The sequence below is a fragment of the Streptomyces sp. CB02923 genome, assembly GCF_001905005.1.
GTDB lineage: Bacteria > Actinomycetota > Actinomycetes > Streptomycetales > Streptomycetaceae > Streptomyces.
In genome coordinates this window covers 239,061-700,433 of sequence record NZ_LWKZ01000012.1, presented here as the reverse complement: position 1 = coordinate 700,433, position 461,373 = coordinate 239,061, and the positions used below count along the sequence as shown (strand labels likewise).

The window sequence follows — 461,373 nt, the reverse complement described above, 5'->3', positions numbered from 1 at the left end:
TGCGCGCCGCTCTCCTGTGCCACGCGGAAACGACCCGCGCGGAAGCGGCCCACGCGGAAGCGGCCCAGGAGAGCGGCGGCGCGGCGGCGGACGGCGCGCCCGCGCGCGGCCCGCTCAGCCGGTGACGCTCTCCGCACCGTTCTCGATGTGCCCCATCAGGCGCCGGTGGCAGACGGCCGCCGTGCCGGGGCCGGCGGTCAGCGTCAGGTCGTACCAGCCGTGCTGCGCCTCGGTGTCCCAGGAGACGGTGGTCTCCTCGCCCGGCTTGAGGGTGTGGGACCGGGTTCCGGCGTGCTCTCCGGTGGGTCCGAAGTCGAAGGAGACCGGCGCCGTGCCCGGGTTGTGCACGGTGAGGGACAGCTCGCGGTGCGGTTCCGCCGCGATCTGTGAGCGCACCCGGAGGCCGGCGCCCGCGCTCCCGGGCCGCCCGCCGAACTCGCGGCGGAAACCGTTCGGGCCGATGACCGTGAACGCGTACTCCTCGCCCGCGAGGGCGAACACCACCTCGTCGGTGCCCCGGACATCGAAGTGCTCCGGGTGGTCGTAGTACCGCACCTCGTCGACAGGGCGGACGCCCTTGTAGGGATAGAGCGTCAGATGGGCGCTGGCCGCGCCGCTGTTGGCCAGCGTCAGCGGGAAGCGGCCGTCGTCGCCGAGCGCCCCGTGGGCGTCCGGCTGGTACGGCAGCGGCCGGGCACGCCGCAGCCCCCACGGCACGGCCCGCTGGTTGCCTGTCACATACCTGCGCTCTGTCCCCGGTTTTGCTGGCTGAGAATGGGGGCGTTCGCCAGGTCGTGAAGTTGGAACAGGTTCTCGCTGCCTGGCAGATCCGCCCCGCCGCAATGATTGAGTGCACTCGCGAGCGGCACTTGCGCCAATAGCCCTTGCGCGGAACCACTCCCGTTCGACGTATACCCGCGTGGCTTCGCGTGTGTGTCGTGATTGGCACATGCGTTGTTGAACGACGGAGAGGCGATGACGATGATGCCGCCTGCTGCTGCGGGGGTGGCTGTGGCGAGTCCGCTCCCCATGGCGGCGGCCGTCAACGCGAGCGCTGTGACTGTCCTATGAGTAATCATGTCCCGCGAACGATGATCAGCGCGTTAGGTCACGGACCAACCGATCACTCTGGGGCGCCCGTCGGCCTCACGGTCCGTGATCGCGATCCGAGATCCCGTTCCGGCGCCTTCGGATCGAAGGCTCTCCCCCGCCGACTTGGACCCTGGCCGGGGCAATCTGCATAGGGGGACGGGGGGTTACCCGCCCATGGATCCGCAGGCCACAACGCGGCATGGGCCCCCTTGACGTGATCAGCCAACCGGGCGACGCTCGTGCACACTGGTGCAACCCACTGGCGGAGGAGCGAACATTGTCGTTTCAATTCCTGGGCATCTGGCCCAACACGCCGGACGACGGATCACCCACCATCTGGCTGGACGACACGACTGGGGATCTGGTCATCCAGTCTTGGAAGGCTGACGAGCCGACCGTCCGCGCAGTCCGAGAGATCGGTTCGGTTCCGGGGCACTCCACCGATGTGCCGGACCACGAGACAGTGATCCGGCTCCCTGCCAACATGCTCCAGTTCATCCCCCGCCCGAAGGAGGCAGGCCGCGTGGCGGGGGCAGCCGATGCCAACGACAACAGCGAGGACGACGGTGGCAACAGCGGTACGTGAAGCACTCGCAAAGGCGCAACGATCAGCGATGCACCTTGAGATGCGGGACAGCTACATGCGGGATGACCCGGAGTTCATCCGCTGGCTGGAGGGACACCGGTACGACCCGGACGACCGCGAGTCGTGGTGGCGCTCATGGCTGGACGTGGTGGCCGCGACCACCGGTCGAGGGGTCCACATGCGCCGCCTACGCATCGTCTCGGAGCCGCTGAGCGACTACGTGCGTTACGAGTACGACGGCACCTTTACGAACGTCGTAGCAGGCGAAGACGTGCGCTGGTTGCCTCGCTCGAACGCGCTTGGCCTCTTGCTCCCCGCGCTGGACGGTTGGGTCATGGACGAGGAAACCGTGATCCTGCACCACTTCAGCGGAGACGGCCAGTGGGCTGGTCCGCGCATGGAAGTCCACCGTGATCCGGAGCTGGCCAAGCAGTATGCGACGGCGTACGAAGCGGCATGGGAGCGGGCCATCCCCCACGCTGATTACCGGCCTGCCTGACGATCGCGCACCATGGCTCTTTCTGCTTCGTCCAGTGCACAGCAGGCCCGGCAGGCTCTTGCGGATCGCCTCGCGGAACTCTGCCGGGATGCCGGCCTGTCCGGACTCGACCTTGCCGAGCGCTGCGAGTGGAGCCGTTCCAAGACGTCCCGGATCATGAACGCTCGTACGCCCCCGTCCGCTGACGACATCCGGGCGTGGTGCAAGGCGTGTGGGGCCGAAGAGCAGACCGAAGACCTGGTTGCCATGCTCCGGACCGCTGAAGGCATGTGGGTCGGTTGGCGACGCATGGAACGCTCGGGATTGAAGCGCGCCCAACAGGTCCGGCTACCGCTGTATCAGCGCACCCGCCGCTTTCGGTCCTATTCCTCTTGGCTCGTGCCCGGCATGATCCAGACTCGCGCCTACACCGAAGCGGTATTGCGGGCAGTCCAGCGCCGGAGAGTCGAAGTCGATGATGTCGCCGACGCGGTTGCCGTCCGGATGGAACGCCAACGCGTCCTCCACGAAGGAGATCGGCAGTTCGCCTTTCTTGTAGAGGAATCGGTCCTGCGCAACGGTCCCGGCGAGCCGGAGGTCCTTGTCGGTCAGCTCGGACACTTGCTTACCGTCGGGTCACTGCCCAATGTCAGCATGGGCGTAGTACCCATGAGGCCCGGACGCATCCGTATGCCCGCCGAAGGCTTTTGGATCTACGACACGGCACAGGTCAACGTCGAACTGATTTCGGGCTACCTAACGATCACCCAGCCCAGCGAAGTGGGCATGTACGCCGACGCGTTCGCTGAATTGGCGGACCATGCTGTCTACGGCGCCAAGGCTCGGGAGCTGATCACAGCGGCCTTGGATGCTCTCGGCTGATTGCTGTGCAACCTCGTGCAACTCAGTAGGTGGAGAGACACCGGCCTCCCTAGCGTGCTGGACACCGGACGACGTGAGGGCGGTGTCACGCATGGCGAACGATCAACCCCACACATCGGCGCGCGACGCCGTAACTCCCCTGGACTCGCACATGGTTCACTGGGATTTGCGGCGTCTGCGCCCGGATGGGGCCCCCGGCCGGCTGCCCCTACCTCGTCGCGCTACAAAGGGAGTTACGGCCTGCATGCCGCTCCCACGCGGGCGCTCCTGGCGAGCGTCCGGTCCAAGGCCGCGTACTGTCGCATCCTCATCGGTCGGCACCCCGACCACGACCGCTCCACGAGCGCCCCCAACGAGCGCGAGGCTGCACGGTGATCCCCTTCGGCGTCACCGTCGGAGACGACGTTTTCACCGTCCACAAGTTCCTCGTGGTCGGCGACGAGAAGTACCTCCCTCTCTGCGGCGCCGAGAAGGACATTGACGAGACCACCGCCTGGCGTCGCGCCGTGAACTGCGAAGCGTGCCTCCGCCTCCCAGACCTCGGCCCGGAGGGCGACTGCGCCTAAGTCATGCCTGTGCCACGCACAGAAGCGCGCCCCCCGCAGCGCCATCGTGACCAAGGACCGCCGCGCGACCGAAGACCAGAAGATCAAGCGGGCCGAACTGGTGGAACGGGTGCGTGAACGCATCACCGGCAAGCCGACAATCGGCTATCCACAGACACCCGCCCTCTTGCCCCGTGCCGCGCCAGGCCCCCTGCCGAAGCGGCGGGACTCGGCAAGGAAGCGGGCACCACCCCGCTCCGGCGGGCAGCACACCCCCACCCAGCCGGACGCCGTGAAGCGGAGGCGGCCGGGCGGGTCGCAAGCGCAGTGCACTACTCCGACGACAGGAGAACGCACGATGAGCACAGCAGTCCAGACGCGGACCCGTGACCCGCGCGTGGTCCTCAACGCCGTTCAGGCGCGCGTGCCCTATCTCGTGGAAGACGTGGGTGTAACTGATCTGTGGGAGCGGGAGGTGGCGCTCTTGTTGCGTGACAGCGTGGCCGTGCGCAGCCTCGCCGAACGCATCCTCGGACAGGGCATCGCGTACCTGATCACAGCCATGGAGTCACCCGGCGTGGACATGGGCGTCGGCCAGACCGTGGACGTGGGCGTCCATCAGCTCATCCTCGACACTCCGCTCTACTTCGCACTGTGCGACGAGTACAACGGTGGGCGGTACAAACACCATGCTCCGCTGGTAGAGCGCCGCCGGGACGGCACCGTGATGCGCACGGCGGAGATCATCCGTAAGAACGGGTTCACCGTCGATGACGAGTTGTGGGAGGTGGACGCGTCCGACTGCTCACCGTGTGACAACAAGGTGCCCGACAGCCACTGACACGGCACTAGGCTGCCCTCGCCCCCAGGCCCTGAACCAGGGCGGGGGCACCCTCTTGCCCATCACGACACAGAGGAACCCCGTTGCCCGTACCGCACGACATCGACAGTGAACGCGAACTCTGGGACACCTACGCCGAGAGCACCCAGGACAAGGTGTTCGACGCTGACCCCGTTCTCTGCTGGACGCAGTACGCCGGGCACGGCCCCGGCCCTGAGCTACTGGGCGACCCCGCGACGGCCCTGGAACTGGGATGCGGTACCGGGCGGGCGCTGGCCTACCTCGCACAGCGGGGCGTGAAGACGACCGGCGTGGATCTCTCGCCCGTGATGGTCGCCAACACCACCGAACGGTGGGGGCCGCTGGGGGCACGGTTCGTCTGCGCCGAAGCGCTGGACTACCTGAGCAGCAGCACGGAGACGTACGACGCCGTTTACTCGATCTTCGGGGCCGCCTGGTTCACGGACCCGGCAAGGCTGCTGCCACTGGCCGCCGAGAGGCTGAATCCGGGCGGGGTCCTGGCGTTCTCCCATCCCCCGGCCATCCCCGGCGCGTACGGCCCACAGGGCATGTACAAGGGCGGTTTCGCGGGGCCCGCGATGTTCACCTACCGCTACAGCTACACGCCCGAACAGTGGACGGACATGCTCCTGACGGCCGGATTCAAAGCCCCCGAAGTACGGGTGATCGGCGCCCCAACGCCCGGCCACATCGGGACCCTGATCGCTCGCGCTGAGCCGGCCTAGGCTGTTACAGGAGGCTTCAACCGTCCAACGAACGGTTTTCCTGCATCAGGAATACGGCTTGCAGGCCGCCGCTCCGGGGACCGCGCCGCAGGGCCTGGAGTACGGAGGCCGGAAGGTGCGAACGGTATGCCGACGACATACGGCACTCTCCCTCTCACTCGTTGTGGTACGTCAGGAAGATGTGGTCGCCGCCCGCTCCGGCGTTCAGGTCCGTACCGGCGTTGAGGTCCGCGTCGAGCAGCGTCCAGCCCGCGGGCGTCGGCGCGTCGCCCTCCAGGACGGTCAGATCGGTGACGAGTGGCGTCACGGTCACTCTCCCATGCACTCGGCCGAGGGGCGCGAGGGGTTGGAACTTGCCGTACGGAGGTGGGTCTTCACGTACGGAGGTGGGTCCTTCCCGTACGGAGGTGGGTCTTCACGTACGGAGGTGCGTCCTTCACGTACGCACGCGGGGCACGTACGCGGATACGTGCGCACGCGGCGAAGGGCGGAACGGCAGACCGCCGCCCCGCCCCGCCGCCCGCTTCCGGCGCTACCGTCCGGATCGGATGCGATGCCGTCCGGATCAGATGTGCAGCAGGTACACGTACTTGCCGCCCGCGCCCGCGTTGAGGTCCTTGTCGTAGCGCTCCCAAGGCTTCGGCGGCTGGTAGTCGCGGTTGTCGGTGAGCGCGACGTCCAGCGAGTTGACCGGGGAGCCCTGGTCGGGGCTGCGGGTGTAGGCGGCGTAGATGAACTCGCCGCCCGCGCCGGCGTTCAGGTCCTTGTTGAGCTTGCGGTAGCCGTGCGGGGGCTCGTCGCTCTTGCTCAGGAAGATGATGTCGGTGATGGGGCCGAACGCGGCGTTGGGCGCGGCCTGCTTGCTGTCGGTCTCGAAGGCGAAGTACAGGTAGCTTCCGCCCGCGCCGGCGTTCAGGTCCTTGCTGATCTTGGTCCAGCCCTCGGGCTCCTGCTCGTCCCCTTCGAGGACCATGAGGTTGATGACAGCCATTGCGTCCGTTCCTTTCCCGTCGGCGTACTGAGAAGAGGCGGGCTCACGCTATGGCTGTCATCTCGGGACCACATCATGCGCAACCGGCCAGCGGAGCGTTCGAGTCGGCATCCGGTCACGGCCCGGCTGAGCTGCCGACCGTACGGTTCATCCGGCAAGCAGACTCGAACATCCGAGCGGGGCGACAGGTGGTCCCCTGTCCGGTTCCACCGCCGCGGCCCCCTCGCTTCACCCTGGCCCCCCGCGGGAACGCGGACGACCCGAATGGCACCGGCGGGGACCGGCCGGACCGGGCGCCCGGTATCAGCGAACGCCGAGGACGCGCAGGAACTCCCTGGCCAGCTGCCGGGTGTCCACGCTTTCCGCGCTGCGCCCCGACAGGATGTGGAAGAAGGGCGGACCGATGAGGAACGCCGTCGCCTGTTCGACCGACAGCGCGCTGTCGCTCGCGTCGAGTGCCGGTCCGACGACTCGCGCCGCGCTCTCGCCGAGGATGTCCCTTGAGGACAGCAGGGCCGCGACGACCTTGTCGTGCTGGGCCTCTCCGATGAGCGCCCGGTAAGCGGCTCCGGCGTGGGAGTTCACGAGGAACTCCACGAACGCGTCCAGATAGGCCGCGAGATCCTCGGACGGGTCGTCGGTCAGGGGCACCGCGAGTTCCTGCTGCGCGTCGATGGCGCTGGCCTCGTAGAGGATCTCCGCCTTGCTCGACCACCACCGGTAGACGGTCTGCCGCCCCACTCCGGCCCGCTCCGCGATGCCCTTCATGGTCAGCGCCGCGTATCCGATCTCGACGAGCAGATCGTCGGCCGCGTTCAGGACCGCCCTACGGGCGCGCTCACTACGGGGCCGCCCACTGCGGCCGTGTTCCTCCACCATGACACCACCATAACGAGTCACCGTGTCTCGCATGTGCTACGTTTTACGAGACATCGTGACTCGTAAGTGCCGCAGCCCGCGGCGCAGCACCGGTCACCTCCGTCCTGGCGCGGCAAACCGCCTGAAGTCGGCCCGCGCACCGGGCCCCGCCACCCGCCCCTCCCGAAAGCATCCGAAAGGGAGCACAACCCATGGTCTCCACGCTGGAACGCCCCGTGAGCCAGGCGCAACGGCCTGGCCTGGTGCTCGCCGGCATGAGCGTGTGCACCGCCCTGGTCGTCGGATTCGTCGCCGCGATCAACCTCGCCGTACCGAAGCTGGCAGCGAGCCCGCTGCATCCGACATCGTCCGGCCTGCTGTGGATCGTCGACGCCTACGTCGTCGTCTTCGCCTGCCTGGTCATCCCCGCCGGGGCCGCCGGTGACAAGTTCGGCCGTAAGGGCACCCTCCTGGCAGGGCTGGGCATCTTCGCGGCCGGCGCCGCCCTCTCGGCCGTGGCACCGAACGTGCCCGTCATGCTCATCGGGCGCGCCGTCACCGGCCTGGGGGCGGCGTGCGTGCTCCCCAACTGCGTCGGCATCCTCATCCACGCCACAACGCCACAGCGCCGCCCGCACGCGCTGGCGGTGTGGGCCGCGGCGTCCGGCATCGGCGGCGTCGTCGGCAACGTCGGCGGCGGCGCCCTGCTGAGCCTGGGCCCCTACCCCGTCCTGTTCGCGGCGGTCGCGCTGGTCGCCGTCTGCTGCCTCGCGTGGGTGGCGCTCTGCGCGCCGCTCAGCGCACGCCACGCCCGCAGTCTCGACCTGCCGGGTACGGTGCTGTTCGTCGCCGCCGTCATCGCCCTGCTGACCGGCATCATCCAAGGGCCCGAACAGGGCTGGACCAGCACGGTCGTCCTGGCTGCCTTCGCCTGCGCCCTCGTGCTCGGCCTCGCCTGGGTCCTGGTCGAACTCCGCGTGCCCCACCCCATGCTCGACCCCCGGCTGTTCCGCAACCCGCTGCTCAGCAGCGCCTGCGTCGGCATGACCGTCCTGTTCTTCGGAAGCTTCGGCCTCTTCTACGTCAACGCCTCACTGCTCCAGTACGGCCGCGGGTTCTCCGTCCTGCAGGCGGGCCTCGGCATCATCCCGCTGACCCTGCCGCTCCTGGTGGGCACCCGCTACGTCCCCGGGCTCATCCGCCGCGCCGGTCTGCCCGTAACCCTCGCGGCAGCCTTCCTCCTCACCGGCGCGGGCCTGTTCGGGCTGTCCTTCGCCACGGCCGCGCCCTACCCCGTCTACGCGGCGGCACTGTTCGTCATCGGCCTCGGCGTCATGCTCGCCGGGCCGTGCCTGACCGCGGAGATCGCCGCGAGCCTGCCCGTCGAACAGGCCGGAATCGCCGGCGGACTGCAGTCCGCGACCCGGGAACTGGGCAGCGCGCTGGGAGTCGCCGTCGTCGGCACCATCCTCACCGCCGGCTTCACCCATGACCTGCCGGCCGCTCTGAGCCACCACGCCCCCGTTCCCCACACCGTGGCGGAAGCACTGGCCCTGGCCCCGGCCGAACACAGCACGATCACCGAGGCGTTCACCAGCGGCGCAGGAGCCGCCCTGCGCGTGGCCGCGCTGCTCACCCTGCTCGCCGGAACGCTCGCCGTAGCGGGAACCACACGCGACCGACGAGACACGGCAGCGGGGTAGGCGGACACCCCTCCCCCGCACCTCATCCACCTCCCTCTCCCCCCACCTATACCCACACAACAACAATCCGGAGATCACACACATGCGTACTTTTGTCACTGGAGCGACCGGCTGGATCGGCTCCGCCATCGTGGACGAGCTGATGTCCGCGGGCCACCAGGTCATCGGGCTCGCCCGGTCGGACGAGGCCGAGCAGACTCTGACGTCCAAGGGGGCCGGCGTCCTCCGCGGCGACCTGGACGACCTGGACTCCCTGCGCCGGGGCGCCGCACAGGCCGACGCGGTCGTCCACATGGCCAACAAGCACGACTGGGGCAACCCGGCCGAGTCCGACCGCTCCGAGCGCGCCTCGGTACAGGCCCTCGCCGAAACGCTGGTCGGCACCGACCGCCCGTTCCTCGTCGCCGCGCCCATCTCCGGTCTCGTCCAGGGCCGCTCCGCCACGGAAACCGACGTTTCCCCGGCCGTCGGCCCGCACTCGAACCGGGGCGGCAGCGAGAACCTCGCACTGGACTACGTCCCCCAGGGCGTGCGGACGATGATCACCCGCTTCGCGCCGAGCGTCCACGGCCCCGGCGACTGGGGCTTCGTCAACTTCCTCGTCGCCGCCGCCCGCAAGCAGGGCGTCTCCGGCTACATAGGGGACGGCTCCACCACCTGGTCGGCGGTGCACCGCGACGACGCGGCCCGGCTCATCCGCCTCGGCCTGGAGAAGGCCCCCGCCGGTACACGGCTGCACGCCATCACCGAGGAGGCCGTCACCACCAAGTCGATCGCGGAAGCCATCGGCCGCCACCTCGGCCTCCCGGTCGCCTCGATCGCCCCGGAGGACGCCGCCGCGCACTTCGGCTTCGTCGCCGGCTTCTTCGCCACCACCATGACCGCCACCAGCGACCTGACCCGCCAGGCCCTCGCCTGGACCCCCACCGGACCGACCCTGATCGAGGACATCGAGACCGGCGCGTACACCACCGCCTGACCACCGTCCGATGCGGCGCGGGCCCCGGCGTCATGACGACGCAGCCGCACAGCGAAACGGCGCCGCCCGGCAGACCCTCACCGGTCTGCCGGGCGGCGCCGTTCGTCCGCTCCTCACCGGGAATCCGTGATCCCCAGATCGACACGCATGACGTGGCGCATGCTCCACAGGGGGTCCCACAGCTTGTCCATGCCCTCCCGGGCGACGCCCAGGTCCTCTCCCCGCTGCGCGGTGCCTCCGTCGAGGCGCTTCAGCAGGCCGTAGAGATCGCCGAGATGACGGTTCGCCGTGCTGGCCGCCGTCGCCACGGCGTCGGGCAGCACCATCTGGGCCTCGGCGTGACGCAGGCGGTGCTCACGGCGTGCCCGCTCCAGGTCCGACCGCAGCTCCCCGGTCATCCCGCCGCTCTCCAGGGCATGGAGAACCTGCTGCATCACGTTGGCCAAGTCGCGCGTACCGGCGCTGAGGGCGGCGTAGCACGTGCGCCGCGCCTCGAACCGAGCCTGACGCGTGGCGTACTCCCGCTCGTCCCGCTGAAGTTGCCTGGTGTGTTCCAGCTCGCGGGCCCTGGCGCGCTCGGCACCGCGCTGTGTGATCACGGCGGCCGCGAGCGTGCCGCCGATACCCAGGACCGCGATCACGATCTGGCTGATTGAGCTGTTCACGCTGCCCACCCCGACCCGTGCGGAAACCTGATGGAAAATGTGCGCAAGGGAAACGATTCACCACAGAAAACACCGCCCTTGGCGTGGATTACCCACCCATCACGGGTAAGCAGACTGGCGAGTATAGGAAAATTCGAGAATCACGGGAGTCCCCATGGCTGGTCCTTTTCGCCTGGCCCCACAGGAAGTGCAGGCACACATCCCCACCTGGGCCTTCGGCAGGCAGACCAAGGTGATCGTCGACTGCAAGGCCGATGGCAACTTCGAGATGACAGCCGGTGGTTCGTCCACCGAGGTCAACGCACTCAGGGTGGGCCGAAATGAGTTCGAGCGCTCGTTCGGCGGCGTCGAACTGGCTGTCAAAAATCTGACCCTCGAAGACATCACCGTGACGACGGAATAGCCGCACGCCATGCCGTGGACGTTCGATAAGAGCCGAATGGAAGTCGTCGGTCAGCTCACCAATTCCGAGCAGGAAAAGTTCGACATCTTCCAGAACGCTATCCAGAGCGAGGGGCTCCACCCCGCCCAGGCGGCCGCGAGGGCCGGAGACACGAACTACAAGAGGTTGCAGGGCGATCAGTTCCAGATCCGCCTGAGCCAGGGTTCACGCGCCACCTTCCTGGTCCTGGACGACGGAGGAGGCAACGGAAGGGTCGAGATGCTCCAACTCGCCGGCCATACGTAACGGGCCCCGGGAGCCCGTGCAAGGCTTCGCCCCTGCCCGGAGTCAGGGCAGGGGCTGCGGCCGAGGAGGGCGGGCATCCACTCAATGCGCTTACTCGTGTGCGCTTACTCGTGTGCGCTAATCACTCCGCCGCTGCTGAGCACGATGTATACGCCGTTGGCGTCGAGCCCGGCGTCGTGCTGATTCGCCTCGACCGTTCCGTACACCGCGTTGTCCCTGCCGAGGATCTGCGCGCGGTACCGGAGTTCGCCGGTCTTCGTGACCTTGGCCGTCCAACCCCCCGCCAGCTTGAAGGTGCCCGGACCGGTGTGTCCCCCGCCCATCCAGGAGTGGACCTTTCCGCCCAGTGTGAGCACGACGAACATGTCGTTGGCGTCGAGCCCGGCGTCGTGCCCGTTCGTCTCCATCGTGGCCAGGACATCGCCGCGGGCGACGATCTTGGCACGGTAGCGCTGCTCACCGAGCTGGTAGATCTCGGCCTTGCTGATGCCGTCCGCCAGGGGCGTGGTGCGGACCGGGGTTGCCGCCTTGCCTCCCCGGGCGGCGTTCGGGCTGCCCAGCTGCTTGCCCGCAGCGCCCGTCTTGGTCTCGGGCTTCGCCTCGGGCTTCGTGTCGGCCTTCGCGCCGGAGCCACCCTGGGCATCGGCGCTCTGCTCTCCGGTGGCGGAGCCCGCACTCTCGGGGTCCGCGGCGGCCACACCCGAATCCGCCCGGTTCGCAGCCTTCGTACCGGCCGCCTCCGACCCGGAACAGGCGGTCAGGGTCAGGCCGGCGGCCGCGACCAGGCTGGCGGCGGCAACCCGCAGCGTACGGCGACGGGCGGTGCGGACGGTGGCGCTGGAGCTCATTTCGGGTCCCCCAGGAACAGTGGGTGTCGTTGTCTTCTCGGTACGACACCCACTCTGTCCAAGGCCCTTGGCGAAACGCTGCCGCTCCGCTAACACCCGGCTAACGCCCTCGCCTCCCGGTGCGAGCGGCCGGTGTCAGCGGCGACGGCGCGCAGCTTCAGCCGCGACTACCCGGCCCGGCGGGCGAAGGCCCGTGCCTGGGCCTGGCGCTCCGGGTCGAATGCGTCCGTCGCCCCGGCCCCCTCGCCCCCGGAACCGCTGTTCCATGTCTGGATCCTGCGCGCGAGAGCGTCCACTTCGGGATGTCCCGGCTGGTACGCGATCTCGAAGTGCGACTCCTTCGGCGTGCCGAAGTCGCCGCCCCACGCCACCACGCCGTCGAGCTCCGCCAGGATGTCGCGGACGACGACCAGCTCACGCGGGTACAGGCCGCCCTTCACCCCCACCGGATAGGCGCGAGGCCGGATCGCTATGGCGGTGCCGGACAGGTGGTTGGACTCGTATCGCTGGAGGATGTCGCGTGACCGGGTGTGGCCCTGTACGTCGCCTTCGCGGAGGCCGTCGATCTCGTAGTGGAACCGGCGTGCCACATGCAGCAGGATCACCGCCGCGGGGCCGGTGGCGAGCCGGACCGACCGGCCGGAGCCTTCGATCCCGAAGCTCTCGGCGTGGTCCAGGACCGGCCACCCGTTCGCCGATCTCGTTCCGTTCCAGGCTCTGCTCCGAGGGCTGTCCGCGGCTTGTGCCGTGCCCGCTTGTGCCGTGGCGGCTTGTGCGGTGCCGGGCAGAACCGGTGCCAGGGCCGCGGCGGCACCCAGCCCGGCACCGGCGGCCAGGACCCGGCGGCGGTCAATGAGCTTCCTCATGCCTCTTCCTTCGGACTGTCACCGACCGCACCGCTCCGCACAGGGCGACGACGGTGCAGACGGTGAGAACGCCAACAGTTGGATTCACCCAGGCAGGTACGAGGTCGTACTGCGCGTTGCAGTGGTTGTGCAGCGGGAACACGTTCCACAGGCCGTCACCGTGCCGCTCCCGGTAGGAGGGGTCGTACACGGTGTGGTGCGCGAACCGGCAGATCTTTTCCGTGTTCAGCCCGCCGGACAACGCCCCCCGGAGCCACACCAGCACATCGGCGAAGAACAGTGCCGACGTGACGTGCACCCACCACCGTGGCCGCCGCCACACCCCGGTGACCGCCCACTTCACCGCGACGATCGCGCTCCAGACACTCCACACACACCATGCGGCGATCACGATCACCGCAAGCAGCACCACCAGTTGTTTCACGCCCTGTACTCCCGGCCGTCAGTTCTCCTGTGCGCGTAGAGCCGCGCGGGAACGGGCCGCCCGCAGATACTTCTCGTGGTTCGCCCGGTACACGGACGCGGACCGGGTCTCCATCCCCAAACGCCGCACAATGGCGTCCACGAAGCCCTGCTCGAACGAGTCCAGCTTCGCCGACCCGCCCGGCAGATTCTGCAGCACCGTCGGAAGCATCGCACCGGCCAGCGCGATGAGTTGCTTCCGTCCGAGGCCCAGGGTGATATTAGACGCGGTGAGCACGTTGTGGGCAGCGTACTTGCAGTTCTCGGCCGTTCCCCACCGGCCCGCGAAGAAGTTGTTGAACCGGCGCAGTCCCCCGCCGTTGTTGTAGTGCTCCTTCACGGCCTCGACGATGGTTTTCTTCCCGTCGCGCACGGCGCGCGCGATGAGGTAGCCGTCGGCGTCCTCGATCAGGTCGCTGAAACCGAACGACGACGCCACACCGGGAACGGCCAGTTTCGCGTCGCAGAACGCCTTCCCGGACGCGTACTGCTCCTCCGAGTTGCGCCAGTCCGCGTAGAACGTCATCAGGTCGCCGCCCCAGCCCGCGACATCGCCGCCGTTGGCGCTCTTCTGCTGGGAGTCCTGCGGTGTGAGGAAGTGCCCGTTGGCGGTGGCCATCATGTGCTCGGCGCCCAGGTTGTAGCCGGTGAAGGGGTCCTTGAACTCCTTCATGATGGTCATGCCCCTGGAGTTGGCGAACGTGACGAAGTCCTCGTCGTAGCCGCCGATCAGGAACCACCAGCCCAGCTCGTTCTGCCAGTCCTTGTTGCCGTATTCGGCGTGCCGGATGTACTCCATGACGAGCTGCGAGGGGCTGCGGTCGGAGGATTTGTAGTCGACCGCGACGCCGTACAGTTTCTCGATGTACGCGATGAAACCGTCGGCCGGCCCGGTCGGGACGTTGACGCTGTCGGAGCCGGGGTCGCTCCCCACCCGCCACACGTCGCGGTCGAGGTCGAAGACGTCGGAACCGTTGGTGGCCTTGAACTCCTTGATCTGGTTGAACGCCCAGTTCGTGGGCAAGGTGAAGCCGAGATTTCCGGAGAATCCCCAGGACATTCCGGACACGAACGAGTAGCGGGCGAACGTCTTGTTGGTGACGTTCGTGCACACATTGCGCGATCCGTAGACGCCGTGGACGTACTTCTTGCCCTGACTGGCGAGTCCGGCGGACACGCCCTGGAAGTAGGGCACCATCGCCGAGTCGATTTCCTGCTGGGTGGCGTCGTAGTCGACGGCGAAGTAGATGACGGTTCCGCGGTTGAAGCCGTATTCCGAGGCGAGTTTATGGGCGTTCAGCGCATGCTGGTAGCCGTGGGTGTAGCTGAAGTCGGCGAGTTCGCGGGCGTTGTCCTGGTAGATCGGGAAGACCTTGAGCTTGTTGTCGAAGATGGTCTTCAGCTCGCCGGGCTTGATCTCCTTGTCGAGTTTTGAACCCGGCGGGTCGTACAGGTACCGCCCCACGATGCGGTATCCGTTGGCGTACATCCACTTCGCCCGCGAAGCGGTGATCTCGAACCGGGTGTCCGAGCCGCTGGCCGGGCGGTCCGCGTCCCCCATGGACACCAGCAGCTGCGCCCACGTGGTGTAGTCACCGCGGCCGTAGGACGGGGCGCCGTCGCCGGAGATCTGCGAGAACCTCTGGAACGCCTTGACGTATTGCGCGAGCGCGTCGTCGTAGGTGCCGCGCTGGCCGGTGCGGTAGTCACCGATCGGTTCGTTGAACACGCAGGCCGCGGAGAACAGTTCGACGAATACGCCCGAGTCGCCGGGGCCGACGTTCTTGTTCCGCAGCCCGGCCTGGGTGCCGGGGCCGAAGACACCGTTCGGGGAGGCGATGCCCAGTTCGTACTGGATCGCGATCATCAGCGCCTTCTGCACGTCACGGGAGTAGATCCCGTCGCAGGGGCCGATGTTGTAGGCGCTCTTCTGCCAGTAACGCCCGTTGAGCCACCGCTGGATATCGCGGATCTTGTCCGTGCCTCCGGCGACGACCACGTAGGCGTCCATGTTGAGAATGCACTTGAAGATCGTGGCGCTGACCGTGCCGTCGCCTTCGGGTATGCCCATGTTGGAGCGGAGCTTCTTCACCGCTTCCCGCGTCACACCGGTGTACCAGCCGTAGCTGTCGGGTTCCACGGCCCAGTAGCCCTTGCAGAACAGGCCGCGTTCGAGAATCGCGACGATATTGCGGTTCTTGTCCCAGCCGAAGCCGATCTCGCCGAGGGCCTGCACCTTGGCCATGGTGGTGGGGCCGAAACCGGCGACCACGGGGCTGATGCCCAGCTCGTGCTGGAGGCCCATGATCAGGGAGTTCATGGTGCCCCAGCCCGTCCGGCCGTTCTCCGGGCACCGCTCGTAGCCCGCCACACTGCCGTACGTGGCGTTCACCCACTTCTGCGCGTCCAGCACCTTCTCGTCCGCCACGGCTGATCCCTGCCTCTCGGTACACGCGGCGTTCCCGCGCTTCCTTCTCCCGCGGCGCACTGCGGGAGAAGGAAGAATGAGCTGTATCCGGCCTTCTTGAGGTTCGCCCTCAGGTCTGGCCGTTCTTCACGATCAGTGCGCGCAGGCCGTGCTGAAGGTATTCGCCGTACGACATCGGCCGGTTCTTCACCTTCTCGGCCGCGCCCTCCGGCACGAACGGCTCGATGACACTGTGGTGTCCGGCGTTGAGGAAGAACGGCAGGGAGAGCCGCTCCGCGTTGACGAACTTCACGCGATGGTTCGGGGCCGGGAAGTAGTCGTTGGTGATGTGGCCCATGTACGTACCGCAGTTCACGAGGAAGTTCTCCTCGGACGTCGGCAGATCCTGCCAGCCGTCGACCGTTTCGACCTGGAGGTTCTGCACCTGGGTCTGGTAGAGCACGGTGATCATCGAGACGTCCAGGTGGTCCTCGAAGCTCAGCTTCGTGCCGTCCGCCCCCGTCTTGACCGGCGGGTAGTCCTCCAGGTAGGGGTAGCGGATCAGCGACACGGAAGAAAGGGTGTCGGCCTCGGCGAGCGCGGCGGCGAAGAAGTCCTCGGGCTTCCCCAGCGCCAGCGCGATCCCCCGCATGATCCCCGTGGAGAGCCGGAACATCTCCCGGTAATGCTTCTCGCAGAAGGGCCGGAAGCGGGCATGCCGGGTTTCGTCCGGCCAGATGTTCACCTCGTGCATCGGCGTCCCGGACTTGATCATCGGGTGGTCGTCGCCGAACGACGGGTTCAGGTAGCAGAAGGACTCGACCGCCTTCTTCCCCTTGCTCGCCATGTAGTAGCCGTTGCGCACGTGCGGGTTGTTCTTGTTGTAGGCGTGGATCGCCAGGTCGTATTTCTCCTGGTCGGTCATGTTCCGGTGGAACTCGTTGACCACGTCCTGCAGCAGCTGTACGTCTACGCCGTGGTTCGACGCGTAGAAGAAACCAGACCCGCGGCACGCCTTGTTGATCTCCTGCGCGACGCTCGACTTCGCCTCCGCGTCGTCTCCGAACAGCGGCGAGACGTCAATCGTCGGTACTTCTGCCGACGGCATCAAAATGGACATGAAACCTTCCAGGGACTCTGCACCCAGCGACAGCGCTGGTGACTGGACGCGACGGGAAGCCTTTTCCTCCGGGCGGCCGAGCGCCTCATACGCCCGGCCGCGACCTGTGCTGCACCACTGCGGATGCGCCGCACCACTGCGGATTCAACGCCCCATCAGTCTTTTCCTCCGCGATGTCGAGATGCGCTCGCACATACCGATGACCAGACGTTCGTTGCGCACCCACGAATGGTGGGTCTCACCGCGCAGCAGGTTCTTCTCGATGGACTCGGCCGGCAGGAGGGCGTCCAGGCCGTTGTAGGGCGACCGCTGATAGAACGCGAACAGCCGGCGCTGCTGGTCGTCGCGGACGATGTCGTTCGGTTCGCCCGCCTTGAACAGCACCAGATTTCCGATGCCGGCGCCGAGCCGCTCCAGGTCGGTCCGGCTCGGAGCGTAGTGGTAGTTGATCGGGTCGAGGATGTCCTCGACGTCGGGGAGCCCGATCCGGGCCGACGCCTCCCGTACGTTGAGGTACGGGTCGACGAGGAACAGGTCGTCGATCTTCTCGCCCGCACGCGCCAGTTGCAGCGACACCTCCAGAGCGAGGACTCCGCCGAAGCTCCAGCCGAGGAAACTGTACGAGCCGGACGGCTGTAGCTGCCGGATGTGCTCGATGTAGAACCGGGCCAGGTCCTCGAAGGACTTCATCGGAGCGTGCAGGTGCACATTGTTGAACAGCACGATCCGGTGCCCCGGCAGCCGTTGCGCGATATTGCTCAGGTAGCTCTCGGCGCCGCCCTCGCCGGGCGGAAAGGCGAAGAGGGTGTGTTCCGCGCAGTCCTCGTTCACGAGCAGGTACGGGTCGAAGGCGTCCGCGGGAGCGGTCTGCGGTCCTGCCTGCGCGTGACCGGTTCCGTTGCCCGCCACGGTTGATGTGTGGGCGATCAACTTCTCCAGCCAGGCTTCCAGTTCGCTGGTGAACCGCCGGGTGGTGGCCCGGTCCAGCCGGCTGTCGACCACCGTGACCAGGCGGCCGTCGGCGCACCTCATCGTCACGTCGAGGCTGAACTGGTCGGCGCCCCGGTTGCGGCCGGAGATGTTGCTGCCGGACATCACCGAGTCGATGTGCCAGCCCGCCGTCTCCCCCGGAGCCTGCTGCCCCTCGTCGGGCATCCGCCCGAGGTAGTTGAAGCTGACCAGCGGAAGCGGCGCGCGCTCACCGCCGTACCTGCCGAAGAGGGCGCCGTATCCGATGCCGTGGTGGGGCACCCGCCGGGCGGCCGCCTTCGTCCCGCGAATGCTGCGTCCGAGGTCCTGGGGGTCCACCTCGACGGCCAGCGGATGCATCGTCGTGAACCATCCGACCGTGTCCCGGACGTCCGGGGCTCCGTCGAACCGTTCGCGGCCGTGGCCTTCGACGGTGAGGTGGTTCGTCGCCAGCCCGGTGATCGACCGCAGCGCGTATCCGGTTGCCGTCAGCAGCAGGTCGTTCATGGTGGTGTCGTACGCCCGGTGGCTCTCGGTGAGCAGGGTCCGGGTGTCCGACGGGTTCAGCGCGAATTCCTCCCGGTGCGTCGCCGCGCCGTTCGCCGCCGCGCCGTCCGCCGCCGCACTGTCCGTCGCCGCCGACAGTCCGCCCCGCGACGCGGCCACGGCCCGTGCGGTCTCCGCCCAGAACCGCTCCTCGTCCGCTCCGGGGACATAGCGGCGCAGCGCCTCGGCCCACTGCCGGTAGCTGCTCGTCTTCTCCTCCAGCTCCCCGCCGTGGTACAGGATCTCCAGGTCCTGCGCGAGGATGTGCCAGCTGACGGTGTCGACGATCAGGTGGTGCAGGGCGAACCAGACGCGGGCGGTGCCGTCGTCGAAGCCGTGGAGGTACGCCGCGCAGTGGACCGGCCCGTGTTCCAGGTCGAATCCGCTCTGCCATTGCGCGAGTTGCCTGCTGATGTCCTCGTCCGGCATGCCGTGTACGTCGAGTTCATGCAGGACGACGTCCTGGCGGTCGGCGGCGTAGGTCTGGGTGATCTCCCCGTCGTCACCGGACGCCGCGTAGCGCAGGCCGAAAGCGTCATGGTGTTCCACCAGCTTCGCCAGGGCCGCACGCAGCTTCGGCACATCGAGCAGTGGTGTCCTGACGGCGAAGTTCTGGTTCCACCAGTCGCGGTCCGCGAGCGGCTTGGCGAAGAACCACTCCTGGATGGGTAGCAGCGGGCAGTCGCCGGTCAGCCTGCCCTGTTCGGGCTCCGCGCCCGCGTCGGTCTTCGTGCCGTGCCCGCTCCACGTTCCGGCCAGTACGTTGTCGGCCAGCTGACGGACGGTGGGGAAGTCGAAGATGTCCTTGACGCTGACCTTGCGCTTGACCTCCCGCTGTACCTGGCTCGCCAGGCGCAGGGCGCTGATGCTGTCGCCGCCCGACCGGAAGAAGTCGTCTTCGATGCCCACCGTGCCGCCCGGCAGCTGGGCGCTCCACAGCTGGCACAGCCGCGCCTCGGTACGGTTGCGCGGGGCCGCGTAGGCCGCTCGTTTCGCCGCGAGGGCCACCTTCGGCAGCGCCTTGGTGTCGAGCTTCCCCTGGGTGGTCATCGGCAGCGGCCCGTCCAGCCGGACCAGCAGCGACGGCACCATGCCCGGCATCAGCTTCGCCCGCAGGACGGCGAAGATCTCGTCCTCGTCGACGGCCGCGCCGTCGTCCGCCACGTAGTAGCCGACGAGCCGCTTGCTGTCCGGCGCGCCGTCGTCCGCCGTGACGACGACGGCGCACTCCCGTACGTGCGGACAGCGGGCCAGGACCGCTTCCACCTCCGCGGGTTCGATGCGGAGGCCGTGGATCTTGACCTGGGCGTCGTTGCGTCCCACGTACCGGATCTCGCCGTCGCGGGTCCGCCGGACGAGGTCTCCGGTGCGGTACATGACGGGGCCGCGCCCGTCACGGCCCTCGGCCCCGGGCCGGAAGGGGTCCGGCAGGAACCGCTCACGCGAGAGTTCCGGCCTGTTCAGGTACCCGTCCGTGACGCACTCGCCGGCCATGTACAGCTCGCCGACCGCTCCCGGCGGAAGCATCTGCAACGTGTCGCCGAGCACGTACAGCCGGGTGTTTCCGAGCGGTTGCCCGCAGGTGTCGAGGTAGCGCTCACCCGGCTCGAAGCGCCGGACGGTGTTGTAGACGGCCGTCTCCGTGGTCCCGTAGGCGTTGCTGATCGGGCCGGAGTACTCGCTCCGGATCTTCTCGAAGTGACGCTCGTGGAAGGCCTCCCCGGCGACGAGCACATGGCGCAGGTGCGTCAGGCGTGCGAGGTCGAGCTGCTGGATCTGCGTCGGCGTACCGCTCACGTACGTCAGGCCCGCCCGGTCGGCGTAGTCGTAGAACCCGTCGTCGTGGGCGGGTGCGGGCGGCGGGATGACGAGTGTGTGGCCGGTGAGGACCGACAGCGCCAGCTGTTCCACGGAGAAGTCGAAGACGTAGTTGGCCAGGAAGAGGACACCTTGGCGTGACACGTCGGGTGCCTCGAAGTGGCGCTTGCCCACCTGCTCCCGGAAGCTGTCCACCGCACGGTGCGGGACGAGCACCGCCTTGGGCCTGCCCGTCGTGCCCGAGGTGTAGATCGCGTAGGCCAGGTCGGCGCTCGTGACCGCCGTTTCCGGCTGCTCCGTTGCCGGGCCGTTCGTCGGCAGTGCCTCAATGTCCAGTACCGGCAGGCCTTCCAGGGCCGGCAGGCCGCGAAGCCGTTCGCCGTGGGTCCGGTTGGCCAGCACCAGCCGCGCCCGCGTGTCCTCCAGCATGAACGCGGCCCGGTCGTCGGGGTAGTCCGGGTCGATCGGCACATAGGCCGCCCCGGCCTTCCACACCGCCAGGATCGCGGTGATCATCAGCTCGCTCTTGTCCAGTACCAGGCCGACGAAGTCGTTCGGCTTCAGCTCGACGACGGTTCGCAGGTGGTGGGCCAGCCGGGTGGCGCGCCGGTCCAGCTGCCGGTAGGTCACCCGGGTGTCCTGGCAGACCACCGCGGTCTCGTCCGGCCAGGCCGCGGCCGCCTCCTCGAACGCCCCGTGCAGCGTCCGGGACGGGCCGGTGGCGCGGGCCGGCGTGGCGGTGCCGTCGCCCGCGTCGGCCACCAGCGCCGCCAGGTCCGCTGCGTCGAGGCAGGTGACGTCCGCCAGCCTGGCGTCGCCGCCGTGGGAGGAGAGCCGGGCGAACTCGCCGAGGACGTGCCGGAACGTGGTGATGAAGCCGCCGATGCTCGCGTCGTCGAAGAGCGACGCGGCGAACGTCAGGTTGCCCGCCAGGCCGCCCGCGGTCTCGGTGAGGGTGGCCGACAGGTCGAACTTGGTGGCGGTCCAGCCTCCGCCGTCCGGCTTGTAGTCGGTCAGTGCCGGGCGCTCGTCCGCCGGGGAGTCGCCGTGGGTGCGGTCCGTGACGTTCTGCAGGGTGAAGTTGATCTGCAGGACGGGGTGGCGGCTCGGGTCCTTCTCCAGGTCGAGTTCCTTGACGAGTTGCTCGAACGGCAGCTCGCCGTGCACCTGTGCCGCCACGACGTCCGCGCCGACCGCGCGGACGTGGTCCGCCAGCGTCGCGTCCGGGTCTACGCGGACGCGCAGTGCGAGGAGGTTGGCGAAGAACCCCACCGTGCGGTCGAACTCCGGGCGCCCGCGGTTGGCGGAGGGCGTTCCCACGACGAAGTCGTGCTGGCCGGTGTACATGTGCAGCATGAGGCCCCAGGCGCTGAGCAGCACACTGTAGAGGCTCACCCGCGACGACTGGGCCAGGGCCCGCAGCGCCTCCGTGGTCCGCTCGTCGAGGTCGAAATCGATCTCCCGGCCGCGGTAGTCGAACCGGGGCGGACGCGGGTGGTCCAGCGGCAGGCGGACCGTCTCGAACCCGGCCAGCGCGTTCGTCCAGAACTCGGTCAGCGTCGACAGGCGTTGCCCGGCCAGGTACTGCCGCTGCCACACCGCGAAGTCGGCGTAGGTGCCGTGGATCGTCCCCAGCTCCGCCGCGGGCACGCCGTGGAGGAGGTCCGCCAGTTCTCCGCGGAAGCCGTTCCATGACCAGCCGTCGAAGCAGCTGTGGTGGAAGACGATGCTCAGGTACACGCTGCCGGGAGCCGTGGCGAGTTCGAACAGGTCCGCCTTGAGGGGCAGTTCCTCGTGCAGGCGGAACACGTACTCGGAACGCTCGACGAGCTTCGCGTCCAGCTCGGTGGTGCTGTCGACGGTGTGCACGGCCACATCGAACTGGGCCGAGGCGTCTGCTTCCGGCACTGTGTGCTGCCTGCGGGCACCGTCCTCGTCCGTCTTGAGCAGGGTACGCAACGCGGAGTGCCTCCGCAGCAGGGTGTCCAACGCCTTAGTGATCGACTCCCGCGACACGGCACTGTCCATTGCGATCCGGAGGACGAACGGAATGTTGTAGGCAGCGGTGCCGCCCTCGAATTCGTCGATGAACAGCAGGCGCTCCTGAGCGAGCGACACCAGAGGGGCTACGGCGCCCTCCGCGGCCCGTCCGGCCGCCCGCTCAGCATGCTCGTCGTCCGCCTGTGCAGCCCATTCCCGGATGTGCTGCGCCTGTGCCCCGAGGGTCGTGTGCTGGAGCACGGTCGCGACGCCGAGGCCACGGCCGAAGCTGGTGGCGATGGCCTGTGCGAGCACCATGGCGCGGAGGCTGTCGCCACCGAGGGCGAAGAAGTCGTGATGCACACCGACGCGGTCCGGGGCGACGCCGAGCACCGTGGACCAGATGCCGCACAGCTTGGCCTCGACGTCGTTCGAGGGCGCGACGTACTCCACGCCGCCGCCGGGCCCGAAATCCGTCTCCGGAAGCCGCCGCGTGTCCAGCTTTCCGCTGGGGGTCACCGGGATGTCCGTGATCCGCAGGACGCGGGAGGGCACGACGGCTTCGGGCAGCTTCTTGCGCATCCACTGCTTCACGTCCCGCTCGTCCAGCTCGCGGTCGCAGACGTAGAAGCCGACGAGGTACTTCTGTGCCGCTCCGGACCCCGCGGCCCGGTGCTCGCGGGCGATCACCAGGGACCGGGTCACGCCGGCGTACGACGACAGGGCCGCCTCGATCTCGCCGAGTTCGACGCGCTGTCCGCGGATCTTGACCTGGAGGTCGGTACGGCCCAGGCACTCCACCTCGCCGTTGGGCAGCCACCGGACCAGGTCGCCCGTCTTGTAGATGCGCGCGTTCTGCCCCGACCGCTTCTCCTCCGCGGTCTGGAACGGGTTGGCGATGAAGCGGTCGGCCGTCAGCTCGTCGCGGTTGAGGTAGCCGCGCGCGACGCCGACACCGCCGATGTAGAGCTCGCCCATGCCGCCGACCGGGACGCGCTGCATCGACGTGTTCAGCACGTAGGCGGTGGTGTTCGCCACCGGGTGGCCGATGCTCTTGGTCGACCGCCGCTCGTCCCCCGCGTACGGCCGCTTGTGGCTGGTGATCGAGATCTCCGTCGGGCCGTACCCATTGATGACGGTGCCCCGGAACATGCCGCGGATCTTGTTGAACACCGGCTCGGTGAAGTCCTCACCGATCGCGTCGATGCGGGTCAGGGACGTCGTCGTCGTGTAGTCGTACAGCGAGAGGACCGACGGCGTTCCGGAGAGGTACGTGACCTTCTCGTCGTTGATGTACTGGTACAGGCGCTCGGCGTCCGTGCGCATCGTGTCGTCGAGCACCACCAGCTTCTGCCCGTTGAGCAGCGCGTCCGTCATCTGCTCGACGAAGTGGTCGAAGACGTAGTTGGAGAACGACAGGAGGGCTTCGTCGCCTTCGCTCTTGTCGAGCTTGAACAGCTTCGCCAGGGACACCTGGAGGTTGACGACCCCCTGGTGCTCGACGAGGACGGCCTTGGGCCTGCCGGTCGTGCCCGAGGTGTAGATCGCGTACGCCAGGTCGGTGCTCGTCACCGGCGTGACCGGGTTGTCCGTGGGCTCCCCGGCCAACGGCAGCCGCTCGATGCCGAGAACCGGGAGCCCGGCCTCGGCGGTCAGCGTGCGCAGCCGTTCGCCGTGGATCTCGTTGGTCACCACGAGGCGGGCCGCGGTGTCCTGGAGCATGAACGCGATGCGGTCGTCGGGGTAGCCCGGGTCGATCGGCACATAGGCCGCCCCGGTCTTCCACACCGCCAGGATCGCGATCATCATCAGTTCGCTCTTGTCCACCACGAGGCCGATCAGGTCGTTCGGCCGCAGCCGGACGACGGACTCCAGGTGGTGCGCCAGCCGGTTGGCGCGCTCGTTGAGCTGCCGGTAGGTCAGCCGGGTGTCGCGGTAGACCAGCGCGATCTCTTCCGGCCAGGCCGCGGCCTTCTCCTCGAACACCCCGTGCAGGGTCGCCTCGGCCGGGAACGGCGTCTCCGTGCGGTTCCAGGCGTCGTAGCGCTCGACCATCGCGGGCGGTACGAGTGCGAGGCCGTCGACGGGCTGCGTGATGTCGTCCGCCACCTGCCCGAACAGCGTCCGTGTCACGTCGAGCAGCGTGTCGACGGTGTCGTCGGCGAACAGCTCCCCCGCGTACCAGAGGGTGACCGTCAGCTCGTCGCCCTCCTCCCTGGCCACGACGGCGATCGGGTAGTCGACCTTGTCGGCGTCGTAGGCCTTCTCGAAGCGGAGCAGCTCGTCATGGGTCCGCTGCTCCGCCTCGTCCAGGAGGAGCGGGTAGTTCTCCAGCACGAGCAGCGTGTCGAAGAGCCGGCGCTTCATGCCGCCGGTCTCCAGGCGGCCGAGTTCCACGGTGCTCTTGCTGTTCATCGTGTTCACGGCGGACTGGATGTCGCGGATGGCGGTGCCGACGCTCCGGGCGGCCTGGTCGTCGTGGTCGACGATCACGGGGAGCGTGTTGATGAACAGGCCGACCGAGTTCTCGATGCCGTCGATCTGCGGGTTGCGCCCGGACACGATGGTCCCGACCACCGTGGTGTTGCCGCCGCCGATGGCGTACAGCACCTTGTGCCACACGAACTGCAGCACCGAGTGCAGGGTGACGGAGTGGGCGGCGCACACCGCCTTGAGCGCGGCGGTCCGCTCCGCGCCGAGGCTCAGCTTCTTCGTCCGGTGTTCGCGTACGTGGTCGTACTCGCTCAGCGCGACCTGGTACCGGATGTCCTCGCGGACGAGGCCGCCGAAGTCGCCGCGCTCGTCGATGCACTCGACCTGCCGCGTCCAGTAGTCGACGTGGTCGTTGCGGTGCGCGTCCCAGTCCCGCTGCGCCGCCGTGTACGCGGTGTCCACGGCCGGCTCGATTTCTTCGCCCTGGGCCAGGCGCAGATACATGCGGTGCACGTCGTCGTGGAGGACCGGCAGGCTCCAGCCGTCCAGGATGATGTGGTGGCAGCTGAAGAGCAGCGAGAACAGGTCCTCGCGCTGCTTGATCAGGTACACCCGGAAGAGGCGGCCGGTGCCCGGGTCGTACGGCTCGGTCCGGTCCCGCTCCTGGAGCTCCTTGATGCGGGTGTCCTGCCCGCCGGAGTCCGCCACGCCGGTCAGATCGACGAAGCGCCAGTCGAAGGGCGCGTCGTCGTTGTCGATGACCTGGAGCGGCTCCTCGGCCCACTCGAAGCGCAGCCGCAGGGCGGGGTACTTGCGCCGCGCGTGCCGCCACGCCTCCTGCATCAGGTCGGGGCGGATCTCGCACCGGTAGCGGTGCACCGACTGCATGACGTAGGCGTCGTCGCCGTTCCTGCGCTTGAGGGTGTGGTAGAGCAGGCCCTGCTGGAGTCCGTTCGCGAGCAGCCTGACGGATTCGCCGTCGTCCGGGGGCGGCTCGACGGCCGCGTGCGGTGCGGGCTGCCGGTCCTGCTGCCGCTCCAGGTGCCACGCGAGTTCGCCGAGGGTCCGGAGCGTGAAGACGTCCTCGACGCTGACGGAGGCGCCGAGCCGCCGCCGCATGCGGGTGATGAGCAGGATGCAGGAGATGCTCTGGCCACCGAGGCGGAAGAAGTCGTCGCGGTCGTGGATGCGCGCGGCCGGCACGCCGAGGACCGTGCTCCAGATCTCGCGGAGTTCGTCGAGGACGCCACCGGCCGCACCCGGCGGGCGGCTGCCGCTGTCGGCGGGCGCGTCCGGCCCGTCCGTACGGGCGAGGTCCACCTCGGGCAGCGCGCGCCGGTCCACCTTGCCGTTGACGTTGACCGGGATGCTGTCGAGCCGGACCATCCGGGCGGGGACCATGATCCGTATCAGCCGCTGGTCGAGGAACGCCAGCAGTTCCTCCTCGGTCACCTCCGCGGCGGGCTCGGTCACGAAGTACCCGACCAGGCGGCGGTCGGCGCTGCCGCCGGCTCCTTCGCGGGCCACGACGACGCACTTGCGCACGCCCGGGTACTCGGTGGCCTGCGCCTCGATCTCGCCCGGCTCCACACGGACACCGTTCAGTTTCAGCTGGAAGTCGCTGCGCCCCATGAACTCCACTTCGCCGGACGGCAGTACCCGTGCCAGGTCGCCGGTCCGGTAGATGCGGGCGTTGAGGCTGCGTGCCCGGTCCTGCTCGGACCGGAACGGGTTCGTCATGAACCGCTCCGAGGTCAGGTCATCCCGGTTGTGGTAGCCCGGGGCGACACCGCACCCGCCGATGTACAGCTCCCCGATGGCGCCGATGGGCAGCTGCTTCAGGTCCTGGCTCAGTACGTACCACTTCACGTTCCGTACCGGCCGGCCGATGCTGCGGTCCCGGCGCTCCGTCGCGCCCGGTGCGAATTCCTTGACGGCGGTGACGAAGGCCGCCTCGGTGAACGCGTACTCATTGATGATCACGCCGGAGAAGGTCTCGCGGAGCTGGCGGAGCCCGGCCGCCGTCAGTTCCTCACCGACCAGCAGCAGCTTCTTCAGGCTCGTGCAGCGGCGCAGGTCGAAGTGCTGGAGCACCGATCCCGTGGCGTTGAGGTAGGTGACTTCGTGGCGCTCGATGTACGCCGGGAACTGATCGGGGTCCAGCCTGATCTCTTCGGGGACGATCACCAGTGTCTGCGAGTTGACGAGCGCGATCAGCGTCTGCCGCAGGTGCGGTTCGAAGACGTACGAGGCGAAGAGGGCGACCCGCTCCTCGCCGGGGCGCCGCATGTCGTAGCGCTCGGACAGGTCGGTGATGCTGTTCACGACGCTGTCGTGGTACTTGGGTACGCCTTTCGGCACACCGGTGGTGCCGGAGGTGTACGTGAGGTAGGCGAGGTCCTGGCTGCTCAGGGACGGGCGCGGTGCGTCTCCCGGCGGGCTCCCGGCGGCGTCCTGCTCCGCGAGCACGGTCTCGATCTCGATGATGCGGACGTCGGCGTGCCCCGGACCGAGGATCTCCCGCAGCCCCGCCGCGTGGTGCCGGTTGGTGATGATGCCGCGGAGGCCGGTGTCACGGACCACGAAGCGCACCCGGTCGGACGGGTAGGCCGGGTCGATCGGCACATAGGCCGCGCCGGCCTTCCAGATACCGAGGGTGGCGAAGACGCCCAGGTCGCTCTTGTCGAGGTACAGCCCGATCAGTTCCTGCGGCCGTACCCCCATCGCGGGGCCGAGCAGCCAGTGCGCGACCTGGTCGGCGCGCTCGTCGACCTCGCGGTAGGTCAGGCGGGTGTCGTCGAAGACGACGGCCTCGCGGTCCGGGGTCCGCCGCGCGGCGTCCTCGAACAGGTGGTTCAGCCGCTTGCCTTCCGGGAAGTCGCCGTCGGTGGCGTTCCACTTGTGCAGCTGCTCCCGCTGCTCCTGCGACGCCAGCTCGATGCCGGCGACGAGGTCGTCGGGCCGTGCGAGGAACTGGCCGAGCACCTCCCCGACGACGTCGAGCACGCCGCCGATCGTCTTGTCCTCGAACAGGTCCCCCGCGTAGGCCACCGTCCACTGGAGGCGCCCGTCGGCCTCGACGTCTCGGACGATCACCGCGAGCGGGGTCGACGGAAGGGCGTCCAGCGGCACGTCCCGGTCGGCGAGCACGAGCAGGGCGTCGAACAGACCGCGTTGCAGCACCTCGGCAGGGCTCAGGTACGCGTCTTCGCGGCGCAGTGCCTCATCGAGCTGCCGCACCGCCGCGGCGCAGGTGAGCCGGGCCTGCTCGACGTGGTCGACGACGACCGGAAGGACGCCGGCCTCTTGCAGGCCGTCCGTTCCGGTGGCGTCGACGAGTGCCGCGACGGTCTGGTTCCCGTGGCCGTACGCGCGCATGACGCAGTGCAGCGCAGCGAGCGCGTACGCACCGACCGACGCACCGTCACGGCCGCTCAGCGAGTCCTTCAGTCTGGTGTAGTCCTGCCCACCGATGAACAGGTCCTGGTATTTCGTCACTCGGATACCAGGATCGTCGTCCCGCACCGCGATCTTGTTGCGCCACTCGTCCTTCAACAGCATTTCCAGATCGCAACGCTCGCTTGACACCCCTTCGATATGGGAAGTCCAGTCCACGGCGGTCCTCGGGTACCGTGCTGATATCATTCTCGGGCTCTCCGTCATGCAGGGTGTATGCGAATGTGCCGTTGAGATGGCGCGGGAATGTCGCCTGGAAATCATGGTCACCAGACGACACATCAGGTGTCGTGCTGTTCTCCGCGGGCGGGACTACCCGTCGTACATCAGGTGGCGAGTGGCGCCACGCTGCGCGCCAGTGCTTCGAGAGCCTGGTCGATCTCGCTCTCACTGATCGTCAGCGGAGGACGGAATCGCAGGCTGCGTTCGCCGCACGGCAGCGCGATCACGCGGTGTTCCCGGTACATCCGCCGCAGGACGTCATCGCGGAGCCGGGTGTCCGGCAGGTCGATCGCGCACATCAGCCCGCGGCCGCGGGGATTGGTCACGACCGCCGGATAATCGGTGGCCAGGGCGTCGAGGCCGTCGCGGAAATACTTGCCGCTCCGCACGACGGTGTCGAAGAGCTGCGTGCGCTCGACCGTCTCCAGAATGCGGGTGGCCCGGACCATGTCGGCGAGGTTGCCGCCCCAGGTCGAGCTGATCCGGGACGATACGGTGAAGGCGTTGTCGGCGACCTCGTCGACCCGGCCGCCGCCCATCACGCCGCAGACCTGGGTCTTCTTGCCGAACGCCACCACGTCGGGCCGGAGGCCGAGCTGCTGGTAGGCCCACGCGGTGCCGGTGATCCCGCAGCCGCTCTGCACCTCGTCGAGCACGAACAGGGCGTCGTACGCGTGGCAGAGCCGCTGCATCGCCTGGAGGAAGCCGGCACTGAGGTGGTTGTCCCCGCCCTCGCCCTGGACCGGCTCGGCGACGAAGCAGGCGATCATGCCGTCGGCGGCGCGGAACGCCGCCTCGGCGGCCTCCAGCGCCCGCCTCTCGGCCGCCTCGTTGGCGGCAGCGTGCTCGGTCTGCGGGTGCCGCAGGGCCGGGGAAGGTATCCGCGGCCAGCCGAACTTGGGAAAGCGTGCGGTCTTCGCCGGTTCGGTGTTCGTCAGCGACATGGTGTAGCCGCTGCGGCCGTGGAACGCCTTCTCCAGGTGCAGGACCTGGAGACGGTCGACGGCCCCCTCGTCGAGACCGAGCTTCTGCGCCTTCCAGTCGAAGGCCACCTTGAGCGCGTTCTCCACGGCCAGTGCCCCGCCGTCCACAAAGAACAGGTGCGGCAGCAGCGGGTCGCCGAGCACGCGGGCGAAGGTCTTGACGAATCTGGCGTACGGAACCGAATAGAGGTCCGGATTGGACGGCTTGTTGACGGCTGCCGCGGCAAGTTCCCGCATGAATTCCGGGTCGTCGACAATGCAGGACGGATTGATACCGAGCGGCGCCGAGGAGAAGAAGGAAAAGAGGTCGAGATAGCGGTTGCCCGTGACGGCGTCGACCAGCCGGGTACCGGAACTGGCGGAACAGTCGAAGACGAGATCATAGCCGTCCACCAGCATGTGGGAAGCAAGCGCGCGATGCACGTCCCGCGCATTCAGGGCGCCCGCTTCCGAAAGGCCGTAGTCAGGACCACGTTCTTGTTCACCCATGTGCGAAAACTCCCGTAGGGCAGGATTAATTGTCGGACCTTTCCAGCGCTGGCTTACCGCGGCGGTGAACTGCGTGTTTTCCCTGCCATCCTGCCCGATACTGCTCTTGAGCCCCTCTTCCAGCTCTCTCGGACTTCTCTTCGCAACTTTCCGGCAACAACAGAAAGAGCCCTGTTCGAAATTGCGCGGTGGCTGCTATTCTGCTTCACGTCGACCGAGCTCCGACAGGTCCCCTTTTCTTCTGAATTTGCGGGAGATCACGACATGGCCGTTGCCGACTGGGCCGATGCCCGCGGCCGCATGCTGCTCGACCCCACCGTCGTCAACCTCAACACCGGCTCCGGCGGACCACTGCCGCGCAGCGCCTTCGAACGCGTCACCGGCCTGCGCACCCACCTCGCCAACGGGCCGATGGACTTCCTGCTGCGCGAGGTTCCCCCGCTGCTGTGGAGGGCACGCGAGCGCCTGGCCGGTTTCCTGGGCGGGGACCCGCACCGCCTGGTCCTCACCACCAACGTGACGGGGGCCGTCAACCTGGTGGCGTCCTCGCTGAACCTGGCCGCGCCGGGCGAAATCCTGCTGGCCGAGCACGAGTACCTGCCGATGCGCTGGTGCTGGGAGCGGATGGCCCGGCGACTGGGCCTGGAGCTGCGGACGTTCCGGCTGCCGGTACTGCCCGCCGGTCCCGGTGAGATCGTCGACGCCGCCGTCGCCGCGATGGGCCCACGGACCCGGCTGCTGTCCTTCAGCCACGTGGTGTCGACGACGGGGCTGATCCTGCCCGCCGCCGAGCTGTGCGCACAGGCCCGCCGACGCGGGATCGTGACCGTGGTCGACGGTGCCCACGCACCGGCGTTCATCGACCTGAACCTGGCCGGCATCCCGTACGACTTCTACGCGGGCAGCGGCCACAAGTGGCTCCTCGCCCCCACCGGCGTCGGGTTCCTGCACTTCGCCGCGAGGCACGCGGAGAGCCTCGTACCGATGCAGGTGAGCTGGGCGTATCAGCCCCCGCCGGGGAGCGGGCCGCCGGACGGGCGCGACCGGTTCGGCAGCACCCCGCGGCTGCGCAGGTTCGAGTGCGAGGGGACCCGGGACATCTGTCCGTGGCTTGCGATACCGGAGTCGATCGACTTCCAGGCGCAACTCGGGTACGACAGCATCCGCGCGCGCAGACGCGAGCTGGCCGACCACGCCCGGCAACGCCTGACCGGCGGACTGGGCCTGGAGGCGGCGACTCCCGCGGCGGAGAGCCTGTCCGGCGGCATGGTGGCGTTCCGCCTGCCCGCTGGCACCAGGGCCGACGAACTGCGCCGAGGGCTCTGGGAACGCTTCCGGACCGAGGTGTCCGTGGTCGAACAGCCGGACCGGTCACTGCTCCGGGTCTCGGCGAACTTCTACAACACCGAAGCCGAGATCGATCACTTGGCGCAGGCACTGAAGGAACTCGGGGAGCTGATGGGCGACTGAGTTCTCAGCACCTGCCACTTACCGCTGTGTTGTTGACCACCCCGTTATGAGAGGAGCAATGCGTGCCGATGGACACGACGGTGCCGACATTCAGCCTGTCCGACCTGCAAAAGGGGCTGCACCAGGACGATTTCCGCAGCTGCCTGGCGGAGAAGGGGGTTTTCTATCTGACGGACTGCGGACTGTCGGAGGCCGATCACGCATCCGCCAAGGACGCCGCCGTGGACTTCTTCGAGCACGGCACCGAGGCGGAGAAACGGGCCGTCACCTCCAGGATTCCCACCATGCGACGCGGTTTCACCGGTCTGGAGTCGGAGAGCACCGCGCAGATCACCAACGCCGGTACGTACTCCGACTACTCGATGTGCTACTCGATGGGGATGTCGGACAATCTGTTCCCCACAGCGGACTTCGAGCGGGACTGGACGCGCTACTTCGACCGTATGTATGACGCGACCCGGGAGGTGGCGCGGCAGGTCCTGAAGACGACCGGGACCGAGCCGGAAGGCGGCACCGAGGCCTTCGTCAACTGCGAACCCCTCCTGAGATTACGGTACTTCCCCGAGGTCCCCGCACACCGCAGCGCCGACGCGGAGCCCCTTCGCATGGCGCCGCACTACGACCTGTCGATGGTGACGCTGATCCAGCAGACACCGTGTCCGAACGGCTTCGTGAGCCTGCAGAGCGAGGTCGGCGACACCTTCGTGGGCCTGCCGGCCAAGCCGGACACGGTTCTGGTCTTCTGCGGAGCCGTCGCGACGCTCGTGACCGGCGGGCAGGTGAAGGCCCCGCGGCACCATGTCGCGGCGCCGGGCCGGGACCGGATCGCGGGCAGCAGCCGCACCTCCAGCGTCTTCTTCCTGCGCCCCGACTCGGACTTCACGTTCTCGGTCCCGCTGGCCAGGAAATGCGGTTTCGACATCAGCCTGGACGGTGACACCGCCACGTTCAAGGACTGGATCGAGGGCAACTACGTGAACATCCGCAGGAATTCCGAGGCATAGAGAGCAGCCGCCATGCGTACCGCAGAATTCAGCACCACCGACGGCATCCGCGTCCGGGCGGAGTCCGCCCTGACGCGGTGCGGAGTCGAACTCGCCGGGTTCAAGGGCGAGGCCGTCACCGCCCGTACGCCGATCACCGGCGCCGGCCTGATCGGCCTGCGCGCCGACACCCCGGCGGATGTCGACCGGGCCGTGGAAACCGCGCAAGCGGCGTTCCGCACCTGGCGGACCACCCCCGCGCCGGTGCGCGGGGCGCTGGTCAAGCGGCTCGGCGAACTCCTCACCGAGCACAAACAGGACGTCGCCGACCTGGTCACCATCGAAGCCGGCAAGATCCGCTCCGAGGCGCTGGGCGAAGTGCAGGAGATGATCGACGTCTGCGACTTCGCCGTGGGCCTGTCCCGGCAGCTCTACGGCCGCACCATGCCCTCCGAACGCCCCGGTCACCGGCTGATGGAGACCTGGCACCCGCTGGGCGTGGTCGGTGTCATCACCGCTTTCAACTTCCCGGTCGCCGTCTGGGCGTGGAACACCGCGGTGGCCCTGGTCTGCGGTGACACCGTGGTCTGGAAGCCGTCCGAACTCACCCCGCTGACAGCCCTCGCCTGCTCCGCGCTGCTCGACCGCGCCATCACCGAGACCGGCGCCCCGGCCGGCCTCAACCAGGTCGTCCTCGGTGGGGCCGAGATCGGCGAGCGACTCGCCGACTCACCGCAGGTACCGCTGATCAGCGCGACCGGATCGACCCGGATGGGCCGCGCGGTGGGCCCCCGGGTGGCTGCCCGCTTCGGACGCACCATCCTGGAGCTCGGCGGGAACAACGCCGCTGTGGTGACCCCGTCGGCGGACCTCGATCTCGTCGTCAACGCGGCCGTGTTCGCCGCCGCGGGCACGGCGGGGCAGCGGTGCACCACGCTCCGCCGGCTGATCGTGCACGAGACCGTCGCCGACACCGTCGTCGAGCGGCTCACCGGCGCGTACGGACAGCTCCCGATCGGCGACCCGTTCCACGACACCACCCTGGTCGGGCCCCTCGTGAACGAGACCGCCGGCGCCAGGATGCGCGCGTCCCTCGACCGCGCGGCCGCGGAGGGCGGCACCCTGTGCACCGGCGGCGAGCGGCTGCTCACCGAGGCGGCGCCGGACGCTCACTACCTCCGGCCCGCGATCGTACGGATGCCCGCGCAGACCGCCGTGGTCCGCGAGGAGACGTTCGCACCGATTCTGTACGTCCTGACCTACCGCGACCTCGACGAGGCGATCCGCCTGCACAACGACGTACCGCAGGGGCTGTCGTCCGGGATCTTCACCACCGACCAGCGCGAGGCGGAGCGGTTCCTCGCCGCCGACGGCGCGGACTGCGGCATCGTCAACGTCAACATCGGCACCTCGGGCGCGGAGATCGGCGGCGCGTTCGGCGGGGAGAAGGAGACCGGCGGCGGACGCGAATCCGGCTCCGACGCCTGGCAGGCCTACATGCGCCGCGCGACCAACACGGTGAACTACTCCGGCCGGGTGGCACTGGCGCAGGGCGTGAATTTCTCCCGGTAGACCGGCTCCGGAGGGGGCGGGCGGACAGCTCCCGAACAGGCCGTCCCCGAAGGGGACAAGCGTGGACCGGCAGCACCGGCCGGGGGCGGTGGACGCTCCCGGCCGGTGCCCGACCCTCACCGGAAGGCAGGGGCCAAGAAACAGCATGGACCAAAAAACAGCTGGGGGAACGCCCGCCGTGCAGGGGAGACCCGCCGCCACGACGGCACTCCTGTTGGCATGTGCGGCGCATTTCCTGGTGTTGTTCGACGTCTCGGTGATGACCGTCGCACTGCCGTCGGTCCAGGCGGACCTCGGCTTCGCCCCGGCGGGCCTGCAATGGGTGGTCAGCGGCTACACGCTGGCGTTCGCGGGGCTGTTGCTGCTGGGCGGGAGACTGGCCGATCTCTACGGGCACCGGCGGGCCTTCTTCGGCGGTTTCGCGGTGTTCACCGTCACCAGTCTGATCGGCGGGCTCGCGAGCACCCCGGCGATGCTGATCGCGGCGCGTGCGGGGCAGGGGGTCGGCGCGGCCGTGCTCGCCCCACTGGCCCTGACCCTGCTGACCACCACGTTCCCCGAGGGCCCCCGGCGTACCCGCGCGCTGACGATCTGGACCGCGGTGAGCCTGGCCGGTGGCGCGTCGGGCAACCTGCTCGGCGGTGTGCTCACCGAGTACCTGTCCTGGCGCTCGGTCCTGCTGATCAACGTGCTGATCGGGGTACCGGCAGTCCTGTTCGCCGCCCGGGTGCTCCCCCACCGCGACGCCGTCCGGCGACGGGTCCGGCTCGACCTGCCCGGCGCCGTGCTGGCCACGGCCGCGCTGACCCTGCTCACCCTCGGCATCGCCCAGGCCCACACCCACGCCTGGTCCGCCCCCGACACCGCCGTGCCCCTCCTCGGCGGGGTCATCGCCCTCGCCGCGTTCGTCTTCGTCGAGGCGAGATGCGCCCCGGCACCGCTGATACCGCCGCGCCTGTTCGGGCTGCCCGGAATAGGCTGGGGCAATCTGGCGATGCTGCTGGCCGGGGCGAGCCAGGTCCCGCTCTGGTACTTCCTGACCCTGACCATGCAGGACGTGCTGCACTACAGCGCCGCGCAGACCGGCCTGGGTTTTCTGCCGCACGCCGTCGTGATGCTCCTGGTCGGGCTGCGCCTCATCCCGTGGCTGATGCAGCGCGTGCAGGCCCGATCCCTCATAGCCGCCGGGGCGCTCATCGCCGCGACGGGTTTCTGGTGGCAGAGCGGTGTCACCCCGGACAGCGACTACCTCACCGGCGTCTTCGGCCCGGCCGTGGCGATCTCGTTCGGCGGCGGGCTGCTCAGCACCCCGCTGACCTCCACCGTCACCGCGGGCGTCGAAGCCGCCGACGCGGGCGCGGCCTCCGGGCTCATGAACACCACGCGGCAGTTCGGCGGCGCGGCCGGCCTCGCCGTGGTGCTCACCCTCACCACGACCGACGCCCACGCCGCCCCCGCCGCACTGGCGGACAGCTACGGAAACGCGTTCCGGGCCATCGCCGTGATCCTGGTCGCCCTCGCCGCGCTCACGCCCGTACTGCCCGCCCTGCGTGACACCCGGCCCGCCACCCGGCACTGACCAACGCCCCGGCACGGCGCTTCAGGCGGCAGGGGCGCGGAGTGCCTCGACGGCGATGCGGGCGGCGGTGCCGATGACGGCGTCGGCCGCGGGCAGGGTGGCTGCCGTGCTGGCCGCGCGGGTGAAGACCCCGACGGCGTAACGGCCGCCGTCGGGGTACTCGATGACGCCCACTTCGTTGCGCACGGTCGGCAGGCTCCCGGTCTTGCCCGCGACCTGGACGTCGTCGAAGGGGAACCCGGACGCCAGCCGGTGCGGCCAGACCTGCAGACCGAGGAGGCGGCGGATCGCAGCATCGTGTTCGGCGGTGCAGGCCTCGTCGCGCCAGATGGCGCCGAGCAGGCGGGTCATGTCGCGGGGAGTGCTGCGGTTGGTACGAGCCGGGTCGAGGGCTCTGAGCCGGGCGATGACGTACGGATCGCTCAGCGCCCGGATGCCGCCCGGACCCGCGTCCTGCCTGATGGTGGCGAGCAGCTGGCCGAAGGTGTGGGTGGCGTGCGTGCGGGTGAGTCCCAGCTGCCTCGTGATGTGGTTGACGCCGTCGAGGCCGACGCGCTCCAGGAGGAGATCGGCGGCGGCGTGGTCGCTGACGGCCATCATCAGATACGCCATATCGCGCAGTGACATACGGACGGGATCGAGCATCGCGGCGATGCCGGTGGGGCCGGGGGTGCGGTTGCCCGGCGGGCATTCGCTCTGTTCGGCCAGGTCGAGATGCCCGTTGGCGGCGTGCCGGTGCAGGGCCACGAGCAGGCAGAGCTTGTGCACGCTGGCGGTGACCACCGGGTGGTCCGCCCCGGCACCGACCTCGGTGCCGGAGTCGATGTCACGGGCGTGCAGCCGGCCGGTGACTCCCGCATCGGCGAAGGCTGCCCGGATGCGGCCGGCCGGGGTGGTCACAGCTGGTACTCCGCTGCCGGACGCAGATGGAGCGGCCGGGGTGCGGCGGAGGCGGTGGGGGCCGCGGCATGCTCCAATGCGTGGATGGCCGCTTCCGAGAAGACGTTGACGGCGGTGTCGCCGCGTCCCGTGCGCCACGCGACGGAATGGCGCCAGTCCAGCGGTGAGTTGGCCAGCGGACGCCAGGTGAGATCGCGGTCCTGGCCTTCGGCCAGGGCGCGGTGGGTATCCCGTGGCCCGAAGGCGACGGCGTGCGCGGACAGGAGCAGGCCACGGATGAAACTGGCACCCTCGCCGTGCCGCACGGTCGCGGGGATGAAGCCGTTGCCGGCGCAGGTGGTGAGGATGTCGTCGTGCAGTGCCAGGGCGTTGGCGCGGGGGAAGAGGATCAGGTCGTACCCGCTGAGGGCGGCCAGGGAGACGTCGTCCAGCTCGGCGGCCGGGGCCCCGCGCGGCAGGAGCACGCCGACCTCGCGGCGCAGGACGGGCCCCAGCTCCAGCCCGGAGACGTCACACGGGTGCTGGATGAGGCCGACGTCCAGCTCGTGCACGCGGAGTTGGGCGAGCTGCTGAGCGGTGGGCAGCTCGCGCAGCTCCAGCTTCACGCCGGGGAGGCGACGGCGGCACTCCGCGAGGATCGCGGCGACCGTTTCGCCCGCTATGTCGGGCGGCAGCGCCGCACGCAGCAGCCCGCTCTCGCCGTCCTGGATACGGCGGGCCGTGGCCATCAACGCCTCGTGGCGGGCGAGGAGTTCACGGGCTTCGACCAGTACCAGCGTGCCGGCCTTGGTGATGGCCACGTGTCGGCTGCTGCGCTCGAAGAGCCGTACCCCCAGCTCGCGTTCCAGACGCTGAATGCGCTGCGACAAGGGCGGCTGGGCCATCCCCAGGCGCGCCGCGGCCCGACCGAAATGTGACTCTTCTGCAACAGCCACGAAACACTCAAGGTGGCGCACCAGGTCCATGAGCAGCAACGATATCTCAGATCAATGAATCCAGGAGCGATACCCGACTTGGACACAACGTGACGGCTCTGTTTCGCTTGCGGCATGCACTTACCCTCGCCCCCGCGCGTGCCTCAGGGGGTTCCCGGAACCGCACGTCGGTGCACGGTTTCCGACTTGACGCCCGCCGTTCTCGACGCGGACGCCACGGCTCCGGTGCCGATCGCGAAGCCGGTCGCGGGGGCGGCGCCGAAGCAGTGACCCCGGGCCGGATCCGGGCCACGGCAGGAGCAGGCAGACGGCCGACGCCCCCGTCACCATCTGTCCGACGCGTGCGTTCCTCGCACCGTCACGTACGAGTACCACTGGGCACGTCGGATCGCCGAACACCTCGGCCGGGCCCGGCGAGAAGCACCAGCCCCGGCTCAGGACATGCGACGTAGCCAGTCCGGGCATGAAGCAGCGTTGCTGCGTATGAAGGAGATTTCCATGGCGGGCCGATCCCCCGACACATCCGATCAGAACAACTCGCCGACAGAAACCTCCGGCAACAACCGCGATCCGCGCCTCACGCTTTTACGTGACACGCCCGCCGAATCGTCTGAGCCCATCGAAGCGTCCAAGTCCGCCGAACCAACCAAGTCCAGCGAACCGTCCGAGGAGAAGGCGCCGCCACGTGCGGATGCCGAGGGCAAGAAGCCGACGCCCGAGGCGGCCGAGGCGGCCAAGGCGGCCGAACCCGTGACCACGCCGGAGCCCGTGGCGGCTGCCGACAAGGCCGAGGGGACAGCCGAGGAGACAGCCGACGCGGACGAGGGTGCGGCAGCGGAAGAGAGCACCGGAACGGGCGATACCGCGGAGAAGTCCACGGAGAAGGCCACGGAGAAGGCCACAGAAAAGGCCGCCGACAAGAACGCGGGCAAGAGCGCCGACGCCGGGGCAAAGCCGCGCGCCACCGAGGCCAAACCGCGCGCCACCGAGGCGAAGCCGTCGGACACCACCCAGGAGGTTGCGGCACCGTCCATAGCGGACCAGGAAGCCCCGCCCGTAGGGGACGAGGAAACTCCGCCCGTAGCGGACCAGGCCGCCCCGCCGGCAGCGGCCGCGGACGCCCCTTCCGCCGAACCCTCCGCTGACCGGAAGACCGGCGGCTCCAAGGCCACCTCCCCCGCGCCGAGCGCAAAGTCCCCCGGCCCGGCCCGCGATCCAGAGGCCGACACCGACACCAGCAAACCCACGACGGCGAAACCGGCCGACGCGCCGTCGGCCAAGACGCCCAAGTGGGCGGTACGCGATGCTTCCGGGCCCACCGCCGCACCTGCGGCCAAGTCCGAGCCCCCGGCGGCCTCCCCCCACCAGCCCCCCGCGGCTTCCCCAGGCCATCCCCCCGCAGCCTCCCCCGGCCGGCCCGCCGACCAGAAAAGCTCCGGCCCGCCCCCACAAGCTCAGCGCGCCGAGCAGGACGTGCGGTCCCCGCTGGACCTGCTCTCGCAGCTGACCAACACTCCGCCGCCGCCCCATACCCCGGCCCGTGCCCTCGCCCGCAGGATCAAGATCTGGGCCCCGCTCGTGGCACTCCTCGGGATCATCTTCCTGACCGTACAGACACTCCGTCCGCTCCCCGACCCGACGCTCGCCCTCGGCGGTTCCACCTCGTCGTTCACCATCGGAGGCGACAAGCTCGCCATCCCGTGGCCCGCGAAGGGACAGGCCGCCGTCGCGGTCGTGGGATCGGGCACCGTCGGTACGTTCGGGGAGCAGCGGCCCGTCCCGACGGCGAGTATCGCCAAGATCATGACGGCCTATGTGATCCTCCGCGAACACCCCCTCAAGAAGGGCGAGAAGGGTCCCCAGGTCGAGGTCGACGCCCAGGCCGTGGCGGACGGCAAGTCCGAGGACGAATCGCGCATCGAGGGGCTCAGCACGGGCCAGAAATTCAGCGAGCAGGACATGCTGAAGATGCTGATGATTCCATCGGGCAACAACATCGCCCGGCTGCTGGCCCGCTGGAACACCAAGTCCCAGGACGAGACCGCGTTTGCCGGGAAGATGAATGCCGCGGCCAAGGCCCTCGGAATGAAGAACACCCACTACACCGACCCCAGCGGTCTGGACAAGAAGACCGTCAGCACCGCCGTCGACCAGCTCAAACTGGCCGAAGCGGTGATGAAGTTCGACGCCTTCCGCGCGACCGTCGCCCTGCCCAACGCCGACATTCCCGGTCTCGGGCGCATCAACAACAACAACGACCGGCTGATCCTCGCCGGGCTGAGCGTCCGGGGCATCAAGACCGGCTCCAACACACCGGCAGGCGGCACCCTGTCCTGGGCGGCCTACAAGTCCGTGGACGGCAAGGACCGGCTGATCCTCGGCGCGATGCTGGACCAGCACGCCACCGGCCCGGACCCCAATGGCGGCAACAGTCTCCGCCTGGTGCAGGACAACAGCAAGCCGGTCATCGCGGCCGTACGCGAGGCCCTCACCTCCGCCACCGCGGTGAAGAAGGGCCAGGTCGTCGGCCATGTCGACAGCGGCCTCGGCGACCGCACCCCGGTCGTGGCCACCGAGGACCTCACCGCGGTAGGCGTCCCCGGCCAGAAACTGATCCTCACCACCAGCGACGGCGCCGAGACCATCCCCCGCACGGCGAAGGCCGGCACCGTGGTCGGCCAGTTGACCGTGGGTACGGGCTCCGGGACGCAACGCGTTCCGGTGGTCCTCAAAGCCGACCTCAAGGAGCCGTCCTTCGGCGCGAAACTGACACGACTCGGCTGAAAGTCCGTCCCTACGGCCCGCAGCTCAGGGCGCTGCGCCACTCCTCTACGGTGTCTGGCGCAGCGCCTTCTTCTTGTCGATGGTGCCGTCCTCGGAGACGCCGTACAGCGCGTTGTACAGCTTGCGCACGGCGGGGGCCGAGGCGCCGGAGCCCGTACCGCCCTGGGAGATCGTCATGACGATCGCGTAATCCTTGGTGTACGTGGCGAACCACGAGGTGGTCTGCTTGCCGTAGACCTCGGCGGTACTCGTCTTGGCGTGCATCGGGATCTCGTCCTGCGGCCAGCCGCCGAACCGCCATGCGGCCGTACCGCGGGTGGCGGTGCCCTGGAGGGCTTTGTCCATCCCGTCGAGGGTCCTGCTCGTCATGGGCAGCTTCCCGCGTACCGCGGGCTGGATCTTCCGCACGCTCTTGCCGTCGGGGCTGACGATCTCCTTGCCCACGGTGGGCTGGTAGAGGGTGCCGCCGTTGGAGATCGCCGCGTAGATCGAGGCCATCTGGACCGGGGTGACGAGGGTGTCGCCCTGCCCGATCGAGTAGTTGACGGAGTCACCGGCGCGTAACCGGTTGCCTTCGAGGCAGTTGTCGTACGCGCTCCGCTCCGTGTAACTGCCGTTCTTCTTCCCCTGCTTGCACCAGGCGTCCTTGTTGGCCTCCCAGTAGTCCTGCTTCCACTGGCGGTCGGGGACCCGGCCGGTGACCTCGTTGGGCAGGTCGACGCCGGTCTCTTTGCCGAGGCCGAACTGGTGGGCGGTCTTGTAGAACCAGTCGTGGGGGTGCTTCTTCGGCGTGAAACCACCGTCCTTGCGCCACTCCTCGTGCGCCAGCCGGTAGAACACGGTGTCGCAGGAGACCTCCAGGGCCCGGCCGAGGTCGATGTAGCCGTACTCCTTGGACTCGAAGTTCGTGAAGGTCTGCTTGCCGATCGCGTACGAGCTGGAGCAGTTGTACCGCCCGTCGAACGGGTAGCCCGCGTTGACCGCGGCCGCGGTGGAGATGACCTTGGCGATCGAGCCGGGAGCCGACTGGCCCTGTATCGCGCGGTTCAGCAGCGGGTAGTTGGACTCCTTGCTGGTGAGCTTGCGGTAGTCCTTGGCGGCGATGCCGCCGACCCAGGCGTTCGGGTCGTACGTCGGGTTGGACGCCATGGCGACGACACGGCCCGTCTTGGCCTCCATCACCACCACCGCGCCGGAATCCGCCTTGTAGTTCTCGTTGGTGTTCCGGTCCCACTCCTTGCGGGCGTCCTTCATCGCCTCGTTCAGCTCGTACTCGGCGATGCGCTGGACCCGGGCGTCGATGCTGGTGACGAGGTCCGAGCCGGGCTCGGCCCGGTCGCTCTCGGCCTGGCCGATGATCCGGCCGAGGTTGTCGACCTCGTAGCGGGTGATACCGGCCTTGCCGCGCAGCTCCTTGTCGTACGCACGCTCCAGACCGCTGCGCCCCGCCTGGTCGGAACGGAGGTACGGCGAGCCGCTGTCCCGGGCCTGCTGGATCTCCTCGTCGGTGACGGGCGAGAGGTAGCCGAGGACCTGCCCGATGTTGGCCTCGGCCGGGCCGGGGTAGCGGCGTACGGCCTGCGGCTCGGCGGTGATGCCGGGGAAGTCCTCGGAGCGCTCGCGGATCTGGAGGGCCTGCTTGGCGGTGACCTCGTCGGTGACGGGTATCGGCTGGTACGGAGAACCGTTCCAGCAGGGCCGCGGGGTCTTGGCGTCGCACAGCCGGACCTTGTCCATGACCGCCTTGGGCCGCATGCCCAGGACGCCGGCCAGCCTGGTGAGCACCGCTTTGCCGTCGTCGCGCATCTTCAGCAGGTCGGTGCGGGAGGCGGAGACCACGAGCCGGGTCTCGTTGTCGGCGATCGGCACGCCCCGCGCATCCAGGATCGTGCCGCGTACGGCGGGCTGGACCACCCGCTGCACGCGGTTGCGGGATGCCTCCTCGGCGTAATCGTCGCCCTTGCGTATCTGGAGGTACCACAGGCGTCCGCCGAGGGTCAGGAGGAGCGAGACGACAAGGATCTGGATGACGACGAGCCGCGTCTGGACCCGTGCGGTCCGGCCCGTCTCCGGAATGTTGGTCACGCGTGTCCCCCTGCTGCGCCATCGTCGGGTGCCCGTCCGGCCTCCCGCCTCACCGTGCAGCAGCGACTGAGTCCGATCTCTCGCAACCGTGCGAAGCACGCCGAGCCGGAACCGCGTTCACGGTTTCGGGAGTTCTCTTCGGCTGAGGGCAGGCAGCCGTACCGGGCGAACCAGGGGCAGAGCTTAGGCGACTTGGATGGCTCTGCGTAGCCCGGTATCAAGTCACGGTCGTTTTCCGGTCCGTGCGGGATACGGCCGGCTGGGCGCTCCAAGTGGCGCAACAGCAGGGGTACTTCCGCCCTCACAGCAGGGGGTACTTCCGCCCTCACTTTCCGTCGCCCTCACTTCTGGGTGCGATAGGCGCGGGCGTATTGATAGAGCAGTTCCGCGCCCATCTCCGTGGCCAGGATCGAGGTGATCCCGCCGTGGTCGTAGAGGGGTGACACCTCCATCACGTCGAAGCCGACCGGCTTGAGGTCCCCCACGCAGCGCAGCAGGGCGAGGACCTCGCGCGAACTGAGTCCTCCCGGTGTGGGCGTGCCCGTACCCGGAGCGAAGGCGGGGTCGACCACGTTCACGTCGACCGACACGTACACCGGCCGTCCGTCGACCCGTTCGCGGATCAGGTCGACGGTGTCGCGCACCCCCAGCTCCCCGAACTCGTCGGCGGTCACCACGCGTACGGCGTGGCCGCGGGCGTAGTCGAGCGAGTCCGGTCTCGGGTTGCGGCCGCGGATACCGATCTGGACCATGGCGGTGGGGTCGACGAGCTTCTCGTCGATCCCGTGCCGGAACGGGGTGCCGTGGTGGTAACGGCCGTCGTGCGGAGCCGGGCTGGTGTCGGAGTGCGCGTCCAGGTGCAGTACGGCGACCGGGCCGTGCTGCTCGGCCAGCGCGCGCAGGGCCGCCACGGTCAACGAGTGGTCGCCGCCGAGCATCAGAAAGGCGGCGTTGCCCGTCAGCAGCGTCGACAGGTGCTTCTGCGCCGTCTCGATCGCGGCATTCATGTCGAACGGAGTCAGCTCCATGTCCCCGGCGTCGACACAGTTGATCAGGTCGAAGGTGCTGGGGCCTCGGTCGATGCCCGCACCGTGGATGAGCCCCGACTCGTTGCGGATGGCCCGCGGGCCGAACCGGGCTCCGGGTCGGTAGCTCGTGCCTCCGTCGTAGGGGGCGCCGATGACCACGACGTCGTAGCCACGGGGGTCCCGGTCGTGCGGCAGGTGCAGGAACGTGGGGATCTGTGCGTACCGAGGTGACACATGCGGGTCGTTGGACTCCACGGTTTCAGCTTCCCTCCTGGGAGTCGGTGGCGGTGCCGGCCGGGCGGACGGTGAAGGGCGCGGCGTCGGGGGCGCGCACCGGCCATCGCCGCTGGGGGCCTCCCCCGTGGCCGCGTTCGTCGAGTCGATGACCTGGCGAAGGTCCGTGGACGCGAACAGGGCATCGAGGGCGGGGAGGCCGCAGATACCGGCCAAGTGACCGGTGAGGACACCGTAGTTCCCGGCACGGAGCCGCGCAGCCGCACGGGAAAGGCGTGCCGCGGTCGGCCTGCTGCCGGGGCCGGCCGATACACGGGACATGGGAGGTCTCCAGACTCCGACAGCAGTGGACGGTCCTCGGCAATCCTGCCCGCACCCACTCTTGACGCACTCTTCCGGACGTGTCAGGAAATGGTGCGGAGCAGGCGAAGAGTAGGACTCGCAGCAATACCCAGACAAACAGAACAGGCCGCCGCGTCCTGGTTTCGCCGGACCTCCCGGGACGCCTCCCCAATCGAAAAGATCAAGCCAATCCAGGCCGCCGATACGGCCGTTCCGGGGAGGGAAGTTTCCCCTGCGGAGAGCGGTCGGATTCACGCCAACCTTGCATCAAGGGTTCGATCGAGAGTACTCTTGCAATATACCTGTAACGTTCACTTTACCTGCGGATACGGCTGATCGCCGCCCTTACCTGTTGTTCCATTTTCCCATGCCATGGATGTCCTGATCGCCTCATATGGGGAGTGACGGGAGAGCACAGGAGCATAATCTGAGCCCCATGAGGTATTCCGACAGCAATGGCGATTACTCACCGCACCGCAGGCGCCGGCCTCGCGCTCGGGTGATGGCCTCGGTGGTCGCCGCACTGGCCGTGACCGCGGGGCTCGGCTACTGGGGCTACTCCGGTCTGTTCGCCAACGAAAGCTCGGACGATCCTCAAGTGAAGGCCGCCACAGCGGCGTTCGAGGAGTTCCTCGACGCCTGGGAGGCAGGCGACGCCCCGCGCGCCGCCCGGCTGACGGACACTCCGGACAACGCGGAATCATTGATCAAATCGGTCATGACGAACCTCAAGCCGTCGAAGACGGAGATCGGCGCAGGTACCGGCGAGAGGAAAGCGGAAGGGGAGGTTCAGATTCCGTTCACCGTGAAGATGACCCTTCCGGGAGCCGGTGACTACGCGTGGAACTCGAAAGCGAAGGCCGTCGAAAAGAGCGATAAATGGAAGGTCGCATTTAGTACGCACATGGTCCACCCGGAGATGGTTCCGGGGCAGACGCTCGCCCTCAAGTCGCGAGACCGGGCCGCCATCCTCGACGCGAAAGGTGACACGCTGCAGTCCACCTCACTCGTCGGCGTGGTCGACGAAAAGACCGGCAAGGGAATGTCGGGCCTCCAGGCACGCTATGACCAGCAGCTCACGGGCGGCTCGGGTCCGGTGAAGTCGGTCGTGGTCGTGGACCGCAACTCCGGCCAAGTGGTGAAGAAGCTCACCGGCGCCAAAGCAAGCCAGGGCAAACCCGTACATACGACCATCGATTCAAAGGTCCAGGAAGCCGCCGCCGAAGCTCTCGGCGGAGTGAAGAAGAACGCGGCGATCGTCGCCATCGACCCCTCCAACGGCCACATCCTGGCCGCCGCGAACATGCCCTCCGGCATGAACCGCGCACTGGAGGGCCGTTACCCGCCCGGTTCCACCTTCAAGGTGGTGACGGCCGCCGCCCTGCTGAAGCAGGGCATGAAGCCGTCGGACCGGGGGGACTGCCCGAAGTTCGTCCACGTCAACGGCCAGAGTTTCGAGAACCAGGACCAGTTCACCCTGCCCGCCGGTTCGACGTTGCGGGACAACTTCGCCCACTCCTGCAACACCTTCTTCGTCAACTCCCGCGGCAAGCTGTCCGATTCCACCCTGCACGACACCGCGGGGGCGTTCGGCATCGGCGGCAACTGGGACGTGGGCACCGCGGTGTACACCGGCAGCGTCCCGGTCGCCAACAGCGAGAACGACAAGGCCGCCTCAACCATCGGGCAGGCACGGGTCCAGGCATCGCCCCTGGTGATGGCCTCGACCGCGGCAACGGTGAAGGCGGGCGCCTTCAAGCAGCCCGTCCTGGTGCCGGACGCCGTGAAGAACGAGTACAAGGCCCCGGGCCGGCTGGACGGCGGCGTCGTCGACTCGCTGCGCGACATGATGCGCGCGACCGTCACTATCGGCGCCGGCAAGGCCCTCAAAGGCATCCCCGGTGAGCCGCACGCGAAGACGGGCACGGCGGAGTTCGGCACTGAAACCCCGCCGCGCACACACGCGTGGATGATCGGCTACCAGGGTGACCGGAATCTCGCCTGGTCGGTCCTGCTGGAGGACGGCGGGTCGGGCGGTTCCGACGCAGGTCCGATCGCGGCGAAGTTCCTCAAGAACCTCGTCGGTTGACACATCGAGAATTCCTGCATCACCGAAGTTGGACAGCGGTACGGAGGGTTCGGCCATGAAGCAGATGAGGAGGCTGACTCAGTGAGTGGGCCGGTATTCCGGGGCAGCCCGGCACCGGTTCGGAACCACACTCCGGCGACGGCTTCACCCCGTGATCCGACGGCAGTTCCGCAACTGCCCGTTCCGCTGACACCCGTCGACACAGCACTGCGCTGCCCGCCGGGACTCCCGCTCCCGGGCACGAAGACAGGCGCGTTCGAACGCAAGTGCGGTTGCTATCAGGGAATACGCCGATGCCATGTCCGCCCGCACAAGGCGAAGACGTGGTGGGTTCACAAGGGGGATCCGCAATGGACACCTGCAATGACGTGACGATCCGGCTCCTCGGTCCGGTGGCTCTCGTGAAGGACACCGTTCCGATACCCATTCGCGGGCAGCGGCAGCGAAGATTCCTCGCTTCCTTGGCACTGCGACCCGGACAAATCATCTCCAAGGAAGCAATCATCGAGGACTCCTGGGACGGCGAGCCGCCCCTGACCGTCTCGGGACAGCTCCAGACCTCCGCCTGGCTGATCCGTACGGCCCTGACGGAGGCAGGGCACACCCGCGACACCCTCGGCTCGCACGACCGTGGCTACGAGTTGCGGATGCCGCCGCGGTCCATCGATCTCTTCGTCTTCCGGGAGACCGTACGCAGGGTCCGGGACCTGCACGCGCGCGGAAAGTACCAGGACGCGTCCGAGCAGCTCGACGCCGCGCTGGCCTTGTGGAAGGGACCGGCCTTCGCCGATGTCACCTCCAGCCGGCTGCGTCTGAAAGGGGAGACCCTGGACGAAGAGCGGACGGCGGCGGTCGAACTGCGGGCCCTGATCGACTTCGGGCTCGGATACTACGGGGAAGCGATCACGCAGCTGTCGGAACTCGTCGACCGCGACCCCTTCCGCGAGGACCTGTACGTCAGCCTCATGAAGGCCTACTACGCGGAGGGCCGCCAGGCCGACGCGATCCAGGTCTTCCACCGGGCGAAGGACATCCTGCGGGAGCAGATCGGGATCAGCCCGGGTGAGCGGCTGACGAGGGTGATGCAGGCCATCCTGCGCCAGGACGAGCAGGCCCTGCGCGTCAGCACCCCCGCATGAGCTGACGGTGCTCGACGGGGTGGGGCCGTTGACGCCCTCCTCGGTCTCGGTGAGACCGCCTCAAGAGGTGCGCGAGAGGCCCGCGGAGTTGACTGCACACCGGTCGGCCCCAGGGCCGGCCCGGCCGGAGCGTTACCCCCGTGCGCTCCGGCCTCTTCCATTCCCGCGGGTGGCACTGCTGCCCCCGCCGCCTCCCGTGCTTTGGGGGTAAATCGGGACCCCGCTTTCCCGATGTCATCAGAAATCTGTGAAGAGAAGTCCGAGAGAGTCGAAAGAGGGCCTCAAGAGCAGGGCAAGGCAGGATGGCAGTGCGAAATATGCTGTTCACCGCCACGGGCCGGACGTGAACTCAAGGGAGAGCGCCATGAACGACTACTCTCGCGAAACCTTTCTGGATCTCAACACATTCCGAGGTCTGGGCGAAGACCCGAAATACCACCCCCCGGTCCTGACGGACCGGCCGCGTGAGTGGCCCCTCGACAAATGGGCCGACGCGCCTCGCGATCTCGGGTTCGCGGATTTTTCCCGCTACCAGTGGCGGGGCCTGCGGATGCTCAAAGACCCTGACACTCAAGCGGCCTACCACGACCTGTTGTGCGAGCTGCGTCCCCGGACGATCGTAGAATTGGGTGTGTACGGCGGCGGCTCCCTCGTCTGGTTTCGCGACATGGCCAGACTCATGGGAATCGACTGCCAGGTCATCGGCATCGACAAGGACCTTTCCCGGTGTCAGATCCCCTCTTCCGAGCGGGAGAACATTTCCCTGTACGAAGCCGACTGCTCCGTACTGGAAACGTTTGAGCCGCTCCGTGACGCGGCCCACCCGCTGATCTTCATCGACGACGCGCACAGCAACACGTTCAACATCATCAAATGGACGATCGATCATCTTCTCGAACAGGGCGACTACTTCATCATCGAGGACATGATCCCGTACTGGTACCGGTACTGCCCGAAGCTGCTGACCGAGTACCTCGCGTCTTTTCAGGATGTGCTGACCATGGACATGATGTACGCCAACGCCAGCTCCCAGCTGGACCGCGGCGTATTCCGTCGGTCGACGACAAAGGAATAGTCGTACATGTCAGCCGTATCGAGTCTCTTATACTATGGCGCGCCGCTCACACCGATGGGCCGAGACGACGATTGGTGCATCGACGCCCTGTCCCGGCCGCCCGAGGTGCTCTTCAATTTCCGCAAGGTAGCCGTCGAGACGGCCATCACCGATGTGCGCGACAGTGCAGTCGACCCGCATCTCGACACCATGGGTTTCGAGAAGGTCGTGTCCCCCACGGGCGTGGACCATCAGGCCCTGATCGAGAACTCCGCCTCGTCGGTCGAACGGTATCAGCAGGAGACCAGAGAGCTGCTGCAATCTCTCACCGGTGCGGTTGAAGTGCAGTTCTTCGATGCCACCTTGAGGCAGGAGGACGCAAGCGTCCCTCGTGACGCATCCTCCCAGTCGCCGCATCTACGCGTTCACGTCGACCAGAGCGCGAAGAGCGCCCGGGCTCGCGCCGCGGACCACATCGGACCCGGGCACCGATTCCGCCGGTTTCAGATCATCAATATCTGGCGACCACTGGTCGAGCCCGTTCGCAACTTCCCGCTCGCCCTGTGCGACTACCGATCCGTGGATCTCTCTGCCGATCTGGTGACGACCCGGTTGCACTTCCCCGCGTGGCTCAAAGACCGCGAAAACTACTCCGTGAGATACAACCCCAACCACCGTTGGCACTACTGGAGTTCGCTCTCGCCCGATGAAGTGCTGCTTTTCAAGTGCTACGACAGCGCGAGTCGCGACTTGGCGCTGTTCAGCGAAGGCACGGAGCGCGGCGAAGGCGCGGAGCGAAGCGACCTGCTCGACGTAGCCGGCCTCTGCCCGCACACGGCTTTTTTCGACGAAAAAGGGCCTGCCGCCGGGCATCTGAGGACTTCTCTGGAAATGCGTGCCCTGGTTTTCCTCTAGCCTCTCACCGATCCGGCAGCCCAGGAAAAGCCGAGGAAGAGTTCCGCAGATACAGGTACACCGACGTACAGACCTTGAGTCGAGGCCGAGCGGCTGTCGGGGGCGCTGGGCAAGCCGAGAAGGAGCATGTGAACATGGCGGACACAACGGTACCGATCTTCAGTCTTGCCGAATTGCGGAAGGGCGGCGACCAGGAAGCCTTCCGCGCGTGCGTGACGGAGATGGGGGTGTTCTACCTCACCGACTACGGCATGCTGGAGAAAGAACACCGGTCGGCCACGGACACGGCGCTGGACTTCTTCGAGCACGGCACCGCCGCGGAGAAGAAGGCCGTGACCACGAAGGTCCCGACCATGCGCCGCGGATACTCCGCACTGGAAGCCGAGAGCACGGCCCAGGTGACGAATACCGGTACGTACACGGACTATTCGACATCATTCTCGATGGGGATTTCAGACAACCTCTTCCCCACACCACAGTTCGAGACGGTGTGGACGGACTACTTCGACCACCTCTACACCGCCGCGCAGGAAACCGCGCGGGTGGTCCTGAACGCGACCGGAACGTACGACGCCGGCCCCATGGAAGAGCTGCTGGACTGCGACCCCGTGCTGCGGTTGCGGTACTTCCCCGAGGTCCCGGAGCACCGCGCCGCCGAGCGGGAGCCGCGGCGGATGGCGCCGCACTACGACCTGTCCATCATCACCTTGATCCACCAGACCCCTTGCGCCAACGGCTTCGTGAGCCTGCAGGCCGAGATCGGCGGCGCGATGGTGGATCTGCCGGCCGTGCCGGATGCCGTGGTGGTGCTGTGCGGCGCCATCGCGCCGCTGGCCACCCGGGGCGCGGTGCCCGCGCCGAAGCACCACGTCAGGTCCCCGGGGGCCGGCCTGCGGGCGGGCAGCGACCGCACGTCGAGCGTCTTCTTCCTGCGCCCCTCGACCGACTTCACGTTCTCGGTTCCGGAAGCCCGCACGTACGGTCTCGACATCAGCCTCGACGCCGAAACCGCGACGTTCGGAGATTGGATCGGGACCAACTACGTCACCATGCATTCGGTCCCCAAGCCGTAGGGCCCTCTGATCGCCCGGATCACTTCACCATTTGCCGGCCCCACCTCTGACAGGGAATCGGGTCACACCCGACCATCGATGAGGGTCTCCTGCGTTGGAAGGATAGGAATGCTCGTCGTTGCTTTGAAGCCGGGTCACGACGGCGCAGTCGCCGCGATCGACAACCGTCAGTTGCTCTACTCGCTCGAATCGGAGAAGGACTCGCGGCCGCGGTACACGCCCCTGCTGCCGACGACCATCCTCGACATCGCCGAGCGGCTCGACGCCCTACCGGACGTGGTGGCTCTTGGCGGCTGGGGCGACATCCGCCCGAGAGGAATCGCGTATACGGGTGCCGGGTACGAAGGCACGCACGAACCCACCGTCACCACCTCGCGCTTCTTCGGCAAAGAGGTGAAGTTCTTCTCCTCGACGCACGAGCGGTCCCATATCTACATGGCGCTGGGAATGGCTCCGCAGGATTCCAGCCCCGTGCGGACGGTCCTCGTCTGGGAGGGTGACGTCGGCGCCTTCTACCTCGTCGACTCCGCCCACCGGGTCACGCGCAAGATCCAGGTCATGACGGCGCCCGGTGCACGCTATTCCTTCCTCTTCGGGCTCGCCGACCCCACCTTCCCCGACACGGGCGGGAGGCCGCGCCTGAACGACGCCGGCAAGCTGATGGCCCTGGCGGCGTTCGGGAACGCGCGCGACGCGAGTCCCGACATCACCGACGTCGTCGAGCGCATCCTGAAGCACGACTCCATGTATCCGGCCCCCAAAGCGGAGTATCGGGACTCGGTCCTGTACAACGCGGGCGTTGAATCGATCGAATGCAAGACTGCGGCCGCGCTGCTGACCGAGCGCCTCTTCGAGGAGTTCGCCCAGGTCGCACGCGAGCAGACACCGGAAGGCAGCCCTCTCTACATCTCCGGAGGGTGTGGGCTGAACTGCGACTGGAACAGCCAGTGGGCCGAACTCGGCCATTTCTCCTCGGTCTTCGTCGCTCCGTGCACCAACGACTCCGGGTCGGCGTTGGGTACCGCCATCGACGCGCTCTCGACCTTCACGGGCAACCCCCACATCGCATGGGACGTGTACAGCGGACTCGACTTCGTCCACGACACGCGGCCCGACGCCGCCCGCTGGCGTTCACGCCGGCTCGATCACGACACCTTGGCGGCGGCCCTGGCCTCCGGCCGGATCGTCGCGTGGGTGCAGGGCCGTTGGGAGATCGGTCCGCGCGCGTTGGGAAATCGGTCCCTCCTGGCCGAGCCGTTCGGCGTGGAGACCCGCGACCGTCTCAACGACGTCAAACAGCGGGAGGACTACCGGCCCATTGCGCCGTGCTGCCGTGTCGAGGACCTCGCGAAGGTTTTCCACGAGGACTTCGAGGATCCGCACATGCTGTACTTCCGGCACGTGCGGGAGTCCAGTGGCTTGCAGGCCGTGACGCACGTGGATGGTTCGGCACGGTCCCAGACCGTGGCGGCGTCGGGCAACCCGCCATTGCACCGGTTGCTGTCCGCCTTCGCCGCCAAGCGAGGAGTCGGCGTCCTGTGCAACACCTCGTTGAACTTCAACGGAGACGGATTCATCAACCGTATGTCCGACCTTGTGCTCTACTGCGAATCACGGGGCATCCGGGACATGGTCGTCGGCGACACGTGGTACCAGCGAATCGAGGGTTCCTGATCCGATCCGCGGCTGAGCGGGAGGCAGGGCATCGGTGAAGGCGGGGTGCGCGCCGAACGGGCCGATAGGCCGTCGGCCGCCCCCGCTGTCCCCTCCAGGAACCGGAATGACGGCCCCTCACCTCAGGTGAGCGTGGCTACGACATGGGCGGCGGCCTCAGCGATGACAGCCTGATGGTATGCGGCGTCTTGGGCCGCCCTATTGGACATGATCGCGATGACGAGGGGTGCGGCCTTCGGGGGCCACACGATGGCGATGTCGTTGAGCGTGCCGTAATCCCCGGTCCCGGTCTTGTCGGCGACAGTCCAGCCCCGCGGAACACCGGCCCGGATGCGCTGCGCGCCGGTGGTGTTGCGTAGCAGCAAGTCGCGGAGAAACGCGCGCTTTTCGGCAGGCAGGGCGCTCCCCAGCACCATCTTCCGGTAGTTGGTGCCGAACGCCCGCGGAGAAGTCGTGTCACGGGGATCTCCCGGAGTGGCTTCCGAGATCGCCGGCTCGATGCGGTCTATCCGGGTGACCGTATCGCCGAGCTCCCGCGCATACGCCGTCAGCCGGGCCGGTCCACCGATGTCGCGGAGCAGGAGATTGCCGGCCGTGCCGTCGCTGTAGCGGACTGCGGCGTCGCACAGCTGCCGTATCGTCATCCCCGTGGTCACATGCCGCGCGGTGACAGGGGCATGCTTCATGAGGTCATCTTTACCGTACGTAATGACCTCGTCCAGATGCGACAGCGGATTATGGTGCAGAACCGCCGCTGCCGCGAGCCCCTTGAACGTCGAACAGAAGGCAAAGCGTTCATCCGCCCGGTGGGCAATGACGGTACCGGTACCGGTGTCGAGGGCATAAACTCCCAAGCGCGCGTCGTATTTCTGTTCCAATTCCATCAGGCGGTCGTGACGGGCTTTCGCCGCGGCAGCGACCTGCGTGGAAGTGACCGCCCCCGCCCCGCCCTTCGCGCACCCGGCCAACGGTAAGAGTACTGCCGCCCCCAGGAGAGCGCGGCGGCTGATGGTCGATGGCGACGACGTCTTCATGGTCCCAGCACTGCTTTCTTGCGGTATCGACAAGCCCGCAAAGGAAGATACCGAAAGCGGACTGCACCAAGGTCATCAGCAACACAAGAACTGATATCCGCATACCTCAACTGAACGGAGTACCGCAGCCGCGGGCCGGGGGCCCGTAAATCAGGTGACATGCCTCGGTTTCGTCGGCATCATCGGTCAGTTGTCCTGCCGCATCCGACTCAGGGGGTACACCACGTCCGTCCACCACATACTCCGACCCTGGTCGCTGCCGTGGTCCGACGCCGACCCCCGTCGGAACGCCTTCGAATGGGACGCTGACGAGGAGTCCCGGCTCACGGCGCTGATCGCCCCGTTGACACCTCCCGCCGGTGCCGGCTGGGAGGAGGACTCCCGTTTCAGGAGAGAGGTGACCGCGCTTCTGACGTCGCGCTACGGCCGCTGGACCTGCGGCTGGAACTGGGCGTTCCTCGACGGCGGCCCTGTCGGCGCCTGGTGCTGCGACGAGCATTCGATCGGAGAAGCGGAGGAGACCGCCGCGCGGGTCGCGGCCTCGTTGCTGGACTGGCGTGACTGGCTGGAGGACATGGCCGAGCGGTTCGAGCAGCTTGCCCCGCTTCCCGGTGCGGATGCCGAGGAGCGCAGCTGGCATCTGGAGCGGGCGGTGGCGCGCCTGGTCCCCACGGTCGTGGACCGCACACAGGTCGAGTATTCCTGGGACGGGCTCTGCGCCACGACGCTGACCTGGTTCCTGTCCTCCACCGGCCTGGATCCGGAGGAGGCGGAGAAGGCGGTGGATGCCGCGATCGGGGGCCGGTTCAAGAGCTGGGTCCGGCCCTCCCTGACCCTGATCGACGCGGTGGGAGAGGACCTGGCGGTCCGCCTGACCGGTCGCGGCTTCTACCGTGAGCGATGACGCGCTGCCCCTGTGGTCCCAGGTCGGGGAGACGCCTGCGCCAGACAGATCAGGGAGGTGCCTACGCCGGCAACGTCCTAGCGGCCGATCCTGTCCAACTCGGCGAGTTCCTCGTCGGAGAGCGGGAGTCCCGCGCCGGCGACGTTCTCGCGCAGGTGTGCCACAGACGAGGTGCCGGGGATGAGCAGGATGTTCGGCGACCGCCGCAGCAGCCAGGCCAGGGCGACCGACATCGGCGTCGCGTCCCGCCGGGTGGCCACGGCCGTGAGCGCCGAGGACTGCAGCGGGGTGAAGCCGCCGAGCGGGAAGAACGGCACGTAGGCGATGTTCTTGGCGGCGAGGTCGTCGATCAGTTCGTCGTCCTGGCGGTAGGCGAGGTTGTACATGTTCTGCACGCACACGATCGGCGCGATCGACTGCGCCTCGCTGACCTGTTCCGTGGTCGCGTTGCTCACTCCGAGGTGCCGGATCAGCCCCTGCTGCTGGAGCTCGACGAGGGTTTCGAACGGCTCGGCGAGCGAGCCGGGCCGGGGGCCCCGGGCGTCGCCGAGCCGGAGGTTGACCAGGTCGAGCGCGTCGAGACCGAGGCCATCGAGGTTGGCGTGGACGGCGCGGCGCAGCTCCTCCGGCTGCCGGGCGGGGGGCCAGCCGCCCTGCTCGTCGCGGACCGCGCCGACCTTGGTCACGATGTGCAGCGACTCGGGGTAAGGGTGCAGCGCTTCACGGATCAGCTGGTTGGCGACACGCGGTCCGTAGGCGTCGGCGGTGTCGATGTGGGTGATCCCCAGGGCGGCGGCCTCGCGCAGGACGGCGAGCGCGCCGTCGCGGTCGGCGGGCGGGCCCATGACCCCGGGGCCGGTGAGCTGCATGGCGCCGTAGCCGACGCGGGTGACGGTCAGATCGCCCAGGTTCCAGGTGCCGCCGGGCAATGACGCGGAAGGTGTGTTCACGTTCACGGCTGTGTCTCTGGTCTTTCCTGCTGGGTGGGAGTGCGGAAGGAAGGCCGCGTGTCACGTGGTACGCCGCCTTCGCGGGCGGTTGTCCGCGTCGGTCACCGGCGCGGACTTCGTTTCGCCCATGCCGTCGATGGTCACTCGCGGGCCGGTGGCGCATCCAATACCGACCCGGCACCCATTGATACCCGTCAGGTATCACAGAAGTATGCTGCGGCTGTGGACATGCTGGAGACCCGCGAGCTGAGGTACTTCGTCGCCGTCGCCGAAGAACTGCACTTCGGCCGCGCCGCCGAGCGCCTCGGCATGGCCCAGCCGCCACTGTCCCGGGCCATCCAGCAGCTCGAACGGCGGCTGGGCGTCCGCCTGCTGGAGCGCAACCGCCGCGGCGTCGCCCTGACCGGCGCCGGAGAGACGCTGCTTCACGAGGGCCGCGCGGCCCTCGACGCGACCACCGCCGCCGCCCGCCGCACCCGCCGTGCCGGCAGCGCCGACAGCCCCCGCGACCGCCTGGTACTGGCGGTGAAGGCCGGCGCGTCCCACAAGCTGCTGCACAAACTCCTCGACGCCTACGCGGCCGAGCCCGACGCCGCCGAGATCGAGGTGCTGCCGAGCGGCACGTGCGAGCAGGGGGAGATGCTGCGTGACGGCCGGGCCGACGTCGCGCTGATGCACGCGCCGTTCAACTCCCTCGCCGGGTTCGACAGTGAGGAACTGATGACCGAGGGGCAGGTCGTCGTCCTGCCCGCCGGACACCCCCTCGCAGCGCACCGGGTTCTGACCCTGGCCGACATCACCGGCGTCCCCGGCCTTCCGCTCGCCCGCTGGTCCCGCAACGGCGTCTACCCACCCGGTCCGGGCCCCGAGATCCACGACCAGACGCAACTGGCCCAGCTGATCGCCCTCGGACGCACCGCGGCCGTCTTCCCCGACTCCGTCCGCGCCTGGCTGTGGGCCGAACACACCGCCGTACCCCTGACCGACGCGCCCCCCGTCGTCACCCACATCGCCTGGCCCGCGCACAGCCGCTCCCTCGCCCTCGCGGGACTGATCCGTACGGCCACACGGCTGTGAGCCCTCCCCCGCGTCTCCGACGGGCGGGGAACATCGGGGAGTTCGGTCCGCTTCGGCGTCATGCACGGAAGCCGGAGCGCATCCGTTCCCGTCCCCGTCCCCGCTCCCGTTCCCACTCCCGTCCCCGTCCCCGTTCCCGTGCCGGTGTCTGCGGGCCAACGGTCCCGGTCCGGCGGGACGCGCCCGTGAACAGCGTGACGAGCAGGGCGATCCCGCACACCCCGGCGGCGACGAGCGTCGTCGTGTGCATGGCGCTGAGGAACGTCGGTACGGCGGCCTGCGTCGCCGCGGGGTCGCCCGTGGCCAGGGCCGAGGCGAGCGACTCCGCCGCGGCCGACCGGATGCCCGCCGGGGCGTCGGCCAGCCGGTCGCCCATCATGCCCGAGTACCGGGACCACAGGACCGACCCGAGGACCGCGACGCCGAGCGCGCTGCCGAGCTGGCGGAGGGTGTTCAGCAGCGCCGATCCCGCCCCCGCGCGGTCGGTGGGTACGGAGGCGGAGGCCAGTGTCGTGCCGGGCGCCAGGACGAGCGCGAAGCCGAGTTGCAGGGCGAACGCGTCCACGACGAACCAGGCGGGACCGGTGTGGGCGCCCAGCCCGGTCACACCGGCGAACGCCGCGGCCATGAGGGTGATGCCGGTGGCGATCGTCGTCCGGGCGCCGAACCGTTCCGCCACCCGCTGCGAGAGCGGGGCTCCGGCCACCAGCCCCGCCGACAGCGGAATGAAGAGCAGCCCCGTCTCCAACGGGGAATGGCCGCGCACCAGTTGGAGGTAGAAGGTGGTGAAGTACAGATAGCCGAAGACGACGAAGGAGCCGAGTGTCAGGGCCACCGCGGCGACGGTGAACGAGGCATGCTTGAAGAGGCCGACGTCCAGGAGTGGCTCGCGGTGCCGCGCCTCGGACAGGACGAGGCCGGCCAGTACGGCCAGACCGGCCGTCGCGGGCAGCCACGTACCGACGTAGGCCCAGCCGTCGCCGGTGGCGTGCACCACTCCGAAGACGAGCAGGCCGATGCCTGCCAAGGACGCGGCCACGGGCATCACGCGCAGTCCTCCGGCGCCGCTCGCCGACGTCTGCGGGATCCCCGGCGCCTGCGGGATCCCCGGCGCCTGCGGGATCCCCGGCGTCTGCGGGATCCATGCCCAGGTCGCCGCGAGGCCGAGGAGGGCGAACAGCGCCACGAGTTCGAGAACGGAGCCCCACCACAGGCCCGCGCTCAGCAGCGCTCCCCCCAGGAGCGGGCCGAGCGAGAGGGACAGACCCGAGGCCGCCGCCCATGAGGCGATGGCTCGGGCCCGTCGTTCGGCCGGGAAGATCCGCAGGATCACCGCGAGGGTGGCGGGCATGATCGTGGCCGCGGCCACGCCCATGAGCGCACGCACGACGATGATGCCGAGCGACGAATCGAGGAACCCGGCCACCGACGTCGTCAGGGCGAAGGCCGCCGTTCCCCAGGCCAGCACGCGCTTCAGGCCGAACCGGTCACCGGCGCTTCCCGCCACCGGCAGGAATCCGGCGAAGGTGAGGGTGTAGGCGTTCAGGAACCACTGCTGTTCCGTGGTGCTCGCACCGAGGTCGTTCTGCATCGTGGGGAGTGCCACGTTGAGGATGGTGCTGCCCAGCAGCACCGCGGAAACCGTCAGCGTGAGCGCGAACAGCGCCCGGACGGGACGGACCGCGGCCTGCCCGGTGCCGGTCACCGCGGGAACCCCTGCTCTCCGTCCGGCAAGGCGACCACGCACTCGACCTCGATCAGGAACTCCGGGGCGAACAGCTTCGCCACACCCACCAGGGTGGACGAGGGCGGCGGCGAACCGTGCAGGGTGCCCAGAATGCCCGGGATCAGACGTGGCTCGTGGTCCACGACGTAGACGGTTTCTTTGACGATGTCCTGCCGCTGTGCGCCGAGGGCGTCGAGCAGGCGGTCGATACGGTGGGCCACCTGCGCGGCCTGCGCCACGTGATCGCCCTCCCCGACGACGCGGCCCTCCTCGTCCCAGGCCACCTGCCCGCTGATGAACGCCAGACCGAGCCCGGCCGGGACCGACACCTGGCTGACGAGGTCCGGAAGGCCGAAGACAGCGTCCGGTTCGATGCGGTGAATCATGCGTGCTTCCCTTCGGGCTGCGGGTGGTGCAGAGCGGCGACGGCGTTCGCGGCCTCGATCGCGAGAGCAGCCGGGGCGGTCTCGTCCGACGCCCACCCGACGTACCCGTCCGGCCTGATCAGGGCGGCGCTGACACCGGCCCACGCCGCGCGGGACTGCTCGGCCGGCCGCGGGCACCGGTACCGGTTGAGGCGGGCGGCGGCGGTGCCGTCGGGTGAGAGGCCGTCGGGAGAGAGGCCGTCGGGAGAGAGGCCGTCGGGAGAGAGGCCGTCGGGAGAGAGGCCGTCGGGAGAGAGGCCGTCGGCACCAAAGCCGTCGACGCGCGCGAAGTCGATGAGTACGGGGCGCCCGTCCCGGAGGAGGTCGAAGAGGCGTTCCGTGTCCGACAGCCTCAGGTTCGGTGCCCGGCAGCCCGCGAGCGGGTGGCGCTGACCGGGCAGGGAGTACGTCACCGACAACCCGGACAGACGCTGCGCGAGGGCGTCGTTGAGCTGCGGCCGTTCCGCGATCAGCTTTCCCAGCAGGGACCGCAGCGCGGTTCCCTGCGGTGAGAAGTCCGACATGATCGCGGTCTGCGCCTGGGTGTGCTCGATCGTGTCGTCCCCCACCGGATGCCGCTCCCGGTGGTAGGTGTCGAGCAGCCCCTCCCCCGCCCGGCCGCTCACGGCCGCCGCCAGCTTCCAGCCGAGATTCATCGCGTCCTGCACGCCCACGTTCAGCCCGACACCGCCCATCGGCATGTGCTGATGGGCCGCGTCACCCGCCAGCAGGACCCGGTCCTTGCGGTAGAGCCGTGCCACGCGGCTCGTGTTGCTGTAGCGGGACAGCCAGGAAGGACTGTGCATCCCGTAGTCCGTGCCGGTGATGCGCAGCACCCGCTCACGGAGTTCCTCCAGGGTGAGTTCGCCCGGCCAGTCCTCGCGCAGGTCCTCGGGCGAGTGCACCACGATCCGGTGCCGGCCCCCGGACAGCGGGACGAGCATGAACGTGCCCCGCGTCGTCCACCTGCTCGTGACCGGGCCGGGCGGCGGGTCGTCGAGCACCACGTCGCCGAGTGCCCCCAGCGCGGTGAACCGGGTCCCCTCGAACTCGATCCCCGCGCACCGGCGCACCACGCTGCGCGTGCCGTCGCACCCGACGACGTACGCGGCGTCGAGCCCGTACGCGCCCTCCGGCCCGTCGACCGACACGGTCACCGTGCCGCCGGTGTCCACGCAGCCGGTCACCTGGTGTCCGAGACGGACATCCGCGCCCATTGCCACGGCGCGCTGCCGGAGCAGTTCCGTCGTGCGCGCCTGCGGGATCGTGAGCGTGTACGGGAAGTCGGTGTCCAGCTCCCGGAAGTCGAGGCGGTCGTCGAGGACCGCGAAATGTCCGCTGGGTATCCGGCCGCCTTCCGCCAACAGGTCCTGATGCGCGCCGCGGAGCGCGAAGGTCTCGATCGTGCGGGCGTGCACCGTCAGCGCCCGGGAATGCGGGTCGATCTCCCGGTCCTGCTCCAGGACCACCGTGCGGACCCCGGCCAGACGCAGCTCGCAGGCCAGCCACATGCCCGTCGGTCCGCCGCCGACGATGACGACACTTTCGCTCATGCCACACCTCTCTATCACTGACCAAGTGAAATGCCGGTGTCAGATATACTCGATCAGTGACCAAGAAACAAGCCGCCGCCCGCACCAAGGTCGGGATCACCCTCGACCACGTGGTCGGCGCGGCGTTCGACGTACTCGACCGGGGCGGCGTCGCCAAGCTCTCCACCCGGGCCATCGCGGCCGAGCTGGGCGTCAGCATGAACACCGTCATGTGGCACATCCGCACCAAGGACCGGCTCATGGACACCATGGCCGAGGCCGTGCTCGGGGAAGTCGACCTGGCAGACCTGCCCGAGGACTGGCACGATCAGGCGGCCGAACTGCTGGGGCGGCTACGCCGGGCCATGCTCCGGCACCGGGACGGCGCCCTGCTCGTCGCGGGCACCTTTCCCGCGGAACCGCAGACCCTCGCCTTCACCGACCGCCTGGTGACCGCCCTCCTGCGCGGCTGCCCCACCCACAGGACGGCCGCATGGACGGCCTGGAACCTCTTCTACTTCACCCTGGGCCTCGTCCAGGAGGAACAGGCGGCACCCGCCGACCAGCGCGGCCGCCTGCGCGCCCACGTGGCCGAACACCACTTCCCGGCGCTGGACTCGACGCTGGACGACTTCATGTCGGTCGACTTCGAGGCACGCTTCCGGTTCGGCATCGAGCAGCTCCTGCACGCCGCCTCGACCGTGGCGGCACCGGACACCGAAGCCGGGGGCCCGCCGACGGGACCGTCGTAAGGTGATCGACGCGCCGCCCCGACGGAGCGGGTGCCGGCGTAGATGCCCAGGTCGGCCAGTTCACCGTGGAGGGAGTGGAGGGAGTTGCGGGCGGCGGCGCCGATGGGGCCAGGCCGCTGAGCCGGGGCATGGGGTGGACTGTCGTGACGTCGGTGGTCAGACGACCCGTGCCCGACCACGTCGATACGGCCGAAGCGGTCGCGGATACCGGCGATCAGCGCGGGCACCTCGGCGGGCCGGGACAGGCCGGCGGTGAAACCGGCCGCCTCGATGCCGTCCGCCGCCAGGGCCTACAGGCCGTCGTGAGTGCGGAACACGACAGGTCACAGCCCTCCGTCCGGGCGCACGCCGATGTCCGACAGAACTCAGCTCTCAGCTCTCGGCTCTCGGCTCTCGGCTCTCGGCTCTCAGCTCTCCGCTCTTCACTCTCCTCCGCTCTCAGCGACCGCCGCCTCAAGCAGGGACAGCGTCCGGTTGTCCGCGTCCACGTCCGCGCGGACGCCGATGGGCAGCGGCAAGTTCGGCGAGGTGTGGCCGAAGTCGACCTGGGCGAGGACCGGGATGTCACGCTGTCCCAGGACATCGAGCACCACGTCGCGCAGCTCCGCGCGCTCTCCGCCACCCTCGTGGGGCGTGACCTCGGTCGGGATGCCGACCACCATGCCCGCGATCCGGTCCAGCACTCCGGACAGCCGCAAGGTGTGCAGGTCGTTCCAGATCCGCGAGACCGGCCGCTGCAACTCCTCCCAGAACAACACGGCGCCGTCGAACTGTTCGGCGGCCGGCGCGAACGGCGTCGCCTGCAGCAGGACCAGGCGGTTCAGCAAACCGCCGAACAGCGGTCCCTGCGCGCGGCCCGGCCGCCAGGTTCCCCAGGCCCCCATCGCCGGCAGTACGCCCGGGGCCTCGGCCTTGGTGAGCACACGGGTGTAGAGGTCGACGAGCTCGGAGCGTCGGGCCTGGTCGCCCAGCGTGTACCAGTCGCTGCCGAAACCGTGGGTGGCGATGTCGGCGTGAAAGCCGACGAGGCCGGTCCTGGCGTGCAATGCCATGTGCAGCAGCGAGATATCGCTATAGCCGAGAATCGGTTTGGGGTCGGCCCGGATCGCGTCCATATCGATCAAATCGAGATAGCCGATGACCGCCTGTCCGCCGGTATGCGCGACGATGGCCCGCACCTCCGGGTCCCGGAGCAAAACGTTGAGTTCATCGGCCTGCTCCGCCGGAGCGCCCGACGCCCACCAGCGATTCCGCGCCGGGTCGACCATCGGGCTGACCCGCACGCGAAAACCCATCCGCTCAAGCATCGCCACACCGCGGGCAAGCAATGGTTCCTCACCCGGCTCAAGCTGCCCCGAGGGCGCGGTAACGACCACGAGATCGCCGGAACGCAACGCGCGGGGCCGAAGGATCGCAGGCATGGGACCTCCTCCTTATTGATCAATAATGGCGGGCAACAAGGCTCGTGCTGCCGATATTCCGCCTCACCGACGTGCATCAACTCAAGCCCCGAAAGCCGGGCTGGTCCGCCTCGAACACCCTTTGCAGGACGAAATGCCGGAGTTCTCGAAAGCGAGTGGGAAACGGCGCTCCGCCGGGTGAAGCTGGTGGTACCGGCCTGGGGTCCCCGTGTGTGCAGGGGTGGTCCCCCGCCGGGAGGACCAGATGAGCGCGATGCCCGGGGGCCCCGTGCCTGCGGGGGTGGTCCATCCACCGGCGGCTCCGCCACCGGAGAAGCGCGGCACCTCAGCTGCCGAGTGCCGCCTTGCGCAGGGATCGTTCCGCGATCCGGGTGGCCGTCGACGCGGGCAGCAGGCGGCTGAAGACGAAGGTCTGGACAGCGTTGAGACGGCCGTCGACGATCGCCGGGCCCCGGCCGCGCAAGGCGGATATGACGGTGTCCGCGACGGCACCGGGCTCGCGCTTGCCCGGCATGCGCCGGGTGTTCATCGCGGTGGCGGTCGGCCCGGGGCTGACCGCCACGACCCGCACCCCCGTCGACCTCGTCTCGGCCCACACCGCCCGGGTGAAGGACAGCACGAACGCCTTCGAGGCCGCGTAGGCAGCCGCGTACGGAGCGGGCGCGTACGCACCGGTGCTCGCGATGTTGACGATCGCCCCCCTGCCCCGCGCGACCATGGCGGGCAGCAGCAGCGCCGTCAGCTCCGCCACCGCGCCGGCGTTGAGATCGACCAGGTGCCGCACCCGAGCGGGATCGCTGTCGGCGACCGGTCCCAGCGAACTGGCGCCGGCGTTGTTGACCAGTACGTCGACCTCGGTTCCCGCATCCGTCAGCCACTCGGCCAGCCGGGAAGGAGCGTCCTGGTGCGACAGGTCCAGCGCCGGCGTCGACACCTGGACCCCGTACTCGGCGCGCAGCCGCTCGGCGGCCGCCTCCAGGCGTGCGCCGTCCCGTGCGACCAGGACCAGGTGCATGCCCTGCCCGGCCAGCCGCTCGGTGATCGCGGCTCCGATGCCGGTCGCGGCGCCGGTCACGACCGCGGTCCGCCGCCTCGCCTCTTCATTCGTCTTCATGCCCGGAACGGTAAACTTTGACATTAACGTCAATGTCAAGCCTGACTCGGTGGACTCGGTGGAGGAGACGGCGTGCGCATCGGAGAACTCAGCAGGGCCACCGGGGCCAGCACCCGTTCGCTCCGCTACTACGAGAACCAGGGGCTGCTCTCCAGCGACCGCCGCCCCAACGGATACCGGGAGTACGGCGAGGAAGCCGTACGCCAGGTCGCCTTCATCCAGGACCTCTACCGCGCGGGACTGCCCTCCCAGATCATCCGGGACATCCTTCCCTGCACCGCCCCCACACCGCCCCCCGGCGAGTGCACACAACTCCTGACCCGCGTCCGGCAGGTCCGCGACGAACTCGCCCGCCAGGAGCAGCAGATCGCTCAGCGCCGCGAGATGCTCGACCGGTACCTCGCGGGCACGGCGACCCCCGCCGGCCTTGGCGGCCAGCCCCGCCGCTGACCGCCGTCGCGCCCGGTCAGGACCCGGTAGTTCGAAGACACTGCGGTCTCGTCCCGGGGCAGCGAGGTGCATCCGGAGCGGCTCGACGACGCCCCGGGGGCACTGGCCGACCAGCTGGCGGCCGAACTGGACCGTGGCGGCTGTGTGTTGGCCGTACGCACCCCTCCAGCGCTCACACGGCACACGATTGCGCGAAGACCACCGCGACCGCCGGAGACCACGGCAGCCCTGCCCCAAGCCCGAACCCCGTTCGAGAGCCTGAGACGGCTGGTCATACCGGAGGTCCCGGTAGTGCTCAAGGAGAACTCACTCCCCCCCGGCGGCGGCGTGCAGGCACAGCAGGCGGTCGACCAGTTCGTCGGTGTAGGCGGGAGTGAGCGGGCCCGTTCCGAACAGGATGCGGATGTACATCGGGGACAGGATGAGATCGAGCACCTGGAGGACGTCCGGCGGCTGTTCACCTCGGTCCCGGGCCCGGTCGAGCATGGCCTGTAGCTGGCGGGCGCGTTCGGCGAGAAACGCGTCGCGGGCCTCCAGGCCCGGCTGCCCGGAGTTGGACAGGGAGATGGCCAGGCGCAGTATCGCCATCCCGTCCGGCCCGGCGACGTCGCGGGCGGCGGTGGCCGCGTAAGAGCGCAGATCGCCCTCCAGGCTGCCGGTGTCGGGCGTGGGGGAGGTCGCGCTGAGCCGGGTGATGGCCACGTCCGAGAGGAGGGCTTCCAGGTTTCCCCAACGGCGGTAGATGCTCGTGTCGGCCACGCCCGCGCGGGCGGCGACGTCGCCGACGGTGAAGTTCCCGTATCCGCGGTCGCCGACCAGGTCGGCTACCGCCTGATGCACTGCCGCGCGGACACGAGCCGCTCGGCCACCGGGCCGGCGGGCCGGCTCTCGTTGCTTCTCCATGACCCCCACTTTAACGCAGTCGAGACTTGCGTTTATTGCTTCCGCACCCCTACAGTCCCACTAAACGCAGCCAACAACTGCTTTAGGAGTGTCAATGGAGCCCCTGTTCTTCCCCCACAACCCTTCGTTCTGGTTCGAGACACTGCGGTCCTTCGGTCACATCGCCTACGGCGGCGCCGACTTCGGGGAGGTCGTGGTGACCACGCAGCGGATCACCGCCGGCGACTACGACAGCTGGCACGACGAGTGGCTCGCCACCGCCGACCGGGTGGCCGACGAGGGACGTACGGCCCTGGCCGGCGGGCACCGCGTCAGCGCCCGGGACGCCTTCCTGCGGGCGTCGAACTACTACCGAAGCGCCGAGTTCTTCCTGCACGGCGACGCCACGGACCCGCGCATCCTGCACGCATACGACGCGTCGGTGAGGTGTTTCCGCCAGGCCGCCGCGCTGTTCACCCCGGTCATCGAGCCGGTGGAGATCCCCTACGAGGACACCGTGCTGCCGGGGTACCTGTACCGCGCCGACGACTCGGGCGCCGCCCGGCCGACCGTGGTCATGTTCAACGGGTTCGACGGCACGGCCGAGGAAATGCACTTCGCCGGCGCCGCCGCGGCAGTCGAGCGCGGCTACAACGTCCTGTCCTTCGACGGCCCCGGCCAGCCCGGCACCCGCCACCACCACGGCCTGATGTTCCGTCCCGACTGGGAGAACGTAGTCGGCCCCGTCCTCGACTACGCCCTCACCCGCCCCGAAGTCGACCCCGCCCGGATCGCCCTGCTGGGCAACAGCATGGGCGGCCTGCTCGCGCCGCGCGCCGCGGCCTTCGAACACCGCCTCGCCGCCGTCATCGCCCTCGACGGCGTCTACGACATGGGCGACATGGCCACCGGTCTCCTGTCCCTCGACCGCGCCGAGGCCGAACGGCGGCTGCGCGCCGACCGCGACCCCGAGCTCGACGCCGCCGTGGAGGCGGCCATGGCCGCCAGCCCCAAGATTCGCTGGATCGTCGACCAGGGCACGTACGTCATGGGGGCCGACACCCCGCGCGGGGTCTTCGCCACCTTCCTCGACTATCACCTGCGCGACGGCATCGCCCAGAAGATCACCTGCCCCACCCTGGTCTGCTCGGCCCCGGACGACGTGTTCTTCGAGGGCCAGCCCGAACTGCTCCACAAGCACCTGACCTGCCCCAAGACGCTGCTGGAGTTCACCGCCGCACTGGGCGCGGACGCACACTGCCAGGCAGGCGCCCAACGCCTGGCCTTCGCCCGCGTATACGACTGGCTGGACGACGTCCTGACCGAAAGCGCCTGAGAACCCGACCTGACTGCCCTGTACTTGCCCTGTACAGGGCAGTCGTGAGCGGTGGCTCGGCGGCTCGGTGACTTGCTGCGCCATCGCCGTTCCAGCCGTGTTCGACTGCCCTCCGCTCAACTCACCTCGGTCGCTGCCGGCCCGTGGCGTACCCCCACGGGCCGGCACGTCGCGCCCGCCTCGCCAGGAACACGCCACGGCCGGGAGGGGCCGCCGGGCCACCAACCCGAAACAGCGCGGCGCTCGCTACGTGATGGGGGTCCCGGGCGAGGCCCCGATGTCCGGTCCACCGCCGCGCCCGAGACCCTCCCGGTCCGCGAAGTACTGCCACACCCTCCAGCGCTTCCACTTCGGACGGCGCCGGGTCGAAAGCTCGTCCCAGTCGTCCGGTGCCGGCCACCCCTTGCGCAGGTCCGCGCGCGAGGAGGGCGTGCGGCCGGTCTTGCGGGACCCTGGGGGCCGGGGCCGGCGCCCACGTACGGCTGCCGGCCGATTCGAGCCGGGTGAGGGTGGCCATGTCAGCCAGGGGGACGGCGGCGATCCGATCGATCGACGCGGCGGGGGGCTCGCCATGACGACCGGCGTACGAGGGGGCGCGTGTGGCAATTGCGCCACCGGGTTTTGAGTTCCGTTCGGAGCTTACGACGTTCCGGGCAGGACGACAGGACCCCACCACGAAGCGCACGCCGCCGGACAGACCTCCTCAGAACTACAGAACCGACTCTCCCGGCGGCTACGCACAGTAGCCCCTCAGCAGACTCGGGCCTCGACCATTCACGGCCCCATTCAGGCAGCACACGTCGCCCAACTTGGCTCCCGCACCTAACGGCTCTCGGCACGCGAGGTGGCGACAGCCTGCCGCGAGGTGATCTCGCTGGGCTTCGGCGACGACACCGGGTACGACGGCCACGGGGCAAAACCGGCTCCGGACCGGCCAATCACACAGCCCACATGCGGAGCGGGGCCGCACCACACCTCCGACTCGATCGCCCAAGCCTTCTGCGCCCTTCAACTCCCCCTCGCAAGAGACCGACGACATCGACGGCACAGGCCCGCCGCCTGCAGGTAGTAGCGTGATCAGGGAACTAGGCTTCCACCTCGAACACTCCTCCTAGGTCGAAATGTCGGAGTTCTCGAAAGTGAGTAAGAACCCGCGCTCCGCCAGATAAAACTGCTGGTCGCGGCCTGTGGTCCCCGCGCATGCGGGGGTGGTCCCGGAGGGACCGCCAGGCCGGCCTTCTTGTGCCAGTGGTCCCCGCGCATGCGGGGGTGGTCCCCTGGATCCGCGCGTCCAGCAGGTCCCGTTCCGGTGGTCCCCGCGCATGCGGGGGTGGTCCCGCTACGGACCCAACGTGCCGATCCCGCTGCTTGTGGTCCCCGCGCATGCGGGGGTGGTCCTCGCCCGGCCAGGCCGGTGCGCCGTACGTACTCGTGGTCCCCGCGCATGCGGGGGTGGTCCCGCGGGCCCTTCGACGCGGGCGACGTCGGGTTCGTGGCCCCCGCGCAGGCGGGGTTGGTCCACGGACGGCCTGCTCGGCGTAGGTGTGCACGTCGTGGTCCCCGCGCATGCGGGGCTGCCCCCGGCGCTCTGCGGGCCGCCTACCGCCGCAGTGCTCCCCGCACACGCAGAGGTGAACCGCCTCCGACGCACGTGGAGCGGCTCTGAGGCGCATTCTCGGCGCGAGCAGAGGTGGACCGCTCAGGTCAGGAGACGGGCAGCTGTCTGCCGGAGTTGCTGTGCTTCGCTCACTCCCCCAAAGCGCCGCAGCCGTACGCGCATGTCGTGCAGCGCGGCCTGGACCTTTACTGAGCGGATGCCGTCGGCGCAGTCGAGGAACGTGTTCCAGGAGGCCAGCGCCCCGTCGAGGTTGCCGCGGCGTAGGCGTACGCCGGCGAGGTCGGCGTGGACGATGGCGCGGGTGCGGCGGCGGTCGAGGCCGTGGATGTCGAGGGCGAGGTGGAGGTGTTCTTCGGCGGCGGGCAGGTCGCCGAGGCGGGAGAGGATCATGCCGGATTCGTGGGCCCAGCGGCCGGGTGAGTAGTGGGCCGCCCAGGAGTCGCCGGGGGTGGCGGCCGGGCGGCCGATGGCTGTTTCGGAGGCGGCGAGGTGTTGGGTGGCCAGGTGTCGGTCGTCGTCATGGGCCGCGGCGGTGGCGAGGGTTGCCTCGTAGTAGGCAATGGCGCGGGCGTTGTCGAGGTTTTTGCCGTGTTCGACGCAGGCTTCGCCGAGCTGGACGGCTTCGGCCCTGAAGCCGAGGTCGACGCACTGGACGGCCAGGCCGCGCAGCGCGGTGGCCGACAGCTCGGGGTCGCCGGCTTCGGCGGCGAGGCGGAAGGCGTGCGCGTAGTAGCCCTGGGCCAGGCCCCGCAGCTCGGGGGTGTCTCCTTCGTCCTGGGCCATCCATCCGGCCAGGTGCACCAGCTGGGACGCGGCGGCGAAGAGCGCGCGGCCGGTGGCTTCGGTGAAAGAGCCATTGAGCCAGGGGGCGACGTCGTCGGTGAGGTAGCGCACGGCGAGGTGGCGGGCGTGGCCGCCGCCGAGTTCGGCGGCGGAGTCGCCGAGCGAGATGACCATGCGCTGGACGGCGGCGACCTCGCCCTTGCCGACGCGCACCGCACCCGCGGGCGGGTTCTTGGTGCGGCGGGTGATGCTGTCCGGGTCGGGCAGGCCGAGGGCGGCGAGGGCGTATCCGCTGGACGCGGTGACGAAGTTCCGGCGGTCCACGTCGCTCCTTCCCAACTCCAGGGCTGAGGCCACGGTATCGGTGCCAGCGTCTGCTGGAGGGCGCGTGTCCGGCACGTCGATCGCGTGAACATCCAGATCTAACACCTGGGCGACGTAGGGCCACCAGTACGCGGGCGTGCGCTCCCCCGTGAGCCAGCGGCGCGCGTACTGGCGCTCGACCCGCCCCGAGTCGCCGCTTTCTGCTTGACCTGCCGCGCGGGCCAGGTCGGTCGGTCCCCACCCGCGCTCGGCGCACGCGTTCCGGATGAGCTGCGCGATGACCTGGTTCTTCGGCATCGGGGCCCCTCCCTGACCTACGCGGGCCTACACGGGACTACGCCCGGGCCCCTCCTCCGGCGGTCTACCCGCCCCTTGACTGAACTGCACACCCCAGGGCCTACGTCGCGCGCCGCGTGCCACGGCTGCGACAGCCGGCCGAGTCCGCTTCCGGTGAAGGAGATGCCCATGACGACCACTCCCGTCCTCCCAAGTGATCGCACGACTGCCACCAGCGACAGCGCCGCGGCGCCACGGCCTGAAGCCTCCGGTGTCCCGGAGCAGCCGCTGCGGATGGTCTCCCACGTCGTGCCGGCCGCGGGCCATGACCTGACCTACCGCCACGACCGGAGCGAGATCGAGCTGCCGGTCACAGTGCACTTCACCGACGGCACCACCGCCCAGACCAACCTGCTGCTGAACCCGGGGCAGGCGGAGCTGTTCGCGATCCAGACCGAACAGGCCGTCAGCCGGCGCGCCGACGCCAAACGGGCCCAGCCGCTGTCTGACGACTGAGGGCAAATCCGCACCTGCAGCCGACGAAGGAGGAACCGTGCCCGTTAGCTTCGATCTCACCCAGCTCGCCGACCGTACCGTTCTGGTGACCGGCGGGGCCGGGCTGATCGGCAGCCGCATCACCGGCCTGCTGCGCGCCCTGGGCGCCCGCCCGCTGTCCCTGTGCACCCTCGACGCCTACCCCCGCCCCGTCTACCGCGACCTGTTCGGCATCGACCCGACCAGCCCCGACATGATCACCGGTGATGTGCAGGACGCCGAGCTGGTACGGCACCTGGTGCGCCGCTCGGACTACGTCATCCACGCCGCCGCCCTCGCGGACGTCGCGGCCTGCACCCGCGAGCCGATGGCGGCACTGTGCAACAACATCACCGGCACCCAGGTCCTGCTGGACGCGGTGGCCGCCAGCGACCGCATCCGGCGCTTCGTGCTGACGTCCTCGGCCAGTGTCTACGGCAACGGCAACCCCGACGACTGGGCCTCCCCCTGCCCCGAGCTGCGCACCGTGCGCGAACTCCTCGAAGCCGTCTACGGCCGTACCCCGCCTCGCTTTCACGAGCAGGCACCGCTGCGCCCGCTGTCGGTGTACGCCAACGGAGCTGTCATCTCGTCGAAGAGCTCCAACCTCGGCGATATCTGCTGCCAGCCCTGCGCATACAGAGCTGATCTCCCGATGGCTTCCCTTTAGGCACCACATGCTCGGCTCAGCTCCGCCGCAAGCGGGCGCGCGTTGATCGCTTCTGTCCCGCAGGTGGGGAACCGGCTGAGGAGAGTCGAGTGGAGCCGGAGGCGAAGTGGAGAGGAGCACGCACAAAAGGTCACCGAGTCAGGATGAGCCCGCAGCTGTACGCCCGGGCGTGGCCGATGCCCTCGGAGAGGGCGGTGACGAATGCTGCGGGGTCGGTGATGGTCAGGGAGCCGCGCAGCTCGGCGCGAGCGATCTTCAGTCCCTTGTGGGGTGCCGGGCTGGACACCGTGGGCAGCATGCGCACGGAGATGGCGTCAGGGTCCGCAGAGGCGCCGACGCGGCCGGGAATGTGCCCATCTCCGAAGAGGCGGCCGCACCACTTCCTGACGCCGTCCGGCTTGGTGTGTGCGACCCGTTGGCCTCTGACAGGCTGCCCGTCCGGGCCGGTTCGGTGCTTGCTGTACGTGGGGTTGATGACGGAGCGGAAGCCGACGGTGTCTCCGGCGCGGAAAGTACGGTCGACGGTGATGAGGTGTGGGGCGTCTCGTAGTGCGGCTTTGGGTACGTGCCCCCAGTCAGCGGCGACCTTGGCTTGTACGACCAGGACGAGGGCGGCCGCTTTGAGGTCCAGTGCCCACGTCGACAGGACGCCCATCTGCGCACGGGCGTCCGGACTGCCGTCGTCGACCCACCCTTGGAATCCGCTCATCACCGTGCGGTGCATGTCCTGGGCGTCGATCAGCGACTTGGCTACGTAGGGGTGGCGCGCATCCAGGGTGAGCACGGAATGGGTCGCGACGAAACGAGCTGTCGCCGTGCGGGGCTGCGAAGAGATGCTCACGGGATGATGTCTTTCCATTCGGTGGCGTTCGCGGCGATCGTGACCCTGCGGCGGACCTCCCAGCGGGTGGTGTGCTCAGGCTGCAGCGAGTCGAAGCTCACCGGCTGGTCCTGCACGGGCGTGGCGCCCCGTTCGGAAGGCCGGACTTGGAGCCACGCCCAGGGCTTGCGCGTCGCATCGGTCGTACCATCGGGCCCGGGCAGGAGCCGGTGGGTACGGAACGCCGCCTCCAGGTCGCCGGGGACGGTTTTGAGGGCGAGGGTCCCGGACGGCGGGCAGGACTTTCGGCCCAGCCACAGCAGATGCCGCGGGTGCTCCAAGGCGCGGGCCACGGTCTGCAGGAAGTCCTCGTCTTCGTGCTGGAGCCCTACCAGGAATGTCGCGTCGGCCAGGTACCACCGTTCGGTGATGAGGCTGGAGCGGTGCAGTTCGCCGGAGACCAGTACGCCGGAGTGGGGGTCGGTCGCGATCTTCTTGGGTGCTCCGTACCATCCGGCCAGCGCGTGCCGGCCGAACTGGTCCCCGGTGGCCGCGTCGAGGCTGGCCGAGACGGCGGCGGCCCGACGGTGGTCGGTGATGAGGTCGCGGGGGCGCAACGGGTAGGAGCCCGCGCCGACAGTGTGGTAGTCCCGGACGGGGACGCCGGGGTGGTCGGCACGTACCCCGAAGGCGGTCCCGGCCAGCTGTCCCAGGAGAGTCGGCTTCGTGTGCTCCTTCCCCCCCGAGGACCTGTCCGGTTCGGCCAGGCCCGTGGTCCGGGGCAGCCCCAGGGCCGCTGCGCACATCCCGACCACGGCGGACTTGGTGGGCCGGCTGTGCGAATCGCGGCGAGCGGCGAAACGGCTGGCCATGCCCCACGACTGCAGAGGCCCGGCCAGCCTGAGGAGCAGTACGTGTGTCACGGCGTCAGGCCCCCGATGGAGTCCACCCGGGTTGCGCTCAGTGCATCCAGATCGTCCAGGAGCACGTCGATCTGCGGGTCGTACGTGAGCAGACGGGCCGTACGGATGTCGGGGCGGCGCTCGCTGACGAAGGCATGGTGCTTGAGCAGACGCTTGACGCCGGCGGGCCCGGCCGGTCCTTCGCCACCCTTGCCCTTCTTGTCCTCCTTGCCATCCTTGTCCTCCGGGTTTTCGTCGACAGGCTTCTGGAAGGCACCCGCGTAGCTGTACGGACGCTCGCCCTCGAAGGCGAGGACCAGGGCCGGCAGCGAGCCGGTGGAGGCCGTGGAGTTCTTCTTCGCCTCGGGGAACGCTTCGACGAAAGCGTTGACGAATTCCTGCTCCGCAGCGACCGCGGCCTCTGCTGCCTCCGCCTCGGTCATGCCGGCGGCCTGGAGGTTCACCTTCAACTGGCGCCGGTCGAGCACGGCGTGCCGATAGAACGTGCCGGAGATGAGCGACTGGTAACCCGTCATTCCCGCGCCCGCGTCATCCGCCGCGTCCAGGAAATCCAGCGCGTTCTTCTTCCGTTCCAGCTTGGCGTCGTCCGCCGCGGCGTAGAAGTCGTCGACCTGTTCGGCCTCCTGGATCGTGAAGGCATGCGCGCTTTGCACGGCGCCGTCCACGTTGGGCGAATCGGCGATCTCCGCGAGGAAACGGCCGTACAGCGCAATGTCGATGGCGTCGCGCGGAGCCAGTGCCGTGAGCACCGCGGCACGCGTCTCCTTGGGGAGCGGTGGCAGCTCTTTCGTCTCCGCGGCCTCGCCCTCTCCGTTCGCGGCCTCTTCGGCTGCCTTGCGCGCACCCCGCTTCGGCTTGGCGCTGGCTGCCTGGGCGGCGAGGTATTCGTCCCGCCACCCGCGCAGGCTGTCGGCCGCTGCCGCGATGTGCCCGGCGATCCGCTCGCCGGTGTCGGCCGGTGCGAACAGCAGCACCTTGGTGAGGTTGGCGACCGTCTTCTTGGCCGGGTCGCCGAACTTCAGGCCCGTGGCCTCCAACACGGCGCGCGCCGTGACGAGGGCCTCGTCCTTCTCCCAGCCGTGGACGGTTTCCAGTACGCGCGCGGTGAGCAGCGCCCACTCACGGGTACGCAACCCCGTGGTGCGCCCGGCCAGCGGGCCGACTCCGGCGTTGGCCCGGTTGCGGGCGTGCACCCGCTCGGCCCGCCGCCGCGCCTGGCTCGTGATCATGTGCCGTTCGACGCCGCCGAAGACGATCGTTTTCGGTGATCCGTTCTCATCGCGTACCGGCAGGACCGCGACCAGTGTCTCCAACAGGTGGAGGGAGAGGAACTGGCCGCGTGGGGCGGAGGTCTCGGTCACGTGCTGCTGCCCTTCTGGGTGCTCTTCCTGCCGGTGTCGTACGGTGCGTGGAAGTCGACCGCCCAGTTGTAGGCGATGCGGGCCTTCCGGTCGTTCCATCGCTCAAGGTCGGCGACGAGATCGGTCCAGGACGGCGGTTGCTGCTCGCAGGCGCGCAGCCGGGCGATGCCGTGCTGGAGGTGCCGCCAGGGGATGCGGCGGCTGGCCACGATCCGGTCCACCAGCCGCGTGGCACCGGGGTCGTCGGGACCGCGGCCGCCTGGCCTGCCGATCCTGCGGGCCGCGGCACCGAAACTGCCGAAGCCCTGGGTGGGCCGCCCCACACCCCGGTGGTAGACAGCGAAGAGGAAGGCGACCTGCTCGTAGATCTCCCTGCTGGTCTGGTTGTCCTGGTCCGGGGCGTACCAACCGGCCCGGATGCTGGCGCTGGTGCCGGCCGTGGCGCGCCGGAGCTGGGCGAGATCGCCGTACTCGCGGTTGTGCACCAACGTGAGAAGCCAGGCGGTGAGCCGGGCTGCCCCCAGCTCCGTGGCCTCCCACCCGGATGATTCGCTGGTCATGCTCCTCCGTTCTTGTGGGCGGTGAGGGCGGTGAGGTCGGCCGGAGCCCGGGAACTGGTGAGTTCGGCCTCGAAGCTCCTGCGTGCCGCCGCGCGGGCCCGCAGCCCCGGCCCGTTCTTCGGCAACGAGTCCAGTCGGGCGTCCAGGAACTCTCGTGCCATCTGCACCAGCCACTCCACGTAGCCGGGCATGCAGTCGGTCACCATCGCGCCCTCGGCCACGTCCAAGAGCAGGGTGTGGAAGGGTTCCTCCGTCGCCTTCCACTGCTCGCCCCGCGCGTCGAAGCGGGCGAGCTGTGCCTTCTTGTCGCTGGGTTTGGGATTGGGGTACGTGATGGCCCAGGCCGCGTACGCCGCCCGGTCCAGGCTGCGGGCGATGTGTTCTGCCACCTCGGAGCCGCGCAGCGACGCCTGGTAGAGGGCCGGGGCCTGGCCCGGCGCGAAGGGAAAGACGCTGGTGACCCAGCCAATGGGGGTGGTCTTGTTCGAGAGGAGACCTACCGCCAGCAGGTCGAAGGGGTGGCGGTCAGCTCCCCGTTCCCTGGGTAACTTCGCAAGGCGTGCATACAGCCCGCCGGACTCCTCCTTCACCGCGGCGTAAAGAGCATGCGCTTCTCGCCACAGATCGCGGGTAGGGGACGGCCATAGAGGCTTCGTCTCCCCGGTGCGTGTCTCGGTCATGACGGCGTCCTGCAAGTGCAGCTGCGTGTCCAGTTCCAGCAGCTCACCAGCCCCAATGAGCACTCGGTCGACGGCGGCCTGCTCGCCATCGAGTCCGGGCGCCGGTCGCATCAGCACCGAACGGCCCAAAGAACTGTGCAGGTCCGCGTAGCCTCGTACGGGACGAGGCGGCGGCTTGGCCTCGAATCCCCGCCTCTCGATCGGCCCCTCCGTCCAGGTCAAGTTCAGCACGCGCGGATCGTCGCTTGTCGGCACCAGGTTGAGGCGGAGGGTGTGGCCCAGGGTCTGTCCCACAGCCAGAACTCGGATCCTGCCGCCGAGCCGCCCGTTGGCCAGGTAGGTGATGGTCGGCCCTAGCGTGGCCTTTCCCGAAATGCGGGCTCGTCCAGACAAGCCGAAGACATGCTGAGTCAGCATCGCCCGGAAGGCTCTGGCTGCGGGCAGCGGCTTGGAGTGATCCAGGTGGTGATGGTCAGCGAACTGGTTGTAGTCACCCGCGTGTTCAATCACCAGCTGGGCGGTTCCAGTGCCGTGCTCCTCGATGAACGGCGCAAGAAGGGAGTTCTGTCCCAGGGGCCGTTCGGGGTGGAACAAGTTCCAGTCGTCGTCCGGTTGCTCGGCCAACCACGAGGAAACCGCATCCAGGGGGTGGCCCTCTTGCACCCAGTCCTGCCACTCCTCCGCCGACGTGGGATACGTACCCGAGGCGTAGCACAGGGCGAGCAGGAACTCGACGAGGGCGGCCTTCTCCCCCGGGGTGTCTCCGTCGATGTCCGTCAGCTGATCGGCCTGCGCGAAGAGCTCCGTCAGGTCCTGCTGAACCACCTCGCCGTCCAACGACAGAGCTTGTACGCATGGGCGCACGCGAGGGTCCCAACGAGGGCGGTCGCTTATTGCGTCGAGCGGGGCTGGATCAGCCGGTTGCATGGCGCGTGACCTCGGAATCTCACATCCGCCTGAGTGGAGTGTGGAATGGGTGGGTGACTGGTGACAGGGCCAAGGCGTGGGAGCCGCAGCACGCCTCGGACAGATACGTCGGCTCCGCCCGGCCAGCAGATGATGCGCATACAGCCCGTCGGCTCGTCAGCAGGTACGTCCTTCCGTCCCCGCCGACGCGGGGAAAGATCGAGGCGTGTCTGCTAACGAACGCCACCGAGGGCTCAGCCCTGCTGACGCAGGGGGCACAGCTCCGACCCGAGAACTTCCGGTATGGTCCCGGAGTAAGGCCCGTATACCGCCACGGCCGACACGACACGCTCTTTGGGCAAAAGAACGTTGGCCCGTGGCTTGAAGACGGTTTCTCCCGGCAAGTGCAGTGCCGGGAGGGACCTCTTCACATGAGCGTCATGAGATGTGAGACCACGGCCGAAACGACGACTTCAGTCATCAACCAGACCATGTCGTCCCGGTGTCTCCGTAACCACCCCCTTGCGTCGACCAGGCAGGCCCTGAGCCAGCGCCATGATTGCGCGCGCAAGGTCCTCCTCCCTCACTCGGCTCTCTGGCGTCTGCCAGGGAGCTGACCAGCGGGAGGCGAGTGGGCACTGCCAAGGCTCACTGTCGCACTCCTCGGCGATGCGTACCCAGCGTTTGAGAGAACCGGGGATAACAAACGCCACCGAGTCGCGCCGGTCACGCCACCGAGTTGCCGCGCAGCCCAACTGTGGCTCACTCGCGAGGCTTTCGCCTCAGCAGGATCGCCAGAGTCGCCCGCGCGTCACGGCGACGGGCCGAGGAGCGGGAGGCGACCGAGACGAGTGCGACGCCGAGCAGAGTCACGGAGTAGCTGACCCCCGTGGCGGCGGCCAGTACCGTGGCGTCAGTCAGCAGGGTTGGCAGTGCGGGCATGAGCAGGTTCCCTCCCGTACGGGCCGCCAGGTGAGCTTGCCGGGCGGCGAGTGCGGCAGTTGTCCCACGTCCAACGGGTTTCCAGCGATGTTGGAGGCCCGGGCCGGAGGGCGTTCGCGCTGCTCATACGCTCCGCAAAAAGTGTCCAGGGGCTTTCCCGATGGGGAGATGAGTTGAACGCTCAAAGGCCCGGCGGCGCCAGGGGCCGCCCCAAGAGTGCTCGCGCGCGACTCGCCGGATGCTTGAAGGCGCTGCACGAGGAAGCCCAGAGGGCAGGCGGTCAAGAGATCACGCTCCGGCAACTCGCTCGGCAGTTGAGGATTACCACCTCGTCGCTCAGCAACTGGCTGAACGGTACGACCACACCGTCACAGCAAAGCCTCGGCAAGTACCTGTCGTTGATCGACTACTTGGAGGGGCGCGCCCAGAGTCCCGCTCGCCCCCGCAGGGAGTGGCAGCGACTTATCAATGCAGCCATAGACGAGAGCCGAAGTGATCGCGGTGGGCGGCCCCTCAGTACATCCCGCCCCGCCAAGGTCGCCCCCTTGCGGTACTTTCACACCGCCGACCAGTACCGGCCGCCGGAACTACTAGGGCGGCAGGAACACCTCGATCAGCTTCCGGAATTGGTCCGTAAGGCGACGGGGTACCTGGCTCTCGTAGCGCCCCCCTGGGCGGGCAAGTCCGCGTTCCTGGCTACCTTCGTCAGGACCTACGAAGCGGACGACATGGACCTCATGGCCTACTTCGTCCGCTGGGGGCACAGGACGGACAATGCTGAGGATTACCTCACGACCATGGTTGAGCAGCTCTGCCTGCACGCTGGAAGAGAGCAGCCAAGTCGTGCCGACACAGCCACTTTGCTGACCCTCTACGAGGAAGCCGCCAGTACGAGCATCTCTCGTGGACGGACCCTCCTCTTGGTCATCGACGGATTGGACGAAGATGTCGGAGCGCGTATCGGCAATAATCCGAGCATCGCCTCGCTGCTCCCCCGACAGCCTCATACCGGTCTCCGCGTGCTGGTCAGCCGCCGGTGGCATCCGCCCCTACCCGGCGACGTACCCCAGGAGCACCCGCTGCGGCAGGCCGAGCAGATACCGCGATTCCGGCCTTCGCCGAAGGCCGGCGTACTGCGGAAGACCGCTTTGGATGACCTGGCCGCACTTTTTCAGGACACCAGGGAGTGGGTGCACGACGTTCTCGGCTATCTGACCCTGGCCCCTGGGGGATTGAGCCAGACCCATTTGCTCGAGTTGCTCGGGCTGGACCAACGGAACCCCCCACCGCGTCGCTTCTGTATGACGGATCTGCTGCACAGCGTGGCCAGTCGGGTTTTCGGCCCCGAAGACCGGGACCCGGACACATTCGTTCTGGCACACGCAGAACTGTACGGTGTGGCCGAGGAAGAGCTGGGCCCCGAGAAACTCGCCGAACTGTCCGGGCATCTGCACACCTGGGCCGACCGTTACAAGGCCAGGAGCTGGCCCGATTCCACCCCTGCATATCTGCTTCACCACTACCAGGAGCGCCTGAGGACAGACGGCAAAATCGACCGCTGGCTCACCTTCGCGCTCGATCACCGCCGTCTGCTGTGCCTCGCGAACCGAGGCCGTGCCGACCTCGCGCTCGCCTCGCTCGATCGCGTCATGCAGGCGTGCCCGGCACCCGCTGACAGGGCATCGGCAGCCGCCTCCCGGTCCCTCCTCAATACGAGGAGCCGACCGGTACCACGTGAGGTTCTCCGCGCTCTGGTCGTGGTCGGAGACCTCACCCGCGCCTGGTCGCTCGCGCTCTCGGCCGTTGACCCGGCCTCCAAAGCGGTACGGCTCATCGAGGTGGTTCAGGCGGCCCTGTCCATGGGACCGTTGCAGGCTGAGGCTGCGGAGCGGGCGAGACGCCTGGCGAGTGAAGCCGCCATGTGGGCCGCGCACGCACAGCGGCAAAAAGCGGAGACCGCCCCTACAGCAGAGCTGGAAATCCAGGCGCTCGTCCCCCGGGCCGCCACCATGCTCGCCGCAGCGGGATCACCGGGCGAGGCGGTCCGCTTGCTGGATACGGTCGACATCTGTCGGCCCGAGAACGTCGCGGCGGTTGCCGAGACCGCAGCTCTGCTGCTCGTGCCCGAACCGGCCGTCGCGGCTGAGTTGCTCGACGAACTCCTGCTGGAAGCGGAAAGTCATGCCGATTCGGCAGAGGGGCGCCCCGTCTTCGCGGTGGAGATCTGGTCAGCCGTAGCCACGGCTGATCCGAGCCGGGCAGAGTCGATCCACCGCAGGATGAAGGAGTTCGCCGAAAGCGTGGCCCTGGCGGCTCCGGGCCTGACAGCAGTCGACTGTTGCGCGCTCACGGCCTCCGCGCTCGCCGAAGCCATGCCGGAGGAAGCCCGCCAACTGGCGTACACCGCCATGCGCGAGGCGGAGAGAGCTTCGGGCGACGGCGACGTCACGGAAGACAGGCTCCGGGAGTCCATGAGCCGGGTAACCCAAGCGCTGCTCGACGTCGGAGAGACACCCAGGAAGGTGCGCGCCCTGCTCTCTGACGCACCCACTGAAGACACCTCATGTGCCTCGCTGTCACACGACGGTCGTCTCGACGATGAGACCGCAGCACGAGAAGCCGCCGAAGCAGCGGAGGCGGAGGAAAACGAAGAACTGCTCAAGGAAATGACGCGACTGTCCGACCTCGGAGACGGCCCCCACTTACGCCGATGCCTGGACCGGTTCACAAGGCGGGCTGCCGATGGGGACGCCCCGGTCCCATGGCTGCCCTTCCTCGCGGAAGCGCTTTTCGGCGTTCTCGATCCCGTCGAAGAGGTCACCTCACTCTTGAGGACCGAGCTGCCCGACACGCCCTTACGCCTAAAGATCCTGACCTCGGCCGCAATGGCTCACGCAGACGCACAGCGCCACGACGAGGCGTTGCGATGCGCGGAAGGGGCAGCCGACATTGCGCAACACATGCCGGCCCCGCTGCAACCGGAGAACAGGGCGTTGGTCGCCCAGGCGTTCGCTCATGCAGGTGACCTTCCACGGGCCAGGCAATGGGCCGCCCCTCCCCACGGAGGCAAGCCGTTCGGCAGGGCGGGCATTCCGTACCGGCGGGCTGCCTTGGCTGTCGAGATGGGCCTCGAACCGGAGGCCGTCGTCGCACGTGCCATCGCTGATGGCTTGCCGAGAGCTGGACTCGACACATCCGGAACCCAACTGCTCAAGGCGCTGTGTGATCACGCCACCGGTGCCCGGACGGACGCCCAGCTCGCCTCCCTGGAGGTCGCAGCTCACGCACGGCTCGGCACAGAACCCCTGTTCGCTACCGGACTCGCCCTGCTCTGGGCTACCCACGGTGACGTCGCGCACGCGTGCTGCACGATCGGTAAGTTGCCTGACCCTGCTGCCCGAGGCGTTGCCCAGTCGGTCGTGGCCGCTTACTTGGCCGGCGTACCGCCGCATCTGGACGTGGCTGCCGACGAGGGTCACTGGACCCTTTCTGTGCTCAGAGCCCTCGCACACCACATGCGCCCGGCAGAGGCCGACGGCACCACCATTGTGCGAAACCTCGTCCTCGAAGCCCTGACCACCGACAGCTGGTACTGGACGTTGCCGGTACTGGGCCGCACAGCTCCGGACGCGGTGTCCCAGGTCGCCGGTGTTCTCGACCAGCACCGGATGGCAAGGAGGACGGGACCGTGAACGTTGCCCGTACGGCCCGACCGGTCACACACCGCGCGCTCACACTGAGAGCCGACCTGTGGTCCCCAAGCCCACCAACCGCCGACTGACGCAGTTCGGCGACGCATATGACCTCATCGTGCGCAACCAGCAATCACTCCAGTTCCGCCGCCTTCCGCCGCCTTCCGTCGCACCCTCACCCACGGCCTGGGCAGGTCCAAGGCGTACGGCGGCGGCCTGATGACGCTGGCCGCGGCAGGCGGCCGATGGGTACCGTCAGCCGCCGCAGCACCTCCTGGGCGAATGCGGCGCCGCCGTGGTCTGGGTCGGCGAGCACGGCGTACGGTTCTACGCCGACGGCCGCACCCTGACCCGCTCCTCGGCCCTGGCCGAAGCCCACGCCACCGCCTGGGCCAACCGGCGCACCCGCCTGGAGGTCGCCCGCGCCATGTACCGCCTGCGCTTCCCCGACGAAGATCCCGCCGCCCGCACCCGCCAGGACCTGCTGTCTATGGAAGGCCGCCGCCTCAAAGACTGCCACCGCCGCGAATCCGTCCGCACCAGCGTCCCCAGGCCCGCCGCGACTACCACCGCGACGACTTCGCCGCCGGCGACGCCCCCAACCAGGCCGTCACCGCCGCCGCACAATGCATGTACGGCATCGCCCACGCCGTCGTCACCGCCCTGGGCTGCTCCCCCGCCCTGGGATTCGTCCACTCCGGCCACGAACGCTCCTTCGTCCTGGACATCGCCGACCTCTACAAGACCGACATCGCCATCCCCGCAGCCTTCGACGCCGCCGCCGACGGCCTCGACGACGTGGCCTCCCGCACTCGCCGCGCCCTGCGCACCCGCATCAACGACACCGGCCTCCTCGACCGCTGCGTCAACGACATCAAAACCCTCCTCCACCACAACGACGACACCTCCGACCACCAGGACCGCATGACCCTGCAGTCAGACGGCGACACCCACCTCGAAAGCGGCCACAACTACAGCGACGAGGTGCTGTGTTGACCGTCATCATCCTCGCCAACTGCCCCGCCGGCCTGCGCGGCTTCCTCACCCGCTGGCTCCTCGAAATCTCCCCCGGCGTCTTCCTCGGCTCCCCCAGCGCCCGCATCCGCGACCTACTGTGGGACGAAGTCCGCCAGTACTCCAACCAAGGCCGCCCCCTCCTCGTCCACCAGACCGACACCGAACAAGGCTTCACCTTCCGCACCCACCACCACGCCTGGCACCCCACCGACCACGAAGGACTCACCCTCCTTCACCGCCCAGCCCAACCGAAAGCAGGGCGCTCACCCCAGCCACCAAAACAAAACTGGAGCAAGGCCGCCCAACGCCGCAAATACGGCCGCCGATAACCACCCCAGCCCACACCCCGCACGAACGGAGCAGCCCGCCAATGCCTGAACATATGTCGGCTATGCCGGAATTCTTGGAAGTAAGTAAAACCTCCCGCCTCGCCTGACAAAGTCGCTGGTCACGGCCTGCGGTCCCCGCGCGTGCGGGGCTGTTCCCCCCGTGTGGGCCGGTGAGGCTCGTCGGGCCCGGTGGTCCCCGCGCGTGCGGGGCTGTTCCCCGGGTAGCCGACCTGGTCACCGTGCAGCGACGGTGGTCCCCGCGCGTGCGGGGCTGTTCCTCGACGGTGCCGAGGTAGGTGGTGGTCAGTTCGGTGGTCCCCGCGCGTGCGGGGCTGTTCCCGACCTCTGGGCCCCGTCACGCGTCGTCGCCATGTGGTCCCCGCGCGTGCGGGGCTGTTCCCCGGTCCAAGGCCGACCAGGACCCGGCGACCTGGTGGTCCCCGCGCGTGCGGGGCTGTTCCCTGCGGCGGCCCGCGCGACGGCCTGTTGCCATTGTGGTCCCCGCGCGTGCGGGGCTGTTCCCTGGCCGTGATCGTGGTCGCTCTCATGGCGAGCGTGGTCCCCGCGCGTGCGGGGCTGTTCCCGGTCTCTCGCCACGTGATCGGCGCCTTGCAGTGTGGTCCCCGCGCGTGCGGGGCTGTTCCCACCTTGAACGCCGCGCAGGTGGAGATCGTTGGGTGGTCCCCGCGCGTGCGGGGCTGTTCCCTCGCCCGCCGGGAAGCTCAGGGATCCGCTCGTGTGGTCCCCGCGCGTGCGGGGCTATTCCCGTGGGCATGGGCGCGGTCGCCCTGCTGATCGTGCGGTCCCCGCGCGTGCGGGGCTGTTCCCCGCGCCGCCGCCCGGGGCACGCTGTGGTCCGAGCGGTCCCCGCGCGTGCGGGGCTGTTCCCGCGTTCTTGGTGAAGCCCACCGTTACCGTGGTGCGGTCCCCGCGCGTGCGGGGCTGTTCCCCCCGTTTGCACGATCTGCACACGCAACCTTCGGCGGTCCCCGCGCGTGCGGGGCTGTTCCCTGTGCCGCCACTACCGGGTGCGCCACGACGGGGCGGTCCCCGCGCGTGCGGGGCTGTTCCCTTCACCCGCCACCGCTGGCCTCCGGACATGACGTGGTCCCCGCGCGTGCGGGGCTGGTTCGCTGTCGAGTGGGAGACCCTCCTGCCGACCACGTGTCCCCCGCGTGCAGGGCTCTTCCCGGCTTCTATTGCTCGATCCTGGCGGTGCCCGAGTGGGTCCCGCATGGGGTGCGGGGCTGGTCCCGGCCATCAGGTCGCCGACGAGGGCATGCTGCAGTCCCCCGCCTGTGCGGAGCTGACCCGGATGTTGCGGAGGGCCGCCCTTCGGTGCACCGCCGCCTTCGGCTGGCTGATCGTCGCCGACGTGGTTGGAGGGGCCTGCCGCCACCTGCTCGCTGAGCACTCGGCCTTACCGGCGCCGACGCTGCCCGCCGACGTCGTACCGTCATCGTGAACGGCGGCTTCGGCGTCTCCCGGCACTCCCGCACCGAACGCAAGCACCGTCCCATCCCGGCCCCGGCCCCCGATCAACGGAGCTGCGCCCCCACCGCCCGATCCCGACCTTCGCCTCAGAGAATCCGCGCCCAAGCCCCTACGCAACCGTCAGGCCCTTCCCTGACCCTGGAGGGACATAGAGGCACATCGCATGGCCGGCCCGAAGGCATGACGGTCGCGACCGCGTTCTGACCGCGAAATGGGCCCGGTTCTGGGGCCGAGTGGAGATGGCAGCGAGACGACGACGCTCGGTGCAGGTGGGGGGTGCGGGTGGGGATGCCTTCTCCGTCGGCCGTGGGAGCATCAACCACGACTCCCACCCCGGCGCCGCCCCGAAACCCCAGGTCACCCGGGCCCCGGAGGCTCGACCAGGCCACACAAGCCCGCGTTTACCTCGCCACACCGAGGCAAACGCCTCACGCAAACGACCTCTCCAACCACGTTTCCGCAGGTCAGATCGATTTTTCTGGTGGGGCGGGTGGGACTCGAACCCACGGCCGACGGATTATGAGTCCGCTGCTCTAACCGGCTGAGCTACCGCCCCGAAACGGCGCGCCGCGCACATTTGTGCGCGCCGTCTGCCGCAGCATAGCCGCTCATACGATCTGTTGCGCGGGTGGGTCCTCGATGGGCGGGCATGCTCGTCCAAGAGGACTTCGGGTACCGGGTGTTCGGTTCCACCGCACAGCAAAGAGGACCCCCGTGGGGGTCCTCTTCCGGTGTGCTCCCCCGACTGGACTCGAACCAGTAACCCTCCGGTTAACAGCCGAATGCTCTGCCAATTGAGCTACAGGGGACCGAGCTCCCCCGACTGGACTCGAACCAGTAACCTGCCGGTTAACAGCCGGCTGCTCTGCCAATTGAGCTACAGGGGAATGCTCTGTGTGCCTCGAATGCACTCCGCTCCGGGGGCTCCGGACGGCGTGCGCTCGCTGCTGCACATACATTAGCGCAAGCAGGGGGGTGCTCCGCCAATCGGTATGGCCGCGGGTGGTCCCGGATGATCTTCTGGTCCGCGGGTAGGCGCGCAGCACAGCCCAGCGGACCGACGCACAGTGCGCGCGAGCGAGACCGACGAGAGGGAAGGGTGGAGCGACGATGCGCTACCGGCTCACGTTCATCACGGGACTGGCCATCGGATACGTGCTCGGCACCAAAGCCGGCCGGGAGCGCTACGAGCAGCTCCGCAAGAGCGCCCGGCGGATCGCGCAGAACCCGGCCGTCCGCAACACCGCGGAGTCCGCCGCGCTCGGCGGCCGCGAGGTGGCCACCAAGGCGTTCGACAAGGTGTCCGCCAAGGTCGGCGACCGGATGCCGGGGCCGGTGGCCGAGCGCATCCGGTCGCTGCGCGAGCAGCGCGGCACCGGTGAGGACGACTGGGGTACGAGCAACACCTGACCCCGGACCCCCGGCGGGGCGGCCGGGCCCGGCCGCCCCGCGTCCGCCGTCCCGCCCCGGGGGTGTGAACCTGGCGGCCATCGTGTCCCGTCCATGGGGCATCATCTGGGGGCATGGGGATAGTCGCCGGGCTGGACAGTTCGTCCGAGAGCACACGGATCGTCGTCTGCGACGCGGACACGGGTGCCGTCATCAGGCAGGGGTACGCGCCGCACCCCGCCGAAAAGGGACACGAGATCGACCCGCAGGCGTGGCTGATGTCACTCGGCGAGGCCGCGGGCAACGGGCTCCTGGAGGGCGTACAGGCGATCGGGGTGTCCGCGCAGCAGCACGGCATGCTGCCGCTGGACGCCGACGGTGCCCTCGTGCGGGCCGCGCTGGTCGGCAACGACAAGCGGGCGCAGAGCGCCGCGGCCGACCTGATCGACTCGCTCGGCGGGCGGGCCGCCTGGACGCAGGCCGTCGGCGCCGTCCCGCACTCCGCGCAGCCGCTGACGAAACTGCGCTGGCTGGCGCGCAGCGAACCGGCGAACGCCGCCCGCGTCGCCGAGGTCCTGCAGCCGCACGACTGGCTGGTGTGGCAGCTGCTGGGCCGCCCGGCACGCCGTACGACGGACCGGGGCGGCGCCTCGGGCACCGGCTACTGGTCGGCGGCGACCGGCGGCTACCGGCCCGACCTGGTGGAACTGGCGCTCGGGCACCAGGTGCGGCTGCCGGAGGTGCTGGGCCCGTCCGGTACCGCCGGGTTCACGCCGGAGGGGCTGCTGATCTCCGCGGGTACGGGCGAGACGATGGCCGCCGCCTTCGGGCTGGGGGTCGGCGCGGGCGACGCGGTGGTGTCGCTGGGCGCCTCGGGCTCGGTCTTCGGCATCCACCACGAGGCGCTGGCGGACTCCAACGGCACGATCACCTCGTTCGCGGACGCGACGGGGATGCACCTGCCGGTGGTGCACACGAGCAACGCCGTACGGGTGCTGCGCGGCACGGCCGAGATGCTGGGCACCGACCTCCAGGGTCTGTCCGAGCTGGCCCTCAAGTCGACGCCCGGCTCGTACGGCATGGTGCTGCTGCCGTACCTGGAGGGTGAGCGGACGCCGCACCTGCCGCACACGGCGGGATCGCTGCACGGGCTGCGGCGCGAGAGCATGAAGCCGGAGCACCTGGCGCGGGCGGCCTTCGAGGGCATGCTGTGCGGGCTCGCGGACGCGCTGGACGTGCTGCGCGGGCGCGGCGTCGAGGTGCACCGGGTGTTCCTGCTGGGTGCGGCGGCCGAGCTGGGCGCGGTGCAGGCGGCGGCGCCGGGGCTGTTCGGGGCGCAGGTCGTGGTGCCGCAGCCGGCGGACTACGCGGCGCTGGGCGCGGCGCGGCAGGCGGCCTGGGCGCTGGGCGCGGCCCACGGCACGCTGGCTCCGCACGAGCCGCCGCGCTGGCCCGCGGCGGCCAGCCAGGTCTTCGAGCCGGGCGAGGAACTGCCGGTCGGGCAGGCGGTGCGCCAGCAGTACATCGCGGTACGGGAGGAGAGCTACGCCGGGGCGTTTCTGTCCGCCCAGTAACCCCGTCGCCGAGTAGCCCCGCCGTCCAGTAGCCTCGCCATCCAGCAGCGTCGTCGGCTGAATAGCGCCGCCGCTGAACAGCGCCGCCGGCCGGCTCGTCCGGCCGCTCCGGGTCGCCGGCCGCGGCCGGCCTCAGTCCAGGTACCCCCGGAGCTGGTCGGCGAAGGCGTGGTCGCGGAGTTTGTTCAGCGTCTTGGATTCGATCTGGCGGATCCGTTCGCGGGTCACGCCGAAGATCCGGCCGATCTCCTCCAGGGTGCGGGGGCGGCCGTCGACGAGGCCGTAGCGCAGCTGGACGACCTTGCGCTCGCGTTCGCCGAGGGTCGACAGCACCGCTTCGAGGTGTTCGCGCAGCAGCAGGAAGGCGGCCGATTCGACGGGGGACGCGGCGTCGCCGTCCTCGATGAGGTCGCCGAGCGCGACGTCGTCCTCCTCGCCCACGGGGGCGTGCAGGGAGACCGGTTCCTGGGCGAGCCGCAGTACCTCGCTGACGCGTTCCGGGGGCAGGTCGAGCTGGGCGGCGACCTCCTCGGGCGTGGGTTCGTACCCGCGCTCCTGGAGCATCCGGCGCTGTACCCGGACGACGCGGTTGATCAGTTCCACCACGTGCACCGGGACGCGGATCGTGCGGGCCTGGTCGGCCAGCGCGCGGGACATGGCCTGGCGGATCCACCACGTGGCGTAGGTGGAGAACTTGTAGCCGCGGGCGTAGTCGAACTTCTCCACGGCCCGGATCAGTCCGAGGTTGCCCTCCTGGACGAGGTCGAGCATGGTCAGGCCGCGGCCGACGTAGCGTTTGGCGACGGAGACGACCAGGCGCAGGTTGGCCTCGATGAGGCGGCGTTTGGCCATCCGGCCGAGGACGACGAGTTTGTCGAGGTCCAGGGCCAGTTGGGAGTCCAGGTCGGGGGCGAGCCGCAGCCGTTCCTCGGCGAACAGGCCGGCTTCCACCCGGCGGGCCAGTTCGACCTCCTCCACGGCGGTGAGCAGCGGAATCCGGCCGATCTCGCGCAGGTACTGGCGGAACAGGTCGGAGGAGGGACCGCCGGCTTCGGGGCGCGGTGGCGGCGGCTCCGGGGCGATCTCCTCCACGAGGATTTCGGGCGCGGGCGGCTCTGCCTGCTGCGGCACGGTGGCCGAATCCGCGGCCGGTGCGTCGGCGAGGGTCCGGGTCTGCACGGGGGCGACCTCCAGTGTGATCGCTGCTGAGGCGGCGGAAGGGCCGGGACCGTCTGCGGCCGAGCCGCTGTCCGTCCCGTACATCAAGAGCGGTTCCGCGGGGGATTCCGGTTCCGTACGTCCGGACCCGCCGCGCTCCGAGGACTCAGGCACCGCTCCTCAGTGTGGAGTACGACACAGGCCCGCCACGAGGGGCGTGCGGGCACTTTTTGGGTCCGGACGGTGACCGAGCGGCTACGGCGGGGTGGGTACGGGCCGTTCGCGGCCGCCTCGTTCGCGTACGGGCCCCTCGCGCGGCGGCCTGGGCCAAGGGGCCCGCCGGGCGGCGGCGCGGGCGGTTACAGGGCCGCGTAGCCGCGTTCGCGCAGGGACTGGCCGTACTGCTGGAGGACCCACAGCTCGTTCTGGACGGCGGCCAGGTGCTGGGGGTCGGCGTGGGGGCCGAGGCGCTGGAGGGAGCCGCGGATCTCCGTGACGCGGCGGTTGACGGCGGCCAGCCGGACGGCCACCAACTGGACGCCGGCATACACCTCGTCGGCGTCCCGGCGGGTGTGCAGCGGCTCCACGGCCAGCTCGGTGACCATGGCGCGGACCGTGTCGTCGGGGGCGGCCTCGCGGACCCGGGCGAGGTAGCTGTTGTCGCCCGCGGCGGACAGCGCGCCGCCCGCGTCCTCGATGCACCGGCGGACGGTGGTGTACGGGGGCGCGGTGAACTCGTCGGCGCCGTACGCGTCGAAGGCCGGCGAGACCAGGTCGGGGCGCTGGAGGGCCAGCTTGAGCAGTTCCCGCTCGACGCGGTGGGCGGGGCTGCGGAGGTTCAGGGCGGGGCCGCTCGGGCCGGGCGGCGGCTGGGCGGCGTCGGAGGCCGGGCGGTCGGTGCGGCGGCCCGTACGGCCCTGTTCCTGGCCGTCCCGGCCGCGGTCGCGGGCCCAGCGGGCGAGCTGGCCGACCCGGCGGACGACGAACTGGGTGTCGAGGATGCCGAGCATGCCGGCCAGCTGCACGGCGGACTCGTGCTGGATGGAGCTGTTCTTGATGTTGGCGACGATGGGCGCCGCCTCGTCCAGGGCGGCGGCGCGGCCGACGGTGGTGTCCAGGTTGTGCCGGGCGACGACCTGGCGCAGCGCGAATTCGAAGAGCGGGGTGCGGGTCTCGACCAGGTCGGCGACGGCCGCGTCGCCCTTGGCCAGGCGCAGGTCGCAGGGGTCCATGCCGCCGGGGGTGATGGCGATGGAGGTCTGGGCGGCGAACTTCTGGTCGTCCTCGAAGGCGCGCAGCGCGGCCTTCTGGCCGGCCGCGTCGCCGTCGAAGGTGAAGACGACCTCGGAGCCGGAGTTGTCCATCAGCAGCCGGCGCAGGATCTTGATGTGGCCCTCGCCGAAGCTGGTGCCGCAGGTGGCGATGGCGGTGGTGACGCCGGCGAGGTGGCAGGCCATGACGTCGGTGTAGCCCTCGACGACGACGGCCCGGCTGGTCTTGGCGATCTCCTTCTTGGCGAGGTCGATGCCGTACAGGACCTGGGACTTGCGGTAGAGGGGGGTCTCCGGGGTGTTCAGGTACTTGGGGCCGTTGTCGTCGTCGCGGAGCTTGCGGGCGCCGAAGCCGACGACCTCGCCCGCGATGTCGCGGATCGGCCACATCAGGCGGCCGCGGAAGCGGTCGATGGGGCCGCGGCGGCCGTCCTGGGAGAGGCCGGAGAGGATCAGTTCCTGGTCGCTGAAGCCGCGGCCGCGCAGGAACCGGGTGAGGTGGTCCCAGCCTGCCGGGCTGTAGCCGACGCCGAAGTGCTGGGCGGCGGCCTGGTCGAAGCCGCGCTCGGCGAGGAACTTACGGCCGATCTCGGCCTCGGGGCTGTCGAGCTGCTCGATGTAGAACTGGGCCGCGGCCTTGTGGGCCTCGACGAGGCGGGTGCGCTCGCCCTGCTGGCGGCCGGGGGCGTAGCCGCCCTCCTCGTAGCGCAGGGTGATGCCGGCCTGCGAGGCGAGGCGCTCGATGGTCTCGGCGAAGGAGAGGTGGTCGAGCTTCATGATGAAGTCGACGACATCCCCGCCCTCCTGGCAGCCGAAGCAGTGGTAGAGGCCCTTGGCGGAGCTGACGTGGAACGACGGGGACTTCTCGTCGTGGAAGGGGCACAGGCCCTTGAGATTGCCGCCGCCCGCATTGCGCAGCTGGAGGTACTCGGACACGACGGCGTCGATCGGGACCGCGTCCCGTACCGCCTTCACGTCGTCATCGTTGATCCTGCCTGCCACGCCTGAATTCTACGGGTGGGGTACGACAGTCCGGTCCGGGCCCGCCCGGACGGGTACGGAAGTCCGGTCCCGGGCGGCGATGGCCCGCCCGGCGGCCGGGTACGGGAGCCGGGGCCGGCCCGCCCCGGGCGGCCGTGCCACCGCCGCCCGAGGCCTTCCGACACCTTCCGAGGCCTTCCGAGGCCCTCCGGGACCGCCGCCCTCAGCCCATCAGTTCCAGGAAGCGGTCCAGTCCGATGTTGCCGCCGGAGATCACCACGCCGACGCGGCGCGGCAGCGGGTCGACGGCCCCGGCCAGCAGGGCGGCCAGCGCGCTCGCCCCGCTCGGCTCGGTGACGATCTTCAGCCGTTCGAAGGCCAGCCGCATCGCGGCCCGGATCTCGTCGTCGCTGACCAGCACCACCGATTCGAGCAGCCGCCGGTTGACCGGGAAGGTCAGCTCGCCGGGCTGCTCCACCGCCTGCCCGTCGGCGATGGTCCGCGGTACGGGGATGCGCACCCGCTCGCCGGCCGCCAGCGAGCGCCGGGTGTCGTCCCCCGCCTCCGGTTCGACGCCGATCATGCGGATGCCGGGCGACAGCGCGGTGGCGGCGACGGCCGAGCCCGCGATCAGCCCGCCCCCGCCGACCGGCGTGAGCAGGGCGTCCAGCGGTCCGGTCTCCTCGATCAGCTCCAGGGCGGCGGTGCCCTGCCCGGCGATGACGTGCGGGTGGTCGTAGGGCGGGATCAGCGTCAGGCCGCGCTCGGCGGCGAGCCGCGCGCCCAGTGCGGCCCGGTCGCCGGTGTAGCGGTCGTACGTGACGATCTCGGCGCCGTACCCCTCGGTCGCGTCCCGTTTGGAGCGCGGCGAGTCCTCCGGCATGAGGATCACCGCGCTGCTGCCCAGCTCCCGGGCGGCCAGGGCGACCGCCTGGGCGTGGTTGCCGGAGGAGAACGCCGCGACGCCGCGGGCGAGCTGCTCCGGCGCCAGCCGGGAGACGGCGTGGTAGGCGCCGCGGAACTTGAACGCGCCGGCGCGCTGGAAGTTCTCGCACTTGAGGTGCACCTCGGCGCCCACCAGGGCGTCGAGGGTGCGGGAACGCAGCACGGGGGTGCGGTGGACGACGCCCTTGATGCGGGCGGCGGCGTCCTGGACGTCGTCGAACGTGACGGCGGCTTCGGGCATGGACGGTTCTCCCTGGGCGTCGGCTGCGGTACGGGTCCTCAGATCCGGTCCGGTACGGGTCCTCAGATCCGGTGCGGTACGGGTCCTCAGATCCGGTCCGGTACGGGTCCTCAGATCCGGTGCGGTACGGGTCCTCAGGCCCGGTCCGGAGGCAGCAGCGAGTCCAGTGCCACCTGCGGGTCGGCCAGCGCGTTCGGGTCGAGGACCTGGCCCGAACGGATGAGCTGCTGGATCGGCCCGGTGACGTCCCACATGTTGACGTTCATGCCCGCCAGCAGCCGTCCCTCGCACAGCCAGAAGGCGATGAACTCGCGCTTGCCGACGTCGCCGCGGCACACGACCTGGTCGTACGAGCCGGGGGGCGCGTAGCCGGAGTACTCCAGTCCGATGTCGTACTGGTCGGAGAAGAAGTACGGGATGCGGTCGTAGGTGACGTCCCGGCCGAGCATGGCGCGGGCGGCGGCGGGGCCGCCGTTGAGGGCGTTGGCCCAGTGTTCGACGCGCAGTCCGGCGGGCTCGCTGCCGCCGTCCCCGGCGGCGGGCAGCAGCGAGTACGGGAAGGCGGCGATGTCACCGGCCGCGTAGATGTGCGGATCGGAGGTGCGCAGCGAGGCGTCCACGGCGACGCCGCCGCCGTGCGCCGGGTCGACCAGGGCCAGCCCGGCCTGCTCGGCCAGGGCCGTGCGGGGGGCGGCGCCGATCGCGGCGAGCACGTCGTGGGCCGGGTGCTCCTCGCCGTCGTCGGTGCGCGCGGCCAGCACCACGCCGTCCTGTCCGGCGATCTCGGTCAGGCGGGCGCCGAAGTGGAAGCGGACGCCGTGCTCCCGGTGCAGGTCGGTGAAGAGGCTGCCCAGCTCGGGGCCGACGACGCTGTGCAGCGGTGTCGGCTCGGGCTCCACGACGGTCACCTCGGCGCCGTACGAGCGGGCGGCGGCGGCGACTTCCAGGCCGATCCAGCCCGCGCCGGCGATGACGAGGTGGCCGTTGTCCCGGCCGAGGGACTGCAGGACGCCGCGCAGCCGCTCGGCGTGTGCCAGGCGCCGCAGGTGGTGGACGCCGACCAGGTCGGTGCCGGGGACGTCCAGGCGGCGCGGCTCGGCGCCGGTGGCCAGCAGGAGCTTGTCGTACGCGATCAGGGTGCCGTCGCCGAGCCGGACGGTGCGGGCCGCCGGGTCGAGGTGGACGGCGGGCTGGCCGAGGTGCAGTTCGATGTCCGCGCCGGCGTACCAGGCGGGCTCGTGGACGAAGACGCTGTCGCGGTCCTCCTTGCCGAGCAGGTACCCCTTGGAGAGCGGGGGGCGCTCGTACGGGTGGTCGCGCTCGTCACAGATCAGTATCACCCGGCCGGTGAAGCCTTCCGCACGAAGGGTCTCGGCGGCCTTTGCCCCGGCCAGGCCACCCCCGACGATGACGAACGTCTGGTGTGCGTCGACCACTTGCTTCCTCCTCGCTGCGGCGCGGTGCGTCCGCGTCCGTGAACGCCCCCGGTCGTGTCCCCGTTCTACCCCCCGCAGTGCTGTCGCCGCGTACTGCCCGGCGCGGCCGGCCGCGTGTCCCCCGCCGGCCGTGTGACGCCGTATGTCATACCGCGTTCCATGGCCGTCCACCCCGTTGTGCCCCTGTTTTGTTTCCCGCGTTCGGCGCACTCAAGCCCGAGCGTCCCGTACCGGGCGTGCCGCGGGAAGAGGGCGCGCGCCCCAGGGGCCGCAGCAGCACCGTCCATGGTGGACCGGCGGCGCGGGTTCCGCTGCTCAGCGTGTGCCCCGCGGCCGGGTGAGCCGGGCGTGCAGGGAGCGCGCCGAGGCGTCGGTGAGGGCGGCGATCTGGTCGATCAGGGCGCGCATCCTGGCGGTGTCGTCGCCCGCCGTCTCGGCCTGGTCGTACAGGGCGCGGAACTGCGGGTCGAGGCCGTCGGGAGCGCGGGCGACCAGTGCCTCGGCCAGTTCGGCGATGACGACGCGCTGGTCGGCGCGGAGTGCCTCCTGGTCGGGGCGGCGCATCACGTAGCGTTCCGCGACGGCCTTCAACACGGCGCATTCCAGGCGGGTTCCGCGCGGTACGACGAGCCGGGCGCGGTGCCGGGTGAGGCGGCCGGTCCCCCACTCGGCGCGGGTGGCGGTCTCCGCGGCGAGGCAGAAGCGGCCGATGAGCTGGCTGGTGGCGTCCTTCAGGCGGGCCTGGGCGACGGCCGTGCCGTCGTAGCCGTGCGGCCACCACACCTGGTCGAGCAGGCGGTCGAGGGCCGCGCCCAGTTCCTGCGGGTCCGCGCCGGGCGCGTAACGTTCGGCGGCGATCGTGAACACTTCGGCACGTTCGGGTTCGGCGAGCAGGCAGTTCGGGTCCAGGTAGCCGGCGTGCAGCCCGTCCTCGACGTCGTGCACCGAGTACGCCACGTCGTCGGCCCAGTCCATGACCTGCGCCTCGAAGCTGCGGGCCGCTTCGGGCGCGCCCTGCCGGAACCAGGTGAAGACCGGCAGGTCGTCCTCGTAGACCCCGAATTTGGACGAACCGGGATCGGTGGGGTGGCCGCCGCGCTGCCACGGGTACTTGGTGGCGGCGTCCAGGGCGGCGCGGGTGAGGTTGAGGCCGACGCTGACCGCGGTGCCGTCCGTGTCGGGGACGAACCGTTTTGGTTCCAGGCGGGCGAGCAGCCGCAGCGACTGGGCGTTGCCCTCGAAGCCGCCGCAGGGCGCGGCGACCTCGTTGAGCGCCTGTTCGCCGTTGTGCCCGAAGGGCGGGTGGCCCAGGTCGTGGGCGAGGCAGGCGGTCTCCACCAGGTCGGGGTCGCAGCCGAGGGCGGCGCCGAGTTCGCGGCCGACCTGGGCGCACTCCAGGGAGTGGGTGAGGCGGGTACGGGGGCTGGCGTCCCACAGGTGTTCGGTGGTGCCCGGGGTGACGACCTGGGTCTTGCCCGCGAGGCGGCGCAGCGCGGCCGAGTGCAGGACCCGGGCCCGGTCGCGCTGGAAGGCGGTACGGCCCGGCCGTTTGTCGGGCTCGGGGACCCAGCGTTCGGTGTCGGCCGCGCCGTACCCCGTGCCGTCGTGGCCCGCTTCGCGGCCGGTCGTCGATCGTGTGCCCGTCATACGGCGACGGTAGCCGCCCCGGTGGAGTCCTGGCCGCACCCGCTGCGCGCAGCGAGTGCCTGGTCGTAACGGTGCAGGACCAGCCGGGCCAGCGCGGGATGGTCGCCGAGCGGAGCGGCCGCGGGCCCGGGGGCGGCCGCCGCGCACTGGGCGGCGAAGCGGCCGGGCGCGGTGAAGCAGGAGGCGAGGGCGGGGCGGTGGTGGCCGCGGGCGGCGAGGGCGCGCAGGGCCGCGGGGACGGAGAGCGGGGTGCCGGCCGGGCCGCCTTCGGGAGGCGCGGTCGCGTACGCGGGCAGGACGGGTACGCCGCCGAGCCGCTCGGACAGGAGCCGCGCCGTACGGGCCGTGTCGGCGGCCGATTCGGGGGCGCGGGACCCGGCAGCGGCCAGCACGACGGCGCACGGGCGCCGGGCCCCGGCCTCTTCGAGGCGGGCGTGCAGGGCTTCGGCGAGCAGGGGGTGCGGGCCAAGCGGGCGGGCGAGGCGCGCCGTGAGGTGGGGCGCGCCGGCCAGCGCGGCCGGGATGTCGTGGCCGGCGTGCTGCCCGCGCGCGAGCAGCAGCGGTACGGCCACGGCCGTACCGCTCAGCTCCGCCAGCGTGTCCGGGAGCAGCGGCGCGTTCAGCTCGATGTGGCCGAGCCGGACGGTGAGCCCGGGGCGCAGGTCCCGTATCCGGTCCAGGAGGGCGGTGACGGTGCCCAGTGCGGCGGGGTCGCGGCTGCCGTGTGCCACGGCGACGAGTGGGGGCGCCTCCCGGGCCGTCGAGGCGCTGCGGGAGGGGCGGGGGCGGTCCGGGGCGCGGACGGCCGGGTTCCGCGGGGGCAGGCCGCGCAGCCGGACGCGGCTGAGCCGGTCGCTGAGCTGGGTGGTGATCTCCGTCATGAGCTGCGCCGTACTGTCGAAGGGGGCCGTGAGCGGAACGGGCGGTAGGGGCGGTAAGGGCGGTATCGACGCCTTCATGGGGAGAGCCTGGCAGCCGGGCGTTGCCGGGCCGTTGCGCGGGTGTGACGGCTGGTTACCGGTGGCTGTCGGGGCGCGGGCGGCGCGCGTGAGGGGTGTGCCGGGCTTCCTCACCACCCGGGCGCGGCCGCCGTGAGGCACGCTTCCCCGGCCCGTAACGCCGCTCCGGACCGGCGGAAACACGGGCGCCGCACGCTGGCCGCATGAACGCCGCCACCCCCCGCACCACCGCCACCCCGGCGGCCCCGCCCCGGGACGCGCACGCGCAGGTGGACACCCACTGCCCGTACTGCGCCCTCCAGTGCGGCATGGGTCTGCGCCGCACGCCGCCGGGCACCGACGGCTCCCCCGCCGAAGTCGTGGAGCGCCCTGACTTCCCCGTCAACCGGGGCGCTCTGTGCGGCAAGGGCCGCACCGCCGCCGAACTGCTCGCGCCAGGGGCCCGGCTGACCGGGCCCCTGGTACGCGACACCGCGACCGGCCGCCTGGTACCGGCGGACTGGGACACGGCCCTCGACCGGGTCGCAGCGGGCCTGTCCCGTACCGGCGCCGTGTACGGCAGGGACGCGGTGGGCGTCTTCGGCGGGGGCGGCCTGACCAACGAGAAGGCGTACGCGCTGGGGAAGTTCGCGCGGGTGGTGCTCGGCACCTCGCAGATCGACTACAACGGCCGGTTCTGCATGTCCTCGGCCGCCGCCGCGCACCAGCGGGCCTTCGGCCTGGACCGCGGGCTGCCCTTCCCGCTGGCCGACGTCGCCCGCACCGGGTGCGTCGTCCTCGTCGGCTCCAACCTGGCCGAAACCATGCCGCCCGCGCTGCGCTACCTGACCGGGCTGAAGGAGAACGGCGGCCGGCTGATCGTCGTCGACCCGCGCCGTACCCGTACGGCCGGGCAGGCGGATCTGCACCTGGCGCCGCGCCCCGGCACCGACCTGGCGCTCGCGCTCGGACTGCTGCACCTGGTGGTGGCGGAGGGCCGTACGGACGAGGCGTTCATCGCGGCGCGCACCAGCGGCTGGCCGGAGGCGCGGGCGGCGGCGATGGCGCACTGGCCGGAGCTGGTCGAGCGGATCACCGGCGTGCCCGTGCCCCAACTGCGCGCGGCCGTGCGCCTGTTCTGCGACGCGGACAGTTCGATGGTGCTGACGGCCCGGGGGCCCGAACAGCAGGCGAAGGGGACCGACACGGTCGGCGCGTGGATCAACCTGTGCCTGGCGACCGGCCGCGCGGGACGCGAGCACTCCGGTTACGGGTGCCTGACCGGCCAGGGCAACGGGCAGGGCGGGCGCGAACACGGTCAGAAGGCCGACCAGTTGCCGGGCTACCGCAAGCTGTCCGACCCCGCCGCGCGGGCGCACGTCGCGGGCGTGTGGGGCGTGCCGCCGGAGTCCCTCCCCGGGCCCGGACGCAGCGCGTACGAGTTGCTGGACGCCCTGGGCCGGGACGTGCGCGCCCTGCTCCTGATGGGCTCCAACCCCGTCGTCTCGGCGCCGCGCGCCGCCCACGTCGAACAGCGCGTGCGGGCGCTGGACTTCCTCGCGGTGGCCGACGTGGTGCTGTCGGAGACCGCGGCACTCGCGGACGTCGTCCTGCCGGTGGCCCAGTGGGCCGAGGAGACCGGGACGACGACGAACCTGGAGGGCCGCGTCCTGCTGCGGCGGCGCGCCCTGGACCCGCCCCCCGGCGTCCGCACCGACCTCCACGCCCTCAACGCCCTCGCGGCCCGCCTCGGCTGGGAGAAGGGCTTTCCCGCCGACCCGGAGGAGGTCTTCGACGAGCTGCGGCGCGCCTCGGCCGGCGGCCCGGCCGACTACGCGGGCATCACGTACCGGCGGATCACCGCAGAGGACGGCGTCTTCTGGCCCTGCTCCGGAGAGGGGCACCCCGGCACCCCGCGTCTCTTCCTGGACCGCTTCGCGACGCCCGACGGCCGGGCCCGCTTCGTCCCGGTCACCCACCGCCCGGCGGCCGAGGAGCCCGACGACCGGTACCCGGTGGTCCTGACGACCGGCCGGGTGCTGGCCCAGTACCAGTCGGGTGCGCAGACCCGCCGGGTGCCGGACCTGAACGCGGCGGCCCCCGGCCCGTACGTGGAGATCCACCCGCGGCTCGCCCGGCGGTACGGCATCGAGGACGGCCGCCCGGTCGCGGTGGTCTCCCGCCGCGGCCGTGCGGTGGCCCCCGCCCGCTACAGCGAGGCGATCCGCGCCGACACCGTCTTCATGCCCTTCCACTGGCCGGGTCCGGGCCGCGCCAACACCGTGACCAACCCGGCGCTGGACCCGGTGTCGGGGATGCCGGAGTTCAAGACGTGCGCGGTACGGCTGGAACCGGCGGAGGCGGAGGGGGAAGGTGCCGCGGAGGACTCCGGCCAGTTGCGCTGACCGGCCGGTGGCGCTGAGATCACGGCTCCGAGATCACGGCTGCCGAGATCACGGCTGCTGAGACCACGGCCCCCGGGACCCGGCCGCCCGCGTCCTCACGGGGTGCAGGCCTCGGCGATCGACAGGCTGTTCTCGTAGAGGTGGTGGCGGGTGATCCGGCCGTCCTCGACGGTGAGGCGCAGCGCGAACGGGCCCTCGAAGGTCTTTCCCGTCGCGCGTACGGTTCCCGAAACGTGTCCCGTGACGACGGCGTCGGTGCCGTCGACGAGGAAGGCGTCGAGGGAGGCCCGCGCGTCCTCGGGCACGGTGTGCTCCGCCAGCTCCCGGGCCTGGGCGGCGCATTCGGCGGCCGTGCGCCGGGGGCGGATCCACGGGACGGCCGGGTTCTCGGCGAGCTGCCAGTCGACCTCGTCGGCGAAGAGTTCGGCGAGCCGCCCGGTGTCCCCGGCCAGCCGGGCGGCGAGGAAGTCCTGCACGACGGCCCGGGTGGCCGCGGCGACAGCGCTCGCGGTGGTGGTCGGACCCGCCGTACCGGCGGTGGGGCTGGCGGACATGACGCTCTCCTCGCGACTGCGGCCGGGACCGGGACCGGTCCGGGCGGTGTTCCCGTTGGTGTGCCCGATCCTGTCGCGGGAGGGGAGAGCGGTCGATTACCCCGGGGGTAATCGGGCGGGGAGCGAGCCGGTCCGGCGCACGCTCAGTGGTGCCGCATCGTCCCGCCGACGTTGTGGATCATCCGCTGGAGGACCTTGAGGGTACGGACGTACTCCTCGTCGCTGATGCCGTCGTGGATCGTCGCGCGCATCTCCTTCTGGAGGGCGGCGCACCGCGCGTGCACATCGGCTCCCTCGGCGGTGATGTGCAGCCGGTCGCCGTCGGGGGAGAGCAGGCCGCGGCGGCCGAGTGCGTCGATGTCCGCGGTGAGGGTGTCGGTGCCGGCGGCCAGGTACCCCTTGAGCAGGCCGGTCACCTCCGCCCGGTCGCGGCCGTCGGCGTGGCCCGCCAGCTGGTTCAGCACCCACCACTGGGGCTGGCTGACACCGTGGCGGGCCAGCCCGGCGCGGATGTGCGTGACGGCTGCCGTGTGCGCGGCCCAGGCCCAGTAGCCGATGGGCTGGCCCGCCAGTTCGGCGTCGTTGTGCGAGTACTCCATGGTGGTGTCCTCCTCTGCCCGCGCTGCGGGCGTCGTGCCTGGTGAGGAAGAACCTAGGAACTCAACCGGACTTGAGGTCAATGGCGGGCGGGCGGTGACACCCGTCACGCCCCGCGCGGCCCCCGTCAGCCCCGGCCGTGTGCCTCGACCTCCTTGAGGTACGTCTCGCGGGTCGCCTCGTCCAGGAAGGAGGCGCGGAAGGAGTTGCGGGCGAGGGTGCGCAGGGTCTCCTCGTCCAGGTGCAGCGCGTCGCGTACGGCGGTGAAGTTGTCGTCGGCGTAACCGCCGAAGTAGGCGGGGTCGTCCGAGTTGACGGTGACCAGCAGGCCCGCGTCCAGCATCGCGGGCAGCGGGTGGTCGGCCAGTTCGTCGATGACGCGCAGGCGGACGTTGGACAGCGGGCAGACGGTGAGCGGCACCTGGTCCGCGACCAGGCGGGCGACCAGCTGCTCGTCCTCCAGGCAGCGCACGCCGTGGTCGACGCGGTCCACGCCGAGGATGTCCAGCGCCTCCCAGACGTACGAGGGCGGGCCCTCCTCGCCCGCGTGGGCCACGCACTTGAGCCCGGCCTCCCGCGCCAGCGCGTAAACCTCCTCGAACTTCGACGGCGGGTGCCCGACCTCCGCCGAGTCCAGGCCGACGGCGGTGATCCGGTCCAGGTAGGGGCGGGCCGCCTCGAAGGTGGCGAGCGCGGACTCGGCGCTCTCGTCACGCAGGAAGCACATGATCAGGCGGGTGGTGATGCCGTACCGCTCCTCGGCGGTGTCCAGGGCCCGCGTCAGGCCCTCGACGACCGTGCCGACGGGGACGCCGCGCGAGGTGTGCGCCTGCGGGTCGAAGAAGATCTCCGCGTGCCGGACGCCCTGCGCCTGGGCGCGGGCCAGGTAGGCGTGGGTCAGGTCGGCGAAGTCGTCCTCGGTGCGCAGCACCGCCATCAGCGCGTAGTAGAGGTTCAGGAACGACTGGAGGTCGCTGAAGGAGTACGCGCGGCGCAGTTCGTCCTCGGTGGCGTACGGCAGGGTGACGCCGTTGCGCTCGGCGAGGGCGAAGGCCAGCTCGGGTTCCAGGGTGCCCTCGATGTGGAGGTGCAGTTCCGCCTTGGGGAACGGGTCGTTCGCCGGGTTCTGTGCCGGGGCCGGGTCCGGGGAGGTGGGGGGCACGCTGGGATCACACCTGTCTGCTGCTGGGACTGCCGGGGCTGCCGGGTCCTGTGCGGTTCGGGGCAAGTCGTCCAGATTAGCCGGGCGGCGGTGCGGGACGGGCGGACGGGGCGTCCGTCCTGTGCACCCGCGGCCTGCGCAGCCAGTCGCCGCCTGGGACCGGCGTGCCGGTGGCGCGCAGGCGGCGGGCGAGCGGTTCGGCGGCCACGTACACCCATGCCCGTACGCTCCGGCCGTCCGCGCACTCCGCCCGCAGCGCCACCCGCTCGTAGAGGTTGCCGGGGGCGCCGGGCACATGGCCCTCCAGGCGGTCCAGGGCGGCGCGCACGGCGTCGTGGACCGCCTCGCGCGGCTGTATGAGATCGCCGTGCACGACCGCCTCGGCGGGCCCGCGCACGGCGTACGGGTAGCCCGGCCCCTCGTACAGCAGCACGCCTCTGACCAGCGCGGATTCCTCTCCCGCCGTCCGGCCGCGCAGGCACCGGGCGTGGTTGGCCTGCCCGGGGCGCAGCGTTCCGTAGACGAAGAACGGCAGGCGCTCGGGCTCGGTCGGCATCCGGTGGGCTCCTTCGGTACGGGTGCGGTACGGGTGCGGTACGGGCGGGGTCCGTCTCCGCAACCATGGCAGGCCTCGGCGCGTCGCTGCTTGCGGTGGCAACACGAGCAACGGGGGATATCTGGTGGCACAGCAGACACGACAGATATGGCAGACACGGCAGACACAGTGGATACGGCGGGTGGGGAGCCGGATGCGGCTGCCGAAGACGCGGCGCGGGCAGCGGCGGGCCTTCCAGGTCACCGTGCTGGCCGGTGTCCTGGCGCTGCTTCCGGCGACGTGGATGAACGTTGCCGCGGGGTCCCGGATCCGTACGGTCGAGGACGTGCCCGCGGCGCCGGTCGCCGTCGTCTTCGGCGCGGGGCTGTGGGACGGCGAGCCGTCCCCGTACCTGGCGCACCGGCTGGACGCCGCCGCCCGCCTGTACGACCGGGGCACGGTCCGCGCGGTCCTCGTCACCGGCGACAACAGCCGCGAGGAATACGACGAGCCGGACGCCATGCGCACGTACCTGGTCGCGCACGGCGTCCCCGCGAACCGGATCGTCAGCGACTACGCGGGCTTCGACACCTGGGACTCGTGCACCCGTGCCCGCCGGGTCTTCGGCGTGGACCGGGCCGTGCTGGTCAGCCAGGGCTTCCACATCCGGCGGGCGCTGGCGCTGTGCGGTGCGGCCGGTCTCGACGCGTACGGCGTCGGCGTCGACGCCCGGCACGACGCCACCTGGTACTACGGCGGCACCCGCGAGGTGTTCGCGGCGGCGAAGGCGGCGGCCGAGGCCGCCGTTCGGCCCGACCCGCGCTTCCTCGGGCCGCGGGAGGACGGGGTGGCGGCGGCCCTGCGGTAGGTGGGGAGGGGCCCGGAGCGGGTGCGGAGGTGCCCGGAGCGGTTACGGGGCGGCGCCGCCGCCGTTCAGGCCGTCAGGCCGGCAGGTCGTCAGGCCGTCAGGCCGTCAGGCCGGCAGGTCGTCAGCCCGCGACGGCGCGGGCGTACAGGCGGAACACCTCCGAGCCGTAGAACGGGCTGTAGGAGGTCCGGTGGCTGTCGGGGCCGGACGGGCCGCCGCCGTTCAGGCCGCCGATGTTGCCGACCACGTACCCGGTCTTCGTGCGCTCGTCGAAGCGGCTCAGCCACGGGCTGCCCGACGTGCCGCCGTAGAACCCGCCGCACTCCATCCGCAGCTGCCGTTGCCCGGTGAGCCGGGTGGTCCGCATCGCGCACCGTATGGCCTGGTCGGCGGGGTCGTTGCGGACGGTCGGGTAGCCGATGACGGTGACGTCCGTGGTGTAACCGGGCGTGCGCGCCAGGATGTTGCCGCCGGTCACCGACTCCAGGGAGCGGCCCTCGCTGTCCGGCTTGACCGTCGCGAACGCGAAGTCCAGGTCCGATCCCGGGCCGGTGTCGGTCCGCTCGGGGTCGGTGAAGCCGCGGTCGACGGCCCAGACTCCGTACGGCTGGGCGGTGGCGCCGGAACGATACTGCGGGACAAAGGCCGCACGGGCCCCCGGCTTGCAGTGCCCGGCCGTGAGGATCAGATCGCGGTGCGGGCTGCGGACGACGCTGGCGGTGCAGTGGTGCGCCCGCGCGTCCTTGTCGACGGAGAAGAGCACCCCGACGGAGGGCACGCCGTCGAAGTGCCGCGCGAAACCGGGGGCGGCCGCCGTGGAGCGCGCGGCCGGCGCGGCGGCGCTCTTGCCGGTGCCCGCGCCCGCGGGGACGGCCGCCGCCATCCGCCCGGCCGTCCAGTACCGGGCCGCGGTGTCGCTCGTCCAGCCGCCCGCGCCGTCGTCGCCGTCAGCGCCGTCGGTGGCCGCGCCGCTCGCGGGCACCACGAGGAGGCACAGCGCGAGCCCGGCACCGGCGGCGCCCCACCGGCCGCGGACCGGCCATCTGCCCCGGCGCCTGCGGCCGTGCCGGGGGTTGGGCGCGGGCGCGTCCGTCCGGCCGCCGCCCGCCGCGCCACCCGTACCCTCGCCGGACCCCTGTCGTGCCTCGGATCGCCGTGCTTCGGACCGCCCTGCCTCGGCCCGCCCTGCTTCGGACCGCTGCGCCTCGGACCGCTGCACCTCGGACCGCCGTGCTTCGGACCGCCGCACCTCTGACCTCCGCACCTCGGATCGCCGTCTCACGTCAGCTCGTCTCCTCCGCGACCCAGGCGATATAACCGGCCCCGCCCCGGGTGACGGGCGTCGCGATGATCTCCGGTGTGTCGTAGTCGTGCGCCCCGAGGAGATACGCCTCCAGCGCCTCGTAGCGCACGGCCGTCGTCTTGAACAGCACCTGCCACTCCTGTGCCGTCTCGATCGCCTGCTCCCACCGGTACACGGACGTGACGGGCGCGCTGATCTGCGCACAGGCCGCCACCCGCGCCTCGACCGCGCCGCGCGCCAGCGCCTCCGCCTTATCGGCGCTGTCGGTCGTCGTCATGACGGTCAGAAAGGCCGCCGCGCCGTCGTCCGTTCTTCCGGCAGTTCTGCCCTGCCGCCCTTGCTCCGCCGGTTCGCCTGGCACGGGAACGCCCCCTTCGGGCCCTGGTCGGTGATCGGTTCCCTCCGCATCGTACGGACCGTCGTGATCACCGGCCGGGACCACCGGCCATTCGGCAGCCGACCGGCCACCCGTGCGGATGGACCGCGCCCGGCACAGGTGCGGTTACCGGAGCCGATACGGGTACCAGTACCGCCACCGGTGCCGGTCCCGGCGCCGCGGACCCCGATCGAAAGGCCGCGTCATGGACGACCTCAGCTCGCTCGCCCGCCGCCAGCTCGACGACGCCAGGGCCTCCGCTCACGGGCGCAGCGCCCACCTCTTCCTCCAGGACGGCCCGCTCCGGCAGACCGTGATCGCGCTGATCGAGGGCGCGGCGCTGGACGAGCACACCACTCCCCCGGCCGCCAGCCTCCAGGTGCTGCACGGCCGGGTCCGGCTGACCGGGACGAGCGACGACCGCGACCTGATCGCCGGGCAGGTCGTGCCCGTCCCGCACGAGCGGCACGGCCTGAAGGCGCTGCAGGACTCCGCCGTCATGCTGACCGCGGTCACCGCGACCAAGTCCATGAACTGAACGGCCGGGCCGCCCTCCCCGGGCGGCCCCGGGTCAGGCCAGCCACTGGTCGAAGGCCAGCTTGCACAGCAGCGTCACGACGACCACGACCAGCACCCCGCGCACGAACCCGGCGCCGCGCTTGAGCGCCATGCGCGCGCCGACCGTGCCGCCGACGAAGTTGAACGCCGCGAGCAGCGCGCCCAGTTGCCACAGGACCGTGCCCTGGTAGGCGAACATGGCGAGTGCGCCGATGTTGGTGCACACGTTGACGACCTTGGCGGTGGCCGAGGACGTCACCAGGTCCATGTGGAGGATCGCGGCCAGCGCGACGACGAGGAAGGCGCCGGTTCCGGGGCCGATCAGCCCGTCGTAGAAGCCGATGCCCAGGCCCGCCACCAGGACCGCGGCCAGGACGCGCCGCCGGGTGACGGGCCCGGAGGGCGGCGGGGCGGTGCCGAAGGCCGGGCGGAGGAGGACGAATGCCAGGACGGCCACCAGGACGGTCATGATGAGCGGGCGCAGCACCTCGCTGTTGATGCCCGCCGCGAAGAACGCCCCGCCCAGCGAGCCGCCGAGCGCGGCCAGGCCGATGCGCAAGGCGGTCCGCAGGTCGATGGGCGCCTTGCGTACGTAGGTGTAGGCCGCGGCGGCGGTGCCGACGACGGCCGTGGACTTGTTGGTTCCCAGGACGTACGCGGCGGGCGTGTGCGGGAGGCCGACGAGCAGCGCCGGCAGGAGCAGCAGGCCGCCGCCGCCCACGACGGCGTCGATCCAGCCCGCCGCCAGGGCGGCCAGGCACAGCAGAAGGGTCGTCGTCAGGGATATGTCAGCGGGCACCGGGCGATCTTAAGGAGCCGGGTGGGGCTGGAGAGGCTGTCGTGTCGGGAGTCACAGCAGGTTCGGGTGTGGGCGGGTGGCGGGCGGCCCGTGACCGCCACCCGCCACCCGTCCGTATCAAGGGCGCCCCGCCCCGGCACTGGTGGGGCGGGGCGCCGCGTCCGTCACCCGGCGAGGGCCTTGGTACGCCGGTGAGGACGGTCAGGGGCGGACCGTTGCGCGCGGTCCGCGGGGAACCGCTGCGGGCGGTCCGGGATGGCACGCTGCGGGCGGTCCGTGGCCGGCCGTTGCGTGAAGTCCTGGGGGGAACGTTGCGGGCGTTCGGGGTGGCGGTCCGTGGCCGCCGGCGCGGCCGGCCTGGCCGTACGGAAGCGGGGTGTCCGCAGGATGGCGTGGTACACGCGGGACTTCAGGACGTAGAACGCGCGGCGCGGCGTGGCGGAGTTCATGCGAACCCCGGTGTTCCGGCGTCGGCCCCGGGCGCGGCGTCCGGCCGGCCCAGCAGGTCCGCCAGTCCCTCGGCCAGGCCGCCCGCCCAGCAGGCGTGGTCATGTCCGCCGTTGTACTCCGTGTACGTGACGGGATATCCGAGGACGCGCAGCGTGTCGCGCAGTTCCCTGGATTGTTTGCGCGCGTCGCCCTCGTACCGGTCGGCGCGCAGATGCGTCCGCAGCTCGCGGCGGCGCCCGGCGGCGTACTCCTGCGCCAGCCAGGACGGCCGTCCCGTGGCGTCGGCGCCGTCCACCGGCCCCGCGCCCTCCGGCCGCCACCACAGCGACGGGGACTGGGCGAGCACCTTGCCGAACCGGCGCGGTGCCGCGAACCCGGCGTACAGCGCGGTGGTTGCGCCCAGGCCCTCGCCCGCGACGACCGTGCGCGACGGGTCGAACGTCACCGGAAGCCGCGCCGCCGCCCAGGGCAGCAGTTCGGCGGCGAGGAAGTTCGCGTACGCCTGGCGGCCGCCGAACTCGCGGGCGCGGGTGGCGTTGTCCACGGCGTCCGGGGCGAGCACGGCCAGGGGCGGCAGGACGCCGCCCGCGATCAGCCGGTCGAAGAGGTCCTGCACGCCGAGCCGCCCGAACCACAGGTCGCCGTCCAGCAGCACCAGCGTGTCGGCACCGCCGTCCGGAAGCGGCCCCGGAGGTACGTACGTCCAGACGTCGCGGCGGGCGGCGAGGGCGGCACTGGTCACCCGGTGCCGTTCCACGGTGCCCCGGCCGCCGCTGCCGCCCGGACCGGCGACACCGGCGGCAGGCCGCCACGGCTGCCACGGCTGCCACGGCTGCCACGGCGCGTCGGGCAGCTCGAAGACCGAGCCGCCCTCGCCGCGCCAACGGGACGGCATGACGCGGGGGTTGAGCGGGTCGGGTCCGGCGGCGGCGAGCAGCGGCAGCAGCCGGGCCTGGAAGTCGTCCGAGGGGCCGGAGCCCGGCGCGAGGCCGGAGTCCGATGCGGTGCCGGAGCCCGATGCGGGGCCGAAGCCCGGCGCGAGCGCGGGGCCGGACGCCGGTGTGAGCGCGGGCGCGGACTCCGGTGCGGGCGCGGGCGCGCACGCCGGTTCGGGTGTGGCTGCGGACTCCGGTACGGGCGTGGCCGCGGGCGCCGTCGCCGTGCGGTGGCGGCTGCCGCCGGTGCCGGTGTCGGGCGCGATGACGTACGAGCCGCGATGGTCGGAGGGCAGCCGGTAGGTGAGGTGCCAGACGTCGGTGCCGTGGATGCGGCGCATCAGGCTGCCCGCGAGGTGCGTGCGGTCCACGAGGCGGTTGACCAGGAGGAGGACCCGGCGGGTCTGCTCCGTGCCGCGCCACAGGAAGGTGACGGCCCGGTGCTCGGGGTCCCAGGGGATCGGCTCGACGAGCGGCGTCCCCTGCGCTTCGGCCTCGGCCCAGAACTCCCGTACGGCGGCGTCGCGTCCGCCCGCCACGGAGGCGGCCAGCGCGACGATCCGCGGGCTGTCCACGATGTCGGCCGGTGCCGGGCGCGACGTCCGCGGCGGGCCGGCGGGTACGGCTTCCGCCGCCCCCGCTCCCGCCGGTCCGCCGGAGGGTGCGCCCGGCACCGCCCCCCGTACCGTCCCCGTCGCCGTGCCCGTCGCGCTGCCCGGCAGGGTTCCCCCGACCGCGCCCGTCGACGTGCCCACCGATGCCTTCATCGACGCTCCCATCGACAACCCGCTTTCCCGCCCGGCGCTCGGCGCGGGCACAGACGACTTCGGCCGTGGCCGTGCGTACTGCGCGCGACGACCTCGACTTAGGTAAGGCTAACCTAATCGCTCATGGCCCGTCCGACAACACCCCGCGGAACCACAGCCGCCTCCCGGGCCCCACTAACGGGCACCACGAACGGCCACCACGAACCGGCACCCCGACGCCCCGCCTCCCCCCGCCTCTCCCCTCCTCCACGCCCCGCCTCTTAGAGAGTTCTTAACTCCGCTCACTATTCACGTGTCCATGGATTCCAAGATCGCCCCAAGCGGCGGCCACCCCCGCACCCGCACCCGTACCGGTACGCGCGTGCTCGCCGCCTCCCTCGTCCTGACGGCCACGGCCACCGTCGGCGCCTCCGGATGCAGCAGCCAGGCCGTCGCCGGGACCGTCCAAGGGCGGCACGTCGACATCCCCGTCCGAGGCGGTACGGCCACCGTCGACACCGGCACCCTCGCCGTGCACGCCCGCACCGCGCAGGGCCGCAGCATGGTCCTGTCCGCCCCGTCCGGCAGTGACCTCGGCACGCCGGGGCCGGTCGAGCGCACCGACGGCGGCGCCCGCTGGAGCTACCCCGGCAAGGGGCTGACGGTGACCGCCCGCGCCGACCACGGGCGGCTGCGGGTCAGCATGAAGGCGGACCGCGACGGCTCGGTCACCTGGCCGGTCACCGGTACCGACCGGGCCGCCTCCGCCGTCCAGCTGCCGCGCGGCGAGGGCCTGGACATCCCCGTACGCGACACGTTCTGGAACTCCGCGAAGGCCGGGCTCACGGGCGACGCGATCGACGTCGGCGGACAGCTCGAACTGCCGCTGTGGGGCTACTCCCTGGGCAAGGGCCACGGAGTCAGCTACCTCACCCCCACCGACGTCGGCACCTCGCTGAAGTTCCGCTCCGAGGGCGGTCGGCTGCGCACCTCCACCACCCACGACTTCAACGGCGGCGACGGCACCCGCGACTACACCGTCACCTTCGCCCTCACCGACGGCAACCCCGTCGCGCCCGGCGCCGACTACCGCTCCTGGCTCTCCGAACGCGGGCAGCTCGGCAGCCTGCGCGAGAAGATCCGGAAGAATCCGGCGAACGGCAGGCTGCTCGGCGCCTTCCACGCGTACGTGTGGGGCGACGCGCGCAAGGCCGAGGGCGTCGAGGAGCTGCGGAAGCTGGGCGTGGACCGGATGTGGCTCGGTTACGACGCCGGGGCCGACCCGATGGACGCCGCAGCCGTCCAGGCCGCCAAGAAGGCGGGCTACCTCGTGGGCCCGTACGACACGTTCGCCAACGGCCAGGACCCGAAGACCGCCGACTCCCCCACCTCCGTATGGCCCGGCACGGTCTACCCGGACTTCTGCGTACGGGACGCCCGGGGCAAGCCGGAGACCGGCTTCGGCAACCGCGGCTGCTACCTCAGCTCACGCGCCTTCGAACAGGCCGAGCCCAAGCACCACTACCTCGCCGACCGCACCCGCGCCATGACCGCCAACGGCGCCGACAGCTACTTCCTCGACGTCGACGCGACCGGCGAGGAGTTCCGCGACCACAGCGCCGCCCACCCGATGACCAAGGCGGACGACCGCGCGAACCGGCTGGCCCGGATGCGGCGCCTGGCCCAGGACAGGAAGCTCGTCCTGGGCTCGGAGAGCGCCCAGTCCTGGGCCAACAAGGTGCTCGCCTTCAACCACGGCGCGGCCACCCCGGTCGCCGACGGCCTGTGGAAGCTCCAGCGCGACAAGGAGACGTGGGGCGCCTGGTACCCGCAGAACGCCCCCAAGGCCTTCTTCAAGCCGGTCGAGCTGCCGGCCGACCTGGCCAAGGCGATGTACGACCCGGCATACCGGGTGCCGCTGTACGAGACCGCGCTGCACAGCTCGCTCGTCAACGCCGAACGCTGGGAGCTGTCGTACAACAAGCTGCCGCGGCAGAAGACCGACCGCGCGCTGCTCGCGATGCTCTACAACATCCCGCTGAACTACGTGCTCGACGGCCCGTCCATCAAGAAGTCCGGGCCGGAACTGGCCGCGTTGCAGAAGTTCTTCTCGCCGCTGCACAAGGCGGCGGGCACCGAGAAACTGACCTCGTTCCGCCGCCTGACCGACGACAACCTCGTCCAGCGTACGGAGTTCGGCGGCGGCAAGCTCACCGTCACCGCCAACTTCGGCACGACGCCGCACGCCGGGCTCCCCGGCGGCTGTGTGGATGCCGAGCTGAGCGGTGACAAGCAGCCGCGGCGGCTGTGCCCGGCGAAGGTCACGGGCTGACGGAGCGGGTGGCCGGCCGGCGTCCGGTGCCCATCGGACGCCGGCACCCCTCGGCTCCCCGCCCTACGGGCAGTGCACCACCTGCCCCGCGTACGACAGTCCGCCGCCGAAGGCCAGCAGCAGGACGGGCCCGCCGGACGGCAGGTCGCCGCGCTCGGCCATCTTGGACAGGGCGAGCGGCACGGACGCGGCGGACGTGTTGCCGGACTCGGTCACGTCCCGGGCGATCACCACGTGCGCGGGCAGGCCGAGCTGCTGCACCACGGCCTCGATGATGCGCAGATTGGCCTGGTGGGTGACGACACCGGCGAGGTCCGCGAGGGCGACACCGGCCCGCTCGCAGGCCTCCCGGGCCAGCGGCGCCAGCTCGGTGGTGACCCAGCGGAACACCGTCTGCCCCTCCTGCGCGAAGCGCGGGTGCCAGTCGCCCGCCAGGCGCACGGCCTGGGCGCGGGTGGGGTCGGAGCCCCAGACGACGGGCCCGATGGGCCCGGACTCCGCGGGGCTCACCACGGCGGCGCCCGCGCCGTCGCCGAGCAGGACACACGTACTGCGGTCGGTCCAGTCCGTCACGTGCGACATCTTCTCGGCGCCGATGACCAGCGCGTGCCGGGCGGCGCCCGCGCGGACCGCGTGGTCGGCGGTGGCGAGCGCGGTGCAGAAGCCCGCGCAGCCGTTGTTCAGGTCGTACGCGACGGCCGAGGGGATGCCGAGCGCGGCCGCGACCTGGGCGGCGGTGGACGGGCAGCGGTCGATGGCCGTGCAGGTCGCCACGGTGACCAGGCCGATGTCGCCGGGGGCGAGGCCGGAGGCGGCCAGGGCCTTGGCGGCTGCCGCCGTGGCCAGGTCGGCGACGGACTCCTCGTCGGCGATCCGGCGGGTGGCGATGCCGGTGCGGCGCCGGATCCACTCGTCACTGGTGTCGACCATCCCCGCCAGCTCGTCGTTGGTCAGGACGCGGGACGGCTGGTGGTGGCCCAGCGCGGCGATACGGGTTCCCGGCACGGTTGGTCTCCTCGGCTCGCGGACGGAACGGTGCGGCCGACGGCACCGGCGATGCCGGCCATGCCGTCCGCACCGGCCGGAAATATAGCAACCGAACGGTCGGAAGTTAATTGAGGGGCGCGGCGGACCGCGCTGGCTACGATGGCCGGTATGAGCCCACGCAAGTCCGTCGCCGAGTCCCGCAGGACCCGCGAGCGGATCATCGACCGCAGCATCGCCATCGCCTCGGTCGAAGGGCTGGACGGGCTGACCATCGGCCGCCTCGCCACCGACCTGGGCATGAGCAAGGCCGGGGTGCTCGGCCACTTCGGCACGAAGGAGGCGCTCCAGCTCGCCTCCCTGGACGGCGCGTCCGCGATCTTCTCCAGGGCCGTGTGGGAGCCCTCCGTGCACACCGCCCCGGGCCTGGCACGGCTCCGGGCCCTCTGCGAATCCTGGATCACCTACCTGGAGCGCGAACGCGGCGCCTTTCCCGGCGGCTGCTTCTTCACCACCGCGGCCGTCGAGTTCGACGCGCGCGTCGGCCCCATCCGGGACGCCGTGGTACGCCGCTCGACGCTCTGGCGCCGCCGCCTGGCCAACGAGATCCGGTACGCCGCCGACGCGGGTGAACTCCCCCCGGACACCGACCCCGAACAGCTCGTCTTCGAGCTGATCGGCCTGTACACGGGCCTCAATCAGGCCATTCAGCTCTTCGCCGACCCCACGGCCCCAGACCGCACCCGCCGCGCGCTCGCCCGGCTGCTGGCCCCCGCGCCGGGGGACGCCCGATGACGGACGCACCCGCGCCGCACATCGCGGACCTGCTCAGGACCCAGATCGAGGTCAACTGGCCCGCCGACGCCCGGGGTCGCTTACGGGGCCCGCACCACATGGTGATCGCCGTGTCGGCGGACGGCCGTCACCGGATACCCGCGGCAGCAGGCCACCTGCCGGACGCGCTCGCCGCCGATCTGCTGGCGGCCGTGACGCCGTATCCCGCCCCCTTGAGCCCCTTGAGTCCCGCGCGCCCCGGGTCACCGCCCCCTGACCTCCCCCACGTTCAGCGCCTCCTGGAATCGGCCCTCGGCCCCGTACACATCACCTCGGACCCCACCTACCTCATCCGGCCCGACCGCATCCGCTCCGCACCGACCGCGCCCGTCGTCCGGTCCGGCACCACGGACCCCGCCGCTCTCGCGGCCCTGCGCACCGCCAACCCCGGCAACTGGGGTACGGACGAGTGGCACGACCTCCTCGACGGGAAACTCGGCCCCTGGGCCATGGCCCTGGACCCGGAGGCCCCGGCCCCGGAGGCCGGACATCCCGCCCACGTCGTCTCGATCTGCCACACCCCTTGCTGGACCGACCACGGCGCGGAGGCGGGGACCTGGACCCGCCCCGGCCACCGCGGCCAGGGCCACGCCGCGACCGTCACCGCCGCCTGGGCCCGCCTGCCCGCCCTCACCGCCCGCCGCCTCTTCTACAGCACCACCGCCGCCAACCACTCCTCCCAGCACGTCGCCGCCCGCCTGGGGCTGCCGTTGCTGGGGTGGCTGTGGAAGGTGTCACCCCCGCCCGACGCCGCTCCGTAGCCGGGCAAACGGTGGTGCCGTTGCACGGGCCTCAGCCCACAGCGGAGTCCTCACACTCCGCCCTCCCCCGCGCTGAGCGCAGCGTTCCCCACGGGAAACAGCGCAGATGCGGACGGGTAACAGCCGGACCGCACGCTGGCGGACATGACCTCGCAACAGCGTGTGGTGGTGATCGGCGGCGGGATGGCCGCTGCCCGGCTCGCGCAGCGCCTGCGCCCGACCGCCGCTGCCGACGGCACCGGCGGCCCGGCGCTCACCGTCCTCGGTGAGGAGCCGCACGCGCCGTACAACCGTGTCCTGCTGGCCGAGGTGCTGGCGGGCCGCTACACGCACGACGTCATCGCCCTGCCGGCCCCGCACAACGACGTGCGGTGGCTGGGCGGGGTGCGGGCCGTACGGGTCGACCGGGAGCGCCGTACGGTGCTGTGCGACGACGGGCAGGCCGTTCCGTACGACCGGCTCGTTCTCGCGACCGGCTCCAACCCGGTGCTTCCGCCGTTGCGCGGCCTCTTCCCGCCCGGCCAGGACGATCTGCCGCGCGGCGTGCACCCGTTCCGCACGCTGGACGACTGCACGGCGCTCGAAGCCGCCGCCGCGCGCCCCGGCGTGCGCGCCGTAGTGATCGGCGGCGGGCTGCTCGGGGTGTCCGCGGCCCGCGCCCTGGCCGAACGCGGCGTACCGGTCCTGCTGGCCCAGCAGGGCGAGCACCTGATGGAGCGCCAACTGGACGCCGGAGCCGCGGCCCTGCTCCGCGCCCACCTCGAAGCGCTGGGCGTGGAGGTCCATACGGAGTGCCGGGTGCGCGGGCTGCGCGTCGAGGGCGGTGCCGTACGTGCCGTGGAACTCGCGGACGGTTACGTGTCCGACGCCGGTCTGGTCGTCCTCGCCTGCGGGGTACGGCCGCGCGTCGGCCTGGCACGGGCGGCCGGGCTGCCGGTCGGCCGCGGCATCGTCGTGGACGACCACTTGCGGACGGCCGACCCCCGTATCCACGCGATCGGCGACTGCGCGCAGCACGACGGCCTGGTGTACGGCCTGGCCGGGGCCGCCCTCGAACAGGCCGACCTGCTGGCGAGGGTCCTGGGCGCGGACTCCACCCCGAAGGCCCCAGAGGCCCCGAAGGCCCCGGAGGCGGACTCCGTCCGCTACCGCGGCACCCGCGCCCTCACCCGCCTCACGCTCACCGGCCCCGGCCCTGGCCCCGCCCCGAGCCCCCGGCCCGGCTCCTCCCCCCTGGACCTCGCCGCCTTCGGCACCCCTTCCCCCCGCCCCGGCGACGACGTGGTCCACCTCTCCGACGCCACCCGCAGCGCCTACCGCAAGGTCATCGTCCGCGGTGACCGCCTCGTCGGCGGCATCCTCCTCGGCGACCTCGGCGCCGTCGGCACCCTCGCCCGTACCTGGGAGGCCGACGATCCGCTCCCCGCGGCGCCGCTCCTGCATCTGCTCACCACCGGCCACACCGGCGGTCCCGGCACCGCCCCCATCCCCACCCCCGACGGAGGCTCCTGACCATGGCTGCAACCGCCGTTCCCACCCTCGTGCTCATCGGCCACGGCATGGTCGGCCAGCGGTTCCTCGAAGCCCTCGCCGACCGCGGGGTGACCGGGCGTACCCGGGTGGTCGTGCTGTGCGAGGAGCCCCGCCCCGCGTACGACCGGGTCCAGCTCACCTCGTACTTCGCCGGGCGCACGCCGGACGACCTGTCCCTCACCGACCCCGGTTTCCTGGCCCGGCACGGCATCGAACTGCACCTCGGCGACCCGGCCACCGCCATCGACCGCGAGGCGCGCACCGTCACCGCCCGCTCCGGGCTGACCGTCTCCTACGACACGCTCGTGCTGGCCACCGGCTCGTACCCGTTCGTACCGCCGGTGCCCGGCGCGGACAGCACCGGCTGCTTCGTCTACCGGACCGTCGAGGACCTGCTCGCCATCGAGGAGTACGCGAAGAACTGCCGCACCGGCACGGTCGTCGGCGGCGGCCTGCTCGGCCTGGAGGCGGCGGGCGCCCTCAAGGGCCTCGGACTGCGCACGCACATCGTCGAGTTCAACCCGCGCCTGATGGCGCTCCAGGTCGACGAGGGCGGCGGCGGCGCGCTGCGCCGGACCGTCGAGGAGATGGGTCTGAGCGTCCATACGGGCGTCGGCGGCAAGGAGATCGTCGCGGGCGGGGACGGCGCGGTGCGGGCCATGGAGCTGTCGGACGGCTCGCGCGTCGAGACCGATCTGGTGATCTTCTCGGCCGGGGTGCGCCCGCGCGACCGGCTCGCCCGCGACTGCGGGCTGGAGGTCGGTGAGCGCGGCGGCATCGGCGTCGACGAGCGGTGCCGTACCGGCGACCCGGCCGTGTACGCGATCGGCGAGTGCGCGCTGGCGGCCGACGGCAAGGTGTACGGCCTGGTGGCGCCCGGCTACGAGATGGCGGAGACGGCGGCAGCCGCCATCGCGGGCGGCCAAGGCGCCCCCTCCGACGCCGACGAGGCCGGAGCCCGCGCCTTCACCGGTGCCGACACCTCCACCAAGCTCAAGCTCCTCGGCGTGGACGTGGCCTCCTTCGGGGACGCCCACGGCGCCACCCCCGGCTGCCTCGACGTCGTCTACTCCGACTCCCGTTCCGGTGTCTACAAGAAGCTGGTCATCGGCGCGGAGGGCGAACTGCTGGGCGGCGTGCTGGTCGGCGACGCCGAGTCGTACGGGCTGCTGCGCCCGCTCACCGGCTCCGTGCCGCCCGTCGCCCCGGAGCAGCTCGTGCTGCCCGCCGGGACCGGTGCACCGGCCGCTCTCGGCCCCGCCGCCCTCCCCGACGACGCGGTGATCTGCAACTGCCACAACGTCACCAAGGGCACCATCCGCTCCGCGGTCTCCGAGCACTCCTGCACCACCGTGCCCGCGGTGAAGAAGTGCACCAAGGCGGGCACCGGCTGCGGCAGCTGCGTCAAGGCGCTGACCACCCTGGTCAACGACGAGCTGACGGCCGGCGGCGTGGCCGTCGACCCGGGCCTGTGCGGCTGCTTCCCGCACACCCGCGCCGAGCTGTACGAGATCGTCCGCACCCGCCGTCTGACCTCGTACGCCGAGCTGCTGGACGGCCACGGGCGGGAGGCGGCGCGCGGCGGCGACGGCTGCGAGGTCTGCAAGCCGACGGTGGGTTCGATCATCGCCTCCCTCGCGCCCACGGTCGGCGCCGACGGCTACGTCCTGGACGGCGAGCAGTCCGCCCTCCAGGACACCAACGACCACTTCCTCGCCAACCTCCAGCGCAACGGCTCGTACTCGGTCGTCCCGCGCATCCCCGGCGGCGAGATCACTCCGGAGAAACTGATCGTCATCGGCGAGGTCGCCCGCGACTTCGGCCTCTACACGAAGATCACCGGCGGGCAGCGCATCGACCTGTTCGGCGCCCGCGTCGAACAGCTCCCGCGGATCTGGGCCCGGCTGGTGGACGCCGGGTTCGAGTCGGGCCACGCGTACGGCAAGGCGCTGCGCACCGTGAAGTCCTGCGTGGGGCAGACCTGGTGCCGCTACGGCGTGCAGGACTCGGTCCGGATGGCCATCGGCCTGGAGCTGCGCTACCGGGGGCTGCGCTCCCCGCACAAGCTCAAGTCGGCCGTGTCCGGATGCGCGCGCGAGTGCGCCGAGGCGCGCGGCAAGGACTTCGGCGTCATCGCCACCTCCAACGGCTGGAACCTGTACGTCGGCGGCAACGGCGGCGCCGACCCGCGCCACGCCGACCTGCTGGCCCAGGACCTCTCCGACGCCGAACTCGTCCGGCTCATCGACCGCTTCCTGATGTTCTACATCCGCACCGCCGACCGCCTGGAGCGCACCTCCGCCTGGCTGGAGCGCGTCGAGGGCGGCCTCGACCACGTACGCGACGTCGTCGTGCACGACTCGCTGGGGCTGTGCGACGAGCTGGAGGCCCTGATGGCCGCGCATGTGACGGCCTACCGCGACGAGTGGGCCGACACCCTCGCCGACCCCGAACGCCTCGCCCGGTTCGTCTCCTTCGTCAACGCGCCGGACGCCCCCGACCCGGCCGTCCGCTTCGTCCCGGAACGCGACCAGATCAAGCCGGATCTGCACCTGCTGGCCGGGCCGACGCTTCCCGTACGTACCGGCGGTACCGCCACGGCCGACCGTACCGCCCTGCCCGCCGGTACCACCGCGCCCGCTGCCGACACCCGCACCCGCACCCTGGAAGGGACCGCCGTCCGATGACACTCGCCGTGCGCCCGATGACACTCGCCGTGGAACTCGTGGAAACACCCTCGGAACAGCCGGAGCCCCGCTCGGAGCAGCCGGAGTCCCGCTGGATGCCGGTCTGCGACCCGGCCGCCCTCGTCCCCGGCCGGGGCGTCGCCGCTCTCCTCCCGGACGGCGGGCAGGTGGCGCTGTTCGTGGACCGCGCGGGACGCCCGTACGCCATCGGCAACCGCGACCCGTTCACCGGCGCGTACGTCCTGTCCCGCGGCCTGACCGGCACGGCGGACGGCCGCCCGTTCGTCGCCTCCCCCCTCCTCAAACAGCGCTTCGACCTGGAGACGGGCGCCTGCCTCGACAATCCGGCGGTGTCCGTACCCGTCTACCGGGTGCGGGAGGTCGAGGGGCAGGGTTAGGGCGTCCCGTCCCGTCCCTCCCGCCGGGGCGGGCACCCCGGTCCCGCCCGGCCTGGGCGTACCCCGCCGACCCGGGCGTACGCTGGAGTCCCCCGAGGCCCCGGCGAAGGAGCGCAGCAGGCGTGACCCGTTGGAACACGAGCCATATCCCCGACCAGACGGGCCGCTCGGCGGTCGTCACCGGTGCCAACAGCGGCATCGGCTACATCACCGCCCGCGAACTCGCCCGCCGCGGCGCCCGCACCGTGCTGGCCTGCCGCAACGAGGCGCGCGGGCACGCGGCGCTCGCCCGGCTGCGCTCCGAAGTGCCCGCCGCCCGAGCCGAGTTCCGGCGGCTCGACCTGGCCGACCTGAAGTCCGTACGCGCCTTCGCGGCGGGCCTCGACGACTTCGACGGCGAACGTCTCGACCTCCTCGTCAACAACGCCGGCGTCATGGCGCTCCCGCACCGCCGCACCGCCGACGGCTTCGAGATGCAGTTCGGGACCAACCACCTCGGCCACTTCGCGCTGACCGGCCTGCTCCTGCCGAAGCTGCTCGGTACCCCCGGAGCGCGCGTCGTCACCGTCTCCAGCGGCTTGCACGCGCTCGGCAACGTCCGCCTGGACGACCTCAACAGCGAGCACGGCTACCACCGCTGGATCGCCTACGGCCGCTCCAAGAGCGCCAACCTGCTCTTCGTCCACGAGCTGGCGCGCCGCCTGGCGGAGGCCGGTTCGCAGGTGGTGGCCGCCGCCGCGCACCCCGGCTACGCGGACACCAACCTCCAGTCGGCCGGCGTGCGGATGGAGGGGCGTACGGGCGCCGAGCGCGCCGTGGCGCTGGCCAACCGCGTCATCGGCCAGCCCGCCGAGTCCGGCGCCCTGCCGACCCTGTGCGCCGCCACCGCTCCCCACATGAAGCCGGACGCTTTCATCGGCCCCCGCAACGGCCTGCGCGGCGCGACCGCGCCGTCCTTCCGCGCCCCGTGGACGAGGAACGACGAGACGTCGGCGCGGCTGTGGGAGGCCTCGGAGGAACTCACGGGCGTACGGTACGACTTCTCCTGAGCGCGCCACCGGACGGAATGCCTGTCCACCGGGTCCTGACCGGTCCGGACGAAGCGTTGAGACATCCTTTGGATCGAGGGTTTTACGGCTAATCGACCAGGGCAGTGACAGCGTGCCAGAAGATCGACACGCTGCTTCAGCCTTGGAGTTGAAAATGACGCTCTCTCTTGACGAGATCGTACGGAAGTGGGCCGAGAGGACGATCGCGTACTACAACAAGGGCAAGGGGAGCTTCAGCTGGTCATATGCGACCAACTGGGACCACTCCAAGAGCGGAGAATTAAGCAAGCACGCCGCCGACGAGCTCAAGAAGATCGACGAGATAGCGGTCGACTATCACTACCCGAAGCAGGACATAGACAACGCCTGGGCGATTCTGGACCACCGAGAACTCGTCAACGATACATCCAAGGATCAAACGCAGACCGCTACGTTCAAGTCCAAGACCACGGACACCTATTCGTGGAAGCTGGGCGGTCAATTGAAGATCGGCGTGGAGGTGTCGGGCAAGGTCGACCTGCCCCTCATCGCCGAGGGTGCGGTGAAGTGGAGCGGTGAGATCAGCTTCAGCGCAGAGCACACCTCGACCACGTCACAGGAGCGCGAATGGGGGTTCTCCTCCCCGGTGACGGTTCCCGCGCGGCGGAAGGTGGTCGCCACCCAGTCCGTCAACGAGCAGTCGATCAAAATTCCCTTCAGCGCATCCGTCAAGCTGAAAGGCGCCGCTGTCGTCCAGTTCGACCAAGAGGTCCCGCTGGACAAGAACGACCCTCACCACCGGATGTGGTTCGTGGACATCGGTGACATTTTCAACGACCTCAAGTGGTACAACGACAACGGGGGATACGGCGCCCCTGTGGACCTTACAGGATATGTGGTAACCGCCTCCGACACCATCATCGCCCGGGTCGAAGGCGTCATGAAAGGAAAATACGGAACCAGCACAAAGGTCGTATACACCGAAGGCCGCATCGAGGGGCGGTCGCATATCGATGCGGCTGACGAGAGCAGCGACGATTCCGACGGCGGACGGGGACCGTCCTGGACGCAATACGGGTCGCGGACATTCGGGGTCTAGGGCATTTCTGACGGCCCTTGGACGGTGTCGCGGAGTCGGCTGACGGTCGCGGAGTCGGCTGACGGTCGCGGCGGCATGACAAGCGTGACCACATCTTCAACGGCACCCCGACGGCACCCGCACCGTCAGGCAGGCGGCCAGCCGCGTAGGGCCATGTCGGCCATCTGCTGGAGTTCGTCGCGGGTGGCGCCGCTGGCGGCTTGGACGGCGATGCCGTTGGCGACGGTCATGACGTAGCGGGCGAGCGGTCCGGGGTCGGTCCCGGGCGGCAGATCGCCTTCGTCGACGGCTCGCCGGAACCGGTCGCGGAGGCGGTCGATGCCCTCGTTGCGCCAGGCGACCAGGGCGTCGCGGGCGTTACGGCCCGGGTCACCGGCGGCGAGGGACGCCTGCACGCCGAGGCAGCCTGCGGGGCAGCCGGGGCGGGTCGTGGTCTGGACGGAGCCGTTGAGGAACGCGGTGGCGACCTGCCGGGCGGTCGGCTCCTCCAGGGCGCGGGCTCCGTACGAGGCAGGGCCTTCCGCGTAGCGCTCCAGGGCCTTGCGGAACAGGTCCTCCTTGTTGCCGAAGGCCGCGTACATGCTGGTGCGGGTGATGCCCATGGCGTTGGTCAGGTCGGTGAGGCTGGCGCCTTCGTAGCCCTGTTCCCAGAAGACCCGCATGGCGCGCTCAAGGGCCTCGTCGGCGTCGAAGCCCCTCGGCCGGCCGACCGGTGCCTTCTGCCGCGCCTGTCGCGTCTGTCGCGTCTCCATGCCCGCAAGCCTACCTTTCCGTACCGATCAGTGCAGATGTGTTACGGTCCCGTTCAGTACCGATCGATACAGATCTCTACGGAGGGCAGTCGCATGGGACAGCTTGAGGGCAGGACCGCCGTCGTCACCGGTGGCCACACCGGGATCGGCCTGGCCGGCGCCGTACGGCTGGCGGCCGAGGGCGCGCACGTGTTCATCATGGGGCGGCGCAAGGCGGAGCTGGACGCGGCCGTGGAGGCCATCGGCCCGGCGCGGGTCACCGCCGTGCCGGGTGACATCACGGACCTGGCCGACCTGGACCGGCTGTACGACGCGGTCCGCGCCCGGGGCCGCGGCCTGGATATCGTCTTCGCGAACGCGGCGACCGCCTCGCTCGCGACGCTGGAGCACGTAACCGAGGAGCAGGTCGACCAGACCTTCGGCGTCAACGTGCGGGGCACGCTGTTCACCGTGCAGAAGGCGCTGCCGCTGCTCAACGACGGCGCCTCGGTGATCCTGAACGCCTCCACCGCCGCCGACAACGGCACCGAGGCGTTCGGCGTGTACGCGGCGTCCAAGGCCGCCGTCCGGTCCTTCGCCCGGACCTGGGCCAACGAACTCAAGGGCCGCGGCATCCGGGTCAACGCCATCTCGCCGGGCCCGATCGACACCACCGGGATCACGGAACTGTTCGGCGAGGAGAACGCGCCCGGCGTGCGGGCCAACCTCGCCGCCGGCGTCGCGATGGGCCGGATGGGCCGCCCCGAGGAGGTCGCCGCGGCGGTGGTCTTCCTCGCCTCCGGACAGAGCAGCTTCGTCCTCGGCGCCAACCTCTACGTCGACGGGGGCGAGAACCAGATCTGACGCGCGGGGGCACGCGCGGGCAGACGCGCGGGCGGCACGCACCGGCCGCGACGGCGGCAGCGGCCGAGTGCCGGGGCGGGTACAGGTACAGGTACAACTGCGGGGTGGGCCCGCAGCTCACTTCAGGTCGGACGCCTCGAAGATCTTCCGGGCACCGTCCCGGTCGATGTGCTCGCTCAGCACCCGCAGCACCTCACTGCCCGAACGCAGCAGGCCCCGCTCCCGGGACAGCCGGGCGCCGGTGTCGAGCAGGTGCCACAGGGCCGGGTTGGCGGTGAGGACCCCGGGGTCCAGTTCGACGCGCTCGCCCACCGCGTCGCGCAGCACCAGCCGGGGCGCCATCCCGTCGCTGCGGCGCACGAGGACCAGCAGATCCGTACGGACCCGGCGCTCGCCCAGCAGTCCGCGCACGGCGAGCCACCCCGCCCCGGCGGTCACCCGTGCCGGGAACAGCGCCGCGAAGAGCACCACCGCGGTGGCCGTCCAGCAGGCGGCGCGCAGCGGGTCGAGGGTGTGGCAGGCGACATCGACGGTGAGCATGAGGCCGAGGACGCCGGCCGAGCACCAGGCCGCCGTGCGCAGTTCGGACGCCCACCGGCGGTCGCGGTACGCCGCCGGGCCGTGCACCGGGGGTGGAAGGGCGTACCTCTTCCGCGTATGCCGTCCATCGCGCGCCCCACCGCCTTCCTGTCCGCCGCCGCGTGCGCCGTGCGCGCCGCACCGGCGGTCCGCGTCGTCTCCGCCGCCCTCCCCGCGGGCCGTGGATCCGGCCCCGGGCATCCATCGCCGTCCCATAGGCGTGACGCTAGGGCCGCGGCGCCGGAATCGCCGGGATGTTGACGCAGCACTGACGACGCGTCACAAGAACTTGACGTACCACTGACAACGCCGCGCGCGCCGGACGGCCCGCGGCAGGCCATCCGCCACCGCATACCGATGCCCCTGCCCCCCGGTGCTCCGGCCATCCGATGCCCCTGCCACCCGGTGCCCCGGCCACCCGTCCGCATCGCCACGCCCCCGCCGGGCATCAAAAAGGCGTGAAGAAGGCCGGATCATCCGCCAAAGCCACGCCAAGAGCCGGCGTGCCCGTACGAACCGGCACCCACGCTGGGCTGGCCCTGTCACCGGGGCTCTTTTCCCGCAGCGCACGGAGGTACGGCGAACGATGTCGATGGTGTGGAAGCCCACGGGCCGGACCGCGAGCCGAATCCCGGGCCGGTCCGCAGGTCAGGCGCCCGGCCCGGCCAGTCCCCCGCCCGCCTCAGCCCCTCCCGCCTCCACCTCTCCCGCCCCCGACCCGGACGCCCGGCACCGCCTGACCTCCGTGCAGGGCCTCGCCGCCCTCTCCCTCGACGCGATGGCCTCCGTGGCGTACGGACCGGAGTCCGTCGTCCTGGTGCTGGCCGCCGCCGGTGCGTACGGCCTCGGCTTCACCCTCCCGGTCACCCTCTGCATCGCGGCGCTGCTCGCCGTCCTGGTCGCCTCGTACCGCCAGGTGATCGCGGCCTTCCCGAACGGCGGCGGCTCGTACGCCGTCGCCAAGGCGCACCTCGGACGCCGTGCGTCCCTGGTCGCCGCGGCCTCCCTCCTCCTCGACTACGTCCTGAACGTCGCCGTGTCGGTGACGGCCGGCGTCGCCGCGCTCACCTCCGCCTTCCCCCACCTGTACGGCGAACGGATGTGGCTGTGCCTGGCGGTGCTCGTGCTGGTGACCGGTGTGAACCTGCGCGGCATCGTCGACGCGGCGAAGGCGTTCATCCTGCCGACCGCCGTCTTCATAGGGTCGGTCCTCTGCATGGTCGCGGCCGGGCTGTTCCGGGACGCGCCCGCCTCCACGCTGTCCGCCGACGGCCACGCCTCCGTCCTGTCGGACAACGCGACCTCGGTGGGCGCGCTCCTCCTCCTGAAGGCGTTCGCGTCCGGGTGTTCCGCGCTGACCGGCGTCGAGGCGGTGGCCAACGCCGTGCCGTCCTTCCGCGCGCCCGCCGCCAAGCGCGCGCAGCGCACCGAGGTCGCCCTGGGCGCCCTGCTCGGCGTGATGCTGATCGGCCTGTCGGTGCTCATCGGGCGCTTCCACCTCCAGCCGGTCGAGGGCGTCACCGTCCTCGCGCAGCTCGCGGACGCGTCGCTCGGCCACAACTGGGCCTTCTACGTCGTGCAGTTCGCCACCATGGTGCTGCTCGCCCTCGCCGCCAACACCTCCTTCGGCGGGCTGCCGGTCCTGATGGGCCTGCTGGCGCGGGACAACTACCTGCCGCACGTCTTCGGCCTGAAGGACGACCGGCAGGTGCATCGGTACGGCGTGCTGGCGCTGGCCGCCGTCGCCGCGCTGCTCCTCGTCTTCTCCGGCGGCGACATGAACACCCTCGTCCCCCTCTTCGCCATCGGTGTCTTCGTCGGATTCACCATCTGCCAGGTGGGCATGGTCCGCCACTGGCGGCAGGAACGATCCGCCCCCGGCCGCCGCGGCAAGGCCCTCCTCAACGGCTTCGGGGCGCTGCTGACCGGCGTCTCGGCCGTCGTCGTCACGGCGACGAAGTTCAGCGAGGGCGCCTGGCTGATCGTCGTCGCGCTGCCCGTCCTCGTCCTCGCCTTCGAGGCCGTGCACCGGGCGTACGGCAGGATCGCGGACCACCTGCGCCTGGGCCGCATCCCCGAACCGCCGCACCGCGACCGTTCCCTCGTCGTCGTCCCCGTCTCCCACCTCTCCAAGCTCACCTGCGAGGCGCTGAACGCCGCGGTCTCGCTCGGCGATGAGGTGGTGGCCGTCACCGTCACGTACGCCGCGCCCGAGGACCGGCGCGCGGCGGAGTCCCTGCGCCGCGACTGGGAACTGTGGAACCCCGGCGTGGACCTCCTCGAACTGCCCTCCGCCACCCGCACCGTCGGCCGCCCGGTCGCCGCGTACGTACGCGATCTCGCCGACCGGCACCCCCGTACCCGGATCACCGTCCTGATCCCCGAGGTCGAACCGGCCCACGTGTGGCAGCGCCTCCTCCAGAACCAGCGCGGCGCAGTCGTCGCCCACGCGGTGCGCCGCACGACGGACGCGACGATCTGCCGACTGCGATTCCGGCTGTCGTCGTAGACGGCATGGACGGCTCCGACGGCTCCGACGGCCCGGACGGCCCGGACGGGAAATGGCAGGGACCCATTTACCTCACCCGGAAAAATTCTTGACCGGGCATTTAAGCGCCTTCCCTGTCGACACCGCGCGAATTGACCTGCTCAGCAACAGTGATGAAAGGTGGGTGCGCCCCCGGCGCGGGGGCGGAAGTAATGGAAAGGTGTAAAAGTTTATGCGTGTCGGCCTGCGCCCGGCCCTTACCGCCACTGTGGTTACCGCCGCGATCGTGTCCGCCACGGCCGGCACCGCCATGGCTGCCGCCCCGGCTTCGCACGGCAAGCAGACGCTCGATGTCGCCAAGCGTGGTCAGGTGACGGAGTTCGCGGCCACCTCCACGTTCAAGCTCAAGTTGCCCAAGGGAGACCGCGCGATCCTTAGCGACCCCGGCGTCCGCTTCCTCAACGCCGACGGGAAGACGGTCGGCGGCATGACGCGGCTCGACGTCAAGGACAAGGCCGGACACGTACACAAGGCCACCTGGACCCTGAAGGGCGACCGGCTCACGCAGAAGATCTCCGGCGTGAAGGGCTCCACGGTCGAAGGCGTCGCGGTCCGCCCGACGACCCCGGGCCAGGTGACCACGCGCATGGACTGGACCTGCTTCACGAACGGCGCGACAGCCCTCGCGAGCGGAGTCGGCGTCGCCGCCACCGTCGCAGGGGCCCCGGAAACCGGCGGGACGGCACTGGCGGCCACCGGACCTCTCATCAGCGGAACGGCGGCGGCGGCCAACGGCGTACACGACCACTGCTTTTAAGGACTGCTGTTCATGCTTCTCGGACGGGTACTCGCCCTCATCGCGCTCGTCGGCGCACTCGCCGCAACGGCCATCGGCGTCTGGCGCGGCGATGCGTGGACAACCGGCCTAGGCATTCTCACCGTCATCGGCACGGGCAGTAGCGCGGTCATGATCTGGCGAGCCCGCCGATAGGAACTGTCGAGCGGAGCAGTTGCCGGGTGTGAAATCAGGTTCGCGGTGCTGCGGGCGCGGGTGGTCGGCATTTCCTTCACCAGAGGTCCGAACTTGGCGATGACGATTTCGCGCATATCGCCTGCTTAGCCTGATACCAACTCCCGGGAACTCGGATCGCAGTTCCCTGACTCACTGTTCCACGGCAACGGTCTTCTCCTCCCATTCATCGGAACGCGGCTGGGGTCGGCCCTCGCGCGGTCATTACCGTCCCGGCCGGTTCGCGGCCTTGCCCGGCACTCCGCCGAGTGCGACAACGGCCCCATGCCGACCGCACCGACGCCGCCCCCTGCCACCGCCGCCGCTCCCGCCACGACGCCGTACCGAGGCTTCCCCCTGCGGCAGCCCGCCCGGCCGCCGTTCCGCCTCCGCGCCGATCCGGAAGCCGCCGAGCGGTACGGGCCCGTCTTCGGCCACACCGATGTGACGCCCCTCGACAACGACCTGACGTGTCACCACCCCGGCACGCCCATCGGTGAGCGCATCACCCTGACCGGCCGCGTCGTCGACAGCGCCGGGCGCCCCGTCCCCCACCAGCTCGTCGAACTCTGGCAGGCCAACGCGGCGGGCCGTTACGCGCACCAGGGCGACCGGCACGACGCGCCCCTCGACCCCAACTTCACGGGTACGGGCCGCGCCCTCACCGACGCCGACGGTCGCTACACGTTCACCACGATCAAGCCGGGCCCGTACCCGCTCGGCACCCCCGACGACGCGTGGCGCGCCGCCCACCTGCACTTCTCCCTCTTCGGCCGCGCGTTCACGCAACGCCTGGTCACGCAGATGTACTTCGAGGGCGACCCGCTCCTGGCCCACGATTCGGTCCTGCACGCGGCCCCGGACGCGGCGGCCCGCCGAAGCCTGGTCGCCGCGTTCACTCCGGGGCCGCTGCTGCCGGGGCGTCCCGCGGCCCTCACGTACCGCTGGGACATCGTCCTGGGCGGTCCGTCGGCCGTGGTCACTCCCGCCTGACACCTGCGGCGTCCAGCTCGCACCACACGGTCTTGCCGATCTCCCGGTCCCGCACGCCCCACCGCGCGGCCACCTCCCGCACGAGCACCAGGCCCCGCCCACCGCAGTCGTCCACCGTCGCCTCCTTCACGTACGGCCGGACTTCCCCACGCGCATCACTGACCGACAGCCGCAACACGGCTTTCCCTACCGTGAGGTGCACCCGAACCAGCCGTCCGGGCACCCTGCCGTGCGTGATCGCGTTCGTGAGCAGCTCCGACACGAGCAGCTCGGCGTCGTCCACGAGGTGCCCGTACCCCCACTCCCACAGCAGCCGCGCCATCCGATAGCGCGCGAGCCGAACGCTCTTGGGGAAGGGCGAGTAGTCGAGCAAGTCCTCGTGGAGGACGACTTCTGTGGGGTCATGCGGAGAGATCATCGACGGCCACCTCCGGATTACGAGCAGCGCGCACCCCTGCGCCAACTGATGCCGCCGCGCGAGCAGTTCGTTCGTTACGGAAGGTAGGGGCAGCGAGGCGGCCGTACAAGTTCCTCCGGGAGGAAATCCTCCGAACGAGTTGCGAGCTCGCCTCAGGCGCCACCAGACTGACCCGGCACCCCTCAGGAGGAGCAATCACGTGGCAACCAGCCAGCCCACGCAGGGAAACAGCACCTCAACCGTCTTGGGCCGCAGACTCGGCGGCGACCTGATGCGCCTACGCACCGCAGCAGGTCTCCGTCAGCCCCACGCCGCCAAGGCCCTCACCGCCTCCACCACCAAAATCGCCAAGATGGAGGGCGGCTGGGTCCCGATACGCGACCCGGACATCCGCGCGTTGTGCGATCTCTACGGGGTGCACGACCCCGCCGTCGTGGGCGGCCTGCTGGAGCTGGCGAGGGTGGACCGCGAACGGCGGAAGGCCAAGGGGTGGTGGAGCGAGTTTCCGGGCATCGGCGCCATGCAGGAGTACGTGGCGCTGGAGTGCGCCGCGACGACCATCAGGACGTGGCAACTGGCCTTCGTGCCTGGCTTGCTGCAGGCGCCGGAGTACGTGCGCGCATTGAACCCGAACGAGAGCTTCGTGAACGCCCGGATGGCACGCCAACGACGCCTCGTGGGCGATTCCCCTCTCACCCTCCGCGCAGTGGTGTTCGAAGCGGCACTCAGGACGATCGTCGGCGGAGTCGAAGTGATGCGCAGACAGCTGAAGCACCTGACCGACATGGTTGAGCAGCCCAACATCGACGTGCGAGTTCTTCCGTTCAGCGCTGGCGCTCAGCCCGGCATGGGATGCGCGTTCAACATCCTCTCGTTCGCCGAGCCAGGGGCCATGGACGTGGTCTACATGGAGATCCCCCGTAACGAGCTGTGGCATGAAGGGGGCGAAGAGGCTGGCGTGTACGGCGCCATGTTCGAGACCATCGAACAGCACGCTCTCACCGCCGAAGAGTCCTTGGCTTTCATCGCGAGCCTCAGCAAAGAACTGTGAGCTATGCCCTCCTACACCTTCCGCAAGTCCAGCTACAGCAACGAAGAACGCGAGTGCGTCGAAGTAGCCACCGCCCACCCCCACACCATCGCCATACGCGACTCCAAGCTCACAGACGGCCCGACCGTCCACGTAAGCCCCACCGCCTGGGCATCCTTCCTCATCACACTCCACACGGAGCCGTGACCCGTGACCACCCCAGAGTTCCGCAAGTCCACCTACAGCGATCACGAACACGAGTGCGTCGAAGTAGCCACGAATGGCCGTTATCGCATCGCCATACGCGACTCGAAGCTCAGAGACGGCCCGACCCTCCGCGTAAGCCCATCCGCCTGGGCAACCTTCCTCACCACACTCCACACGGAGCCGTGACCCGTGACCACCCGAACGTTTCAGAAGTCCACCTATAGCGACCCTGACCACGAGTGCGTCGAAGTAGCCACCGCCCACCCCCACACCATCACCATCCGCGACTCGAAGCTCACAGACGGCCCGACCCTCCGCGTAAGCCCCACCGCCTGGGCATCCTTCCTCACCACACTCCACACGGAGCCGTGACCCGTGATCACCTCGGAGTACCGCAAGTCCACCTACAGCAACGCCCACGAAGAGTGCGTCGAAGTAGCCATCGGCCTCCGCGATGCAGTCGTCATCCGCGACTCCAAAACCCCCACCGGCCCCACCCTCCACCTCTCCCCCGCCGCCTGGGCGGACTTCCGGCGGGCCGTCGTGGGGGGTGGGTTCGGGCCGGCGCCTCGGAGCGATAATCGGTAAGCCAACGTCTCCCCCCTTGTTAGGATTTGCCGACCTTGGGGGGCTCGTGAAGTTAGTCGGTCGCGAGAGGTATGACCTCTTGCTGCCCTCCGTCGTTCGCAGCGGCGTTCCGTGCCGCACGATGCCAGGAGGGCACATGAAACGTTCAGTCGCGCCGGAATCCAGACGGTTCCGGCCGTTGCGGCGCATACTCGGCGGGGCCGTGGCGCTCGGGCTCACCATGAGCACCGCGGCGCTCGTGTCCCCCGCCGCCGCCGCGCCCGCGGCACCGGCCCCGGGAGTGAAGATCGCGCCGGGGTCGGAGATCGTGAGTGCCGGTACCACCGGCTTTCTCTCCGTGGACCCGAAGAACACCCTGCGGTGGACGCGTTACGCCGACGGGGTGACCACCGAGGTGGGCCAGGACAGCGCCCAGCACACCCAGAGCATCACGCACGGCTCCGCGTCCGACGTGGTGGCCATCGGTGACAACACGACCATCACCGCGTCGCACAAGATCACCCTGCGCGACATGGCCACCGGGTCGTCCACCCTCTTCGACCTCGACAAGGGCGGCTACTCGTACGTGGGCGCGGTCGGGCCCTGGGTGATCGTCGTCAAGTACCTGAAGGGTCACGACGAGGCCCACGTACTCGGCGTCGTGAACGGCGAACTGACCGACCGCAAGGTCGAGGGGATGCCCGACAACGTCCGGAATTTCGCGGCGGTCGCGGGGACGCCGGGCTCGGCGCTGGTGCGGTTCGCCGGGATGCCGGAGTCCTCCCCGTACCAGAGCAACGAGTACGCGGTGATCGACCTGGCCGCCGCGAAGGTCACCGACACCCGCGGGCTGCGGACCGACGACTGGGCCGGAGCGGCCCTGTCCCCGACCCACATGGCATCGCTCGGCTCCTTCCAGACCGGCGACGACTCCGTGAGCGTCAGCACGGCCCAGCGCGGACCGGAGCGCAAGCCGTGGAGCATGGACCTGCGCGGCGTCTACAGCCAGATGGTGGGCCTGGTCGGCAACTGGGTGCTGTACGGGAACGAAGAGACCGCGTACAGCGGCTCCGACGAGTGGCGCTCGGCCTTCCGCGCCGTCACCATCGGCGGCTCCATCGAACGCAAGGTGCTGGACCACGCGTCCTCCGTGGCGCCCACGCCCGAGGGTGACCTGCTGGCGATGGGCGGTTCCGTCGACCAGGGCGAGGGCCTCTACCGGGTGTCCGCCGGGGCCGACGGCGCGCCCGTCACCAAGCTCGTCGCGAGCACCGGCGAACCGACGAAGATCACTCTCGTCGGCTCCGACCTCCCTGCCGCCGCCCAGCTGGACCGCGGCAACTGGCGTGCGCGCTGGCAGCTCTCGCGTGTCAACGCCCGCGTCGTCATCACGCTCCGCCACACCGCCACCGGCAACGAGCGCACGTTCGAGCTGTTCCCCGAGGACAAGAAGCCCGGCCCGGGGTGGGTGGAGATCGACTGGGACGGTCTGATCAGCACCGGCACCAGCACCGTGTCCGCGCCCAACGGTGACTACACCTGGAAGATCACGGCCAAGCCCGACAACGGCGTCGGCCCCGACCTCAACGCGAACGGCACCTTCTCCGTCCGCCGTGCTGCCGCCGCGCACGACTACACCGACAACGGCTCGCCGGACCTGCTCGTCCGCGGCGAGGGCGGCGTGATGCTGAACAAGGACACGTACCACGACCCGCAGAAGAAGCCGGAGCTCCAGGTCGATTACGGGACGTATGTCGGTCCGGGCTGGAACATCTACGACCGGATCGTCGCCGTCGGCGACGTGGCCGGTGCCCCCGCCGGTGACGTGGTCGCCACCGACCGCGACGGCGTGATGTGGCTGTACCTCGGCAAGGGCGACGGGACCTTCGCCGACCGTCTGCGGCTCGGCGCGGGCTGGAACGGGTTCGACGAGATCACCGGCGGCAGCGACCTGAACGGCGACGGCCACGGCGACCTGCTCGCGCGGGAGACCGCCACGGGAGTGCTGTGGCTGTACCCGGGCACCGGCAACTGGCGGACACCCTTCGGGCCGCGCCAGAAGATCGCCGCGGGCTGGAACATCTACGACCGGATCACCGCCGTCGGCGACGTCGCGGGTGCCCCCGCCGGTGACGTGGTCGCCCGCGACCGCGACGGCGTGCTGTGGCTCTACCTCGGCATCGGGAACGGCAAGCTCGACAACCGGGTGAAGATCAGCGCCGGCTGGGGCGAATACCGCCAGCTGGTCGGCATCGGCGACGCGAACCGCGACGGCCGCGCCGACCTGATCGCCACGACGCCGGGCGGCACCTCGTACATCTACCACGGCACGGGTGACTGGCGAGCCCCGTTCGCGACGCGGCAGCAGGCCGGCGTCGACATCCCGTCGTACGACACGCTCGTCTGACGGACCCGACGGGAACATCCATATAACGCATACCGCACGACGCATACCGGGCCGGGGCCGGGACCACTCTCATCACGGGTGGCCCGGCCCCGGTCCGGGTTCGTCCCGCGGGCGCCCCGGGGGTCAGACCCGGTCGGCGGCGATCAGCAGGTACTGGAAACTGCCGTTCCTGTACGCGGTCAGGAACGTGTCCTCGATGCCGGTGGCCAGCGAGGACCTGGCGCGCAACTCCCAGTACGGGATGGTCGCCGCGGTGAGGTCCACGACGGCGCTCGGCACGAGCCGGTTGTTCGCCATCTCCCTGAAGTAGGCGGAGCGGGGGTGGATGCCGCAGATGTAGTGGGCGTTGATCGTCGAGACCTCGCGGGACGGCAGCCCGTAGGTGTCGTTGTAGCAGCCGGTGATGGTGACGTACCGGCCGCCGCGGGCGAGGAGGCGGGCGTACTCGGCGAACAGTGTCGACAGATCGACGTACATCGTGGACTCGTTGTTCCAGATGGCGCGGTACGAGCCGGTCCCGAAGCCGGTGTCGAGCATGTTCTTGAGGTGGAAGCGCACCCTGTCGTCCACACCGTGCTTCTTGGCCTGCTCGGTGGCGAAGGCCACCTGGGCCTCGGAGATGGAGATCCCGTCGACGTGGCAGCCGAACCGCTTGTTGGCGACCAGGCTGCCGCCGCCCCGGCCGCAGCCGGAGTCCAGGAGCCGGTCGTCGGGGGCGATGGCGTCGAGGCGGTCGGCGAGGAAGTCGGCCTGCGCGCACTCCAGGCGGTGCAGTTCGGCGATGGTGCGCTCGTCGCGGGTGTCGGCGGGGCCCTCCAGGACGGACCAGTCGACGTCGCCGATGCCGTAGTGGTGATGGTAGAAGCCGTCGACTTCGCCCAGGCGGAGGTTGACGGCGTTCCGCTCCTGGTTCCAGTAATCGGCCACCGACTTCTGGTACGGGCTGATGGCCGGGGCCGATGCCGCGCTACCGCGGTGCGCTGTGGTGGTCATGCGGTTGCCTTCTCTCACCAGTAGTTCGGCAGGGAGTAGCGGTGGGTGTTGGTGTGGTGCCATTCGTGGTTGCCGGCGACCCAGGCGGCGAGACCGGTGGTGTAGCGGGCCAGGACCGGGTTCTGGACGGCCAGGGCCGCGGACTCGTCCTCGAAGGCGTGCATGATCTCGTTGTGGATGCCGACGGCCTTCAGGTACGCCTCCTTGAAGCCGCAGCCGTCCTCGGCGGCGAGCACCACCGGGAGGTTCAGGTGGTGCTCGTCGACGGCCATCTCCTTGGTGAAGGAGTACAGGTCGTTGACGAGCGTGGTGGCGTTGCAGGCCAGCGCGGTGACGCGCTGGACTTCGGGACGGGAGTACAGCGGCTCGGGCAGTTCGTAGCCGTCCACCGAATCCACGATGGACAGGCAGGGCCGGAAGTTGTTGAACTGCCGCATCACCAGGTACTTCCACACCGGCGGGGTGGTGTGGGTCTGCGCCCAGGCGCCCTCGGCGAGATAGCCCAGGTGCAGGCGCGCCATGTCGTGGATGAACCGGGTGACCTGGCTGGGTGTGGCGATCCTGCGGAAGGCCCGCATCGCGTCGGCGTAGGAGCGCAGCGGAGCGTCCTCGCCCAGGCCGTCGCACCACTGCTGCTGATAGCCGTCCGCGGTGTGCAGGGGGTCCAGGGCGCTCTGCGCGATGATGAGCCGGCCGCCGAGGCCGATGGGGGACCCGCCGTAGTCCTCGCAGTAGCAGTCGTCCACGACGTTCTCCGCCACCAGCAGTTTGCCCGCGGTGACGAGGCGCTCCAGGGTGGCCGCCGCCGGGTGTTGCAGGACGACCGCACGGCCGACCTGGAATCCGGCGAAGTCCCCCGCCCATTCGGGGGGAAACAGGTCGAGGTCATGGGCCCAGGCTTCGAGCCGCCGGTCCACCTCGGCGACCTTGGCCGGGTCGGCCGGTACGGCGGGCGGGCAGTACAGGCCGGGGACCGGATCACCGGGGCGGGGCCCGTCGGTGGGAGCGGACCGGTCCTCGCCGGCGGGCGGCGGGTCGTGGTCCGCGGGCGGCCGGTCGTGGTCCGCGGGCGGCCCGTCGTGGTCCGCGGGCGGTGGGAGGAGGGCTCTGGCCGCCGAGGTGCCCAGGCCGGACGGGCCGCCGGGAAGCCACGCCGCCGCCCGCTCCGCCGGGGGTACGGCTTGCGCGGCCGCCGCCTCGTGGCCGGCGGGAGCGGCGAACACGCGGGACAGCAACGACACCGGCTCAGCCCTCCTTCGCTCGCCGGTCCGGGTGCTCAGTCACGCGGCCGTACCTCGACGTTTTCGAGAACGCCGATCGCGTCCGGGACGAGAACGGCGGCGGAGTAGTAGGTGCTGACGAGGTAGGAGATGATCGCCTTCTCGTCGATCCCCATGAACCGGACGTTGAGTCCGGGCTCGACCTCGTCCGGCAGGCCGGTCTGGTGGAGGGCGACGACGCCCTGGTTGTCCTCGCCGGTTCGCATGGCGATGATCGACGAGGTCTGGTGTTCAGTGATCGGGATCTTGCCGCACGGCAGGATCGGCACGCCGCGCCACGCGGGAATGTGGTGGCCGTCGACATCGGCGCTGCTCAGGGAGAGGCCGCGCTTGTTGCACTCCTTGCCGAAGGCGGCGATGGCCCGCGGGTGGGCGAAGAGGTACTGGGTCCCGCGGCGCATGCTCAGCAGGTCGTCGAGGTCGTCCGGGGTGGGCGGGCCGGAGTGGGCCGGGATGCGCTGGTCGAAGTCGGTGTTGTGGAGCAGCCCGAACTCGGGGTTGTTGACCAGTTCCTTCTCCTGGCGCTCGCGCAGCGCCTCGATGGTGAGCCGCAACTGCTGCTGCGTCTGGTTCATCGGCTGGTTGTAGAGGTCGGCGATCCGGCTGTGCACCTTCAGCACCGTCTGCGCGACGCTCAACTCGTATTCACGAGGAGCTAGTTCGTAGTCCACGAACGTCGTCGGCAACGTCGGTTCACCCTGATGGCTGGACAGGAACTCGATCGACGCCTCACCGGACTTGTTCGTCGGCTTCTGCCCGTCGGTGCTGCGCCGCTCGACGTGCGACCGCAACGCCTCGTGCCGCCCGGCGATCGTCTTGTACGCGCTGTACGGCAGGACCAGGACCGTCACCGCGGTCGCCGCGCGGGCCGTGAAATCCCATGTGCCGTCCGCGCCCGCCAGCGCGTTGCCGCCGAAGCTGTCGCCGTCCGACAGCCGGCCCACGACGGCCTCGCCCTCGTACTTCGCGGGCCTGACCTTGTCCACCCTGCCGTGCACGACCAGGAAGACCTGATCCGCCTTCCGGCCCTGCTGCACGATGATCTGACCGGGGTCGAACTCCTTCTGGGCGAACTTGTCGGCCAGCGCGCCCAAGGCCGAGTGGTCGTCGAATCCCCGCAGCAGCGGCAGCTCGGCCAGCTCCTCCGGGATGACACGGACCTTGGCACCGCTCTTCTCGAACGTCACCTTCCCGTCCCCGACGGTGAACGACAGGCGCCGGTTCACCCGGTAGGAGCCACCGGGGACGTTCACCCACGGCAGCTTCCGCAGCAGCCAGCGCGAGCTGATGCCCTGCATCTGGGGTTCGGACTTGGTGGTGGTCGCGAGGTTGCGCGCCGCCGCCGTACCGAGGCTGAGCTGCTCCTGTGCTTCTTCCTGCGCCTTCGCGGCCGCTGATGGGCCCGTCCCGACAGTCATCGACTACCTCTCCCGATCCATGAGACAACCCGCCTGACCCCGGCGGGGCATACCTCACCCCCGGTCAGACGTGATCACATTCCGTGAGAATTGGTAACGTATCGTGGCGTACGGGTGTGGCAGGCGCGCCCGCCCTGTCGGCACGTACAGCCGCGGACGCACCGCCCCGGCGCGCCGCTCGATCCGGAAGAATCCGCTCAGGCGGCGGGAATCCGGCGGTGGACGTCCTTGAGCAGGTTGGTCATGGCCACTCGGAAGATCTCGGCCTGATGGGTGCCGATGAACGCGGTGTGGCCGAACACCTCCAGGACGACGAGGCCGTGCAGGTGCCCCCACGCGCTCAAGAAGAGGGACGCGGCGGGTGGCGGCAGAGACCCCAAAGCGTCCGAAGGCAGACTTCCCAGGTGCTCGCGGAGCGACGGCGAGAGGTCCTCGGTGTCGATCGCGGCGAGTTGCGGCGCGGTGAACCCGGCGAACAGCTCGCGCCGGAAGATCGCGCTCATCCGCTGGACGGCCTGCGTGGTGGGGCCGTCGACGGGTGCTTCGTAGTGCCGTAGCGGTGCCCCGTACAGCAGTTGGAACCGCTCGGGACGGCTGATGGCCCAGGCGCGGTACCCCTCGGCCGCGGCGACCAGGCGCGGCAGGGCGGTGGTGTCCGGCGCGGCGTCCACGGCGGCTCCCACGGCGTCGGCGAGGTCGTCGTACGCCTTGGTGATGAGCGCGGTGACGAGGCTGTCCCGGCTCGGGAAGTAGTGGTAGAGCGCCTGCACGGTCATGCCCAGGCTCCGGGCGACCGCCCGCAGGGACAGGGCCGCGGGCCCGTGCCCGTCGATGTGCTCCTCGGCGGCCGTCACGATCTCGCGGACGGCGACGGCCCGCCGCCGCTCACGCAGGGACGGTACGGCGGTGGGGGACTGACCCGTCGGCATGCGGTGATCGTACGGCGGTCCCTTGACGACGACAAGACCGGTGAACACTCGTCAAGGAAATCTAACACTGCCAAATTTCCTATGCGCTGGCTAGCGTCGGTACCGGCGACGGGGGGCGTGGCACCCGTGGCACCGCCCCCCCCCCGCTGCCCCATCCACCCCTGCTCGCTCTTCGACGCCTGCCCTTCGACGCCTGCCCTTCAGTACGGGATTTCAGGGAGACACCCATGACAACAACAGCCAGCACCCGGTCGCCCCGCCGGTTGTGGTGGGCCGGCTGGGCGACGCTCGCCTTGTCGGCGGCCGCAATCGCCGCGTACAGCGTCCCCGCCTACCTGACCGGTGACCCGGCGCAGAGCAGGCTTCCCCTCAATCCGGATGTGGCCCTGCACTACCTGTCGATCGCGGTGCACGCCCTGCCCGCGGGTCTCGTCCTTCTGCTCGGGCCGTTGCAGTTCGTCCCGGCGCTGCGCAACAGGTACCGCGCCCTGCACCGGGTGATCGGCCGGGTGTACATGGTCAGCGTTGTGTTCGCGTCCGTGGCGGCCGTACTGGCGACCACGTTCTCGGTCAACGGATTCTCCGCACAGGTCGCCTTCTACCTGCTGACGGCCGCCTGGCTGTACTCCCTGACCCAGGCGTACCGGACGATCCGGCGGGGCCAGGTCCGGCTGCACCGCGTCTGGATGATCCGCAACTACGCGCTCTCCTTCGCGGCCGTGCTGCTGCGGGTCTTCCTCCTCCTGGGACTGGCGGCCCGCTCGCGGTACGAGTGGCTGACCGTGGAGAGCGTCTACACCACATCGGCGTGGGCCTCGATCCTCATCAGTGCCGGCGTCGCCGAATGGTTCATCGTCCAGCGCTCCCTGGCCGCCCGCCGGTAGCCGTCGGCCATGGGTCGTGGCTCGTGGGTCGCGGGCCGTGGGTCGTGGGTCGTGGGTCGCGGGTCGGCCGAACCGCCCCCGGTGCCATAGGAGTTCCCTATAGGGCCTGCTCACTTTTCGTCTTTGCCTCGCCTCCTTTTCCGTACGTACCGTGAAACAGCTCGACGAGGTGCCCACCGCGAATTCTCCGAAGAATCGCGCTCTGCGCACGTCGCTCTCATTTCCGTCGGGCGGACGAACATTCAGCGGAGAGGACCGGTGGCATGACCACCATCGAAATCGGTTCGGAAACACAGGAACTCGCGGGAAAGCGAGCCCTGGTCACGGGTGGCACCCGCGGAATCGGAGCGGCCGTCGTGCGCCGGCTCCTGGACGCGGGCGCCGAGGTGCTCACGACCGCCAGGTCGGCGACGGGCACGGTGCCGGAGGGGGCCGCCTTCGTGGCGGCCGACGTACGGACACGGGCGGGGGCGGAAGCGCTCGCCGCGACCGCGCAGGAGGTACTCGGCGAGGTGGACGTCCTGGTCCACAACGCGGGCGGGGCGCAACCGCACCAGGGCGCCCTGTCCATTCCCGACGAGGAGTGGCAGGACGCGCTGGACCTGAACTTCCTCGCGTCGGTACGGCTGGACTCGCTGCTGGCACCGGGGATGCGGGAACGGCGTTCGGGAGCGATCGTGCACGTCTCCTCGGCCGCGGTCCCCAGCGCGGCACCGCCGTTCCTGCACTACGTGACGGCGAAGGCGGCGCTGGAGTCCTACAGCCGGGGACTGGCCTCGGAGCTGGCGCCGTCCGGAATCCGGGTCAACACCGTCTCCCCGGGACGGACCGCCACCCCCGGCGGCGAAGCGACGCGGGAGCAGTGGGCGCGCCTGAACGCGGCGCCGGGCCGGACCAACGCCGACGACACCGCACCGCTGGGGCGCGACGGCCAGCCCGACGACATCGCCCACGCGGTGCTGTTCCTCGTGTCCGGCCGGGCGAGCTGGCTGACCGGGAGCAATATCGTCGTGGACGGCGGTGAATTCTCCAGGAGCTGACGCCGACGGAATCCCGGAACGCCGTTTCCGGCCGGAGGAATTCAGCTGCGCCCGCTTCGTTCGCGGCCGTCAGGCCACCGAGCCGTCAGGCCACCGGGCCGTCAGGCCACCGATGAGAAGCGGCCGGATTCTTCCCAGGACTCCTGCCGCAGGAATGCGAGCAGGGCCGTCTCCGCCGGGCCCGCGCCGGACCGGACCACGGCGATGACGGGCTGGGTCACGGCCGGGGACACCGGGCGGGCGAGGTGCTCGTGACCGTGCGGCACCGCGGAGGCCGGGACGAGCGTCACCCCCAGCCCGTGGGCGGCCCAGCGTGCGGCCGTCGCGGTCTGGGACACGCGGGCGGCCGTGGCCGGGGCCAACTCGTTGTTCCGCAGCACGTTCAGCAGCACGCTGTCGAGCGCGCTGTCGCGGTCGAACCTCACCCACGGCTCCCCTTCCAGGTCGCGCAGCTCGACCCGGTCCGCGGCGAGCTGCGGGTGCCCGGCGCCCAGCACCACGACGAACTCCTCGTCGCCGAGGTGGTGGGCGTCGTCGGGGCTCTGCTCGCACGCCGCCATCAGGGCGAGGTCCAACGCGCCCCGGCGCCCGAGCTGTTCCAGCTCGGCGGAGCTCGGCTCCTCGAAGACGGTGACCTCCAGCCGCGGGAAGCGGCGGCGCAGCGCGCCCAGCGCGCCCGGCAGTTGCCGCGTACCGAAGCCCATCTGCACCGCGACCACCAGCTCGCCCACCAGCTCGTCGGCACCGGCCCGCGCCGTCGCCCTCGCCCGCCGCGACGCGTTCACCGCGATCTCCGCCTCCCGCAGGAACGCGCGGCCGACCACAGTCGGCACCAGTCCGGTCGGCGTGCGGGTGAACAGTTGCACGCCGAGTTCCCGCTCCAGGCCGCGGATCTGCTGAGACACCGACGGCTGAGCCACGTGCAGCAGCTCGGCCGCCGCCGTCACGGAGCCCTCCTCGGCAACGGCCAGGGCGTATTCGTACTGACGAAGGCTCATCGGCTCGCGTCCCCTCTGTGCGGTGGGCCGTGGCCGGCCGCGTCGTCATCATCGTCGTCGAAATGGGTGAGCGCTGTCATACTCCGGCTCTCCCCGCCGCTTCGACGGCCCTCCGGACCGCCGTGACCAGCGGCTGGTCCGGGCAACGCTGCCCCTCCGCCCCGTAATTCCGTAATCCCATGAGGTCCCGCGTTGTTAAGATTTGTCCGATCATCGGGGGGCTCGTACAGATCGCCGGCTCGGGGGCGCGTGCCTTCCGGTCACCCTCCGCCGTATACCGCGGCACTCGTACGCCGTGCATCGCCTGGAGGGCAGATGAAACGTTCCACCACGCCGAGACCGGGGCGGCCCCGGTCGTTCCGGCGGCTGGTGACCGGGGCCGTCGCGCTCGGACTGGCGGTGAGCACCGGGCCCTTGGTGTCCCCCGCTGCCGCCGCCCCCGCGGAGCCCGCCACCCGGGCCTCCGCTCAGGACGCGGCGCTGAAGATCGCACCCGGGTCCGAGATCGTCAGTGCGGGCAGCACCGGGTTCCTGACCGTGGACCCGCAGAACGACGTGCTGTGGACCCGGTACTCGGACGGTACGACGACCAAGCTGGCCCGGGACTACGGTCAGTTCACGCACACGACGGCACACGGCTCCGTGTCCGACATCGTGGCGCTCGGGAACAACCCGTTCATCGGCGCCTCCGACAGGATCACCCTGCGGAACATGGCCACCGGCGCCACCACGCTCGTCGATCTGAAGAAGTACGGGTACCGGTACCTCGGCACCGTCGAGGGCCAGGTGTTCGGCGCCAAGAAGACCGACGTCGGCGAAGAGGTCCACATCCTGGGGCTCCAGGGCGGGGAGCTGACCGACCGGACCGTCGCGGACCGGGCGAACGCGTCGTACAAGTACCAGGTGGTGGCGGGAGCTCCGGGAAAGGCCCTGCTGCGGTGCGACCTGCACTTCTCGCCGGGCATCGCGTACTCGGCGATCGACCTGGCCACCACCAAGGGCTTTTCCGGCCGCAACATGCTGGGCTACAGCAACAAGCTCGCCACCGCCCTGTCGTCGACGCACATGGCCTCTGTCGGCGAGGTGATGTACGACGAGCTGCACCTGGAGACCAACGAACTGGGCAACCTCTCGGAACCGCGGAAGACGCCCCTGCCCGGCATCCACGTCCCGACCATGGGCCTGGTCGGCGACTGGGCGCTGTACGGGAACCGGCGCAAGCTCACGCACGGGTCCGACCCGGAGGACATGGCCTTCCGGGCGGTTCCGATCAACGGCGGCACCGCCCGCAAGGTCATGGACCACGCCACGTCCACCACGCCCGCCCCGGACGGCTCCCTGCTGGTGATGGGCGGCACCGTCGCCCACGGCGAGGGGCTCTACCGGATCTCGGCGAAGGCCGGGGACGAAGCGCCGTCCGTGGAGCTGGTAGCGGGTACCGGCGAGCCCACAAAGATCGGCCTGCTCGGTTCCGACATACCGGCGGCGCAGCCGGACCAGCGCCGCTGGCACCCGCGCTGGCAGCTGTCCCGGCGCAACGCCACCGTGATCATCACCCTGCGCCACCGCGCCTCCGGCAAGCAGAGCCAGTACTACGTGAACCCGGACCTGCCGGACCGGCAGGGGCCCGGCTGGGTCGACCTGGAGTGGGACGGCCTGATCAACAGCGGCACCCGGCACGAGGCCGCGCCGAACGGCGACTACACCTGGGAGCTGACCGCCAAGCCCCGCAACGGCATCGGCCCCGACCTCCACGAGCAGGGCACCTTCACGGTCGACCGCAGGCCCGCGCCGCACGACTACACCGGCAACGGTTCGCCGGACGTGCTCGTCCGTGACCAGGCGGGCCGGCTGTCGCTCGAAGACACCTACCACGATCCGCTGAACCCGCAGCTGCGCAGCACGGACCGGAAGACGGTCGGCGGCGGCTGGAACATCTACGACCGGATCACCGCCGTCGGCGACGTGGCCGGTGCCCCCGCCGGTGACGTGGTGGCGCGGGACGCGGCGGGCGTGCTGTGGCTCTACCTCGGCAAGGGCGACGGCACGTTCGCCGGGCGGTCGAAGATCGGCGGCGGCTGGGACGCGTACGACGAGATCACCGGCGGCAGCGACCTGAACGGTGACGGCCGCGGCGACCTGCTGGCCCGGGACCGGTCCGGCGTGCTGTGGTTCTACGCGGGCACGGGCGACTGGCGGGCACCGTTCGCGACGCGCAAGCGGATCGGCGGCGGCTGGAACGCCTACGACAGCGTCACGGCCGTCGGCGACGTGGCGGGGGCCTCCGCCGGTGACGTGGTCGCCCGCGACCGCGACGGCGTGCTGTGGCTGTACCTGGGCACGGGAGACGGCAAGCTCGGCTCCCGGGTGAAGATCGGTCCCGGCTGGGGCCAGTACCGCCAGCTGGTCGGCGTCGGGGACTCCGACACCGACGGCCGCGCCGACCTCCTCGTCTCCACGCCGGGCGGCAGTTCGTACGTCTACCACGGCACGGGCAACTGGCGGGCGCCGTTCGCCTCGCGCCAGCTGACCGGTATCAACACGCCGTCGCACGAGACCATCGCCTGACGGACGGCGACGGGCGCACCCGCGCACCGCGCCGGGGCAGGGGTCAGGGCCGGGGCCATCCACATCGTGGGTGGCCCCGGCCTTTTGCCGTCCGAAGCCGGGAAGGCCACGGTGCGCGGGAGTGCACGGGAGTGCGTGCTGAGTCCGGGGGAACACCGGGCCGCGGCGCGGTGCTCACTCTTACGGCGCCCTCACCGGCCGGTTTCGTGAAGGTGCAATGCGTTCTTCACGCCGGTGCGGCAGAGTGGCGCCCGTGGCGGACGGTGATCGACGATCACCGTGGCCGCACGGCAAGCCGTACGACGACCACGCGCCAAGCACATCGGGCTATGCGCATCGGACTACGCAGGGGGCGATCCGGCATGACACGCGGCAGCGGTACGAGCACCGGCACGGACACCGGCGGCGGTACGGGCACCGGTATCGGCACCGGCAGCGGTACGGGCACCGGTATCGGCGGCGGTATCGGCAGACGGCGGTTGCTCGGTGCGGCCGGAGGGGCGACGCTGGCCGCGGTGCTGGCGGCCTGCGGCTCCAACACGGGCCGTAACGGCAAGGGTTCGGGCCCGGCGCTCAGCCAGTGGTACCACCAGTACGGAGAGCCGGGCACCGAGCAGGCCGTCAAGCGGTACGCCGCCGCGTACGACAAGGCGCGGGTCACCGTGCAGTGGCGGCCCGGCGACTACGACCGGCAGACCGCCGCCGCGCTGCTGACGGACTCCGGACCGGACGTCTTCGAGGTCAACGGGCCGAAGCTGGACCAGATCAAGGGCGGTCAGGTCGTCGATCTGACCGAGCAGATCGCGTCCGTGAAGGACGACTTCAACCAGGCGGTACTCCAGCCGAAGATCTGGCAGGACAAGGTCTGGGCGGTGCCGCAGACCATAGACACGCAGCTGCTGTTCTACCGGAAGAGCCTGCTGAAGGCGGCGGGCGTCGAGCCGCCGCGCAGCGTCGACGAGCTGGTGGAGGCCGCGAAGACGCTGACCGCCCGGCACCGGAAGGACAAGGTCAAGGGGCTGTTCCTGGGGAACGACGGCGGGGCCGCCGTGCTGGGCGGCACACCGCTGTTCGCCGCGGGGCTGAGCCTGATCACGGAGGACGGGAAGGTCGGTTTCGACGACCCGGCGGCCGCCCGCGTCCTGGGGAAGGTCCGGCAGCTGTACGCCGATGAATCGTTGCTGCTGGGGGCGCCGACGGACTGGTCCGACCCGGCGGCGTTCGTGCAGGGGCTCACCGCCATGCAGTGGTCGGGCCTGTGGGCACTGCCGCAGGTGAAGAAGGCCCTCGGGGACGACTTCGGGGTGCTGCCGTTCCCGAAGGACGGCGCCGGGAAACCGGCCGTACCGGTGGGCGCGTACGGCTCGGCGGTCAGCGCCCGCAGCAAACACCGGGCGGAGGCCAAGGCGTACGTGAAGTGGCTGTGGGTGGACGGCACCGACAAGCAGGAGGACTTCGCCCTCGCGTACGGCTTCCACATCCCCGCCCGCACCTCGCTCGCCAAGAAGGCGAAGCAGCTCCGGGAGGGCGCGGCGGCCGACGCGGTCTCGTACGCCACCGAGTACGGCTACGCCGAGCCGCTGCTCTGGACGACGCCGAGCAGCACCGCCTATCAGGACGCGCTGAACCGCATCATCAAGGGCGGCGCGAATCCGGAGAGCGAACTGAAGGCCGTGGTGCGCAAGGTCGAGGCCGAGTTGCAGCGGGCGAAGAAGAAGTGAGGGGGACGGGCGCGGGGGTGAAGGCGGCGGGCGGCGAGAAGGCCGGGGCGGGCACGCGCCCCGGCGGGCTGCTCGCCCGCCTCCGGGGGCAGCAGAACCGGAACCTGTGGTTCTGGGCCTTCGTGGGTCCGTTCGCGATCGGTCTCGCGCTGTTCACGTACGTACCGCTGGCCTGGAGCGTCTACCTCAGCTTCTTCGACGCGCACAACACGGTCAACCCGACGGACTTCGTGGGGCTGGACAACTACACGTCGATGCTGAGCGACGACGCCTTCCTTAACAGCCTGGGCACGTTCCTGCTGTTCACGGCGTTCATCGTGCCGGCCACGTATGTGCTCTCGCTCGGTCTCGCGCTCATGGTCAACCGGCTGCGCTTCGCCCAGGCGTTCTTCCGCTCGGTCTTCTTCCTGCCGACCGCGTGCTCGTACGTGGTCGCGGCGCTGATCTGGAAGCTGTCGATCTTCAACGGGGTACGGTTCGGGCTCGCCAACACCGTGCTCGGCTGGTTCGGCGCGGACCAGACCGCCTGGCTGTCCACGACCGACCCGCCCTGGTACTGGCTGGTGATCGTGACCGTCCGGCTGTGGCTGCAGGCCGGCTTCTTCATGATCCTGTTCCTGGCGGGGCTGCAACGGATCTCGCCCCGCCTGTACGAGGCCGCCGCGGTGGACGGCGCGCGGCCCGGCTGGCAGACCCTCCGGTACATCACGCTGCCGCAGCTGCGCGCGACCTCCGTCGCCGTCGTCCTGCTGCTGGTGATCAACGCGTTCCAGGCCTTCGACGAGTTCTACAACCTGATGTCCGACGCGCGCGGCTACCCGCCGTACGCGCGACCGCCGCTGGTCTACCTCTACTACACCGCCCTCGGCCAGGAGCAGAACCTCGGCCTGGGCAGCGCGGGAGCGGTGATCCTGGCGCTGATCATCGCCGTGGCGACCGTCGTACAGGCCCGCTGGTTCGGCCTCGGCCGGAAGGAGGACTGACCGATGACGACCACGCCTCCGCGACGGGCGCGGGCCGGTGCGCGCCAGGACGCCCGCGTGCGGGCCGGGCGCGCGCTTCGCGCGGCGCTCGTCACCGTCCTCGCCGTGCTGTTCCTCGTCCCGTTCTACCTGCTCGTACGCAACGGCCTGGCGACCGAGCAGGACATCACCGCCCCCGACTGGACGTTCTTCCCGCGCGACATCCAGTGGTCCAACCTGACCGCGGTCTTCGACGACCCGAACCTGCCGATGGCGCGGGCGCTCCTGAACTCCACCCTGATCGCGGTCTCCACGACGGCCGGCACGGTGCTGCTGGCGTCGCTGGCCGGATACGGGCTGGCCCGCATCCCGTACCGGCACGCGAACCTCGTCTTCTACGCCATCCTCGGCACGCTGATGGTCCCGGCGGCGGTCACCTTCGTCCCCAGCTTCGTCCTGGTCTCGTCGCTCGGCTGGATCTCCACCCTGCGCGGGCTGATCATCCCGACCCTGTTCAGCGCCTTCGCCTGCTTCATATTCCGCCAGTACTTCCTGGGCTTCCCCCGGGAGCTGGAGGACGCGGCGCGGGTGGACGGGCTCGGGTACTGGCGTACGTACTGGCGGATCGTGGTGCCCAACTCGCGGCCCGTCTTCGCGGCCGTCGGCACGATCGTCTTCATCGGCGCCTGGAACGCGTTCCTGTGGCCGCTGGTCATCGGGCAGGACCGGGAGTCCTGGACGGTGCAGGTCGCACTGTCCACGTTCACCACGGCGCAGAACCTCAACCTGCACGAGCTGTTCATCGCCGCGGCGGTCTCGATCGCGCCGCTGGTGGTCGTGTTCGTGCTGTTGCAGCGGTACATCGTGGCGGGGGTGGAGCGGTCGGGGATCGACGACTGAGACGACCGAGACGACCGCGCGGGAGCCCGGGAGTTCACGGCGAGCCGATGGCGTCCGCCACCGTCGCCCCCGCGTGCGCCATCCCCCTGCCGTTCGGGTGGTACGGGGCTGCCGCCGAGCCCGGCAGCAGCCCTTCCATCCACCGCTCGCCCTGCGCTACGCAGACACCGTGCCGGGCACTGGGCGTACGGAGGTCGACGAAGTCCGCGCCGCCCGCGGCCGCCCGCTCGGCGAGCATCGTGTGCAGGCGGTCGAAGGTGCGCTGGAGGTAGTCGGCGTCACGGGGCCAGACGGGTTCCCTGGGCCAGCAGCCGCCCGGCTGGAAGTACGTGCCGTACGAGACGACGTACACCCTCGCGTGCGGGGAGCGACGGTGGATCTGTCCGAGGGCAGCGGTGATCCTGGGCGCCGTGCGGGTGATCCGTTCGGCGAGCCGGTCCCGGCCGCCTGCCGTGTAGAGCGACTCACACGTACGGCCCAGGCCCGCCGACTGCGGGTGCAGCCGGACGCAGGACGGCAGGGCGGTGCCCAGGCTGATGTCGTTGGCGCCGACGGCCAGGGTGACCAGGCCGGTGTCCGGCCGCAGCGCGTCCAACTGGGGAGGCACGAGCCCGAACTGCCGCCCGGCCAGGGCCTTGGTCGTGGCGCCGCTGCACGTCACGTCGGTGAGTTCGGCGCCGAGGCGCGCGGCGGCGACAGCCGGCCAGTTCCGGTTCGAACGCAGGCAGGACAGGCTCGTCTGGGCCGGGATCAGCGGACCGGCGGCCGAGGAGTCGCCGAGTGCGACGTAGTGGGGTTTTCGTACGGAGACGGGGTCCGCGGTGGCGGGGTCCGCGGTGGCGGGGTCCGCGGTGGCGGGGTCCGCGGTGGCGGCGGGCGCGCCGAGTGCGGCCAGTGCGACGGCCGCCGCGACAACGCATCCGGTACGGCGCGGGCTTCGGATCATCGCACTCTCCTGCTGCTGGTGGGGGACGGCCGTGACGGCCCCGGATGAGGAAGGCTCCCCGGAAGGCCCGGCCGCCAAAAGCGGTGGCGCGGAAACTCGGTGGCGGTGCGCGGGGACCGTATGGGAGAACTCAGGCATGAGCGATCCCACCGCCCCGCCCCAGGAGACGGCACTCACGGTCGGCGGACACGACCCCGGGCTGGAGAAGTGCCTGGAGGACGGGCTCGACGCCTTCAACGCCGCCGCCACGGACGACGCCGGGCGGACCGGGTTCTCGGTACGGGTGACGGACGCGGAGGGTGAGTTGATCGGCGGACTGACCGCCTGGACCTGGGGCGGACTGTGCGGAATCCACCTCCTGTGGGTGCGGGAGGACAGCCGCGCGGGCGGCTGGGGTACGCAGCTGCTGCGGGCAGCCGAGGAGGAGGCGGTACGGCGTGGCTGCGACCGCGCCACGGTGTCCTCGTACACGTTCCAGGCACCGGGCTTCTACCAGAGCCAGGGGTACGCCGAGGTGGGGCGCGTCCCGGGGATTCCGGGCGGACACGCGGACGTGTACCTGTACAAGGAGCTGAAGGGGTGAGGGGGCCCGCCCGGTACCCCGCGCCCCTGTCATGAGGTACGGTGCGTGCCATGACCACGTACTCGACCTTCCGTGAGGCGGAGCCGCTGCTCAGCGGCCCCCACGGCGAGTGCGCGCCCCGCGGCATGACGTTCCTGCGCCGCCGTGGCCGGGTGGGTTCTCCCCCGGCCACCGCATTCCGCTGTCGGTGACCACCCGGGCGTGACGGCCCTCCCGACAGCAGCGCCCGCGCATCGCGGCAGCTTCGCACTCGTACGGTCGCGGCGCCTGTTCCCGTAACTCCGGCTCCCTGAATGCCGGTACGGACGCCGCGCCCTCCTTCCCCGCTCACTCCGCTCCTCGCCTTTCAGGAGGACCCCTTGACGGCTACCGCCGACCACATCACCCCCGCCCCCGCCTCCTTCTCCCCCGCCCTCCGCGACCACCGCATCCCCGCCGACGGCCTCAACGAGGGCACCCGCGTCCTGCGCCGCACCCCGGAAGGCTGGGAGGACCGGCCGTACGAGCACTTCGAGGCCGTGCCGCAGGCCGCCACCATCGGCGCGGAGATCCGTGGCCTCGACCTGTCCCGCCCCCTCACCCCGGCGCTGCGCGAGGAGCTGAACCGCGCGCTGCTGGAGTGGAAGGTGCTCTTCTTCCGCGGTCAGCGCCTCACCTCCGCCGCGCAGCGCGCGTTCGCCCGGAACTGGGGCGAGCTGGAGACGAATCCGCTGCTGGCGACGGGCGACGCCGAGGACGTCGTACGGTTCGACCGCAGCGCGGTGTCCACCTTCGAGAACGTCTGGCACACGGACGTCACGTTCCGCGAACGTCCGGCGCTGGGTGCGGTGTTGCAGCTGCACGAGGTCCCGGAGTCCGGTGGCGACACCATGTGGGCGGACATGGCGGCGGCGTACGACAACCTGCCGCAGGACGTACGGGACCGGATCGACGGCGCCACCGCCGTGCACGACTTCCTGCCGGGCTTCGCCCGCTTCTACTCCGCCGAGCGGCTGGCGCCGTTCCAGGAGGCGTTCCCGCCGGTGGAACACCCGGTCGTCCGGCGGCACCCGGAGACCGGCCGCCGGATGCTGTTCGTCAACACCTCCTTCACCACCCGCATCGTGGGATGGGAGCGGGCGGAGAGCGACCGGATGCTGCGGCTGCTCTTCCAGCAGGCCCATGTACCGGAGTTCCAGGTGCGGTTCCACTGGCAGGCGGGTGACATCGCCTTCTGGGACAACCGCGCCACGCAGCACTACGCGGTCAACGACTACGGGACACAGCGGCGGGTGGCCGAGCGGGTGGCGATCACGGGCGACCGGCCGTACTGAGGCGACCGGCCGTACCGAGACGGACGGCCGTACCGAGACGACCGGCCGTACTGGCGCGGGCGTGGGTCCCGGGGGCGCACCCGGGCCGGTCGCCGGTGGCCGGTGACCGGGCGCCGGAACGTTACTGCACAGCTCCGGCCCCCGGCACCCGCACCCCCACCTCCCGGATCTCCCGGATCTCCACCTCCCGGGCCGCCACCTCCCGCGCCTCCAGCGCCGAGATCTCCAGCCCCCGGGTGTCCACGCCGCGGACGTCCACCTCGGGGCCGCCCCGCAGCAGCGCCGCCCCCAGCGGCGTCAACGTGTGCAGTACGGCGTTGCCGTGACGCAGCGTCAGCAGCAGCCCCGCGTCCCGCAGTACCGTCGCGTGCTGGCTGGCCGAGGCCAGTGAAACGTCGACGCGCCGCGCCAGTTCGCTCGTCGTACAGCCGCCGCCCACGCCGTGCAGGATCGCCGAGCGGGTCCGGCCGACCAGCTTGCCCAGCGAGTGGGCGGGCGCGACCGTCGGCATGACGCGGGGCGCGGGGTGTTCGAGGGGGTAGACGAGGACGGGCGTGAGGTCGGGGTTGCAGAAGGTGACGGGCGTACGGCGGCAGAAGTACGACGGCAGCAGAAGCAGGCCCCGCCCGTTCAGGAAGAGGTCGCGGTCCACCGGGTAGTCCACTTCCAGGACGGGCGGCCGCCAGCGCATGGTCGGCGGCAGCGAGGCGAGCAGATGGTCCGCGCCGCCGTCCAGGAGCGCCCGGCCGCGGGCGGCGCGGTCGGCTTCGATACGGGCCTGGAGCCGCGGCCAGTACGGCGCGACGGCGTTCTCGTAATAGCTCTGGAGCGCTCCGGTGAGCCGGCCGAGCGCCGCGGAATCGCCCTCGCTCAGCTCCCGCAGCCAGGTGGGCAGCGGCCGGGTCGCCGGCAGCTTCGAAAGTTCGGCGTGCAGTCGGGCGGGCGGGGTTGCGCGGAGCGCCGCCAGCCCTTCGTCGATGCCGAGCAGCCCCTCCGGCGGCGTCAGGAAATCCGGAAAATAGCCGCGCGTGGGAACGAGTGGCGCCAGCAGCCGTGTTTCACCATTCAACCTGCAACGCGCCTCGGAGCGCCATTTGCCGAAGGCCGCGCCGGGCCGCCGGTCGCGTAGTCGGTGAAAACTTAAAACGGTCTCCCACAGCACGTCAGGGCGCGCGGCGATGCGCACCCGGGCCAGATCCGGTCCACTGAAATGGACGCGTAGCACCGAACCCCCACCAATGCTTCCTAGTCGACCCCCGGCCATCTGAGTATGCACGCAGACACAGCCTGTCACCATGCCCTTTTGGCCAGAGTTGAAAGGGGTCGCGCCAACACACCGTCCACGGAAAGCTGTAACTCAATTCGACGGCAGTGCGAATGGAACGGATTGCTCGATCCCGTGGGGGGTGACGAGGCAATAACCGACCGCTCAGCATTTGCCGTGGAAGGCCGTCAACCAGGCCGACATGGCTGACGGCAGCTCCCGAGGGGGGAGTCCGGAGAAAAGCGAGGGCGGCACCTCCGCACAGGTGCCGCCCTCGTCGGGTTCCGGAGTCGTAGCCAGGGGTTGAGGGTTGAGGTTTCCTGGCGCCAACTCCGGTTGGCCGTTGGGTTGTTGAAGCGTCAGCGACTGTCGCTGCCCCGGGACTCCGCCGCGGCGCGGCCCGCTTCGAGGCGGGCGACCGGGATGCGGAACGGGGAGCAGGAGACGTAGTCCAGGCCCACCTCGTGGAAGAAGTGCACCGACTCCGGGTCGCCGCCGTGTTCGCCGCAGACGCCCAGTTTGAGGTCGGGGCGGGTGGCGCGGCCGGCTTCGGCGGCGCTGCGGACCAGGGAGCCGACGCCGTCCTTGTCGATGGTCTCGAACGGGCTGACGCCGAAGATGCCCTTCTCCAGGTACGCGGTGAAGAAGCTGGCCTCGACGTCGTCGCGGCTGAAGCCCCAGACCGTCTGGGTCAGGTCGTTGGTGCCGAAGGAGAAGAAGTCGGCGGACTCGGCGATCTGGCCGGCGGTCAGCGCCGCGCGGGGCAGTTCGATCATCGTGCCGAGGGTGAGTTTGAGGTCCACGCCGCGGGCCTGCTCGACCTCGGCGATGACCTGCTCGGCCTCCTCGCGGACGATCTCCAGCTCCTGGACGGTGCCGACCAGCGGGATCATGATCTCGGCGCGCGGGTCGCCCTTGGCGGCGTTCTTGCGCTCGGCCGCGGCCTCGGCGATGGCCCGTACCTGCATGGCGAACAGGCCGGGGATGACCAGGCCGAGGCGGACGCCGCGCAGCCCCAGCATCGGGTTCTGCTCGTGCAGCTTGTGCACGGCCTGGAGGAGGCGCAGGTCGTTCTCGTTGGCGTCCTTGCGGGACTCGGCGAGGGCGACGCGTACGGACAGCTCGGTGATGTCGGGCAGGAACTCGTGCAGCGGCGGGTCGAGGAGCCGGACCGTCACCGGCAGGCCGTCCATCGCCTCGAACAGCTCGACGAAGTCGGCCTTCTGGAGGGGCAGCAGGCCGCCCAGGGCGACCTCGCGGTCGTCGTCGTTGTCGGCGAGGATCAGGCGCTCGACCATCTCGCGGCGCTCGCCGAGGAACATGTGCTCGGTGCGGCACAGGCCGATGCCCTGGGCGCCGAAGCGGCGGGCGCGGGCGGCGTCCTCGGCGTTGTCTGCGTTGGCCCGTACCCGCAGCCGGCGTACCCGGTCCGCGTACGCCATGATCCGGTGCACGGCCTTGACCAGTTCGTCGGCGTCGTCGGCGCCGGCGTGCATCCGGCCCTCGAAGTACTCGACGACCGGGGACGGCACGACCGGCACCTCGCCGAGGTAGACCTTGCCGGAGGAGCCGTCGATGGAGACGACGTCGCCCTCCTCGACGACGATGCCGCCGGGCGCGGTCAGGCAGCGCCGCTTGGTGTCGACCTCCAGTTCCTCGGCGCCGCAGACACAGGTCTTGCCCATGCCGCGGGCGACGACGGCAGCGTGCGAGGTCTTGCCGCCGCGGGAGGTCAGGATGCCCTCGGCGGCGATCATGCCGTTGAGGTCGTCGGGGTTGGTCTCCCGGCGGATGAGGATGACCTTCTCGCCGGAGCGGGACCACTTGACCGCGGTGTAGGAGTCGAAGACGGCCTTGCCGACGGCGGCGCCGGGCGAGGCGGCGATGGCCCGGCCGATCTGCCGCGTCTTCGCGTTCTCGTCGAAGCGCGGGAACATCAGCTGCGCGAGCTGCGCGCCGTTGACCCGCTGGAGCGCCTCGGCCTCGTCGATCAGGCCCTGGTCGACGAGCTGGGTGGCGATGCGGAACGCGGCGCCCGCGGTGCGCTTGCCGACGCGGGTCTGGAGCATCCACAGCTTGCCGCGCTCGATGGTGAACTCGATGTCGCACAGGTCCTTGTAGTGCGTTTCGAGCGTTTCCATGATGTGCATCAGCTCGTCGTACGACGGCTTGTCGATGCCTTCGAGGTCGGCGAGCGGCACGGTGTTGCGGATGCCCGCGACGACGTCCTCGCCCTGCGCGTTCTGGAGGTAGTCGCCGTAGACGCCCTGCTGGCCGCTGGCGGGGTCGCGGGTGAAGGCGACGCCGGTGCCGGAGTCCGGGCCGAGGTTGCCGAAGACCATGGAGCAGATGTTGACGGCCGTACCGAGGTCGCCGGGGATGCGCTCCTGGCGGCGGTAGAGCTTGGCGCGGTCGGTGTTCCACGAGTCGAAGACCGCGCGGACGGCGAGGTCCATCTGCTCGCGGGGCTCCTGCGGGAAGTCCCGGCCGGTCTCCTTGGAGACGATGTCCTTGAACTGCCCGACGAGGTTCTTCAGGTCGGCCGCGTCCAGGTCCACGTCGACGCGTACGCCCTTGGCCTGCTTGGCCTCCTCCAGCGCCTCCTCGAAGAGGTCGCCGTCCACGCCGAGCACGGTCTTGCCGAACATCTGGATGAGGCGGCGGTAGGAGTCCCACGCGAAGCGCTCGTCGCCGGCCTGCTGGGCGAGGCCGGAAACCGACGCGTCGGACAGGCCGATGTTCAGCACGGTGTCCATCATGCCGGGCATCGAGAACTTCGCCCCGGAACGCACCGACACGAGGAGGGGGTTGTCGGCCTGGCCCAGCTTCTTGCCCATGGTCGCTTCGAGCGCTTCCAGGTGCCGGCTGACCTCGGCACGCAGTGCCGCGGGCTCCTGGCCGCTGTCGAGGTAGACCTTGCACGCCTCGGTGGTGATGGTGAACCCCGGCGGAACGGGAAGCCCCAGGTTGGTCATCTCGGCGAGGTTGGCACCCTTGCCGCCGAGGAGGTCTTTGAGGTCCCTGTTGCCCTCGGTGAAGTCGTAGACGAACTTCGAAGGCTCGGACGGGGTTACGTGGGGATCTTGTGTTTCCGGCACGGGACTGACTCCTCGCCGACGGCTGCCCTGACGGCGAGGAACATACCCAGATCGAAGGCGTCTGGGTACGTCCACTCGGTCGACATACGCCCGTAACCCCCCGCCTGCCAGCAGATCGAAAGTCGCGGCGGCCGGAGAGGTGGCTTCAAGTCATGAAGACAAGGTGGCGCACAGCGAGCACGAGGGCGCCGAACGACTACGGGGCGCAACCTTTGCTTGATCATGCGAACGCCAGAGTGGTGGCACCCAGTGCCACTGATTGGAGAGGTGCACTCCCCCGCGAAATGCTCATCTGAGCGCGACCCCTATCAGGGGTGGCGAGAATCACGCCGTTGTGCCGCCCCCGATCCCGGCATGCGGACCCGGAATCGGACCTGCCGCCACCCCCGCGGCCGCACCCCGGCGCGGTGGCGCGCGCCCCGATGCGGCCGCGCGCGCCCCGTTTGCGGCTCAGCCGCCCGAAGTGTCCAGTTCCGCGTCGGCCGTGACGCCCGCGCGGTCGTACGGGTCGTCGAGCCAGCCGTCCGGCAGGACCACCCGGTTCCGGCCAGATGTGCGGCCTCGCGGTCCGTCCGCACCCGCGGGCCACGGCTGGTCGAGATCGAGATCGCTCATCAGAGCATCCAGTTCGTCCAGCGACGAGGCGATTGCCAGCTTCTTGCGCGACTCCGAGCCGATCGCGAAGCCCTTCGTGTACCAGGCGACGTGCTTGCGGAAGTCGATGACACCGCGCGCCTCGTCCCCGATCCACTCCCCCAGCAGCGTGGCGTGCCGCAGCATCACGGCCGCGACCTCCTTGAAGGTGGGCTTCGCGTACGTACCCGTGCCCTCGAAGGCGGCCACCAGGTCGCCGAACAGCCACGGCCGACCCAGGCAGCCGCGCCCCACGACCACACCGTCACAGCCGGTCTCGCGCACCATCCGCAGCGCGTCGTCCGCCGACCAGATGTCCCCGTTGCCCAGCACCGGGATCTCCGGCACGGCCTCCTTCAGGCGTGCGATGGCGTCCCAGTCCGCCGTGCCGCCGTAGTGCTGGGCCGCGGTCCGGCCGTGCAGCGCGATGGCCGTGACGCCCTCCTCGACCGCGATCCGGCCCGCGTCGAGGTAGGTGATGTGGTCGTCGTCGATGCCCTTGCGCATCTTCATCGTGACCGGCAGGTCGCCCGCGTGGGTCACCGCCTCGCGCAGGATGGAACGCAGCAGGTGGCGCTTGTACGGGAGAGCCGAGCCGCCGCCCTTGCGGGTCACCTTCGGCACCGGGCAGCCGAAGTTCAGGTCGATGTGGTCGGCCAGGTCCTCTTCGGCGATCATGCGGACGGCCTTGCCGACGGTGTCCGGGTCGACGCCGTAGAGCTGGATGGAGCGCGGCTTCTCCGTCTCGTCGAAGTGGATCAGCTGCATGGTCTTCTCGTTGCGCTCGACCAGCGCCCGCGTCGTGATCATTTCGCTGACGAACAGGCCCTTGCCGCCCGAGAACTCCCGGCACAGGGTCCGGAAGGGGGCGTTGGTGATCCCGGCCATCGGCGCGAGGACCACGGGCGGCTGCACCGCGTGCGGGCCGATCTGCAGCTGAGTCATGAGGAGCGGGTTTCCTTCGGGGTCGGCGGGAGGAGAGGCGACCTCCCATTGTCGCGCACCCGCCCGGCGACCTCGCCAGGGTCGTCCGTCCCCACTCGTTGTAACGTTCATCTATGCCTGAACCCGGCCGTCGTCGGCGCCTGCTCGTTCTGGCGATCTGCTGCATGAGCCTGCTGATCGTCAGCCTCGACAACACCGTCCTGAACGTCGCCCTGCCGTCCATGCAGAAGGACCTGGACACCACGGTCTCCGGGATGCAGTGGACGATCGACGCCTACACCCTGGTCCTCGCGTCGCTGCTGATGCTGGCCGGCTCCACCGCCGACCGGCTCGGCCGCCGCCGGGTCTTCCAGGCGGGCCTGGTGGTCTTCTCGCTCGGCTCGCTGCTGTGCAGTCTGGCGCCGAACCTGGAGTGCCTGGTGGCGTTCCGCATGGTGCAGGCCGTCGGCGGCTCGATGCTCAACCCCGTCGCCATGTCGATCATCACCAACACCTTCACCGAACCGAAGGAGCGGGCCCGCGCGATCGGCGTGTGGGGCGGCGTGGTCGGCATCAGCATGGCGGCCGGACCGATCGTGGGCGGGCTGCTGGTGCAGACCGTCGACTGGCGCGCGATCTTCTGGATCAACGTCCCCATCGGCGCGCTCGCGCTGTTCCTGACCATGCGGTACGTGCCGGAGTCCCGCGCGCCCAGGCCGCGCCGGGTCGATCCGGTCGGCCAGCTGCTGGTGATCGTGCTGCTCGGCGCGCTGACGTACGCGATCATCGAGGCCCCGGCGGCCGGCTGGACCTCGCCGCTGATCCTCGGCTTCGCCGCAGCCGCCGTCGCCGCGCTCGCCGGACTGCTGCTGTACGAGCGGCGCCGCGACGAACCGCTGATCGACCTGCGGTTCTTCCACAGCGCGCCGTTCAGCGGGGCGACGGTCGTGGCGGTCTGCGCGTTCGCCGCGCTCAGCGGCTTCCTCTTCGTCAACACGCTCTACCTCCAGGACGTCCGGGGCCTGTCCGCCCTGGACGCGGGGCTCTACATGCTGCCGATGGCGGGCATGACGCTGGTCTTCGCGCCGCTGTCCGGGCGGCTGGTCGGCTCGGTGGGCCCGCGGCTGCCGCTGCTGCTGGCCGGGCTGGCGATGGCGGCCAGCGGGGTGCTGTTCGCGGGCTTCGAGGCGGAGGCGAACACTCCGCTGCTCTTCACCGGGTACGTGCTCTTCGGCATCGGTTTCGGCCTGGTCAACGCGCCCATCACCAACACCGCCGTCTCCGGGATGCCCCGTACGCAGGCGGGCGTGGCCGCGGCCGTCGCCTCCACCAGCCGCCAGGTGGGCGGATCGCTGGGGGTCGCGGTGATCGGCGCCGTACTGGCCAGCGGCACCCGCGCCGCCGCCACCGGCAGCCGGTTCGTCGAGGCGAGCCGCCCCGCCTGGTGGATCATCGCCGGGTGCGGCGCGGCCGTCCTGCTGCTGGGCGCGCTGACCACCGGCCGCTGGGCGCAGGGCACCGCACGCCGCACCGCGGAACGGCTGGAGAAGTCCGCGCGGGACGACGGGCAGGCCCCGCCGCGCGACTCCGGCGATCAGCCCTCGGCGCGGATCAGGGCCTGAAGCTGCTCCAGGCGCTCGCGCGACTCCTCGTCGTCGGGCGTGTAGGTGAGCATCTTCGGGCCGTGGCCGGGGCCGGTCCACAGCCCGGTGGAGGACAGCCGCAGCAGGCCGACGTCCTTCTGGCGGAACCACTTGGACTGGCTCACCGGCCGTACGACCTCCTGGCGCGCCCAGATCTCGCGGAACTCCGCCGAGGCCGCCGCCAGCCGCGCCACCATCGCCTTCCAGGGCGGTTCGGCGACATGGCCCGCCATGGAGGCGCGGAACTTGGCCGCCATCACGCGCAGCGTGTCGTCCAGGTCCACCAGGCTCGCCCGCCACTCCTCGTGGGTGAACGCCAGCCACAGGCAGTTGCGGTCCTCCTCCGGCAGCGCGTCCAGGTCGCACAGCAGCCGCCCGTAGGTGCTGTTGTACGCGAGGATGTCGAACCGGCTGTTCTGGACGACGGCGGGGAACGGGGTGAGCCGGTCGAGCATCTGCCGCATCGCCGGTGTCACGGTCGTGCACTCGCTGCCCCGCACCGGGTCGGTCACGCCTGCCAGTGCGAAGAGGTGGCCGCGCTCGGCCCGGTCCATCTGGAGCGCGCGGGCCACGGCGTCCAGCACCTGCGGTGAGACCTTGATGTCCCTCGCCTGCTCAAGCCACGTGTACCACGTAACACCGACGGCGGAGAGGTGGGCGACCTCCTCACGGCGCAGGCCCGGCGTACGGCGGCGGGCGCCGCGCGGCAGACCGGCCTGCTCCGGGGTGATCCGCTCACGGCGGCTGCGCAGGAAGGCGGCCAGCTCGCCGCGCCTGACGTCGCCGTCGGTCCGCGCGGGCCCTGTTCTCTCCGGCATGGTGGCGGTCATGATCCCAGGATGCCGGAGTGCTCAGCGGGTTGCCAGGTAGCACCGGTACCAGGATAAGGAGACTCTGGTACCCCCCTGGGCGACGGACGATCGTCTTCCTCGTGAGCGATACCGACGTACGCGACGTACGAACCGTCCCGACGCGGGCCCCCGAGTCCGCCCCCACCGGTCCCACCCGCCCCACTCACCCCGCGCTGACCTCGCTCGGCCTGGTCACCGTGCTCCTCGGCGCCGCCCTGCCGATGATCGACTTCTTCATCGTCAACGTCGCGCTGCCGACCATCGACCGCGACCTGCGCGCGGGCCCGGCCCTGCTGGAGATGGTCGTCGCGGGCTACGGCGTCGCGTACGCGGTGCTCCTCGTCGTCGGCGGACGGCTCGGCGACATGATCGGCCGGCGCCGGCTGTACCTGTGGGGCCTGGCCGCCTTCGGGCTCACCTCGCTCGCCTGCGGGCTGGCGCCGGACGCCTGGACGCTGGTCGTGGCGCGCGTCGCCCAGGGCGCGGCGGCCGCGCTGCTGCTGCCGCAGGTGCTGGCCACCATCCAGGCCACGACGAGCGGAGCGCGCAGGGCCAAGGCGCTCAGCCTGTACGGCGGTACGGCCGGGGTCGCCAGCGCCGTCGGGCAGGTGCTCGGCGGGCTGATGGTCGCCGCCGACCTGGCCGGGACCGGCTGGCGCGCGGTGTTCCTGGTGAACGTGCCGATCGCCGCCGTGGCGCTGCTGCTCGCACTGCGCACCGTGCCCGAAACCCGTTCGCCGCACCCCAGCCGGGTCGACGTGCCCGGCACCGTGCTGCTGGCCGTCGCGCTGGTCAGCCTGCTGCTGCCGCTGACCGAGGGCCGTGCGGCGGGCTGGCCGGTGTGGTCCTGGCTGCTGCCGGTCGTCTTCCCGTTCGCCGCCGCGGCGTTCGTCGTCGTGGAGCGGCGCGCCGAACGGGACGGCCGCACCCCGCTCGTACCGCCGTCCCTGCTGCGCCTGCGCTCCGTGAGCAGCGGCCTGAGCGTGATCCTGCCGTTCTCGATCGGCTTCGGCGGGTTCATGTTCGTGGTGGCCGTCGCCCTCCAGGACGGCCTGCGGTACGGGCCGCTGGCCGCCGGGCTCTCCCTGGCCCCGCTGTGCGCGACGTTCTTCTTCGCCTCGCTGGCCGGACCGCGGCTGGTGGCCCGCTTCGGACGGCGGGTGGTCCTGGCCGGATCGCTGATCCAGAGCGCCGGACTGCTCGCGCTGGCGCTCGTCTTCCGTACGCAGTGGCCGGACGTGTCCGCGCCCGCCATGGCGGCGGCCATGGCGCTGCTCGGGGTGGGCCAGGGCTTCGTCCTGCCGATCCTGCTGCGGATCGTCCTCAGCGAGCTGCCCGCGGCGCAGGCCGGTGCGGGCAGCGGCGCGATGGTCACCACCCAGCAGGCCGGTCTGGCGCTGGGCGTCGCGACGCTCGGCACGCTCTTCCTCGCGCTGATGCCGTCACTGGGCGTACGGGACGCCCTGATCGTCGCGCTTCTCGCGCAGGTGGCGACGGTGGCGCTCAATGTGGCGCTGACGTTCCGGCTGCCACGGGTGGTGCGGTAGGGCGGGGGCGTAGGACGCGGGTCCGGAGCAGGGGTTCGGGACAGCGACCCGGGACAGGGGCTCGGGGCATGGGCTCGGGGCGGAGGTTCGTGGCAGGGCCCGCACGGGCATCGAATGACAGATATTGAAATCTGTCATCGCACATGTCATGGTTGAGGGGCGCCGCCGCGCGTGTCCGCGTCCACCGCGACGTGCGGCGGCCCTCCACCCCACCCCTCCGCCCCTGAGGAGCACCCCGTGCAGACCCGCACCCTCGGCACCACAGGCCCGCAGTCCTCAGCCATCGGCCTCGGCTGCATGGGCATGTCCGCCTCGTACGGCGACCCGGGCGACCGCGCCGAGTCCGTCGCCACCATCCACGCGGCCCTCGAAGCCGGCGTCACCCTGCTGGACACCGGCGACTTCTACGGCATGGGCCACAACGAGCTGCTGATCAACGAGGCGCTGCGCAGCGCCCCCGCGACCCGCCGCGAACAGGCTCTGACCAGCGTCAAGTTCGGTGCCCAGCGCACCGTCGAGGGCGAGTTCATCGGCTTCGACGGCCGGCCCGCCGCGGTGAAGAGCTTCGCCGCGTACTCGCTCCAGCGCCTGGGCACCGACCACATCGACATCTACCGGCTGGCCCGCGTCGACCCCGACGTGCCGGTCGAGGAGACGGTCGGCGCCATCGCCGAGCTGGTCGAGGCCGGTCACGTACGGCACATCGGCCTGTCCGAAGCCGGCGCGGACACGCTGCGCCGGGCCGCCGCCGTCGCCCCGATCTCCGACCTCCAGATCGAGTACGCGATCATCTCCCGCGGCATCGAGGAGAAGATCCTGCCCACCGCGCGCGAACTGGGCATCGGCATCACCGCGTACGGCGTGCTCTCCCGCGGCCTGCTCAGCGACCACTTCGCGCGCGACCGCAAGCTGGACGCGAGCGACTTCCGTGCGGCGAGCCCGCGCTTCCAGGGCGACAACCTGCACCGCAACCTCGACCTGACCGACGCGCTGCGCGTGATCGCCGAGAAGAAGGGCGTCACGGTCGCCCAGATCGCCATCGCCTGGGCCCTCGCCCAGGGCGAGGACATCGTCCCGCTGATCGGCGCGCGCCGCCGGGACCGGCTGACGGAGGCGCTGGGCGCGCTGGACGTCACGCTGGACGCCGGGGACCTCGCGGCCATCGAGCGCGCCGTCCCCGCGGACGCCGCGGCCGGCGGCCGCTACCCGGAAGAGCACATGGCCCTTCTGGACAGCGAGCGCTGACCTTAGGGGCACGGTCGGGGAGCGTACGGGTACGGTCCGTGGAAGGACGCCTCCGCGTCCGCACCAGGACGCCGCACCCGGCGCCCCCGACCCGAAAGGCCCATACGCCCGCCATGCCACCAGCCGAGACCCTGACTCCCGAACGCATCCTCGAAGCGACCGAGGACGTGCTGCGCCGTTACGGCCCGGCCAAGGCCACCGTCGTCGACGTGGCGCGCGCGCTGGGCGTCAGCCACGGCAGCGTGTACCGGCACTTCCGCACGAAGGCGGCGCTGCGCGAGGCGGTCACGCAGCGCTGGCTGGACCGTGCGAGCTCGCAGCTGCGGGCCGTCGTCACCGAGGACGGCCCGGCGCCGGAGCGGCTGAGCCGCTGGGTACACGACCTGTTCATCGCGAAGCGGCACAAGGCGGGCGACGACCCCGAACTGTTCGCGACCTACATGACGCTGGTCGGCGAGAGCGGCGGCGTCGTGGAACAGCACATCGCCGACCTGACCGGCCAGCTCGCGGCAATCATCCTGGACGGCATCGACCAGGGCGCGTTCGCACCGGGCGACTCGGCGACACTGGCCCGCGCGGTCTTCGACGCGACCGGCCGCTTCCACGATCCGTGCTACGCGGCGGAGTGGTCGAAGCCGGGCATCGAGGAAGCGCTGGGGGCGGTGGTGGAGTTGATGTTGCGGGGGTTGCGGAGCTGACGGACCGGCCGCCGTTGTCAGTGGCAGCCTCTACGCTGAGTAATAGCCTGATCACTCAACGGGGGAAGGTGCGTCATGACACTGATGCTCGAACGACAGTCGGCCGAACGCGTTCCGCACGACCCGACCTGGTTCCGGAGAGCGCTTCGCGATCTCCTGAGCATCGACGTACCCGCCGGCCACCGGGCGGAGATCGTCGCCGACAGCATCGTTCTGTCGCCGTGGCCGCCGCCCTACTACCTGCTCACGATGCTGGCGATCGAATCGCAGCTGGCGCCACTCGCTCCGGACGGACACGTCCTCATGGGCGCCCCCTGCCTCTTCACCTTCCCGGAGCAGGAGCGCGCCCTGCAACCGGAGATGTACGCCGTCGCCGAGAGCGCGTTCGGCACGGACGAGTACCACCTCGATGGCCAGGATCTCTCGCTGGCCGTCGAACTGACCTGTCCGGTGACGCGTCACCACGACTACGGGGACAAGCTCGCGACGTACGGGAAGGCCGGCGTGCCGGTGTATCTGCTGGTCGACATGGAGGAGCAGCGGAGCACCGTGTTCTGGGAGCCGGGTGAGGAGGGCTACACCGAGCGGGAGTCGGCCGGGTTCGGCCAGGAGCTGCGGGTGCCCGCGCTTTTCGCCCGTGAGTCCGGGCGCCGACGGCGCCGCTCCCCTCACACCCCCAAGAACCGCAACACCGCCAGCACCCGCCGATGATCCGCGTCCGCCCTCGGCAGGTCCAGCTTCGCCAGGATGTTGTTGATGTGCTTCGCCACCGCGGACTCGCTCACCACCAGGGCCGCCGCGATGCCCGCGTTCGACCGGCCTTCGGCCATCAGGGCCAGGACCTCCCGTTCGCGTTCGGTCAGCCGCTCCAGCGGATCGCTCCGGCGCCGTACCAGCAACTGCGCCACCACCTGCGGGTCCAGCGCGGTCCCGCCGTCGGCGACCCGGCGCAGCGCCTCGATGAACTCCTCGACGTCCGCGACCCGCTGCTTGAGCAGATAGCCGATGCCGCTGGTGTTCGAGGCGAGCAGGTTGGCGGCGTACCGTTCCTCCACGTACTGCGACAGCATCAGCACCGCCGTACGCGGCCACCGCTCCCGGATCTCCAGCGCCGCGCGCACCCCTTCGTCCGTGAACCCGGGCGGCATCCGTACGTCCACCACCGCGATGTCCGGCCGGTGCACGTCCACCGCCGCCACCAGGGCCTCGGCGTCGCCGACCTCGGCGACCACGTCAAAACCGGCCGTCTCCAGTACCTTCACCAGCCCGACCCGCAGCAGGACGGAGTCCTCGGCGATCACGGCGCGGCGTACGGCGGGCGTCAGGTCGTGCACGGCAACTCCACGGTCATGGTGGTGGGGCCCCCGACGGGGCTGCTCATCCGGAACGCCCCGTCCACGGAGCGCACGCGCTGGACGAGCCCCTTCAGACCGCTCCCCCGGGACGGTTCCGCGCCGCCCACCCCGTCGTCGGTGACGACCACCCGAAGTATCTCCCCCAGGCGGGTCGCGGTCACGTCGGCCCGGGTCGCCTCGGCGTGCTTGGCCACGTTGTTGAGCGCCTCGGAGACGACGAAGTAGGCGACCGCCTCGACGGCGGGCGCGGCGCGCACCGGCAGGTCCGTCCACAGCCGTACCGGCAGCGGCGCCCGCGCCGCCAGGCCCGACAGGGCGGCGTCCAGGCCGAGTTCGTCCAGTACGGCCGGATGCAGGCCGCGCACCAGGCTGTTCAGCTCCTCGATGGACTCCTTGGCCTCGCGGTGCGCCTCCTCGATGACCTGCCGCGCCTCCGGCGGCAGGTCCTTGAGCGTGGCCTTGGCCAGCCCCAGGTTCAGCGCGAGCGCGACCAGCCGCTGCTGCGCGCCGTCGTGCAGATCGCGTTCGATACGGCGGCGTTCGGCGTCGGCGGCGTCGACGGCACCGGCCCGGCTCACGGTCAGGTCGTCCACCCGCTGCCGGAGTTCCTCGGACCGGCTGACACCGAGCACGGCGCGGCCGACGATGTTCTCCAGCCGTACGAGGGCGCCGGCCAGGGCGGGCACGGCGGCCAGCACGAGCAGGCCGGCGACCGTGGCGTACCCGAGCGGAGTGGTGTAACCACGGTGGTCCAGCCGCCACTGCGCCCCGAGCGTCCAGATCCACAGCATGCTGGTCGCCGCCGCCAGAGCCGTGCCCAGCAGCGCGAGCAGGAGCAGTTCGAGCACCCCGAAGAGGGGGCCGATCAGCCAGTTGTAGGCGAACTGCCGTTTGGCCTCACGGAAGCGCAACCTTGGCAGGTCCATCCCGCACAGCGCCCGGAAGCGCCACCGCTGGGCCTCGGTCAGGCCGTACGCGGCGATGACGAGCAAGGAAGCGGGGGCCCAGAAGACGATCGGCGCGGCGGAGGAGCTGCCGTCCAGCGTCCCGATCAGTTGGGTGAGCGCCCACAGGAACAGCGGCGCGATGATGCCGTGCAGCGGCAGCCCGGCGGCCGCGAAGAGCAGGTCGCGGCGCAGCCGTACGAGCGTGCGGCGCAACCGCGGCGGAATGTTCATGATCCAACGCTATGCGGGGGTCCGGCGGACAGCCATGGAGCCACTGCCCGCTCCAGGGGTGCAACCAGTGCCACCCCAAGTCGGAAACGGACGCTACCGACTTCGGCCGCCCGCGCCGGAAGAGTGGAACGCGAGCCCGAAAGCCGGGCCGGCCAGGCCCGGAAGAGGCACACCCATGGCACTCGTCGCCTTCAACTCCCCCTATGGGACCCGCCCGTTCACCCTGGCGGCGAGCCGTCGCACCTGGGCGGGCCGCGTCCTGACCGGCGCCGGTCTGGCCCTGCTGCCGTGGATGGGCTACCTGGCGGGAACCCTGCCGCCCGCGGAGGCGGTGGCGTGGGTGGCGCTGGACGCGGTGGAGGCGGCGTGCCTGCTGATCGCCGGTACCCGGCTGGTGAACGGGCGGCACGGCCATCGGGGCGCCGCGGCGGCGGCCGCCGTACTGCTCCTCGCCGACGCGTGCGCCGACGTGGCGACGGCCGGGCCGGGCAGTGAGCTGGTGGGCGCCCTGGCCATGGCGGTCGGCGCGGAGCTGCCGCTGGCGATGGTCTGCGTGGCGCTCGCCGCACGGGCGGGCCGGTGAAAGACGGCCTCAATCGCCGGCCGGGCTCGATTTTCCCGGCTTCGGCGCACACGCATCGGCCGGGCTTGATTTTCCCGACCCCGGCACACACACATCGGCCGGGCTCGATTTTCCCGACCCCGGCACACACACATCGGCCGGGCTGGGATTCCCCGGCCCGGCCGATGCGCTGAAAACCGACTGGCGTCAGCAGCCGAGCAGTCGCCCGCCCAGGTACGACTGGATCTGGTCCAGCGACACCCGCTCCTGCTTCATCGTGTCGCGCTCGCGCACGGTGACCGCGTTGTCGTCCAGGGTGTCGAAGTCGACGGTGACGCAGAACGGCGTGCCGATCTCGTCCTGGCGGCGGTAGCGGCGGCCGATGGCGCCCGCGTCGTCGAAGTCGATGTTCCAGTTCTTGCGCAGGTCCGTGGCCAGGCCCTTGGCCTTCGGCGAGAGCTGCGGGTTGCGGGACAGCGGCAGGACGGCGACCTTGACCGGCGACAGGCGCGGGTCGAGGCGCAGCACGGTGCGCTTCTCCATCTTGCCCTTGGCGTTCGGCGCCTCGTCCTCGTTGTACGCGTCGAGCATGAAGGCGAGCATCGCGCGGCCGACACCGGCCGCGGGCTCGATGACGAACGGGGTGTAGCGCTCGCCGGCCTCCTGGTCGAAGTACGACAGGTCCTGGCCGGACGCCTTGGCGTGCGAGGACAGGTCGTAGTCGGTGCGGTTGGCGACGCCCTCCAGCTCGCCCCACTCCGAGCCGCCGAACTGGAAGCGGTACTCGATGTCGGCGGTGCGCTTGGAGTAGTGCGAGAGCTTCTCGGCGGGGTGCTCGTACCAGCGGATGTTCTCCTCGCGCAGGCCGAGGTCGCGGTACCAGTTGTACCGCTGCTCCATCCAGTACTCCTGCCACTGCTCGTCCTCGCCCGGCTTGACGAAGAACTCCATCTCCATCTGCTCGAACTCGCGGGTCCGGAAGATGAAGTTGCCGGGCGTGATCTCGTTGCGGAAGGACTTGCCCATCTGCGCGATGCCGAACGGCGGCTTCTTGCGGGAGGTCTGCTGGACCTGGGCGAAGTTGGTGAAGATGCCCTGCGCGGTCTCGGGGCGCAGGTACGCGACGGAGCCGCTGTCCTGGGTCGGGCCGAGGTGGGTGGAGAGCAGGCCGGAGAACTGCTTGGGCTCGGTGAACTGGCCCTTGTTGCCGCAGTTCGGGCAGTTGACGTCGGCCAGGCCGTTCTCGGGCAGCCGGTTGTGCTTGGCCTCGTACGCCTCTTCCAGGTGGTCCGCGCGGAACCGCTTGTGGCAGGCGGTGCACTCGGTGAGGGGGTCGGTGAACGTCGCGACGTGACCGGAGGCGGACCACACCTCGGGGGCCAGGATCACCGACGAGTCGAGACCGACCACGTCGTCGCGCGAGGTGACCATGGAGCGCCACCACTGGCGCTTGATGTTCTCCTTGAGCTCGACGCCGAGCGGACCGTAGTCCCAGGCGGCGCGCTGGCCGCCGTAGATCTCACTGCACGGATATACAAAGCCACGGCGCTTGCTCAGGCTGACGATGGTGTCGATCTTGTCGGCGGCCACGGTGCTCTCTTCATTGCGACGACGAACGGGTGGACAAGGCGGCGCCCTGCGCCTCGATGAGGGGCGGCGGTCGGGATACGCGCGGGCGAATAACTCAGGTTACCGGCGGCCCTGCCCCCCGGATCAAATCGGTTCCCCGGCCGCCCGCCGAAGGACCCCTTGTTGACAATCGTTTCCACTTTTGTTGAAAATGAGTGTCATGAACGTACGACGTCACATACCCACCGCCGTCATAGCCGGAGCCTCCGTCCTCGGCATGCTGGCGCTGTCCGCCTGCTCCGACTCCGGAGGGGGCAGGAGTGACGGCAAGCTGAACGTGACGGCGTCGTTCTATCCGATGGAGTTCCTCGCCAAGGAGATCGGCAAGGACCACGTCCAGGTCACCGACCTGACCAAGCCCGGCACCGAGCCGCACGACCTGGAGCTCAGCCCCCGGCAGATCGCCTCCCTCGGCGAATCCGACGCGATCCTCTACCTCAAGGGCGTCCAGCCCGCCGTCGACAAGGCCGTCCAGCAGTCCGGTGTGAAGCACACCGTCGACGCGGCGTCCCTGACCCAGCTGAAGAAGCACGGCGCCGAGGTCGACGGCCACGACCACACCACCGGCGACAACGGCACCGGCCACGACGAGCACGGCCACGAGGGCCACGACCACGAGGCCGACGGCAACGACCCGCACATCTGGCTCGACCCGGTGAAGTTCGCCCAGGTCGCCAAGGGAGTGGGTAAGACGCTCGCGGAGGCCGACCCCGCGCACCAGGCGGACTACGCCCGTAACACCGACGACCTGGTCAAGAAGCTGAACGACCTGAACAAGAAGTTCGAGGCCGGGCTGAAGAACAAGAAGTCGGACACCTTCATCACCACCCACGCCGCCTTCGGCTACCTCGCCGAGCGCTACGGCCTGACCGAGGAAGCCATCAGCGGCATCGACCCCGAGGCGAGCGACGTCAGCGGCAGCCGCATGAAGGACCTGCAGAAGCTGGCGAAGGACCACCACGTCAACACCGTCTTCTTCGAGACCCTGACCAGCCCCGCGATGGCCAAGACCCTGGCCAAGGACCTCGGCGTGAAGACCGACGTGCTCGACCCCATCGAGGGGATCACCGAAAAGTCCCAGGGCAAGGACTACGTCCAGGTCATGGAGTCCAACCTCGCGGCGCTGCAGAAGGCGCTCGGCGCCAAGTGACCGGCCGGACTGCGCGGCCGACGGCACTGCGGGACAGGCGGGCACGGGGAGACAGGCAGGTACGGGACGACGGAAGGATGCGGCCATGAAGGACCAGGACACGGTCATATCGCTGCGCGGGGCGGGTGCGGCGCTCGGCGCGCGCCCCGTCCTGCGCGGCGTCGACCTGACCGTACGGCGCGGTGAGGTGGTGGCCCTGCTCGGCGCCAACGGCTCGGGCAAGTCCACCGCCGTCCGCGCGGTGGTCGGACAGGTGCCGCTGACCAGCGGCGAGCTGGAGCTGTTCGGCACCCCGCAGCGCCGGTTCAGGGACTGGGCGCGCATCGGGTACGTCCCGCAGCGCACGACCGCGGCGGGCGGCGTGCCCGCCACCGTCCGCGAGATCGTCGCGTCCGGCCGGCTGGCCCGTACGAAGCTGAAGTGGCCCGGCCGGGCCGACCGGGACGCCGTCCACCGGGCGCTGGACCTGGTGGGCATGGCGGACCGCGCCAAGGACTCCGTCGACGCGCTCTCCGGCGGCCAGCACCAGCGGGTGCTGATCGCCCGTGCGCTGGCCGGCGCGCCCGAGCTGCTGATCATGGACGAGCCGATGGCCGGGGTCGACCTGGCCAGCCAGGAAGTGCTGGCCGAGACGCTGCGGGGGCAGGTCGCGGCGGGCGCCACCGTCCTGCTCGTGCTGCACGAGCTGGGTCCGCTGGAGCCGCTGATCGACCGCGCGGTGGTGCTGCGCGACGGCTGCGTGGTCCACGACGGGCCTCCCCCGGAGGCCGTGGGCCAGCACGCCCTGCCCGGCCACGACCACGTCCACCCGCACGCGGACCCGGCCGCCGAGCCGGTCCGGACAGGACTGCTGACCTGACATGGACCTCCTGAACTACGCCTTCATGCAGCGCGCGCTGCTCGCCGCCCTCCTGGTCGGCGTCACCGCGCCGGCCGTCGGCATCTACCTCGTACAGCGCCGCCAGGCGATCATGGGCGACGGCATCGGCCATGTCGCGCTGACCGGTGTGGCACTGGGCTTCCTGCTGCGCACCTCGCCCGTGTGGATGGCCGTGCTGGTCGCCGCGCTCGGCGCCATCGCCATGGAATGGGTGCGCTCCAAAGGCCGTACCCGCGGGGACATCGCGCTGGCGATGCTCTTCTACGGCGGCATGGCCGGCGGCGTCCTGATCATCAACCTGGCGCCCGGCGGCTCCACCGCCAACCTCACCAGCTACCTCTTCGGCTCGATCACCAGCGTCTCCGCCGCGGACGTGACGGTCACCTGCGTGCTGGCCGCCTTCGTGATGGCCGTCACGCTCGGACTGCGCCGGCAGCTGTTCGCCGTCTGCCAGGACGAGGAGTTCGCCCGGGTCATGGGCCTGCCCGTACGGGCGCTCAACCTGCTGCTCGCGGTGACCGCCGCGCTCACCGTCACGGTCGCGATGCGCGCCGTCGGCCTGCTGCTGGTCAGCGCGCTGCTGGTGGTGCCGGTGGCCGCCGCGCAGCAGGCCACGCGCGGCTTCGCGATGACCCTCGCGCTGTCCGTCGCCATCGGAGTCGTCGTCACTCTCTCCGGTACGGTCTTCTCCTTCTATGTGGACGTGCCGCCCGGCGCGAGCATCGTGCTGCTGGCCATCGCGGTCTTCGCGCTGATGGCGGCGCTGGCCGCCCCGCTGGCCAGAAAGCGCGCGCGGGCCGCCGCCGAGGCCGCCAGGCAGTGCACTCTGGACGTGCCCGGCAGCCGCTCCCCCGGCGACGATGTCAGCGTGCAAGGGGCCAAGGGGTAGGGATCTGCGTAAGCGTTGCACCCGGGCTCCGGTCATCACCTGGCACAATGGCCGGACTGATGTGCAGGGGGACGTCCCGAGACCTAGGGAGGCAACGGTGGCGAGCGCTGGATCTCCGGTGCGCGGCCGGTCGACGCGGCAGCGGGCCGCCGTGGCAGCGGCACTGGACGAAGTGGACGAGTTCCGCAGCGCGCAGGAACTGCACGACATGCTCAAGCACCGGGGGGACTCGGTCGGGCTGACCACGGTCTACCGGACGCTGCAGTCCCTCGCCGACGCCGGCGAGGTCGACGTGCTGCGGACCAACGAGGGTGAGGCCGTCTACCGGCGGTGCAGCACCGACGACCACCACCATCACCTGGTCTGCCGCAACTGCGGCAAGGCCGTCGAGGTGGAGGGCCCGGCCGTGGAGAAGTGGGCGGACCAGATCGCCGCCGAGCACGGTTTCCGGGACGTCGGCCACACCATCGAGATCTTCGGTACGTGCGGTGAGTGCACGGCCAAGGCGGCCGCCGGCTCCGCCTGACGCGGAGCACCGACAGCGGCAGCACGAAGCGGCCGGGCCCCCGACAGGGGCCCGGCCGCTTCGTGTGCGGGTCCGGCGGCGCCGCTACTGCCGCGCCGCGGCCTCCATCTCCGGGGCCGCGCCGAACCGGCGGTCCCGCTTGGCGTATTCGAGGCAGGCGTCCCACAGGTTCCGCCGGTCGAAATCCGGCCAGAGAATGTCCTGGAACACCATCTCGGCGTAGGCGCTCTGCCAGATCAGGTAGTTGGACGTGCGCTGCTCGCCCGACGGCCGGACGAACAGGTCCACGTCCGGCATGTCCGGGTAGTACATGTACTTGGCGACGGTCTTCTCGGTGACCTTCGACGGGTCCAGCTTCCCGGCCCGTACATCCGCCGCGATGGCCGCCGCCGCGTCCGCGATCTCCGCCCGGCCGCCGTAGTTGACGCAGAAGTACAGCGTCATGGCGTCGTTGTCCTTGGTCTGCTCCTGGGCGACCTGGAGCTCCTGCACCACGGACTTCCACAGCTTCGGCATCCGGCCGACCCAGCGGATACGGATGCCCAGCGCGTCCATCTCGTCCCGGCGGCGCCGGATGACGTCACGGTTGAAGTTCATCAGGAAGCGGACCTCGTCGGGCGAGCGCTTCCAGTTCTCGGTCGAGAAGGCGTACAGCGACAGGTTCTTGACGCCCATCTCGATGCAGCCCTTGAGCACGTCGAGGACGACGCCCTCGCCGACCTTGTGGCCCTCGGTCCGGGGCAGGCCGCGCTCCTTGGCCCAGCGGCCGTTGCCGTCCATGACGACCGCCACGTGGTTCGGGACGAGTTCGCCGGGGATCTTCGGCGGACGCGCGCCGGACGGGTGCGGCTCGGGCGTCTCGTAATCGCGTCGGCCGCGCCCCAGGAATCCGCGTCGTGCCATCCGGTCCACATCTCCTATGCGTAGTGCGTGGTGCGCCCGGGTCCGGGCCGCCGCCCGCCTGCCGGGCCGGTGCTCGCCCCGAACTGCCGAGCCTATCTATTTCTCTACGTACCGCAGCGAGCGCAGTCCGCGCTCCAGGTGCCAGTGCAGATAGGCCGCGACGAGCCCGCTGCCCTCCCGGACGTGCCGGGGTTCGCAGGCGTCCGCCGTCGCCCAGTCGCCGGACAGCAGCGCCGCCAGCAGCCCGATGGCCTCAGAGGAGGGTACGACGCTTCCGGGCACCCTGCAGTCACCGCACACCACGCCGCCCGACCCCACGGAGAAGAACCGATTCGGGCCGGGCAGGCCGCACTTGGCGCAGCCCTCGAAGCTGGGCGCGTAGCCGTTGACCGCGAGCGAGCGCAGCAGGAAGGCGTCCAGCACCAGGTGCGGCTCGTGCTCGCCGCGCGCGAGCGTGCGCAGTCCGCCGACGAGCAGCAGGTACTGCTGCACGGCCGGCTCGCCCTCGTGGTCGGTGAACCGCTCGGCGGTCTCCAGCATGGCCGTGCCGGCGGTGTAGCGGGCGTAGTCCGTGACGATGCCGCCACCGTAGGCCGCGATGGTCTCACTCTGCGTGCACATCGGCAGGCCGCGCCCGATCAGCTCGCTGCCGCGCGCGTAGAACTGCACGTCGACGTGGGAGAACGGCTCCAGCCGCGCACCGAACTTGGACTTCGTACGGCGTACGCCCCGGGCCACGGCCCGCACCCGGCCGTGACCGCGCGTGAGGAACGTGATGATCCGGTCCGCCTCGCCCAGCTTCTGGGTACGCAGCACGACGCCGTCATCGCGGAACAGACTCATGCGGTCCATTCTCGCGCACGCGGCGGGGACAGCCCTCCAGGGCCGTGCCGATCGGCCGCGCGCCCGTAGGGCCTTCAGAAAGGCGGTGCGCCCCTCAGGAAGACGTACGGCCTCGGCGCAGCGCCACACAGCCCTCAGGGGACGTACCAGCCCTCAGTGCAGCGCGCAGCCCTCAGGAGGCGTACAAGCCCTCAGGAAGGCGTACGGGCCGCCGCCAACAGCCGGGCGGTGTCATCCGGGCACAGCAGCAGGGCCGCGCCCACGGTGGTCAGGACCTCCCGCTCGGACGGCAGGTACGGGCCGTCGGCGAGCGCGATCCGGGCGCCCTGGAGGAGCAGCGACTCCCGGCCCGCCGGAGCCAGGTGCGGGGCCAGCGGCTCCAGCGCCTCGTGCAGCTCTATCGCCAGCGCCGTACCGCACGGGTCGAGGCCGCCGCCGGGACGGCCCGCGCCCCCGGAGGCGGCGCGCGACAGGGCGCCGTCGTGCGCGCCGGGCAGCCGGCCGGTGTCGGCGGCGAGTGCGGCGAGCAGGGTCAGCAGCTGGTCCTCCGTACAGTCGGCGAAGCCCGCCGCGCGTACGGTCCCCACGGCGGTGGTGCGCACACCGGACGAGGCGGTGCCGCCGGCGGCCAGCACGGCCAGCGTGACGGTGTGCACGGCGTCCCTGAGCATCGCCGAGAAACGCGTGGTGGTGGGGTGGTCCAGCGCGTCCAGCGCGAAGTGGCCGCGGCAGGCGGAACACTCGACGACCGGGCCCGCGGTGCCGCGCGGCAGCAGCGGCACACCGAGGACGGTGAGACGGCGGCGGCCGGTCCGCCGGAGATAGTTGCGGTCCCCGCCGCACTCGGGGCAGAAGAACTCGCCGTCGGCGACGGTGCGCCAGGACGTCCGCACACCCATCACAGCCAGCTTGTGCATCACGTCGACCCTCCGTAACGCTCCGGCATCTTTGCCGCGTTGACGTGATGTTAGCCACATCCGTGATGTGACGTCAGTAGCGCGGACCGGACAAGACGGCCGTTTAAACCGGTTGAACATCCAAGCGCCCCCCGGCGCTCGCGGCACGGGCCCGGGGACGCCCGGTACATCGCAGGTCACAGCCGGTCGGCGGCCCGCGCCCCGGTCCGGCCCGGGGGCCGGGGGCGCGGGCCGCACAACGGCCCGGTGATCAGCGGCTCGCGCGGTTGACCGCGGAGACGGCCGCCTTGATCGAGGCGCGCACGATGTTCGCGTCGATGCCGACGCCCCACAGCACCTTGTCGCCGATCGCGCACTCGATGTACGCGGCGGCCTGGGCGCCGACGCCCTCGCTCATCGTGTGCTCGACGTAGTCCAGCAGCCGTACGTCCACGTCGACCGCGTGCAGCGCGTCGAAGAACGCCGCCAGCGGACCGTTGCCGGTGCCGGTCAGGACCGTGTCGGCGCCGTCCACGACCGCCTCGACGGTCAGCGCGTCGGTGCCCTCGCTCGTCGTGGAGGTCTGCGCGCTGCGCAGCGCGATCCGGCCCCAGGCGTTCTCCGGGGTCGGCAGGTACTCGTCCTGGAAGACCGACCAGATCGCGTCCGGCGTGACCTCGCCGCCCTCGGCGTCGGTCTTGCCCTGGATGGTCTTCGAGAACTCGATCTGCATCCGGCGCGGCAGGTCCAGCTTGTGGTCGTTCTTCAGGACGTACGCGATGCCGCCCTTGCCGGACTGCGAGTTGACGCGGATCACGGCCTCGTAGGAGCGGCCGACGTCCTTGGGGTCGATGGGCAGGTACGGCACCGCCCACTCCAGGTCGTCCACGCTTTGGCCCTGCTCGGCGGCCTGGACCTCCATGGCCTCGAAGCCCTTCTTGATGGCGTCCTGGTGGGAGCCGGAGAAGGCGGTGTAGACCAGGTCGCCCGCGTACGGGTGGCGCGGGTGGACCTCCATCTGGTTGCAGTACTCGGCCGTCCGGCGGATCTCGTCGATCTGCGAGAAGTCGATCTGCGGGTCCACGCCCTGGCTGAACAGGTTCATGCCCAGGGTGACCAGATCCACGTTGCCGGTGCGCTCGCCCTGGCCGAACAGGCAGCCCTCGATACGGTCCGCGCCCGCCATGACCGCCAGCTCGGCGGCGGCCACCGCGGTGCCGCGGTCGTTGTGCGGATGCACGGACAGGCACACGTGCTCGCGCCGCGACAGGTTGCGGGACATCCACTCGAAGCGGTCGGCGTGCGTGGAGGGCGTCGAGCGCTCGACCGTGGCCGGCAGGTTCAGGATGATCTCGCGGCCCTCCTCGGGCTGCCAGACGTCCATGACGCCCTCGCAGACCTCCAGCGCGAAGTCCAGCTCGGTGTCGGTGAAGATCTCCGGGCTGTACTGGTAGCCGAACGCCGTCTCCGGCCCCAGGATCTTGTCCGCGTACTCCATGACCAGCCGCGTACCGTCCACCGCGATCTGCTTGACCTGCTCGCGCGAGCCGCGGAAGACCACCCGGCGGAAGACCGGCGCGGTGGCGTTGTACAGGTGGACGGTGGCCCGGTGGGCGCCGCGCAGCGACTCCACGGTCCGCTCGATCAGCTCCTCGCGGGCCTGCGTCAGGACGGAGATCGTCACGTCCTCGGGGATCGCGCCCTCTTCGATGATCGACCGTACGAAGTCGAAATCGGTGCTCCCGGACGACGGGAAGCCGACCTCGATCTCCTTGTAGCCCATCTTCACCAGCAGGTCGAACATCTCGCGCTTGCGGGCCGGCGACATGGGGTCGATCAGCGCCTGGTTGCCGTCGCGCAGGTCCGTGGACAGCCAGCGGGGCGCCCGGGTGATGCGGTTGTCGGGCCAGGTGCGGTCCGCGATGTCGACGGCCTCGTAGCCGCCGTAGCGGTGCACCGGCAGGCCGGAGGGCTTCTGGGTGCGGGTCGCGTTCGTGATGGGCGTGGGGCGGCCGACGGAGTTCTCAGCAGGAATCGACGGGTTCGTCATGGTGACGTGGGGCTCCTCGTTTGTCCGCGGGGGAGAAGGCCGACGGGGCGATGGCATCGCAGCACCGAACTCCGCGGGGAGGGGGTCGGCCCTACGACAACAGACCCTCGCCGCGGCAGCTAAGGAGAAGCAGCCCGTAACGCATGATGCACAGCACCCTAACCGAGGTGACGCGGAGAAAGCGGCCCCGTATCAGTATGCGGGACCGGGCGGATGTAACCCCTGATTCGCGATCAACCACACGTTTTCAGGAATCATGGCCTCAGGGAGTGACACGCAGGTAACCCAGTGCCACATTGCCGTGCATGAACCCTGAAGCCACTGCCCACCCGGTCTTCTGCACGATCGTGCCGCCCCACGTCCTGGACAAGCTGGCCCGGCTCGACGACCCGGACCGCTCCCAGCGCGCCCTGAACACCCTGGAGCACGACGCCCTCCAGCGCACCCGCCGCCGCATCACCACCGTCCGCGCCCTCGCGGCGCCGACCGGCGCCCCGTCGGACAAGCCGAACCGCACCATCTACGACGCCAAGCGCCAGGAGGTGCTGCCGGGCAAGAAAGTGCACTCCGAGGCCGACAAGCCCTCGAAGGACGCCTCCGTCAACCGCGCGCACGCCGGCCTCGGCGCCACCTTCGAGCTGTACCTGAAGGTGTACGGCCGGCATTCGATCGACGACTCCGGCCTGCCGCTCAACGCGACCGTCCACTACGGCGAGAACTACGACAACGCCTTCTGGGACGGCCAGCGCATGGTCTTCGGCGACGGCGACAACGACCTGTTCCTCGACTTCACCATCCCCGTCGACGTCATCGGCCACGAGCTGACCCACGGCGTCACCCAGCACACCGCCAACCTGGACTACTTCGGCCAGTCCGGCGCGCTCAACGAGTCCATGTCGGACGTCTTCGGCGCCCTGATCAAGCAGTACGCGCTCGGCCAGAACGCCTCCCAGGCCGACTGGCTGATCGGCGCCGGACTGCTCGGCCCCAACGTCACCGGCGAGGCACTGCGCTCGATGAAGGCCCCGGGCACCGCGTACGACGACGACGTCCTCGGCAAGGACCCGCAGCCCGCGACGATGGACAACTACGTCAAGACGTCCCGCGACAACGGCGGCGTGCACATCAACTCCGGCATCCCCAACCACGCCTTCTACCTGCTCGCCACGGACCTCGGCGGCAACGCGTGGGAGCGGGCCGGCCAGATCTGGTACGCCACGCTGACCGGCGGCGATCTCGACAAGGACGCCCAGTTCGCGGACTTCTCGCGGCTGACGGTCGCCGCCGCACGCACCTTGTACGGTGACGGCGCGGAGGTGCAGTCCCTCCTCAAGGCCTGGTCGCAGGTGGGCCTCCCCGCCAGCTGATCCGCCACCTTCTGGCCCGTTCCGTCCGTTTCCCCGAGCCCCTCTGGGTAGGAAGCCCGTCATGCGGATTCACGTACGACGCACCGGCGGCTTCGCCGGCATCGAGCGCCACGCCGAGGTCGACACCTCCGGCCTCCCCGATGCCCCGGAATGGCACGCCCTGGCCGAGCAGGCAGCCGCCGCCGGCCGGGGCACGCCCCCGGTAGGCGTCCCCGACGGTTTCAGCTACCAGATCACCATCGACGGACACACGGTCTACGCGTCCGACCCCCGCCTCACCGACGAACAGCGCAAGCTGATCAGCAGGGTGCTGAAGGAAGGAAGCTGAGCCACCTGGGCCGGCCCGCCCGGTCCGCCATCCCCTGCAACCGCCCCGCCACGGCCGTCGTCATGATCATGTGACGGGCCACGACCGGGCCCGGGGAGCAGGGGGAAGAAAGCTGTGCCTGACAACGGCATCTCGGTGACACCCGAGACGTTACGGACGTCGGCGGCGGCCGCCGACGCCATCGGCCACGACCTGGAAAAGCCGATCGCCACGGCGAAGGCCGACATCGAGGCAGCGGGCGCGGCCCTGAAAGCCTGGAACGTCGGGCCGGACATGGAGCGGGTCGGCCACGACTGGGGCATGGCGCTGGACGAGCTGCGCAAGAGGATCGGCGGCGACTCCGAGAGTTCGGCCGAACGGCTCCGCCGCACCGCAGACGGCCACCGGTACAACGAAGACGTCACCGCCCAGTCGTTCCGGGGGCGGTGACCGGTGCCCGAGAACTTCCACGACCTGCTGAAGCAGGACTTCTCCGATCTGCAGGCCGCCGTCGCATCCTGGCAGAAACTGGCCCGGGAACTGGAGGAGGCCCAGGCCGGGCACCGGCGCAAGGTGACCGGTCCGCTGCACGCCGGCGAGTGGCAGGGGGCGGACTCGCGTACCGCGTTCATGAAGATGGAGGCGAGCGAGACCCAGCTCGGCGTCGCCCAGTCGGACGTCTCCTCCATCGCGACGGTCCTGGACACCGTGCACGTCAGAATGAAGCTGGCCCAGGACAAGCTCCGCCAGGGCGTGCGGGACGCGGAAGCGGACGGGTACGCCGTCGACGGCCAGGGCACGGTGACGGACGGACGGCCCGGCAGCGCCGACACCGATGACGCCGAAGCCCAGGCGGCGCAGAAGCAGCGCGTCGCCGTGATGGGCGTCTACAAGGACATCATCCAGACCTCGATCGACAACGCCACCTCGGCCTCCTGGGAGGGTATGCAGCTCCTCCAGTCGATCGACGCCTTCACTCTCGACAAGGACTACGGAGCGTCGAAGGCGCGCGAGGGCGCCCGTAAGGTCGCCGGATCACTGTTCCAGACCGGTGACGAGTTCATTCCTTCGGACAAGGACCCGAAGGAGAACGCGAAATGGTGGGCCGGCCTCACCCCGCAGGAAAGGCAGCTGTACATCGACGCCTGCCCGGAAAAGATCGGCTGGCTCGACGGCATCCCCAGCGCCGACCGCGACGAGGCCAACCGGAAGTCCCTGGACATCTCGCTGTCCGAATACGACCTGAAGAAGCAGAACGGCGAGCTGGGGATCCACGATGAGCGGCAGTACGGGGGGTTGCGCAAGCTGCAGGACGCACTCGACAAGGCCGACGGCGAAAACGACGCGAGCAAGCAGCTCCTGGTACTGGGCATCGACACCAAGGGCGACGGCAGGGCGGTGGTTTCCCAGGGGAATCCGGACACCGCCCGCAATGTGGCCGTACAGGTGCCGGGCACCGACAACGACCTGACGAACATCGACGACCAGATCGACCGGATCGACCGGCTGCACGGAGCGACCCGGGTCAAGGGCGCCGAGAGCACCGCGGTGGTGTCCTGGCTCGGTTACGACGCTCCCGAAGTGGACGGCAGCGTGGCCACGCCGGGGCGTGCCGAAGCAGGTGCCGGTGATCTCAGGAGCTTCACGCACGGCTTGCGCGAGTCGCATGTCGGTGAGCGCTCCCACATGACCGTGCTCGGGCACAGCTACGGCTCGACGATGGTGGGCGCCGGTGCGTCCGGTGGCGACGGCCTGGACGCCGACGACATCGTCTCGGTCGGCAGTCCGGGCATGACGGTGGATCACGCCGAGGACCTCCATATGGACCCCGGCCACGTATGGGCCGGATACGCGCCGGACGACCCGGTCTCCACCATCGCCTCGGACAAGACCCTCGGGGGAAACCCCGCGGACAAGGAATTCGGCGGCAAGGTGTTCGGCGTGGACACCTCGGGACACGGCGGCTACTGGGACGAGCGCAGCGAAAGCCTCGCCAACCAGGGGCGCATCATCATAGGGAAACGCCCGGGTGAAGGGGATTACCACGTGCACCCGCAGCCCACCCCTCCGGGAACGGTGGGGCCGAAATGGTGATCCGCGCTGTGCGGCGATCCGGCCGTACCGGCATGCTCGTACTCGCTCTGCTCGCAACGGGAGGTTGCATGAACGACTCCGGCAAGAACGACCCGCTGCCGGTCAAGAGCAGGAGCCAGGCCGAACAGCAGGCACGTGAACTGGTCGGTTCGCTGGCGGGCCAGTACTCACTCAAGGTCGACGAGAAAACCGTGGACAAGGAATTCCGCGACTGCCTCGGAAAGGACCACGAGCGCGCCCACGACGGGCGCTTCGACCTTTCCTATTCCGTGCGGGCCAAGCTGCCGGGAGACGAACACGGCAAGGCGCTGCGTGCCATGCGGAAGAAGCTCGAAGCGTCGGGATACAAGGTCAGCGGCTACCGCGAGGATCCGTCGGACGCGCTCATGGACGCCAGGGGCGGTGCTGACGGCCTCTTCGTGTCGGTGGAGAGTTACCTGCCCCCCACCGATCTGGTCTTCTCGGTGAAAACCCCCTGCTTCCTGCCCCCCGGCACGCCACAGGAACAGCTCTCGGCACCGGCCCCCGCATCCGCCCCGGCAGCCGTTCCGACGGCGTCCGCGCTCGCCGCCGGCGCTCCGGGCCGCTTCCCCGGCAACCCCTTCGGATGACGGCCGCGGAGGTCAACGTCCGTCCCGCGCGCGCCTCTTGACACCCGTACGCCACGGTAACCAGGATCCGGCGCATGGATGCTTCGTTGCCGCGGTTTCCTGACGGGTTCTTGTGGGGGGTGTCGACCTCCGCGTATCAGATCGAGGGGGCGGCGGACGAGGGCGGGCGGGGGCGGTCCTCGTGGGATGTGTTCGCTGGTGGGCGGGGGCGGGTCAAGGACGGGTCGGACGGGCGGGTGGCGACCGGGCACTACCACCGGTACCGGGAAGACGTGGCGCTGATCGAGGGGCTGGGGGTCGGCGCGTACCGGTTCTCGGTGGCCTGGCCGCGGGTGATGCCGGACGGTGGTCCGCGGGTCAACGCGGCGGGGCTGGATTTCTACGACCGGCTGGTCGACGAGCTGTGCGCGGCGGGCGTCCGGCCGGTGCCGACGCTCTTCCACTGGGACACTCCGGCAGCCGTCGAGGCGGCGGGCGGGTGGCTGGAGCGGGACACGGCGCGGCGGTTCGCGGCGTACGCGGATGTCGTGGCGGCGCGGCTCGGGGACCGGGTGGACCGGTGGATCACGCTCAACGAGCCCGCCGAGCTGACGTTGCTGGGGTACGGGCTGGGGCAGCACGCGCCCGGTCGGCGGCTGGGGTTCGAGGCGCTGCCCGCCGCGCATCATCAGTTGCTGGGGCACGGGCTGGCCGTGCAGGCGCTGCGGGCGCGGGGCGCGAGCGGCATCGGGATCGCCAATTCGCACGGGCCGACGTGGGCCGCGTCGGAGTCGGCCGCCGACCAGGAGGCGGCCGGGCTGTACGACCTGCTGCTGAATCGGTTGTTCGCGGAGCCGGTGCTACTGGGGCGCTATCCGGAGGAGGAGCTGACGGCGGCGCTGCTGTCCGGTCCGGTGGAGGAGGATCTGGGCGTCATCGGTGCGCCGCTGGACTGGTACGGGGTGAATTATTACCAGCCGACGAAGGTCGGGGCCCCGGGGGCGGAGGGCGCCGGGACCGTCGGCTTCGCGGGGATCGAGCTGCCGCCGGGGCTGCCCTTCGCGCCGCGGGAGATCGAGGGGTATCCGCTGACGGACTTCGGGTGGCCCGTGGTGCCCGCGGCGCTGACCGAGCTGCTGACGGGGTTCCGCGACCGGTACGGCGACCGCCTGCCGCCGGTCGTCATCACCGAGAACGGCTGCTCGTACGAGGGTGTCGAGGACCGGGAGCGGATCGCTTTCCTGGACGCGCACGTACGGGCCGTGCACGACGCGATCACCGCCGGGGTCGACGTGCGCGGCTACTTCGTCTGGTCGCTGCTGGACAACTTCGAGTGGGCGGAGGGGTATGCCCGGAAGTTCGGGCTGGTGCACGTCGACCGCGGCACGCTGGCGCGGACGCCGAAGGCCTCGTACCACTGGCTGCGGGACGCGCTGCGGGCCCAGCGGTGACCGGCGCGGGGGCCGCGGGCGCGCCCGGGGCCCTCGCCGAGCCGGTGGAGCGGGTGGGCCGCGGCTGGACCGCGTCGCTGGCGCTGGCCAACGGGGCGATCTGGGTCGGCTGGTACGGGCCGATCCAGATCCTGCTGGCCCTCCAGGCGGCCGAGCTGGCGCCGCCGGGCACGTCCAAGGAGTCGGTGCTGGCGTGGGTCACGGGGCTGGGCGCGGCGGTCTCGCTCGTCGCCAATCCGCTCTTCGGCGCGCTGTCGGACCGTACGGTGTCGCGGTTCGGGCGCCGTACGCCGTGGATCGTGGCCGGTGTGCTCGGCGGTGCGGGGGCGCTGTGCCTGCTGGCCTCAGCCAGGAGCGTCACCGGCATGGCGGCCGGGTGGTGTCTGGTGCAGCTCGCGCTCAACGCCGCGTTCGCGGCGGTCACCGCGGCCGTCCCGGACCGTGTCCCGCACCTTCAGCGCGGGCGGGTGGGCGGCTGGCTGGGCGCGGCGCAGATCCTGGGCGTCGTGGCCGGTACGGGCCTGGCGTCCGCCGCGGGCGGCATCGCGGCGGGGTACGCGGCCTGCGCGGCCTTCACGGTGCTGGCGACGCTCCCGTACGTACTGCGCCACCGTGACCTGCGGATCGGGCGCGGCGACCGGCCGCCGTTCACGTGGCGGTCCTTCCTCGCCGGGTTCTGGATCGGTCCGCGCCGCCACCCCGACCTCGCCTGGGCCTGGCTGACCCGCTTCCTGGTCAACCTGGGCAACGCGGTCGCGCTGCTGTACCTGCTCTACTACCTGCGCGACGTGCTGCACCGGCCGCGTCCCGCGGAGGGCGTGCTGGTGCTGACCGCCGTCAACGGGGTGATGCTGCTCGCCACCGTCGTCGTCGGCGGCGTCTGGTCGGACCGTACGGGGCGGCGCAAGCCGTTCGTGCTCTGGGCGGGCGTGATCATGGCGGGGGCGACCGCGCTGCTCGCCGGGTGGCAGACCTGGACCGGCGCGCTGGTCGCCGCCGCGCTGCTGGGCGTCGGCTTCGGTGTCTTCACGTCGGTGGACTTCGCCCTGATGACGGACGTGCTGCCGGCCGCCGCCCACCGGGGCCGGGACCTCGGTGTCGTCAACATCGCCAATTCGCTGCCGCAGGTGGCCGCGCCCGCGCTGGCCGCGCCGGTCGTGACGTATCTGGGCGGCTACCGGGTGCTGTACCTGGTCGCGGCGGGCATCGGGCTGGCGGGGGCGCTGCTGGTGCGGCGGATCCGCGGGGTGGAGTGAGAGGGACGGCCCTCGGCGGCCCGGTTCAGCGGTCCGGTTCAGCGGTCCGGCTCGGCGGCCCGGTCTCAGAAGCCCGGTCTCAGAAGCCCAGCTTGCGCAGCTGCTTCGGGTCGCGCTGCCAGTCCTTGGCGACCTTCACGTGCAGGTCGAGGTAGACCGGCGTGCCGAGCAGCGCCTCGATGTGCTTGCGGGACTTCACGCCGACCTCCTTGAGCCGCTTGCCCTTGGGGCCGATGATGATGCCCTTCTGGCTGGGCCGCTCGATGTAGACGTTGGCGTGGATGTCGAGCAGCGGCTTGTCCGCCGGGCGGTCCTCGCGGGGCAGCATCTCCTCGACGACGACGGCGATGGAGTGCGGCAGCTCGTCCCGTACGCCTTCGAGCGCCGCCTCGCGGATCAGCTCGGCGACCATGACCTGCTCGGGTTCGTCGGTGAGGTCGCCCTCGGGGTAGAGCGGGGGGCTCTCCGGGAGCATCGGGACGAGGAGGTCGGCGAGGAGGCCGACCTGCTGGTCGCCCTGGGCCGAGACCGGGATGATCTCCGCCCACTCGATGCCCAGCTCCTGGCCCAGCCGGTCCACGGCGAGCAGCTGCTCGGCGAGCTGCTTGGAGTCCACCAGGTCGGTCTTGGTGACGATGGCGATCTTCGGGGTCTTCTTGATGCCGGCCAGTTCGCCCGCGATGAAGCGGTCGCCGGGGCCCAGCTTCTGGTCGGCGGGCAGGCAGAAGCCGATCACGTCGACCTCGGCCCAGGTGGTCCGTACGACGTCGTTGAGCCGCTCGCCGAGCAGGGTGCGCGGCTTGTGCAGGCCCGGGGTGTCGACCAGGACGAGCTGGGCGTCCGGGCGGTGCACGATGCCGCGCACGGTGTGCCGGGTGGTCTGCGGGCGGTTGGAGGTGATGGCCACCTTCGTGCCGACCAGAGCGTTCGTGAGGGTCGACTTGCCCGCGTTCGGGCGGCCGACGAAGCACGCGAAGCCGGCGCGGTGCTGGGCGGAGGACTCTGTACGAACGCTCATGGCGCCCATTGTCCCCGATCGGCGGCGGCACGCCGACCACCCGGTCCCCGCCGCCCGGCCCGCGGGCCGGGCGGCGGGTGCCCTCAGGGCGCGGCGCCGACCCGCTCGGCGGGCGTGCCGGCCGTCCGGCGTGCGTCGATGCGGTCCCACAGGGTCAGCAGCGGGGTGGCCATCACCGTCGTCACCAGCGCGACCACGACCAGCACCGCGAACATCGACGGTGTCACGATGCCGGCCGCCAGCCCGATGTTGATCGCGATGAGCTGCATCAGGCCCCGCGCGTTCATCAGCGTGCCGATGCGCAGCGCGACCGCGCCCTCCTCGCCGGCCGCCCGCGCCGCCAGCCAGCAGGCGCCCAGCTTGCCGAGGACGGACAGGGCGACGCAGCCCACGGTGAACAGCAGCAGGCCGGGCGAGGCCAGCAGCGCGAAGTCGGTGTTCAGGCCGGAGTAGGTGAAGAACAGGGGCAGGAAGACGATCCGGCTGATCGGCCCGATCGCCTCGATGGCCCGGTCCACCGGTTCGGAGCGCGGGAAGACCACGCCCAGGCTGAACGCGCCGAAGACGGCGTACAGGCCGATGCGGTCGGTGTACCAGGCGGCGAGGAAGAGCACGACCACGGTGATCAGCAGCAGCTCGTCGGGGTGCCGGCGGTTGATCAGGCCCGTCATCCGGGTGGTGGAGCGGGCGAGCAGGGCGAGGACGATCACCAGGCCGACGCTCCCGGCGAGGGCGATGACCAGCGGTCCGGTGCCGGAGCCGGTCAGGCTCAGCACCCCGGCGAGCAGCACCCACGCCAGCGCGTCGTCCACCGCTCCGGACGCCAGGGACAGCGAGCCGAAGCGGGTGCCGGTCAGGCCGCGCTCGGTGATGATGCGGGCCAGCATGGGGAACGCGGTGATGGCGAGGGTCACGCCGACGAAGAGGGCGGAGACGACGACGGACACGTCCGCCGGGAAGATGCCGCCGATCCGGCCGTGGACGGCGTAGGTCAGCCCCACGCCGAGCGCGAGGGGGACGGCGATGCCGGCCGCCGAGATCATCGCGGCCGGTTTGGCCACCGTCCGGATATTGGCCGTACGGAATTCGTACCCGGTCTGGAACATGAAGACGACCAGGCCGATCTGCCCGGCGACGTACAGCGCGGGCCGCAGCTCCGGCGGGAAGAGGGCCTCCTCCACGCCGGGCGCCAGCAGGCCCAGCACGGACGGCCCCAGCACCACGCCGGCGGCCATCTCGCCCACCACGGGCGGCTGGCCCAGCGCGCGCAGGGCGCGGGCGACGAGCCGGCAGACGAGCAGGATGACGACGACGGCCAGGAAGAAGACCGGCCCTAACTCCGTGATGGACATGACGGAACGCCCTTCGGCTCGCGGATGGGGTGGAGCTGGGCTCGCGGATGAGGTGGAGCTGGGCTCTCGGACGGGATGGGAGCTGGGCTCGCGGATCGGTTGCGGGTACGCGGGTCGGGCGTGTGGGTACGCGGGTCGGGCGTACGGATCAGCTGTGCGGGTACGGGCAGCGCGCCGGCCCGTCGGTGCCGGCCGGCAGCGGGACGCCCTGGGTGTCGTGGGCGGCGAAGTAGCGTGCGGCCGGTCGCAAGCGGCGGGCGTCCAGCACCATCCACGTACCGAGGACGAGCTGGGTGCAGCTGCGCCACACGTCCTCCCACCGGTCGCGCACCCGCAGGAAGACCCGGGCGGCGAGCAGCCGGTACGGCGGCAGCGGACGGTCGCGCCGGACCAGCAGGCAGGGGGCGCGGTGCGGGATGGAGCGGGTGTGCGCGACGCCGGAGTGGAGGGTGAAGCGGCGCAGCACCTCGCGGGTCGCGGCGTGCATGGCCAGCGGGGCCAGCCGCCAGGCCGGGCAGGGCCGGTTGGCGGCGACGCCGAACGGGATGTGGTGCTGGTCCCTGGCGACGAGGCGGTCCCAGCGGTCGGGGTCGAAGACGTCCGGGTCGGTGTAGCCGGTGGCGTGGTAGTCGGGGTAGTTGAAGCACAGTACGGAGCCGGCGGGCAGGACGGTGTCCGGGCCGAGCGGGATGTCGTCCGTGCTGATGCGGTGGGCGACGCCGAAGAGCGGGTAGAGCCGCAGCGTCTCGTTGAGGACGTTGGCGAAGTAGCGGTCGTCGTCCGGCGCCGCGGCCAGTTTCCGCCGGACGTCCGGGTGCTGGGCCAGGACGAGCAGCAGGTGGGCCATGGCCTCGGACATCTGGACGACGGCCGTGTTGAAGAACGTGCCCTGGAGGTAGTGCGCCTGCTGCTGCGGCGAGAGGCCGTCCGGCAGGTGGTGCCGGGGTACCTGCCCGGCGTCGATGCGCTGCCGCAGGTGGCGGGTGAGGCGGTCACGGCGGGCGAGGTGGCGCGGCCGGGTGCACTTCAGGGAGTTGACCACGTCCTCGGCGTTGTCCACGATCAGGCGCCGGACGTACGGCGGGCACGGTTCGCGGAAGACCAGGCCGTGGAAGAACTCCGCCCAGACCGGCATCATCAGGTCGCGCAGCCGTACGAAGGCGGCGCGGCCGGTGACCAGTTCGTCCAGTACGGCGGCGGTACGGCGGGCCACGGCGGCGGACAGGTCCTGGCTGGGCCCGGCGAGCACGGCGAGGGTGGTGCGGGCCACCTCGTCGTAGCGCGGGCCGTCCTCCAGGTGCTCCTGGTGGACCTCGGGGCCGGGCGCGAGCCAGTACCAGAAGAGGTCCGAGAGGGCAGCGCCCCGGCTGCGGCCGTTGGCGGCGGGGTGGGAGTAGATCTCCTGGAAGCGGTCGGCGGGGACGTCGGCGTTGGGGAAGGCGATGCCCTCGTCGCCGTTGATGCGGGCGAAGAGCGCGACGCGGACGGCGACGACGGAGCGCGGCAGCCAGTACGGGACGGAGAGGGCGGCGGCCGCCGCGCTGAGCAGCCGTACGGTCCGGAAACGGCCGGGGGCCCGGGTGCGGCTCATCCGTCACCCCCGTCCGGTACGGCAAAAGGAGCGCGGTCCCGCACTCCCCCGCGGGCGACGACGAGGTCCGGTCCGAGGTCGGCCGGGCCGGTGCCGCCGCACAGTGCCAGTACGTGGTCGAACTCCGCGCGCAGCAGCTCCAGTACGTGCCGGACGCCGTCCTCGCCGTCCGCGGCCAGGCCCCACAGCACCGGGCGGCCGATGCCGACGGCCGACGCGCCCAGCGCGAGGGCCACGGCGGCGTCGGAGCCCCGGCGGACACCGCCGTCCAGCAGTACCGGCACCCGGCCCGCGACGGCCTCGGCGACGGCGGGCAGCGCCTCGACGCTGGCCGGTGCCGCGTCGAGCTGCCGGCCGCCGTGGTTGGAGACCAGCAGGCCGTCCACGCCCTCGGCGACGGCGAGCCGCGCGTCCGCGGGGTGCAGGACGCCCTTGAGCAGCACGGGCAGCCGGGTCTGCGCCCGCAGCCTGCGCAGGTCGTCCCAGGAGAGCCCCGGTGACATGGCGATGTCGCGGGGGCGGCCGTCGGGCGCGCCGGGCAGGCCGCGCATGTTCTCGGCGGCCAGGCCGTCGGGCAGGTCGTCGAAGCCGTGCCGGGCGTCGCGTTCGCGGCGGCCGAAGACGGGCGAGTCGACCGTGACGACCAGTGCCGTGCACCCGGCCCGCTCCGCCCGGCGGACCAGCGCGAGCGTGACCTCCGGTTCGGGTTGCAGGTAGAGCTGGAACCAGACGGCCGCTCCGGCCCGTACGGCGCGGGCGGCGGCGGTGACCTCGGCCACCGGCACGGTCGCCGCCATGCCGGTGACCAGGACCGTCCCGGCCGCCGCCGTCGCGCGGGCGGTGGCGGTCTCGCCCCGCGGGTGGGCGAGGCGGTGGAAGGCGGTGGGCGAGACCAGGACGGGCAGGGAGAGGCGGTCGCCGCACAGCGTCACGGACAGGTCGCGGGTGGCCGCCCCGCGCAGCACGCGGGGCAGCAGCGCGAGCCTGCGGAACGCCGCTTCGTTCTCCTGGAGCGCCGTCTCCCCTCCGGCGCCCCCGTCGAAGAAGTCGTACACCCGCGGGTCCAGCCGCTCCCGCGCCCGCTCGCGCAGGTCGGCGAGGGTGGGGATCACGGCCGGGCCGCCGGGGCCGGATCGGGGAACCGGGCGCTCAGGAAGTTCCGCAGGGGGGTGCGGTGGACCTCCTCGCTGTCCCACTCGTTCTCCAGGTTCTCGGTGATGTGGTGTTCGGCGGTCGCCTTGCCGGGGGCGGCGCCGTCGAAGGCGCGGACCACCGGGTGCAGGTAGCGGCCGTCCAGACCGGTGGTGTCCTGCTGGGAGATCCGGCCGGCGGTGATGTCGAACGGGTTCACCTTGTCGTGGCCCTCGCCGTATTCGAGGGTGACGGTGAAGTACTGGCCGACGTCGCCGAATTCGCCGTTCGCCACGGCGGTGTGCAGGTGGTCGACCGGGACCTCCTCGCAGTAGCGGACCGTCCCGTCCCGGTCGGCGAGCACCGCGTCGCCGAGGAAGGAGAACACCTGGAAGAGCGCCGAGCTGCGGTTGACGCGGGCGATGACGGCGTCGGTGACCGCCCCGGCGGTGGCGGGCAGGGCGCGGGCGGGCCAGGGGCGGCCGTGGTGGCGGGCTTCGAGGATGCGGTGCAGGGCCCGTACGCCGTACCGGAAGCCGTGGATGAAACCACTGGTGGATTTCTTGAAATCGCGCACCTGGGTGATGGTGCCGGCGAAGTACAGGCCGGGGACGTTCGGGGATTCCCAGGCGTCGGTCTGGGCCGGGAAACGGTCGTTGATGGCGAGTTCGGGACGGCACTCCGGTGCGAATATCGACGGATCGAAGCGGAATCCGGTGGCGAGAATGACGCGGTCGTAGGGGATGTCCTTGACGACCTCGTTGACCCGGGAAAAGGAAACGGACACCACATAGGAGCCGTCCGGCTGCTGCCGGATACGCAAGATATGCCCGTCCAGTACCGCGTTCTGCAATTTGAGCTGATAGGTGTCGAGGAAGTTGTTGTTGACGGCCCGCAGGTGCCCGACGAAATGGGTCTGCCAGGCGAGCTTCAGTGAGCCGGGGCCCGCCACATGGATGACGGAGGCGGTCTCGATGAGGTTGTCGGCGGTCTCGAACGCGGAGTTGCCGCGGCCGATGATCAGCACCCGCTGCCCGGTGAAGGCGGCCGGGTCGACGTCCACCTCGTCGTAGCGCTCGACCGTCTCGACGCCCTCGATGCCGGGGATGTACGGGCGGGTGACGCCGGTCGCGACGATGAGCCGCCGCGCCCGGTAGGCGGTGCCGTCCTCGGCGCGGACGAGGAAGTCGCCGGGCCCGTCCGGGCCGCCGCCGGGCCGGGATATCCCGGTGACCCGGGTGCCGTAGCGGATCCGCAGGCGGTGGGTGGTGGCGAAGTCGGCCAGATAGCCGACCATCTCCTCGGCGGCCGGGAAATAGCGCGGGGTGCGCTCGGTGAACAGCGGGGTGTGCTCGTCGGAGAGCAGCGAGTTCCAGTCGGTGCGCATGTTCAGCTCGGGGTCGTCCCAGCCGGTGTGCACCTTGTTGATCGAGATGAGGGTGCGGTGGCGGGGGAAGCGGGTGAAGAACGCACCGGGAGCCGCACCCGACTCCACGATGAGATAACTGCGCCCGGTCTGTTGCAGGAAATATCCGGCTTGTAATCCCGCGGGGCCCGCCCCGACCACCAGATAGTCCATCGTTTCTTCGTGGCTCACGCAATTCTCCTGTCACCAGCGGGGGATGGAGATGGAGCGGAATCCGACATTACTTGAGCATTAAAGGACGCCACCAGTGCGCGATCAAGTGATCTGCGTCACATCCATTCCCAGGTTTGCGAGTACGCTGCACAAGCCAGAGTCACAAGGTCCGGGACTTTTACCCGGAACGTCCTTCTGTCGCGCCCCGGCGGGCCGCCGCATTACTCTGCCCGCACTCCCGGCCCCGCTTGTCCCGCCGGTCCCGTGACGCATTTCAGCCGTTCACACCCACCGGAGCGGATACGAAATGAACCAGCCAGCCGAAAGCCCTTTCCCGCAGCCCCTCGTCGACGCCTTCCGACGGCAGCCGGACGTACCGGCGTTTGAACACCGGGGGCGCGCCGTCCCGCGCCGCGAGGTCCTGGACCTGACCGGCCGCTGTGTGCGCGGGCTGCGCGCCGCGGGCGTGGGCCCCGGCTCGTCCGTCGCGGTGGCCGCCGGTGTCACGCCCGAAGCGTTCGCCCTGCACATCGCGGCGCACCTGCTGGGCGCCCGGCTGACCGGCCTGCGCCCCGGCCTGCCGCCGGGGCACCTCGCGCGGACCCTGGCCGGCGGCATCGACGTCCTCGTGCACGACGAGCCGTCGGGCTCCCCCGAACTCCTCGCGGCGGCGGGCCGCCTCGTCCGGCTCGGCCTGGAGAAAGACCTGCTGAGCACGCCGGAACCCGCCTCCCCCGACGACCTCGTGGCGCGCGGCCGCCCGGACGACATCGCCCTGATCACCCTGACCAGCGGCAGCACCGGACAGCCCAAGAGGTGCGCGCACACCTACCGCGGCCTGACCGCGAGCTGGTCGTGGCAGCCGGCCCGCCGGTCCCCGCGGACCACCGCGCTCGCGGCGGCCTACGCGCGCTTCCTGCTCTTCGGCACCCTCACCAGCGCGGTGATCTTCGAGCACCTGGGACTGTGCCTGCTGGGCGGCGGCACCGCCGTCATCCCCGACCCGCCACTGTCCTTCCCGGAGGTCTTCGCACGGCACCGCATCACCGCCTGCCTGCTGACCGTCCCCCGGCTGCACCACATCCTCAACACCCTGCGCACCGACACCGATAACACCATCGACCTCACGAGCCTGCGTGCCTTACTCGTGGCCGGATCTCCCCTGGCGCCCCACCGGCTCGCCGAGGCGGCCGAACGTCTCGGCCCGGTCGTGCACCAGGGCTACGGACAGACCGAGACCGGGATGCTGACCCTGCTCACCCCCGACGACCTGGCCCGCCGGCCGGACACGGCGTACGGCACGGTGGGGCGGCCGCTGGACGGGGTGGACATCAGCGTGCGCGACCCGGCCGACGGGCAGCCGGTTCCCGACGGCGCGGCCGGGGAGATCTGGGTCCGCAGCGCCGGGGTGCTGGCCGGTTACCACCAGGACGAGGCGGAGACCCGCGCCGTACTGCGCGACGGCTGGGTGCGCACCCGCGACCTCGGCCGTCTCGACGAGCACGGCTTCCTGCGGCTCACCGGGCGCACCCGCGACGTGATCATCGTCAACGCCGTCCTGCACTACGCCGGCGCGATCGAACAGGCCCTGGCCCGGCACCCGGACGTCGACCAGGCATACGTCGTGGGCGCGCCGGACGAGCGGACCGGCGAGGCCGCCCACGCGTTCGTCGTACCGACGGCGGAACGGCGGCCCGACCCGGCGGCGCTGCGCGCGCACGTCGCCGCGGAACTGGGCCCGGCGAGCGTGCCCGCCACGATCACCGTCATACGGGAGGTGCCGGTGGCGGCGAGCGGCAAGCCGGACAAGAAGGCGCTGCTGGCGCGGGTGGGGACGGATCTGGCGGCGGAGTGAGGAATCGCCGCCCGTACGGCGGTCGCTCAGCCCGCCTGGACCGTGGCCCGCAGCGTGCCGTCCGGACCGGCGACCAGCACCGGCGTCCCGGCGCCGCCGAGGTCCCGTACGGCCGCGCGGTCCTCGTCCGAGGCCGTCCCGGCCTCGGTCACCACGGCCGCCGCCTCCAGCGACTGCGCGCCGCTCGCGACGGCCATGGCCACCGCCGTACGCAACGCGCTGAGCCTCAACGACTCCAGGGCGACGGTCCCGGCGACATAGGTGCGCCCGGTCTCGTCACGGACGGCGGCGCCCTCCGGCACCCCGTTGCGGGCGCGCGCGGAACGGGCCAGCGTGATGATCTTGCGGTCTTCCGGGTCCAGCGGTGCGGCTTCGCTCATACGGGCGAGCATATGCGTCCCGCGGCCCGGCGGGCACGAGGGGGCGTACGGCCATGGCGTGCGCGGGCGGGCTTACGACCGGCCGGGCGCGAGGAGGCAGGCGTACGGCCGTGACCGGCTCGCCGCCTCACCCCGCCACCGAGTACATCCCGCCCCGGCGCCCCTCCGGCGACGTCAGCCACTCCAGCTTCGCCGCCGTGTCGGTCTCCGCCGACCGGCGCGGGTTGTGCAGCACGATGGTCAGGTCCGGGCGGGCCGGAACCCGCAGCTGGGTGGTCTCGAAGAGCAGCGTGCCGACGAGCGGGTGCTCCAGCTCCTTGTGGATCTGCCCGCCGTCCTGCACGTCCCCGCGCGCCCACAGCGCCGCGAACTCCTCGCTGGCCGCCGACAGTTCCCGTACGACCGACTCGTACCCCTCGTCGCCGGGACGGCTCGACCAGGCCGCCCGGTACTGGGCCACCACCCCCGGCGCGTTCCGCTCCCAGCTCGCGGCGCGGGCACGGTAGACCGGGTCGGTGAAGAACGCGATCACGCAGTTCATGTCGACGCCGTCATGGCCGTGGTTCAGGACGAGCCGCGCCGCCTCGTTGTAGGCGACGTTGTTCCAGTACGGGTCCAGGATGTGCGCCGGGAACGGCATCCACGCGTCGATCAGCCGCTGGAGGCCCTCGCACATGTCGAGCACCGCGGGGTCCGGGTCCTGCCGCAGCGGCGGGTTGAGCCCGGCCAGCACGTACAGGTGCCGCCGCTCGGTGGCGCTCAGCCGCAGCACCCGCGCCACGGAGTCCAGCACCTGCGGCGAGACGGTGATGTCCCGCCCCTGCTCCAGCCACTGGTACCAGGAAGCACCGACCCCGGCGAGCACCGCGACCTCTTCGCGGCGCAGCCCCGGCGTGCGGCGGCGCCCGCCGTCGGGCAGGCCCGCGTCACCCGGGCTGACCCGGGCGCGGCGGCTCATCAGGAAGTCCCGCAACTCCTGCCGCCGCCGCGTCCCGGCGCCGCCGGACACCCCTGTCATCGGTACGGATTCCACCCGTGCGGACTCGCCCACGCCGTTCCCCCTGTCGGCTGCGTTCACCGGCCGCCACCGCGGCCCGGCGGTCCGGGCCTTGCCTGGTGGTCCGGACACCATGACAAGGCGGGGCCGTCCCCGGGGTATTCCTCATTCCCTGCCGGAGCAGGGAATCACAGGCCGAAGCTCAGTCCGGTGGGCTGCTTGAACGTGCCGTCCCCGTTGCCCTTCCACAGCAGCTCGGGGCCGCCACGCATGTACCCCTGAGCCAGGAGGTCGTCCTTGCCGTCACCGTCGAAGTCGGCCGCGACGAGGGACTGGTAGAGGAAATCGTTCATCAGCTCCTGACGAGCGCCGAAGACGCCGCTCTTGTCACCGGTCAGGAGGAAGAGCCTGGTGTCGGCGGAGTGCAGCTTGTGCGTGGCGAGGTCGGTGATGCCGTCGCCGTTGAAGTCACCCGCTGCGAACACGTTGAAGCCATCGGTTTTGGTCTCGATTTCGGCCGCCCTCTTGGCCGGGGCGAAGGTACCGTCCCCATGGCCCGCCCACAGGTATATGCCGTTCCGTGAGCTGTCCAGGACCGCGAAATCGGCCTTGCCGTCGCCGTTGAAGTCACCGGCCATCACATCGTCGCTGAGGTCACCACCGACGGCGACCGCGTGCTTGGGCTCGAAGCCCCCGTCCTTGTTCCCGGCCAGAAGATACAGACGGCCGTCGTCGGCGCGGGTGATGAGGTCGGTCTTGCCGTCACCGTTGAAGTCGGCAGCGGCCGTCATGCCGAAGTCCCAGTTGCGGACGAGGAGAGCAGGGCTGTCGAACGAGCCGTCCTTGTGCCCCTTGCGCACCGACAAGTTGTCAGGAGAGGTCATGTTGTCGGGGTCCGACTGACTCATGGTGAACAGGTCAGCGACGCCGTCGCCGTCATAGTCCGCGGCGGCCACGATGCTCTCGGGCCCCGGCAGCTCCGGGCTCACCCCGCCCCCCGCAGCCTGCGCCGACCCCGCAGTCCCCAGTGCGACGGAGGCGGCGGCCCCCGCCGCGAGAAGTCTTGCCGTCCAGGCGGTACGCGCGTTCTTGCGAGACATGAAGTCCCCCCATGGGTCGTCGAAGGAGCCGCCGGAGGAGGTCTGTGCGGTCTACACATCCTCGACATTTCCGGCCGCTTATAAGCATTATATGTGGGTGGACAGCCTGAAATAAGAGCGAGTTACGGCAACTTCCGGGAATACTCGGGCAAGTCATGCCTTGACACATGCCTGGTGGTCCGGACACCACGATAAGTTCCCGCTCCCCACGCCGTGTTCGTGAGCCGCAGGCTCCTCGTATGCCAACCGACACACTCCCGCCCTCCCCGGCTCCCCTCGCCGGCACACCCGCTTCCGCCCCGGTGCCCCCGCCCGCCCCCGCGCGGATGTCCGCCCGCGCCAAGCTGATCCTTCTCCTGCTCTGCGCCGCGCAGTTCATCGTCGCGCTGGACTTCTCGATCCTGAACGTGGCGCTGCCGGTGCTCGGCCGGGACCTGGGCATGGGGCAGGCCGACCTCCAGTGGGCGGTCACCGCGTTCGCGCTGCCGTCCGGCGGTTTCCTGCTGCTGTTCGGGCGGATCGCCGACCTGTACGGGCGGCGCCGGCTCTTCCTCACCGGGCTCGCCCTCTTCGCGGCGGCCTCCCTGCTGGCCGCGCTGGCCTGGAGCCCGGCCGTGTTCCTGGCCGGGCGGGCACTGCAGGGGCTGGGGGCCGCGGTCATCGTGCCCACCGGCATGTCCCTGCTGACCACCACGTTCGCCGAGGGCCCGCAGCGCGAACGCGCGCTCGGGATCAGCGGCACCCTGCTCTCGACGGGCTTCACCATCGGCATGGTCCTCGGCGGTGTGCTGACCGACTCGCTCGGCTGGCGTTCGACGATGGGCGTGCTGGCCGTGGCCGGGATCGCCGTGCTGGCCGTCGCGCCGGCGCTGCTCACCGAGTCCAGGCACCCCGCGCGTCCCCGCATCGACGTGCCCGGCGCGGTGACCGTGACCGGCGGTCTGCTCGCGCTGATCTACGCGCTGTCCACGGCCGCCGAGGCGGGCTTCGGCCGCCCCGACGTGCCCGTCGCGCTGGTCCTCGGCCTCGTCCTGCTCGTCGCGTTCGTGATCGTGGAGTCCCGGGCCGCCCAGCCGCTGGTGTCCCTGCCGATGCTGCGCCGCCCCACGGTGGCGTGGGGCAACCTGGCGGGCCTGGTCACCTTCTCGATGATGAGCGCGGTGGTCTTCCTGCTGACGCTCCACCTCCAGGAGGTGCTGCACCTCTCCGCCTTCCTCACCGGCCTGGTCTTCGGCGTGCAGGGGATCTTCGCGGTGCTCTCCGGCGTCGTCGCGCCGAAGGTCATCGGGCGGATCGGCGCCCGCCGTACCCTGCTCACCGGGCTGGCGGTGCAGGCCGTCTTCACCGCGGCGCTGCTGGGCATGGGCACCGACGCGTCCGGCGTCTGGCTCGCGGCGGTCGCGATGACGGTCGCCTGCTTCGGGCACCTGTGGGCGATCGTCTCGTACGGAGTGATCGTGACCTCCGGGGTGCCGGACACCGAACAGGGCCTGGCCACCGGCCTGGTGACCAGCTCCCAGCAGATCGGCATCACCATCGGCATCCCGCTGCTGAGCGCCCTCGCGTCGGGCCGGATCGCGGCCCTGCGCGAGGACGGCGCGGGCTTCGCGGACGCCACGCTCGGCGGCATCAGGCTGGGGCTCGGCGCGGACGCGGCCGTCGTCGCGGTCATCGCGGTGCTGGCCGCCGTCGGCCTCTCCCGGGCCGCCCGCCGGACCCGCGCGGACTACGCGCCCTCGAAGTAGGCCGACGGAGTGGTGCCCAGCGCCCGCCGGAACATCGCCGTGAAGGCGCTGGGGGTGGCATAGCCGAGGCCGGTGGCGACGGAGGTGACCGGTGTACCCCTGGCCAGCAGGGTGACCGCGTGGACGAGCCTGGCCTGCTGCACCCAGCGGGCCGGGCTCATCCCCGTCGCGGCGCCGAACCTGCGGTGCAGGCTGCGCGCGCTCAGGTGGGCGTGGGCCGCGGCGTACGGGGTCGTCCAGCTGTCGCCGGGGCTGCGCCGGATCGCCGCGCACAGGTCCTGGAGCCGGGGATCGTCCGGGGTGGGCAGGTACAGGGCCGGTACCGGGCGCGGGGCGAGTTCGTGGAGGAGGAGGGCCATCACCGTGCCGTCGCGGCCCTCCACGTCGTACTCCAGCGGCAGCCGGGTGGCCTCGTCGATCAGTTCGCGCAGCAGCGGGGAGACCGAGACGACGGTCGGGGCGTCGGGCAGCCGCCAGGCGGACTGCGGCTCGATGTAGAGGGTGCGCATGGCGACCGCGCCCGCGCAGGTCATCGCGTGGGTGAGCCCGGCGGGCACCCACACACCGCGGGTCGCGGGGACCACCCACACGCCGTGCCCGGTGGCGACCGTGATCGCGCCGGTGGTGCCGTAGATCAGCTGGGCGCGGAGGTGGTGGTGACCGGGGATGTGGTGGCCGTCCGGGAGGTCGCGGGCCATCGCGGCGACCGGCCTGGGTACGTGCTGGTAGTCGTCCCGGTCCTCGCTCTTGCCGTACACGGCCCGCACACCGTCCCCTCGCCCCCTGGCACGTTCTCGACAGAAGTTGGCACTCCCGCACAAGCCTGCCACAACGGCCCCGGCCTAGCGTCGGGTCATGTGATCGAACCCGCTTCCGCTCCCCCGCGCACCGGCCGCCCGCCCCGCTCCGGGCTGACCCGCCCGACAGCGCTGCTGCTCGCCGCGACCAGCGCCGTGACCGCCGCCAACGTCTATCTGAACCAGCCGCTGCTGGGCGCCGCCGCCGACTCGCTCGGCGTGGCCCCGGACGTCCTCGGCGCGGTGCCCACCGCCACCCAGCTCGGCTACGCGGCAGGCATCCTGCTGCTGGTCCCGGCGGGCGACAGCCACGACCGGCGGCGGCTGATCCTCGGCCTCGGCACGGCCTCCGCCCTCGCGCTCGCCGCCTGCGCCGTGGCCCCCTCCGTGACGTGGCTGGTGGTGGCCGGCTTCGCGGTCGGCCTGCTCTCGCCCGTACCGCAGTTCGTCACACCGCTCGCCGTGGCACTGGCCGCGGGCGGCGGCGACGCGAACCGGGGCCGCGTCGTCGGCACCGTGCAGGCCGGACTGCTGGTCGGGGTGCTCGCGTCCCGCGCGTACTCGGGGGCGCTGGCCGAGCAGGTCGGCTGGCGGGCGGTCTTCGGCTGCTCCTGCGTCCTGACGCTGCTGACGATGCTCGTCCTGCGCCGCGCCCTGCCCCGCGTCCCGGCGGCCGCGCCCACCCCGTACCGGGCCACGCTCGCCTCGCTGCCGCGGCTGTTCGCCGCCCATCCGCTGGTCCGGCGGATCACCGTGTCCGGCGCGCTGGTCGGTGTCGCGTTCGGCGCGTTCTGGACGACGCTGACGTTCCTGCTGGAAGGGGAGTACGGGTACGGGTCGACCGAGATCGGGCTGTTCGGGCTGGTGGCCGCGGCGAGCGCGCTGGCCTCGCCGTACGCCGGGCGGCTGGCCGACCGGCTCGGGCGGCGCGGCGCGCTGGCCGCGCTCATCGGCCTGGTGATCGCGGGCTGGCTGCTCCTGCTGCCGGGCGGCGGCTCACTGTGGTGGCTGCTGGCGGGCGTGGTCGTGCTGGACGTCGGCGTCTGGGGCGGCCAGGCCGCTTCGCAGACGGCGCTGTTCAGCCTCGACCCCGCCGTACACAGCCGCCTCAACACCCTCTACTTCACCCTGCGTTTCCTCGGCATCGCCGTCGGATCGCTGGTGGGGACGGTGGCGTGGTCCGGCGGCGGCTGGCCCGCCGTGGTGGTCACCGGGGCCACCACGGCGCTCGCCGGACTCGTCGTCGCGGTCAGTCCCGACCGGATACTTCCCCGTCGCCGCTGACCGGCTCGCACAGCACCGTGACGATCTTGTTGCGGCGTCCGGCCGGGGCCTCCGCGGTCAGCCGCAGCGCCTTGGGCGAGAGGGCCGAGGCGTTGTCGCTGAGGTCGATCTCGGCCGTGGCGCCCGCGATCGGGACCCGGCCCAGATGCTTGGCGAGCAGACCGCCGACCGTCTCCACGTCCTCGTCGTCCAGCTCCGCGAAGCCGTACAGCTCGCCGAGGTCGCCGATGTCCAGGCGGGCGGTGACGCGGTAGCGGCCGTCGCCCAGGTCCTCGACGGGCGGCAGCTCCCGGTCGTACTCGTCGGTGATCTCGCCGACGATCTCCTCCAGGATGTCCTCGATCGTCACGATGCCGGCCGTACCGCCGTACTCGTCGATGACGACCGCGACGTGATTGCGGTCCTGCTGCATCTCGCGCAGCAGGTCACCGGCGTTCTTCGTGTCGGGCACGAAGACGGCGGGCCGCATCGCCGTGGAGACCAGCTCCGTCTCGGCGTCCCGGCTGATGTGGACCTTGCGGGCGAGGTCCTTCACATACACGACGCCCACGACGTCGTCCTCGTTCTCGCCGGTCACCGGGATACGCGAGAAGCCGGAACGCAGCGCGAGAGTCAGCGCCTGGCGGATGGTCTTGAACCGCTCGACCGAGATCAGGTCCGTACGCGGCACCATCACCTCCCGTACGAGGGTGTCGCCGAGCTGGAAGACGGAGTGCACCATCCGGCGCTCCTCGTCCTCGATCAGCGACTCCTTCTCCGCGAGGTCGACCAGCGAGCGCAGTTCGGCCTCGGAGGCGAAGGGGCCCTGCCGGAACCCCTTGCCCGGCGTCAGCGCGTTGCCCAGAAGGATCAGCAGCCGCGGGATCGGCCCCATGATCCGGGCCAGCGGCAGCAGCACGTACGCCGCGGCGGTGGCGGTGTTCAGCGGGTGCTGGCGGCCGATGGTGCGGGGCGAGACGCCGACCGCGACGTACGAGACCAGCACCATCACCGCGATGGCCACGGTCAGCGCCTGCCAGGTCTGCTCGAAGGAGCGCAGGCAGGCGTACGTCACCAGCACCCCGGCCGCCATCTCGCAGCCGACGCGCACCAGCAGCGCGACGTTGAGATAGCGGACCGGGTCGGCGGCGACGGCGGCCAGTTTCGCGCTGCCGCGCCGCCCGGACCGTACGGCCTCCTCGGCCCGGAAGCTGGTCGTGCGGGCGAGGCCCGCCTCGGCGCAGGCCGCGAGCCACGCGACGACGACGAGGAGGACCGCGACCGCGATCAGCTGGGTGGTCACCGGATCTCCCGCCGTCAGGTGACGGTCGGGGCCGGGGAGGGGCCCGTGAGCCCGCGCTCGGCGCGCCAGCCGTCGATGATCGCCGCCTGGAGGCCGAACATCTCGGCCTTCTCCGAGGGCTCCTCGTGGTCGTAACCGAGGAGGTGCAGGACGCCGTGCACCGTCAGCAGCTGGAGCTCCTCGTCCATGCTGTGCCCGGTCGGCGCCTCCTCACCCTGCTTCTTGGCGACCTCCGGGCACAGCACGATGTCACCGAGGAGCCCCTGCGGCGGCTCCTCGTCGTCCTTGGCCGGCGGACGCAGCTCGTCCATCGGGAAGGACATGACATCGGTCGGCCCCGGCAGGTCCATCCACTGGAGGTGGAGCTGCTCCATGGCGTCGGCGTCGACGACGATGACCGACAGCTCGGAGAGCGGGTGGATGCGCATCCGGGCCACGGCGTAGCGGGCGACGTCCAGGATCGCCTGCTCGTCGATGTCCGTACCGGACTCGTTGTTGACGTCGATCGACATGTAGTGCTGCTTCTCGTTTCTCAGGTTCGCCGGCCGTTTTGGCTGTCGTACTTCTCGTACGCATCGACAATACGGCCGACCAGCTTGTGCCGGACGACGTCCTGGCTGGTGAGGCGCGAGAAGTGCACGTCGTCCAGCCCCTCCAGAATCTCCTGCACCTGCCGCAGCCCGCTCTTCGTCCCACCGCCCGGCAGGTCGATCTGCGTGATGTCACCGGTAATGACGATCTTCGAATCGAAGCCGAGCCGGGTGAGGAACATCTTCATCTGCTCGGGGCTGGTGTTCTGCGCCTCGTCGAGGATGATGAAGGCGTCATTAAGCGTACGCCCACGCATATATGCAAGCGGCGCCACCTCGATCGTCCCCGCCGCCATCAGCCGCGGGATCGAGTCCGGGTCGAGCATGTCGTGCAGGGCGTCGTACAGCGGGCGCAGGTACGGGTCGATCTTTTCGTAGAGGGTGCCGGGGAGGAAGCCCAGGCGTTCGCCGGCCTCGACTGCGGGGCGGGTCAGGATGATGCGGTTGACCTGCTTGGACTGCAGGGCCTGGACGGCCTTGGCCATGGCGAGGTAGGTCTTGCCCGTGCCGGCGGGGCCGATGCCGAAGACGACCGTGTGCTGGTCGATGGCGTCGACGTAGCGCTTCTGGTTCAGCGTCTTGGGGCGGATCGTGCGGCCGCGGTTGGACAGGATGTTCTGGGTGAGCACCTCGGCGGGGGTCTCGCTCGCCGTGCCGTCGCCGTTGCCCGCCGAGCGCAGCATGGCGATGGAGCGCTCCACCGCGTCCTCGGTCATCGGCTGGCCGGTGCGCAGTACCAGCATCATCTCGTCGAAGAGGCGCTGGATGAGGGCGACTTCCGCGGCGTCGCCGACCGCCCGGATCTCGTTGCCCCGTACGTGGATGTCGGTGGCCGGGAAGGCGTTCTCGATGACCCGCAGCAGGGCGTCTCCGGACCCCAGGACCGTCACCATCGGGTGCTTGGCGGGGACGGTGAACTGGGCGTGCGCCTGCGGTCGTGTAGGTGTCTGAGTCATGGGCCGGCTCTCTGGCCTGCTCATCCCCCATTCGTTGCGCTGCGGGAGCGGTGCCCGGCAGCTCGGCTCCTTGGGATACCCAGGGTACGACGGTGCACTGACAAGCCCGAAGCCTTTTCCGGCGTTCCCCTGTTCCCGTGTTCCTCCGGTGACGGGGTGCTCATGGTCCCGTGTTCCGCGTGTGGCCGACTGTTCACGTGGGGCGCCGGAAGGCTCGTGTGGCCGGCCGTTCAGGCGGGGCGGCGGAGGGCTCGTACGACCGGCCGTTCACGCGGGGCGCCGGAGGACTCGTACGACCGGCCGTTCACGCGGGGCGGCGGAAGCCGAGTGTCGGCAGTGCCCGGGCGAGCGGCCAGGTGCGGTCCGTGGCGGGCAGCAACGCGTCGAGGAAGGCGTAGCGGCGGTGGAGCGCGGCCGCGTCCCGGGCGCAGGCCGCCGACGCGGCGCCGCCGTCCGGCGTCCGCCCGTACGCCGCCGCTTCCGCGACCCGCTGCCACCAGGCCGCGATCTCCGCCCAGCCCGGCGCGGACAGCGAGCCCCCGAACTCCTGTACGGAGAGCGCGGCGGTCAGCCCCGCGAAGGCGAGCCGGTCGGCCAGCGGCCAGCCGGCCAGCGAGCCCGTGACGAAGCCCGCCACGAAGACGTCGCCCGCGCCGGTCGGGTCCATCGCCTCGACCGCGATGGCGGGTACCTCGGCGGTCTCGCCGGTCCGTCCGTCGACCGCGTACGCGCCCTCCGCACCCAGCGTGACCACGGCGATCGGCACCAGGTCGGCCAGCTTGCGGGCGGCGGCGCGCGGGCAGTCCAGGCGGGTGTAGCGCATCGCCTCCTCCGCGTTGGGCAGGAAGGCCTCGCAGTGCTCCAGTTCGGCGAGGTCGGCCGGGTCCCAGCGGCCGGTGTCGTCCCAGCCCACGTCCGCGAAGATCCGGCTGCCGCGCTGGGCCGCGCAGCCGAGCCAGCCCTCGGGGCGGCCTGGTTCCAGCGAGGCGACGCAGGCCCGCGACGGCGGCGGGCAGCCCGGCGCGTGCTTGCCGTCGAAGGCGGTGCGGGCGGGGCCGCTGGGTGCCTCGTGGCCGTGCGAGACCATCGTGCGCTCGTCCTCGTACGCCATGGAGACGGTGACCGGCGAGTGCCAGCCCGCGACGGTGCGCGACAGCGACAGGTCGACGTGCTCGCCGCGCTCCAGCGCCTCCCAGCAGTACTCGCCGTACATGTCGTCGCCGAAGGCCGCGGCGAGCGAGGTGCGCAGGCCCAGGCGGGCCAGTGCGGTGGCCATGTTGGCGACGCCGCCGGGGCTGGAGCCCATGCCGCGCGCCCAGGACTCCGTGCCGCGTACCGGTGCCGAGTCCAGGCCGGTGAAGATGATGTCCAGGAAGACCGTGCCGGTGAGGTAGACGTCGGTGGGCGGGTCGCCGTCGGCCCGTACGGCGGCCAGCGGGTCGAGCGCGGGCGCGGGGCCCGGCGGGACGTGGCTGACCGGACCGTTTCCCGTGGTCCGCTGGACATCGTGTGCGCTCACCGTGCCTGCCCCTCTCATCCGTGCGCGTGACGCCAGTCTGCCCGATGCTGCGGTACGTTCCGGCCCATGAGGCTCACGATTTTGGGCGGCGGGGGTTTCCGGGTTCCGCTGGTGCACCGCGCGCTCCTGGACGATCCCGCGCAGGCCGTCTCCGAGGTGACGCTGTACGACACCGACCCGCGGCGGGTGGCCGTGATCGCCTCCGTGCTGGCCCGGCAGGCCGGGCAGCGGACCGGCCCCGGGCGGCCGTCTCCCGTCCGGGTACGGGTCGCGGACTCCCTCGACGACGCGCTGCGCGGCACCGACTTCGTCTTCTCCGCGATCCGGGTCGGCGGCACCGCGGGGCGGATCGCGGACGAGCGGATTCCGCTGGACGCGGGGGTGCTGGGCCAGGAGACGGTGGGCGCGGGCGGCGTGCTGTACGGGCTGCGCACGGTGCCCGTCGCGCTGCACATCGCGGAGCGGGTGGCGGCGCTCGCTCCGGATGCCTGGGTCGTCAACTTCACCAATCCGGCCGGGATCGTCACCGAGGCGATGTCCCAGGTGCTGGGCGAGCGGGTGATCGGTATCTGTGATTCGCCGGTCGGGCTGGTGCGGCGCGCGGCGCGGGCCGCGGGCGCCGATCCGGACCGGGTGACGTACGACTACGTCGGCCTCAACCACCTCGGCTGGCTGCGCTCCTTGACCGCCGAGGACGGCACGGACCTGCTGAGGTCCCTGCTGTCCGATTCCGACGCGCTGATCTCTTTCGAGGAGGGCAAGCTCTTCGGCGCCGACTGGCTGCGCGCGCTGGGCTCGATCCCCAACGAGTACCTGCACTACTACTACTTCCGCCGCGAGACGCTCGCGTCCGTGCAGAACGCGTCCGAGACCCGTGGCGAGTTCCTGGACCAGCAGCAGGGCGGCTTCTTCGAGGCGGCGTCCGGTGTCTCCCCCGAAGAGGCGTACGCCCTCTGGGAGCGCACCCGCCTGGAGCGCGAGGAGACGTACATGGCCGACAGCCGGGAGGCGACCGGCGGCTGGCAGCGCGACACCTGCGACCTGGAGGGCGGCGGCTACGACCAGGTGGCGCTGGCCGTCATGCGCGCCGTCGCGGGCGACCGGCACGCGCGCCTCATCCTGAACGTGCGCAACGGTACGACCGTGCCGCAGCTCGCGCCCGAGGCGATCATCGAGACGGTGTGCGAGGTGGACGCGCACGGCGCGCGGCCGCTGCCGTGCGCGCCCCTGCGCGAGGACCAGCTGGGCCTGATGCTCCAGCTCAAGGCCGTCGAACTGGCGACGGTCGAGGCGGCGGAGTTCAAGGACCGGGACGCGGCCCTTCGCGCGGTGGCGCTGCATCCGCTGGTGGACTCGCCGGCGGTGGCCGCCCGCATTCTGGAGCGGGCGGCCACGGACTGACGCGGACCGGGGGCTCAGTGCCCCCGCTTCACCCACTCCTCCAGGTGCGGGGCCTCGGCGCCGATCGTCGTGCCGTCGCCGTGCCCGGTGCGGACCTCGGTCCGCGGAGGCAGCGTCAGCAGCCGCTCCCGGATCGAGTCGACGATGGTCGGGAAGTCGGAGAACGACCGGCCGGTGGCTCCGGGGCCGCCCTGGAAGAGGGTGTCGCCGGTGAAGACCGTGCCGTGCTCCCCCAGGTCCGGCGCGTACAGGCAGACCGCGCCCGGCGCGTGCCCCGGCGTGTGCAGCACGGTCAGGTCGACGCCGCCGACGGTGAGGACCTGACCGTCGGCCAGGGACTCCTCCGGCGCGCGGTCCGGGTGGGTCTGCTTCCACAGCGGCAGGTCGTCCGGGTGCAGGTGGACGGGGGCGCCGGTGCGGGCGGCGAGGGCCGGGGCGGCGTCGATGTGGTCGTTGTGCGCGTGCGTGCAGATGATCGCGCGCAGCGTACGGCCGTCGAGCGCGTCGAAGATCGCGTCGGCGTCGTGCGCGGCGTCGATGACGACGGCCTCGATGTCGTCGCCGACGATCCACACGTTGTTGTCGACGTCCCACGTGCCGCCGTCGAGCGCGAACGTGCCGGAGGTGACCAGGTGGTCGATGCGCGCCGCCATCAGAGCGTCACCACCGAACGCAGTACGTCGCCCTGATGCATCCGCTCGAACGCCTGCTCGACATCCTCAATGCCGATGGTCTCCGTCACGAAGCCCGCCAGGTCGATCCGGCCCTGCTGGTGCAGGTCGACCAGCATCGGGAAGTCACGGGACGGCAGGCAGTCGCCGTACCAGGACGACTTCAGCGCACCGCCGCGGCCGAACACGTCCAGCAGCGGCAGCTCCAGCTTCATCTCCGGCGTCGGCACGCCGACCAGGACCACCGTGCCGGCCAGGTCACGGGCGTAGAACGCCTGCCGGTAGGTCTCCGGGCGCCCCACCGCGTCGATCACCACGTCGGCGCCGAAGCCGCCGGTCAGCTCGCGGATCGCCTCGACCGGGTCGGCGGCGCGCGAGTTCACGGTGTGGGTGGCGCCCATCGTCTTGGCCATGGACAGCTTGCGGTCCTCCACGTCCACGGCGATGATCCGCGACGCGCCGGCCAGCCGGGCACCGACGACCGCCGCGTCCCCCACGCCGCCGCAGCCGATCACCGCGACGGAGTCGCCGCGGCCCACGGCACCCGTGTTGATGGCCGCGCCGATGCCGGCCATCACGCCGCAGCCCAGCAGCCCGGCCACGGCCGGCGAAACCTCGGGGTCGACCTTGGTGCACTGGCCCGCCGCGACCAGCGTCTTGTCGGCGAACGCGCCGATTCCGAGGGCGGGCGTCAGCTCCGTCCCGTCCTTCAGTGTCATCTTCTGCTTCGCGTTGTGGGTGTCGAAGCAGTACTGCGGCCGGCCCCGCTTGCAGGCGCGGCACTTGCCGCACACCGCTCGCCAGTTCAGGATCACGAAGTCCCCGGGCGCCACATCGGTCACGCCCTGCCCCACGGCCTCCACGACACCCGCCGCCTCGTGCCCCAGCAGGAACGGGAACTCGTCGTTGATCCCGCCCTGCTTGTAGTGCAGGTCCGTGTGGCACACTCCGCACGCCTGCACCTTCACCACGGCCTCGCCCGGCCCGGGATCCGGCACCAGGATCGTCTCCAGCCGCACCGGCTCGTTCTTCCCCGGCGCGATGACGCCACGCACTTCCTGTGCCATCGGGACAGCTCCCTCCAAAGATCACGTACGGGATCAATACGGTACGCGTCCGCGGCGCCGGAAGCGCCGCTCGGCCGGCCGCCGCGACCCGCCGCTCACCAGCGCGGCACCCGTGGCGTCACCCACTCCGGGTCGGCGGCCCGCATCGCCGCCGCGTCGTCGCGGTCGCGGAGCGTGCCGTCGTCGGAGAGCCAGCGCCCGTGGAGGGCCGCCAGGCGGTCACGGTCCAGTGTGACGCCGAGGCCCGGGGCGTCGGACACCGGCAGCGCGCCGTCCGTGAAGGTGAGGCGTTCGGTGAGGACGTCCTCCGTCTGCCACGGGTAATGGGTGTCGCAGGCGTACCGCAGGTCGGGAACGGTCGCGGCGACGTGGGTCATCGCGGCGAGGCTGATGCCGAGGTGGGTGTTGGAGTGCATGGACAGGCCGACGCCGAAGGTCCGGCAGATTGCGGCGAGTTCGCGGGTGCTGCGCAGGCCGCCCCAGTAGTGGTGGTCGCAGAGGACCACCTGTACGGCGTCTCGGGTGAACGCTTCGCGGATCTCCGCGAAGGTGGTCACGCACATGTTGGTGGCGAGCGGCAGGTCCGTACGGGACGCGACCTCGGCCATGTGGGTGGTGGTGCTGGTGGGGTCCTCCAGGTATTCGAGGACGTCCTGGAGCTCGTGGGCGGCCTTCAGGGAGGTCGCGACGCTCCACGCGCCGTTCGGGTCGAGGCGCAGCGGGCGGCCGGGGAAGGCGGTGGCCAGGGCCCGTACCGCGGCGATCTCCTGCGCCGGTTCGAAGACGCCGCCTTTGAGCTTGAAGGAGCGGAAGCCGTACGTGTCGTGGAAGCGGCCGGCCTGCGCGACGACGCCGGGCGGGTCGAGGGCCGCGCCCCAGTCGTCGGGTTCGCCGCGGCCCCCGGGGTGCCCGGCCCAGCGGTAGAAGAGGTAGGCGCTGTAGTCGACGCGGTCCCGGACCTTGCCGCCGAGCAGGGCGTGGACGGGCAGGCCGGCGTGCCGCCCCCAGGCGTCCAGGCAGGCGACCTCGAAGCCGGAGAGGACGGACAGCCGCAGCTTGTCGGCGGTCTGCACGCCGCGCAGGCCGCCCGCGGTGACGTCCTCGGCCCCGGTGGCCGCCGGGGAGTCGCCGCAGACCTCGGCCGCGAGGCGGGGCAGCGCGTTCAGGTCCGTGACCGGGCGGCCGATCAGTGCGTCGGCCAGCGGGCGCGCGAGCGCGAGGTACCGGGTGTCGCCGTAGGTCTCGCCGAGACCGGCCGCACCGCCCGCCGTGATCACTTCGATGATCAGGCGGGGGGTGTAGGGCTGGTGGACGCCCTGGGTGTTCAGCAGCGGCGGGTCGGCCACGAGGATGGGGGTGAGGTGGATGGCGGTGATGGTGGTGGGGGCGGCCGGGACCGCTGGGTCCACCGGCGTCCGCTCCGTCTGCGTATGTAGACGCGATCCGTCCATGGGGACGGAGGGTAGGGAGGCGGAATGAGGGGCGTCAATGGGCGGCGGCGGAAGCACGCCGGGCGCCTTCCGTCCCAGCCTTTACCAACCATTGAATCTTCGCGCGTAGATCGGCACATAAATGCTCTGTTAAATCTAGGTGGCCCCCACCGGTCCATCTAGGAGCAGCACATGCGCCACCCCGTCCTCTCCCGTCGCCGCGTCCGCCTCGGCGCCCTGGCCGCCACGGCGGTCCTCGCCGGTACCGCGGCGTTCGGCGCCGGCCAGGCCACCGCCGAGCACTCCGTACCGCGTACGGACAAGGAGATCCCCAACCTCACCCAGGTGCAGGACCGGATCAAGGCGTACTACGGCGACACGGTGACCGCTGACGGGCAGCATTACGCCTCGCCGCGCAGCAACTACGCCAAGCAGATGCGCGGCATCACGGACTCGGCCCGGCGCTACCTCGCCAAGGCCGCCAAGGCCGCCAACAAGCACCACCACGGCAAGAAGCCCGCCATCGTCCTGGACATGGACGACACTACGCTGCTCACGTACAACTACGAGCTCCAGGTCGGCTTCCACCACACCGAGGCGGCCCAGGACAAGTACCTGGCGAGCACCGACATGGAAGCGGTCTACGGCATGGACCGCCTCGTCAACTGGGCGCACGGCAAGGGGTACGAGGTCTTCTTCGTCACCGGCCGCAAGGAGGCGCAGCGCGAGTGGAGCGTGCGCAACCTGAAGAACGTCGGCTACGGCGTTCCGCTCGACCGCACGCACGTCTACCTCAAGGACAAGAAGAACCCGCCGGCCTACCTGCCGTGCGGCGCCAACTGCTCGACGGTCCAGTTCAAGGCGGGCACCCGCAAGCACATCGAGTCCAAGGGCTTCGACATCGTCGCCAACTTCGGCGACCAGTACAGCGACCTGAACGGCGGCTACGGCGACAAGACGTTCAAGCTGCCGAACCCGATGTACTTCCTTCCCTGACCCGCCAGGGCACCCCAGCCGGGAAGCTCCTCAGGCGCGCCTGGGCACCGGGACGCGCATCAGGTCGCGGGCGATGGTGAGTTCGCCCGCGAACCCCGCCTCCCGGGCCTGGCGCTCGAACTCCGCCGGGTCGGAGTACCGCTGGGAGAAGTGGGTGAGGACCAGGTGGCGTACGCCCGCGTCGGCCGCGGCGCGCGCCGCCTGGCCCGCCGTCAGGTGCCCGTGGTCCTCGGCCAGCCGGACGTCCTCGTCGAGGAACGTCGACTCGATGACGAGCAGGTCGGCGCCCTCGGCGAGGGCGTGCACCCCGTCGCACAGCCGGGTGTCCATGACGAAGGCGAAGCGCTGGCCCCGCCGAACCTCGCTGACGTCGTCGAGGGTGACGCCGTTCAGCTGCCCCTCGCGCTGGAGCCGGCCGACGTCCGGGCCCGCGATGCCGTGCGCGGCGAGCCGCTCCGGCAGCATCCGGCGCCCGTCCGGCTCGACCAGCCGGTAGCCGTACGACTCGACCGGGTGGGAGAGCTTGCGCGCCTCCAGGACGTACGACGGGGTACGGGCCAGTACCCCGTCGGCGGCCACCGGCTCCTCGCCCAGCCGCACCGTCTCGCGGTAGGCGGTGGCGTACCGCAGCCGGTCGAAGAAGCGTTGGCCGCTCGCCGGGTAGTGCGCGGTGACCGGATGCGGCACCCGGTCGAGGTTGATGCGCTGGATGACCCCGGCGAGCCCCAGCGAGTGGTCGCCGTGGAAGTGCGTGACGCAGATCCGGTTCAGGTCGTGCGCGGCGACCCCGGCGCGCAGCATCTGCCGCTGCGTGCCCTCGCCGGGGTCGAACATGATGCCCTCGCCGTCCCAGCGCAGCACGTAGCCGTTGTGGTTGCGGTGCCGGGTGGGCACCTGGCTGGCGGTGCCGAGGACGACGAACTCGCGTACGGACACGGTGGTGCGGCTCCCGGTCCGGCCGTCAGACCAGGCGCTGGAGGTCGCGCCCGCCCAGCACGTGCGCATGGGCGTGGAAGACGGTCTGGCCCGCGCCCGGACCGGTGTTGAAGATGATCCGGTAGCCGGTCGAGTCGACCTTCTCGTCGACCGCCACGGCCGCGGCCTCGCTCAGCACCTCACCGGCGATCCGCGGCTCGGCGGCGGCCAGCTCCCCGGCGTTCGCGTAGTGCACCTTGGGAATCACCAGGACGTGCGTCGGCGCCTGCGGGCTGATGTCCCGGAAGGCGATCGTCGTCTCGGTCTCCCGCACGATCGTCGCGGGCACCTCGCCGGCCACAATCTTGCAGAACAGGCAGTCGGCCTGCGGTTCTCCCGCCACCGGTGGGCTCCTCCCGGGTCGCGGCCGGTGCACGGCGGCCCGTTCGTCCGGAGCCGTCCCGCACCGCGCCGTGTCACGTCACGATCACGTCTACGGGACCGGATGTTACCGGGCCGCCCGTGCGGGGCGGCGCGGTGGTCGGTGGCGCCATGATCAGTGGTGGGCTGCCCAGGTGTTCTCCTGGTCGGGGTGCTGCTGGTCCTGATGGTCGTTCTGGTGGTCGTCCTGACCGTCGTGGCCGTCGTTCTGACCGTCGTCGTGTCCGCCCTGGCCGTCGTGGTCGTGCGAGCCGTCCGAGCAGGTCTCGCTGGGGGACGGGTCCGGATCGGGATCCGGGTCGGGGTCCGGCTGCGCCGTGACCGTGACCGTGACGGGCGGGGTGTCCGGCGGTTCGTCGGACGTGTGGCCGATGCTGGGCGGCTGGACGGTGTGCGTGACGGTGGGCCGTGACGTGCCGGTCGGCTCGTCCGCGTCGCAGTCGCCGAGCACGCCCACCTGGAAGACGACCTGCCCGGCGACCCGCGCGGTCAGCCTGCCCCGTACGCAGTGCCCGTCGACCCCGGAGGTGACCCAGCCGGTGATGGTGATCTTGCTGCCGCGGGCGGTCTGGCCCTGGCAGTCGACGGTGGCGACCGCCTTCCGGGTCGCGGTGGCCGTCGGGTTCGAGGTGGCCCGCTGGTCCCCCCGGAGCGTCGCCGTACAGCTCAGCCAGCTCACGTTGACACCGGCCGCCTCCAGCGCCCGCGTCCCCGCCTGGTCGGTGGTGACGGCGACCGACGAGGTGTTCAGCCCGCCGGCCGGCTCGCAGGCGGTCACCCCGACGATCGCGGCGCCCGCGGCGCCCAGCACCGCCAGCAGCCTGCCGCGCCGGGTGCCGCCGAACCGGTGCCGGCCGGTCCGCGCGTGCCGCACCCGGCCGTGCCGTACGTCTCGTACGCGCCCTATGGCCCCCATGTCCGGCAGCTTCCCACCGCCGCACGCGGACCAACAGTCCCGGCTCGGCCAGTGTGCGCGGCGGTGCGTACGGCACCTCCGGGTCCGCCGTCCGGACTGCCGCGTTCCGCCCGGCCGGGCCCGCGGCACGCCGCGCCGTCTTCACTAAGCTGATCAGGCACAGACCTCCATCGCCCACGACCAGGAGTCATCCACCATGGCAACCACCCGTACCGCCGCCACCCACTGGGAAGGCAACCTCATGGAGGGCAAGGGCAGCGTCGCCCTCGCCTCCTCCAACGTCGGCACGTTCGACGTGAACTGGCCGGCCCGCGCCGAGCAGCCGAACGGCGTCACCAGCCCCGAAGAGCTGATCGCGGCCGCCCACTCCTCCTGCTACTCGATGGCCTTCTCGCACGGCCTCGCGGGCAAGGGCTACACCGTCGCGGCGCTGGACACCAAGGCCGACGTGACCTTCCAGCCGGGCGAGGGCATCACCGGCATCGTGCTGACCGTCAAGGCCAGCGTGCCCGGCCTGTCCGAGGAGGACTTCCAGGCCGCGGCCGAGGACGCGAAGAAGAACTGCCCGGTGAGCCAGGCGCTGGCCGGCGTCAAGAACATCACCCTCCAGGCCGAGCTGGTCTGAACCGGTGGCGGGGCCGCGGCGGCGCGAAACCGCCACGGCCCCGCCGTTGCCTCACACCTGGCGCGCCGTCAGCTCCAGCGCCCGGTACGGCCCAGCAGCAGCGCCGTGGCCGCCGTACCCGCCGTCGACGTCCGCAGCACGCTCCACCCGAGCCGGTACGCCTTGGCGCCCGCCTCCTCGAAGGCCGCCAACTCCTCCGGCGAGACGCCCCCTTCGGGGCCGACCACGAGCACGATCCGCCCGCTCGACGGGAGTTCGGCGGAAGCCAGCGGCGCGCTCCCCGCGTCCCGGTCCTCGTGCAGTACGGCGGCGAAGTCCGCCTCCGCGAGCAGCGCGGCGACCTGCTTGGTCGACATCAGGTCGGCGACTTCGGGAAACCGCAGCCGACGCGCCTGCTTGCCCGCCTCGCGGGCGGTATTGCGCCACTTGGCGAGGGACTTCGCGGCCCGCTCGCCCTTCCACTGGGTGATGCAACGGGACGCGGCCCACGGGACGACGGCGTCCACGCCGGTCTCCGTCATGGTCTCCACGGCGAGTTCGCCGCGGTCGCCCTTGGGCAGCGCCTGTACGACGGTGATGCGCGGGGCCGGGTCCGGCTCGTCCTGCGTACCGGTCACCTCGACGACGAGGCGGTCCTTGCCCTCGGCTGCCCGCACCACGCCCACCGCGCCGCTGCCGTGCCCGTCCGTCAGCACCACGGGTTCGCCCGCGCGGAGCCGCCGTACGGAGACCGCGTGCCGGCCTTCCGGCCCGTCCAGCACGGCCTCCCCCGTGCCCGGCACGCTGTCGACGAGGAACACCGGTGCCGTCACAGTGCGCCTCCGAGCTCACCCGGGAGGCCCGGACCGGCCTGACGGCTCTCCGGCGAACCGGATTCCCGCACGCCGTCCCGGCCCGGTCCGGCGCTCGCCGACTCCAGTTCGGCCATCAGCACCTCGACCAGCTGCCCGGCCGGGAGCTGTCGCGCCATCCGGTGCCCCTGGCCCGCCCACAGCGCCATGCCCTGCGCGTCGCCGCTCCTGGCGGCGGCCTTGCGCAGGCCGGAGGTGAGGTGGTGCACGGCCGGGTAGGCGGCCGGGGCGTACGGGCCGTGCTCGCGCAGGAACCGGTTCACCAGGCCGCGGGCCGGGCGCCCGGAGAAGGCCCGGGTCAGCTCCGTACGGGTGAACAGGGGGTTGGTCATCGCTTGTTTGTGCAGCGCGTCGGCGCCCGACTCCGGGGTGACCACGAAGGCCGTACCGAGCTGCGCCATCGCCGCGCCCGCCGCCAGTACCGCGGCGATCTGCGAGCCGCGCATCAGGCCGCCCGCCGCGATGATCGGTATCTGCACGGCCTCGCGCACCTGCGCGATCAGCGACAGCAGCCCGACCCCGGCGCCGGTGCCGTCGGCCTGCGGGTCGTCGCGGTGGGTGCCCTGGTGGCCGCCGGCCTCCACGCCCTGCACGCAGACCGCGTCGGCGCCGGACCACTGCGCGGCCTGCGCCTCGGCCGCCGTGGTGGCGGTCACGATCGTGTACGTACCGACCTTGGCGAACCCGTCGAGGACGGCGCGGGACGGACACCCGAAGTGGAACGAGACGACCGGCACCGGGTCCTCACGCAGGATGGCCAGCTTCGCCTCGTACCCGTCGTCGACGCCGCCGTACGGGTCGATGTCGTCCAGCGGCGTCTCGTACCAGGCCGACTCGCCCGCGAGCTGCTCCCGGTAGACCTCGACGGCCGCGTTGTCGGCGAGCGAGGGCTGCGGCATGAAGAGGTTCACGCCGAAGGGGCGGTCGGTGAGCCCGCGCAGCTGCTTGATCTCCTGATACATGCCGTCCGCGGTCTTGTACCCGGCGGCCAGGAAGCCGAGCCCGCCGGCTCCGCAGACGGCGGCGGCCAGCTCCGGGCGGGCGACGCCGCCTGCCATGGGGGCCTGCGCGATCGGATAGCGGCAGAGATCGGTCAGCGCTGTGGGCATGACCACATCGTGTCACGCCGCACGCGGGGTCCCGAACCGGGGCCGGACGCACCAAGATCAAACACGTCCGGCGATCAGGGCACTTCGGACGGGGAACTTCGGACGGGGAACTTCGGACGGGAACGGCGAACGGCGGCCGGGCTGGAGAGCCCGGCCGCCGCCGTCCGTCGTATACAGGCTGCTACCGCCCGTTGCCGGGCCTACCCGGGGGACAACCCCCGGACCCCCGGCGGGACAACACGCCTACCGCCCGTTGAACGCGTCCTTGAGCCGCGAGAACAGGCCCTGCTGCCCCGGCTGGAACTGCCCCGTCGGGCGCTCCTCGCCGCGCAGCTTGGCGAGCCGCCGCAGCAGCTCCTCCTGCTCCGCGTCCAGCTTCGACGGGGTGATGACCTCGACGTGCACGATGAGGTCGCCGCGCCCGTTGCCGCGCAGGTGCGTGACGCCGCGGCCGTGCAGCGGGATCGACTGGCCGGACTGGGTGCCGGGCCGGATGTCGATCTCCTCCACGCCGTCCAGCGTCTCCAGCGGGCACTTCGTGCCCAGCGCCGCCGCCGTCATCGGGATCGTGACCGTGCAGTGCAGGTCGTCGCCGCGCCGCTGGAACGTCGGGTGCGCCAGCTCGTGGATCTCCACGTACAGGTCGCCGGCCGGGCCGCCGCCGGGGCCGACCTCGCCCTCGCCCGCGAGCTGGATGCGCGTGCCGTTGTCCACACCGGCCGGGATCTTGACCGTCAGCGTACGGCGCGAGCGGATCCGGCCGTCACCGGCGCACTCCGGGCACGGGGTCGGCACGACCGTACCGAAGCCCTGGCACTGCGGGCACGGCCGCGACGTCATGACCTGGCCCAGGAAGGACCGGGTGACCTGCGAGACCTCACCGCGGCCGCGGCACATGTCACAGGTCTGCGCCGAGGTGCCCGGCGCCGCGCCCTCGCCCGAACAGGTCGTACACACGACGGCGGTGTCGACCTGGATGTCCTTGGTGGTCCCGAAGGCCGCCTCGTCGAGCTCGATGTCCAGCCGGATCATCGCGTCCTGGCCGCGCCGCGTGCGGGACCGCGGTCCGCGCTGCGAGGCGGTGCCGAAGAACGCGTCCATGATGTCGGAGAAGTTGCCGAAGCCCGCGCCGAAGCCGCCGGCCCCGCCGCCGCCACCCGCCTGCGAGAGGGGGTCGCCGCCGAGGTCGTAGACCTGCTTCTTCTGCGGGTCCGACAGCACCTCGTAAGCGGCGTTGATCTCCTTGAACCGCTCCTGGGTCTTCGGATCCGGGTTCACATCCGGGTGCAGCTCGCGGGCCAGCCGCCGGAAAGCCTTCTTGATCTCGTCCTGCGAGGCATCGCGTCGTACGCCCAGGACCGCGTAATAGTCCGTGGCCACTTACGACTCCGCGAGGATCTGTCCGACGTAACGTGCCACTGCGCGTACCGCTCCCATCGTTCCGGGGTAGTCCATGCGGGTCGGTCCGACCACGCCGAGTTTGGCGACTGCCTCGTCGCCCGAACCGTAGCCGACCGCGACGACCGATGTGGACGTCAGGCCCTCATGGGCATTCTCATGCCCGATGCGTACGGTCATGCCGGAGTCCTTGGCCTCCCCCAGCAGTTTGAGGAGCACCACCTGCTCCTCAAGGGCCTCCAGCACCGGCCGGATGGTCAGTGGGAAATCGTGCCCGAAGCGCGTGAGATTGGCGGTGCCGCCGATCATCAGCCGCTCTTCGGTCTCCTCCACCAGAGTCTCCAGCAACACCGACAGCACTGTCGAGACCGTGCCCCGGTCCTCCTGCTCGAAGGAGTCCGGGAGGTCCTGCACGAGCTGCGGCACATCCGTGAACCGCCGCCCCACCACGCGGCTGTTCAGCCGCGCCCGCAGGTCCGCCAAGGAGGTCTCGCCGAACGGCGCCGAGCAGTCGACCAAGCGCTGCTCGACACGGCCGGTGTCCGTGATCAGGACCAGCATCAGCCGGGCCGGCGCCAGCGACAGCAGCTCCACGTGCCGCACCGTGGACCGGGTCAGCGACGGGTACTGCACGACGGCGACCTGCCGCGTCAGCTGCGCCAGCAGCCGTACCGTACGGCCCACGACGTCGTCCAGGTCGACGGCGCCGTCCAGGAAGTTCTGGATGGCGCGCCGCTCTGGGCTGGAAAGCGGCTTGACGCCCGCCAGCTTGTCGACGAAGAGGCGGTAGCCCTTGTCCGTCGGGATGCGTCCGGCGCTCGTGTGCGGCTGGGCGATGAAGCCCTCGTCCTCCAGCGCGGCCATGTCGTTGCGGACCGTGGCCGGGGAGACACCGAGCTGGTGCCGCTGGGTCAGCGCCTTGGAGCCGACCGGCTCCTCGGTACCGACATAGTCCTGGACGATGGCGCGCAGCACTTCGAGTCTGCGTTCACTGAGCATCGCGCACACCTCCAGTCCGGCCGTGTCACCGGCGCGTGGCCGGGTTCTTCGGGGTCGTCTTCCCTGGCACTCATCAGGTCCGAGTGCCAGACCCTGACCAAGTGTACGGCCGGGTCACCTGGGCAGGGCAAGGGCGGCGGTACCGGAGTCGTGCTCCGCGCTCCCGCGAAAGGCGTACCGCGGGCAGCGCCGGGCGCCCGGAACCCCCGGGTCCGGCGGGCAACGCTATCGCGATGCGGCTAGCGTCTCGGTATGCGTACGACTTGGGAAGAGGCCGGGTGGGAACGGCTCGGCGCGGGCGTCGGGCGCCGCCGGATGCCCGGCTGGGACGAGACGGTCGGTGCCGTCGCCGGCTCGTCCGGCGTGCTGATCGTCGACACCGGCGCCACCATCCGGGACGGCGCCGAACTGCGGCGGCAGCTGCGCGGCATCACGGGGCGGAACGTGACACACGTCGCGCTGACCCACCCCCACTTCGATCACGTCCTGGGCACCGCCGCCTTCGCGGGCGTCCAGGTCTTCGGCGCGGCCGGACTCGACGAGTTCCTGCCGCGCGCCCAGGACGACCTGCGGCGCAGCGCGGTGTCGCACGGCGTGGACCCGGACGCCGCGGCGGAGGCCACCGACCACCTCGTCGGCCCGCACCACCTCGTCTCCGGCGAACGCACCCTCGACCTCGGCGACCGGCAGGTCCTGCTCGCCAACGTCGGACCCGGCCACACCGCGCACGACCTGGCCGTCCTCGTCCCCGGCACGCACGGCTCGCCCGAGGTCGTCTTCTGCGGCGACCTGGTCGAGGAGTCCGGCGCGCCGCAGGCCGGGCCCGACGCGATTCCCGGCCAGTGGCCCGCCGCCCTGGACCGGCTGCTGGCCCTCGGCGGGGAGGACGCGGTGTATGTCCCCGGGCACGGCGCTGCCGTGGATGCCCGATTCGTCCGTGAGCAACGCGACGCGCTGAGCCGCCGCTTCGGCGTGTCGCGGCACTGACCGGCCATCCCTTCTTATCGTCTGTCCAATGCGCAGCAGACAGTACGGCCCGGACCTCACCCCGCCGTGGAAGAAGCAGCAGCCGGCTCCCGAGGTCGAGGCGGAGCCGGACCTCGTCGTCGAGGAGGCCGGCACGGGCTTCTGCGGCGCGGTGATCCGCTGTGAGAAGACCGCCGAAGGCCCGACGGTCACTCTGGAGGACCGCTTCGGCAAACACCGGGTCTTCCCGATGGTCCCGCGCGGCTTCCTCCTGGACGGCAAGGCCGTCACCCTCGTACGGCCCACGGGCGGTACCGCCTCGCGCGGCCCGGCCCGCACGGCGTCCGGCTCCCTGGCCGTCCCGGGCGCCCGCGCACGGGTCGCCCGCGCCGGGCGCATCTACGTGGAAGGGCGCCACGACGCCGAGCTGGTGGAACGCGTCTGGGGCGACGACCTGCGGATCGAGGGCGTCGTCGTCGAATACCTCGAAGGCGTCGACGACCTCCCCGCCATCGTCCGCTCCTTCTCCCCCGGCCCGGACGCCCGCCTCGGCGTCCTCGTCGACCATCTCGTCCCCGGCTCGAAGGAGTCCCGCATCGCGGCATCGGTCACCGACCGGAACGTCCTGGTCGTCGGCCACCCGTACATCGACGTCTGGGAAGCCGTGAAGCCGTCCTCGGCCGGCATCCCGGCCTGGCCCTCCGTACCGCGCGGCCAGGACTGGAAGACGGGCGTGTGCCGCTCCCTGGGCTGGCCGGAGAACACCGGGGCGGCGTGGCAGCACATCCTCTCCCGCGTCCACTCCTACAAGGACATCGAGCCCGCGTTGCTGGGGCGGGTGGAGGAGTTGATCGACTTCGTTACAGCGCCGGAGTGAGCGGCCTCGGCTCCGTTACGGGCGGGAGTGGGGCCTGACGTCGGAGAGGGTCTGGAATGCGGTGGTGTCCAACTGGACGCCGAGGAGGCCCAGCGGCATGGGTGCACCGAACCTGGCGGTGCGCTGCACCGCGTAGTCGGCGTTGTCACCGGTGCCGGTGGGCTCGGTGAGCAGGACACACCGGGCCATGGCGGGATCGATGATCAGATAGGCGGGGACCCTGCCTGCGGCGTAGATGTTGCGTTTGACACGGTGGTCGCGGTCGACGCTGGTCCGGGAGACGACCTCGACAAGCATCATGACCGCCTCGGACGGTACGAGTCGCCCGGACGCGGGACCGGCGCCGCGCTCCAGGACCACCAGGTCCGGCTGAGGCTCGCTGGCCTCTTCGGGAGTCCCGGCGTCCTCGAACCGCAGATGCTCCCAGCACCCCTCCGGGGTGCGGTCCTCGCCCCTGCGGACACCCCGGTGGGGGACCACACCGGGACCGGCCGACAGCACGATCTCCCCCCGCAGAAGCTCCGCCTTGTATCCCTCGGGAACCTCAAGGCCCTTGAAGAAGGCGACAAGGGGCTGCGGGACCGGTGGCTGCGGCTCACTCCCCTCCCGCGGGGACGGGACTCCCGACGTCCGCGGACGGTGCCGACGCTCGTGCGGGAGCTGATCCGCCACGGACGCGACGATGTCGTCGTGGACACGGTCCGGGCCCGGCGAGATCAGGATCTCGCCCCAGAGGAGCTCCTTCCTGCACCCCTCCGGAACTTCCAGCCGCCGGAAGAACCCGACCACGTCGGTGATCGGCCGACCGTCCACCTCGTCCATCCCGCGCCCCCTCCGCATCCCCACCTATGTCGAGCGCAGCCTAGGGACGCACCGGAGGGGACGGCCGCAGCTACGCCCGCCCTTCACCCCGCCGAGTGATCAGTCCACCAGATCCCGCACCACCGCGTCCGCCAGCAGTCGCCCTCGCAGGGTCAGGACGGCGCGGCCCTCCTCGTACGGGCCGGGCTGCAGGAGGCCGTCGGTGAGGGCGCGGGCGGCTGCCTTGGCGCCTGTCGGGGCGAGGAGGTCCAGGGGGCAGCCGGCCGCAAGGCGGAGTTCGAGGAGGATGCGTTCCACGCGGCGGTCCTCGTCGGACAGGATCTCGCGGCCCGCGCCGGGCGACCGGCCCTCGCCGAGCGCCTGCGCGTACGCGCCGGGGTGCTTCACGTTCCACCAGCGGACGCCGCCGACGTGGCTGTGCGCGCCGGGGCCCGCGCCCCACCAGTCGGCGCCCGTCCAGTACAGCTCGTTGTGGCGGCAGCGGCCCGCCTCCGTGGTGGCCCAGTTCGAGACCTCGTACCAGTGGAAGCCGGCCGCGGCCATGGCCTCCTCCGTGATCAGGTAGCGGTCCGCGTGCACGTCGTCGTCGGTCATCGGCACCTCGCCGCGCCGGATCCGGCGGGCCAGCTGGGTGCCCTCCTCGACGATCAGCGCGTACGCGGAGACGTGGTCGGGCGCCGCGCCGAGCGCCGCGTCCAGGGTGGCCCGCCAGTCGTCGTCGGACTCGCCGGGCGTGCCGTAGATCAGGTCGAGGTTGACGTGCTCGAAGCCCGCCGCGCGGGCCTCGGCGACGCACGCCTCCGGGCGGCCCGGTGTGTGCGTACGGTCGAGGATCTTCAGGACGTGCTGCCGGGCGCTCTGCATGCCGAAGGAGACCCGGTTGAAGCCGGCCTCCCGCAGTTCGGCCAGGTAGCGCGGGTCGACGGACTCCGGGTTGGCCTCGGTGGTGATCTCCGCACCGTCCGCCAGCCCGAACTCGTCCCGGATCGCGGCGAGCATCCGTCCGAGGTCGGCGGCCGGGAGCAGGGTCGGTGTGCCGCCGCCGACGAACACCGTCTCGACCGGCCGGGGGTCGTCGCCGAGCACCTTGCGGGCGAGCCGGATCTCCTCGGCGACCGTGTCCGCGTAGTTCTCCCGCGAGGCGAGCGCGCCGCCCGAACCGCGCAGCTCGGTGGCCGTGTACGTGTTGAAGTCGCAGTAGCCGCAGCGCGTCGCGCAGTACGGCACGTGCAGGTAGAACCCGAGCGGCCGGGCGCCCGCGCCGGTCAGGGCGTGACCGGGCAGCGCCCCGTCTTCGGGCATGGGCTCACCGTCGGGGAGTGCGGAAGGCATGTCTTCCATTGTCCGGCATCCGGTGGGGAGCCCGGCCCGGCGGTCGTGGACGGCCCGGCCACCCCTGCCACCCCGGCCGCTACTGCTGCCCCGGCAGCCCCGGCAGCTACTGCTGCCCTTGCCCCGTCGCCTGGAGCACCAGCATGGCCAGGTCGTCGTCCGGAGGTGTGGCCGCGAAGTCGTGCACCGCCCGCCGGATGTGCTCGGCGACCGCGGTGGCTCCCAGGCCGGTGCAGGCGGCGAGGTGGGCGGCCAGGCCGTCATCGTCGTCGAACTGGCGGTGGCCGGAGCGCCGCTCCGTCACGCCGTCCGTGACGCACAGCAGCGTCTCGCCGGGGGCCAGCTCGAAGGACTCGGACTCGTACGAGGTGTCCTCCACCACTCCGACCAGCATCTGCGGCGCGGCGGCGACCCGCACCGCACCGTCCGTGCCGAGGATCAGCGGCAGCGGGTGCCCGGCGCTGGCCAGGGTGCACCGGGCGCCCGCCGTCCCGTCGGCGTGCGGCTCGATCTCGCCGTACAGCAGGGACAGGAAGCGGGTCTGCTCGCCCTCTGCACGCAGTTCGAGGGAGGGGTCCATGCCGCTGCCCGCCGCCGCGACCGCCGCCGTGACGGCCGCCACCGAATCCGCGGCCTCCCGCGCCATGGTCTTGTTGAGCCGGTCCAGCACCTCTCCGACGCCGAACCCGTCGCGGGCCAGCAGCCGCAGGACGGGCCGGGCGAGGCCGGTGACCGCCGCGGCTTCCGGGCCACTGCCGCACACGTCACCGAGAGCGAAGCACCAGCGTCCGTTCCCGGCGTGGAACAGGTCCCAGAAATCGCCGCCGGCCCAGGCGCCCTCGCGTGGTTCGTACACCACGGAGGACTCCAGGCCGGGGACGGCGGGGCGGCCCCTGGGCAGCAGGCGGCGTTGCAGCACCTGGCTGATCCGCTCCTGATTGCGGTACGCGCGTGCCGTGGCCAGAGCACGGGCCACCCGACGGGTCAGGTCCTCTATGAGGCCCACGACCTCGTCGGGGAAGCGCATCAGCCCGGCCCGCCCGATCAGCAGGGTGCCCTGGTCGCGGCCGCCCGCCGTCAGCCGGCAGGCCAGCGCGGCGCCGCCGGGCCCGTACCCGCTCGGCTCCTGGGGCCAGGGCCAGGGCACCGCGGCCCCGGCGCCGTCCCGCTGCGGGCCGGGCACGGGCATCACCGGCGGGTCTTTCTCCAGGGCCATGCGCAGCGCGTCGATGCGGCTCTCGCTGGAATGCCAGACGCGGGCGAGGCGCGGGGCCTCGCCCGCGCCCTCCCGGCCGCCGTCGCCGTGCAGCCAGACCGCGCACCAGTCGGCGAGGCGCGGTACGACCAACTGGGCGGCGAGCAGAGCCACCTGCTCCTCGTCGAGCTGCCCGGACAGCAGGTCGGAGGCCTCCGCGAGGAAGGACAGGGCGCCGTGGTTGATCCAGTCCGCTTCGGTCCGGCGCGTCGGGGACCGCCGGACGGGCGCGGGAGCCAGCAGTTCGGCGGCCCGCAGGCCGCGCTGCAACTCCAGGTCGTGGTGGGAGAAGCTGGCCGGCGGTCCGTAGCCGCGGTGCCGCGGGCCGCACAGGAGCCGGAACCACACGGTCTTCAGCTCGCGCCGGTAGGTGATGCCCCAGGACTCGGCGACCGCGCCGACCAGTTGCAGGCCGTGGCCCCTGCTCTCGTTCTCGGAGACCGACTGGCGCGCCCGTACGGCGCGTGCCGGGTGGTGGTCGGACACCTCGATGACGACGGCGGTGCGCGGGGCGGACGCGTCTGTGTCCGCGTCCGTGTCCGCGTTCGCGTCCGTCTCTGTGTTCGCGTCCGCCTTCGCGTCGGCGTCGGCCTTCGTTGCCGCTCGTGGTTTCGCTTTGGCTGCTGCTGGTGTCGATTGGGCTGCTGCCGGTTTCGATTCGGCCGTCGGTTCCTCTTCGGCAACCGATTCCAGGCGGCACAGCAGCTCCACGGCCGTCCCCGCGTGCACCACGACGTTCGTGACCAGCTCGCTGACCAGCAGGACCGCCTCGTCGGCGAGGCGGTTGCCGATGGCATCCGCGCCGGGCAGCGACTGGGTGAGCCAGTCGGCCAGGACGGCCCGTACGAACTGGCGTGCCGCCGCCGCGGCACGCGGATTGCCGGGCAGGCTCGACCGGCGGACGCTGTCCAGCCCGGCGGGCGCGGGATCGGCGTGCGGGGCCGGGCGCTGTCTGCGGGACAGCGCCGCGGCGGACCGTGCGGAGGGCGGGGTGGCGGGCGGTGCGGAAGGTGGCGTGGAGGGTGGTGTGACGCGTGATGAGGAGGGTGGGGTGGCGGGCGGAGCAGGCGTTTCCGGCCCCGGCTTCCGCATCCCCGACGCCGCGCCGGGCCCGTTCCCGGGCACCTCACCAGGCGCCTTCCCGGTCGTCTTCCCGGTCGCCTTTCTGGTCGTCTTCCCGGGCGCCTTCCTGGGCGTCTTCCCGGGCGCCTTCCTGGTCGCCTTCCCGGGCGCCTCACCGCCTCCCTCATCGGCCCCAGCCACTTCAGCCGCCCCAGCCGCCTCCACCACCTCAGCCGACCCATCCGACCCATCCGACCCCGCAGCCGACTGCGTCACCTTTCCCGAATCGTCCGCACCAGCCGAATTGCCCGCACCAGCCACATCATTCGCACCAGCCGCATCGTCCACACCATGCGTGTCACCAACACCGCCTGTGTCACCCACACCACCCACCTCCCCCGAATAAGGCACCGTGGCCGATTCCATCGCTCCGGCCGCGCCCGCCCCGGTGGCCGATTCCTTCGCCTTGATCACAGGCACCCCGATGGCCGATTCCGTCACCTTGACCACAGGCACCCCGGTGGCCGGTTTCGTCGCCTTCGCCGCAGCCGTCCCCGCGGCCGCATCCGTCACACGGACCGTGTCCATGACCGCTTTCGTACGGAAATCCATCGGCCCGCCCCCTTCGGAAAGTCCGCCGGAGAACCCCTTCCGAAGCTCACCGGAAGCCGCCTCGGCTCTGGCCGGCGGGCCCGCGCGAGGGCCGGATTCCGGGGAGGACCCGGCAGGCGCGCTCCCGGGGGCCGCCACCCCGCCGGGGCCGCCGCGGCCGGGGCGGGACACCGCCCGGGCCACCGCGGCGCCGCGGCCCGGGGCGTCCCTGTCTGACGAAGTTGTCGTCCTCATTGGGCAACTCCCGAGCAGTTCCGCAATAGCGCCGATTACGCCACTCCCAGAGTGACAGACTGAGCGCACCCATAAGCACCGAGTTACTGAAGTGGGGAGACATGGCGGTCGATTCGGCAGTGCCCCGAGTGTCCCTTGAGCCGGGCGGTGATGTCGTGCGTACCGCCGATCTCCGACCGCTTCTGACCGCCCTGGCGTCGATGGCGGCCGGAGATTTCCGTACGCGACTGCCTGTGGCCCAGGAAGGGCTGCTGGCCGAATTGTCCGCGGTCTTCAACCAGATAGCTTCCCGCAACCAGCATCTGTCCGACGAGTTGTTACGCCTGCGGTCGGAGGTCGTGCGCCAGGGCCGGCTGGACGAACGGATGTCCGCCAGCCCCGGTCCGGGCACCTGGGCCACCTCCGTACAGGCCGCCAACGCCATCATCGATGCCCTGGTCATTCCGACCACCCAGGCCACCCAGGTGCTGGACGCGGTGGCGGGCGGCGACCTGACCCTGCGGGTGGACCTGCACGACGGCAACCGCCCGCTGCGCGGCGACCGCCGGCGCCTGGGCCGGGCGGTGAACCGGATGGTCGACCAGCTGTCGCTGTTCACCGGCGAGGTGACCCGGGTGGCCCGCGAATCCGGTACGGAGGGCCGGCTCGGCGGGCGCGCCAAGGTGGCCGGGCTGTCCGGGAGCTGGCGCGATGTGACCGAGGCGGTCAACACGATGGCGGCCCGGCTGACGGCCCAGGTGCGGGACATCGCGCTGGTGACGACGGCGGTGGCGCGCGGCGACCTGACCCGGCAGGTGACGGTCGAGGCGGCGGGCGAGCTGCTGGAGCTGAAGCTGACCGTGAACACGATGGTCGACCAGCTCTCCGCCTTCGCCGACGAGGTCACCCGCGTCGCCCGCGAGGTCGGCACCGAAGGGCAGCTGGGCGGCCGGGCCCAGGTGCGGGGCGTGTCGGGCGTCTGGAAGGACCTCACCGACAACGTCAACTTCATGGCGTCCAACCTGACCAGCCAGGTACGCAACATCGCCCAGGTGACCACGGCCGTCGCGAACGGCGATCTCAGCCAGAAGATCACGGTCGACGCGCGCGGCGAGATCCTCCAGCTGAAGCTGACCGTGAACACGATGGTCGACCAGCTCTCCGCCTTCGCCGACGAGGTCACCCGCGTCGCCCGCGAGGTCGGCACCGAAGGGCGGCTCGGCGGCCGGGCGCACGTACGCGGCGTGTCGGGCGTCTGGAAAGACCTCACCGACAACGTCAACTTCATGGCCGACAACCTCACCTCCCAGGTACGCAACATCGCCCTGGTGGCGACGGCGGTCGCGGAGGGCGATCTGGGCCGGAAGATCACGGTGGAGGCGAAGGGCGAGATCCTGGAGGTGAAGTCGACGATCAACACGATGGTCGACCAGCTCTCCGCCTTCGCCGACGAGGTCACCCGCGTCGCCCGCGAGGTCGGCACCGAAGGCAACCTCGGCGGTCAGGCCCAGGTGCGCGGCGCGTCCGGCGTATGGAAGGACCTCACCGACAACGTCAACTTCATGGCGTCCAACCTGACCTCCCAGGTGCGCAACATCGCCCAGGTGACCACCGCGGTGGCCGACGGCGACCTGTCGAAGAAGATCACGGTCGACGCGCGCGGCGAGATCCTGGAGCTCAAGGACACCGTCAACTCGATGGTGGAGCAGCTGCGGGCGTTCGCCGACGAGGTCACCCGGGTGGCCCGCGAGGTCGGCACCGAAGGCAACCTCGGCGGCCGGGCGCAGGTGCGCGGCGCGTCCGGCGTATGGAAAGACCTCACCGACAACGTCAACTTCATGGCGTCCAACCTGACCACGCAGGTGCGCAACATCGCGCTGGTGGCCACCGCCGTCGCCCAGGGCGACCTGTCGAAGAAGATCGACGTGGACGCGCGCGGCGAGATCCTGGAGCTGAAGACCACGCTCAACACGATGGTCGACACCCTGTCGTCGTTCGCCTCCGAAGTCACGCGGGTCGCCCGCGAGGTGGGCAGCGAAGGGCAGCTGGGCGGTCAGGCCCGGGTCGAGGGCGTGTACGGCACCTGGAAACGGCTGACGACGAACGTCAACGAGCTGGCGTCGAACCTCACCACCCAGGTGCGGGCCATCGCCGAGGTGGCCTCCGCGGTGGCCGCCGGCGACATGACCCGTAACGTGACCGTCGAGACCCAGGGCGAGGTCGCCGAGCTGCGCGACAACATCAACCTGATGGTGTCCAACCTCCGCGAGACCACCCGCGCCAAGGACTGGCTGGAGTCGAACCTGACCCGTCTGGCGGGGCTGATGCAGGGCCACCGGGATCTGATGGAGGTCGCCGACCTGATCCTGCGGGAGCTGACGCCGCTGGTGAACGCCCAGTACGGCGCCTTCTTCCTGGCCGACACCGACCGCGACGACCTGCAGCTGGCCTTCATCGCCGGGTACGGGTCGTCCCTCGACACCACGATCGACACGCCGGGCTCCATGGACCACGGCCTGGTGCGGCAGGCGGCCCTGGAGAAGAAGCGCATCCTGGTGGAGGAGGCCCCGCCGGACTACATCAAGATCAATTCCGGGCTGGGCGAGGCCAACCCGGCGACCGTCGTCATCATCCCGGTGCTGTTCGAGGACCAGACGCTGGGCGTCATCGAGCTGGCCTCCTTCTCCCGCTTCTCCGACGTGCACCTGGCGTTCTTCGACCAGTTCGTGAACACCATCGGCGTGGCCATCAACACCATCGTCGCCAACTCCCGTACGGAGTCCCTGCTCGGCGAGTCGCAGCGGCTGGCCCGCCAGCTCCAGGAGCGTACCGACGAGCTCCAGCGGCGGCAGGCGGAGCTACAGCGTTCGAACGAGGAGCTGGAGGAGAAGGCCGCGCTGCTGGCCAGCTCGTCCCAGTACAAGTCCGAGTTCCTGGCGAACATGTCGCACGAGCTGCGCAACCCGCTGAACTCCCTGCTGATCCTCGCCCGGCTGCTCGCCGACAACCCGGACGGGCACCTGAACGAGCAGGAGGTGCAGTTCGCGATCACGATCCACCGGTCCGGTTCCGATCTGCTCCAGCTGATCAACGACATCCTCGACCTGTCCAAGATCGAGGCGGGCCGGATGGACGTCCGGCCCAAGCGGCTGCCACTGATCAAGCTGCTCAACTACGTCCACGACACCTTCCGGCCGATGACCCTCGACCGGGGGCTGGCCTTCGAGGTGTCGGTGAGCGAGAACGTTCCCAAGGAGCTGTTCTCCGACGAGCAGCGCCTCCAGCAGGTGCTGCGCAACCTGCTCTCCAACGCGGTGAAGTTCACCGCCACCGGCAAGGTCGACCTGCGGGTGGACCGCTCCGGCGACGGCACGATCGCCTTCACCGTCACGGACACCGGCATCGGCATCGCGCCGGAGAAACTGCCGGTGATCTTCGAGGCGTTCCAGCAGGCGGACGGCACCACCAACCGCAAGTACGGCGGTACGGGGCTGGGCCTGTCGATCAGCCGGGAGATCGCGGGACTGCTCGGCGGCCGGATCACCGCCAGCAGCCGCCCCGGCGTCGGCAGCGTCTTCACCCTGCACGTGCCCATCGACTGTCCCGGATACGCCGATCCGATGGACGGCCTGGACAGCGGCGAGCAGCGCGCGGACGGCGCGCTGCAACTGGCGAAGACACCGCGGCACCACCCGCGCTCCGGGCCGCCCGCCCCGCGCGACGAGGCGCCGTGGCCGACCACCACCCGGCTGGAGGACTGGGTGAGCGGCCCCTCGGGCACCCTGCTGTCCGGCTGCCAGGTCCTGGTCGTCGACGACGACATCCGCAACGTCTTCGCGCTCACAAATGTGCTGAGCCGCGTCGGAATGCGGGTGCACTACGCCGAACACGGCCGCGAGGGGATCGAGATGCTGGAGAAGAATCCCGGCGTCAACCTGGTCCTGATGGACATCATGATGCCGGAGATGGACGGTTACGAAACCATTCGCGCGATCCGGCGTACGCCACGCTTCGCGGATCTGCCCGTCATCGTTCTCACGGCGAAAGCGATGCCGGGGGACCGCGAGAAATCCCTGGAGAGCGGAGCCAACGAATACGTCCCCAAACCCGTCGACGTGGACCGCCTGCTGGCGGTGACCGTCGACCTCCTGTCCCGGCACGGCTCCGGTACTCCGGCCCCGGGCGGTGAATCAGGCAAGCAAGACCCCGACGCGACCTCCTTGAGGTCCCAAGGCACCGAAGGCCCATCATGACCCATGCACCCGACACCGGCGCCGGCGCCGGAACCGACGAGCGGGCGGGCATCCTCCTCGTCGACGACATGGAAGACAACCTCGCCGCGCTCGAAGCGGTCCTGGGCTCGCTCGGCGAGCCCCTCGTCCGGGCCCGCTCCGGCGAGGAGGCGATGAAGGCACTGCTGCGGCAGGAATTCGCAGTCGTCCTGCTGGACATTCTCATGCCCGGCATGGACGGCTTCGAGACCGCTTCCAACATCAAACGTCTCGACCAGACGAAGGACATCCCGATCATTTTCCTGACCGGGACGGACAGCGACTCCGGATTCGCCTTCCGTGGCTATTCGACCGGCGCCGCCGACTACCTCACCAAACCCTTCGACCCGTGGGTGCTGCGCGCCAAGGTGAACGTCTTCCTCGACCTGCACCGCAAGAACCGGCAGTTGCGACGACTCATAAAGCAGGACCACGCACGAATGGGCGAACTGGCGGACCGTATCTCCGAGGTCGAACGCCGGCTTTCCGGCAGCGACGACCCCGGCGAACGCGATCTGAGCGAGAGCGTGGCCCGTATGGGGGAATCGGTACGGGCGCTGCGACGCGGACGGTAGGAGGGGTGGTGGGAGGGGTGGTGGGAGGAGGCGGCAGGAGGAGAGGGGTGGCGATGCGGGGCGGGATGGGGCGGCCGGGCGCTGGTTCGGGTGCTCGTACGGGCTCCGGTACGGGCTCCGGTACGGGCTCCGGTACGGGCTCCGGTACGGGCTCCGGTACGGGCTCCGGTACGGGCTCCGGTACGGGCTCCGGTACGGGCTCCGGGCGGTGCCGCCGCCGGCGGGCCTCGCGGGCGCCCCCGCCACGCCTCGCGGACGGCGTCCTACGAGACGGCGTCCTACGCCTCGCGGGCGCCCTCGTACATCTCCTCCAGCAGGTCCTTGAAGGCCCGTTCCACCACCGGCCGCTTGATCTTGAGGCTGGGCGTCACTTCGCCGTGCTCGATGTCCAGGTCCCGCGGCAGCAGCCGGAACTTGCGGATCTGCTGCCAGCGCTGGAGCCCCTCGTTGACCCGCTCCACGTACCCCTCGATCAAGTCGCGGGTCTGCGCCGCGCCCACGACCTCGGCGTACGTCCTGCCCCGGAGGCCGTGCTCGGCGGCCCAGCCCATGATCGTCGGCTCGTCGAGGGCGATCAGCGCCGTACAGAAGTTCCGGTTGGCGCCGTGCACCAGCACGTTGGAGACGAACGGGCAGACCGCCTTGAACTGCCCCTCGACCTCGGCCGGCGCGATGTACTTGCCGCCGGAGGTCTTGATCAGGTCCTTCTTGCGGTCGGTGATCCGCAGATAGCCGTCCGGGGACAGCTCGCCGATGTCACCGGTGTGGAACCAGCCGTCCGACTCCAGCACCTCGGCCGTCTTCTCCGGCAGACCGTGGTAGCCCTCCATGATGCCGGGCCCGCGCAGCAGCACCTCGCCGTCCTCCGCGATCCGCACCTCCGTACCGGGCAGCGGCTTGCCGACCGTGCCGGTGCGGTACGCCTCGCCCGGGTTCACGAAGCTGGCCGCGCTGGACTCGGTGAGCCCGTACCCCTCCAGGATGTGGATGCCGGCACCGGCGAAGAAGTAGCCGATCTCGGGGGCGAGGGCCGCGGAGCCGGAGACCGCGGCGCGCAGCCGGCCGCCGAAGGCCTCGCGCAGCTTGGCGTAGACGAGCGCGTCGGCGATCTTGTGCTTGGCGCCGAGTGCGAAGGGGACGGAGGCGTTGCCGGTGCGGCGGAAGTTCTCCTGGGAGGCCTTGGCGTACTGCCGCGCCACGTCCGCCGCCCACTGGAAGATCTTGTACTTGGCGGCGCCGCCCTCCCGGGCCTTGGACACCACGCCGTTGTAGACCTTCTCGAAGATCCGCGGTACGGCCGCCATGTAGGTCGGCTGTACCACCGGGAGGTTCTCGATGATCTTGTCGACCCGGCCGTCCACCGCGATCACGTGACCGACGGAGATCTGCCCCGCGGTCAGCACCTTCCCGAAGACGTGCGCCAGCGGCAGCCACAGGTACTGCACGTCGTCCTCGGTGACCAGGCCGGTGGCCTGGATCGCCCGTGCCATGTACGACCAGCAGTCGTGCGGCAGCCGGACGCCCTTGGGGCGGCCGGTGGTACCCGATGTGTAGATCAGGGTCGCGAGCTGGTCGGCACGCAACGCTCCGATCTGGTCCTTCACACAGTCCGGGTTCTTCTCCAGGTGGGCCGCGCCACGGCTCTCCAGCTCGGCCAGGGAGAGCACCCAGTCCTCCGGGTCGCCCTCGGCGGACTGCGCGCCGGCCTCGTCGATCACCACGACATGCGCCAGGTCCGGCAGCTCGGCGCATTTCTCCCGGGCCTTGGCGAGCTGGCCCGCGTCCTCGGCGATCAGCACGCGGCTGCCGGAGTCGGCGAGGATGAACGCCGTCTCGTCCGCGTTGGTGCTGGGGTAGACGGTCGTGGTGGCCGCGCCGGAACACAGCACTCCGAGGTCGGCGAGAATCCACTCGACGCGGGTACTGGCGGCGAGCGCCACCCGCTCCTCGGGCCGTACCCCCAGCGAGATCAGCCCGGCGGCCACCGCGTACACCCGCTGGGCGGCGTCGGCCCAGCTCAGCACCTTCCAGTCGTCGGGCCCCCGGCCGTCGGCGGAGGGCACCGGATAGCGGTACGCCTCGTGGTCGGGGGTGGCTGCGACACGCTCCAGGAAGAGGGTCGCCACGGAAGGTGGCCGGTTCTCGATCAGCGTCTGGGTGTCCGTCACGGCATCCTCCGGGGCCCGCTACGTTGCTGGTGACTCGCGAGTAACCTTCGAGCAGTGATCAGACTAGAGCGCGTTTCGCCACGGCGTAAGGGGCTGCGGCGGACTGGTTCAGGATGAGACCAGTGCGATGGGTGTCAGGTACACATTTCGCCGGGAACAGGTGGGAAACGGAGCCTCGGCGGGTGGCCGGAGGGGCGGACGGGGGCGGGCGCGCGGGGGCCTGCTTGCCCTGGCCTGCCGCCTGGTTGCGGGGGCCGGGTGGCGGGACGCGCCGTACGCGGGGGGCCGTATGCGGGGGGGCCGTATGCGGGGGGCCGTACGCGCGGGGGGCGTACGCGCGGGGGGGGCGTACGCCGTCGCCCGCGCGCCGACCGGCTCCGGCCGCCGGTTGCGCGCCCGGCCGGGCCGGGGGTGAGGTGCGCAAGGCGGTACGGGGGCGCCGGGCGGGCGGCGCGGGCGACGGACGGCGGGTCAGCGGCCCAGTGACGCGGCCTGAAGGCCGATGCCGTCGGCGCTGGGCGCGTTCGAGGCGGCCGAGTCGCCGACCATGTTGCCGACCTGTTCGTCGCCCTTCAGCGCGCCATTGATCTTCTTCAGCCCGCCGCCGATCGAGGTGACGGCCTTCTGCGCACCGCCGACCGTCCCCTTGACGCCGCTCTTGAACTTCTCCGCCCCCGACTGGTCGGCGAAGGCGGGCGCGGCGATGCCCACGGACAGCGCCGCCCCGGCGAGCAGCGCGGCGGCCTTGGTGTACTTCATGATGCGTATCCCTTTCTGGCGCGGCCTCCTCGGCGGCACGGCATTCATGCCGCCCGGACGCCCTCTGGGCCGTCCGGAACACCGCTGCCACCACGACAACGGCGTCCCCCGCGTCCCGGAAACCGCCTGGCCGCCGATTTCCCGCCCGACCCCCCGGATGCCGTACGAACCGGACGACCGAGCGGATGCCGTACGGAACCGGAGCGCGGAGCCGACGCCGTACGGAGCCGGACGCCCGTTCCGCGACAGCACTCAGCCCCCGACCGGGAACCGGCCGGGGGCTGAAGCGGAAGGGCGGGGGTCACGCAGGCCAGAGGCCACCGGGCCACCGGGCCACCGGGCCACCGGGCCACCTGGCCGCGCAACTACGCGAATACGCGACTGCTACTTCTTGCCCTTGGAATCACCGTCGGAGTCGGAGGACAGCACGGCGATGAAGGCCTCCTGCGGGACCTCCACGCTGCCGACCATCTTCATCCGCTTCTTGCCTTCCTTCTGCTTCTCCAGCAGCTTCCGCTTACGGGAGATGTCACCGCCGTAGCACTTGGCGAGGACGTCCTTGCGGATCGCGCGGACCGTCTCACGGGCGATGACCCGGCTGCCGATGGCGGCCTGGATCGGCACCTCGAAGCTCTGCCGCGGGATCAGCTCGCGCAGCTTGGCGACCAGCCGCACGCCGTACGCGTACGCCTTGTCCTTGTGGCAGATCGCGGAGAACGCGTCGACCTTGTCGCCGTGCAGCAGGATGTCGACCTTGACCAGGTCGGCGATCTGCTCGCCGGTGGGCTCGTAGTCCAGCGAGGCATAGCCGCGGGTCTTGGACTTCAGCTGGTCGAAGAAGTCGAAGACGACCTCGGCGAGCGGGAGGGTGTAGCGGATCTCGACCCGGTCCTCGGAGAGGTAGTCCATGCCGAGCAGGTTGCCGCGCCGGGTCTGGCACAGCTCCATGATCGCGCCGATGAACTCGCTGGGCGCCAGGATCGTGGCCCGTACGACCGGCTCGTGGACCTTGTCGATCTTGCCGGTCGGGAACTCGCTCGGGTTGGTGACCTCGTGCTCGACCCCGTCCTCCATGTCCACGCGGTAGACCACGTTGGGGGCGGTGGCGATCAGGTCGAGGCCGAACTCGCGCTCCAGGCGCTCGCGGATGACCTCCAGGTGCAGCAGACCCAGGAAGCCGACGCGGAAACCGAAGCCGAGGGCCGCGGAGGTCTCCGGCTCGTAGACCAGCGCGGCGTCGTTGAGCTGGAGCTTGTCCAGGGCGTCGCGCAGCTCCGGGTAGTCGGAGCCGTCGAGCGGGTACAGACCGGAGAAGACCATCGGCTTCGGGTCCTTGTAGCCGCCGAGCGGCTCCGTGGCACCCTTGCTGAGCTGGGTGATGGTGTCGCCGACCTTGGACTGGCGGACGTCCTTCACGCCGGTGATCAGATAGCCGACCTCGCCCACGGACAGGCCGTCGGCGGCCTTCATCTCGGGCGAGTTCGTACCGATCTCCAGCAGCTCGTGGGCGGCGCCGGTGGACATCATCCTGATCCGCTCGCGCTTGCTGAGCGTGCCGTCGACGACCTTCACGTACGTCACGACGCCGCGGTAGGCGTCGTAGACCGAGTCGAAGATCATCGCGCGGGCGGGCGCGTCCTTGACGCCGACCGGGGCCGGTACCTCGCGGACGACCTTGTCGAGCAGCTCGGGGACGCCGACACCGGTCTTGGCGGAGACCTTCAGCACGTCCTCGGGCTCGCAGCCGACGAGGTTCGCCAGCTCCTTGGCGAACTTCTCGGGCTGGGCGGCCGGCAGGTCGATCTTGTTGAGCACCGGGATGATCACGAGGTCGTGTTCCATCGCCAGGTACAGGTTGGCGAGGGTCTGCGCCTCGATGCCCTGGGCGGCGTCCACGAGGAGGATGCAGCCCTCGCACGCGGCGAGGGAGCGGGAGACCTCGTACGTGAAGTCGACGTGGCCCGGCGTGTCGATCATGTTGAGGATGCGGGTCGCGCCACCGTCCTCGTCGGTGGGGGCCCAGGGCAGCCGGACGGCCTGGGACTTGATCGTGATGCCGCGCTCGCGCTCGATGTCCATGCGGTCGAGGTACTGCGCGCGCATCTGCCGCTGGTCGACGACGCCGGTCAGCTGGAGCATCCGGTCGGCGAGTGTGGACTTGCCGTGGTCGATGTGCGCGATGATGCAAAAGTTACGGATGAGAGCCGGGTCGGTACGGCTCGGCTCCGGCACGTTCGTAGGGGTCGCGGGCACGCAGGGTCCATTCAGAGAACGCGGGTAGGCGGGACTCGGTTGTTTTTCGTCTCCCCCATGGTCCCATGCGCGGCGGTCCCGGTCCGGTTTGGGAGGCCGAGGAAGCGGCTGGTAGCCTGGTCCACTGCGCTTTGTGCACTCTCTCGTACGAGGCGCGACTCGAAATTCCAACGAACCTGAAAAGGCTCTTTCGTGGCGAACATCAAGTCCCAGATGAAGCGGATCAAGACCAACGAGAAGGCTCGTCAGCGCAACAAGGCTGTCAAGTCCTCGCTGCGTACCGCGATCCGTCGCACCCGTGAGGCCGTGGAGGCCGGCGACCTGCAGAAGGCCGCCACCGCCCAGGCCGAGGCCGCCAAGCGCCTCGACAAGGCCGTCAGCAAGGGTGTCATCCACAAGAACGCCGCCGCCAACAAGAAGTCGGCGCTGGCCAAGAAGGTCGCGGCCCTCAAGGCCTGACCCTGTTCTTGACGCTTCACTCCTGCCGGTGAGGACCCAGCGGCCCCTCTCTCCGCTCCTTCCGGTGCACCACCGCGCCGCACACGGCCTGCGTTCGCCACGCGGGTGCGGCGCACACACAGCTTGAGACGACGGACCTCGCGGTCACCCTTCCCCAGGGTGGTGCGGGGTTCGTTGTCGTTGGGGGGGGGCGGCCTCGGGTGCGGGGGGGGCGTGACCCTTGGGTGCGAGGGCGTGACTGCGAGGGCGCGACTGTAGGGCCGTCGCCCGTACGGGCGGGTGTGGTCCAGGTCACTGTTGCGGCCCTGTGGGCGGTTCCGGTCCGCTACGCTGCCGCGCATGTCGATTCCGGGGGATCAGCACAATCCCTACGCGCAGCCACAGCCCTCCGCTCCCTCCCAGCCGCCCTCTCCCCCGCTGCCCCAGCCGGGGCCGTACGGGCCCGGGGTACCGCAGCAGGGGCCGGTGCCGGGGCCGTACGGTCCGGGGCCCGGCGCTGGCGGGGGTGGCGGCGGTGGCGGCTACGGATACCCGGCGGCGGGCGGACAGCCGCAGCCCGGTGCGGGGCAGGCCGGGCCCGGCGGGGCTGGTGGGACTGATGGGTCCGGTGGGGTCGGCGGCGGGAGTACGCAGCACTGGCTGTGGGCGCTCGGCGGGGCGGTCGCCGCGTCGGCGATGGGCGGCGCGATCCTCTTCGCCGTCGGCGCCTTCGGTGACGCGCGGCCCGCCCCCGAACTGGCGGGCTACTCGTACACGTCCAACCTGTGCAACCGGACCTCGTTCGCGCCGTTCGACAGCGCGAACTACAAGATCAAACCGGCCGGGAGTTCCTCCTCCTCGTCGGGCTCCTCCGGCAGCGGTGCGCAGAACCCGCAGTTCAGCGGTGTCCAGCAGGGCGCGATGGACTCGATGTGGTGCAACGCCGAACTGAAGCCGTCGAACGCGGGCAGCGACGACTACTCCTCGACCTGGATCTACAGCAGCGCCACCCTGCACAAGAAGGCCGACCCGACGGCCGAGTTCGCGGACAGCTACCGCGCGTACGAGCGCCAGCGGAGCTCGATCTCGTACAAGGTCACCCCGGTGCCGGGCATCGGGGACGAGGCCTACCTCGTCAGCCGGTCCGACGACAGCAGCGGCTCGTACGTGATCCTCGGCATCCGCGACGGCTGGGCGACCTACCAGCTCACCTGGTCGAGCTACACCTCCCGCAGCAGCTCGACCAAGCCCCCGACGACCGAGCAGGTCACAGGGATGCTGAGGACGAGCGCGATGGAGACGCTCCGGAGGCTGCGGGGGTAGAGGGCCGCGGGGCCTGGGGCGCGGGACCTGGGGCGCGGGACCTGGGGCGCGGGACCTGGGGCGCGGGCCCCGGGCTGCGGGCTCCGCGCCGCGTGCCCGGGCTGGGCTGCGGGCCCCAGGCTGCGGGTCCGGGCTGGCTGCGGGCTGATCGGGGCCGATGAGGGAGCCGGGGGCAAGCGGGGGTGGTGAGAGCCCCCGGGGCGCACGGGGGATGAAGGACCCGGGGCGCACAAAGTTGATGCAGGGCCCGGGGCGCACGGGTGCGGTACAGGCCCGGGGGCGCGCCCGAATCCGGTGAGGGCCGGAATCTGGAATCCCTCCGGTCCGGGCGGGGCGGAGTGGACCGGGCCAAGGCAGTCCGGGCCGGGGCGGTCCAGGCCGGGGCGGTCCGGGCCGGGGCGGTCCGGGCCGGGGCGGGGCGGAGCAGACCGGGCCAAGGCAGTCCAGGCCGGGGCGGTCCGGAGCGGTGCGGGAAGGCCCGGGGCCGACCGGGCCAGCCCGGAGTGGGCCGGGGCGGGCCGAGGTGGAGCGGAGAGGCCCGGGGCCGTCCGGAGCAAGGGGCCCGGGACAGGCCGGGCCGGGGCCGACCCGGGCCAGCCCGGAGTGGACCGGGACGGGCCGAGGTGGGGCAGGGAGGCCCGGGTCGGAGCGGGTCGGACCGGGCCGGCCCGGAGTCGTCCGGAGTGAGCCGGAGCCGGGGCCGCGCCGGGGAAGACGGGGGCGGGCCGAGCCGTAGCGGTTCGGTCCGGGCGGGACGTAGCGGTTCGGTCCGGGCGGGACGTAGCGGTTCGGTTCGGGCGGGACGTAGCGCGCCGTAGCGGTGGAACGGCCTGTCCTTGCCCGTGTGGTCAGCCTGGCCTTGCCCGTGCGGTCAGCGGGAGCGTGCCGCGCGGGCGACGGTGACGACGGCCTTCTCCAGCGCGTACTCGGGGTCGTCGCCGCCGCCCTTGACGCCCGCGTCGGCCTCGGCCACCGCGCGCAGCGCCGTCGCGACGCCGTCCGCCGACCAGCCGCGCATCTGCTGCCGCACCCGGTCGATCTTCCAAGGGGGCATACCCAGCTCACGGGCAAGATCGCCTGGGCGGGCGCCGCGCGGGGCGGAGGCCAGCTTGCCGATGGCGCGGACGCCCTGGGCGAGCGCACTGGTGATCATTACGGGTGCGACGCCCGTCGACATGGCCCAGCGCAGCGCCTCCAGGGCTTCGGCGGCCCTGCCCTCCACGGCGCGGTCCGCGACCGTGAAGCTGGAGGCCTCGGCACGGCCGCGGTAGTAGCGGGCGACGATGGCGTCGTCGATGGTGCCCTCGATGTCGGCGACGAGCTGCGAACAGGCCGAGGCGAGCTCGCGCAGGTCGCTGCCGATCGCGTCCACCAGCGCCTGGCACGCCTCGGGGGTGGCGGACCGGCCCATCGCGCGGAACTCGCCGCGGACGAACGCGAGGCGGTCGGCGGGCTTGGTCATCTTGGGGCAGGCGACCTCCCGCGCACCGGCTTTGCGGGCGGCGTCCAGCAAGCCCTTGCCCTTGGCGCCGCCGGCGTGCAGCAGCACCAGAGTGATCTCCTCGACCGGGGAGCCGAGGTACTTCTTGACGTCCTTGACCGAGTCGGCGGACAGGTCCTGGGAATTGCGGACCACCACGACCTTGCGCTCGGCGAACAGCGAAGGGCTGGTCAGCTCGGCGAGCGTGCCGGGCTGGAGCTGGTCGGGGGTGAGGTCACGCACATCGGTGTCCTCGTCGGCGGCGCGGGCCGCCGCCACCACCTGCTGCACGGCGCGGTCCAGGAGCAGGTCCTCCTGGCCCACGGCGAGCGTGAGCGGTGCGAGCGGGTCGTCGTTTGCTGCTTTCCTGGCCATCGCGCCCCAGCATCCCACGGCCCACCGACAACGACGCCCGCTCCCCTGCCCGCCGACAACGACGCCCGCCCCCGGTCTGCCGACAGCCGCGCCGGCCTACGGTCTGCGGTCTGCCGGTAGCCGCGCCGGCCTACGGTCTGCCGGCCGCCTCGCCGGCCCCCGGTCTGCCGATAGCCGCGCTCGCCCCCCGGCCCGCCGACAGCCCCATACGGTCCCCGGGCCACCGGCAGCGACGTCCAGCCCTCGGCCTGCCGACAGCGGCACTCGGCCACCGGTCCGCCGACAGCCACGCTCAACCCCCAGCCACCGACAGCGGCTCCCGAGCCCCCGGCCGCCGACAGCGACTCCCGAGCTCCCGCCCCGTCGACAGCGGCTCCCGATCCCCTGGCCACCGGCAGCGGCGTTCGATCCCCGGGCCGTGCTGCCGGAGAATGACCGGGTGAGCGATGTACGACATGTTTTGGTGCTGCCCGACCGCGACGCCGCCGAGGAGGTCGCCGAAGCGCTGGCCGAGCGCTTCGGCGTCACGGAGGAACCCCAACTCGTACGGGACGCCCTGGCGGGTGAGGACGATGCCGAGGACGCCCAGTGGCTGGTGGTCGTCGAAGACCCCGCGGGCATCCACGACCCGGCGAAGCTGGACGCCCTGGCGGACGAGTACGAGGGCTGGCTGGAGGCCGAATAGCCCGTCAGCCGCGCAGTTCCGGTATCCGGTCCAGCGTGATGCCGAAGTGGGTGCGGTAGGCGGGGAGCACCTCGGCCTCGGTCAGCTCGTGCTCCTCCCGGCCGCCGTCGGCGTCCGTGATCACGAGCGTACGGCCGGAGAGCGTGACGCGGCCGGTCTCCGTCAGCCGGGAGCAGACCAGTGACCGGGTGAAGGGCGAATCCGGCGAGGTGCGGTGGTACCAGCAGCCCGCCGCGAAGTCGGCCAGGGCCCGCGGCCGCTGTTCCATCCGGTACTGGGGCACACCGTCCCGCAGCAGATCGAGATCGCCGTCGGCGGTCTCCTCGATGCGAAATACCCCGGCGGGGTCGGGCTGTTCGTCGCGGCTGTCCAGGCGCAGCGGATACCGGCTGTTCTTGCCGAAGCCTATGTCGGCGAGCCACGGCCCGCCCTGCCCGCCGCCGGTGTGGACGCGCAGCGCGAGGTGGTCGTACGGGATGCCGGGGCCCGCCGGGCCGAAAACCCGGGCGGCGAGGAGTTCGACCCGGTAGCCCAGGGCCCGGAGCAGGGCGGCGAAGGCACCGTTGAGTTCGTAGCAGAAGCCGCCCCGCGAGGCCCCGACGATCTTGTCCACCAGTGATGCGTGGTCCAACGTCACGTCCTCGGCGAGGTGGACGGAGAGGTTTTCGAACGGGATGGTCCGCAGATGCCGCAGGTGCAGTTCGCGCAGCGCCTCGGCGTCGGGCGCGGTCGGGCGGGCGGCGCCGAGGCGCCGGAGGTAGGCGTCGGTACGCGCCTGGTCGAGCGGCTCGGCACGCATCCGCTCGGCGTCCGAGGGCCTGATGACCGGCTCTCGGCCGTCCGCCTGCGGCGTCGGCGGTGCCTGCGGGCCCGGCCGGGATGCCGACCGTGTCTGCCGGTCGTCCATCAGGAGCCCGTCCTCTCGGTCGCGAACCAGCGGCGGGTGCGCTCGGCCGCCGGCCCCGGGACGCCGGCCAGCAGGCCGGCGACGGTCTGCTTGGCGAGCTCGCGGCGCCAGGCCAGCTCCGCCCTGCGCATCGCGGTGGAGATGCCGCAGGGGCGGCGGAAGTCCCGGTCGGGAGCTTCGGAACCGGAGCCCTGGCGGCGGATCTCGGTGCACCGGAAGGCGTCGTCGGTGCCCTCGATGGCGGCGACGACGTCCATCAGGGAGATCCGCTCCGGCGGCCGGGCCAGCCGGAAGCCGCCGCGGGCGCCGGGGGTCGAGGTCAGGATGCCGGCTCGTACCAGGGCCTGGAGGCGCTTGTTCAGGTAGGCCTGGGGCAGATCGAAGGAGGCTGCCAGCCGGGCTGTCGACACGGAGCGCTCGTCGCCGAGCGAGGCCAGGGCCACACAGCAGTGCAGGGCCCACTCGACGCCCTCGCTCATCCTCATATTTCTGGAGTTTACAGGTCCTGATTCCGGGGGCGGGCGTGCGCGACGTTTCCACCGCCGCCCCCGGCCGCGCGGACGGCGGATGAACCTCTGGTGACGGGATGCCGAAGCCGTCCCGGGTCGCCGTCGGTGTCCCTACATTGCAGGCATTCCACCATCCGATCAGCTGTGCGAGGTAGTCGTGAACCTGCCGGACACCGAGACGCTCCTCGCCGCGGCCGGACTCGTCGCCACGGCGGCGCTCTGGGCCGTCGAGCGGTTCCTGCCGGGCCGCAAGCGCATCGGCTACCGGGTCCAGATGGACACCCGGATCGGGATGAACCCGCGGGACGCCCACAGTCTCGTGCAGTTGCGGCTGCTCCGGCGGGACCAGGAGATCACCGACGCCACCCTGGCGCTGCTGCGGTTCGAGAACGACGGCGGCAAGGACATCGTGCGGCAGGACTACCAGGAGCCGCTGACGGTGGAGTTCACCGGGCGCACGGTCATCGGGGTGGAGGTGCCGGACGCCAACCCGCCGGACCTGGTGGGGATGCTGACCCGCAACGGCGGCGGCCTGCGGCACAGCGGCGGCCGTCTCGCCATACCCAAGGTGCCGCTGAACAAGCGCAACCACTTCAAGCTGCTGGTCCTGCTGTCGGCGGAGGACGAGGGCGGAGGGAGCCGCGACGAGGGCGCGGACGGCCGGCGGCCGGGCGAGGTCGTCGTGGGCGGGTTCATCAGCGGCGGGCGGATACGGCGCAACACGCAGCGCTGGGGACCGCGCAAACCGAGCCTCGCCCTGGGCGGCGTCTGCATCATCCTGGTCGGCCTGCTGGGCGGACTGCTGCTCAACGGGTCCGCGGAGGCGGCGCGCGGAGAGTGCGCGACCGGACGCCTGACCGTCGACGGCTCCAGCGCCTTCGCACCGCCGATGCGGGAGATCGCCCGGCAGTACGCGGCACGCTGCCGGGGCGCGGGGATCGAGGTGGCGGAGAGCGGCAGCCTGTCCGGGCTGGGGCGGCTCGACCGGGCGGGCAGGGCCGCGCCCGCCGGCGGACCGGCCTTCCTGGCCGTGTCGGACGTCGCCGCACCGCCCGTCTACCGGAAGCTGGAGGGCCGTCGCGTCGGGATCATCCTGCTCGGCCTGGTCGTCAACGAGCAGACCGGTGTCGACAACCTCACCTCCGCGCAGGTGCGCGGCATCTACAACGGCCGGTACACCAACTGGGAGCAGGTCGGCGGCAACGACCTGCCGGTCCGCATCGTCGGCCGGGACGCGGCCTCGGGCACCCGCCGCGCGTTCGAGACGTCCGTGCTGCGCGGCTCCGAGCCGGGCACGGTGTCGTCGTACGACTGCAGCGGCAAGGACCGCGACGCGACGGCCCGCGTCACGCGCTGCGAGGTGAACAGCACCACCAGCCTGCTGGACACGGTCGGCCGCGTGCCGGGCGCGATCGGTTACGCGGAGGTCTACGCGGCGGCCAAACACCCGCGGGTCAGCGGCATCCGGCTGAACGGGCGTGAGCCCGACATCGAGTGGAGCGGACAACGTACCTATCCCTTCTGGACGGTGGAGTACCTCTACGCGTACGGGCAGCCGGCGGACGGGTCGCTCGCCGCGAAGTTCCGGGCGTTCATGGACTCCGACACGGCGAAGAACATCCTGCGCAAGTACAAGCACGTGCCCTGCGCCGACCAGGCGAACGTGCCCGGCTCCGCCTGCCGGCCCTGACGGTGGTGGTCAGCCGGTCCCGGCCGCCCAGCACGGCGATGGCGCCGTCGGTGTCCGTACGCAGCACCCGGGCGCCCTGGGAACGCAGCGCCTGGACGGTGCGCGGTGCCGGATGGCCGTACGGGTTGCCGGCGCCGCAGCTGATCAGGGCGACGCGCGGCGCGAGGCGGCGTATCAGCTGCGGGTCCTGGTAGGCGGATCCGTGGTGGGCGACCTTGAGGACATCCACGGTGGGCAGGTCGGGGTGCGCGGCCAACAGGGCTTGCTGGGAGACCGGTTCGAGGTCGCCGAGGAGGAGGAAGGTCAGACCGGAGGTGCGCAGCAGCAGCGTGACGCTGGCGTCGTTGGCGCCTTCGACGGCGCGTGAGGAGGGGGAGGGGAAGGGGAAGGGGGAGGGGCCGGTACGGCCGGGGTCGGTGACGGGCGGCCACAGGACCTCCCAGCTGAGCGGGCCGGTGCTGCGCCGCTCCCCCGGCGTGGAGCCGGTCACCGGCACGCCCGCGGCTGCTGCGGTGCGGTGCACGAAGGCGGCCTGGCCGGGCGGTTCGGGCAGGGTCGTGGTCTCGATGGCGCCGACCGAGCGCCCGCGCAGGGCGCCGGGCAGCCCGCTTACGTGGTCGGCGTGGAAGTGTGTGAGGACGAGGAGGGGGATACGGCGTACGCCCAGGTCGGTCAGGCAGCGGTCGATGGCGGCCGGCTCCGGTCCGGTGTCCACGACCAGGGCGGTGCCGTCGCCTGCCGCGATCACCAAGGCGTCACCCTGCCCCACGTCACAGGCCACCACGCGCCACCCGGGCGGTGGCCAGCCGGTGATGACGCGGGTGATCGGTACGGGCCGTACGATCGCCACGAGCAGCGCCAAGGCGCCGAGGGCGCACAGCCAGGGGCGGTGCAGCAGCCGCCGTCCCACCAGGATGAGCACCACCGTCACGGCCGCCAGCAGCAGGGCCCCGGGCCAGCCGCCCGGCCAGTCCAACTCCGCGCCGGGCAGGCCCGCTCCCGTACGGGCGACACCGGCGATCCACTCGGTCGGCCAGCTCGCGCACCAGGCGAGTGCGTGGGCCAGGGGCGGGGCGAACGGAGCGGTGGCGAGCGCGGCGAAGCCCAGGACGGTGGCCGGGGCGACGGCCAGCTCGGCCAGCAGGTTGCAGGGGATGGCGACGAGGCCGACGCGCGCGGCCAGCAGCACGATGACGGGCGCACAGACCGCCTGCGCCGCGGCCGCGGCGGCGAGCACCTCGGCGAGGCGGGGCGGCACCCGGTGGCGTTGCAGGGCCGCGCTCCAGCGGGGAGCGAGGGTGAGCAGGGCGCCGGTGGCCAGTACGGAGAGCAGGAAGCCGTAACTCCGGGCGAGCCAGGGGTCGTAGAGCACGAGCACCAGGACCGCCGCGGCGAGCGCGGGGACGAGGGAACGGCGGCGCCCCGTCCCGATGGCGAGCAGTGTGATCAGGCCGCAGGCAGCAGCGCGCAGCACGCTGGGGTCGGGGCGGCAGATGACGACGAAGGCGAGCGCGATCGAGCCGCCGACGAGGGCGGTGGTGCGCAGGGAGAGGCCCAGGATCGGCGCCAGGCCGCGCCGTTCGGCCCGTACGGCGAGGTGGGGCGGGCCGATGAGCAGAACGAGCAGGATGGTCAGGTTGCTGCCGGAAACGGCGAGCAGGTGGGTCAGGTCGGTGGTGCGGAAGGCGTCGTCGAGGTCGGGCGGGACGCGCGCGGTGTCGCCGACCACCAGCCCCGGAAGGAGAGCGCGGGCATCGGGACTGAGACCGTCACTGGCCTCCCGGAGCCCGGCCCGCAGGGCGCCTGCGAGACGCTGCAAGGCATCCGGCGTGCGGACCACTTGAGGGCCGGGCCCGGTGGTCACCCGCAGGGCGGCCGCGGCCCGGTCGGACGGCTGGAGGGGCGGCGTCGCACGGGCCGCGATACGGACGCGCGTCGAGGGCAGGAGGCGCTGCCAGTCGCCGAGGCGTTTCGTGCGGTGCACGACGACCAGTACGGGGGTGCGGGCGGCGGTGACCGCGCCGTCCGGTGCGGTCACTCGGAGCACGTCAGCGGTGAACACGACGGCGGAAGGCGCTTGCTGGGCGCCGCGCACCCGGGGGCGGGTCAGCCGCGGATCGCCGGTCAGTTCCACCTCGGCCGTGACCGGGGCGTGCTGTCGCGCCAGCTCCGGCAGCGGGCCGCGCCGTACGTCAGCCGCATGCAGAGCGGCGGACGCGGCTCAGGCGACCGCGCCCAGCAGCACCGCGGCCAGGGCGACCAGGGCCCCGGCGACCCGCCGTTCAGGGCGGCGGGCCGCGCCCGCCACTCCGATCGCCGCCAGCGCCACGGCCATCGCGCAGGCTGCCGCCACCGAGCCGCCGGACCAGCCCAGGGCCAGCGCCGCCGCTCCCCATGCGGCCAGCGCGGGCCCCGCCAGGCGGAGATCGACGGCTTCGTCCTGCCGGTGGGGGTCGGCAGCGCCGTAGGGGGAGGTGGCCGCCGCATGGACGGCGGCTCGGCCGGATGCTGTGTCCGGGGCGGTGTCGGGCACGCCGGGAGCTGTGGCGTCCGGAGAGGTGGCGCCGGGTACGCCAGGAGGCGAGGCGTCGGGCGCGGTGCAGGCTCCGCTGGGGTCGGCGGTGTGGAGCTGCGGGACCGGCGGGGTGGGAGTCATGGCTGGACCAGCGGGCGAAGGTCGGCGAAGCGGCGGTCGCCGATGCCGTTCACGTCGCGGAGTTGATCCACGGACGTGAAGCCACCGTGTGCGGTGCGGTATTCGATGATGTGCCGGGCCAGGACCGGGCCGACGCCGGGGAGGCCGTCGAGCTGTTCCGCGGTCGCGGAGTTCAGGCTGACGGGGGCGGCTCCGGGGCCCGTACCACCGGCGGCTCCGGTGCTGCCCGTAGTGGCGCCACCACCGGTGCCCGCCCCGGGAGTCGCTCCGGGCCCGGCTCCCTGGGCCGCTCCCGCGCCCTGTCCTGCCGCGCCCGGCCCCGGTCCGGGAGCGTCCACGGCGATCTGTTCGCCGTCGACCAGCAGGCGGGCTCGGTTCAGTCCGCGGGTGTTCGCGCCGTCCAGCACCCCGCCCGCCGCTCGCAGCGCGTCGGCGACCCGGGCCCCCTGTGGCAGCCGGTGAATGCCGGGACGGTGCACCTTGCCGACCACGTCGACCACGAGGAGGCGTCCCGCGGCGGCCGGTGGCGCACCTGCCGGTGTCGGGGCCACCGCCTGGGGCTGCGGTGCCGGGGCCGGGGTCGACAGCACCGGGGCCCGGGTCGCGGCCGGTGCGGGTACGGGCTCGGGCCGCGCTGCCCAGAAGTGGTGCACCGCGAAGGCCACCGCTACCGCGAACACCACGACCAGAGCCGCCAGCGCCTTCGGGTCGGTCGCGCATCTCGACTGCACCCACAGCGGCAGCCGCTCCCGCACGGCGAGCCGCAGGCGGGCAGCACGACCGGGGTGCGCACCTGTGAGGAGGTCCTGGGGCCGGTCCACTGCCGGGTCACCGGTGGCCGCCCCGTCGGGAGCAGGCCAGCCAGCTGCTGGCTTCTCATGGGGCGGCGCACTGCCACCCGCTCCCGCGGAACCGCCACCCGATTCCGCACGACCGTCGCCCGATCCCGCAGAACCGCCACCCGATTCCGCACGGCCGTCGCCCGCTCCCGCGGAACCGCCACCCGATTCCGCACGGCCGTCGCCTGGTTCCGCAGAACCGCCGTCCGATTCCGCAGGACCAGCGCGCCGCCCCCGTTCGGGCGGGCCCCGGAATTCGGGCGGGCCCCGGAAGAGGCCCTCGGCCCGCGTACGTACCGCCGCGGCGGTCTCCGCACGCCGGGCGGCCCGCCCGCGCACCGCGCCACGCACGGTCCTCCTGCGGGAGGGCGGCGGATCAGGGGCGGAAGGAGGAGGGAGGTCCCGGTCGGCGCCGCCAGCGGGGACAGTTACGGAGAGTGATTTTCGCGTCATGTCGAACGACGTTAGGCACTTCGCGCCGATCCCGCTGCGGGCCGTCAAATCCCGGGGATAACCCTCCAGTTGTGGATAACCCCGTCACCCGAAAGAGAGCACCCGCACCGCCACCCCGGCATCCCCTACCGCGGTGACACCACAGCCCCCAGCAGCCCCGGCCCCGTATGCGCGCCGATCACCGCTCCCACCTCGCTCACGTGCAGCTCGGCCAGCCCCGGCACCCGCTCGCGCAGCCGCTCCGCCAGCGCTTCCGCCCGTTCCGCGGCCGCGAGGTGGTGCACGGCGATGTCCACCTGTGCCTCCCCGGCCCGCTCCACGGCGATCTCCTCCAGCCGGGCGATGGCCTTCGAGGCCGTACGGACCTTCTCCAGAAGATCGATCCGCCCCTCGGCGAGCTGGAGCAGCGGCTTGACCGCGAGGGCCGAGCCGAGCAGCGCCTGCGCCGCGCCGATCCGGCCGCCCCGCCGCAGGTAGTCGAGGGTGTCGACGTAGAAGTAGGCGGACGTCTGCTCGGCGCGCTTCTCGGCGGCGGCCACCGCCTCGTCCAGGCTGCCGCCGGACTCCGCCGCCCCGGCCGCCGCCAGGGCGCAGAAGCCGAGCGCCATGGCGACCATGCCGGTGTCCACGACCCGCACCGGCACGGGGGCCTCGCCGGCCGCCAGCACCGCCGCGTCGTACGTACCGGAGAATTCCGAGGACAGGTGCAGCGAAACGATGCTCCGGGCACCCGACCTGGCGAGGTCCCGGTAGGTGGCCGCGAAGGTCTCGGGGCTGGGCCGCGAGGTCGTCACGTACTTGCGCTTCTGCAGGGCCTGGGCAACGGATCTCGACGAGATCTCGGTGCCCTCCTCCAGGGCCTCGTCACCGAGGACGACGGTGAGCGGTACCGCCGTGATCAGGTGGCGCTGCAGTGCCGCCCGCGGCAGGTAGGCCGTTGAATCGGTGACGATCGCGACATGGCGGGACATGACTGGGAGGTTATCCGGGGATCCCGGAGGCCGACAGTGCGGGCCCCATTCAAGATCCTCCCGCAGGAGCGGAGGACACGCCAGGAGTGGCTGCCGAGCACCCGCCGCGGCACCACCGCCGCGGCGCCGTCGTCGCGTCGGTTGCGCCGCCCTCCGTTCCGCGAGCGATCAGGTCGTCCGCTCCGTACGCGGCGCCTTCTGCCATGCGTACGAGGGCTGCGTACGCGGGTCACGGGCCGTGATGGCGGGCGTCTCGCCTTCAGCGGATCCCCACGGCTTCCGCCCCGCCGAACCGTCGGAGGAAGCCCCGGACGCACGTCGGGACGCCCCGGCCCCGTCGGCCCCCGACGCCCCGGACGGCACGGTTCCGCCGACCCCCGACGCCTCAATGCGGTCCTCCAGCGGCTCCTTCGACCAGTGCCGCAGCGCCCCGGCCTCCATGTCGATCTGCTCGCCGAGCGCGGCCAGGTCGTCGTCGGCGAACTGCCGGGCGCGGTCCCGGGCGGCCCACCGCAGCGACTCCGCGGAGTGCGTGATGCGCTCCAGCCGTTCGCGCAGCTCGGGCAGCCGGGCCGTGACGCTGGCCCTGTCGGGCTCCCGCTCCAGCCGCTTGAGCTCGTCGTCCAGTTCGTGGCCGTGGGCGCTGAGCCGCTCGAAGAGGCCCAGGGCCTCGGCCAGCGAGGCGTCCTCCGACGCGCCGGTGTGCAGCGCGTCCTGGGTGGCGCGCATGGACGTACGCAGCGTCAGCCGCAGCTGGGCCAGCTCGCCTGCCACGCCCGGCTGGGTGTACTGCCGGGCCCTGAGGGTGGTGTCCTCGACGGTCCGGCGCGCCTGGGCCACCCCGCGGTCCACTCCGCGCTTGGCCGCCTTGACGGCCTTGACCGTGACGAAGACACCGGCCGCGACGAACAGCAGGAAGAGGAGTCCGAAGATCGCGGCGACGGCTTCCATGGTGTCTCCTCGTCGTGCCGACGGCAGGGTGGGCGGAGGCGCCGGGGTTCCGGCTCTTCCACCGTAAACGCCACGGGCAGGTCGCGGGTTCCCTTCGAACCCCCAACCTGCCCGTAATGGTCATCCCTTAGCCGCGCCCCGCGGAGGGCTCAGGCTGCGCGAACAGCGCTCACGCGGGAACGATGTTCACCAGCTTCGGCGCCCGCACGATCACCTTGCGGATGCCCGCGCCGCCCAGCGCCGCCACGACCGCCGGGTCGGCCAGCGCCGCCGCCTCCAGGTCCGCGTCCGAGACGGACGGCGAGACCTCCAGGCGCGCCTTGACCTTGCCCTTGATCTGCACGACGCAGGTCACGGTCTCGTCGACCACGTACGCCGGGTCGGCGACGGGGAAGTCCTGGTGGACCACGGAGTCGGTGTGGCCCAGCTTGCGCCACAGCTCCTCGGCGATGTGCGGGGCCAGCGGCGCGACCAGCAGCACCAGGCGCTCGGCCACCGGGCGCGCGACCTGGCCGCCCGCCTTCGTCAGGTGGTTGTTCAGCTCCGTCACCTTGGCGATGGCGGTGTTGAAACGCAGGTTGGCCAGGTCCTGGCCGACGCCGTCGATGGCCTTGTGCAGGGCGCGCAGCGTGTCCTCGTCCGGCTCGGCGTCGGCGACGGTGACCTCGCCGGTCGCCTCGTCCACGACGTTGCGCCACAGCCGCTGCAGCAGGCGGTACTGGCCGACCACGGCGCGGGTGTCCCACGGCCGCGACACGTCCAGCGGGCCCATCGCCATCTCGTACAGGCGCAGGGTGTCGGCGCCGTACTCCCCGCAGATCTCGTCGGGGGTGACGGCGTTCTTCAGGGACTTGCCCATCTTGCCCAGGACGCGGCTGACCTTCTCGCCCTGGTAGTAGTACGCGCCGTCGCGCTCCTCCACCTCGGCGGCCGGTACCGCGATCCCGCGGCTGTCCCGGTAGACGAAGGCCTGGATCATGCCCTGGTTGTACAGCTTGTGGAACGGCTCGGAGGAGGCGGTGTGCCCCAGGTCGTGCAGCACCTTGGACCAGAACCGCGCGTACAGCAGGTGCAGTACGGCGTGTTCCTGGCCGCCCACGTACAGGTCGACGCCGCCGGACGGCTGCCCCTCACGGGGGCCCATCCAGTACTGCTCGACCTCCGGGTCGACCAGCGCGGTGTCGTTGCGTGGGTCGGTGTAGCGCAGCTCGTACCAGCAGGAACCCGCCCAGTTGGGCATGGTGTTGGTCTCGCGGCGGTACTTCTTCGGGCCGTCGCCCAGGTCCAGCTCGACGTTGACCCAGTCCCCGTTGCGGGACAGCGGGGTCTCGGGCTGGGTGTCGGCGTCGTCCGGGTCGAAGGTGCGCGGCGAGTAGTCGTCGACCTCGGGGAGTTCCAGGGGCAGCATCGACTCGGGCAGCGCGTGCGCGACGCCGTCCTCGTCGTAGACGATCGGGAAGGGCTCGCCCCAGTAGCGCTGGCGGCTGAACAGCCAGTCGCGCAGGCGGAAGTTGACGGTGCTCTCGCCGATGCCGCGGGCCGCCAGCCACTCGGCCATCTTGATCTTGGCGTCCGGAACGGTCAGGCCGTCCAGCGTGACGTCGGCGCCGGACGAGTTGACGATCTTCGCTTCGTACGAGTCGAACGAGTCGTCCCAGGTGGCGGGGTCCTGTCCGCGGTCGTCCGACGGCTCCACCACGCAGCGCATGGGGAGCTCGAAGGCGCGCGCGAAGGCGAAGTCACGGCTGTCGTGCGCCGGGACGGCCATGATCGCGCCGGTGCCGTAGCCCATCAGCACGTAGTCGGCGATGAAGACCGGGACGCGCTCGCCGCTGACCGGGTTGGCCGCGTAGGCGCCGGTGAAGACGCCGGTCTTGTCCTTGGCCTCGGCCTGCCGCTCTACATCCGACTTGGCCGCCGCCTGCTTGCGGTACGCGGCGACGGCCTCGGCCGGGGTGCCGTACCCGCCGGTCCAGACCTCGTGGGTGCCCTCCGGCCAGGCGTCCGGGACGATCGAGCGCTCTCCGGAGACCAGCTCGTGCTCGGGCGCCAGCACCATGTAGGTGGCGCCGAACAGGGTGTCCTGGCGGGTGGTGAAAACGGTGATCTTGTCGTCGCCGACCGGGAAGTCCACCCGCGCGCCCTCGGACCGGCCGATCCAGTTGCGCTGCTGCAGCTTGATGGCCTCCGGCCAGTCCAGCCCGTCCAGGTCCTCCAGCAGGCGGTCCGCGTAGGCGGTGATGCGCATGTTCCACTGGCGCAGCTTGGCCTTGAAGACCGGGTAGTTCCCGCGTTCGGACCGGCCCTCGGCGGTGACCTCCTCGTTGGCCAGCACGGTACCCAGGCCGGGGCACCAGTTGACCGGCGCGTCCGAGGCGTACGCCAGGCGGTACTCGCCCAGGACCTCGGCGCGCTCGGCGGCGCTCAGCGCACTCCAGGGGCGCCCGTCCGGGGTCGCACGCTCGCCCGCCTCGAACTGCTCCACCAGCTCACCGATGGGGCGCGCCTTCTTCGCGTCGGCGTCGTACCAGGAGTTGAAGATCTGGACGAAGATCCACTGGGTCCACTTGTAGTAGGCCGGGTCGATCGTCTCGACCGACCGGCGCTGGTCGTGGCCCAGGCCCAGCCGGCGCAGCTGGCGCCGCATGTTGACGATGTTGGCCTCGGTGGAGACCCGCGGGTGCGTGCCGGTCTGTACGGCGTACTGCTCGGCGGGCAGGCCGAAGGCGTCGAAGCCCAGGGTGTGCAGCACGTTGTGGCCGGTCATCCGCAGGTGACGGGCGTAGACATCGGTCGCGATGAAGCCCAGCGGGTGGCCCACGTGCAGCCCCGCACCCGAGGGGTACGGGAACATGTCCATGACGAACTTCTTCGGCTTCGCCACCAGCTCCGGGTCGCCCGCCAGGTCCCCCTTCGGGTTCGGGGCCTCGTACGTCCCCTCGGCCTCCCAGAAGTCCTGCCAGCGTGCCTCGATGTCGGCGGCCAGCGCTGCCGTATAGCGGTGCGGCGCTGCCACCTCGGCAGCCGAAGTCGTCTCGGTCATCGTCCTCAAAGCTCCATCGGTCGTCTCTGCCTGCGGCACTTGCGAAAACTGCGAATCTTTTGCGGAAACAAAAAGACCCCTCGCACAGGAGGGGACGCCGCGCCGATGCCGACCGGAAAGCTCACCGGTCGGTACTGATCAGCGCGGCCCGCTAAGCAGAAGGCGTACGGCACGCATGGCGTCAGGGTACCGCAGGGGGCGCCGGGCCCGCTGAGAGCCGTCCAACTGCGGAAGGGGCGGCGTAGCGGCAGGCGGGAGTTTCCGGGGCGCGCAGGGTGGAGGCAGGACCCCCGGCCCCTTAGCCCGGCTCCCGCCTAAGCCCCAGTGCCCCACGGCCCGGCTCCTTCGAACAAGCCTGACGCGTGACGGTAGCAGCGCACCGCCCCCGCTCCACCCTGCTTACGCAAAGCCCGCCGCCCCAGCCCCGCGCCCTCCTACTTTTCCCCCATGCGCCCCCACCGCAAGAGCCGCGCCGCCCCCGGCCCCCGTCTCCCCGGCTTACCCCGCCTCCGCCTTCCGGGCCCGTCCCGCCTCCCGGCCTACGGCCCGCGTCGCCCAAGCACCCGGGACGGCCCGCGCCGTACGCCCGCGCCAAGCCCGACGACAGCCTCGCGCCGCCCCCGGCTGCGCCGCCGCCCCTCGCTCGCCGCCGGAGCCGTCGCCGCCCTCGCCCTGCTCTCCGGCACCGGCCCGCTGCGCGGCTTCCTCGACTTCACGGGCGGCGTGCTGGCCCTCGTCTCCCTCACGGCCGCCGTCGTCTGGGGGCTGGTCGCCGCCGGCCGTACGGTCCTGCTGCCCCGCAGCCGACTGCTCGCCCAGGGCGTCCACCGGGCCCTGGGCACCGCCGCGCTCGGATTCCTGGTCCTGCACATCGCGGTCAAGGTCGCCGAGGGCCACGCGCACGTCCTGAACGCGGTGCTGCCGTTCACCGGAACACCCGCCCCCGACGCTTCCGCACTGATCGGCTTCGGGGCCGTGGCCGGCTACCTGATGGTGCTGGCCGCCGCGACCGGCGCGCTCCGCAGCGCCTTCGCCGGCCGTGGCCGCGCCTCGGAACGCTGGCGCGCCCTGCACGCCTGCGCCTACCCGGCCTGGTGCCTGGCGCTCGTACACGGCCTCAAGTCCGGCCGCGCCCCCTCGGGCTGGGTCACCACCGGGTACGCGCTGTGCCTGACCGCCGTCGTCGCCGCCCTTCTGGTGCGCGCTTTCCTCCCGCACGTCCTACGGGCCCGCCTGCGCGCCCGTGCTGCCGCCACCCCACCGCCCCCTCCGTACCTGGAGACCGCGTCGCCCCCTTCGTACCGGGAGGCAGCACCGCCTCCTTCGTCCCCGGAGGCCGCACCGCTCCTTCCGTACCCGGAGGCCGCACCGTCCCTTCCGTACCCGGAGGCCGCACCGTCCCTTCCGTACCCGGAGGCCACACCGCTCCTTCCGTACCCGGAGGCCGCACCGCCCCCTCCCTCCCCGGAGGCCGCACCGCCGCCATACGGGCGGCACGCCCTCCACCCGGGGCCCGCCCAGCCCGCCCGTCCCGTCCAGCCCGCCTCCCACGGCAGGAGCCGGCCGTGACCGGCCCGCTGCCCGACATCCCGCCCGTCCACGTCATCGGCCTGCCCCGGCTGACCGCGGGCTTCGACGAGGCCGAGCGCCTCGACCGCCGGACCCACCTGCTCGTCCATGGCTCACCGCCGTCCCTGACCGCGGACCGACTGGCCGAGCTGGCCGACGCCATCGCGCTGCGGGGGCGCGGCGGCGCGGGCTTCCCCCTCGTACGGAAACTGGAGGCGGTGGCCCACCACGCGCGGCGCACCGGCGTCCGGCCTGCGGTCGTCGTCAACGGCTGCGAGGGCGAGCCCGCCTGCCGCAAGGACACCGTTCTGCTGTGTCGCGCGCCCCATCTCGTCCTGGACGGCGCGTTGCTCGCCGCCGACGCCCTCGGCGCCCGCACGCTGGCGGTCGGTGTGTCCAAGGACACGGCCGAGCGGTCGGTACGGGACGCGCTGGCCGAACGCGGCCTGAGCGACCGCCGGCGCGGGCGGTCGCTGCGCGCCCGGCTCGTCCGCGTACCGGAGCGGCTCGTCTCCGGCGAGGCGTCCGCGCTGATCCGCGCCGCGGAAGGCGGGCCCGCGCTGCCGCCGGGGCGGCGTGTACGGGCCGCGGAGGCCGGGCTCGGTGGCGTGCCCACGCTCTTCTCCAACGCCGAGACGTTCGCCCAACTCGCTGTCGCGGCCCGGCTGGGCGCCCACCGGTACGCCACGACCGGAGCGCCCCGCGAACCCGGCACCCTGCTCCTGACCGTGTCCGGCGCGGTGCCCTCCCCCACCGTCGTCGAGGCCCCGAGCGGGGTGCCGCTCCCGTACGTCCTTCAGATGTGCGCCGCCGATCCGGCCCCTGGCGGCGTCCTGGTGGGCGGCTACCACGGCGCCTGGCTGGACGCCGCGACCGCGTACGGAACGGTGGTCACCCGCGAAGCGCTCGCGGCCGGCGGCGGCGCGCTCGGCGCGGGTGCGGTGCTGCCGGTGCCGGTCGGCACTTGCCCGCTCGGCGAGACCCTGCACGTCGCGCGCTGGCTCGCGGCCGAATCGTCAGGCCAGTGCGGCCCCTGCCGCCTGGGCTTACCCTCCGTGGCAGGTGCGCTGGCCGACGCGCTGACGGGCGGCGGCCAGGAGGCCCTGGAAGCCGTACGTCGTGCCGCGCAGACCGTGAGCGGGCGCGGCGCGTGCAAACACCCGGACGGGGCCGTACGGTTCGTGCTCTCCGCACTGAATGCCTTCCCGGACGATCTCGCCGCGCACGTCCTGGGCGGTGGGTGCGGCCGGGAGACCACAGGGTTGCTGCCCCTCCCGGCACCGGAGACGGCGGATGCAGCCGTTGGCACGGTCGCGGGTCCGGCGGCTGCTACGGGCCGACTGGCGGTGGACTGGACGCTGTGCGAGGGGCACGGACTGTGCGCGAAGCTCCTCCCGGAGGCAGTACGCCTCGATCCGGACGGCTACCCGCTGATCACGGACACCGCCCTCCCGGCCCGCCTCCACACCCGCGCCCAGCGCGCGGTCAGCCGCTGCCCCGCCCTCGCCCTGCGCTTGGAAAAGCCCTGACGCCCAGCCGCCCCCTGCCACCGCGTGGCACACGCAAGCGCACCGCTCCATCCGGCTTGCGCGAACCCCCGCGCCCTGATGCGGGATCAGCCCCCACCGATCGCCATCTCCAGGCGCCCTCAAAAACCAGAAATCCCGCCCGATCAATCAGATCGGACGGGATCTCCCGGACCTCCTGTGAGTCACCTCACGAACGGCCCTTCTGTGGAGCTAAGGAGAATTGAACTCCTGACCTCCTGCATGCCATGCAGGCGCTCTACCAACTGAGCTATAGCCCCTTGCTTTGGTCCGCCGCGGTTTTCCTTGCGTCTCCCCGCTGCGGCATCGCCTACATTACACGGCCCTCCCCGCCTTCTGCCAAATCGATTGCGGGCGGCCCCCCGGGAACGGCTCGATGTACTGTCGGCGGGCCGTGCCGATTCGTCCTGGGGAGCTGTACGCCGTGTCCGCGCTGGAGCTGGAACAGTCCGCTGCACCCGGCGGTCCCTCCCCGCTGAGGAGCTTCGCCCGCCGCCGTCCGCTGCTGACGGCGGCCGTCGGGTGTGTGCTGTCGTTCACCGTCTTCTGGATCGTGCAGCGGCTGGCGCACGTGACCATGATCGATCTGATGGTCTACCGCGCCGAGGGCTGGACGGCCCGCAACGGCGAGGACCTCTACGACATGGTCGCGACCTCCGCGAACCTGCCCAACACCTATCCGCCGTTCGCGGCGCTGCTGTTCACGCCGCTGACGCTGGTCGGCGTACCGGAGATGCGGACGCTCGCCACGCTCGGCAACCTCCTGCTGCTGGTCGCCGTCGTGCACCTCGGGCTCCGGCTCGCGGGGCGGCCGAAGCGGATGCCGCCGCTCGCCGCGGCGCTGGGCGTGGCCGCGCTGCTGGTCTGGTGCGAGCCGGTGTGGACGACGCTGCGCTACGGGCAGATCAACCTGCTGCTCGCCGTGCTGGTCCTGTGGGACCTGACCCGCAGGGACGCCAACCGGTGGGCCGGTGTGGGCATCGGCCTGGCGGCGGGCATCAAGCTCACCCCGGCGCTGTTCGCCGTCCTTCTCGCGCTGGCCGGGCTCGTACGGGCCTGGCAGCGGCTGCGCGCGGGAGCGGGGCCGCGGGACGCGTGGAACCCCTGGCTGCGGCAGGCCGCCGTCGCGTGCCTCACCTTCCTGGGCACCGTGCTGCTGTCCGCGCTCGTCCTGCCGCACGACTCCCGGCGCTTCTGGACGGAGATCATCTTCGCCGCCGACCGGGTCGGCGAGGTGGAGATCACCGCCAACCAGTCGCTGCGCGGCGCGCTGGCCCGGCTGCTGCACACCCACGATCCCGGCCTGTGGTGGCTGGCGGCCGCGGCCGTCGTGGCCGTCTTCGGGCTGGCCGTCGCGGTCGGCGCGCTGCTGCGCGGCCGCCGGGCCTGGGCGGCCGTCGCCTGTGCCGTGACCGCTCTGCTGGTCAGCCCGATCTCCTGGTCGCACCACTGGGTGTGGGGCGTACCCATGCTGATCCTGCTCGGCTCGGAGGCGATGAGCCGCGGCGGCTTCGGCAGCCAGACCGGAAAGCGGTGGTGGGCGGGGACGCTCGCGATCGGTCTCCTCTTCTGTTCGTTCGCGCTGTGGTTCGTGCCGCACCGCTACCACCATCACGAGGAACTCCACCAGAACGGCGGCCAGATGCTGCTGTCCGGGATCTATCCGATCGCCGGGCTGGTCTTCCTGGCCCTGACCGCCGTACTGGTGCGGCGGGATCGCGTGCGAGGTGGCGAGGCGCGGACGGGCACCGGGCGGGACGCGGCCGTGTCCGGTGGAGTGCAGGACGCGGCCACGCCGGACGAAGGCCAAGGGGCGGCCACGCAGGGCGACGGCCAAGGGGCGGCCGCGCAGGGGCGCTGAGCCAACGCCCGGCCTGCCACCGCCCGTCTGATCACCACCTGTCTGGCCACCGCCCGGCCTGCTGCCGTCCGGCCTGCTGCCGACCGGACGCCCCCAGGACCGCCTCAGTGTGCGCCGTGGTCGTGTCCGCCGGGCTGGTGGTGATGGAACTTCAGGACCTCGCGCGGCATGACGACGAACGGCCGCATCATCCCCATGTCCTCGTGCTCCAGCAGGTGGCAGTGGTACATGAACCGGCCCGTGGCGCCCTGGAAGCGGGCGAGCACGTTCACCATCTGGCCCGGCGGGACCTGTATGACGTCCTTCCAGCCCTGGTCGCCCGGGGATATCGGGTTCGGACCGCAGTATTCGAGCGGGGCCCGCGTGCCGCCGACCTCGTTGTCGTACGGGCTGTCCGGGTCCGCCGGGTAGCGGTGGCGGTCCATGACCTGGAAGTCGACGAGGTGGATGTGCATCGGGTGGGTGCCGGCGCCGCCCAGGTTCAGGAAGCTCCACTGCTCCCAGTCGCCGTGGCGGACCAGGTGGCCCAGTGTGTCGTCGAACATCCGGGCCGTACGGCGGTAGGTGCGGACCTCTTTGTCCGCGCCGCGGATCTGGATGATCCCTTCGGTGGGGACCTGCACGTCCTTGCCGGGGATCTGCCGCATCTCCCACATCTCCGGGTGGAAGTTGCCGACCGGGCCGGGCGGGGTGAGGACGACGAGCCGGTGCTCGTGATGGGGCACCGAGCCGTGGGTGAGCCGCTCGAAGGACGAGGAGATCACCTGCGGGAGCACGAACGGGTCGCGCACCTGGGTGGCGCCCACCCGGAACTGCATCACGTCCGGATACGCGACCCCGGGCGCGGCATTGACGAGCCGGAGCGTACGGCCGCGCAGCCGGCCGAAGTCGATCAGCAGGTCCAGCCGCTCGGCGGACGCCACCGACAGGGCGCCGTCCACCGGGACCGGCCGCGGCAGCAGGCCGCCGTCCGAGCCGATCTGCCACACCGCGCCCGTCACCGGCGCCCCGGTCGCGTCGTCGACCAGCCGGAGCTGGAAGGTGCGGCTGTTCGCCGCGTTCAGCACGCGGAAGCGGTACCAGCAGGCCGCGACGTCCGCGTGGGGCCAGATCACACCGTTGACGAGGGTGTACGGGCCGGTGAAGGGCAGGGAGACGTTCTTGCCGTCCTTGTCCTGGGCCACGATCTGCGTCTTGTGCAGCAGACGTCCCGTCAGGCGGCCGTCGGCATCCGTGTCGAGGTTGCGGTCCTGGATGACGAGCGGTATCTCCCGCCTGCCGGAGGGCAGTTGCAGCATGTCCTCCTCATCGTCGCGGACCAGGTACATCCCGGCGAGGCCCGCGAAGACGTTCCACCGCGTGATGTCCATGGCGTGGTCGTGGTACCACCAGCTCGTCGCGCGGTGGTCGTTGGGATACTCCGAGAGCTGGGATTCGCCGGGCGAGACGGCGTTCTCGGACCAGCCGTCGTTTCCGCCGCCGGTCACCGCGCCGTGCAGGTGGGTGACCGTCCAGGGCGGGAGGCCGGCGACGCCGTCGACAAGGGTGCCGTTCCCGACGCCCGGCTCGTCGGTGGGCAAGGGCGCGCCCGGTAAGGGCTTGGCCTCGGCGGCGGTGACCGGGTAGGCACCGGTGAGGCGGTTGTGCCAGTTGATGCGCAGCCGTCGGCCGCGGCGCACCTCGATCGTCGGGCCCGGGTAGTACCCCTCGTACGCCCACACCTTCGTCGGCGGGAGCTCGGAGTGCAGCCGGACCCAGGTGGTGGTCTGGTCGATGTCGATGCCCCGCAGGGCCTCCTTGCGGCCGGGCCGCAGGACGGGCGGGATGCGCAGTTCGTCGATGAAAGGTGTCAGTCCGGCCGCGGCTTCCCGCTTGTGCGGCGCCTGGGACGGACGGCCCGCCGGCGCCTCCTGGACAGGTTGAATCGTCACGTCACTCACGATGCGACCCCCGTGTCGCTTCCCCCGTGCCGCCGGCCGTCTCCGACGGCAGCTTCACACCGGGAACGCCCCACCATGCGCACGGAGTTCCGCCTTCAACGGGAATTTTCGCACTGCCGCTCGCACCGCCGGATCAGCCGACAGGTACGGCGGCACCCCTGGCCAAAGCCGAGGAGCTGCCGGGCGCTCAAGGCACCCGGGGCACCCACCGCCACCGGCCGCCCCGTCACCGGCCGCACCTCCACCGGCCGCGTCACCACCGGCCGCCCCGCCACCGGCGCTCAGGCAGTCGCGAAGGAATAGAAACGCTTCAGCGTGCAGTGCTCGTCGAGCAGGCGTCCGTAGATCGGTTCTCCGTCGAGTTCGCGGTACGTCTCGATCGGGTCGCCCTTTATGACCAGGGCCCGCGCGCACTCCTCGCACCAGTACTGGTAGTCGGGGTTGACCGGTTCCATGTCCCGGACGATCGGCGTCCCGCTGCCGCACCAGTCGCATTTCCTGCTGTGAGCGCCCATCAGTCAGCTCCAGCTGTGGCCGCAGGCCGTACACACGAACGAGATGCCGCCGTTGTCGCCGAGCACCTGCGCCACATGGGGTGAGCCGCAGGAGGGGCACTGGAGCGCGGCGCTGCCGGTGCCGTACGCGCCACCGGCGGGACGGGAGGGGTGGCCGGGGCAGGGGGCGTCCCCGGGAAGCGGGCCGGCGCTCAGCGCGGGGGCGGCCGCGTCGAGCAGGTCGTCGACCTCCTCCATGATGCTCGTGGGCATCGTGTCCTCTCCTCCCCTGCCGGCGCCGTCCGAATTCTGCCACGGACCGCCGACCGGGTCAGTCCTGCCGTTGTTCCCGCAGCACCGGCACACCGCCGTACGGCGGCCGGAGCACCGGAGGAACCGGCATCGAACGCGAACCGGCCGCACCGTCCCGCACCCGCGGGCCCCGGACCAGGTCTACCCCGGTACGCGCCGATTCGTGCACCCGTCCGGGCACGAAATGATCCCGCCTCCCTAGAGTGGGAGACGGGATCATCCGAGGTGTGGAGCTAAGGAGAATTGAACTCCTGACCTCCTGCATGCCATGCAGGCGCTCTACCAACTGAGCTATAGCCCCGGGTCTTGTTCCGCTCCTCCGGGGTTTTCCCCGGCGGCGCCGCGAACAAGAAGAACTCTAGCCTGCGACCTGCCCGGATGTGAAATCCGGCCCCTCCGGGCTCCCGGAGAGGCGGGCCGCAGGGCCCACGTCACCCGGCCGCGGGAGCGCTCAGTCGTCGTCGCCGAGCACCGGCTCCGGCAGCGTGCCGGCGTTGTGCTCCATCAGGCGCCAGCCGCGGGCACCCTCGCCCAGGACGGACCAGCAGCAGTTCGACAGGCCGCCCAGCCCCTCCCAGTGGTGGGACTCCAGGCCCAGCAGCCGCCCGATGGTCGTACGGATCGTGCCGCCGTGGCTGACGACGACCAGGGTGCCGCCGTCCGGGAGCTTCTCGGCGCTGCGCTCGACGACGGGGGCCGCGCGGTCGGCGACCTCGGTCTCCAGCTCGCCGCCGCCCCGCCGTACGGGCTCGCCGCGCTTCCACGCCGCGTACTGCTCGCCGTACTGACCCACGATCTCCTCGTGGGTCAGGCCCTGCCAGGCGCCCGCGTACGTCTCGCGCAGCGCTTCGTCGTGCGTGATCTCCAGGCCGGTGACGGCCGCCAGCTCACGGGCGGTGGCGGCGGCCCGCCGCAGGTCGGAGGCGATGATCGCGTCCGGCTCCAGGGCCGCGAGCAGCCGCGCGGAGCGCCGCGCCTGCGCCACGCCCTCCGCGGTCAGCTCGATGTCCGTCGAGCCCTGGAAGCGGCGCTCCAGATTCCACGCCGTCTGGCCGTGCCGCCACAGGACTATCCGGCGGCCGCGGCCGCTCCCGGTGCCGTTCAGCTCAGGTCTCCGTCCTGCTCGGCCGTCGTGGCCTCGGCGTGCTCCGCGGCCTTGCCGCGGGTGGCCTTGGCCTCCTCGGGCAGGTCCAGCTCGGGGCAGTCCTTCCAGAGGCGCTCAAGGGCGTAGAAGACGCGCTCTTCGCTGTGCTGGACGTGGACGACGATGTCGACGTAGTCGAGCAGGACCCAGCGGGCCTCGCGGTCGCCCTCGCGGCGCACCGGCTTGGCGCCCAGTTCCTTGTTCAGCCGCTCCTCGATCTCGTCGACGATCGACTTGACCTGGCGGTCGTTGGGGGCCGAGGCCAGCAGGAACGCGTCGGTGATCGAGAGCACGTCGCTGACGTCGTACGCGATGATGTCGTGCGCGAGCTTGTCGGCGGCCGCCAGCGCGGCGGCCTGGATGAGCTCGATGGAGCGGTCGGTGGCGGTCACAATCCAGCTTTCGGGATCGGTGGTCAGGTACCCACCAAGGGTCTCACGGACCACCGACACTCCCGGCGGGCTTTCCCGCGGGGCCTCCGGCGGCCCCCTGCGCCGCCCCCGAGCGGCCAGGCCGCAGGGTGGCCGGGGACGGCGGCCGGTGCCGCCCCCGGCGCCCTCAGCCCTTGTAGTCCTGCCCCAGCACCACCGTGACGTCCGCGTTCGAGGCGACCTTGCCCTGCTTGACCGCGCCGGCCGGCAGCCCCAGCGTCTTGGCGGCCTCCTCGGCCTTCGCCTTCTGGGCGGCGTCCGCGTACGTCACCTCGGAGACGGGCTTCGCGGCTGCCGCGCTGCCGCCGTCGACGAACGAGTAACCGCCGTTGACCAGGGCGATCCGTGCCTTCTGGGACGCTTCCTTCTTGCCGGTGGCGTTCTGGACGCTGACCCGCGGGGTCGAGCTGTGGTCGGCCTTCTTGACCGTGCCGCCTAGCACCTCCTTGACCACGCCGTCCGCCGCCTGCCGGCTGAGCGTGCCGTCCTGCTGCACCGGCAGCAGGGTGGTCCCGTAGGCGCCGGCCTTCGCCAGCTCTGCGCGCTGCGCGAGCGAGCTGCCCAGCTGCGCCTCGGTGAGCGGCGGGTCCAGGACCTGGAGCAGCGACTTCACGGTGGCCGTCGCGCCGTCCGCGTCGCTGGAGACCTTCTTCAGGGTGGCCTGCATGACCTGCCCGAAGCGCTCCAGCTGCTTGGTCTGGGCTTCACCGGCCGCCTGATAGGTGGCGTACGCGACGGCGGCCTGGCCGTTCAGGTCCTGGCCCTTGCCCTGCTTGACGAGCGGGCTGTCGCCCTTCTTGGCGCCGGGAACGGTGGCGTCGGTGTCCAGCGTGATGCCGCCGGTCGTCTCGACCAGGTTCTCCAGGTACGGGGTGTCCAGCCGCCAGCTGGCCTTGATGTCGGCGCCGAGGAGGGTGTTCAGGGCCTCCCTGGTGGGGTCGATGCCCTGGTCCTTGACCGACTTGGCCAGCGTCGTGGACCCGCCGTCCTCCGTGGAGACCGCCAGGTCGTTCGGGAGCAGGACGGTGGTGCCCTTGTGGGCGCTCTCGTTGTCCACGAGGAGCGCGGTGGAGCTGTTGCCCTTGGGGTCCTTCAGGTGCACGACGAGCACATCGCGCTTCTCCCCGGCGCCCCCGGCCTCCGTGCCCGCCCCGGCACCCGAGAGGCCGGGCAGTTTGCCCGCCCACCACAGATAGCCGACGCCGCCGAGGAGCAGCAGGACCAGCAGCACGATCAGCATGACCTTGCGGCTGCGGCCGCGCCGCTTGGCCTCCTCACGGCGCTCGGTACGGCTCTCGGTGAACTTGAGCCAGTCGATGACGTCCTCGGAGTCCTCGGTCGGCTCTTCGATGAACGAGAACTGCTCGGTGCGGTAGTCCGTGTCCGGGTCGCCCCCGGGGCCCGGCGCGGCGCCCTGGGCCGGGCCCGGCGTCCGGTCCGTGGTGCCCGCCGCCCCGCCGCGCGGCGTGCGCGCACCGGTCTCCTGGGCGGGCTGCCCGTACGGCTGGTGCTCCGGCTCCTGGTAGGAGACCTGCTCGTACGAGGGCTGCGCCGACTGCTGGGGGATCCAGCCTTGCTGCTGGGTCTGCTGCTGTTGCTGTTGCAGTTGTTGCTGCTGGGTCTGCTGGGTCTGCTGATGCGGTTGTTGTGGCTGCTGCGGCGGCAGACCGTGCTGCTGGGGCTGGTGAGGGTGCTGGGGCTGCTGGACCTGCTGGGGCTGGCCGTACGGGTCGTACTGCTGGGGATACTGCGCCTGCTGCGGCACCTGCTGATGGCCGTACGGGTCGTACACGTATCCCTGCTGCCCCGCATCGGGCTGCCCGGCTCCCTGCTGCCCCGGAAAATGCGGCCCGGCGCCCGGCTGCCCGCCGTGCTGCTGACCGCCGTGCTGCTGAGAGCCGTACGGGTCATACGGGTCGTGCGGAGCCGGTGCACCATACGGGTCGTAGCCGACCGGCTGCCCGTACTGGTCGTACGCGGCCTGCTGCGGCGCCTCCCGGTACACCGGCTGCCCGTAGGCGTCGTAGGTGTACTCCGGCTGCCCCTGCTGCCCCTGGGCATACGGGTCCCGCGGCACGTACGGGTCGTGTCGGTCGTTCACCGGTGCCCCTTTCCGTGAGCCCCGTCGGCGGCCGTCGTCGGCAGCCGCCGGCAACAGATGTCAACGGCCGTCGTGGCCGGTCCGGTCCTCGCGGTACAGCTCGCGCTTGTCGATGTAGCGCACGACACCGTCCGGCACCAGGTACCAGACCGGATCCCCCTGGGCGACGCGCGCCCGGCAGCCGGTCGAGGAGATGGCCAGGGCCGGCACCTCGACCAGGGACACCGCCCCTTCGGGGAGCCCGGGGTCGGCGAGTGTGTGCCCGGGTCTGGTCACCCCGATGAAGTGGGCTAGCGAGAACAGCTCCGGCGCGTCGTGCCAGGTCAGGATCTGGCCGAGCGCGTCGGCGCCGGTGATGAAGAAGAGGTCCGCGTCACGGTGCTGGTCGTGCAGCTCCCGCAGCGTGTCGATGGTGTACGTCTTGCCGCCGCGGTCGATGTCGATCCGGCTGACGGAGAACTGCGGGTTGGACGCGGTCGCGATGACCGTCATCAGATAGCGGTCCTCGGCCGGTGACACCGTCTTGTGGCTCTTCTGCCACGGTTCCCCCGTGGGCACGAATATGACCTCGTCGAGATGGAACTGGCTGGCCACCTCGCTGGCGGCGACCAGGTGTCCGTGATGGATCGGGTCGAACGTCCCGCCCATCACTCCGAGCCGCCGCTTCACGGGCCCTGTCTGCTCTCCCATGCGTGCAGACCCTACTGGGCGCTGCGCGGTGCCGGGGTCCCGGTGCCCGGCTTCAGCGGTCCCGGTTGAAGCGGGTGGTGATCCAGAGCAGCAGGAGCAGGGCGATCAGGGCGCCGCCGCCCGTGACGAAGGGGTTCAGGCTCTCGTGCCCGCCCCCTTCTTGACCGCCTTCGGCGAGGGTGACCAGGTGCTGTGCGGTGGTGTGCAGGCTCATCGTCGGCAGAACCAATCCGGGATGGGGACGGACAGAGACTTCCGCCACATCGTATGCGCGAGCTCACCCGCGTCTCACGCCGACTCCGCCAGGAGGGCGCTCGCACGCCCGTCCGCCGGGGCCGTGGCGGGCCCGGGAGCGGGCCGGCCGTCCGGGAAGGCGGCGGAATCAGTCCCGGTTGTCGTCGTTGTCCTTCCCGTAATTGTGCAGCAGGACCCATGCGAGGAACACGGCCCCGAGGACGCCGACGATCAGAACGGTGCGCAGGATCCATCCCGGGCCGTCGTTCTTCGAGGTCTCCGCGGCGGCGGCGAGCAGCACGCTCGTGTTCGGCATGGCTGAAGTGCTCCCTTTGTACGGGCATGTGGGCATCTGCGGACCCTGGTGCGCTCGCCAGCGTACGCCTGGGCATCCAAATGGCTGTCAGTGGCGTCCTCTAGTCTGAATCACACGCAGTCGAACAGGGGGAGGCCCCAATGACGGAGAGCCCAGGCGGCAGCGAGCGCGTACCGAGCCGGGACCGCAGGCGGTTCCCCGGGATCTCGTCCCGCGCCTACGAGCACCCGGCGGACCGTTCCGCGCTCGTGGCCCTGCGCAAGCTGAGCGGGTTCGACACCGTCTTCAAGACGCTCAGCGGGCTGTTGCCGGAGCGCAGCCTGCGGCTGCTGTTCCTGTCGGACTCGGTGCGCGTCGGCGACCAGCAGTTCGCGCATCTCAACGACATGCTGCGGGACGCCTGTTACATCCTGGACCTGGAGAAGGTCCCGCCGATGTACGTGAATCAGGACCCCCAGCCGAACGCCATGTGCATCGGTCTGGACGAGCCGATCATCGTGCTGACCACGGGCCTGGTCGAGCTGCTCGACGAGGAGGAGATGCGCGCGGTCATCGGCCACGAGGTCGGCCACGCCCTGTCCGGCCACGCGGTGTACCGCACGATTCTGCTGTTCCTGACGAACCTCGCGCTGAAGATCGCCTGGATTCCGCTGGGCAACGTCGCGATCATGGCGATCGTGACGGCGCTGCGCGAGTGGTTCCGCAAGTCGGAGCTGTCGGCGGACCGCGCCGGACTGCTGGTCGGGCAGGACCTTCAGGCGTCCATGCGCGGCCTGATGAAGCTCGCCGGCGGCAACCACCTGCACGAGATGAACGTGGACGCGTTCCTCAAGCAGGCCGAGGAGTACGAGGCCGGCGGCGACCTGCGCGACTCCGTGCTGAAGGTGCTGAACATGCTCCCCCGCAGCCACCCGTTCACCACCGTGCGGGCGGCCGAGCTGAAGAAGTGGGCGGCCAGCCGCGACTACCAGCGCATCATGGACGGCCACTACCCGCGCCGGGACGAGGACAAGGACACCTCGGTCTCCGACTCCTTCCGCGAGTCCGCCGCGCACTACGCGGAGTCGGTGCGCACGAGCAAGGACCCGCTGATGGGCCTGGTGCGCGACATAGCCGGCGGCGCCGGTGACCTCGGCGGCAAGCTGCGGGACACGGTCTTCCGCGGCGGCTCCCGGCCGGGCGGTTCCGGCGGTACGGACAGCTCCGGCGGCTCCGGCGGTACGGGCGGCTCCGGCGGTGCAAACGGTTCGGGCGGTTCGGGCGGTTCGGGCGGCGCTAACGGGACGGAGGGGCCGGACTCGGCTGGGAAGTAGCCGCCAGCTTCCCGCACAGCCCCGTGCCGGGACGGCCGCGGGCGTACGGGTCGGTGCCCGCCGGCCCCGCGCTCCCGGCCCGCTGCCCCGCGAACAGCGGACGCAGTGCGCTCGACGCGTCGGCGGAGCAGGACATCGGCCCCGCCTGGAGGGTGCTCTGCAGCACCTCCAGGCGGTGGTCGCCCAGATCGTCGCGCCCGATGCGGAAGCGCAGTTCGCGCCGGACGGTGAACAGCGAGGCGGCGGAGGCCTGTTGCTCCGCGGTGCCCTCGGCGGCGGCCGGGCGTACCGCGTAGGCGAAGGTGAAGTCGGCGCTCACCTCCAGCGCGTCCGCGCTGATCTCGGCGGCCGAAAGGGTCCCGCTCACCCGTACGTTGGGGTCGGCCAGCTCCACCTGGCCCGGCGCGAAGCGCAGCAGCCAGCCGGTGGCCGCGTGCCGTCCGTCGTCGGCCGGGTGCGCCAGGCTCCGGTCGAACTGGTCGAGCTGGCTGGGGGTGAGCAGCAGCCCCACCGGCCGTATGGACCCGCCCGTCAGGGTGGCCGGGTCGATCGAGGAGCGCACGAGGTAGTCCTTGACGAGGGTCAGGGCGGAGACGACCTGGCCGTCGGAGAAGTGCTCGGTCCGTGCGACGGTGGGCAGGTTGACGCCCGCCGCGCCGAGGCGGTACTGCGCCGCGGGGCTCCGCGCGAAGAGGTCGGCCGGTTTCCCGCCCGGCACGGCGCCGGTGGGCGCCAGCGGTACGACCGTGGACCGCAGCGGCTCCGCCGTCACCGGGTCGGGGGGCCGGTAGGGGTGGCGGATGCCCATGTAGATCGCGGTGCCGAAGGCGATGACGATCAGCACGGCGAGGAGCACGGCCTGCCGGGCGCCGCCGAGCCGTACCCAGGCGTGCCGGGTGCGTACGGCCCGCGCGTGGTCCTCCATGCGCTCCCTTGCCGAGTACTCCTGAAGGCGTGCAGCCCGTACGAACGATTCGTCGAAGACGACGGATCGGTATTCGTCCTCTCCGCCTCCCGCGGCGCCCTCGGGGGTCCCTTCGGGAGGGTCACCAGCACCGGCCATACCACAAGAGTAGGTCTGCGGAGCCATCGGTAAACGCCCTGGTACGGGACAAGTTCGGGGGATTTTTCGGAGCTGCGCCCCTCACATGGGGCGGCCGGGGCCGCTCACCGGGCCCGCCCGGTGCCCCGGCGGCCGTTCAGCGTACGCGCGGGGTGGCCGACGCGGGCGGCGGCGTCGACTCGGCCGAGGCGGACGCCGAGGGCAGCATGCTGGAGCGGGCGGGCGGTACGCCGTCCACACCGCTGGTCGCGGGCGGGGGCGTCGGACTCTGCGTGCGCCCGCCGGACGCGCCGCGGTAGACCGCGGAGAAGGCGAGCGCGACGAGGCCGATGCCCATGAGGACGGCGAGCACCCACGCCACCGGCCGGTGCCAGCGGACACTGCCGCGGTACGGGCGGAGGGCGCCGCCGTACGGGCCGTACGGTCCGTGGGGGCCGTACGCGTCCGGATCCTGGCCCTGCTCGGGGGCGTTGGCGGCGCCGCGGCCGTAGCGGCGGCCGGTGGTGCGGGGCCGGCCGTCCGGGGCGGCGGGGTCCTCGGCGTCCGGATCGGCGCCGTACCCCGGGCGGCCGCGGGCGGCGTCGGCCTCGGCGCGCGCCTGGGCCGCGGCCAGCATCCGCTCCACCGCGGTGGGTTCGTGGAAGCGCGCGGACCGCACGAAGTCCTCGTCGAGGACCACGGAGGCGAACTCCTCGTCCGCTTCCCCGTGGCTCGGCTGACCGTGCTCGTCGGGCCCTTCGCCGTCCGGGAACGGCTTGCCCCCCGCGTCGTCCGGCACCTCTCCAGACTAGCCCGGGGCGGCCGATCGTGGGCGGATAGCACGGGAATTCGGCCGCGGACCGGCACGCTCCCGGCCTCCCGGCCGTGCTGCCGACGTTCGTCCGGCCCCCACCCGAACCGTCGCCGCCCGGCGCGCTCCCCGCCCGTACTGCCGCGGCCTGGCACGCTCCCCGCCCGTACTACCGCCGCCCCGCGCGCCCCCGCCCGTACTACCTACCGCCGCCCCGCGCGCCCCCCGGCCGTACCGTCAGCGCGTATGGCCGCCCCCATCAGCACGTATGGCCGTCGCCCGTCAGCGCGTGTGGCCGTCGCCCGTGACGATGTACTTCGTCGAGGTCAGCTCCGGCAGGCCCATCGGCCCGCGGGCGTGCAGCTTCTGCGTCGAGATGCCGATCTCGGCGCCGAACCCGAACTGGCTGCCGTCGGTGAAGCGGGTGGACGCGTTGACCGCGACCGTCGTGGAGTCCACGAGCTGGGTGAAGCGGCGGGCCGCGGCCTGCGAGGTGGTGACGATCGCCTCGGTGTGGCCGGAGGACCAGCGGCGGATGTGCGCCACCGCGGCGTCCAGGTCCTGCACGACGGCCGCGGCGATGTCGTACGAGAGGTATTCGGCCGCCCAGTCCTCGTCCGTGGCGTGCGCGACCAGGCCGGGTCCGGCCTGCTGCCACGCCGTGTCGCCGTGCACGATCACTCCGGCCTGGGTCAGCGCCTCCAGCGCCCGCGGCAGGAACGTCTCGGCGATACCGGCGTGCACCAGGACCGTCTCGGCGGCGTTGCAGACACTGGGCCGCTGCGCCTTGGAGTTGATCAGGATGTCCAGCGCCATGTCGATGTCGGCGTGCTCGTCCACGTACACATGGCAGTTGCCGGTGCCGGTCTCGATCACCGGCACCGTCGATTCCTCGACGACCGTACGGATCAGCGAGGCGCCGCCCCGCGGGATCAGCACGTCGACCAGGCCGCGCGCCCGCATCAGCTCGCGCACCGAGTCCCGGCTCTCCCCGGGCACCAGCTGGACGGCGTCGGCGGGCAGTCCGACGCTCGCCACCGCGTCCCGCAGCACCTCCACGAGCGCGCTGTTCGAGGCGTAGGCGGACGACGAGCCGCGCAGCAGTACCGCGTTGCCCGCCTTCAGGCACAGCGCGGCGGCGTCCACGGTCACGTTCGGCCGCGCCTCGTAGATGATCCCGACCACGCCCAGCGGGACGCGGACCTGCCGCAGGTCGAGGCCGTTGGGCAGCGTGGAGCCGCGCAGCACCTCGCCCACCGGGTCGGGCAGGGCCACCACGTCGCGGACGTCGGCGGCCATCGCCGTGACCCGCTCGGGGGTCAGGGTCAGCCGGTCCACGAGGGACTCGCCGGTGCCCGCGGCGCGTGCCTTGGCGACGTCCTCGGCGTTGGCCGCGACGATCTCCTCCGTACGGGCCACCAGGGCGTCGGCGATGGCGAGCAGCGCGCCGTCGCGCGCGGTGCGCGGCTGCGGCGCCAGGACGGCCGCCGCTTCCTTGGCGCGCCGGGCGGTCTCGGTGACGGATGAGGAGTGCGCTGATTCGCTGGTCATGGCGGAAAGCCTAGCCGGGCCGCGGACCGCTGCCCGGCCGTGTTCCAGTCGGCGAGACGTCACGGTCCGCCGCGCACCGGCGGGACGGCCGCGCCCGGCCGCCCGCCGGACCGGGTCAGTACGGGTGCACCCCCACTGGCGAGGCGGGCGGCGGCCCGTACCCCTCGGCGACGCGCTGGTGGTACGTCTCCCGGTCGATGACCTCCAGGCCCACGATCTCCCAGGGCGGCAGCCCGGCGGAGGAGCGGTGCTCGCCCCACAGCCGCAGCGCGACCGCCGCCGCGTCGTGCAGGTCGCGGGCCTCTTCCCAGTAGCGGATCTCGGCGTGGTCGTTGGCGTAGCGGCTGGTCAGCAGGAAGGGGTGGTCGTGGGCGAGCTGTTCGAGTGCCCGCCGGACCTCCTGGACCGGGGCCTCGGCCCCGGAGACGCTGAGGGTGACGTGCCACAGCCGGGACGCCTCGCGCCGCCCGGTCCCCGGCCGCTCGGACGCCGCCTGGCCCGGCCCCGCGCGGTCCCCGGACGCGGAACCGCCGGCCGGTCCGGCGGCCCCGACGCTGGTCAGTGTGCGCTCCGCCGTCCCGCGGGGCAGCGCCCCTGAGCGCCCTCGTCTCACCGGCGGCCTCCTGTTATGCGTATCGCTCCGCTCGTACGTACGGGGGCGGAGCCGATCGGTGCTGTCGTCCTGCGCCGGCACCGGACCGCCGCCGGATGCGCCGCCGCGTGCGGGCCGCGCGGGTCATCGCGGGTCGCGCCGCTCCGGGCCCCGGTCGCGGGCGGTTCCTCGGCAGTGGTCCGGCACTGCTGTCACACGGCGCGCACTCGCGCGCAGCGGACGGCGCTCCCCTGACGCCGTCCCCGCAACAAAGTTGACCAGCCCGCGGGCCGTCGCGGGGGCATTTTCGAGAAGGTCTCCGTGGAAAGGCTGGTCTTTGGGCCTTTCCCTGCCACTTGGTGCCCTGTTGTGACGGCCGTCAGTGGTGCAGTACGACCAGGTCGTCCCGGTGCACGACCTCGCGTTCGTACGCGGGGCCCAGCTCGCGGGCGAGGTCACGGGTGGAACGGCCGATCAGCCGCGGGATCTCCCGCGCGTCGAAGTTGACCAGGCCGCGGGCGACGGCGCGGCCCGTGGCGTCCCGCAGTTCGACCGGGTCCCCGGCGCTGAACTCCCCTTCGGCGGCGGCAATACCGGCCGGCAGCAGCGAGGAGTGGCGCTCGACCACGGCCTGGACGGCGCCGTCGTCGAGCACCAGCGCGCCGCGCGGGGTGGAGGCGTGCGCGAGCCACAGCAGGCGGTCGGCGGAGCGGCGGCCGGTGCGCAGGAAGTGGGTGCCGGTGGGCCCGCCGGCCAGGGCGTCGGCGGCGTGCACGGCGGAGGTCAGGACGACCGGGATGCCGGCCGCGGCGGCGATCCGGGCCGCCTCGACCTTGGTGACCATGCCGCCGGTGCCGACACCGGCCCGGCCCGCGCTGCCGATCGAGATGCCCTCCAGGTCGGCCGGGCCGCGTACCTCGCCTATCCGGGAGGTGCCGGGGGTGCTCGGGTCGCCGTCGTAGAGTCCGTCCACGTCGGAGAGCAGCACGAGCAGGTCGGCCCGTACGAGGTGGGCGACCAGGGCGGCCAGCCGGTCGTTGTCGCCGAAGCGGATCTCGTCGGTGGCGACGGTGTCGTTCTCGTTGACGATCGGTACGGCGCCCATGGCCAGCAGCTGGTCCAGGGTCCGGAAGGCGTTGCGGTAGTGGACGCGGCGGCTGGTGTCGTCCGAGGTCAGCAGGACCTGGCCGACGCGGCGGCCGTAGCGCGCGAAGGAGGCGGTGTACCGGGCGACCAGCAGGCCCTGGCCGACGCTGGCCGCGGCCTGCTGCCGGGCCAGGTCGCGCGGGCGCCGGTCCAGGCCCAGCGGCGCCAGGCCGGCCGCGATGGCGCCGGAGGAGACCAGCACGATCTCCTTGTCCTGGTGCTTGGCCAGCGCGTCCACCAGTGCGTCCACCCGGTCCGCGTCCAGGCCGCCGCTCGCCGTGGTCAGCGAGGACGAACCGACCTTGACCACGATCCTGCGGGCGTCCGTCACGTCCTGCCTTGCGCCTGCCACTGCCTACCCCTGTGCTCGCCTGTGCGCCGCCGCGTACGCGACGGCGCTCCGTACGGGACGGCTCCCCGTACGGGAGGTTCCGTACGGGTGTTTCCGTACCACCGCAATCTACGGCAGGCGGACCGGCGGGCGCCTGCCGGATTCCCACGGGACACCCGGTGCGGCCGGTGCGGCCGGTGCGGCCGGTGCGGCCGGTACGGGGAAGGCCCCCGGGGATTCCCGGGGGCCTTCCCTGCGCCGGTGGGCCTTCTCTGGTGGGCCTCCCACCGCGCGGCCGCTAGAACGGACGGAAGTCCTGGTACTCGTCCTCCGACTCGTCCCGCGCCGCGTCGCGGTCGCGGCGGCGCACCGCGGCGGGGCGCGGTGCCTCCATGCGGTGGTCCTCGCCGCGGCGGCCGAGCATCTCGGCGCCCGCCGCCATCATCGGCTCCCAGTCGAAGACGACCGCGTTGTCCTCGGGGCCGATCGCGATGCCGTCGCCGGCGTGTGCGCCGACCTTGCGCAGCCGGTCCTCGACGCCGAGGCGGTTGAGGCGGTCGGCGAGGTAGCCGACGGCCTCGTCGTTGTTGAAGTCCGTCTGGCGCACCCAGCGCTCGGGCTTCTCGCCGCGGACGCGGAAGAAGCCCTCGCCCTCCGGCGTGACGGTGAAGCCCGCGTCGTCCACGGCCTTCGGGCGGATGACGATGCGGGTGGCTTCCTGTACGGGCTTGGCGGCGCGGGCCTCGGCGACGATGCCGGCCAGCGCGTACGACAGCTCCTTGAGGCCGGTGCGCGCGACGGCCGAGACCTCGAAGACGCGGTAGCCGCGCTCCTCCAGGTCGGGGCGGATCATGTCGGCGAGGTCCTGGCCGTCCGGGATGTCGATCTTGTTGAGGACGACCACCCGCGGCCGGTTGTCCAGGCCGCCGTACTCCGCCAGCTCCGCCTCGATGATGTCCAGGTCGGAGACCGGGTCGCGGTCGGACTCCAGGGTCGCGGTGTCCAGGACGTGCACGAGCACCTCGCAGCGCTCGACGTGCCGCAGGAACTCCAGGCCCAGGCCCTTGCCCTGGCTGGCGCCGGGGATCAGGCCGGGGACGTCCGCGATGGTGTAGACGGTGGAACCGGCGGTGACCACGCCGAGGTTGGGCACCAGGGTGGTGAAGGGGTAGTCGGCGATCTTCGGCTTGGCGGCGGAGAGCACCGAGATCAGCGAGGACTTGCCGGCGCTGGGGTAGCCGACCAGCGCGACGTCCGCGACGGTCTTGAGCTCCAGCACGATGTCGCGGGCCTCGCCGGGCTCGCCGAGCAGCGCGAAGCCGGGGGCCTTGCGGCGGGCCGAGGCCAGCGCGGCGTTGCCGAGGCCGCCGCGGCCGCCCTGGCCCGCGACGAAGGTGGTGCCCTGGCCGACCATGTCGGCGAGCACGTTGCCCGCGCGGTCCAGGACGACGGTGCCGTCCGGGACCGGCAGGACCAGGTCCTGGCCGTTCTTGCCGGCGCGGTGGTCGCCGGCGCCGGGCTGGCCGTTGGTGGCCTTGCGGTGCGGGTGGTGGTGGTATTCCAGGAGCGTGGTGACGTCCTGGTCGACGACCAGGGTCACGTCGCCGCCGCGGCCGCCGTTGCCGCCGTCCGGGCCGCCGAGCGGCTTGAACTTCTCGCGCATCACGGAGGCCACGCCGTGGCCCCCGTTACCCGCGGCGACATGCAGCTCGACGCGGTCCACGAAGGTGGTCATGGTGGGAATGCCTCCAGATACGACGGGAATGTCTCTGTACTAACACGCCAAGGGCGGACCGGCCTTCCCGCGTACTGCGGGGAGAGGCGGTCCGCCCTCGGAATGGTGCTGCTGAGCTATCGCTCGATGCTGATGTGGTGGGTCACTCAGCGATCGGGACGATGTTCACGACCTTGCGGCCACGGTGGGTGCCGAACTGCACCGCACCCTCGGCCAGGGCGAACAGGGTGTCGTCGCCGCCGCGGCCGACGCCCGTGCCCGGGTGGAAGTGGGTGCCGCGCTGGCGGACCAGGATCTCACCGGCGAGGACGGCCTGACCGCCGAAGCGCTTCACGCCGAGCCGCTGAGCATTGGAATCGCGACCGTTCCGAGTGGACGATGCGCCCTTCTTGTGTGCCATGTCTCCTCAGTCCCTTACTTCGCCGGAGCGTCGATGCCGGTGATCTTCAGCGCCGTGTGCAGCTGGCGGTGGCCGATCCGCTTCTTGTAACCGGTCTTGTTCTTGTACTTCTGGATCCGGATCTTGTCGCCCTTGTGGTGGTCGACAACCTCGGCCTGGACCTTCACGCCGGCCAGGACCCACGGGTCGCTGGTGACCGAGTCACCATCGACGACCAGCAGCGTGGAGAGCTCGACGGACTCGCCGACCTTGCTGGTGGAAATGCGGTCTACCTCGATGACGTCGCCGACAGCAACCTTCTGCTGCCGCCCGCCGGTGCGCACGATCGCGTACACGCGGAACTCTCTCTCGCTAGGAACGGGACCTCTGATGCCAGCCGCTCACACGGGTTCATGACGATCCCGTGGAATCCGAGTGGACGAGCGGCCTCTCCCGGCGGACCGGGAGGTGTTTGCTCAGTGGTGTGGCGCACTACAGACGCCGGTGGCCAAGGTTACGGGGCCTTGACCGGGGGGTCAAACCGGCCCCGGGCCGCGTACGGCCCGGGACACGGTCCGGCCGGTTCAGTCCTCCGTCGAAGCCGACACCGACGAGGCCGGGGCCTGCTCGGCGGCGACGGTCTTCTTGGCCGCCGCCTTCTTCGCCGTGGTCTTCTTCGTGGCCGCCTTCTTGGTGGCGGCCTTCTTCGCCGGGGCCTTCTCCGCCGCGGCCTTCTTGGCCGTGGTGGTCTTCTTCGCCGCCGTCTTCTTGACCGCGGCCGTCTTCTTGGCAGCGGTCTTCTTGGCGGGCGCCTTCTTGGCCGCCTTCTTCGCCGCGGTCTTCTTGGCGGGCGCCTCCTCGGTGACCTCGGCGGCCGCGGCACCGTCCGTGCTCACGGCGTCGTCCGCGGGCGCCGCGCTGTCTCCGGGCGCCTCGGCGACCGGTTCCGCTACGGGCTCGGGGGCGGCTTCCGCCACCGGAGCCTCCTCGGCCACCTTGGGCGAACCCGCGGGAGCGGACGCCTTACGGGTCGCACGGCGGCGCGGGCGGGCCGGCGCGGGCTCCGCCGCGGCCGGGGCCTCGACGGGCTCCGGCTCGGGGGCCGGGGCCTGCGCGGGCTCGGACTCCACCACGATCGCGGCGGCCTCGTACGCCTTGGGCGCGCCCGCCGGTGCGGACACCTTGCGGCTGGCGCGACGGCGGCCACGGCCGCGTACGCCACCGGCTGCCGCCTCGGCCTCGGCCGCACTGCCGAACCACTCGTCGGTGTCGGCCACCGCGGGCTGCAGCTCCGCCTCGGTCACCGCGACGGGCTCCAGCTCCGGGTGCTCGTCGGCGCGCGCGGCCTCTCCGTCCTGGTGCTCGTCGTGGTGCTGGTGGTCGTGCTGCTGGTCGTGCTGCTGCTGGTCCTGGCCGGAGGCGCCGGACTTGCCCTTCTTCTTGCGCTTGCCGCCACCACCGCCACCGGCCGAGGACGGCTGGTCCATGTGGACGATGACGCCGCGGCCGTTGCAGTGCACGCACGGCTCGGAGAAGGACTCCAGCAGGCCCTGGCCGACCCGCTTGCGGGTCATCTGCACCAGGCCCAGCGAGGTGACCTCGGCGACCTGGTGCTTCGTACGGTCGCGGCCCAGGCACTCCAGCATCCGCCGCAGCACCAGGTCCCGGTTGGACTCCAGCACCATGTCGATGAAGTCGATGACGACGATGCCGCCCAGGTCGCGCAGCCGCAGCTGGCGCACGATCTCCTCGGCCGCCTCCAGGTTGTTCCTGGTCACGGTCTCTTCGAGGTTGCCGCCCTGACCGGTGAACTTCCCGGTGTTGACGTCGATGACGACCATGGCCTCGGTCTTGTCGATCACCAGCGAGCCGCCGGAGGGCAGCCAGACCTTGCGGTCCAGCGCCTTCATCAGCTGCTCGTCGATGCGGTACGTCGCGAAGACGTCGACGTCCGAGGTCCACTTCTGGAGGCGGTCGGCGAGGTCCGGCGCGACGTGCGAGACGTAGCCGTGGATGGTCTCCCACGCCTCGTCACCGCTGACGATGACCTTGGAGAAGTCCTCGTTGAAGATGTCGCGGACGACCCGGACGGTCATGTCCGGCTCGCCGTACAGCAGGCTCGGCGAGCTGGTGGAGCCCGCCTTGGCCTTCTTCTGGATGTCCTCCCACTGCGCCTGGAGGCGCTCCACGTCGCGGCGCAGCTCGTCCTCGCTGGCGCCCTCCGCGGCGGTACGGACGATGACGCCCGCGTCCTCGGGAACGATCTTCTTCAGGATCTGCTTCAGGCGCGCCCGCTCGGTGTCCGGCAGCTTGCGGCTGATGCCGGTCATCGAGCCCTCGGGCACATAGACCAGGTAGCGGCCGGGCAGCGAGACCTGGCTGGTCAGGCGGGCGCCCTTGTGGCCGATCGGGTCCTTGGTGACCTGCACCAGCACGGACTGGCCGGACTTCAGCGCGGTCTCGATGCGGCGCGGCCCGTTGGCCATGCCGAGCGCCTCGAAGTTGACCTCGCCCGCGTACAGCACGGCGTTGCGGCCCTTGCCGATGTCGACGAAGGCGGCCTCCATCGACGGCAGGACGTTCTGCACCTTGCCGAGGTAGACGTTGCCGACGTACGACGTCGACTGCTCCTTGTTGACGAAGTGCTCGACGAGCACGTCGTCCTCCAGGACGCCGATCTGGGTGCGCTCGCCGCTCTGGCGGACGACCATCACGCGCTCGACGGCCTCACGGCGCGCCAGGAACTCCGCCTCGGTGATGATCGGCACCCGGCGGCGGCCCTGCTCGCGGCCCTCGCGGCGGCGCTGCTTCTTGGCCTCCAGACGCGTCGAGCCCTTGATGGACTGGACCTCGTCGGACGGCTCGTCCTTCTTGCGCGGCTCGCGGACCTTGACGACCGTGCGCTCCGGGTCGTCGCCGCCCTGCTGGCCGGCGTCCCCGTCGCCGAGGTCGCCGCTGCGACGGCGGCGGCGACGGCGCCGACGGCTGCTGCTGGAGCCGCCGCCCTGCTGGTCGTCGTCATCGTCCTCCGCGGGCGCGGCCTGCTCGGCATGCTCCTCTTCGGCGGCGGGCTGCCCGGCGTCGGACTGCCGGCCCTCGCCGGGCTGCTCGTCGCTGCCGTCGGCGGCCTCACCGCGACGGCGGCGGCGGCCACCGCGACGGCGGCGGCGGGAGGGGCGGTCGCCCGACTCGTCGTCGCCCTGCGCGGCGTCACCGCGCTCGTCGTCGGTGTCGTCCTCGTCGTCGTCCTGCGAGTCCTGCACGTCCTGGACGGACTGGATCTTCTCGGCCTTCACGGCCTTCTCGACCTTTTCGGCCTTCTCGGCCTTCTCCGCCCTTTCGGCCTTCTCGGCCTTCGGGGCGGACGCCTGCTCGGCGGCGGGCTGCTGCTCGGGCTCGGCGGCGCCCCGGCGGCGACGGCGGCGGCTGCCGGCCGCGGGCTGCTCGTCCTGCTCGGCGGCGGGCTCTTCGGCGGGCTGCTCCGCCGCGGCGGCCGCGGCGGCAGCGGCGGTCTCCGGGGTCTGGAACATCGGCTCGGTGAAGACCGGCGCCTGGAACACGGCCGTCGGCGGGCGCCGGTCACGGCGGCGGGACCCGCGGGCGGGCTCCTCCGGCGCGGCCTCGGCCTCGGCGCGCCGCTGCTCGGCGGCGGACTGCTCCTGCTGCGGAGCCTCGGCCTGGCGCTCGGAGCGGCGGCGCGGCCGGCGGCGCGGCGCGTCGGCGGAGCCGGACGCGTCGCCGGTCTGCTCGGCGGCCTCGGAGCCGGACGCGGCGGTGCGGGTGCCGTCCTTGGCGTCGCCCGCCTGCGGGGAGCCCGCGGGAGCGGCGGCCTTACGGGTGGCACGGCGGCGCGTACGGGCGGGCTTGGTGTCCTCGGCGGGCGCCTCGGCGGCGGGTGCCTCCGCGGTCTCGTCGGTCTCCTCGGCCTCGGCCTGCGCCGGGGCGTCCGCGCCCGGCTGCTCGGCGGCGGCCTGCGGGGAGCCCGCGGGGGCGGCGGCCTTACGGGTGGCACGGCGCCGCGTACGGGCGGGCTTGGCGTCGTCGGACGCGGCGGGCTGCTCCGGGGCCGCGGGCTGCTCCGCGGCGGGCGCGGGGGCCTCGTCGGCGGCCTGCGGCGCGGCGGCGGGTGCCTCGGCGGCCGGTGAGCCGGCCGGTGCGGAAGCACGGCGGGTGGCGCGGCGGCGGGGGCGGGCGCTCGGCGCCTCGTCCTCGGCAGCGGGCTGCGTCTCCTGCGGCGCGGCGGCGGCCGGTGCCGCGGGGGTGGTCCGCGCGGCCTCGTCCGCCTGCGGGGAGCCCGTGGGGGCGGCGGCCTTACGGGTGGCACGGCGGCGCGTACGCGCCGGTTTGGCGTCGTCGCCGGAGACGACCGTGGAGGTGTCGTCCTGCGCGGCACTCGCGGCCGCGCTGCCGGAGTTCTCGGCGGTGTCGGCCGTGGTCACCGCAGTCTGCGCGGTGGCCTTCGCCGCCCCGGAGGGCGGGCCGGCCGGCCGGGAGGCGGCGCGGCGGCGACGGCGCGGCGGCAGCGTGTCGCTGGGGGTGCTGCCCTCGGAGGACTGCTCCGAAGGGCCGCTGGGTTCGTTGGGCTCAATGGGTTCGAGCATGCGGGCGGTTCTCCCGTCACGCTCCCGGGCGCCACGCCTGGTTCCGGACGCGGCCCGCGTGTGACGCGGTGCCGCCCTCCGGGGCGCGGGCGCCGCACGGGAGCTGTCGTCTCGCTCGCCGGGCCCGTAGGTCGGGGACCGGCGAAAGTCTGCTGGTCAGTGCGTCTGCCGGACCGGGGTGGCTCCCTGGTTGATCGGCGACGCGACGACGGCGGTCCTTGTGCAGGACCGTCCGGCGCCTCGCGGCACTCAGCCGGCGGCCGTTGTTGTGCCGGCCTCGGCAGCGTCGCGGTCGGGCGCGAGCGGGTCGGTCACCGCGCCGGTCTCCTCATCGAGCAGCCCCTGCGCCAGCCTGGTCACCGCTGCGGGGACCGGCGGCGCCAGGTCGGCCGTAGCTCGGAGGCCGGACAGGACGTCGTCGGGTCGTACGGCAGGTGTCAAATGCCGAACAACCAGCCGCAGTATCGCACAGGCTTTGCCGTCCGGCCTATCGCCCTCGGGGGCGACGGCTTCGAGACGGGCGACCGCGGCCCGCGCGTCGAAGGTCCGCATGCCGTTCTTCGTACGGCGTTCGACCTGCACTTCTTCGGCGGCGAGGAACGTCTCGGCGGCGTGTGCCGCCGCGGCGTGCTCGACGCCGTCGAGCCGCAGCTCCCACACCGACGCCTGGAGCCGGTCGGCGAGGCCGGAGGTACGGGCCTCCACCGCGTCGGTGACGTCCAGACCGGCCGGCAGCGACTCGTTCAGCAGCTCCCGGAGCGTTGCCGGATCGCGGCGCTCGGCGAGCTGGATCTCCAGATACTCGGCCTCGCTGCCCGTACCGGTCGGCGCGGCGTTGGCGTACGACACCTTGGGGTGCGGGGTGAAGCCCGCCGAATAGGCCATGGGGACCTCGGCGCGGCGCAGCGCCCGCTCGAAAGCGCGCTGGAAGTCGCGGTGGCTGGTGAACCGGAGGCGGCCGCGCTTGGTGTAGCGCAGTCGGATGCGCTGCACCGCCGGTGCGGGCGGCGGGCCTTCGGGCTGTCGCTTGCCCAGTGTTACTTCTCCTTGGTGTGAGGGCGCTACCGGACGTCACCCCCGCGGAGGCGGGGACACGTCGCGCCCGGGCTTCTTACCTAGAGTACGTGCCTCCGGTACCGACGGTTCCCGCCGGGGCTCCGGCACCGCCGCGCGCTCCGGCCGCCCCGGCGCCCCGAACAGGGCCCGCCGGATCTCGGCGCGGGTCTGCCGGGCGGACTGCCGGGCGGCGGTCAGCGCGCGGCGCACGGACCGGCCCGCCTCCCCTGCCGCGCGCCGCACCGGGCGCCACAGGCCGTCCCGTACGGCGTGGCCCACCGGGGTGAGGACCGCGCGGTAGGTCCAGCGGAACGGCTCGACGAGGATCCACCGCAGGAGTGTGCCGAGGAACCGGCCGACGGCCCGGGAGACGTACCCGGCCACCCGCCAGCAGTGCGCGAACGCGGCGCCGGTCTCGCGTACGACGACGGTCACGGCGGTGCCGACCGCCCGGCCCACGGGAGCCAGGACGTACCGCCACACCGCGACGGCCGGGGCGACGACCGTCCACCGTACGAGCGCGGCGACGGCGGCCGCGATGCCGCGCGCCGCCCAGGCGATGCCGTGCCCGACGGGCGTCAGCACGTGCCGGTGGAACCACCGGGCGGGGAGCACGATCAGGTGACGGCCCAGCCAGGCCAGTCCCGTGCCCAGCCCCGCACCCAGTGCGCGCACCAGCCGGGCGAACCCGTCGGCGAGCCACCGGACGGCGTGCCCGACCGGTGTGAGGACCCGGCGGTGGCACCAGAGCGCCGGCCTCACGATCAGGTGGTGGACCAGCCAGGCCACGGCCACGCCGATACCCACACCGACCGGTACCAGGACGTACCGCCACAGGGCGGCCCACGGCCAGTAGAAGAGCGCCTTGGCCAGCCAGGCCAGCGCCGCGCCGAAGGCCCGCACGGTCCAGGCGATGCCGTGCCCCACCGGTGTGAGGATCCAGCGGTACACCCAGGTCAGCGGCGCAACGAGCAGAACGTGCCCCAGCCAGGCGAGACCGCGTCCCACCGGGCGCAGCACACCGCGGTGCAGGGCGCGCCCGCAGACGGCGAGGACGTCCCACACCATGCGCACCGGCACCACGAGCACCAGCACAACGATGCGCACCGGCAGCCGGACCAGCCGCGTCAGACAGCCCTCGCCCGGCTCGTAGCGCTCAGGTACCGGGTGACTGCCGTCCCCCCGGCCGCGGTCCGGCTCCTTGGACAGTGAAGGCCCGACGGGCTCCATGCGGCTTTCTCCCCCTCGCACCCGATATGGGCACGGTCGTACACATGCCGCGGCCCGGCCGCCGCATCTCTGCGGGGCCGGGCCGGGGCACGTACCGGAACGGTCTCTTACTTGACGACGGACAGCGGCAGCAGCTTCTTGCCCGTCGGGCCGATCTGGATCTCGGTGTCCATCTGCGGGCACACGCCGCAGTCGAAGCACGGGGTCCAGCGGCAGTCCTCGACCTCGGTCTCGTCGAGGGCGTCCTGCCAGTCCTCCCAGAGCCAGTCCTTGTCCAGGCCGGAGTCCAGGTGGTCCCAGGGCAGGACCTCTTCGTAGGTGCGCTCGCGGGTGGTGTACCAGGCGACGTCCACACCGTAGGCGGGCAGCGTCTCCTCGGCGGCCTTCATCCAGCGGTCGTACGAGAAGTGCTCGCGCCAGCCGTCGAAGCGGCCGCCGCCCTCGTAGACGGCGCGGATGACCGAGCCGACGCGGCGGTCACCGCGCGAGAGCAGGCCCTCGACGATGCCGGGCTTGCCGTCGTGGTAGCGGAAGCCGATGGAGCGGCCGTACTTCTTGTCGCCGCGGATCTTGTCGCGCAGCTTCTCCAGGCGCGCGTCGGTCTCCTCGGCGGAGAGCTGCGGCGCCCACTGGAAGGGCGTGTGCGGCTTGGGCACGAAGCCGCCGATGGAGACCGTGCAGCGGATGTCGTTGGAGTTGGCGACCTGGCGGCCCTTGGCGATGACGTTGACCGCCATGTCGCCGATCTGGAGCACGTCCTCGTCGGTCTCGGTGGGCAGGCCGCACATGAAGTACAGCTTCACCTGCCGCCAGCCGTTGCCGTAGGCCGTGGCGACCGTACGGATCAGGTCCTCTTCCGAGACCATCTTGTTGATGACCTTGCGCATCCGCTCGCTGCCGCCCTCGGGCGCGAAGGTCAGTCCCGAGCGACGGCCGTTGCGCGTCAGCTCGTTGGCAAGATCGACATTGAAGGCGTCGACCCGGGTCGACGGCAGCGACAGGCCGATCTTGTCTTCCTCGTACCGGTCGGCGAGGCCCTTGGCGACTTCGCCGATCTCGGTGTGGTCCGCGGAGGACAGCGACAGCAGGCCGACCTCCTCGAATCCCGTGGCCTTCAGGCCCTTGTCCACCATCTCGCCGATGCCGGTGATGCTTCGCTCCCGCACGGGGCGCGTGATCATGCCTGCCTGGCAGAAACGGCAGCCGCGGGTGCAGCCACGGAAGATTTCGACCGACATCCGTTCGTGGACGGTCTCGGCCAGCGGGACGAGCGGCTGCTTGGGGTAGGGCCACTCGTCCAGGTCCATGACGGTGTGCTTGGACACCCGCCACGGGACGCCGGAGCGGTTCGGCACGACGCGCGAGATGCGCCCGTCGGCCAGGTACTCCACGTCGTAGAACTTGGGGACGTACACGCTGCCGGTCCGCGCGAGGCGGAACAGCAGCTCGTCGCGCCCGCCCGGACGGCCCTCGGCCTTCCAGGCGCGGATGATGTCGGTGATCTCCAGCACGGCCTGCTCGCCGTCGCCGACCACCGCGCAGTCCAGGAAGTCGGCGACCGGCTCCGGATTGAACGCCGCGTGGCCGCCCGCGAGGATCAGCGGGTGGTCCTCCGTACGGTCCTTGGCCTCGATCGGGATGCCCGAGAGGTCCAGGGCGGTGAGCAGGTTGGTGTAGCCCAGCTCGGTGGAGAAGGAGACGCCGAGTACGTCGAAGGCGCCGACCGGGCGGTGCGCGTCGACCGTGAACTGCGGCACCTGGTGCTCGCGCATCAGGGCTTCGAGGTCCGGCCACACGCTGTAGGTGCGCTCGGCCAGCACACCCTCACGCTCGTTGAGGACCTCGTAAAGGATCATGACGCCCTGGTTGGGCAGCCCGACCTCGTAGGCGTCCGGGTACATGAGCGACCAGCGCACATCGCAGGAATCCCAGTCTTTGACGGTGGAGTTGAGCTCTCCACCGACGTACTGGATGGGCTTCTGGACATGCGGGAGAAGCGCTTCCAGGCGCGGGAAGACCGTCTCGACAGGCATCGCGGCGTCTTTCGTGAGCTGGCAGGGGTGACCATCCAGCGTACCCCGGGAGCGAGGCCCTGTTGACGGGCACCACCCTGATGGGCAAGGGGTGACGACCCGCGGACGGTGGGTCACGGCGCGTGCGGCGGCGCCGGGCCGCCGCACGCGCGGCGCGTCACCCGCGCAGTTTCCTGCGGTGTCCCGCCTTCGACGCCTTCCGCCACACCGCGGGCAGCTCCCGCTCCCGGGCGGCCGCCGCCGCTTCCTCCCGCCCGTACAGCAGTCCGAAACTGAACCCGCCCTCTCCCGCACCGTGCGCCTGTACGACGAGATCGCGCAGCGCCTCGCGGGCCACCACGCTGTCCTGGTGGTCGCCGAGCAGCTGCTGCACGCGCTTCATGCGCTTGGCGAACTTCTTCGCCGGGCGGCCCAGCGCAGGCGTCGCCGCCTCCGCCGCGTACCGCACCCGCTTGGCCGCCTTGCGGGCCGCGTGCAGCGCCTCGTCCCGGTCCGCACCGGGCGACGCCCCCAGCGCGGCCGCCATCCGGCCGTCGAGCCGCCGGTAGTCCTTGAGTACGGCCTTGACCATCGCCCGCGCCGGCGGGCGGGCCGCGGCCGCGCGCAGCGGCGGGTCCGCCAGAAGCGCGTGCAGGCGCTCCAGCAGCGCCAGATGCCGCGCCCCGTCCAGGACCGCGAGCAGCGCCTGCCGGGAGCCGAGGCGGCGGCGCTGCGACCACAGGCGCAGGCGCGCGGCCACCGGCCCCAGCCGCAGCTCCCGCGGCAGGTCCGCCAGCGCGGCGCGCAGCCGCTCCGCCAGCACCTCCCGGTCCCGGTCCACTCCCAACTCGCCCGCCAGCCACTTCAGTTCGTCGCTGACCGGGTCGGTGACGGACCGGTCCAGCAGCGCCCCGTACGAACGAAAGGCGCTGCGCAGACGGCGGGTGGCGACGCGCATCTGGTGCACCGAGTCGGGTACGTCACGGCGGACGGCCGGGTCCAGTTCGACGAGGGTGCGCACCTGCTCACGGACGTACGCGAGGACGGCGTCACCGGCGGTACCGGGGTCGGCCGCGGCCTCTCCGGAGGACTTGCCGCGCTTCATGCCCTTGGCGTCCCGGGCCTTGCGGGACTTCACCGGCTTCGTCGGCTTGTTCGGCTTCTTCGTTCGCTTCGGCTGTTCTGGCTGCTTGGACTGCTTTGGCTGCTTCGACGGCTTCGGCTGCTTCGACCGCTCCGCCGTGCCGTCCGGCGCCGTCTCGGCCAGCGCGCGGGCCAGCTTGGATTCCGAGCTCGCGGGCCGCACCCCGGCGGCCGCGAGGACCTCCTCCACGGCGTCCAGGAGCCCGGGGGTCCCCTCCCCCACCAGCTCCACCTCGATCTCGCGCCAGCGGACGCCGACCGTCACCCGGCCCGGCGGCGCCTGCTCCCGAGCACTGCCCTGCGCCCCGCCCTCCGTCCCATCCGCCGCGTCCGTCCCGTCCACCGCATTCGCCCCGTCTGCCACATCCGCGGCACACGTCGCTTCGGCCTCGTACGGGCCCGCGCCGTCCACCCGGTGCGCCACCACCTCGTCGACCGCCACCTCGGCGAGCGGCTCCCCCCGCGCGTCCTCCAGCACCCGCAGCGTGCGCCGGGTGCGCAGATGCGCGACCGGCGCCAGGTGTGCGCCGCGCACCCGCGAGCGCACCAGCGCCGCCAGCTTCCGCGGCAGCCGGTCGGCCAGCGGCATCCGCACCTCGTCCCGGACGCCGGGGGCGACCGGGAGTTTCAGGTGCCAGCCCGCGTCACCGCCGCCGGTGCGCCGCCGCAGGGTGATGCCGTCGGCGGCGAGCCGCTGGTCGGAGGTGTCGTAATAGGTGGCGGAAAGGACGACCGTGCCCTGTTCCGCGATGGCCTCGACCCCGGCGACGCCGGTCAGGTCGGGCAGTTCGGTGCTGTCGTCGGCCTCGTACTTCCGCTCGATCTCCCGCACGGTGTCCGCCATGGATCGAATCTAGCCGCGTGTGAGCCGCTGAGGCAGTCCCCGACCGGACGTTCCGGCGGTTGCGTGCCGCGCGGCGGACGGGTTCGGGGCTGGCCACGCGGCACCCGGGGCAAAAACAGTTCATCTCTGCACGAACTCCTGCGAATGCCGGATAGCTCCTTTCCGGCCGGTTGCGGAAATACGCCGTCTTGCCGTCGGCAGTTGCCGCTCGGACGATCGGTGCCCTCATCCCGTGCGGACCGCGGTGGCCAAGAGGGCCGCGGTGTGCCCGCGCGCCCTTTCACGAGGAGGACCCGATGACCACCAACGGCCGCCAGAGCCTCAGTCCCGATGCGGCACGGCAACTCGCCACCTCCACCAAGACCACGCCGCAGATGCGCGGCATCACCCCGCGCTACCTGCTGCGCGCCCTGCCGTGGGTGGACGTCGAGGCCGGCGTCTACCGCGTCAACCGCCGCCGTACCTTCATCCTCGGCGACGACCGGATCAGCACGTTCTCCGAGGGCGACAGCCACCGCATCGTCCCCGAGGACCTCAGGGAACTGCCGTTCCTGCGGCAGGCCGAGGAGGGGCAGCTGCGCGAGCTGGCCGAGACCTGCGACGAAGTCACCTTCGAGGCCGGGCAGTTGCTCTGCTCCGAGGGCGACAACGCCGACCGGCTCTGGGTGCTCGTCCGAGGCCGCGCCGAGAAGCGGGTGACCGGCCGGTACGGCGAGGACGCGCTGCTGGAGATCGTCGGCGACGGCCAGTTCTTCGACCTGGAGGCCTGGGCCAAGGGCGAGTCCCAGCCGTACCGGGTACGCACGCTGACGCCCGGTGTCGCGCTGTGCATCAGCCGCGCCAAGCTGGCGGAGCTGGCCGACCGCGACGAGTCGCTGCGCACCTCGATGGAGTCCTACTGCTCCGGCGAGATGCCGACGCCGGGCGCCGAGGCGCCGGTCGAGCTGGCCTCCGGGCACGTCGGCGAACCGGTGCTGCCGGGCACGTACGTGGAGTACGAGGACACGCCGCGCGAGTACCACATGAGCCTCGCCCAGACCGTGCTGCGCGTGCACACCCGCGTCGCCGACCTCTACAACCAGCCCATCGACCAGACCCGGGCGCAGAGCAACCTGACCGTGCACGCCCTGCGCGAGCGGCAGGAGTCGATGATGCTCAACCACCCGGAGTTCGGCCTGTTCAACCAGGTCGCCCCGGGGATGCGGGTACAGCCGCGCACCGGCTCGCCGACGCCCGACGACCTCGACGAGCTGCTGGCCAAGGTCTGGAAGCAGCCCGCGTACTTCCTCGCGCACCCCCGGGCCATCGCCGCGTTCGGCCGCGAATGTACCCGCCGGGGTGTGCCCCCGGTGACCGACACCCGGTTCGGCAGTCCGCTGCTGACCTGGCGCGGCGTGCCGCTGCTGCCGTCCGACAAGGTCGGGATCAACGGCGCGGGTACGACGGAGATCCTGCTGATGCGGGTGGGCGAGGCCGAGCAGGGCGTGGTGGGGCTGCGCCCCAGTGCCGTGCCCGACGAGGCGGAACCGGGCCTGTCCATAAGGAACATGGGCGTCGACCAGAAGGCCATCACCTCGTACCTGGTCACCGCCTACTTCAACACCGCCGTCCTGGTCGAGGACGCCCTCGCCGTCCTGCAGAACGTCGAGGTGTCCAAGTACCATGACTACTCCTGAGGTCACGGGGCTCACGGCACCGCTGAGCGCCCTCCTCGGCACGGGGGCGAAGACCGGTCCCGCGGACACGGCGGCGGCCCCCGCCGCCGGTACGGACACGGCGGTACGCACGGGCACGGCCGCGGACGCGGGCACGATACCCGCCACGGCACCGGGCATGGGCGCGGCTCCGGGCGCGGGGGCGACCGTCGTACCGGCCGCGGCCACGGCGGGCCTGCCGGGCATGCAGCCGGTACCGAGCGCGGACTCCGCCACGGGCGGCGCCGTGCCAAGTACCGTACCGGGTACGGCGTCCGCGGCACCCGGTGCGGGCCGGTACCCCGATTTCGGCACCGTCCCGGGCATCAGTGCGGTCCCGGGCATGAGCGCGGTTCCTGCTACGGACACAGCGCCGGCCGCGAGTACGGTCCCCGCCACCGGTGCCGTACCGACCGCGAGCGCGGTTCCCACCACCGACGCCGTACCGGCCACAAGCGGCGCCCCGACCACCGATGCCGACCCCGTCCCGTCCGCCGTCCGCCAGTTCCCGGGTGCCCAACGCGGGGCCTTCTCGCCCGAGATGGCGCGCCGGGACTTCCCGATCCTGCACCGGCTGGTCAACGGCCGTCCGCTCGTCTGGCTCGACAACGGTGCCACCACCCAGAAGCCGCGCCAGGTGATCGAGGCCGTGGCCGCCTTCTACGGTTCGGCCAACTCCAACATCCACCGCGGTGCCCACACCATGGCCCGCGACGCCACCGCCCTGTACGAAGCGGGCCGGGCCGCCGTCGCGGACTTCCTGGGCGCCCCGTCCCCCGAGGAGATCGTCTTCGTCCGCGGCACCACCGAGGCGATCAACCTGGTCGCCCAGACCTGGGGGCGGGCCAACGTCGGTCCGGGCGACGACATCCTCGTCCCCGTACTGGAGCACCACTCCGACATCGTCCCCTGGCAGCAGCTCGCCGCCGAGACGCACGCCCGGGTGGTGCCGGTCCCGCTGCTGCCGGACGGGCAGATCGACCAGTTCGCCTACGCCGACCTGCTCTCCTCCCGTACCCGGCTGGTGGCCGTCAGCCATGCCTCCAACGTGCTGGGCACCGTCCCTCCGGTGGCGGAGATGACGGCGCTGGCCCACCGCTACGGCGCCAAGGTGCTGGTGGACGGCGCGCAGGCGGTGGCTCATTTCCCGGTCGACGTGCAGGCTCTGGACGCCGACTTCTACGCGTTCTCCGGTCACAAGCTGTTCGCGCCCACGGGCATCGGCGCGCTGTACGCCAAGCCCGAACTGCTGGCGTCCATGGCGCCGTGGCAGGGCGGCGGGAACATGATCGAGTCCGTTTCCTTCGACCGCACGACGTTCGCGCCCGCACCGCACCTCTTCGAGGCCGGTACGGGCCACATATCCGGCGTGGTCGGGCTGCTCGCGGCGCTCGACTGGCTGTCGTCCTTCGACCACGACGCCATCGCCACGTACGAGACCGACCTGCTGGCCTACGCGCAGCAGGTGCTGGCGGCGGTGCCCGGCCTGCGGGTGCTGGGCGAGGCGCCCGACCGTATCGGCGTGCTGGCCTTCACCCTCGCGGGCCACGATCCGACGGCGGTGGCGCAGTCCCTGGACCTGGAGGGCATCGCCGTCCGCTCCGGCCACCACTGCGCGCAGCCGGCCCTGGCCCACTACGGCCTGGACAGCGCCGTACGCGCCTCCCTGGCCCTCTACAACACCCCGGAGGAGGTGGACCAGCTGGCGGCCTCCCTGCTGCGCCTCCAGCAGTCACCGTGAGCTGAACGAACCGGAGTGCCCGCCCCGCCACCGGGGCGGGCACTCCGCTGTCCTTGCCTGCGGGTACAGTGCGGTCCTCGGTTCGCGTACATCACGGCAGGGGGGACGATGCTCGCGCATCTGACGGACACCGCACGCCAGTTGGCAGCCATCCTGTGGCAGCAGCACACGGTCTACCGGGACCGGACGGGCGGTGTGGTCATACGGGGCGAGCACGTCCAGCGGTGGATCAGCCTGTCCGCCACCGGGACCCGTGGCGAGGTGCTCATACGGGCGGGCCGCATACTGGACGGCGGTACGAGCGCTCCCGCACGCGCAGAAACGGTGCTGCCGCTGGCCAGCGGTACGGGCGAACTGGCCGCCGCCTGCCGCCGGTTACTCGCGGACATCACCGCCGGCACCGCGCCGGAGGCGCCCCGCGCGCCGGAGCCGGTCCGGGACCGGCCGCGCCCCCGCAAGAGGGCGGGGACGGCGAGGATCGCGCTCTGGATCGTCCTCGCCACGGTGGCGAGCGCCGCGGTGCTCGCCACCCTCGTCGCCTACAGCTCCTACAGCGCCGCGTCCGGCCGCTGACGTACGGACCGGTGCGCGCTCAGGCCGACACCGGCCGCTGCACGTGGATGGACTGGAGCAGCCCTATGGCGATCCAGACCGCGAACATGGACGTACCGCCGTACGAGACGAACGGCAGCGGCAGTCCGGTGACGGGCATGATGCCGAGCGTCATGCCGATGTTCTCGAACGCCTGGAACGAGAACCAGGCGATGCAGCCCGCCGCGACGATCGTGCTGTAGAGCTCGCTGGCCTCGCGGGCGATGCGGCAGGCGCGCCACAGGACGACGCCCAGCAGGACGATGATCAGGCCCGCGCCGAGGAAGCCCAGTTCCTCACCGGCGACGGTGAAGATGAAGTCGGTCTGCTGCTCCGGGACGAACTGGCCGGTGGTCTGGCTGCCCTGGAAGAGGCCGGAGCCGGTCAGTCCGCCGCCGCCGATCGCGATGCGCGCCTGGTTGGTGTTGTAGCCGACGCCCGCCGGGTCCAGGCTCGGGTTGGCGAAGGCGGCGAAGCGGGCGATCTGGTAGTCGTCCAGCAGGCCCAGCTGCCAGATGGCCACGCAGCCGACGACGCCGGCGCCCAGCAGTCCGAGGATCCACCGGTTGGAGGCGCCGGAGGACAGCAGGACGCCGAGGACGATCGCGCCGAGGACCATGACCGAGCCGAGGTCCGGCATCAGCATGATGATGGCGACGGGGACGGCGGCCAGGCCGAGGGCCTGCACGACGGTGCGGTGGTCGGGGTGCGGGCGGTCGCCCGCGTCGACCCGGCCCGCGAGGATCACCGCCATCCCCAGCGTGATGGTGATCTTGGCGAACTCCGCGGGCTGGAGGGAGAGTCCGCCGGGGATGGCCAGCCAGGAGCGGGAGCCGTTGATCGTGGCGCCCAGCGGGGTGAGGACGAGCAGGGCCAGCAGCAGCGAGACGCCGTACAGGATCGGTACGGCGCCCCGCAGGGTGCGGTGGCCGAGCCAGATCGCGCCGGCCGCCAGGGCCAGGCCGATGCCGGTGTTCAGCAGGTGGCGCAGCAGGTAGCCGTACTCGTCGCCGTGGGTCAGCTCGGTGCGGTTGCGGGTCGCGGAGAAGACCAGGACCGCGCCGATCAGGGACAGCGCCAGGCAGCACAGCAGCATGACCCAGTCCAGCCGGCGGACGACCGAGTCGCGCGCGGTCAGCCGGCCCCAGGCGCCGCGGTCGGGGCTGTAGCGGCGGACGGTGAAGCCGCCCGCCGTGTGCGAGCCGGTCACTGGCCCCGCCTTCCGGCCGCGGCGGGCGGCGGGTTGGCGGCGACGGGCTTGATGGGCTGCGCCTGGATGGTGCCGTCGCCCAGGATCTCGGGCAGGCCGGCCTGCGGCTTCGGCAGCATCGCCGCCTTCTCGTCGATCTTGCCCTTGTCGTCCACCCCGTACAGCGCGTTGTAGATCTTGCGCACGGCGGGACCGGCGGACCCCGATCCCGTACCGCCCTGGGAGATGGTCATGATGATCGTGTAGTCCTTGGTGTACGTGGCGAACCAGCCCGTCGTCTGCTTGCCGTAGACCTCGGCGGTACCGGTCTTGGCGTGCATCGGGATCTTGTCCTGCGGCCAGCCCTGGAAGCGCCAGGCGGCGGTGCCGCGGGTGGCGACACCGGCCAGCGCGCCGTCGATCTGGGACAGGGTCCCGGCGTTCACCGGCAGCTTCCCGTGCGTCTTGGGGGCGATGTTCTCGATGCGCTTGCCGTCCGCGCTGACGATCGCCTTGCCCACGGTCGGGTTGTAGAGCGTGCCGCCGTTGGCGATGGCCGCGTAGATCGTCGCCATCTGTATCGGGGTGACCTGGGTGTCGCCCTGGCCGATGGAGTAGTTGACGGAGTCACCGGCGCGCATCTTCATGCCGGACTCGCAGTTCTCCTTGGCGATCTTGGATACGTAGTCGTCGCCGGTCTGGCCCTGCTTGCACCAGCTGTCCTTGTTGGCGTCCCAGTACCGCTTCTTCCACTGGCGGTCCGGGACCCGGCCGGTGACCTCGTTGGGGAGGTCGATGCCGGTCTCCTTGCCGAGGCCGAACTGGTGTGCCGTCTTGTAGAACCAGTCCGCCGGGTGCTTGGGCTTGTTGCCGCCGTCCTTCTGCCACTGCTGGTAGGCGAGGTTGTAGAAGACGGTGTCGCAGGAGACCTCCAGCGCCCGGCCGAGGTTGATCGGCCCGTACCCCTTGGACTCGAAGTTCTTGAAGACCTGGCCGCCGATGTTGAAGGAGGCGGTGCAGGGGTAGGTGCCGTTGAAGTCGTACCCGGCGTTGACCGCGGCCGAGGTGGAGATGACCTTGAAGATCGAGCCGGGTGCCGCCTGCCCCTGGATCGCGCGGTTGAGCAGCGGGTAGTTGGAGTCCTTGCCGGTGAGCTGTGCGTAGTCCTTGCCGCTGATGCCGCCGACCCAGGCGTTGGGGTCGTACGTGGGGTTGGAGGCCATGGAGACGATGCGGCCGGTCTTGTTCTCCATGACGACGACGGCGCCCGCGTCGGCCTTGTAGTTGGTGCCGGTGTTCTTGTCGTGGGTCTTGCGGGCGTCCTTCATCGCCTGGTCCAGTTCCCGTTCCGCTATGGCCTGGACCCGGGCGTCTATGCTCGTGACGACGTTGGAGCCGGGAACCGCCTTGTCGCTCTTGGCCTTCCCGATGACCCGGCCGAGGTTGTCGACCTCGTAGCGCGTCACGCCCGCCTTGCCGCGCAGCTGGCTGTCGTACGTGCGCTCCAGCCCGGACCGGCCGATCTGGTCGGAGCGCAGCAGCGGCGAGCGGGTGTCCTTGGCCTTCTGGATCTCCTCGTCGGTGACCGGCGAGAGGTAGCCGAGGACCTGGGCGGTCTCCGCCTTGCCGGGCGCGGCGTAGCGGCGTACGGCGGTGGGCTCGGCGGAGATGCCGGGGAAGTCCTCGGAGCGTTCGCGGATCTGGAGGGCCTGCTGGGTGGTGGCCTCGTCGGTGATCGGGATGGGCTGGAAGGGCGAGCCGTTCCAGCAGGGCTGCGGCGTCTTGGCGTCGCACAGCCGGACCTTGTTGCGGATCTCCGTCTCGGTCATGCCGAGGACCTTGGCGAGGCGGCCGAGCACGGCCTTGCCGTCGTCCTTCATCTTCAGCAGGTCGGTGCGGCTGGCGGAGACGACCAGGCGGGTCTGGTTGTCGGCGAGCGGGATGCCGCGGGCGTCGAGGATGGAGCCGCGGGTGGCCGGGTCGACGACCTGCTGCACGTGGTTGTTGCGGGCCTCGTCGGCGTACTCCCGGCCGTTGCGGATCTGGAGGTACCACAGCCGCCCGCCGAGCGTGAGCAGCAGCGAGAAGACCAGGATCTGGATGGCGACCAGCCGGATCGTGACGCGCGAGGTACGGCCGGTCTCCGGAATGTTGGTCACAGTCGCTTGACCCCCTTGATGCGTCCGGCCTTGTTACGGGCCGGACGGCCGAGCAGTCCGCCGCGCTGGCCGCCGATGCGGGCCGCCCTGGACGGGAGGTTGGTGCGCATCGAGCGGCTCGCCTTCAGTCCGGTGCCGGAGGCGAGCCAGCCGTAGCCGCTCTTGCCGCCCTTGCCGGGGCCGCCCTGTCCGGCGGCGTCCGTCGCCAGCGGATCGTGTTCCGTCCTGCGGGCCAGCGCCATGACCAGGGGTACGGCGAACGGCGCCAGCAGCAGGTCGTAGAGCGTCGCGGTGAACAGCAGCCAGCCCACGCCCACGTGGCGGGCGGCGGAGTCGCCGACGAGCGAGCCGACGCCCGCGTACAGCAGGGTCGAGCCGATGGCCGCGCCGACCACGACGATCAGCGGCATGGTCGCCGAGCGGTGCTGTCCGCTGTCCGGCTTGGTCAGTCCGGCCACGTACCCGATGACGCACAGCACCAGGGCGTACCGGCCGATGGCGTGGTCGGAGGGCGGCGCGAGGTCGGCGAGCAGGCCGGCGCCGAAGCCGACCAGGGCGCCGCTCACGTGCCCGTACACCAGCGCCAGGCCGAGGACGACCAGGAGCAGCAGGTCCGGTACGGCGCCGGGCAGTTGGAGCCGCGCCAGCACGCTGACCTGGACCAGCAGGGCCACGACCACCAGGGCGGCCGAGAGCAGGGTCCTCTTGATGCGCATCGGTCAGCTCCTGGGGGAGGCGCTCGCGGACGGGGAGGCCGTGACGGTGACCGTCGGCGTCGGCTTGGGTTTGGCGGGTCTGGTCGGCAGGACCGTGTCGCGCGGGTCCTCGCGGGGCGCCTGGACCACGATGCCGACGACGTCCAGCTTGGAGAAGCCGACGAACGGACGGACCTGGAGGGAGCGGGTCAGATCGCCGTTGGACGGGTCGACCCTGACGACCTGTCCGACCGGGACGCCGGGCACGAAGGGCTTGTCGGCGCTGGAGCCGAAGGTGACCAGCCGGTCGCCCTTCTTCACCTCGGCCCTGCCGTTGAGGAGCTGCACGCGCAGCGAGTTGCCGCCCTGCCCGGTGGCGAAGCCGATCTCGTTGGTCTTCTCCATGCGGGTGCCGACGGTGAAGTCGGGGTCGTTGGCGAGCAGGACGGTGGCGGTGCTGCGGCCGACGGTGGTGACCCGGCCGACCAGGCCGTCGCCGTTGAGGACGGTCATGTCGCGGGCGATGCCGTCCTGGGAGCCGGCGTCGATGGTGACGGTCCAGGAGAAGCCCTGCGCCGCGCCGATGGCGATGACCTGGGCGCCCTTGATGCCGTACTGGCCGGTGCCGGCGGTCTTGAGCATCCTGTCCAGCTCGGCGGCGCGGTTGCGGTTGCGGTCGGAGGAGCCCAGCTTCGCCTTGAGCGCGGCGTTCTCCCGCTCCAGGGCGCTGATACGGGTGTGCCGCTCGCCGGAGTCCCGTACGGCGCCGACCGCGTTGCCCACCGGGTCGACGACCGTGGCGATGCCGCTCTCGACCGGCCCGAAGGCCGCGGCGGCGGCCTGCCGGGCACCGGCGAGCGGGGACCGTTCACCGCCGCGGATGTCCACCGTGATCAGTGCGAACGCGACGGCGACCAGCAGCACCAGTAGCAGCCGGCTCTCTCGTGTGTCCCTCACGTGCGGCGGCCGTGTCCTTCCTCGTAGGACCGGCCGGCTGCGGGCCCGCGCCGGTCGCGCTGGGGAGTGCGTTGTGCCTTTATACGCAGTGCTCGCCCGTCGGGGCGTGGTGCCTGTATATCAACGATCCGCCGTACGGACGATCAGCCGCCCGTACGGCGGAATGTCGGTGCCTCAGCGGCGCGGCTGGGAGTCCAGGACCTGCTGGAGCGCCTCGAACTCCTCGACGCACTTGCCGCTGCCGAGCGCGACGGAGTCGAGCGGGTCCTCGGCGATGTGGATCGGCATGCCGGTCTCACGGCGCAGGCGCTCGTCGAGGCCGCGGAGCAGGGCGCCGCCTCCGGTGAGCACGATGCCGCGGTCCATCACGTCGCCGGACAGCTCCGGCGGGCACTTGTCGAGCGTGGTCTTGACCGCGTCGACGATGGAGTTGACCGGCTCCTCGATGGCCTTGCGGACCTCGGCGGCCGAGATGACGACGGTCTTGGGCAGGCCGGAGACCAGGTCCCGGCCGCGGATCTCGGTGTGCTCGTCCTGTTCCAGGTCGTACGCCGAACCGATGGTGATCTTGATGCTCTCGGCGGTGCGCTCGCCCAGCAGGAGGCTGTACTCCTTCTTGATGTGCTGGATGATCGCGTTGTCCAGCTCGTCGCCGGCCACCCGGATCGACTGGGCCGTGACGATGCCGCCGAGCGAGATCACCGCGACCTCGGTCGTGCCGCCGCCGATGTCCACGACCATGTTGCCGGTGGCCTCGTGGACCGGCAGGCCGGAGCCGATCGCGGCGGCCATCGGCTCCTCGATGATGTGCACCTGGCGGGCGCCGGCCTGGGTGGACGCCTCGATGACCGCGCGGCGCTCGACTCCGGTGATGCCGGAGGGGACACAGACGACCACGCGCGGGCGGGCCAGGTAACGGCGCTTGTGGATCTTGAGGATGAAGTAGCGGAGCATCCGCTCGGTGATCTCGAAGTCGGCGATCACGCCGTCCTTCAGGGGACGCACCGCGACGATGTTGCCGGGGGTGCGGCCGATCATCTTCTTCGCCTCGGCCCCGACGGCGAGGATGCCGCCGGTGTTGGTGTTGATGGCCACGACCGACGGCTCGTTGAGGACGATCCCGCGACCCCTGACGTACACCAGCGTGTTGGCGGTCCCGAGGTCGACAGCCATGTCACGGCCGATGAACGACATGTTGTTCCCCATGAGGATACGTCTGGCCTTCCCAACTGGAGCGAATGCTTACTTGAGGTCGGCAGGTGTGGTGCGCCGGGGCGCGGAAGCTCCATCGTAGTCACGAAGTCCCCACCGCTCGAACGCGGTGCGGGGTTCCTCCGCCATTGTCGGCGGAACACGGACCCGCCCCCCTCAATGGGGACGTCGTGTCGCGCCGAAGCGTTCCCCCGTTCGGAGCGCGGAAACCGCGAGGCGACCGGCACCGGACCGGTCGCCCCAGGTCACCGGGGGTCCCGGTGACCTGATGTCAGGAAAGACCCGGGAAGAAAATCTTGATTTCACGCTCCGCCGACTCCGGCGAGTCCGAGGCGTGGACCAGGTTCTCCCGGGTGATGGTCCCGAAGTCGCCGCGGATCGAACCGCCGGGCGCCTTGATCGGGTCGGTGGGACCGGCCAGCGTCCGTACCCCCTCGATCACCCGCTCGCCCTCGACGACCAGGCTGACCACCGGGCCCGACGACATGAACTGCACCAACGGCTCGTAGAAGTCCCGGCCGACGTGCTCGGCGTAGTGCTGCTCCAGGATCTCGCGGTCCAGGGTGCGCAGTTCCAGCGCGCTGATCGTCCAGCCCGCCTTGCGCTCGATACGGCCGAGAATCTCACCGACCAGGCCGCGGCGGACCGCGTCGGGCTTGAGGAGGACGAGCGTGCGCTGACTCACGGGAGGGGCTCCTTGGTTACGGCGACAGACGGCAGGTGCCCTGAGGCTACATGGGTGAAGGCACTGGGCTGTACGCGGTACGGGGGCCGGTCAGGGGGCCGAACGGGTGACGCGGGCGCAGTTTTCGCACGTGCGTCCTACGCGGCCCGTACGCCCCCGGAACCGGACCTCCGGGCGCGGTCAGGCCGTACCCGGCTGGGGGCCCTCCCCGGCCTGGGCCGCCCAGCGCGCCTTCGCCTCGTCGATCTTGCGGCCGAAGTGCACCGACGCCCACCACAGCGCGGCGAAGACCGCCCCGAGGAAGAACATCGTGCCCACCACGAAGCCGCTGGCGATCAGGGCCGCCTGGAGGGCCCAGCCGAGCTGCACGCCGCCGGGGCGGGTGAGCACGCCGCACAGCAGGACGCACAGCAGCATCGCGATGCCGCTGACCGTCCAGACCGTGGCCGTGGAGTGGCCGGAGGTCTGCATGGCGACCAGACCGGCGAATCCGATCACGAAGAACTCGCCGATCAGCGTGCTCGCACACAGCGTGCGCATGGTCAGTTCCTTCCCAGGAGCAGCCGGGCCTCGCCGACCGTGATCACGGAGCCGGTGACCAGCACGCCCGCTCCGGAGTACTCGCCCTCCTCCTCCGCGAGGGTGATCGCCGACTCCAGCGCGTCGTCGAGCCGGGGCTCGACCTGCACCCGGTCGGAGCCGAAGACCTCGACCGCGACGGCCGCCAGCTCGTCCGCGTCCATGGAGCGGTGGCTGGAGTTACGGGTCACCACGATCTCGGCGAAGATCGGCTCGAACGCTTCGAGGATGCCGCGTACGTCCTTGTCCGCGCTGGCCCCGAGAACCCCGACAAGTCGGCTGAAACCGAACGCCTCGCTGACCGCCTCGGCCGCGGCCCGCGCGCCCGCCGGGTTGTGCGCCGCGTCCAGGATCACGGTCGGGCTGCTGCGCACGACCTCCAGGCGGCCGGGCGAGGCCACCGCGGCGAACGCGGAGCGGATGGTGTCGACGTCCAGCGTGCGGGCGTGCTCGGAGCCGATGCCGAAGAACGCCTCCACCGCGGCCAGCGCCACCGCGGCGTTGTGCGCCTGGTGGGCGCCGTACAGCGGGAGGAAGATCCCCTCGTACTCGCCGCCCAGGCCGCGCAGCGTCAGCAGCTGGCCGCCGACCGCCACCTCGCGGCTGAGCACGCCGAACTCCATGCCCTCGCGGGCGACCGTGGCATCCACCTCGACCGCGTGCTTGAGCATCACGGACGCCGCGTCCACCGGCTGCTGCGCCAGGACGACGGTGGCGTCCTTCTTGATGATCCCGGACTTCTCGCCCGCGATCTGCTCGGGCGTATCACCCAGGCGGTCGGTGTGGTCCAGCGAGATGGGCGTGACGACGGCGACGTCCGCGTCGATCACGTTCGTCGCGTCCCAGGTGCCGCCCATGCCGACCTCGACGACGGCGACGTCCACCGGGGCGTCCGCGAACGCGGCGTACGCCATCGCGGTGAGCACCTCGAAGAAGGACAGGCGGTACTGCTCGCGCTCGTCGACCATCTGCACGTACGGCGCGATGTCCTGGTACGTCTCGATGAAGCGCTCCGCGGAGACGGGGGCGCCGTCCAGGCTGATCCGCTCCGTGACGGACTGCACGTGCGGGCTCGTGTACCGGCCGGTACGCAGGTCGAACGCGGACAGCAGGGCCTCGATCATGCGGGCGGTGCTGGTCTTGCCGTTGGTGCCGGTGATGTGGATGGACGGGTAGGCGCGCTGCGGCGAGCCCAGGACGTCCATCAGCGCCTCGATGCGCTGTACGGAGGGGTCCAGCTTGGTCTCGCCCCAGCGGCCGGCCAGCTCGGCCTCCACCTCGCGCAGCGCGCGGTCCACCTCAGGGTCCTCGGGACGGGCGGGAATGCCGTCCCCCTGGGGCGGGCCCGCCTGCGCGCGCAGGGTACGGCTGCCGGCCTCGATCACGGCAAGGTCGGGGTCCCTGTCGGTCTCGGCCTCCACCATCTCCTCGAAGGGGTCGGCCTGGCCGTCCGGGCCGGGAATCGGGTCGGGGTCGTCGTTTCGGGGGCGGTCGTCGCTCACGGCTCCAGTCTACGAGCCGCCACCGACACAGGTCGGCGGCGGCCCGCTACGGCCCGCGACCGCCGCTACGACAGCGCCGCCTTCATCATTGCCTTGGCCACCGGCGCCGCCAGGCCGCCGCCCGAGATCTCGTTGCGGGCCGCGTCGCTGTCCTCGACCATGACGGCGACGGCCACCTGGTGGCCCTTGTCGTCCTTGCCGTAGGAGACGAACCAGGCGTACGGGGTGCCCTTGTTGTCCACGCCGTGCTGGGCGGTGCCCGTCTTGCCGCCGACCGTCAGGCCGTCGATCTTGGCGTTGGAGCCGGTGCCCTCGTTCACGACGGTCTCCATGGACGACTGGAGCTGCTCGGCGGTGCGCTGCGAGACGGCCTTGCCGTACTTCCGCGGCGCGTACTCCTGGAGCGTGTTGCCGCCGCCGTCGGTGAGCTTGTCGACCATCTGCGGCGTCTGGAGTTCGCCGCCGTTGGCGATGGCCGCGGAGACCATGGCCATCTGGAGCGGCGTCGCGGTGTCGTCGAACTGGCCGATGCCGGACAGCGCGGTCTGCGCCTTGTCCATGCCCTGCGGGTAGAGGCTCTTGCCGGCCCGGACCGGGGTGTCCAGCTTGCCGTCGTTGAAGCCGAACTTCTCGGCCTGCGCGCGGACCTTGTCCTGGCCCAGGTCGGCGGCCATCTTCGCGAAGACGGTGTTGCAGGAGTACTGGAGCGCGGTGCGGATGTTCGCGTTCTTGCAGGGCGCGGAGGCGCTCTCGTTCTTCAGTACGGTGCGGGTGCCGGGGAGGGTGTACGGGTCGGGGCTGTCGGTGGCCTCGTCGACGGAGGAGTACAGGCCGTTCTCCAGGGCGGCGGCCGCGACGACCAGCTTGAAGGTGGAGCCGGGCGGCAGCGGCTGCCGCAGCGCGCGGTTGACCTCCGGGTGGTTCTTGTCGGCCGACATGTCCTTCCACGCCTTCTGGTCGCCGCTGCCGGACCCGGCGAACGCGCCCGGGTCGTACGAGGGCGTGCTGACCATGCCGAGGACCTTGCCGGTGGCCGGGTCGAGGGCGACCGCGGCGCCGGTCTTCTTGCCGAGCGCCCGGTAACCGGCCTGCTGCACCTTGGAGTCGATGGTGGTGGCGACGTCGCCGCCCTTGGGCCGCTGGCGGGTGAGCGCGTCGCCCGGGTTCTGGAGGCGGCTGTCGGAGCCGTCGAGGAGGTCGCCGTACAGGCTCTCCAGCTGGTTGCTGCCGAAGATCTGCGAGGTGAAGCCGGTGACGGGGGCGTAGAGCGGGCCGTTCTTGTACGTCCGCTTGTTCTTGAGGGTGCCGTCGGTGGCGGCGGAGCCGGTCACCGGCTGCCCGTCGACGAGGATGTTGCCCAGCGGATTCGCGTACTTGGCGATGGAAACGCGCGGATTGTGCGGATCGTCCGAGAACGCGGATGCCTTGGCCCCCTGCAGCCAGGTGACCCACGCCAGCAGCGCGAGCACCAGCAGGATGCAGAAGACCGAGACACGGCGCAGGGGTTTGTTCATGGGTGGCGCGGCTCCTCGTCGCTGTACGGCGCGTGCGGCGGAATACGTACGTTTCGCTCCCGTTTGCGGACCCATGGTCCACCGTCTCGATGAGAGGCGGATGAGAACACGGCGCCCGCCGCGCCACCGTGACGCACGCCTCTGATCGCCGCCACGGAGCAACGCACCACCCCCTGCCGACATCTTCGATGGCGGGCTCTGTGAGCCTTGACCGACACCAAGACCGGAGAAGTCCGGAAAAGAAACGGGCCCCGGGGCGGCGGCGTACGGCCGCCGGGCTCCGCCGGGCAGGGCGGGAGCTGAAGAACGTGCCGGCTATCAGTCAGCGGATGCACCTGGTGCTGCTCACCGCGTGGACCGTGCTGTGGTTCGTCGTGGTCGAGCCGAACGGCGGGTTCTCCTGGCACTACCTGCGCTCCGGCGGGGAGCTGATCTACCAGGGCTCCTCCGGCGACGGCACCGGCGGCCTCAACCTCTACGCCCACCACCCCGAACTCCAGATGGGCCCGGTCAGCTTCCTGGTGGCGGGCCTGTTCAACCCGTTCCCCGAGCACACCGGCCAGTTCCTGGCCGCGGCCCTGATGTCGCTGCTCGGCCTGGTGATCGTGGTGCTGGCCGGGCGCAGCGCCGCCTATCACTTCCTGGGCACCGGGACCAACCACCAGCGGCTGCGGCAGCGCGTCCTGATAGCCGGGCTGGCGTTCATCCCGATGTGGATCGAGGTCTCGGTCCGCTTCGGGCACCTGGACGACGTGCTCGCGCTGTTCTTCACGGCGCTGGCCGTACGGTCGGTGACCCGCGGCAACGCCGCGCTGACCGGCGCCTGGCTGGCTCTCGCGATGGACTCCAAGCCGACCGCGCTGGCCTTCGTACCGCTGCTGCTCGCGCTCCCGCGGGAGAAGTGGCTGCGCGCGGGACTGTGGCTGGCGGGTCTGGTCGCGGTGGCCTGGCTGCCGTTCTTCATCGGTGACATGAACTCGTTCTCGGCGGCCAAGTTCGCCATCCCCAACCATCCGGCGTCCGCGCTGCGCTGGCTGGGCGTGGCCGACCCGGAGACGCCCGGCTGGGACCGGCCCGCGCAGTTCGCGCTGGGCCTGCTGCTGGGCTGCCTGGCGGTGTGGCGGGGGCGCTGGGCCGCCGTCGTGCTGCTGGGCGCGAACGCCCGTATCGTCCTGGACCCCAGCGTCTACACGTACTACTCCGCTTCCGTGCTGCTCGGCACGCTGCTGTGGGACGTCATCGGGCAGCGGCGGCTCGTGCCCTGGTGGAGCTGGCTGGCGCTGCTGATCCTGTACGGCAGTGTCTTCGCGGTACCCGACGACTCGGCGCGCGGGCTGATCCGGCTGGCGTTCGTGGCCGTGTCGACGGCGTACGTCCTGCTGTGGCCGGTACGGGAACGCGGCGGCCGGCGCGGCTCCGGACGGCGCAGGCCCCCCGCCCGTACGGACGAGGGGCCTGCTGAGGACCACGCGCCGGGGACGGTCCCGGCGCCCGGTGCTACGCCTTGGGCAGGGCCGCCAGCTGCGCGCTGATGCGCACGATGTCGGCCTCGGCCGTCTCCAGCCGCGTACGGATCTTGGCGACGACGTGTTCCGGGGCCTTGCCCAGGAACGCCTCGTTGCCCAGCTTCCCGTTGGCCTGGGCCTTCTCCTTCTCGGCGGCGGCCAGGTCCTTCGACAGCCGCTTGCGCTCGGCCTCCACGTCGATGGCGCCCGACAGGTCCAGCGCCACCGTCGCGCCCGCGACCGGGAGGGAAGCGGTGGCGGTGAAGTCCTCGCCCGCGGGCTGCAGGCGCAGCAGCGAGCGCATGGCGGCCTCGTGGGCGGCGAGCTGCGTACCGGCGAGCTCCAGCCGGGCCGGAACCTTCTGGCCCGGCTGCAGGCCCTGGTCCGAACGGAAGCGGCGGACCTCGGTGACGACCTGCTGGACCGTCTCGATCTCCCGCTCGGCCGCCGCGTCACGGAAGCCGCTGTCGGCCGGCCACTCGGCGATGACCAGGGACTCACGGCCGGTCAGCGTCGTCCACAGGGTCTCCGTGACGAACGGCACGACCGGGTGCAGCAGGCGCAGCGTGACGTCCAGGACCTCGCCGAGGACCCGGCGCGAGACGTCCGCGGCCGGTCCGCCCGCCATGAACGTGGTCTTGGACAGCTCCACGTACCAGTCGAAGACCTCGTCCCAGGCGAAGTGGAAGAGGCTGTCCGAGAGCTTGGCGAACTGGTAGTCGTCGTAGTAGGCGTCCACCTCGGCGACGACGGTGTTGAGCCGGGAGAGGATCCACCGGTCGGTCGCCGACAGCTGCTCGGCCGGCGGCAGCTCGCCCTCGACCGTCGCGCCGTTCATGAGCGCGAAGCGGGTGGCGTTCCAGATCTTGTTGGCGAAGTTGCGCGAGCCCTGGACCCAGTCCTCGCCGATCGGCACGTCCGTACCGGGGTTGGCGCCGCGGGCGAGGGTGAAGCGGACGGCGTCGGAGCCGTACTTGTCCATCCAGTCCAGCGGGTTGACCGCGTTGCCGAAGGACTTCGACATCTTCTTGCCGCGCTCGTCACGGACCATGCCGTGCAGGGCGATGGTCTTGAACGGCGGGGTGCCGTCCATCGCGTACAGGCCGAACATCATCATCCGGGCGACCCAGAAGAAGAGGATGTCGTAGCCGGTGACCAGCACCGAGTTCGGGTAGAACTTCTCGACGCTCGCGGTCTTCTCCGGCCAGCCCAGCGTGGAGAACGGCCACAGGCCGGACGAGAACCAGGTGTCCAGGACGTCCGTGTCCTGCGTCCAGCCGTCGCCCGTCGGGACCTCGTCGTCCGGTCCGACGCAGACGACCTCGCCTTCGGGTCCGTACCAGACCGGGATGCGGTGGCCCCACCACAGCTGACGGGAGATGCACCAGTCGTGGAGGTTGTCGACCCAGCCGAAGTAGCGGGACTCCATCTCCTTGGGGTGGATGTCCACCCTGCCGTCGCGGACCGCGTCACCGGCGGCCTGCGCGAGCGGGCCGACCCTGACCCACCACTGCATGGACAGCCGGGGCTCGATGGTCGTCTTGCAGCGCGAGCAGTGGCCGACCGAGTGGGTGTACGGGCGCTTCTCGGCGACGATGCGGCCGTCGGCGCGCAGCGCGGCGACGATCGCGGAGCGGGCCTCGAAGCGGTCCAGGCCCTCGAAGGGGCCGTGCGCGGTGATCACGCCGCGCTCGTCCAGCACCGCGAGGTTGGGCAGGTCGTGCCGGCGGCCGATCTCGAAGTCGTTCGGGTCGTGGGCCGGGGTGACCTTGACCGCGCCGGTGCCGAACTCCGGGTCGACGTGCTCGTCGGCGACGACGGGGATGCGGCGGCCGGTCAGCGGCAGCTCGATCTCCGTGCCGACCAGGTGCCGGTAGCGCTCGTCGTCGGGGTGGACCGCGACGGCGGTGTCACCGAGCATCGTCTCGGCGCGGGTGGTGGCGACGACGATCGACTCATCGCCCTCCCCGTACCGGATCGAGACCAGCTCGCCCTCGTCGTCCTGGTACTCCACCTCGATGTCCGAGATGGCGGTCAGGCAGCGCGGGCACCAGTTGATGATGCGCTCGGCGCGGTAGATCAGCTCGTCGTCGTAGAGCCGCTTGAAGATCGTCTGGACGGCCTTGGACAGGCCCTCGTCCATCGTGAACCGCTCGCGCGACCACGCGACGCCGTCGCCCAGGCGCTTCATCTGCCCGGAGATCTGCCCGCCGGACTCGCCCTTCCAGCGCCACACCCGCTCGACGAACGCCTCCCGGCCCAGGTCGTGGCGCGAGACGCCTTCCTTGGCCAGCTCGCGCTCGACGACGTTCTGGGTGGCGATACCGGCGTGGTCCATGCCGGGCTGCCACAGCGTCTCGAAGCCCTGCATCCGCTTGCGGCGGGTGAGGGCGTCGATCAGGGTGTGCTCGAAGGCGTGCCCGAGGTGGAGCGAGCCCGTGACGTTCGGCGGGGGGATGACGATCGTGTACGGCGGCTTCTCGCTCTTCTCGTCCGCCTCGAAGTACCCCCGCTCCACCCAGCGCTCGTACAGCGGCCCCTCTACCTCGGCCGGCGCGTACTGGGTCGGCAGTTCAGTGGGGCTGCTGTTCGGCCCGCCGTCGAGGGGGCTCTGCTGAGTGTTCTCGGTCACGACGCTCAGTGTACGGGCGCGGATGTCGCGGTCTCGAATCGGTTTGGCCCCCGGGGGACCGGCTGACGGTGCCGTCGTACAGGATGTTGGCGTCGCACAAGCGTCAGCTGTGATCGGTGTCATCGGGCGCCGTCAGATGTCACGAGGGGAACCCGCTCCATGAGCTTCAGCCAGCCGCCTCCCGGCCCGTACGGCCAGCCGCCGCAGCAGCCCGCGCCGTACGGGCAGCAGCCGCAGCAGCCGGCCGGGCAGCCCGGGTACGGCGGCTACCCGCAGCAGGGCGGCCAGGTCCCTCCGCAGCAGCCCTACGGCTATCCGCAGCAGGCTCCCCAGCCCGGCTACCCCCAGCAGCCCCAGGCGCCCTACGGGCAGCCTCAGCAGCCGGGCCCCTACGGCCAGCAGGCCGCTTACGGACAGCAGGCAGCCTACGGGCAGCAGCCGCCGAACGGCGGCAAGGGCAAGGGCGTGAAGATCGCCCTCAGCGTCCTCGCGGTGGTGGCCGTGGCCGGCATCGGCGTCGGCGCGTACTACGCGTTCGGGCCCGGCGGGGACGTGAAGCCGTACACGATCTCCCTCCCGAACGACCTCCTCGGCGGCACCTTCAAGAAGGCGGAGGGCAAGAACGACAAGAACGAGGACCTCGCCAACGACGCCGAGACCAAGGCCATGGGCATCACGGAGGGCAAGGGCGTCCAGGGCACCTACGCCAACGACAAGAAGCAGCCGCTGATCATCACGGGTGTCTACGGCAAGGTCGCCGACCCCAAGAGCGCGGTGAACAAGATGTTCGCCCAGTTCGACAAGAAGCTCGACAAGACGGACACCAGAGGCACGAAGGTGGAGACCGTCACGCCGGTGACGGAGTACTCCCCCGACGGGTTCGACGGCTCGGTCATGAAGTGCAAGGCGCTCAAGAGCAGCGCGTCGAGGGGCGGCCTCACCGCGACCGCCACGGTGACGTACTGCGCCTGGGGCGACTCCAGCGCGGTCGGCGTGATCGTGAACAACGGGCTGGAGGCGCCCGCCCAGTCCACCGGCGCCGCTTTCCCGGCCCAGCAGCTCTCCGAGAAGACCCGCGAGATCCGCGACGCGGTACGGCACGAGAAGTAGCCACCGCGCCCGCACCGGACCACCCCAGGGGGAGGACACGTCATGAGCTTCAACCAACCGCCGCCGGGCCCGTACGGGAGCAGCGGACAGCCGCCGCAGGGGCCGTACGGAGGCAGTGGGCAGCAGCCGCCGCAGGGCGGGGGCTACGGGCCGCCGCAAGGACCGCCTCAGGGACCGCCGCAGGGGCCCCCTCAAGGGCCGCCGCCCGGCCCGTACGGGTACGGCGCACCCCAGCAGCCGCAAGCCCCGCAGCAGCCGATGCAGCCCATGCAGCCCCCGCAGTTCCCGCCGCCCGGCCCGCCCGGTCCGCCCGGAGGCAGCGGCACCGGGAAGATCATCGCGGGCGTGGCCGCCGGCGTCGTGCTGGTGGGTGCCATCATCGGCGGCGCCGTGATGCTCACCTCGGGCGGCGGCGACGAGCCCGTCCGGGCCCGCGGCGGCAGCTCCCCCGCGCCGGCGACTGGCTCCGGCGACACCTCCGACGACACCGGCACGTCCGAGGAGAAGCCGTCCGCCGAGGACGCCGGGGAGCGGATGCGGCTGACGACGCCCGGGACGGTCGACGACGGCGCGTACACGCTGGAGAAGGACAAGGCGGCGCTGGAGCGCGACGGCCTCAAGCTGGGCTCGCCGCCGCCCGGGATGACGCAGGAGATCGGCCGCTACCGGGGCACCCGCGACAGCCGCACCACCGCCCTGATGATCTCCGGTGGCTACGGCACGATCGCCGCACCGGACCGGGTGGTGGACGGCATGTTCACCGGGGTGGCCAGCGACGGCGCGACCACGGTCGTACGGCAGCGGGAGACGTTCCGGCCGGGCAAGGCCGACGGCATCAAGATCGACTGCGAGATCGTCCGGAACACGAAGTTCGGCTATGCGCCGGTCTGCGGCTGGGCCGACGGCTCGACCGCCGCGGTCCTGCTGTACATGAACGGCGCGCTGCGCTCCCCCTCGGACATCAACCTGGCGCAGTACGCGGACACCACCGCCGTCATCCGCGTCGAGACGCGCACCCCGCGGTAACCGGGGCCCTCGGCCGCCGGGGGCGCACAGCGAAAGGGCCGCCCTGCGACTGGCGTCGCGGGCGGCCCTCGGCCGTCCGTGCGGGGGGAACGGACGGTTACGCGCTCTTCTCGTGGTGCTCGCCCGACTCGCCGCCGCGGTTGCGCGGCACCAGCGTCGGGTTCACGTTCGAGTGGACGACGTCTTCGGTGATGACGACGCGGGCCACGTCCTTGCGCGACGGAACCTCGTACATCACCGACTGGAGGACCTCTTCCATGATGGCGCGCAGGCCGCGCGCGCCGGTGCCGCGCAGGATCGCCTGGTCGGCGATGGCCTCCAGGGCCGGGCGGTCGAAGTCCAGCTCCACGCCGTCCAGTTCGAACAGGCGCTGGTACTGCTTGACGAGCGCGTTGCGCGGCTCCAGGAGGATCTGCAGGAGCGCCTCGCGGTCGAGGTTGTGCACCGAGGTCAGCACGGGCAGCCGGCCGATGAACTCCGGGATCATCCCGAACTTCACCAGGTCCTCCGGCATGACGTCCTGGAGCTGGTCCTTGGACTCGATCTCCCGCTTGGAGCGGATGTTGGCGCCGAAGCCGATGCCCTTGGCGCCGGACCGGGCCTCGATGATCTTCTCCAGGCCGGCGAACGCGCCGCCCACGATGAACAGCACGTTCGTCGTGTCGATCTGGATGAATTCCTGGTGGGGGTGCTTGCGCCCGCCCTGCGGCGGCACCGAGGCGGTGGTGCCCTCCAGGATCTTCAGCAGGGCCTGCTGGACGCCCTCGCCGGAGACGTCACGGGTGATCGACGGGTTTTCGCTCTTGCGGGCGACCTTGTCGATCTCGTCGATGTAGATGATGCCGGTCTCGGCCTTCTTGATGTCGAAGTCCGCGGCCTGGATCAGCTTCAGGAGGATGTTCTCGACGTCCTCGCCGACATAGCCGGCCTCCGTCAGCGCCGTCGCGTCGGCGAAGGCGAACGGGACGTTGAGCATCCGGGCGAGCGTCTGCGCGAGCAGCGTCTTGCCGGAGCCGGTGGGGCCGAGCAGCAGGATGTTGGACTTGCCGAGTTCGATGCCGTCGTCGCCGCCGCGCGCGCCACCGTTCTCACCCGCCTGGACCCGCTTGTAATGGTTGTAGACGGCGACCGAGAGCGCCTTCTTGGCGGGCTCCTGGCCTACGACGTAGCTCTCCAGGAACTCGTAGATCTCCCGGGGCTTGGGCAGTTCCTCCCAGCGGACCTCGGAGGTCTCGGCGAGCTCCTCCTCGATGATCTCGTTGCAGAGGTCGATGCACTCGTCGCAGATGTACACACCAGGCCCCGCGATGAGCTTCTTCACCTGCTTCTGACTCTTCCCGCAGAACGAGCACTTGAGCAGGTCGCCGCCGTCACCGATGCGTGCCACGAGGTGCTTCCCCTTCGCCTGGGATCCGCATTGCTCCGCGGACCCGGGTGCTTGCCTATCGACGGTACCTTGCCGGGCCCCCCGTACGGGCCCCCCTTGGACCGACTCGGTCAACCCGGTCCAAGGGGGCGTAGTGTCCGGCTCACTTCGCGACGGTACGCGATCAGACCGAGGCGGCCGTCTTACGGGTCGAGACGATCTGGTCGACCAGACCGTACGCCAGGGACTCCTCGGCGGTCAGGATCTTGTCGCGCTCGATGTCGTCGCGGATCTTCTCGATCGGCGTGGTCGAGTGCTTGGCCAGCATGTCCTCCAGCTGCGTACGCATCCGCAGGATCTCGTTCGCGGCGATCTCCAGGTCGGACACCTGACCGCGGCCGGTCTCGCTGTACGGCTGGTGGATCAGCACCCGGGCGTTGGGCAGCGCCATCCGCTTGCCGGGGGTGCCGGCGGCGAGCAGCACGGCCGCGGCGGAGGCCGCCTGGCCCATGCAGACCGTCTGGACGTCGGGCTTGACGAACTGCATCGTGTCGTAGATCGCGGTCAGCGCCGTGAAGGAGCCGCCGGGCGAGTTGATGTAGATCGAGATGTCCCGGTCGGGGTCCATCGACTCCAGGCACAGCAGCTGCGCCATGACGTCGTTGGCCGACGCGTCGTCGATCTGCACACCGAGGAAGATCACGCGCTCCTCGAAGAGCTTCGCGTACGGGTCGTACTCGCGCACGCCCTGCGAGGTGCGCTCGACGAAGCGCGGAACGATGTAGCGGGACTCGGCGGGCTGGCCCTGGAACTCTGCCTGCGGGGCGTCGTGGCGCTCGTAGAGGCTACGGCCGGGGAAGTTGTTCATCTTGGAGGTTCACCGTCCTGGTGGCGGTCAAAGGGGCTGGAGTCGGCTGCGTGGCGAGTCGCCGGGGCTCAGGCCCCGGTGCCGCCTCCGCCCGGAACGCCGGCCGCGGTGGTCATCACGTCGTCGATGAGGCCGTACGCCTTGGCCTCCTGCGGGTCGAACCAGCGGTCCCGGTCCGAGTCACGGGTGATCTGCTCGACGGTCTGACCCGTGTGCTGGGCGGTGAGCTCCGCCATGCGCTTCTTGGTGTGCAACAGCCGCTCGGCGTGGATCTTGATGTCCGACGCGGAGCCCGCCAGGCCCGCGGAGGGCTGGTGGATGAGGATCTCGGCGTTGGGCAGCGCGAAGCGCTTGCCCGGGGTGCCGGCGCTCAGCAGGAACTGGCCCATCGAAGCGGCGAGGCCCATGGCGATGGTGACCACGTCGTTCTTGATGTACTGCATGGTGTCGTAGATCGCCATGCCGGCCGAGATCGAGCCACCCGGGCTGTTGATGTAAAGGAAGATGTCCTTGTCCGGGTCAGCGGCGAGGAGCAGCAGCTGCGCGGTGATCTTGTTGGCGATGTCGTCGTCGACCGGCTGGCCGAGGAAGATGATCCGCTCGCCGAGCAGCCGGTTGTAGACCTGGTCGCCGAGGCCACCGAAGGTCGGCTCAGCGGCGGCGGAAGGCATCGGGATCGTCACGTGTCCACCTGCTCGTTGTCGGACGGCCCAGGGCCGTCTCAGCGTCGTCTTCTGGGGCGTGGGGAGGGCGCGGCGTGCTCCGCCGGCGCCGTTTCGGCTACTCCCCTGCCCTCGTATCTACGGACCCTAACGCGCTGGTCGGCGGGCGCCATCCCGCATTGTCAACTGTTCGCTGTGAGCGCAGGCTCACCGGCGTTCACGGGCCCTGACGACGTACGGGCCCGAACACGCGGGCGTGGCGTGTTCGGGCCCGTACGTACTACTGGCGCTACGGGGCGGCCGGGGCCGCCCGTGCCACCGGGGCGGCCGGGGCTCAGCCCTCGGTCTTCTCGGCCTTCTCGGCGTCGGTGCCCTCGGCCTCGGAGGCCTCGACGGTCTCGGCCGTCTCGTCCTCGTCGTCCAGGTCGACGACCTCGCCGTTGGTGTCCTTGACCGTGGCGGCCTCGACGACGACCGCGAGGGCCTTGCCGCGGGCGACCTCACCGACGAGCATCGGCACCTGGCCGCCCTCGACGACGGCCTGGGCGAACTGGTCGGGGGACATGCCGGAGGACTGCGCGCGGCGCATGAGGTGCTCGGTGAGCTCCTCCTGGCTGACGTTCAGCTTCTCCTTGTTGACCAGCTCGTCCAGGATGAACTGGGTCTTGATGCCCTTCTCGGCCTGCTCCTTGGTCTCGGCGTCGAACTCCTCCTCGGTCTTGCCCTGGATCTCCAGGTACTTCGCGAGGTCGAGGCCCATCTGGCCGAGCTGGTGGTTGACCAGGTTGTGCTTGCGGGTCTCGATCTCGTCCGCGAGCAGCTTCTCCGGCATCGGGACCTCGACCAGCGTGAGCAGCTCGTCGAGGACCTTCTCCTGGGCCTGGGTGGCCTGGTCGTACTTCTTCATCTGGGCGAGGCGCTTGGCGCTGTCGGCGCGCAGCTCCTCCAGCGTGTCGAACTCGCTCGCCAGCTGGGCGAAGTCGTCGTCCAGCGCGGGCAGCTCACGGGCGGCCACGGCGGTGACGTCGACCTTGACCTCGGCCTCCTTGCCGGCGGCCGAGCCGCCCTTCAGCTCGGAGGTGAAGGTGCCGGACTCGCCGGCCTTCAGGCCCTTGACGGCCTCGTCGATGCCGTCCAGCAGCTCGCCCGAGCCGATGGTGTAGCTGACGCCCTGGGCGACGCCGTCCTCCAGCACCTCGCCGTCGACCTTGGCCTCCAGGTCGACGGTGAGCACGTCGCCGTCCTCGGCGGCGCGCTCGACCGGGGAGGTCGAGGCGAAGCGCTCGCGCAGCTGCTCGACGGACTTGTCGATGTCCTCGTCCGACACCTCGACGGCGTCGACCTCGACCTCGATGCCGGAGTAGTCCGGGATCTCCAGGGTCGGGCGGATGTCCACCTCGGCGGTGAAGGCCAGCAGCTCGCCGTCCTTCAGCTCGGTGATGTCGACCTCGGGCTGGCCGAGGACGTTCAGCTCACCCTCGTTGACCGCCTCGGTGTAGAACTTCGGGAGCGCGTCGTTGACGGCCTCCTCGAGCACGGCGCCGCGACCGAACCGCTGGTCGATGACTCGGGCCGGGATCTTGCCCTGGCGGAAGCCCTTCACCGTGACCTGCTGGTTGATCTTCTTGTACGCCGCGTCGAGGCTGGGCTTGAGCTCCTCGAAGGGCACCTCGACAGTGAGCCGAACCCGGGTCGGGTTCAGGGTCTCCACGGCGCTCTTCACGGTTCGGTCTCCTTGGGGCTGACTTCTGGGGTTCTGCTTGAGATCTGCCGGCGCCTGGAGCCCAGGCGCCCTGCGGACCGCGCCCGGGAGAAAGACACACGGGCACGCAGCTTGCATAGTAACCGCAAGCGGGTTGGCACCCGCAATGTGATCTTGATGGGCCCTTTACGGACCGCCGGTACGGAGGCTCCAGGAGGGCCGGTACAGAGCCGCGGAAAGGGGCTGTGCGGCCGGGGACGGCGCCGCCCGGAACGCACGGGCGCGCGGCCGGAACGCCGGGCGGGAACGCCGTACGGCTGAACGTGGAAAAACCTGCTGGTCGGGGTGGCCGGATTCGAACCGACGACCTTCCGCTCCCAAAGCGGACGCGCTACCAAGCTGCGCCACACCCCGTCGGTGCGACACGTAGGGTACATGGCCGCGGACGGGACGGCTGCCGAATATCCCCGGGTGAGGCCCACGGACACGGGGCGCACCGGGTCGGAACGGGGGCGCGAGGGGCGCGAACGGCCGGGTGCGACGGGCGGGACCGGGGCGGAGTGTGCGGCGGACCCGGGGGACCCGCTACGATGCACTGCGTGCCGCGGTCACCCGACCGGCGGCGCATGCGGGCGTAGCTCAATGGTAGAGCCCCAGTCTTCCAAACTGGCTACGCGGGTTCGATTCCCGTCGCCCGCTCCAGCAGCCCCGGGCCCGGCCGTGAGGATCTTCCTCAGGACCGGGCCCGCGGCCGTTCACGGCTCCGCACGGCCGCCACATCCGCCCCTGTCCGCCCGGCGGCCGTTTTTTGTCATCTCCCGACCAGGCCCGGCCGTCCCCGGGGACGCCTCACTAAGGTGACGGCATGGAGATCTGGCTCAATCCCGCATGTTCCAAGTGCCGTTCCGCCGTCCAGCTGCTGGACGAGGAGGGGGCGCAGTACACGGTCCGCAGGTATCTCGAACAGCCGCCGAGCGCGGCGGAGTTGCGGGAGGTGCTGGACCGGCTGCGGCTGGAGCCGTGGGACATCACGCGCACGCAGGAGGCCGAGGCGAAGGAGCTGGGGATCGGCGACTGGGACCGTACGGACGCCGTGCGCGATCGGTGGATCGAGGCGCTGGCCGCGCAGCCGCGGCTGATCCAGCGGCCGATCATCACGGCGGACGACGGCACGGCGCTGGTGGGCCGCAGCGAGGAGACCGTACGCGAGGCGCTCACGCGAAGCGGACACGACGACCGCTGACCGTGCCGGTCGGGCCCGTGCGCCGTGGGCGGCGGGGCGCGGGCCCGCACTGCGCTAGAAGCTGATGTTGTTGATCGTCTCGGCCACCGAGTTCAGGAACCGGTTGATGGACGGCGCGATCCCCGTCGAGGCGAGGAAGAAGCCGAAGAGGATGGCCACGAGCGCCGGTCCCGCCTTGAGCGACTTGCCGCGTATCAAGACGATCATGATGATGCCCAACAACAGCACGACGGACAGCGAAAGAGCCACAACTGATCACACCCTCGGTCGGAACGCCTGGCCGGCCCCGGAAGCATGCAGCCGCGCACACCCCCGCTCGGCACCATCGTGCCACCAAGTCCTTGCCCAGTGGAGGCGGGTGGCGAATCATCGGCCAAGGCTTTGCCTGCGGCCGGGACGGACGCGCCACCGGACGCGGCCGGACGCCGGTCCGCCGCACGGGAATTGACGCCGCGTCCCGCATTCCGCGCCGCGGCCGAAACCGTGCGCGGCGCCTGGCCGGATGACGCCGCACGGACCGGCCTCCTTTTGTGCACACGTGAATGCGTGTGACGCGGGCACGGTCCACGGGCGCCCGCCGCTGCGACATACCGGCAGCGAAGCGGACATCACCCCCGGGACCGCGACGGGGCATATGCCCTCGCATAAGCGGATGACGCACCCCCGGGACAGATATTCACCGGCCCTCCGGAAAATGCGCGAAAACACGGCCGGACCGCCCGGCGGCCATTGCCCGCAAGGGAATTCCCCAGTACGCCACGCCCGTAATGCGCATTCGGCGGAGAAGGTTTTACGCATTCCCCCGGCCGCCACTAGGGTGCGTCAGATGTTTTCCGCTGCGCCGACCCCGCGACGTGTGCTTCCCCCGGCCTCCGGGTCCCCCGGCCCGGACGCGGCGGCCCCCGCCGCGAGCGCCCGGGACCGGGGCCGCCGGAGCGCCGGACCGTCCGTGGCGGAGGCCGGCCGGCCGGCTGCCGGGGGCGGCCGGGACGCCTTCTTCGACAATGCGAAGTACCTGGCGATCGTGCTGGTCGCCATGGGGCATTCATGGGAGCCGCTGACCGGACAGAGCCGCACCGCCGGGGCGCTCTACATGACGGTGTACGCCTTCCACATGCCGGCGTTCATCATCATCTCCGGCTATTTCTCGCGCGGTTTCGACCTGCGTGCGGACCGGCTGCAACGGCTGATCACCGGTGTCGTGGTGCCGTACCTCGTGTTCGAGACCGCCTATACGCTCTTCGCCCGCTGGGCGGGCGACGACCCGGACATGCCGTTCAGCCTCCTGGACCCCTGGTATCTGACCTGGTTCCTGGCCGCGCTGTTCGTGTGGCGGCTCACGACTCCCCTGTGGCGGATCGTCCGTTGGCCGGTTCCCCTGGCGCTGGCCGTCGCCGCGCTGGCGTCGGTGTCGCCGGAGGTCGGCGACGACCTCGACATGCAACGGCTGCTCCAGTTCCTGCCGTTCTTCGTGCTGGGGCTGAACCTGCGGCCCGCGCACTTCGCCATGGTGCGGCGGCGCGCCGTGCGGATCGCGGCGGTGCCGGTCTTCGCGGGCGCCGTGGCGCTGGCCTACTGGGCGGTGCCGCGGATGACGTCGGCGTGGTTCTACCACCGTGAGAGCGCTCAGGAGTTGGGGGCGCCCTGGTGGGCGGGGGTGGTGATGACGCTCGCGGTGTTCGGCTGCTCGCTGGTGCTCGTCGGCTGCTTCCTCGCCTGGGTCCCGGCCCGCCGTACGTGGTTCACGGTGCTGGGCGCCGGCACGCTGTACGGCTATCTGCTGCACGGCTTCGTCACCAAGGGCACGCGCTTTGCGGGCTGGTTCGACGACTACGCGTGGCTGCACTCACCGCTCGGCGAGGTCGCGGTGAGCCTGACGGCGGCGGCCGTGGTGACCGCGCTGTGCACCCCGCCGGTCCGCAGGGCGCTGCGGTTCGTGGTGGAGCCCAGGATGGCGTGGGCGTTCAGGAAGGAGCCGGCGGACCGGGGCTGAGGCCCGTAGACCCGCCCCGGCCGCCCCCAGGCCCACCCCCTCGGACCCCGCTTCTCAAGCCCCCGCTCCCCCAGGCCCACCCCCTCGGACCCCGCTTCTCAAGCCCCCGCTCCCCCAGGCCGCCCCCTCGGGCCCCGCTCTCCCCCCCGGCTCCCGCTCCCAGCCCCCGCTCCCGGCGCCGCTGCCGCCCCCTCAGGCCGCGTCCGGCTGGTGGGCACGGCCGGTCAGCGCCGCCATCCGGGCGGCGACCTGCGCGGGCGAGGGGCTCTCCAGGCTGTCGGTGAGCGCGCCGTCGGTGAGGAAGAGGACCCGGTCGGCCCAGGCGGCCGCGACCGGGTCGTGGGTGACCATCACGACCGTGGTGCCGAGCCCGTCGACCGCGTGCCGCAGCAGGGCGAGGACCTCGGCGGCGGTACCGGCGTCCAGGGCGCCGGTCGGCTCGTCGGCGAAGACCACGTCCGGCCCGGTGACCAGCGCGCGGGCTATCGCGACGCGCTGCTGCTGTCCGCCGGAGAGCTGGCCGGGCCGCCGTCCCGCGTGGCCGCCGAGGCCCACCTGGCCGAGCGCCTCGGCCGTGCGCCGCCGGTCGGCGCGCTGTCCCGCGAGCCGCATCGGCAGGGCGACGTTCTGCTCGACGGTCAGGGACGGCAGCAGGTTGAACGCCTGGAAGACGAAGCCGAGGCGCTCGCGGCGCAGCGCGGTGAGCCGGCTCTCCCGCATGCGGGTGATGTCCGTACCGCCGACGCGGACCGTTCCGCCGGTCGGCCGGTCGAGGCCGGCCGCGCACTGCAGGAAGGTGGACTTCCCGGAGCCGGAGGGCCCCATCACGGCGGTGAAGGTGCCGCGCGGCAGGGTGAGGTCGATGCCGCGCAGGGCGTGTACGGCGCCCGCTCCGCGCCCGTACTGCCGCCGGACGCCGCGCAGCTCCACCGCCCAGGCGCCGCCCTCCCGGCTCCGCCCGTCCCCTTGCTCGCCGCGCCGACTCATCGCGCCGTCCCCCCGTCTCGTACGTCCGGTCGTCCCCTTGAGGGTACGGAGCGGGGGTGAACCTGGGCCATGACGGCTGCCGGTGGGCCGAGGGTGGGGAAAACCCCCGTCAGGGCTCTCGACGGGAGGCCCGGGAAGGTCCCGGAGGCGGGTCGGTGAAGGAGCGGGCCGGAGTCGGCGCGGCGTGCGGCGCGCACGGGGGTGCCGCACCCGAAAAGTCGTTTGGTAAACTAATTACTAACGCTTTCTTGACTCCCCCTTGACCGAACACCGTCCGGCCGAACCTCTGGAGGAGCCATCGGACACGCAGAAACCCTCCTCGCGATGGGCGGGGCCTTCCTGGCCGCAGCCGTCCTCGCCCGCCTGGGCAGCCGCATCGGGCTGCCCACGATCCCCCTGTTCATCCTGGCCGGGATACTGCTCGGCCCGCACACCCCCGGCGTCTCACTGGTCGACGACCCGCACGAGCTGGAGATGCTCTCCCTGCTGGGTCTGGTGCTGCTGCTCTTCTACCTCGGCCTCGAATTCCACATGGACGACCTCAAAGAGGGCGGGCGCAAGATGGCCCTCGCCGGGGCCGCCTATCTGGCGCTGAACGTCGGCGCCGGGCTCGGCTTCGGCTTCGCGCTCGGCTGGGGCACCTCCGAGGCGCTCGTCCTGGCCGGTGTGCTCGGCATCTCCTCGTCGGCGATCGTCACCAAAGTCCTGATGGACACCGGCCGCCTCGGCAATCCCGAGACCAAGCCGATCCTCGGCATCATCGTGGTCGAGGACATCTTCCTCGCGCTGTACCTGGCCGCCCTCCAGCCGGTGATCTCCGGCGCCGACTCGCTGGCCTCGGCGGCGCTCGACGCCGGCAAGGCGTTCGGCTTCCTGCTGCTGCTCGCGGTGGTCGCCCGCTGGGGTACGCCGGTGATCGGCAAGCTGATCTCCACCAAGGACAACGAGCTGCTGACCATCTCCTTCCTCGGTGCCGCCGTCTTCGTGGCGGGCGTCTCGGAGTGGTTCGGCGTCGCGGACGCGATCGGCGCGTTCATGGTCGGTCTGATGCTGGGCAGCACCGGTTCCGGCAAAAAGATCATGGAGCTGGTGCATCCGCTGCGGGACGCCTTCGGCGCGATCTTCTTCTTCGCCTTCGGCCTGTCCATCGACCCCGGCGACCTGCCGTCGGTGGTCTGGCCGGTGCTGATCGCGGTGGCGCTGACGCTGCTGATGAACGTGGTCGCGGGGCTGGTCGCCGCCCGGATCTACGGCTTCGGCCCGCACCCGGCCGCGAACATCGCCACCGCGCTCCTCGCGCGCGGCGAGTTCGCGCTGATCCTGGCGACGATGGCGGCGGGCGCCGGGCTCGACGAGCGGCTGGCGCCGTTCATCGCCGGGTACGTGCTGATCCTGGCCGTGCTGGGGCCGCTGGCGGCCGGCCGGTCCGCGTGGCTGGCGCGGGTCCTGCCGGGCGGCGGACACCCCGGGACGGACGCGCCGGCCGGCGGCGGGCGGCCGGAGCCCGCGGCCGCCGGACAGAGCTGACGTCCGCTACGGCCGGGCGGTCACGGCGGGCCCGGCGATCACGGCGGGCCCGGCGATCATGACGGGCCGGGCGGTCACGGCAGTAACGGCGGTCACGGCATCGCCCAGGGCTCGCGCGGCAGCGGGCTGCCGGTCTCCAGGAGCGTCTTGAGGTTGGCGAGCACCGCCGCCCAGCCCTGGGCCGCCGCGTCCCGCTCGGCCTCGTCCGCCAGGCCCTCGTGCGTCAGGGTCAGCCGGACGATCTCCTCGTACGGCTCGATGCCGAACGTCACCGTGGAGACACCGGGCCCCTCCTGGGCCGCTCCCTTGCCGGGCTCCGCCCACGTGGTCACCAGCCGCGTGGGCGGAGCGCTCTCCACGACCCGGCCCTCGACGTCGGCGACGCCCGACCCGTCGGTGCGGCGGTGCTCCCAGCGGGAGCCGGGCTGCCAGTCGGAGACGTTGCTGTGTCCCCAGAAGGCGGCGGTCAGCTCGGGGTCGGTGAGGGCGTGCCAGACCTGTTCCGGGGCGCTCGCGAGGTAGGTGACGTAGCGGAAGGTGAGTGTGGCTGGCATGCGTCCTCCGTGTGCCGGTCCGGGCGTCCGGCCCCACCGTACGGTTCAGTCGCGGCAGATCAGCAGCAGCGCGCGGTCGTCGTTGACGTCCTTGGCCACCGCTTCGATCAGATGCCAGGCCGCACCGGCGAAACCGCCGGCCACATAGCGGTCGGCCTCGCCGGTCAGCCGGTCGATGCCCTCCGCGATGTCCCGGTCGGCGGCCTCGACCAGGCCGTCCGTGAACAGCATCAGCACGTCACCGGGGCGCAGCGTCCCTTTGACCGGGTCGAACTGCGCCCCGTCGTACACCCCGAGCAGCGGCCCCTCCGCCGCCTTCTCCTCCCAGCGGCCGGTGCCGGCGATGAGCTGGAGGGCGGGCAGGTGCCCGGCGGACAGCAGCTCGTAGTCGCCGGACTCCAGGTCCAGGACGAGGTGGATGGACGTGGCGAAGCCCTCGTCCCAGTCCTGGCGCAGCAGGTAGCCGTTGGCGGCGGGCAGGAAGCCGTGCGGCGGCAGCGAGCCGAGCAGGCCGCCGAAGGCGCCGGACAGCAGCAGGGCGCGGGAGGCCGCGTCCATGCCCTTGCCGGACACGTCGGTCAGCACCACTTCGAGGATGTTGCCGCCCTGGGTGCGGGAGGCCACCACGAAGTCGCCGGAGAAGGACTGCCCGCCGGCCGGCCGCAGCGCCATCTCGCGGTGCCAGCCGCCCGGCAGTTTGGGCAGCTTGCTCTGGACGCGGATGCGTTCGCGCAGGTCGAAGAGCATCGTGCCGCCGCGCCGCCACGGCACGCCGACCCGGCTGCGGAACTGCGCGATCATCAGTCCGGACAGCCCGACCGCCGCGACCACCAGGACCGTGCCCGGGGTGATCCGGTCGCGTCCCTGGTCGTACGGGCCGAGCAGCGACGCCTCGACGATCAGCGCGGCGGCGGACGTGCCGTACAGGGCGAGCAGGTTGGCCGGGCGCAGCAGCAGGCCGCCGGCGATGACCGGCAGGACCAGCGCGGTGGGCGCGATCCAGTCGGGCCGCCAGATGGTGCCGCAGGCGATGGCGGGGATGGCGATCAGGAGGGCGACCAGGGCGATCCAGTCGGAGCCGTCGCCGCGGAAGTAGTCGACCCCGGCCTTGCGCACGCTGATGCGGACCCGGTGCAACGTCTTGCGCCACCGGGCCGTCAGGGACTCCGCTCCCGAGCTGCTCGCCATTGTTCTGGGACCTTATCCACCCGTTCGGCGGCGCGTCGATTCGCGGCACGCCGCCTGGCTCAATCGCCGGGAAACCCCGTTCGAAAAACGGTCGCGCGGGCGGAAGGGGTCCTGCTACCCATGGCATATGACGACCGAGTTGCGGCAGCTGCGTCCGGACGAGTGGGCCGACTGGTACGACAAGCTGGAACGCGCGTTCGGCGGGACGCCGGAGGCTCCCGAGGAACGCGCCCTGTGGCGTGACCTCGGCGAGCCGGAGCGCTGTCTGGCCGTCCGGGACGGCGGCGACGTCGTGGGCACGGCGGGGGCGTTCTCCTTCCGGCTGTCGGTGCCCGGCGGCGCCGTCGTACCGGCGGCCGGCGTGACGCTGGTCAGCGTGCAGCCCACGCACCGGCGGCGCGGCATCCTGCGCGAGATGATGCGGCACCAGCTCGCGGACCTGCGGGCGCGGCGCGAGCCGCTGGCCGTACTGACCGCCTCCGAACCGGCCATCTACGGGCGCTTCGGGTACGGCACGGCGTCCGAGGCGGTGAGCATGACGCTCGACACGCTGCGCCAGTCGGTCGCCGTGCCGGACGGCGCCGACGACGTGCGGCTGCGGCTGGTCGCCCCGGAGGCCGGGCTGGCGGACTGCGAGAAGGTGTACGCCCAACTGGTCGCCGGCCGCCCCGGGATGCTCGCGCGCCGGCCCGGCTGGGAGCGGCTGCCGCTGCTCGACCCGGAGGCCGACCGGGACGGGGCCGGGCCGCTGCTGTGCGTGCTGGCCGAGGTGGACGGGGAGGTGCGCGGGTACGCGCGCTACGCGGTCAAGGCCTCCTGGGACGAGGGCGGCCCGGACGGCACGGTGGTCCTGCGGGACGTCGAGGCGCTGGATCCCGTCGTCTACGCGGCGCTGTGGCGCTACCTGTTCGGCATCGACCTGACGTCGCGGCTGACGGTGCGCAACCGGCCGGCCGACGATCCGCTGCTGCACCTGGTGGACGACATGCGGCGCTGCCGGATCGTGGTGCGCGAGTCGCTGTTCGTCCGGCTGGTGGAGACCGGCGAGGCCCTCGCGGCGCGGACGTACGCGGCGCCGCTGGACGTGGTCCTCGACGTGGCGGACCCGTTCTGCCCCTGGAACGAGGGCCGGTGGCGGCTGACCGGCGACGAGAAGGGCGCCTCCTGCGAGCGGACCACGGACGCGGCCGACCTGGCCCTGTCCGTGCGGGAGCTGGGGGCCGCCTACCTGGGCGGCTTCACCCTGGGGGCGCTGGCCACGGCGGGCCGGGTCCGTGAACTGCGGCCGGGTGCCCTGCGGGAGGCGTCGGCGGCGTTCGGCGCGTACCGCAAGCCGTGGCTGCCGCACGGGTTCTAGGCACGCGTCACACGGCACGCATCACACGGCACGCGTCACGCGGGCTGGCAGGTGGGGCACCAGAAGAGGTTGCGGTTGGCCAGAGCCGCGGTGCGGATCTCGGAGCGGCAGATGTGGCACTCCTGGCGGGCGCGGCGGTAGACGTAGACCTCGCCGCCGTGGTCGTCGACGCGCGGCGGGCGGCCCATGGCTTCGGGGAGGTGTTCGGCGCGGACCGTGTCGATGCGGTTGTGCCGGACGCCTTCGCGCATGAGGGCGACCAGATCCGCCCAGATCGCGTCCCATTCGGACCGGCGCAGATCACGGCCGGCGCGGTACGGGTCGATGCCGTGCCGGAAGAGGACCTCGGCGCGGTAGACGTTGCCGACGCCCGCGATCACCTTCTGGTCCATCAGCAGCGCGGCGACGGACGTACGGCTGCGGGAGATCCGGGCCCAGGCCCGCTCGCCGTCGTCCCCTTCGCGCAGCGGGTCGGGGCCGAGCCGGTCGTGTATCGCCTGCTTCTCGGCATCGGTGAGCAGCGCGCAGGCGGTGGGCCCGCGCAGGTCCGCGTAGGCCGTGCCGTTGGCCAGCCGCAGCCGTACGGTGTCGGTGGGCGGCGGCGCCGGGGCGTCACCGAAGTTCAGCTTGCCGAAGAGGCCGAGGTGGATGTGGACCCACCCGGCGGGCCCGAAGCCGAGGAAGAGGTGCTTGCCGTGCGCCTCGGCGGTCTCCATGACCTGGCCGTCGACGAGGGCGGCACTGTCGGAGAACTTGCCCTGGGGGCTGCTCGCCCGGACCGGCGCGCCTTCGAAGAGCGCACGGTGGTCCAGCGCGAGGCGGTGGATCGTGTGCCCCTCGGGCATGGTGCGCAGCCTCCTGGCAGGCGGAAAAGGGGACCGTACGGCTCCGCCCGCGCCGGCGGGGGCGCGGGCGGGACGGCGGGCGGGCTCAGCCCTGCGGGTGGTGGGCCGGGATGTCCGGGAGTTCGCCGGTGGTCTCGTAGCGGGCGAGCATCTCGATGCGGCGGGTGTGCCGCTCCTCGTTCGAGTACGGCGTGGCCAGGAACGCCGCGATGAAGCTGGTCGCCTCGTCCTGGGTGTGCATCCGGCCGCCGACCGAGATCACGTTGGCGTTGTTGTGCTCACGCCCCAGCTTGGCGGTCTCCTCGCTCCAGGCCAGCACGGCCCGTACGCCCTTGACCTTGTTGGCGGCGATCTGCTCGCCGTTGCCCGAGCCGCCGATGACGACGCCCAGGCTCTCCGGGTCGGCCGCGGTCCGCTCGGCGGCGCGCAGGCAGAACGGCGGATAGTCGTCCACGGCATCGTAGATGTGCGGGCCGCAGTCGACGGGCTCGTGGCCGTGGGCCTTGAGCCACTCGACGAGGTGGTTCTTCAGTTCGAAACCGGCATGGTCGGAGCCGAGATACACGCGCATGTGCTGAGTGTTGCACGGACGTGTGGCCCGCCGGGCCGGGGGTAGGTGCCGCCGGGTCCCCCGCCGCCATACATGCGGTATACACGCGGCGACACGCGGAATTGAGATCCACGCAACGATCCGGATTCAGATCTTCCAAAACGACCGTTAACGCAGTTCTAATGCGGGGACTCGACGCCGAGAACCACAGAAGGACGGTGCACATGGGCGCGCATCCGCCGACCATGAACGCGGGCAAGGCCGCCGGTGGCCCCGACGGCAGCCCCGGCGGAGGCCAGTCTCCCGACGGTCTTCAAGCAGGACTCAAGAACCGCCATCTGTCGATGATCGCCATCGGCGGTGTGATCGGCGCGGGCCTCTTCGTGGGCTCCGGCGCGGGCATCGCGGCCGCCGGCCCCGGCATTCTGCTCTCGTACGCGCTGACCGGCCTGCTGGTCGTCCTGGTGATGCGGATGCTGGGCGAGATGGCCGCCGCCTCCCCCACCTCCGGCTCGTTCTCCGCGTACGCGGACCGGGCGCTGGGCCGCTGGGCGGGCTTCACCATCGGCTGGCTGTACTGGTTCTTCTGGTCGGTCGTGCTGGCCGTCGAGGCGACCGCCGCCGCCTCGATCCTCACCGGCTGGGTCCCCGCCGTCCCGCAGTGGGCGTGGGCGCTGCTGGTGATGATCGTGCTGACCGGCACCAACCTGATCTCCGTCGGCTCGTTCGGCGAGTTCGAGTTCTGGTTCGCCGGGATCAAGGTCGTGGCGATCGTGGTCTTCATCGTGATCGGCGCGCTGGCGATCTTCGGACTGCCGCCCGGCGACCACGCGGTGGGCCTGTCGAACCTGACCGGCCACGGCGGATTCCTGCCGAACGGGCCCGGCGCGATCCTCTCCGGCATGCTGCTGGTGGTCTTCTCCTTCATGGGCAGCGAGATCGTCACCCTGGCGGCCAGCGAGTCGCCGAACCCGGTGCAGGCCGTCCGCAAGGCCGTCAACAGCGTCATCTGGCGGATCGCGCTCTTCTACATCGGCTCGATCGCGGTGATCGTGACGCTGCTGCCGTGGGACGACCCGGCGCTCGACAAGAGCCCGTACGTGGCCGTGCTGAAGTCGCTGGACATCCCCGCGGCCGGCACCGTGATGGACATCGTGGTGCTCACCGCCGTGCTGTCCTGCCTGAACTCCGGCCTCTACACCGCCTCCCGGATGGCGTTCTCGCTCGGTGAGCGCGGCGACGCGCCCAAGTCCTTCGCCCGGGTGAACAAGGGCGGCGTCCCGGCGACCGCCATCTGGGCCTCGGTGGCCTTCGGCTTCGTCGCGACGATCTTCAGCTACACCTCGAAGGACACCGTCTTCGAGTTCCTGCTGAACTCCTCCGGCGCGGTGGCGCTCTTCGTCTGGCTGGTCATCTGCTTCTCCCAGCTGCGGATGCGCAAGGTCATCGAGCGGGACATGCCGGAGCGGCTGACCGTACGGATGTGGCTGTACCCCTACCTGACGTACGCGACGATCGCGCTGATCCTCTTCGTCGTCGGCTACATGTTCTACAACCCCGACGGGCGCAAGCAGATGGTGCTGTCGGTGGTCGCGGCCGTCGTCGTACTGATCGTCGGCCTGGTGCTGGACCGCAGGCGCCGTGCCGCGGGCGGACCGGCGGGCGGCGCCGGTGCCGTGGACGGGGGCGGCCCGGAGGATCAGGGGGACGTGCGGAAGGACTCCTTGACCCGGTCGTAGGCGCGCAGGGCGGCGGCCTCGGCCGAATCCAGGTACCAGAGGCTGAGCTGGTAGGTCCGGTTCCCGGCACGGAAGCCGAGCTGCCGCCCGTGCGCCGGTTTGCCGTCGCGGGTGTAGGCGAACTCCCAGACGACGGCGGGGTGCCCCTGGAAGGTGGTGCGCTCCAGCCGGATCCTGCGGTAGCCCGGAACGTCGTGCTGCTGCGCCTCGTACTGCTGCCAGATCGTCAGCAGATCGCCGCCGGAGGACGGGTCCTGCCGCGCCGAGACGAGGGTGGAGCCGTCCTTCGTGCTGTACGTGACGTCGCTGGTGGACTCCTCGGTGCGGTTCCAGCCGGTGGGCGGCACCCAGCTGTAGCCGTTCTCGGTACGGCGGGAGCCGGCCGTGGCCGCCGGATCGCTGCTGCCGCTTCCCGTACCGGCGCTCGTGCTCGCGGCGGGCGGGCGGCCGGTGCCCGTCCCGGCGCCGGCCGTACCGCGGGGGTCCGCGCCCTGCGTCGTGACGAGGATCACCACGACCGCGGCGGCCGACGCGAGGACGCCGGTGGCGGCGAGCAGGGCGTGCCGCTTGCGGCGGGAGCGGGCGGGGGGTTGGGGGTCCGGTTCCGGGGCCGGTGACGGTTCCGGTGAGGCCGGGTCCGGTGACGGTTCCCGGGGTCGTACGGGCTCCGATACCGGCTCCGGTACGGGCTCCGGCTTCCTTCGCTCCCCGGCCGCCTCCCCCGCCTCCCCTGTCTCCTCCGACTCCCCCGACTCCTCTGGCTCCCCTACCCCTTCCGGTTCCCCCGCCTCCTCCACCGGTTCCCCCGGCTCCACCGTTTCCCCCGAAGGCCGCCCCGTGGCAAAGGTGGGCGTGTCCACGACCTCGGTGCGGTCCGGCGCCGGGTCGGCCACCGTCGGCGTACGGACGTCCACGACCTCCGCCGAACTCATCGGCTCCGTCGGATTCGCCGCCGCGGCCCGCCGCACCAGCGGCTCCAGCCGCGCCTCGACCTCTTCGAGCGTGGGGCGCGCCGCGGGCGCCTTGTTCAGCAGGGCGGTCAGCACCTCCCGCAGCGGGCCGGCGGCGGGCGGGATGGCGGGTTCCTCGTGCAGGACCGCGTGCAGGGTGGCGAGGGTCGTGGCGCGGGTGAACGGTGACTGGCCCGCGACCGCGGCGCACAGGGTGGCGCCCAGCGACCACAGGTCCGAGGGCGGGCCCTGCTCCTGGCCCGCCACCCGCTCGGGCGCCATGTAGTCCGGCGAGCCGATGAGCATCCCGGCCATGGTCAGCGCGGTGGCGTCCTGCATCGCCGCGATGCCGAAGTCGGTGAGCACCACCGCGCCGCGGCGGTCGATCAGGACGTTGCCGGGCTTGATGTCCCGGTGGAGTACGCCCACCGCGTGCACCTCGCGCAGGGCGCGGGCCAGTCCGGTGCCGACCCGGGCCGCCGCGTCGGGGGCCAGCGGGCCGTCCTGGGCGAGGATCTGTTCCAGGGAGCGGGCCTGGACCAGTTGCATGACGATCCACAGCCGGTCGCCCTCCTCGGCCACGTCGTGGACGCGCACCACGTTCGGATGGTCGATCCGGGCGGTGGCGCGGGCCTCGCGCAGACTGCGTTCGCGCTGCACCACGCTTTCTTCACCGGCGTGTTCGTCGATGCGTATTTCCTTGACCGCGACGCACCGGTCGAGAATTTCGTCCTGGGCCCGCCAGACCCTTCCCATTCCGCCGCGCCCGATCAATTCCAGCAGGCGGTAACGGCCGGCCGCCAGACGCCCGGGCCCCACCTCGCTCGCATTCCCCACCATGCCCAGCCCCCACAGCACCCGCGGAATCTTGTGGTACCCATCAAATACCTCAGCCGAGGATGTGGAAAAGGGGGGTTCAAGAATGTACACGACCCGACAGGGAAAACGGGCGTTCGTGGTGGCCGCGGTCGCGGCCGCGGTGGCGCTGCCGGTCGGTTCCTCGGCCCTGGCGGCCGACCCCGTACCGGGCAGCAGCGCGGGCGGCAAGGCCGGTCCGAGCGCACCGGCCGGCTACCGGATCACCACGGAGCTGCCGGAACGGATATCCGTCAGCAACAGCACCGGGAAGACCGGGCTGACCGCCGAGGTCACCAACAAGGGGGACACCGCCACCGGTGCCGTACGGCTGACGGTCGCCGGTTTCCAGGGCCTGACGGTCGAGAACGTGGCCGGGTGTTCGAAGGTGCCCGAGGCGCGGCTGCCGGAGGGCGCGAACAGCGCGTACTCCTGCGCCATCGACACCCTGGCGAGCGGCAAAAGCCGTACGTTCGACGTCACCGCGCATTTCGATCTGAAAAAGCAGGGGCAGATCTGCCTGCCGGTGACACTGGGAAACACGGAAACGCTGTTGTGGCAGCAGGGTCCGGTCAATTTCGGCACCCGCAATCCGGTGTCCGACGCGCCCGACACCCCACTGATGCTCAACACCGTGAACGTGCCGGCCGGTTCGTCGACCGGCTCGCCCGCACCGTCGGAGTCCGGGTCCGCGGCGCCCGGGGAGCGGCTGCCCGCGACCGGCACGCCGTCGGTCCTGCCGCTGGCGGGCGCCGCCGCGGGCCTGCTGCTCCTCGGCGGTGCCGGGGTGTGGGTGACCACCCGCAGGTCGACCCGCAGGTGAGCGCGGCCCGTACGGTCCTCACGAGGCGCCCGGACCGTACGGGCACGGAACGCGGCCGGGCCCCGTACCGCCACGCGAGGTGGTGGTACGGGGCCCGGTCCGGGTCCGTACGGAGGGACGGCGCGCGGTGTCAGCCGCGGCGGCCGAGCAGCTTCCACGCGGTGGGCAGCGCGCCCATCGCCAGCGCGGCCTTGAGGGCGTCGCCGATCAGGAAGGGAACGAGGCCGGCGCCGACCGCCGCGCCGAACGACATGCCGGTGCTCAGCGCGAGGACGGGCACGCCGACCGCGTAGATCAGGGCCGTGCCCACCGCCATCGTGCCCACCGTGCGCAGCGCGCCGCGGTCACCGCCGCGGCGGGCCAGCGCGCCCACCGCGGTCGCGGCGAGCAGCATTCCGAGGACGTAGCCGAAGGTCGCGCCGCCCGCGCCGGAGGCGCCGTTCGCGAACCAGGGCAGGCCCGCCATGCCGAGCAGCGCGTACAGCGCGAGCGACACGAAGCCGCGGCCCGCGCCGAGCGAGGCGCCGACGAGCAGGGCGGCGAAGGTCTGGCCGGTGACCGGGACCGGGGAGCCGGGGACCGGGACGGCGATCTGCGCGGCGATGCCGGTGAGCGCGGCGCCGCCGACGACCAGCGCGGCGTCGCGGACGCGGGCGCGGGTGGCGCCCGCTGCGGGCAGCAGATCGGCGAGGACGGCGCCGGGCCTGGTGGTTGCGTCGGCAGTGCTCATCGGAACTCCGCGGGGTGTGAGGTGGAGCGGGGACAGGGGGACGCGTTGACGTTAGTCCAGCGCCCCAGAGCCGATCATCGTGTGGCGGCGACAAAGGCGCAATGGTCTCCTTGGAGAGTTCCGTACAACGCCGGGGCCTTTGGGCCGTCCCGCCTTGTCAGGGGTCACCGCAGGTCACGTGATGCTCGTCACGGCCCGCTCCCCGGACGGATGCGCATTTTGTGGTAGCGCGCGGCGGGCGGGGAAACTGAGGGGACAACGCGGGACCCTGTGGGGTTCCCCCAAAGACCCCTTGCGAGAGTACGAGCCGATGCACGACGCACCCACCGCCGCCGGAACGCCGTCGCCGGGCGATGGCGCCGACGGGCGAGAGCCGCTGTCCGCCGGGCTCAAGCAGCGCCATCTGACCATGCTCGGGCTGGGCGGGGTGATCGGCGCGGGCTTGTTCGTGGGCTCCGGCGCCGGTATCTCGGTGGCCGGCCCCGGCATCGTGCTGTCGTATCTGATCGCTGGCGCGCTGGCCATGCTGATCATGCGGATGCTGGGCGAGATGTCCTCGGCGATGCCCGCTTCCGGCGCCTTCTCGGTGCACGCGGAGCGCGCGCTGGGCCGCTGGGCGGGGTTCAGCGTGGGCTGGCTGTACTGGTTCCTGCTGGTGGTGGTGCTGGCGGTGGAGGCCACCGGCGCGGCGCAGATCGCCAACGGGTGGCTGCCCGCCGTCCCGCAGTGGGCCTGGGTGCTGATCTTCATGCTGGTGTTCACGGCCGCCAACCTCACCGCGGTCAAGAGCTTCGGCGAGTTCGAGTTCTGGTTCGCGACCCTGAAGGTCGCCGCGATCGTGCTGTTCCTGGTGCTCAGTCTGCTGGCGATCTTCGGCGTGCTGCCGGACACCGACGCGGTCGGGCTGGCCAACCTCACCGGGCAGGGCGGTTTCCTGCCCAACGGCTGGCAGGGCGTGGTCTCCGGGGTCCTCGCCGTCGCCTTCGCCTTCGGCGGCCTGGAGGTCGTCACCATCGCCGCGGCCGAGTCCGACGATCCGGCGCGCAACGTGGCGCGGGCGGTGCGCAGCGCGGTGTGGCGCATCCTCTTCTTCTATGTGGGCTCGATGCTGGTCATCGTGACCCTGCTGCCCTGGTCGTCGATGCAGCCGGGCAAGAGCCCGTACGTCGCGGTGCTGGACAGCATCGGCGTGCCGGGCGCGGGCCAGATCATGAACGTGGTGGTCTTCGTGGCGCTGCTGTCGGCGCTCAACGCCAACCTCTACGGGTCGTCGCGGATGGTCTTCTCGCTGGCCGAGCGCGGCGAGGCGCCGCGCTCGCTGCTGAAGGTGACGGCGGGCGGGGTGCCGCGCCGGGCCGTGCTGTCCTCGGTGGCGTTCGGCTTCGTGTCGGTGCTGCTGAATCTGCTGTGGCCGGACACGGTGTTCCTGTACATGCTCAACGCGGTCGGCGCGGTGCTGCTGTTCGTCTGGGGCCTGATCGCGGTCTCGCAGCTGCGGCTGCGGCGGCAGATCGAGCGGACGGCGCCGGAGAAGCTGACGCTGCGGATGTGGGGCTTCCCGTATCTGACGTGGACGGCGCTGGCGGCCATGGCGGCGGTGCTGGTGCTGATGCTCACCGACGACGGGGCCCGGCCGCAGCTGCTGTGGTCGGCCGCGGCGACCGGTGCGGTGCTGGTGATCGCGGGTCTGCGGGAGCTGCGGATGCGGCGCTCCCGCGGCTGACGGCGCCCGCGGGCCGCGGCCCGCCGCGCGAGGGGAGCGGAGTGCCGGGCCGGAATCGGCCGTCCCCCTTCCGTTCCGGAAACACCATGGGTCACGTCTCACAACGGTGTGAATACGGCTGGTCACGATCACGTCTGAATATCGAACAACTGCTGCACGACTGTTGCCCTCAGCGGACACGGACACTCAAACTGAGCGCGCTTTCCGTCGATCGTCTCGCTCCGCTCTCACGTAATGGGACAGGTACGACCATGAATCGGACACCTTCGTCCGCCTCGCCCGAGCGCGAGCGGACCGGCCAGGTCCCGGGCGCCGGGCCGGGCGCGGACGGCACCGGCGCGGCGGGCCCGGAGGCCGGCACCCCGCTGTCCAACGGACTCAAGCAGCGCCATCTGTCGATGATCGCGCTCGGCGGTGTGATCGGCGCCGGGCTCTTCGTCGGCTCCAAGGAGGGCATCGCGGCGGCCGGCCCGTCGATCGTGCTCGCCTACGCCGTCTCCGGCTGCCTGGTCATGCTGGTGATGCGGATGCTCGGCGAGATGGCGGCGGCCAGTCCCGCCTCCGGCTCGTTCTCCGTGCACGCCGGGCGCTCGATCGGCCCGTGGGCGGGCCTGACCACCGGCTGGATGTTCACCGCCCAGCTGTGTGTCGCGGTGGCCGCCGAGGCGATCGGCGCCGCCGGGATCATGACCGGCTGGTTCCCGGACACCCAGCCCTGGATGTGGGTCCTGATCTTCATGGCGGTCTTCTGCGGCGCCAACCTCGCGGCCGTCAGCAACTTCGGCGAGTTCGAATTCTGGTTCGCGGCCCTGAAGATCACCGCGATCGGCATCTTCCTCGTGCTGGGCCTGCTCGCCATCTTCGGCGTGCTGCCCGGCACCTCCGCCCCCGGTACCGCGCACCTGACCGGCGACGGCGGCTTCCTCCCCAACGGCTCCGACGGCCTGGTGATCGGCCTGCTGGCCTCCGTCTTCGCCTACGGCGGCCTGGAGACCGTGACGATCGCCGCCGCCGAGTCCAAGGACCCGGTGCGCGGCGTGGCCCGCGCGGTGCGCACCGCGATGTGGCGCATCGCCCTGTTCTACGTCGGTTCCATGGCGGTGATCGTCACCGTCATCCCCTGGGACAACGCCGACATCGCCAAGAACGGCCCGTACGTCGCGGTCCTGGACTACCTGGACATCCCCGCAGCCGGCCAGATCATGAACGTCGTCATCCTGATCGCGCTGCTGTCCGCGATGAACGCCAACATCTACGGCTCCTCCCGGATGGCGCACTCCCTCTCCGCCCGCGGCCAGGGTCCGCGCTTCCTGCGCACGGTCAGCGGCGGCGTGCCGCGCCGCGCGGTGGTCCTCTGTTCGGCCTTCGGGTTCCTCGCGGTGCTGTTCAGCTACTGGTGGCCGGAGACCGTCTTCCAGTGGCTGCTCAACATGGTGGGCGCGGCGATCCTGGTCGTGTGGGGCTTCATCGCCGTCGCCCAGCTGCGGATGCGCCGCCGGCTGGAGCGCGAGGCGCCCGACAGGCTGGTCGTGCGGATGTGGCTCTTCCCGGTCCTGACGTGGGTGGCGCTGGCCGGGGTGGTGGCGGTGCTGCTGCTGATGCTGCGGGACGAGAACCAGCGCGTCCAGCTGTACTTCACCGGCGGATTCGCGGTGGTGCTCGTCGTGATCGGTCTCGTCAAGCAGCGAATGGCGCGTCAAAAGGGCGCGGAGTAAGCACAAGTAAGGCTTACCTCACCAAAATCAGAAGGCTGGTAAGGCTTACCTCACCAGAATGTACCGCTCTTTTCCGGAGGCGGTGCCGGACCTCGGACCGGGGTCGGGCACCGCCTCCTTCTTTTGGCCCAGACCCCGCCCCTCGGCGGGTTCGTGATCACTCATGCTGGTAGCGTGCAGTTGCAAGTCGATTGCAATTAAAGGTCGTAAGCAGCTGGAGGGCTCGGCATGGCCACCTACAATCTTCCGGAACTTCCGTACGACTACGCGGCGCTCGAACCCGTCATCAGCCCCGAGATCATCGAGCTGCATCACGACAAGCACCACGCCGCATACGTCAAGGGCGCCAACGACACCCTGGAGCAGCTCGCCGAGGCGCGCGACAAGGACCAGTGGGGCTCGATCAACGGCCTGGAGAAGAACCTCGCGTTCCACCTCTCCGGCCACATCCTGCACAGCATCTACTGGCACAACATGACCGGTGACGGCGGCGGCGAGCCGCTGGAGAAGGACGGCGTGGGCGAGCTGGCGGACGCCATCGCGGAGAACTTCGGCTCGTACGCCAAGTTCAAGGCCCAGCTGACCAAGGCCGCGGCCACCACCCAGGGTTCCGGCTGGGGCGTCCTGGCCTACGAGCCGATCACCGGCCGCCTGATCGTCGAGCAGATCTACGACCACCAGGGCAACGTCGGCCAGGGCTCCGTCCCGATCCTGGTCTTCGACGCCTGGGAGCACGCCTTCTACCTCCAGTACAAGAACCAGAAGGTGGACTTCATCGAGGCGATGTGGCGCGTCGTCAACTGGCAGGACGTGGCCAAGCGCTACACGGCCGCCAAGGAGCGCGCCAACGTGCTGCTGATCGCTCCCTGAGCCCGGCGCCCCGGTGAGCGTCCTGCCTCGTGATCGTCTTCTCAACCTTCACCCGGCAGGCGGATGAAGGAAGAACCCCCGTGAGGACATGACTCACGGGGGTTCTTCTGTACGGGTACGGGTACGGACGCGCCCGTACCCGCCGTCACCGCGGCTCAGTCGAAGACCGGCCCCTGCGTCCGCGTCCGCTTGATCTCGTAGAAACCCGGGATGGACGCGACCATCAGGGTGCCGTCCCACAGCTGGGCGGCCTGCTCACCCTTGGGGGCCGGGGTGACGACCGGGCCGAAGAAGGCGATCTGCGCGCCGTCGGAGCCGGGGACGGCGATGACCGGGGTGCCGACCTCCTGGCCCACCAAGTCGATGCCCGCCTTGTGGGAGGCGCGCAGCTCCTTGTCGTACGCGTCGGTGTCCGCCGCCTCGATCAGCGTGGCGGGCAGCCCGGCCTCCTCCAGGGCGGCCGCGATCGTCTCCTTGGTGCGGGGCAGTCCCTGCTGGTGGAAGCGGGTGCCGAGCGCGGTGTAGAGACGGGCGAGGGCCGCCGGGCCGTGCTGCTGCTCGGCGGCGACGCACACGCGCACCGGGGCCCACACCGCGCCGCCAGGACGGTTCTTCTCGCGGTACTCCTCCGGCAGCTCGTCAAGCTTGTCCTCGTTCAGCACGCCGAGGCTCATCACGTGCCAGCGCACGTCCACCGGGCGCACCTTCTCCACCTCCAGCATCCAGCGGGAGGTCAGCCAGGCCCACGGGCAGGACGGGTCGAACCAGAAGTCGGCCGGGGTCCTGGCGGTGTCAGCAGCGGTCTCGGACACGGTTGCTCCTCGGGCGTACGGGTCGGCGGCCGATCGGAGGATCGGTCACCGGCTTCAACCGGGACCCGGCGTGCCATGATTCCCAGTGTTCGATATACGAGACGAGGACGAGGGAGTCACGTCGTGCCCGGTGAGAATCTGACCCGAGACGAGGCCCGGGAGCGGGCCGGACTGCTGAGCGTCGACGGGTACGACGTGGCGCTGGACCTGCGGTCCGCCGTAGGGGAGGGCGAGGCAGCGCGGACCTTCCGCTCGCGCACCACCGTGCGCTTCCGGTGCGCCGAGCCCGGTGCCGCGAGCTTCGCGGACCTGGTGGCGCCGTCGGTCGCCGCCGTCACGCTCAACGGCCGGGAGCTGGACCCGGCGGAGGTCTTCGACGGCACCCGGGTCGCCCTGGCGGACCTGGCGGCGGAGAACACCCTGGTGGTCGACGCGCAGTGCGCGTACAGCCGGACCGGCGAGGGCCTGCACCGCTTCGTCGACCCGGAGGACGGCGAGGTCTACCTCTACACGCAGTACGAGCCGGCCGACGCCCGGCGGGTATTCGCCAACTTCGAGCAGCCCGACCTGAAGGCACCGTTCCGCTTCGAGGTGACCGCGCCCGCGGGGTGGGTGGTGCTCAGCAACGGCGCCCAGGAGGGCGAGCCGGAAGCGGGCACGTACCGGTTCGCCGAGACGCAGCCGATCTCGACGTACATCACGGCCGTCGTCGCCGGGCCGTACCACTACGTCTCCGACACCTACCGGCGCACCCTCGCCGACGGCACGGAGCTGGAGATCCCGCTCGGCGCGCTGTGCCGCAAGGGGCTGTCGCGGCACTTCGACCCCGCGGACATCTTCACCGTCACCAAGCAGGGCCTGGACTTCTTCCACGAGCACTTCGACTACCCGTACCCCTTCGGCAAGTACGACCAGGCGTTCGTGCCCGAGTACAACATCGGCGCGATGGAGAACCCGGGCTGTGTGACCTTCCGCGAGGAGTTCGTCTTCCGCGGCAAGGTGACCGAGGCGTCCTACGAGCGCCGCGCCAACGTGATCCTGCACGAGATGGCGCACATGTGGTTCGGCGACCTGGTCACCATGCAGTGGTGGGACGACCTGTGGCTCAAGGAGTCGTTCGCCGACTTCATGGGCGCGCTGTCCCTGGTGGAGGCGACCCGCTTCACCAACGGCTGGATCACCTTCGCCAACGGCCGCAAGGCGTGGGCGTACCGCGCCGACCAGCTGCCGTCCACCCACCCGGTCACGGCCGACATCCGCGACCTGGAGGACGCCAAGCTCAACTTCGACGGCATCACGTACGCCAAGGGCGCGGCCGTCCTCAAGCAGCTCGTGGCCTACGTGGGGCGGGACGCGTTCCTGGAGGGCGCGCGCCGCTACTTCAAGCGCCACGCGTACGGGAACACGCGCCTGACCGACCTGCTGTCCGTCCTGGAGGAGACCTCCGGACGCGACCTCGCCACCTGGTCGCGCGCCTGGCTGGAAACGGCGGGCGTCAACTCCCTCACGCCGCAGGCCACGTACGACGCCGAAGAGCGCATCACCGAGCTGAGCATCCTCCAGGAAGCCACTGACGAGCGCCCCGAACTGCGGCCGCACCGCGTGGCCGTGGGCCTGTATCGGCGGGAGAACGCGGACGGCGAACTGGTCCGCTACGCCCGCGCCGAGCTGGACGTCTCCGGCCCGCGTACGGTCGTCACCGAGCTGACCGGCGCCGACCGCCCGGAGCTGATCCTGGTCAACGACGACGACCTCACGTACTGCAAGGTCCGCTTCGACGAGCGGTCGCTGGCCACGCTGCGCGGCCACCTCGGCGAGATCACCGAGCCGCTGTCGCGCGCGCTGTGCTGGTCCGCGGTGTGGGGCCTGACCCGCGACGGGCTGATGCCCGCCCGCGACTACCTCGGCCTCGTGCTGCGCTTCGCGGGCCGCGAGTCGGACATCGGCGTGCTCCAGTCGCTGCACGCCCAGGCCGCCTACGCGCTCACCCACTACACGGAGCCCGGCCACCGCGACCTGGCCGCGCGGGAGCTGGCGCAGGGCGCGCTGCACGAACTGCGGCTGGCCGAGCCCGGCAGCGGGCACCAGCTGTCCTGGGCGCGGTTCTTCGCCTCGGTGGCCGGCACCGCCGCCGATCTCCAGCTCCTCCAGGGGCTGCTGGACGGTACGGCGAAGATCGACGGCCTGGAGGTGGACCAGGAGCTGCGCTGGACGTTCCTGGAGCCGCTGGCCGCGCACGGCGCCGCCGACCGGGCCGCGATCGACACCGAACTGCGGCGCGACGACACCGCCTCCGGCCGCCGCCACCACGTACGCTGCCTGGCCGCCCGGCCCTCGTCCGAGGTCAAGGCGCGGGCCTGGGCGGACGTGGTGGAGTCCGACGAATTGTCCAACGCGCTGGTCGAGGCGACGATCTCCGGCTTCGTGCAGGCGTCGCAGCGCGAGCTGTCGGCCCCGTACGCGCCGCAGTACTTCGCGGCCGTCGAGCGGGTGTGGCGGGAGCGGTCGATCGAGATCGGCATGGCCGTGGTGCGGGGGCTGTTCCCCCACCACCAGGACCGCCAGGAGACGCTGGACGCGGCGGACGCATGGCTGGCCGGTCACGAGGAGGCGCCGCCCGCACTGCGGCGGCTCGTGTCGGAGGCGCGCGACGACCTGGCGCGCGCGCTGCGGGCGCAGGCCTGCGACACCCAGGCGGCGCGGTAGCCGTGGGCGCCTGTGTGCGGGTCCCGGCCGTGTGTCCGGGTGCGCGCACAGGCGCCAACTCCGGCCGGACCAGGCATTTTCGGCAGTCGAACGTCCGTACTTTAGGACGGCGTTGTCTGGGTTTGTCGACGGGCGTGTAACAGGCGTTAGGGGGCCGCACGGCAGCGGGAATGGGCCGGGCATGAACCCCACTTCCCCAACCTCCGGCGGGGAGTCGCCCACCCCGCTCTCCCCCCGCCCGCTGTACAGCCGCCCCGGGTCCGGCCCCCGCGTACTGACCAGCCGCCAGCTGCGCGAGCACGGCGTCGGCGCGGCGGAGACCGCCGAGCGGTGCCGCCCCGGCGGCCCCTGGCAGCAGGTGCTGCCCGGCGTGCACCTGCTCCACCCCGGCCCGCCCACCAGCGAGGAACGACTGCACGCGGTACTGCTCTACGCGGCGGGCCGCCCGCCCGCCGTCCCCGCGCAGGGCGGCGCGGCGCCCGCCGAGCAGCCGATGATCACCGGGCTGGCGGCGCTGGCCCTGCACCGCTTCTCCTCCGCTCCCCCGCTGCTCTCCCTGGACCGCGTCGAGGTCCTGGTGCCGCGCATCCGGCGGCTGCGCACCACCGGCTTCGCGCTCGTCGTACGGGCGCAGGTCATGCCGCCCCCGCAGCAGATCACCGGGGTGCCGGTCGCGCCGGTGCCCCGGGCGCTGGCGGACGCCGTCGGCGGGCTCTCGGACGCCTGCACGGTCCGCCGGCTGCTGACCGAGGCGGTACGCGGCGGCCACTGCGAAGCGACCGCGATCGTGCGGGAGTTCAGCCAGGCACGGCTGCTGAACCTGCCGCACGTGGTGGACGCGGTGCACGCGCTGCTGGCCGAAGGCCGCGCGCTGGCCGAGGGGCGGCTGTACGGGCTGGTGCGGGAGCACGGCCTGCCGGACCCGCTGTGGAACGTGGACCTGCGGCTGCCCGGCGGCCCGCACCTGGGCGGGGTGGACGCCTACTGGCCGGAGCAGGCGGTGGCCGTGGAGATCGACGCACGGGTGCCGCGCCAGGAGGACGACGCGCTCTGGGCTCAGTACGCCCGCAAACGCGAGCACCTGGAACAGCTCGGCATCACCGTCGTCCACGTCACCCCGCGCGCGCTGCGGGACGCGCCGGAGCACCAGGCGGCAGTGGTCCGTACGGCCCTGATGGCGGCGGACGACCAGGAGCCGGGGCCGTACGTGGTGGTGCTGCCGCGCTGACGCCGCCCGGAGCCGTGCGGGGCGCAGCGCTCAGCGCCGCCTCAGCAGCAGTTCGGTGTTGCGGTCGCCCGGGTCACCGGCGAGGTCGCTCCGGGCGCCGGGCGCGTTGCAGGACAGTTCGCGGTAGAGCGCCGCCAGGCCCCGCTGCGAGAGGTCGCCGAAGTCCGTGCGGTGCGGCGCGTGCGACTCCACGAGGGTGGTGAACAGGGACAGCGTGCCGTCGCGGTTGTCCGTCACCTCCACGACCCGGGCCAGCTGGGGGAAGTCGATGTGCGAGGCGGTGGTGATCTCCCAGAAGGTGCCGTGCGGGGTGACGAGGTTGCGGTGGCTGTGCCCGTTGATCCAGGCCAGCACGTTGCGGTGCCGGGAGAGCAGGGCGACCAGCTCGGGCCCGCTGTGCCGCCGTTCGGCCGGGCGGGACGGGTCGGGCAGGGTGTTGTCCATGGACGTACTGGTGTGGTGGCTGAAGACGAGGACGTGCTCGTGGGCGTGCGCCCGCAGGATGCGATCGAGCCAGCGCAGCTGACCCGCGCCGATGGAGCCGGTGTGGTGGCCGCCGGGGTCGGTGGTGTCGAGGCTGACGCCCACCACGTTCTCCGCGATGCGGAACGTGTAGTGCAGCCGGTCCGCGTCGAGGTCGGCCGCCGTGTAGCCGTGGCCGTGCGGGCCGGGGCCGGTGTGCCGGGGGTCCAGGTGCGCGCGCAAGTAGGTGGCGCGGGTGAAGGGGACGCGGCGCTCGTCCGGGGTGACGGAGCGCGCCCGCCTGCCGTGCGCCCTCAGGAGGTCCGCGTACTCCCGTCTGCCGGGGCCGGGGCCGCGGCGGACCGCCAGGTAGGCGCGGATGGCCTCGTCGGGGGGCAGCAGTTCCAGCTTGCGTCCGCCGGTCGCGATCTCGGCCAGGAACGGGTCGTCGGGGGCGCAGCAGCCCGCGGGCAGCGAGTCGTGGTTGCCGACGGTCGAGTACCAGGGCAGGTGCAGCCCGGGGCTGGTGACCGTACGGGTCGCCGCCGCCAGGAAGCCGGGCAGGCCGGGGAAGCCGCGCAGCTTGTCGGCGTCGCGCAGGGCGCTGTCCGGCTGCCAGTAGAGCGGGTGGCCGCTGTTCTGCACGCCTTCGTAGTGCCGGGGGTCGCCCGAGTTGGGGGTGATCCGGCCGCCGCTCATCGCGGTCAGGAACCAGTCGAGTTCGATGCCGGAGTTGTTGTCCGTGTTGTCGCCGGTGGTCATCGCGAAGGACAGCGGCGCTCCGGTGGCGGGCCCGCCGGGCAGGCTGTTGACGCGCTCGACGAGGGAGACCGCGCCGGCGACGGACAGCGCCTCCTGCGGGCGCCAGGCGCCCGCGGACCGCACCCGCAGATACTCGTAACGCAAAGGATTCTGCACGTCGACCACGTGCAGGTCGGTGAGTTGCACGAAGGCGGCCAGCACGGTGCGCCGGTCGTCCCGGCCGGGGCGCGCGGCGGCGAGGTCGCGGCGTACGACGCGGTCCCAGCCGGGGCCTTCGGCGAGTCTGCGGTAACCGGTCGCGGCGCCGCGCGGGGTGGACACCGAGGCGAGGGTGGTGCCCTCGGCGTACGGCACCCGGGGAACGGGAGGCGGAACGACCGGTTCCGGTGCGACGAGGGGTGCGGCGAGGGCCGCTGTCGCCGCGTCAGGACCGGCGGCGGGCCGGGCACCGCCGGCCCCGTACGCCAGCGCGAACGCGGTCGTGGTGCCGACGGCACCGGTGGCGGCGAGGAAGGCGCGGCGGTCGACGGCGGGTGCGGCCGGGGCAGTGGGGGCAGTCGGGGCGGCGGACCGTGTACGGGACATGCACGAGCTCCCTGGTACGGACGGGGCGGCGGCGAGGGCGGCGCGGAACGCCCGTAACTGCCCTCTCACCAGGGAGCGTTGGCATCGGGTATGGCCCACGGGTGAACCGCGCCGCAACGCCGGCCGCCGATCGCCGGACAGGGATCACGGCGGGCGCCGATGGTCACCGGGCCCTCGGACCGGGTGCGGGCGGCGGACACCGGAGGTTCATCTCACGGGGTAGGCGGGCGGCGGCCAGGGGCCGGGAGCCCGGGGCCGGGTGGCGGGTGGCGGGTGGCGTGCGCCGCGGGACGGCGCCGGCCGTACACCCGGCACATGCCTCACGAATGTTCACAAAGTTGTGATCACTCCCCTCCCCAAACACCATCCCCTTACGTCATATTGAGCGGTCATACAGGTCCGATTTCCGGACCCTTCACCCTGAAGAGGTGTGCCATGACCCCCGACACAGGACGCCCGCCCGCGAACCGGGCGAGACGCACGGCCCGGATCGCGGCCGTCGCGGCCGTCGCCGTCGCGACCGCGGCCGGGCCCGCCCTCGCCGCCCACGCGGCGGCCACCGACGCGGACACCCGAATATCCGCCGGCTCCGCGTCCGCCCCGAAGGCCCCGCACGACAAGCTCGGTTCGCAGGACGCCGAACTGCTCGCCCGCGCCAAGTCCGGCGGCGCCCGCTTCGTGTCGATGATGCTGGCCACCGCGCCCGGCTCCACCGGGCAGGCGGCCGCCGGGCTCGACTCCCTGAAGGGCGCCTCGGTCGGGCGTACGGACGACAAGCTCGGTTACGTCCGTGCCACCGTGCCCACCGCCCAGGCCGACACGGCCATCGCGAAGATGCAGAAGCTGTCGTCCGTGCACGCCATCGACCTCCGCCAGGAGATCAAGCTGCCGGACCCCCGGCCCGGCACGGACCGCACCGCCAAGGCCCGGCCGCAGGCCGGCACCTACCCGGCGCCCGGCAAGAACACCCCGGCGAAGAACCCGTACCAGCCGTCCTTCGAGACCGGCGCGGTGGACTTCGTCCGTGACCACCCGAAGGCCGACGGCCGCGGCGTGACGATCGGCATCCTCGACTCCGGCGTGGACCTGGCGCACCCCGCGCTGCAGAAGACCACCACCGGCGAGCGCAAGATCGTCGACTGGGTGACGGCCACCGACCCGATCAGCGACGGCGACCAGACCTGGCGCCCGATGACCACTCCCGTCTCCGGCCCGTCCTTCACCTACGGCGGCCGGACCTGGAAGGCCCCCGCGGGCTCGTACCTGATCAGCACCTTCGCCGAGGCCGCCACCACCGGCGGCGACATGAAGGGCGACCTGAACCGCGACGGGGACACCACCGACAGCTGGGGCGTGCTCTACGACCCGGCCGCCGGCACGGTCCGCGTGGACCTGAACGGCAACGGCGACTTCACCGACGACAAGCCCATGAAGCCGTACAAGGACGGCTTCGACATCGGCTACTTCGGCAAGGACGACCCGAGCACCCCGATCGCCGAGCGCATCCCCTTCACGGTGGAGATCCGCAAGGACGTCCCGATGGACCCGTACGGCGGGGACTGGGCGGGCAAGAAGGCCGACTTCGTCAACATCGGCGTCGTCGAGTCCGAGCACGGCACGCACGTCGCGGGCATCACCGCGGCGAACGGGCTGTTCGGCGGGAAGATGAACGGCGCCGCCCCCGGCGCCAAGCTGGTCTCCTCGCGCGCGTGCACCTGGAGCGGCGGCTGCACCAACATCGCGCTCACCGAGGGCATGATCGACCTCGTCACCAAGCGCGGCGTGGACGTCGTCAACATGTCGATCGGCGGTCTGCCCGCGCTCAACGACGGCAACAACGCCCGTGCCGAGCTGTACACCCGGCTGATCGACACCTACGGCGTCCAGCTGATCATCTCGGCGGGCAACAGCGGCCCCGGCGCGAACACCATCGGCGACCCCGGCCTGGCCGACAAGGTCATCAGCGTCGGCGCGTCCATCTCCAAGGAGACCTGGGCCGCGAACTACGGCTCGGCGGTGACGCGCAAGTACGCCATGCTCCCGTTCTCCTCCCGCGGCCCGCGCGAGGACGGCGGCTTCACGCCGGTCATCACCGCTCCCGGCGCCTCCATCAACACCATCCCCACCTGGGAGCCCGGCGGCCCCACCGCCGAAGCGGGCTACGACCTGCCGCCCGGCTACGCCATGCTCCAGGGCACCTCGATGGCCGCGCCGCAGGCCACCGGCGCGTCGGCACTGCTGCTGTCCGCCGCGAAGCAGCAGCGGGTCGCGCTGCCCCCGGCGAAGCTGCGTACCGCGCTGACCTCGACGGCCAAGCAGATCAAGGGCTTCCAGTCGTACGAGCAGGGCTCCGGCCTGATGGACATCCGTGCCGCCTGGTCCGCGATCCGGCACGGCGCCGCCGCCCATGAGTACACGGTCCGCGCCCCGGTGAAGACGGCCCTGTCCGACTTCCTGAAGACGCCCGGCTACGGCACCGGCCTCTACGACCGCGAGGGCGGCCTCAAGGTCCGGCAGTCCCGGACGTACGAGGTGACCATCACCCGTACCACCGGCCCCGACCGTCCCGTACGGCACGAGCTGGACCTGATCAACAACGACGGCACCTTCGACCTGCCGGACGAGAAGGGCGCGATCTGGCTGCCGCTGAACCGGCCGGTGACCTTCGAGATCACCGCCAAGCCGCGCACCGCCGGCATCCACAGCGTCACCGTGGACCTGGACGACCCGCGCACCGAGGGCGTCGACCGCAAGATCCTCGCCACCGTCGTGGCCGCCGAGCCGCTGGCCGCGCCCACCCACGCGCTCGCCAAGTCCGGCACCGTCCAGCGCAACGCCACCACCTCCCACTTCATCACCGTCCCGAAGGGCGCCAAGGCCCTCCAGGTCTCGATGAGCGGACTCGCGGCGGGCAGCCAGACGCGCTGGATCGCCCTCAGCCCGCAGGGTGTCCCGGTCGACCCGACCGGCACGCCGAACTGCTACCCCAACTACCCGAACCCCGCCAACACCTGCGACCCGGTGCGGCGCACCTACAAGAACCCGGCGCCCGGCGTCTGGGAGATCGAGGTCGAGTCGCGGCGCACCTCGCCGCTGCTGGACAACCCGTACACGGTCACCGCTGCCGCGCTCGGCACCACCTTCGACCCGGCCGTCCGCGTCCTGCCGCAGGCCAAGATCGGCAGCCCGGCCCCGGTGGAGTGGAAGGTCGCCAACGCCTTCGCCGCCGTCGAGGGCACCCTGAAGGGCGGCGAGCTGGGCTCGTCCCGTACGCAGCGCCCGACGATCAAGGAAGGCGAGTCGCAGCGGTACGAGATCGCCGTGGGCAGCGGCGTGTCCCGGCTGGACGCCGCGATCGGCGCGCCCGCCGACGCCAAGGCCGACCTGGACCTGAGCGTCCTGCTCGGCGGCAAGGTCGTCGCCTCGTCGGCGACCGGCGGCTCGGACGAGTCGGTCAGCATCACCAAGCCCGCGCCCGGCACGTACACCGTCGTCGTGGACGGCTACGCGATCCCCGCGGGCAGCACCGCCTACGACTACCGTGATGTGTATTACTCCTCCGCGCTCGGTTCGCTCAAGACGGACGAATCGAAAGCGGTAAAGCTGGGTAGCGGAGCATCGACGCAGGTCACGGCCGAGGTCGCGGTCGCGGGCCCGGCTCCCGCCGGACGCGAGTTCTTCGGCGAGGTCCAGCTGCTGAACGCTTCCGGCACGGTCACGGGCAGCGGCGGCGTGCGCATCGAAAAGGTCGTGTCATGACGGCCTGAGATAGTGGACAGTAACGGGGCGGGTGCCCTCGAAGGCACCCGTTCCGCTGCTGTACGTACCGAACAAGGAGTGCCATGAGGATCGGAATCGTCGGAGCCACCGGTCAGGTCGGCGGCGTGATGCGGGGCATTCTCGCCGAGCGGAACTTCCCGGTGGAGCAGCTGCGACTGTTCGCCTCGGCCCGCTCCGCCGGGCGTACGCTCCCGTGGCAGGACACCGAGATCACGATCGAGGACGCGGCCACCGCCGACTACTCCGGTCTGGACATCGTGCTCTTCTCCGCCGGCGGCTCGACCGCCAAGGCGCTGGCCCCGAAGGTCGCCGACGCCGGCCCGGTCGTGATCGACAACTCCTCCGCCTGGCGCATGGACCCCGACGTCCCGCTGATCGTCTCCGAGGTCAACCCGCAGGCGATCTCCGACCGCCGCAAGGGCATCATCGCCAACCCGAACTGCACGACCATGGCCGCCATGCCGGTGCTGCGCCCGCTGCACGCCGAGGCCGGGCTGACCGCGCTGGTCGTCGCCACGTACCAGGCGGTGTCCGGCAGCGGACTGGCCGGTGTGGCGGAGCTGGACGAGCAGGTCCGCAAGGCCGTCGAGCAGGACGCGACCAAGCTCGCCCACGACGGTTCGGCCGTGGACTTCCCGGAGCCGGACAAGTACGTCCGCCCGATCGCCTTCAACGTGCTGCCGATGGCCGGCTCCATCGTCGACGACGGCCTCAACGAGACCGACGAGGAGCAGAAGCTCCGCAACGAGAGCCGCAAGATCCTGGAGATCCCGGAGCTGAAGGTCTCCGGCACCTGCGTGCGCGTCCCGGTCTTCAGCGGCCACTCGCTCCAGGTCAACGCCCGCTTCGCGCGCGAGATCACCCCGGAGCGCGCCAACGAGCTGCTGGCCGGCGCCCCCGGCGTGGCCCTCTCGCACATCCCCACCCCGCTCCAGGCCGCCGGGCAGGACGCGTCCTACGTGGGCCGCATCCGCAAGGACGAGACGGTCGACCACGGTCTGTCGCTGTTCCTCTCCAACGACAACCTGCGCAAGGGCGCGGCCCTGAACGCGGTCCAGATCGCCGAGCTGGTCGCGGCGGAACTGCGCGGCTGAGCCGTTTCCGCACCGCGCCGCGGGGCCCGTACGGATCTTCCGTACGGGCCCCGCGGCGTATCCGCACCTGCCTTCTACGGCCGCCGCACCTCGAAGTGGAAACACCCGTACTCCAGCGCCCGGACATGCACCAGCTCCACGCCCGGCTGCGCGAACGCCTCCGCGAACGCCGCGTCGAACCCGGCGTCCGCGTCCGCGGGGATCTCGAAGCAGCGACCGCCGACGATGTGCCCGTCCGCGTTGTAGCGCCGCAGGGTCCGCAGCGCCCCCGGCCGCGCGAACGGATACCCGGCCCGCCCGGCGGCGTCCGGCCCGCCGCACTCCTCGGCGTGAATGAACACCGGCCCGCACTCGTCGTACGCCCCCGGCCGCGCCCACCGCTCCTGCGCCCATCGTCGCAACGGCGCATACGAGACGAGCGCGATCCGCTCCCCTTCCACCACGGCCCGCAGACAGCACCGCAACGGACTGCCCACACTGTCCACCCGGTCACTCACGGACCCGGCAGCGAACGGCTCCATGTCCCGCCCGGAGTCGTCGGACTCACGCAGTTCCTTGAGGGCGGCTGCGGGGATGGGGAGGGGCGTGTACGTCGTCATGTGTACAGCGTGGGCGGGCATCCGACTTGTTTCCGGCGGAAATCGGACGTGGAGTTGACCAACGTCCCCGTCCCCCGCCACTCGGTCCCACAGCCGCGCGTCGCCACTCTCGTCCCACTCCTGCCACGCCGAGGTGTAGTCGCTCTCCAGCTCGGAGGCGCGCGGCAGACCCGCCGCTGCGGGGACCGCCTTGTCGGTCACCCCTACGGCAGCTTGGGCGGATACGGCTTGAACCGCGAGGTGTCGACCGCGAACGAGAACGGCTCGGGAAGCGGTACCGGGCCGCCGAACCGGTACGGGTCCACCCGGCGGTAGGTCAGATGGTCCGGCTCCGAGTACAGCTCGATCGTGCATTCGTTGGGGTCCACGAGGAGGTAGAGGGGAATGCGGCTCATCGCGTACCACATGCGCTTCTTGATGTAATCGCTGTCCCGGTCGGAGGAGACGACTTCAACGACGAGGTCGACACGGTCGGCGGGGAGCGGATTCGGGTTGTTGCGGATCGCTTCCTCGACGGTGACGGTGAGGTCCGCCTTGGGCTCGAAGCTGGAGATGTCCGAGATCAGCGCCTGTTCCGGCAGCGCTTCCCACCCCTCGGCGATCATCTGCGCGGTGAGCAAAGCAACGATGCGGTTGTGGAACGGTGCTGCCGACGCCTGCATAACGATCTTTCCGTCGATGAGCTCGATCTTGAGCTGGTCCAGCTCAGGGACCTTCTCCAGAAAGCGCAGCAGCTCGTGGCCTTTCTCGGCCCGCATGATGTCCTCAACAGTGTCGTGATGCATCAGGGTCATCGCGGCGCCTCCTTTCAGCCGGAGCGTAAGGTCGGCGGCCGCTCTGGAGCGCACGATATCCGTCGATGCCCTCCATCGGGTGATCCCGCGCCGCGTGGAAGGATGGGCCCAAGTCCGAAGCAAAGGAGATATCGGGTGCCTGGCACGAATCTGACCCGCGACGAGGCGCAGCAGCGGGCGCGGCTGCTGAGCGTGGACGCGTACGAGATCGATCTGGACCTCTCCGGCGCGCAGGAGGCCGCGGAGGGCGGCACCTACCGGTCGGTCACCACGGTGCGGTTCGACGCCGCCGAGGCGGGTGCGGAATCGTTCATCGACCTGGTGGCGCCGACCGTGCACGAGGTGGTGCTCAACGGTGAGCCCCTGGATCCGGGCACGGTGTTCCAGGACTCCCGGATCGCGCTGCCGGGGCTGCGGGAGGGCCGCAACGAGCTGAAGGTCGTCGCGGACTGCACGTACACCAACACCGGCGAGGGCCTGCACCGCTTCGTCGACCCGGTCGACCAGCAGGCGTACCTCTACACGCAGTTCGAGGTGCCGGACGCCCGCCGGGTGTTCGCCAGCTTCGAGCAGCCGGACCTGAAGGCGACGTTCGCCTTCACCGTCACGGCCCCCGCGGGCTGGACGGTGATCTCCAACTCGCCGGCGTCCGAGCCGCAGGACAACGTGTGGCGGTTCGCGCCCACGCCGCGGATCTCCACGTACATCACCGCGCTGATCGCCGGCCCGTACCACAGCGTGCACAGCACCTGGGAGGGCGGCGGGCGCTCGGTGCCGCTGGGCATCTACTGCCGTCCGTCGCTGGCCGAGCACCTCGACGCGGACGCGATCTTCGAGGTCACCCGGCAGGGCTTCGACTGGTTCGAGGAGAAGTTCGACTACGCGTATCCGTTCGCCAAGTACGACCAGCTGTTCGTACCGGAGTTCAACGCGGGCGCGATGGAGAACGCGGGCGCGGTGACCATCCGCGACCAGTACGTCTTCCGCTCGAAGGTGACCGACGCCGCCTACGAGGCGCGCGCCGAGACCATCCTGCACGAGCTGGCGCACATGTGGTTCGGCGACCTGGTCACCATGGAGTGGTGGAACGACCTGTGGCTGAACGAGTCGTTCGCCACGTACACCTCCATCGCCTGCCAGGCGCACGCGCCGGGCAGCCGCTGGCCGCACTCGTGGACCAGCTTCGCGAACTCGATGAAGACCTGGGCGTACCGGCAGGACCAGCTGCCCTCCACGCACCCGATCATGGCCGAGATCCGCGACCTGGACGACGTGCTCGTCAACTTCGACGGCATCACGTACGCGAAGGGCGCTTCCGTCCTCAAGCAGCTCGTCGCCTACGTCGGCATGGACGAGTTCTTCCAGGGCGTCCAGGCGTACTTCAAGGCGCACGCCTTCAAGAACACCCGGCTGTCCGACCTGCTCGGCGCGCTGGAGGAGACCAGCGGCCGGGACCTGAAGACCTGGTCGAAGGCGTGGCTGGAGACGGCCGGCATCAACATCCTGCGCCCGGAGCTCCAGGTCGCCGAGGACGGCACGGTCACCTCCTTCGCCGTACTCCAGGAGGCCCCGGCCCTGCCGGCCGGCGCCAAGGGTGAGCCGGTGCTGCGCCCGCACCGCATCGCGATCGGCTGCTACGACCTGAAGGACGGCAAGCTGGTCCGTACGGACCGGATCGAGCTGGACGTGGACGGCGAGCGCACCGAGGTACCGTTCCCGCAGAACACGCCGCGCCCGGCCGTCATCCTCCTCAACGACGACGACCTCTCGTACGCCAAGGTCCGCCTGGACGAGGACTCGCTGCGCGTCGTCACCGAGCACCTGGGCGACTTCACCGAGTCGCTGCCGCGCGCGCTGTGCTGGGCCTCGGCGTGGGACATGACGCGGGACGGCGAACTGCCCACCCGCGAGTACCTGGAGCTGGTGCTGTCGGGCATCACCAAGGAGTCCGACATCGGCGTCGTGCAGTCGCTGCACCGGCAGGTGAAGCTGGCGCTGGACCTGTACGCGGCCCCGGACTGGCGGGAGACCGGCCTGGCGAAGTGGACCGAGGCCGCGCTGGAGCAGCTGCGCGCCGCGGCCCCCGGCAGCGACCACCAGCTGGCCTGGGCGCGCGCGTTCGCCGCCGCGGCCCGTACCGACGCGCAGCTGGACCTGCTCCAGGGCCTGCTCGACGGTACGCAGGAGATCCCCGGCCTGGCCGTCGACACCGAGCTGCGCTGGTCGCTCGTGCAGCGGCTGGCCGCGACCGGCCGCGCCGACGAGAAGGTCATCGAGGCGGAGCTGGAGCGCGACCGCACGTCGGCGGGTGAGCGGCACGCCGCGGCGGCCCGCGCGTCCCGGCCGACCGCCGAGGCGAAGGCGGCGGCGTGGGACTCGGTCGTGGAGAGCGACAAGCTGCCCAACGCCGTGCAGGAGGCCGTCATCAGCGGCTTCATCCAGACCGACCAGCGGGAGCTGCTCGCTCCGTACGCGGAGAAGTACTTCGCCGCGGTCAAGGACGTCTGGAACAGCCGCAGCCACGAGATGGCACAGCAGATCGCGGTCGGCCTGTACCCGTCCCTCCAGGTCTCCCAGGAGACCCTGGACGCGACCGACACCTGGCTCACCTCGGCCGAACCGAGCCCGGCCCTGCGCCGCCTGGTGACGGAGTCCCGCTCCGGCATCGAGCGCGCCCTGAAGGCACAGCACGCGGACGTGGCTGCCGCGTAGCGGCCGCGCCTCGTCGAGATACGGGAAGCGCCCCGGGCCGATCGGGCCCGGGGCGCTTCGTCGGTCATGGCCATCACCGATCGGGGTGGCACCACGTGCCGTCGTACCGGCGGCCGCTCAGTGATTTTTCAGGTACCAGGTGACGCCCATCGCCGCGGTGACCATGCCGCTGCAGAGCCAGCGGAGCAGCCGCGGGGAGACGTAGAGGCTCAGTTCGAAGTGGCCGTCCAGGTACATTTCCAGGCGCCTGCGGTGGGCCTGCCGACGACTGTAGGCGCCCGAAGGGGTGACCGGGGCGCCGGCTGCCGGAGAGAGGTTCAGGGGCGGTCCGGAGGGGGTGGGTCCGGCGCCGCCCGTGGTGCTGCCGACGTCGCCGGTGGGTGAAGGGCCCTGGGACCGGCTGCTGGTCGGTTCGTTCATTGAGTTGTCTCCTGTGCTCGTGCCGACCTCGTCGTCGGCTCGGTTACGGCGAGAAACCCGTGCCACGCCTTGCTCCAACGGCCAAGCAGGGAAGGCGAGGACGGAGTGAGCGCTGCTCCCCCGCGGCATGCGTCCAGACCATTAACGGTGCCGGGGCCCGCTCTGGCAACTGATTCCGGTGCCCCCGGGACCGGAGCGGACCGGCCGGTTGTCAGCGGGCCGGAGTATGCTGCGGCCCCCTTCGCCGGACATATGACAGCCATTCAGCTCAAAGAACGCAGACGCCCCTCATCTACTCACGGGTAGCGCGTCAAGCCTTCGGGGGGCCGGACCGCGACGCCGCAGCACCCAGCCGATTCGAAAACCATACGTAACGAATAGGCAACAGAAGGTGATGCCTAACTGGGCGTCAATGTGACCAACGCGACAGCGTAAGCCCTCTTGCCTCGCGAGGTTTTCATGATCGTTGCAGCTTCCTGTTCGTGAACCGATCGCTCGATACGGGTAACTGGTTCACCGCTGAACGTTTTCCGCCGTCCTTCGTCCGCGCCTTACGGCGCCCACCGGGCAGACCGGGACAGGCCCGACCAACAAGGCCCCTTGGGGATTGCGCACATCACCACCCGGGCGACCCTCCGTGCGACTGCCGAAGCCAAGTGGTCCACCCGGGGAAAAGGATCACCCCTGCAAAGAACATTCCGACCCCAGGAACCCGGACGACATGCGCCCCGGCCTGCAAAAGCCTGCCCTCCGGAAACCGCCGCCCCTTCCCTACCTTGGCCGTTGGAGCAGGGGCGGCGGCTCTCGCCGGACGCGGAGACCACGTCCTGAGCTGGCCGTCGTCCGACCACGGGCACGTACAGGACACGCCTGCGACAGCCGGTCGGCGGCCGGGCCCAAGGATAGTGTCGCGACGCCGCAAATCCGCCGGGGAGTGACGCCAAACACTCCACACCGACGAACCCGGGGTGCTATTTCGGCGCACTCCGGGTTCGGCGGTTTACGATGCTCAAATCTCCCTCAAATTGAGTTGCTAATGCGCACATCGATTTAGGTACCTGTCGACAAGGGTCTGCGCCACTGCTGCCCTGCGCGCCCTTGCCGATGGCGCGTCGCCGGCCACCGCCGGACGCTTTCGCGACACCGCGTGCCACGAGAGCAGGGGCTAACGCCGCTCAGCCGCACAACTCGTCGAAGCGGCGGGCGAGTGCGGCGCGGCCGGTGTCGGTGAGGTCGCCGTGCAGGCGCAGCCGGGCCAGGCCGCCGTCGGGGAAGACGTCCAGCCGTACGTGGGTGGCGGTCACCGGGCGCGGGAGCGCGAAGCGGTGCGGGGTGTCGGGCTGGAGCCGGGTCTGCGGCAGGATCTCGAACCAGGCCGCGTCGTCGGCCGGGTCGGCGGTCTCCGCGTCGCATCCGTAGAGCGCCGCCCAGCCCGCCGAGTTGCCCTTCAGGTACGCGGTGTCGATCTCGACGGCGCGTATCCCGCCCTGCGCGGCCAGCCGGAACCGTACCCAGTCGTTGGTGTCGCGGACGCGGCGGCGGCGGTTCTCCCAGCCGTCGTCCATCTTGCGGGACAGGTCGGGCTGGATGATCTGCGCGGGCGAGGAGTAGAAGCGGTCGGAGGCGTCCTCGACGACGCCGCCGTGCATGACGGACGCCAGGTCGACGGTGCCCAGCACGTCCAGCCACGCCGGGTCGGGCACGACCTCGCCGTGCACCCGCAGCCGGGCGACGCCGCCGTCGGGGTGCTGCTTGAGGCGCAGGTGGGTGAAGCGGCGCTCGGCCGTCACCGCGAAGCCGTTGGCGGCGTGGCCGCGCACCGGCGTACGGGGGACGATCTCCTCCCACTTCACGTCGTCGGCGAGCAGGTCGGCGGGGCTCGGGCTGCCGGGGAGCGCGGTGGCCTCGACGGTGATCTGCTGCGGGTAGTTGCCGCGGAAGTGGGCGGTGTCGACGATGACGCCCCGGATGACGCCGGCGGCGGCGAGGCGGATCAGCGCCCAGTCGTGCTCGTCCTCGGCGGGGAAGGGGTGCGCGCCGTCGGCCCCGCGCCGCCGCCGGGTCTCCCAGCCGTCCATGATCTTGCCCTTGTGGCCGAAGCGCTCCGGGTCGAAGACCGCGGGGCCGGGCTTCAGCAGGTTCTCGCGCTCGGCGAAGAACTCGTCGTTGGCGGCGATGACACCGGCACCGAACCGGCGGTCGGCGAGGTCGACGAGCGAGGTGAAGGGGAAGTCCCCGCCACGGTAGTCCGCGTAGGGGTCGCCGCCGCCGTACGGTGCGGCGTCGTTGGCGTGCGGGTCGGTGGAGGAGGCAACGGCCGGAGTGGTGGTCATCTCTGCCCTTCGGGGAGGGGGTGAGGGGTGAGGGGTGACACGGACTCCTTGACGATGGCAGGAACGATTTCTCCAGGTCTATCGAAAGTTTCTGGAGGTTACGTTCAGGCGAGCTGAACGGTGAAGGGGGAATGGCGAGGGGGGACGGCGAAGGGGGAATGGTGAAGGGGGAATGGCCGGGCTGGAGGGTCACCGGCCGCCGTCGGCTGCCGCATCCGGTGGCACGGCCAGGCCCGCGGCCACCCGCCGGAGCGCCGCCAGCACCCGCTCCAGCCCCGGCGCCCCTTCCGCCCCGCGCCGCACCGCCGCCACGACGTGCCGCCGCGGCTGGTCGGCCCGCAGCACCCGCACCGCCACTCCGGACTCCGCCATCCCGGACTGCGCCACCCCGGACTCCACCGCTTCAGACTGCGCCGCTTCGGACTCCACCGCTTCGGACTGCGCCGCGGCGACGGCCTCCCGCCCCGGCCCGGTCCGTCCCCGCGCCCCGGATCCCGGCCCGGTCCGGCCCCGTACCCCGGACATCGCCATCCGGGGCACCAGCGCGACCCCCATGCCCGCACCGACCATGGCCAGGATCGCGTCCCAGTCGGCGGCGGCGTGCGCCCGCTCCGGCACGAAACCGGCGTGCTCGCACGCGGCCGTCGTGATCTGCGACCAGGGGCCGCTGCTGCCGTAGATCCACTGCTCGCCCGCCAGGTCGGCCAGCCGCAGCCCCGGCTCGTCCGCCAGCGGGTGCCCGGCGGGCAGCGCCACGTCCAGCGGGTCGGCGAGCAGCGCGAGGCGGGTGAACTTCGGGTCGCGCGGCGTGGGCGCGTGCGCGGCCAGCGAGAGCGCGAGGTCCACGCTCCCCTCCGCCAGCAGCTCGTACGCCTCCGCCGCCTCCGCCTCCCGTACGGACACCGCGAGGCCGGGGTGCGAGCCGCGCAGGTCCCGTACGGCGGGGACCACCAGCGCGGGAATCGAGGTGGAGAACGCGCCCAGCCGCACCTCTCCCGCCTCGCCCTGGAGGTAGCCGAGCAACTCGGCGTCCGCGCGCTCCAGTTGCGCGAAGACGGCTTCGGCGTGCCGCAGGACCAGGTGCGCGGCGTCCGTCAGGCGTACGCGCCGGCCGTGGGCCTCCAGGAGCGTGACCCCGAGCTGCCTGGCCAGGCCGGACAGCTGCTGCGAGACCGCCGAGGGCGTCAGGTGCAGCGCTTCGGCGGCCGCGGTGACCGTGCCCAGCTCGTGGAGGGTGCGCAGGATGCGCAGCTTCTTGATGTCCCAGTCGGCCATGCGGGCAGCGTACGCAGCGTACGCACCCGGCGGGCTTGGCCCGCCCCGCGCCGCCCGGCGGGCCTCGCTACCCCCGCGCCGCCCGGCGGGCATCGCGCGCCGCCAGACGCTCGTCGAACTTGCGCGCCTGGTCGTCCAGCCCGCCCATGAACATCCCCAGCTCCTCCTGCGCCCGCAGCCCGGCCGGGCCGAGGCCGCCGATCTCCAGCACCTTGAGGTAGCGCAGCACCGGCTGGAGCACGTCGTCGTGGTGGATGCGCAGGTTGTAGATCCCGCCGATCGCCATCCGGGCCGCGGCGCGCTCGAAGCCCGGCATGCCGTGACCCGGCATGCGGAAGCCGGTGACCACGTCCCGTACGGAGCACATGGTCTGGTCGGGAGCGAGCTCGAAGGCGGCGGCGAGCAGGTTCCGGTAGAAGACCATGTGGAGGTTCTCGTCGGTGGCGATACGGGCCAGCATCCGGTCGCAGACCGGGTCACCGGAGTGGTGGCCGGTGTTGCGGTGCGAGATGCGGGTCGCCAGTTCCTGGAAGGCGACGTACGCGACCGAGTGCAGCATGCTGTGCGCGTTGTCGGACTCGAAGCCGGCCGACATGTGCGCCATACGGAACCGCTCCAGCTCGACCGGGTCCACGGCCCGGCTGGTGAGCAGGTAGTCACGCATGACGATGCCGTGCCGGCCCTCCTCCGCCGTCCAGCGGTGCACCCACGTCCCCCAGGCGCCGTCCCGCCCGAAGAGGGAGGCGATCTCGTGGTGGTAGCTGGGCAGGTTGTCCTCGGTCAGCAGGTTGACCACCAGGGCGATCCGCCCTATGTCGGTGACCTTGGACTGCTCGGGGGCCCACGGTTCGCCGCCCATGACGCCGTCGAAGTCGCGGCCGTCGCTCCAGGGCACGTACTCGTGCGGCATCCATTCCTTGGCGACCTTCAGGTGCCGGTTGAGCTCCTTCTCGACGACCTCTTCGAGTGCGAACAGCAGCCGGGTGTCGCTCCAAGCGGCCTGGCCGCGCTCTCCGGCGTGGCGGTCGGGGGCGATGGTCACGGGGACTCCTGGGGACGGGGGTACCTACGGCTCCGTAGGTTACGCCATCGTAGGTTAGGTCCACATCAAAACAACCCTCTGGCGGAATCCCGCCCTCCGCGGAGGGGTACCCGCGGAGGGGAGGATTCCGCAGGCCCCGCCGGATCGTTTCCCGGGCCATGCAAAAAGGGCGCCCGCCGGTTCTCGCGAACCTGCGGGCGCCCTTGAAGAGGCGTGGATGGAGCCCTGGATCAGCCCTTGGACTGCTTGCGGGACTTGTCACCGGCCATGACCAGGCCGGCGATGACCAGGAAGAGGACGATGGGGGCGGCGACATAGAGGCCGAGCGTCTGGACGACACTCAGGCCCGGACCCGGGTCGTCACCGTCGTCGCGGGTGAGCGCGAACGCGGGGGACGACATCAGCAGCATCAGCGCGGTGCCGGCCGTGATGGTTCCGGCGCGCAGGGCGTTCTTCTTGACCAGATTGCTCACGAGGTCAACGTATCGGACGTCTTTCACCCTCGCGCGCCCGGGGTCGCCTAACGGCTGACCCGGCCGTTCCGGGGCGGGACCAGGGCTGGACCAGGGCCGGATCGGGGCCGGGAGAGGACCGGGACAGGCCCCGGGAGAGGACCGGGAGAGGACCGGGAGAGGACCGGGAGAGGACCGGGAGACGCCCAAGAAATGGCCGGGACAGGTGGGCGGTCACCGTCGGGACAGGCGGGCGGTCACCGTCGGGACAAGTGGGCGGTCACCGGCATCAGGTGCGGTGCGGCACGGGCCCCGAGGACCCGTACGCGTACGGCGTCGGCGGTCACCGGCGCGCGCAGCGCCAGGATGCGCCGGTGGCCGACGGTGGTCCCTCCGGCGATCCGCCGCCACGTCCCGCCGGTCCGCGCCTCGACGGCGAACCGTTCCACCCGCTGTCCGTACCGCAGGTCCTCCCCCAGTCCGACCCGGTCGAACGTGACACCGCCCGGCCGCGCGCCCGGGGCCCGGCCGCCCGCCAGGAGATCGCGGCCGTACGTCTCCCGTACGGACCTCCCGAAGGCGGTGAGGGCGGCGACGTCGGCCTCACCGATCCGGCCATCGCGGCCCGGCGGCACGTTGAGCAGCAGCGACGCGTTGCGGCCCACGCTCTTCTCGTACAGGTCCAGCAGCCGGCCGGGCGTCTTGGGACGCTCCCAGGGGTGGTGGAACCAGCCGGGCCGGATCGAGACGTCCGCCTCCGCGGGATACCACTGGAGGTACTTGGTGGCGGGTGCGAGCAGCTTGGCGCGGGAGCCGATGTCGGCGTCGGCGGAGTCGTTGGGCAGCCCGCCGGAGAGCACCGACCAGGGGTCGACGGCGGACGGGGTGACGCTCCACTCCGTCTCGCGCGCCACGCCCCGCTCGTTGCCGACCCAGCGCACGCCCTGCGGCCCCTGGAAGACGACGGTGCGCGGCGAGAGGCGGCGGACCGTCTCGAACCACTGGCGTACGTCGTACTTCTGCGTGACACCGGCGTCCGCCCACGGGTTCGCGCCGTCCAGCCACAACTCTTCGACCGGACCGTATTGGGTGAGCAGTTCGTAGACCTGGTTGAGGTAGTACGTGTCGTAGTCGTCGGCGCGGACGGTGAAGGAGGGCAGCCGTCCGTCGCGTACGGCGGCGGCGCGGTCGTCGCCGGGGACGAGGGTGGGGATGGTGCGTTCGGTGACGGCGCTGCCGTTGCCGAAGCGGCCCAGTCCGGCGGGCGCCCGGCCGCGGTCGTCCAGGGCGACCCGTTCGGGAAGGCTCAGCTGCTTGCCCTCGGCCTGTTTGCGCCCGATCTCCTCGACCCAGCGCGCGTGCCAGGCGTGCGGCAGTTCGGCGCCGTCGGAAGGCGACAGGTAGAGGCCGACGTCGAGCCCGGCCCTGCGAGCGGCCCGCACGTACGCGCCGACGACGTCCGGCTGCCCGGGGCTCGCCCGGACGGTGTGCGGGGTGTAGCGGCTGGGGTAGAGCACGAAGCCGTCGTGATGCTTGACGGTGAGCATGACCTGTTCCGCGCCCGCCGCCTTGTAGGCGCGCATCCACTGGTCCACGTCGATGCGCGGCGGCGCGAACCACTTCGCGTCCTCGGTTCCGGAGCCCCACTCACGGCCGGTGAAAGTGTTCATGCCGAAGTGCGTGAACGCGGTGACCTCCCGCTCCTGCCAGGCGCGCTGCGCCGCGGTCGGTACGGTCCTGGCGGCCTTCTCGATGATCCGCGCGGGGGTGTCGCAGGGCTCGACGGTCATCTGGGAGGCCGGGCGTACGGGGCCCGTGCAGGGGCTCGCGGCGGGCCGGTGGGCAGCGGGCCGGTGGGCGCCGGCCCGGAGCGGAGTGCGCGGGTCCGACAGGGCTGACGGAGCTGACGGGTCCGACAGGGCTGACGGGGCCGACGGGGCCGACGGGGCCAGCGAGGCGAGAGCCTCGGTGACGGTGAGCGCGAAGACGGTGCACAGGCGGGCGCGCGGCCCGCTTCCTGCCGTGGTTCTTGCTGCCGTGCTTCTCGCTGCCACGGTTCCCGCAGCCATGGTTCCCTCCAACTCCCCGGCCCCGATGGGTCGGATCTCTTGGATGGCGTCCACGGCATGGTGCCGTACGGCCGCAGCGGCCGGAAGAGCGGTGCGCACGGCCGGAAGGCCGGTACGGGCCACCGGTCACCCCACTTCCTCCCGGCCCGACTACCGCCGCGACGTGCGCAGTTCGCTCATCAGCGCATGGAGCCGGGGCGACGCGGCGATCTCCTCCAAGGACAGCGGGCGCCCCGCAGGGCCGGTGATCGGCAGCCGCCAGTTGGGGTATTCGTCCCATGTTCCGGGGAGGTTCTGCGGGCGCCGGTCCCCCACCGCGTCCGGCAGCCACACACCGACCATGCGGGCGGGCGTGCGCAACAGGTAGCGGTGCAGCGCCTTGACCGCCGCTTCCTCGTTTCCCCGCCCCTCCGGCAGCAGCCCCAGCCGGTGCAGCACCTCCAGCCACTCACCGACCTCGACCGCCTCCGCCGCCTGCTCCTCCTGGAGTGAGCGGTCCAGCAGTCCGAGGCCGTGGCGGAGTTCGGCGTGCTGCCCGGTCAGCCGGGCCGCCGTACTGGGCAGGTCGTGGGTGGTGACCGTGGCCAGGCAGCCGGCGCGCCAGTCCCCGGGCGGCAGCGGCCGGGCCGGCTTCTTCGTGTAGTCGCGTTCGAACCACAGCACGGAGGTGCCGAGCACGCCCCGTTCGGCCAGTTCCGTACGGACCACCGGCTCGACCGTCCCCAGGTCCTCGCCGATGACGGCGGCGCCCGCGCGGTGCGCCTCCAGGGCCAGGACGGAGAGCATCGCCTCGGCGTCGTACCGCACGTACGTGCCCTCCGTCGGCGGCCGCCCCTCCGGCACCCACCACAGCCGGAACAGGCCCATGACGTGGTCGATGCGCAGCGCACCCGCGTGCCGCAGCATGCCGCGCAGCAGGCCGCGGTACGGGGCGTAGCCCTGAGCGGCCAGCGCGTCCGGCCGCCAGGGCGGCAGTCCCCAGTCCTGGCCGCGCGAGTTGAAGGCGTCGGGTGGCGCGCCGACGGACATGCCGGCCGCGAAGGCGTCCTGCTGGGCCCAGGTGTCGGAGCCTGAGGGGTGGACGCCGACGGCCAGATCGTGCACCAGCCCGACGCCCATCCCGGCCTCGACGGCGGCGCGCTGGGCGGCGGCGAGCTGCTGGTCGGTGAACCACGCGAGCCGGCTGTGGAAGTCGATGCGGTCCAGCAGGCTGCCGCGCATCCGTGCCGTACGGGCCGAGCGCGGGTCGTCCAGGCCGGACGGCCAGCCGCGCCAGTCGGACCCGTAGCGCTCGGCCAGTGCGCACCAGGTGGCGTGGTCCTCCAGGCTCGTGCCCTGCTCGGCGAGGAAGTCGCAGTAGGCGGCGCGCCGGCCGGGGCTGAGCGGCACCTTCCAGAGCAGTTCCAGCGCTTCCTTCTTCAGCTCCCACACGGCGTCCCGGTCGATCAGCGCTCCCTTGCGGAGCACCGCTTCGCGCAGCTTCCGGGCCCGTACGAGCAGCGCGTCGATCCGGCGGCGGGCGGGGCCTTCGAGGTAGCCGAACTCGGGGATGTCCTCGATCCGCAGATGGACGGGGTCGGGGAAGCGGCGCGAGGAGGGGCGGTACGGCGAGGGGTCGGTGGGCGCTCCCGGTACGGCGGCGTGCAGCGGATTGATCTGTACGAAGCCGGTGCCGAGCGCGCGTCCGGACCAGGCTGCCAGGTCGGCGAGGTCGCCCAGGTCCCCCATGCCCCAGGAGCGGCCGGAGAGCAGGGAGTAGAGCTGCACCATGAAGCCGTGGGCGCGGGCGGGCGGCGCGGGCATCCGGTCGGGGGCGACGATCAGGTGGGCGCGGGCGGAGCGGCCGTCGGGCGTGTGGGCGCGCAGGGTGTGGATGCCGAGGGGGAGGCGGCCCACGTAGTCGCCCGGTCCTCCGGTGCGGCCCTCCGGACCTCCGGTGCGGGCTCCCGGTCCTCCGGGACCTCCGGTGCGGGCTCCCGGTCCTCCGGTGCGGCCTCTCGGCCCTCCGGCATGGCCGCCGCGTGCTCCGGCGGGGGTCCGGGGCGGGTCCGGGTTCTTGTCCGGGTCCTCGTCCGCCGGGTTCCGGTCCGTCCTCTTCGACGCGGCCCTCTTGAGCGTGGCGTGATCCGGGGTACGGCCGAGGGTTCCGTCGCGGCTTCGGCGCGGTGTCCGGGTGTCGTCGCGGCCCGGGTCCCGGGCAGGGGGCTCGTACGCGTACCCGGCGCGGCCTCCGGGGTCCGGCCCCCAGTCGAGCACCTCGCCCGACTCGGTCTCCACCCGCAGGGCGGTGCCCGCGGGCAGTCGGGACAGCTTCGGGGGGCGGCCAGGGCGCACCACGACGGTGGGCGGAAGCAGGGCACGGCCCGCGCCGTGGTCGTACGCCTCCAGAGCGGCGCGTACGGCGTGCGGAGTCGAGGCGTCGACGCCGAGCGCGGCGAGAACGGCGACGACGGTGTCGTCACCGACGTGTTCGGTGCGTCCCGGTGCGGGCTCATAGGACGTGCACACACCGTGCAGACCGGCGAGCCGCGGTCGGCCCATCAGACCTCCATGGACTCCGTGCCCAGGCCGGCCGCGGTGGGCTCGCTGGTCAGCGGCAGCTCGGCGGCGATCGGGGACTCACTCGTGAGCGGGGCGGCGTCGGCGAGCGGGGGCTCGCTGGTCAGGGGCGGTTCGCAGAAGCAGAGGGAGCCGGATCCGTCCAGGCCGGAGTCGGGGTCGGACACCCCGTCGAACAGATCCGGCTCGACGGGTTTTTCCGGCTCGGAGGGTTTGACGCGCTCTGCCGGGTACTCGGGGGCGGACGACAGTGCGTCGAGGAGAAGCTGAGCGGACGCGGCCACGGAGGGCCTCCCGTTCGTCGGTAGTGGGACACGACCTGCCCTACCCACTCCGGGCGGGCGCAGACGTATCCATTCAATCAACGTGGCCCAGGTCACACATCCCTCGTGCAGGCGATTTACCGGTGGCGGACGGGTGACGGCGCAGGGATGCCCCCCGTACGGGTGTTCCGGAGAAGATCCTTCAGTGCCGCGGAGAGTCGGATTGCTCCTGCAACGGCCCCGCCCCGATCCCGGGCCCACCCCCGGGCCCATCCCCGGTCCCACTCCCTCGGCCGACCCTCGGAACACGCCGCGACACGCCGGTCGCACAGGGCAAACCAGGCACTTCGCCTCCTGGCGTTGACACTCTCACCGCCACAGTGGTGGGCTCACTGCCGAAGGCTTGTCCGGCGGGGTTCCACGGGGTACGAGGCCCCGCCGCGGCAGTCGGCTCAGGGGCGCGCGACCGCGGAGCGGCCGGGCTGGGTGGACCGGTGCGGCACCGGTCCACCGGGTGAGTAGGAATACGGGGACTGAGGAGAGAGCGTGCGAGTCCGGAGCGGCGTTCGGGACGCCGGAAGGATCGGCAGGCAGGGCGAGGGGACCGGCGGAGCCGGGAGCGGCGGAACCGGCAACGGCGGCGCGCGACCAGGCAGGACCGGGGCGCCCCCGGGCGGGGCCGAGGAATCCCCGGGCGGGGCCGGGAACGACGGGCTCCACCGGCCCGGAGCCACCGACGCCCACCTGAGCGCCCCCACCAGCATCGGCACCGGCAGCATCGGCCGCTTCGGCGCCGCGCGGGCCGGGGCCCGTGCGCGGGTCGCCGGGGCCACCGCCCTCGCCGCCGCCGTCATCGGCGGGCTGCTCGGGGGCACCGCCCCCGCCCACGCGGCCCCCTTCGACCCGGCTGTCGGCACTCCCGATCTCCCTGGTCAGGACGGCGGCAGCGGCGGCACCGGCCGGGCCGTCTCCGCCGGGCAGCCGCCCGCCGTGTGGCCGCGTCCGCAGTCGATGCGGTCGGCCGGCGCGTCCGTACCGCTGGGCGACGAGGCGACGGTCGTCGCAGCGCCGGACTCCGATCCGTACGCCCTGGACGCGCTGTACGCCCTGCTGCGCGACGCCGGGGTCGGCACGGTCCACGAGGCCGCCCCGGGGAAGGCGCTGCCCGGCAAGGGCCCGGTGTTCCGCTTCGGCGGGCCGGACGCCGATGCCGCGCTGCGGGCCCTGCGCGCCCCCGCCCGCGGGGACCTGCCCTCCGGCGGCTACCGCCTCGCGGTCGGCGAGGCCGCGGGCCGGGACACGGTCGCCCTGGACGGCGTCGGCCCGGACGGCCTCTTCCACGCCGTACAGACCCTGCGCCAGCTCGTCGTGGAGCGCGCCAAGGACCGCGGCGGCAGCGGCGGCAAGGAGCTGGCCCCGGTGGTCGTACGGGACTGGCCCGGCACCGCCGTACGCGGCATGGCCGAGGGCTTCTTCGGCCAGCCCTGGACCCGTCAGCAGCGCCTGGCCCAACTGGATTTCATGGGCCGTACGAAGCAGAACCGCTACCTCTACGCCCCCGGCGACGACCCGTACCGCCAGTTCCGGTGGCGTGACCCCTACCCGGCGGAGCAGCGCGACGACTTCCGCGCGCTGGCCGAACGGGCCCGCGCCAACCACGTGACGCTGGGCTGGGCCGTCTCCCCCGGCCAGGCCATGTGCATGTCCTCCGAGGACGACCTGAAGGCGCTGCGCCGCAAGGTGGACGCGATGTGGGCGCTGGGCGTGCGCGCCTTCCAGCTCCAGTTCCAGGACATCAGCTACAGCGAGTGGCACTGCGACGCGGACGCCGACACCTTCGGGTCCGGCCCGGAAGCCGCCGCGAAGGCGCACGCCAAGGTGGCGGACGCGCTCGCCGAGCACCTCGCCGGGCGGTATCCCGGGGCGGCGCCGCTCACGCTCATGCCCACCGAGTACTACCAGGACGGCTCGACCGCCTACCGCGAGGCGCTCGCGGCCGCGCTGTCCGACCGGGTCGAGGTCGCCTGGACCGGCGTCGGCGTCGTCCCCCGTACCATCACCGGCAGCGAACTGGCCCAGGCCCGTGACGTGTTCGGCCACCGGATGGTCACGATGGACAACTATCCGGTCAACGACTACGCGCAGGACCGTATCTTCCTCGGCCCCTACACCGGCCGCGAACCCGCCGTCGCCACCGGCTCCAGCGCGCTGCTGGCCAACGCCATGGCGCAGCCCACCGCGTCCCGCATCGCGCTGTTCACGGCCGCCGACTACGCCTGGAACCCGCGCGGCTACCGGCCCGGCGCCTCCTGGCAGGCCGCCATCGACGACCTCGCCGACGGTGACGCCACCACCCGGGCCGCCCTGCACGCCCTGGCCGGCAACGACGCCTCCTCGGTCCTCGGCACCGACGAATCCGCGTACCTCAAGCCGCTGATCGAGGCGTTCTGGAAGACTCGCGCCGACGCCACCAACAGCGACGACCGGGGCGACGACGAGCGCTACACCAAGGCCGCCGCCCGGCTGCGTGCCGCCTTCCACACGATGAGCGGCGCGCCGGAACGGATCTCCTCCGGCCTCGCCGAGGAAGTACGTCCCTGGGCCCGCCAGTTGGCGCGCTACGGTTCGGCCGGCGAGCGTGCCGTGGACATGCTGGTGGCACAGGCCCGCGGGGACGGCTCCGCCGCCTGGACCGCGCAGCGCGCCGTCCAGGACCTGCGCAAGAAAATCAAAAAGAGTTCAGTGACGGTCGGAAAGGGCGTTCTGGGGCCCTTCCTCGACCGCGCGATGACCGAGTCCGACGCGTGGACCGGTGCCCGCTCCGACCGCTCCGACACCGCCCCGCCGCCGGACGAGGGCGGTCACCCCACCTCCCTGGCCGTCCCCTTCGGCCGCCCCCGCCCGCTGACCGCGGTCACCTCGCTCACCGAGCCGAGCCCGTCCGCGGCCGGTGTCTCCGTGGAGGCGCACGTCCCCGGCGAGGGCTGGCGCCGCCTCGGCGGCCTCTCCGGCACCGGCTGGACGCAGACCGAGGCGCGCGGCCTGAAGGCCGACGGAATCCGGCTGTCCTGGAAGGAAGGGGCCGCCGCGCCGTCCGTGCACTCCTTCACCCCGTGGTTCGCCGACACCCCGGCGGCGGGCCTGGAACTCTCCCGCGACCGGATCGACGCCGACACCGGCGGCACCTTCTCCGTGGACGCCCGCATCTTCTCCCGCCGCCCCGCCGACGTGGAGGGCAAGCTCACGGCCAAGGCGCCCAAGGGCTTCACCGTACGGGCGCCGGAGCACGTCACCGCCCCGCGCGGCGGCACGGCCACCGCCCGTATCCAGGTGACGGTCCCGCACGACGCCAAGTCCGGCACGTACGAGATCCCGGTCACCTACGGCGACCAGAAGCAGACGCTGACCGTCCGGACCTACCCGCCCACCGCGGGGCCCGACCTGGCCCGCGGCGCCGCGGCCACGTCCTCCGGCGACGAGACCTCCGAGTTCCCGGCCACCGCCGCAACCGACGGCGACCCGAAGACCCGCTGGTCCTCTCCCGCCGAGGACGACGCCTGGCTCCAGTTCGAACTGCCGCAGCCCGCCCGCCTGGGCCGCCTCGTCCTGAACTGGCAGGACGCCTACGCCGCCGCCTACACGGTCCGGGTCTCCACGGACGGCGTCACCTGGCGCACGGCGGCCACCGTCCGCGACGGCAAGGGCGGCCGCGAATCCGTCCGCATGGACGCGAAGGACGCCCGCTTCATCCGCATCCAGGGCGACAAACGCGCGACCCGCTTCGGCTACTCGCTGTGGGGCGTGGAGGCCTACGCGGTGAAGGACTCGGACAAAACGTCCCCGCCGGCGCCGGACAGCGGCAGCGGCAGCGGCAGCGGCAGCGGCAGCGGCAGCGGCAGCGGCAGCGGCAGCGGGCCGAAAGACCGGACCCGGCCCGAGGACGCGCGTCCTTCCGGAGACGCTCCACCGGCCGGCGGAGCGCGAACTCCAGCCCGGCCGTAGCCGCCCACCCCTCGCTCCCCGATCACCGCGCGCCCCCGAGAACTCCCGGCTCACGGACCCCGAGGAATTCCCTTTCCTCTACCGCAACCGGATACGTAGAAATAGTCATGTCCGGGCCGGGAGCGAGGAACACGAGAATCGCGCCACCCCGGTTATGATGCACTATCCGCTGCCGCGGACTCTCTTCATGGGGTGATGGGGGATGACCACAAGGTACGAAGTGGTTCTTGGCCCGGCCGCACGCCGGGTCTTGCTCGGTCTGCGGACCGAAGCCGACCGGAAGGGGCTCGGTGACGCGCTGGCCGCCGAGCTCCACAACGGTCCAAATTCACAAAGCGTGGCCAAGGTCGCTCCGGACGCCGAGTACAGCGCGACTCCGCTGAGCTTCAACGGATATGTGGCAGTACACAAGTTCCTCAACGACCGGGAGTGCGCCACACTGCGCCGCCAGTACGGCCGACGCATAAAGCATCCCGCCATTTTCGTGGCCGACATCCTGACACCCGAGTCGGGATTTCATAACAGAACTCCCTGACACCACAGCGTCACAACCGGCGTCATCCGCAATATCCGGCGCAATATCCGGGGCGAAGGGCAGGGCGACGCCCCGCCGCGGGACGTGCGGGGACAGCGTTTCCACCGTTGCGCCCTTCGCACCGGTTTTCGCACCGGTTTTCGCCTCGGGCTTCGGCGGATTGGCGGCATAGGCGAACACCAACACCCCCGCGACCAGCACCGCCCCGGCCACCGCCAGCTGCCGCCGCAGCATGATGAACGCGTCGCGCACCAGGTAGTAGTTGGCGTAGCTCGTCACAGCCCCCGCGGCCTCGTGCAGGGCGGTGGCCCGTGGCGAAACGGGCGCGGTGGGTGTCAGCCGCGCGGCCCGGTTGGCGTCGCGCAGCTGGTTGTAGAGGTCCGGGACGTCCGCGGCGAGGTGCCCGTACAGCTCGTCGCCGTACGTCGGCAGGTCCTCGTAGAGCTTGCGGAGGGACTCGTGCCGCCGCCGGTCCCGCCGGCTGGGGTGGCGCAGGAAGCGCCGCTCGATGTTCTCCCACTCCAGCTGCGACAGCGTGACCCACTCGTCGGTCAGCAGCTGCGCGGCGCGCAGGATCACATAGCTCGTGGCGGCCAGCGCAGCGGCCACACCGCCGACCGCGACGAGCAGCCGGGGCCACTGATCGGCGCCCAGCGAGCCGATGCTGGTCAGCTGAAGGCCCGCCACCAGCGCCGCCGCGACACCGGCGGCCGCTGTGAGCAGCCACCGGGCCGTGGTCCGCAGGGACTGGGTGGCGGCCGCGAACGCGCTCGCCCCCGCACTTCCAGCCGATGGTGCCGCAGCCGGGTCCGACATGCCTTCTCCCCCCCCGGTGCAGGCAGCGCGCCGGTCCCCTTACGTCCCCGGCCGCCCTCTCGCGCTCATCACCTCTTCGAGCGTCGTGAAAGGTTCTCCCTGCTCGACGTCTTTCTCACCGAGGTCGATGTTGTAGAGCACGCGCGACATATTCTGCTCGATGAGGAATTCCACTAATTGCCGCGTGACGGGTACGACGATGCCGATCACGGCACGGTCGTGGGTCAGCACCAGCGTCCGGCCCGCCTCCCCCGCCTCTTCGATCAGCCGCCCCGAGAGGTCGCCGATCCGTACCGTACGCACCGGCTGCGTGACTCCGGGGCCGTCGAGTGGGTCCGGTGCCGACCGCTCTGCCGACTGCTCCGCAGTGCGCGCGCGGGTCAGGCCGGTGGCGTCGCCCGCGACACGGCCCAGCGCCCCGGCGGCTCGCGCCATTCTGTCGATCTGACGCCCGAGAGCGGCCACCGGTACCCCGAGAGTCATCTCCGCACCCCCTTTGCCGGCTCGCTCGTCGTACACGGCATCGGGCTGCGGGCCCGATGCCAGGTCGGCAGCGTTCGACTGGTCCAGCAATTCATCCAGCAGAACGGACGGCGCGTCACCGGCCAGCTCGGCCTCTCCTTCGATCACGCTCTGCCGCAGTCGGGACCAGTTACGGTCGATCACATGCTCCACCCAGGATACGGACACGGGTATGATGACCCCGATAAGCACCCTGCTGCTTTTTATTCCGACCAGCTCACGCCGTCGGAAACATTCTTCGAGCTGTGCACCTCGTAATTCCCGTATACCTACCATCCTCATGAGCCCCAGCCTTCCCCCTGTGCTCGAACAAAACAGTCCGTTTCGAAAGACCCCCCAAGACCAGGCGAGCTTTTACGAGTATGACACGGGCCGTCGACGCTTGGCTGCAACTGTCGACACTTGGACAAGTGATTCCCGCTACGCCGAGATCAGTAAACTGCTTCCGTGAATTTTGCACATACCTGCGCCCACCTGTACGTGCACGTCATCCCACGGATACGAAGAAACCGAACCGACAGAGATGACTTCCGAAGCGGAATGAACAGTGCGGCGAATAATCCGGACACAGTTCGACGACATCACCGGAAGCACCTTCACGCACGAGCGTGCACCGTAAGCAGACCCACCCCACGGACCCGGCCCGCCACCCTCAGAGGGAGGCGGGCCGGGTCGTACGGACGGACGGAGCGATCGGTCCCGCACGAAGCGATCGGTCCCGCATGGCAACCAAAAAACCCGGACCTATGCCGATACGGCATCGATCCGGGCCAGCGCGTCATCCGCCCCGTACGGCTGCAGATATGGCAGCCATTGGGGGTCCCTATGCCCGGTGCCGATGATCCGCCAGGCCAGGCCCGACGGCGGCGCGGGCTGATGCCGCAACCGCCAGCCGATCTCGGCGACATGCCGGTCGGCCTTGACGTGGTTGCAGCGGCGGCACGCGGCGACGACGTTCTCCCAAGTGTGCTGCCCGCCACGGCTGCGCGGAACGACGTGGTCGACGCTGGTTGCGACGCCACCGCAGTACATGCACCGCCCGCCGTCCCGGGCGAAGAGGGCACGGCGGGTCAACGGGACGGGACCGCGAAAAGGCACCCGCACGAACCGCTTGAGGCGGACCACACTCGGGGCGGGCATCACACGGGTCGCACTGTGCATCAGGGCGCCGGACTCCTCAAGGCTCACGGCCTTTTCGTTGAGGACGAGGATGAGCGCGCGGCGGAGCGGTACGACGCCGAGCGGCTCGTACGACGCGTTGAGGACCAGGACATGCGGCACGGGTGCCTCCTTGTACGCCGGCGGCGCGTGGCTCGCGCCGGGACGATCTCTCCACAGTGTCCCCCGGTGCCTGGTCGGAGCGCCACCATCACCGGGTAACGGGTCCGAGGTGTTTTCGACCACACGCCTTTACTTCCCCCCAAACAGACCCGTAATTGATCCGGTCACTCTCGAACACCGGCGCGGACCGCCTCCGTTGCCCCGTTAGTGTGGTTGGTCTGCCCGGGGCACGGTAAGTCCCGACCCGGGTCTGCTGTCCCACACGGAGGTTCCTGCTGTGTTCTGGTCCGCTTCCCCAGCCGCCACGCCGCCCGGCGCTTACCGCCGGGCGTCGCTCGACGACGCCACGGAGAAGGCCACCAACGCCGCCGGATGGGTGGAGGAGAACTGGGCGACGTGGCTCACGTCCGGCCTGCAGATCACGCTCATCATCGTGATAGCGGTGATCCTGCGGCATGTGATCCGGCGCACCATCACCAAGCTCATAGAGCGGATGAACCGCACCGTGACGGCCGCCCAAGGCACCGCGCTGGGCGGGCTCCTGGTCAACGCCGAACGCCGGCGCCAGCGCTCCGAGGCCATCGGCTCGGTCCTGCGCAGCGTCGCGTCCTTCGTCATCATGGGCACCGCCGCCCTGACGGTGCTGTCCGTCCTCAAGATCAACCTGGCCCCGCTGCTCGCCAGCGCCGGCGTCGCGGGCGTCGCCATCGGCTTCGGCGCCCGCAACCTCGTCACGGACTTCCTCTCCGGCGTCTTCATGATCCTGGAGGACCAGTACGGCGTCGGCGACGAGATCGACGCGGGCGTGGCCACCGGCACCGTCGTCGAGGTCGGCCTGCGCGTCACCAAGCTGCGCGGCCCCAACGGCGCCATCTGGTACATCCGCAACGGCGAGGTCAAACGCATCGGCAACCTCAGCCAGGGCTGGTCCACCGCCGCCGTCGACGTCATGATCGCCCCGGACCAGGACCTGGACCGCGCCCGCGAGATCATCACGACGACCGGCGAGGAGATGTCCAAGGCCGAACCCTGGAACGAACAGCTCTGGGAGGCAGTCGAGGTCCTCGGCCTGAGCGAGGTCCACCTGGACTCCGTCACCATCAGCGTCTCCGCCAAGACCATGCCCGGCAAGGCCCCCGGCATAGAACGCGAACTCCGCTGGCGCATAAAGAAGGCCCTCGACACCGCAGGCATCACCCTGGCCCCCCGCCCCCTCTCCTCCGACGATCCCGCCACCCCCGACCCGACAGCCGCAGTAGCGGCCCCGTCAGCCCTGGCCAGCCCCACATCACCCCAGTCACTGGCCACCACGCCGATACCGCCGCCCAATTTGGGAAAGTAGCCGGACCGCCCGATGCCACCGCCCCGAACCGGCTTTCCGGTTCGGGGCGGTGTCGCATGAAAGGGGTTGCGGTTTTCTTCCCTAGCCTCAGGCCTCGGGCAGCATGAAGTCGTAATAGCCGGTCGGTCCGGCGAGCACTGCCTGGAAGTACAACGGCTCACCGTCGCTGTCCAGCGGAACCTCATGACCGGCAACGCGCGTAAAGCCCAGAGAGAGCTGGGGAACATACGCATAGAGCGTCTCGTCCAGAACGGTGAGCCCCATTTCCTCCAGACGCTCCAGCAGTTTCCGGGCAGGCGTACGGAAGACGTCGACACCTCGGAAATGAACAGTGATTTCCTCGGAGCCGGGACGCGGGATCCACACTTCCGCCGATGTGAGGGTCGCGCCGTCCTCGCAGTGAAAGACGATCTCGAACTGCTCGTGCAGGGCGGTGACCTTCATATAGCGGACATCGTCGGCGGATCCCTCATCCTGGACCTTGACCCGGCCGAACTCCGCAGCCGCCGCCTTGACCGCCTCGGTCGTCATGCCGAACGGGAAGCCCGTGATGCCCCGAGGGGGGTTCAGTTCGATGTCCATGTCCGTCATTGTAGGAGACACGTTCTGACTTTCCACCCGTTGTCCGACAAATATTTCTGAAAGTGCTTGTTGTGCGGAAGACTGTCGACCATCTCCTTGATGGCGGCATCGTACTTGCTTCCGTGCTTACGCCGGATCTCGTCGATGTCCATCTTCATGGCCTCGTCGATCTTGCCCTGCGCAATCAATGCCTTTTGATCGGCGCGCCACTTCACGGCGCGAGGGCCCGAACCCGTACTGACGAAGTCTCGATGATCATCGTAATGCATACGGACCGCCGGCCCGTGCTGTTCAGGAAGAGGAGTGTTACCGATCCCCTTGTAAGTGGCTTTCGCGGGGACATGGTTGCGTTCATAGCGGTTGTTATCACTGCCGTCGGTCCAGTTGCTCGGCCGCATGTCGTAATAAGAACCGCCCCATCCGACGGGCTGCCTTTTCGTCAGACCCAGCGGATCGATCCAGAACAACGGATTAGGGACGTAGGAGTGGGGGTTCGGGCCGCCGTCCAGGCCGAGCGGGTCGGAGCTGATGTACCGGCCGGTGGACGGGTCGTAATAGCGGAAACAGTTGTATTCAAGACCCGATTCGTCGTCGTGATACTGACCGGGCCGTCCCAGCGGACAGGTCCGTCGCCTGCCGGTGGCTCCGGGCAGGTAGTCGCCCCACAGGCCGGAGTGGTCGGCCCAGATGATCCGCCCGTCAACGGAGACCAGTTCAGCGGGTTTGTCCGCCAGGTCGGTGACGATGGCGCAGAAGGACTCACCGGTCGTGTGCTCCTCCGGCGGCCGGCCCGGGTGCCAAGTGCGCTCGGTCTGGGCGACGGCGTTCCACGTGCCGGGTTCCCAGTCCCAGGTCAGAGCGTGCGTCCTGCCGTCGGCCCGGGAGCGGCACTGCTCGATCAGCCGAGTGCCCTCCCACGCGAACACGTGCTCTTCAGCACCCGCGGTACCGTCGGCCCCATCCGTTACCCGCCGCTTGCCCGTACGCCGTCCCAGCGGGTCGTAGCTGTACGTCCACGAGCCGCGGTCGGGGGTGTCGATCCGGACAAGCTGGTCCTGACCGTTCCAGGTGTAGTGCCACTCCCGGCGCTTCCCGGACAGGGTGCGGACCCGCCTTCGCGCAAGACGGCCCCTGTCGTCGTACTCGTAGGACGTGCGGCCGGCTGAGAGCAGGAGCGTGCCGGAGTGGATACGTTCCCCAGCGGTGCTGCTCTCGGGTGCGCGGGTGTCGTGGGCGCGGGTGATGTTGCCCAGCGGATCGTAGGCGTATTGCTCGCTCCAGGACGGCGCGCTGACACGCGTGACACGGCCGGCCGGAGTCAGTTCGAAATCCTGTCGGCCGCGCAGCTTGTCGGTCACGGTCGTCGGCATGCTGTCGGCCCGGTACCTGTAGGCCCTCTCCTGCACGCTGGTGTACTCGCCGTTCCCGGCGGTTGTCCGGCCGACGGACCAGACGGACTGTGCGGTGAGCCGGTCGCAGTCGTCCCAGGTCTGTGTCAGCGCCGCGCCATCGCCGATGAGGCGAGTGGTCTCCCGGCCGGCCGCGTCACGGGCAAAGGCCAGGCGGCCCGCCGGATTGGCGAGGCCGACCGGCTGGTCGTTGTCGTCGTAGGTCCACGTGGAGACCAGCCCGGTGGGCGTGGTGCGGCTGGTGCAGCGGCCCAGCGCGTCGAGTGTGTACCGAGTCGTGCGACCGTCGGTGCTCTCGCTGAGGACGCGCCCTGCGGCGTCACGGACGTACTCGATACGGCTGTTCTCGTCCTCAATGGTCTTCGGCAGGCCGTGCTCGTCGTACGTCAGGACGGTGGTCGTGCCGTCGGGGCCGCGGTGCGCTGTCAGCTGACCGAGTTCGTCGTAGGTGTACGTGGAGCTTCGGCCGGACGCGTCGGTGGTTTCCAGCAATTGGTCGGCTCCATCGAGCCGGTACGTGAGGCTGTGACCGTTGAAGTCGGTCTCGCCGACCAGGTGTCCGGCGGCGTCGTAGCGGTACTGCCACGCGGCGCCATGAGTGGTGACCGACAGGAGCCTCAGCTCGGTGTCGTAGGTGAAGTGGTGTACTTCTCCGTCGGGCAGGGTCCGGCTGGTGACCTGCCCGAAGGAACCGATCTCGAACCGCGACACCGCCCCTGCCCGGTCGCGGTGTTCGACGAGGTTGCCTTCCGCGTCGTGGCGCCACTCCTCCACCGCCCCGTCCGGGTGGATACGCCGGGTGACCTCTCCCTCGGTTCGGTACTCAAGGCGGGTGGTGGTGCCCAGCGGGCCGGTGAGGGCGGTGACACGGCCGAAGGCGTCGTGATCGGCCCGCGTCACGTTTCCCATCGCGTCGGTCACTGCGGTGACCAGCCCGGCGGCGTTGGCCGTGACGTGTTGCGTCCGGCCGAGCGGGTCGGTGATCGAGGTCAGGCGGCCATGGCCGTCGTACTGCCGGACCGTTCGGGCTCCGGCCGCATCGGCCGTGCTCAGCAGGTTTCCGCGGGCGTCGTAGGTGAACGCGCACAGCACCGTGTCATCACGTCTGACGGCAGCCAGCCGGCGCAGCGTGGTGTAGTCGAGTTCGACGACGCCGCCGTCGGGTTCGGTGATGCGGACCGGGTCGCCGTTCGCGTCCAGATCGAACCGCACCGTCCGGCCTGCCTCGTCGGTGCGGGAGACGACGCGGCCGAGAGAGTCGTACTCGGTGTGCGTGGTGTGCCCGAGCGGGTCGACCGTGGTCGTCACGCGCTGCTCTTCGTTGTAGTGGTACTCCGTCGGGTGACCGAGACTGTCCGTCACGGTGGTCACCCGGCGGACGGAGTCGTAGCGGAAACCGGCGGAGAGTTCTCCTCCCTCTCCGGTGCCACGGACCACGCGGCCGCTGTCGTCGTACTCGTAGGAGTAGGCACGACCGTTACGGTCGAGGCATGCGACGATCCGGTCCGCGTCGTCGTACTCGTACTCGTACGGCAGACCGGTCGAGTCGACGACACCGGCCAGTTTGCCGTCCTCGGAGTATTCGTAGGCGACGACCGGTATGCCCTGGCCGGAACTGCTTCCGTCCAGCAGCCGCAGTCCCTTGATGCGCGGGCCCACGGCAGTGTGCGTCGTGTCGACGACGACCCGGTACCCGCCGCTGTGAAGGACTTCGGTGGGGTTTCCTTCCTCGTCCCGGACGAAGGAGATGTGGTGGTCGTTACGGTCCGTCAGCCCGGTGATGGCACGGGTGGTGCGAGACGGGCCGGTGACCGTGCCCGACGGAGCGAAGCTCCGGGTCCACCCTCGGTCCGGGTCCTCGATGCGAATGGTGTCCGTGTGCTGGTCCCAGGTCAGCGGCCAGCGGGCCCCCTGTTCGGGGAAGACCTGCTCGCCCGCACGGGCCGGGAAGGGGTAGTGCAGGACTTGCGCGTCGTCGCCGGCGTAGTGGATGCCCGTGCTGCCGATCTCGACGCGCTGGTCGAGGGTGGAGGACCAGCCCGGGCCGTACAGCCGCCCGCCCGCGTAACCGGACGCGTACGCCCTGCGCAGCATCAGTGGCAGAAGTCCGGGGAGCACCAGATCACGACTGTTGGTGATCATCTGGCCGGAAACCACGTCCACGGGGTCGCCGGCGGTATGGCAGCCGATGTTCCCGTGCGAGGACTGCCCGCCCTTGCCGAGACCGGCGAGTGACCCGTCGCGCTTGCCCGGGTGGCCGTTCCCGGTGCCCTTTCCGGCGGAAGCGAGGGAGGTATCAGGAGCCTTCGGGTCCTTCTTCCCTCCCTTGCCGAGGCCGGAGAAGTGGCTGGAAAGTTTCTGATCGTTCTCCCGGTGGTTCTTGGCCATGGTCCGGACGCCGCGGGTCATGTTGTCGTCGAGGTGTTTGGCGGACTTCTTGACCGCGTCCTCTATGCCGTCGATGACCTTGTCGAGCATCGTGTTGGCGGCGTCGGCGATGGGGTCCTTGCCGCGGGTGCGGCCGTGGTGGGACTTGGCTCGGCCGATCTTGCCGCCGGCGGTGTTGCGGAAGTGGCCGCCGGCGCTCTGCAGGCCGGTGACGGCCTTGTCGTGGGCGTCGTGGTCGAAGGTGAAGCCGCCGCTGCCGGAGCCGGGACCGCCGCCCGCGCTCAGGAGTTGCATCGAGCTGCCGGCGGAGTCCTTGGCGCCCTGGACGCCCTGGCTGAAGCCCTCCTTGCCGGCTTTGGCGGTCCGGCCCAGGTCGACGCCGTCCTTGACGCCCAGCGCGTTGGCGCCGAGCTGGACGACGAGGTCGCCCACCATCGCTCCCAGCGCCTCCTCGACGGGGGTCAGGGCGATGCTGACGACCTGTTCGGCGACCTGCTGGCAGGCCTCCTTGAAGAGGCGTCTGACGATGACGCGGGTGGCCTGGGTCGCGCCGAGGGCGCCGAGTTCGGACAGGCCGAAGGTGAAGGGGGCGGCGGCCTGGGCGGCGATGACCTCGGCGGCCAGGATGCCGAGCTGGACGATCGCGCCGAGCTTGGCGCCCTCGATGAGGACGGCGACGCCGTCCAGGGCGGTGGCGGCCAGTTCGCCGCACTGGGCGAGTTTGGTCAGATGGGTGCCGTTGATCTTGCTCCAGTGGGCGTTCAGCGCCTCCGCGGCCTGGCCGCCGCCGGACGAGGAGACCAGCGCCTCGACCGCCTCGTGGGCCTGGCCCGCGCCGTTCTCGATGTCCCCGGAGAACTCCCGCATGGCCGTCGCCATCTCGCGGTAGTCGTCCTCGTCGACGTTCGGCCACGACACCCCGATGATGTCGAGGACCTCGTCGGCCCATCCCGGCAGTACGACACCCATGCAGAACACGCCCCCCGTTGAGCACATCCGTTCACGCTGGTAACGGTCCGGAGGACGCTGCCACCTGCGTAAACGGTTCTTCAAGGGGAGAATGAGCCGACATCTTCGGCAGATCCACCGTCGTCACACCGCTCACCCCGTCACCTGTATGCAGTCGTTTACCGCCCGTTCTGCGGGTGACCCGGCAGGGCATGGAGACCGAGATCAGGCTGCGCGTCGACGGGCAGGCGTACGAGGTGACGGTGGATACGCGGACCACCGTGCTCGACGCGTTGCGGGAGCGGCTGGGGATCACCAGTCCGAAGAAGGGGTGTGATCACGGGCAGTGCGGCTCGTGCACCGTGCTGCTGGACGGGCGGCGCGCGACGACCTGTCTCGCGCTGGCCGTGTCGTACGACGGCGCGGAGATCACCACGGCCGAGGGGCTGGGCGAGGGCGGCGAACTGCACCCCCTACAGCAGGCCTTCGTCGACCACGACGCGCTCCAGTGCGGGTACTGCACGCCGGGCCAGGTGTGTTCGGCGGTGGGTGTGCTGCGGGAGGCGGCTCAGGGGTGGCCGAGTGCGGTCACCGAGGTGGGCGCGGAAGGGGGCATCGCTCCGGAGGCGCTGGACCACGACGAGATCGCCGAGCGGATGAGCGGCAATCTGTGCCGCTGCGGGGCGTACGTGAACATCGTTCCGGCCGTCGCGGCCGCCGCCGAGGCCGAGGGGGCGGACCGGTGAAGCCCTTCCGGTACGAGCGTGCCACCGACGCCGCCGGGGCCGTGGCCTCCGTGGCGGCGCACCCCGGGGCCGCGTTCCTGGGCGCCGGCACCAATCTGGTGGATCACTTGAAGCTCGGTATCACCGCCCCCGACCTGCTGGTCGACGTCACCCGGCTCCCCCTGGACCGGGTGGAGGAGCTGGACGACGGCGGACTCCGGGTCGGGGCGAACGTGCGGAACGCCGACCTCGCCGCCCACCCCGCCGTACGGACGCGCTACCCGGTCCTCTCCCAAGCGCTGCTCTCCGGGGCGTCCGGACAGCTGCGCAACCTCGCGACCACCGGAGGCAACCTCCTCCAGCGCACCCGCTGCGCCTATTTCCAGGACCGCGGCGCGCCCTGCAACAAACGCGATCCCGGCTCCGGCTGCGCGGCCCTGGACGGCTGGACCCGCTACCACGCCGTCCTCGGCGCCTCCTCGCACTGTGTGGCCGTGCACCCCTCCGACATGGCGGTGGCGTTGACCGCCCTGGACGCGGTGGTCGTGACGCTCGGCCCGGACGGCGAGCGCCGGATCCCGCTCACCGAATTCCACCGGCTGCCCGGTGACGCGCCGCACCGCGACACGGTTCTGCGGCACGGCGAGCTGATCACCGCCGTCGAGCTGCCCGCCCTGCCGTACGCGGCCCGCTCCCGCTACCGCAAGGTCCGCGACCGCGCCTCGTACGCGTTCGCGCTGGTCTCCGTGGCGGTGGCGCTCGACCTGGAGGACGACGGCCGCACCGTACGGGAGGCGCGGATCGCGCTGGGCGGGGTCGCGCACAAACCGTGGCGGGCCGTACGCGCCGAGCGGGCGCTGCGCGGGCTGCCGGCCACGGAGGAGAGCTGCCGTACGGCCGCGGAGGCCGAGACGGCCGACGCGCATCCGCTGCGGGACAACGCGTTCAAGGTTCCGCTGGTCCACGGCACGCTGGTCGCCGTCGTACGCGAACTCGTACCGGAGTCTCCGGGACGCTTGGAGGGGTCACGATGACGAGTACGTCCGAGAGCCGGACCGGCAACGAGAACCGGCCCGCGGGCCCGGCCCGCCCCCGTGCCGTCGGTGCGGACCAGGAGCGCGCCGATGCCCGGGACAAGGTGCTCGGCAGGGCGACGTACGCCTTCGAGCACCCGATGGAACGTCCCTGCTACGCGCACGCCGTGCTGTCCTCCGTCCCCCGCGGCCGCATCACGGCCGTCGACACCGAGGCCGCGCGCCAGGAGGACGGCGTCATCACCGTATTGACGCACGAGAACGCCGAGCGGCTGGCGTCCACCGAGGACGCGGAGCTGGCGGTCCTGCAGAGTGCGGAGGTGGCGTTCCACGGGCAGATCGTGGGGGCGGTGGTGGCCGAGACCCCGGAGGCGGCGCGGGAAGCGGCGTCGCTCGTACGGTTCACGTACTCCGAAGAACCGCACGAATCCGAACTGAAACCGGGCGAGAGTGAGCTGTACCGGCCGGAGTCGGCCAACGGTGGTGCCGACACGGACAGTGTGCTGGGCGACCTGGACTCCGCCATGGAGGCGGCCCTGGCCGACCCGGGCGCGGTGGCGCTGGACGAGACGTACGTGACCGCGATGACCCACTGCAACCCGATGGAGCCGCACGCCACGATCGCCCTGTGGCAGGACGGCGACCTGACGCTGTACGACTCCAGCCAGAGCGTGCATGGGCACAGCAAGATCCTGGCCGGGGTGTTCGGGCTCGACACCGCGCGGGTGCGGATGATCTGCCCGTACGTGGGCGGCGGCTTCGGCTCGAAGGGCGAACCGCACGCCCACTCCGTGCTCGCGACGCTGGCCGCGCGGGCGCTGCCCGGACGGCCGGTCAAGCTAGCGCTGACCCGGCAGCAGATGTTCACCCTGGTCGGCTACCGCACCCCCACGTACCAGTGGGTACGGCTCGCGGCCGGGGCCGACGGGCGGCTCACCGGCATCGGCATGGACGCCGTCGAGCAGACCTCGCGCATCAAGGAGTACGCGGAACAGTCCGCCAACCCGACGCGGACCCTGTACGCGGCGCAGCACCGGCGCACCACCCACCGGCTCGCGGCGCTCGACGTGCCGGTGCCGTCCTGGATGCGGGCGCCCGGCGAATGCCCCGGTATGTACGGGCCCGAGGTCGCCATGGACGAACTCGCCGAACGCCTCGGCATGGACCCCGTCGAGTTGCGCATCCGCAACGACGCGCCGGTGGACCCGGAGACGGGCAAGCCCTACTCCAGCCGCAACCTGGTCGCCTGCCTGCGGGAGGGTGCCCGCCGCTTCGGCTGGCAGGAGCGCGATCCGCGTCCGGGCGTACGGCGGGACGGCCGGTGGCTGGTCGGTACGGGCGTCGCCTCGTCGGCCTACCCGGTCAACCGGATGCCCGGTTCGGCGGCGTCGGTCCGGTACGGGTCCGACGGGCGCTACCGGGTCGACATCGGGGCGGCGGACCTCGGGACCGGCGCGTGGACGGTGCTGGCCCAGATCGCCGCGGACGCGCTGGACGTACCCGTCGACCGCGTCGAGCTGCGCATCGGCGACACCGCCCTGCCGAACGCGACCGTCGCCGGGGGCTCCTCGGGTACGGCGATGTGGGGTTCGGCGATCATGGCGGCGGCGGAGGCGTTCCGTAAGCGCTACGGGCACGACCCCTCCGACGGCGACGAGGAACGGGCCGAGACCCCCGCCAACCCGCACGCCGAACGCTTCGCGATGCACGCCTTCGGGGCCCAGTTCGCCGAGGTACGGGTGGATGCCGACACCGGCGAGGTACGGGTGTCCCGCCTCCTCGGCGTCTTCGCGGCCGGCCGCATCATCAACCCGCGCACCGCCCGCTCCCAGCTGATCGGCGGCATGACGATGGGCCTGTCCATGGCGCTCCACGAGGAAGCCGTGACGGACCCGCGCTACGGCTCCCTCGTCAACCACGACCTGGCGAACTACCACATCACGGCCAACGCGGACGTACAGCGCGTCGAGGCCCACTGGATCGACGAGGACGACCCGTACGTCAATCCGCTGGGCGCCAAGGGCATCGGCGAAATCGGCATCACGGGCACCGCGGCGGCCGTCGTCAACGCGGTCCGGCACGCGACGGGGGTGCGGGTGCGGGAGGTGCCGGTGACGTTGGACAAGGTGCTGGAAGGGCTGGCCGGTCAGTAGCGGGAGGGCTCCTTCACGACTCTGAGGAATGCCGCCCAGGCGGGCGCGGAGAAGAGGAGGTGCGGGCCGTCCGGGCGGTTGCTGTCACGTACGGGCACGGGTGAGCGGGGCGGGAGGCCGTCGGCTATCTCCAGGCATTCGCCCTGGCCGCCGCTGTAGGTGCTCTTGCGCCAGGTGACGTCTGCCGCGAGATTCACGGTCGGCCTTCTAGGCCATGACCGTTCACTCGTCGGCGTCGGGCGTGGCCAGAAGTGCGGCGGATGAATCAACCATGGTGGTGAACCTTCACGGCTGCGAGGAAGTCCGCCCAGGCGGAGGCGGGGAAGAGAAGGTGCGGGCCATCGGGGCGCTTGCTGTCGCGTACGGGTACGGGTGAGCGGGGCGGGAGGCCGGTGGCTATCTCCAGGCATTCGTCCTGGCCGCCGCTGTACGTGCTCTTACGCCACGTGACGTTCTCGAAATTCACGCTCGGTGCTCCTTGGCGACGCGCTTGATCCGGGCCACTGACTCCGCTGGTGAAAGCGCGGACGTACGGGCATCGGCGAACAGCTCGCGATAGCGCGCGACTTCCGGCTCCCGTTCGAGCCACACCGCGCCGGTGGGGTTCTCCGCCCGCACGACGTCCAGCGCCGACACCTGCGGAAAGCTCAGCAGTAGATACGGTCCGAACATACCTGCGTGCGCGCCCCTGGAGAACGGCAGAACCTGAACCGTGACGTTCGGCTCCTCGGCGATGGCCGCGAGGTGTTCGAGCTGGGCACGCATCACCGCCGGGCCACCGACCTGCTGAAGCAGTACGCCTTCGGTCACCACGGCCCACATGGTGAGCCTCGGTTCGTTCGTGAGGCGTTCCTGGCGGGCCAGCCTGACATGGACGAACTGCTCGATCTCTTCCGGAGAGTGCCAAGCTCTGGACGCCACGGTCACGGCGCGTACGTAAGCCGGTGTCTGCAGAAGTCCCGGGACGAGCTGGCATTGGAATGTCTTGATGGTGTCGGAAACGGCCTCCAGCGCGATGTAGTCGCGGTAGGTATCCGCAAGGACCTGCCCGTACTGGTTCCACCACCCGTCCCGACGGCGGCGATTCGCGGTGCGCGCCAGGATGGTGAGGCGCTCAAGCGTGCTCGCGTCCCTCACTCCGTAGGTGTCCAACAACGCCACGAGGTCCGGCGTCCGAAGGGGGACGCGTCCGTTCTCGATGCGGCTGATCTTGCCTTTGGTGCAGTCCAGGGCTTCGGCAGCCATGGCCGTGGAGAGACCCGCCGCCTCGCGGAAGCCGCGTAGCTCCTCGCCCAGTTGACGTCCCAGGACGGTCGATGGGTGAACCGTCGATTGCTGCGCTGTCATGCCAACCTCCCGGTGGAGGAGCCAAGTTTGGACGGTCGACGTCGCCAGGATCAACACCGATTCACCCGTTCGTGGATGCATTCAACGTTGCATGAGTCTTCGTCGTAGGTGCAGTCTGCTGGGCATCCGTTCTCGCACCCTTCGAAGGGTCCGCCATGATCGAGAGTTCGCCTCGCCCTGCCTCCGCCACCTATTGCCTCCCCCGGAACCGGAGAAGCCCCGGCCGGGCGCGGCTGCTCTTCCGGGATTGGGCCGTCTCGCTGGGTCTCGGACCCACGGCCGTCGAGACCGGCGAGCTGATCCTCGGCGAACTCGCCGCGAACGCGGTACTGGCCTCCACCGGGCCGGGGCGGTACATCGAACTGCGGTTCGCGCTGGTCGACGGCGCGCTGCGGATCGAGGTGTCGGACGCCGGCGACGGCACCCCCGTCGTCCGGCAGCCGAAGCCGCTCGACGAGCACGGCCGGGGCATGGTGCTCGTCGGGGCGCTCGCGGACAAGTGGGGTGTGGCCGTCCGGTCCGGGCCGGGCAAGACCGTCTGGGTCGTGCTCGAACTCAGTGGTCCAGACCCATTGACGGCGTGCTGACGCGGAGCTTACGTTCCTGTGCATCGATTGGAAACTTTCCTAACAGATCGCGCAGCGAGAGGCGAGGCGGGCGTCATGGCCGGAGGGCAGGGCGGGCAGGGTACTCCCGGGACGCCGCGGGTGTTGCGGGCCATGAACGACCGGGCCGCGCTCGACCTGCTCGTGTCACAGGGGCCGTTGACGCGGACGCAGATCGGCGAGCTGACCGGGCTGTCCAAGCCGACCGCCTCGCAGCTGCTGGGTCGGCTGGAAGCGGCCGGACTGGTGCGCACGACGGGCAACGTGACCGGGCGGCCGGGCCCGAACGCCCAGCTGTACGAGGTGAACCCGGACGCCGCGTACGTCGCCGCGCTCTCCGTCGACCAGAGCGGGATCACCGCCGCGGTCGCCGACGTCACCGGGCGCGTGCTCGGTGAGGAGCGGGTCGGTACGGACGCCGTGGACGAGGACGCGCCCCGCAAGACGGCGCAGGTGGTCGCGGCGGCGGTGGACGGCGCCCTGGCCAAGGCCGGGCTGGCGCGCGAGCGGCTGCACGGGGCAGTGATCGGCACGCCCGGCGCGCTCGACCCGCAGACCGGCGTGCTGCGGTACGCGCCGCACCTGCCCGGCTGGCACTCGCGGACGCTCAAGGAAGAGCTGACCGGGGTGCTGGGCGTACCGATCGTGATCGAGAACGACGTGAATCTGGCGGCGGTCGCCGAACAGCACGACGGTTCCGCGCAAGATTTCGACGACTTCGTACTGGTGTGGGCCGACGAGGGGGTCGGCGCCGCCATCGTGCTCGGCGGGCAGTTGCTGCGGGGCGCCACGGGCGGCGCGGGCGAGATCGGCTACATGCCGCTGCCGGACGCGCCGCTCTCCCGGGGCGGGGACCTCAGCGCGGCCCGGCCGGACGCCGGCGGGGGCTTCCAGCGGCTCGTCGGGTCGCCGAGCGTGGTGGAGCTGGCGCGGGAGTACGGGGTGGAGGACGCCCGTACGGTCGACGAGGCGATGGCCGACGACGGCGTGCGCGCCGAGGTCGCGCGGCGGCTGACGACCGGGCTGGCCGCGGTGGTCGCCGTCGTGGACCCCCGGCTGGTGGTGCTCTCCGGCGAAGTGGCCCAGGCGGGCGGCGAAGCCCTGCGGGAGCTGGTCGAGGAGGAATTCACCGGGCTCGCGCTGCCCCGGCCGGAACTCCGGATCAGCAATATCGAGGGACAGCCGATCCTCATCGGGGCGCTGCGAACGGCGCTCGCCGAGGCGCGTAACTCCGTGTTCGACACGGCGTGATGAGGCGGTACAGGGGTCCCGGAACGGTGCGATTAGCCGACGGGCCCACCGGGCGCGCCGAACGCACCGGGCGCGCCGTCGGCGAAAGCCCCGTACTCCCCGCATTCCCCGTACTCCCCTCACTCTTCAGTTCTCGCATGACCTTCTGTCATCACCCCTGCCGTAAAGGAAGTCCGCCATGCGTCCGCGTATGCGCATCTGCCTGTCGGCGGCGCTCGCCGGGGCCGGTCTGATTCTTTCGGGCTGTGCCAATCCGAGCGTCGGCAGCGACCGCGACGACCCGACCGAACCCGTCACGCTGAAGTTCTGGCACGGCTGGTCCAACCCGGCCGAGGTGAAGGCGATCGACGACAGTATCGCCCGTTTCGAGAAGCTGCATCCGAACATCAGGGTGAAGACGGTCAACAACGTCACGGACGCGACGGTGAACCAGGCGCTGCGCGCCGGCGGGGACGACGCTCCGGACGTGGTGTCGTCGTTCACCACCAACAACGTGGGGCAGTACTGCTCGTCCGGCATGTGGGTGGATCTCGATCCGTTCATGAAGAAGACGGGTGTGCAGAAGGAGAAGGTTTTCTCCAAGACGGTTCTGGATTACACGAAATACCAGGGCAATCAGTGTGCTCTGCCGCTGCTCGCGGATGCCTTCGGGCTGTACTACAACAAGGACGCGTTCAAGGAGGCCGGTATCGAACGGCCGCCGCGCACCATGTCCGAGTTCAAGCGGGACGCGGCCAAGCTGACCAAACGGAAGCCGGACGGGTCGTTGCAGCGCGCCGGGTTCGTACCCAACTTCCGGCTCTACCAGAACAGTCCGGACCGGATGTTCGCGCAGTGGGGTCCGGCCTATTTCGACGGCAAGGGCAAGGCGCAGCTGGCGAAGGACCCGCGCAGCAAGCAGTTCTTCGCCACGCAGCGGGAACTGATCGACGCGCAGGGCGGGTATGCCGCGCTGGAGAAGTTCCGTACGACGTTCGGTGACGAGATGTCGTCGCAGAGTTCCTTCATGACGCAGAAGGCGGCAATGCACCTGGACGGCGAGTGGCGCGGCCTGATGCTGAAGGACTCGAAGGCGAAGTTCGCCTGGGGGACGGCGCCGATGCCGGTGCCCGACGACCAGGCGGACACGTACGGGCGGGGCTATCTGACCGGCACGGTCGCGGGCATCGCGCACAGCAGCAAGCACCAGAACGCGGCGTGGGAACTGGTGAAGTTCCTGACGGTGGACACGGACCAGGTGGTGCGGTTCGCCAATGCCATCCACAACGTGCCGTCCACCCTCGCCGCGCTCAAGTCGCCGAAGCTGGACGCCGATCCGTCGTTCCGCACGTTCCTCGACATCGCGAAGAATCAGCACAGTACGGCGCTGCCGCCGTCCGTCAACGGCGGGCAGTACGTGGTCTCGCTACAGGACTTCTCGTACGACGTCGAGGCCGGAAAAGTGCCCGACCTCGACAAGGGCCTGCGTGAGCTCGATGCCCAGATAGACGCCGACAATCTCCAGTCCGTGAACTGACGGAGTCCTGCCATGTCCCTCCTCGAATCCTCCGGGCGCCCTTCCGCCGCATCGCGCCCGAAAGCTACGGCGCCGCGCCCGAAAGCTCCCGCGCTGCGCCGCAAACACACCCGGCAGCGGCTGCGCACGCTCGGTTTTCTCTCCCCCTGGCTGGTCGGTTTCAGCGTCTTCTTCGGCTATCCGCTGATCGCCACGGTCTATTTCTCGTTCATGCACTACAATCAGATCCAGCAGCCGTCGTTCGTCGGGCTGCGGAACTGGAAGTACGTCTTCACGCAGATGCCGCTCTTCGGCCCGGCGCTGTGGAACACGCTGTGGCTGGTCGTGGTGATGGTCGCGCTGCGCGTGGTCTTCGGTCTCGGCATCGGGATGCTGGTCACGAAGATCAAGTCGGGTGTCGGCCTGTTCCGTACGGCCTTCTACCTGCCGTATCTCGCGCCGCCGGTCGCGGCGACGGTCGCGTTCGTCTTCCTCCTCAACCCCGGCACCGGACCGGTCAACGACCTCCTGGAAGCCGTCGGCATCCCGGCGCCCGGCTGGTTCAACGACGCGGCCTGGGCGAAGCCGTCGCTGGTCATGCTCTCCCTGTGGGGCATCGGCGACCTGATGGTGATCTTCATGGCGGCGCTGCTGGACGTGCCGAAGGAGCAGTACGAGGCGGCCGAGCTGGACGGGGCCGGCCCCTGGGGCAAGTTCCGGTACGTGACGTGGCCGTCCATCACGCCGATCGTGATGTTCGCGGTGGTCACCGGGGTCGTACAGACCATGCAGTACTACACGCAGGCGCTGGTCGCCGGGAAGCTGGCCTCCGGCGTGACCATCGGCCCCGGCTCGGTCATCCAGCCCGGCTACCCCGACCACTCCACCCTCACCGTGCCGCAGCTCGTCTACTCGCTCGGCTTCCAGAACTTCAACACGGGCGCCGCGTGCGTGCTCTCGCTCGTGCTCTTCGTGATCGCCATGGCCGTCACCACCCTGCTGATGCGCAAGCGCGCCGGCCTGCTCCCGGCGGAGGACTGAACCGACATGACCACGACGACCCTGAGAGCGGGCGGCGCGCCGGCCCGTACCGGCACCACCGACCGGGGGCCCGCCCTGGCCCGCGCCCGCCGCAAGCGGCTGCTGCACTGGATAGCCGTGCACGCCCTCGCCATAGCCGCCGCGCTGTTCTTCGTCCTGCCGTTCGTCTTCGTCTTCCTGACCTCCGTGATGAGCGACGAGCAGGCGATGAGCGGCGAACTGTGGCCGCATGAATGGAACTGGTCGAATTACGCGACGGTCTTCCGGACGCCGGGCTTCCTGGACTGGTGGAAGAACTCGCTGATGTACGCGGGCCTGGGCACGCTGTTCACCGTCTGCTCGGCGATTCCGGTGGCGTACGCGCTCGCCAAGTTCCGTTTCCGCGGCCGGCGTACGGCGATGGTCATGGTGATTTCGACGATGATGCTGCCGCCGCAGGTCATCGTGATCCCCATGTACCTGGTGTGGGCGCAGCAGCTGCACCTGTCCGGTTCGCTGTGGCCGCTGCTGATCCCGATGGCGTTCGGTGACGCGTACTCCATCTTCCTGTTGCGGCAGTTCCTGCTGACCATTCCGCAGGAGTACATCGAGTCGGCGAAGGTGGACGGCTGCGGCGAAGTCCGCACGATGCTGCGTATCGTCGTGCCGATGGCGAAGCCGGGCATCGCGGCCATCGCACTGTTCCAGTTCTTCTACTGTTGGAACGACTACTTCGGGCCGCAGATCTACGCGGCGCAGAACCCCGCCGCCTGGACGTTGAGTTACGGACTCGAATCGTTCAAGAGCGCGCACAACGTCAACTGGAACCTGACCATGGCAGCGACGCTGCTCGTCATGGCCCCCGTCATCATCGTCTTCTTCTTCGCCCAGAAGGCTTTTGTCGAAGGCGTCACGCTCACCGGAGTGAAGGGCTGATCGATTCATGTTGTCGTCCGCCGGGGGAACGCCCCCGCATCCCCACCTCAAGATCGCAGTGGTCGGCGGAGGCTCGACCTACACCCCCGAACTCATCGACGGCTTCGCCCGGCTGCGGGATGCCCTGCCGCTGGCCGAACTGGTCCTGATCGACCCGGCCGCCGACCGCCTGGACCTGGTCGGCGGCCTGGCCCGGCGGATCTTCGCCCGGCAGGGGCACCCGGGCCGCATCTCGTGGACCTCCGACATCGACGCCGGCGTGGACGGCGCGGACGCGGTGCTGCTCCAGCTGCGCGTCGGCGGCCAGGCAGCCCGCAACCAGGACGAGACCTGGCCCCTGGAGTGCGGCTGCGTCGGGCAGGAGACCACCGGTGCGGGCGGGCTCGCCAAGGCGCTGCGCACCGTCCCGGTCGTCCTGGACATCGCGGAGCGCATCCGCCGCCGCAACCCCGACGCGTGGATCGTCGACTTCACCAACCCCGTCGGCATCGTCACCCGGGCGCTGCTGTCGCACGGCCACAAGGCCGTCGGCCTGTGCAACGTGGCCATCGGCTTCCAGCGGAAGTTCGCCCGGCTGCTCGGCATCGCGCCGGAGCGGGTCGAGCTGGAGCACGTCGGCCTGAACCACCTGACGTGGGAACGGTCCGTACGGGTGGATGGCGAGGACGTCCTGCCCCGGCTGATCGCCGAGCACGGCGCGGCCATCGCCGAGGACCTGCACATGCCGCGCTCGCTCGTGGACCGTCTCGGCGTCGTCCCGTCGTACTACCTGCGCTACTACTACCAGCACGACGAGGTCGTGGAGGAACTGCGCACCAAGCCGTCGCGCGCGGCGGAGGTCGCGGCCATCGAGAAGCAGCTGCTGGACATGTACGGCGACACCTCGCTGGACGAGAAGCCGGAACTGCTGGGCAAGCGCGGCGGCGCGTTCTACTCGGAGGCGGCGGTGGCGCTGACCTCGGCGCTGCTGAACGACACCGGCGACGTGCAGATCGTCAACACGCTCAACAACGGCACGCTGCCCTTCCTCCCCGACGACGCGGTGATCGAGGTACCGGCGACGGTGGACGCGGGCGGGGCGAAGCCGCTGCCCGTACGCCCCCTGGAACCGCTGTACTCGGGGCTGGTCGCCAACGTCACGGCGTACGAGCACCTCGCGCTGGAAGCGGCCCTCAAGGGCGGCCGGAACCGGGTCTTCGAGGCGCTGCTCGCCCACCCGCTCATCGGCCAGATCGCCTACGCGGACCGGCTGACCGACGAACTGATCGCGCACAACCGGGAGCACCTCACGTGGCTCTGAGCGAAGCCGAGGGGGCCGGGGCGGTGTCCGGGGAGGCGCGTACTTCTGCCTCTGCCGGGGCGATGTCCGGCGAGGCGCGTACTTCTGCCTCCGCCGGGCCGGGCGCCGACGGCCTGGCACTCGCCGTCGACGCGGGCAACAGCAAGACCGACGTGGCGCTGGTCGGCGCGGACGGGACGGTGCTGGCGACGGCCCGCGGCGGCGGCTTCCAGCCGCCGGTGGTCGGGGTGGCGCGGGCGGTCGGCGATCTGGCGGTGCTGGTCGACGCGGTACGCCAACGGGCCGGGGTCACCGGCCCGGTGGGCCGGATGTCGGCCTACCTGGCCAACGCCGACCTGCCCGCCGAGGAGAGCGAACTGGCCGCGGCGATCACCTCGTACGGGTGGGCCCGCACCGTCACCGTCGGCAACGACACCTTCGCGCTGCTGCGCGCCGGGCTCCGGGACCGCGTCGAACCGGTCGGTGTCGCGGTGGTGTGCGGCGCCGGGATCAACTGCGTGGGCCTGGGACACGGCGGACGCACCGCCCGGTTCCCCTCCGTCGGGCGGCTCTCCGGCGACTGGGGCGGCGGCGGTCACCTCGCCGAAGAGGCCCTTTGGTGGGCCGCGCGGGCCGACGACGGCCGCGGCGAACCGAGCGCGCTGGCCCGCGAGGTGCCCGCCCACTTCGGGCTGGCCACCATGCCGGAACTGATCGAGGCGATGCATCTGGGACGCATTCCCCGCGACCGCCGCTACGAGCTGACGCCGCTGCTGTTCGCGGTGGCCGCGGCCGGCGACGCGGTGGCGCGGGCCCTGGTGACCCGGCAGGCGGAGGAGATCGCGCTGCTGGCGTCGGTGGCGCTGGGACGGCTGGACCTGCTGGGCGAGCGGACGCCGGTGGTCCTGGGCGGCGGAGTCCTGGCCGCGCGGCACCCGCTCCTGCACGACCAGGTGACGCGTCTGCTGGCGGAGCGCGCCCCGAAGGCGGAACCGCGTGTGGTGACGGCGCCGCCGGTGCTGGGGGCCGCCTTGCACGCTCTGGACCAGGCCGGGGCGGGGACGGGGGCTTATGAGCGGGTGCGGGGGGAGTTCGGGCGGGGGTAGGTGGTGCGGGCGGGGGGAGTTCGTGCGCCTGTAGTTCGTGCGAGGGCTGTTCGGGCGCGGGTAGTTCGGGCGCGGGTAGTTCGTGCGGGGGCTGTTCGGGCGGGGTAGTTCGTGCGGGGATAGGGGGGTTGGTTCCGGCGTGGCGGCTGCGGTGGCTCGGCCGTACGCCGGAAACCCGTACACGCGTGCTCATTTCGGGAACCGTTTCCGGCGGGCCGTGCGTGAGGGAGGGCGGGGGCGCACGGAATGCCCGTCGAACGGGAGGGTTCGGCGGGGCCCGATCCGCACATGATCCAGGCAATAACGGTGTGGTTGTCAGTCCCTGCGGCCATACTGACTGCTGGCCGTGCATCTGTTCCCGTGCGCCCGTCGCGCGGGGCCGGGGCCGCCGTCCGCGACCAGGGGGAGGTTCCGTGTCCAACCCGCAGACCGGCACTGCGCCGCCGCCGTCGCCGTCCGGCGCCGCCGCCGGGTCCGCCCCCGCCACCTCCGCGGGCACCGGCGCCGCGGCCGGTGCGGGCTCCCTCGCCGGTACGGGCTCCGCCCCCGCCGCCCGGCGGCGTACGGCGTGGGCCGACGGAGTGGACCAGCTGCGGGCGGCAGCCACGACCGAGCCCGGCCGGCTGCGCATCATCGGCGCCGTACTGGCCTTCCTGGTCCTGGTGTTCGGCGCCGCCACGGCCTTGCAGGTCGCCGACAGGTCCGCCGCCGCTCGGGACGTCGTGGAGCGCAGCCAGCCCCTGACCGCGGACGCCGCGGACATCTACCGCTCGCTCGCCGACGCCGACACCACCGCCGCCGCCGGTTTCCTGGCCGGCGGCAAGGAGACCCAGGCCACCCGCGACCGGTACGAGGCCGACATCGCGACGGCCGCCCGGCTGCTGGCCAAGGCCTCGTCCAACACCAGCGGTTCGGACACCGCCGCCCGCCAGATAGGCAAGCTCAACAGCCTCCTCCCCCGGTACACGGGCCTGATCGAGACGGCCCGCACCAACAACCGGCAGGGCCTCCCCCTCGGCGGCGCCTACCTGCGCTACGCCAACGCGCAGATGCGCGACGAACTCCTCCCGGCAGCCCGCGGGTTGTACGTGACCGAGACGGCGCGCCTCGGCGAGGACTACGACTCCGCGAAGGCGTGGCCCTGGCTCGCGCTCGGCGCCGGGGTGCTGGCGCTCGGTGCCCTCGCCTGGGCCCAGCGCCGCAACCACCGCAGGACGAACCGCGTGTTCAACTACGGCCTGCTGGCCGCCACGACCGCCTCGGCCGTCGTCCTGCTGTGGCTGGTGGCCGGCCACACCGTGGCCCGCGCGGGCCTGACCACCTCGTACGAGAACGGTGCCAGGTCGCTGAAGGTGCTCAACGAGGCCCGTATCGACGCCCTCCAGGCCCGCGGCGACGAGAACCTGACGCTGGTCGCGCGCGGCGCCGTGGTGACCAAGGACCAGCAGGACTTCTACGAGGTCGGCTACCGCTCCGGCATGCAGGACCTGGCGGGCGCGGGCCATGCCGGAGCCGCCGCGGCGGACAGCAGACTGGGCGCGGCCCTGGCGCTCGCGGACGACGACACCGGCCGGCGGCCCGTCCGGGAGGCGGTCGAGACCGTACGGCAGTGGCAGGAGCGCCACGCCGAGGCCCGCGCCGCCGACGACCAGGGCGACTACGACCGGGCGCTGGCCAAGGTCATCGGCGGCGAGGCGGCGACCGGCCAGTCCTTCGACCGGGTGGACAGCAGGCTGGCCGAGGCCCTGACCCATGAGCAGCAGCAGTTCCGGCGGGCCGCCGCCGACGGGCGCGGGGCCCTGGTCGGGCTGGTGACCGGTGCCGTGGTGCTGGCCGTCCTGGGGGCGGCGGGCGCGGTGCTGGGCATCGGGCGCAGGCTTTCGGAGTACCGGTGATGAGGCCTGGTGAGGGCGACATGACGATGCGCGCGAAGGGCTGGCGGAACCTGCGGGCCGTACTGGCTCCGGTGGCGGCCGGAGTGTGCGTGATGGCGGCGACGGCCGCCGTCCTCGTCCCGGTGCTCGGCGGCGGCAGCCCGGCGCCCCGCCCCCTGCCCTACGGGACGGGCACCGCGCGTGCCGACGCCACGGCGGCGGACTGCACCCCCGCCAACGCCGCCGCGAGCCTGCGGCCTTCTCCGGACGGCGGCCCCGCGGTGGACCGGATCAAGGCCCGGGGGCGGCTGATCGTCGGCGTCGACCAGAACACGTACCGCTGGGGCTACCGCAATCCGGCCACCGGTGACCTGGTGGGCTTCGACATCGACCTGGTGCGGGCCATCGCCGAGGACATCCTCGGCGCCGACCCGAAGATCACGTTCCGGGCGATCCCCACCAACCAGCGCATCCCCGCCCTCCAGGAGCGCACCGTCGACCTGGTCGTACGGACCATGACCATCAACTGCGCCCGCAAACGGCAGGTCGCCTTCTCGACCGCCTACTTCCAGGGCGGACAGCAGGTCCTCGCGCCCAAGAACTCGACGATCACGGCCTTCGACGACTCGCTGAAAGGCAAGCGCGTCTGTACGGCGGCCGGCTCCACCGGAGAGGCCCGGCTCGCCGAGGAGCGGCACGGCGCCGAGGTCGTGACCGTACCGAACCAGCTCGACTGCCTGGTGCGCCTCCAGCTCGGCGAGGCCGACGCCGTGGTGACGGACAACGCGCTGGCCGCGGCGCAGGCCGCGCAGGACCCGACGGTGCAGCTGAAGGGGAAGCCGTTCACCGACGAGCCGTACGGGGTCGCGGTCAACCGCGCCGACACCGACCTGGTGCGGCGGGTCAACAAGGTGCTGGAGGACTACCGCGACGGCGGCGGCAAGAGCCGCTGGATGGCCGCCTACGAGAAGTGGCTGAAGGCGGACCTGCCAGGCATAACCAAGGCGCCCGAGCCCCAGTACAGCGACTGAGCCGTGCGGGGGCCGGGCGCGGCGCCGCACACCGGGCGGCGCGTGGTGGCGGGTCCGGACGGCCCGCCGTGGACCGGCGTACGCCCGTCGGCCGCGTCACCATGGAAGGAGAGCCGTCCGGCCGCGGGGCCGGAGAAGAGGAGACGGGAGGGGAGGGACGGGAGGGGAGGGACAGGAGGGGAGGGATGGGAGAGAGGAAAGGGGAGGAAGGAAGGGAAGGAAGGTAAGGGAAGGGGGAGGAGGCCGTAGGAGAGGCAGGAGGGCGAGCTGTGTCGGCGGGTAGGCGCGGCCACGGCTGCGCAGGGCGCCGCCACCACGCGCCGCCACCGCGCGGAGACGCCGCGCGGAGGTGCCGTGCGGAGACGCCGTGCGGAGACGCCGTGCGGAGACGCCGTGCGGAGGTGCCGTGCCCCGTGCCGCCGTATGCGACAGCCGCGGTGACCGTTACTGGCCGCCGCGCACCACACGCACTTTGGAGAGGTGATCGATGGGGGCCCCTGGACCCTTCCCCGGTTCCCCGGGGAAGTCCCACGACCCGGTGATGAGCCGGGAGGAGGTGGACCGCGCCCTGGGCCGGCTCGCTGCCGAGTACGAGGCGATCGAAACCTCGCTGCTCGCCCTGCAGGACCACGCGGGCCGCCGTCTCCTGGAGGGCGCCGGGCTCACCGGCATCACCAAGGACCGCTGGGCCGCCACCGAACAGTCCATCACCGTCCTGTGGGCGCACTTCGACGCGTACACGAAAGCGCTCACCACCGCCCGCGAGCTGCGCGCCCGGCGCCGCTGGCCGTCCCCCGACGACCTCGCCGAACTGACCGAGCTGCTCCGCGGCAGCCGCGCCACCGTCCCCGGCGCGGCCACCGTCGGCGGCGCGCCGCAGCCCGGCGGCGGCCCCGCCCGGCTCAGCGAGCAGTTCACCCTGGACGAGCTGGTCGAGCGGATGAACGGCCTGTACGCGACGGCCCTCGACGTGATCGTCTCCGCCGACGCCGTGTGGTCCACGCTGCCCGCGCGGATAGACCTGCTCGCCGCCGAACTGCGCCGCACACTGTCCCTGGCGCGATCGGTCGGCGTACGCCCGGGGGAACACCCGGCCGGCGACGACCTTGAGCGCATCACGTACGAGCTGACGCAGCTGCGCGCCCAGGTGGTGTCCGACCCGCTGGCCTTCTGGGCCCCGCATGCCGACCGCAGCGCCGCACCCGGCGGCGGCCGCCCGGACACCGTCCGCTACGACCGCGCGGCGCGCGCCCTGGAGGACGCGCGGCGGGAGATCGAAGCGGTGCTGGACGTACGGCAGGACGCCGAACGCCGCCTGATGCAGCTGCGCGACGTGATCTCCCGGGCGGACCGTACGCTCACCGAGGCCCGGCAGGCGCGCGGCGAGGTGCTCGCGAAGATCGCCGCATCCGAGGTGCCCGCCGTCAGCGGCCCGTCCACGGCGCTGCACGAACAGCTGTCCACCGCCGCCGAGTACCGCCGGCACGCCCAGTGGCACCGCCTCTCCCCCCTCCTCGACACACTGGAGGAGCGCGCCGACGACGAACTGCACCGCGCCCGCGAATCGTTGACGGCGGTCACGGCCCCCCTGGCGGTACGGGCCGAGCTGCGCGGCCGCCTGGACGCGTACAAGGCGAAGGCCGCACGGCACGGCCTGGCCGAGGACCCGCTGCTGACCGAGCGCTACGACGCCGCGCGGCGGATGCTGTGGAGCGCGCCGTGCGATCTGCGGGTGGCCGGGCAGGCCGTACTGCGCTACCAGCAGGCCGTGGCCGAGGGCCTGTCGCCACAAGGGCCGGACCGCGGGCCGGCGGACGGACCATAGGGGGAAACATGAGCGAGGAGCGGACCGGCGGCGTCGCCTGCCAACGGCGCGAGTGCCCGGGGACGTACGAGGACGTGGGCGGCGGCGAACTGTACTGCGACACGTGCGGACTGGCACCGGTCGTGTCGCCGGAGGGGATGGTCGGTTCGCCGCCCACGGGGGTTACTGCGGCGCGGAGGGGTGGGGGTGGAGGGGCTCTTGGGGGTGGGGTGGCTGGGATGGCTGGGGCTGAGGGTGCTGGGTATGGGGCTGGTTCGGTGGGTTTGGCAGGTTCTGGGGGTTCGGCGGGCTCGGCGGGTTCTGGGGGCTCTGGAGGTTCGGCGGGCTCCGGCGGTTCTGGGGGCTCCGGGGGCTCTGGGGGCTCCGGGGGCTCTGGGGGCTCCGGAGGCTCCGTCGGCTTGGAAGGGGCGGCGGGCTCCGGTTCGGCGGGAGGCCGTGGTTCCGCTTCCGTGACGTCCGCGGGCGGGCGTACCTCCTCCTCCGGTTCCCGGACGTCGCGGCGCTCCGTCTCCGGCCGGCTCTCCCGTTCCGTGCCGGGCTCCTCGACGCGTTCGATGTCGGTGTCGGTGCGCAGTGCCGGCCGCGGCACCGGCTCCGGACCGTCCCGCGGCCGGCTGGGCGCGGGGCTGGTGTCGGTGCCGGAGGTGCCGCGCCCCGACCCGCGTACGGCCGTGCTGGAGAACCCGGAGGTCCCCGAGCGCAAGCGGTTCTGCAGCCGTGGCGACTGCGGCGCCCCGGTGGGCCGGGCGCGCGGCGACCGCACGGGCCGTACGGAAGGTTTCTGCACCAAGTGCGGCCACCCGTACAGCTTTGTGCCCAAGCTGCGCCCCGGCGATGTGGTGCACGGCAGCTACGAGGTCGTCGGCTGCCTGGCGCACGGCGGCCTGGGCTGGATCTACCTGGCGATCGACCGTGCGGTCTCCGACCGCTGGGTGGTGCTCAAGGGCCTGCTGGACACCGGCGACGAGGAAGCCCTCGCCGTGGCCGCTTCCGAGCGCCGCTTCCTCGCCGAGATCGAACACTCCAACATCGTCCGCATCTACAACTTCGTCGAGCACCTGGACCGTGCGACCGGCAGCCTGGACGGCTACATCGTCATGGAGTACGTCGGCGGCAAGTCCCTCAAGGACATCGCCAACGAGCGGCGTACGGCGAACGGGCGCCGTGACCCGCTGCCGGTCGAGCAGGCGTGCGCGTACGGCATCGAGGCCCTGGAGGCGCTCGGCCACCTCCACAGCCGCAACCTCCTGTACTGCGACTTCAAGGTGGACAACGCCATCCAGCAGCACGACCAGCTCAAGCTGATCGACATGGGCGCGGTCCGCCGGATGGACGACGACGAGAGCGCGATCTACGGCACGGTCGGCTACCAGGCGCCCGAGGTCGCCGTGGCGGGCCCGTCCGTCGCCTCCGACCTCTACACGGTCGCCCGCACCCTCGCCGTGCTCACCTTCGACTTCCAGGGCTATACGAACATCTTCGCGGACTCGCTGCCCGACCCCGACAACATCGAGGTCTTCCGTGCGTACGAGTCCTTCTACCGCCTGCTGGTACGCGCCACCGACCCCGACCCGGCCCGGCGTTTCTCGTCGGCGGAGGAGATGGCCGAGCAGCTGACGGGCGTGCTGCGGGAAGTCATGGCGCTCCGTACGGGGGAACAGCGGCCCGCGCTGTCCACGCTGTTCGGGCCGGAGCTGCGTGTCGTGGACACGGACGTGGTGGCGCCTGCGGAGGGGGACACGTCCCTGCTGGGCGCCCGCGCGGTGGCGGCCGGGCGGACCCGGACGGAACGGAAGGGGCGAGCAGGGCGGGAAGGGAAGGCGAGGCGGGCAGGGCGGGGCGCGGGGAACGCGGTGGTCGGTCCGGCCACCGGGGTCGGCGCGCCCGGCGGGATCGGAGGGAGCGGTGGGGTCGGAGGGAGCGGTGTCGCCGTTCCCGCTCAGGTCGCCTACGAGGTGACATCGGCCACCGGCCCGCAGACGATGACCGGCGGCGCGGGAGCCGCAGCCGGGACCGTAACCCCGGCTGCCACCGGAGCCGGAGCGGCAGCCGTGGCGGCCGGCGGGCCCCCCGGCGCACCCGCGCTCCGCCCCCTCGACACCGGGCTCGCCGTACTCGCCCTGCCCGTACCGCGCGTCGACCCCGCCGACCCGAACGCGGGTTTCCTGGCCGGTCTGCTGGCCGCCGCACCCGCGGAGCTGGTCAGCGCGTTGCGCGCGGCGCCCGCCGACACGATAGAAACCCGGCTGCGCAAGCTGCGGGCCCAGTTGGAGAGGGGTGACGGCGCGGCGGCCCTGCACGAACTGCGCGGCATCGAGACCGAGCCGGGCCAGGGCTGGGCCGAGGACTGGCGGGTGGTCTGGTACCGCGGCCTGGTGGCGTTGACGAACGGGGACCGCGAGACGGCGGCCCTGTCGTTCGACGCGATGTACGACGCCTTCCCCGGCGAGTCCGCGCCGAAGCTGGCGCTCGCCGTCTGCGCCGAGGTGCTGGGGCAGCTGGACAACGCGGCCGAGTACTACCGGCTGGTGTGGGCCGCCGACCACAGTTACGTCAGCGCGGCGTTCGGGCTGGCCCGGGTGCGGCTGGCGGACGGTGACCGGACCGGAGCGGTGGCCGCCCTGGAATCCGTACCGGAATCCTCCATTCACTACACTGCGGCGCGTATCGCGGCGATCCGGGCCCGGCTGCGGCAACGGCCCGCCCACGACGCGCTGCTGGACGACCTGCGGGCGGCAGCCGGGCAGGTCGGACAGCTGGCGGACTCCGGGCTGGACGCGGAACGCCGCGAACAGCTCACGACCGAAGTGCTGGGCTGCGCCCTCGACTGGGTACTCTCCGGTAGCCGCGGTGCCGAGCAGCGGGGGCGTACATTGCCGTCCGGGGCCCTGAGTCCCGGTTCCGGCGGCACCGCCGCCCGGCCCGGTCTGCTCGGCAGCGCACTGGACGAACGCGGCCTGCGGTTCGGTCTGGAGCGGTCGTTCAGACTGCTCGCCCGGCTGGCGCAGCGCGGCGAGGAAAGGATCGAGCTGGTGGAACGGGCCAACCGCTTCCGCCCCAGGACGTGGGTGTGACATGGGTGTGACAGGGCCGTTCCGGTGTGCGAGCTGCAGTGAGCCGCTCGAACCGGGGGACAACTACTGCGGGTTCTGCGGCGCCGACGTCGTGGCGCCCGCCGGGCCGGGCGGGTCCGGTGACCGCCCCACCGTGCCGCTGGGTGACGCGGCGGACCGCGGGGCGTATCCCGCCCCCGGAGCGGAGACCCCGCCGGGGCCCGTGGCGCTGCCCGCTTCGTTCCTGATGCCGGGGGCGGGAGGGGCGCCGGGGGCTCAGGGGGTTCAGGGGCAGGTTCCGCCGTCGGCACCTGTTCCGCCGCCCCAGCCGGTGGCCGCGCCGGCGCCTGTTCCGCCTCCCGGCCCGGTGGTCACGCCCGGCCCGGTGGTCACGCCCGGCCCGGTCCCGTCGTACGGCCGGCCCTCCCCGTACGGTACGGAGGTCCACCACACCGGCGGCTCCCCGTACGCCCCGGGCACCGGCCACCCGAACGGATCGGCGCACGCCCCCCACACGCAGACCGGGGTGCAAGCCGGAGTGCAGGCCGGAGTGCAAGCCGACGCGCAGTCTTGGGCACCCCATGCGGAGGCGAGCGTTCCGCCGTCGGCCGGTCACGATCACGGTCCGGGCATGGCCACGGGCGCGGGGACGGGCATGGGTACGGGCATGAGCAGGACCCAGGCCGCCGCCCCTCACGGCGGCGCACCGGACCCGCGCATCGTCGGTTACGACCTCGCCGCCGAGGCGGCGGAGCGCCCCGGGGGCGCGGGCGACCCAGGGGGCGCGCGCGGCCCTGCCCCGGAGCCCGCCCCGACGGGCCCGGTAGAACCAACAGGCCCGGCCCCCGCAAACCCCGCAGAACCGCCGCCCCCTTCCGCCACCACCGCCCCTCCCCCCACACCCCCCTCCCCCGAACACCAGACCCCCGCCCAAGGCACCCGCATCTGCGCGGTCTGCCACGCGGGAACGGTCACCGGGGACGGGTACTGCGAGAACTGCGGTCACGCCCAGCCGCGCGAACGCGACCACATGGAGCGGGAACTGGCGGGCCTGGCGGCGGTCAGCGACCGGGGACACCGCCACCACCGCAACGAGGACTTCTTCGCGGTCGCCGAGGGCACGCTGCCCGACGGCTCGCCCGCCGTGCTCGCCATCGTCTGCGACGGCGTCTCCTCCGCCTCCCGCCCCGACGACGCGTCCGCCGCCGCGTCCGGGACCGCGGCCCGGTCGCTGCTGACCGCCCTGCCCGGCGGCACGCACCCGCAGCGGGCCATGCACGACGCGATCCTCGCCGCCGCCAAGTCCGTCAACGCCCTGGCCGCCGCGCCCAACCAGGCGCAGCAGCACGACCCGTACCGCCAGCAGAACGCCCCGGCCTGCACGTTCGTCGGCGCGGTGGTCGGTGGCGGGCTGCTCGTCATCGGCTGGGTGGGTGACAGCCGGGCGTACTGGGTCCCCGACGACCGGAGCGCACCCGCCGTCCGCCTCACCGAGGACGACTCGTGGGCGGCGCAGATGGTCGCCAACAACCTGATGTCGGAAGCGGAGGCGTACGCGGACGACCGGGCGCACGCCATCACGGGCTGGCTGGGCGCGGACGCGTACGAACTGGAGCCGCACACCGCTTCCTTCAAGCCCGACGGACCGGGTGTAGTGGTGGTGTGCACGGACGGGCTGTGGAACTACGCCGAGGCCGCGGAGCAGGTGGCCGCGGTACTGCCGGGCGACGCCCACGACCGGCCGCTGCACAGCGCGCGGACCCTGGTCGCCCATGCTCTCGCCAGTGGGGGCCACGACAACGTAACAGTGGCGGTGGTGCCGTTCCCGGCGCCGCGGGGACGGGCAGGATCGGCCTGAGCAACCGTCCGGGGCGCACCGCACGCACACATCGGCACCAGCCGTCGGTGCGCCCTGCACGCACGCGTCGGCACCAGCGGCCGGGAACCGGAGCGCTTCCGGCCGCGGCCGGATGACCGGACACCACACAGAGACCACCACACACCACGCGTCACCACGCACCACGCACCACGCACCACGCACCACGCACCACGCACCACCAGGAGCAAAGCGCCAACGGGGGGATGATCACGGGGACTTCCGCCCGCCATGTGTCTCTTCACCGCCGCGAGGACTGAGCTGCGGAGCCTCGCGGCGGCACAAAGGAGCGGAACAGATGGCCAACTTCTCCAAGTCCGGCGTGCCGCGGTTCGCCGCCGAGGTGTACCAGAACGCGTATCTGCCGGAGGGCGGGCGTGAGGTGAACGCCATCGTCACCGTCACCGCCACGGGCGGCGGCACCAGCGGCGGACTGCCGCTCTTCGCCGCCGGTACGGACGCGGGCGCGGTGGGCGCCGCCCGCGGCCACGGGGGCGTGCGGCACGCGGGCGTTGTGATCATGCTGGACTGTTCCGGTTCGATGGACTATCCGCCCACCAAGATGCGCAACGCGCGCGACGCGACGGCCGCCGCGATCGACACCGTGCGGGACGGCGTCGCCTTCGCGGTGGTGGCCGGTACGCACCAGGCCGCCGAGGTCTACCCGGGCGGCGGGCGGCTCGCCACCGCCGGTCCGGCCTCCCGCGACCAGGCCAAGGAGGCGCTGCGCAAGCTGAGCGCCGGCGGCGGCACCGCCATCGGCACCTGGTTGCGGCTGGCCGACCGGCTGCTGACCGACGCGGACGTCGGCATCCGGCACGGCATCCTGCTCACCGACGGCCGCAACGAACACGAGTCGGCCCACGACCTGCGCGCCACCCTCGACGCCTGCGCCGGGCACTTCACGTGCGATGCCCGCGGCGTCGGCACGGACTGGGAGGTCAAGGAGGTCACCGGCATCGCGTCGGCGCTGCTCGGCACGGCCGACATCGTCCCCGACCCGTCCGGGCTGGCCGCCGACTTCACGCGGATGATGGAGGTCGCGATGGGCAAGGAGGTGGCGGACGTCACCCTGCGGCTGTGGACCCCGCAGGACGCACACGTCGCCTTCGTGAAACAGGTGGCACCGGCCGTCGAGGACCTGACCGGCCGCCGTACGGAATCCGGCCCGCGGACCGGCGACTATCCGACAGGTTCCTGGGGCGACGAGTCCCGCGACTACCACCTGTGCGTACGGGTTCCGGCTGCCGGTGTGGGCCAGGAGATGCTGGCCGCGCGGGTCTCGCTCGTCCTGCCCGGCTCCGGCGGCGATACGACGCGGACCCTGGCCCAGGGCCTGGTACGCGCGGTCTGGACGGATGATATGACCGCTTCGACCAGTATCAACCCGCAAGTCGCCCACTACACAGGGCAGGCCGAACTGGCCCAGGTCATCCAGCAAGGGCTGGATGCCCGCAAGTCGGGCGATGTGGACGGCGCCACGGCGAAGCTGGGGCGAGCCGTGCAACTGGCGAGCGCCTCCGGGAACGAGGACACTGCGAAACTGCTTGCGAAGGTGGTGGACGTCGTCGACGCGGCGACCGGTACTGTGCGACTGAAGGCGAAGGTCACAGAGGCGGACGAGATGACGCTCGAAACGCGCTCGACCAAGACAGTTCGCGTCAAGAAGTAACAAACTAGACGTACTACCGAACACAATCGGTACTGAGGGGGAAGATCCGACATGCCGACCTGCCCGAACGGCCATCAGTCGGTGGCCGAAGACTGGTGCGAGGTGTGCGGCCACCGGATGGCGGGCGCTGTTCCCCCGCCGCCCTCCCTGCCCGCGGGATTCCTCAATACACCTCCGGCCGGCCAGCCGGCTCCGCCGCCGCCTGCCCCGCAGGGCGGTCCGGGTTCCCAGGGCGGCCCTGGTGCCCAAGGCGGTCCGGGCCCTCAGAACGGCCCCGGCGGTTCCCAGGGTGGACAGGGCTTCCCCGACGGTTCCCAGGGCGGGCAGGGCTTCCCCGACGCGTCCCAGGGCGGGCAGGGCTTCCCCGGCCAGGCCCCGCCGCCCCATCAGCCTCCGCCTCACCAGCCCCCGCAGCAGCAGGCCCCGGCGCCCCAGGCTCCGGCACCCCAGGCCCCGCCGCCCCCGCCGCAGGGGCACACCGGCCAGGGCAGCCAGGCAGGCCAAGGCGGCCAGACCGGGCAGGGCGGCTACGGCTTCCCGCCCCCGGCCCCCGGACCGCACGCCCCTGCGCCCCCTCCTCAGCAGGGCCCCGGGCAGCCGGAGCTGTGCCCGCAGTGCGGTACGCCGCGCGAAGCGATGGCCCCGTTCTGCGAAGAGTGCCGCTACAACTTCCTGACGCACTCGGCGACCTCGTACGCCCCGCCGCCGCCTGCCCCGCAGGGCGGCCCGGGTTCCCAGGGCGGTCAGGGCGGCTACGGCTTCCCGCCTCAGCAACAGGGCCCGCCCACCCCGCCGCAGCAGTACGAGTACCAGGGCTCGCGCCCGTCGCAGATCAACCGCCCTGCCGAGCCGCTCTCCTCCGAGCAGTCCGGCCAGTTCGGACAGTTCGGCCAGCCCGTCCAGGGAAGCCAGCCCGTCCAAGGAGGTCAGCAGGGTCCGGCCGGTCAGCAGGGCCACCCCGCGCCGCACCCCGGACAGCAGCCGCCTGGCCAGCCCGGTCCCTATGGCGCGCCCGCGGGCCAGCCCGGCCCGCCGCCCCCGCCGCAGGCGAGCGACGACGACTGGCCGCTTCCCCCGCCCAACTCGCAGACCCCGCCCCCGCCTCCGCCGCACGCGCAGCCGGGTCCGCAGGGCGGCCCGGACCAGAGCCAGGGCGGCCAGGGCGGTTACGGTTTCCCGCCGCCGCAGGCGGGCCCGCCCACCCCGCCGCAGCAGCAGGGTCCGTTCGAACCTCAGCAGCCTCCGCAGCACCAGCAACAACCGCCGCAGGCCCCGTACGATCCGCAGGTAGCCCAACAGGCACCGCCGCAGGCGCCGTTCGAGCCGCAGCAGCAGCCCGGCCCCTTCGGCCAGCCGCCGCAGCAGCAGCCGGACCCGTACCAGCAGCAACCGCAGCCCGACCAGCAGTGGAACCAGCCCGCGCCGGGCCCCGAGGCCCCGCCCGGACCGCCGCCCGTCGTCGGTGACGGCTGGGTCGTGGCCATCGCCCCCGACCGCGAGTACTTCATGGCGATGATGGGCCGCAGCGGCCCGGAGGCAGCCGGGTTGAACCTGCCCGCCTACTCCCCCGAGCAGCAGGTCCCCCTCGCCGGGGGCCAGATCGCCGTCGGCCGCCGCCGGCACAGCACGGGCGAGTCCCCGGACATCGACCTGGGCCGCCCGCCGGAGGACCCGGGCGTCTCGCACCAGCACGCCCTCCTCGTCCAGCAGCCCGACGGCAGCTGGGCCGTGGTCGACCAGAACTCCACCAACGGCACCACCGTCAACCTCGCCGAGGACCCCATCCAGCCCTACGTCCCCATCCCCCTCCACGAGGGGGACCGCATCCACGTGGGCGCCTGGACCACCATGACCGTCCGCCGCGGCTGACCTCCCGTACAGCAGACAGGAAGCGCCGGCCGCAGTTCCCGAACTGCGGCCGGCGCTTTCTGCTGCCGGAGAGCGCTCGCGCACGAGCATCGCGCACCGCGCGCCGGGCTCAGCCTCCGGGCAGCGGCCACCGGTGAGCGCCGTCCGGGGAGTCGAGCCAGGCGTACTGACGGGTGTCGTGCACGGTGACGCCGAAACGTTCGCGGCGGGGGCGGTTTTCCCGTTGCCACAGGACGAGGGCTTCGCGGGGTGTGAGGCCGTCGGCGGTCAGGGTCCACAGGAACTGGAAGCGCTCGTCGCGCAGCACTTCGCGGGGCAGGCCGTAGCCGAAGCGGAAGTCCCGGCGCCGCCCGGGGGTGTCCGGCTTTTCGGGGCCGGGCCGTGCGCCGGGGTCCGACCGGGTGCGCAGGGGGACGAAGTACGCGGGGGTGGCCAGGAAGCGGCCCTCCGCCCGTACGGCCGCGGGGTCCGTCACGCGGAGCGCGATCAGGCCGGTGGCGAGGGGCGCCAGGATGAGCGCCCCCGGCGTGCACTGCGCGATCCACGCCGGTGGTACGGACGGGAGCGCGCAGGTGGCGATGACCCGGTCGTACGGGGCGCGCTCCGGGCAGCCGCGGGCGCCGTCGCCGGTCACCACGGTGGGCCGCCGTCCCGCGGCGGCGAGCCGTTCCTGTGCGGGGCCGGTGATCTCCTCGTCCAGATCGACGGTGGTCACGCGCCCGTCGCCCAGCCGGTGGGCCAGCAGGGCCGCGTTGTAGCCGGTGCCCGTACCGATCTCCAGGACGCGGCAGCCGGTGCCCGGACGCTGCTCCTCCGCCTCCTCGACCCGTAGCTCCTCCAGCATCATGGCCATCAGTGACGGCTGACTGCTGGAGGACACCAGCTCACCATCCTGCATGCACGTCGCCAGCGCCCCGTCCGTGTAGACGCCCTCCAGCCAGCGCGCCCGCCGCTGCGGGTCGGGGTCGGAGCCGGACAGCCGCTGGTAGCCGCGCGCGGTGGCCACGTAGTAGTACGGCACGAAGAGGTGCCGCGGTACGTCCTCGAAGGCGGCCCGCCACCGCGCGTCGCCGAGGTGGCCGCCCGCCCTGATCTGCCGGACCAGCTCGGCACGCGCCGCGGCCGCCGGGTCGCCTCCCGGCCGCGGATCGGCCGGTGTACCGGACCGTGTACCGCTCATGTCTCCACTGTCCTACGTCGCAGGTCCTCCGCCGAGTCGTCTGACACCATGGACGGGTGAACAAGATTCCGCGCGGCACGCTTCAGGAACAGACCTTTTACGAGCAGGTCGGCGGCGAACCGACCTTCCGCCGCCTGGTGCACCGTTTCTACCAGGGAGTGGCCGAGGACCCGCTGCTGCGGCCGATGTACCCGGAGGAGGACCTGGGACCGGCCGAGGAACGGCTCGCGCTCTTCCTCATGCAGTACTGGGGCGGCCCGCGTACGTACAGCGACGGCCGCGGTCACCCGCGGCTGCGGATGCGGCACGCGCCTTTCACGGTGGACCGCGCCGCTCACGACGCCTGGCTCAAGCACATGCGGGACGCGGTGGACTCCCTGGAGCTGGCGCCCGAACACGAGACGCAGCTGTGGAACTACCTGACGTACGCGGCGGCTTCCATGGTCAATACGGCTGAGTGACGGGGAGCCCAAGAGCCGCAAGAGTTCCAGGAGCCCCAAGAGCCCCGAAGGTCGTGGGGCCGGGCGGGCAGGCGTCCGACGACGGCTGACGACGAGGGCCGGGTGCGCCTTGACGAGCCGCACCCGGTCCTGACGTGGCCTTCGCGACCTTCACGGCTTTCGCGATCTCCGTGGCCTTGGTTGGCCTTCGTGGTTTTCAGGCGGGTGTCAGCGGCAGGGCCGGACGTCCGCCCGTGCGGACCGCGACCGACCCGTACGGCGTCCGCAGTCGCAGCCAGCCGCCCGCGGCCAGCAAGGTCAGCGTCGGCGGCTCCGCCAGCGCGGCACCCGTCGCGGAACCTGTGGTGCCCTGGCCGCCGCCGCCCGCAGACCCGTGCACGCCGGCCTGGGCCTCGGCTTCGGCCCGCGCGGGGCGCAGGAAGCCGAGCGACTGTGCGGCATGCGCGGCGCGCAGCGGCAGGTGGGTGTCGCCCAGCGTGCGGGACCAGATCTCGCGGCCGATGCGGTCGCGCTCGGCGCGCGTACGGCGTTCCGGCGGCAGTGCCTCGTCCCGGGCGCGGAACTCGGCGACGGCGAGCGCGACGGCCCTGCCGAGCGCCTGCGGCGAGGGCAGTCCCGGCACCTGCTGCCAGCCGCCCCGCGGCGGCAGGACGCCGGCCCACGGCGGGCCGGTGACGGCTGCGGGCAGCGTCACGCTATCCGCCGACTCGTCGATTCCTTCGAGCAGGTCACCGGCAGAAACGGTGAGATCGAGACCGGCGGCGGGAGCAATCCCCGTACCGGACTGCAAGCCTCCGGATTGCGGGCCGCCGGATTGCGAGTCGGGGTACGAGTGTGACTGCGGGCCTCCGGACTGCGGCTCGGGCGGGTTCGGTGCCAGGCGCGCCGTACGGATCGCCAGCACCTCGAACGACGGCGGGCGCCCGAACACCGCGAGCACCCCGCCGCCCGCCTGCAACCGCACCGCGGCGGCACGGTCGTAGTGGATCAGCCGGGCCAGGAAGGCGGCGAGGTCCGCCGCCTCCCCGGCATCGGCCAGGCGCAACGCCGTCATGCGGCGACGGCCCCCTCCTGCTGCTGCACGCCGTCCGCGTCGTCCGCGCCGTCCAGGTAGTCCTGGAGGAACGACTTCTCCTCGGCGGTGATGCGGCGGGGCCGCCCCTGTCCGAAGTCGTACGGGACGACGACGGTCGAGGCACGGACGTACACCGTGTCCTCGTCCTTGATCTCGTACGCGATCGTCATCGACGCGGCGCCTATCTTCGTCACCCACGACTCGACGGTCACCGGCGCGTGCCGGTGCACCAGCGGCCGTACGTAGTCGATCTCGTGACGGGCCACGACGGACCCGCCCGAGAAGGACGGGCTGCCCTCACCCGGCGCCAGCCGCCACATGAAGTCGATCCGCGCCTCCTCCAGGTAGCGGACGAACACCGCGTTGTTGACATGGCCGAACGCGTCCATGTCGGACCAGCGCAGCGGGCAGGAATAGAGGTGTCGCACGCGGCTCAGCCCCGGGTGAGCTTCTTGTACGTGGCGCGGTGCGGACGGGCCGCGTCCGGGCCCAGACGCTCGACCTTGTTCTTCTCGTACGAGTCGTAGTTGCCCTCGAACCAGAACCACTTGGAGTTGCCCTCGTACGCCAGGATGTGCGTGGCGACGCGGTCCAGGAACCAGCGGTCGTGGGAGACGACCACGGCGCAGCCCGGGAACTCCAGCAGCGCGTTCTCCAGCGAGGACAGGGTCTCGACGTCGAGGTCGTTGGTCGGCTCGTCGAGGAGGAGCAGGTTGCCGCCCTGCTTGAGGGTCAGCGCCAGGTTCAGGCGGTTGCGCTCACCGCCGGACAGCACGCCGGCCGGCTTCTGCTGGTCCGGGCCCTTGAAGCCGAACGCCGACACGTAGGCGCGGGACGGCATTTCGACCTGGCCGACGTTGATGTAGTCCAGCTCGTCCGAGACGACGGCCCACAGGGTCTTCTTGGGGTCGATGTTGGCGCGGGTCTGGTCCACGTAGGAGATCTTGACCGTGTCGCCGACCTTGATGTGGCCGGAGTCCGGCTCCTCCAGGCCCTGGATCATCTTGAACAGCGTGGTCTTGCCGGCGCCGTTCGGGCCGATGACGCCGACGATGCCGTTGCGCGGGAGGGTGAACGACAGGTCGTCGATGAGGACCTTGTCGCCGAACGCCTTGTTCAGGTGCTCGACCTCGACCACGACGTTGCCCAGACGCGGGCCCGGCGGGATCTGGATCTCCTCGAAGTCCAGCTTCCGGGTCTTCTCGGCCTCCGCCGCCATCTCCTCGTAACGGGTCAGACGGGACTTGGACTTGACCTGGCGGCCCTTGGCGTTGGAGCGGACCCACTCCAGCTCTTCCTTCAGACGCTTCGCACGCTTGGCGTCCTTCTGGCCCTCGACCTTCAGACGCGTCTGCTTCTTGTCGAGGTAGGTGGAGTAGTTGCCCTCATAGGCGATGGCGCGGCCGCGGTCCAGCTCCAGGATCCACTCGGCCACGTTGTCGAGGAAGTACCGGTCGTGGGTGACGGCGACGACGGTGCCGGCGTACTTGGCGAGGTGCTGCTCCAGCCACTGCACGGACTCGGCGTCCAGGTGGTTGGTGGGCTCGTCGAGGAGCAGCAGGTCGGGGGCCTCAAGCAGCAGCTTGCACAGCGCGACGCGGCGCTTCTCACCGCCGGAGAGCTTGGTGACGCCCCAGTCGCCGGGCGGGCAACCCAGGGCGTCCATGGCCTGCTCCAGCTGGGTGTCCAGGTCCCACGCGTTGGCGTGGTCCAGGTCCTCCTGGAGCTTGCCCATCTCCTCCATCAGCGCGTCGGAGTAGTCGGTCGCCATCAGCTCGGCGACCTCGTTGAAGCGCTTGAGCTTGTCCATGATCTCGCGGGCGCCGTCCTGGACGTTCTCCAGGACCGTCTTGGACTCGTCCAGCGGCGGCTCCTGGAGGAGCATCCCGACGGTGAAGCCCGGGGTCAGGAACGCGTCGCCGTTCGACGGCTGCTCAAGACCGGCCATGATCTTCAGCACCGTCGACTTGCCGGCGCCGTTGGGCCCCACGACACCGATCTTCGCGCCCGGCAGGAAGCTCAGCGTCACGTCGTCAAGGATGACCTTGTCGCCGTGCGCCTTGCGCGTCTTGCGCATCGTGTAGATGTACTCAGCCAAGAGAAACCGTCCGGCAGTCTGGATCTGTCATGGTCAATGCGGCTCCGCCGCGTGGGCCGATGAGCGGCTCCGCCGCGCGAGGGCAGATACACCCCATCTTGCCGTACGGCCAGCCCACGATGGAAACGAGTACCTCACAGGGCTGTGATCAGGGGCGTGATCTGGGGCTCGGTCCGGGGTTCGGCTTGAGGTGCGGGCCGGGGCTCGGTCCAGGGATCGGCTTGGGGTGCGGGCCGGGGTTCGGTCCGGGGCTCGGCTTGGGGTGCGGGCCGGGGTGTGCGGGCCGCTCGGTGGGGGCGTCCGGCCCCGAGCCTCCCGCCAGGCGTTCCGGGGCGGGTGCCGCGCCGGATACGCCGCCGCCCTCCGTGGCCGAGGAGCGGTTTCGCTCGGCCACGGAGGGCGGTGGGTGATACGCGTACGGTCACGGGGCAGCCGGGGCCGCGGCCCTGCGCGCCGAGCGAATGCGCTCAGTCACGCGGCTGAGCGAGCCGCACCCAGTCACGCCGGGCCTCTACGGAACTGCGGTGCCGCGTCTCCCCCGGGGCCCGGTGGAGACTCGGTGCCCCGTCACACCGGGCCCCGGGGACATTCGCCCCCTGGTTCCCGGGTGACGCCCGTACCCCGCTCGTTACTGGGTGACGCCCGCCTTCTTCTTACGGAGGAAGAAGACCGCGCCGCCGCCGACCACGACCAGCGCGACCGCGACGCCCGCGATCACCGGAGTGGCGTTGCTGGAGCCGGTCTCGGCGAGGTCGCCGCCCGCGCCGCCACCGGTGGAACCGGCGCTGGTGCCGCCGGCCGAGGCCGGGCTGGGCTGCGGCGAGGGCTTGCCGGTGTCGGTGCCGGCGGTCTTGCAGTCGAGGACCCCGGTGAAGGTCTTCTTGAAGCCGCCCTCAGCCTTGATCGTGATCTCGTACGCCTGGTCCTCGCCGACCGGAACGGTGATCGTCTCGGACTTGCCCGGCGCGATCACGTGCTCTTTGCCGGAAAGCTGGAAGCGGAACGGCGCGTCGCCCTTGTTGGTGGCCGTGACGTCCACGCCGCCCTTGGAGCAGTTCTTCTCCGCGGTGACGGCCGGAGCCGCGCCCTGCTTCTTCCAGGAGGCGGTCGCGGTCGCGGTCGCGGTGGACTCGCTGGAGCCGGCCAGGATCATGGTCTGGCTCTTGACGCGGCCGACGCTGCCGGTGAAGGCGCGGCCGACCGAGACCTTCGTGGCGGCCTGGGCGGTCAGCGAGGTGGCGCCGTCCTTCGCGCCCTCGGGCACGTCGAAGAAGAGCTTGGTGCCGTTGGTCGCCTTGGTGACGGGCTTGCCGTCGGCGCCGACCACCTTCACACCGGCGGGGGCACCGGCGGCCGGGGAGACGGTCACGCTGCCGGCGTTGGTGTGGACCGTGACCGGGCCCAGCTTGCTGCCGGACTTGCCGGAGACGGCCGACGGGTCCAGCTTCAGCGACGCCTCGGGCTCGGTGAGGTTCTGGCCGTGCTTCTTGGCGCTCTCCTCCAGGTAGTCGGCGAGCTTCTCGGCCGCGGGGTCGGTGGCGTCGACCTTGACGTGGTCGGAGAAGCGCCAGATCGCGACCTGGGTACCGGCGGCAGCGGTCTTCTCGCTCAGGCTCCCGGCACCGGCCTTCTGGGCGAGCGAGGCCAGGTCGTTGACCTGCGGGTAGGAGTTCTGCAGGATCCAGCGGATCTTGCCGGCGTCCTGGTTGTTGTGCAGCGACGAGGCGCTCCAGGGCACCTCCTGGTACTTCGCCTGCTGCTGCGTCGGCGTACTGATGTCGATGCAGTACGTCTGGAGGGTGCCGCCGCCCTCGACGGTCATCTCGAAGAGTCCGGCACCGATCTGCTGGTCGTGACCGTTGGCGTGCAGCACCGCCTGGCCGTAGGTCTTCAGACCGCCGAGCGTGGCACTGGCGCCCCCGTGGACGGGCGTCGCGTCGTCCGCCGCGGCGGGACCCGCGGTGGCTATCGCACCCGCCGCGACCAGGCCCGACGCCAGGACCGCGGCGGCAAGGCGGGCTGCGCCCCGCCTCTTCACTGAAAGCATGAATTTCCCCTCTGGGCGAGGCGGGTCGATAGGGGAGTTGCCTCGCCGGAATGAACCCAAAGAACTCAACAGCCGAATACATCAGCCCCCGTGAGTACTCGTGAGTACCCGACGGATCCTAGAGAGCGGGCGCAACAGGGTCCCCCCTAAAACCGTCCCATAAGCGATCCGAATCGCAATCGTTACCGACTACACCCCACTTGACCTGGCTATATCGACAAATCACCGGGACTTTCCGGGCACTGAACGCTTCTCAGGCGTATCGCTCATCGGGGTCATGGGACGGCATCAGGAGATTGCCGGACGCGGCGTCGAGAGAGACGTCCGGTCGATGCCGGTGAGGTGCCAGAGAGAGGCGTCGGGGAGGTGTGCAGGAGAGAGCCCGGAGGGCCGGGTGCGGTGTCAGTGGGTGCCAATGCCCGCTCTCTGTTTGGTACTTGCGCCCGGTGCGTGGGAGTCGTCCTCGCTCCGTGGCGACTTGGTATCCGCTTCGGAGGCGGTGCGGCTTCGGTCCGAGGAGTTCGTCGTTGTGTCCGTCGTTGTGTCCGTCGCTGTGTCCGTCGGGGGTGGCGACGCCCAGTCAGGTTCGAGAGCGGCAGGGTGTTTCGCGGAGAGCGCGGACCCGGTGGACGGGGTGGACCGTGTGGGCGGCGGGCCTGTGCCGGGCATGCCCGGTTGTCCGGCCTGAGGTACCAACTCCATACGCGCCCGGGTGGTCCGGCGGAAGGCGGAGGTGCCGCGCGACAGGTCGTGCCCGACGGCCACGGCATCCACCTCGACCGACACCCGCCGCTGGCCGCCCTTTTCCTCGGGCAGCTCCCGGTCCCACACCCGCATACGGCCGTGCACGACGAGTGGTTCGCCCCGCGAGACCGAAGCGGCGACGTGGTCCGCGAGCGCCCGCCACGCGCGGACGGTATAGAAGCTCGGATCCCCGTCGACCCAGCCCCCGCGCTCCTTGTCCCAGCGCCGCGAGGACGTCGCCAGGCGGAACCGCACCGCCGAGACGCCGGCCGTGGTCTGCCGGTGCTCCACCGCTGTCGCGGCATTCCCCACCAGCGTCACCATCGTTTCGTACATCGTCATCGCCTCCCCCGTCGCGGGCCCCCGGCGGGCCCCTCGGCCCGGTCCCGGGCCTGCGTGGGATCCATGCTGCACGGATTCGCCGGAGCCCGCTGGGGCCTGTGGGTTACCACCGGGTTGTGGACAACTCCGTCACCCTGGCGAGGGTTCAAGCCCCACGGCCCGCCGCTTCAGAGCCCCGCCGCCACCGCGTACTGCTCCCGTACCTCTCGGTAGCGGAACAGTTCCGCGGCGACCGGTTCCAGCACCGCGGCGCGGCCGCAACCCGCCGCCGCCGTACGCAGCAGACGCTCCGCTTCCTGGCCGTACCGGCGGGCCGCGCCGCGCCCCGCCACCCCGCACACCCACGACAGAGCCGGGCCGCCCACCGTCCCGATGACCGCCACCAGCAGCGCGGACAGCCACTCCCCCCACTCCGCCGCGCCCACCGCCACGGCCAGCAGCCACAGCATCCCGGTCACCTGCAACACCGTCAGCACTCCTTGCGCCACGGCGGCCGCCGTCCACCACCGCGGCCGTACCTGCGGCCCGGCCCGCAGGGCTCCTTCGGAGACCGCCGCGGCCCGGTCCAGCGCCTCCGGAAGCCCCTCGGCGCCCCGGACCGCCGCCTCGCGCACCGCATGCGCCCACGGAGCCGGCAGCCCTTCCGACGCCTCCCCCGCCACGGCCCGTACGGCCTGCTCGACCAACGGCCGCGCCGTCGCCCGCCCGTCCACCGGCACCCAGCCGCTCATCGTCCCGTACGCGCCGTCGCCCCCCGCTTCGCCGCCCGCCTCAGCGCCCGCCTCGACGTCTGCGTACGCCTCCGTGTACGCGTCCCTATGCCACAACCGCGACGCCCCCGTACGCCCCGGACTCGTCCGCCCGGACCGCCCGGACCGCCCGCGCGCCGCTCCCGACCGCCGCCTGCGCAGCCGCAGGCGCAGCCACGGCGTGCCGCACGCCCGCTCCCCGTGCCGCAGCCAGTCACGCTCCGCCGCGCTCCCCATGGCCCCGGCGCCGACCGCCTCGGCGAGCCAGTCCTCGAACTCCTCGCGGGCCGGTTCCGTCAGCCCGTACCGCCCGTCCGCCACGTACGCGGGCCACAGCCGCCCCGCCGCCGCGTCCACGTCGGCGGTCAGCCGCCGGTCCGCCGCGCCGCGCTCCTCGACGAACTGCCGGAGCGCCTCCTGCAGCTCCCCGACGCCCTCGCCCGTGGCCGCCGACAGCGCCAGCACCGCGGCGCCCGGTTCGCCGTGTTCGCCGAGGGCCAGCCCGTCCTCGTCCAGCAGCCGCCGCAGGTCGTCGACCACCTGTACGGCGGCGTCCCCCGGCAGCCGGTCCACCTGGTTGAGTACGACGAACGTGACCTCGGCGTGGCCCGCCAGCGGCCGCAGATACCTTTCGTGCAGCACCGCGTCCGCGTACTTCTCCGGGTCGACCACCCAGATCACCGCGTCCACCAGCTCCAGCATCCGGTCGACCTGCTCGCGGTGTCCGGTCGCGGCCGAGTCGTGATCGGGCAGATCCAGGAGGACGAGGCCGGGCAGCGCGGCCGAGCCGCCGGCGGGGGCGTGCCTGCGGCGTGCCGGTACTCCGAGCCGGTCCAGCAGCGCGTCGGCGCCCGGCTGCCCGCCGGACCACACGCAGGCCACCGGCTCCGCAGTCGTCGGCCGACGCGCGGCCACGTCCGACTGGTCCGCCCCCACAAGCGCATTGAAAAGGGACGACTTGCCGCTGCCGGTGGCTCCTGCGACGGCGACGACGGTGTGTTCCCCGGACAGGCGGTACCGCTCGTCCGCCGCGTCGAGCACCCGGCCCGCCTCGGCCAGCGTCGCCCCGTCCAGGCGCGTCCGGGACAGCCCGACCAGCTCCCGCAGGGCGTCCAACCGTGGCCGCAGGCGCTGCCCTGCCGATCGCCGTTCTCGGGGCTCTTCCGGCCCTCTGAGATCTTCCGGTCCTCCGGGCTCTCCGGGATTCCTGGAGCCTCCGGGCCCTCCCGGCTGCTTGGAGGGGGCAGGCGCGCACTCCTTGGTCTCGTGCGCGCGCCCACGCCTGCCCCGCGGCTCCTGTACGGGCTCCGTCGGCTCCTGGAGTACGGACAGTACGGCTTCGAGCTCGCTCTCGCCCTCGTCCTCCCACTCCTGCCAGTCGCACTGCTGGTGCCATTCGTCCTCGTCCAGCCATTCGTCGCCGAGCCCGTTCCCGGCCGCGTCCCCGGCTCCGGCTCCGGCTCCGCTTCCGCTTCCGCTTCCGCTTCCGGCCCCGTCCTGGCCCCCGTTCCGGTCCCGGTCCTCCCACTCCAGCCACTCGGGCCACTCACGCCACCCGGGCCGATTGCCCTCGCGGGGCTCCTCCGCCGCTTCCCGCGCACGGGCGTGGCGCCGCTCCGCGGCGGGCCGCGGGCCGGCACCGTCCTTCGCGCGGCGTGCGATCAGCCCGTCGTTCCAGGAGGTAAGGGGCGGGGGCAGGGACGGGACCGACTGGGTCGCCTCCGCCTCCGGCCCCGCTTCCGCTTCCGCAGCCGTCCCCGTCCCCGTCGGCTCGGCGGCCGGTTCGGCGACCGGCTCGCCCGTCATCACCAACGGCGTACCTTCCCCTTCGTCCCGCTCCCGATCCCGCTCCCAGCCCTGATCCCCGTCCGTACGCCCCACAGGAGCAGTCACCGCGTCACCTTCTCCTTCTGCAGTAGAGACAGCGCGGCGATCAGCGCGGCCTGGTGGTCCGGCCGCACTCCCAGCGACTCCAGCGGCGCCAGGCGCCGCTCCCGTTCGCCGTCCAACGCGCGCTGAAGGTACGTGTCGAGCAGTCGGCCGCCCCGGTCACGCAGCCGTACCGCTGCCTGTGCCCCCATCAGGCCGGCGAGGGCCTCGCCCGCTGTACGGGCCCGGCGCCCGCCCAGCAAGGTGGTGGCCAGCAGCGCCGCCGCCTCCTCGGGGTCGGCCGCGGCCCGCGCACGCTCCCCGGCCCGCGCGCCGCGCGACGCGCGGCCACCACGCGCCGTGCGCGCCTCCCGTACGCCCTCCTCCGCCAGTTCCTCCAGGCAGCGCCGCCATCGCCGTACGAGCACGCCCAGGCGGGCGGCGGAGGCCGTCGCGTCCGCCGCCTCCGTCAGGGCGGCGTCCGCCGCCGCTGGGTCCCGGCGCCACGCCTCGGCGGCCCGCTCGTCGGCCTCTTCCACCGCGCAGCGCAGCAGGGAGGTGAGCCCGTGGGTGAGCGCGTCCAGCAGTTCGTCGGGGCGGCCGCCGAGTTCGTGGTCCCGCCAGTGGGCCCGTGCGTCGCCGGACAGCACCTCGCCCTGTTCGACCTCCCGCCGTACCCGGCCGGCGGCTCCCTCGTACGCCTGCTCCACCTGGTCCGCGAGCCGCAGTGCGGCGGCGTGCTGGGAGGCGGAGGCCCCGGCGAGGGCGGGCATACGGGAGTGCAGCGAGGCCAGGATTCCGGCGGTGGTCCGCGCGGCGGCCGCGTTCCGGACCGCGGTGTCCTGTGCGTGCCGCTCCAGCCAGCGACGCAGCGCCGCCACCGCCGTCGCGGGCAGCAGCCCGGTTCCGCCGCCTGCCGACTCGGGCAGCTCGGGGATGGTGAAGCGGGGTACGTCACCGAGCCCGGCGCGGCTCAGCAGTGCGGCGTACCGGGCCGAGATGTCGGTGGCGATCTGGTGCGGCACCCGGTCCAGCACGGTGATGAGCGTGACGTCGTACTCCTTGGCCGTACGCAGCAGGTGCCACGGCACCGCGTCCGCGTACCGGGCGGCGGTGGTGACCAGTACCCATACGTCGGCCGCGCAGATCAGCTCGGCGGCCAGCTCCCGGTTGCGCGCGACGAGCGAGTCGATGTCGGGCGCGTCCAGGAGGGCCAGTCCGCTGGGGAGCATCGGATCCGTCTCGATGCGCAGGGGGGCCATGCCCGCCGTGCTCTCCGCCGCGCTGCCGCCCCCCTCGCCGTCCTCACCTTCGTACGCGTACTCGCACTCGCGTTCACACGCGTCGTCGTACGCGTCGAGCTCGTCGGGGCCGTCCTGCTCCGGCACCCACACCCGGGTGAACTGCGGCAGCACCCGCCGCCCCGCGAACCAGTGGTGATCGTCGGGGTGGCACACGAGCACCGGCGTACGGGTCGTGGGCCGCAGCACACCGGCCTCGCTGACGCGCCGGCCCACCAGCGAATTGACGAGCGTGGACTTGCCGGCGCCGGTGGACCCGCCGATGACCGCTAGCAGCGGGGCCTGAGGAGCGCGCAGCCGGGGCATCACATAGTCGTCGAGCTGGTCCAGCAACTCGGACCGGGTACGCCGGGCGCGGGCGGCGCCGGGCAGTGGCAGCGGGAAGCGCGCGGCGTCGACGCGGTCGCGCAGCGCGGACAGGACGTCAAGGAGCCGGGGTTGTACATCCAAGGTTGCCACTCGTGCAGAATGCCCAATTTTGGCAGGTTTTTGAAGCGTATAGCCCTGTGTGCGCGCCGCGTAAACCCGTACAGATCGGGATCAGCGACGCATGAGGCAGTCGCGATCAGAGGGGCTCAGGCATAACGAGTGCACAACACCCGACGCGTGAGGCGCCAAAAACGGTGCAGAATTCGTACCTGCCTGCGATTATCGGGACCGCTTCACCGAACCTCCACAACGTGCCACGGAGGTGAAGCAACCGGGACGAGGCACACGGAGCCCTATCCTTGTCGGCGGCCCGTGATCCACGTCCACCACCTGGCCCCCGTAGCTCAGTGGATAGAGCAGGTGCCTTCTAAGCACTTGGCCGCAGGTTCGAGTCCTGCCGGGGGCGCACATCTTCCGCCGCCGGGCCCCGTGGGCGCGGCGGCCCGCCCGGCGCGCCGGAGCCGACGCCCGCCCGAGAGACGGACCGCCCGGCGGCAGCCCACGTACCGTCCGGCTACGCACCGTCCGGCGCGGCAGCGCGGCGCTCGGCCTGTTCGAGTCGGTAGACGACGTCGAGGATGTCCATGACCCGCCTGCGCCCTTCCTCCGACAATTCACCGGCGCGCAGGGCCATCAGTTTGACCTCGCGGCTGTGGCCGGAGGCCGCCTCGCGTTTGCGTTCGGCCGCCAGTTCGTCCAGTTGCCGGGTCACCCGGCTGGTCACCTCGTCCTCGAAGAAGTACGCGGCGGGGACGCCGAAGAAATCGGCCAATGCCTGAAGATGCTTGAGCGTGGGATTGGTCTTGCGCTCCTTGCGGAGTTGCCAGATGTAGCTCTGGGAGACCGTCACTCCGGTCCGGCGGATCGGGGATGCCACGTGCTCGTTGCTGTACTCCTGGCCATTCCCCCGCCGAACGGTCTTGAAGAGATGGTTGAGTTTTTCGGCCAGACCTCGCCCCGCCCGCTCCGCGTCCACGCCGCCTCCTGTAGCGCACCTGTGGCTGCAACCGGGCAACCGGGGGCTCATCTGTTCAACGTACATGGCTGCCACCGGAGTTCACCACAGGGGAAACACGTCAACCGGTACGGAGATAGGGCGGAGACAGGACGGAGGCAGGGCGGAGGCAGGGCGGAGGCAGGGCGGGAAATATCTGGAGTGGCGTTAGCCGATATGGACGTGGCGGCGCCGGGAACGCTGCGGTCGCGTTCCCGTTGGCTTCCGGTCGACTTCCGGTGCCTTTCTTTTCCCGGGACTGCACATCGGGAATCCGGTTGGGGCTGTTCATATGAGTTCACGCCCCATCGTGAGTTCACGCCCATCGTGCGGCACCGCCCGGCTACTTCCCTCCTTCGCGCTTCTCCTCGCGCTTCAGAAGGCGGCGTTCGCGGGCACTGGGGTGGCGGACGACCACGCCCGCCATGCCGACGGAGCCGGTGAGCCGGATCAGCGGGGTGCCCGGGAGGCGCTCGGGGGTGGTCTTGTCCCTGAGGGTGCCGAGGCCGGGCTCCACGCCGTCGGTGTCCACGGCCCAGCCCTCGGGAATGACGACCGTCACGCCCGCCATTTCTCCGTACGCTTCCACCTCGACTTCGGGCAGTCGGCACTCGACCCGGGTGAAGTCGAGCCGGACACCGCCCATGCCGCCGTGCGCGGTGATGTGCGCGGGAACTTCCCAGCGTCCCGTACGGGCCGCGCCGTGGAAGCTGCCCTTGAGGACCAGCGGCTCGCCCGGGTCCAGCACGGAGACGGACCGCGGCAGGTCGGCGGTGAGCGGTGCCAGATCGGCGAAGGTCTTGGCCGTCAGCGCCTGTTCCAGCCGGGTGTCCAGCTCCGCGAGGTCGATACGGCCCTCGGCCGCCGCCTCCCTCAGTTGTTCCACCACGGCCTCCCGGTCGGAGTGGGAGGCGCGCAGCTCGCCCCAGGAGGCGGGTTCCGGAGTCTTGGCGGTCATGCAGCTGATGATACGAACCAAGGGGCGGTGCAGGACATGTGGCCGTTCGGACGGACGGTCCGGTACGGGCGGTCCGAGACGGGCAGTCCGAGACGGGCGGTCCGGGACGAGAGGTCCGGGACGGGCGGTTCGGGACGGCACGGGGTGCTGTCCCCCCGTGCCGTGGTGAGGTCTGCCCCCCTCTGATCGGGGCGCTGGCCCGACTGTTTCCTCCGGCTCTTCGCACCAGCATGGAAGGCGATCGGCGATCACCTTCATGACGGACTCCCGGCCGGCCCGTGGCACGCCCAACGGGCCGGTCGTGCGCGAGGAGAGGAAAGCTGCCATGCCGCGTCCCACGGACAGAGCGGGTTCCGGAGCATGAGCCTGGACGAACGGTCACGCCCTCACAGGCCACTGCCCGGCCCGGCCGAAGTCCGGCCCGTGGTCCCGCGCGACCGGGCCGTGGTCCCGCGCGACCGGGCCGTGGACGGGCTGCGGGCGCTGGCCCTGCTGGCCGTGCCGACCGGTCACTGGCTCGCCGGCGGTTTCGTCCGCGACGCCGACAGTTCGCTGCACAACTCCAGTCCGCTGTCCGCGTTCGCTCCTCTGGCGCCGGTCACCTGGGTGCTCCAGATGCTGGGCATCTTCTTCCTCGTCGGCGGCTACGCCTCCGTGCTGTCCTTCCGGCGCGCCGCCGAGCGGGGCGCGTCGCCGGGCGACTGGCTGCGCGGCCGGCTGGCCCGGCTGTTACGGCCTGCCGTCGGTGTCACCGCCGTCTGGGCCGTGATCGCCGCCGTACTGTACGCGGCCGGAGTGCCCGTCACGACCCTGCACACAGCCGCGACGCTGGTCGTCCAACCCCTGTGGTTCGTGGGCGTGTACGCGGTGGCGACGGCCCTGACGCCGTACTGCATGGCGGCCTCGCGGCGGCTCGGAGGCTGGGCAGCGGCACCGCTGGCGGCGGTCATCGCCGTCATGGACTTCCTCCGCTACGGCCCGTACGCCGACTCCGTCCCGTACTGGGTCACACTGATCAGCCTGGTCCCGGGCTGGCTCTTCGGCTACCAACTGGGGCTCTCCTGGGGTGAGAAGCGGCTCGGCAGGCGCGGCGCCCGGCTGTTGCTCGTCGGCGGCGCCGCGCTCTTCGCTGTGCTGCTCCTCGTTTTCCACTACCCGACGAGCATGGTCGGCGTGCCCGGCCAGGACCGTACGAACTCCCACCCACCGTCGCTCCTGGTGATAGCCCTGGCCGCGGCGCAGTCGGGTGCGGCGATCCTGCTGCGCGACCGGATCACGGCCCTGCTGCGGCGACCCGCCCTGTGGGCACCGGTCACAGCCGTCAACCGGTCCGCGATGACGGTCCTGTGCTGGCACCAGACCGCCATGCTGGCCATCGCCGTACCGGCCTCGTTCCTCGGTACGACGGTGCCGGGTCTGACCACCGCGCCGGACTTCGCGGCCTGGATGGCGACCCGGCTGCCGTGGCTGCCGCTCTTCGCCGTCACGCTCCTCCTGATCGCCCGGGTGGCGCGGCGGCTGGAGATGCCGTGGACGGGGGTCTCCCGGGGGCAGCGGGTGTGTGCGGGGGTGCTGGCGGTGGGGTTCGCGGCGTTCGCGCTGCGGCTGACGTTGGTGTGATGGGGGGAGGGTGGTGTGCGGGGGACGAAAAGCACCCGTTCCGGGATCGGAACGGGTGCTTTCGTGTGGGTGGTGGGGCTCAGTCGGCCATGGCCTCCGCCAGGCTGCGGGGCCGCATGTCGGTCCAGTGCTCCTCGACGTAGTCCAGGCACGCCTGTCGGCCCTCCGGGCCGAAGACGCTCTGCCAGCCGGCCGGGATCTCCGCGAACGACGGCCACAGCGAGTGCTGGTTCTCGTCGTTCGTCAGGACGTGGTACTGCGCCTCCGGGTCTTCGAAGGGGTTCGTCATGCGAGTGACCTCTCGGTGAGGGAGTTACCGGTGGAGAATTGGATTATGCGTGAGGTTGCGCTGCGGCCGAAGTTCGGGGCGAGGAATTGGTGGGGTTTGTGAGGGTCGGCTGGTTTGTGGGGTGGGGTTGGACTGGTTTGAGGGGGTGGGGGCTGGGCTGGTTTGTGAGGAGGGGCGGCTGGGCTGGATTGGGGGGGCGGGGTGAGGGGCCTGGGGCATCACTTCCTCCCGGGGCCCGCCGGGTAACGCTTGCGGAGGGCGGGCCGCATCGGCAGCAGGGTGCCCGCCGCGACCGTCACCGCCACCACCGCCACGATCAGCCCGGCCTGCGAGGGAGGCAGGTAGGGCAGCGCCCCGGTCAGCGGCAGGCTGAGTGCGGTCAGCGGGATCACCGCGACCACCGCGCCGACCACCAGGCCCGTCAGTCCCACGACGGCCGCCTCGATGCGCAGCATCCGCCGGATCTGCCGCCGCCCCGCGCCCACCAGGCGCAGCAGCAGGATCTCCTGGCGTCGGCCGATCATGATGAGGGTGAGGGTGCTGAGTACGGCGATGACGGTGAAACCGCCGATCACGCCCACCGCGACCACGGTGATCACTTCGCCGACGCCCCGGTCCGCGGATTCCCGCCGCTCCCCCGCCGGGTCCGGCACGACGCGTGCGCCGATCGCGGTGTCCGCCAGCACCCGCCGCACCTCGGCCCGTACGGACTCGGAGCGGTCGTGGGCTCCGGAGGGGGCGTCGACCCCGGAGCGGCCATCGGTTTCGTGACGGGCGCCGGTGCTCGTACCCGTGCTCGTGCCCGGACCCGTACCCCTACCGCGCCGCGTCGGGGAGTCGAGGCTCAGGAGTACGCGGGAGTGCAGTGGCGCGGACATGTGCGGCGCCAGCTCCTCGGGGGCGAACAGGAAGTCGCCCAGGCCCAGCGAGCGTTCGTATACGGCCGCTACGCGCAGCGAAACGTTCGCGCCGTCGCCGTACCGCAGCGTGACGACGGACCCGATGCCGAGCCCCAGCGACCGCGCCCGGTCCTTGCCCACCGCGACCGTGCCGCGGCCCAGCTTCGCCGTGTCGCCCTCGATCACGCCCGGGTCCAGTACGCGCGGCAGCGCCGCGGGGCTGACCGCCAGGACCGGCAGGCGGTCCAGCCGGGGGTCGCCGAGTTCCTTCCGCGCCAGGACGACCGTGCTGTGCAGCACGCCCGACGCGGCCGCCACCCCCGGCACCCGCCCGATCCTGCTGACCGTCTCCTGTGTGATGCCCGGACCGTCCGTGGTGACCGCCAGATCCGCGCGTACCGCGTCCATGCCCTGCCTGCCGCCCTGCCGGTCCAAGGTCGCGCCGCCCGACAGCTGCACGGCGACGAAGGCGACCATCAGCACGATTGGGGTGATCGCGGCGCCCAGCCGCCGCGAGTTGGCCCGCGCGGCGGCAGCAGCCAGGTAGCCGCCCGCGCCTCCCAGCCGCCGAGCGGGCGCGGCGAGCACCCGTAGCGCGCCGCGGGCGATCCAGGGGCCGAGCAGCGCACACCCGATCACCAGCGTCACCGCCGCGGTGCCGGCGGCCATCGCGGCCACCTCGCCGAACTGGAGCACCGCCGTACCGGCCGACGCCACGCCGAGGAACACCGTCACCAGACCGGTGACGGTACGGCCGCGGCCCGGCCGCTCCGGCTCGGCCTGTGCCTCGCCCATCGCTTGCGCGGGGCGCACCCTGGACGTGCGCCGGCAGGCCAGTGTCCCGGCGAGCCACGCCACGAGGACGGTCAGTCCGGCGGTCAGCGCCGGTACCGCGTACAGCCACCATGGCGTGGGCAGTTCGAGACCGGCCGGTACGGCGTCGCGGCTGCGCAGCAAACGGAGCAGCAGTCCGAACACCGGCTCCGCGCCGATCGCGCCGATCACAGCGGCGGTCACGGCAACCGTACGGACCTCCCGGCTCACCGCCGCACGCAGTTGCCCCGGCGTGGCACCGACCGCGCGCAGCAGCGCCATCTCGCGGGCGCGCTGGTGCACGGCCTGGGCAACCGTTCCGGCCACCACGAGTGCGGCGATCATCACGACGAGCCCGCAGACCGACGCGAGCAGTTGCAGCAGGCCCCAGCGACTGGGGGCCGCGTCGAGGAACTCCGGTTCACCGCGACTGTCCCCGGTCAGGACCCGCAGTGCGGTGTTGTCCTCCTTGTAACGCTGCCCGGCGGTGACACTGCGGACCGGCTCGGCCCCGTCCAGCGCCTTGCGCACCCCGGCGTGAAGCTGCTCGGCGCGCACTCCGGGCGCGGCGAGTACGCCGACGGCGTCGGCGCTCTCGGGATGCCCCGCCAGTTGCCGCGCGCGCTGCTCGGTGAAGAAGACGGCACCCTGGTGCCCCAGACCGGTGCGGTCCCCCTGTCCGTCAGGGGCCGCGATGCCGGAGACCCGGTACGGGGCGGGGCCGCCGAGCGACTGCACCGTGACCTCGTCGCCGACGCGTACGCCCGCGCGATCGGCCACGTAACCGTCCAGGACCACCTGACGAGGGTCGACGGGGGCGCGCCCTTCGCGCAGCGTGAAAGGCGCGAGGGCGGCGGCTTGCCAGGGGTGTCCGTAGACCGGGGAGCCGTTGGGGCCGGAGATCGTGGAGAGGGGTGCGGTGGGGGGCTCCGCTGCTGCCCGGCCGGATGCTGCGGCGGCGGGCTTCGCGGACATGGTGACCGGGAAGGCGTCGTCCGCGACAGCGGCCCGTACGCCCGGAACGGCCGCGATCCTGGGCAGCACCGAGCGCGGTACCCGTACCCGTTCCGTCAGTTCCGCCGATGTCGAACGGGACTCGCCGCCCAGGGCCTCCGCGGTGTAGCGGGTGGTCTGATCACCGGTGACGACCGCGGCGGCACCCGCGTAACGCTCCACCCGCGCATGGCCGGTCACCGCGGACACCGTGGCCAGTGCGAAGCCGCCGAGCACCAGGGAGGTCAGCACCAGCACAGCGAACACCGCGGCCCACGCCTTGCGGTGCAGCTTCAGCGAGCAGGCGGCGAGGAACCGGGCGATGCGGCGGGGTCGGGGGTGAGGGTAGGGATGGAGGTGGGGGTAGGGGTGGGGGCGTGAGCGGAGGCTGTCCCTGGTCGGGTGCTTCACGGCCTCGCCCCTTTGCCCAGCCGCGTCATCGCCTGCGCGATGCCATCGGGGTCCGGCTGGTCCAGTACGCCGACGAGGCGCCCGGCGTCGATGAAGAGCGCCCGGTCCGTCCAGGAGGCGGCGACCGGGTCGTGGGTGACCATCACCACCGTGTGTCCCGCGCGGTCCACGGCGTCACGCAGCAGGGTCAGTACGTCGGTGGCGGTGACGGGGTCGAGAGCGCCGGTCGGCTCGTCGGCGAAGATCACTGCGGGGTCGGTGACCAGCGCGCGGGCGATGGCCACCCGCTGCTGCTGCCCGCCCGAAAGCAGCAGCGGCGAATCGTCGGCCCGGTCCGCCAGCCCGACCGAGTCCAGGACGCGCAACGCCCGCGCCCGTACATCCGTACTGTCCGGCGCCTCGCCGCCCAGCAGCAGCGGCAGTGCGGCGTTCTCAAGGACCGAGAGCGAGGGCACCAGGTTGAGCGACTGGAAGACGAAGCCGACACGTTCGCGGCGGAGCCGGGTGAGGGCGGATTCGCCGATCCGGGAGAGATCGGTGCCGTCGATACGGACCGTTCCCGCGGTCGGCTGGTCCAGGCCCGCGGCGCACTGGAGGAACGTCGTCTTGCCGGAGCCGGAACGCCCCATGACGGCCACGAAGCTGCCCCGCCGCACCGTGACACTGACGTCGTCCAGGGCGGCTACGGTCCTGGTGCCGCGGCGATAGCTCCGGGTCACTGATTCCAGCGTCAACGCGGCGTCGGAGTCGAGGGGACGGTCGGCCGTCGCCACGGCGCCCAAGTCCGGGGCGTGGCCGGCGGCCCGGGGTGCCGCGCCGACGTTCTGGGGCACACGGGGCAGCGCCGTGTCCCCCGTCGCTCTGCCGCGTCCCCGCGGCCGAAGCCTGATCATTCCGTAACCCCTCCGGATTTCCGCCTGCTTGTTTCCGCCTACTTGCCGATGTTTCGGCTGCTCAGACGCTATGGGCGGAGCGTGGCGGCAACGAGGGCGTCCGCACCCCACTTGAGGGGGCACCCAGCGACACCATGGGGGTGGGGGCAGCGGCACCGAGAGGGGACGGCGGCACAGCGGGCCGCCAGGGCTGTCACCTGTCACATGGCGGACGCGCCGCCGCCCGGTGAACGCCGATGTATCGCGGCGGTCACCGGGCGGGGGCGGTCGGGCAGACAGGCGGACGGGCGGACGTGCAGACATGCAGACGGGCTGCGGAGAACGGACAGCGGAGGACGGGTGCGGCCGGTTCGTCCGGTTCAGCCGATTCGGCCGGCTTATCCGCTCCAGCGGGGCCGGCCGATACAGCCGGTCAGCGTGCGGCGAGGGAGTGCAGGTAACGCATCAGCGCCATCAGTACGTCGCGGCTGGAGGTACGCAGCCGGGCGTCGCAGTCGATGATCGGCACCTCGGGGGGCAGGTCGAGGGCGCCCCGGATCTCTTCGACGCCGTGGATGGGAGCGTCCGGGAAGGAGTTGACGGCGACCACGAAGGGAACGCCGCGCTCCTCCAGACGGCCGATGACGTCGAAGCTGACTTCCAGGCGACGGGTGTCGATGAGCACCACCGCCCCCAGCGCGCCGTCGAACAGCCCGTTCCACAGGAACCAGAAACGCTGCTGGCCCGGCGTACCGAACAGATACAGCACCAGTTCGGAGTTGAGGCTGATGCGCCCGAAGTCCATCGCCACGGTCGTCGAGGTCTTGCGTTCGACACCGACGATGTCGTCCACACCGACGCCGGCCTGCGTCATCGTTTCCTCGGTGGTCAGCGGGCGGATCTCGCTCACCGAACCCACCAGGGTCGTCTTGCCGACCCCGAAACCACCCACGATCACGACCTTGACCGCCGCGGCGGCCGTCTCGGGCAGTTCGTCCTCGCTCCGCGGCCCCTGAGCGGGGCGCTCGACGAGCGTTTCAGAGCTTTTGAAGTCCATGGATCACCGCCTCAATAAGGGCACGGTCGGGAAGTTGGGCGGGCGGCACGGGCGCGCGTGCCACCACCCGCCCGTCGGACAGCAGGTCACCGAGCAGGACGGTGACCACGCTGACCGGCAAGTGCAGGTAGGCGGAGAGTTCCGCCACGGACAGCGGGGAATGGCACAGCCGCACGATCGACGCCTGCTCCGGCTGCATCCCCGGCTTCGGCCCGGCCTTCGACACGATCAGCGTGACCAGGTCGAGGGAGGTGGTGTGGCCGGAGGCGCCGCTGCGCCCACCGGTGATCACGTAGAGCCGCTCGGGGCTCTGCTCCTCCCAGTCCTGGTCCGCTCCGCTCATGCCGTGTCCCCGCTTCGCCCTGCCGTACCCGCGCGCGGCCTGCGCCGCCTGCCGGTCCGTTCGCTGCCCTCGCTCATGCGTCCTGTCCGTCGTGGCGGGGCGGGCTGCTGAGATGTTCGCCGATACGGGCCACGAGATCCCGCATCCGCTGTCCTATCAGCCCGGCGTCCACGCCTTCATCGGCCAGGACCGCCAGATAAGCGCCGGCGCCCGCCGCCATCAAATAGAAGAAGCCACCGTCCAGTTCGATCACGACCATACGCATCCGGCCGTCGCTGTGCGGGAACTCCGCGGACACCGCGCCCGCCAGACTCTGCAGTCCGGCACAGGCCGCCGCCAGTCGGTCGGCGGTATCGGTCTCCGTACCGTACTGGGCCATGCGCAGGCCGTCCGAGGACAGCACGACCACGTGACGGGTCTGCGGAACGCTCTCCGCGAGATCCTTGAGCATCCAGTCCATGTTGGGCCGGTGCTGAATCATGGCTACTCACTCTTTTCCGACGACTCGTCACTCTTCTCACTGGCTGCACTTGCGGCACTGACTGAAGTCCCCGTACCGGCGGCGGGGGCCGAATGGCCGGTCCAGCCGGTGGCCGGTCCGGGCCGCTCAGCGGCTCCGCCCCACTGGCTCGGCTGACCGTACTGCCCCTGCTCCGGCTGATTCCGCCCCGGCTGGCCGTACTGGCCGTACGGACCGTGGCCAGACTGGCTCTGGGCCTGGGCCTGGCTCTGGGCCTGGTGGTTCTGGCCCGGCTGGCCGTACTGGTCGTACTGGTTGTACTGGCCGTAGCCCGGGTGATTCTGGGCGTGCATCTGGTTCTGGTCCTCGCCCGGGTGGTTCTGGGCCGGGGGGACCTGGCCCTGGGTCGGAGCCTGGGCCGACGGGTCCTGCTCGGGGGCCGTCGGCCGGGCCGAAGCGTTCGCCTGGGGCGACGGGCTCGGCTGAGTCGACGGGCTCGGCTGGGCGGAGGTGCTCGACTGGCTTTCGCCGGACAGGCCGCTCTGGAACGCGGCGAGCCACATACCGGGCTGCACCGGCGCGGGCTCCTCCGTCCCGGCGGCGGGAGTCGCGGGGACGGGCGCCGCAGCGGCGCCAGGCGCTGCCGGGGGCACGGGCGCGGTGGCACGGGACTTGCGGCGTCGCTGCGGCAGTCCGTTGGGGGTCCGCTCGGTCACGAGAGGGAGGTCATCCTGGGTCTCCTCCCGGACGTCGTCCCGGAGCTGCGGGGGTACGGCCGCGGCGGCAGGCGCGGGGGCCGCGGGTATGGACGGTGCGGCCGGAGCCGCGGCTGGGGCAGCCTGCACGGCCGGAGGTGTCGCGGCGTGCCGGGGGCCGGGGGCCGGCGGGGCCGCGTTCACCTCACGGCGCTCCGTACGGGCCGTACGGGGGCCGGAGGACGCGCCGATGCCGTGAGCCCGGCCGGTCGCGGCAGCGGTGGTGATCAGGTCCTGCGGAACGATCAGTACCGCGCGGACACCGCCATACGCGGAAGGCCGCAGCGACACCTGGAAGTTGTACGCCTGCGCCAGCCGGCCGACCACGGCCAGACCCAGCCGCGGCGTCTCCCCGAGGTCGTTGACGTCGATGCCCTGCTGCGCCTGCTGGAGCATCCGCTCGGCCCGCTTGCGGGCCTCCTCGCTCATGCTGACGCCGCCGTCCTCGATCTCCACGGCAATACCGGACTGCACCTCGACGGCGGTCAGGTGCACCCGGGTCTGCGGCGGGGAGTAGCGGGTGGCGTTGTCGAGCAGCTCGGCGAGGGCGTGGATCAGCGGTTCGACGGCGGTGCCGACGACCGCGACCTCCGATACGGAGTGCAGCTCGACGCGCTGATAGTCGATGATCCGCGACATCGCACCGCGCATCACGCTGAACAGCGGAACCGCTCGACTCCACTGGCGGCCCGGACGTGCACCACCGAGCACGGCGATGGAGTCGGCGAGACGGCCGATCAGGGCCGTGCCGTGGTCCAGCTGCAGCAGATCGCCGAAGACCTCCGGGGACTGGCCGTGCCGGTCCTCCATGTCCCGGAGTTCCTGAGCCTGTTGGTGGACGATCGCCTGCACGCGGCGGGCGATGTTCACGAACGCGCGCTGCGCGGACTCGCGCAGGTCCTCCTCGGCGACGACCGCGTCGAGGACGGAGCGCAGTACCGCCTGGTGCGCCGCGGTGAACTCCGGCGTCAGCCCCGACTCGCGTGCCTGCCGCATCACCTGCTCGGTGATGGACGCCTGCACGTCCTCGGGGAACTCGCCACGCCCGAGCCGGGCCACCACCTCGGGCAGCAGCTCCTGGGCCAGCCGAACGGTCTCGGCCTCCTGCCGGTCCAGCGCGGCCTGCTGCGCCGCGGCCCGCTCACGCAGCGCGGCGAGCGCCTGGCCGCGGCGGGTGACCTCGGCGGTGACCAGCGCCACCGCCACGGTGGCGACCGCACCGATCCACACCACCGGCGTACTCGCCTGCGGAGGAACCATCGCCGTGGCGACGGCCGCGGCCACCGCGGTCGCCACGGCGGGCAGTATCCACGCGAGAACCGAGGCAGGACGCGGCCCCGCGGGCGACGATCCTTCTCGAACCATCTGCACCCTAAAACCCTCAAAACATCGACAGATCACAGGACGTCTAGCGGGCCCCAGCTCCCCGTTCGGCACCGCCGCAGAGATACCTACGGTAACTGCCTTCATACACTGGGCCGGTAGTAGCATAACCGCCATTGATCAAGGACTGACGCCAGGTCATCAATAGCCCCGCACAAGCCGATCGAAGCGCTCCGCCAGGGCGGGTGACGGCGGCCCGAGAGTCGGCGGTCGCGGGTGAACGGTCAGCGTTGGTGGAGCGACTCACCCATGAGCTTGGGGTGGACGCTTGCATGAGCTTGGGGTGGACGCTTGGCACTTCAGAGGCGGACGGCAGCGTTCCGAGGGGTGAGTGGCAAGTGACCGGGTTCTGCGGCGGGTGACCGGGGCCTGCCGGGGCAGGTGAGCACTGACCTGGGGCGGGTAAGCACTGACCTGGGGCGGGCGGCCGGATCCTGAGACAAGTGGCCGGTGACAAGTGGTTGGTGACAAGTGGCCGGTTCCTGCGCGCGTGACCACTGGTTTGGGGTGGGCGGCGGGGCGGCGTGGGTAGCCGGATGGGGTGGGCGGGCCCAAGGCTCCCCGGGGGTCCCGACTCCCTTCCCTTACCCCCGCGTGCCTGTCTCGTATTCGTCCAGTGCGATGTCCTCGGATATGTCAGCGCCCTCTTGCAGCATCTCGGCCAGGGCCTGAGGATCATTGAGGAGGTCGTTGCGCGCGTCGATCGCCTCCTTGGTCGGCGGAGCCAGGAACTCGCCGGCTCGGCGGCCGCCCTCCTGGCATCGGGTGACGACGCGTCGCAGCCGCTCTTCGTAGCGCGCGAACGCCGTGACGTGGTCACCGTTGGCAGCCGCCAGCTCGCCCGCGAGGACGTACGCACCCACGACAGCCGCCCCGGTACCCATGCCGCCGACGGTGGCTCCGTACGCCGCGTCACCGAGCAGCGCTATTCGGCCCGCGGACCAGCGCGGCACGTCCACCCTGCTGATGGAGTCGAAGTAGAGCCCGTCGGCATCCTGGACAGTGCGTACGAGCTCCGGCACCCGCCAGCCGCTCCCCTCGTACGCCTGAGTTATCAGCTTCTTCTGCCCTTCCGTGTCACGTCGGTCGTAGGCGAGCCCATCGGAGGCGAAGACGGCGAAGACCTCGCCCGCATAGCCCGGGTCGCCCGCGCGCCTGGTCGTACGGCCTACGCTCACCAAGCGGCCGGGGTCGTTGTAGCCCACGGGGCGGGCGCCGAGGTCCGCGTCGACGGCGGGCAGGTCCCAGCCCGCTATGTAGTAGCCGAGGTGGCTGACGAACTCCTCCTCTGGACCGAAGGCCAGCCGCCGCACAGTGGAATGCAGGCCGTCCGCACCGATCACCAGGTCGAAGGTGCGCGGGGCTCCTCGCTCGAAGGTGGCATGTACGCCGTCCGCCGTCTCGGTCAAGGACGTTATGGAGTCTCCGAAGATGTACTCGGTGGCGCTTAGGTAGTGATCGACCGCATCGCGATTGTCCGCATCGCGATCGTCCGCACCTCGTTCGCCCCGGTCACCTTCACCCCGGTCACCTTCGCCCTGGTCGCGTCCACCCGGACCGTTATCGTCCGCGCCCCGCCCGTGCAGGCTGTGCTCGTAGAGGATGCGGGAGAGGTCCGAGCGGAGTATTTCCACTTCTCCGCCGGCGAACTCAGGAGGCAGGGCCGCCACTTCCTCGCCGCGCTCGTCGATGAAGCTCATCGGGCTGCCGCCCGTACGACGGCGCCGGACCTCCTCCAGCACCCCCATCCGCTCCAGCACCGACAGGCTCACGCCGCCTCGGAAATCGACCGCGAAACCGCCGCCGCGCAGCTCCGGAGCCACCTCCACCACGGTCGGGCGGTAGCCGTATCGCCCGAGCCAGTACGCCGCCGCCGGCCCGGCGACGCTGGCCCCCGAGATCAGGACGGTCGGCTCGCCGCCCGTCACGCATGTCGCCCCGTACGCCATCACACGCTCCCCACGCTGATCCGACACTTCGGCACTTCGATAGCTCGATAGCTCGTCAGCTCCGACAGAAAAACTGTATCTTGCGGACACTGTTTTGTATACCCCGGACACAGTTTTAAGATGCGAGGGTGGCCGAAGACGGAGAGAGCGAGCAGAACGGCGGGCAGGTCGGCGGACAGGCCGACGGGCAGACCGGCGGGCAGGTCCCCGAGGTGGTGGCCGATGTCTTCGCCGAGCAGGCGGGCAGCATCGAGTTGCTGTGGGGCAGGCGCGGACGTCCCAGCCGTGGCCCCAAGCCCGCCTTGAGTCTGGAAGGGATCACGCGAACGGCCATCGCTCTCGCCGATGCGGGCGGGCTGGCCGCCGTCTCCATGCAGCGGATCGCGGGTGAACTGAACTTCACCAAGATGTCCTTGTACCGCTATGTCCCGGGCAAGACCGAGCTGATCGCCCTCATGATCGACACCGCCATGGGCGAACCCCCCGCCCTGCGCGTGGACCTCGGCTGGCGTGCCGCGCTCCGCGAATGGGCCGAGAGCCTCTCGGCAGTCCTCCACCGCCACCCCTGGCTACTGGCGGCCACCGTGGGCCACCGCGTCATGGGCCCTCATGAACTCGGCTGGACGGAAAGCGCCCTCGCCGCCCTCGCGGACACCGGCCTTGACGGTGCCCGACAACTGGACGCGGTGGTCGTGGTGAACGGCCACATCCGCAACCTCGCCCAAGTAGCGACGTCCATGGGCACGGGCAGCACGCGAGGGGAAGGGACCGCCCCCGCCTCCCAGGGTCCCGAACAGGTCATGAGCTCGGCGCTGAACGAGCTCCTGGTCGGCCGCTCCGACCGCTATCCGGCACTTGCCGCCGCCGTCGCGTCCGCCGCGGCCGGCGGCTCCCGCGACCAGGCTCTGGAATTCGGCCTCGAACGCATCCTCGACGGGCTGGAGAGTTATATGTCCCGACGGGCGGAGGTACAAGGCTCCGCGCCTGACACCCCGGGCTGATATTTCGGCCTGACACCACGGCCCGACACCCTGGCCTGGCACCCCGCCCGACACCCCGGCCTGGCTCCCCAGCCCGCGGCGACGTGCCTCGGTGATGAGCGGCGCGTGCGGCCCGCCAACCGCCACCCGCGGCCCGCCAACCGCCACAGCGCCACCCGCCGCCCGCAATCCGCCACCCGCCACCCGCCACCCGCCGCCCGCCATCCCTCAGAGTTCCTCGCCCGACAGCAACGGTTCGAAGCGCTCGTAGGCCGCGTAGTCGCGAAAGTGGCGTGCGTACAGATCGGCGTCCTGTGTCAGGTCCTCGTCCAGCGCCGCGCTCACGTCCACCACACGCTTGAAGCACCACGAAACGGTTTCACCCCGGTCACCGAGGGGCTTCGCCTCCCGGGAGCGGGCCCGCCGCTCGGCCCGGCTCCGGGCGTCCGCGTCGTCCGTCGCGTACACGAGGATCACGCTCTCCTCGTACAGCGGATCGCTGCCGCCCTCGCCCGGTGACTCCATGAGCACCATCGCGATGTACGGCCTGGGCCCCCTGGCCGGGCCCTTCCGTTCGCCGCCTGTCGCCACGGCGCACTCGCCGACGTCCGCGATCGACCGGCCGTGGGCGACGGCCCAGCGGCGTGTCGGTACGGTGCCCGTCCGCACCCATTCGGCCGGCTGAAGGACCTTGGCGTCCCGCATCGGAATCAGGTTCCGATTTTGGTTTCGGCGGGCGGTGGCGGCCCCGCATCGATCATGAGCGCCATCCGATTCGGCATGATCGTTCCTCCAGGGTGACGCGATGACTCACCGCACCCGGCCTCGCAGCCGGCGCAATCATCTTCACCCGTTCCGGGGGTTACCGCACGTCGGCGCATCCGGCGAGGGACGGAAGGGAAGCACCCATCCGGCCCCAGAGACCCCGCGGCTCAGCGAGTGGCAGGCGAGTCCGTGAACGCCCCCGCCCCCCCATCGAGCCTCGCGCCCCGTCACCACACCCCGTCACACGTCAGAGCCGCACGGCCCTCCGCGGCTGCTCCATGGCACCGGCCAACAGTCCCTGCAGCGTGGCGAACTCGTCGACGCACCGGCCCGTGCCGTTGACCACGCAGTCCAGCGGGTCGTCGGCGACCACCACCGGTACGCCCATCTCCTGGCGCAGCCGCTGGCTCAGGCCGCGGAGCAGAGCGCCGCCGCCGGTGAGCGCTATGCCGCGCTCGATGATGTCCCCGGAGAGCTCGGGCGGGCACTCGTCGAGGGTGCGGTGTACGGCCCGTACGATCGCGTCCACCGGTTCGGCCAGCGCCGAACGGATCTCCTCTTCGGTGATCTCCTGGATGCGCGGCAGCCCGCTGACGTGGTCCCGGCCGCGCACCGTGTAGGAGGTGCGGCGCTCGGGCTCGCCCTCCTCGTCGACGTCGACCGGAGTCCAGGCCGCGGAGCCGATGGCGATCTTGATGTCCTCCGCGGTGCGCTCGCCGATCGCCAGCGAGTGCTTCTTCTTGACGTACGACATGATCGCCGCGTCCAGCGCGTCGCCCGCGACCCGTACGGACTGGGCGGTGACGATGCCGCCCATGGAGACGACGGCCACCTCGGTCGTGCCGCCGCCGATGTCCACCACCATGCAGCCGACCGGCTCGGCGACCGGCAGGCCGGCCCCGATCGCCGCCGCCATCGGCTCCTCGATCAGGTGCACCTCGCGGGCGCCTGCGCCGCGCGCCGAGTCGATGACGGCGCGCCGCTCGACGCCGGTGATGCCGGAGGGCACGCAGATGACGACCCGCGGCTTGGAGAAGCGGCGGGTGGGCAGCGCCTTCTTCATCAGAGCGCGCAGCATCTGTTCGGCCGCGTCGAAGTCGGCGATCACGCCCTCCTGGAGGGGGCGCATCGCGGTGATGCCGGACGGGGTGCGGCCGATGGTGCGCTTGGCCTCCGAGCCGACGGCGATCACCTCGCCGGCCGCGTTCACGGCGACGACGGACGGCTCGTTCAGGACGACGCCCTTGCCGCGTGAGTAGACCAGGGTGTTGGCGGTTCCCAGGTCGATGCCTATGTCGTACGTACCGGACGAAGTGCTGGACGCCATGGGAGGTTCGCTTGCTCTCTCTCGACTGGACGACAGGGCCCCGCACGCAGGGCCCTCGAACATCGCGCCCCGGGCGGCACGAGTGGCTCGCTGAGCCGGTCGGCAAGCGAAGCCCACCCAGCTCATCAAGCTCGCCAATGGCGCCATTTGCGGGCAATTATCAAGACTACAGGCGGTGCCGAATGGTTCCGGCTCGTCGACATCAGCTCGGCGGGGCGGGCGGGGAAGGCGGAGGCGAGGACGAAGGGGGCGGAGTCGGCGGTGGCGGGGACGAAGGGGCCGCGGACGGTGACGACGGCGATGACGTACGTGCCTCACGGCCGCCCGCCCCACCATTCTCCCGCACTCGCCGCGTCGCTCCCGAGTCCCCGACCCTCCCCGTCGCTCCTGAGTCCCCGACCTTGCGCGTCGCTCCCGTGTCCCCCACCCTCCGTGTTCCCCCGGTGTCCCCGACGCCTCGCGTCGCGCGGTTTCTGCCGCCGGGGCCGCGTGACAGGGCCTCGGCCAGGTCGTCCAGCGCGTCCAGGAGCAATTCGGCGCCGCGCAGCGCGACGCCGCGGGTCTCGGACTGCTCCGCCCACTCCTCCCATACGGCGCGCAGCGCACTCCAGTCCAGGTCGCGCCGCTCCCGTACGGCGTCGACCGCGCGCGGCAGCGACTCGCGCAGCTCTTCGGTGAACGCCTGAGCGCCGGGTGATGGTTCCGCGTCCTTGTCCGGAAGGTGTGCTTCCACAATCATCGTCACCCGGCCCATCGTGGACAGGGCGGACTGTGCCGCCGCTGCCGCGCTCAGCGACAGTCCGCGGTGGCGCACCGGCTCCTTCTCGGCGCGCGCTTCGCTCTCCTCCCAGGCGGCGCGGGCCGCGCGGGCGTCCAGGAGGGCTTCCCGCACCTGGCGGGGGCGGCGTTCGGCGGGGTGCGCGTAGGTGTCGAAGACGGCGATGGCGTACCGGCCGTTGGCCTCCAGCCATTGCGCCAGCCGTTCGCGCAGCCGCGGAGTCTCCCAGGCGGGGAAGAGGGCGTAGGACAGCATGGCCAGCAGTCCGCCGAGCAGGGTGAGGACGACGCGTTCCTGGACGGTCTGTTCCCAGCCGGCGCCCGCGATGCCGAGGAGGAAGACGACGTACGCGGCGACGCACGCCGAGGTCACCGAGACTCCCGTACGCATCAGCAGGTACATGGCCAGCACGCACACGACCGCCAGCGCCGCGCTGACGTAGAGGTTCGGGTGGGTGAGACCCATGATCGTGCCGCCCACCGCGACCCCGACCAGGGTGCCGATGAACCGCGCGACGCCGCGCGAGTACGTCTGCCCGAAGTCCGGCCGCATCACCATGACCGAGGCCAGCGGCGCCCAGTATCCGTGGCCGAAGGGCAGTGCCTGGCCGATGAGGTAGCCCGCCGCGGCCACCGCGCTGACGCGGAGCGCGTGCCGGAAGATGTGCGAGGACCAGCGGAGCTCGCGGCGTACGGCACGCAGCGCCACCGGCACCAGTTTCGGCACGCTCGGGCGCAGCAGGTGTCCACGCTCCGCCTCGGTGGTGGGCCGGGTGGCCTGGACGGGCTCGTCGGTGAACTCGACGGCATCCGCGAGGAGCGAGATCAGCCGTAGCGCGGAGCGGCGGGCGGCGCCGGTCAGCCGCGGTCCTTCGCCGTCCTGGGGCATTTCCAGGGTGGCCATCGCCTCGGGCGGCAAGCGTACGGGTTTGCCGCGCCGGATGGCGGTCGCGACGGCGTCCAGCACGGTGGCGGCCGCGCCGAGCAGTTCGCGCGCCCGGTCCCGTTCGGGGCCTTCCACGGGCGCGCCGACGACCGGGTCGGCGAGCGAGGCCAGGACCGGCCTGACCTGTTCGGCCAGCGCCCGGGGCCCGTGCAGCTGGACCGGCCGGCGCTTGGCTTGACGCGGAGTCACCGCGGAGGCGAGCCGTGCGTCCATCAGGGGCTGCGGGTCGAAGGGGGCGACCGGGTCGTGCCGTAGCCGGCGTGCGTAGTCCGCTTCGGCGGCCAGCGCGTCGGCGAGCGCGTCGCGCTGCACTCCCCACGGCCGTACGGGAAAGAGCACGATCAGCGCGGCCTGGACGAACCCGCCGAACGCGATGATGGCCGCGTGCTCCAGCGCGCCGAGGACGGAGGTCGGCAGCGTGACGGTGACGAGCATGACCGAGACGGTCTGGGTGCCGACCAGTCCGGAGACCGGCCCGACCGACCAGGCCAGGCCCGCCAGGAAGGTCCACAGGGAGAGCAGTACCAGGAAGCCGGCGATGTGCGAGGCGGCCAGGTAGCCGAGGAAGGTGGAGACCGAGAGGCCGCCCGCGACGGCGAGGGCCAGGACGGGGCGCGGGCGCCAGCTGCGCTGGAAGGTGGCGATTCCGGCGGCGAACGCGCCGAACGCCGACGAGACCGCGAGCGCCGGGTTGCCGAGGTAGAGGCACAGGCCGATGACGATGGCGACGCCGACCGAGCCGCGGATCGCGATGAGTGGGGTGAGCTTGGCCTTCTCGATGGTCAGCCCGGAGCGGGCGGTCTTCTTCAGCGCTCGCGACCAGGTCATGCCACCGAGAATACGTACTTGTGAGCGCCGAAACGGAATGATCGATGCCGGTTTGCGGGCGGATTGCGACGGGAACTCGGACGGGTTTGCGGGGCGCCGTACGGGCGACGCGCGGGACGTCGTACGGGCACCGTGCGAGGCATCGCGCGGGACGTCTTGCGGGCGCCGCGCAGGCTCCGTACGGGACTCCCCCATCACCCATTCACCGAGAAAATCACCGTAAAGCCGGTTTCCGCTACGGGTAAACCGCGCAGGTCACGGGCGTGCGCGGTCCGCGGGGCCCGTTCGCGCGGGCAACGCCACGGCCGAAGAGGGAAACCTCGGCACCGGTCGCACCCTCTTGCTCGGCAGCCGGGCGTCGCCCGGCCCGCTCAGCAAGGAGAAGGTCCCGTGCGTAAATCCCTGCTCACCCCGGTGGTCGTGCTGACCACCCTGGCCGCTCTCGCCGCCACCGCGGGCTGCGGTTCGGGCGGCTCGGCCGATTCCGACGACGGCCCGGTGCGCTTCGGTGACGGGAAGGGGGCCGGTTCGCACGGCGCCACTCAGCCGGGCAAGGGGTCACTCGCCCAGATGCCCACCAACCCGATCAGCTTCAAGGAGCAGCGCAAGGTCGGCGGCGCCGGGAACGGCACCCCGATCGGCGTGGCCACGTACCACGGCGCCAAGTCCGGGTTCACCGGAAAGGTATGGGTATGGGCGCCGCCGGAGTACTACGAGAAGAAGAACGCCGACAAGGGTTTCCCGGTCCTGATGGCACTGCCCGGCGCCGAGGGTTATCCCGTCAACTACTGGATCGGCGGGGATCTGAAATTGGAGGAGAGCCTGGCGCAGTGGTCGAAGGAGGGCAAGAGCCTGCCCTTCATCGTCGTGATGCCGGTGCTCAACCCCAACGCCAAGCAGTACTACGACGCCAGCGACATACCCGGCCAGCCGAAGATGGGCACCTGGCTGAACGAGGACGTCCCCGACTTCGTCCGGCAGAACTTCCGTACGCTCAAGAGCCGGGACGGCTGGGCGATCATGGGCTCCTCGTCCGGCGGCTTCGCCGCGCTGAAGAACGTCCTGCAGCACCCCGAGACCTTCAAGGCCGCGATACCGAGCGGTCCGGACATCGTGCCCGACTCACCGCTGTGGCGCGGACACGCGAAGGAGGAGCGGGAGAACAACCCCGAGGTTCTGGCACAGCGGCTGATCAAGAAGGGCGGGCCGGAGGTCTATCTCGGCTTCCAGGACGGTTCCAAGGAGTCCACGATCGTGCCGAAGGTCAACAAGTTCATCGCGCGCTACGGGCGCGGCCCGGTCAAGACGCGGCTGCAGACGGTGGCCGGCGGCATGCACGGTGCCGACACCTACGTGAAGGGCATGGGGGAAGGCACGATGCAGTGGATCAGCGCGCACATGCAAGGACCGGCGGCGTAAGCCCGCCCCTCCTCCCTCCCCCGTGCCCCCGTGCCTCCGTGCCTCACGTCGAGCAGGCGACATCCAGCAGTTCGATGGGCCGCGTCGCGTCCAGGTCCACGTACGCGGTGAAGTGTTCCTTGCGGCCCCCGCTCCAGTGCGTGGTGACGGTCGCCCAGCCGACCCGGGCGGACTGCGCGGTGGTGACCTTGCCGACGGAAATGTTGCGCGGTGTGTTCTGGGCGCACAGCAACAGGTCGTAGCCGGGCGTCTCGGCGGCCTTCTTCTTGAGTTCGGCGGAGACCTGGTGCTGGCGTTTCCAGGCGCTGGGGCCGTGCTTCCCGTAGAAGGAGACCAGGAAGCGGCGGATCTCCTCGGCGGTGTAGCGGCCGTTCACATCGGTGCGGCTGGTACCACCGGTGCGGCTGGTACCACCGGTACGGTCGGCGCGGTCGCCTCGGTCGGTGCGGTCGGCGCGGTCGGTGCGGGTGTCCGGCTGGGACTGCTGCTGTACGGAGGTGCCCGCGGCGGCGGCAGTGGCCGGGGCCGCGGAGGCGACGGTCAGGGTGAGGCCGAGGGCGACGGCGGTCGCGGCGGCGATGGCGGTGGTGCGCGAAGCGTGACGGAGCATGAGATGTCCTCGACTTCCGACTTCTGTCCTATGTGCGCATTGCCGGTCTTCACCGACTGAGACACCCCGCGCCGCGAGATGGTTGCGGACCGAGGACGCCCACCACCCTTCTGGAGCAGCGGCCCCGCCCCCTCGCCCACGCGCTCCCCGGCGTCTCCCGCTGCCCGTCGTCTCCCACTGCCCCACTCTCCCTCTCGCCCTCCTACGACACGATGTCCTTCTTCCCGAACCCCCGGAACGCCAGCGCGAACAACACCAGCGCGTACGCCACCGAGACCGACGCCCCCTGGATCATGCCGGTGCCGTCGAGCTGTGGCTGCAGGGCGTCGGCCCACGCGAACTGCCAGTGCGCGGGGAGGAAGTCACGCCACTGCTCCAGGGCGGTGACCTGGTCCAGCACATTGCCGACGATGGTCAGTCCGACCGCGCCGCCGACCGCGCCCAGCGGCGCGTCCGTCACCGTGGACAGCCAGAAGGCGAGGGCCGCCGTGACCAGCTGGCTGACGAAGATGTACGCGACGGCGAGCGCGAGGCGGGGCAGCGCGTCGCCGGCGGCCAGCGCGCCGCCGGTGGGGAGCTGGAGCGGCCCCCAGCCGTACGCGGCGGTTCCGACGCCGAGAGCGACCAGCGGCAGCAGCACCATCGCCGCCGCGCTGAACAGCAGGGCGACGGTGAGTTTGCTGAGCAGCAGCCGGGTACGCGGTACGGGCGCCGCCAGCAGGTAGCGCAGCGAGGACCAGCTCGCTTCCGAGGCGACCGAGTCCCCGCAGAACAGCGCCACCGGGACGACCAGCAGGAAGCCCGCCGAGACGAACAGGACGGTCGCGGTGAAGTTGGCGCCGGAGGCGGTCGCGGTGTCCATCAGGGTGACCCGGTTGTTGCGGCCGCTCGGGTCGCCGCCGATCGCGAAGGCCGCGATCAGGACGAACGGCAGCACCGCGAGGATCGCGGCGATGACCAACGTACGGCGCCGTTTGAGCTGGCGCATCGCCTCGACACGGAGCGGGAGGGTGCGGTGCGAGCGATATCCGGGGGCGTGCGGGGCGCCGCGTACGGACGAGCCCGCAGGCCTTTCGAGGACCGCCGACGGATGCGCGGACTCCTTGGAAAGCGCCGACGCATGCGCAAGGTTCTCAGCGCCCTCCGACGCATGCGCAGGCTCTTCCGGGCGCGCCGACGGACGCGCTGGCCCTTCGGGGCGCGCCGACGGACGGGCAGCCCCATCGGGACGTGCGGGCTGCCCGTCGTCGCCGGGCTCGGTGACAGGGGTCACCGGTCACCTCCGATCATGGTGAGGAAGGCGTCCTCCAGGCGTCGGTGGGGGCCGATACGGTCCACCGGGATCTCCAGCCGGAGGAGTTCGGGCAGCAGTTGCGCGGTGCTCGTCGTGCCGTCGAGCGTGACGAGCAGGCCCTCGTCGGCCCGGACGGCCGTGGCCACCCCGGGCAGCGCGGCCACCTTCTCCAGGAGGGCGTCGGACAGCGGCTCGCTGCCCTCGACCCCGACGAGCAGGGTGTCGCCGGTGCCGACGATGTCGGCGACGGGTCCGGCCTGGACGAGTTGGCCGCGGTCCATGACGACCAGATGCGTGCAGGTCTGTTCCACCTCGGCCAGCAAGTGGCTGGACACGATCACGGTGCGGCCGACGGCCGCGTACCGGATCATCACGTCCCGCATCTCGCGGATCTGCGGCGGGTCGAGTCCGTTGGTCGGCTCGTCCAGGATGAGCAGGTCCGGCAGGCCCAGCATGGCCTGCGCGATGGCCAGGCGCTGCCGCATCCCCTGGGAGTACGTGCGGACGGCGCGCTGCAACGCGTCGCCCAGCCCGGCGATCTCCAGGGCCTCGTCGATGTGCGCGTCCTCGGCCGGGCGGCCGGTGGCCTGCCAGTACAGGTCGAGGTTGGCGCGCCCGGACAGGTGCGGGAGGAACCCGGCGCCCTCGACGAACGCGCCGACCCGCGACAGCACCGGCGCGCCGGGCCGGATCGCGTGCCCGAAGACGCGGATCCCGCCGGCGTCCGGCGCGATCAGGCCCATCAGCATCCGCAATGTGGTGGTCTTGCCCGCACCGTTCGGGCCGAGCAGACCGAGCACCTGGCCCTTCTCCACACGGAAGGAGAGGTCCCGCACGGCGTACCGGTCGGCGGACTTGGCGTACCGCTTGCTCAGTCCGGTGATCTGCAACGGCACGTCCGCCAGGTCCGGGTCGGGCGCGCCGGCCGCCGCCCGCCGCCGCCCGACGAGCAGGAGGAGTACGGCGATGACCGCGCCCGCGACCGGCAGCGCCCAGGTCCACATGGGCAACGGGGTCGCGGCGCTCTTGACGGCGGGCGCGGTCGGCACGCTCAGGACGCCGTCGCCTTCGAGTGCGGCGGTGTACGTGGCGGGCTCGGCGGGCGAGGCGTACGCGAGGTCCGTCGAGGAGAGCACCAGGCGCAGCCGGTGCCCGGCCGCAAACTCGTGGTCGATGGCGGGCAGCCGCAGTTCGACGCTCTTGCCGGCTTTGGCACCCGTGATGCGGTAGGGCTCGGCGAGCCCGGCGGGCAGCACCGGCCGGCGGCTGCCCTTCGGCCCGATGTCGTACACCTTGGCGAAAACGACCGCGTCGTCGCTGGTGGAGCCGATGCGTACGCGTGCGGTCGGCGCGCCGGTGACACGCAGCGGCTCGCCGAGAGGCCGCGACTCGAACCCGGCGTACTGGCCCGGGGAGTCGAGGGAGAGTCCGGCGCCGACGCTGGAGAGGCTGTTGAGGGCGCCGACGCCGGGCACGGTGGAGATGGACGGCGGGCTCGCCCCGGCCGGATTGCTGAAGCGCTGTTCGCGGCCGGTCAGGCGGACCGGGTGCGGGTCGTTGTCCAGGCCGGGGTAGTGGTCGCCGCTCGCGCCGCGCAGCCGGGCGGCGCCGTTGGTGGAGTCCACGGCCCCGCCGCGGCTGACGCGGAAGGCGGGCCCGGTGTCCGCGTTCTTGTCGTCCTTGAGGTAGCGGTCGAACCACGCCTTCGTACGGTCGGCGAGGCGGCCGGTCTCGCGGTCGCCGCCGTCGTGCCCCCCGGCGACCCAGTCGACGGAGACCGGTGCGCCGTTCTTGCGGAGGGCCCGGTACGTCGCGTCGGCCTGGCCGAGCGGGAACAGCGAATCGGTTCTGCCCTGCATGAGGAGCGCCGGGACCTTGATCCGGTCCGCGACGGCGGAGGGGCTGCGCGCTTCGAGGAGCTTGCGGTCGGCGTCGTCGGGCTTGCCGGAGACGGCGACCCGCTCGTACATCGCGCACAACTGCCGCTCGAACCGGCCGCAGCCGTCGACGGCGTTCCGGGGCGTGGTCCCGGCGGCGGACTTTCCGCCGCCTTGGGTGCCCGGACCTGCGCCCGCTCCTGCGCCCTCACCCGCGTCCGATCCCGGTTTCGATCCCGATCCCGCGCCCGCGTCGGTGCCGCCGTTCCCGGAGCCGTCGGCCGCGTCGGCCGCGCCGACCGATCCCGTGGAGAAGAACATGCCGGCCCACAGCTTCTTGAAGACGCCGTTGGGGAAGAGCGCGTCGGCCAGGTTCCAGTACGTGATCTGCGGGGCGATGGCGTCGATCCGCTTGTCGTACCCGGCCGCCAGCAGCGCGACGGCACCGCCGTACGAGCCTCCGGCCACGCCGACCCGCGGGTCACCCGCGCCGTCGAGCCGTACCTCGGGGCGCCGGGCCAGCCAGTCGATCAGCCGGCGGACATCGGCCACCTCACGGTCCGGGTCGTTGAGCCCGATCTTCCCCGTAGACTTGCCGAAGCCGCGCGCCGACCAGGTCAGTACGGCGTACCCGTCGCGCGCCAGTTGCTCGGCCTGCCCGCGTACGGACTCCTTGCTGCCGCCGAAGCCGTGCCCCAGGAGGACGGCGGGGCGTGGGCCGGTGCCGCCCGCGGTGAAGAAGGAAGTGTCGATACTGACCTTGTCCTGGCCGGGCGCCTCATCGGTGCCGCGGCCATCGGCCCCGGCATCGGCGCCGCCGTCGGCATCAGCGTCGGCGCCCGCGGAACTCGCGGGCATGGTGAACGCCCGGTCCTCCTGGTGCACGGCGGGCGGGTCGTCCGCGGCGACGGCCGCCCACGTACCTGATCCGGCCAGCACGGCCAGCACGGCCGCCGTCGCGTACAGCCGTCGTCCGCGGAGTCGGAAAGTCATACGGTGAATCCTAAGGACGTTCCGCGGCGGGGCACCGAGCCGCCGGGGCGAACCCGCACACCTCCCCCGGCAGTACGAGCGCCGCCGCGCATACCGCGCCCGCAGTACACGCAACGCGCCCGTGCGCCCCGTGGCCCTCTGTACACCGCACATCGCCGCCGCTACAAAAGACGATGTGGGGCGGGCCGGGTCGGCCCAGGGGAGGCGGCAATGCGCAGGATCGCCATCGTCGGCGCTGGGCAGGCGGGGCTGCATCTCGCCCTGACCCTCCTGGCCGCGGAGTACGACGTCACGCTGGTCACCGACCGTACAGCGCAGGAAGTGCGCGCCGGGCGGGTGATGTCGACGCAGCTCATGTTCGGCCCGGCGCGGCGCCTGGAGCGGGCCGCCGGGCTCAATCTCTGGGACGCGACCGCACCCGCCGCGGGCACACTGCGGGTGACGGTGTGGGACCCGCCCGGAAAAAACACGCTCACCTTCACCGGGCAGTTCGACGAGCCGCCGCACTCCGTCGACCAGCGGGTGAAGATGGCCGGCTGGCTCGGCCTGTACGAGGCCAGGGGCGGCCGTGTCCGATACGGCTCCGTCACGCCCGCCATGCTGTCCACCCTCGCCGCCGAACACGACCTGACCGTCGTCGCCTCCGGGCGCGGCGACCTCACCCGGATCTTCACCCGCAATCCGCTGTACTGCCCCTTCGACCGCCCGCAGCGCACCCTGGCCTGCGTGTACGTGCACGGCGTCACGGCGTCGGCCGACGATTCGGAGCAGCAGACACGGTTCAACGCGGTGGCCGGGGCCGGCGAGGTGTTCGTACTGCCGGCCCTCACCACGGGCGGGCCCTGCCACATCATGCTGTTCGAGGCGCTGCCGGGCGGGCCGTTCGACTGCTGGTACGACCAGCCTTCGCCGCACGACTGCGTGACCCGCGCGCTCGGACTGATGCGCACGTACGCGCCCGGGGAGTACGAGCTGTGCAGGGACGCCGCCCCCACGGACGCGGGCGCGACGCTGTACGGCGCGGTCACGCCCACCGTCCGGCACCCGGTGGCCGAGGTCGCGCCGGACACGTACGTCCTGGGCATGGCGGACGCGGTCGTGACCAACGACCCGATCACCGGCCAGGGCTCGAACACCGCGGCCCGCAACGCGGCCGTCTATCTGGACGCGATCCTGGAGCGCGGTGACGCGCCCTTCGACGCCGAGTGGATGCGCTCGGCGTTCGCCGTGTTCTGGCGGCATGCCCGGCAGGTCACGGAGTTCACCAACCTGATGCTGGAGCCGACGCCGCAGCATGTGCAGCGTCTGCTGGTGGCCGCCGCCCAACATCCCGCCGTGGCACACCGCTTCGTCAACGGCTACGCCGACCCGGCGGATTACCACGACTGGCTGATGACGGCGGCTCATGCCGACGCCTATCTGGCCACCGCCGGGGCCACGAGGTGAGAGCCGGGCTGCGGGCCGGGGAAGCCGGGGCTGCGGGCCAGGAAAGCCGGGTTGCGGGCCGGAAAAAGGGCCCGGAGAAAAGGCCCGGGGGGGGAAGGGGTGGAGGAAAGAGCTGAGGGTGGGGGGTGGTCGGGTCAGAGCCCGGCATCACCGGTGACACCGGCATGGGCGGCATGATCGGTATGAGCTGCATGAGCTGCATGCCCGCTATACCCGGCATACCCGCCGTGCCCGGCATCACCGGTCCTCAGCTCTTGCCGCCCGGTTCCAACGCCAGCGTGAAACGTTTCTTGTCCTTGCGGGTCGCGCCGAACCGGTCGTAGAAGCGGATCGCTCCCGCGTTCCAGTCGGGCGTGTTCCACTGTATTTCCGCGACGCCCAGCGCCTTGCCTTCGGCGATGACCGCCTCGACCAGCAGAGCGCCCAGCCCGAGGCCGCGGTGCTCGGCGTGCAGGTAGAGGCAGTCCAGGTTCAGGTACTCGCGGCCCTGCCAGGTGTCGAAGGCCGTCGAGCAGGTGGCGTACCCGGCGAGTTGACCGCCGGACAGTTCGGCGACCAGGCAGCGCAGCTGCGGTGCGCGCGGCCCGAAGAGCGCGTCCGCGAGCCGGCCCTCCAGATCGGCCGCGGGCGGCGCGGACCGCTCGTACGCGGCGTGTTCCGCGGCCAGGGCGACCACGTCGGCCAGGTCCGTACGTACCGCGTGGCGGATGACGGGGCCCCCTGTCATGGAGCACCCGCCGCGGCACGCCGTATCTTCACGGCGCCTGTGGGGTGTTGTTCGTCATTCATACGCAGCATCATGCGCCATCCGGCCGAAACGGTTCCCCGAAATTACGGCGGGATTTCCGCGACGGCCGTGAACGGTGGGCCGCCGGTGGCCTCTCCCGGCCCCCGGCGGCCCACAAACCGCGCCTGCCTGTCCGCCTACCTGTCTGCCTACCTGTCTGCCTGCCTGTCTGCCTGTCTGCCTGTCTGCCTGCCGGTGTCAGTGGTTGCTGGGGAAGCCCAGGTTGATGCCGCCGTCGGACGGGTCGGGCCAGCGGGTGGTGACGACCTTGCCGCGGGTGTAGAAGTGCACGCCGTCGTTGCCGTAGATGTGGTGATCGCCGAAGAGGGAGTCCTTCCAGCCACCGAAGGAGTGGTAGCCGACCGGCACCGGGATCGGCACGTTCACGCCGACCATGCCCGCCTCGACCTCCAGCTGGAAGCGGCGGGCCGCGCCGCCGTCCCGGGTGAAGATGGCGGTGCCGTTGCCCCACGGCGAGGAGTTCATGAGGGAGATCGCCTCGTCGTAGCTGTCCACGCGGACGACGGACAGCACGGGGCCGAAGATCTCGTCGCGGTAGGCGTCCATCGCGGGCGTGACGTTGTCGAGCAGCGAGACGCCGATCCAGTGGCCGTTCTCGTGACCGGCGACCGTGAAGTCCGTACCGTCGACGACGACGTCCGCGCCCTGGGCCGCCGCACCGGTCACGTACGAGGCGACCTTGTCGCGGTGGGCCTTGGTGATGAGCGGGCCCATCTCGGAGGCCGGGTCGTCGCCGGGGCCGATGGTCAGCGCGGCGGCGCGCTGCTTGATCTTCTCGATCAGCGGGTCGGCGGTGTCGCCGACGGCCACCACGACGGAGATCGCCATGCAGCGCTCGCCCGCCGAGCCGTACGCGGCGTTGATCGCGGAGTCCGCGGCGAGGTCGAGGTCGGCGTCCGGCAGGACCAGCATGTGGTTCTTGGCGCCGCCGAGGGCCTGGACGCGCTTGCCGTTGGCCGTACCCGTGGTGTGGATGTAACGGGCGATGGGGGTGGAGCCGACGAAGGAGACGGCGGCGATGTCCGGGTGCTCCAGGATGCGGTCGACCGCGACCTTGTCGCCGTTGACGATGTTCAGTACGCCGTCCGGCAGGCCCGCCTCGGCGGCCAGCTCGGCCAGCTTGAGGGCGGCGGACGGCACATTCTCGCTGGGCTTGAGGACGAAGGTGTTGCCGCAGGCGACGGCCAGCGGGAACATCCACATCGGCACCATCGCCGGGAAGTTGAACGGCGTGATGCCGGCGACGACACCGAGGGACTGGCGGATCGCCGCCACGTCCACGCGGGTGGAGACCTGAGTGGACAGCTCACCCTTGAGCTGCTGCGGGATGCCGCAGGCCAGCTCGACGATCTCCAGGCCGCGGGCGACCTCGCCCAGCGCGTCGCTGTGCACCTTGCCGTGCTCGGCGGTGATCAGCGCGGCCAGCTCTTCGCGGTGCGCGTCGATCAGCTCACGGTAGGCGAACAGCACGGACGTGCGCTTGGCCAGCGAACTGGTGCCCCAGGTACGGAACGCCTCCTTGGCGGCGGCGACGGCCGCGTCCACCTCGTCCACGGAGGCGAAGGCGACCTGCTTCTCCTGGACGCCGGTCGCGGGGTTGTAGACCGGGCCGAAGGAGCCGGACACACCCTCGGCGGGCTTACCGCCGATCCAGTGGTTGATGGTCTTCATGCGGGGGCCTTTCTGGGGGACGGCGGGGAGCGGATGCCGTGGCGGGGGCGGTCGGTGGGGGTGGACGGTCGGTCTGGGGTGGGCGGTAGTCGGTGGGTCTGCGGTGGTCGGTCGGTGGGTGGGTGGTGGCGGAGGCGCAGTTCAAAGATGGCGGCGGCGTGTGGCGGCGTGCCGGTCGTAGTCCTTACGGGCCTCGACCGCCGCCGGACGTGTCGCGGTCTCGGCCACAGGGACATCCCACCAGGCTTGGGCGGCGGGCGCGCCCGGCACAGTGTCGGCCGTTGCGGTCTCGACATAGACACATGTGGGGCGCTCGTCGGCGCGGGCCGCGGCGAGCGCGGCGCGCAGTTCGCCGACCGTCGCGGCACGGATGACGTACATCCCCAGGGACGCGGCGTTGGCGGCGAGGTCCACGGGCAGCGGGGCGCCTGTGTACGAGGCGTCGGCGGCGCGGTAGCGGTAGGCCGTACCGAAGCGCTCGCCGCCGGTCTGCTCGGACAGGCCGCCGATGGAGGCGTAGCCGTGGTTCTGGACGAGCACGACGTTGATGTTGATGCCTTCCTGGACCGCGGTGACGATCTCGGTGGGCATCATCAGGTACGTACCGTCGCCGACCAGCGCCCATACGGGCCGGTCCGGCGCGGCCAGCCGGACCCCGATGGCGGCGGGGATCTCGTAGCCCATGCAGGAGTAGCCGTACTCCAGGTGGTACTGGCGGCGGGACCGGGCGCGCCACAGTTTGTGCAGGTCGCCGGGGAGCGAACCGGCCGCGTTGACGATCACGTCCGACTCGCCGACGGTGGCGTCCAGCGCGCCGAGGACCTGCGTCTGGGAGGGGCGTACGGACGCGTCGGGCGCGGCGTAGGCGGCGTCGACGAGGGATTCCCAGCGGGCTTTCGCCGCACCGTACTCGTCCTCGTACGCCTGCGCGACGCGGTGTCCCGACAGCGCCTCGGTGAGCGCTTCGAGGCCCGCGCGTGCGTCGGCGACCAGGGAGGTCGCGGCGAGTTTGTGGGCGTCGAAGGAAGCGATGTTCAGGTTGACGAAACGGACGCGGGCGGTGGCGAAGAGGGTGGACGAGGCGGTGGTGAAGTCCGTGTAGCGGGTGCCGACGCCGATGACGAGGTCGGCGCGGGCGGCCAGCGCGTCGGCCGTGGCGGTGCCGGTGTGGCCGATGCCGCCCACATCGGCCGGGTGGTCGTGGCGCAGGGAGCCCTTGCCGGCCTGTGTCGAGGCGACGGGGATTCCGGTGGCGTCGGCGAGAGCGCGCAGGGCGTCCTCGGCCTCACTGTGGTGGACCCCGCCGCCCGCGATGATCAGTGGCCGTTCGGCGGCACGTACGGCGCGGACGGCTTCGGCCAGCGCGGCCGCGTCGGGCGCGGGACGGGGCACCCGCCACACCCGGTCGGCGAAGAACTCCGCGGGCCAGTCGTACGCCTCGGCCTGTACGTCCTGCGGCAGCGCGAGCGTGACGGCACCGGTCTCCACGGGGTCGGCGAGCACCCGCATCGCCTGAAGGGCGGCCGGGATCAGCGCCTCGGGACGGGTGACGCGGTCGAAGTAGCGGGAGACCGGACGCAGGGCGTCGTTGACGGACATATCGCCCGCGTACGGGACTTCGAGCTGCTGGAGCACCGGGTCGGCGGGGCGGGTCGCGAAGATGTCGCCGGGCAGCAGCAGCACCGGGAGGCGGTTGACCGTGGCGAGGGCCGCGCCGGTGACGAGGTTGGTGGCGCCGGGGCCGATGGACGTCGTGACCGCGTGTGCGGAGAGACGGTCGCACTGACGGGCGTAGCCGACCGCGGCGTGCACCATGGCCTGCTCGTTGCGGCCCTGGAGGTAGGGCATCGTGTCCGGGCCCGCCTCCAGGAGGGCCTGGCCGACACCGGCCACGTTGCCGTGTCCGAAAATGCCCCAGCAGGCGTTGATCAGACGGTGCCTGGTGGGGGTGTCGTCCGGGCCACCGGGGGCTGTGGGTGAGGGGGGCGCGTCCCGCTCCGTGTACTGGTGAGCCAGGAAGGCGACCAGGGCCTGCGCCACCGTAAGGCGTCGAGTGGTCATCGTGCGTCTCCCTCGGGGGCTTCGTACAGGGGCAGGCGGGGGTCGACGGGCTGGTCGGGCCAGGTGCCGCGGATCCAGCCGTGGTCCGGGTGGTCGCAGATCAGCCAGACGCGCTCCTCGCCGGGGCCCGCCATCACGTTGAGGTAGTACATGTCGTGGCCGGGCACCGCGATGGACGGACCGTGCCAGCCGTCGGGAATCAGCACGGCGTCGCCACTGCGGACCTCGGCGAGGACGTCCGTACCGCGACCGTGGCCGGAGGGGGTCACGCGCTGGTAGCCGAGACCGGCGGGGGTGGGGTTCCCGGCGGGGGCGGGGCCCCGAACTGGGCCAGCGGCAGGTCCAGGGGCGGGACCAGGCGCGGATCCAGGGGCGGGAGCGATCTCGAAGTAGTAGATCTCCTCCAGTTCGCTCTCCTCGCCCGGCCTGCACTCGTCGTGCTTGTGCGGCGGGTACGAGGACCAGTTGCCGCCGGGGGTGAGCACTTCGACAGCGATGAGCTTGTCGCAATCGAAGACACCGGCCGCGCCGAAGTTGTTGACCTGGCGCGAGCAGTTGCCCGTACCGCGCAGTTCCACGGGCACGTCGCCGGCGGGGCCGTAGCGCGCGGGCAGCCGGCGTGCGCAGCGGGCCCCCGTCAGCGCGAACCGGCCACCGGCGGCACTGGTGATCCCGACCTCGGCGTCACGCGGTACGTAGGCGAAGTCCGTCACTCCGCTGAAGACATCCTTCCGCCCGACGAGTTGGAACGTTCTGCCTGGATGGGATGCCCCACCTCCATGGGATGCTCCGCCTCCATGGGATGTCCCACCTCCCTGGGCGGCCCCGTCGCCCTCGGCCGTTCCGCCACCGTCGACCGTGACCGTGCAGCCGCCGTTCAGGGGCAGCACGATCCACTCGCTGTCTCCGGTGGCGAACGCATGCTGCCCACCGGGCGGCAGTTGGAGGACACGCAGGGACGAATGGCTCCAGCCCGCCCGGTCCGGATCAATGTCCAACGCGTACGGTCCGTCGTCGGCTCCGCCGTCCTCGGCCCTGATGTGAAACTCGGTAGTCATGGCTGCAAGTCTCCTCCTCGCCACTGACAGTTACCGCCGGAGCAGCGACACGGCGGTGTCCACGGCCGCGGTCACGTCCCCGTCGGCCGGATAGAGCAGCGACCGGCCCGCCACCAGTCCCTGTACGGTCGGCAGGCGCAGCGCCTTGCGCCACTTCTCGTACGCCGCTTCCTGGCCCTCGGCGGTGCCCTTGATGTCGCCGCCGAGCAGCACCGTCGGGAGCGTCGAGGTCTCGCAGACCCGCGCCATGTCCTCCGGGTCGTCGGTGACCGGCAGCTTCAGCCACGTGTACGCGGACGTGCCGCCCAGGCCCGACGCGATGGCGACCGATTTCGTCACGGCCTCCGCGCTCAGGTCGTTACGAACCTTGCCGTGCACCCGGCGCGAGAGGAACGGCTCGACGAAAGTGGGCAGTTCCAGCTCCGCCATGGCGTCTATGGCACGGGCCGCGGACTCCAGGGTGACCAGCGAGCCGGGATCGTCGTAGTCGATGCGCAGCAGCAGCTTGCCCGCGTCGAAACGCAGCCGGGCGATGTCCTGCGGGCGGTGGCCGGTGAACCGGTCGTCCATCTCGAAGGAGGCACCGGCGATGCCGCCGCGGTTCATGGAGCCCATGACGACCTTGCCTTCGAGGGCGCCGAGCAGGAGCAGGTCCTCCAGGATGTCGGCGGTGGCGAGCACGCCGTCCACGCCGGGCCGGGAGAGCGCGAGGCACAGGCGTTCCAGCAGGTCCAGGCGGTTGGCCATGGCCAGCTCGCGGTCACCGACGGCGAGCGCGCCCCGCGCCGGGTGGTCGGCCGCGACGATCATCAGCCGGCCACTGTCGCCGATCAGAGGGCGGCGGGTGCGGCGCGCCGCGGCCTCCGCGACGGCTTTCGGGTACCGGGCCCGCAGCGTCACGATGTCGGAGATCCGAGTGGTCAAGGTGGTTCTCACCTTCTGGGAAGGACGGGGCGTACTGGGGGGCGGGCGTACGGAGGCGGGTGTACGGGGCGGGGCGTACGAGACGGAGCGCACGGAGGCCGTGCACGGGGCGCGCGGGGGGCGTGCGCGGGGGCCGTACGCGGGAGCGACGCGGTTGCGGATTCGGCATTCAGCGGCGGGGTGCACCTGGGGGATGACTCAGGGCTACCGGGCGCGCGGCGGCTGCCGCTTCCCGGCTCTCAGCTCAGCGAGCGGCGAGAAATTCCTCGACCTCGTCGCGCGTCGGCATCGCGGAAGAACAGGCCAGCCGGGACGCGACGATCGCGCCGGCGGCGTTGGCGTACCGCATCATCGGCTCCAGTTCCCACCCGGCCAGCAGTCCGTGGCAGAGCGCACCCCCGAACGAGTCACCGGCGCCCAGGCCGTTGACGACCTCGACGGGAGTGGGCGGCACCTCGGCGGTACGGCCGTCGCGGTGCGCGGCCAGGACACCCTTGGGCCCCTGCTTGATGACGGCCAGTTCGACCCCCATGTCCAGCAACGCCTGCGCGCAGCGCTTCGGATCGCGGACACCGGTGGCGACCTCTGCCTCGTCGACGTTGCCGACCGCGACGGTCGCGTGGGCGAGCGCGGCCTCGTAGTACGGCCGGGCCCGGTCCCTCGCCGCCGCGCCGGCCTTGCCGCCGTCGCCGGACGATTCCCCCTCGCCGCCCCAGAACATCGGCCGCCAGTCCAGGTCGAAGACGGTGGGCCCCGCCTTGGCGCGCGCCTCCAGCGCGGCGAGTGTGGCCGTACGGCTCGGCTCCTCGCACAGGCCGGTACCGGTCATCCAGAAGATCCGCGCGGCCCGTACGGCGTCGCGGTCCAGCTCTTCGGGGTGGATGACCAGGTCGGGCGCCTTGGGGCGACGGTAGAAGTAGAGCGGGAAGTCGTCCGGCGGGAAGATTTCGCAGAAGGTGACGGGCGTCGGGTACGCGGCGACGGCCGTCACCCAGCGGTCGTCCACGCCGAAGTCGCGCAGCGCCTGGTGGACGTAATCGCCGAACGGGTCGCGGCCGGTCCGGCTGATGACCGCGGTACGCCGCCCCAGGCGGGCGGCGGCGACGGCGACATTGGTGGCCGAGCCGCCGAGAAACTTCCCGAACGTCTCGACCCGGGACAGCGGGACCCCTGTCTGCAACGGGTAGATGTCCACCCCGATGCGGCCCATGGCGATCAGGTCGTACGGGCCGGCCTGGTGGGTTCCCTCGGCCGCTGCGGCCCCTTCGGCCGCTGTGGCCCCCTCGGCCACTGCGGTCGCTCCGGTTCCCTCGGTCGCTCCGGTCTCTACGGTCTCTACGGCCTGCCGCGGATCGGTCATGTGCGCCCCTCCGGTTCGTCACTGACCACAGGTCTAACCGGGCGCCCGAGACCCTGTCAATGCTTTGTCCTTACATTCTGACGTCCAGCGAGAGGCCCCTCGCCGCACCGAAGTTACGAAGTACCGTCCGATAGAAAGTCCTTAAGTCCTTATGTCAGGACGAAGTCTTGACACTCCTCTGACCGGGATGGAGGCTGTGCCCCACAACTCAGTCCCGCGCCTCCCGGTCACCGGCGACCGGCGAGAGGAGAGCCGCAGCATGACCGTTCCCCATGCCGTCCCGCGCGTTCTGGACCGACTGCGTATCGGATCGGCCCCCGACTCCTGGGGCGTCTGGTTCCCCGACGACGAACAGCAGGTTCCCTGGCGGCGTTTCCTGGACGAGGTCGCCGAAGCCCAGTACGAGTGGATCGAACTCGGCCCGTACGGCTACCTTCCCACCGACCCCGCCGTCCTCCACGCAGAGATCGCGGAGCGCGGCCTGAAGGTCTCGGCCGGTACCATCTTCACCTCCCTGCACCACGGCCCGGACCGGTGGGACACGACCTGGGCGCACGTCAACAAGGTCGCCACCCTCACCCGGGCGATGGACGCCAAGCATCTGGTGGTCATCCCCTCCTTCTGGCGCGACGACAAGACCGCCGAGGAACTGGAGCCGCGCGAACTGACCACCGAACAGTGGCACCACCTGAACAGCGGCATGGAACGGCTGGGCAAGCAGGTACGGGAGGAGTTCGGCCTCGACATCGTCGTGCACCCGCACGCCGACACCCACATCGACACCGAGGAACACGTCGAACGTCTCCTCGACGGGACCGACTCCTCCCTGGTCAACCTGTGCCTGGACACCGGGCACTACACGTACTGCGGCGGCGACAACGTCAAGCTCATCAAGACCTACGGCGAGCGGATCGGCTACCTCCACCTCAAGCAGGTCGACCCGGACATCCTCAAGGACGTCGTCGAGAAGGGCACCCCCTTCGGGCCCGCGGTGCGCCAGGGCGTGATGTGCGAACCGCCGCTCGGCGTCCCCGCACTGCCGCCCGTCCTGGAGGCCGCGCAGGACCTGGACGTCGACCTCTTCGCCATCGTCGAACAGGACATGTACCCCTGCCCAGCCGACCAGCCCCTGCCCATCGCGCAGCGCACCCGGCGTTTCCTGCGCTCCTGCGGCGCCTGAACCCCGTCCGTACGGAGCGAGGAGTTCTACGAGATGACTCAGCAGCACGGGACGCTCGGCGTGGCCGTCATCGGTACCGGCCGCATGGGCGCCGACCACGTACGCCGTATCGACGACGTCATCAGCGGAGCGCGGGTGGCCGCGGTCGTCGACATTGAGGCGGAACGGGTGAAGCGCGTCGCCCACGGCATCGAAGGGTGTACGCCCTACACCGACCCGGCGGCCGCCATGGCGGACCCGGGCGTCGACGCCGTACTGATCGCTTCCCCGGGTGCGGCCCATGAGGACGCGCTGCGCACCGCGTTCGCGCGCGGCCTGCCGGTGCTGTGCGAGAAGCCGCTCACCCCGGACCCCGCCTCCGCGCTGCGCGTCGTCCAGGCCGAACAGCAACTGGGGCGCCGCCAGGTGCAGGTCGGCTTCATGCGCCGGTACGACGCCGACTACCTCAAGCTCAAGGCACTCCTCACCCAGAGCGCATACGGCCGCCCCCTGATGCTGCACAACAAGCACCGCAACGCCGACACGCCGCCCGGCTTCACCAACGCCATGATGATTCACGATTCGGTCGTCCACGAGATTGATGTGACGCGCTGGCTGCTGGACGAGGAGATCACAGCCGTACGCGTACTCCGCCCGGCGCCCACCGGCAACGCGCCCGCGAGCCTCAGCGACCCGCAACTCATCCTCTTCGAGACCGCGGCCGGACAGGTCGTGGACACCGAACTGTTCGTCAACTGCCGTTTCGGCTACCAGGTCAGCTGCGAGGCGGTCTGCGAAGGCGGCATCGCCCGGATCGGCGACGACCACGGGGTGTTCGTCAACGCGGCCGGCAAGTGGGGCGGCTCGATCACGCCGGGGTTCGTGGAGCGCTTCGGGGAGGCGTACAACCGGCAGGTGCAGCGCTGGGTGGACGCCACGCGGCGCGGCGAGGTCGAGGGCCCGAGCTGCTGGGACGGCTACGCGGCGGCCGCGGTGTGCGCGGCGGGCGTACGCGCCCAGGCCAGCGGTGAACGCGTCGAAGTCGAGCTGGACGAGCGGCCTGCGCTGTACGGCTGAGTGCGGGCGGCTTCGCGGGCGGCTGAGTGCGGGCGGCTTCGCGGGCGGTCGAGGGCCGGGGCCTGTTCCGGGCCTGATGTGCGTACCGCCCCTGCTCTTCTGCAAGCGGTACGCCCCCGCTCCCAGCCCCTCTCCCCCATCTACTCCCACTCCTCCACCCTTCTCCCTCTACTCCTCTCTCCTCCTCCCTCTCCTCCCGCTTCCCCTTCTTCGTCATGTGACAGCGATGCCCCGATCGTCACAGCTGTCACCATTACGCGGGTTTTCCGTCACAGCCGATCGACAGACCCTCGCCCCTGCTCACTCAGCGTCGTTCACCGGGCAAGGCTGAGTGATCACCAGACCGCGCGCAGTTCTTCCGTCGGCCCCCCGGGCCGCCACTGCGAGCGGCTGAGGGAGGTGCGAGACATATGACCGACCGCAGACTCTGGTCGTACAAGGAGATCGCCGCACACATTCGGGTCCAACCGGACACCGTGCGCTCCTACCGGAAGCACGGACTACTGCCACCCCCGGACCTCGTGGAGGGCGGCAGACCGTACTGGTTCGCCGACACCATCCGCACCTGGGTCGCCCGGCGCCCCGGGCACGGCGGACGCCGCGACAAGGACTGACACCCCTCCCCCGGGCCCCGCGCAGCCGCCGCGCGGGGCCTCCGCAACCCGCCCCCGATGGGGCTACGCTCGGCGCATGCCACCGATACCGGTACCGGCCGTGTCTCGTCGCATCGCTGTGATCGGCGGTGGTGCGATCGGCGGACTCGTGGCAGCGCTGGTCCAGCTGACCGGACACGACGTCACTCTGTGCCTGCGCACTCCGCTGGACCGGCTCACCCTCGAAACGGACGGCGAGATCATCGACGCCCGTGTACGTTTCGCCGTCGCCCCGGAGTCGGCCGAGCCCGTCGACTGGGTCTTCCTGGCCACCAAAGCTCAGGACACCGCCGGCGCCTCCGGCTGGCTGCGTCGGCTCTGCCACCCCGGCACGGTCGTCGCCGTACTCCAGAACGGCATCGACCACGTCGGACGCGTGGCCCCGCACACCCCCGGCGGTACGGACATCCTGCCCGCGGTCATCTACGCGTCGGTGGAGTGCACCGCCCCGGGCCAGGTCAGGCACTACGCGGGCAACGAGATCCACGTACCCGACGGCCCCCTGGCCGCACGCCTCGCCGAGCTCCTCGCCACCGGCCGCCTCAAGGTCGTACCGGTTCCGGACTTCACGACGACCACCTGGCACAAGCTCCTCACCAACCTCGCGGCCAACCCGCTCACGGCCCTGCTTCAGCAGCGCATGGGGATTTTCGCCGACCCGGACATGGAGTCCCTGGCCCGGAGCATCCTGGGCGAAGCAGCCACCGTCGCGCGGGCCGAGGGCGCCGACATCCACGACTCCGACATCGACCGCGTCCTGGAGATGTACGCGATGGTCCCGCCGGACGGCGGCTCATCGATGCTCTACGACCGCCTGGCCGGCCGCCCCATGGAGCACGAGCACATCACGGGCGCGGTGGTACGCGCCGGAGAGCGCCACGGCCTCCCCACTCCTCTCAACGGAATGCTGCTCACTCTTCTGCGCACGGTCGACCGCGAAATCCGCGCCGGAAAGCACACCACCGGACAGCTCACGGGAACGTGAGGACGTGAACACCTGAGCACCGCAGGCACGGGCTCCCGAAACACCCGGGGCACCCGATCCGAGCACCCCAGGCGACAGGAGCCGGCACATGAAGATCGGCCTGATCGGCACCGGACGCATCGGAGCGTTCCACGCCGAGACTCTGCGGTCCGTCCCCGGCGTGGACAGCCTCATCGTCGCCGACGCCGACGCGGCTCGCGCACATGCGCTCGCGGACGCCCTCGGTGTCGAGGCCGCCGAAACCCTCCCCCGGATGTACGCGGACGGACTGGACGGCGTCGTGATCACCGCCGCGACGGGCGCGCACGCCGAACTGATCCACCAGGCGCTGGACGCAGAGGTGCCGGTCTTCTGTGAGAAGCCGGTGGCGCTGGACGTCCCGGGCACGGTCGCCGTCGTGGAACGCTGCGAAACCGGCGCCGTTCCCGTGCAGATCGGTTTCCAACGACGCTTCGACCGCGGCTATCGGGCCGCCCGCGAGGCCCTGCGGTCCGGTGACCTCGGCTGGATCCACACACTCCGCGCCTGCACCAGCGACCAGTCACCGCCGCCCGCCGTCTTCATTCCCGGCTCCGGCGGGCTTTTCCGCGACTGCAGCATCCATGATTTCGACGTCCTGCGCTGGATCACCGGCCGCGAAGTGGTCTCCGTATACGCACAGGGCGCCAACCGCGGCGCGTCCTTCTTCGCTGACGGCGACGACGTGGACACGTGCGCCGCGCTGCTGCGTTTCGACGACGACACGTTGGCCACGGTCACCGCAACCCGCTACAACGGTGCGGGCCACGACGTCCGTCTGGAAGTGTGCGGCTCCGAAGGCGCGCGCATCGTCGGACTCGATGACCGGGCGCCACTGCCGAGCGCCGAGCCGCATGTCTCGTGGCAGCAGTCCGCTCCGTACACGTCCTTCATGGAACGCTTCCACGACGCGTACGTCACCGAGCTGAGCGCCTTTGTGGACGTGGCCGCCGACCGCGCCCAGAGCCCGTGTTCACCCGCCGAAGCGCTGGAGGCGTTGTACATCGCCGAGGCATGCGACCGCTCCCGCCGCATCGACGAGCCCGTCAGGATCGCGGATGTACGCGCTGCCGCAGGAGGCGCGGGGGCAGGCGCCCACAGCGCGGGCGACGTGCGCGCTACAGGAACCGTCGGCAGAGTTGGATCTGCGGAGTGACGGTCCCGCTTTCCGAGCGTCAACCTGCTGTGTGACAGCAGCGTCAACCTGCTGCGTGACAGCGGCGTCAACCTGTTGCTACGACAACAGCGTCAACCTGCCGCCGTGACGACGGGAAGCAGCTCACCAGGATTCCGAGGCGCCTTCCCGCGGCCCTTCCGGGAGCGGCGCGAGCCCTTCCGCTCCGGACCGCAGCCGCATGGCCACCACCGGGAAGACCAGTACGGAGATCATCGCCGCACCCACCATCGCTGCCGCCTCGCCCGCGTCCAGTACGCCGCTGTCCTGGCCGATCGTGGTGATGGCGACCACCAGGGGCAGCGCCGTCGAGCCGTAGAGCATCAGCGCGGCGCGGTCCTTGCGGCCCAGATCACGGGGTGCGAGCAGTACGAGCGGCAGTCCGCGTACAACCAGCAGCAGGACGAGGAAGAGCGGGAGCAGCAGGAGTGAGCTGCCGTTCTCGAAGAGGGACGACAGGTCGAACTCGACGCCGGTGACAATGAAGAACAGTGGCACCAGGAAGCCGAAGCCCATCGCCTCCAGCCTCCCGAGAATTTCCTGGCTGCTGTCCGGCGCGGCCTCGTGCAGCACCAGCCGCATGATGACCCCGGCCGCGAACGCGCCCAGCAGGATGTCCAGTCCGAACACCTGCGAAATGCCGAGCATGACGGCCAGCAGCAGGACGAACAGCCGGATGGCGAACTGGCTGCTGCTGTGCAGCGTGCGGGCGATGATCCGGTAGAACCACATGGGGCTGGGCTTCAGGGCCCAGTAGACGGCACCGGCAGTCAGCAGGGCGAACGCGAAGAGCAGGATGGTCGACTCGCCGGGGTCCCGTCCGCTGAGCAGCAGCGCCATCGCGATGATCGGTCCGAATTCGCCGACCGCGCCGGTGGCCATCATCACCGAACCGAAACGGGTGCCCAGGTCGCCGGAGTCGCGCAGTACGGGCAGGACGGTGCCGAGTGCCGTACTGGTGAGTGCGGTGCCGATGACGATTGCCTTGGTGAGGTCGCCGGCGGCCAGTCCGAAGGTGATGGCCAGGCTGAGGGCGAGGGTGACGATCCAGGCGTAGCCGGCGCGCTTGAGGGTGTCGCCGCGGACCTTGGCGAACTCGATCTCGTATCCGGCGATGAACATCAAGGTGGCCAGCCCGAGGTCGGAGAGGGCGTTGATGACTTCTCCGGAGTGGGCCCAGCCCAGGACGTCCGGGCCGATCAGGATGCCCAGCACGATCTCGAAGATGACCAGCGGTACGGGCAGCCAGCGGCCGAGACCGTATGCCAGGAGCGGGGCGGCCACGGCGATCGTCATGATCAATACGAGTGTTGCGGACTGCGACATAAGCCGCTTTTCTACCACAAGGTGCACCGCGCGCTCGCTTCGCGGGCCGACCACCGGGAGGTTCACCACCGGGCCGTCCCGGCAGCACGGCGCCGCGCGCGTCATCGCGCAAACAGACACGCCGACGACGCACTCTTCGTCATCGAGCCCTCGAAAGGCACACCGAACGGCGCACCATACGGCCCGTCGAACGTCCCACCTCTGCATTCCCCCGCAAGGAGGCCTACCCAAGGAACCCACCCAAGAAGGCCCCGCCGCCACATCCGGCGGAGCATCCAGGACCGTACGGGACCTCCGAAGCGCCTCGCAACCAGGCACATCCGCTGGTCACCGACGGTCTCACGACCGACGGCGACCAGCAGGGCAACCTGGAGCCCCACGGCAGCACAAGAGCGCACCCACACCTGGCATCAATACCCCCTAGGGGTATAAAGTCGGGGTCGTCGGGAAACGCCGGGGACTCTCGGGACTCCGGAGTTCCCGCGCCACACGTGCATGTCAGTGAAGACTTCGAGCACGGCGACCACACGCACCAAGGAGAGACCCATGACTGCCGAACAGACCAACGGCTCCTGCTGCTCCCCCGAGGGCTCCTGCAACTCCGGGACCACCGACGTCCAGGTGGGCGACGTCACCGCCACGTACAAGGTGAGCGGCATGACCTGCGGTCACTGCGAAGGCGCCGTCTCCACGGAGATCTCCGAAATCCCGGGCGTGAACTCGGTCCAGGCGTCCGCCGCCACCGGCCTGGTGACCGTCGTCTCCAAGGCGCCGCTCGACGAGACGGCCGTGCGCGCGGCGGTCGACGAGGCGGGCTACGAACTCGAGGGCCGGGCGGCCTGATCCCCATGACCGGTACGACCGCGCAGGCGCGGGTCGAACTCGCCATCGGCGGGATGACCTGCGCCTCGTGCGCGGCGCGCGTGGAGAAGAAGCTCAACCGGATGCCGGGCGTCAGCGCCACCGTCAACTTCGCCACCGAGAAGGCGCGGGTCGAGTACGGCGCCGAGGTATCGGTGGACGATCTGATCGCCACGGTCGAGAAGACCGGCTACACCGCGCAACGGCCCACGCCGGCCGAACCCGCGAAGCCGTCCCCGGCCGGCGCCTCCGAGGGGCCCGGCGCCGCGTCCGCCACGGAGGACGGCTCCGGCTCCGACCCCTACGACCGGGAGCTGGCCGCACTGCGCCAGCGGCTGATCATCTCCGCCGCGCTGGCCGTTCCGGTCGTCCTGCTGTCGATGATTCCTTCGCTCCAGTTCGACGACTGGCAGTGGCTGTGCCTGACCCTGGCCGCGCCCGTCGTGGTCTGGGGCGCGTACCCCTTCCACCGGGCCACCTGGACGAACCTGCGGCACGGCGCCGCCACGATGGACACCCTGGTCTCCATCGGGACGCTCGCCGCCTTCGGCTGGTCCCTGTGGGCGCTGTTCTTCGGCGACGCGGGGATGCCCGGCATGCGGCACGGTTTCGCCTTCACCGTGCCCCGTACGGAGGGCTCCTCGGCGATCTATCTGGAGGCCGCGGCCGGGGTGACGGCGTTCCTGCTCCTCGGCCGCTACCTGGAGGCCCGCTCCAAGCGGAAGGCGGGCGCCGCGCTGCGTGCGCTGATGGAGCTGGGCGCGAAAGACGTGGTGGTGCTGCGGTACGGACGCGAGGTACGCGTCCCGGTGGAGCAGCTGGCCGTCGGCGACCGGTTTGTCGTGCGCCCCGGAGAGAAGGTGGCCACGGACGGCACGGTCGTCGAGGGCGCTTCCGCCGTGGACGCTTCGATGCTGACCGGCGAATCGGTACCGGCCGACGTGACTCCCGGTGACAGCGTGACGGGTGCGACGGTGAACACCAGCGGCCGGCTGGTGGTCGAGGCCACCCGGGTCGGCGGTGACACGCGACTGGCGCGGATGGCGGCGCTGGTCGAGGACGCTCAGAGCGGCAAGGCCGAGGCGCAGCGTCTCGCCGACCGGGTTTCCGCCGTCTTCGTCCCCGCCGTGCTGCTGGTGGCGCTCGGCACCCTGGCCGGTTGGCTGCTGGTGACCGGCGATGCGACCGCGTCCTTCACGGCGGCCGTCGCCGTACTGATCATCGCCTGCCCCTGCGCTCTCGGCCTGGCGACGCCCACCGCCCTGATGGTCGGTACGGGCCGAGGCGCCCAGCTCGGCATCCTCATCAAGGGACCCGAGGTCCTGGAGTCCACCCGCCGCATCGACACCGTCGTACTGGACAAGACCGGCACGGTGACCACCGGCCGGATGCGCCTGTACGAGGCCGTACCGGCGCCGGGTGTCGCCGAGGACGAGCTGTTGCGGCTGGCGGGTGCGCTGGAGCACTCCTCGGAGCATCCGATCGCCCGCGCTGTCGCGGACGGGGCGCGTGAGCGCCTGGGCGCGCTCCCGGAGCCGGAACAGTTCGAGAACGTGGCCGGTCTCGGCGTGCGGGGCGTGGTGGAAGGCCGCCGCGTCCTCGTCGGGCGTGAGCGGCTGCTGCGTCAGGACTCCGGAAGTCCGGAAGCCTCCGGAGGCTCGGAAAGCTCCGGAGGCTCCGAAGGCGGGGCGATGCCTGACACTGCGGGCCTTCCGGAGGCGCTGGCCGCCGCCAGGGGAGCCGCCGAGGCCGCGGGGCGGACCGCCGTGCTCGTCGCCTGGGACGGGCAGCCACGCGGCCTGCTGTCGGTTGCCGACTCCGTCAAGGAAGGCAGCGCCGAGGCCGTACGCCGGCTGCGCGCCTTGGGACTGTCTCCGGTGCTGCTGACCGGGGACAACAAAGCGGTGGCCGACGCGGTGGCGGCCGAGGTGGGCATCGACGAGGTGATCTCGGAGGTACTGCCCGAGGAGAAGGTCGCGGTCATCGAGCGGCTGCGCGGCGAGGGGCGCAGTGTGGCGATGGTCGGCGACGGCGTCAACGACGCGGCCGCTCTGGCCGCCGCGGACCTGGGGCTGGCCATGGGGACCGGTACGGACGCGGCCATCGAGGCGGCAGACCTCACCCTCGTACGCGGCGATCTGCGTGTCGCGGCCGACGCCATCCGGCTCGCCCACCGGACGCTGGCCACGATCAAGGGAAATCTCTTCTGGGCGTTCGGCTACAACGTCGCGGCGGTTCCGCTCGCGGCGGCCGGCCTGCTCAATCCGATGATTGCGGGGGCGGCGATGGCCTTTTCCTCGGTCTTCGTGGTCAGCAACAGCCTCCGGTTGCGGCATTTCCGGTGAGGGATGCGCGCGACGCGGATTCTTTTTTTGCCTTCACAATCTCCCTACAACTGACACAACACCCATACGGAAGGGCTTCGATCTCCAGATCGAGGCCCTTGACCGTATTCGCCCAGTTATGACAGGAGACCCAGATCACATCACTTGGAACGTAACCATTGTGGGGGGTCGCGAGTCTAACCGTGCGGTGCAGGCACCTCGGCGGGGCCTGTACCGCAACGGCCAGGCTGGTCTTGGGGGACTTCGCCCGGCAACGCGTGGCCGGGGCGACGTGCCCGGGGAGCTTTGAGCGGCCCTCCCGTACGTGCGCGTCCCGGCAGATCGCGGGCACCACCATGAAGCGCCCGGACGGATCCCGTGGGGGGAATCCGACCCGGGGAACAAGGGAAGCGCCCCGCGCTCCGGACCCGTGGGGGGATCTGGAGGCGGGGCGCTTTCTGCTGGACGGACCGGCCCGGGCCGCCACGCGGGCGGCCGGCCGGTCAGCAGCTGTCCCGGAGTCCGGAGGCGCTCAGCGCTCCTCGACCGGAACGAAGTCGCGCTCGACGACCCCGGTGTAGATCTGGCGCGGGCGGCCGATACGGGAACCCGGCTCCTTGATCATCTCGTGCCACTGGGCGATCCAGCCGGGCAGCCGGCCGAGCGCGAAGAGCACGGTGAACATCTCGGTCGGGAAGCCCATGGCCCGGTAGATCAGACCGGTGTAGAAGTCCACGTTCGGGTAGAGCTTGCGCTCGACGAAGTAGTCGTCGGAGAGCGCGTGCTCCTCCAGCTTGAGCGCGATGTCCAGCAGCTCGTCGGACTTGCCGAGCGCCGAGAGGACGTCGTGCGCCGCCGCCTTGATGATCTTCGCCCGGGGGTCGAAGTTCTTGTAGACGCGGTGCCCGAAGCCCATGAGCTTCACGCCGTCTTCCTTGTTCTTCACCTTGCGGATGAAGGCGTCGACGTCACCGCCGTCGCGCTGGATGCCCTCCAGCATCTCCAGCACCGACTGGTTGGCGCCGCCGTGCAGCGGGCCCCACAGCGCGTTGATGCCGGCCGAGATCGAGGCGAACAGGTTCGCCTGCGAGGAGCCGACCAGACGCACGGTGGAGGTCGAACAGTTCTGCTCGTGGTCCGCGTGCAGGATGAGCAGCTTGTCCAGAGCGCTGACCACGACCGGGTCGAGGTCGTACTCGGCGGCGGGCACCGAGAAGGTCATGCGCAGGAAGTTCTCGACGTAGCCGAGGTCGTTGCGCGGGTAGACCACCGGGTGGCCGACCGACTTCTTGTACGCGTACGCAGCGATCGTCGGCAGCTTGGCGAGCAGCCGGATCGTCGAGATGTGGCGCTGCCGCTCGTCGAACGGGTTGTGGCTGTCCTGGTAGAACGTCGACAGCGCGCTGACCACCGAGGACAGCATCGCCATCGGGTGGGCGTCCCGCGGGAAGCCGTCGAAGAACCGCTTGACGTCCTCGTGCAGCAGGGTGTGATAGGTGATGTCCTGCTTGAAGGTCGCCAGCTGGTCGACGGTGGGCAGCTCACCGTTGATCAGCAGGTACGCGGTCTCGACGAACGTGCTGCGCTCTGCGAGCTGCTCGATCGGGTAGCCGCGGTACCGAAGAACCCCGTTCTCACCGTCCAGATAGGTGATCGCGGATTTGTACGCGGCGGTGTTGCCGTAACCGGAATCCAGGGTCACCAGACCGGTCTGGGCGCGCAGCTTCGAGATGTCGAAGCCCTTGTCGCCGACGGTGCTGTCGACGACCGGGTAGCTGTATTCGCCGTCCCCGTAACGCAGTACTACAGAGTTGTCGCTCACGTCATCCCTCACCGACGTTGTGCCTCTTCTTCGAGGTGCCCTGACTGCCTATACCTTCCCCCATTTGGACCTTGGCCGTGCACTCGGGGTCGGCCATAGGGCCTGTGGGCGGCACTCAGTGCCGCTCCAGGTGCCCATCCTGCTCCCCTTCGCCCCGATTGGGGAAGAGGTGACCACGCACCGCACCGGCGAGTCGGTGCCGTAGCGCGGTCCACCGCCGACCGGCGGATACGGTGCGTACGGCCTGTCCCAAAGCCTTGCGCGAGCCGACCAGTACCACCAGTCCTTTTGCCCGCGTGACGGCCGTGTAGAGCAGGTTTCTCTGCAACATCATCCACGCGCCGGTGGTGACCGGAATCACCACCGCCGGATACTCACTGCCCTGGGAACGGTGGATGGTCACCGCGTAGGCGTGTGCCAGCTCGTCCAGCTCGTCGAAATCGTACGAGATCTCCTCGTCCTCGTCCGTGAGCACCGTCAGCCACTGCTCGTCCTGGTTGATCTTGGTGACGACGCCGACCGTGCCGTTGAAGACGCCGCTGTGTCCCTTCTCGTAGTTGTTGCGGATCTGCGTCACCTTGTCGCCGACCCGGAACACCCGGCCTCCGGAGCGCCGCTCCGGCTTTTCGGGCCGCGCCGGGGTGAGGGCCTGCTGAAGGAGGCCGTTCAGCGTGCCGGCGCCGGCCGGGCCGCGGTGCATGGGGGTGAGCACCTGGATGTCCCGCCGCGGGTCCAGGCCGAATTTCGCGGGGATGCGGCGCGCGACCACGTCGACCGTGACCCGTCCGGCCTCCTCGGAGTCCTCCTCGGCGAAGAGGTAGAAATCGGTCATCCCCTCAATGATCGGCAGTACGCCCTCATTGATGCGGTGGGCGTTGGTGACCACGCCGGAGTGCTGGGCCTGTCGGAAGATCCGGGTCAGCCGTACGGCCGGGACCGGGCAGTTCTCGGCGAGCAGGTCGCGCAGCACCTCGCCCGCGCCCACCGAGGGAAGCTGATCCACGTCGCCCACGAGGAGGAGGTGGGCTCCCGGCGGTACCGCCTTGATCAACTTGTTGGCGAGCAGCAGGTCGAGCATGGACGCCTCGTCGACCACCACCAGATCGGCGTCGAGCGGCCGGTCCTTGTCGTACGCGGCGTCCCCGCCCGGTTTGAGCTCCAGCAGACGGTGCACCGTGGACGCTTCGGCTCCGGTGAGCTCCGAGAGCCGCTTGGCGGCCCGGCCGGTGGGGGCCGCGAGCACCACCTTGGCCTTCTTGGCACGGGCCAGCTCCACGACCGAACGGACCGTGAAGGACTTTCCGCACCCCGGCCCGCCGGTCAGCACCGCGACCTTCTCGGTGAGCGCCAGCCGTACCGCGGCCTCCTGCTCGGGCGCCAGCGTGGCCCCCGTCCGCTTGGCCAGCCAGGTCAGCGCCTTGTCCCACGCGACGGTGCGGAACGCCGGCATCCGGTCGTCGTGCGTCCGCAGCAACCGCAGCAACTGGGACGCGAGCGAGAGCTCGGCCCGGTGGAAAGGGATCAGGTAGATGGCAGTGATGGGGGCCCCGCCCTCCGGAGACGGCACGGTCTCGCGGATCACGCCTTCCGGATCCGACGCCAGCTCGCCCAGACAGTCGATGACCAGGCCCGTGTCGACCTGGAGCAACTTGACCGACGCGGCGATCAGGTCTTCCTCCGGGAGGTAGCAGTGCCCCTGATCGGCGGACTGCGAGAGGGCGTACTGCAGGCCCGCTTTGACCCGGTCCGGACTGTCGTGCGGGATGCCGACGGCCTGCGCGATGCGGTCGGCGGTCAGGAAGCCGATACCCCAGACGTCGGCGGCGAGACGGTAGGGCTGGTTCTTGACCACGGAGATCGAGGAATCGCCGTACTTCTTGTAGATGCGCACCGCGATGGAGGTGGAGACGCCCACCCCCTGAAGGAAGATCATTACTTCCTTGATGGCCTTCTGCTCTTCCCAGGCGTCACCGATCAGCTTCGTGCGCTTCGGGCCGAGTCCGGGGACCTCGACGAGGCGCTTCGGTTCCTTCTCGATGATGTCGAGGGTGTCCAGACCGAAGTGTTCGGTGATGCGGTCGGCCATGACCGGGCCGATGCCCTTGATGAGGCCGGAACCGAGGTAGCGCCGTATGCCCTGGATCGTGGCGGGCAGGACGGTGGTGTAGTTCTCGACGGTGAACTGCCGTCCGTACTGCGGATGGGAGCCCCAACGGCCTTCCAGCCGCAGTGATTCCCCCGGCTGCGCGCCCAGCAGCGACCCGACGACAGTGAGGAGATCGCCGGAGCCGCCCGTGTCCACACGTGCGACCGTGTAACCGGTCTCCTCATTGGCGTAGGTGATCCGCTCCAGGACCCCTTCGACCACGGCTGGAATGAACATGAACCGACGGTACCGCCAGGGTCCGACATCGCGTTCGGGCCTGTGGATAACTCGGTCGAGAGGCTCCGTGACGCGGTCCGGCGACCGGTTTCCGACAGCTTCCGTATCTCTCGCAGCGGGCCCTGCGACGCCGGTTCGGCAGACTGCGCCGCAGACGCTTCGAGGGGCCCGGTCTGACGACCGGACCCCTCGCTTCCCCCTCCGTGCGGCCCCCTGATCCCCCCTCGGATCCCCCCGGTTCCCTCTCCCCTCGGGAGCCTGACGACAAGTACGACCCACCCGGCCAGGGAACGGTTGCACGGATCCGGTGAGTTATCTCATCGTTACCTGGTGTGCATGACCTGAGTGGTGAACCGCGCCACGACCTCGGCCAATACCTCCGCCCCTGGCCGCTCCCACAGCGCCGGGTTGAAGATCTCGACTTCGACGGGCCCCCGGTAGCCGGTGGCGTCGACCTGCTCGCGGAACCATCGCAGATCCACCGCGCCGTCGCCGAGTTGGCCCCGCCCGAGCAGCACACCGGCGGGCAGCGGTGTCACCCAGTCGGCGAGCTGGAAGGCCGCGATACGGCCTCCGGCGCCCGCACGGACGATCTGCGAGCCGATCGTGTCGTCCCACCACAGGTGATAGGTGTCCACGACCACGCCCACCTGCTCGGCCGGAAACCGCTCGGCGAGCGCGAGGGCCTGGGCGAGGGTGGAGACGACACACCGGTCTGCTGCATACATGGGGTGGAGCGGTTCGATCGCGAGGCGCACCCCCACATCAGCGGCGTACGGCGCCAGTTCGGACAGAGCGTCGGCGACCCGCTCCCGCGCGCCGTGCAGATCTCGCCTGCCCGGCGGCAGCCCGCCTGAGACCAGCACGAGAGTTTCGGTGCCGAGGGTGGCGGCTTCTTCGATGGCGGCGCGGTTGTCCGCCAGAGCGTCCGCCCGCTCCTTGGGGTCGAGTGCGGTGAAGAAACCCCCGCGGCAGAGGCTGGTGACGGTCAGCCCCGCGTCCCGTACGAGCCGCGCCGCAGCAGCCGCTCCGTATTCCTGCACGGGGGCGCGCCAGAGGCCGACGCCACACACTCCCGCCTTCGCGCAACCGTCGACGAGTTCGGGCAAGGACCATTGCTTGATCGTCTGCTGGTTGAGACTGAAGCGGGCGAACAGGGCGTCCGGTTCTTCCGGCCGGGGCGGAGGAGCGCTGCTCATGCCAGTCGGAGGAGTGCTGTTCATGCCGCTCGGAGGAGTGCTGCTCATGCCGCACCTCCGTACACCGAGACGAGCTGGCGCATGCGGAAGGCCGCCAGGTCCGGGTCCGGGAACAGGCCGAGACGACCCGCCAGTTCGTATGCCCGCTCCAGATGGGGCAGTGAGCGCGCCGACTGGAGGCCGCCGACCATCGTGAAGTGCGATTGATGCCCCGCGAGCCAGGCGAGCAGGACCACGCCGGTCTTGTAGTAACGCGTCGGCGTCTGGAAGAGATGGCGAGAGAGCGCGACGGTCGGGTCGAGCAGCTTGCGAAAACCGGCAGTGTCGCCACTGTCCAGGAGGCGTACGGCGTCGGCCGCCAGCGGGGCAAGCGGATCGAAAATGCCCAGCAGAGCGTCGCTGAAGCCGTAAGCGTCGCCAGCAATCAGCTCGGGGTAGTGGAAGTCGTCGCCCGTGTAGCACCGCACGCCGGCCGGGAGGCATCGGCGCAGCTGAACCTCGCGGTCGGCGTCCAGCAGCGACACCTTCACGCCGTCCACCTTGTCGGGGTGCTCGGCGATGATCTGCAGAAACGTCTCGGTAGCGGTGTCCAGCTCCGTACCGCCCCAGTAACCCTCCAGAGCCGGGTCGAACATCGGGCCGAGCCAGTGGAGGATCACCGGCTCGGCGACCTGGCTCAGCAGGTGTCCGTAGATTTCCACGTACGCTTCCGGCCCCGCGGATGTCGCGGCGAGCTGCCGGGATGCCATGACGATGGCTTGGGCACCTGCACGCTCCACGAGCGACAGCTGCTCCTCATAGGCGGCCCGGATGTCGGCCAGTTTCGCAGTCGGCGCGTCCAGTTGGTCCGTACCGACGCCGCAGGCGATGCGCCCGTCCACCGCCGATGCTTCTGCGGCGGAGCGGCGAATCAGCTCGGCCGCAGAAGACCAGTCGAGGCCCATGCCGCGCTGCGCGGTGTCCATGGCTTCGGCCACGCCCAGGCCGTGCGACCACAGATGGTGGCGGAAGGCCAGAGTGGCGTCCCAGTCGATGGCGGCGTGGCCATCGGGGGACGCGTCGGCGAAGGGGTCGGCGACCACGTGGGCTGCGGCGAAGACGGTACGGGAGGCGGGTGGGGCGGCAGGGCTTGCGCGCCCGCTGGACAGCGGAGGGGATTCAGGGCCAAGTCCGGCTTGAGCGCCGGCAGCGATCCCGGGCCCGGCGACGCGCCCGTTTCCGTACGGCGGTGTACCGCCCGTCCCGCTCCCCTCACCGCTCATCGCCCCAGCTCCGGTACGTCCAGGCGGCGGCCCTCCGCCGACGACTTCAGCCCCAGTTCGGCGAGCTGAACGCCGCGCGCGCCCGCTGTCAGGTCCCAGCGCCAGGGCTCGTCTCGCACGACATGGCGCAGGAACAGTTCCCACTGCGTCTTGAAGCCGTTGTCGAAATCCGCGTTCTCCGGGACCTCCTGCCACTGGTCGCGGAACGGCTCGGTTGCTGGGACGTCCGGATTCCAGACCGGTTTCGGTGTCGCGGCACGGTGCTGTACACGGCACTTGCGCAATCCCGCGACAGCGGAGCCTTCCGTGCCGTCCACCTGGAACTCGACGAGTTCGTCGCGGTGAACCCGCACAGCCCAGGAGGAATTGATCTGCGCGACGATGCCGTCGTCCAGCTGGAAGATCCCGTACGCGGCGTCGTCCGCGGTGGCCTCGTACTGCTTGCCGTTCTCGTCCCAGCGGCGCGGTACGTGGGTGGTGACCTGCGCCTGTACGGTTCGTACGCGCCCGAAGAGTTCGTGCAGGACGTACTCCCAGTGGGGAAACATGTCGGCCGCGATGCCGCCGCCGTCTTCGGCGCGATAGTTCCAGGACGGTCGCTGAGCCTGCTGCCAGTCGCCCTCAAACACCCAGTAGCCGAACTCGCCTCGTACGGACAGGATGCGCCCGAAGAATCCTCCTTCGACCAGGCGACGCAGCTTGAGCAGGCCGGGAAGGAAAATCTTGTCCTGTACGACGCCGTGTTTGACGCCGGCTTCGTCGGCCAGCCGGGCCAGTTCCAGCGCGCCGTCGAGACCGGTGGCAGTGGGCTTCTCGCAGTACAGGTGCTTCCCGGCAGCAATCGCTTTCTTCACTGATTCCTCGCGCGCGGCGGTGACCTGGGCGTCGAAGTAGATATCGACGCTGTCGTCCGCGAGCACCGTGTCCAGGTCGGTGCTCCAGTGCTCCAGGCCGTGGCGCTCGGCCAGCGCCCGCAGTTTGTGTCCGGCGCGGCCCACGAGAATCGGTTCGGGCCAGATCACCGTGCCGTCACCGAGGTCCAGGCCGCCTTGTTCCTGCAGCGCGAGGATGGAGCGCACCAGGTGCTGGCGGTAGCCCATGCGCCCGGTCACGCCGTTCATGGCGATGCGTACGGTTTTTCGTGTCACGGTCCGGCCCTTCCTTCTGGAGAACTCGGCTCGCGCAGCGGGCGCGATGCGGCGCAGGCGCGCACAGCAAGCGGTAGACAGCGGTTGACGGTTCATGACGACGGCGGTCGAGCCGATGGTGAGCGCGGACCGGAATCGCGTAGTAAGCGCTTTCCATCGCGGGAGAAGCTAGCCTGCGGCACAAGGCAAGGACAAGAGGCACGACAGGGGGCGGGGCGGCCGATGGCAGTAAAGCTGGCGGATGTTGCGGCGCGGGCGCGAGTTTCGACGGCGACCGTCTCACGCGTGCTGAACGGCAACTATCCGGTCGCCGAGAACACCCGCGCCCGTGTGTTGCGCGCCGTGGCGGACCTGGAGTACGTGGTCAACGGCCCGGCCAGCGCGCTGGCCGCAGCCACCTCCGACCTGGTGGGCATTCTCGTCAACGACATCGCCGACCCGTTCTTCGGGATCATCGCCTCGGCCGTGCAGGCTGAGGTGAGCGGTGGCGTGGGCAGGCGGCCGACCGGAGTCGCGGGCACCCGAACGGGTGACGGCGATACGCGCCGCACCCCCGGCAGTGCATACGGACTCGTGCCGCCCGGCGAGAAATTGGCTGTCGTGTGCAACACCGGCGGCTCTCCGGAGCGCGAACTCACCTACCTCACGCTGCTTCAACGTCAGCGTGCAGCCGCAGTCGTTCTGACCGGCGGTGCGGTGGAGGACACCGGTCACGCGACGGCGGTGAATGCGGCACTGTCGCGGCTGGCCGCTGCCGGTACCCGGGTGGTGCTGTGCGGCCGTCCGCCCGTACCGCCGGAAGCCGGCGCGCTGAAGACGGGGCCGATTCCTCAGACGCGTACCTCCGTAGAACGTTTCTTCTCCTCCCGGCACGCCACTCCGCGCGCCCCCGCCGCCCTCTCCCCCGCCTCCCCCTCACCTGGCGCCGTCTCCCCCGTCGCCCTCGCCTTCGACAACCGCGGCGGCGCGCGGCGACTGACGGAGCATCTGGTCTCACTCGGCCACCGGAACATCGGGTACATCGCGGGACCGGCCGGGCGTACCACCACGCGTCACCGACTGGAGGGCCACCGCGCCGGACTCGCCGTACACGGCATTCCCGACCCGGCCCACCGCACCGTCCATGGCGCTTACGACCGCACCGCCGGCTACGACGCCGCTCGGGAACTACTACGTCGGGACGCTTCCTTGACGGCCGTGATCGCGGCCAACGACACCGCCGCCCTCGGCGTGTGCGCCGCCCTGCGTGACCGCGGTCTGCAAATACCCGGCGACGTCTCCGTTGCGGGCTTCGATGATCTTCCGTTCAGCGTGGACGCCGCCCCGGCGCTCACCACCGTACGGCTGCCGCTCCAGGAAGCCGGTGCCCGGGCCGGACGGCTGGCGATGGGCCGCGAGGCACCACCGCCAGGGGACGTCGCCATGATCCCCGCCGAATTGATGGTGCGCGGATCGACCTCCGCACCACACTCTTGACCCAGTCAGCCTCGACCGAGTCAACGGTAGGCGCGGAACGCCATGAGGTCATGACAGGACAAGAAAGAAGTTTCCAGGAGATCCGCAGGTGTGGACGCCGCCGATCTGCATACGTCGCTCTCCCTGGACGCGGGCTACCTCAGCAGGCAGCTGACCACATTCGAGAAGAACGGGCTGATCACCTGCGGCCCCTCCGGGCAGGACGGGCGGCGGCAGCGCCGTCACGCTCACCGACGACGACCGCGCGATCTCGGGCCTTCTGAAGGAACGTTCGTGCAACACGGCGGTGACGCTCCTCAAGCGCCCTCCTCGCACGGACCGGGCGCGGCTCGCGGAATCGATGCGCCCGTACGCCAGCTGCCCGGCGCCACGCCGGAACGGCCGGAGCCAGGGCAGCGGCTGCGCGCCCCCGAACCCACCCCGATGATCTCGGAATGGTGCAGCGCAACGCCGATTTGTACGCGCGGGCATGCGACTTCGGCCTCGGTTACGGAGCGCTGGTGACCCGTATCGCCGCCGAGTACGCCGCGTGCTACGCCCCTCGCTGGGACCGCACGTGGAGCCGGAAGCGCGCGGACACGGGGGCGACCGAGCACTCGTGTCCGCTTGCGTCGGCTTCGCGCTGATCGCCGAGAAGCCGCACCACAGTTTCGGTCGGGGCCTCGTCGGACGGGACTGGCGTTTGCCGCTCTGATCTGTGTTCACATGGTTCTCATGAGCGATATGCGATATGCGTTCTCGACACTCGGAGTGCCCGGGATGCCGGTGGGCGAGGTCGTGCAGCTGGCGGCCGGCGCCGGATTCGGCGGGGTGGAGCTGCGGGCCCATCCTGAGGAACAGGTACATCCGCGCATCGGGTTGCGTGAACGCGCCGATGTCCGTCAGCAATTCGTTGACGCCGGGGTGGAGATCCTGGCGGTATCCGGTTACGCGCGGGTGGCCGCGGCCCGTGACGAACGCGGGGAGGAGGAACTGGCGGCGGAGTTGACCGAGCTGGTCGTGCTCGCTTCGGACCTGGGAGCGAAGTTCGTCCGGGTGTTCCCCGGCGGTGGTGACCGGCCCGCCGATGAGGCCGACGCGGATGCGGCCCGGCATCTGGCCGCCGTCGCGCCGTTCGCCGCGGAGCGGGACGTCCGCGTTCTCCTGGAGACGCACGACTCGCACCCCCGCGGGGCCGACGGGGCGCGGGTACTGGGTCCCGTAGGGCACCGGCACATCGGCGCGCTTTGGGACGTTCTCCACCCGTGGCTGGATGGCGAGGCGCCGGCCGACGCGTTCGCCGCGCTCGCGCCGTATCTCGGCTTCGTGCAGGTCAAGGACGTCGCCTCGGCCGAGGACACCACTCCCCTGCCGCTCGGCGCCGGTACGGTCCCCCTGGCCGACTGCATCGGTGTGCTCGCCCGCAAGCAGTGGGACGGCTGGTTGTGCTGGGAGTACGAGAAGCGCTGGTATCCACGCGCCGCCGACCTTCCCGGGCTGCTGAGCGCGGGGCGCGAGCACCTGGAACAGCTGGTGGCGTCGGCCGCTGTGTGAGGGGCGCGAAGCCAAGAGGCGTGGAAGTACCCGCTCCGGTTGTCGCATTCTGGTTGCGGGAGCGCCGCTCGTCCGCATGAGGCCCGCCGAGATACGTATGCGTAGGGGAAGCCGACGTAAGAAGGGAACACCGACGTACTCAGGGGAACCCGGCGTATTCAGGGGAACCCGGCGTACTCAAGTAACCCCGACGCACGTCGGGCCAGTGCGGTACGGGCGGCTTCGGAGACGCTGTCGTATCGTCCGTGGCCGCACCTAGAGCACATCCCCCCACATCTGCACCATTTCCCGTATTCACGCCGAACCGGGGAACCCACTCGGGCCGCCGACCGTCAAATCGGTGTGCTGTGTGACCCCGCAGAGCGGTGTCGGCCTCGCTGCTGGCTGCGTTGCTGACCACCCTCTCCGCCGCCTGCGGCCGGCAGCACCCGCCACCGGTGCACCCCCCTCCAAACGCGCCGGTGGCGGATCACCGGCCCCGGCATGCCCGCGCCCGGCCACCGCACCCAGTGCCCACACCCGCTTCTCCCTTTTCTCTGTGCGCGGCTGTTCCGCTCGGCGCCGCCCTGTCCCCCGACTGGCAGAGCCGTCGAGGATTGACCGGCAATACTTTTCCGACTACTCGTGAATTCTTGGAAGTTTCCTTCAGACCGCCGGGGCAGCATCCGGCGAGGAAGCCCTCCGGAAGGAGCGCAGATGCACTCCAGACGTACCGTCCTGACCACCGCCGCGGCCGCCGCCTGTGCCATGGGTACGGGCGGCGGCGCCGTTCACGCCGCTGCTTCCGGCCCGCGTGCCGCCAGGGCCGCAGATACCGGCGCCCGCGCCCGCGCGTTCCGGCTCATCTCCCGGATGAACCTGGAGGAAAAAGTCGGGCAGTTGTTCGTGATGCGGGTCTACGGACACTCCGCGACCGCGCCGGACCCTGCTGACGCCGAGGCCAACCGCAAGGAGATGGGCGTCTCCAACGCCGCGGAACTGGTCGCCAAGTACCACCTCGGCGGCATCATCTACTTCGGCTGGGCGCACAACACCCGTGAGCCCCATCAGATCGCCGACCTCTCCAACGGCATCCAGCGCGCCGCGGCCGCCCTGCGCGTCCCCGTACCACTGTTGATCTCCACCGACCAGGAGCACGGCATAGTGGCACGGATCGGCGCGCCCGCCACGCTCTTCCCGGGCGCGATGGCGCTGGGCGCCGGCCGCTCGCGCGAGGACGCCCGTACGGCCGGCCGGATCGCGGGCGAGGAACTGTACGCGATGGGGATCCGACAGGATTACGCGCCGGTGGCCGACGTGAACGTCAACGCCGCGAATCCGGTGATCGGCGTACGGTCCTTCGGTTCCGACCCGAAAGCGGTGGCGCGGCTGGTCACCGCCCAGGTGCGGGGGTACGAGGGCGCCGGGGTGGCGGCGACGGCCAAGCACTTCCCGGGGCACGGCGACACCGACACCGACAGCCACATCGGCCTGCCCTACATCCGCCACACCGCCGAGGAGTGGGAACGGCTGGACGCTCCGCCGTTCCGTGCCGCCATCGAGGCAGGCATCGATTCGATCATGACGGCGCACATCGTCGTGCCCGCCTTCGACGCGAGCGAGGACCCGGCCACGCTATCTCACCCGATCCTCACCGGCATTCTGCGCGAACGCCTCGGTTACGACGGCGTGGTGGTCACCGACTCACTCGGTATGCAGGGCGTACGGACGAAGTACGGTGACGCCCGGGTGCCGGTGCTCGCGCTCAAGGCGGGTGTCGATCAGTTGCTCAATCCGCCCGACATCGCCGTTGCCTTCGCGAGCGTGCTCAATGCGGTACGGACGGGAGAACTGAGCGAGCGCGCCATCGACGAGAAGCTGATCCGCATTCTGCTGCTCAAGGAACGGCGGGGGCTGTTCGACGATCCGTACACGACGCACCGCGCGGTGGAACGTTCCGTCGGCACGCGGCGGCACCTCGCCACGGCGGACCGGATCGCGGACCGTACCACCACGCTGCTCGTCAACGACGGCGGACTGCTGCCGCTGTCCCGGCGCGCGCAACCGCGTCTGCTGGTGGCCGGTGCCGACCCGGCGTCGCCGTCCGGGACCGGGGGCCCGCCCACCAAGGTGCTCGCAGAAACCTTCAATCAGCTGGGTTTCACGGCAACCGCGCTCCCCACCGGCACGGCGCCCACCCGCGAGCAGATCGACCGGGCGGTCGCGGCGCTGCGCGAACAGGACGCGGCTGTCGTGGCGACGTACAACGTCACGGCTGCCTCGTCGCAGCGTTCGCTGATCGAGGCACTGCTGGACACCGGCAAACCGGTCGTGCAGGTGGCCGTGCGCAACCCGTACGACATCGCGCAGTTGACGGGCGTACGCGCGGCACTGGCCACCTATTCGTGGACGGACGTGGAACTGCGGGCCGCGGCCCGGGTGATCGCCGGCCGGCGCGATCCAGAAGGGAAACTGCCGGTTCCGGTGATGCGCGCCGACGCGCCGGGGACCGTGCTCCACCCGGTCGGACACGGTCTCTCGTACTGAGCCGACCGGCCGATGCGTACGCAGCTTGCGTGCGTAGCTCGTGGACGTAGCCCGAGGGCCCGGTTCGTGGGCGTAGCTCGCGGGCGTAGCTTGCGGGCCCAGTTCCTGGGCCCGTACGGCTCTTCGTCCCCCCGGCCCCGCAGCAGGGCGTACTGCGCGCCCCGTACCTCGTGCGCAATGCGTCCGTTGCGCCTGGCGTGCGCCTGAATGGGCGGGTCACGCTGGGGTGCACGCACCGGGGGGGGGACGCAGGGGGGCCGCGATGCGCGGGGTCATGGGACACGGTGGCGGCACGTCGAGCTGCGTGGTGGCGGCTCTGCTGATCGTGGCGCTGTCCGCCTGCCAGCGCGAGAACAGCGGCCCGGCCCCGGACGGGAACGAGGGTGCGGCGACCGCGTCCCCGTCCGTGGTGGCCACTTTTCTCGCCCGCGGTACGTGCAGCACCCGCGGCCGCACCGTCTTCCACCAAGTGTCGTGCCGCAGCGAGAAAGCCGCGGCCCTGGTGCTGTCGCGATACGACGGTCCGCAGGCGCTGGGGCCGCTCTGTCCGGAGCGTACGGACTTCGTCCTGCACATCAGCGAACACCGTCCGGACTCCGACGAGAACGGTGACGGCTCGGTGCCGCAGGGCTACGCCTGTATGCGCAATCTGGAAGCACCGCATCCCGGCGACCCGGGCGGGGGCGGCGGACCGCGCACCATCGTCGGGGACTGCGTCCGCCCGCTGCGACAGGGCGAGGTGAAGGAGACCGCCTGCGACGGTACGGGGGCTCAGGCCCCGCGGTTCAAGGTGACGGCGGCGGCGCGCTCTCGCGCCGCCTGCCCGGCCGACACGGACCTGTACGTACAGCTGGGCGGCGGGGCACCGGTCGGGTGCGCCCGCCGCCTGTGATGCGTACGGCCCGGGGACGAACGAACGGGGCCCCGCGGGCCGGCCCATCAGCCGCCGTACGTCAGCCGCCGTAACCGCTGTGCGTCAGCCGCCGTAGCCGCTGCACGTCAGCCGCCGTGCGTTTCACGGACGCAACATCTGCATCTGCGAGTCGTCGCGCTTGTCCAGCTTCTTGTCGTACGGAGCGAGCGGCGCGAACTTGGCGTTCTGCGGCGCGTCGACATCCGCCCACTCGAGCAGCGCCGCGGTCGCCTTCTTGCGGTCGGCCTCGCGCAGCTTGGCGATGTTCGAGCCGTGGTTGCCGCCCGGGACCTTGTAGACGTACGAGTCCTCGGAGCCGGAGCCCAGGCGGAACGGCTCGGCGCTCCACGGGTCCCACTCGCCGTTCACGAACATCATGCGCTCGGCGTCGTGGCGGACCCATCGGTCCACGTCGCGCATCGCGTGCTTGTCGAAGAAGTTCATGGGGATGTCACGCGGCACGAAGGTCCGGGAGTTGTTGATGCCCGGGTAGCGCAGCAGGTCCTTGAGGTGGTCGTACTTGTAGCCGGGCTCACCGAGCTGGGTGCCCGCCTGGTAGTAGTACGGCATGTTGGTCTCAAGACCCTGGTCGGTGTAGCTGTCGAAGCCGCCGACCTTGTCGATCCACTTCCACAGTTCGTCCGTGGTGGCGGTCTTCTTGGGCACCTCGGCGCAGGCGGTGGCGGCCGGCTGGTACTGCCAGAAGCCGAACACCAGGTCGGTGACGAGAACCTCGTACGCCTTGTCGATGTTGCCGACGACCTTGAAGGTCTTCTTGTTCGTCTGCGCCCACTCCGTGTAGCGCTTGACTATCTCGCCGCGGCGCAGCAGCGCCTCGCGCTCCAGCGTCGCGAGGTCGGCGCGGCACTGCGCGGTGCCGACGGTGCGGAAGAACCGGTCGTACGCCGAGTCCTCCTTGTTGTTCACGTCGTTCGGGGCGACGTAGGCGACCGTGCCGTCCATGTCGTCCGGGAAGAAACGGCGGTAGTACGTGGCGGTCATGCCGCCCTTGCTGCCGCCGGTGGATATCCAGTTCTGGTCGTAGATCCGGTGCAGCGCCTTGAAGATGCGGTGCTGGTCAGTGGCCGCCTGCCGGATGGTGAGCTTCTTCCAGTCGGCGGGCTGCGGCCGCGACGGGTTGAAGTACCGATACTCCATCGACACCTGGTTGCCGTCGATGATCTGCGTCGGCTCGCTGCGCCGCACGTCCGTGCTGACGTTGTAGCCGGAGGTGAAGAAGACCGTGGGCCGGTCGACGGACTTGTGCAGCAGGGTCAGCCGCTGCTGGAAGCTCCCCTTGGAGGGGTGCTGGTGATCGATCGGCTGGGTGTAGTTCAGGACGAAGAAGCGGTAGCCGTCGACCGGCTTCTCCTGGATGAGACTCATTCCCGGGATCGCCAGGATCCGGTCCTTGATGTCGGTCGCCTTCGGCTTGGCGGTGGTGGCCGCCGTCGCCGACGCCGTGCCCGCACTCGCCGTGCCTATGAGCACCGCGAGAGACAGCAGGCATCTGATGGCCTTGCGCATTGCACCCTCCCCTTGGGATAGCAAAGGTCGGGGTGAACCTATCGGCGCGGCAACGGACCCACCAGCCCCCTTTTTCCTCATAAGGGGGCCGGTGGCCGATCGTTACGAAGGCGAATCGCCGGTCGACCGGCCACCGGACCACCGGTCCGCCGGCGCTTTGCGGCCGGGATGTCGCGGTGCTTCTTCAGGCCGCCACCGGCTCCTCCTCGCCTGTGAACGTGCGCCACAGTTCGGCATAGCGGCCGCCGCTGGCCAGGAGTTGGGCGTGGGTCCCGTCCTCGGCGACCCGGCCGTGGGCGAGGACCACGACCCGGTCGGCGCGGGCGGCGGTGGTCAGGCGGTGCGCGACGACGAGCGTCGTACGCCGTCCGGCCAGCCGGTCCGTGGCCTCGTTGACGGCGGACTCGGTGGCCAGGTCGAGGGCGGCGGTGGCCTCGTCGAGCAACAGGATGTCGGGATCGACAAGCTCGGCGCGGGCGAGCGCGAGCAGCTGGCGCTGGCCGGCGGAGAGGTTGCGGCCGCGTTCGGCGACCTCGTGGAAGTAGCCGCCGTCGAGTCCGGCGATCATGTCGTGCGCGCCGACCGCGCGGGCCGCGGCCTCCACCTCGGCGTCGGTGGCGTCCGGCCGGCCGTACGCGATGGCGTCCCGGACCGTACCGGCGAACAGGTAGGACTCCTGCGGTACGACGCCGAGGCGGTGCCGGTAGCCGGTGAGGTCCAGTTCGCGCAGGTCCGTACCGTCGACGCGGACGGCGCCCGCGGTCGGGTCGTAGAAGCGCGCCACCAGTTTGACCAGGGTGGACTTGCCCGCTCCGGTCTCGCCGACGAAGGCGACGGTCTGCCCGGCGGGGATGGTCAGGTCGATTCCGGAGAGCGCCGTGACGTCGGAGCTGCGGGAGCCGTGCGAGCCGCCTGCGCCTGTGCCACCGCCACCAGCTCCGGAGCCAGAGCCAGCTCCGGAGCCAGAGCTGGAGCTGGAGCTGGAGCCGGATCCGGAGCCGGAATCCGCGCCTTCGGCGCCGCCGTACCGGAAGTGCACGTCCTCGAAAGTGATCTCGCCCGCCAGCTCGCGCACCGGTCGCGGATTCGCGGCCTGCGGCGTGGTGGTCGGTTCGCGCAGCAGTTCCTGGATGCGGCCGAGCGAGACGGCGGCCTGCTGGTAGCCGTCGAAGACCTGCGAGAGCTGCTGTACGGGGGCGAAGAAGAGGTCGATGTAGAGCAGGTAGGCGACCAGCGCGCCCGCCGTGAGGGTGCCCTCGCTCACCCGGCCGGCGCCGACGATCAGGATGAGCGCCGCTGCGACGGAGGACAGCAGCTGGACGAACGGGAAGTAGACCGAGATCAGGAACTGTCCGCGGACGCGGGCCGCGCGGTAGGCGTGGCTGCGTTCCGCGAACCGGTCGGCGCCGCTGCGCTCGCGGCGGAAGGCCTGCACGATGCGCAGTCCGGCGACGCTCTCCTGGAGGTCGCCGTTGACGACGCTGATGCGTTCGCGGGCGAGTTCGTACGCCTTCACGCTCTGCTTGCGGAAGAAGTACGTACCGATGATCAGCGGCGGGAGGGTGGCGAAGACGACCAGGGCCAGCTGGACGTCGATGACCAGGAGCGCGACGAGGATGCCGAAGAAGGTCAGCACGGAGACGACGGCGGTGACCAGGCCGGTCTGCAGGAACGTGGACAGGGCGTCCACGTCCGTCGTCATCCGCGTCATGATCTTGCCGGTCAGCTCGCGCTCGTAGTAGTCGAGGCCGAGGCGCTGGAGCTGCGCGAAAATCTTGACGCGCAGCGAGTACAGGACGCGTTCACCGGTACGGCCCGTCATGCGGTTCGAGCCGATCTGAGCCGCCCACTGCGCGATGACGACGAACAGGGCCAGACCGGCTGCCGTCCAGACACCCGCCAGTTGCGCGCGCCGTACGCCGTCGTCGATGCCGTGCCGGATGAGGACGGGAAGCAGCAGACCGGCCACGGCGTCCACGGCGACCAGCGCGAGCGCGACGGCCAGCGGGCCCCCGAACCCGCGCAGCAGTCGGCGCAGACCGTAGGACTTCTCCGGGCGGACGGCCCGTTCCTCGTCGATGTCGGGTGTGTCGGTCGCGGGCGGGAGGGCGGCGACCTGGGCGAGGAGCTCCGGGGTGGTGGGCATACCGGGTGCGGCGGCGGACGCTCCGAGGGCGTCGGGTCCGCTGTCCGTTTCCTTGCCGGTGCGGACCCACAGGCCGGGGGTGATGCCGCCGACGCGGCGGTCGGGCGTGGTTCCGTCGGGCGTGGTGCCGTCGGGAGCCGCGCCTGCCGGGTCGCGTTGTACGCCTGCCGGATCGCGTTGTATGTCCGTCGGCTCGCATCGCGCGCCCGCCGGATCGCGTTCCACGTCCGCCGGATCGTGTTCGGCCCCGCCCAGTTCCTCCGGGTCGGTCAGCAGGCGGCGGTACAGCTCGCAGCGGCTCTCCAGTTCCTCGCGCGTACCGATGTCGACCAGTCGGCCGCCGTCCAGGACGGCGACGCGGTCGGCGAGGGCGAGGGTGGAGGCGCGGTGGGCGATCAGCAGCGTCGTACGGCCCGCCATCACTCCGCGCAGCGCCTCGTGTATCTCGTGTTCGACGCGGGCGTCGACGGCCGAGGTCGCGTCGTCCAGGACCAGCAGCCGCGGATCGGTGAGGATCGCGCGCGCCAGCGCGACCCGCTGGCGCTGGCCGCCGGACAGGGTCAGGCCCTGCTCGCCGACCTCGGTGCCGTAGCCGTCCGGCAGGGCGGATATGAAGCCGTCGGCCTGTGCGGCACGCGCGGCGATACGTATCTGCTCGTCGCTGGCGTCCGGGGTCCCGTAGGCGATGTTGTCGCGCAGGGAGTCGGAGAACAGAAAGCTGTTCTCCGGGACGAGGCCGATGGCCGCGCGCAGCGATTCGAGGCTCAGGTCGCGTACGTCGTGGCCGCCGACCAGGACCCGGCCCGCGCCCACGTCGTAGAAACGCGGCAGCAGCAGCGAGACGGTGGACTTGCCGCTGCCGGACGTACCGACGACGGCGACGGTCTCGCCGGGCTCGATGCGCAGCGAGAAGTCCTCCAGGACGGGCCGGCCGTTTCCGTATCCGAAGGAGACGTTCTCGAACTCGACGGTGGCGGGCGCGTCGGCGGGCAGTTCGTGCGCCTCCCGGCGCTCCTCGATGAACGGCTCGGTGTCGACGAGCTCGAAGACCCGCTCGACGCCGGCGCGTGCCTGCTGCCCGACGGTCAGCATCATCGCGAGCATCCGCACGGGCGCGACGAGCTGGGCGAGGTAGGTGGAGAAGGCGACGAAGGTACCGAGGGTGATCTGCCCGTTGGTGGCCAGCCAGCCGCCGAGCGCCAGCATGGCGACCTGCCCGAGGGAGGGCACCGCCTGGAGGGCAGGGGTGTAGCGGGCGTTGAGCCGTACGGTACGGAGCCGGCCGGCGAAGAGACGGCGGCCCGCCGTGCGCAGCTTGCCGGTCTCCTGCTCCTCCTGCCCGAAGCCCTTGACGACACGGACGCCGGAAACCGCGCCGTCGACGACACCCGCGACGGCGGCGGCCTGCCCCTGCGCGTACCAGGTGGCGGGGTAGAGGCGGTTGCGGCTGCGCTGGGCGATGAACCACAGGGCGGGGGCGACGGCGAGCGCGACGACGGTGAGCAGAGGGGAGAGCACCACCATCACGACGAGCGAGA

At 71.2% G+C, this 461,373-nt stretch carries 360 protein-coding genes, 8 tRNA genes, 3 pseudogenes and 2 CRISPR repeat arrays (1 of these 373 cut by a window edge); of the genes and pseudogenes, 157 read left to right on the top strand and 214 right to left on the bottom strand.

From position 1 onward, the window contains the following. On the top strand, window positions 1–125 hold the 3' end of the coding sequence (locus tag A6A06_RS43910; protein ID WP_079194012.1) for a helix-turn-helix domain-containing protein. The gene continues 298 nt to the left of window position 1, outside the view; 125 of the gene's 423 nt are visible here — the last part of the coding sequence; its start codon lies beyond the left edge, outside the window; it ends in the stop codon at window positions 123–125. Here A6A06_RS43910 and A6A06_RS14585 read toward each other — a convergent pair. Then, window positions 115–738: a phospholipase domain-containing protein gene (locus tag A6A06_RS14585; RefSeq protein ID WP_199930867.1), complete on the bottom strand. Its 624-nt coding sequence runs from the start codon at window positions 736–738 to the stop codon at window positions 115–117. The genes A6A06_RS43910 and A6A06_RS14585 overlap by 11 nt on opposite strands. Window positions 739–1,369: 631 nt before the next feature. Here A6A06_RS14585 and A6A06_RS14580 point away from each other — a divergent pair. From A6A06_RS14580 to A6A06_RS14555, 6 genes are all read left to right on the top strand, one after another. After that, a complete protein-coding gene (locus A6A06_RS14580; RefSeq protein WP_073761620.1) occupies window positions 1,370–1,678 on the top strand; it encodes a hypothetical protein in 309 nt (102 codons plus the stop codon). Further along, entirely contained in the window at window positions 1,659–2,177 is a 519-nt protein-coding gene (locus A6A06_RS14575) for a DUF6879 family protein (protein WP_338015900.1), read from the top strand. The genes A6A06_RS14580 and A6A06_RS14575 overlap by 20 nt, the downstream gene beginning before the upstream one ends. A 12-nt stretch (window positions 2,178–2,189) precedes the next feature. After that, window positions 2,190–3,038, top strand: coding sequence for a helix-turn-helix domain-containing protein (locus tag A6A06_RS14570; protein WP_073761618.1), 849 nt, complete (start codon window positions 2,190–2,192; stop codon window positions 3,036–3,038). A 371-nt stretch (window positions 3,039–3,409) separates the two neighbouring features. Next, window positions 3,410–3,604, top strand: a complete 195-nt coding sequence (locus A6A06_RS14565; RefSeq protein WP_073761617.1) for a hypothetical protein — start codon at window positions 3,410–3,412, stop codon at window positions 3,602–3,604. Between the two features lie 337 nt (window positions 3,605–3,941). Continuing rightward, window positions 3,942–4,424, top strand: a complete 483-nt coding sequence (locus A6A06_RS14560; protein WP_073761616.1) for a hypothetical protein — start codon at window positions 3,942–3,944, stop codon at window positions 4,422–4,424. A gap of 83 nt (window positions 4,425–4,507) precedes the next feature. After that, window positions 4,508–5,170, top strand: a complete 663-nt coding sequence (locus A6A06_RS14555; RefSeq protein WP_073761615.1) for a class I SAM-dependent methyltransferase — start codon at window positions 4,508–4,510, stop codon at window positions 5,168–5,170. A 154-nt stretch (window positions 5,171–5,324) separates the two neighbouring features. On the opposite strand, the gene A6A06_RS41665 is transcribed toward A6A06_RS14555, so the two are convergent. From A6A06_RS41665 to A6A06_RS14545, 3 genes are all read right to left on the bottom strand, one after another. After that, entirely contained in the window at window positions 5,325–5,477 is a 153-nt protein-coding gene (locus tag A6A06_RS41665; RefSeq protein WP_199930866.1) for a hypothetical protein, read from the bottom strand. A 258-nt stretch (window positions 5,478–5,735) separates the two neighbouring features. Next, window positions 5,736–6,161, bottom strand: a complete 426-nt coding sequence (locus A6A06_RS14550) for a hypothetical protein (protein ID WP_073761614.1) — start codon at window positions 6,159–6,161, stop codon at window positions 5,736–5,738. 303 nt (window positions 6,162–6,464) lie between these two features. Further along, window positions 6,465–7,040 carry a TetR/AcrR family transcriptional regulator gene (locus A6A06_RS14545; RefSeq protein WP_073761613.1) on the bottom strand — a complete coding sequence of 192 codons (576 nt, stop codon included), beginning with the start codon at window positions 7,038–7,040 and terminating at the stop codon, window positions 6,465–6,467. Window positions 7,041–7,231: 191 nt separating this feature from the next. Between A6A06_RS14545 and A6A06_RS14540 the strand changes: the two genes are divergently transcribed. Then, on the top strand, window positions 7,232–8,722 hold the full coding sequence (locus tag A6A06_RS14540; protein WP_073761612.1) for an MFS transporter: 1,491 nt from the start codon (window positions 7,232–7,234) through the stop codon (window positions 8,720–8,722). Window positions 8,723–8,804: 82 nt separating this feature from the next. Beyond that, entirely contained in the window at window positions 8,805–9,701 is an 897-nt protein-coding gene (locus A6A06_RS14535) for an SDR family oxidoreductase (protein ID WP_073761611.1), read from the top strand. Window positions 9,702–9,814: 113 nt separating this feature from the next. Here the strand turns inward: A6A06_RS14535 and A6A06_RS14530 are convergent, their stop codons facing one another. Continuing rightward, on the bottom strand, window positions 9,815–10,366 hold the full coding sequence (locus A6A06_RS14530; RefSeq protein WP_073762154.1) for a hypothetical protein: 552 nt from the start codon (window positions 10,364–10,366) through the stop codon (window positions 9,815–9,817). Window positions 10,367–10,520: 154 nt separating this feature from the next. Here A6A06_RS14530 and A6A06_RS14525 point away from each other — a divergent pair, with 154 nt between their 5' ends. Both A6A06_RS14525 and A6A06_RS14520 read left to right on the top strand, forming a co-directional pair. Continuing rightward, the gene (locus A6A06_RS14525; RefSeq protein ID WP_053811092.1) at window positions 10,521–10,769 is read left to right on the top strand and encodes a hypothetical protein; all 249 of its coding nucleotides are present in this window, start codon (window positions 10,521–10,523) and stop codon (window positions 10,767–10,769) included. 9 nt (window positions 10,770–10,778) lie between these two features. Next, window positions 10,779–11,054: a hypothetical protein gene (locus A6A06_RS14520; RefSeq protein ID WP_073761610.1), complete on the top strand. Its 276-nt coding sequence runs from the start codon at window positions 10,779–10,781 to the stop codon at window positions 11,052–11,054. A 104-nt stretch (window positions 11,055–11,158) separates the two neighbouring features. On the opposite strand, the gene A6A06_RS14515 is transcribed toward A6A06_RS14520, so the two are convergent. The 7 genes from A6A06_RS14515 to lat form a co-directional block, all read right to left on the bottom strand. Beyond that, window positions 11,159–11,902, bottom strand: coding sequence for a hypothetical protein (locus A6A06_RS14515; protein ID WP_073761609.1), 744 nt, complete (start codon window positions 11,900–11,902; stop codon window positions 11,159–11,161). Window positions 11,903–12,069: 167 nt separating this feature from the next. Continuing rightward, window positions 12,070–12,768, bottom strand: a complete 699-nt coding sequence (locus A6A06_RS14510) for a M15 family metallopeptidase (RefSeq protein WP_073761608.1) — start codon at window positions 12,766–12,768, stop codon at window positions 12,070–12,072. Further along, complete coding sequence (locus A6A06_RS14505; RefSeq protein ID WP_079194010.1) at window positions 12,752–13,192, bottom strand: hypothetical protein; 441 nt, start codon at window positions 13,190–13,192, stop codon at window positions 12,752–12,754. Before A6A06_RS14505 ends, A6A06_RS14510 begins: the two co-directional genes overlap by 17 nt. A gap of 18 nt (window positions 13,193–13,210) precedes the next feature. Then, on the bottom strand, window positions 13,211–15,658 hold the full coding sequence (locus A6A06_RS14500) for a glycoside hydrolase domain-containing protein (RefSeq protein ID WP_073761607.1): 2,448 nt from the start codon (window positions 15,656–15,658) through the stop codon (window positions 13,211–13,213). Between the two features lie 109 nt (window positions 15,659–15,767). After that, a complete protein-coding gene (locus A6A06_RS14495) occupies window positions 15,768–16,757 on the bottom strand; it encodes a 2OG-Fe(II) oxygenase family protein (protein ID WP_073761606.1) in 990 nt (329 codons plus the stop codon). A 144-nt stretch (window positions 16,758–16,901) separates the two neighbouring features. Then, on the bottom strand, window positions 16,902–28,064 hold the full coding sequence (locus A6A06_RS14490; protein ID WP_199930865.1) for a non-ribosomal peptide synthetase: 11,163 nt from the start codon (window positions 28,062–28,064) through the stop codon (window positions 16,902–16,904). Window positions 28,065–28,285: 221 nt separating this feature from the next. Then, a complete protein-coding gene (gene lat, locus A6A06_RS14485; protein ID WP_073761604.1) occupies window positions 28,286–29,653 on the bottom strand; it encodes an L-lysine 6-transaminase in 1,368 nt (455 codons plus the stop codon). Window positions 29,654–29,917: 264 nt separating this feature from the next. On the opposite strand from lat, the gene A6A06_RS14480 reads away from it, so the two are divergent. The 4 genes from A6A06_RS14480 to A6A06_RS14465 all read left to right on the top strand — a co-directional run bounded on the left by A6A06_RS14480 (window position 29,918) and on the right by A6A06_RS14465 (window position 35,257). Continuing rightward, on the top strand, window positions 29,918–31,123 hold the full coding sequence (locus A6A06_RS14480; protein WP_073761603.1) for an aminotransferase class V-fold PLP-dependent enzyme: 1,206 nt from the start codon (window positions 29,918–29,920) through the stop codon (window positions 31,121–31,123). A 68-nt stretch (window positions 31,124–31,191) separates the two neighbouring features. Then, on the top strand, window positions 31,192–32,127 hold the full coding sequence (locus A6A06_RS14475; RefSeq protein WP_073761602.1) for a 2OG-Fe(II) oxygenase family protein: 936 nt from the start codon (window positions 31,192–31,194) through the stop codon (window positions 32,125–32,127). A 12-nt stretch (window positions 32,128–32,139) separates the two neighbouring features. Next, a complete protein-coding gene (amaB, locus tag A6A06_RS14470; RefSeq protein ID WP_073761601.1) occupies window positions 32,140–33,678 on the top strand; it encodes an L-piperidine-6-carboxylate dehydrogenase in 1,539 nt (512 codons plus the stop codon). Between the two features lie 178 nt (window positions 33,679–33,856). Beyond that, entirely contained in the window at window positions 33,857–35,257 is a 1,401-nt protein-coding gene (locus A6A06_RS14465) for an MFS transporter (protein ID WP_199930864.1), read from the top strand. Between the two features lie 21 nt (window positions 35,258–35,278). On the opposite strand, the gene A6A06_RS14460 is transcribed toward A6A06_RS14465, so the two are convergent. Then, window positions 35,279–36,157, bottom strand: coding sequence for a serine hydrolase (locus tag A6A06_RS14460; protein WP_073761599.1), 879 nt, complete (start codon window positions 36,155–36,157; stop codon window positions 35,279–35,281). Further along, the gene (locus tag A6A06_RS14455) at window positions 36,154–37,122 is read right to left on the bottom strand and encodes a LysR family transcriptional regulator (RefSeq protein WP_073761598.1); all 969 of its coding nucleotides are present in this window, start codon (window positions 37,120–37,122) and stop codon (window positions 36,154–36,156) included. The genes A6A06_RS14460 and A6A06_RS14455 overlap by 4 nt, the downstream gene beginning before the upstream one ends. 468 nt (window positions 37,123–37,590) lie before the next feature. On the opposite strand from A6A06_RS14455, the gene A6A06_RS42765 reads away from it, so the two are divergent. Beyond that, window positions 37,591–39,876 (top strand): D-alanyl-D-alanine carboxypeptidase, encoded by a 2,286-nt coding sequence (locus A6A06_RS42765; RefSeq protein WP_079194008.1) that lies wholly within the window; start codon window positions 37,591–37,593, stop codon window positions 39,874–39,876. Window positions 39,877–39,921: 45 nt separating this feature from the next. Here the strand turns inward: A6A06_RS42765 and mrdA (A6A06_RS14445) are convergent, their stop codons facing one another. Both mrdA (A6A06_RS14445) and speB read right to left on the bottom strand, forming a co-directional pair. Then, window positions 39,922–41,961 (bottom strand): penicillin-binding protein 2, encoded by a 2,040-nt coding sequence (gene mrdA / locus A6A06_RS14445; protein ID WP_242440731.1) that lies wholly within the window; start codon window positions 41,959–41,961, stop codon window positions 39,922–39,924. 341 nt (window positions 41,962–42,302) lie between these two features. Next, complete coding sequence (speB, locus tag A6A06_RS14440; RefSeq protein ID WP_073761597.1) at window positions 42,303–43,244, bottom strand: agmatinase; 942 nt, start codon at window positions 43,242–43,244, stop codon at window positions 42,303–42,305. Window positions 43,245–44,067: 823 nt separating this feature from the next. On the opposite strand from speB, the gene A6A06_RS14435 reads away from it, so the two are divergent. From A6A06_RS14435 to cmcH, 6 genes are all read left to right on the top strand, one after another. Continuing rightward, window positions 44,068–45,654 (top strand): penicillin-binding transpeptidase domain-containing protein, encoded by a 1,587-nt coding sequence (locus A6A06_RS14435; protein WP_242440730.1) that lies wholly within the window; start codon window positions 44,068–44,070, stop codon window positions 45,652–45,654. 350 nt (window positions 45,655–46,004) lie between these two features. Beyond that, the gene (locus tag A6A06_RS14430) at window positions 46,005–46,793 is read left to right on the top strand and encodes an AfsR/SARP family transcriptional regulator (RefSeq protein WP_073761595.1); all 789 of its coding nucleotides are present in this window, start codon (window positions 46,005–46,007) and stop codon (window positions 46,791–46,793) included. A 364-nt stretch (window positions 46,794–47,157) separates the two neighbouring features. After that, window positions 47,158–47,868: a CmcI family methyltransferase gene (locus A6A06_RS14425; RefSeq protein ID WP_073761594.1), complete on the top strand. Its 711-nt coding sequence runs from the start codon at window positions 47,158–47,160 to the stop codon at window positions 47,866–47,868. Between the two features lie 6 nt (window positions 47,869–47,874). Beyond that, window positions 47,875–48,762: a CmcJ/NvfI family oxidoreductase gene (locus tag A6A06_RS14420; protein WP_073761593.1), complete on the top strand. Its 888-nt coding sequence runs from the start codon at window positions 47,875–47,877 to the stop codon at window positions 48,760–48,762. 134 nt (window positions 48,763–48,896) lie between these two features. Continuing rightward, window positions 48,897–49,835, top strand: a complete 939-nt coding sequence (locus A6A06_RS14415; protein ID WP_073761592.1) for a 2OG-Fe(II) oxygenase family protein — start codon at window positions 48,897–48,899, stop codon at window positions 49,833–49,835. 108 nt (window positions 49,836–49,943) lie between these two features. Then, window positions 49,944–51,509, top strand: coding sequence for a 3'-hydroxymethylcephem-O-carbamoyltransferase (gene cmcH, locus A6A06_RS14410; RefSeq protein ID WP_073761591.1), 1,566 nt, complete (start codon window positions 49,944–49,946; stop codon window positions 51,507–51,509). A 122-nt stretch (window positions 51,510–51,631) separates the two neighbouring features. Here cmcH and bla read toward each other — a convergent pair whose 3' ends face one another. After that, a complete protein-coding gene (gene bla, locus A6A06_RS14405; protein WP_073761590.1) occupies window positions 51,632–52,543 on the bottom strand; it encodes a class A beta-lactamase in 912 nt (303 codons plus the stop codon). 397 nt (window positions 52,544–52,940) lie between these two features. Here bla and A6A06_RS14400 point away from each other — a divergent pair, with 397 nt between their 5' ends. Further along, window positions 52,941–53,447: a hypothetical protein gene (locus tag A6A06_RS14400; protein WP_242440729.1), complete on the top strand. Its 507-nt coding sequence runs from the start codon at window positions 52,941–52,943 to the stop codon at window positions 53,445–53,447. Window positions 53,448–53,524: 77 nt separating this feature from the next. On the opposite strand, the gene A6A06_RS14395 is transcribed toward A6A06_RS14400, so the two are convergent. Further along, window positions 53,525–54,397: an aldo/keto reductase family oxidoreductase gene (locus A6A06_RS14395; RefSeq protein WP_073762150.1), complete on the bottom strand. Its 873-nt coding sequence runs from the start codon at window positions 54,395–54,397 to the stop codon at window positions 53,525–53,527. 222 nt (window positions 54,398–54,619) lie between these two features. Between A6A06_RS14395 and A6A06_RS14390 the strand changes: the two genes are divergently transcribed. After that, window positions 54,620–55,474, top strand: coding sequence for a LysR family transcriptional regulator (locus A6A06_RS14390; protein WP_443333742.1), 855 nt, complete (start codon window positions 54,620–54,622; stop codon window positions 55,472–55,474). 58 nt (window positions 55,475–55,532) lie between these two features. Here the strand turns inward: A6A06_RS14390 and A6A06_RS14385 are convergent, their stop codons facing one another. From A6A06_RS14385 to A6A06_RS14375, 3 genes are read right to left on the bottom strand one after another with little or no spacing between them, the layout of a single operon-like run. Continuing rightward, on the bottom strand, window positions 55,533–57,179 hold the full coding sequence (locus A6A06_RS14385) for an MFS transporter (protein WP_073761589.1): 1,647 nt from the start codon (window positions 57,177–57,179) through the stop codon (window positions 55,533–55,535). Next, window positions 57,176–57,586: a RidA family protein gene (locus A6A06_RS14380; RefSeq protein ID WP_073761588.1), complete on the bottom strand. Its 411-nt coding sequence runs from the start codon at window positions 57,584–57,586 to the stop codon at window positions 57,176–57,178. The genes A6A06_RS14385 and A6A06_RS14380 overlap by 4 nt, the downstream gene beginning before the upstream one ends. Beyond that, window positions 57,583–59,178 carry an FAD-dependent monooxygenase gene (locus tag A6A06_RS14375; RefSeq protein ID WP_073761587.1) on the bottom strand — a complete coding sequence of 532 codons (1,596 nt, stop codon included), beginning with the start codon at window positions 59,176–59,178 and terminating at the stop codon, window positions 57,583–57,585. The genes A6A06_RS14380 and A6A06_RS14375 overlap by 4 nt, the downstream gene beginning before the upstream one ends. Window positions 59,179–59,234: 56 nt before the next feature. Here A6A06_RS14375 and A6A06_RS14370 point away from each other — a divergent pair, with 56 nt between their 5' ends. After that, a complete protein-coding gene (locus tag A6A06_RS14370) occupies window positions 59,235–59,909 on the top strand; it encodes a TetR/AcrR family transcriptional regulator C-terminal domain-containing protein (protein ID WP_073761586.1) in 675 nt (224 codons plus the stop codon). A gap of 422 nt (window positions 59,910–60,331) precedes the next feature. On the opposite strand, the gene A6A06_RS14365 is transcribed toward A6A06_RS14370, so the two are convergent. Next, complete coding sequence (locus A6A06_RS14365; RefSeq protein WP_073761585.1) at window positions 60,332–61,330, bottom strand: S66 peptidase family protein; 999 nt, start codon at window positions 61,328–61,330, stop codon at window positions 60,332–60,334. A 325-nt stretch (window positions 61,331–61,655) separates the two neighbouring features. Then, window positions 61,656–62,444 (bottom strand): SDR family NAD(P)-dependent oxidoreductase, encoded by a 789-nt coding sequence (locus tag A6A06_RS14360; RefSeq protein ID WP_073761584.1) that lies wholly within the window; start codon window positions 62,442–62,444, stop codon window positions 61,656–61,658. Window positions 62,445–62,516: 72 nt separating this feature from the next. Between A6A06_RS14360 and A6A06_RS14355 the strand changes: the two genes are divergently transcribed. After that, entirely contained in the window at window positions 62,517–62,894 is a 378-nt protein-coding gene (locus A6A06_RS14355; protein WP_073761583.1) for a MerR family transcriptional regulator, read from the top strand. A 306-nt stretch (window positions 62,895–63,200) separates the two neighbouring features. Here the strand turns inward: A6A06_RS14355 and A6A06_RS14350 are convergent, their stop codons facing one another. Further along, on the bottom strand, window positions 63,201–63,797 hold the full coding sequence (locus A6A06_RS14350; protein ID WP_073761582.1) for a TetR/AcrR family transcriptional regulator: 597 nt from the start codon (window positions 63,795–63,797) through the stop codon (window positions 63,201–63,203). A 94-nt stretch (window positions 63,798–63,891) separates the two neighbouring features. On the opposite strand from A6A06_RS14350, the gene A6A06_RS14345 reads away from it, so the two are divergent. Further along, a complete protein-coding gene (locus tag A6A06_RS14345; protein WP_073761581.1) occupies window positions 63,892–65,112 on the top strand; it encodes an alpha/beta hydrolase family protein in 1,221 nt (406 codons plus the stop codon). A gap of 121 nt (window positions 65,113–65,233) precedes the next feature. On the opposite strand, the gene A6A06_RS43905 is transcribed toward A6A06_RS14345, so the two are convergent. After that, complete coding sequence (locus tag A6A06_RS43905; protein WP_443333750.1) at window positions 65,234–65,785, bottom strand: DUF6211 family protein; 552 nt, start codon at window positions 65,783–65,785, stop codon at window positions 65,234–65,236. Window positions 65,786–66,299: 514 nt separating this feature from the next. Next, window positions 66,300–66,693: direct repeats of the CRISPR family, unit length 28 nt; unit sequence GTGGTCCCCGCGCATGCGGGGGTGGTCC. Between the two features lie 118 nt (window positions 66,694–66,811). Continuing rightward, a complete protein-coding gene (locus A6A06_RS14335; protein WP_242440728.1) occupies window positions 66,812–68,134 on the bottom strand; it encodes a tetratricopeptide repeat protein in 1,323 nt (440 codons plus the stop codon). Window positions 68,135–68,302: 168 nt separating this feature from the next. Between A6A06_RS14335 and A6A06_RS14330 the strand changes: the two genes are divergently transcribed. Then, window positions 68,303–68,629, top strand: coding sequence for a hypothetical protein (locus A6A06_RS14330; RefSeq protein ID WP_199930863.1), 327 nt, complete (start codon window positions 68,303–68,305; stop codon window positions 68,627–68,629). Between the two features lie 37 nt (window positions 68,630–68,666). Next, the gene (locus A6A06_RS14325) at window positions 68,667–69,317 is read left to right on the top strand and encodes an NAD-dependent epimerase/dehydratase family protein (RefSeq protein ID WP_079194006.1); all 651 of its coding nucleotides are present in this window, start codon (window positions 68,667–68,669) and stop codon (window positions 69,315–69,317) included. 130 nt (window positions 69,318–69,447) lie between these two features. Here A6A06_RS14325 and A6A06_RS14320 read toward each other — a convergent pair whose 3' ends face one another. The 6 genes from A6A06_RS14320 to A6A06_RS14295 all read right to left on the bottom strand — a co-directional run bounded on the left by A6A06_RS14320 (window position 69,448) and on the right by A6A06_RS14295 (window position 75,509). Next, complete coding sequence (locus tag A6A06_RS14320; protein WP_242440727.1) at window positions 69,448–70,158, bottom strand: type I-E CRISPR-associated protein Cas6/Cse3/CasE; 711 nt, start codon at window positions 70,156–70,158, stop codon at window positions 69,448–69,450. Further along, window positions 70,155–71,060 (bottom strand): CRISPR-associated protein Cas5, encoded by a 906-nt coding sequence (gene cas5 / locus A6A06_RS14315; RefSeq protein ID WP_073761577.1) that lies wholly within the window; start codon window positions 71,058–71,060, stop codon window positions 70,155–70,157. The genes A6A06_RS14320 and cas5 overlap by 4 nt, the downstream gene beginning before the upstream one ends. Beyond that, window positions 71,057–72,421, bottom strand: coding sequence for a type I-E CRISPR-associated protein Cas7/Cse4/CasC (locus A6A06_RS14310; RefSeq protein ID WP_073761576.1), 1,365 nt, complete (start codon window positions 72,419–72,421; stop codon window positions 71,057–71,059). The genes cas5 and A6A06_RS14310 overlap by 4 nt, the downstream gene beginning before the upstream one ends. Beyond that, window positions 72,418–72,981 (bottom strand): type I-E CRISPR-associated protein Cse2/CasB, encoded by a 564-nt coding sequence (casB, locus tag A6A06_RS14305; protein WP_073761575.1) that lies wholly within the window; start codon window positions 72,979–72,981, stop codon window positions 72,418–72,420. Before casB ends, A6A06_RS14310 begins: the two co-directional genes overlap by 4 nt. Further along, on the bottom strand, window positions 72,978–74,498 hold the full coding sequence (locus tag A6A06_RS14300; protein WP_242440725.1) for a type I-E CRISPR-associated protein Cse1/CasA: 1,521 nt from the start codon (window positions 74,496–74,498) through the stop codon (window positions 72,978–72,980). The genes casB and A6A06_RS14300 overlap by 4 nt, the downstream gene beginning before the upstream one ends. Before the next feature lie 831 nt (window positions 74,499–75,329). Further along, a complete protein-coding gene (locus tag A6A06_RS14295) occupies window positions 75,330–75,509 on the bottom strand; it encodes a hypothetical protein (protein WP_073761573.1) in 180 nt (59 codons plus the stop codon). Window positions 75,510–75,751: 242 nt separating this feature from the next. Between A6A06_RS14295 and A6A06_RS14290 the strand changes: the two genes are divergently transcribed. The 4 genes and pseudogenes from A6A06_RS14290 to cas2e all read left to right on the top strand — a co-directional run bounded on the left by A6A06_RS14290 (window position 75,752) and on the right by cas2e (window position 80,547). Next, entirely contained in the window at window positions 75,752–79,201 is a 3,450-nt protein-coding gene (locus A6A06_RS14290) for a helix-turn-helix domain-containing protein (protein WP_073761572.1), read from the top strand. A 132-nt stretch (window positions 79,202–79,333) separates the two neighbouring features. Then, a pseudogene (locus A6A06_RS43900) lies at window positions 79,334–79,399 on the top strand (hypothetical protein); the annotation flags it as partial. Window positions 79,400–79,472: 73 nt separating this feature from the next. Continuing rightward, a pseudogene (gene cas1e / locus A6A06_RS14285) lies at window positions 79,473–80,197 on the top strand (type I-E CRISPR-associated endonuclease Cas1e); the annotation flags it as partial. After that, window positions 80,194–80,547 carry a type I-E CRISPR-associated endoribonuclease Cas2e gene (cas2e, locus tag A6A06_RS14280; protein WP_073761571.1) on the top strand — a complete coding sequence of 118 codons (354 nt, stop codon included), beginning with the start codon at window positions 80,194–80,196 and terminating at the stop codon, window positions 80,545–80,547. The pseudogene cas1e and the gene cas2e, both read left to right, overlap by 4 nt. A 128-nt stretch (window positions 80,548–80,675) precedes the next feature. Further along, a CRISPR array of direct repeats spans window positions 80,676–81,680; the repeat unit is 29 nt; unit sequence GTGGTCCCCGCGCGTGCGGGGCTGTTCCC. A gap of 840 nt (window positions 81,681–82,520) precedes the next feature. Here cas2e and A6A06_RS14270 read toward each other — a convergent pair. From A6A06_RS14270 to A6A06_RS14260, 3 genes are all read right to left on the bottom strand, one after another. After that, window positions 82,521–82,597: transfer RNA gene (locus tag A6A06_RS14270), tRNA-Ile, on the bottom strand. A gap of 180 nt (window positions 82,598–82,777) precedes the next feature. Continuing rightward, window positions 82,778–82,850, bottom strand: a tRNA-Asn gene (locus A6A06_RS14265). 5 nt (window positions 82,851–82,855) lie between these two features. Next, window positions 82,856–82,928: transfer RNA gene (locus A6A06_RS14260), tRNA-Asn, on the bottom strand. 223 nt (window positions 82,929–83,151) lie between these two features. On the opposite strand from A6A06_RS14260, the gene A6A06_RS14255 reads away from it, so the two are divergent. Both A6A06_RS14255 and A6A06_RS14250 read left to right on the top strand, forming a co-directional pair. Next, entirely contained in the window at window positions 83,152–83,451 is a 300-nt protein-coding gene (locus A6A06_RS14255) for a hypothetical protein (protein WP_073761569.1), read from the top strand. A 113-nt stretch (window positions 83,452–83,564) separates the two neighbouring features. Further along, window positions 83,565–85,004 carry an FGGY family carbohydrate kinase gene (locus A6A06_RS14250; RefSeq protein WP_073761568.1) on the top strand — a complete coding sequence of 480 codons (1,440 nt, stop codon included), beginning with the start codon at window positions 83,565–83,567 and terminating at the stop codon, window positions 85,002–85,004. A 132-nt stretch (window positions 85,005–85,136) separates the two neighbouring features. Here A6A06_RS14250 and A6A06_RS14245 read toward each other — a convergent pair whose 3' ends face one another. The 6 genes from A6A06_RS14245 to A6A06_RS14220 all read right to left on the bottom strand — a co-directional run bounded on the left by A6A06_RS14245 (window position 85,137) and on the right by A6A06_RS14220 (window position 93,564). Then, window positions 85,137–86,336, bottom strand: a complete 1,200-nt coding sequence (locus A6A06_RS14245) for an RNA polymerase sigma factor (protein WP_073761567.1) — start codon at window positions 86,334–86,336, stop codon at window positions 85,137–85,139. Window positions 86,337–86,521: 185 nt separating this feature from the next. After that, on the bottom strand, window positions 86,522–88,435 hold the full coding sequence (dnaG, locus tag A6A06_RS14240; protein ID WP_073761566.1) for a DNA primase: 1,914 nt from the start codon (window positions 88,433–88,435) through the stop codon (window positions 86,522–86,524). A gap of 202 nt (window positions 88,436–88,637) precedes the next feature. Then, window positions 88,638–89,600 (bottom strand): threo-3-hydroxy-L-aspartate ammonia-lyase, encoded by a 963-nt coding sequence (locus A6A06_RS14235; RefSeq protein WP_073761565.1) that lies wholly within the window; start codon window positions 89,598–89,600, stop codon window positions 88,638–88,640. Window positions 89,601–89,734: 134 nt separating this feature from the next. Beyond that, window positions 89,735–91,036, bottom strand: a complete 1,302-nt coding sequence (locus tag A6A06_RS14230; RefSeq protein ID WP_073761564.1) for an NAD(P)/FAD-dependent oxidoreductase — start codon at window positions 91,034–91,036, stop codon at window positions 89,735–89,737. Between the two features lie 315 nt (window positions 91,037–91,351). Beyond that, complete coding sequence (locus A6A06_RS14225) at window positions 91,352–92,683, bottom strand: deoxyguanosinetriphosphate triphosphohydrolase (RefSeq protein WP_073761563.1); 1,332 nt, start codon at window positions 92,681–92,683, stop codon at window positions 91,352–91,354. Next, entirely contained in the window at window positions 92,680–93,564 is an 885-nt protein-coding gene (locus A6A06_RS14220) for a sirohydrochlorin chelatase (protein WP_242440724.1), read from the bottom strand. The genes A6A06_RS14225 and A6A06_RS14220 overlap by 4 nt, the downstream gene beginning before the upstream one ends. Before the next feature lie 281 nt (window positions 93,565–93,845). Here A6A06_RS14220 and A6A06_RS14215 point away from each other — a divergent pair, with 281 nt between their 5' ends. Next, complete coding sequence (locus A6A06_RS14215; protein ID WP_079194004.1) at window positions 93,846–96,026, top strand: molybdopterin oxidoreductase family protein; 2,181 nt, start codon at window positions 93,846–93,848, stop codon at window positions 96,024–96,026. A gap of 95 nt (window positions 96,027–96,121) precedes the next feature. Here the strand turns inward: A6A06_RS14215 and A6A06_RS14210 are convergent, their stop codons facing one another. The 4 genes from A6A06_RS14210 to A6A06_RS14195 all read right to left on the bottom strand — a co-directional run bounded on the left by A6A06_RS14210 (window position 96,122) and on the right by A6A06_RS14195 (window position 98,895). Next, window positions 96,122–96,580, bottom strand: coding sequence for a nuclear transport factor 2 family protein (locus A6A06_RS14210; RefSeq protein WP_073761561.1), 459 nt, complete (start codon window positions 96,578–96,580; stop codon window positions 96,122–96,124). A gap of 143 nt (window positions 96,581–96,723) precedes the next feature. After that, window positions 96,724–97,179, bottom strand: a complete 456-nt coding sequence (locus A6A06_RS14205; RefSeq protein WP_073761560.1) for a MarR family winged helix-turn-helix transcriptional regulator — start codon at window positions 97,177–97,179, stop codon at window positions 96,724–96,726. Between the two features lie 125 nt (window positions 97,180–97,304). Next, entirely contained in the window at window positions 97,305–98,339 is a 1,035-nt protein-coding gene (locus A6A06_RS14200) for an adenosine deaminase (RefSeq protein ID WP_073761559.1), read from the bottom strand. Window positions 98,340–98,415: 76 nt separating this feature from the next. After that, complete coding sequence (locus A6A06_RS14195; RefSeq protein WP_073761558.1) at window positions 98,416–98,895, bottom strand: gamma-glutamylcyclotransferase family protein; 480 nt, start codon at window positions 98,893–98,895, stop codon at window positions 98,416–98,418. Between the two features lie 193 nt (window positions 98,896–99,088). Here A6A06_RS14195 and A6A06_RS14190 point away from each other — a divergent pair, with 193 nt between their 5' ends. Then, entirely contained in the window at window positions 99,089–99,742 is a 654-nt protein-coding gene (locus A6A06_RS14190; RefSeq protein WP_073761557.1) for a SanA/YdcF family protein, read from the top strand. Window positions 99,743–99,863: 121 nt separating this feature from the next. On the opposite strand, the gene A6A06_RS14185 is transcribed toward A6A06_RS14190, so the two are convergent. Then, on the bottom strand, window positions 99,864–101,024 hold the full coding sequence (locus A6A06_RS14185; protein WP_242440723.1) for a trypsin-like serine peptidase: 1,161 nt from the start codon (window positions 101,022–101,024) through the stop codon (window positions 99,864–99,866). A gap of 1 nt (window position 101,025) precedes the next feature. Then, window positions 101,026–101,322 carry a divalent-cation tolerance protein CutA gene (gene cutA / locus A6A06_RS14180; protein ID WP_073761556.1) on the bottom strand — a complete coding sequence of 99 codons (297 nt, stop codon included), beginning with the start codon at window positions 101,320–101,322 and terminating at the stop codon, window positions 101,026–101,028. Window positions 101,323–101,626: 304 nt separating this feature from the next. Between cutA and A6A06_RS14175 the strand changes: the two genes are divergently transcribed. Further along, window positions 101,627–101,959 carry a cupin gene (locus tag A6A06_RS14175; protein WP_073761555.1) on the top strand — a complete coding sequence of 111 codons (333 nt, stop codon included), beginning with the start codon at window positions 101,627–101,629 and terminating at the stop codon, window positions 101,957–101,959. A gap of 33 nt (window positions 101,960–101,992) precedes the next feature. Here the strand turns inward: A6A06_RS14175 and A6A06_RS14170 are convergent, their stop codons facing one another. The 3 genes from A6A06_RS14170 to A6A06_RS40865 form a co-directional block, all read right to left on the bottom strand. Further along, a complete protein-coding gene (locus A6A06_RS14170) occupies window positions 101,993–102,778 on the bottom strand; it encodes a sulfite exporter TauE/SafE family protein (protein ID WP_073761554.1) in 786 nt (261 codons plus the stop codon). Window positions 102,779–102,942: 164 nt separating this feature from the next. After that, window positions 102,943–103,227 (bottom strand): hypothetical protein, encoded by a 285-nt coding sequence (locus A6A06_RS14165; protein ID WP_073761553.1) that lies wholly within the window; start codon window positions 103,225–103,227, stop codon window positions 102,943–102,945. After that, entirely contained in the window at window positions 103,224–104,930 is a 1,707-nt protein-coding gene (locus tag A6A06_RS40865) for an enterochelin esterase domain-containing protein (protein WP_242440722.1), read from the bottom strand. The genes A6A06_RS14165 and A6A06_RS40865 overlap by 4 nt, the downstream gene beginning before the upstream one ends. A 298-nt stretch (window positions 104,931–105,228) precedes the next feature. On the opposite strand from A6A06_RS40865, the gene A6A06_RS14155 reads away from it, so the two are divergent. Beyond that, window positions 105,229–107,241 carry a glycoside hydrolase gene (locus A6A06_RS14155; protein WP_079194003.1) on the top strand — a complete coding sequence of 671 codons (2,013 nt, stop codon included), beginning with the start codon at window positions 105,229–105,231 and terminating at the stop codon, window positions 107,239–107,241. 63 nt (window positions 107,242–107,304) lie between these two features. On the opposite strand, the gene A6A06_RS14150 is transcribed toward A6A06_RS14155, so the two are convergent. After that, window positions 107,305–108,246, bottom strand: a complete 942-nt coding sequence (locus tag A6A06_RS14150) for a beta-ketoacyl-ACP synthase III (RefSeq protein ID WP_073761551.1) — start codon at window positions 108,244–108,246, stop codon at window positions 107,305–107,307. 150 nt (window positions 108,247–108,396) lie between these two features. Between A6A06_RS14150 and A6A06_RS14145 the strand changes: the two genes are divergently transcribed. The 7 genes from A6A06_RS14145 (at window position 108,397) to A6A06_RS14115 (ending at window position 116,565) form a co-directional block, all read left to right on the top strand. Beyond that, window positions 108,397–109,020: a TetR/AcrR family transcriptional regulator gene (locus A6A06_RS14145; protein ID WP_073762144.1), complete on the top strand. Its 624-nt coding sequence runs from the start codon at window positions 108,397–108,399 to the stop codon at window positions 109,018–109,020. Next, complete coding sequence (locus A6A06_RS14140; protein ID WP_073761550.1) at window positions 109,017–109,820, top strand: GNAT family N-acetyltransferase; 804 nt, start codon at window positions 109,017–109,019, stop codon at window positions 109,818–109,820. Before A6A06_RS14145 ends, A6A06_RS14140 begins: the two co-directional genes overlap by 4 nt. Window positions 109,821–109,964: 144 nt before the next feature. Next, window positions 109,965–111,332 (top strand): NAD(P)/FAD-dependent oxidoreductase, encoded by a 1,368-nt coding sequence (locus A6A06_RS14135; RefSeq protein WP_073761549.1) that lies wholly within the window; start codon window positions 109,965–109,967, stop codon window positions 111,330–111,332. Between the two features lie 2 nt (window positions 111,333–111,334). Continuing rightward, a complete protein-coding gene (nirB, locus tag A6A06_RS14130) occupies window positions 111,335–114,040 on the top strand; it encodes a nitrite reductase large subunit NirB (RefSeq protein ID WP_242440721.1) in 2,706 nt (901 codons plus the stop codon). A 17-nt stretch (window positions 114,041–114,057) separates the two neighbouring features. Continuing rightward, a complete protein-coding gene (gene nirD / locus A6A06_RS14125) occupies window positions 114,058–114,438 on the top strand; it encodes a nitrite reductase small subunit NirD (protein WP_199930916.1) in 381 nt (126 codons plus the stop codon). A gap of 122 nt (window positions 114,439–114,560) precedes the next feature. Then, window positions 114,561–115,487 (top strand): oxidoreductase, encoded by a 927-nt coding sequence (locus tag A6A06_RS14120; RefSeq protein WP_073761548.1) that lies wholly within the window; start codon window positions 114,561–114,563, stop codon window positions 115,485–115,487. Between the two features lie 154 nt (window positions 115,488–115,641). After that, on the top strand, window positions 115,642–116,565 hold the full coding sequence (locus tag A6A06_RS14115) for an ETX/MTX2 family pore-forming toxin (protein ID WP_073761547.1): 924 nt from the start codon (window positions 115,642–115,644) through the stop codon (window positions 116,563–116,565). 125 nt (window positions 116,566–116,690) lie between these two features. Here the strand turns inward: A6A06_RS14115 and A6A06_RS14110 are convergent, their stop codons facing one another. After that, entirely contained in the window at window positions 116,691–117,317 is a 627-nt protein-coding gene (locus A6A06_RS14110; protein WP_073761546.1) for a TetR/AcrR family transcriptional regulator, read from the bottom strand. Between the two features lie 93 nt (window positions 117,318–117,410). Between A6A06_RS14110 and A6A06_RS14105 the strand changes: the two genes are divergently transcribed. Then, window positions 117,411–118,160 (top strand): SDR family NAD(P)-dependent oxidoreductase, encoded by a 750-nt coding sequence (locus A6A06_RS14105; protein WP_073761545.1) that lies wholly within the window; start codon window positions 117,411–117,413, stop codon window positions 118,158–118,160. 117 nt (window positions 118,161–118,277) lie between these two features. Here the strand turns inward: A6A06_RS14105 and A6A06_RS14100 are convergent, their stop codons facing one another. Then, window positions 118,278–118,787, bottom strand: a complete 510-nt coding sequence (locus A6A06_RS14100) for a hypothetical protein (RefSeq protein WP_073761544.1) — start codon at window positions 118,785–118,787, stop codon at window positions 118,278–118,280. A 538-nt stretch (window positions 118,788–119,325) separates the two neighbouring features. Here A6A06_RS14100 and A6A06_RS14095 point away from each other — a divergent pair. From A6A06_RS14095 to A6A06_RS14085, 3 genes are all read left to right on the top strand, one after another. After that, window positions 119,326–121,248 (top strand): APC family permease, encoded by a 1,923-nt coding sequence (locus A6A06_RS14095; RefSeq protein ID WP_199930862.1) that lies wholly within the window; start codon window positions 119,326–119,328, stop codon window positions 121,246–121,248. A gap of 265 nt (window positions 121,249–121,513) precedes the next feature. Continuing rightward, entirely contained in the window at window positions 121,514–122,044 is a 531-nt protein-coding gene (locus tag A6A06_RS14090) for a hypothetical protein (protein WP_199930861.1), read from the top strand. A 477-nt stretch (window positions 122,045–122,521) separates the two neighbouring features. Next, entirely contained in the window at window positions 122,522–123,229 is a 708-nt protein-coding gene (locus A6A06_RS14085) for a dioxygenase family protein (RefSeq protein WP_073761542.1), read from the top strand. Here A6A06_RS14085 and A6A06_RS14080 read toward each other — a convergent pair. Beyond that, window positions 123,216–123,647: an ATP-binding protein gene (locus A6A06_RS14080; RefSeq protein WP_073762142.1), complete on the bottom strand. Its 432-nt coding sequence runs from the start codon at window positions 123,645–123,647 to the stop codon at window positions 123,216–123,218. The genes A6A06_RS14085 and A6A06_RS14080 overlap by 14 nt on opposite strands. A 199-nt stretch (window positions 123,648–123,846) precedes the next feature. Here A6A06_RS14080 and A6A06_RS14075 point away from each other — a divergent pair, with 199 nt between their 5' ends. From A6A06_RS14075 to A6A06_RS14050, 6 genes are all read left to right on the top strand, one after another. After that, the gene (locus A6A06_RS14075) at window positions 123,847–124,698 is read left to right on the top strand and encodes a helix-turn-helix domain-containing protein (protein WP_073761541.1); all 852 of its coding nucleotides are present in this window, start codon (window positions 123,847–123,849) and stop codon (window positions 124,696–124,698) included. 3 nt (window positions 124,699–124,701) lie between these two features. Next, window positions 124,702–124,884 (top strand): DUF397 domain-containing protein, encoded by a 183-nt coding sequence (locus A6A06_RS14070; protein WP_073761540.1) that lies wholly within the window; start codon window positions 124,702–124,704, stop codon window positions 124,882–124,884. Between the two features lie 3 nt (window positions 124,885–124,887). After that, window positions 124,888–125,070, top strand: coding sequence for a DUF397 domain-containing protein (locus A6A06_RS14065; RefSeq protein WP_073761539.1), 183 nt, complete (start codon window positions 124,888–124,890; stop codon window positions 125,068–125,070). A gap of 3 nt (window positions 125,071–125,073) precedes the next feature. Further along, the gene (locus A6A06_RS14060) at window positions 125,074–125,256 is read left to right on the top strand and encodes a DUF397 domain-containing protein (RefSeq protein WP_073761538.1); all 183 of its coding nucleotides are present in this window, start codon (window positions 125,074–125,076) and stop codon (window positions 125,254–125,256) included. Window positions 125,257–125,259: 3 nt separating this feature from the next. Then, entirely contained in the window at window positions 125,260–125,472 is a 213-nt protein-coding gene (locus tag A6A06_RS14055) for a DUF397 domain-containing protein (protein WP_073761537.1), read from the top strand. 136 nt (window positions 125,473–125,608) lie between these two features. Continuing rightward, a complete protein-coding gene (locus A6A06_RS14050; RefSeq protein ID WP_199930860.1) occupies window positions 125,609–127,858 on the top strand; it encodes an FG-GAP repeat domain-containing protein in 2,250 nt (749 codons plus the stop codon). A gap of 123 nt (window positions 127,859–127,981) precedes the next feature. Here A6A06_RS14050 and A6A06_RS14045 read toward each other — a convergent pair whose 3' ends face one another. From A6A06_RS14045 to A6A06_RS14030, 4 genes are all read right to left on the bottom strand, one after another. Then, the gene (locus tag A6A06_RS14045) at window positions 127,982–128,851 is read right to left on the bottom strand and encodes a geranyl diphosphate 2-C-methyltransferase (protein ID WP_073761535.1); all 870 of its coding nucleotides are present in this window, start codon (window positions 128,849–128,851) and stop codon (window positions 127,982–127,984) included. Window positions 128,852–128,865: 14 nt separating this feature from the next. Further along, window positions 128,866–130,092 (bottom strand): family 2 encapsulin nanocompartment cargo protein terpene cyclase, encoded by a 1,227-nt coding sequence (locus A6A06_RS14040; protein WP_242440720.1) that lies wholly within the window; start codon window positions 130,090–130,092, stop codon window positions 128,866–128,868. Window positions 130,093–130,127: 35 nt separating this feature from the next. Continuing rightward, window positions 130,128–131,549 (bottom strand): family 2B encapsulin nanocompartment shell protein, encoded by a 1,422-nt coding sequence (locus A6A06_RS14035; protein WP_073761534.1) that lies wholly within the window; start codon window positions 131,547–131,549, stop codon window positions 130,128–130,130. 197 nt (window positions 131,550–131,746) lie between these two features. Beyond that, window positions 131,747–132,478: a TetR/AcrR family transcriptional regulator gene (locus A6A06_RS14030; protein WP_073762140.1), complete on the bottom strand. Its 732-nt coding sequence runs from the start codon at window positions 132,476–132,478 to the stop codon at window positions 131,747–131,749. 227 nt (window positions 132,479–132,705) lie between these two features. On the opposite strand from A6A06_RS14030, the gene A6A06_RS14025 reads away from it, so the two are divergent. Together A6A06_RS14025 and A6A06_RS14020 are read left to right on the top strand one after the other, a co-directional pair. Further along, window positions 132,706–133,362 (top strand): DUF2306 domain-containing protein, encoded by a 657-nt coding sequence (locus tag A6A06_RS14025; RefSeq protein WP_073761533.1) that lies wholly within the window; start codon window positions 132,706–132,708, stop codon window positions 133,360–133,362. Between the two features lie 263 nt (window positions 133,363–133,625). Beyond that, window positions 133,626–134,402 (top strand): oxidoreductase, encoded by a 777-nt coding sequence (locus tag A6A06_RS14020; RefSeq protein WP_073761532.1) that lies wholly within the window; start codon window positions 133,626–133,628, stop codon window positions 134,400–134,402. Window positions 134,403–134,503: 101 nt separating this feature from the next. Here A6A06_RS14020 and A6A06_RS14015 read toward each other — a convergent pair whose 3' ends face one another. After that, window positions 134,504–135,400, bottom strand: coding sequence for a LysR family transcriptional regulator (locus A6A06_RS14015; protein ID WP_073761531.1), 897 nt, complete (start codon window positions 135,398–135,400; stop codon window positions 134,504–134,506). A gap of 315 nt (window positions 135,401–135,715) precedes the next feature. Here A6A06_RS14015 and A6A06_RS14010 point away from each other — a divergent pair, with 315 nt between their 5' ends. From A6A06_RS14010 to A6A06_RS13995, 4 genes are all read left to right on the top strand, one after another. Then, on the top strand, window positions 135,716–137,968 hold the full coding sequence (locus A6A06_RS14010) for an FG-GAP repeat domain-containing protein (RefSeq protein WP_073761530.1): 2,253 nt from the start codon (window positions 135,716–135,718) through the stop codon (window positions 137,966–137,968). Between the two features lie 515 nt (window positions 137,969–138,483). Next, window positions 138,484–139,689: an ABC transporter substrate-binding protein gene (locus tag A6A06_RS14005; RefSeq protein ID WP_073762139.1), complete on the top strand. Its 1,206-nt coding sequence runs from the start codon at window positions 138,484–138,486 to the stop codon at window positions 139,687–139,689. Between the two features lie 68 nt (window positions 139,690–139,757). Continuing rightward, window positions 139,758–140,672, top strand: a complete 915-nt coding sequence (locus tag A6A06_RS14000; RefSeq protein WP_199930915.1) for a carbohydrate ABC transporter permease — start codon at window positions 139,758–139,760, stop codon at window positions 140,670–140,672. Window positions 140,673–140,675: 3 nt separating this feature from the next. Next, a complete protein-coding gene (locus tag A6A06_RS13995; RefSeq protein ID WP_073761529.1) occupies window positions 140,676–141,551 on the top strand; it encodes a carbohydrate ABC transporter permease in 876 nt (291 codons plus the stop codon). 34 nt (window positions 141,552–141,585) lie between these two features. Here the strand turns inward: A6A06_RS13995 and A6A06_RS13990 are convergent, their stop codons facing one another. Then, window positions 141,586–142,497 carry an SGNH/GDSL hydrolase family protein gene (locus A6A06_RS13990; RefSeq protein ID WP_073761528.1) on the bottom strand — a complete coding sequence of 304 codons (912 nt, stop codon included), beginning with the start codon at window positions 142,495–142,497 and terminating at the stop codon, window positions 141,586–141,588. Between the two features lie 136 nt (window positions 142,498–142,633). Here A6A06_RS13990 and A6A06_RS13985 point away from each other — a divergent pair, with 136 nt between their 5' ends. From A6A06_RS13985 to A6A06_RS13980, 3 genes are all read left to right on the top strand, one after another. Next, complete coding sequence (locus A6A06_RS13985) at window positions 142,634–143,080, top strand: GNAT family N-acetyltransferase (RefSeq protein WP_073761527.1); 447 nt, start codon at window positions 142,634–142,636, stop codon at window positions 143,078–143,080. A gap of 50 nt (window positions 143,081–143,130) precedes the next feature. Next, complete coding sequence (locus tag A6A06_RS41650) at window positions 143,131–143,271, top strand: hypothetical protein (RefSeq protein WP_199930858.1); 141 nt, start codon at window positions 143,131–143,133, stop codon at window positions 143,269–143,271. Between the two features lie 168 nt (window positions 143,272–143,439). Continuing rightward, a complete protein-coding gene (locus tag A6A06_RS13980; RefSeq protein WP_073761526.1) occupies window positions 143,440–144,393 on the top strand; it encodes a TauD/TfdA dioxygenase family protein in 954 nt (317 codons plus the stop codon). Between the two features lie 121 nt (window positions 144,394–144,514). On the opposite strand, the gene A6A06_RS13975 is transcribed toward A6A06_RS13980, so the two are convergent. From A6A06_RS13975 to dusB, 3 genes are all read right to left on the bottom strand, one after another. Further along, window positions 144,515–145,462, bottom strand: coding sequence for an ArsR/SmtB family transcription factor (locus A6A06_RS13975; protein WP_073761525.1), 948 nt, complete (start codon window positions 145,460–145,462; stop codon window positions 144,515–144,517). 554 nt (window positions 145,463–146,016) lie between these two features. Further along, entirely contained in the window at window positions 146,017–148,755 is a 2,739-nt protein-coding gene (gene ppdK, locus A6A06_RS13970) for a pyruvate, phosphate dikinase (RefSeq protein ID WP_073761524.1), read from the bottom strand. 450 nt (window positions 148,756–149,205) lie between these two features. Beyond that, window positions 149,206–150,333, bottom strand: coding sequence for a tRNA dihydrouridine synthase DusB (dusB, locus tag A6A06_RS13965; protein WP_073761523.1), 1,128 nt, complete (start codon window positions 150,331–150,333; stop codon window positions 149,206–149,208). Between the two features lie 113 nt (window positions 150,334–150,446). Between dusB and A6A06_RS13960 the strand changes: the two genes are divergently transcribed. Further along, window positions 150,447–151,934 (top strand): MFS transporter, encoded by a 1,488-nt coding sequence (locus A6A06_RS13960; protein ID WP_073761522.1) that lies wholly within the window; start codon window positions 150,447–150,449, stop codon window positions 151,932–151,934. Here the strand turns inward: A6A06_RS13960 and A6A06_RS13955 are convergent. Beyond that, on the bottom strand, window positions 151,907–152,785 hold the full coding sequence (locus A6A06_RS13955; RefSeq protein ID WP_073761521.1) for a helix-turn-helix transcriptional regulator: 879 nt from the start codon (window positions 152,783–152,785) through the stop codon (window positions 151,907–151,909). The genes A6A06_RS13960 and A6A06_RS13955 overlap by 28 nt on opposite strands. A gap of 101 nt (window positions 152,786–152,886) precedes the next feature. Between A6A06_RS13955 and A6A06_RS13950 the strand changes: the two genes are divergently transcribed. The 4 genes from A6A06_RS13950 (at window position 152,887) to A6A06_RS13935 (ending at window position 157,007) form a co-directional block, all read left to right on the top strand. Further along, window positions 152,887–154,353, top strand: coding sequence for an MFS transporter (locus A6A06_RS13950; RefSeq protein ID WP_073761520.1), 1,467 nt, complete (start codon window positions 152,887–152,889; stop codon window positions 154,351–154,353). A 237-nt stretch (window positions 154,354–154,590) separates the two neighbouring features. After that, entirely contained in the window at window positions 154,591–155,598 is a 1,008-nt protein-coding gene (locus A6A06_RS13945; RefSeq protein WP_073761519.1) for an aldo/keto reductase, read from the top strand. A 113-nt stretch (window positions 155,599–155,711) separates the two neighbouring features. Beyond that, window positions 155,712–156,296, top strand: a complete 585-nt coding sequence (locus A6A06_RS13940; protein ID WP_073761518.1) for a TetR family transcriptional regulator — start codon at window positions 155,712–155,714, stop codon at window positions 156,294–156,296. A 75-nt stretch (window positions 156,297–156,371) separates the two neighbouring features. Further along, a complete protein-coding gene (locus A6A06_RS13935; protein WP_073761517.1) occupies window positions 156,372–157,007 on the top strand; it encodes a Uma2 family endonuclease in 636 nt (211 codons plus the stop codon). Here the strand turns inward: A6A06_RS13935 and A6A06_RS13930 are convergent. Together A6A06_RS13930 and A6A06_RS13925 are read right to left on the bottom strand one after the other, a co-directional pair. After that, window positions 156,965–157,597, bottom strand: a complete 633-nt coding sequence (locus tag A6A06_RS13930) for a response regulator (RefSeq protein ID WP_073762137.1) — start codon at window positions 157,595–157,597, stop codon at window positions 156,965–156,967. The genes A6A06_RS13935 and A6A06_RS13930 overlap by 43 nt on opposite strands. A gap of 20 nt (window positions 157,598–157,617) precedes the next feature. Beyond that, window positions 157,618–158,829, bottom strand: a complete 1,212-nt coding sequence (locus A6A06_RS13925; RefSeq protein ID WP_073761516.1) for a sensor histidine kinase — start codon at window positions 158,827–158,829, stop codon at window positions 157,618–157,620. A 175-nt stretch (window positions 158,830–159,004) separates the two neighbouring features. Here A6A06_RS13925 and A6A06_RS13920 point away from each other — a divergent pair, with 175 nt between their 5' ends. After that, the gene (locus tag A6A06_RS13920) at window positions 159,005–159,412 is read left to right on the top strand and encodes a hypothetical protein (protein ID WP_073761515.1); all 408 of its coding nucleotides are present in this window, start codon (window positions 159,005–159,007) and stop codon (window positions 159,410–159,412) included. 186 nt (window positions 159,413–159,598) lie between these two features. Here the strand turns inward: A6A06_RS13920 and A6A06_RS13915 are convergent, their stop codons facing one another. Continuing rightward, window positions 159,599–160,981: a glycine--tRNA ligase gene (locus A6A06_RS13915; RefSeq protein WP_073761514.1), complete on the bottom strand. Its 1,383-nt coding sequence runs from the start codon at window positions 160,979–160,981 to the stop codon at window positions 159,599–159,601. Between the two features lie 199 nt (window positions 160,982–161,180). Here A6A06_RS13915 and A6A06_RS13910 point away from each other — a divergent pair, with 199 nt between their 5' ends. The 4 genes from A6A06_RS13910 (at window position 161,181) to A6A06_RS13895 (ending at window position 164,465) form a co-directional block, all read left to right on the top strand. After that, window positions 161,181–162,170 carry a metal ABC transporter substrate-binding protein gene (locus tag A6A06_RS13910; protein WP_073761513.1) on the top strand — a complete coding sequence of 330 codons (990 nt, stop codon included), beginning with the start codon at window positions 161,181–161,183 and terminating at the stop codon, window positions 162,168–162,170. 85 nt (window positions 162,171–162,255) lie between these two features. Then, complete coding sequence (locus A6A06_RS13905) at window positions 162,256–163,029, top strand: metal ABC transporter ATP-binding protein (protein ID WP_073761512.1); 774 nt, start codon at window positions 162,256–162,258, stop codon at window positions 163,027–163,029. Window position 163,030: 1 nt separating this feature from the next. Continuing rightward, window positions 163,031–163,939 carry a metal ABC transporter permease gene (locus tag A6A06_RS13900; RefSeq protein WP_073761511.1) on the top strand — a complete coding sequence of 303 codons (909 nt, stop codon included), beginning with the start codon at window positions 163,031–163,033 and terminating at the stop codon, window positions 163,937–163,939. Window positions 163,940–164,036: 97 nt separating this feature from the next. After that, entirely contained in the window at window positions 164,037–164,465 is a 429-nt protein-coding gene (locus A6A06_RS13895; protein WP_073761510.1) for a Fur family transcriptional regulator, read from the top strand. 84 nt (window positions 164,466–164,549) lie between these two features. Here A6A06_RS13895 and A6A06_RS13890 read toward each other — a convergent pair whose 3' ends face one another. The 4 genes from A6A06_RS13890 to leuA form a co-directional block, all read right to left on the bottom strand. Beyond that, window positions 164,550–165,368, bottom strand: a complete 819-nt coding sequence (locus A6A06_RS13890; RefSeq protein ID WP_073761509.1) for an isoprenyl transferase — start codon at window positions 165,366–165,368, stop codon at window positions 164,550–164,552. Window positions 165,369–165,464: 96 nt separating this feature from the next. Further along, window positions 165,465–166,211, bottom strand: a complete 747-nt coding sequence (gene recO, locus A6A06_RS13885) for a DNA repair protein RecO (protein WP_073762136.1) — start codon at window positions 166,209–166,211, stop codon at window positions 165,465–165,467. A 191-nt stretch (window positions 166,212–166,402) separates the two neighbouring features. Next, window positions 166,403–167,128, bottom strand: coding sequence for a TerB family tellurite resistance protein (locus A6A06_RS13880; protein WP_073761508.1), 726 nt, complete (start codon window positions 167,126–167,128; stop codon window positions 166,403–166,405). Window positions 167,129–167,378: 250 nt separating this feature from the next. Further along, window positions 167,379–169,157: a 2-isopropylmalate synthase gene (gene leuA / locus A6A06_RS13875; RefSeq protein ID WP_073761507.1), complete on the bottom strand. Its 1,779-nt coding sequence runs from the start codon at window positions 169,155–169,157 to the stop codon at window positions 167,379–167,381. A gap of 305 nt (window positions 169,158–169,462) precedes the next feature. On the opposite strand from leuA, the gene A6A06_RS13870 reads away from it, so the two are divergent. From A6A06_RS13870 to A6A06_RS13840, 7 genes are all read left to right on the top strand, one after another. Beyond that, window positions 169,463–170,524, top strand: a complete 1,062-nt coding sequence (locus A6A06_RS13870; RefSeq protein WP_073761506.1) for a M4 family metallopeptidase — start codon at window positions 169,463–169,465, stop codon at window positions 170,522–170,524. Window positions 170,525–170,585: 61 nt separating this feature from the next. Further along, window positions 170,586–170,852: a protealysin inhibitor emfourin gene (locus tag A6A06_RS13865; RefSeq protein WP_073761505.1), complete on the top strand. Its 267-nt coding sequence runs from the start codon at window positions 170,586–170,588 to the stop codon at window positions 170,850–170,852. A gap of 114 nt (window positions 170,853–170,966) precedes the next feature. Continuing rightward, the gene (locus A6A06_RS13860; protein WP_073761504.1) at window positions 170,967–171,281 is read left to right on the top strand and encodes a hypothetical protein; all 315 of its coding nucleotides are present in this window, start codon (window positions 170,967–170,969) and stop codon (window positions 171,279–171,281) included. A 3-nt stretch (window positions 171,282–171,284) separates the two neighbouring features. Beyond that, window positions 171,285–172,925, top strand: coding sequence for an alpha/beta hydrolase (locus A6A06_RS13855; RefSeq protein ID WP_073761503.1), 1,641 nt, complete (start codon window positions 171,285–171,287; stop codon window positions 172,923–172,925). A 68-nt stretch (window positions 172,926–172,993) separates the two neighbouring features. After that, on the top strand, window positions 172,994–173,536 hold the full coding sequence (locus A6A06_RS13850; RefSeq protein ID WP_073761502.1) for a hypothetical protein: 543 nt from the start codon (window positions 172,994–172,996) through the stop codon (window positions 173,534–173,536). Between the two features lie 74 nt (window positions 173,537–173,610). Continuing rightward, a complete protein-coding gene (locus A6A06_RS13845; RefSeq protein WP_073761501.1) occupies window positions 173,611–174,966 on the top strand; it encodes a GH1 family beta-glucosidase in 1,356 nt (451 codons plus the stop codon). Further along, entirely contained in the window at window positions 174,963–176,222 is a 1,260-nt protein-coding gene (locus A6A06_RS13840; RefSeq protein ID WP_073761500.1) for an MFS transporter, read from the top strand. The genes A6A06_RS13845 and A6A06_RS13840 overlap by 4 nt, the downstream gene beginning before the upstream one ends. Window positions 176,223–176,301: 79 nt before the next feature. On the opposite strand, the gene era is transcribed toward A6A06_RS13840, so the two are convergent. From era to A6A06_RS13815, 5 genes are all read right to left on the bottom strand, one after another. After that, a complete protein-coding gene (era, locus tag A6A06_RS13835) occupies window positions 176,302–177,240 on the bottom strand; it encodes a GTPase Era (RefSeq protein ID WP_073761499.1) in 939 nt (312 codons plus the stop codon). 83 nt (window positions 177,241–177,323) lie between these two features. Beyond that, entirely contained in the window at window positions 177,324–178,592 is a 1,269-nt protein-coding gene (locus A6A06_RS13830; protein WP_073761498.1) for a cation:proton antiporter, read from the bottom strand. Between the two features lie 148 nt (window positions 178,593–178,740). Then, window positions 178,741–180,183 (bottom strand): cytochrome P450, encoded by a 1,443-nt coding sequence (locus A6A06_RS13825; RefSeq protein ID WP_079194001.1) that lies wholly within the window; start codon window positions 180,181–180,183, stop codon window positions 178,741–178,743. Further along, window positions 180,180–181,295, bottom strand: a complete 1,116-nt coding sequence (locus A6A06_RS13820) for an alpha-hydroxy acid oxidase (RefSeq protein ID WP_073761497.1) — start codon at window positions 181,293–181,295, stop codon at window positions 180,180–180,182. Before A6A06_RS13820 ends, A6A06_RS13825 begins: the two co-directional genes overlap by 4 nt. Next, window positions 181,292–182,893, bottom strand: coding sequence for an NAD(P)-binding domain-containing protein (locus tag A6A06_RS13815; RefSeq protein WP_073761496.1), 1,602 nt, complete (start codon window positions 182,891–182,893; stop codon window positions 181,292–181,294). Before A6A06_RS13815 ends, A6A06_RS13820 begins: the two co-directional genes overlap by 4 nt. A gap of 307 nt (window positions 182,894–183,200) precedes the next feature. Between A6A06_RS13815 and A6A06_RS13810 the strand changes: the two genes are divergently transcribed. Continuing rightward, window positions 183,201–184,748, top strand: a complete 1,548-nt coding sequence (locus A6A06_RS13810; RefSeq protein ID WP_073761495.1) for a class I adenylate-forming enzyme family protein — start codon at window positions 183,201–183,203, stop codon at window positions 184,746–184,748. Between the two features lie 26 nt (window positions 184,749–184,774). Here A6A06_RS13810 and A6A06_RS13805 read toward each other — a convergent pair whose 3' ends face one another. The 3 genes from A6A06_RS13805 to A6A06_RS13795 form a co-directional block, all read right to left on the bottom strand. Next, entirely contained in the window at window positions 184,775–185,128 is a 354-nt protein-coding gene (locus A6A06_RS13805) for a cytidine deaminase (protein ID WP_073762134.1), read from the bottom strand. A gap of 127 nt (window positions 185,129–185,255) precedes the next feature. Next, on the bottom strand, window positions 185,256–186,146 hold the full coding sequence (locus A6A06_RS13800; protein ID WP_073762133.1) for a helix-turn-helix transcriptional regulator: 891 nt from the start codon (window positions 186,144–186,146) through the stop codon (window positions 185,256–185,258). Between the two features lie 167 nt (window positions 186,147–186,313). Continuing rightward, a complete protein-coding gene (locus tag A6A06_RS13795; RefSeq protein ID WP_079194000.1) occupies window positions 186,314–187,225 on the bottom strand; it encodes an FG-GAP repeat domain-containing protein in 912 nt (303 codons plus the stop codon). A gap of 239 nt (window positions 187,226–187,464) precedes the next feature. On the opposite strand from A6A06_RS13795, the gene A6A06_RS13790 reads away from it, so the two are divergent. After that, window positions 187,465–188,970, top strand: a complete 1,506-nt coding sequence (locus tag A6A06_RS13790) for an MFS transporter (protein ID WP_079193999.1) — start codon at window positions 187,465–187,467, stop codon at window positions 188,968–188,970. Here A6A06_RS13790 and A6A06_RS13785 read toward each other — a convergent pair. After that, window positions 188,952–189,737 carry an AraC family transcriptional regulator gene (locus A6A06_RS13785; RefSeq protein ID WP_242440719.1) on the bottom strand — a complete coding sequence of 262 codons (786 nt, stop codon included), beginning with the start codon at window positions 189,735–189,737 and terminating at the stop codon, window positions 188,952–188,954. The genes A6A06_RS13790 and A6A06_RS13785 overlap by 19 nt on opposite strands. A gap of 90 nt (window positions 189,738–189,827) precedes the next feature. On the opposite strand from A6A06_RS13785, the gene A6A06_RS13780 reads away from it, so the two are divergent. After that, entirely contained in the window at window positions 189,828–191,051 is a 1,224-nt protein-coding gene (locus A6A06_RS13780) for an MFS transporter (RefSeq protein ID WP_242440718.1), read from the top strand. Here the strand turns inward: A6A06_RS13780 and A6A06_RS13775 are convergent. From A6A06_RS13775 to A6A06_RS13760, 4 genes are all read right to left on the bottom strand, one after another. Then, entirely contained in the window at window positions 191,017–192,333 is a 1,317-nt protein-coding gene (locus A6A06_RS13775) for a hemolysin family protein (RefSeq protein ID WP_073761491.1), read from the bottom strand. The two genes, A6A06_RS13780 and A6A06_RS13775, sit on opposite strands and share 35 nt — an antisense overlap. A 14-nt stretch (window positions 192,334–192,347) precedes the next feature. Further along, window positions 192,348–192,845 carry an rRNA maturation RNase YbeY gene (gene ybeY, locus A6A06_RS13770; RefSeq protein WP_073761490.1) on the bottom strand — a complete coding sequence of 166 codons (498 nt, stop codon included), beginning with the start codon at window positions 192,843–192,845 and terminating at the stop codon, window positions 192,348–192,350. A 20-nt stretch (window positions 192,846–192,865) separates the two neighbouring features. Then, complete coding sequence (locus tag A6A06_RS13765; protein ID WP_073761489.1) at window positions 192,866–193,879, bottom strand: PhoH family protein; 1,014 nt, start codon at window positions 193,877–193,879, stop codon at window positions 192,866–192,868. Window positions 193,880–194,183: 304 nt separating this feature from the next. Next, window positions 194,184–195,398, bottom strand: a complete 1,215-nt coding sequence (locus A6A06_RS13760; protein WP_073761488.1) for a carbohydrate kinase family protein — start codon at window positions 195,396–195,398, stop codon at window positions 194,184–194,186. 66 nt (window positions 195,399–195,464) lie between these two features. Here A6A06_RS13760 and A6A06_RS13755 point away from each other — a divergent pair, with 66 nt between their 5' ends. Beyond that, the gene (locus A6A06_RS13755) at window positions 195,465–196,799 is read left to right on the top strand and encodes a family 4 glycosyl hydrolase (protein ID WP_073761487.1); all 1,335 of its coding nucleotides are present in this window, start codon (window positions 195,465–195,467) and stop codon (window positions 196,797–196,799) included. A gap of 14 nt (window positions 196,800–196,813) precedes the next feature. Here A6A06_RS13755 and A6A06_RS13750 read toward each other — a convergent pair whose 3' ends face one another. The 3 genes from A6A06_RS13750 to A6A06_RS13740 all read right to left on the bottom strand — a co-directional run bounded on the left by A6A06_RS13750 (window position 196,814) and on the right by A6A06_RS13740 (window position 199,988). Next, on the bottom strand, window positions 196,814–197,452 hold the full coding sequence (locus A6A06_RS13750; RefSeq protein WP_073761486.1) for an MBL fold metallo-hydrolase: 639 nt from the start codon (window positions 197,450–197,452) through the stop codon (window positions 196,814–196,816). Continuing rightward, on the bottom strand, window positions 197,452–198,537 hold the full coding sequence (locus A6A06_RS13745) for an S-(hydroxymethyl)mycothiol dehydrogenase (RefSeq protein ID WP_073761485.1): 1,086 nt from the start codon (window positions 198,535–198,537) through the stop codon (window positions 197,452–197,454). The genes A6A06_RS13750 and A6A06_RS13745 overlap by 1 nt, the downstream gene beginning before the upstream one ends. 95 nt (window positions 198,538–198,632) lie before the next feature. Continuing rightward, on the bottom strand, window positions 198,633–199,988 hold the full coding sequence (locus A6A06_RS13740; protein WP_079193998.1) for a glucarate dehydratase family protein: 1,356 nt from the start codon (window positions 199,986–199,988) through the stop codon (window positions 198,633–198,635). Between the two features lie 171 nt (window positions 199,989–200,159). Here A6A06_RS13740 and A6A06_RS13735 point away from each other — a divergent pair, with 171 nt between their 5' ends. Beyond that, window positions 200,160–200,963, top strand: a complete 804-nt coding sequence (locus A6A06_RS13735; protein ID WP_073761483.1) for an HAD family acid phosphatase — start codon at window positions 200,160–200,162, stop codon at window positions 200,961–200,963. 30 nt (window positions 200,964–200,993) lie between these two features. On the opposite strand, the gene A6A06_RS13730 is transcribed toward A6A06_RS13735, so the two are convergent. The 3 genes from A6A06_RS13730 to A6A06_RS41645 all read right to left on the bottom strand — a co-directional run bounded on the left by A6A06_RS13730 (window position 200,994) and on the right by A6A06_RS41645 (window position 203,235). Next, entirely contained in the window at window positions 200,994–201,899 is a 906-nt protein-coding gene (locus tag A6A06_RS13730) for a ribonuclease Z (protein WP_073761482.1), read from the bottom strand. Between the two features lie 25 nt (window positions 201,900–201,924). After that, window positions 201,925–202,281 carry a histidine triad nucleotide-binding protein gene (locus A6A06_RS13725; RefSeq protein ID WP_073761481.1) on the bottom strand — a complete coding sequence of 119 codons (357 nt, stop codon included), beginning with the start codon at window positions 202,279–202,281 and terminating at the stop codon, window positions 201,925–201,927. 153 nt (window positions 202,282–202,434) lie between these two features. Next, on the bottom strand, window positions 202,435–203,235 hold the full coding sequence (locus A6A06_RS41645) for a hypothetical protein (protein WP_199930857.1): 801 nt from the start codon (window positions 203,233–203,235) through the stop codon (window positions 202,435–202,437). 196 nt (window positions 203,236–203,431) lie between these two features. On the opposite strand from A6A06_RS41645, the gene A6A06_RS13715 reads away from it, so the two are divergent. After that, window positions 203,432–203,860: an OsmC family protein gene (locus tag A6A06_RS13715; RefSeq protein WP_073761479.1), complete on the top strand. Its 429-nt coding sequence runs from the start codon at window positions 203,432–203,434 to the stop codon at window positions 203,858–203,860. Window positions 203,861–203,928: 68 nt separating this feature from the next. On the opposite strand, the gene A6A06_RS13710 is transcribed toward A6A06_RS13715, so the two are convergent. The 4 genes from A6A06_RS13710 to hrcA form a co-directional block, all read right to left on the bottom strand. Then, entirely contained in the window at window positions 203,929–204,672 is a 744-nt protein-coding gene (locus A6A06_RS13710) for a 16S rRNA (uracil(1498)-N(3))-methyltransferase (protein WP_073761478.1), read from the bottom strand. Next, window positions 204,669–205,820 carry a nitronate monooxygenase gene (locus A6A06_RS13705; protein WP_073761477.1) on the bottom strand — a complete coding sequence of 384 codons (1,152 nt, stop codon included), beginning with the start codon at window positions 205,818–205,820 and terminating at the stop codon, window positions 204,669–204,671. The genes A6A06_RS13710 and A6A06_RS13705 overlap by 4 nt, the downstream gene beginning before the upstream one ends. Before the next feature lie 243 nt (window positions 205,821–206,063). Continuing rightward, window positions 206,064–207,200 (bottom strand): molecular chaperone DnaJ, encoded by a 1,137-nt coding sequence (gene dnaJ / locus A6A06_RS13700; protein ID WP_073761476.1) that lies wholly within the window; start codon window positions 207,198–207,200, stop codon window positions 206,064–206,066. Further along, window positions 207,201–208,217: a heat-inducible transcriptional repressor HrcA gene (gene hrcA, locus A6A06_RS13695; RefSeq protein WP_073761475.1), complete on the bottom strand. Its 1,017-nt coding sequence runs from the start codon at window positions 208,215–208,217 to the stop codon at window positions 207,201–207,203. It abuts the gene before it with no gap. Window positions 208,218–208,469: 252 nt separating this feature from the next. On the opposite strand from hrcA, the gene A6A06_RS13690 reads away from it, so the two are divergent. Together A6A06_RS13690 and A6A06_RS13685 are read left to right on the top strand one after the other, a co-directional pair. After that, on the top strand, window positions 208,470–209,204 hold the full coding sequence (locus tag A6A06_RS13690; RefSeq protein WP_073761474.1) for an MBL fold metallo-hydrolase: 735 nt from the start codon (window positions 208,470–208,472) through the stop codon (window positions 209,202–209,204). A 28-nt stretch (window positions 209,205–209,232) separates the two neighbouring features. Next, the gene (locus tag A6A06_RS13685) at window positions 209,233–210,060 is read left to right on the top strand and encodes a DUF3097 domain-containing protein (protein WP_073761473.1); all 828 of its coding nucleotides are present in this window, start codon (window positions 209,233–209,235) and stop codon (window positions 210,058–210,060) included. A gap of 15 nt (window positions 210,061–210,075) precedes the next feature. On the opposite strand, the gene A6A06_RS13680 is transcribed toward A6A06_RS13685, so the two are convergent. The 3 genes from A6A06_RS13680 to A6A06_RS13670 form a co-directional block, all read right to left on the bottom strand. Beyond that, entirely contained in the window at window positions 210,076–210,882 is an 807-nt protein-coding gene (locus A6A06_RS13680) for a Uma2 family endonuclease (protein ID WP_079193997.1), read from the bottom strand. Window positions 210,883–210,981: 99 nt separating this feature from the next. Continuing rightward, on the bottom strand, window positions 210,982–212,214 hold the full coding sequence (gene hemW / locus A6A06_RS13675; RefSeq protein ID WP_073762131.1) for a radical SAM family heme chaperone HemW: 1,233 nt from the start codon (window positions 212,212–212,214) through the stop codon (window positions 210,982–210,984). A gap of 106 nt (window positions 212,215–212,320) precedes the next feature. Next, window positions 212,321–214,561 (bottom strand): ATP-binding SpoIIE family protein phosphatase, encoded by a 2,241-nt coding sequence (locus tag A6A06_RS13670; protein ID WP_338015894.1) that lies wholly within the window; start codon window positions 214,559–214,561, stop codon window positions 212,321–212,323. Between the two features lie 1,016 nt (window positions 214,562–215,577). Between A6A06_RS13670 and A6A06_RS13665 the strand changes: the two genes are divergently transcribed. Together A6A06_RS13665 and A6A06_RS13660 are read left to right on the top strand one after the other, a co-directional pair. Then, window positions 215,578–219,609, top strand: coding sequence for a HAMP domain-containing protein (locus tag A6A06_RS13665; protein WP_443333749.1), 4,032 nt, complete (start codon window positions 215,578–215,580; stop codon window positions 219,607–219,609). Further along, window positions 219,606–220,202, top strand: coding sequence for a response regulator (locus A6A06_RS13660; protein ID WP_073761471.1), 597 nt, complete (start codon window positions 219,606–219,608; stop codon window positions 220,200–220,202). Before A6A06_RS13665 ends, A6A06_RS13660 begins: the two co-directional genes overlap by 4 nt. Window positions 220,203–220,480: 278 nt before the next feature. Here the strand turns inward: A6A06_RS13660 and A6A06_RS13655 are convergent, their stop codons facing one another. From A6A06_RS13655 to lepA, 3 genes are all read right to left on the bottom strand, one after another. Next, the gene (locus A6A06_RS13655; protein ID WP_073761470.1) at window positions 220,481–222,370 is read right to left on the bottom strand and encodes an AMP-dependent synthetase/ligase; all 1,890 of its coding nucleotides are present in this window, start codon (window positions 222,368–222,370) and stop codon (window positions 220,481–220,483) included. A 471-nt stretch (window positions 222,371–222,841) separates the two neighbouring features. Then, the gene (locus tag A6A06_RS13650) at window positions 222,842–223,129 is read right to left on the bottom strand and encodes a hypothetical protein (protein WP_073761469.1); all 288 of its coding nucleotides are present in this window, start codon (window positions 223,127–223,129) and stop codon (window positions 222,842–222,844) included. Window positions 223,130–223,513: 384 nt separating this feature from the next. Next, window positions 223,514–225,382: a translation elongation factor 4 gene (gene lepA / locus A6A06_RS13645; protein ID WP_073761468.1), complete on the bottom strand. Its 1,869-nt coding sequence runs from the start codon at window positions 225,380–225,382 to the stop codon at window positions 223,514–223,516. 192 nt (window positions 225,383–225,574) lie between these two features. Between lepA and rpsT the strand changes: the two genes are divergently transcribed. Both rpsT and A6A06_RS13635 read left to right on the top strand, forming a co-directional pair. Beyond that, a complete protein-coding gene (rpsT, locus tag A6A06_RS13640; protein ID WP_073761467.1) occupies window positions 225,575–225,841 on the top strand; it encodes a 30S ribosomal protein S20 in 267 nt (88 codons plus the stop codon). 339 nt (window positions 225,842–226,180) lie between these two features. Further along, the gene (locus A6A06_RS13635; RefSeq protein ID WP_242440717.1) at window positions 226,181–227,143 is read left to right on the top strand and encodes a hypothetical protein; all 963 of its coding nucleotides are present in this window, start codon (window positions 226,181–226,183) and stop codon (window positions 227,141–227,143) included. An 871-nt stretch (window positions 227,144–228,014) separates the two neighbouring features. Here the strand turns inward: A6A06_RS13635 and holA are convergent. Further along, entirely contained in the window at window positions 228,015–228,998 is a 984-nt protein-coding gene (gene holA / locus A6A06_RS13630) for a DNA polymerase III subunit delta (RefSeq protein WP_073761465.1), read from the bottom strand. A gap of 439 nt (window positions 228,999–229,437) precedes the next feature. On the opposite strand from holA, the gene A6A06_RS13625 reads away from it, so the two are divergent. Further along, window positions 229,438–229,683: a hypothetical protein gene (locus tag A6A06_RS13625; RefSeq protein WP_073761464.1), complete on the top strand. Its 246-nt coding sequence runs from the start codon at window positions 229,438–229,440 to the stop codon at window positions 229,681–229,683. 4 nt (window positions 229,684–229,687) lie between these two features. Here A6A06_RS13625 and A6A06_RS13620 read toward each other — a convergent pair whose 3' ends face one another. Both A6A06_RS13620 and A6A06_RS13615 read right to left on the bottom strand, forming a co-directional pair. Continuing rightward, window positions 229,688–230,590, bottom strand: a complete 903-nt coding sequence (locus A6A06_RS13620) for an arylamine N-acetyltransferase family protein (RefSeq protein ID WP_079193995.1) — start codon at window positions 230,588–230,590, stop codon at window positions 229,688–229,690. Beyond that, window positions 230,590–231,075, bottom strand: coding sequence for an RrF2 family transcriptional regulator (locus tag A6A06_RS13615; protein ID WP_073761463.1), 486 nt, complete (start codon window positions 231,073–231,075; stop codon window positions 230,590–230,592). Before A6A06_RS13615 ends, A6A06_RS13620 begins: the two co-directional genes overlap by 1 nt. 181 nt (window positions 231,076–231,256) lie before the next feature. On the opposite strand from A6A06_RS13615, the gene A6A06_RS13610 reads away from it, so the two are divergent. Next, window positions 231,257–232,789, top strand: coding sequence for a substrate-binding domain-containing protein (locus A6A06_RS13610; RefSeq protein WP_073761462.1), 1,533 nt, complete (start codon window positions 231,257–231,259; stop codon window positions 232,787–232,789). On the opposite strand, the gene A6A06_RS13605 is transcribed toward A6A06_RS13610, so the two are convergent. From A6A06_RS13605 to leuS, 6 genes are all read right to left on the bottom strand, one after another. Next, window positions 232,692–234,995 carry a ComEC/Rec2 family competence protein gene (locus A6A06_RS13605; RefSeq protein ID WP_242440777.1) on the bottom strand — a complete coding sequence of 768 codons (2,304 nt, stop codon included), beginning with the start codon at window positions 234,993–234,995 and terminating at the stop codon, window positions 232,692–232,694. The genes A6A06_RS13610 and A6A06_RS13605 overlap by 98 nt on opposite strands. A gap of 15 nt (window positions 234,996–235,010) precedes the next feature. Further along, window positions 235,011–235,445, bottom strand: a complete 435-nt coding sequence (locus tag A6A06_RS42760) for a hypothetical protein (protein WP_242440716.1) — start codon at window positions 235,443–235,445, stop codon at window positions 235,011–235,013. Then, window positions 235,442–236,266: a helix-hairpin-helix domain-containing protein gene (locus A6A06_RS13595; protein ID WP_199930856.1), complete on the bottom strand. Its 825-nt coding sequence runs from the start codon at window positions 236,264–236,266 to the stop codon at window positions 235,442–235,444. The genes A6A06_RS42760 and A6A06_RS13595 overlap by 4 nt, the downstream gene beginning before the upstream one ends. 596 nt (window positions 236,267–236,862) lie before the next feature. Next, the gene (locus tag A6A06_RS13590; protein WP_073761459.1) at window positions 236,863–237,708 is read right to left on the bottom strand and encodes a DegV family protein; all 846 of its coding nucleotides are present in this window, start codon (window positions 237,706–237,708) and stop codon (window positions 236,863–236,865) included. Between the two features lie 168 nt (window positions 237,709–237,876). Then, window positions 237,877–238,659, bottom strand: a complete 783-nt coding sequence (locus A6A06_RS13585; protein ID WP_073761458.1) for a hypothetical protein — start codon at window positions 238,657–238,659, stop codon at window positions 237,877–237,879. A gap of 169 nt (window positions 238,660–238,828) precedes the next feature. Beyond that, complete coding sequence (gene leuS / locus A6A06_RS13580) at window positions 238,829–241,702, bottom strand: leucine--tRNA ligase (RefSeq protein ID WP_073761457.1); 2,874 nt, start codon at window positions 241,700–241,702, stop codon at window positions 238,829–238,831. Between the two features lie 447 nt (window positions 241,703–242,149). On the opposite strand from leuS, the gene A6A06_RS13570 reads away from it, so the two are divergent. Both A6A06_RS13570 and A6A06_RS13565 read left to right on the top strand, forming a co-directional pair. Next, the gene (locus tag A6A06_RS13570) at window positions 242,150–243,271 is read left to right on the top strand and encodes a hypothetical protein (protein WP_073761455.1); all 1,122 of its coding nucleotides are present in this window, start codon (window positions 242,150–242,152) and stop codon (window positions 243,269–243,271) included. After that, entirely contained in the window at window positions 243,268–244,800 is a 1,533-nt protein-coding gene (locus A6A06_RS13565) for an NADH-quinone oxidoreductase subunit NuoF family protein (protein WP_073761454.1), read from the top strand. Before A6A06_RS13570 ends, A6A06_RS13565 begins: the two co-directional genes overlap by 4 nt. A gap of 205 nt (window positions 244,801–245,005) precedes the next feature. Here the strand turns inward: A6A06_RS13565 and A6A06_RS13560 are convergent. After that, a tRNA-Ala gene (locus A6A06_RS13560) sits at window positions 245,006–245,078 on the bottom strand. 164 nt (window positions 245,079–245,242) lie between these two features. On the opposite strand from A6A06_RS13560, the gene A6A06_RS13555 reads away from it, so the two are divergent. Then, entirely contained in the window at window positions 245,243–246,679 is a 1,437-nt protein-coding gene (locus A6A06_RS13555; RefSeq protein ID WP_073761453.1) for a glycosyltransferase 87 family protein, read from the top strand. Between the two features lie 104 nt (window positions 246,680–246,783). On the opposite strand, the gene phsA is transcribed toward A6A06_RS13555, so the two are convergent. The 10 genes from phsA to A6A06_RS41635 form a co-directional block, all read right to left on the bottom strand. Beyond that, window positions 246,784–248,619 carry an O-aminophenol oxidase PhsA gene (gene phsA / locus A6A06_RS13550; RefSeq protein ID WP_079193994.1) on the bottom strand — a complete coding sequence of 612 codons (1,836 nt, stop codon included), beginning with the start codon at window positions 248,617–248,619 and terminating at the stop codon, window positions 246,784–246,786. A 281-nt stretch (window positions 248,620–248,900) separates the two neighbouring features. After that, on the bottom strand, window positions 248,901–249,134 hold the full coding sequence (locus tag A6A06_RS13545) for a hypothetical protein (protein WP_073761452.1): 234 nt from the start codon (window positions 249,132–249,134) through the stop codon (window positions 248,901–248,903). 3 nt (window positions 249,135–249,137) lie between these two features. Beyond that, complete coding sequence (locus tag A6A06_RS13540; protein WP_073761451.1) at window positions 249,138–249,386, bottom strand: hypothetical protein; 249 nt, start codon at window positions 249,384–249,386, stop codon at window positions 249,138–249,140. A 267-nt stretch (window positions 249,387–249,653) separates the two neighbouring features. Further along, window positions 249,654–249,726 (bottom strand) — tRNA-Ala (locus A6A06_RS13535). Window positions 249,727–249,876: 150 nt separating this feature from the next. Next, window positions 249,877–250,530 carry a histidine phosphatase family protein gene (locus A6A06_RS13530; protein WP_073761450.1) on the bottom strand — a complete coding sequence of 218 codons (654 nt, stop codon included), beginning with the start codon at window positions 250,528–250,530 and terminating at the stop codon, window positions 249,877–249,879. Then, window positions 250,527–250,961, bottom strand: a complete 435-nt coding sequence (gene rsfS, locus A6A06_RS13525) for a ribosome silencing factor (protein WP_073762126.1) — start codon at window positions 250,959–250,961, stop codon at window positions 250,527–250,529. Before rsfS ends, A6A06_RS13530 begins: the two co-directional genes overlap by 4 nt. Window positions 250,962–251,127: 166 nt before the next feature. Then, entirely contained in the window at window positions 251,128–253,101 is a 1,974-nt protein-coding gene (locus A6A06_RS13520) for an LCP family protein (RefSeq protein WP_073761449.1), read from the bottom strand. Between the two features lie 60 nt (window positions 253,102–253,161). Next, window positions 253,162–253,791 carry a nicotinate-nucleotide adenylyltransferase gene (nadD, locus tag A6A06_RS13515; RefSeq protein WP_073761448.1) on the bottom strand — a complete coding sequence of 210 codons (630 nt, stop codon included), beginning with the start codon at window positions 253,789–253,791 and terminating at the stop codon, window positions 253,162–253,164. A 52-nt stretch (window positions 253,792–253,843) separates the two neighbouring features. Continuing rightward, window positions 253,844–254,005: a hypothetical protein gene (locus A6A06_RS41640; protein ID WP_199930855.1), complete on the bottom strand. Its 162-nt coding sequence runs from the start codon at window positions 254,003–254,005 to the stop codon at window positions 253,844–253,846. Between the two features lie 168 nt (window positions 254,006–254,173). Continuing rightward, window positions 254,174–254,341 (bottom strand): hypothetical protein, encoded by a 168-nt coding sequence (locus A6A06_RS41635; RefSeq protein ID WP_199930854.1) that lies wholly within the window; start codon window positions 254,339–254,341, stop codon window positions 254,174–254,176. 140 nt (window positions 254,342–254,481) lie between these two features. Here A6A06_RS41635 and A6A06_RS13510 point away from each other — a divergent pair, with 140 nt between their 5' ends. Next, window positions 254,482–255,654 (top strand): M48 family metallopeptidase, encoded by a 1,173-nt coding sequence (locus A6A06_RS13510; protein ID WP_073761447.1) that lies wholly within the window; start codon window positions 254,482–254,484, stop codon window positions 255,652–255,654. Here the strand turns inward: A6A06_RS13510 and A6A06_RS13505 are convergent. The 13 genes from A6A06_RS13505 to A6A06_RS13445 form a co-directional block, all read right to left on the bottom strand. After that, window positions 255,617–256,717 (bottom strand): SCO2583 family membrane protein, encoded by a 1,101-nt coding sequence (locus tag A6A06_RS13505; protein ID WP_073761446.1) that lies wholly within the window; start codon window positions 256,715–256,717, stop codon window positions 255,617–255,619. The two genes, A6A06_RS13510 and A6A06_RS13505, sit on opposite strands and share 38 nt — an antisense overlap. A gap of 136 nt (window positions 256,718–256,853) precedes the next feature. Continuing rightward, a complete protein-coding gene (locus tag A6A06_RS13500; protein WP_073761445.1) occupies window positions 256,854–257,495 on the bottom strand; it encodes an SCO2584 family spore wall biosynthesis protein in 642 nt (213 codons plus the stop codon). A 294-nt stretch (window positions 257,496–257,789) separates the two neighbouring features. Beyond that, window positions 257,790–259,058: a glutamate-5-semialdehyde dehydrogenase gene (locus A6A06_RS13495; protein ID WP_073761444.1), complete on the bottom strand. Its 1,269-nt coding sequence runs from the start codon at window positions 259,056–259,058 to the stop codon at window positions 257,790–257,792. A 115-nt stretch (window positions 259,059–259,173) separates the two neighbouring features. Next, the gene (locus A6A06_RS13490) at window positions 259,174–259,671 is read right to left on the bottom strand and encodes a hypothetical protein (RefSeq protein WP_073761443.1); all 498 of its coding nucleotides are present in this window, start codon (window positions 259,669–259,671) and stop codon (window positions 259,174–259,176) included. Window positions 259,672–260,029: 358 nt separating this feature from the next. Continuing rightward, a complete protein-coding gene (gene proB, locus A6A06_RS13485; RefSeq protein ID WP_443333741.1) occupies window positions 260,030–261,148 on the bottom strand; it encodes a glutamate 5-kinase in 1,119 nt (372 codons plus the stop codon). A gap of 277 nt (window positions 261,149–261,425) precedes the next feature. Then, window positions 261,426–262,862, bottom strand: a complete 1,437-nt coding sequence (obgE, locus tag A6A06_RS13480) for a GTPase ObgE (protein WP_073761441.1) — start codon at window positions 262,860–262,862, stop codon at window positions 261,426–261,428. A 142-nt stretch (window positions 262,863–263,004) separates the two neighbouring features. After that, window positions 263,005–263,262, bottom strand: a complete 258-nt coding sequence (gene rpmA / locus A6A06_RS13475) for a 50S ribosomal protein L27 (protein ID WP_030020524.1) — start codon at window positions 263,260–263,262, stop codon at window positions 263,005–263,007. A 14-nt stretch (window positions 263,263–263,276) separates the two neighbouring features. Further along, window positions 263,277–263,597, bottom strand: a complete 321-nt coding sequence (rplU, locus tag A6A06_RS13470; RefSeq protein ID WP_073761440.1) for a 50S ribosomal protein L21 — start codon at window positions 263,595–263,597, stop codon at window positions 263,277–263,279. Between the two features lie 228 nt (window positions 263,598–263,825). After that, window positions 263,826–267,842, bottom strand: coding sequence for an Rne/Rng family ribonuclease (locus A6A06_RS13465; protein ID WP_073761439.1), 4,017 nt, complete (start codon window positions 267,840–267,842; stop codon window positions 263,826–263,828). A gap of 249 nt (window positions 267,843–268,091) precedes the next feature. Beyond that, window positions 268,092–268,835, bottom strand: a complete 744-nt coding sequence (locus A6A06_RS13460) for a TIGR03936 family radical SAM-associated protein (protein WP_073761438.1) — start codon at window positions 268,833–268,835, stop codon at window positions 268,092–268,094. Between the two features lie 78 nt (window positions 268,836–268,913). Beyond that, window positions 268,914–270,128: a hypothetical protein gene (locus tag A6A06_RS13455; protein ID WP_242440715.1), complete on the bottom strand. Its 1,215-nt coding sequence runs from the start codon at window positions 270,126–270,128 to the stop codon at window positions 268,914–268,916. A gap of 107 nt (window positions 270,129–270,235) precedes the next feature. After that, on the bottom strand, window positions 270,236–272,161 hold the full coding sequence (locus A6A06_RS13450) for a TIGR03960 family B12-binding radical SAM protein (protein ID WP_073761437.1): 1,926 nt from the start codon (window positions 272,159–272,161) through the stop codon (window positions 270,236–270,238). Window positions 272,162–272,318: 157 nt separating this feature from the next. After that, window positions 272,319–274,127, bottom strand: a complete 1,809-nt coding sequence (locus A6A06_RS13445; RefSeq protein ID WP_073761436.1) for a CYTH and CHAD domain-containing protein — start codon at window positions 274,125–274,127, stop codon at window positions 272,319–272,321. 296 nt (window positions 274,128–274,423) lie between these two features. Here A6A06_RS13445 and A6A06_RS13440 point away from each other — a divergent pair, with 296 nt between their 5' ends. The 3 genes from A6A06_RS13440 to A6A06_RS42755 all read left to right on the top strand — a co-directional run bounded on the left by A6A06_RS13440 (window position 274,424) and on the right by A6A06_RS42755 (window position 278,135). After that, a complete protein-coding gene (locus tag A6A06_RS13440) occupies window positions 274,424–275,803 on the top strand; it encodes a family 2B encapsulin nanocompartment shell protein (RefSeq protein ID WP_073761435.1) in 1,380 nt (459 codons plus the stop codon). Beyond that, window positions 275,790–277,562 (top strand): SufS family cysteine desulfurase, encoded by a 1,773-nt coding sequence (locus A6A06_RS13435; RefSeq protein WP_073761434.1) that lies wholly within the window; start codon window positions 275,790–275,792, stop codon window positions 277,560–277,562. The genes A6A06_RS13440 and A6A06_RS13435 overlap by 14 nt, the downstream gene beginning before the upstream one ends. Before the next feature lie 108 nt (window positions 277,563–277,670). Beyond that, entirely contained in the window at window positions 277,671–278,135 is a 465-nt protein-coding gene (locus A6A06_RS42755) for a hypothetical protein (RefSeq protein WP_073761433.1), read from the top strand. A 19-nt stretch (window positions 278,136–278,154) separates the two neighbouring features. Here A6A06_RS42755 and rodA read toward each other — a convergent pair whose 3' ends face one another. The 9 genes from rodA to A6A06_RS13385 all read right to left on the bottom strand — a co-directional run bounded on the left by rodA (window position 278,155) and on the right by A6A06_RS13385 (window position 288,645). Continuing rightward, entirely contained in the window at window positions 278,155–279,363 is a 1,209-nt protein-coding gene (gene rodA, locus A6A06_RS13425) for a rod shape-determining protein RodA (protein WP_073761432.1), read from the bottom strand. Further along, the gene (gene mrdA / locus A6A06_RS13420) at window positions 279,360–281,501 is read right to left on the bottom strand and encodes a penicillin-binding protein 2 (RefSeq protein WP_073761431.1); all 2,142 of its coding nucleotides are present in this window, start codon (window positions 281,499–281,501) and stop codon (window positions 279,360–279,362) included. The genes rodA and mrdA (A6A06_RS13420) overlap by 4 nt, the downstream gene beginning before the upstream one ends. Then, window positions 281,498–282,217 (bottom strand): rod shape-determining protein MreD, encoded by a 720-nt coding sequence (gene mreD, locus A6A06_RS13415; protein WP_073761430.1) that lies wholly within the window; start codon window positions 282,215–282,217, stop codon window positions 281,498–281,500. Before mreD ends, mrdA (A6A06_RS13420) begins: the two co-directional genes overlap by 4 nt. Before the next feature lie 3 nt (window positions 282,218–282,220). Then, the gene (mreC, locus tag A6A06_RS13410) at window positions 282,221–283,153 is read right to left on the bottom strand and encodes a rod shape-determining protein MreC (RefSeq protein WP_073761429.1); all 933 of its coding nucleotides are present in this window, start codon (window positions 283,151–283,153) and stop codon (window positions 282,221–282,223) included. Between the two features lie 174 nt (window positions 283,154–283,327). Beyond that, window positions 283,328–284,347, bottom strand: coding sequence for a rod shape-determining protein (locus A6A06_RS13405; RefSeq protein WP_003985182.1), 1,020 nt, complete (start codon window positions 284,345–284,347; stop codon window positions 283,328–283,330). Window positions 284,348–284,636: 289 nt separating this feature from the next. Continuing rightward, complete coding sequence (gene ndk / locus A6A06_RS13400; protein WP_073761428.1) at window positions 284,637–285,050, bottom strand: nucleoside-diphosphate kinase; 414 nt, start codon at window positions 285,048–285,050, stop codon at window positions 284,637–284,639. Between the two features lie 180 nt (window positions 285,051–285,230). Next, the gene (locus A6A06_RS13395) at window positions 285,231–285,590 is read right to left on the bottom strand and encodes a DUF4233 domain-containing protein (RefSeq protein ID WP_073761427.1); all 360 of its coding nucleotides are present in this window, start codon (window positions 285,588–285,590) and stop codon (window positions 285,231–285,233) included. Between the two features lie 2 nt (window positions 285,591–285,592). Next, the gene (gene folC / locus A6A06_RS13390; protein WP_073761426.1) at window positions 285,593–287,131 is read right to left on the bottom strand and encodes a bifunctional tetrahydrofolate synthase/dihydrofolate synthase; all 1,539 of its coding nucleotides are present in this window, start codon (window positions 287,129–287,131) and stop codon (window positions 285,593–285,595) included. Between the two features lie 65 nt (window positions 287,132–287,196). Beyond that, window positions 287,197–288,645, bottom strand: coding sequence for a peptidoglycan D,D-transpeptidase FtsI family protein (locus A6A06_RS13385; RefSeq protein ID WP_073761425.1), 1,449 nt, complete (start codon window positions 288,643–288,645; stop codon window positions 287,197–287,199). A 329-nt stretch (window positions 288,646–288,974) separates the two neighbouring features. On the opposite strand from A6A06_RS13385, the gene A6A06_RS13380 reads away from it, so the two are divergent. Next, complete coding sequence (locus A6A06_RS13380; protein ID WP_073761424.1) at window positions 288,975–290,177, top strand: hypothetical protein; 1,203 nt, start codon at window positions 288,975–288,977, stop codon at window positions 290,175–290,177. On the opposite strand, the gene A6A06_RS13375 is transcribed toward A6A06_RS13380, so the two are convergent. Next, window positions 290,143–292,782, bottom strand: a complete 2,640-nt coding sequence (locus tag A6A06_RS13375; RefSeq protein WP_073761423.1) for a valine--tRNA ligase — start codon at window positions 292,780–292,782, stop codon at window positions 290,143–290,145. The genes A6A06_RS13380 and A6A06_RS13375 overlap by 35 nt on opposite strands. Window positions 292,783–292,941: 159 nt before the next feature. Between A6A06_RS13375 and A6A06_RS13370 the strand changes: the two genes are divergently transcribed. After that, window positions 292,942–293,892, top strand: coding sequence for a hypothetical protein (locus A6A06_RS13370; protein WP_073761422.1), 951 nt, complete (start codon window positions 292,942–292,944; stop codon window positions 293,890–293,892). Window positions 293,893–293,934: 42 nt separating this feature from the next. Then, window positions 293,935–294,918 (top strand): hypothetical protein, encoded by a 984-nt coding sequence (locus A6A06_RS13365; RefSeq protein ID WP_073761421.1) that lies wholly within the window; start codon window positions 293,935–293,937, stop codon window positions 294,916–294,918. Window positions 294,919–295,015: 97 nt separating this feature from the next. Here A6A06_RS13365 and clpX read toward each other — a convergent pair whose 3' ends face one another. The 5 genes from clpX to A6A06_RS13340 form a co-directional block, all read right to left on the bottom strand. After that, window positions 295,016–296,305, bottom strand: a complete 1,290-nt coding sequence (gene clpX, locus A6A06_RS13360) for an ATP-dependent Clp protease ATP-binding subunit ClpX (protein ID WP_073761420.1) — start codon at window positions 296,303–296,305, stop codon at window positions 295,016–295,018. Window positions 296,306–296,468: 163 nt separating this feature from the next. Next, on the bottom strand, window positions 296,469–297,152 hold the full coding sequence (locus A6A06_RS13355; protein WP_030020547.1) for an ATP-dependent Clp protease proteolytic subunit: 684 nt from the start codon (window positions 297,150–297,152) through the stop codon (window positions 296,469–296,471). A gap of 68 nt (window positions 297,153–297,220) precedes the next feature. Further along, window positions 297,221–297,823: an ATP-dependent Clp protease proteolytic subunit gene (locus A6A06_RS13350; RefSeq protein WP_030643979.1), complete on the bottom strand. Its 603-nt coding sequence runs from the start codon at window positions 297,821–297,823 to the stop codon at window positions 297,221–297,223. 325 nt (window positions 297,824–298,148) lie between these two features. Beyond that, a complete protein-coding gene (tig, locus tag A6A06_RS13345) occupies window positions 298,149–299,537 on the bottom strand; it encodes a trigger factor (protein WP_073761419.1) in 1,389 nt (462 codons plus the stop codon). 316 nt (window positions 299,538–299,853) lie between these two features. Then, window positions 299,854–299,930: transfer RNA gene (locus A6A06_RS13340), tRNA-Pro, on the bottom strand. A gap of 214 nt (window positions 299,931–300,144) precedes the next feature. Here A6A06_RS13340 and A6A06_RS13335 point away from each other — a divergent pair. Both A6A06_RS13335 and A6A06_RS13330 read left to right on the top strand, forming a co-directional pair. Further along, a tRNA-Gly gene (locus A6A06_RS13335) sits at window positions 300,145–300,218 on the top strand. A gap of 163 nt (window positions 300,219–300,381) precedes the next feature. Next, window positions 300,382–300,759: an arsenate reductase family protein gene (locus tag A6A06_RS13330; RefSeq protein ID WP_073761418.1), complete on the top strand. Its 378-nt coding sequence runs from the start codon at window positions 300,382–300,384 to the stop codon at window positions 300,757–300,759. 54 nt (window positions 300,760–300,813) lie between these two features. Here A6A06_RS13330 and A6A06_RS13325 read toward each other — a convergent pair whose 3' ends face one another. Next, window positions 300,814–301,008, bottom strand: a complete 195-nt coding sequence (locus tag A6A06_RS13325; protein ID WP_030020551.1) for a hypothetical protein — start codon at window positions 301,006–301,008, stop codon at window positions 300,814–300,816. Between the two features lie 577 nt (window positions 301,009–301,585). On the opposite strand from A6A06_RS13325, the gene A6A06_RS13320 reads away from it, so the two are divergent. Then, window positions 301,586–302,752 carry an acyltransferase family protein gene (locus A6A06_RS13320; RefSeq protein ID WP_079193992.1) on the top strand — a complete coding sequence of 389 codons (1,167 nt, stop codon included), beginning with the start codon at window positions 301,586–301,588 and terminating at the stop codon, window positions 302,750–302,752. Window positions 302,753–302,944: 192 nt separating this feature from the next. On the opposite strand, the gene A6A06_RS13315 is transcribed toward A6A06_RS13320, so the two are convergent. Continuing rightward, entirely contained in the window at window positions 302,945–303,739 is a 795-nt protein-coding gene (locus A6A06_RS13315; protein ID WP_073761416.1) for an ABC transporter ATP-binding protein, read from the bottom strand. Window positions 303,740–304,063: 324 nt separating this feature from the next. On the opposite strand from A6A06_RS13315, the gene A6A06_RS13310 reads away from it, so the two are divergent. Beyond that, window positions 304,064–305,266, top strand: a complete 1,203-nt coding sequence (locus A6A06_RS13310) for a cation:proton antiporter (protein ID WP_073761415.1) — start codon at window positions 304,064–304,066, stop codon at window positions 305,264–305,266. Window positions 305,267–305,358: 92 nt separating this feature from the next. Here A6A06_RS13310 and A6A06_RS13305 read toward each other — a convergent pair whose 3' ends face one another. Then, window positions 305,359–305,820: an SRPBCC family protein gene (locus A6A06_RS13305; protein WP_073761414.1), complete on the bottom strand. Its 462-nt coding sequence runs from the start codon at window positions 305,818–305,820 to the stop codon at window positions 305,359–305,361. 45 nt (window positions 305,821–305,865) lie between these two features. After that, window positions 305,866–307,008 (bottom strand): PP2C family protein-serine/threonine phosphatase, encoded by a 1,143-nt coding sequence (locus tag A6A06_RS13300; RefSeq protein ID WP_073761413.1) that lies wholly within the window; start codon window positions 307,006–307,008, stop codon window positions 305,866–305,868. Between the two features lie 127 nt (window positions 307,009–307,135). On the opposite strand from A6A06_RS13300, the gene A6A06_RS13295 reads away from it, so the two are divergent. After that, window positions 307,136–308,365 (top strand): GNAT family N-acetyltransferase, encoded by a 1,230-nt coding sequence (locus A6A06_RS13295; protein WP_073761412.1) that lies wholly within the window; start codon window positions 307,136–307,138, stop codon window positions 308,363–308,365. Between the two features lie 35 nt (window positions 308,366–308,400). Here A6A06_RS13295 and A6A06_RS13290 read toward each other — a convergent pair whose 3' ends face one another. Beyond that, on the bottom strand, window positions 308,401–309,210 hold the full coding sequence (locus tag A6A06_RS13290) for an Fpg/Nei family DNA glycosylase (RefSeq protein WP_073761411.1): 810 nt from the start codon (window positions 309,208–309,210) through the stop codon (window positions 308,401–308,403). Window positions 309,211–309,295: 85 nt separating this feature from the next. Continuing rightward, window positions 309,296–309,781 (bottom strand): ribose-5-phosphate isomerase, encoded by a 486-nt coding sequence (locus A6A06_RS13285; RefSeq protein ID WP_073761410.1) that lies wholly within the window; start codon window positions 309,779–309,781, stop codon window positions 309,296–309,298. A gap of 203 nt (window positions 309,782–309,984) precedes the next feature. On the opposite strand from A6A06_RS13285, the gene A6A06_RS13280 reads away from it, so the two are divergent. Continuing rightward, window positions 309,985–311,499 carry an amino acid permease gene (locus A6A06_RS13280; RefSeq protein ID WP_073761409.1) on the top strand — a complete coding sequence of 505 codons (1,515 nt, stop codon included), beginning with the start codon at window positions 309,985–309,987 and terminating at the stop codon, window positions 311,497–311,499. On the opposite strand, the gene A6A06_RS43515 is transcribed toward A6A06_RS13280, so the two are convergent. After that, the gene (locus A6A06_RS43515; RefSeq protein ID WP_274535879.1) at window positions 311,460–313,307 is read right to left on the bottom strand and encodes a serine/threonine-protein kinase; all 1,848 of its coding nucleotides are present in this window, start codon (window positions 313,305–313,307) and stop codon (window positions 311,460–311,462) included. The genes A6A06_RS13280 and A6A06_RS43515 overlap by 40 nt on opposite strands. A 64-nt stretch (window positions 313,308–313,371) precedes the next feature. Between A6A06_RS43515 and A6A06_RS13270 the strand changes: the two genes are divergently transcribed. Beyond that, entirely contained in the window at window positions 313,372–314,127 is a 756-nt protein-coding gene (locus tag A6A06_RS13270; protein WP_073761408.1) for a hypothetical protein, read from the top strand. A 130-nt stretch (window positions 314,128–314,257) separates the two neighbouring features. Here A6A06_RS13270 and A6A06_RS13265 read toward each other — a convergent pair whose 3' ends face one another. After that, the gene (locus A6A06_RS13265) at window positions 314,258–314,857 is read right to left on the bottom strand and encodes a biotin transporter BioY (RefSeq protein WP_073761407.1); all 600 of its coding nucleotides are present in this window, start codon (window positions 314,855–314,857) and stop codon (window positions 314,258–314,260) included. A 310-nt stretch (window positions 314,858–315,167) separates the two neighbouring features. Between A6A06_RS13265 and A6A06_RS13260 the strand changes: the two genes are divergently transcribed. From A6A06_RS13260 to A6A06_RS13250, 3 genes are all read left to right on the top strand, one after another. Further along, window positions 315,168–316,580 (top strand): amino acid permease, encoded by a 1,413-nt coding sequence (locus A6A06_RS13260; protein ID WP_073761406.1) that lies wholly within the window; start codon window positions 315,168–315,170, stop codon window positions 316,578–316,580. 251 nt (window positions 316,581–316,831) lie between these two features. Next, window positions 316,832–318,295 carry an amino acid permease gene (locus A6A06_RS13255; RefSeq protein ID WP_073761405.1) on the top strand — a complete coding sequence of 488 codons (1,464 nt, stop codon included), beginning with the start codon at window positions 316,832–316,834 and terminating at the stop codon, window positions 318,293–318,295. Between the two features lie 228 nt (window positions 318,296–318,523). Beyond that, window positions 318,524–319,165, top strand: a complete 642-nt coding sequence (locus A6A06_RS13250; RefSeq protein WP_073761404.1) for a superoxide dismutase — start codon at window positions 318,524–318,526, stop codon at window positions 319,163–319,165. Window positions 319,166–319,320: 155 nt separating this feature from the next. Here the strand turns inward: A6A06_RS13250 and A6A06_RS13245 are convergent, their stop codons facing one another. Then, a complete protein-coding gene (locus tag A6A06_RS13245; RefSeq protein ID WP_073761403.1) occupies window positions 319,321–319,977 on the bottom strand; it encodes a mycothiol-dependent nitroreductase Rv2466c family protein in 657 nt (218 codons plus the stop codon). A gap of 123 nt (window positions 319,978–320,100) precedes the next feature. Here A6A06_RS13245 and pepN (A6A06_RS13240) point away from each other — a divergent pair, with 123 nt between their 5' ends. Both pepN (A6A06_RS13240) and A6A06_RS13235 read left to right on the top strand, forming a co-directional pair. Then, window positions 320,101–322,683, top strand: a complete 2,583-nt coding sequence (pepN, locus tag A6A06_RS13240; protein WP_073761402.1) for an aminopeptidase N — start codon at window positions 320,101–320,103, stop codon at window positions 322,681–322,683. A gap of 181 nt (window positions 322,684–322,864) precedes the next feature. Beyond that, the gene (locus A6A06_RS13235; protein WP_073761401.1) at window positions 322,865–323,911 is read left to right on the top strand and encodes a hypothetical protein; all 1,047 of its coding nucleotides are present in this window, start codon (window positions 322,865–322,867) and stop codon (window positions 323,909–323,911) included. 30 nt (window positions 323,912–323,941) lie between these two features. On the opposite strand, the gene A6A06_RS13230 is transcribed toward A6A06_RS13235, so the two are convergent. Next, on the bottom strand, window positions 323,942–325,720 hold the full coding sequence (locus A6A06_RS13230) for a TIGR03767 family metallophosphoesterase (protein ID WP_073761400.1): 1,779 nt from the start codon (window positions 325,718–325,720) through the stop codon (window positions 323,942–323,944). 435 nt (window positions 325,721–326,155) lie between these two features. Between A6A06_RS13230 and A6A06_RS13225 the strand changes: the two genes are divergently transcribed. Beyond that, window positions 326,156–329,479: a S8 family serine peptidase gene (locus A6A06_RS13225; protein WP_073761399.1), complete on the top strand. Its 3,324-nt coding sequence runs from the start codon at window positions 326,156–326,158 to the stop codon at window positions 329,477–329,479. An 83-nt stretch (window positions 329,480–329,562) separates the two neighbouring features. Continuing rightward, on the top strand, window positions 329,563–330,594 hold the full coding sequence (locus tag A6A06_RS13220) for an aspartate-semialdehyde dehydrogenase (protein ID WP_073761398.1): 1,032 nt from the start codon (window positions 329,563–329,565) through the stop codon (window positions 330,592–330,594). A gap of 74 nt (window positions 330,595–330,668) precedes the next feature. Here A6A06_RS13220 and A6A06_RS13215 read toward each other — a convergent pair whose 3' ends face one another. Both A6A06_RS13215 and A6A06_RS13210 read right to left on the bottom strand, forming a co-directional pair. Next, the gene (locus A6A06_RS13215) at window positions 330,669–331,193 is read right to left on the bottom strand and encodes a DUF1203 domain-containing protein (protein WP_073762123.1); all 525 of its coding nucleotides are present in this window, start codon (window positions 331,191–331,193) and stop codon (window positions 330,669–330,671) included. A 203-nt stretch (window positions 331,194–331,396) separates the two neighbouring features. After that, the gene (locus A6A06_RS13210) at window positions 331,397–331,987 is read right to left on the bottom strand and encodes a Uma2 family endonuclease (RefSeq protein WP_073761397.1); all 591 of its coding nucleotides are present in this window, start codon (window positions 331,985–331,987) and stop codon (window positions 331,397–331,399) included. A 135-nt stretch (window positions 331,988–332,122) separates the two neighbouring features. Between A6A06_RS13210 and pepN (A6A06_RS13205) the strand changes: the two genes are divergently transcribed. After that, the gene (gene pepN, locus A6A06_RS13205) at window positions 332,123–334,699 is read left to right on the top strand and encodes an aminopeptidase N (RefSeq protein ID WP_073761396.1); all 2,577 of its coding nucleotides are present in this window, start codon (window positions 332,123–332,125) and stop codon (window positions 334,697–334,699) included. A gap of 117 nt (window positions 334,700–334,816) precedes the next feature. On the opposite strand, the gene A6A06_RS13200 is transcribed toward pepN (A6A06_RS13205), so the two are convergent. From A6A06_RS13200 to A6A06_RS13165, 8 genes are all read right to left on the bottom strand, one after another. Then, window positions 334,817–335,119, bottom strand: a complete 303-nt coding sequence (locus tag A6A06_RS13200; RefSeq protein WP_073761395.1) for a hypothetical protein — start codon at window positions 335,117–335,119, stop codon at window positions 334,817–334,819. A 1,175-nt stretch (window positions 335,120–336,294) separates the two neighbouring features. Beyond that, on the bottom strand, window positions 336,295–337,452 hold the full coding sequence (alc, locus tag A6A06_RS13195) for an allantoicase (RefSeq protein ID WP_073761394.1): 1,158 nt from the start codon (window positions 337,450–337,452) through the stop codon (window positions 336,295–336,297). A gap of 189 nt (window positions 337,453–337,641) precedes the next feature. Further along, window positions 337,642–338,727, bottom strand: a complete 1,086-nt coding sequence (locus A6A06_RS13190; protein WP_073761393.1) for a LysR family transcriptional regulator — start codon at window positions 338,725–338,727, stop codon at window positions 337,642–337,644. A gap of 67 nt (window positions 338,728–338,794) precedes the next feature. Then, entirely contained in the window at window positions 338,795–339,769 is a 975-nt protein-coding gene (locus tag A6A06_RS13185) for an acyl-ACP desaturase (protein ID WP_073761392.1), read from the bottom strand. A 230-nt stretch (window positions 339,770–339,999) separates the two neighbouring features. Next, window positions 340,000–340,242: a hypothetical protein gene (locus tag A6A06_RS13180; protein ID WP_073761391.1), complete on the bottom strand. Its 243-nt coding sequence runs from the start codon at window positions 340,240–340,242 to the stop codon at window positions 340,000–340,002. A 236-nt stretch (window positions 340,243–340,478) separates the two neighbouring features. Continuing rightward, window positions 340,479–342,290 carry an alpha-L-fucosidase gene (locus tag A6A06_RS13175; RefSeq protein ID WP_443333740.1) on the bottom strand — a complete coding sequence of 604 codons (1,812 nt, stop codon included), beginning with the start codon at window positions 342,288–342,290 and terminating at the stop codon, window positions 340,479–340,481. Between the two features lie 150 nt (window positions 342,291–342,440). After that, on the bottom strand, window positions 342,441–344,831 hold the full coding sequence (gene malQ, locus A6A06_RS13170; protein ID WP_073761390.1) for a 4-alpha-glucanotransferase: 2,391 nt from the start codon (window positions 344,829–344,831) through the stop codon (window positions 342,441–342,443). Beyond that, window positions 344,831–345,133, bottom strand: a complete 303-nt coding sequence (locus A6A06_RS13165; RefSeq protein ID WP_073761389.1) for a hypothetical protein — start codon at window positions 345,131–345,133, stop codon at window positions 344,831–344,833. Before A6A06_RS13165 ends, malQ begins: the two co-directional genes overlap by 1 nt. A 756-nt stretch (window positions 345,134–345,889) precedes the next feature. On the opposite strand from A6A06_RS13165, the gene A6A06_RS13160 reads away from it, so the two are divergent. Beyond that, window positions 345,890–349,114, top strand: coding sequence for a beta-N-acetylglucosaminidase domain-containing protein (locus A6A06_RS13160; RefSeq protein WP_199930911.1), 3,225 nt, complete (start codon window positions 345,890–345,892; stop codon window positions 349,112–349,114). 328 nt (window positions 349,115–349,442) lie between these two features. On the opposite strand, the gene A6A06_RS13150 is transcribed toward A6A06_RS13160, so the two are convergent. The 3 genes from A6A06_RS13150 to A6A06_RS13140 all read right to left on the bottom strand — a co-directional run bounded on the left by A6A06_RS13150 (window position 349,443) and on the right by A6A06_RS13140 (window position 352,268). Next, on the bottom strand, window positions 349,443–350,465 hold the full coding sequence (locus A6A06_RS13150) for a hypothetical protein (protein ID WP_073761387.1): 1,023 nt from the start codon (window positions 350,463–350,465) through the stop codon (window positions 349,443–349,445). Window positions 350,466–350,504: 39 nt separating this feature from the next. Next, window positions 350,505–351,140 carry a hypothetical protein gene (locus A6A06_RS13145; RefSeq protein ID WP_199930853.1) on the bottom strand — a complete coding sequence of 212 codons (636 nt, stop codon included), beginning with the start codon at window positions 351,138–351,140 and terminating at the stop codon, window positions 350,505–350,507. Between the two features lie 591 nt (window positions 351,141–351,731). Further along, window positions 351,732–352,268 (bottom strand): HNH endonuclease, encoded by a 537-nt coding sequence (locus tag A6A06_RS13140; protein ID WP_073761385.1) that lies wholly within the window; start codon window positions 352,266–352,268, stop codon window positions 351,732–351,734. 277 nt (window positions 352,269–352,545) lie between these two features. On the opposite strand from A6A06_RS13140, the gene A6A06_RS13135 reads away from it, so the two are divergent. Then, window positions 352,546–353,610 (top strand): mechanosensitive ion channel family protein, encoded by a 1,065-nt coding sequence (locus A6A06_RS13135; RefSeq protein WP_073761384.1) that lies wholly within the window; start codon window positions 352,546–352,548, stop codon window positions 353,608–353,610. Window positions 353,611–353,697: 87 nt separating this feature from the next. On the opposite strand, the gene A6A06_RS13130 is transcribed toward A6A06_RS13135, so the two are convergent. Further along, window positions 353,698–354,192 carry a hypothetical protein gene (locus A6A06_RS13130; RefSeq protein ID WP_073762121.1) on the bottom strand — a complete coding sequence of 165 codons (495 nt, stop codon included), beginning with the start codon at window positions 354,190–354,192 and terminating at the stop codon, window positions 353,698–353,700. A gap of 5 nt (window positions 354,193–354,197) precedes the next feature. Then, window positions 354,198–358,958 (bottom strand): RHS repeat-associated core domain-containing protein, encoded by a 4,761-nt coding sequence (locus A6A06_RS13125; RefSeq protein ID WP_199930852.1) that lies wholly within the window; start codon window positions 358,956–358,958, stop codon window positions 354,198–354,200. A gap of 176 nt (window positions 358,959–359,134) precedes the next feature. On the opposite strand from A6A06_RS13125, the gene A6A06_RS13120 reads away from it, so the two are divergent. Genes A6A06_RS13120 through A6A06_RS13110 form a run of 3 tightly spaced genes read left to right on the top strand, consistent with a single transcriptional unit; the run spans window position 359,135 to window position 362,849 of the window. Then, window positions 359,135–359,683, top strand: coding sequence for a (2Fe-2S)-binding protein (locus tag A6A06_RS13120; protein WP_274535878.1), 549 nt, complete (start codon window positions 359,135–359,137; stop codon window positions 359,681–359,683). Continuing rightward, entirely contained in the window at window positions 359,680–360,696 is a 1,017-nt protein-coding gene (locus A6A06_RS13115; protein ID WP_073761381.1) for an FAD binding domain-containing protein, read from the top strand. The genes A6A06_RS13120 and A6A06_RS13115 overlap by 4 nt, the downstream gene beginning before the upstream one ends. Further along, window positions 360,693–362,849 (top strand): xanthine dehydrogenase family protein molybdopterin-binding subunit, encoded by a 2,157-nt coding sequence (locus tag A6A06_RS13110; RefSeq protein ID WP_073761380.1) that lies wholly within the window; start codon window positions 360,693–360,695, stop codon window positions 362,847–362,849. Before A6A06_RS13115 ends, A6A06_RS13110 begins: the two co-directional genes overlap by 4 nt. Here A6A06_RS13110 and A6A06_RS13105 read toward each other — a convergent pair. The 3 genes from A6A06_RS13105 to A6A06_RS13095 form a co-directional block, all read right to left on the bottom strand. Then, window positions 362,843–363,046 carry a DUF397 domain-containing protein gene (locus A6A06_RS13105; RefSeq protein ID WP_073761379.1) on the bottom strand — a complete coding sequence of 68 codons (204 nt, stop codon included), beginning with the start codon at window positions 363,044–363,046 and terminating at the stop codon, window positions 362,843–362,845. The genes A6A06_RS13110 and A6A06_RS13105 overlap by 7 nt on opposite strands. A gap of 68 nt (window positions 363,047–363,114) precedes the next feature. Further along, window positions 363,115–363,315, bottom strand: a complete 201-nt coding sequence (locus A6A06_RS13100; RefSeq protein ID WP_073761378.1) for a DUF397 domain-containing protein — start codon at window positions 363,313–363,315, stop codon at window positions 363,115–363,117. Next, on the bottom strand, window positions 363,312–364,196 hold the full coding sequence (locus tag A6A06_RS13095; protein WP_073762120.1) for a helix-turn-helix domain-containing protein: 885 nt from the start codon (window positions 364,194–364,196) through the stop codon (window positions 363,312–363,314). Before A6A06_RS13095 ends, A6A06_RS13100 begins: the two co-directional genes overlap by 4 nt. Before the next feature lie 155 nt (window positions 364,197–364,351). Between A6A06_RS13095 and A6A06_RS13090 the strand changes: the two genes are divergently transcribed. The 14 genes from A6A06_RS13090 (at window position 364,352) to A6A06_RS13025 (ending at window position 385,088) form a co-directional block, all read left to right on the top strand. Further along, window positions 364,352–364,783: an ATP-binding protein gene (locus A6A06_RS13090; RefSeq protein WP_073761377.1), complete on the top strand. Its 432-nt coding sequence runs from the start codon at window positions 364,352–364,354 to the stop codon at window positions 364,781–364,783. A gap of 132 nt (window positions 364,784–364,915) precedes the next feature. Beyond that, a complete protein-coding gene (locus A6A06_RS13085) occupies window positions 364,916–366,052 on the top strand; it encodes an ROK family transcriptional regulator (protein WP_073761376.1) in 1,137 nt (378 codons plus the stop codon). Between the two features lie 178 nt (window positions 366,053–366,230). Next, entirely contained in the window at window positions 366,231–367,568 is a 1,338-nt protein-coding gene (locus A6A06_RS13080) for an ABC transporter substrate-binding protein (protein ID WP_073761375.1), read from the top strand. Between the two features lie 12 nt (window positions 367,569–367,580). Then, window positions 367,581–368,588 (top strand): carbohydrate ABC transporter permease, encoded by a 1,008-nt coding sequence (locus tag A6A06_RS13075; RefSeq protein WP_199930851.1) that lies wholly within the window; start codon window positions 367,581–367,583, stop codon window positions 368,586–368,588. 6 nt (window positions 368,589–368,594) lie between these two features. Further along, complete coding sequence (locus A6A06_RS13070; RefSeq protein ID WP_073761374.1) at window positions 368,595–369,503, top strand: carbohydrate ABC transporter permease; 909 nt, start codon at window positions 368,595–368,597, stop codon at window positions 369,501–369,503. Window positions 369,504–369,510: 7 nt separating this feature from the next. Next, window positions 369,511–370,803, top strand: coding sequence for a 6-phospho-beta-glucosidase (locus tag A6A06_RS13065; RefSeq protein WP_073761373.1), 1,293 nt, complete (start codon window positions 369,511–369,513; stop codon window positions 370,801–370,803). A gap of 62 nt (window positions 370,804–370,865) precedes the next feature. Next, a complete protein-coding gene (locus A6A06_RS13060; RefSeq protein ID WP_073761372.1) occupies window positions 370,866–371,888 on the top strand; it encodes an N-acetylglucosamine kinase in 1,023 nt (340 codons plus the stop codon). A gap of 413 nt (window positions 371,889–372,301) precedes the next feature. After that, window positions 372,302–373,783: a hypothetical protein gene (locus A6A06_RS13055; protein WP_079193988.1), complete on the top strand. Its 1,482-nt coding sequence runs from the start codon at window positions 372,302–372,304 to the stop codon at window positions 373,781–373,783. Between the two features lie 20 nt (window positions 373,784–373,803). After that, window positions 373,804–374,793 (top strand): glutamate ABC transporter substrate-binding protein, encoded by a 990-nt coding sequence (locus A6A06_RS13050; protein WP_073761371.1) that lies wholly within the window; start codon window positions 373,804–373,806, stop codon window positions 374,791–374,793. 487 nt (window positions 374,794–375,280) lie between these two features. Beyond that, the gene (locus A6A06_RS13045) at window positions 375,281–376,618 is read left to right on the top strand and encodes a hypothetical protein (RefSeq protein WP_073761370.1); all 1,338 of its coding nucleotides are present in this window, start codon (window positions 375,281–375,283) and stop codon (window positions 376,616–376,618) included. An 8-nt stretch (window positions 376,619–376,626) separates the two neighbouring features. Further along, the gene (locus tag A6A06_RS13040) at window positions 376,627–379,692 is read left to right on the top strand and encodes a serine/threonine-protein kinase (protein ID WP_073761369.1); all 3,066 of its coding nucleotides are present in this window, start codon (window positions 376,627–376,629) and stop codon (window positions 379,690–379,692) included. A gap of 505 nt (window positions 379,693–380,197) precedes the next feature. Next, entirely contained in the window at window positions 380,198–381,529 is a 1,332-nt protein-coding gene (locus tag A6A06_RS13035) for a PP2C family protein-serine/threonine phosphatase (RefSeq protein WP_443333748.1), read from the top strand. A 316-nt stretch (window positions 381,530–381,845) separates the two neighbouring features. Beyond that, window positions 381,846–383,219 carry a vWA domain-containing protein gene (locus A6A06_RS13030; protein ID WP_073761367.1) on the top strand — a complete coding sequence of 458 codons (1,374 nt, stop codon included), beginning with the start codon at window positions 381,846–381,848 and terminating at the stop codon, window positions 383,217–383,219. 51 nt (window positions 383,220–383,270) lie between these two features. After that, complete coding sequence (locus A6A06_RS13025) at window positions 383,271–385,088, top strand: FHA domain-containing protein (RefSeq protein WP_073761366.1); 1,818 nt, start codon at window positions 383,271–383,273, stop codon at window positions 385,086–385,088. A gap of 109 nt (window positions 385,089–385,197) precedes the next feature. Here A6A06_RS13025 and A6A06_RS13020 read toward each other — a convergent pair whose 3' ends face one another. Continuing rightward, the gene (locus A6A06_RS13020; protein ID WP_073761365.1) at window positions 385,198–386,268 is read right to left on the bottom strand and encodes a methyltransferase domain-containing protein; all 1,071 of its coding nucleotides are present in this window, start codon (window positions 386,266–386,268) and stop codon (window positions 385,198–385,200) included. A 56-nt stretch (window positions 386,269–386,324) separates the two neighbouring features. On the opposite strand from A6A06_RS13020, the gene A6A06_RS13015 reads away from it, so the two are divergent. After that, the gene (locus tag A6A06_RS13015; protein WP_073761364.1) at window positions 386,325–386,729 is read left to right on the top strand and encodes a globin; all 405 of its coding nucleotides are present in this window, start codon (window positions 386,325–386,327) and stop codon (window positions 386,727–386,729) included. Window positions 386,730–386,925: 196 nt separating this feature from the next. Here the strand turns inward: A6A06_RS13015 and A6A06_RS13010 are convergent, their stop codons facing one another. From A6A06_RS13010 to A6A06_RS12980, 7 genes are all read right to left on the bottom strand, one after another. Further along, window positions 386,926–387,783 carry a hypothetical protein gene (locus A6A06_RS13010; RefSeq protein WP_073761363.1) on the bottom strand — a complete coding sequence of 286 codons (858 nt, stop codon included), beginning with the start codon at window positions 387,781–387,783 and terminating at the stop codon, window positions 386,926–386,928. Further along, window positions 387,780–388,232, bottom strand: coding sequence for an acyl-CoA thioesterase (locus A6A06_RS13005; protein ID WP_338015892.1), 453 nt, complete (start codon window positions 388,230–388,232; stop codon window positions 387,780–387,782). Before A6A06_RS13005 ends, A6A06_RS13010 begins: the two co-directional genes overlap by 4 nt. Before the next feature lie 5 nt (window positions 388,233–388,237). Then, complete coding sequence (gene ettA / locus A6A06_RS13000; protein WP_073761362.1) at window positions 388,238–389,902, bottom strand: energy-dependent translational throttle protein EttA; 1,665 nt, start codon at window positions 389,900–389,902, stop codon at window positions 388,238–388,240. Window positions 389,903–390,530: 628 nt separating this feature from the next. Further along, window positions 390,531–391,949: a thioester domain-containing protein gene (locus A6A06_RS12995; protein ID WP_073761361.1), complete on the bottom strand. Its 1,419-nt coding sequence runs from the start codon at window positions 391,947–391,949 to the stop codon at window positions 390,531–390,533. Between the two features lie 402 nt (window positions 391,950–392,351). Next, on the bottom strand, window positions 392,352–393,035 hold the full coding sequence (locus tag A6A06_RS40840) for a single-stranded DNA-binding protein (RefSeq protein WP_338015891.1): 684 nt from the start codon (window positions 393,033–393,035) through the stop codon (window positions 392,352–392,354). A 167-nt stretch (window positions 393,036–393,202) separates the two neighbouring features. After that, window positions 393,203–395,677 (bottom strand): YfjP family GTPase, encoded by a 2,475-nt coding sequence (locus A6A06_RS12985; protein WP_242440714.1) that lies wholly within the window; start codon window positions 395,675–395,677, stop codon window positions 393,203–393,205. Further along, window positions 395,674–397,404, bottom strand: a complete 1,731-nt coding sequence (locus A6A06_RS12980) for a dynamin family protein (RefSeq protein WP_073761360.1) — start codon at window positions 397,402–397,404, stop codon at window positions 395,674–395,676. Before A6A06_RS12980 ends, A6A06_RS12985 begins: the two co-directional genes overlap by 4 nt. A 312-nt stretch (window positions 397,405–397,716) precedes the next feature. Here A6A06_RS12980 and A6A06_RS12975 point away from each other — a divergent pair. Continuing rightward, window positions 397,717–397,789, top strand: a tRNA-Arg gene (locus tag A6A06_RS12975). 108 nt (window positions 397,790–397,897) lie between these two features. Here A6A06_RS12975 and A6A06_RS12970 read toward each other — a convergent pair. Then, the gene (locus A6A06_RS12970; protein WP_242440713.1) at window positions 397,898–398,359 is read right to left on the bottom strand and encodes a helix-turn-helix domain-containing protein; all 462 of its coding nucleotides are present in this window, start codon (window positions 398,357–398,359) and stop codon (window positions 397,898–397,900) included. Window positions 398,360–398,720: 361 nt separating this feature from the next. Further along, complete coding sequence (locus tag A6A06_RS12965) at window positions 398,721–399,335, bottom strand: DUF1707 SHOCT-like domain-containing protein (RefSeq protein WP_073761359.1); 615 nt, start codon at window positions 399,333–399,335, stop codon at window positions 398,721–398,723. A gap of 360 nt (window positions 399,336–399,695) precedes the next feature. Between A6A06_RS12965 and A6A06_RS12960 the strand changes: the two genes are divergently transcribed. Further along, window positions 399,696–400,955, top strand: coding sequence for an acyltransferase family protein (locus A6A06_RS12960; protein ID WP_242440712.1), 1,260 nt, complete (start codon window positions 399,696–399,698; stop codon window positions 400,953–400,955). Between the two features lie 79 nt (window positions 400,956–401,034). On the opposite strand, the gene A6A06_RS12955 is transcribed toward A6A06_RS12960, so the two are convergent. The 8 genes and pseudogenes from A6A06_RS12955 to A6A06_RS12920 form a co-directional block, all read right to left on the bottom strand. Continuing rightward, window positions 401,035–401,244, bottom strand: a complete 210-nt coding sequence (locus tag A6A06_RS12955; protein ID WP_030018958.1) for an MbtH family protein — start codon at window positions 401,242–401,244, stop codon at window positions 401,035–401,037. A gap of 218 nt (window positions 401,245–401,462) precedes the next feature. After that, entirely contained in the window at window positions 401,463–404,360 is a 2,898-nt protein-coding gene (locus A6A06_RS12950) for an FtsX-like permease family protein (protein WP_079193986.1), read from the bottom strand. Continuing rightward, the gene (locus A6A06_RS12945; RefSeq protein WP_443333739.1) at window positions 404,357–405,193 is read right to left on the bottom strand and encodes an ABC transporter ATP-binding protein; all 837 of its coding nucleotides are present in this window, start codon (window positions 405,191–405,193) and stop codon (window positions 404,357–404,359) included. The genes A6A06_RS12950 and A6A06_RS12945 overlap by 4 nt, the downstream gene beginning before the upstream one ends. A gap of 472 nt (window positions 405,194–405,665) precedes the next feature. Then, entirely contained in the window at window positions 405,666–406,289 is a 624-nt protein-coding gene (locus tag A6A06_RS12940; protein ID WP_073761358.1) for a GTP-binding protein, read from the bottom strand. Further along, window positions 406,270–406,632: a DUF742 domain-containing protein gene (locus A6A06_RS12935; protein ID WP_073761357.1), complete on the bottom strand. Its 363-nt coding sequence runs from the start codon at window positions 406,630–406,632 to the stop codon at window positions 406,270–406,272. Before A6A06_RS12935 ends, A6A06_RS12940 begins: the two co-directional genes overlap by 20 nt. A gap of 73 nt (window positions 406,633–406,705) precedes the next feature. After that, complete coding sequence (locus tag A6A06_RS12930; RefSeq protein ID WP_030018953.1) at window positions 406,706–407,113, bottom strand: roadblock/LC7 domain-containing protein; 408 nt, start codon at window positions 407,111–407,113, stop codon at window positions 406,706–406,708. Between the two features lie 470 nt (window positions 407,114–407,583). Next, a pseudogene (locus tag A6A06_RS12925) lies at window positions 407,584–409,212 on the bottom strand (sensor histidine kinase); the annotation flags it as partial. Between the two features lie 602 nt (window positions 409,213–409,814). Next, a complete protein-coding gene (locus tag A6A06_RS12920) occupies window positions 409,815–411,179 on the bottom strand; it encodes an FAD-dependent oxidoreductase (protein WP_073761356.1) in 1,365 nt (454 codons plus the stop codon). A 128-nt stretch (window positions 411,180–411,307) separates the two neighbouring features. Here A6A06_RS12920 and A6A06_RS12915 point away from each other — a divergent pair, with 128 nt between their 5' ends. Then, on the top strand, window positions 411,308–412,180 hold the full coding sequence (locus tag A6A06_RS12915) for a TetR/AcrR family transcriptional regulator C-terminal domain-containing protein (RefSeq protein WP_079193984.1): 873 nt from the start codon (window positions 411,308–411,310) through the stop codon (window positions 412,178–412,180). 207 nt (window positions 412,181–412,387) lie between these two features. Here the strand turns inward: A6A06_RS12915 and A6A06_RS40835 are convergent, their stop codons facing one another. The 3 genes from A6A06_RS40835 to A6A06_RS12900 form a co-directional block, all read right to left on the bottom strand. After that, window positions 412,388–412,864, bottom strand: coding sequence for a DUF4288 domain-containing protein (locus tag A6A06_RS40835; protein ID WP_079193983.1), 477 nt, complete (start codon window positions 412,862–412,864; stop codon window positions 412,388–412,390). Window positions 412,865–413,171: 307 nt separating this feature from the next. Then, a complete protein-coding gene (locus A6A06_RS12905; protein ID WP_073761355.1) occupies window positions 413,172–414,251 on the bottom strand; it encodes a rod shape-determining protein in 1,080 nt (359 codons plus the stop codon). Between the two features lie 202 nt (window positions 414,252–414,453). Continuing rightward, window positions 414,454–416,802: an FUSC family protein gene (locus A6A06_RS12900; RefSeq protein ID WP_242440711.1), complete on the bottom strand. Its 2,349-nt coding sequence runs from the start codon at window positions 416,800–416,802 to the stop codon at window positions 414,454–414,456. A gap of 390 nt (window positions 416,803–417,192) precedes the next feature. Between A6A06_RS12900 and A6A06_RS12895 the strand changes: the two genes are divergently transcribed. Next, a complete protein-coding gene (locus A6A06_RS12895; protein WP_073761354.1) occupies window positions 417,193–418,221 on the top strand; it encodes an alpha/beta hydrolase in 1,029 nt (342 codons plus the stop codon). Window positions 418,222–418,264: 43 nt separating this feature from the next. Here the strand turns inward: A6A06_RS12895 and A6A06_RS12890 are convergent, their stop codons facing one another. The 3 genes from A6A06_RS12890 to A6A06_RS12880 form a co-directional block, all read right to left on the bottom strand. Beyond that, on the bottom strand, window positions 418,265–418,831 hold the full coding sequence (locus A6A06_RS12890; protein ID WP_073761353.1) for a hypothetical protein: 567 nt from the start codon (window positions 418,829–418,831) through the stop codon (window positions 418,265–418,267). Window positions 418,832–419,033: 202 nt separating this feature from the next. Continuing rightward, window positions 419,034–419,819 carry an ABC transporter permease gene (locus A6A06_RS12885; RefSeq protein ID WP_073761352.1) on the bottom strand — a complete coding sequence of 262 codons (786 nt, stop codon included), beginning with the start codon at window positions 419,817–419,819 and terminating at the stop codon, window positions 419,034–419,036. 281 nt (window positions 419,820–420,100) lie between these two features. Beyond that, window positions 420,101–422,995, bottom strand: a complete 2,895-nt coding sequence (locus A6A06_RS12880) for an alpha/beta fold hydrolase (RefSeq protein WP_073761351.1) — start codon at window positions 422,993–422,995, stop codon at window positions 420,101–420,103. Between the two features lie 210 nt (window positions 422,996–423,205). Here A6A06_RS12880 and A6A06_RS12875 point away from each other — a divergent pair, with 210 nt between their 5' ends. After that, the gene (locus tag A6A06_RS12875; RefSeq protein ID WP_073761350.1) at window positions 423,206–424,441 is read left to right on the top strand and encodes a styrene monooxygenase/indole monooxygenase family protein; all 1,236 of its coding nucleotides are present in this window, start codon (window positions 423,206–423,208) and stop codon (window positions 424,439–424,441) included. 247 nt (window positions 424,442–424,688) lie between these two features. On the opposite strand, the gene A6A06_RS12870 is transcribed toward A6A06_RS12875, so the two are convergent. The 6 genes from A6A06_RS12870 to iolC form a co-directional block, all read right to left on the bottom strand. Beyond that, the gene (locus A6A06_RS12870) at window positions 424,689–425,168 is read right to left on the bottom strand and encodes a GNAT family N-acetyltransferase (protein ID WP_073761349.1); all 480 of its coding nucleotides are present in this window, start codon (window positions 425,166–425,168) and stop codon (window positions 424,689–424,691) included. A 258-nt stretch (window positions 425,169–425,426) separates the two neighbouring features. Next, window positions 425,427–426,920: a CoA-acylating methylmalonate-semialdehyde dehydrogenase gene (locus tag A6A06_RS12865; RefSeq protein WP_073761348.1), complete on the bottom strand. Its 1,494-nt coding sequence runs from the start codon at window positions 426,918–426,920 to the stop codon at window positions 425,427–425,429. Between the two features lie 141 nt (window positions 426,921–427,061). Beyond that, entirely contained in the window at window positions 427,062–428,981 is a 1,920-nt protein-coding gene (gene iolD / locus A6A06_RS12860; RefSeq protein ID WP_073761347.1) for a 3D-(3,5/4)-trihydroxycyclohexane-1,2-dione acylhydrolase (decyclizing), read from the bottom strand. Further along, window positions 428,978–430,039, bottom strand: coding sequence for a 5-deoxy-glucuronate isomerase (locus A6A06_RS12855; protein ID WP_073761346.1), 1,062 nt, complete (start codon window positions 430,037–430,039; stop codon window positions 428,978–428,980). The genes iolD and A6A06_RS12855 overlap by 4 nt, the downstream gene beginning before the upstream one ends. Window positions 430,040–430,069: 30 nt before the next feature. Next, window positions 430,070–430,963 (bottom strand): Cgl0159 family (beta/alpha)8-fold protein, encoded by an 894-nt coding sequence (locus A6A06_RS12850; protein WP_073761345.1) that lies wholly within the window; start codon window positions 430,961–430,963, stop codon window positions 430,070–430,072. 244 nt (window positions 430,964–431,207) lie between these two features. Further along, complete coding sequence (iolC, locus tag A6A06_RS12845; protein WP_073762109.1) at window positions 431,208–432,173, bottom strand: 5-dehydro-2-deoxygluconokinase; 966 nt, start codon at window positions 432,171–432,173, stop codon at window positions 431,208–431,210. Between the two features lie 409 nt (window positions 432,174–432,582). On the opposite strand from iolC, the gene A6A06_RS12840 reads away from it, so the two are divergent. From A6A06_RS12840 to A6A06_RS12820, 5 genes are all read left to right on the top strand, one after another. Further along, entirely contained in the window at window positions 432,583–433,503 is a 921-nt protein-coding gene (locus tag A6A06_RS12840) for a sugar phosphate isomerase/epimerase family protein (protein ID WP_073761344.1), read from the top strand. A 33-nt stretch (window positions 433,504–433,536) separates the two neighbouring features. Then, complete coding sequence (locus A6A06_RS12835; RefSeq protein WP_073761343.1) at window positions 433,537–434,559, top strand: Gfo/Idh/MocA family protein; 1,023 nt, start codon at window positions 433,537–433,539, stop codon at window positions 434,557–434,559. A 410-nt stretch (window positions 434,560–434,969) separates the two neighbouring features. Beyond that, window positions 434,970–435,173 (top strand): helix-turn-helix transcriptional regulator, encoded by a 204-nt coding sequence (locus A6A06_RS12830; protein ID WP_073761342.1) that lies wholly within the window; start codon window positions 434,970–434,972, stop codon window positions 435,171–435,173. A 76-nt stretch (window positions 435,174–435,249) separates the two neighbouring features. Beyond that, entirely contained in the window at window positions 435,250–436,197 is a 948-nt protein-coding gene (locus tag A6A06_RS12825) for a 2-dehydropantoate 2-reductase (RefSeq protein WP_073761341.1), read from the top strand. Between the two features lie 88 nt (window positions 436,198–436,285). Further along, window positions 436,286–437,371, top strand: a complete 1,086-nt coding sequence (locus tag A6A06_RS12820) for a Gfo/Idh/MocA family protein (protein WP_073761340.1) — start codon at window positions 436,286–436,288, stop codon at window positions 437,369–437,371. A 123-nt stretch (window positions 437,372–437,494) separates the two neighbouring features. Here A6A06_RS12820 and A6A06_RS12815 read toward each other — a convergent pair whose 3' ends face one another. Continuing rightward, window positions 437,495–438,715, bottom strand: a complete 1,221-nt coding sequence (locus A6A06_RS12815; RefSeq protein ID WP_073761339.1) for a cation:proton antiporter — start codon at window positions 438,713–438,715, stop codon at window positions 437,495–437,497. Window positions 438,716–439,261: 546 nt separating this feature from the next. Here A6A06_RS12815 and A6A06_RS12810 point away from each other — a divergent pair. Then, on the top strand, window positions 439,262–439,558 hold the full coding sequence (locus A6A06_RS12810) for a heavy-metal-associated domain-containing protein (protein ID WP_073761338.1): 297 nt from the start codon (window positions 439,262–439,264) through the stop codon (window positions 439,556–439,558). Between the two features lie 5 nt (window positions 439,559–439,563). After that, complete coding sequence (locus tag A6A06_RS12805; protein ID WP_073761337.1) at window positions 439,564–441,921, top strand: heavy metal translocating P-type ATPase; 2,358 nt, start codon at window positions 439,564–439,566, stop codon at window positions 441,919–441,921. A gap of 511 nt (window positions 441,922–442,432) precedes the next feature. Here the strand turns inward: A6A06_RS12805 and A6A06_RS12800 are convergent. From A6A06_RS12800 to A6A06_RS12780, 5 genes are all read right to left on the bottom strand, one after another. Beyond that, the gene (locus A6A06_RS12800; protein ID WP_073761336.1) at window positions 442,433–443,722 is read right to left on the bottom strand and encodes a citrate synthase; all 1,290 of its coding nucleotides are present in this window, start codon (window positions 443,720–443,722) and stop codon (window positions 442,433–442,435) included. 115 nt (window positions 443,723–443,837) lie between these two features. Beyond that, a complete protein-coding gene (recD2, locus tag A6A06_RS12795; protein ID WP_073761335.1) occupies window positions 443,838–446,105 on the bottom strand; it encodes an SF1B family DNA helicase RecD2 in 2,268 nt (755 codons plus the stop codon). 323 nt (window positions 446,106–446,428) lie between these two features. Further along, window positions 446,429–447,304: a sugar phosphate isomerase/epimerase family protein gene (locus A6A06_RS12790; RefSeq protein ID WP_073761334.1), complete on the bottom strand. Its 876-nt coding sequence runs from the start codon at window positions 447,302–447,304 to the stop codon at window positions 446,429–446,431. Window positions 447,305–447,348: 44 nt separating this feature from the next. Then, complete coding sequence (locus A6A06_RS12785; protein WP_079193982.1) at window positions 447,349–448,566, bottom strand: dihydrodipicolinate synthase family protein; 1,218 nt, start codon at window positions 448,564–448,566, stop codon at window positions 447,349–447,351. Further along, the gene (locus A6A06_RS12780; protein ID WP_073761333.1) at window positions 448,563–449,714 is read right to left on the bottom strand and encodes a Gfo/Idh/MocA family protein; all 1,152 of its coding nucleotides are present in this window, start codon (window positions 449,712–449,714) and stop codon (window positions 448,563–448,565) included. The genes A6A06_RS12785 and A6A06_RS12780 overlap by 4 nt, the downstream gene beginning before the upstream one ends. 222 nt (window positions 449,715–449,936) lie before the next feature. On the opposite strand from A6A06_RS12780, the gene A6A06_RS12775 reads away from it, so the two are divergent. The 4 genes from A6A06_RS12775 (at window position 449,937) to A6A06_RS12755 (ending at window position 456,141) form a co-directional block, all read left to right on the top strand. Beyond that, entirely contained in the window at window positions 449,937–451,190 is a 1,254-nt protein-coding gene (locus tag A6A06_RS12775) for a LacI family DNA-binding transcriptional regulator (RefSeq protein ID WP_073761332.1), read from the top strand. A 723-nt stretch (window positions 451,191–451,913) separates the two neighbouring features. Beyond that, window positions 451,914–452,723: a sugar phosphate isomerase/epimerase family protein gene (locus tag A6A06_RS12765; RefSeq protein ID WP_073761330.1), complete on the top strand. Its 810-nt coding sequence runs from the start codon at window positions 451,914–451,916 to the stop codon at window positions 452,721–452,723. A 696-nt stretch (window positions 452,724–453,419) separates the two neighbouring features. Then, window positions 453,420–455,249, top strand: a complete 1,830-nt coding sequence (locus tag A6A06_RS12760; protein WP_073761329.1) for a glycoside hydrolase family 3 protein — start codon at window positions 453,420–453,422, stop codon at window positions 455,247–455,249. Between the two features lie 262 nt (window positions 455,250–455,511). Continuing rightward, a complete protein-coding gene (locus A6A06_RS12755; RefSeq protein WP_073761328.1) occupies window positions 455,512–456,141 on the top strand; it encodes a hypothetical protein in 630 nt (209 codons plus the stop codon). Between the two features lie 123 nt (window positions 456,142–456,264). On the opposite strand, the gene A6A06_RS12750 is transcribed toward A6A06_RS12755, so the two are convergent. Both A6A06_RS12750 and A6A06_RS12745 read right to left on the bottom strand, forming a co-directional pair. After that, a complete protein-coding gene (locus tag A6A06_RS12750) occupies window positions 456,265–457,689 on the bottom strand; it encodes a S28 family serine protease (RefSeq protein ID WP_073761327.1) in 1,425 nt (474 codons plus the stop codon). Between the two features lie 184 nt (window positions 457,690–457,873). Further along, window positions 457,874–461,373 (bottom strand): ABC transporter ATP-binding protein (locus tag A6A06_RS12745; protein WP_242440710.1); only part of this gene is annotated, 3,500 nt, incomplete at its 5' end.

Bases quoted from the DNA above. Each gene is read 5' to 3' on its own strand.
- A6A06_RS14570 (WP_073761618.1), top strand. From the start codon at position 2,190: ATGGCTCTTTCTGCTTCGTCCAGTGCACAGCAGGCCCGGCAGGCTCTT.
- A6A06_RS14560 (WP_073761616.1), top strand. From the start codon at position 3,942: ATGAGCACAGCAGTCCAGACGCGGACCCGTGACCCGCGCGTGGTCCTC.
- A6A06_RS14550 (WP_073761614.1), bottom strand. From the start codon at position 6,161: ATGGCTGTCATCAACCTCATGGTCCTCGAAGGGGACGAGCAGGAGCCC.
- A6A06_RS14545 (WP_073761613.1), bottom strand. From the start codon at position 7,040: ATGGTGGAGGAACACGGCCGCAGTGGGCGGCCCCGTAGTGAGCGCGCC.
- A6A06_RS14540 (WP_073761612.1), top strand. From the start codon at position 7,232: ATGGTCTCCACGCTGGAACGCCCCGTGAGCCAGGCGCAACGGCCTGGC.
- A6A06_RS14535 (WP_073761611.1), top strand. From the start codon at position 8,805: ATGCGTACTTTTGTCACTGGAGCGACCGGCTGGATCGGCTCCGCCATC.
- A6A06_RS14525 (WP_053811092.1), top strand. From the start codon at position 10,521: ATGGCTGGTCCTTTTCGCCTGGCCCCACAGGAAGTGCAGGCACACATC.
- A6A06_RS14520 (WP_073761610.1), top strand. From the start codon at position 10,779: ATGCCGTGGACGTTCGATAAGAGCCGAATGGAAGTCGTCGGTCAGCTC.
- A6A06_RS14515 (WP_073761609.1), bottom strand. From the start codon at position 11,902: ATGAGCTCCAGCGCCACCGTCCGCACCGCCCGTCGCCGTACGCTGCGG.
- A6A06_RS14510 (WP_073761608.1), bottom strand. From the start codon at position 12,768: ATGAGGAAGCTCATTGACCGCCGCCGGGTCCTGGCCGCCGGTGCCGGG.
- A6A06_RS14495 (WP_073761606.1), bottom strand. From the start codon at position 16,757: ATGTCCATTTTGATGCCGTCGGCAGAAGTACCGACGATTGACGTCTCG.
- A6A06_RS14490 (WP_199930865.1), bottom strand. From the start codon at position 28,064: ATGCTGTTGAAGGACGAGTGGCGCAACAAGATCGCGGTGCGGGACGAC.
- lat (WP_073761604.1), bottom strand. From the start codon at position 29,653: ATGGGTGAACAAGAACGTGGTCCTGACTACGGCCTTTCGGAAGCGGGC.
- A6A06_RS14480 (WP_073761603.1), top strand. From the start codon at position 29,918: ATGGCCGTTGCCGACTGGGCCGATGCCCGCGGCCGCATGCTGCTCGAC.
- A6A06_RS14475 (WP_073761602.1), top strand. From the start codon at position 31,192: ATGGACACGACGGTGCCGACATTCAGCCTGTCCGACCTGCAAAAGGGG.
- amaB (WP_073761601.1), top strand. From the start codon at position 32,140: ATGCGTACCGCAGAATTCAGCACCACCGACGGCATCCGCGTCCGGGCG.
- A6A06_RS14455 (WP_073761598.1), bottom strand. From the start codon at position 37,122: ATGGACCTGGTGCGCCACCTTGAGTGTTTCGTGGCTGTTGCAGAAGAG.
- A6A06_RS42765 (WP_079194008.1), top strand. From the start codon at position 37,591: ATGGCGGGCCGATCCCCCGACACATCCGATCAGAACAACTCGCCGACA.
- A6A06_RS14435 (WP_242440730.1), top strand. From the start codon at position 44,068: ATGGCCTCGGTGGTCGCCGCACTGGCCGTGACCGCGGGGCTCGGCTAC.
- A6A06_RS14430 (WP_073761595.1), top strand. From the start codon at position 46,005: ATGGACACCTGCAATGACGTGACGATCCGGCTCCTCGGTCCGGTGGCT.
- A6A06_RS14425 (WP_073761594.1), top strand. From the start codon at position 47,158: ATGAACGACTACTCTCGCGAAACCTTTCTGGATCTCAACACATTCCGA.
- A6A06_RS14420 (WP_073761593.1), top strand. From the start codon at position 47,875: ATGTCAGCCGTATCGAGTCTCTTATACTATGGCGCGCCGCTCACACCG.
- A6A06_RS14415 (WP_073761592.1), top strand. From the start codon at position 48,897: ATGGCGGACACAACGGTACCGATCTTCAGTCTTGCCGAATTGCGGAAG.
- cmcH (WP_073761591.1), top strand. From the start codon at position 49,944: ATGCTCGTCGTTGCTTTGAAGCCGGGTCACGACGGCGCAGTCGCCGCG.
- bla (WP_073761590.1), bottom strand. From the start codon at position 52,543: ATGAAGACGTCGTCGCCATCGACCATCAGCCGCCGCGCTCTCCTGGGG.
- A6A06_RS14380 (WP_073761588.1), bottom strand. From the start codon at position 57,586: ATGATTCACCGCATCGAACCGGACGCTGTCTTCGGCCTTCCGGACCTC.
- A6A06_RS14375 (WP_073761587.1), bottom strand. From the start codon at position 59,178: ATGAGCGAAAGTGTCGTCATCGTCGGCGGCGGACCGACGGGCATGTGG.
- A6A06_RS14365 (WP_073761585.1), bottom strand. From the start codon at position 61,330: ATGCCTGCGATCCTTCGGCCCCGCGCGTTGCGTTCCGGCGATCTCGTG.
- A6A06_RS14360 (WP_073761584.1), bottom strand. From the start codon at position 62,444: ATGAAGACGAATGAAGAGGCGAGGCGGCGGACCGCGGTCGTGACCGGC.
- A6A06_RS14350 (WP_073761582.1), bottom strand. From the start codon at position 63,797: ATGGAGAAGCAACGAGAGCCGGCCCGCCGGCCCGGTGGCCGAGCGGCT.
- A6A06_RS14345 (WP_073761581.1), top strand. From the start codon at position 63,892: ATGGAGCCCCTGTTCTTCCCCCACAACCCTTCGTTCTGGTTCGAGACA.
- A6A06_RS14335 (WP_242440728.1), bottom strand. From the start codon at position 68,134: ATGCCGAAGAACCAGGTCATCGCGCAGCTCATCCGGAACGCGTGCGCC.
- A6A06_RS14330 (WP_199930863.1), top strand. From the start codon at position 68,303: ATGACGACCACTCCCGTCCTCCCAAGTGATCGCACGACTGCCACCAGC.
- casB (WP_073761575.1), bottom strand. From the start codon at position 72,981: ATGACCAGCGAATCATCCGGGTGGGAGGCCACGGAGCTGGGGGCAGCC.
- A6A06_RS14295 (WP_073761573.1), bottom strand. From the start codon at position 75,509: ATGCCCGCACTGCCAACCCTGCTGACTGACGCCACGGTACTGGCCGCC.
- A6A06_RS14255 (WP_073761569.1), top strand. From the start codon at position 83,152: ATGCGCTACCGGCTCACGTTCATCACGGGACTGGCCATCGGATACGTG.
- A6A06_RS14250 (WP_073761568.1), top strand. From the start codon at position 83,565: ATGGGGATAGTCGCCGGGCTGGACAGTTCGTCCGAGAGCACACGGATC.
- A6A06_RS14235 (WP_073761565.1), bottom strand. From the start codon at position 89,600: ATGCCCGAAGCCGCCGTCACGTTCGACGACGTCCAGGACGCCGCCGCC.
- A6A06_RS14225 (WP_073761563.1), bottom strand. From the start codon at position 92,683: ATGACGGGCACACGATCGACGACCGGCCGCGAAGCGGGCCACGACGGC.
- A6A06_RS14220 (WP_242440724.1), bottom strand. From the start codon at position 93,564: ATGACGGAGATCACCACCCAGCTCAGCGACCGGCTCAGCCGCGTCCGG.
- A6A06_RS14215 (WP_079194004.1), top strand. From the start codon at position 93,846: ATGAACGCCGCCACCCCCCGCACCACCGCCACCCCGGCGGCCCCGCCC.
- A6A06_RS14210 (WP_073761561.1), bottom strand. From the start codon at position 96,580: ATGTCCGCCAGCCCCACCGCCGGTACGGCGGGTCCGACCACCACCGCG.
- A6A06_RS14205 (WP_073761560.1), bottom strand. From the start codon at position 97,179: ATGGAGTACTCGCACAACGACGCCGAACTGGCGGGCCAGCCCATCGGC.
- A6A06_RS14195 (WP_073761558.1), bottom strand. From the start codon at position 98,895: ATGCCGACCGAGCCCGAGCGCCTGCCGTTCTTCGTCTACGGAACGCTG.
- A6A06_RS14190 (WP_073761557.1), top strand. From the start codon at position 99,089: ATGCGGCTGCCGAAGACGCGGCGCGGGCAGCGGCGGGCCTTCCAGGTC.
- cutA (WP_073761556.1), bottom strand. From the start codon at position 101,322: ATGACGACGACCGACAGCGCCGATAAGGCGGAGGCGCTGGCGCGCGGC.
- A6A06_RS14175 (WP_073761555.1), top strand. From the start codon at position 101,627: ATGGACGACCTCAGCTCGCTCGCCCGCCGCCAGCTCGACGACGCCAGG.
- A6A06_RS14165 (WP_073761553.1), bottom strand. From the start codon at position 103,227: ATGAACTCCGCCACGCCGCGCCGCGCGTTCTACGTCCTGAAGTCCCGC.
- A6A06_RS40865 (WP_242440722.1), bottom strand. From the start codon at position 104,930: ATGAAGGCATCGGTGGGCACGTCGACGGGCGCGGTCGGGGGAACCCTG.
- A6A06_RS14155 (WP_079194003.1), top strand. From the start codon at position 105,229: ATGGATTCCAAGATCGCCCCAAGCGGCGGCCACCCCCGCACCCGCACC.
- A6A06_RS14145 (WP_073762144.1), top strand. From the start codon at position 108,397: ATGAGCCCACGCAAGTCCGTCGCCGAGTCCCGCAGGACCCGCGAGCGG.
- A6A06_RS14140 (WP_073761550.1), top strand. From the start codon at position 109,017: ATGACGGACGCACCCGCGCCGCACATCGCGGACCTGCTCAGGACCCAG.
- A6A06_RS14135 (WP_073761549.1), top strand. From the start codon at position 109,965: ATGACCTCGCAACAGCGTGTGGTGGTGATCGGCGGCGGGATGGCCGCT.
- nirB (WP_242440721.1), top strand. From the start codon at position 111,335: ATGGCTGCAACCGCCGTTCCCACCCTCGTGCTCATCGGCCACGGCATG.
- nirD (WP_199930916.1), top strand. From the start codon at position 114,058: ATGACACTCGCCGTGGAACTCGTGGAAACACCCTCGGAACAGCCGGAG.
- A6A06_RS14115 (WP_073761547.1), top strand. From the start codon at position 115,642: ATGACGCTCTCTCTTGACGAGATCGTACGGAAGTGGGCCGAGAGGACG.
- A6A06_RS14110 (WP_073761546.1), bottom strand. From the start codon at position 117,317: ATGGAGACGCGACAGACGCGACAGGCGCGGCAGAAGGCACCGGTCGGC.
- A6A06_RS14105 (WP_073761545.1), top strand. From the start codon at position 117,411: ATGGGACAGCTTGAGGGCAGGACCGCCGTCGTCACCGGTGGCCACACC.
- A6A06_RS14095 (WP_199930862.1), top strand. From the start codon at position 119,326: ATGTCGATGGTGTGGAAGCCCACGGGCCGGACCGCGAGCCGAATCCCG.
- A6A06_RS14085 (WP_073761542.1), top strand. From the start codon at position 122,522: ATGCCGACCGCACCGACGCCGCCCCCTGCCACCGCCGCCGCTCCCGCC.
- A6A06_RS14080 (WP_073762142.1), bottom strand. From the start codon at position 123,647: ATGATCTCTCCGCATGACCCCACAGAAGTCGTCCTCCACGAGGACTTG.
- A6A06_RS14070 (WP_073761540.1), top strand. From the start codon at position 124,702: ATGCCCTCCTACACCTTCCGCAAGTCCAGCTACAGCAACGAAGAACGC.
- A6A06_RS14050 (WP_199930860.1), top strand. From the start codon at position 125,609: ATGAAACGTTCAGTCGCGCCGGAATCCAGACGGTTCCGGCCGTTGCGG.
- A6A06_RS14045 (WP_073761535.1), bottom strand. From the start codon at position 128,851: ATGACCACCACAGCGCACCGCGGTAGCGCGGCATCGGCCCCGGCCATC.
- A6A06_RS14035 (WP_073761534.1), bottom strand. From the start codon at position 131,549: ATGACTGTCGGGACGGGCCCATCAGCGGCCGCGAAGGCGCAGGAAGAA.
- A6A06_RS14030 (WP_073762140.1), bottom strand. From the start codon at position 132,478: ATGCCGACGGGTCAGTCCCCCACCGCCGTACCGTCCCTGCGTGAGCGG.
- A6A06_RS14025 (WP_073761533.1), top strand. From the start codon at position 132,706: ATGACAACAACAGCCAGCACCCGGTCGCCCCGCCGGTTGTGGTGGGCC.
- A6A06_RS14020 (WP_073761532.1), top strand. From the start codon at position 133,626: ATGACCACCATCGAAATCGGTTCGGAAACACAGGAACTCGCGGGAAAG.
- A6A06_RS14015 (WP_073761531.1), bottom strand. From the start codon at position 135,400: ATGAGCCTTCGTCAGTACGAATACGCCCTGGCCGTTGCCGAGGAGGGC.
- A6A06_RS14010 (WP_073761530.1), top strand. From the start codon at position 135,716: ATGAAACGTTCCACCACGCCGAGACCGGGGCGGCCCCGGTCGTTCCGG.
- A6A06_RS13995 (WP_073761529.1), top strand. From the start codon at position 140,676: ATGACGACCACGCCTCCGCGACGGGCGCGGGCCGGTGCGCGCCAGGAC.
- A6A06_RS13990 (WP_073761528.1), bottom strand. From the start codon at position 142,497: ATGATCCGAAGCCCGCGCCGTACCGGATGCGTTGTCGCGGCGGCCGTC.
- A6A06_RS13985 (WP_073761527.1), top strand. From the start codon at position 142,634: ATGAGCGATCCCACCGCCCCGCCCCAGGAGACGGCACTCACGGTCGGC.
- A6A06_RS41650 (WP_199930858.1), top strand. From the start codon at position 143,131: ATGACCACGTACTCGACCTTCCGTGAGGCGGAGCCGCTGCTCAGCGGC.
- dusB (WP_073761523.1), bottom strand. From the start codon at position 150,333: ATGACTCAGCTGCAGATCGGCCCGCACGCGGTGCAGCCGCCCGTGGTC.
- A6A06_RS13960 (WP_073761522.1), top strand. From the start codon at position 150,447: ATGCCTGAACCCGGCCGTCGTCGGCGCCTGCTCGTTCTGGCGATCTGC.
- A6A06_RS13955 (WP_073761521.1), bottom strand. From the start codon at position 152,785: ATGACCGCCACCATGCCGGAGAGAACAGGGCCCGCGCGGACCGACGGC.
- A6A06_RS13940 (WP_073761518.1), top strand. From the start codon at position 155,712: ATGCCACCAGCCGAGACCCTGACTCCCGAACGCATCCTCGAAGCGACC.
- A6A06_RS13935 (WP_073761517.1), top strand. From the start codon at position 156,372: ATGACACTGATGCTCGAACGACAGTCGGCCGAACGCGTTCCGCACGAC.
- A6A06_RS13925 (WP_073761516.1), bottom strand. From the start codon at position 158,829: ATGAACATTCCGCCGCGGTTGCGCCGCACGCTCGTACGGCTGCGCCGC.
- A6A06_RS13920 (WP_073761515.1), top strand. From the start codon at position 159,005: ATGGCACTCGTCGCCTTCAACTCCCCCTATGGGACCCGCCCGTTCACC.
- A6A06_RS13910 (WP_073761513.1), top strand. From the start codon at position 161,181: ATGAACGTACGACGTCACATACCCACCGCCGTCATAGCCGGAGCCTCC.
- A6A06_RS13905 (WP_073761512.1), top strand. From the start codon at position 162,256: ATGAAGGACCAGGACACGGTCATATCGCTGCGCGGGGCGGGTGCGGCG.
- A6A06_RS13900 (WP_073761511.1), top strand. From the start codon at position 163,031: ATGGACCTCCTGAACTACGCCTTCATGCAGCGCGCGCTGCTCGCCGCC.
- A6A06_RS13890 (WP_073761509.1), bottom strand. From the start codon at position 165,368: ATGGCACGACGCGGATTCCTGGGGCGCGGCCGACGCGATTACGAGACG.
- recO (WP_073762136.1), bottom strand. From the start codon at position 166,211: ATGAGTCTGTTCCGCGATGACGGCGTCGTGCTGCGTACCCAGAAGCTG.
- A6A06_RS13880 (WP_073761508.1), bottom strand. From the start codon at position 167,128: ATGCACAAGCTGGCTGTGATGGGTGTGCGGACGTCCTGGCGCACCGTC.
- leuA (WP_073761507.1), bottom strand. From the start codon at position 169,157: ATGACGAACCCGTCGATTCCTGCTGAGAACTCCGTCGGCCGCCCCACG.
- A6A06_RS13870 (WP_073761506.1), top strand. From the start codon at position 169,463: ATGAACCCTGAAGCCACTGCCCACCCGGTCTTCTGCACGATCGTGCCG.
- A6A06_RS13865 (WP_073761505.1), top strand. From the start codon at position 170,586: ATGCGGATTCACGTACGACGCACCGGCGGCTTCGCCGGCATCGAGCGC.
- A6A06_RS13850 (WP_073761502.1), top strand. From the start codon at position 172,994: ATGAACGACTCCGGCAAGAACGACCCGCTGCCGGTCAAGAGCAGGAGC.
- A6A06_RS13845 (WP_073761501.1), top strand. From the start codon at position 173,611: ATGGATGCTTCGTTGCCGCGGTTTCCTGACGGGTTCTTGTGGGGGGTG.
- era (WP_073761499.1), bottom strand. From the start codon at position 177,240: ATGAGCGTTCGTACAGAGTCCTCCGCCCAGCACCGCGCCGGCTTCGCG.
- A6A06_RS13830 (WP_073761498.1), bottom strand. From the start codon at position 178,592: ATGTCCATCACGGAGTTAGGGCCGGTCTTCTTCCTGGCCGTCGTCGTC.
- A6A06_RS13825 (WP_079194001.1), bottom strand. From the start codon at position 180,183: ATGAGCCGCACCCGGGCCCCCGGCCGTTTCCGGACCGTACGGCTGCTC.
- A6A06_RS13815 (WP_073761496.1), bottom strand. From the start codon at position 182,893: ATGGACTATCTGGTGGTCGGGGCGGGCCCCGCGGGATTACAAGCCGGA.
- A6A06_RS13810 (WP_073761495.1), top strand. From the start codon at position 183,201: ATGAACCAGCCAGCCGAAAGCCCTTTCCCGCAGCCCCTCGTCGACGCC.
- A6A06_RS13805 (WP_073762134.1), bottom strand. From the start codon at position 185,128: ATGAGCGAAGCCGCACCGCTGGACCCGGAAGACCGCAAGATCATCACG.
- A6A06_RS13800 (WP_073762133.1), bottom strand. From the start codon at position 186,146: ATGACAGGGGTGTCCGGCGGCGCCGGGACGCGGCGGCGGCAGGAGTTG.
- A6A06_RS13795 (WP_079194000.1), bottom strand. From the start codon at position 187,225: ATGTCTCGCAAGAACGCGCGTACCGCCTGGACGGCAAGACTTCTCGCG.
- A6A06_RS13790 (WP_079193999.1), top strand. From the start codon at position 187,465: ATGCCAACCGACACACTCCCGCCCTCCCCGGCTCCCCTCGCCGGCACA.
- ybeY (WP_073761490.1), bottom strand. From the start codon at position 192,845: ATGTCGATCGACGTCAACAACGAGTCCGGTACGGACATCGACGAGCAG.
- A6A06_RS13765 (WP_073761489.1), bottom strand. From the start codon at position 193,879: ATGACTCAGACACCTACACGACCGCAGGCGCACGCCCAGTTCACCGTC.
- A6A06_RS13755 (WP_073761487.1), top strand. From the start codon at position 195,465: ATGAGGCTCACGATTTTGGGCGGCGGGGGTTTCCGGGTTCCGCTGGTG.
- A6A06_RS13750 (WP_073761486.1), bottom strand. From the start codon at position 197,452: ATGGCGGCGCGCATCGACCACCTGGTCACCTCCGGCACGTTCGCGCTC.
- A6A06_RS13745 (WP_073761485.1), bottom strand. From the start codon at position 198,537: ATGGCACAGGAAGTGCGTGGCGTCATCGCGCCGGGGAAGAACGAGCCG.
- A6A06_RS13740 (WP_079193998.1), bottom strand. From the start codon at position 199,988: ATGGACGGATCGCGTCTACATACGCAGACGGAGCGGACGCCGGTGGAC.
- A6A06_RS13735 (WP_073761483.1), top strand. From the start codon at position 200,160: ATGCGCCACCCCGTCCTCTCCCGTCGCCGCGTCCGCCTCGGCGCCCTG.
- A6A06_RS41645 (WP_199930857.1), bottom strand. From the start codon at position 203,235: ATGGGGGCCATAGGGCGCGTACGAGACGTACGGCACGGCCGGGTGCGG.
- A6A06_RS13715 (WP_073761479.1), top strand. From the start codon at position 203,432: ATGGCAACCACCCGTACCGCCGCCACCCACTGGGAAGGCAACCTCATG.
- A6A06_RS13705 (WP_073761477.1), bottom strand. From the start codon at position 205,820: ATGCCCACAGCGCTGACCGATCTCTGCCGCTATCCGATCGCGCAGGCC.
- hrcA (WP_073761475.1), bottom strand. From the start codon at position 208,217: ATGCTCAGTGAACGCAGACTCGAAGTGCTGCGCGCCATCGTCCAGGAC.
- A6A06_RS13690 (WP_073761474.1), top strand. From the start codon at position 208,470: ATGCGTACGACTTGGGAAGAGGCCGGGTGGGAACGGCTCGGCGCGGGC.
- A6A06_RS13685 (WP_073761473.1), top strand. From the start codon at position 209,233: ATGCGCAGCAGACAGTACGGCCCGGACCTCACCCCGCCGTGGAAGAAG.
- A6A06_RS13680 (WP_079193997.1), bottom strand. From the start codon at position 210,882: ATGGACGAGGTGGACGGTCGGCCGATCACCGACGTGGTCGGGTTCTTC.
- hemW (WP_073762131.1), bottom strand. From the start codon at position 212,214: ATGCCTTCCGCACTCCCCGACGGTGAGCCCATGCCCGAAGACGGGGCG.
- A6A06_RS13670 (WP_338015894.1), bottom strand. From the start codon at position 214,561: ATGCGGAAGCCGGGGCCGGAAACGCCTGCTCCGCCCGCCACCCCACCC.
- A6A06_RS13665 (WP_443333749.1), top strand. From the start codon at position 215,578: ATGGCGGCCGGAGATTTCCGTACGCGACTGCCTGTGGCCCAGGAAGGG.
- A6A06_RS13660 (WP_073761471.1), top strand. From the start codon at position 219,606: ATGACCCATGCACCCGACACCGGCGCCGGCGCCGGAACCGACGAGCGG.
- A6A06_RS13650 (WP_073761469.1), bottom strand. From the start codon at position 223,129: ATGAAGTACACCAAGGCCGCCGCGCTGCTCGCCGGGGCGGCGCTGTCC.
- A6A06_RS13635 (WP_242440717.1), top strand. From the start codon at position 226,181: ATGTCGATTCCGGGGGATCAGCACAATCCCTACGCGCAGCCACAGCCC.
- holA (WP_073761465.1), bottom strand. From the start codon at position 228,998: ATGGCCAGGAAAGCAGCAAACGACGACCCGCTCGCACCGCTCACGCTC.
- A6A06_RS13620 (WP_079193995.1), bottom strand. From the start codon at position 230,590: ATGGACGACCGGCAGACACGGTCGGCATCCCGGCCGGGCCCGCAGGCA.
- A6A06_RS13615 (WP_073761463.1), bottom strand. From the start codon at position 231,075: ATGAGGATGAGCGAGGGCGTCGAGTGGGCCCTGCACTGCTGTGTGGCC.
- A6A06_RS42760 (WP_242440716.1), bottom strand. From the start codon at position 235,445: ATGACTCCCACCCCGCCGGTCCCGCAGCTCCACACCGCCGACCCCAGC.
- A6A06_RS13590 (WP_073761459.1), bottom strand. From the start codon at position 237,708: ATGTCCCGCCATGTCGCGATCGTCACCGATTCAACGGCCTACCTGCCG.
- A6A06_RS13585 (WP_073761458.1), bottom strand. From the start codon at position 238,659: ATGGAAGCCGTCGCCGCGATCTTCGGACTCCTCTTCCTGCTGTTCGTC.
- leuS (WP_073761457.1), bottom strand. From the start codon at position 241,702: ATGACCGAGACGACTTCGGCTGCCGAGGTGGCAGCGCCGCACCGCTAT.
- A6A06_RS13570 (WP_073761455.1), top strand. From the start codon at position 242,150: ATGCGCCCCCACCGCAAGAGCCGCGCCGCCCCCGGCCCCCGTCTCCCC.
- A6A06_RS13545 (WP_073761452.1), bottom strand. From the start codon at position 249,134: ATGGGCGCTCACAGCAGGAAATGCGACTGGTGCGGCAGCGGGACGCCG.
- A6A06_RS13540 (WP_073761451.1), bottom strand. From the start codon at position 249,386: ATGCCCACGAGCATCATGGAGGAGGTCGACGACCTGCTCGACGCGGCC.
- nadD (WP_073761448.1), bottom strand. From the start codon at position 253,791: ATGGGAGAGCAGACAGGGCCCGTGAAGCGGCGGCTCGGAGTGATGGGC.
- A6A06_RS41640 (WP_199930855.1), bottom strand. From the start codon at position 254,005: ATGAGCCTGCACACCACCGCACAGCACCTGGTCACCCTCGCCGAAGGC.
- A6A06_RS41635 (WP_199930854.1), bottom strand. From the start codon at position 254,341: ATGCCGAACACGAGCGTGCTGCTCGCCGCCGCCGCGGAGACCTCGAAG.
- A6A06_RS13510 (WP_073761447.1), top strand. From the start codon at position 254,482: ATGACGGAGAGCCCAGGCGGCAGCGAGCGCGTACCGAGCCGGGACCGC.
- A6A06_RS13505 (WP_073761446.1), bottom strand. From the start codon at position 256,717: ATGGCCGGTGCTGGTGACCCTCCCGAAGGGACCCCCGAGGGCGCCGCG.
- A6A06_RS13495 (WP_073761444.1), bottom strand. From the start codon at position 259,058: ATGACCAGCGAATCAGCGCACTCCTCATCCGTCACCGAGACCGCCCGG.
- obgE (WP_073761441.1), bottom strand. From the start codon at position 262,862: ATGACCACCTTCGTGGACCGCGTCGAGCTGCATGTCGCCGCGGGTAAC.
- rpmA (WP_030020524.1), bottom strand. From the start codon at position 263,262: ATGGCACACAAGAAGGGCGCATCGTCCACTCGGAACGGTCGCGATTCC.
- A6A06_RS13465 (WP_073761439.1), bottom strand. From the start codon at position 267,842: ATGCTCGAACCCATTGAGCCCAACGAACCCAGCGGCCCTTCGGAGCAG.
- A6A06_RS13455 (WP_242440715.1), bottom strand. From the start codon at position 270,128: ATGGAGCCCGTCGGGCCTTCACTGTCCAAGGAGCCGGACCGCGGCCGG.
- A6A06_RS13450 (WP_073761437.1), bottom strand. From the start codon at position 272,161: ATGCCTGTCGAGACGGTCTTCCCGCGCCTGGAAGCGCTTCTCCCGCAT.
- A6A06_RS13445 (WP_073761436.1), bottom strand. From the start codon at position 274,127: ATGGCGGACACCGTGCGGGAGATCGAGCGGAAGTACGAGGCCGACGAC.
- A6A06_RS13440 (WP_073761435.1), top strand. From the start codon at position 274,424: ATGACCACCAACGGCCGCCAGAGCCTCAGTCCCGATGCGGCACGGCAA.
- A6A06_RS13435 (WP_073761434.1), top strand. From the start codon at position 275,790: ATGACTACTCCTGAGGTCACGGGGCTCACGGCACCGCTGAGCGCCCTC.
- A6A06_RS42755 (WP_073761433.1), top strand. From the start codon at position 277,671: ATGCTCGCGCATCTGACGGACACCGCACGCCAGTTGGCAGCCATCCTG.
- mreD (WP_073761430.1), bottom strand. From the start codon at position 282,217: ATGCGCATCAAGAGGACCCTGCTCTCGGCCGCCCTGGTGGTCGTGGCC.
- A6A06_RS13405 (WP_003985182.1), bottom strand. From the start codon at position 284,347: ATGTCGTTCATCGGCCGTGACATGGCTGTCGACCTCGGGACCGCCAAC.
- A6A06_RS13395 (WP_073761427.1), bottom strand. From the start codon at position 285,590: ATGCGCACGCTGTGTGCGAGCACGCTGATCGGCGAGTTCTTCGTGATC.
- A6A06_RS13385 (WP_073761425.1), bottom strand. From the start codon at position 288,645: ATGAACAAACCCCTGCGCCGTGTCTCGGTCTTCTGCATCCTGCTGGTG.
- A6A06_RS13380 (WP_073761424.1), top strand. From the start codon at position 288,975: ATGCACCTGGTGCTGCTCACCGCGTGGACCGTGCTGTGGTTCGTCGTG.
- A6A06_RS13370 (WP_073761422.1), top strand. From the start codon at position 292,942: ATGAGCTTCAGCCAGCCGCCTCCCGGCCCGTACGGCCAGCCGCCGCAG.
- A6A06_RS13365 (WP_073761421.1), top strand. From the start codon at position 293,935: ATGAGCTTCAACCAACCGCCGCCGGGCCCGTACGGGAGCAGCGGACAG.
- A6A06_RS13355 (WP_030020547.1), bottom strand. From the start codon at position 297,152: ATGAACAACTTCCCCGGCCGTAGCCTCTACGAGCGCCACGACGCCCCG.
- A6A06_RS13350 (WP_030643979.1), bottom strand. From the start codon at position 297,823: ATGCCTTCCGCCGCCGCTGAGCCGACCTTCGGTGGCCTCGGCGACCAG.
- A6A06_RS13330 (WP_073761418.1), top strand. From the start codon at position 300,382: ATGGAGATCTGGCTCAATCCCGCATGTTCCAAGTGCCGTTCCGCCGTC.
- A6A06_RS13320 (WP_079193992.1), top strand. From the start codon at position 301,586: ATGTTTTCCGCTGCGCCGACCCCGCGACGTGTGCTTCCCCCGGCCTCC.
- A6A06_RS13315 (WP_073761416.1), bottom strand. From the start codon at position 303,739: ATGAGTCGGCGCGGCGAGCAAGGGGACGGGCGGAGCCGGGAGGGCGGC.
- A6A06_RS13310 (WP_073761415.1), top strand. From the start codon at position 304,064: ATGGGCGGGGCCTTCCTGGCCGCAGCCGTCCTCGCCCGCCTGGGCAGC.
- A6A06_RS13305 (WP_073761414.1), bottom strand. From the start codon at position 305,820: ATGCCAGCCACACTCACCTTCCGCTACGTCACCTACCTCGCGAGCGCC.
- A6A06_RS13300 (WP_073761413.1), bottom strand. From the start codon at position 307,008: ATGGCGAGCAGCTCGGGAGCGGAGTCCCTGACGGCCCGGTGGCGCAAG.
- A6A06_RS13295 (WP_073761412.1), top strand. From the start codon at position 307,136: ATGACGACCGAGTTGCGGCAGCTGCGTCCGGACGAGTGGGCCGACTGG.
- A6A06_RS13290 (WP_073761411.1), bottom strand. From the start codon at position 309,210: ATGCCCGAGGGGCACACGATCCACCGCCTCGCGCTGGACCACCGTGCG.
- A6A06_RS13285 (WP_073761410.1), bottom strand. From the start codon at position 309,781: ATGCGCGTGTATCTCGGCTCCGACCATGCCGGTTTCGAACTGAAGAAC.
- A6A06_RS13280 (WP_073761409.1), top strand. From the start codon at position 309,985: ATGGGCGCGCATCCGCCGACCATGAACGCGGGCAAGGCCGCCGGTGGC.
- A6A06_RS13270 (WP_073761408.1), top strand. From the start codon at position 313,372: ATGTACACGACCCGACAGGGAAAACGGGCGTTCGTGGTGGCCGCGGTC.
- A6A06_RS13265 (WP_073761407.1), bottom strand. From the start codon at position 314,857: ATGAGCACTGCCGACGCAACCACCAGGCCCGGCGCCGTCCTCGCCGAT.
- A6A06_RS13260 (WP_073761406.1), top strand. From the start codon at position 315,168: ATGCACGACGCACCCACCGCCGCCGGAACGCCGTCGCCGGGCGATGGC.
- A6A06_RS13255 (WP_073761405.1), top strand. From the start codon at position 316,832: ATGAATCGGACACCTTCGTCCGCCTCGCCCGAGCGCGAGCGGACCGGC.
- A6A06_RS13250 (WP_073761404.1), top strand. From the start codon at position 318,524: ATGGCCACCTACAATCTTCCGGAACTTCCGTACGACTACGCGGCGCTC.
- A6A06_RS13235 (WP_073761401.1), top strand. From the start codon at position 322,865: ATGAACCCCACTTCCCCAACCTCCGGCGGGGAGTCGCCCACCCCGCTC.
- A6A06_RS13230 (WP_073761400.1), bottom strand. From the start codon at position 325,720: ATGTCCCGTACACGGTCCGCCGCCCCGACTGCCCCCACTGCCCCGGCC.
- A6A06_RS13225 (WP_073761399.1), top strand. From the start codon at position 326,156: ATGACCCCCGACACAGGACGCCCGCCCGCGAACCGGGCGAGACGCACG.
- A6A06_RS13220 (WP_073761398.1), top strand. From the start codon at position 329,563: ATGAGGATCGGAATCGTCGGAGCCACCGGTCAGGTCGGCGGCGTGATG.
- A6A06_RS13215 (WP_073762123.1), bottom strand. From the start codon at position 331,193: ATGACGACGTACACGCCCCTCCCCATCCCCGCAGCCGCCCTCAAGGAA.
- A6A06_RS13210 (WP_073761397.1), bottom strand. From the start codon at position 331,987: ATGACCCTGATGCATCACGACACTGTTGAGGACATCATGCGGGCCGAG.
- A6A06_RS13200 (WP_073761395.1), bottom strand. From the start codon at position 335,119: ATGAACGAACCGACCAGCAGCCGGTCCCAGGGCCCTTCACCCACCGGC.
- alc (WP_073761394.1), bottom strand. From the start codon at position 337,452: ATGACCACCACTCCGGCCGTTGCCTCCTCCACCGACCCGCACGCCAAC.
- A6A06_RS13190 (WP_073761393.1), bottom strand. From the start codon at position 338,727: ATGGCCGACTGGGACATCAAGAAGCTGCGCATCCTGCGCACCCTCCAC.
- A6A06_RS13175 (WP_443333740.1), bottom strand. From the start codon at position 342,290: ATGGCTGCGGGAACCGTGGCAGCGAGAAGCACGGCAGCAAGAACCACG.
- malQ (WP_073761390.1), bottom strand. From the start codon at position 344,831: ATGGGCCGACCGCGGCTCGCCGGTCTGCACGGTGTGTGCACGTCCTAT.
- A6A06_RS13150 (WP_073761387.1), bottom strand. From the start codon at position 350,465: ATGTCGGACCCGGCTGCGGCACCATCGGCTGGAAGTGCGGGGGCGAGC.
- A6A06_RS13130 (WP_073762121.1), bottom strand. From the start codon at position 354,192: ATGGACATCGAACTGAACCCCCCTCGGGGCATCACGGGCTTCCCGTTC.
- A6A06_RS13125 (WP_199930852.1), bottom strand. From the start codon at position 358,958: ATGGGTGTCGTACTGCCGGGATGGGCCGACGAGGTCCTCGACATCATC.
- A6A06_RS13110 (WP_073761380.1), top strand. From the start codon at position 360,693: ATGACGAGTACGTCCGAGAGCCGGACCGGCAACGAGAACCGGCCCGCG.
- A6A06_RS13095 (WP_073762120.1), bottom strand. From the start codon at position 364,196: ATGACAGCGCAGCAATCGACGGTTCACCCATCGACCGTCCTGGGACGT.
- A6A06_RS13090 (WP_073761377.1), top strand. From the start codon at position 364,352: ATGATCGAGAGTTCGCCTCGCCCTGCCTCCGCCACCTATTGCCTCCCC.
- A6A06_RS13085 (WP_073761376.1), top strand. From the start codon at position 364,916: ATGAACGACCGGGCCGCGCTCGACCTGCTCGTGTCACAGGGGCCGTTG.
- A6A06_RS13080 (WP_073761375.1), top strand. From the start codon at position 366,231: ATGCGTCCGCGTATGCGCATCTGCCTGTCGGCGGCGCTCGCCGGGGCC.
- A6A06_RS13075 (WP_199930851.1), top strand. From the start codon at position 367,581: ATGTCCCTCCTCGAATCCTCCGGGCGCCCTTCCGCCGCATCGCGCCCG.
- A6A06_RS13070 (WP_073761374.1), top strand. From the start codon at position 368,595: ATGACCACGACGACCCTGAGAGCGGGCGGCGCGCCGGCCCGTACCGGC.
- A6A06_RS13065 (WP_073761373.1), top strand. From the start codon at position 369,511: ATGTTGTCGTCCGCCGGGGGAACGCCCCCGCATCCCCACCTCAAGATC.
- A6A06_RS13060 (WP_073761372.1), top strand. From the start codon at position 370,866: ATGTCCGGCGAGGCGCGTACTTCTGCCTCCGCCGGGCCGGGCGCCGAC.
- A6A06_RS13050 (WP_073761371.1), top strand. From the start codon at position 373,804: ATGACGATGCGCGCGAAGGGCTGGCGGAACCTGCGGGCCGTACTGGCT.
- A6A06_RS13045 (WP_073761370.1), top strand. From the start codon at position 375,281: ATGGGGGCCCCTGGACCCTTCCCCGGTTCCCCGGGGAAGTCCCACGAC.
- A6A06_RS13040 (WP_073761369.1), top strand. From the start codon at position 376,627: ATGAGCGAGGAGCGGACCGGCGGCGTCGCCTGCCAACGGCGCGAGTGC.
- A6A06_RS13030 (WP_073761367.1), top strand. From the start codon at position 381,846: ATGGCCAACTTCTCCAAGTCCGGCGTGCCGCGGTTCGCCGCCGAGGTG.
- A6A06_RS13025 (WP_073761366.1), top strand. From the start codon at position 383,271: ATGCCGACCTGCCCGAACGGCCATCAGTCGGTGGCCGAAGACTGGTGC.
- A6A06_RS13020 (WP_073761365.1), bottom strand. From the start codon at position 386,268: ATGAGCGGTACACGGTCCGGTACACCGGCCGATCCGCGGCCGGGAGGC.
- A6A06_RS13010 (WP_073761363.1), bottom strand. From the start codon at position 387,783: ATGACGGCGTTGCGCCTGGCCGATGCCGGGGAGGCGGCGGACCTCGCC.
- A6A06_RS12995 (WP_073761361.1), bottom strand. From the start codon at position 391,949: ATGCTTTCAGTGAAGAGGCGGGGCGCAGCCCGCCTTGCCGCCGCGGTC.
- A6A06_RS40840 (WP_338015891.1), bottom strand. From the start codon at position 393,035: ATGACGATGTACGAAACGATGGTGACGCTGGTGGGGAATGCCGCGACA.
- A6A06_RS12965 (WP_073761359.1), bottom strand. From the start codon at position 399,335: ATGACCGCCAAGACTCCGGAACCCGCCTCCTGGGGCGAGCTGCGCGCC.
- A6A06_RS12960 (WP_242440712.1), top strand. From the start codon at position 399,696: ATGAGCCTGGACGAACGGTCACGCCCTCACAGGCCACTGCCCGGCCCG.
- A6A06_RS12955 (WP_030018958.1), bottom strand. From the start codon at position 401,244: ATGACGAACCCCTTCGAAGACCCGGAGGCGCAGTACCACGTCCTGACG.
- A6A06_RS12940 (WP_073761358.1), bottom strand. From the start codon at position 406,289: ATGGACTTCAAAAGCTCTGAAACGCTCGTCGAGCGCCCCGCTCAGGGG.
- A6A06_RS12935 (WP_073761357.1), bottom strand. From the start codon at position 406,632: ATGAGCGGAGCGGACCAGGACTGGGAGGAGCAGAGCCCCGAGCGGCTC.
- A6A06_RS12930 (WP_030018953.1), bottom strand. From the start codon at position 407,113: ATGATTCAGCACCGGCCCAACATGGACTGGATGCTCAAGGATCTCGCG.
- A6A06_RS12920 (WP_073761356.1), bottom strand. From the start codon at position 411,179: ATGGCGTACGGGGCGACATGCGTGACGGGCGGCGAGCCGACCGTCCTG.
- A6A06_RS40835 (WP_079193983.1), bottom strand. From the start codon at position 412,864: ATGCGGGACGCCAAGGTCCTTCAGCCGGCCGAATGGGTGCGGACGGGC.
- A6A06_RS12905 (WP_073761355.1), bottom strand. From the start codon at position 414,251: ATGGCGTCCAGCACTTCGTCCGGTACGTACGACATAGGCATCGACCTG.
- A6A06_RS12900 (WP_242440711.1), bottom strand. From the start codon at position 416,802: ATGACCTGGTCGCGAGCGCTGAAGAAGACCGCCCGCTCCGGGCTGACC.
- A6A06_RS12890 (WP_073761353.1), bottom strand. From the start codon at position 418,831: ATGCTCCGTCACGCTTCGCGCACCACCGCCATCGCCGCCGCGACCGCC.
- A6A06_RS12885 (WP_073761352.1), bottom strand. From the start codon at position 419,819: ATGCGCCAGCTCAAACGGCGCCGTACGTTGGTCATCGCCGCGATCCTC.
- A6A06_RS12880 (WP_073761351.1), bottom strand. From the start codon at position 422,995: ATGACTTTCCGACTCCGCGGACGACGGCTGTACGCGACGGCGGCCGTG.
- A6A06_RS12875 (WP_073761350.1), top strand. From the start codon at position 423,206: ATGCGCAGGATCGCCATCGTCGGCGCTGGGCAGGCGGGGCTGCATCTC.
- A6A06_RS12870 (WP_073761349.1), bottom strand. From the start codon at position 425,168: ATGACAGGGGGCCCCGTCATCCGCCACGCGGTACGTACGGACCTGGCC.
- A6A06_RS12865 (WP_073761348.1), bottom strand. From the start codon at position 426,920: ATGAAGACCATCAACCACTGGATCGGCGGTAAGCCCGCCGAGGGTGTG.
- iolD (WP_073761347.1), bottom strand. From the start codon at position 428,981: ATGACCACTCGACGCCTTACGGTGGCGCAGGCCCTGGTCGCCTTCCTG.
- A6A06_RS12855 (WP_073761346.1), bottom strand. From the start codon at position 430,039: ATGACTACCGAGTTTCACATCAGGGCCGAGGACGGCGGAGCCGACGAC.
- iolC (WP_073762109.1), bottom strand. From the start codon at position 432,173: ATGGGCCGCATCGGGGTGGACATCTACCCGTTGCAGACAGGGGTCCCG.
- A6A06_RS12840 (WP_073761344.1), top strand. From the start codon at position 432,583: ATGACCGTTCCCCATGCCGTCCCGCGCGTTCTGGACCGACTGCGTATC.
- A6A06_RS12835 (WP_073761343.1), top strand. From the start codon at position 433,537: ATGACTCAGCAGCACGGGACGCTCGGCGTGGCCGTCATCGGTACCGGC.
- A6A06_RS12830 (WP_073761342.1), top strand. From the start codon at position 434,970: ATGACCGACCGCAGACTCTGGTCGTACAAGGAGATCGCCGCACACATT.
- A6A06_RS12825 (WP_073761341.1), top strand. From the start codon at position 435,250: ATGCCACCGATACCGGTACCGGCCGTGTCTCGTCGCATCGCTGTGATC.
- A6A06_RS12820 (WP_073761340.1), top strand. From the start codon at position 436,286: ATGAAGATCGGCCTGATCGGCACCGGACGCATCGGAGCGTTCCACGCC.
- A6A06_RS12815 (WP_073761339.1), bottom strand. From the start codon at position 438,715: ATGTCGCAGTCCGCAACACTCGTATTGATCATGACGATCGCCGTGGCC.
- A6A06_RS12810 (WP_073761338.1), top strand. From the start codon at position 439,262: ATGACTGCCGAACAGACCAACGGCTCCTGCTGCTCCCCCGAGGGCTCC.
- A6A06_RS12805 (WP_073761337.1), top strand. From the start codon at position 439,564: ATGACCGGTACGACCGCGCAGGCGCGGGTCGAACTCGCCATCGGCGGG.
- recD2 (WP_073761335.1), bottom strand. From the start codon at position 446,105: ATGTTCATTCCAGCCGTGGTCGAAGGGGTCCTGGAGCGGATCACCTAC.
- A6A06_RS12790 (WP_073761334.1), bottom strand. From the start codon at position 447,304: ATGAGCAGCGCTCCTCCGCCCCGGCCGGAAGAACCGGACGCCCTGTTC.
- A6A06_RS12785 (WP_079193982.1), bottom strand. From the start codon at position 448,566: ATGAGCGGTGAGGGGAGCGGGACGGGCGGTACACCGCCGTACGGAAAC.
- A6A06_RS12775 (WP_073761332.1), top strand. From the start codon at position 449,937: ATGGCAGTAAAGCTGGCGGATGTTGCGGCGCGGGCGCGAGTTTCGACG.
- A6A06_RS12765 (WP_073761330.1), top strand. From the start codon at position 451,914: ATGCGATATGCGTTCTCGACACTCGGAGTGCCCGGGATGCCGGTGGGC.
- A6A06_RS12760 (WP_073761329.1), top strand. From the start codon at position 453,420: ATGCACTCCAGACGTACCGTCCTGACCACCGCCGCGGCCGCCGCCTGT.
- A6A06_RS12755 (WP_073761328.1), top strand. From the start codon at position 455,512: ATGCGCGGGGTCATGGGACACGGTGGCGGCACGTCGAGCTGCGTGGTG.
- A6A06_RS12750 (WP_073761327.1), bottom strand. From the start codon at position 457,689: ATGCGCAAGGCCATCAGATGCCTGCTGTCTCTCGCGGTGCTCATAGGC.